Origin of the sequence: Shouchella phoenicis, assembly GCF_047238345.1 — a bacterium.
Lineage (GTDB): Bacteria > Bacillota > Bacilli > Bacillales > Bacillaceae_D > Shouchella.
Genome location: NZ_JBDFMQ010000001.1, coordinates 1,139,767 through 1,601,139 on the forward strand (window position 1 = coordinate 1,139,767; position 461,373 = coordinate 1,601,139).

The 461,373-nt window shown below is 40.0% G+C and carries 480 protein-coding genes, 22 tRNA genes, 3 rRNA genes, 2 other RNA genes, 6 riboswitches and 3 other annotated features (2 of these 516 cut by a window edge); of the genes, 378 read left to right on the forward strand and 129 right to left on the reverse strand.

The annotated features are described in order from the left end of the window. A protein-coding gene (locus ABC361_RS06240) for a histidine phosphatase family protein (protein ID WP_413073199.1) crosses the window boundary here: on the forward strand, window positions 1-109 show its final stretch. It extends 422 nt beyond the left edge of the window; 109 of the gene's 531 nt are visible here — the last part of the coding sequence; its start codon lies off the left edge, out of view; it ends in the stop codon at window positions 107-109. Here the strand turns inward: ABC361_RS06240 and ABC361_RS06245 are convergent. Further along, window positions 106-1,641 carry a methyl-accepting chemotaxis protein gene (locus ABC361_RS06245; protein WP_413073200.1) on the reverse strand — a complete coding sequence of 512 codons (1,536 nt, stop codon included), beginning with the start codon at window positions 1,639-1,641 and terminating at the stop codon, window positions 106-108. The two genes, ABC361_RS06240 and ABC361_RS06245, sit on opposite strands and share 4 nt — an antisense overlap. 197 nt (window positions 1,642-1,838) lie before the next feature. Between ABC361_RS06245 and ABC361_RS06250 the strand changes: the two genes are divergently transcribed. Next, window positions 1,839-3,191 (forward strand): MATE family efflux transporter, encoded by a 1,353-nt coding sequence (locus ABC361_RS06250; RefSeq protein ID WP_413073201.1) that lies wholly within the window; start codon window positions 1,839-1,841, stop codon window positions 3,189-3,191. A 122-nt stretch (window positions 3,192-3,313) separates the two neighbouring features. On the opposite strand, the gene proC is transcribed toward ABC361_RS06250, so the two are convergent. After that, window positions 3,314-4,114 carry a pyrroline-5-carboxylate reductase gene (proC, locus tag ABC361_RS06255; RefSeq protein ID WP_413073202.1) on the reverse strand — a complete coding sequence of 267 codons (801 nt, stop codon included), beginning with the start codon at window positions 4,112-4,114 and terminating at the stop codon, window positions 3,314-3,316. Window positions 4,115-4,321: 207 nt separating this feature from the next. Here proC and ABC361_RS06260 point away from each other — a divergent pair, with 207 nt between their 5' ends. The 5 genes from ABC361_RS06260 to ABC361_RS06280 all read left to right on the forward strand — a co-directional run bounded on the left by ABC361_RS06260 (window position 4,322) and on the right by ABC361_RS06280 (window position 12,812). Continuing rightward, on the forward strand, window positions 4,322-6,352 hold the full coding sequence (locus tag ABC361_RS06260) for a HelD family protein (protein ID WP_413073203.1): 2,031 nt from the start codon (window positions 4,322-4,324) through the stop codon (window positions 6,350-6,352). A gap of 68 nt (window positions 6,353-6,420) precedes the next feature. Beyond that, the gene (locus ABC361_RS06265) at window positions 6,421-7,071 is read left to right on the forward strand and encodes an SGNH/GDSL hydrolase family protein (RefSeq protein WP_413073204.1); all 651 of its coding nucleotides are present in this window, start codon (window positions 6,421-6,423) and stop codon (window positions 7,069-7,071) included. A gap of 840 nt (window positions 7,072-7,911) precedes the next feature. Beyond that, entirely contained in the window at window positions 7,912-9,630 is a 1,719-nt protein-coding gene (locus ABC361_RS06270) for an ABC transporter ATP-binding protein (protein WP_413073205.1), read from the forward strand. A gap of 1 nt (window position 9,631) precedes the next feature. Then, entirely contained in the window at window positions 9,632-11,512 is a 1,881-nt protein-coding gene (locus tag ABC361_RS06275; RefSeq protein WP_413073206.1) for an ABC transporter ATP-binding protein, read from the forward strand. Window positions 11,513-11,582: 70 nt separating this feature from the next. After that, on the forward strand, window positions 11,583-12,812 hold the full coding sequence (locus ABC361_RS06280) for an ATP-binding protein (RefSeq protein ID WP_413073207.1): 1,230 nt from the start codon (window positions 11,583-11,585) through the stop codon (window positions 12,810-12,812). Window positions 12,813-12,884: 72 nt separating this feature from the next. Here the strand turns inward: ABC361_RS06280 and ABC361_RS06285 are convergent, their stop codons facing one another. After that, window positions 12,885-13,628, reverse strand: a complete 744-nt coding sequence (locus tag ABC361_RS06285; protein ID WP_413073208.1) for an SDR family NAD(P)-dependent oxidoreductase — start codon at window positions 13,626-13,628, stop codon at window positions 12,885-12,887. Window positions 13,629-13,762: 134 nt separating this feature from the next. On the opposite strand from ABC361_RS06285, the gene ABC361_RS06290 reads away from it, so the two are divergent. The 3 genes from ABC361_RS06290 to ABC361_RS06300 all read left to right on the forward strand — a co-directional run bounded on the left by ABC361_RS06290 (window position 13,763) and on the right by ABC361_RS06300 (window position 18,354). Next, on the forward strand, window positions 13,763-15,421 hold the full coding sequence (locus ABC361_RS06290) for a glycerol-3-phosphate dehydrogenase/oxidase (RefSeq protein ID WP_413073209.1): 1,659 nt from the start codon (window positions 13,763-13,765) through the stop codon (window positions 15,419-15,421). Between the two features lie 123 nt (window positions 15,422-15,544). After that, a complete protein-coding gene (locus ABC361_RS06295; RefSeq protein WP_413073210.1) occupies window positions 15,545-16,933 on the forward strand; it encodes an alanine/glycine:cation symporter family protein in 1,389 nt (462 codons plus the stop codon). Window positions 16,934-17,016: 83 nt separating this feature from the next. After that, on the forward strand, window positions 17,017-18,354 hold the full coding sequence (locus ABC361_RS06300; RefSeq protein WP_413073211.1) for an oligosaccharide flippase family protein: 1,338 nt from the start codon (window positions 17,017-17,019) through the stop codon (window positions 18,352-18,354). 44 nt (window positions 18,355-18,398) lie between these two features. On the opposite strand, the gene ABC361_RS06305 is transcribed toward ABC361_RS06300, so the two are convergent. Beyond that, window positions 18,399-20,009, reverse strand: coding sequence for a gamma-glutamyltransferase family protein (locus ABC361_RS06305; protein WP_413073212.1), 1,611 nt, complete (start codon window positions 20,007-20,009; stop codon window positions 18,399-18,401). A gap of 192 nt (window positions 20,010-20,201) precedes the next feature. Here ABC361_RS06305 and treP point away from each other — a divergent pair, with 192 nt between their 5' ends. From treP to ABC361_RS06360, 11 genes are all read left to right on the forward strand, one after another. Then, a complete protein-coding gene (gene treP, locus ABC361_RS06310; RefSeq protein ID WP_413073213.1) occupies window positions 20,202-21,632 on the forward strand; it encodes a PTS system trehalose-specific EIIBC component in 1,431 nt (476 codons plus the stop codon). A gap of 242 nt (window positions 21,633-21,874) precedes the next feature. Further along, window positions 21,875-22,591, forward strand: coding sequence for a trehalose operon repressor (treR, locus tag ABC361_RS06315; protein ID WP_413073214.1), 717 nt, complete (start codon window positions 21,875-21,877; stop codon window positions 22,589-22,591). A 70-nt stretch (window positions 22,592-22,661) separates the two neighbouring features. Further along, the gene (locus ABC361_RS06320; protein ID WP_099305377.1) at window positions 22,662-23,147 is read left to right on the forward strand and encodes a glutathione peroxidase; all 486 of its coding nucleotides are present in this window, start codon (window positions 22,662-22,664) and stop codon (window positions 23,145-23,147) included. Window positions 23,148-23,204: 57 nt separating this feature from the next. After that, window positions 23,205-24,272 (forward strand): nitric oxide synthase oxygenase, encoded by a 1,068-nt coding sequence (locus tag ABC361_RS06325; RefSeq protein WP_413073215.1) that lies wholly within the window; start codon window positions 23,205-23,207, stop codon window positions 24,270-24,272. 56 nt (window positions 24,273-24,328) lie between these two features. After that, complete coding sequence (locus ABC361_RS06330) at window positions 24,329-26,203, forward strand: ABC-F family ATP-binding cassette domain-containing protein (RefSeq protein ID WP_413073216.1); 1,875 nt, start codon at window positions 24,329-24,331, stop codon at window positions 26,201-26,203. A 165-nt stretch (window positions 26,204-26,368) separates the two neighbouring features. Beyond that, entirely contained in the window at window positions 26,369-27,133 is a 765-nt protein-coding gene (locus ABC361_RS06335; protein ID WP_413073217.1) for a DeoR/GlpR family DNA-binding transcription regulator, read from the forward strand. Next, window positions 27,130-28,041, forward strand: coding sequence for a 1-phosphofructokinase (pfkB, locus tag ABC361_RS06340; protein WP_413073218.1), 912 nt, complete (start codon window positions 27,130-27,132; stop codon window positions 28,039-28,041). Before ABC361_RS06335 ends, pfkB begins: the two co-directional genes overlap by 4 nt. A gap of 12 nt (window positions 28,042-28,053) precedes the next feature. Further along, window positions 28,054-29,943 (forward strand): PTS fructose transporter subunit IIABC, encoded by a 1,890-nt coding sequence (locus ABC361_RS06345; protein ID WP_413073219.1) that lies wholly within the window; start codon window positions 28,054-28,056, stop codon window positions 29,941-29,943. Between the two features lie 99 nt (window positions 29,944-30,042). Then, on the forward strand, window positions 30,043-31,356 hold the full coding sequence (locus ABC361_RS06350) for an amidohydrolase family protein (RefSeq protein ID WP_413073220.1): 1,314 nt from the start codon (window positions 30,043-30,045) through the stop codon (window positions 31,354-31,356). Window positions 31,357-31,364: 8 nt separating this feature from the next. Further along, window positions 31,365-32,066, forward strand: a complete 702-nt coding sequence (locus tag ABC361_RS06355; RefSeq protein WP_413073221.1) for a hypothetical protein — start codon at window positions 31,365-31,367, stop codon at window positions 32,064-32,066. A 23-nt stretch (window positions 32,067-32,089) separates the two neighbouring features. Further along, a complete protein-coding gene (locus ABC361_RS06360; protein WP_413073222.1) occupies window positions 32,090-32,326 on the forward strand; it encodes a hypothetical protein in 237 nt (78 codons plus the stop codon). A 42-nt stretch (window positions 32,327-32,368) separates the two neighbouring features. On the opposite strand, the gene mreBH is transcribed toward ABC361_RS06360, so the two are convergent. Continuing rightward, window positions 32,369-33,376 carry a rod-share determining protein MreBH gene (gene mreBH, locus ABC361_RS06365; protein WP_413073223.1) on the reverse strand — a complete coding sequence of 336 codons (1,008 nt, stop codon included), beginning with the start codon at window positions 33,374-33,376 and terminating at the stop codon, window positions 32,369-32,371. A 332-nt stretch (window positions 33,377-33,708) separates the two neighbouring features. Here mreBH and ABC361_RS06370 point away from each other — a divergent pair, with 332 nt between their 5' ends. Together ABC361_RS06370 and ABC361_RS06375 are read left to right on the forward strand one after the other, a co-directional pair. Then, window positions 33,709-34,101: a thiol-disulfide oxidoreductase DCC family protein gene (locus ABC361_RS06370; RefSeq protein ID WP_413073224.1), complete on the forward strand. Its 393-nt coding sequence runs from the start codon at window positions 33,709-33,711 to the stop codon at window positions 34,099-34,101. Between the two features lie 84 nt (window positions 34,102-34,185). Next, a complete protein-coding gene (locus ABC361_RS06375; protein WP_413073225.1) occupies window positions 34,186-34,506 on the forward strand; it encodes a hypothetical protein in 321 nt (106 codons plus the stop codon). A 99-nt stretch (window positions 34,507-34,605) separates the two neighbouring features. On the opposite strand, the gene ABC361_RS06380 is transcribed toward ABC361_RS06375, so the two are convergent. Continuing rightward, complete coding sequence (locus ABC361_RS06380; RefSeq protein WP_413073226.1) at window positions 34,606-34,857, reverse strand: hypothetical protein; 252 nt, start codon at window positions 34,855-34,857, stop codon at window positions 34,606-34,608. A 157-nt stretch (window positions 34,858-35,014) separates the two neighbouring features. On the opposite strand from ABC361_RS06380, the gene rnhA reads away from it, so the two are divergent. The 8 genes from rnhA to ABC361_RS06420 all read left to right on the forward strand — a co-directional run bounded on the left by rnhA (window position 35,015) and on the right by ABC361_RS06420 (window position 47,389). Then, window positions 35,015-35,647, forward strand: a complete 633-nt coding sequence (rnhA, locus tag ABC361_RS06385; RefSeq protein ID WP_413073227.1) for a ribonuclease H — start codon at window positions 35,015-35,017, stop codon at window positions 35,645-35,647. A gap of 66 nt (window positions 35,648-35,713) precedes the next feature. After that, window positions 35,714-37,075 carry an aldehyde dehydrogenase gene (locus ABC361_RS06390; protein WP_413073228.1) on the forward strand — a complete coding sequence of 454 codons (1,362 nt, stop codon included), beginning with the start codon at window positions 35,714-35,716 and terminating at the stop codon, window positions 37,073-37,075. A gap of 10 nt (window positions 37,076-37,085) precedes the next feature. Next, window positions 37,086-38,381 (forward strand): lysine N(6)-hydroxylase/L-ornithine N(5)-oxygenase family protein, encoded by a 1,296-nt coding sequence (locus ABC361_RS06395; protein WP_413073229.1) that lies wholly within the window; start codon window positions 37,086-37,088, stop codon window positions 38,379-38,381. Between the two features lie 152 nt (window positions 38,382-38,533). After that, window positions 38,534-39,991, forward strand: a complete 1,458-nt coding sequence (locus ABC361_RS06400) for a catalase (protein ID WP_413073230.1) — start codon at window positions 38,534-38,536, stop codon at window positions 39,989-39,991. A 158-nt stretch (window positions 39,992-40,149) separates the two neighbouring features. Then, window positions 40,150-43,200 (forward strand): GNAT family N-acetyltransferase, encoded by a 3,051-nt coding sequence (locus tag ABC361_RS06405; protein WP_413073231.1) that lies wholly within the window; start codon window positions 40,150-40,152, stop codon window positions 43,198-43,200. A 7-nt stretch (window positions 43,201-43,207) separates the two neighbouring features. Then, window positions 43,208-44,062: an amidohydrolase family protein gene (locus ABC361_RS06410; protein ID WP_413073232.1), complete on the forward strand. Its 855-nt coding sequence runs from the start codon at window positions 43,208-43,210 to the stop codon at window positions 44,060-44,062. A gap of 235 nt (window positions 44,063-44,297) precedes the next feature. Next, on the forward strand, window positions 44,298-46,058 hold the full coding sequence (locus tag ABC361_RS06415) for a M3 family oligoendopeptidase (RefSeq protein ID WP_413073233.1): 1,761 nt from the start codon (window positions 44,298-44,300) through the stop codon (window positions 46,056-46,058). Window positions 46,059-46,480: 422 nt separating this feature from the next. After that, window positions 46,481-47,389 (forward strand): hypothetical protein, encoded by a 909-nt coding sequence (locus ABC361_RS06420; RefSeq protein ID WP_413073234.1) that lies wholly within the window; start codon window positions 46,481-46,483, stop codon window positions 47,387-47,389. 42 nt (window positions 47,390-47,431) lie between these two features. On the opposite strand, the gene ABC361_RS06425 is transcribed toward ABC361_RS06420, so the two are convergent. From ABC361_RS06425 to ABC361_RS06435, 3 genes are all read right to left on the reverse strand, one after another. Continuing rightward, entirely contained in the window at window positions 47,432-48,469 is a 1,038-nt protein-coding gene (locus ABC361_RS06425) for a cytochrome d ubiquinol oxidase subunit II (protein ID WP_413073235.1), read from the reverse strand. Window positions 48,470-48,481: 12 nt separating this feature from the next. After that, the gene (locus ABC361_RS06430) at window positions 48,482-49,822 is read right to left on the reverse strand and encodes a cytochrome ubiquinol oxidase subunit I (protein ID WP_413073236.1); all 1,341 of its coding nucleotides are present in this window, start codon (window positions 49,820-49,822) and stop codon (window positions 48,482-48,484) included. 120 nt (window positions 49,823-49,942) lie between these two features. Beyond that, window positions 49,943-50,146, reverse strand: a complete 204-nt coding sequence (locus tag ABC361_RS06435; protein WP_413073237.1) for an FbpB family small basic protein — start codon at window positions 50,144-50,146, stop codon at window positions 49,943-49,945. A 200-nt stretch (window positions 50,147-50,346) separates the two neighbouring features. Here ABC361_RS06435 and ABC361_RS06440 point away from each other — a divergent pair, with 200 nt between their 5' ends. The 3 genes from ABC361_RS06440 (at window position 50,347) to ABC361_RS06450 (ending at window position 52,106) form a co-directional block, all read left to right on the forward strand. Then, a complete protein-coding gene (locus tag ABC361_RS06440) occupies window positions 50,347-50,493 on the forward strand; it encodes a hypothetical protein (protein ID WP_413073238.1) in 147 nt (48 codons plus the stop codon). 108 nt (window positions 50,494-50,601) lie between these two features. Then, window positions 50,602-50,943, forward strand: coding sequence for a hypothetical protein (locus ABC361_RS06445; RefSeq protein ID WP_413073239.1), 342 nt, complete (start codon window positions 50,602-50,604; stop codon window positions 50,941-50,943). 356 nt (window positions 50,944-51,299) lie between these two features. Continuing rightward, on the forward strand, window positions 51,300-52,106 hold the full coding sequence (locus ABC361_RS06450; RefSeq protein WP_413073240.1) for a YfkD famly protein: 807 nt from the start codon (window positions 51,300-51,302) through the stop codon (window positions 52,104-52,106). A gap of 66 nt (window positions 52,107-52,172) precedes the next feature. Here the strand turns inward: ABC361_RS06450 and yfkAB are convergent, their stop codons facing one another. Continuing rightward, the gene (yfkAB, locus tag ABC361_RS06455; RefSeq protein ID WP_413073241.1) at window positions 52,173-53,288 is read right to left on the reverse strand and encodes a radical SAM/CxCxxxxC motif protein YfkAB; all 1,116 of its coding nucleotides are present in this window, start codon (window positions 53,286-53,288) and stop codon (window positions 52,173-52,175) included. Window positions 53,289-53,415: 127 nt separating this feature from the next. Here yfkAB and ABC361_RS06460 point away from each other — a divergent pair, with 127 nt between their 5' ends. Then, complete coding sequence (locus tag ABC361_RS06460; RefSeq protein WP_413073242.1) at window positions 53,416-53,607, forward strand: SE1561 family protein; 192 nt, start codon at window positions 53,416-53,418, stop codon at window positions 53,605-53,607. A 15-nt stretch (window positions 53,608-53,622) separates the two neighbouring features. Further along, window positions 53,623-54,270, forward strand: a complete 648-nt coding sequence (locus ABC361_RS06465) for a histidine phosphatase family protein (RefSeq protein WP_413073243.1) — start codon at window positions 53,623-53,625, stop codon at window positions 54,268-54,270. Between the two features lie 50 nt (window positions 54,271-54,320). On the opposite strand, the gene ABC361_RS06470 is transcribed toward ABC361_RS06465, so the two are convergent. Continuing rightward, window positions 54,321-55,667: a hemolysin family protein gene (locus tag ABC361_RS06470; RefSeq protein ID WP_413073244.1), complete on the reverse strand. Its 1,347-nt coding sequence runs from the start codon at window positions 55,665-55,667 to the stop codon at window positions 54,321-54,323. Window positions 55,668-56,053: 386 nt separating this feature from the next. Beyond that, window positions 56,054-56,878: a DUF368 domain-containing protein gene (locus ABC361_RS06475; RefSeq protein ID WP_413073245.1), complete on the reverse strand. Its 825-nt coding sequence runs from the start codon at window positions 56,876-56,878 to the stop codon at window positions 56,054-56,056. A 160-nt stretch (window positions 56,879-57,038) separates the two neighbouring features. Here ABC361_RS06475 and pdaA point away from each other — a divergent pair, with 160 nt between their 5' ends. Then, window positions 57,039-57,821, forward strand: a complete 783-nt coding sequence (gene pdaA, locus ABC361_RS06480) for a delta-lactam-biosynthetic de-N-acetylase (protein WP_413073246.1) — start codon at window positions 57,039-57,041, stop codon at window positions 57,819-57,821. A 31-nt stretch (window positions 57,822-57,852) separates the two neighbouring features. Here pdaA and ABC361_RS06485 read toward each other — a convergent pair whose 3' ends face one another. After that, window positions 57,853-58,215, reverse strand: coding sequence for a GAF domain-containing protein (locus ABC361_RS06485; RefSeq protein ID WP_413073247.1), 363 nt, complete (start codon window positions 58,213-58,215; stop codon window positions 57,853-57,855). 159 nt (window positions 58,216-58,374) lie between these two features. Here ABC361_RS06485 and rlmD point away from each other — a divergent pair, with 159 nt between their 5' ends. Next, the gene (rlmD, locus tag ABC361_RS06490; RefSeq protein ID WP_413073248.1) at window positions 58,375-59,757 is read left to right on the forward strand and encodes a 23S rRNA (uracil(1939)-C(5))-methyltransferase RlmD; all 1,383 of its coding nucleotides are present in this window, start codon (window positions 58,375-58,377) and stop codon (window positions 59,755-59,757) included. 114 nt (window positions 59,758-59,871) lie between these two features. Here the strand turns inward: rlmD and ABC361_RS06495 are convergent, their stop codons facing one another. Beyond that, window positions 59,872-60,456 (reverse strand): DUF5067 domain-containing protein, encoded by a 585-nt coding sequence (locus ABC361_RS06495; RefSeq protein WP_413073249.1) that lies wholly within the window; start codon window positions 60,454-60,456, stop codon window positions 59,872-59,874. A gap of 274 nt (window positions 60,457-60,730) precedes the next feature. On the opposite strand from ABC361_RS06495, the gene ABC361_RS06500 reads away from it, so the two are divergent. Continuing rightward, a complete protein-coding gene (locus ABC361_RS06500) occupies window positions 60,731-60,859 on the forward strand; it encodes a hypothetical protein (RefSeq protein ID WP_413073250.1) in 129 nt (42 codons plus the stop codon). Between the two features lie 18 nt (window positions 60,860-60,877). Here ABC361_RS06500 and ABC361_RS06505 read toward each other — a convergent pair whose 3' ends face one another. Further along, the gene (locus ABC361_RS06505; RefSeq protein ID WP_413073251.1) at window positions 60,878-61,072 is read right to left on the reverse strand and encodes a hypothetical protein; all 195 of its coding nucleotides are present in this window, start codon (window positions 61,070-61,072) and stop codon (window positions 60,878-60,880) included. Between the two features lie 303 nt (window positions 61,073-61,375). On the opposite strand from ABC361_RS06505, the gene ABC361_RS06510 reads away from it, so the two are divergent. After that, window positions 61,376-62,416: a S66 family peptidase gene (locus tag ABC361_RS06510; RefSeq protein ID WP_413073252.1), complete on the forward strand. Its 1,041-nt coding sequence runs from the start codon at window positions 61,376-61,378 to the stop codon at window positions 62,414-62,416. Window positions 62,417-62,502: 86 nt separating this feature from the next. Then, a complete protein-coding gene (locus tag ABC361_RS06515) occupies window positions 62,503-62,799 on the forward strand; it encodes a hypothetical protein (RefSeq protein WP_413073253.1) in 297 nt (98 codons plus the stop codon). Window positions 62,800-62,845: 46 nt separating this feature from the next. Here the strand turns inward: ABC361_RS06515 and ABC361_RS06520 are convergent, their stop codons facing one another. Beyond that, window positions 62,846-63,748 (reverse strand): TIGR01777 family oxidoreductase, encoded by a 903-nt coding sequence (locus tag ABC361_RS06520; RefSeq protein ID WP_413073254.1) that lies wholly within the window; start codon window positions 63,746-63,748, stop codon window positions 62,846-62,848. Between the two features lie 99 nt (window positions 63,749-63,847). On the opposite strand from ABC361_RS06520, the gene recX reads away from it, so the two are divergent. Both recX and ABC361_RS06530 read left to right on the forward strand, forming a co-directional pair. Next, window positions 63,848-64,678: a recombination regulator RecX gene (gene recX, locus ABC361_RS06525; RefSeq protein ID WP_413073255.1), complete on the forward strand. Its 831-nt coding sequence runs from the start codon at window positions 63,848-63,850 to the stop codon at window positions 64,676-64,678. Continuing rightward, window positions 64,678-65,001 (forward strand): YfhH family protein, encoded by a 324-nt coding sequence (locus ABC361_RS06530; protein WP_413073256.1) that lies wholly within the window; start codon window positions 64,678-64,680, stop codon window positions 64,999-65,001. The genes recX and ABC361_RS06530 overlap by 1 nt, the downstream gene beginning before the upstream one ends. A gap of 36 nt (window positions 65,002-65,037) precedes the next feature. Here ABC361_RS06530 and ABC361_RS06535 read toward each other — a convergent pair whose 3' ends face one another. The 3 genes from ABC361_RS06535 to ABC361_RS06545 form a co-directional block, all read right to left on the reverse strand. Beyond that, window positions 65,038-65,199 (reverse strand): YpzG family protein, encoded by a 162-nt coding sequence (locus ABC361_RS06535; RefSeq protein WP_413073257.1) that lies wholly within the window; start codon window positions 65,197-65,199, stop codon window positions 65,038-65,040. Window positions 65,200-65,217: 18 nt separating this feature from the next. Continuing rightward, window positions 65,218-65,373 carry a small acid-soluble spore protein K gene (gene sspK / locus ABC361_RS06540; RefSeq protein ID WP_413073258.1) on the reverse strand — a complete coding sequence of 52 codons (156 nt, stop codon included), beginning with the start codon at window positions 65,371-65,373 and terminating at the stop codon, window positions 65,218-65,220. Window positions 65,374-65,458: 85 nt separating this feature from the next. Continuing rightward, the gene (locus ABC361_RS06545) at window positions 65,459-66,439 is read right to left on the reverse strand and encodes a metal-dependent hydrolase (RefSeq protein ID WP_413073259.1); all 981 of its coding nucleotides are present in this window, start codon (window positions 66,437-66,439) and stop codon (window positions 65,459-65,461) included. A 161-nt stretch (window positions 66,440-66,600) separates the two neighbouring features. On the opposite strand from ABC361_RS06545, the gene mutY reads away from it, so the two are divergent. Both mutY and ABC361_RS06555 read left to right on the forward strand, forming a co-directional pair. After that, complete coding sequence (gene mutY / locus ABC361_RS06550; RefSeq protein ID WP_413073260.1) at window positions 66,601-67,674, forward strand: A/G-specific adenine glycosylase; 1,074 nt, start codon at window positions 66,601-66,603, stop codon at window positions 67,672-67,674. Next, window positions 67,671-68,414 carry an SDR family NAD(P)-dependent oxidoreductase gene (locus ABC361_RS06555; protein ID WP_413073261.1) on the forward strand — a complete coding sequence of 248 codons (744 nt, stop codon included), beginning with the start codon at window positions 67,671-67,673 and terminating at the stop codon, window positions 68,412-68,414. Before mutY ends, ABC361_RS06555 begins: the two co-directional genes overlap by 4 nt. A 47-nt stretch (window positions 68,415-68,461) precedes the next feature. On the opposite strand, the gene ABC361_RS06560 is transcribed toward ABC361_RS06555, so the two are convergent. After that, window positions 68,462-68,818: a hypothetical protein gene (locus ABC361_RS06560; RefSeq protein WP_413073262.1), complete on the reverse strand. Its 357-nt coding sequence runs from the start codon at window positions 68,816-68,818 to the stop codon at window positions 68,462-68,464. An 11-nt stretch (window positions 68,819-68,829) separates the two neighbouring features. Continuing rightward, the gene (locus tag ABC361_RS06565) at window positions 68,830-69,051 is read right to left on the reverse strand and encodes a cytosolic protein (protein ID WP_413073263.1); all 222 of its coding nucleotides are present in this window, start codon (window positions 69,049-69,051) and stop codon (window positions 68,830-68,832) included. A gap of 96 nt (window positions 69,052-69,147) precedes the next feature. Here ABC361_RS06565 and fabL point away from each other — a divergent pair, with 96 nt between their 5' ends. From fabL to ABC361_RS06585, 4 genes are all read left to right on the forward strand, one after another. Then, window positions 69,148-69,897, forward strand: coding sequence for an enoyl-[acyl-carrier-protein] reductase FabL (gene fabL, locus ABC361_RS06570; RefSeq protein ID WP_413073264.1), 750 nt, complete (start codon window positions 69,148-69,150; stop codon window positions 69,895-69,897). 60 nt (window positions 69,898-69,957) lie between these two features. Then, complete coding sequence (locus tag ABC361_RS06575) at window positions 69,958-70,113, forward strand: gamma-type small acid-soluble spore protein (RefSeq protein WP_099304950.1); 156 nt, start codon at window positions 69,958-69,960, stop codon at window positions 70,111-70,113. A 197-nt stretch (window positions 70,114-70,310) separates the two neighbouring features. Further along, on the forward strand, window positions 70,311-70,838 hold the full coding sequence (gene ntdP / locus ABC361_RS06580; RefSeq protein ID WP_413073265.1) for a nucleoside tri-diphosphate phosphatase: 528 nt from the start codon (window positions 70,311-70,313) through the stop codon (window positions 70,836-70,838). Window positions 70,839-70,887: 49 nt separating this feature from the next. Further along, entirely contained in the window at window positions 70,888-72,630 is a 1,743-nt protein-coding gene (locus ABC361_RS06585; protein ID WP_413073266.1) for an ABC transporter ATP-binding protein, read from the forward strand. 28 nt (window positions 72,631-72,658) lie between these two features. Here the strand turns inward: ABC361_RS06585 and ABC361_RS06590 are convergent, their stop codons facing one another. Further along, complete coding sequence (locus ABC361_RS06590) at window positions 72,659-73,720, reverse strand: FUSC family protein (protein WP_413073267.1); 1,062 nt, start codon at window positions 73,718-73,720, stop codon at window positions 72,659-72,661. A gap of 91 nt (window positions 73,721-73,811) precedes the next feature. Further along, window positions 73,812-75,116 (reverse strand): glutamate-1-semialdehyde 2,1-aminomutase, encoded by a 1,305-nt coding sequence (locus ABC361_RS06595; RefSeq protein WP_413073268.1) that lies wholly within the window; start codon window positions 75,114-75,116, stop codon window positions 73,812-73,814. A 152-nt stretch (window positions 75,117-75,268) separates the two neighbouring features. On the opposite strand from ABC361_RS06595, the gene bcp reads away from it, so the two are divergent. The 4 genes from bcp (at window position 75,269) to perR (ending at window position 77,571) form a co-directional block, all read left to right on the forward strand. Continuing rightward, complete coding sequence (gene bcp / locus ABC361_RS06600; protein WP_413073269.1) at window positions 75,269-75,736, forward strand: thioredoxin-dependent thiol peroxidase; 468 nt, start codon at window positions 75,269-75,271, stop codon at window positions 75,734-75,736. Further along, window positions 75,733-76,686: an NAD(P)-dependent oxidoreductase gene (locus ABC361_RS06605; protein ID WP_413073270.1), complete on the forward strand. Its 954-nt coding sequence runs from the start codon at window positions 75,733-75,735 to the stop codon at window positions 76,684-76,686. Before bcp ends, ABC361_RS06605 begins: the two co-directional genes overlap by 4 nt. Window positions 76,687-76,699: 13 nt before the next feature. Then, window positions 76,700-77,002 (forward strand): cyclic-di-AMP receptor, encoded by a 303-nt coding sequence (locus tag ABC361_RS06610; protein ID WP_413073271.1) that lies wholly within the window; start codon window positions 76,700-76,702, stop codon window positions 77,000-77,002. Between the two features lie 137 nt (window positions 77,003-77,139). Next, window positions 77,140-77,571, forward strand: coding sequence for a peroxide-responsive transcriptional repressor PerR (perR, locus tag ABC361_RS06615; protein ID WP_413073272.1), 432 nt, complete (start codon window positions 77,140-77,142; stop codon window positions 77,569-77,571). Window positions 77,572-77,608: 37 nt separating this feature from the next. Here the strand turns inward: perR and ABC361_RS06620 are convergent, their stop codons facing one another. Continuing rightward, window positions 77,609-77,974 (reverse strand): YgzB family protein, encoded by a 366-nt coding sequence (locus tag ABC361_RS06620; protein WP_413073273.1) that lies wholly within the window; start codon window positions 77,972-77,974, stop codon window positions 77,609-77,611. A 515-nt stretch (window positions 77,975-78,489) separates the two neighbouring features. Here ABC361_RS06620 and ABC361_RS06625 point away from each other — a divergent pair. The 20 genes from ABC361_RS06625 to ABC361_RS06720 all read left to right on the forward strand — a co-directional run bounded on the left by ABC361_RS06625 (window position 78,490) and on the right by ABC361_RS06720 (window position 87,617). Next, window positions 78,490-80,037 (forward strand): 16S ribosomal RNA (locus tag ABC361_RS06625). Window positions 80,038-80,423: 386 nt separating this feature from the next. Beyond that, window positions 80,424-83,359 (forward strand): 23S ribosomal RNA (locus ABC361_RS06630). 67 nt (window positions 83,360-83,426) lie between these two features. After that, window positions 83,427-83,542: ribosomal RNA gene (gene rrf, locus ABC361_RS06635) — 5S ribosomal RNA — on the forward strand. The 16S, 23S and 5S rRNA genes sit together here with 16 tRNA genes alongside, the layout of an rRNA operon. Before the next feature lie 16 nt (window positions 83,543-83,558). Further along, a tRNA-Asn gene (locus ABC361_RS06640) sits at window positions 83,559-83,633 on the forward strand. Between the two features lie 5 nt (window positions 83,634-83,638). Then, a tRNA-Ser gene (locus ABC361_RS06645) sits at window positions 83,639-83,732 on the forward strand. Window positions 83,733-83,774: 42 nt separating this feature from the next. After that, window positions 83,775-83,849 (forward strand) — tRNA-Glu (locus ABC361_RS06650). Window positions 83,850-83,875: 26 nt separating this feature from the next. Then, a tRNA-Val gene (locus ABC361_RS06655) sits at window positions 83,876-83,951 on the forward strand. A 66-nt stretch (window positions 83,952-84,017) separates the two neighbouring features. Next, window positions 84,018-84,094, forward strand: a tRNA-Met gene (locus ABC361_RS06660). Between the two features lie 7 nt (window positions 84,095-84,101). Continuing rightward, window positions 84,102-84,178 (forward strand) — tRNA-Asp (locus ABC361_RS06665). A gap of 29 nt (window positions 84,179-84,207) precedes the next feature. Continuing rightward, a tRNA-Phe gene (locus ABC361_RS06670) sits at window positions 84,208-84,283 on the forward strand. 9 nt (window positions 84,284-84,292) lie between these two features. Beyond that, a tRNA-Thr gene (locus ABC361_RS06675) sits at window positions 84,293-84,368 on the forward strand. Window positions 84,369-84,429: 61 nt separating this feature from the next. After that, window positions 84,430-84,514: transfer RNA gene (locus ABC361_RS06680), tRNA-Tyr, on the forward strand. Window positions 84,515-84,520: 6 nt separating this feature from the next. Beyond that, a tRNA-Trp gene (locus ABC361_RS06685) sits at window positions 84,521-84,594 on the forward strand. A gap of 14 nt (window positions 84,595-84,608) precedes the next feature. After that, window positions 84,609-84,684: transfer RNA gene (locus ABC361_RS06690), tRNA-His, on the forward strand. Window positions 84,685-84,688: 4 nt separating this feature from the next. Continuing rightward, window positions 84,689-84,763 (forward strand) — tRNA-Gln (locus ABC361_RS06695). A 7-nt stretch (window positions 84,764-84,770) separates the two neighbouring features. After that, a tRNA-Gly gene (locus ABC361_RS06700) sits at window positions 84,771-84,842 on the forward strand. Window positions 84,843-84,856: 14 nt separating this feature from the next. Further along, window positions 84,857-84,930 (forward strand) — tRNA-Cys (locus ABC361_RS06705). Between the two features lie 35 nt (window positions 84,931-84,965). Beyond that, window positions 84,966-85,054 (forward strand) — tRNA-Leu (locus tag ABC361_RS06710). Window positions 85,055-85,067: 13 nt separating this feature from the next. Next, window positions 85,068-85,141, forward strand: a tRNA-Arg gene (locus tag ABC361_RS06715). 112 nt (window positions 85,142-85,253) lie between these two features. Next, window positions 85,254-87,617, forward strand: coding sequence for a peptidase G2 autoproteolytic cleavage domain-containing protein (locus ABC361_RS06720; protein WP_413073274.1), 2,364 nt, complete (start codon window positions 85,254-85,256; stop codon window positions 87,615-87,617). Window positions 87,618-87,668: 51 nt separating this feature from the next. Here ABC361_RS06720 and ABC361_RS06725 read toward each other — a convergent pair whose 3' ends face one another. Then, window positions 87,669-88,145 (reverse strand): hypothetical protein, encoded by a 477-nt coding sequence (locus ABC361_RS06725; protein ID WP_413073275.1) that lies wholly within the window; start codon window positions 88,143-88,145, stop codon window positions 87,669-87,671. Window positions 88,146-88,312: 167 nt separating this feature from the next. Here ABC361_RS06725 and ABC361_RS06730 point away from each other — a divergent pair. The 3 genes from ABC361_RS06730 (at window position 88,313) to ABC361_RS06740 (ending at window position 90,113) form a co-directional block, all read left to right on the forward strand. Then, window positions 88,313-88,393: transfer RNA gene (locus ABC361_RS06730), tRNA-Leu, on the forward strand. Between the two features lie 326 nt (window positions 88,394-88,719). Then, window positions 88,720-88,971 carry a hypothetical protein gene (locus ABC361_RS06735; RefSeq protein ID WP_413073276.1) on the forward strand — a complete coding sequence of 84 codons (252 nt, stop codon included), beginning with the start codon at window positions 88,720-88,722 and terminating at the stop codon, window positions 88,969-88,971. Between the two features lie 602 nt (window positions 88,972-89,573). Beyond that, window positions 89,574-90,113 carry a DUF3267 domain-containing protein gene (locus ABC361_RS06740; protein WP_413073277.1) on the forward strand — a complete coding sequence of 180 codons (540 nt, stop codon included), beginning with the start codon at window positions 89,574-89,576 and terminating at the stop codon, window positions 90,111-90,113. On the opposite strand, the gene ABC361_RS06745 is transcribed toward ABC361_RS06740, so the two are convergent. Beyond that, entirely contained in the window at window positions 90,110-90,307 is a 198-nt protein-coding gene (locus ABC361_RS06745; RefSeq protein ID WP_413073278.1) for a hypothetical protein, read from the reverse strand. The two genes, ABC361_RS06740 and ABC361_RS06745, sit on opposite strands and share 4 nt — an antisense overlap. Before the next feature lie 181 nt (window positions 90,308-90,488). Here ABC361_RS06745 and ABC361_RS06750 point away from each other — a divergent pair, with 181 nt between their 5' ends. Further along, entirely contained in the window at window positions 90,489-91,037 is a 549-nt protein-coding gene (locus ABC361_RS06750) for a DUF6241 domain-containing protein (RefSeq protein ID WP_413073279.1), read from the forward strand. 41 nt (window positions 91,038-91,078) lie between these two features. On the opposite strand, the gene ABC361_RS06755 is transcribed toward ABC361_RS06750, so the two are convergent. Together ABC361_RS06755 and ABC361_RS06760 are read right to left on the reverse strand one after the other, a co-directional pair. Beyond that, window positions 91,079-92,338, reverse strand: a complete 1,260-nt coding sequence (locus tag ABC361_RS06755) for an MFS transporter (RefSeq protein ID WP_413073280.1) — start codon at window positions 92,336-92,338, stop codon at window positions 91,079-91,081. 30 nt (window positions 92,339-92,368) lie between these two features. Then, on the reverse strand, window positions 92,369-93,448 hold the full coding sequence (locus tag ABC361_RS06760) for an MDR/zinc-dependent alcohol dehydrogenase-like family protein (RefSeq protein ID WP_413073281.1): 1,080 nt from the start codon (window positions 93,446-93,448) through the stop codon (window positions 92,369-92,371). Between the two features lie 297 nt (window positions 93,449-93,745). On the opposite strand from ABC361_RS06760, the gene ABC361_RS06765 reads away from it, so the two are divergent. The 19 genes from ABC361_RS06765 to ABC361_RS06855 all read left to right on the forward strand — a co-directional run bounded on the left by ABC361_RS06765 (window position 93,746) and on the right by ABC361_RS06855 (window position 111,605). Further along, complete coding sequence (locus tag ABC361_RS06765) at window positions 93,746-94,534, forward strand: DeoR/GlpR family DNA-binding transcription regulator (protein ID WP_413073282.1); 789 nt, start codon at window positions 93,746-93,748, stop codon at window positions 94,532-94,534. A gap of 91 nt (window positions 94,535-94,625) precedes the next feature. Then, the gene (rpiB, locus tag ABC361_RS06770) at window positions 94,626-95,090 is read left to right on the forward strand and encodes a ribose 5-phosphate isomerase B (RefSeq protein ID WP_413073283.1); all 465 of its coding nucleotides are present in this window, start codon (window positions 94,626-94,628) and stop codon (window positions 95,088-95,090) included. Window positions 95,091-95,092: 2 nt separating this feature from the next. Beyond that, window positions 95,093-96,100 carry a dihydroxyacetone kinase subunit DhaK gene (locus ABC361_RS06775; RefSeq protein WP_413073284.1) on the forward strand — a complete coding sequence of 336 codons (1,008 nt, stop codon included), beginning with the start codon at window positions 95,093-95,095 and terminating at the stop codon, window positions 96,098-96,100. A gap of 18 nt (window positions 96,101-96,118) precedes the next feature. After that, the gene (dhaL, locus tag ABC361_RS06780; RefSeq protein WP_413073285.1) at window positions 96,119-96,745 is read left to right on the forward strand and encodes a dihydroxyacetone kinase subunit DhaL; all 627 of its coding nucleotides are present in this window, start codon (window positions 96,119-96,121) and stop codon (window positions 96,743-96,745) included. A 12-nt stretch (window positions 96,746-96,757) separates the two neighbouring features. Beyond that, complete coding sequence (gene glpX / locus ABC361_RS06785; RefSeq protein WP_413073286.1) at window positions 96,758-97,714, forward strand: class II fructose-bisphosphatase; 957 nt, start codon at window positions 96,758-96,760, stop codon at window positions 97,712-97,714. Between the two features lie 118 nt (window positions 97,715-97,832). Then, the gene (locus tag ABC361_RS06790; RefSeq protein ID WP_413073287.1) at window positions 97,833-97,982 is read left to right on the forward strand and encodes a hypothetical protein; all 150 of its coding nucleotides are present in this window, start codon (window positions 97,833-97,835) and stop codon (window positions 97,980-97,982) included. A gap of 18 nt (window positions 97,983-98,000) precedes the next feature. Continuing rightward, window positions 98,001-98,375, forward strand: a complete 375-nt coding sequence (locus ABC361_RS06795) for a sigma factor-like helix-turn-helix DNA-binding protein (RefSeq protein ID WP_413073288.1) — start codon at window positions 98,001-98,003, stop codon at window positions 98,373-98,375. A 1-nt stretch (window position 98,376) separates the two neighbouring features. After that, window positions 98,377-98,766 carry a hypothetical protein gene (locus ABC361_RS06800; RefSeq protein ID WP_413073289.1) on the forward strand — a complete coding sequence of 130 codons (390 nt, stop codon included), beginning with the start codon at window positions 98,377-98,379 and terminating at the stop codon, window positions 98,764-98,766. A gap of 111 nt (window positions 98,767-98,877) precedes the next feature. After that, window positions 98,878-99,399, forward strand: a complete 522-nt coding sequence (locus ABC361_RS06805; protein WP_413073290.1) for a phage major tail protein, TP901-1 family — start codon at window positions 98,878-98,880, stop codon at window positions 99,397-99,399. An 81-nt stretch (window positions 99,400-99,480) separates the two neighbouring features. Beyond that, window positions 99,481-99,846, forward strand: coding sequence for a tail assembly chaperone (locus ABC361_RS06810; protein WP_413073291.1), 366 nt, complete (start codon window positions 99,481-99,483; stop codon window positions 99,844-99,846). Between the two features lie 56 nt (window positions 99,847-99,902). Further along, window positions 99,903-100,193 carry a phage tail assembly chaperone gene (locus ABC361_RS06815; protein ID WP_413073292.1) on the forward strand — a complete coding sequence of 97 codons (291 nt, stop codon included), beginning with the start codon at window positions 99,903-99,905 and terminating at the stop codon, window positions 100,191-100,193. Next, window positions 100,186-103,146: a phage tail protein gene (locus ABC361_RS06820; protein ID WP_413073293.1), complete on the forward strand. Its 2,961-nt coding sequence runs from the start codon at window positions 100,186-100,188 to the stop codon at window positions 103,144-103,146. Before ABC361_RS06815 ends, ABC361_RS06820 begins: the two co-directional genes overlap by 8 nt. An 11-nt stretch (window positions 103,147-103,157) precedes the next feature. Continuing rightward, a complete protein-coding gene (locus ABC361_RS06825) occupies window positions 103,158-103,865 on the forward strand; it encodes a distal tail protein Dit (protein ID WP_413073294.1) in 708 nt (235 codons plus the stop codon). Window positions 103,866-103,882: 17 nt separating this feature from the next. Beyond that, window positions 103,883-108,844: a phage tail protein gene (locus tag ABC361_RS06830; protein WP_413073295.1), complete on the forward strand. Its 4,962-nt coding sequence runs from the start codon at window positions 103,883-103,885 to the stop codon at window positions 108,842-108,844. Beyond that, a complete protein-coding gene (locus ABC361_RS06835; protein WP_413073296.1) occupies window positions 108,841-109,302 on the forward strand; it encodes a hypothetical protein in 462 nt (153 codons plus the stop codon). The genes ABC361_RS06830 and ABC361_RS06835 overlap by 4 nt, the downstream gene beginning before the upstream one ends. Then, window positions 109,302-109,556: a hypothetical protein gene (locus tag ABC361_RS06840; protein WP_413073297.1), complete on the forward strand. Its 255-nt coding sequence runs from the start codon at window positions 109,302-109,304 to the stop codon at window positions 109,554-109,556. The genes ABC361_RS06835 and ABC361_RS06840 overlap by 1 nt, the downstream gene beginning before the upstream one ends. A gap of 46 nt (window positions 109,557-109,602) precedes the next feature. Further along, complete coding sequence (locus tag ABC361_RS06845; RefSeq protein WP_413073298.1) at window positions 109,603-109,935, forward strand: hypothetical protein; 333 nt, start codon at window positions 109,603-109,605, stop codon at window positions 109,933-109,935. Window positions 109,936-110,064: 129 nt separating this feature from the next. Further along, entirely contained in the window at window positions 110,065-110,544 is a 480-nt protein-coding gene (locus ABC361_RS06850; protein ID WP_413073299.1) for an LURP-one-related/scramblase family protein, read from the forward strand. 101 nt (window positions 110,545-110,645) lie between these two features. Beyond that, window positions 110,646-111,605, forward strand: a complete 960-nt coding sequence (locus ABC361_RS06855; protein ID WP_413073300.1) for a quinone oxidoreductase family protein — start codon at window positions 110,646-110,648, stop codon at window positions 111,603-111,605. A gap of 48 nt (window positions 111,606-111,653) precedes the next feature. Here the strand turns inward: ABC361_RS06855 and ABC361_RS06860 are convergent, their stop codons facing one another. Then, window positions 111,654-112,880 carry a metal ABC transporter solute-binding protein, Zn/Mn family gene (locus ABC361_RS06860; protein WP_413073301.1) on the reverse strand — a complete coding sequence of 409 codons (1,227 nt, stop codon included), beginning with the start codon at window positions 112,878-112,880 and terminating at the stop codon, window positions 111,654-111,656. A gap of 112 nt (window positions 112,881-112,992) precedes the next feature. Between ABC361_RS06860 and ABC361_RS06865 the strand changes: the two genes are divergently transcribed. Both ABC361_RS06865 and ABC361_RS06870 read left to right on the forward strand, forming a co-directional pair. Further along, window positions 112,993-113,682: a glycerophosphodiester phosphodiesterase gene (locus tag ABC361_RS06865; RefSeq protein WP_413073302.1), complete on the forward strand. Its 690-nt coding sequence runs from the start codon at window positions 112,993-112,995 to the stop codon at window positions 113,680-113,682. Between the two features lie 69 nt (window positions 113,683-113,751). After that, a complete protein-coding gene (locus tag ABC361_RS06870; protein ID WP_413075730.1) occupies window positions 113,752-114,660 on the forward strand; it encodes a DUF6612 family protein in 909 nt (302 codons plus the stop codon). Window positions 114,661-114,768: 108 nt separating this feature from the next. On the opposite strand, the gene ABC361_RS06875 is transcribed toward ABC361_RS06870, so the two are convergent. Continuing rightward, window positions 114,769-115,518: a DUF6081 family protein gene (locus tag ABC361_RS06875; RefSeq protein WP_413073303.1), complete on the reverse strand. Its 750-nt coding sequence runs from the start codon at window positions 115,516-115,518 to the stop codon at window positions 114,769-114,771. Window positions 115,519-115,540: 22 nt separating this feature from the next. Beyond that, a complete protein-coding gene (locus ABC361_RS06880) occupies window positions 115,541-116,467 on the reverse strand; it encodes a prenyltransferase (RefSeq protein WP_413075731.1) in 927 nt (308 codons plus the stop codon). A 161-nt stretch (window positions 116,468-116,628) separates the two neighbouring features. On the opposite strand from ABC361_RS06880, the gene ABC361_RS06885 reads away from it, so the two are divergent. The 3 genes from ABC361_RS06885 (at window position 116,629) to ABC361_RS06895 (ending at window position 119,363) form a co-directional block, all read left to right on the forward strand. Next, window positions 116,629-116,940 (forward strand): hypothetical protein, encoded by a 312-nt coding sequence (locus ABC361_RS06885; RefSeq protein WP_413073304.1) that lies wholly within the window; start codon window positions 116,629-116,631, stop codon window positions 116,938-116,940. A gap of 109 nt (window positions 116,941-117,049) precedes the next feature. Beyond that, a riboswitch (purine riboswitch) is annotated at window positions 117,050-117,152 on the forward strand. Between the two features lie 84 nt (window positions 117,153-117,236). After that, window positions 117,237-117,833, forward strand: a complete 597-nt coding sequence (locus tag ABC361_RS06890; RefSeq protein ID WP_413073305.1) for a xanthine phosphoribosyltransferase — start codon at window positions 117,237-117,239, stop codon at window positions 117,831-117,833. An 18-nt stretch (window positions 117,834-117,851) separates the two neighbouring features. Continuing rightward, the gene (locus tag ABC361_RS06895) at window positions 117,852-119,363 is read left to right on the forward strand and encodes an NCS2 family permease (protein WP_413073306.1); all 1,512 of its coding nucleotides are present in this window, start codon (window positions 117,852-117,854) and stop codon (window positions 119,361-119,363) included. A gap of 22 nt (window positions 119,364-119,385) precedes the next feature. On the opposite strand, the gene ABC361_RS06900 is transcribed toward ABC361_RS06895, so the two are convergent. Then, window positions 119,386-119,814, reverse strand: a complete 429-nt coding sequence (locus ABC361_RS06900) for a YrvL family regulatory protein (protein ID WP_413073307.1) — start codon at window positions 119,812-119,814, stop codon at window positions 119,386-119,388. A gap of 26 nt (window positions 119,815-119,840) precedes the next feature. Beyond that, complete coding sequence (locus ABC361_RS06905; protein WP_413073308.1) at window positions 119,841-120,848, reverse strand: SEC-C domain-containing protein; 1,008 nt, start codon at window positions 120,846-120,848, stop codon at window positions 119,841-119,843. A 185-nt stretch (window positions 120,849-121,033) separates the two neighbouring features. Next, a riboswitch (SAM riboswitch) is annotated at window positions 121,034-121,136 on the forward strand. Between the two features lie 52 nt (window positions 121,137-121,188). Beyond that, a riboswitch (cobalamin riboswitch) is annotated at window positions 121,189-121,319 on the forward strand. Window positions 121,320-121,469: 150 nt separating this feature from the next. Here ABC361_RS06905 and metE point away from each other — a divergent pair. After that, window positions 121,470-123,746: a 5-methyltetrahydropteroyltriglutamate--homocysteine S-methyltransferase gene (metE, locus tag ABC361_RS06910; protein WP_413073309.1), complete on the forward strand. Its 2,277-nt coding sequence runs from the start codon at window positions 121,470-121,472 to the stop codon at window positions 123,744-123,746. Between the two features lie 82 nt (window positions 123,747-123,828). Here the strand turns inward: metE and ABC361_RS06915 are convergent, their stop codons facing one another. Together ABC361_RS06915 and ABC361_RS06920 are read right to left on the reverse strand one after the other, a co-directional pair. After that, window positions 123,829-125,454, reverse strand: a complete 1,626-nt coding sequence (locus ABC361_RS06915; protein ID WP_413073310.1) for a carbon starvation CstA family protein — start codon at window positions 125,452-125,454, stop codon at window positions 123,829-123,831. Window positions 125,455-125,475: 21 nt separating this feature from the next. Next, a complete protein-coding gene (locus tag ABC361_RS06920; protein WP_413073311.1) occupies window positions 125,476-125,991 on the reverse strand; it encodes a DUF8052 family protein in 516 nt (171 codons plus the stop codon). Window positions 125,992-126,176: 185 nt separating this feature from the next. Between ABC361_RS06920 and ABC361_RS06925 the strand changes: the two genes are divergently transcribed. The 7 genes from ABC361_RS06925 (at window position 126,177) to ABC361_RS06955 (ending at window position 132,380) form a co-directional block, all read left to right on the forward strand. Continuing rightward, a complete protein-coding gene (locus tag ABC361_RS06925) occupies window positions 126,177-127,586 on the forward strand; it encodes an NAD-dependent succinate-semialdehyde dehydrogenase (RefSeq protein WP_413073312.1) in 1,410 nt (469 codons plus the stop codon). Between the two features lie 126 nt (window positions 127,587-127,712). Further along, window positions 127,713-128,636, forward strand: coding sequence for an ABC transporter ATP-binding protein (locus ABC361_RS06930; RefSeq protein ID WP_413073313.1), 924 nt, complete (start codon window positions 127,713-127,715; stop codon window positions 128,634-128,636). Beyond that, on the forward strand, window positions 128,633-129,400 hold the full coding sequence (locus tag ABC361_RS06935; protein ID WP_413073314.1) for an ABC transporter permease: 768 nt from the start codon (window positions 128,633-128,635) through the stop codon (window positions 129,398-129,400). The genes ABC361_RS06930 and ABC361_RS06935 overlap by 4 nt, the downstream gene beginning before the upstream one ends. 60 nt (window positions 129,401-129,460) lie before the next feature. After that, window positions 129,461-129,832, forward strand: a complete 372-nt coding sequence (locus ABC361_RS06940) for a GntR family transcriptional regulator (RefSeq protein WP_413073315.1) — start codon at window positions 129,461-129,463, stop codon at window positions 129,830-129,832. Next, window positions 129,832-130,527, forward strand: a complete 696-nt coding sequence (locus ABC361_RS06945) for an ATP-binding cassette domain-containing protein (protein ID WP_413075732.1) — start codon at window positions 129,832-129,834, stop codon at window positions 130,525-130,527. Before ABC361_RS06940 ends, ABC361_RS06945 begins: the two co-directional genes overlap by 1 nt. Continuing rightward, a complete protein-coding gene (locus tag ABC361_RS06950) occupies window positions 130,524-131,264 on the forward strand; it encodes a hypothetical protein (RefSeq protein WP_413073316.1) in 741 nt (246 codons plus the stop codon). Before ABC361_RS06945 ends, ABC361_RS06950 begins: the two co-directional genes overlap by 4 nt. Before the next feature lie 69 nt (window positions 131,265-131,333). Then, on the forward strand, window positions 131,334-132,380 hold the full coding sequence (locus tag ABC361_RS06955) for a M42 family metallopeptidase (protein WP_413073317.1): 1,047 nt from the start codon (window positions 131,334-131,336) through the stop codon (window positions 132,378-132,380). Between the two features lie 27 nt (window positions 132,381-132,407). Here the strand turns inward: ABC361_RS06955 and ABC361_RS06960 are convergent, their stop codons facing one another. Both ABC361_RS06960 and ABC361_RS06965 read right to left on the reverse strand, forming a co-directional pair. Next, entirely contained in the window at window positions 132,408-132,869 is a 462-nt protein-coding gene (locus ABC361_RS06960; RefSeq protein WP_413073318.1) for a Dps family protein, read from the reverse strand. Between the two features lie 67 nt (window positions 132,870-132,936). Next, entirely contained in the window at window positions 132,937-133,440 is a 504-nt protein-coding gene (locus ABC361_RS06965; RefSeq protein ID WP_413073319.1) for a hypothetical protein, read from the reverse strand. A gap of 97 nt (window positions 133,441-133,537) precedes the next feature. On the opposite strand from ABC361_RS06965, the gene queG reads away from it, so the two are divergent. Together queG and ABC361_RS06975 are read left to right on the forward strand one after the other, a co-directional pair. Beyond that, window positions 133,538-134,683, forward strand: a complete 1,146-nt coding sequence (gene queG / locus ABC361_RS06970; RefSeq protein ID WP_413073320.1) for a tRNA epoxyqueuosine(34) reductase QueG — start codon at window positions 133,538-133,540, stop codon at window positions 134,681-134,683. A gap of 17 nt (window positions 134,684-134,700) precedes the next feature. After that, on the forward strand, window positions 134,701-135,225 hold the full coding sequence (locus ABC361_RS06975; protein ID WP_413073321.1) for a methylated-DNA--[protein]-cysteine S-methyltransferase: 525 nt from the start codon (window positions 134,701-134,703) through the stop codon (window positions 135,223-135,225). 14 nt (window positions 135,226-135,239) lie between these two features. On the opposite strand, the gene ABC361_RS06980 is transcribed toward ABC361_RS06975, so the two are convergent. Continuing rightward, complete coding sequence (locus tag ABC361_RS06980; RefSeq protein WP_413073322.1) at window positions 135,240-135,704, reverse strand: GNAT family N-acetyltransferase; 465 nt, start codon at window positions 135,702-135,704, stop codon at window positions 135,240-135,242. An 88-nt stretch (window positions 135,705-135,792) separates the two neighbouring features. Here ABC361_RS06980 and ABC361_RS06985 point away from each other — a divergent pair, with 88 nt between their 5' ends. After that, window positions 135,793-136,683, forward strand: a complete 891-nt coding sequence (locus tag ABC361_RS06985; protein ID WP_413073323.1) for an amidase domain-containing protein — start codon at window positions 135,793-135,795, stop codon at window positions 136,681-136,683. A gap of 269 nt (window positions 136,684-136,952) precedes the next feature. Continuing rightward, the gene (trmL, locus tag ABC361_RS06990) at window positions 136,953-137,426 is read left to right on the forward strand and encodes a tRNA (uridine(34)/cytosine(34)/5-carboxymethylaminomethyluridine(34)-2'-O)-methyltransferase TrmL (RefSeq protein WP_413073324.1); all 474 of its coding nucleotides are present in this window, start codon (window positions 136,953-136,955) and stop codon (window positions 137,424-137,426) included. A 7-nt stretch (window positions 137,427-137,433) separates the two neighbouring features. Here trmL and ABC361_RS06995 read toward each other — a convergent pair whose 3' ends face one another. From ABC361_RS06995 to ABC361_RS07005, 3 genes are all read right to left on the reverse strand, one after another. Then, window positions 137,434-137,991: a DUF5366 family protein gene (locus tag ABC361_RS06995; protein WP_413073325.1), complete on the reverse strand. Its 558-nt coding sequence runs from the start codon at window positions 137,989-137,991 to the stop codon at window positions 137,434-137,436. A gap of 73 nt (window positions 137,992-138,064) precedes the next feature. Next, a complete protein-coding gene (locus tag ABC361_RS07000; protein WP_413073326.1) occupies window positions 138,065-138,382 on the reverse strand; it encodes an antibiotic biosynthesis monooxygenase family protein in 318 nt (105 codons plus the stop codon). A gap of 247 nt (window positions 138,383-138,629) precedes the next feature. Next, on the reverse strand, window positions 138,630-140,468 hold the full coding sequence (locus ABC361_RS07005) for a transglycosylase domain-containing protein (protein WP_413073327.1): 1,839 nt from the start codon (window positions 140,466-140,468) through the stop codon (window positions 138,630-138,632). 151 nt (window positions 140,469-140,619) lie between these two features. Here ABC361_RS07005 and ABC361_RS07010 point away from each other — a divergent pair, with 151 nt between their 5' ends. The 6 genes from ABC361_RS07010 (at window position 140,620) to ABC361_RS07035 (ending at window position 147,756) form a co-directional block, all read left to right on the forward strand. Next, a complete protein-coding gene (locus tag ABC361_RS07010) occupies window positions 140,620-142,515 on the forward strand; it encodes a PrkA family serine protein kinase (protein ID WP_375078757.1) in 1,896 nt (631 codons plus the stop codon). Between the two features lie 107 nt (window positions 142,516-142,622). Continuing rightward, on the forward strand, window positions 142,623-143,165 hold the full coding sequence (gene lepB, locus ABC361_RS07015) for a signal peptidase I (RefSeq protein WP_413073328.1): 543 nt from the start codon (window positions 142,623-142,625) through the stop codon (window positions 143,163-143,165). 165 nt (window positions 143,166-143,330) lie between these two features. After that, window positions 143,331-143,693, forward strand: a complete 363-nt coding sequence (locus ABC361_RS07020; RefSeq protein ID WP_413073329.1) for a VOC family protein — start codon at window positions 143,331-143,333, stop codon at window positions 143,691-143,693. Window positions 143,694-143,861: 168 nt separating this feature from the next. Next, a complete protein-coding gene (gene yhbH / locus ABC361_RS07025; protein ID WP_413073330.1) occupies window positions 143,862-145,034 on the forward strand; it encodes a sporulation protein YhbH in 1,173 nt (390 codons plus the stop codon). A 115-nt stretch (window positions 145,035-145,149) separates the two neighbouring features. After that, window positions 145,150-145,356, forward strand: a binding site (T-box leader). 41 nt (window positions 145,357-145,397) lie between these two features. Continuing rightward, the gene (gene proB, locus ABC361_RS07030) at window positions 145,398-146,498 is read left to right on the forward strand and encodes a glutamate 5-kinase (RefSeq protein WP_413073331.1); all 1,101 of its coding nucleotides are present in this window, start codon (window positions 145,398-145,400) and stop codon (window positions 146,496-146,498) included. 13 nt (window positions 146,499-146,511) lie between these two features. Further along, on the forward strand, window positions 146,512-147,756 hold the full coding sequence (locus ABC361_RS07035) for a glutamate-5-semialdehyde dehydrogenase (RefSeq protein ID WP_413073332.1): 1,245 nt from the start codon (window positions 146,512-146,514) through the stop codon (window positions 147,754-147,756). A 140-nt stretch (window positions 147,757-147,896) separates the two neighbouring features. Here the strand turns inward: ABC361_RS07035 and ABC361_RS07040 are convergent, their stop codons facing one another. Continuing rightward, complete coding sequence (locus ABC361_RS07040; protein ID WP_413073333.1) at window positions 147,897-148,790, reverse strand: YitT family protein; 894 nt, start codon at window positions 148,788-148,790, stop codon at window positions 147,897-147,899. 52 nt (window positions 148,791-148,842) lie between these two features. After that, window positions 148,843-150,621 (reverse strand): right-handed parallel beta-helix repeat-containing protein, encoded by a 1,779-nt coding sequence (locus ABC361_RS07045; RefSeq protein WP_413073334.1) that lies wholly within the window; start codon window positions 150,619-150,621, stop codon window positions 148,843-148,845. Window positions 150,622-150,785: 164 nt separating this feature from the next. Between ABC361_RS07045 and ABC361_RS07050 the strand changes: the two genes are divergently transcribed. Next, window positions 150,786-151,655: an SDR family oxidoreductase gene (locus tag ABC361_RS07050; RefSeq protein WP_413073335.1), complete on the forward strand. Its 870-nt coding sequence runs from the start codon at window positions 150,786-150,788 to the stop codon at window positions 151,653-151,655. Window positions 151,656-151,745: 90 nt separating this feature from the next. Here the strand turns inward: ABC361_RS07050 and ABC361_RS07055 are convergent, their stop codons facing one another. Beyond that, window positions 151,746-152,471: a GntR family transcriptional regulator gene (locus ABC361_RS07055; RefSeq protein ID WP_413073336.1), complete on the reverse strand. Its 726-nt coding sequence runs from the start codon at window positions 152,469-152,471 to the stop codon at window positions 151,746-151,748. Window positions 152,472-152,594: 123 nt separating this feature from the next. Here ABC361_RS07055 and nagA point away from each other — a divergent pair, with 123 nt between their 5' ends. Together nagA and nagB are read left to right on the forward strand one after the other, a co-directional pair. Beyond that, window positions 152,595-153,758 (forward strand): N-acetylglucosamine-6-phosphate deacetylase, encoded by a 1,164-nt coding sequence (gene nagA / locus ABC361_RS07060; RefSeq protein WP_413073337.1) that lies wholly within the window; start codon window positions 152,595-152,597, stop codon window positions 153,756-153,758. Window positions 153,759-153,773: 15 nt separating this feature from the next. Beyond that, window positions 153,774-154,526, forward strand: coding sequence for a glucosamine-6-phosphate deaminase (nagB, locus tag ABC361_RS07065; RefSeq protein WP_413073338.1), 753 nt, complete (start codon window positions 153,774-153,776; stop codon window positions 154,524-154,526). Between the two features lie 18 nt (window positions 154,527-154,544). Here nagB and ABC361_RS07070 read toward each other — a convergent pair whose 3' ends face one another. Further along, window positions 154,545-155,747: a DUF418 domain-containing protein gene (locus ABC361_RS07070; RefSeq protein ID WP_413073339.1), complete on the reverse strand. Its 1,203-nt coding sequence runs from the start codon at window positions 155,745-155,747 to the stop codon at window positions 154,545-154,547. 157 nt (window positions 155,748-155,904) lie between these two features. Between ABC361_RS07070 and nfsA the strand changes: the two genes are divergently transcribed. The 11 genes from nfsA to ABC361_RS07125 all read left to right on the forward strand — a co-directional run bounded on the left by nfsA (window position 155,905) and on the right by ABC361_RS07125 (window position 170,721). After that, window positions 155,905-156,654 (forward strand): oxygen-insensitive NADPH nitroreductase, encoded by a 750-nt coding sequence (nfsA, locus tag ABC361_RS07075; RefSeq protein WP_413073340.1) that lies wholly within the window; start codon window positions 155,905-155,907, stop codon window positions 156,652-156,654. A gap of 3 nt (window positions 156,655-156,657) precedes the next feature. Further along, complete coding sequence (locus tag ABC361_RS07080; RefSeq protein ID WP_413073341.1) at window positions 156,658-157,293, forward strand: fumarylacetoacetate hydrolase family protein; 636 nt, start codon at window positions 156,658-156,660, stop codon at window positions 157,291-157,293. Window positions 157,294-157,504: 211 nt separating this feature from the next. Then, window positions 157,505-159,043 (forward strand): GNAT family N-acetyltransferase, encoded by a 1,539-nt coding sequence (locus tag ABC361_RS07085; RefSeq protein ID WP_413073342.1) that lies wholly within the window; start codon window positions 157,505-157,507, stop codon window positions 159,041-159,043. Between the two features lie 89 nt (window positions 159,044-159,132). Beyond that, window positions 159,133-159,525: a hypothetical protein gene (locus tag ABC361_RS07090; RefSeq protein ID WP_413073343.1), complete on the forward strand. Its 393-nt coding sequence runs from the start codon at window positions 159,133-159,135 to the stop codon at window positions 159,523-159,525. Between the two features lie 25 nt (window positions 159,526-159,550). Beyond that, entirely contained in the window at window positions 159,551-160,255 is a 705-nt protein-coding gene (gene sfsA, locus ABC361_RS07095) for a DNA/RNA nuclease SfsA (protein ID WP_413073344.1), read from the forward strand. A gap of 59 nt (window positions 160,256-160,314) precedes the next feature. After that, window positions 160,315-161,910 carry a glycerol-3-phosphate dehydrogenase/oxidase gene (locus ABC361_RS07100; RefSeq protein WP_413073345.1) on the forward strand — a complete coding sequence of 532 codons (1,596 nt, stop codon included), beginning with the start codon at window positions 160,315-160,317 and terminating at the stop codon, window positions 161,908-161,910. Window positions 161,911-161,953: 43 nt separating this feature from the next. After that, window positions 161,954-163,696, forward strand: a complete 1,743-nt coding sequence (locus ABC361_RS07105) for a phospho-sugar mutase (protein WP_413073346.1) — start codon at window positions 161,954-161,956, stop codon at window positions 163,694-163,696. A gap of 262 nt (window positions 163,697-163,958) precedes the next feature. After that, window positions 163,959-165,371, forward strand: coding sequence for a SpoVR family protein (locus ABC361_RS07110; protein ID WP_413073347.1), 1,413 nt, complete (start codon window positions 163,959-163,961; stop codon window positions 165,369-165,371). 384 nt (window positions 165,372-165,755) lie between these two features. Then, a complete protein-coding gene (locus tag ABC361_RS07115) occupies window positions 165,756-167,504 on the forward strand; it encodes an ABC transporter ATP-binding protein (protein WP_413073348.1) in 1,749 nt (582 codons plus the stop codon). 14 nt (window positions 167,505-167,518) lie between these two features. Next, entirely contained in the window at window positions 167,519-169,333 is a 1,815-nt protein-coding gene (locus tag ABC361_RS07120) for an ABC transporter ATP-binding protein (protein ID WP_413073349.1), read from the forward strand. 179 nt (window positions 169,334-169,512) lie between these two features. Then, complete coding sequence (locus ABC361_RS07125) at window positions 169,513-170,721, forward strand: aminotransferase-like domain-containing protein (RefSeq protein ID WP_413073350.1); 1,209 nt, start codon at window positions 169,513-169,515, stop codon at window positions 170,719-170,721. A 61-nt stretch (window positions 170,722-170,782) separates the two neighbouring features. On the opposite strand, the gene htpX is transcribed toward ABC361_RS07125, so the two are convergent. Together htpX and ABC361_RS07135 are read right to left on the reverse strand one after the other, a co-directional pair. Beyond that, complete coding sequence (gene htpX, locus ABC361_RS07130) at window positions 170,783-171,658, reverse strand: zinc metalloprotease HtpX (RefSeq protein WP_413073351.1); 876 nt, start codon at window positions 171,656-171,658, stop codon at window positions 170,783-170,785. Between the two features lie 15 nt (window positions 171,659-171,673). Further along, a complete protein-coding gene (locus ABC361_RS07135) occupies window positions 171,674-172,225 on the reverse strand; it encodes a LemA family protein (RefSeq protein ID WP_413073352.1) in 552 nt (183 codons plus the stop codon). 263 nt (window positions 172,226-172,488) lie between these two features. Between ABC361_RS07135 and ABC361_RS07140 the strand changes: the two genes are divergently transcribed. The 6 genes from ABC361_RS07140 to ABC361_RS07165 all read left to right on the forward strand — a co-directional run bounded on the left by ABC361_RS07140 (window position 172,489) and on the right by ABC361_RS07165 (window position 177,928). Next, on the forward strand, window positions 172,489-173,631 hold the full coding sequence (locus ABC361_RS07140) for an acyl-CoA dehydrogenase family protein (protein ID WP_413073353.1): 1,143 nt from the start codon (window positions 172,489-172,491) through the stop codon (window positions 173,629-173,631). A 16-nt stretch (window positions 173,632-173,647) separates the two neighbouring features. Further along, entirely contained in the window at window positions 173,648-175,015 is a 1,368-nt protein-coding gene (locus tag ABC361_RS07145; RefSeq protein ID WP_413073354.1) for an acetyl-CoA carboxylase biotin carboxylase subunit, read from the forward strand. Further along, window positions 175,012-175,224 (forward strand): acetyl-CoA carboxylase biotin carboxyl carrier protein subunit, encoded by a 213-nt coding sequence (locus ABC361_RS07150; protein ID WP_413073355.1) that lies wholly within the window; start codon window positions 175,012-175,014, stop codon window positions 175,222-175,224. Before ABC361_RS07145 ends, ABC361_RS07150 begins: the two co-directional genes overlap by 4 nt. Then, window positions 175,217-175,996 (forward strand): enoyl-CoA hydratase, encoded by a 780-nt coding sequence (locus ABC361_RS07155; RefSeq protein WP_413075733.1) that lies wholly within the window; start codon window positions 175,217-175,219, stop codon window positions 175,994-175,996. The genes ABC361_RS07150 and ABC361_RS07155 overlap by 8 nt, the downstream gene beginning before the upstream one ends. Window positions 175,997-176,006: 10 nt before the next feature. Beyond that, window positions 176,007-177,536 (forward strand): acyl-CoA carboxylase subunit beta, encoded by a 1,530-nt coding sequence (locus ABC361_RS07160; protein ID WP_413073356.1) that lies wholly within the window; start codon window positions 176,007-176,009, stop codon window positions 177,534-177,536. Between the two features lie 185 nt (window positions 177,537-177,721). Continuing rightward, the gene (locus ABC361_RS07165; RefSeq protein ID WP_099300268.1) at window positions 177,722-177,928 is read left to right on the forward strand and encodes an alpha/beta-type small acid-soluble spore protein; all 207 of its coding nucleotides are present in this window, start codon (window positions 177,722-177,724) and stop codon (window positions 177,926-177,928) included. Between the two features lie 50 nt (window positions 177,929-177,978). Here the strand turns inward: ABC361_RS07165 and ABC361_RS07170 are convergent, their stop codons facing one another. From ABC361_RS07170 to ABC361_RS07185, 4 genes are all read right to left on the reverse strand, one after another. After that, window positions 177,979-179,076: an ABC transporter ATP-binding protein gene (locus tag ABC361_RS07170; protein ID WP_413073357.1), complete on the reverse strand. Its 1,098-nt coding sequence runs from the start codon at window positions 179,074-179,076 to the stop codon at window positions 177,979-177,981. A gap of 112 nt (window positions 179,077-179,188) precedes the next feature. Continuing rightward, window positions 179,189-180,052 carry a helix-turn-helix domain-containing protein gene (locus ABC361_RS07175; protein ID WP_413073358.1) on the reverse strand — a complete coding sequence of 288 codons (864 nt, stop codon included), beginning with the start codon at window positions 180,050-180,052 and terminating at the stop codon, window positions 179,189-179,191. 75 nt (window positions 180,053-180,127) lie between these two features. Then, window positions 180,128-180,277 carry a hypothetical protein gene (locus ABC361_RS07180; protein ID WP_176554180.1) on the reverse strand — a complete coding sequence of 50 codons (150 nt, stop codon included), beginning with the start codon at window positions 180,275-180,277 and terminating at the stop codon, window positions 180,128-180,130. Window positions 180,278-180,320: 43 nt separating this feature from the next. After that, window positions 180,321-180,551 (reverse strand): DUF5342 family protein, encoded by a 231-nt coding sequence (locus ABC361_RS07185; protein ID WP_413073359.1) that lies wholly within the window; start codon window positions 180,549-180,551, stop codon window positions 180,321-180,323. 158 nt (window positions 180,552-180,709) lie between these two features. On the opposite strand from ABC361_RS07185, the gene ABC361_RS07190 reads away from it, so the two are divergent. The 3 genes from ABC361_RS07190 to ABC361_RS07200 all read left to right on the forward strand — a co-directional run bounded on the left by ABC361_RS07190 (window position 180,710) and on the right by ABC361_RS07200 (window position 183,261). After that, window positions 180,710-181,849 carry a DUF445 domain-containing protein gene (locus ABC361_RS07190; RefSeq protein ID WP_413073360.1) on the forward strand — a complete coding sequence of 380 codons (1,140 nt, stop codon included), beginning with the start codon at window positions 180,710-180,712 and terminating at the stop codon, window positions 181,847-181,849. Between the two features lie 66 nt (window positions 181,850-181,915). Continuing rightward, window positions 181,916-182,272 (forward strand): YlbF/YmcA family competence regulator, encoded by a 357-nt coding sequence (locus tag ABC361_RS07195; protein ID WP_099300273.1) that lies wholly within the window; start codon window positions 181,916-181,918, stop codon window positions 182,270-182,272. Between the two features lie 134 nt (window positions 182,273-182,406). Further along, window positions 182,407-183,261 carry an HAD-IIB family hydrolase gene (locus ABC361_RS07200; RefSeq protein WP_413073361.1) on the forward strand — a complete coding sequence of 285 codons (855 nt, stop codon included), beginning with the start codon at window positions 182,407-182,409 and terminating at the stop codon, window positions 183,259-183,261. A gap of 67 nt (window positions 183,262-183,328) precedes the next feature. On the opposite strand, the gene ABC361_RS07205 is transcribed toward ABC361_RS07200, so the two are convergent. Beyond that, entirely contained in the window at window positions 183,329-183,508 is a 180-nt protein-coding gene (locus ABC361_RS07205) for a YhzD family protein (RefSeq protein WP_413073362.1), read from the reverse strand. A gap of 104 nt (window positions 183,509-183,612) precedes the next feature. On the opposite strand from ABC361_RS07205, the gene ABC361_RS07210 reads away from it, so the two are divergent. The 5 genes from ABC361_RS07210 (at window position 183,613) to ABC361_RS07230 (ending at window position 187,657) form a co-directional block, all read left to right on the forward strand. Beyond that, window positions 183,613-183,930, forward strand: coding sequence for a hypothetical protein (locus ABC361_RS07210; RefSeq protein ID WP_413073363.1), 318 nt, complete (start codon window positions 183,613-183,615; stop codon window positions 183,928-183,930). 152 nt (window positions 183,931-184,082) lie between these two features. After that, the gene (locus tag ABC361_RS07215; protein WP_099300277.1) at window positions 184,083-184,763 is read left to right on the forward strand and encodes a response regulator transcription factor; all 681 of its coding nucleotides are present in this window, start codon (window positions 184,083-184,085) and stop codon (window positions 184,761-184,763) included. Next, complete coding sequence (locus ABC361_RS07220; protein ID WP_413073364.1) at window positions 184,760-186,187, forward strand: sensor histidine kinase; 1,428 nt, start codon at window positions 184,760-184,762, stop codon at window positions 186,185-186,187. The genes ABC361_RS07215 and ABC361_RS07220 overlap by 4 nt, the downstream gene beginning before the upstream one ends. Before the next feature lie 151 nt (window positions 186,188-186,338). Then, window positions 186,339-187,298 carry a 3'-5' exoribonuclease YhaM gene (gene yhaM, locus ABC361_RS07225; protein WP_413073365.1) on the forward strand — a complete coding sequence of 320 codons (960 nt, stop codon included), beginning with the start codon at window positions 186,339-186,341 and terminating at the stop codon, window positions 187,296-187,298. 80 nt (window positions 187,299-187,378) lie between these two features. Further along, window positions 187,379-187,657: a sporulation YhaL family protein gene (locus ABC361_RS07230; protein WP_413073366.1), complete on the forward strand. Its 279-nt coding sequence runs from the start codon at window positions 187,379-187,381 to the stop codon at window positions 187,655-187,657. Between the two features lie 465 nt (window positions 187,658-188,122). Here the strand turns inward: ABC361_RS07230 and ABC361_RS07235 are convergent, their stop codons facing one another. Continuing rightward, window positions 188,123-189,157, reverse strand: coding sequence for a peptidylprolyl isomerase (locus ABC361_RS07235; RefSeq protein ID WP_413073367.1), 1,035 nt, complete (start codon window positions 189,155-189,157; stop codon window positions 188,123-188,125). A gap of 339 nt (window positions 189,158-189,496) precedes the next feature. Here ABC361_RS07235 and ABC361_RS07240 point away from each other — a divergent pair, with 339 nt between their 5' ends. Both ABC361_RS07240 and ABC361_RS07245 read left to right on the forward strand, forming a co-directional pair. Continuing rightward, entirely contained in the window at window positions 189,497-189,592 is a 96-nt protein-coding gene (locus tag ABC361_RS07240; protein WP_078390824.1) for a YjcZ family sporulation protein, read from the forward strand. A 197-nt stretch (window positions 189,593-189,789) separates the two neighbouring features. After that, entirely contained in the window at window positions 189,790-190,380 is a 591-nt protein-coding gene (locus ABC361_RS07245) for a YpmS family protein (RefSeq protein ID WP_413073368.1), read from the forward strand. A 68-nt stretch (window positions 190,381-190,448) separates the two neighbouring features. On the opposite strand, the gene ABC361_RS07250 is transcribed toward ABC361_RS07245, so the two are convergent. From ABC361_RS07250 to ABC361_RS07260, 3 genes are all read right to left on the reverse strand, one after another. Next, the gene (locus ABC361_RS07250; protein WP_413073369.1) at window positions 190,449-190,970 is read right to left on the reverse strand and encodes an HTH-type transcriptional regulator Hpr; all 522 of its coding nucleotides are present in this window, start codon (window positions 190,968-190,970) and stop codon (window positions 190,449-190,451) included. Between the two features lie 44 nt (window positions 190,971-191,014). Next, the gene (serC, locus tag ABC361_RS07255; protein WP_413073370.1) at window positions 191,015-192,091 is read right to left on the reverse strand and encodes a 3-phosphoserine/phosphohydroxythreonine transaminase; all 1,077 of its coding nucleotides are present in this window, start codon (window positions 192,089-192,091) and stop codon (window positions 191,015-191,017) included. Window positions 192,092-192,237: 146 nt separating this feature from the next. Beyond that, complete coding sequence (locus ABC361_RS07260; RefSeq protein WP_413073371.1) at window positions 192,238-192,663, reverse strand: HIT family protein; 426 nt, start codon at window positions 192,661-192,663, stop codon at window positions 192,238-192,240. Window positions 192,664-192,833: 170 nt separating this feature from the next. On the opposite strand from ABC361_RS07260, the gene ABC361_RS07265 reads away from it, so the two are divergent. Genes ABC361_RS07265 through ABC361_RS07275 form a run of 3 tightly spaced genes read left to right on the forward strand, consistent with a single transcriptional unit; the run spans window position 192,834 to window position 195,559 of the window. Continuing rightward, the gene (locus ABC361_RS07265; RefSeq protein ID WP_413073372.1) at window positions 192,834-193,577 is read left to right on the forward strand and encodes an ABC transporter ATP-binding protein; all 744 of its coding nucleotides are present in this window, start codon (window positions 192,834-192,836) and stop codon (window positions 193,575-193,577) included. Then, a complete protein-coding gene (locus ABC361_RS07270) occupies window positions 193,574-194,800 on the forward strand; it encodes an ABC transporter permease (protein ID WP_413073373.1) in 1,227 nt (408 codons plus the stop codon). Before ABC361_RS07265 ends, ABC361_RS07270 begins: the two co-directional genes overlap by 4 nt. 27 nt (window positions 194,801-194,827) lie before the next feature. Then, window positions 194,828-195,559 (forward strand): EcsC family protein, encoded by a 732-nt coding sequence (locus ABC361_RS07275; protein ID WP_413073374.1) that lies wholly within the window; start codon window positions 194,828-194,830, stop codon window positions 195,557-195,559. 63 nt (window positions 195,560-195,622) lie between these two features. On the opposite strand, the gene ABC361_RS07280 is transcribed toward ABC361_RS07275, so the two are convergent. After that, window positions 195,623-196,339 (reverse strand): cytochrome c biogenesis CcdA family protein, encoded by a 717-nt coding sequence (locus ABC361_RS07280; RefSeq protein WP_176554183.1) that lies wholly within the window; start codon window positions 196,337-196,339, stop codon window positions 195,623-195,625. Between the two features lie 262 nt (window positions 196,340-196,601). On the opposite strand from ABC361_RS07280, the gene ABC361_RS07285 reads away from it, so the two are divergent. The 4 genes from ABC361_RS07285 (at window position 196,602) to hemG (ending at window position 202,505) form a co-directional block, all read left to right on the forward strand. Beyond that, the gene (locus tag ABC361_RS07285; RefSeq protein ID WP_413073375.1) at window positions 196,602-198,773 is read left to right on the forward strand and encodes a transglycosylase domain-containing protein; all 2,172 of its coding nucleotides are present in this window, start codon (window positions 196,602-196,604) and stop codon (window positions 198,771-198,773) included. A gap of 372 nt (window positions 198,774-199,145) precedes the next feature. Next, a complete protein-coding gene (gene hemE / locus ABC361_RS07290) occupies window positions 199,146-200,186 on the forward strand; it encodes a uroporphyrinogen decarboxylase (RefSeq protein ID WP_413075734.1) in 1,041 nt (346 codons plus the stop codon). 5 nt (window positions 200,187-200,191) lie between these two features. Then, window positions 200,192-201,133, forward strand: coding sequence for a ferrochelatase (gene hemH / locus ABC361_RS07295; protein WP_413073376.1), 942 nt, complete (start codon window positions 200,192-200,194; stop codon window positions 201,131-201,133). Continuing rightward, window positions 201,123-202,505 (forward strand): protoporphyrinogen oxidase, encoded by a 1,383-nt coding sequence (gene hemG, locus ABC361_RS07300; RefSeq protein WP_413073377.1) that lies wholly within the window; start codon window positions 201,123-201,125, stop codon window positions 202,503-202,505. Before hemH ends, hemG begins: the two co-directional genes overlap by 11 nt. Before the next feature lie 107 nt (window positions 202,506-202,612). On the opposite strand, the gene ABC361_RS07305 is transcribed toward hemG, so the two are convergent. Further along, window positions 202,613-202,750 carry a YrzI family small protein gene (locus tag ABC361_RS07305; protein ID WP_413073378.1) on the reverse strand — a complete coding sequence of 46 codons (138 nt, stop codon included), beginning with the start codon at window positions 202,748-202,750 and terminating at the stop codon, window positions 202,613-202,615. A gap of 499 nt (window positions 202,751-203,249) precedes the next feature. Here ABC361_RS07305 and ABC361_RS07310 point away from each other — a divergent pair, with 499 nt between their 5' ends. Genes ABC361_RS07310 through pheA form a run of 4 tightly spaced genes read left to right on the forward strand, consistent with a single transcriptional unit; the run spans window position 203,250 to window position 206,474 of the window. Beyond that, window positions 203,250-203,774 (forward strand): Spo0B domain-containing protein, encoded by a 525-nt coding sequence (locus ABC361_RS07310; protein WP_413073379.1) that lies wholly within the window; start codon window positions 203,250-203,252, stop codon window positions 203,772-203,774. Window positions 203,775-203,806: 32 nt separating this feature from the next. Next, window positions 203,807-205,093 carry a GTPase ObgE gene (gene obgE, locus ABC361_RS07315; protein WP_413073380.1) on the forward strand — a complete coding sequence of 429 codons (1,287 nt, stop codon included), beginning with the start codon at window positions 203,807-203,809 and terminating at the stop codon, window positions 205,091-205,093. Between the two features lie 36 nt (window positions 205,094-205,129). After that, window positions 205,130-205,573 (forward strand): ACT domain-containing protein, encoded by a 444-nt coding sequence (locus tag ABC361_RS07320; protein ID WP_413073381.1) that lies wholly within the window; start codon window positions 205,130-205,132, stop codon window positions 205,571-205,573. A 22-nt stretch (window positions 205,574-205,595) separates the two neighbouring features. Then, window positions 205,596-206,474 carry a prephenate dehydratase gene (gene pheA, locus ABC361_RS07325; protein WP_413073382.1) on the forward strand — a complete coding sequence of 293 codons (879 nt, stop codon included), beginning with the start codon at window positions 205,596-205,598 and terminating at the stop codon, window positions 206,472-206,474. A 49-nt stretch (window positions 206,475-206,523) separates the two neighbouring features. Here the strand turns inward: pheA and ABC361_RS07330 are convergent, their stop codons facing one another. Both ABC361_RS07330 and ABC361_RS07335 read right to left on the reverse strand, forming a co-directional pair. Beyond that, complete coding sequence (locus ABC361_RS07330) at window positions 206,524-207,066, reverse strand: transcription repressor NadR (protein WP_413073383.1); 543 nt, start codon at window positions 207,064-207,066, stop codon at window positions 206,524-206,526. A 5-nt stretch (window positions 207,067-207,071) separates the two neighbouring features. Beyond that, window positions 207,072-208,184 carry a cysteine desulfurase family protein gene (locus ABC361_RS07335; RefSeq protein WP_413073384.1) on the reverse strand — a complete coding sequence of 371 codons (1,113 nt, stop codon included), beginning with the start codon at window positions 208,182-208,184 and terminating at the stop codon, window positions 207,072-207,074. A 92-nt stretch (window positions 208,185-208,276) separates the two neighbouring features. Between ABC361_RS07335 and nadB the strand changes: the two genes are divergently transcribed. The 5 genes from nadB (at window position 208,277) to ABC361_RS07360 (ending at window position 214,216) form a co-directional block, all read left to right on the forward strand. Beyond that, entirely contained in the window at window positions 208,277-209,770 is a 1,494-nt protein-coding gene (nadB, locus tag ABC361_RS07340) for an L-aspartate oxidase (protein WP_413073385.1), read from the forward strand. Window position 209,771: 1 nt separating this feature from the next. Continuing rightward, a complete protein-coding gene (gene nadC / locus ABC361_RS07345; RefSeq protein ID WP_413073386.1) occupies window positions 209,772-210,605 on the forward strand; it encodes a carboxylating nicotinate-nucleotide diphosphorylase in 834 nt (277 codons plus the stop codon). A gap of 114 nt (window positions 210,606-210,719) precedes the next feature. Then, window positions 210,720-211,766, forward strand: coding sequence for a quinolinate synthase NadA (gene nadA, locus ABC361_RS07350; protein ID WP_488199664.1), 1,047 nt, complete (start codon window positions 210,720-210,722; stop codon window positions 211,764-211,766). Window positions 211,767-211,884: 118 nt separating this feature from the next. Then, on the forward strand, window positions 211,885-213,357 hold the full coding sequence (locus ABC361_RS07355; RefSeq protein WP_413073388.1) for a LysM peptidoglycan-binding domain-containing protein: 1,473 nt from the start codon (window positions 211,885-211,887) through the stop codon (window positions 213,355-213,357). A gap of 73 nt (window positions 213,358-213,430) precedes the next feature. After that, window positions 213,431-214,216, forward strand: a complete 786-nt coding sequence (locus tag ABC361_RS07360) for a YhcN/YlaJ family sporulation lipoprotein (RefSeq protein WP_413073389.1) — start codon at window positions 213,431-213,433, stop codon at window positions 214,214-214,216. A gap of 28 nt (window positions 214,217-214,244) precedes the next feature. On the opposite strand, the gene ABC361_RS07365 is transcribed toward ABC361_RS07360, so the two are convergent. Beyond that, window positions 214,245-214,616, reverse strand: a complete 372-nt coding sequence (locus ABC361_RS07365; protein WP_413073390.1) for a cupredoxin domain-containing protein — start codon at window positions 214,614-214,616, stop codon at window positions 214,245-214,247. Window positions 214,617-214,769: 153 nt separating this feature from the next. Between ABC361_RS07365 and ABC361_RS07370 the strand changes: the two genes are divergently transcribed. The 7 genes from ABC361_RS07370 (at window position 214,770) to yajC (ending at window position 219,895) form a co-directional block, all read left to right on the forward strand. Then, window positions 214,770-215,291: a BofC C-terminal domain-containing protein gene (locus ABC361_RS07370; RefSeq protein ID WP_413073391.1), complete on the forward strand. Its 522-nt coding sequence runs from the start codon at window positions 214,770-214,772 to the stop codon at window positions 215,289-215,291. A gap of 194 nt (window positions 215,292-215,485) precedes the next feature. After that, entirely contained in the window at window positions 215,486-216,085 is a 600-nt protein-coding gene (gene ruvA, locus ABC361_RS07375) for a Holliday junction branch migration protein RuvA (RefSeq protein WP_413073392.1), read from the forward strand. A 15-nt stretch (window positions 216,086-216,100) separates the two neighbouring features. Continuing rightward, entirely contained in the window at window positions 216,101-217,102 is a 1,002-nt protein-coding gene (gene ruvB, locus ABC361_RS07380; RefSeq protein ID WP_099300307.1) for a Holliday junction branch migration DNA helicase RuvB, read from the forward strand. Continuing rightward, a complete protein-coding gene (locus ABC361_RS07385) occupies window positions 217,095-217,298 on the forward strand; it encodes a DUF2905 domain-containing protein (RefSeq protein ID WP_413073393.1) in 204 nt (67 codons plus the stop codon). The genes ruvB and ABC361_RS07385 overlap by 8 nt, the downstream gene beginning before the upstream one ends. 82 nt (window positions 217,299-217,380) lie before the next feature. After that, complete coding sequence (gene queA, locus ABC361_RS07390; RefSeq protein ID WP_413073394.1) at window positions 217,381-218,415, forward strand: tRNA preQ1(34) S-adenosylmethionine ribosyltransferase-isomerase QueA; 1,035 nt, start codon at window positions 217,381-217,383, stop codon at window positions 218,413-218,415. Between the two features lie 21 nt (window positions 218,416-218,436). After that, window positions 218,437-219,582: a tRNA guanosine(34) transglycosylase Tgt gene (gene tgt / locus ABC361_RS07395; RefSeq protein ID WP_099302072.1), complete on the forward strand. Its 1,146-nt coding sequence runs from the start codon at window positions 218,437-218,439 to the stop codon at window positions 219,580-219,582. A gap of 37 nt (window positions 219,583-219,619) precedes the next feature. Beyond that, complete coding sequence (gene yajC, locus ABC361_RS07400) at window positions 219,620-219,895, forward strand: preprotein translocase subunit YajC (RefSeq protein WP_099300310.1); 276 nt, start codon at window positions 219,620-219,622, stop codon at window positions 219,893-219,895. A 39-nt stretch (window positions 219,896-219,934) separates the two neighbouring features. Here the strand turns inward: yajC and ABC361_RS07405 are convergent, their stop codons facing one another. Then, window positions 219,935-220,309, reverse strand: a complete 375-nt coding sequence (locus ABC361_RS07405) for a TIGR04086 family membrane protein (protein ID WP_413073395.1) — start codon at window positions 220,307-220,309, stop codon at window positions 219,935-219,937. A gap of 121 nt (window positions 220,310-220,430) precedes the next feature. Here ABC361_RS07405 and ABC361_RS07410 point away from each other — a divergent pair, with 121 nt between their 5' ends. Then, window positions 220,431-220,778 (forward strand): YetF domain-containing protein, encoded by a 348-nt coding sequence (locus ABC361_RS07410; RefSeq protein ID WP_413073396.1) that lies wholly within the window; start codon window positions 220,431-220,433, stop codon window positions 220,776-220,778. Window positions 220,779-220,851: 73 nt separating this feature from the next. Then, the gene (locus tag ABC361_RS07415) at window positions 220,852-221,112 is read left to right on the forward strand and encodes a hypothetical protein (RefSeq protein WP_413073397.1); all 261 of its coding nucleotides are present in this window, start codon (window positions 220,852-220,854) and stop codon (window positions 221,110-221,112) included. Between the two features lie 46 nt (window positions 221,113-221,158). On the opposite strand, the gene spoVB is transcribed toward ABC361_RS07415, so the two are convergent. Continuing rightward, window positions 221,159-222,700 carry a stage V sporulation protein B gene (gene spoVB, locus ABC361_RS07420; RefSeq protein ID WP_413073398.1) on the reverse strand — a complete coding sequence of 514 codons (1,542 nt, stop codon included), beginning with the start codon at window positions 222,698-222,700 and terminating at the stop codon, window positions 221,159-221,161. 180 nt (window positions 222,701-222,880) lie between these two features. On the opposite strand from spoVB, the gene ABC361_RS07425 reads away from it, so the two are divergent. From ABC361_RS07425 to ABC361_RS07495, 15 genes are all read left to right on the forward strand, one after another. Next, window positions 222,881-223,183, forward strand: coding sequence for a post-transcriptional regulator (locus tag ABC361_RS07425; RefSeq protein WP_413073399.1), 303 nt, complete (start codon window positions 222,881-222,883; stop codon window positions 223,181-223,183). Between the two features lie 17 nt (window positions 223,184-223,200). Then, the gene (secD, locus tag ABC361_RS07430) at window positions 223,201-224,505 is read left to right on the forward strand and encodes a protein translocase subunit SecD (protein ID WP_413073400.1); all 1,305 of its coding nucleotides are present in this window, start codon (window positions 223,201-223,203) and stop codon (window positions 224,503-224,505) included. Continuing rightward, on the forward strand, window positions 224,495-225,436 hold the full coding sequence (gene secF / locus ABC361_RS07435; RefSeq protein ID WP_413073401.1) for a protein translocase subunit SecF: 942 nt from the start codon (window positions 224,495-224,497) through the stop codon (window positions 225,434-225,436). The genes secD and secF overlap by 11 nt, the downstream gene beginning before the upstream one ends. 20 nt (window positions 225,437-225,456) lie before the next feature. Next, a complete protein-coding gene (locus ABC361_RS07440; protein WP_413073402.1) occupies window positions 225,457-225,765 on the forward strand; it encodes a LapA family protein in 309 nt (102 codons plus the stop codon). Window positions 225,766-225,829: 64 nt separating this feature from the next. Continuing rightward, window positions 225,830-228,184 carry a single-stranded-DNA-specific exonuclease RecJ gene (gene recJ, locus ABC361_RS07445; protein WP_413073403.1) on the forward strand — a complete coding sequence of 785 codons (2,355 nt, stop codon included), beginning with the start codon at window positions 225,830-225,832 and terminating at the stop codon, window positions 228,182-228,184. Next, window positions 228,174-228,689 (forward strand): adenine phosphoribosyltransferase, encoded by a 516-nt coding sequence (locus ABC361_RS07450; RefSeq protein ID WP_413073404.1) that lies wholly within the window; start codon window positions 228,174-228,176, stop codon window positions 228,687-228,689. The genes recJ and ABC361_RS07450 overlap by 11 nt, the downstream gene beginning before the upstream one ends. Before the next feature lie 128 nt (window positions 228,690-228,817). Continuing rightward, a complete protein-coding gene (locus ABC361_RS07455; protein ID WP_413073405.1) occupies window positions 228,818-231,010 on the forward strand; it encodes a RelA/SpoT family protein in 2,193 nt (730 codons plus the stop codon). A gap of 15 nt (window positions 231,011-231,025) precedes the next feature. After that, window positions 231,026-231,469 (forward strand): D-aminoacyl-tRNA deacylase, encoded by a 444-nt coding sequence (gene dtd, locus ABC361_RS07460; protein WP_413073406.1) that lies wholly within the window; start codon window positions 231,026-231,028, stop codon window positions 231,467-231,469. 274 nt (window positions 231,470-231,743) lie between these two features. Continuing rightward, window positions 231,744-232,757 (forward strand): LacI family DNA-binding transcriptional regulator, encoded by a 1,014-nt coding sequence (locus tag ABC361_RS07465; protein ID WP_413073407.1) that lies wholly within the window; start codon window positions 231,744-231,746, stop codon window positions 232,755-232,757. Between the two features lie 17 nt (window positions 232,758-232,774). Further along, the gene (locus tag ABC361_RS07470; RefSeq protein WP_413073408.1) at window positions 232,775-233,500 is read left to right on the forward strand and encodes a ThuA domain-containing protein; all 726 of its coding nucleotides are present in this window, start codon (window positions 232,775-232,777) and stop codon (window positions 233,498-233,500) included. Between the two features lie 4 nt (window positions 233,501-233,504). Beyond that, a complete protein-coding gene (locus ABC361_RS07475) occupies window positions 233,505-234,509 on the forward strand; it encodes a Gfo/Idh/MocA family protein (RefSeq protein WP_413073409.1) in 1,005 nt (334 codons plus the stop codon). A 110-nt stretch (window positions 234,510-234,619) separates the two neighbouring features. After that, entirely contained in the window at window positions 234,620-234,775 is a 156-nt protein-coding gene (locus ABC361_RS07480; protein WP_176554190.1) for a hypothetical protein, read from the forward strand. 58 nt (window positions 234,776-234,833) lie between these two features. Next, window positions 234,834-235,051: a binding site (T-box leader), on the forward strand. A gap of 52 nt (window positions 235,052-235,103) precedes the next feature. Beyond that, window positions 235,104-236,390: a histidine--tRNA ligase gene (gene hisS / locus ABC361_RS07485; RefSeq protein ID WP_413073410.1), complete on the forward strand. Its 1,287-nt coding sequence runs from the start codon at window positions 235,104-235,106 to the stop codon at window positions 236,388-236,390. After that, complete coding sequence (aspS, locus tag ABC361_RS07490) at window positions 236,387-238,159, forward strand: aspartate--tRNA ligase (protein ID WP_413073411.1); 1,773 nt, start codon at window positions 236,387-236,389, stop codon at window positions 238,157-238,159. The genes hisS and aspS overlap by 4 nt, the downstream gene beginning before the upstream one ends. 56 nt (window positions 238,160-238,215) lie before the next feature. After that, a riboswitch (SAM riboswitch) is annotated at window positions 238,216-238,321 on the forward strand. A gap of 46 nt (window positions 238,322-238,367) precedes the next feature. Beyond that, window positions 238,368-239,603 (forward strand): homoserine dehydrogenase, encoded by a 1,236-nt coding sequence (locus ABC361_RS07495; protein ID WP_413073412.1) that lies wholly within the window; start codon window positions 238,368-238,370, stop codon window positions 239,601-239,603. Here the strand turns inward: ABC361_RS07495 and ABC361_RS07500 are convergent. Then, window positions 239,598-239,906, reverse strand: a complete 309-nt coding sequence (locus ABC361_RS07500; RefSeq protein ID WP_413073413.1) for a hypothetical protein — start codon at window positions 239,904-239,906, stop codon at window positions 239,598-239,600. The genes ABC361_RS07495 and ABC361_RS07500 overlap by 6 nt on opposite strands. A gap of 182 nt (window positions 239,907-240,088) precedes the next feature. Between ABC361_RS07500 and ssrS (ABC361_RS07505) the strand changes: the two genes are divergently transcribed. Both ssrS (ABC361_RS07505) and ABC361_RS07510 read left to right on the forward strand, forming a co-directional pair. Then, a non-coding RNA gene (gene ssrS / locus ABC361_RS07505) (6S RNA) lies at window positions 240,089-240,268 on the forward strand. 104 nt (window positions 240,269-240,372) lie between these two features. Further along, window positions 240,373-241,140, forward strand: a complete 768-nt coding sequence (locus tag ABC361_RS07510; RefSeq protein WP_413073414.1) for a tRNA threonylcarbamoyladenosine dehydratase — start codon at window positions 240,373-240,375, stop codon at window positions 241,138-241,140. 481 nt (window positions 241,141-241,621) lie between these two features. Here the strand turns inward: ABC361_RS07510 and ABC361_RS07515 are convergent, their stop codons facing one another. Continuing rightward, a complete protein-coding gene (locus ABC361_RS07515; protein ID WP_413073415.1) occupies window positions 241,622-242,242 on the reverse strand; it encodes an RsfA family transcriptional regulator in 621 nt (206 codons plus the stop codon). A 114-nt stretch (window positions 242,243-242,356) separates the two neighbouring features. After that, window positions 242,357-243,619 (reverse strand): replication-associated recombination protein A, encoded by a 1,263-nt coding sequence (locus ABC361_RS07520; RefSeq protein WP_413073416.1) that lies wholly within the window; start codon window positions 243,617-243,619, stop codon window positions 242,357-242,359. A 184-nt stretch (window positions 243,620-243,803) separates the two neighbouring features. Between ABC361_RS07520 and cymR the strand changes: the two genes are divergently transcribed. From cymR to ABC361_RS07620, 20 genes are all read left to right on the forward strand, one after another. Further along, entirely contained in the window at window positions 243,804-244,223 is a 420-nt protein-coding gene (gene cymR, locus ABC361_RS07525; protein WP_413073417.1) for a cysteine metabolism transcriptional regulator CymR, read from the forward strand. 15 nt (window positions 244,224-244,238) lie between these two features. After that, complete coding sequence (locus tag ABC361_RS07530; RefSeq protein ID WP_413073418.1) at window positions 244,239-245,396, forward strand: cysteine desulfurase family protein; 1,158 nt, start codon at window positions 244,239-244,241, stop codon at window positions 245,394-245,396. A gap of 22 nt (window positions 245,397-245,418) precedes the next feature. Further along, window positions 245,419-246,510, forward strand: a complete 1,092-nt coding sequence (mnmA, locus tag ABC361_RS07535) for a tRNA 2-thiouridine(34) synthase MnmA (protein WP_413073419.1) — start codon at window positions 245,419-245,421, stop codon at window positions 246,508-246,510. Window positions 246,511-246,542: 32 nt separating this feature from the next. Next, window positions 246,543-247,202: a tetratricopeptide repeat protein gene (locus tag ABC361_RS07540; RefSeq protein ID WP_413073420.1), complete on the forward strand. Its 660-nt coding sequence runs from the start codon at window positions 246,543-246,545 to the stop codon at window positions 247,200-247,202. 10 nt (window positions 247,203-247,212) lie between these two features. Further along, window positions 247,213-249,471 carry an SF1B family DNA helicase RecD2 gene (gene recD2, locus ABC361_RS07545; protein ID WP_413073421.1) on the forward strand — a complete coding sequence of 753 codons (2,259 nt, stop codon included), beginning with the start codon at window positions 247,213-247,215 and terminating at the stop codon, window positions 249,469-249,471. A gap of 82 nt (window positions 249,472-249,553) precedes the next feature. Next, window positions 249,554-250,018 carry a PRC-barrel domain-containing protein gene (locus ABC361_RS07550; protein ID WP_413075735.1) on the forward strand — a complete coding sequence of 155 codons (465 nt, stop codon included), beginning with the start codon at window positions 249,554-249,556 and terminating at the stop codon, window positions 250,016-250,018. A gap of 11 nt (window positions 250,019-250,029) precedes the next feature. Further along, window positions 250,030-250,221: a hypothetical protein gene (locus tag ABC361_RS07555; protein ID WP_413075736.1), complete on the forward strand. Its 192-nt coding sequence runs from the start codon at window positions 250,030-250,032 to the stop codon at window positions 250,219-250,221. 20 nt (window positions 250,222-250,241) lie between these two features. Next, the gene (locus tag ABC361_RS07560) at window positions 250,242-250,427 is read left to right on the forward strand and encodes a DUF3918 family protein (protein ID WP_413073422.1); all 186 of its coding nucleotides are present in this window, start codon (window positions 250,242-250,244) and stop codon (window positions 250,425-250,427) included. 128 nt (window positions 250,428-250,555) lie between these two features. Next, a complete protein-coding gene (locus tag ABC361_RS07565; protein WP_413073423.1) occupies window positions 250,556-251,632 on the forward strand; it encodes an AI-2E family transporter in 1,077 nt (358 codons plus the stop codon). 57 nt (window positions 251,633-251,689) lie between these two features. Further along, window positions 251,690-251,898, forward strand: a binding site (T-box leader). 51 nt (window positions 251,899-251,949) lie between these two features. Beyond that, complete coding sequence (gene alaS / locus ABC361_RS07570) at window positions 251,950-254,592, forward strand: alanine--tRNA ligase (RefSeq protein WP_413073424.1); 2,643 nt, start codon at window positions 251,950-251,952, stop codon at window positions 254,590-254,592. Window positions 254,593-254,671: 79 nt separating this feature from the next. Beyond that, window positions 254,672-254,944: an IreB family regulatory phosphoprotein gene (locus ABC361_RS07575; RefSeq protein WP_099300342.1), complete on the forward strand. Its 273-nt coding sequence runs from the start codon at window positions 254,672-254,674 to the stop codon at window positions 254,942-254,944. Further along, window positions 254,941-255,366 (forward strand): Holliday junction resolvase RuvX, encoded by a 426-nt coding sequence (ruvX, locus tag ABC361_RS07580; protein ID WP_413073425.1) that lies wholly within the window; start codon window positions 254,941-254,943, stop codon window positions 255,364-255,366. The genes ABC361_RS07575 and ruvX overlap by 4 nt, the downstream gene beginning before the upstream one ends. A 17-nt stretch (window positions 255,367-255,383) precedes the next feature. Further along, on the forward strand, window positions 255,384-255,674 hold the full coding sequence (locus ABC361_RS07585; protein ID WP_413073426.1) for a DUF1292 domain-containing protein: 291 nt from the start codon (window positions 255,384-255,386) through the stop codon (window positions 255,672-255,674). Between the two features lie 122 nt (window positions 255,675-255,796). Next, window positions 255,797-256,942: an endolytic transglycosylase MltG gene (gene mltG / locus ABC361_RS07590; protein WP_413073427.1), complete on the forward strand. Its 1,146-nt coding sequence runs from the start codon at window positions 255,797-255,799 to the stop codon at window positions 256,940-256,942. 61 nt (window positions 256,943-257,003) lie between these two features. Further along, window positions 257,004-257,678, forward strand: coding sequence for an O-methyltransferase (locus tag ABC361_RS07595; RefSeq protein WP_413073428.1), 675 nt, complete (start codon window positions 257,004-257,006; stop codon window positions 257,676-257,678). Further along, complete coding sequence (gene udk / locus ABC361_RS07600; RefSeq protein WP_413073429.1) at window positions 257,659-258,309, forward strand: uridine kinase; 651 nt, start codon at window positions 257,659-257,661, stop codon at window positions 258,307-258,309. The genes ABC361_RS07595 and udk overlap by 20 nt, the downstream gene beginning before the upstream one ends. Window positions 258,310-258,345: 36 nt before the next feature. Next, entirely contained in the window at window positions 258,346-258,822 is a 477-nt protein-coding gene (gene greA, locus ABC361_RS07605) for a transcription elongation factor GreA (protein ID WP_413073430.1), read from the forward strand. Window positions 258,823-258,942: 120 nt separating this feature from the next. Continuing rightward, window positions 258,943-259,557 carry a YrrS family protein gene (locus ABC361_RS07610; RefSeq protein ID WP_413073431.1) on the forward strand — a complete coding sequence of 205 codons (615 nt, stop codon included), beginning with the start codon at window positions 258,943-258,945 and terminating at the stop codon, window positions 259,555-259,557. 139 nt (window positions 259,558-259,696) lie between these two features. Continuing rightward, a complete protein-coding gene (gene mtnN / locus ABC361_RS07615; RefSeq protein WP_413073432.1) occupies window positions 259,697-260,389 on the forward strand; it encodes a 5'-methylthioadenosine/S-adenosylhomocysteine nucleosidase in 693 nt (230 codons plus the stop codon). 82 nt (window positions 260,390-260,471) lie between these two features. Continuing rightward, a complete protein-coding gene (locus ABC361_RS07620) occupies window positions 260,472-260,705 on the forward strand; it encodes a hypothetical protein (RefSeq protein ID WP_413073433.1) in 234 nt (77 codons plus the stop codon). A 37-nt stretch (window positions 260,706-260,742) separates the two neighbouring features. Here the strand turns inward: ABC361_RS07620 and ABC361_RS07625 are convergent, their stop codons facing one another. From ABC361_RS07625 to sigK, 3 genes are all read right to left on the reverse strand, one after another. After that, window positions 260,743-261,348: an NUDIX hydrolase gene (locus tag ABC361_RS07625; protein ID WP_413073434.1), complete on the reverse strand. Its 606-nt coding sequence runs from the start codon at window positions 261,346-261,348 to the stop codon at window positions 260,743-260,745. Between the two features lie 173 nt (window positions 261,349-261,521). Further along, complete coding sequence (lplA, locus tag ABC361_RS07630; protein ID WP_413073435.1) at window positions 261,522-262,511, reverse strand: lipoate--protein ligase; 990 nt, start codon at window positions 262,509-262,511, stop codon at window positions 261,522-261,524. 131 nt (window positions 262,512-262,642) lie between these two features. After that, a complete protein-coding gene (gene sigK, locus ABC361_RS07635; protein WP_413073436.1) occupies window positions 262,643-263,353 on the reverse strand; it encodes an RNA polymerase sporulation sigma factor SigK in 711 nt (236 codons plus the stop codon). 206 nt (window positions 263,354-263,559) lie between these two features. Between sigK and ABC361_RS07640 the strand changes: the two genes are divergently transcribed. Continuing rightward, the gene (locus tag ABC361_RS07640; protein WP_413073437.1) at window positions 263,560-264,372 is read left to right on the forward strand and encodes a uroporphyrinogen-III synthase; all 813 of its coding nucleotides are present in this window, start codon (window positions 263,560-263,562) and stop codon (window positions 264,370-264,372) included. A 35-nt stretch (window positions 264,373-264,407) separates the two neighbouring features. Here the strand turns inward: ABC361_RS07640 and ABC361_RS07645 are convergent, their stop codons facing one another. After that, window positions 264,408-266,090 carry a BCCT family transporter gene (locus ABC361_RS07645; RefSeq protein WP_413073438.1) on the reverse strand — a complete coding sequence of 561 codons (1,683 nt, stop codon included), beginning with the start codon at window positions 266,088-266,090 and terminating at the stop codon, window positions 264,408-264,410. A 318-nt stretch (window positions 266,091-266,408) separates the two neighbouring features. Between ABC361_RS07645 and ABC361_RS07650 the strand changes: the two genes are divergently transcribed. Then, entirely contained in the window at window positions 266,409-267,797 is a 1,389-nt protein-coding gene (locus tag ABC361_RS07650; RefSeq protein WP_413073439.1) for a BclA C-terminal domain-containing protein, read from the forward strand. Window positions 267,798-267,857: 60 nt separating this feature from the next. Here ABC361_RS07650 and thiD (ABC361_RS07655) read toward each other — a convergent pair whose 3' ends face one another. From thiD (ABC361_RS07655) to pssA, 3 genes are all read right to left on the reverse strand, one after another. Beyond that, window positions 267,858-268,676, reverse strand: coding sequence for a bifunctional hydroxymethylpyrimidine kinase/phosphomethylpyrimidine kinase (gene thiD / locus ABC361_RS07655; protein ID WP_413073440.1), 819 nt, complete (start codon window positions 268,674-268,676; stop codon window positions 267,858-267,860). A 69-nt stretch (window positions 268,677-268,745) separates the two neighbouring features. Beyond that, window positions 268,746-268,845, reverse strand: a riboswitch (TPP riboswitch). Window positions 268,846-268,868: 23 nt separating this feature from the next. Further along, the gene (locus tag ABC361_RS07660; RefSeq protein ID WP_035398747.1) at window positions 268,869-269,144 is read right to left on the reverse strand and encodes an HU family DNA-binding protein; all 276 of its coding nucleotides are present in this window, start codon (window positions 269,142-269,144) and stop codon (window positions 268,869-268,871) included. A gap of 222 nt (window positions 269,145-269,366) precedes the next feature. After that, window positions 269,367-269,912 carry a CDP-diacylglycerol--serine O-phosphatidyltransferase gene (gene pssA / locus ABC361_RS07665; protein WP_306345932.1) on the reverse strand — a complete coding sequence of 182 codons (546 nt, stop codon included), beginning with the start codon at window positions 269,910-269,912 and terminating at the stop codon, window positions 269,367-269,369. A gap of 93 nt (window positions 269,913-270,005) precedes the next feature. On the opposite strand from pssA, the gene ABC361_RS07670 reads away from it, so the two are divergent. Next, a complete protein-coding gene (locus ABC361_RS07670) occupies window positions 270,006-270,824 on the forward strand; it encodes a phosphatidylserine decarboxylase (protein ID WP_413073441.1) in 819 nt (272 codons plus the stop codon). Between the two features lie 102 nt (window positions 270,825-270,926). On the opposite strand, the gene mnhG is transcribed toward ABC361_RS07670, so the two are convergent. The 8 genes from mnhG to sda (ABC361_RS07710) form a co-directional block, all read right to left on the reverse strand. Continuing rightward, window positions 270,927-271,295: a monovalent cation/H(+) antiporter subunit G gene (gene mnhG, locus ABC361_RS07675; protein ID WP_413073442.1), complete on the reverse strand. Its 369-nt coding sequence runs from the start codon at window positions 271,293-271,295 to the stop codon at window positions 270,927-270,929. Beyond that, a complete protein-coding gene (locus ABC361_RS07680; RefSeq protein ID WP_099300361.1) occupies window positions 271,282-271,557 on the reverse strand; it encodes a Na(+)/H(+) antiporter subunit F1 in 276 nt (91 codons plus the stop codon). Before ABC361_RS07680 ends, mnhG begins: the two co-directional genes overlap by 14 nt. Further along, the gene (locus ABC361_RS07685; RefSeq protein WP_413073443.1) at window positions 271,557-272,036 is read right to left on the reverse strand and encodes a Na+/H+ antiporter subunit E; all 480 of its coding nucleotides are present in this window, start codon (window positions 272,034-272,036) and stop codon (window positions 271,557-271,559) included. The genes ABC361_RS07680 and ABC361_RS07685 overlap by 1 nt, the downstream gene beginning before the upstream one ends. Before the next feature lie 7 nt (window positions 272,037-272,043). Continuing rightward, entirely contained in the window at window positions 272,044-273,528 is a 1,485-nt protein-coding gene (locus ABC361_RS07690) for a Na+/H+ antiporter subunit D (protein ID WP_413073444.1), read from the reverse strand. Next, window positions 273,521-273,859 (reverse strand): Na(+)/H(+) antiporter subunit C, encoded by a 339-nt coding sequence (locus tag ABC361_RS07695; protein ID WP_413073445.1) that lies wholly within the window; start codon window positions 273,857-273,859, stop codon window positions 273,521-273,523. The genes ABC361_RS07690 and ABC361_RS07695 overlap by 8 nt, the downstream gene beginning before the upstream one ends. A gap of 2 nt (window positions 273,860-273,861) precedes the next feature. Next, window positions 273,862-274,293 (reverse strand): MnhB domain-containing protein, encoded by a 432-nt coding sequence (locus ABC361_RS07700; RefSeq protein WP_413073446.1) that lies wholly within the window; start codon window positions 274,291-274,293, stop codon window positions 273,862-273,864. Beyond that, a complete protein-coding gene (locus ABC361_RS07705) occupies window positions 274,290-276,701 on the reverse strand; it encodes a Na+/H+ antiporter subunit A (RefSeq protein WP_413073447.1) in 2,412 nt (803 codons plus the stop codon). Before ABC361_RS07705 ends, ABC361_RS07700 begins: the two co-directional genes overlap by 4 nt. A 482-nt stretch (window positions 276,702-277,183) precedes the next feature. Then, window positions 277,184-277,324 (reverse strand): sporulation histidine kinase inhibitor Sda, encoded by a 141-nt coding sequence (gene sda / locus ABC361_RS07710; RefSeq protein WP_099300368.1) that lies wholly within the window; start codon window positions 277,322-277,324, stop codon window positions 277,184-277,186. 365 nt (window positions 277,325-277,689) lie between these two features. Between sda (ABC361_RS07710) and ABC361_RS07715 the strand changes: the two genes are divergently transcribed. The 9 genes from ABC361_RS07715 to ABC361_RS07755 are packed head-to-tail and all read left to right on the forward strand — an operon-like array spanning window position 277,690 to window position 283,601. Continuing rightward, window positions 277,690-278,220 carry a YqeG family HAD IIIA-type phosphatase gene (locus ABC361_RS07715; RefSeq protein WP_413073448.1) on the forward strand — a complete coding sequence of 177 codons (531 nt, stop codon included), beginning with the start codon at window positions 277,690-277,692 and terminating at the stop codon, window positions 278,218-278,220. Then, window positions 278,213-279,331 carry a ribosome biogenesis GTPase YqeH gene (yqeH, locus tag ABC361_RS07720; RefSeq protein WP_413073449.1) on the forward strand — a complete coding sequence of 373 codons (1,119 nt, stop codon included), beginning with the start codon at window positions 278,213-278,215 and terminating at the stop codon, window positions 279,329-279,331. The genes ABC361_RS07715 and yqeH overlap by 8 nt, the downstream gene beginning before the upstream one ends. Window positions 279,332-279,353: 22 nt before the next feature. Continuing rightward, entirely contained in the window at window positions 279,354-280,175 is an 822-nt protein-coding gene (gene aroE / locus ABC361_RS07725; RefSeq protein WP_413073450.1) for a shikimate dehydrogenase, read from the forward strand. Between the two features lie 15 nt (window positions 280,176-280,190). Further along, on the forward strand, window positions 280,191-280,484 hold the full coding sequence (yhbY, locus tag ABC361_RS07730; RefSeq protein WP_375078708.1) for a ribosome assembly RNA-binding protein YhbY: 294 nt from the start codon (window positions 280,191-280,193) through the stop codon (window positions 280,482-280,484). A 14-nt stretch (window positions 280,485-280,498) separates the two neighbouring features. Continuing rightward, window positions 280,499-281,074 carry a nicotinate-nucleotide adenylyltransferase gene (locus tag ABC361_RS07735; RefSeq protein ID WP_413073451.1) on the forward strand — a complete coding sequence of 192 codons (576 nt, stop codon included), beginning with the start codon at window positions 280,499-280,501 and terminating at the stop codon, window positions 281,072-281,074. Beyond that, entirely contained in the window at window positions 281,058-281,666 is a 609-nt protein-coding gene (gene yqeK, locus ABC361_RS07740; protein WP_413073452.1) for a bis(5'-nucleosyl)-tetraphosphatase (symmetrical) YqeK, read from the forward strand. The genes ABC361_RS07735 and yqeK overlap by 17 nt, the downstream gene beginning before the upstream one ends. Further along, window positions 281,629-281,979 carry a ribosome silencing factor gene (rsfS, locus tag ABC361_RS07745; protein WP_375078705.1) on the forward strand — a complete coding sequence of 117 codons (351 nt, stop codon included), beginning with the start codon at window positions 281,629-281,631 and terminating at the stop codon, window positions 281,977-281,979. Before yqeK ends, rsfS begins: the two co-directional genes overlap by 38 nt. Beyond that, a complete protein-coding gene (locus ABC361_RS07750) occupies window positions 281,976-282,830 on the forward strand; it encodes a CvfB family protein (protein ID WP_413073453.1) in 855 nt (284 codons plus the stop codon). The genes rsfS and ABC361_RS07750 overlap by 4 nt, the downstream gene beginning before the upstream one ends. Window positions 282,831-282,845: 15 nt before the next feature. Continuing rightward, window positions 282,846-283,601 carry a class I SAM-dependent DNA methyltransferase gene (locus ABC361_RS07755; RefSeq protein ID WP_413073454.1) on the forward strand — a complete coding sequence of 252 codons (756 nt, stop codon included), beginning with the start codon at window positions 282,846-282,848 and terminating at the stop codon, window positions 283,599-283,601. A 40-nt stretch (window positions 283,602-283,641) separates the two neighbouring features. Here the strand turns inward: ABC361_RS07755 and comER are convergent, their stop codons facing one another. Continuing rightward, the gene (comER, locus tag ABC361_RS07760; RefSeq protein ID WP_413073455.1) at window positions 283,642-284,466 is read right to left on the reverse strand and encodes a late competence protein ComER; all 825 of its coding nucleotides are present in this window, start codon (window positions 284,464-284,466) and stop codon (window positions 283,642-283,644) included. Window positions 284,467-284,551: 85 nt separating this feature from the next. On the opposite strand from comER, the gene ABC361_RS07765 reads away from it, so the two are divergent. The 3 genes from ABC361_RS07765 (at window position 284,552) to ABC361_RS07775 (ending at window position 288,113) form a co-directional block, all read left to right on the forward strand. After that, complete coding sequence (locus ABC361_RS07765; RefSeq protein WP_413073456.1) at window positions 284,552-285,181, forward strand: helix-hairpin-helix domain-containing protein; 630 nt, start codon at window positions 284,552-284,554, stop codon at window positions 285,179-285,181. 66 nt (window positions 285,182-285,247) lie between these two features. Then, on the forward strand, window positions 285,248-285,823 hold the full coding sequence (locus ABC361_RS07770) for a ComE operon protein 2 (protein WP_413073457.1): 576 nt from the start codon (window positions 285,248-285,250) through the stop codon (window positions 285,821-285,823). A 25-nt stretch (window positions 285,824-285,848) separates the two neighbouring features. Further along, window positions 285,849-288,113, forward strand: coding sequence for a DNA internalization-related competence protein ComEC/Rec2 (locus tag ABC361_RS07775; protein ID WP_413073458.1), 2,265 nt, complete (start codon window positions 285,849-285,851; stop codon window positions 288,111-288,113). 141 nt (window positions 288,114-288,254) lie between these two features. Here ABC361_RS07775 and ABC361_RS07780 read toward each other — a convergent pair whose 3' ends face one another. After that, entirely contained in the window at window positions 288,255-288,389 is a 135-nt protein-coding gene (locus ABC361_RS07780; protein WP_099302074.1) for a YqzM family protein, read from the reverse strand. Between the two features lie 296 nt (window positions 288,390-288,685). Here ABC361_RS07780 and holA point away from each other — a divergent pair, with 296 nt between their 5' ends. Next, window positions 288,686-289,711, forward strand: coding sequence for a DNA polymerase III subunit delta (holA, locus tag ABC361_RS07785; protein ID WP_413073459.1), 1,026 nt, complete (start codon window positions 288,686-288,688; stop codon window positions 289,709-289,711). A gap of 51 nt (window positions 289,712-289,762) precedes the next feature. On the opposite strand, the gene rpsT is transcribed toward holA, so the two are convergent. Then, the gene (gene rpsT / locus ABC361_RS07790) at window positions 289,763-290,029 is read right to left on the reverse strand and encodes a 30S ribosomal protein S20 (RefSeq protein WP_375078697.1); all 267 of its coding nucleotides are present in this window, start codon (window positions 290,027-290,029) and stop codon (window positions 289,763-289,765) included. 198 nt (window positions 290,030-290,227) lie between these two features. Here rpsT and gpr point away from each other — a divergent pair, with 198 nt between their 5' ends. The 12 genes from gpr (at window position 290,228) to deoC (ending at window position 303,891) form a co-directional block, all read left to right on the forward strand. Then, window positions 290,228-291,343: a GPR endopeptidase gene (gpr, locus tag ABC361_RS07795; RefSeq protein ID WP_413073460.1), complete on the forward strand. Its 1,116-nt coding sequence runs from the start codon at window positions 290,228-290,230 to the stop codon at window positions 291,341-291,343. 176 nt (window positions 291,344-291,519) lie between these two features. Then, window positions 291,520-291,876, forward strand: coding sequence for a DUF3679 domain-containing protein (locus tag ABC361_RS07800; protein WP_413073461.1), 357 nt, complete (start codon window positions 291,520-291,522; stop codon window positions 291,874-291,876). A gap of 85 nt (window positions 291,877-291,961) precedes the next feature. Then, the gene (lepA, locus tag ABC361_RS07805; RefSeq protein ID WP_413073462.1) at window positions 291,962-293,785 is read left to right on the forward strand and encodes a translation elongation factor 4; all 1,824 of its coding nucleotides are present in this window, start codon (window positions 291,962-291,964) and stop codon (window positions 293,783-293,785) included. Window positions 293,786-293,845: 60 nt separating this feature from the next. After that, the gene (gene hemW / locus ABC361_RS07810) at window positions 293,846-295,006 is read left to right on the forward strand and encodes a radical SAM family heme chaperone HemW (RefSeq protein ID WP_413073463.1); all 1,161 of its coding nucleotides are present in this window, start codon (window positions 293,846-293,848) and stop codon (window positions 295,004-295,006) included. 96 nt (window positions 295,007-295,102) lie between these two features. Continuing rightward, entirely contained in the window at window positions 295,103-296,125 is a 1,023-nt protein-coding gene (gene hrcA / locus ABC361_RS07815; protein ID WP_099300388.1) for a heat-inducible transcriptional repressor HrcA, read from the forward strand. A 153-nt stretch (window positions 296,126-296,278) separates the two neighbouring features. Beyond that, window positions 296,279-296,842, forward strand: coding sequence for a nucleotide exchange factor GrpE (gene grpE, locus ABC361_RS07820; RefSeq protein ID WP_413073464.1), 564 nt, complete (start codon window positions 296,279-296,281; stop codon window positions 296,840-296,842). A 19-nt stretch (window positions 296,843-296,861) separates the two neighbouring features. Continuing rightward, entirely contained in the window at window positions 296,862-298,694 is a 1,833-nt protein-coding gene (dnaK, locus tag ABC361_RS07825; RefSeq protein WP_413073465.1) for a molecular chaperone DnaK, read from the forward strand. A 155-nt stretch (window positions 298,695-298,849) separates the two neighbouring features. Beyond that, on the forward strand, window positions 298,850-299,968 hold the full coding sequence (gene dnaJ / locus ABC361_RS07830; protein WP_099300391.1) for a molecular chaperone DnaJ: 1,119 nt from the start codon (window positions 298,850-298,852) through the stop codon (window positions 299,966-299,968). Between the two features lie 79 nt (window positions 299,969-300,047). Next, on the forward strand, window positions 300,048-300,992 hold the full coding sequence (gene prmA / locus ABC361_RS07835) for a 50S ribosomal protein L11 methyltransferase (RefSeq protein ID WP_413073466.1): 945 nt from the start codon (window positions 300,048-300,050) through the stop codon (window positions 300,990-300,992). Window positions 300,993-301,000: 8 nt separating this feature from the next. Further along, the gene (locus ABC361_RS07840; protein WP_413073467.1) at window positions 301,001-301,747 is read left to right on the forward strand and encodes a 16S rRNA (uracil(1498)-N(3))-methyltransferase; all 747 of its coding nucleotides are present in this window, start codon (window positions 301,001-301,003) and stop codon (window positions 301,745-301,747) included. A gap of 10 nt (window positions 301,748-301,757) precedes the next feature. Then, window positions 301,758-303,107: a tRNA (N(6)-L-threonylcarbamoyladenosine(37)-C(2))-methylthiotransferase MtaB gene (gene mtaB / locus ABC361_RS07845; protein WP_413073468.1), complete on the forward strand. Its 1,350-nt coding sequence runs from the start codon at window positions 301,758-301,760 to the stop codon at window positions 303,105-303,107. A gap of 109 nt (window positions 303,108-303,216) precedes the next feature. Then, window positions 303,217-303,891 carry a deoxyribose-phosphate aldolase gene (deoC, locus tag ABC361_RS07850; RefSeq protein WP_413073469.1) on the forward strand — a complete coding sequence of 225 codons (675 nt, stop codon included), beginning with the start codon at window positions 303,217-303,219 and terminating at the stop codon, window positions 303,889-303,891. A gap of 29 nt (window positions 303,892-303,920) precedes the next feature. On the opposite strand, the gene ABC361_RS07855 is transcribed toward deoC, so the two are convergent. Together ABC361_RS07855 and ABC361_RS07860 are read right to left on the reverse strand one after the other, a co-directional pair. Next, window positions 303,921-304,850 (reverse strand): aldo/keto reductase, encoded by a 930-nt coding sequence (locus tag ABC361_RS07855; protein ID WP_413073470.1) that lies wholly within the window; start codon window positions 304,848-304,850, stop codon window positions 303,921-303,923. Window positions 304,851-304,892: 42 nt separating this feature from the next. After that, window positions 304,893-305,831: a Na/Pi symporter gene (locus ABC361_RS07860; RefSeq protein ID WP_413073471.1), complete on the reverse strand. Its 939-nt coding sequence runs from the start codon at window positions 305,829-305,831 to the stop codon at window positions 304,893-304,895. A 183-nt stretch (window positions 305,832-306,014) separates the two neighbouring features. On the opposite strand from ABC361_RS07860, the gene rpsU reads away from it, so the two are divergent. The 25 genes from rpsU to ABC361_RS07985 all read left to right on the forward strand — a co-directional run bounded on the left by rpsU (window position 306,015) and on the right by ABC361_RS07985 (window position 328,818). Next, on the forward strand, window positions 306,015-306,188 hold the full coding sequence (rpsU, locus tag ABC361_RS07865; RefSeq protein WP_035396344.1) for a 30S ribosomal protein S21: 174 nt from the start codon (window positions 306,015-306,017) through the stop codon (window positions 306,186-306,188). Between the two features lie 26 nt (window positions 306,189-306,214). Beyond that, the gene (locus ABC361_RS07870; RefSeq protein ID WP_413073472.1) at window positions 306,215-306,658 is read left to right on the forward strand and encodes a GatB/YqeY domain-containing protein; all 444 of its coding nucleotides are present in this window, start codon (window positions 306,215-306,217) and stop codon (window positions 306,656-306,658) included. A gap of 158 nt (window positions 306,659-306,816) precedes the next feature. Beyond that, window positions 306,817-308,157, forward strand: coding sequence for an NfeD family protein (locus ABC361_RS07875; protein ID WP_413073473.1), 1,341 nt, complete (start codon window positions 306,817-306,819; stop codon window positions 308,155-308,157). A gap of 23 nt (window positions 308,158-308,180) precedes the next feature. Next, the gene (gene floA, locus ABC361_RS07880; protein ID WP_413073474.1) at window positions 308,181-309,197 is read left to right on the forward strand and encodes a flotillin-like protein FloA; all 1,017 of its coding nucleotides are present in this window, start codon (window positions 308,181-308,183) and stop codon (window positions 309,195-309,197) included. A 56-nt stretch (window positions 309,198-309,253) separates the two neighbouring features. After that, window positions 309,254-309,817 (forward strand): hypothetical protein, encoded by a 564-nt coding sequence (locus ABC361_RS07885; protein ID WP_413073475.1) that lies wholly within the window; start codon window positions 309,254-309,256, stop codon window positions 309,815-309,817. A 157-nt stretch (window positions 309,818-309,974) separates the two neighbouring features. Next, window positions 309,975-310,262 (forward strand): sporulation protein YqfC, encoded by a 288-nt coding sequence (yqfC, locus tag ABC361_RS07890; RefSeq protein WP_413073476.1) that lies wholly within the window; start codon window positions 309,975-309,977, stop codon window positions 310,260-310,262. Between the two features lie 16 nt (window positions 310,263-310,278). Continuing rightward, window positions 310,279-311,466, forward strand: coding sequence for a sporulation protein YqfD (gene yqfD / locus ABC361_RS07895; RefSeq protein WP_413073477.1), 1,188 nt, complete (start codon window positions 310,279-310,281; stop codon window positions 311,464-311,466). A gap of 5 nt (window positions 311,467-311,471) precedes the next feature. Continuing rightward, window positions 311,472-312,443, forward strand: coding sequence for a PhoH family protein (locus ABC361_RS07900; RefSeq protein WP_413073478.1), 972 nt, complete (start codon window positions 311,472-311,474; stop codon window positions 312,441-312,443). 29 nt (window positions 312,444-312,472) lie between these two features. Further along, window positions 312,473-314,614 (forward strand): HD family phosphohydrolase, encoded by a 2,142-nt coding sequence (locus tag ABC361_RS07905; RefSeq protein WP_413073479.1) that lies wholly within the window; start codon window positions 312,473-312,475, stop codon window positions 314,612-314,614. 11 nt (window positions 314,615-314,625) lie between these two features. Beyond that, window positions 314,626-315,099 carry an rRNA maturation RNase YbeY gene (gene ybeY, locus ABC361_RS07910; protein ID WP_413073480.1) on the forward strand — a complete coding sequence of 158 codons (474 nt, stop codon included), beginning with the start codon at window positions 314,626-314,628 and terminating at the stop codon, window positions 315,097-315,099. Continuing rightward, window positions 315,074-315,463, forward strand: a complete 390-nt coding sequence (locus ABC361_RS07915; protein ID WP_413073481.1) for a diacylglycerol kinase family protein — start codon at window positions 315,074-315,076, stop codon at window positions 315,461-315,463. Before ybeY ends, ABC361_RS07915 begins: the two co-directional genes overlap by 26 nt. 12 nt (window positions 315,464-315,475) lie before the next feature. After that, window positions 315,476-315,889, forward strand: coding sequence for a cytidine deaminase (locus ABC361_RS07920; protein WP_413073482.1), 414 nt, complete (start codon window positions 315,476-315,478; stop codon window positions 315,887-315,889). Further along, window positions 315,867-316,775, forward strand: a complete 909-nt coding sequence (gene era, locus ABC361_RS07925) for a GTPase Era (protein ID WP_413073483.1) — start codon at window positions 315,867-315,869, stop codon at window positions 316,773-316,775. The genes ABC361_RS07920 and era overlap by 23 nt, the downstream gene beginning before the upstream one ends. 199 nt (window positions 316,776-316,974) lie before the next feature. Next, window positions 316,975-317,118: a YqzL family protein gene (locus tag ABC361_RS07930; protein ID WP_413073484.1), complete on the forward strand. Its 144-nt coding sequence runs from the start codon at window positions 316,975-316,977 to the stop codon at window positions 317,116-317,118. 28 nt (window positions 317,119-317,146) lie between these two features. Then, window positions 317,147-317,926 carry a DNA repair protein RecO gene (gene recO, locus ABC361_RS07935; protein ID WP_413073485.1) on the forward strand — a complete coding sequence of 260 codons (780 nt, stop codon included), beginning with the start codon at window positions 317,147-317,149 and terminating at the stop codon, window positions 317,924-317,926. A gap of 258 nt (window positions 317,927-318,184) precedes the next feature. Then, the gene (gene glyQ / locus ABC361_RS07940; RefSeq protein WP_413073486.1) at window positions 318,185-319,066 is read left to right on the forward strand and encodes a glycine--tRNA ligase subunit alpha; all 882 of its coding nucleotides are present in this window, start codon (window positions 318,185-318,187) and stop codon (window positions 319,064-319,066) included. Next, on the forward strand, window positions 319,066-321,153 hold the full coding sequence (glyS, locus tag ABC361_RS07945) for a glycine--tRNA ligase subunit beta (protein WP_413073487.1): 2,088 nt from the start codon (window positions 319,066-319,068) through the stop codon (window positions 321,151-321,153). The genes glyQ and glyS overlap by 1 nt, the downstream gene beginning before the upstream one ends. Window positions 321,154-321,183: 30 nt before the next feature. Then, window positions 321,184-321,819, forward strand: coding sequence for a transcriptional regulator CcpN (gene ccpN, locus ABC361_RS07950; RefSeq protein ID WP_413075737.1), 636 nt, complete (start codon window positions 321,184-321,186; stop codon window positions 321,817-321,819). 15 nt (window positions 321,820-321,834) lie between these two features. Next, window positions 321,835-322,647 carry a pyruvate, water dikinase regulatory protein gene (locus tag ABC361_RS07955; RefSeq protein WP_099300414.1) on the forward strand — a complete coding sequence of 271 codons (813 nt, stop codon included), beginning with the start codon at window positions 321,835-321,837 and terminating at the stop codon, window positions 322,645-322,647. 241 nt (window positions 322,648-322,888) lie between these two features. Next, window positions 322,889-323,353: a YaiI/YqxD family protein gene (locus tag ABC361_RS07960; protein ID WP_413073488.1), complete on the forward strand. Its 465-nt coding sequence runs from the start codon at window positions 322,889-322,891 to the stop codon at window positions 323,351-323,353. An 11-nt stretch (window positions 323,354-323,364) separates the two neighbouring features. Further along, window positions 323,365-325,179, forward strand: a complete 1,815-nt coding sequence (gene dnaG / locus ABC361_RS07965; RefSeq protein ID WP_413073489.1) for a DNA primase — start codon at window positions 323,365-323,367, stop codon at window positions 325,177-325,179. Between the two features lie 31 nt (window positions 325,180-325,210). Then, on the forward strand, window positions 325,211-326,332 hold the full coding sequence (gene rpoD / locus ABC361_RS07970; RefSeq protein ID WP_099300417.1) for an RNA polymerase sigma factor RpoD: 1,122 nt from the start codon (window positions 325,211-325,213) through the stop codon (window positions 326,330-326,332). Window positions 326,333-326,585: 253 nt separating this feature from the next. Next, window positions 326,586-326,957: a c-type cytochrome gene (locus ABC361_RS07975; RefSeq protein ID WP_413073490.1), complete on the forward strand. Its 372-nt coding sequence runs from the start codon at window positions 326,586-326,588 to the stop codon at window positions 326,955-326,957. A gap of 53 nt (window positions 326,958-327,010) precedes the next feature. Beyond that, window positions 327,011-327,712 (forward strand): tRNA (adenine(22)-N(1))-methyltransferase, encoded by a 702-nt coding sequence (locus tag ABC361_RS07980; protein ID WP_413073491.1) that lies wholly within the window; start codon window positions 327,011-327,013, stop codon window positions 327,710-327,712. After that, window positions 327,703-328,818: a Nif3-like dinuclear metal center hexameric protein gene (locus ABC361_RS07985; protein ID WP_413075738.1), complete on the forward strand. Its 1,116-nt coding sequence runs from the start codon at window positions 327,703-327,705 to the stop codon at window positions 328,816-328,818. The genes ABC361_RS07980 and ABC361_RS07985 overlap by 10 nt, the downstream gene beginning before the upstream one ends. Before the next feature lie 56 nt (window positions 328,819-328,874). On the opposite strand, the gene ABC361_RS07990 is transcribed toward ABC361_RS07985, so the two are convergent. The 3 genes from ABC361_RS07990 to vrrA all read right to left on the reverse strand — a co-directional run bounded on the left by ABC361_RS07990 (window position 328,875) and on the right by vrrA (window position 331,100). Further along, entirely contained in the window at window positions 328,875-329,819 is a 945-nt protein-coding gene (locus ABC361_RS07990) for a 4-hydroxy-3-methylbut-2-enyl diphosphate reductase (RefSeq protein ID WP_413073492.1), read from the reverse strand. A gap of 112 nt (window positions 329,820-329,931) precedes the next feature. Next, the gene (locus tag ABC361_RS07995) at window positions 329,932-330,423 is read right to left on the reverse strand and encodes a CarD family transcriptional regulator (protein WP_413073493.1); all 492 of its coding nucleotides are present in this window, start codon (window positions 330,421-330,423) and stop codon (window positions 329,932-329,934) included. A gap of 104 nt (window positions 330,424-330,527) precedes the next feature. Then, on the reverse strand, window positions 330,528-331,100 hold the full coding sequence (gene vrrA, locus ABC361_RS08000) for a VrrA/YqfQ family protein (protein ID WP_413073494.1): 573 nt from the start codon (window positions 331,098-331,100) through the stop codon (window positions 330,528-330,530). Window positions 331,101-331,241: 141 nt separating this feature from the next. On the opposite strand from vrrA, the gene ABC361_RS08005 reads away from it, so the two are divergent. Together ABC361_RS08005 and ABC361_RS08010 are read left to right on the forward strand one after the other, a co-directional pair. Next, on the forward strand, window positions 331,242-332,603 hold the full coding sequence (locus ABC361_RS08005) for a DEAD/DEAH box helicase (protein ID WP_413073495.1): 1,362 nt from the start codon (window positions 331,242-331,244) through the stop codon (window positions 332,601-332,603). A gap of 15 nt (window positions 332,604-332,618) precedes the next feature. Further along, on the forward strand, window positions 332,619-333,497 hold the full coding sequence (locus tag ABC361_RS08010) for a deoxyribonuclease IV (RefSeq protein ID WP_413073496.1): 879 nt from the start codon (window positions 332,619-332,621) through the stop codon (window positions 333,495-333,497). Window positions 333,498-333,574: 77 nt separating this feature from the next. Here ABC361_RS08010 and ABC361_RS08015 read toward each other — a convergent pair whose 3' ends face one another. Continuing rightward, entirely contained in the window at window positions 333,575-333,838 is a 264-nt protein-coding gene (locus ABC361_RS08015; RefSeq protein WP_413073497.1) for a DUF2624 family protein, read from the reverse strand. Between the two features lie 223 nt (window positions 333,839-334,061). Between ABC361_RS08015 and ABC361_RS08020 the strand changes: the two genes are divergently transcribed. From ABC361_RS08020 to ABC361_RS08045, 6 genes are all read left to right on the forward strand, one after another. After that, window positions 334,062-335,114, forward strand: a complete 1,053-nt coding sequence (locus tag ABC361_RS08020; protein ID WP_413073498.1) for a two-component system sensor histidine kinase NtrB — start codon at window positions 334,062-334,064, stop codon at window positions 335,112-335,114. Between the two features lie 118 nt (window positions 335,115-335,232). Then, window positions 335,233-335,940 (forward strand): lytic transglycosylase domain-containing protein, encoded by a 708-nt coding sequence (locus ABC361_RS08025; protein ID WP_413073499.1) that lies wholly within the window; start codon window positions 335,233-335,235, stop codon window positions 335,938-335,940. Window positions 335,941-336,062: 122 nt separating this feature from the next. After that, entirely contained in the window at window positions 336,063-336,833 is a 771-nt protein-coding gene (locus ABC361_RS08030) for a metal ABC transporter ATP-binding protein (RefSeq protein ID WP_413073500.1), read from the forward strand. Next, window positions 336,826-337,710 carry a metal ABC transporter permease gene (locus ABC361_RS08035; RefSeq protein ID WP_413073501.1) on the forward strand — a complete coding sequence of 295 codons (885 nt, stop codon included), beginning with the start codon at window positions 336,826-336,828 and terminating at the stop codon, window positions 337,708-337,710. Before ABC361_RS08030 ends, ABC361_RS08035 begins: the two co-directional genes overlap by 8 nt. Before the next feature lie 47 nt (window positions 337,711-337,757). Continuing rightward, window positions 337,758-338,174, forward strand: a complete 417-nt coding sequence (locus tag ABC361_RS08040; RefSeq protein WP_099300430.1) for a Fur family transcriptional regulator — start codon at window positions 337,758-337,760, stop codon at window positions 338,172-338,174. A gap of 120 nt (window positions 338,175-338,294) precedes the next feature. Then, window positions 338,295-338,501, forward strand: coding sequence for a DUF1540 domain-containing protein (locus tag ABC361_RS08045; protein WP_413073502.1), 207 nt, complete (start codon window positions 338,295-338,297; stop codon window positions 338,499-338,501). A 24-nt stretch (window positions 338,502-338,525) separates the two neighbouring features. Here the strand turns inward: ABC361_RS08045 and ABC361_RS08050 are convergent, their stop codons facing one another. After that, on the reverse strand, window positions 338,526-339,101 hold the full coding sequence (locus tag ABC361_RS08050) for a hypothetical protein (RefSeq protein ID WP_413073503.1): 576 nt from the start codon (window positions 339,099-339,101) through the stop codon (window positions 338,526-338,528). Window positions 339,102-339,179: 78 nt separating this feature from the next. Between ABC361_RS08050 and ABC361_RS08055 the strand changes: the two genes are divergently transcribed. Then, window positions 339,180-339,599: a hypothetical protein gene (locus tag ABC361_RS08055; RefSeq protein ID WP_413073504.1), complete on the forward strand. Its 420-nt coding sequence runs from the start codon at window positions 339,180-339,182 to the stop codon at window positions 339,597-339,599. Between the two features lie 36 nt (window positions 339,600-339,635). Here ABC361_RS08055 and ispG read toward each other — a convergent pair whose 3' ends face one another. Next, the gene (gene ispG, locus ABC361_RS08060) at window positions 339,636-340,739 is read right to left on the reverse strand and encodes a flavodoxin-dependent (E)-4-hydroxy-3-methylbut-2-enyl-diphosphate synthase (protein ID WP_413073505.1); all 1,104 of its coding nucleotides are present in this window, start codon (window positions 340,737-340,739) and stop codon (window positions 339,636-339,638) included. Window positions 340,740-340,847: 108 nt separating this feature from the next. Then, a complete protein-coding gene (locus tag ABC361_RS08065) occupies window positions 340,848-341,189 on the reverse strand; it encodes a hypothetical protein (protein ID WP_413073506.1) in 342 nt (113 codons plus the stop codon). 237 nt (window positions 341,190-341,426) lie between these two features. On the opposite strand from ABC361_RS08065, the gene ABC361_RS08070 reads away from it, so the two are divergent. From ABC361_RS08070 to ABC361_RS08130, 13 genes are all read left to right on the forward strand, one after another. Then, window positions 341,427-342,308, forward strand: a complete 882-nt coding sequence (locus ABC361_RS08070) for a DUF1002 domain-containing protein (protein ID WP_413073507.1) — start codon at window positions 341,427-341,429, stop codon at window positions 342,306-342,308. A 100-nt stretch (window positions 342,309-342,408) separates the two neighbouring features. Beyond that, the gene (locus ABC361_RS08075) at window positions 342,409-343,080 is read left to right on the forward strand and encodes an NfeD family protein (protein WP_413073508.1); all 672 of its coding nucleotides are present in this window, start codon (window positions 342,409-342,411) and stop codon (window positions 343,078-343,080) included. A 272-nt stretch (window positions 343,081-343,352) separates the two neighbouring features. Continuing rightward, window positions 343,353-344,978 carry a Na/Pi cotransporter family protein gene (locus tag ABC361_RS08080; RefSeq protein WP_413073509.1) on the forward strand — a complete coding sequence of 542 codons (1,626 nt, stop codon included), beginning with the start codon at window positions 343,353-343,355 and terminating at the stop codon, window positions 344,976-344,978. Window positions 344,979-345,082: 104 nt separating this feature from the next. Next, a tRNA-Asn gene (locus ABC361_RS08085) sits at window positions 345,083-345,157 on the forward strand. A 3-nt stretch (window positions 345,158-345,160) separates the two neighbouring features. Further along, window positions 345,161-345,237: transfer RNA gene (locus ABC361_RS08090), tRNA-Met, on the forward strand. 21 nt (window positions 345,238-345,258) lie between these two features. Further along, window positions 345,259-345,334, forward strand: a tRNA-His gene (locus ABC361_RS08095). Window positions 345,335-345,347: 13 nt separating this feature from the next. Continuing rightward, window positions 345,348-345,424, forward strand: a tRNA-Ile gene (locus ABC361_RS08100). A 3-nt stretch (window positions 345,425-345,427) separates the two neighbouring features. Then, a tRNA-Ser gene (locus tag ABC361_RS08105) sits at window positions 345,428-345,517 on the forward strand. Window positions 345,518-345,695: 178 nt separating this feature from the next. Continuing rightward, window positions 345,696-346,304 carry a superoxide dismutase SodA gene (sodA, locus tag ABC361_RS08110; RefSeq protein ID WP_099300438.1) on the forward strand — a complete coding sequence of 203 codons (609 nt, stop codon included), beginning with the start codon at window positions 345,696-345,698 and terminating at the stop codon, window positions 346,302-346,304. A gap of 98 nt (window positions 346,305-346,402) precedes the next feature. Next, entirely contained in the window at window positions 346,403-346,555 is a 153-nt protein-coding gene (locus ABC361_RS08115; protein WP_413073510.1) for a hypothetical protein, read from the forward strand. A gap of 112 nt (window positions 346,556-346,667) precedes the next feature. Beyond that, window positions 346,668-347,954 carry an MFS transporter gene (locus tag ABC361_RS08120; RefSeq protein WP_413073511.1) on the forward strand — a complete coding sequence of 429 codons (1,287 nt, stop codon included), beginning with the start codon at window positions 346,668-346,670 and terminating at the stop codon, window positions 347,952-347,954. Window positions 347,955-348,005: 51 nt separating this feature from the next. Continuing rightward, window positions 348,006-348,186: non-coding RNA, 6S RNA (gene ssrS, locus ABC361_RS08125), on the forward strand. A 67-nt stretch (window positions 348,187-348,253) separates the two neighbouring features. Beyond that, the gene (locus tag ABC361_RS08130) at window positions 348,254-350,353 is read left to right on the forward strand and encodes a peptidoglycan D,D-transpeptidase FtsI family protein (protein WP_413073512.1); all 2,100 of its coding nucleotides are present in this window, start codon (window positions 348,254-348,256) and stop codon (window positions 350,351-350,353) included. 125 nt (window positions 350,354-350,478) lie between these two features. Here ABC361_RS08130 and ABC361_RS08135 read toward each other — a convergent pair whose 3' ends face one another. After that, entirely contained in the window at window positions 350,479-350,949 is a 471-nt protein-coding gene (locus tag ABC361_RS08135; RefSeq protein WP_413073513.1) for a hypothetical protein, read from the reverse strand. Beyond that, entirely contained in the window at window positions 350,939-351,322 is a 384-nt protein-coding gene (locus ABC361_RS08140; protein WP_413073514.1) for a hypothetical protein, read from the reverse strand. The genes ABC361_RS08135 and ABC361_RS08140 overlap by 11 nt, the downstream gene beginning before the upstream one ends. 311 nt (window positions 351,323-351,633) lie before the next feature. Between ABC361_RS08140 and ABC361_RS08145 the strand changes: the two genes are divergently transcribed. The 8 genes from ABC361_RS08145 (at window position 351,634) to ABC361_RS08180 (ending at window position 358,451) form a co-directional block, all read left to right on the forward strand. Then, complete coding sequence (locus tag ABC361_RS08145; protein ID WP_413073515.1) at window positions 351,634-352,314, forward strand: hypothetical protein; 681 nt, start codon at window positions 351,634-351,636, stop codon at window positions 352,312-352,314. A 72-nt stretch (window positions 352,315-352,386) separates the two neighbouring features. After that, window positions 352,387-352,536, forward strand: coding sequence for a 50S ribosomal protein L33 (gene rpmG, locus ABC361_RS08150; protein WP_099300444.1), 150 nt, complete (start codon window positions 352,387-352,389; stop codon window positions 352,534-352,536). A 57-nt stretch (window positions 352,537-352,593) separates the two neighbouring features. Then, window positions 352,594-353,145 carry a 5-formyltetrahydrofolate cyclo-ligase gene (locus ABC361_RS08155; RefSeq protein WP_413073516.1) on the forward strand — a complete coding sequence of 184 codons (552 nt, stop codon included), beginning with the start codon at window positions 352,594-352,596 and terminating at the stop codon, window positions 353,143-353,145. After that, a complete protein-coding gene (locus tag ABC361_RS08160; RefSeq protein WP_413073517.1) occupies window positions 353,142-353,933 on the forward strand; it encodes a DUF92 domain-containing protein in 792 nt (263 codons plus the stop codon). Before ABC361_RS08155 ends, ABC361_RS08160 begins: the two co-directional genes overlap by 4 nt. Window positions 353,934-353,948: 15 nt before the next feature. Beyond that, window positions 353,949-354,953 (forward strand): ThiF family adenylyltransferase, encoded by a 1,005-nt coding sequence (locus ABC361_RS08165; protein WP_413073518.1) that lies wholly within the window; start codon window positions 353,949-353,951, stop codon window positions 354,951-354,953. Window positions 354,954-355,025: 72 nt separating this feature from the next. Next, window positions 355,026-355,226, forward strand: a complete 201-nt coding sequence (locus ABC361_RS08170; protein ID WP_413073519.1) for a sodium:proton antiporter — start codon at window positions 355,026-355,028, stop codon at window positions 355,224-355,226. Window positions 355,227-355,311: 85 nt separating this feature from the next. Further along, window positions 355,312-356,871, forward strand: a complete 1,560-nt coding sequence (locus ABC361_RS08175; protein WP_413073520.1) for a rhomboid family intramembrane serine protease — start codon at window positions 355,312-355,314, stop codon at window positions 356,869-356,871. Between the two features lie 119 nt (window positions 356,872-356,990). Beyond that, the gene (locus ABC361_RS08180; protein ID WP_413073521.1) at window positions 356,991-358,451 is read left to right on the forward strand and encodes a spore germination protein; all 1,461 of its coding nucleotides are present in this window, start codon (window positions 356,991-356,993) and stop codon (window positions 358,449-358,451) included. A 13-nt stretch (window positions 358,452-358,464) separates the two neighbouring features. Here the strand turns inward: ABC361_RS08180 and ABC361_RS08185 are convergent, their stop codons facing one another. Next, window positions 358,465-358,860, reverse strand: coding sequence for a YueI family protein (locus tag ABC361_RS08185; protein ID WP_413073522.1), 396 nt, complete (start codon window positions 358,858-358,860; stop codon window positions 358,465-358,467). A gap of 111 nt (window positions 358,861-358,971) precedes the next feature. On the opposite strand from ABC361_RS08185, the gene ABC361_RS08190 reads away from it, so the two are divergent. The 12 genes from ABC361_RS08190 to ABC361_RS08245 all read left to right on the forward strand — a co-directional run bounded on the left by ABC361_RS08190 (window position 358,972) and on the right by ABC361_RS08245 (window position 367,480). Continuing rightward, complete coding sequence (locus ABC361_RS08190) at window positions 358,972-359,481, forward strand: hypothetical protein (protein ID WP_413073523.1); 510 nt, start codon at window positions 358,972-358,974, stop codon at window positions 359,479-359,481. A gap of 19 nt (window positions 359,482-359,500) precedes the next feature. Next, entirely contained in the window at window positions 359,501-359,701 is a 201-nt protein-coding gene (locus ABC361_RS08195; RefSeq protein ID WP_413073524.1) for a YqgQ family protein, read from the forward strand. A 2-nt stretch (window positions 359,702-359,703) separates the two neighbouring features. After that, the gene (locus tag ABC361_RS08200; protein WP_413073525.1) at window positions 359,704-360,663 is read left to right on the forward strand and encodes an ROK family glucokinase; all 960 of its coding nucleotides are present in this window, start codon (window positions 359,704-359,706) and stop codon (window positions 360,661-360,663) included. A 36-nt stretch (window positions 360,664-360,699) separates the two neighbouring features. Then, window positions 360,700-362,115 (forward strand): aspartate ammonia-lyase, encoded by a 1,416-nt coding sequence (gene aspA, locus ABC361_RS08205; RefSeq protein ID WP_413073526.1) that lies wholly within the window; start codon window positions 360,700-360,702, stop codon window positions 362,113-362,115. Window positions 362,116-362,149: 34 nt separating this feature from the next. Next, window positions 362,150-362,260: riboswitch (TPP riboswitch) on the forward strand. A 68-nt stretch (window positions 362,261-362,328) separates the two neighbouring features. Further along, window positions 362,329-362,958, forward strand: a complete 630-nt coding sequence (gene thiE / locus ABC361_RS08210; protein WP_413073527.1) for a thiamine phosphate synthase — start codon at window positions 362,329-362,331, stop codon at window positions 362,956-362,958. Next, entirely contained in the window at window positions 362,955-363,152 is a 198-nt protein-coding gene (gene thiS / locus ABC361_RS08215; RefSeq protein ID WP_413073528.1) for a sulfur carrier protein ThiS, read from the forward strand. The genes thiE and thiS overlap by 4 nt, the downstream gene beginning before the upstream one ends. A gap of 3 nt (window positions 363,153-363,155) precedes the next feature. Continuing rightward, window positions 363,156-363,932, forward strand: coding sequence for a thiazole synthase (locus ABC361_RS08220; protein WP_413073529.1), 777 nt, complete (start codon window positions 363,156-363,158; stop codon window positions 363,930-363,932). Between the two features lie 12 nt (window positions 363,933-363,944). Beyond that, a complete protein-coding gene (gene thiO / locus ABC361_RS08225; RefSeq protein WP_413073530.1) occupies window positions 363,945-365,051 on the forward strand; it encodes a glycine oxidase ThiO in 1,107 nt (368 codons plus the stop codon). Between the two features lie 9 nt (window positions 365,052-365,060). Beyond that, the gene (gene thiD, locus ABC361_RS08230) at window positions 365,061-365,858 is read left to right on the forward strand and encodes a bifunctional hydroxymethylpyrimidine kinase/phosphomethylpyrimidine kinase (RefSeq protein ID WP_413073531.1); all 798 of its coding nucleotides are present in this window, start codon (window positions 365,061-365,063) and stop codon (window positions 365,856-365,858) included. An 11-nt stretch (window positions 365,859-365,869) separates the two neighbouring features. Continuing rightward, complete coding sequence (locus ABC361_RS08235) at window positions 365,870-366,436, forward strand: hypothetical protein (protein ID WP_413073532.1); 567 nt, start codon at window positions 365,870-365,872, stop codon at window positions 366,434-366,436. A 4-nt stretch (window positions 366,437-366,440) separates the two neighbouring features. Further along, the gene (locus ABC361_RS08240; protein ID WP_488199662.1) at window positions 366,441-367,178 is read left to right on the forward strand and encodes a DUF1385 domain-containing protein; all 738 of its coding nucleotides are present in this window, start codon (window positions 366,441-366,443) and stop codon (window positions 367,176-367,178) included. Further along, window positions 367,166-367,480 (forward strand): MTH1187 family thiamine-binding protein, encoded by a 315-nt coding sequence (locus ABC361_RS08245; protein ID WP_413073534.1) that lies wholly within the window; start codon window positions 367,166-367,168, stop codon window positions 367,478-367,480. The genes ABC361_RS08240 and ABC361_RS08245 overlap by 13 nt, the downstream gene beginning before the upstream one ends. Before the next feature lie 107 nt (window positions 367,481-367,587). On the opposite strand, the gene ABC361_RS08250 is transcribed toward ABC361_RS08245, so the two are convergent. The 3 genes from ABC361_RS08250 to ABC361_RS08260 are packed head-to-tail and all read right to left on the reverse strand — an operon-like array spanning window position 367,588 to window position 369,288. Continuing rightward, on the reverse strand, window positions 367,588-368,025 hold the full coding sequence (locus tag ABC361_RS08250) for a GNAT family N-acetyltransferase (protein ID WP_413073535.1): 438 nt from the start codon (window positions 368,023-368,025) through the stop codon (window positions 367,588-367,590). Next, window positions 368,022-368,543: a YjcG family protein gene (locus tag ABC361_RS08255; protein ID WP_413075739.1), complete on the reverse strand. Its 522-nt coding sequence runs from the start codon at window positions 368,541-368,543 to the stop codon at window positions 368,022-368,024. Before ABC361_RS08255 ends, ABC361_RS08250 begins: the two co-directional genes overlap by 4 nt. A 16-nt stretch (window positions 368,544-368,559) precedes the next feature. Further along, a complete protein-coding gene (locus ABC361_RS08260; RefSeq protein ID WP_413073536.1) occupies window positions 368,560-369,288 on the reverse strand; it encodes an alpha/beta hydrolase in 729 nt (242 codons plus the stop codon). A gap of 366 nt (window positions 369,289-369,654) precedes the next feature. On the opposite strand from ABC361_RS08260, the gene ABC361_RS08265 reads away from it, so the two are divergent. Together ABC361_RS08265 and ABC361_RS08270 are read left to right on the forward strand one after the other, a co-directional pair. Further along, a complete protein-coding gene (locus tag ABC361_RS08265; protein WP_413073537.1) occupies window positions 369,655-369,843 on the forward strand; it encodes a hypothetical protein in 189 nt (62 codons plus the stop codon). Window positions 369,844-369,869: 26 nt separating this feature from the next. After that, complete coding sequence (locus ABC361_RS08270) at window positions 369,870-370,088, forward strand: helix-turn-helix domain-containing protein (protein WP_099300469.1); 219 nt, start codon at window positions 369,870-369,872, stop codon at window positions 370,086-370,088. Window positions 370,089-370,138: 50 nt separating this feature from the next. On the opposite strand, the gene fumC is transcribed toward ABC361_RS08270, so the two are convergent. From fumC to msrA, 3 genes are all read right to left on the reverse strand, one after another. Beyond that, on the reverse strand, window positions 370,139-371,527 hold the full coding sequence (gene fumC / locus ABC361_RS08275; RefSeq protein ID WP_413073538.1) for a class II fumarate hydratase: 1,389 nt from the start codon (window positions 371,525-371,527) through the stop codon (window positions 370,139-370,141). A gap of 183 nt (window positions 371,528-371,710) precedes the next feature. Next, on the reverse strand, window positions 371,711-372,145 hold the full coding sequence (gene msrB, locus ABC361_RS08280) for a peptide-methionine (R)-S-oxide reductase MsrB (RefSeq protein ID WP_413073539.1): 435 nt from the start codon (window positions 372,143-372,145) through the stop codon (window positions 371,711-371,713). Further along, a complete protein-coding gene (gene msrA / locus ABC361_RS08285; protein WP_413073540.1) occupies window positions 372,142-372,678 on the reverse strand; it encodes a peptide-methionine (S)-S-oxide reductase MsrA in 537 nt (178 codons plus the stop codon). Before msrA ends, msrB begins: the two co-directional genes overlap by 4 nt. 218 nt (window positions 372,679-372,896) lie before the next feature. Here msrA and ABC361_RS08290 point away from each other — a divergent pair, with 218 nt between their 5' ends. Continuing rightward, window positions 372,897-374,633: a BCCT family transporter gene (locus ABC361_RS08290; protein ID WP_413073541.1), complete on the forward strand. Its 1,737-nt coding sequence runs from the start codon at window positions 372,897-372,899 to the stop codon at window positions 374,631-374,633. Between the two features lie 186 nt (window positions 374,634-374,819). Continuing rightward, window positions 374,820-376,487 (forward strand): ATP-binding protein, encoded by a 1,668-nt coding sequence (locus tag ABC361_RS08295; RefSeq protein ID WP_413073542.1) that lies wholly within the window; start codon window positions 374,820-374,822, stop codon window positions 376,485-376,487. Here the strand turns inward: ABC361_RS08295 and ABC361_RS08300 are convergent. Beyond that, window positions 376,405-377,025, reverse strand: coding sequence for a LysE family translocator (locus ABC361_RS08300; RefSeq protein WP_413073543.1), 621 nt, complete (start codon window positions 377,023-377,025; stop codon window positions 376,405-376,407). The two genes, ABC361_RS08295 and ABC361_RS08300, sit on opposite strands and share 83 nt — an antisense overlap. Before the next feature lie 142 nt (window positions 377,026-377,167). On the opposite strand from ABC361_RS08300, the gene ABC361_RS08305 reads away from it, so the two are divergent. Genes ABC361_RS08305 through ABC361_RS08315 form a run of 3 tightly spaced genes read left to right on the forward strand, consistent with a single transcriptional unit; the run spans window position 377,168 to window position 379,469 of the window. Continuing rightward, window positions 377,168-377,896 (forward strand): YqcI/YcgG family protein, encoded by a 729-nt coding sequence (locus ABC361_RS08305; protein WP_413073544.1) that lies wholly within the window; start codon window positions 377,168-377,170, stop codon window positions 377,894-377,896. A gap of 57 nt (window positions 377,897-377,953) precedes the next feature. Further along, the gene (locus tag ABC361_RS08310; RefSeq protein WP_413073545.1) at window positions 377,954-378,937 is read left to right on the forward strand and encodes an aromatic acid exporter family protein; all 984 of its coding nucleotides are present in this window, start codon (window positions 377,954-377,956) and stop codon (window positions 378,935-378,937) included. A 28-nt stretch (window positions 378,938-378,965) separates the two neighbouring features. Further along, the gene (locus tag ABC361_RS08315; protein ID WP_413073546.1) at window positions 378,966-379,469 is read left to right on the forward strand and encodes a L,D-transpeptidase; all 504 of its coding nucleotides are present in this window, start codon (window positions 378,966-378,968) and stop codon (window positions 379,467-379,469) included. 66 nt (window positions 379,470-379,535) lie between these two features. Here the strand turns inward: ABC361_RS08315 and prli42 are convergent, their stop codons facing one another. Further along, the gene (gene prli42 / locus ABC361_RS08320; RefSeq protein WP_176554198.1) at window positions 379,536-379,634 is read right to left on the reverse strand and encodes a stressosome-associated protein Prli42; all 99 of its coding nucleotides are present in this window, start codon (window positions 379,632-379,634) and stop codon (window positions 379,536-379,538) included. Window positions 379,635-379,706: 72 nt separating this feature from the next. Here prli42 and ABC361_RS08325 point away from each other — a divergent pair, with 72 nt between their 5' ends. Continuing rightward, window positions 379,707-380,114 carry a VOC family protein gene (locus ABC361_RS08325; RefSeq protein ID WP_413073547.1) on the forward strand — a complete coding sequence of 136 codons (408 nt, stop codon included), beginning with the start codon at window positions 379,707-379,709 and terminating at the stop codon, window positions 380,112-380,114. A 56-nt stretch (window positions 380,115-380,170) separates the two neighbouring features. Next, window positions 380,171-381,292 (forward strand): M20/M25/M40 family metallo-hydrolase, encoded by a 1,122-nt coding sequence (locus ABC361_RS08330; RefSeq protein WP_413075740.1) that lies wholly within the window; start codon window positions 380,171-380,173, stop codon window positions 381,290-381,292. 12 nt (window positions 381,293-381,304) lie between these two features. On the opposite strand, the gene ABC361_RS08335 is transcribed toward ABC361_RS08330, so the two are convergent. Next, window positions 381,305-381,517, reverse strand: coding sequence for a hypothetical protein (locus ABC361_RS08335; RefSeq protein ID WP_413073548.1), 213 nt, complete (start codon window positions 381,515-381,517; stop codon window positions 381,305-381,307). A 101-nt stretch (window positions 381,518-381,618) separates the two neighbouring features. On the opposite strand from ABC361_RS08335, the gene ABC361_RS08340 reads away from it, so the two are divergent. Together ABC361_RS08340 and ABC361_RS08345 are read left to right on the forward strand one after the other, a co-directional pair. Continuing rightward, the gene (locus ABC361_RS08340; RefSeq protein WP_413073549.1) at window positions 381,619-382,053 is read left to right on the forward strand and encodes a YaaR family protein; all 435 of its coding nucleotides are present in this window, start codon (window positions 381,619-381,621) and stop codon (window positions 382,051-382,053) included. 15 nt (window positions 382,054-382,068) lie between these two features. Further along, entirely contained in the window at window positions 382,069-382,485 is a 417-nt protein-coding gene (locus tag ABC361_RS08345) for a hypothetical protein (RefSeq protein WP_413073550.1), read from the forward strand. A gap of 1 nt (window position 382,486) precedes the next feature. Here the strand turns inward: ABC361_RS08345 and cbpB are convergent, their stop codons facing one another. The 4 genes from cbpB to ABC361_RS08365 all read right to left on the reverse strand — a co-directional run bounded on the left by cbpB (window position 382,487) and on the right by ABC361_RS08365 (window position 386,456). Continuing rightward, complete coding sequence (gene cbpB / locus ABC361_RS08350) at window positions 382,487-382,924, reverse strand: cyclic-di-AMP-binding protein CbpB (protein ID WP_099300484.1); 438 nt, start codon at window positions 382,922-382,924, stop codon at window positions 382,487-382,489. 488 nt (window positions 382,925-383,412) lie between these two features. Further along, on the reverse strand, window positions 383,413-385,170 hold the full coding sequence (locus ABC361_RS08355) for a S8 family peptidase (RefSeq protein ID WP_413073551.1): 1,758 nt from the start codon (window positions 385,168-385,170) through the stop codon (window positions 383,413-383,415). Between the two features lie 19 nt (window positions 385,171-385,189). Beyond that, complete coding sequence (locus tag ABC361_RS08360) at window positions 385,190-385,972, reverse strand: divergent polysaccharide deacetylase family protein (RefSeq protein WP_413073552.1); 783 nt, start codon at window positions 385,970-385,972, stop codon at window positions 385,190-385,192. Between the two features lie 181 nt (window positions 385,973-386,153). Further along, window positions 386,154-386,456: a MerR family transcriptional regulator gene (locus ABC361_RS08365; RefSeq protein ID WP_099300488.1), complete on the reverse strand. Its 303-nt coding sequence runs from the start codon at window positions 386,454-386,456 to the stop codon at window positions 386,154-386,156. A gap of 177 nt (window positions 386,457-386,633) precedes the next feature. Here ABC361_RS08365 and ABC361_RS08370 point away from each other — a divergent pair, with 177 nt between their 5' ends. The 3 genes from ABC361_RS08370 to ABC361_RS08380 all read left to right on the forward strand — a co-directional run bounded on the left by ABC361_RS08370 (window position 386,634) and on the right by ABC361_RS08380 (window position 388,661). Beyond that, the gene (locus ABC361_RS08370; protein WP_413073553.1) at window positions 386,634-386,927 is read left to right on the forward strand and encodes a hypothetical protein; all 294 of its coding nucleotides are present in this window, start codon (window positions 386,634-386,636) and stop codon (window positions 386,925-386,927) included. A gap of 52 nt (window positions 386,928-386,979) precedes the next feature. Then, the gene (locus ABC361_RS08375; protein WP_413073554.1) at window positions 386,980-387,138 is read left to right on the forward strand and encodes a hypothetical protein; all 159 of its coding nucleotides are present in this window, start codon (window positions 386,980-386,982) and stop codon (window positions 387,136-387,138) included. Between the two features lie 152 nt (window positions 387,139-387,290). Beyond that, the gene (locus ABC361_RS08380) at window positions 387,291-388,661 is read left to right on the forward strand and encodes an aspartate kinase (protein WP_413073555.1); all 1,371 of its coding nucleotides are present in this window, start codon (window positions 387,291-387,293) and stop codon (window positions 388,659-388,661) included. An 80-nt stretch (window positions 388,662-388,741) separates the two neighbouring features. On the opposite strand, the gene ABC361_RS08385 is transcribed toward ABC361_RS08380, so the two are convergent. Further along, on the reverse strand, window positions 388,742-389,545 hold the full coding sequence (locus ABC361_RS08385; RefSeq protein WP_413073556.1) for an ion transporter: 804 nt from the start codon (window positions 389,543-389,545) through the stop codon (window positions 388,742-388,744). A 128-nt stretch (window positions 389,546-389,673) separates the two neighbouring features. Between ABC361_RS08385 and ABC361_RS08390 the strand changes: the two genes are divergently transcribed. Then, on the forward strand, window positions 389,674-390,426 hold the full coding sequence (locus ABC361_RS08390; RefSeq protein ID WP_413073557.1) for an SDR family NAD(P)-dependent oxidoreductase: 753 nt from the start codon (window positions 389,674-389,676) through the stop codon (window positions 390,424-390,426). 167 nt (window positions 390,427-390,593) lie between these two features. Beyond that, window positions 390,594-392,444 carry an asparagine synthase (glutamine-hydrolyzing) gene (gene asnB / locus ABC361_RS08395; RefSeq protein WP_413075741.1) on the forward strand — a complete coding sequence of 617 codons (1,851 nt, stop codon included), beginning with the start codon at window positions 390,594-390,596 and terminating at the stop codon, window positions 392,442-392,444. 31 nt (window positions 392,445-392,475) lie between these two features. On the opposite strand, the gene ABC361_RS08400 is transcribed toward asnB, so the two are convergent. Continuing rightward, window positions 392,476-393,099 (reverse strand): TVP38/TMEM64 family protein, encoded by a 624-nt coding sequence (locus ABC361_RS08400; RefSeq protein ID WP_413073558.1) that lies wholly within the window; start codon window positions 393,097-393,099, stop codon window positions 392,476-392,478. A 65-nt stretch (window positions 393,100-393,164) separates the two neighbouring features. Between ABC361_RS08400 and ABC361_RS08405 the strand changes: the two genes are divergently transcribed. Genes ABC361_RS08405 through ABC361_RS08420 form a run of 4 tightly spaced genes read left to right on the forward strand, consistent with a single transcriptional unit; the run spans window position 393,165 to window position 397,330 of the window. After that, window positions 393,165-393,479, forward strand: coding sequence for an MGMT family protein (locus tag ABC361_RS08405; RefSeq protein WP_413073559.1), 315 nt, complete (start codon window positions 393,165-393,167; stop codon window positions 393,477-393,479). Window positions 393,480-393,536: 57 nt separating this feature from the next. Beyond that, window positions 393,537-395,030, forward strand: coding sequence for a phytoene desaturase family protein (locus ABC361_RS08410; protein WP_413073560.1), 1,494 nt, complete (start codon window positions 393,537-393,539; stop codon window positions 395,028-395,030). Then, window positions 395,027-396,469, forward strand: coding sequence for a phytoene desaturase family protein (locus ABC361_RS08415; RefSeq protein ID WP_413073561.1), 1,443 nt, complete (start codon window positions 395,027-395,029; stop codon window positions 396,467-396,469). The genes ABC361_RS08410 and ABC361_RS08415 overlap by 4 nt, the downstream gene beginning before the upstream one ends. Window positions 396,470-396,493: 24 nt before the next feature. Next, window positions 396,494-397,330 carry a phytoene/squalene synthase family protein gene (locus tag ABC361_RS08420; RefSeq protein WP_413073562.1) on the forward strand — a complete coding sequence of 279 codons (837 nt, stop codon included), beginning with the start codon at window positions 396,494-396,496 and terminating at the stop codon, window positions 397,328-397,330. Window positions 397,331-397,332: 2 nt separating this feature from the next. Here the strand turns inward: ABC361_RS08420 and ABC361_RS08425 are convergent, their stop codons facing one another. From ABC361_RS08425 to ABC361_RS08440, 4 genes are read right to left on the reverse strand one after another with little or no spacing between them, the layout of a single operon-like run. Next, window positions 397,333-398,823 (reverse strand): phytoene desaturase family protein, encoded by a 1,491-nt coding sequence (locus ABC361_RS08425; RefSeq protein WP_413073563.1) that lies wholly within the window; start codon window positions 398,821-398,823, stop codon window positions 397,333-397,335. Beyond that, entirely contained in the window at window positions 398,820-399,938 is a 1,119-nt protein-coding gene (locus ABC361_RS08430) for a glycosyltransferase family 2 protein (RefSeq protein WP_413073564.1), read from the reverse strand. The genes ABC361_RS08425 and ABC361_RS08430 overlap by 4 nt, the downstream gene beginning before the upstream one ends. A 31-nt stretch (window positions 399,939-399,969) precedes the next feature. After that, entirely contained in the window at window positions 399,970-400,641 is a 672-nt protein-coding gene (locus ABC361_RS08435) for a lysophospholipid acyltransferase family protein (RefSeq protein WP_413073565.1), read from the reverse strand. Then, window positions 400,638-401,411, reverse strand: a complete 774-nt coding sequence (locus ABC361_RS08440; protein WP_413073566.1) for a carotenoid biosynthesis protein — start codon at window positions 401,409-401,411, stop codon at window positions 400,638-400,640. The genes ABC361_RS08435 and ABC361_RS08440 overlap by 4 nt, the downstream gene beginning before the upstream one ends. 204 nt (window positions 401,412-401,615) lie before the next feature. On the opposite strand from ABC361_RS08440, the gene ABC361_RS08445 reads away from it, so the two are divergent. The 3 genes from ABC361_RS08445 (at window position 401,616) to ABC361_RS08455 (ending at window position 404,031) form a co-directional block, all read left to right on the forward strand. Continuing rightward, window positions 401,616-402,107 (forward strand): PTS sugar transporter subunit IIA, encoded by a 492-nt coding sequence (locus ABC361_RS08445; RefSeq protein ID WP_413073567.1) that lies wholly within the window; start codon window positions 401,616-401,618, stop codon window positions 402,105-402,107. A 151-nt stretch (window positions 402,108-402,258) separates the two neighbouring features. Next, complete coding sequence (locus tag ABC361_RS08450; RefSeq protein WP_413073568.1) at window positions 402,259-402,825, forward strand: DUF2179 domain-containing protein; 567 nt, start codon at window positions 402,259-402,261, stop codon at window positions 402,823-402,825. 84 nt (window positions 402,826-402,909) lie between these two features. Continuing rightward, a complete protein-coding gene (locus ABC361_RS08455; RefSeq protein ID WP_413073569.1) occupies window positions 402,910-404,031 on the forward strand; it encodes a 2,3-diketo-5-methylthiopentyl-1-phosphate enolase in 1,122 nt (373 codons plus the stop codon). A gap of 25 nt (window positions 404,032-404,056) precedes the next feature. Here the strand turns inward: ABC361_RS08455 and ABC361_RS08460 are convergent, their stop codons facing one another. Continuing rightward, window positions 404,057-404,890 (reverse strand): undecaprenyl-diphosphate phosphatase, encoded by an 834-nt coding sequence (locus ABC361_RS08460; RefSeq protein ID WP_413073570.1) that lies wholly within the window; start codon window positions 404,888-404,890, stop codon window positions 404,057-404,059. A gap of 86 nt (window positions 404,891-404,976) precedes the next feature. Here ABC361_RS08460 and ABC361_RS08465 point away from each other — a divergent pair, with 86 nt between their 5' ends. Further along, window positions 404,977-405,507: a TlpA family protein disulfide reductase gene (locus ABC361_RS08465; RefSeq protein ID WP_413073571.1), complete on the forward strand. Its 531-nt coding sequence runs from the start codon at window positions 404,977-404,979 to the stop codon at window positions 405,505-405,507. Here the strand turns inward: ABC361_RS08465 and mciZ are convergent. Beyond that, entirely contained in the window at window positions 405,500-405,664 is a 165-nt protein-coding gene (gene mciZ / locus ABC361_RS08470) for a Z-ring formation inhibitor MciZ (RefSeq protein WP_413073572.1), read from the reverse strand. The genes ABC361_RS08465 and mciZ overlap by 8 nt on opposite strands. Window positions 405,665-405,739: 75 nt before the next feature. Between mciZ and ABC361_RS08475 the strand changes: the two genes are divergently transcribed. The 9 genes from ABC361_RS08475 (at window position 405,740) to lhgO (ending at window position 415,404) form a co-directional block, all read left to right on the forward strand. Continuing rightward, window positions 405,740-406,282 carry an NUDIX hydrolase gene (locus tag ABC361_RS08475; protein ID WP_413073573.1) on the forward strand — a complete coding sequence of 181 codons (543 nt, stop codon included), beginning with the start codon at window positions 405,740-405,742 and terminating at the stop codon, window positions 406,280-406,282. A gap of 50 nt (window positions 406,283-406,332) precedes the next feature. Continuing rightward, entirely contained in the window at window positions 406,333-406,974 is a 642-nt protein-coding gene (gene spoIIM / locus ABC361_RS08480) for a stage II sporulation protein M (protein ID WP_413073574.1), read from the forward strand. A gap of 117 nt (window positions 406,975-407,091) precedes the next feature. Next, entirely contained in the window at window positions 407,092-407,577 is a 486-nt protein-coding gene (gene fur / locus ABC361_RS08485) for a ferric iron uptake transcriptional regulator (RefSeq protein ID WP_413073575.1), read from the forward strand. Window positions 407,578-407,799: 222 nt separating this feature from the next. After that, window positions 407,800-408,801 carry a TAXI family TRAP transporter solute-binding subunit gene (locus tag ABC361_RS08490; RefSeq protein WP_413073576.1) on the forward strand — a complete coding sequence of 334 codons (1,002 nt, stop codon included), beginning with the start codon at window positions 407,800-407,802 and terminating at the stop codon, window positions 408,799-408,801. A 22-nt stretch (window positions 408,802-408,823) separates the two neighbouring features. After that, entirely contained in the window at window positions 408,824-410,785 is a 1,962-nt protein-coding gene (locus tag ABC361_RS08495; RefSeq protein ID WP_413073577.1) for a TRAP transporter permease, read from the forward strand. A 19-nt stretch (window positions 410,786-410,804) separates the two neighbouring features. Further along, a complete protein-coding gene (locus tag ABC361_RS08500) occupies window positions 410,805-411,512 on the forward strand; it encodes a FadR/GntR family transcriptional regulator (protein ID WP_413073578.1) in 708 nt (235 codons plus the stop codon). A gap of 14 nt (window positions 411,513-411,526) precedes the next feature. Next, window positions 411,527-412,945, forward strand: coding sequence for an FAD-binding oxidoreductase (locus ABC361_RS08505; RefSeq protein WP_413073579.1), 1,419 nt, complete (start codon window positions 411,527-411,529; stop codon window positions 412,943-412,945). Then, window positions 412,938-414,215 carry a (Fe-S)-binding protein gene (locus tag ABC361_RS08510; protein ID WP_413073580.1) on the forward strand — a complete coding sequence of 426 codons (1,278 nt, stop codon included), beginning with the start codon at window positions 412,938-412,940 and terminating at the stop codon, window positions 414,213-414,215. The genes ABC361_RS08505 and ABC361_RS08510 overlap by 8 nt, the downstream gene beginning before the upstream one ends. Further along, window positions 414,208-415,404, forward strand: coding sequence for an L-2-hydroxyglutarate oxidase (gene lhgO / locus ABC361_RS08515; protein WP_413073581.1), 1,197 nt, complete (start codon window positions 414,208-414,210; stop codon window positions 415,402-415,404). Before ABC361_RS08510 ends, lhgO begins: the two co-directional genes overlap by 8 nt. 81 nt (window positions 415,405-415,485) lie before the next feature. On the opposite strand, the gene ABC361_RS08520 is transcribed toward lhgO, so the two are convergent. From ABC361_RS08520 to ABC361_RS08535, 4 genes are read right to left on the reverse strand one after another with little or no spacing between them, the layout of a single operon-like run. Continuing rightward, the gene (locus ABC361_RS08520) at window positions 415,486-415,956 is read right to left on the reverse strand and encodes a thioesterase family protein (RefSeq protein ID WP_413073582.1); all 471 of its coding nucleotides are present in this window, start codon (window positions 415,954-415,956) and stop codon (window positions 415,486-415,488) included. Further along, the gene (locus ABC361_RS08525) at window positions 415,940-416,911 is read right to left on the reverse strand and encodes a 3-hydroxyacyl-CoA dehydrogenase NAD-binding domain-containing protein (protein ID WP_413073583.1); all 972 of its coding nucleotides are present in this window, start codon (window positions 416,909-416,911) and stop codon (window positions 415,940-415,942) included. The genes ABC361_RS08520 and ABC361_RS08525 overlap by 17 nt, the downstream gene beginning before the upstream one ends. Before the next feature lie 16 nt (window positions 416,912-416,927). Next, complete coding sequence (locus ABC361_RS08530; protein WP_413073584.1) at window positions 416,928-417,812, reverse strand: beta-keto acid cleavage family enzyme; 885 nt, start codon at window positions 417,810-417,812, stop codon at window positions 416,928-416,930. Further along, complete coding sequence (locus ABC361_RS08535) at window positions 417,802-418,386, reverse strand: GbsR/MarR family transcriptional regulator (protein ID WP_413073585.1); 585 nt, start codon at window positions 418,384-418,386, stop codon at window positions 417,802-417,804. The genes ABC361_RS08530 and ABC361_RS08535 overlap by 11 nt, the downstream gene beginning before the upstream one ends. Window positions 418,387-418,636: 250 nt before the next feature. Here ABC361_RS08535 and ABC361_RS08540 point away from each other — a divergent pair, with 250 nt between their 5' ends. From ABC361_RS08540 to ABC361_RS08555, 4 genes are read left to right on the forward strand one after another with little or no spacing between them, the layout of a single operon-like run. Further along, a complete protein-coding gene (locus ABC361_RS08540) occupies window positions 418,637-419,806 on the forward strand; it encodes a betaine/proline/choline family ABC transporter ATP-binding protein (protein ID WP_413073586.1) in 1,170 nt (389 codons plus the stop codon). 20 nt (window positions 419,807-419,826) lie between these two features. Continuing rightward, window positions 419,827-420,477, forward strand: a complete 651-nt coding sequence (locus ABC361_RS08545) for an ABC transporter permease (RefSeq protein WP_413075742.1) — start codon at window positions 419,827-419,829, stop codon at window positions 420,475-420,477. Between the two features lie 14 nt (window positions 420,478-420,491). Further along, the gene (locus ABC361_RS08550; protein ID WP_413073587.1) at window positions 420,492-421,418 is read left to right on the forward strand and encodes an osmoprotectant ABC transporter substrate-binding protein; all 927 of its coding nucleotides are present in this window, start codon (window positions 420,492-420,494) and stop codon (window positions 421,416-421,418) included. Beyond that, window positions 421,418-422,071, forward strand: coding sequence for an ABC transporter permease (locus ABC361_RS08555; RefSeq protein WP_413073588.1), 654 nt, complete (start codon window positions 421,418-421,420; stop codon window positions 422,069-422,071). Before ABC361_RS08550 ends, ABC361_RS08555 begins: the two co-directional genes overlap by 1 nt. A gap of 175 nt (window positions 422,072-422,246) precedes the next feature. Here ABC361_RS08555 and ABC361_RS08560 read toward each other — a convergent pair whose 3' ends face one another. Then, window positions 422,247-423,236, reverse strand: a complete 990-nt coding sequence (locus ABC361_RS08560; RefSeq protein ID WP_413073589.1) for an ornithine cyclodeaminase family protein — start codon at window positions 423,234-423,236, stop codon at window positions 422,247-422,249. Between the two features lie 18 nt (window positions 423,237-423,254). After that, a complete protein-coding gene (locus ABC361_RS08565; RefSeq protein WP_413073590.1) occupies window positions 423,255-424,577 on the reverse strand; it encodes an MFS transporter in 1,323 nt (440 codons plus the stop codon). A 158-nt stretch (window positions 424,578-424,735) separates the two neighbouring features. Here ABC361_RS08565 and ABC361_RS08570 point away from each other — a divergent pair, with 158 nt between their 5' ends. The 11 genes from ABC361_RS08570 to ABC361_RS08620 all read left to right on the forward strand — a co-directional run bounded on the left by ABC361_RS08570 (window position 424,736) and on the right by ABC361_RS08620 (window position 436,121). Next, the gene (locus ABC361_RS08570; RefSeq protein WP_413073591.1) at window positions 424,736-425,278 is read left to right on the forward strand and encodes a helix-turn-helix domain-containing protein; all 543 of its coding nucleotides are present in this window, start codon (window positions 424,736-424,738) and stop codon (window positions 425,276-425,278) included. A 194-nt stretch (window positions 425,279-425,472) separates the two neighbouring features. Further along, window positions 425,473-427,269, forward strand: coding sequence for an IucA/IucC family protein (locus ABC361_RS08575; protein WP_413073592.1), 1,797 nt, complete (start codon window positions 425,473-425,475; stop codon window positions 427,267-427,269). Further along, window positions 427,244-428,983, forward strand: coding sequence for an IucA/IucC family protein (locus tag ABC361_RS08580; protein WP_413073593.1), 1,740 nt, complete (start codon window positions 427,244-427,246; stop codon window positions 428,981-428,983). Before ABC361_RS08575 ends, ABC361_RS08580 begins: the two co-directional genes overlap by 26 nt. Then, a complete protein-coding gene (locus ABC361_RS08585) occupies window positions 428,970-430,196 on the forward strand; it encodes an AMP-binding protein (protein WP_413073594.1) in 1,227 nt (408 codons plus the stop codon). Before ABC361_RS08580 ends, ABC361_RS08585 begins: the two co-directional genes overlap by 14 nt. Next, window positions 430,193-430,462, forward strand: a complete 270-nt coding sequence (locus ABC361_RS08590) for a phosphopantetheine-binding protein (protein WP_413073595.1) — start codon at window positions 430,193-430,195, stop codon at window positions 430,460-430,462. The genes ABC361_RS08585 and ABC361_RS08590 overlap by 4 nt, the downstream gene beginning before the upstream one ends. After that, a complete protein-coding gene (locus ABC361_RS08595) occupies window positions 430,455-431,471 on the forward strand; it encodes a DUF6005 family protein (RefSeq protein ID WP_413073596.1) in 1,017 nt (338 codons plus the stop codon). The genes ABC361_RS08590 and ABC361_RS08595 overlap by 8 nt, the downstream gene beginning before the upstream one ends. After that, window positions 431,434-432,258 (forward strand): sugar phosphate isomerase/epimerase family protein, encoded by an 825-nt coding sequence (locus tag ABC361_RS08600; RefSeq protein ID WP_413073597.1) that lies wholly within the window; start codon window positions 431,434-431,436, stop codon window positions 432,256-432,258. The genes ABC361_RS08595 and ABC361_RS08600 overlap by 38 nt, the downstream gene beginning before the upstream one ends. Before the next feature lie 162 nt (window positions 432,259-432,420). Further along, on the forward strand, window positions 432,421-432,639 hold the full coding sequence (locus tag ABC361_RS08605; RefSeq protein ID WP_413073598.1) for a YqzK family protein: 219 nt from the start codon (window positions 432,421-432,423) through the stop codon (window positions 432,637-432,639). Between the two features lie 18 nt (window positions 432,640-432,657). Continuing rightward, a complete protein-coding gene (gene xerD, locus ABC361_RS08610; RefSeq protein ID WP_413073599.1) occupies window positions 432,658-433,554 on the forward strand; it encodes a site-specific tyrosine recombinase XerD in 897 nt (298 codons plus the stop codon). 45 nt (window positions 433,555-433,599) lie between these two features. Continuing rightward, a complete protein-coding gene (gene deoB / locus ABC361_RS08615) occupies window positions 433,600-434,790 on the forward strand; it encodes a phosphopentomutase (protein WP_413073600.1) in 1,191 nt (396 codons plus the stop codon). Window positions 434,791-434,807: 17 nt separating this feature from the next. Next, on the forward strand, window positions 434,808-436,121 hold the full coding sequence (locus ABC361_RS08620) for a pyrimidine-nucleoside phosphorylase (protein ID WP_413073601.1): 1,314 nt from the start codon (window positions 434,808-434,810) through the stop codon (window positions 436,119-436,121). 71 nt (window positions 436,122-436,192) lie between these two features. Here the strand turns inward: ABC361_RS08620 and ABC361_RS08625 are convergent, their stop codons facing one another. After that, window positions 436,193-436,618 (reverse strand): pyridoxamine 5'-phosphate oxidase family protein, encoded by a 426-nt coding sequence (locus ABC361_RS08625; RefSeq protein ID WP_413073602.1) that lies wholly within the window; start codon window positions 436,616-436,618, stop codon window positions 436,193-436,195. A gap of 200 nt (window positions 436,619-436,818) precedes the next feature. Between ABC361_RS08625 and ABC361_RS08630 the strand changes: the two genes are divergently transcribed. The 15 genes from ABC361_RS08630 (at window position 436,819) to ABC361_RS08700 (ending at window position 448,842) form a co-directional block, all read left to right on the forward strand. Beyond that, window positions 436,819-437,232 carry an organic hydroperoxide resistance protein gene (locus ABC361_RS08630; protein ID WP_099300531.1) on the forward strand — a complete coding sequence of 138 codons (414 nt, stop codon included), beginning with the start codon at window positions 436,819-436,821 and terminating at the stop codon, window positions 437,230-437,232. A gap of 15 nt (window positions 437,233-437,247) precedes the next feature. After that, window positions 437,248-438,039, forward strand: coding sequence for a VLRF1 family aeRF1-type release factor (locus ABC361_RS08635; RefSeq protein WP_413073603.1), 792 nt, complete (start codon window positions 437,248-437,250; stop codon window positions 438,037-438,039). A 140-nt stretch (window positions 438,040-438,179) separates the two neighbouring features. Beyond that, entirely contained in the window at window positions 438,180-439,568 is a 1,389-nt protein-coding gene (locus tag ABC361_RS08640) for an MDR family MFS transporter (RefSeq protein ID WP_413073604.1), read from the forward strand. 124 nt (window positions 439,569-439,692) lie between these two features. After that, window positions 439,693-439,890, forward strand: coding sequence for a DUF2188 domain-containing protein (locus tag ABC361_RS08645; protein ID WP_099300533.1), 198 nt, complete (start codon window positions 439,693-439,695; stop codon window positions 439,888-439,890). Window positions 439,891-440,025: 135 nt separating this feature from the next. Further along, window positions 440,026-441,189: a D-alanyl-D-alanine carboxypeptidase family protein gene (locus ABC361_RS08650; RefSeq protein ID WP_413073605.1), complete on the forward strand. Its 1,164-nt coding sequence runs from the start codon at window positions 440,026-440,028 to the stop codon at window positions 441,187-441,189. Between the two features lie 110 nt (window positions 441,190-441,299). Continuing rightward, window positions 441,300-441,644 carry an anti-sigma F factor antagonist gene (spoIIAA, locus tag ABC361_RS08655; protein WP_099300535.1) on the forward strand — a complete coding sequence of 115 codons (345 nt, stop codon included), beginning with the start codon at window positions 441,300-441,302 and terminating at the stop codon, window positions 441,642-441,644. Between the two features lie 3 nt (window positions 441,645-441,647). Further along, a complete protein-coding gene (gene spoIIAB / locus ABC361_RS08660; RefSeq protein ID WP_413073606.1) occupies window positions 441,648-442,088 on the forward strand; it encodes an anti-sigma F factor in 441 nt (146 codons plus the stop codon). 12 nt (window positions 442,089-442,100) lie between these two features. Further along, entirely contained in the window at window positions 442,101-442,859 is a 759-nt protein-coding gene (sigF, locus tag ABC361_RS08665) for an RNA polymerase sporulation sigma factor SigF (RefSeq protein ID WP_099300537.1), read from the forward strand. Window positions 442,860-443,033: 174 nt separating this feature from the next. After that, window positions 443,034-443,492 carry a SpoVA/SpoVAEb family sporulation membrane protein gene (locus ABC361_RS08670; protein WP_413073607.1) on the forward strand — a complete coding sequence of 153 codons (459 nt, stop codon included), beginning with the start codon at window positions 443,034-443,036 and terminating at the stop codon, window positions 443,490-443,492. A gap of 13 nt (window positions 443,493-443,505) precedes the next feature. Then, the gene (gene spoVAD / locus ABC361_RS08675; protein ID WP_413073608.1) at window positions 443,506-444,513 is read left to right on the forward strand and encodes a stage V sporulation protein AD; all 1,008 of its coding nucleotides are present in this window, start codon (window positions 443,506-443,508) and stop codon (window positions 444,511-444,513) included. Further along, on the forward strand, window positions 444,514-444,867 hold the full coding sequence (gene spoVAE, locus ABC361_RS08680) for a stage V sporulation protein AE (protein WP_413073609.1): 354 nt from the start codon (window positions 444,514-444,516) through the stop codon (window positions 444,865-444,867). Further along, the gene (spoVAEA, locus tag ABC361_RS08685; protein WP_413073610.1) at window positions 444,867-445,454 is read left to right on the forward strand and encodes a stage V sporulation protein SpoVABEA; all 588 of its coding nucleotides are present in this window, start codon (window positions 444,867-444,869) and stop codon (window positions 445,452-445,454) included. The genes spoVAE and spoVAEA overlap by 1 nt, the downstream gene beginning before the upstream one ends. Continuing rightward, window positions 445,444-446,904: a spore germination protein gene (locus ABC361_RS08690; RefSeq protein WP_413075743.1), complete on the forward strand. Its 1,461-nt coding sequence runs from the start codon at window positions 445,444-445,446 to the stop codon at window positions 446,902-446,904. Before spoVAEA ends, ABC361_RS08690 begins: the two co-directional genes overlap by 11 nt. A gap of 106 nt (window positions 446,905-447,010) precedes the next feature. Beyond that, window positions 447,011-448,342 carry a diaminopimelate decarboxylase gene (gene lysA, locus ABC361_RS08695; RefSeq protein WP_413073611.1) on the forward strand — a complete coding sequence of 444 codons (1,332 nt, stop codon included), beginning with the start codon at window positions 447,011-447,013 and terminating at the stop codon, window positions 448,340-448,342. 65 nt (window positions 448,343-448,407) lie between these two features. Continuing rightward, window positions 448,408-448,842 carry a peptidylprolyl isomerase gene (locus tag ABC361_RS08700; protein WP_099300544.1) on the forward strand — a complete coding sequence of 145 codons (435 nt, stop codon included), beginning with the start codon at window positions 448,408-448,410 and terminating at the stop codon, window positions 448,840-448,842. 115 nt (window positions 448,843-448,957) lie between these two features. Here the strand turns inward: ABC361_RS08700 and ABC361_RS08705 are convergent, their stop codons facing one another. Beyond that, window positions 448,958-449,821: a LysR family transcriptional regulator gene (locus ABC361_RS08705; RefSeq protein WP_413073612.1), complete on the reverse strand. Its 864-nt coding sequence runs from the start codon at window positions 449,819-449,821 to the stop codon at window positions 448,958-448,960. 225 nt (window positions 449,822-450,046) lie between these two features. Between ABC361_RS08705 and mmgD the strand changes: the two genes are divergently transcribed. From mmgD to ABC361_RS08730, 5 genes are all read left to right on the forward strand, one after another. Beyond that, the gene (gene mmgD, locus ABC361_RS08710) at window positions 450,047-451,168 is read left to right on the forward strand and encodes a citrate synthase (RefSeq protein ID WP_413073613.1); all 1,122 of its coding nucleotides are present in this window, start codon (window positions 450,047-450,049) and stop codon (window positions 451,166-451,168) included. 23 nt (window positions 451,169-451,191) lie between these two features. Continuing rightward, entirely contained in the window at window positions 451,192-452,628 is a 1,437-nt protein-coding gene (locus ABC361_RS08715; RefSeq protein WP_413073614.1) for a bifunctional 2-methylcitrate dehydratase/aconitate hydratase, read from the forward strand. Between the two features lie 15 nt (window positions 452,629-452,643). Further along, entirely contained in the window at window positions 452,644-453,552 is a 909-nt protein-coding gene (gene prpB / locus ABC361_RS08720) for a methylisocitrate lyase (RefSeq protein WP_413073615.1), read from the forward strand. A 63-nt stretch (window positions 453,553-453,615) separates the two neighbouring features. Further along, window positions 453,616-454,521, forward strand: coding sequence for an NAD(P)-dependent oxidoreductase (locus ABC361_RS08725; protein WP_413073616.1), 906 nt, complete (start codon window positions 453,616-453,618; stop codon window positions 454,519-454,521). After that, on the forward strand, window positions 454,518-455,975 hold the full coding sequence (locus ABC361_RS08730; RefSeq protein ID WP_413073617.1) for a CoA-acylating methylmalonate-semialdehyde dehydrogenase: 1,458 nt from the start codon (window positions 454,518-454,520) through the stop codon (window positions 455,973-455,975). The genes ABC361_RS08725 and ABC361_RS08730 overlap by 4 nt, the downstream gene beginning before the upstream one ends. 39 nt (window positions 455,976-456,014) lie before the next feature. Here the strand turns inward: ABC361_RS08730 and ABC361_RS08735 are convergent, their stop codons facing one another. Together ABC361_RS08735 and ABC361_RS08740 are read right to left on the reverse strand one after the other, a co-directional pair. Further along, the gene (locus tag ABC361_RS08735; protein WP_413073618.1) at window positions 456,015-457,604 is read right to left on the reverse strand and encodes an ABC-F family ATP-binding cassette domain-containing protein; all 1,590 of its coding nucleotides are present in this window, start codon (window positions 457,602-457,604) and stop codon (window positions 456,015-456,017) included. Between the two features lie 170 nt (window positions 457,605-457,774). Next, window positions 457,775-458,599, reverse strand: coding sequence for an aldo/keto reductase (locus tag ABC361_RS08740; RefSeq protein WP_413073619.1), 825 nt, complete (start codon window positions 458,597-458,599; stop codon window positions 457,775-457,777). Between the two features lie 122 nt (window positions 458,600-458,721). On the opposite strand from ABC361_RS08740, the gene ABC361_RS08745 reads away from it, so the two are divergent. The 4 genes from ABC361_RS08745 (at window position 458,722) to ABC361_RS08760 (ending at window position 460,853) form a co-directional block, all read left to right on the forward strand. Continuing rightward, a complete protein-coding gene (locus tag ABC361_RS08745; RefSeq protein ID WP_413073620.1) occupies window positions 458,722-458,871 on the forward strand; it encodes a hypothetical protein in 150 nt (49 codons plus the stop codon). A 53-nt stretch (window positions 458,872-458,924) separates the two neighbouring features. Continuing rightward, the gene (locus tag ABC361_RS08750; RefSeq protein WP_413075744.1) at window positions 458,925-459,824 is read left to right on the forward strand and encodes a PQQ-dependent sugar dehydrogenase; all 900 of its coding nucleotides are present in this window, start codon (window positions 458,925-458,927) and stop codon (window positions 459,822-459,824) included. Window positions 459,825-459,899: 75 nt separating this feature from the next. Continuing rightward, window positions 459,900-460,223 (forward strand): bacillithiol system redox-active protein YtxJ, encoded by a 324-nt coding sequence (gene ytxJ, locus ABC361_RS08755; RefSeq protein WP_413073621.1) that lies wholly within the window; start codon window positions 459,900-459,902, stop codon window positions 460,221-460,223. A gap of 405 nt (window positions 460,224-460,628) precedes the next feature. Then, a complete protein-coding gene (locus ABC361_RS08760) occupies window positions 460,629-460,853 on the forward strand; it encodes a hypothetical protein (RefSeq protein WP_413073622.1) in 225 nt (74 codons plus the stop codon). A 153-nt stretch (window positions 460,854-461,006) separates the two neighbouring features. Here the strand turns inward: ABC361_RS08760 and sda (ABC361_RS08765) are convergent, their stop codons facing one another. Both sda (ABC361_RS08765) and ABC361_RS08770 read right to left on the reverse strand, forming a co-directional pair. Continuing rightward, window positions 461,007-461,147, reverse strand: coding sequence for a sporulation histidine kinase inhibitor Sda (sda, locus tag ABC361_RS08765; RefSeq protein ID WP_255225134.1), 141 nt, complete (start codon window positions 461,145-461,147; stop codon window positions 461,007-461,009). 118 nt (window positions 461,148-461,265) lie between these two features. Beyond that, a protein-coding gene (locus tag ABC361_RS08770; protein WP_413073623.1) for a hypothetical protein crosses the window boundary here: on the reverse strand, window positions 461,266-461,373 show its final stretch. Its footprint extends 375 nt past the window's final position; the window shows 108 of its 483 coding nt (coding positions 376-483); its start codon lies off the right edge, out of view; its stop codon occupies window positions 461,266-461,268.

The window sequence follows — 461,373 nt, forward strand, 5'->3', positions numbered from 1 at the left end:
GATCGCGCTAATAGATGGTTACGAACATTGGAAGCAAATGAAAAATCCAGACGTGTATCATCTATATCTCAGTTCTAGCACGATAGAAAAAGTGGATTGGAACAGTTAAGCCGTTTTAATTGTTGTCAACTCTTCCAGGTCTTCTGTTAAATGCCTCGTTGCCCGTTGCAGTCTAGAAGAGATTTGATTAAGCGTCTCCCAAGTTTGATCTTGCTTGGCTACAGCAAGAGACACTGAGCTGGTTCGCTCATTTAATAAATGCACAATTGAAGCGAGTTCATTAAGCGACTGCTCAAAAGTTGTGCCGTAACTAGAAATTTCTGTCGACAGCTGCGCTGATTTTCCACTTTCTACATGGGTTGTTGTTGTGTATTCGTTCATTTGTTTAAAGATACCGTTCAGCTCAATCATTTGTGTAGAGCCTTCTTTTACAGCGCTTGAGTTTCGCTTTAATTCCTTGTCCACTTGTGTAGTACGATTATTAATGGATTCTGTCATCGATTCAATTCGCTTTGCATAATCCGTTGTTTGCATTGATAATTTTCGAATTTCGTCAGCGATAACCGAAAACCCTTTTCCCGCATCACCAGCGCGAGCCGCTTCAATTGATGCATTTAAAGCGAGCAAATGTGTTTGTTGCGCGACGGTTTGAATATGACTAAGTGCTTCTGAAATCTTGCTATTTTGAGCATTCACTTCGAAAAAAGATGCTTCGAGCTGGGTAGCGTTATGTTGAATTTGATTCATTTTGGTCATGGCATGTTCAACGCTTTCTTTACCTTGAACAATGGATTGCTGATTTTCTTCCGCAATCGCAAATGTTTGCTTTGTTTGAGCCAGAATTTCAGTTAATTTTGATTGCAATGTCACGAGCATATTGCGGTTGTCGTCTGTTGCTTGTTGATACTGTTTTGCTGAATTGGATACATACGTAACCGTTTCAGTTAATGTGGATGTGGCTTGTTGTGCATCACGGACATCATCTTCTAATTGATTCGAACTTTGTAGTACGTCCGTTGACGTTTTTTGGACACGAGTAAATAAATTTGAGACGAGTTTTTCATGGTTTTCACGCTCTTTTTCTGCTTGCATTGTCACTCGATTTCGTTCATATAGTTGAACGAGAATAATGGAACTAGTGGCGATTAAGAAAAAGGCATGGATGAGAAGAAGTGTAAATGGATAATTATCGGTTCCGCAAATGAGCTCGGGAAAAGCAAAATAACCAAGAAAATGTTGAGCAGCAAAAATGGCAGTACTTATATAGATAAGGATTGGCATGCTAAAGTACGCTAAGCTTGCAAGTACCATGAATATGGAAAAATGATATTCCACTAATCCGTCCCCCATTGCAATAATGGAAATACTGCCTAACGTCAATGTCAACATGAGTAAATATGGAATGATGGTTGAAGCAGGTTTTTTCATAATTAAGTAGATGGATAGGAGCAGGAGGAGAATAGGTAGCGCAAAGAGAATCGTACGAAGCGTCTCGTAAGGTTGCTCAGTTGTGTGAATCGTTGAAAGAAGTAAATATGTGTCAAACCAACCTACATGTACGTGTAAAAAATAGACAAAGATAGAGAAGAGAACGACTAGAGTACTAAAACCAAGCATTATTCTGTTTTTGTTTTGATTCATTGTTTAAATGACCACACTTTCTTTAGGTGTAAAAGACTACTTCATTATACCTGTTTTCAAAAGAAACGAAACAAAAATTTCCAATTAAGAAGAATAAGAGATTTTTTAACAGAAATAAAAAAGTGTAACGATTCGCACAAAAGATTTGTTATAATACGTAAGGTTTCATTGATTAAGGAAAAAGAGAAGGTGGAAAAATGGGCAAAGAAGAATTGGCGAACCCTTTAGAAACCGAGAAAATCAGCAAATTATTTTTACGATACTTAATTCCATCGTTAGTTGGAATGCTTTTAATGGCTGTTAATTTAGCAGTTGATGGGATTATGGTAGGAAATCGACTGGGTCCTGTAGCGCTAGCAGGAGTGAACATCGCGGGTCCGGTCTATACAATCTTTGTGGGGCTATCGCTATGGCTTGGTATAGGTGGAGCGACACTTTATTCGCAAGCAATGGGACGGAAAGAGAAGAAGCGGGCGCAATTTATCTTTACCCATTCCATTTTATTAATCGGATTAGGGACTCTAGCTATTGGCGGACTTGCACTATTTTTCCATGAACCATTAGTTTATGCATTAGGAGCAAATGAAGAGACAGCGCCGTTTGCAGCGGCGTACATGAACGTTTTTTTGCTGTTTGGATTTGTGTTTACTTTAGAGAATGCGGCAAGTATTTTTGTTAGAAACGATGGGAATCCGACATTAGCAATGGCGGCACTTGTTACAACAGCATTTTCAAATGTAGGGATCAACTATATGATTTTATATGTCTTTGATTTAGGTGTACGTGAAATTGCGTTCGGTACAATCATTGCTGCCTTTTTAGGATTGCTCGTTTTATCTTCTCACTTTTTTACAAAACGAAGTCAGTTAAAGTTTGTGAGAGTAAAACTCGATGTCCCACTAGCAAAACAAGCGTTAACATTTGGTTTTCCGAGTTTCTTGGCAGAAGTAGGTATTTCCGTCTTTACGGTCTCACATAATATTATGTTTGCCCGTTTAGCTGGAACTGTTGGCGTGGCTGCTTTCTCTGTTTTAAACTATGTGCACGGAGTTATGCTGCTCATGTTTCTTGGTATGGGGGCAGCTGTCCAGCCAATTGTTAGTTATTTTCAAGGAGCAAATGAACATGAGAAGAAAAGGCAGCTCATGCGTTTAGCGATTCGAACAGGGTTTATTGTCGGAGCAGTTTGTTTTGTAATTGGTCAAGTGGCAGCGGTACCGATCGTAAATATATTTGGCGATTTTCCAGAAGAGGTGAAAGATTTAGCGGTAACAGGGATTCGCTTATTTTTTGTTGCTTATCTCGTTATGGGTGTGAACTTTGTGTTGATGACGTATTTCCAATCTATTGGAGAAGTAAAGGTTGCAACGTGGATTACAGCAGGAAGGCAAATTGTTTTAATGTTAGTCTTTCTCCTTACACTTCCGTTTCTATTCGGTGTTCAGGCAATTTGGCTGGCGATTCCATTAGCTGAACTGGCTGTACTATGTTTGATTATTATCTACTTAAAAAGAAGCAAAATTCGATTTGGAGAAAGGCGAATGTTTTAAAGTTGAAAGGTTTTTACTCCTCTTGGGTGTATACCTTTTGTCTTTACCAAATTACTTTAAAACGAACAGATGAAAAAAAGAACCTTAATGAGCGATCGTTCTCATAAAGGTTCTTTTCACGATTAATTATGCTTCTTTTTTGCATGATCTGTAACGGCTTGAACTGCTCGGGCTACTGATCCTTCAAAATCATCTCGGTGCAATGACTTAAGCCCAGCTTCAGTGGCGCCACCTGGGGTTGTCACTTGGTTACGTAAGTCTGTTGGCGTAAAGCCTGCCTTAAGCATTTCGGCACTTCCAGCTAGCATCTGCACTACAAGTTCGCGGGCTTGTGCTTGTTCCAGTTGAAAGGATTGAGCGATCTTTTCAAGTTGAATGACAAATTCATATACAAAAGCTGGAGCACTACCTGTAATTGCAGTTAGTTCATGGATAAGTGATTCGCTTAGTTGAGCGCCCGCTCCGATGGAAGAAACAAGAGTTTCAACATAACCTTTTTGAATATCTGATACATGGGAACCGTATGTATAAAGACTAATCGATGCGCCAGCTTGCGCCGCAGTATTAGGCATAATCCATGCAGTTGCTGAACCCTCAGGTAATTGGGCTTCAAGGTCAGAAGCACCGAATCCAGCAGCTACGGTTAATACCAGTTGTTGATTCACAAGCGGATGTAATGTTTCTAAGATGCTGGTATGGGCAGAAGGTGGAGCCGCAATTAAAATTACATCGACGTTAGCAACGACGTCAGTCCAGTTTTCGACAATTTCAATTTGATAGGATTGCGTTAGCTTGTGCAGATGATCCTTATTCGTGTGGTTACTTACGTAGACTGGAGAGAAAGCGGGTTCTGGTTGCGATAGTACACCTTTAAATACAGCTTCAGCCATTCTTCCAGCGCCAATAAATAAAATGGATGGCATAATGTTTCACTCCTTTTATCGATTAAAAAGACTTACGCAGTGTAGCTTAAGCGTAAGTCTTCTTTATTTGAAAAATCCATTATATGGTAAAATTATTTTAGGCAATTAAACTATATAAAGCTTACCAAATTGAAAAGAAAAAGTCTATTATTTTTTCACTTTTTTCTGCAAAATAAAGAGTACGTACAAAGAAAGGATGGGATGTGTATGAGCCGAGAACATGAAGAGGAGCGTGTGTTGCATCACGCACTTACTAAAATTGACTCTATGTATGAGCGTTTATCGAACGTTCCGATATACCGAGGCGATGATTTTACTCAACAAGTACTTGAAGGTCAGCGTCATTCTTTGAGGGAATCTTTAAAAACCGCAAAAATAGAACCTTATTTTGCGAGATTAGACTTTCTTGATTTTGAGGACCCTATTAAAAAAGTACTGTACATTGGCAAAGTTGGTATTCACGATGAGGAAGAAGATGAACCACTTGTGATTGATTGGCGTGCTCCAGTAGCCTCTCTTTTTTATAGTTTTAATGGAAGTGAAGAGGATGTGTATTATGATTCTCCAGAAGGAATTGTTGAAGGTGAAATTAAGTTAAAACGTAATGTGGTTATTCGTTCAAGGGAATTAAAACGAGTGGTTGATAGCTATGTAGAAGGGCAAGAGGCCAGTGGAGGAGATGAATTCCTTCTTTATAAATTAGGAGAGCAAAAAGATAATAAATTAAAGGATATCGTCTCCACGATTCAAACAGAACAAAATACAATTATACGTGCAGACGTTCGAAAAGCTTTAGTCATCCAGGGCGCGGCAGGGAGTGGAAAGACAACGGTAGCCCTTCATCGTCTTGCTTTTTTACTTTATGAATATCGTGAGAAGCTGCGAGCGGATCGGATGATGATCTTTGCTCCAAATGCGATGTTTCTTGATTATATCGCCCAAGTCTTACCAGAACTTGGCGTCGGGAATATACGTCAATCTACTTATGTAAGTTGGGGGATGACGATACTAAACGATACGTTTAGCGTTGAATCCACAACGGATCGAATGTTGACTCGTTTTGAAGGTTCAGAATCTCAGGAAAAGCAAAAAGAGATCATAGTAAAAGGGTCTCTTTCATTTCGACGTCAATTGAAAACACATCTCGATCACGTATTGGAAGGAAACTTGCCGAATAAAGAATTTATTCCTTGGTCCACAAAAAGGGTTTCGGAGAAGACCATTTTAAAGTGGATTCAAGAAGATTTTTCGAATTCAGCACCAATAAAACAACGTGAGCGTTTACAAGCTCGATTAAAACGATGGGTTGAAATTGAAGTGAAAGCTTATGAAGATGAAAAAGAACGAAAAAGCTATAAGGCAGAAGGTCTTAAAGCAGTTCGTGCGTATATGAATGGGTGGAAGAAACCGAATGTGTTAAAGATTTACGAAAGTTTTCTCAAACAGCAAGGACTGAACAAATCAAAAGATTTGCAAAGCGGCTTGTTAGCCTATGAAGATTTGGCACCAATTCTTTTTATTCATCAAGAATTGCACGGGATTGAGAAAGAAAGTCGTTTTGATCACCTCGTATTAGATGAGGCGCAAGACTTATCACCTTTCACGCTATCCATTTTAAGAGACAATACGCGAGCAGGTGGATTGACAATTCTTGGTGACCTTGCTCAAGGCATTCATGGAGAAGAGGGAATTTTAACCTGGGATTCCTTTGTGGAAGTATTAGACCACAAAGTTGCATATGTGCAAATGGAGAAAAGTTACCGTTCTACACTGGAGATTATTGACTATAGCAATAACATTTTGCAAAAAGTGAGCAATCATCCTCCAACGGCGAAACCTGTATTTCGTAGCGGAGAGCCTGTTCAAGTGATGAGGGAAACGTCAGATTTACTTTTTGAATGGCTCGAACGTGTTCAAGGTTACGAATCGGTCGCGATCTTATGTCGATCAATTGCCGAAAGCGAAAAAATCTATCAGCAACTAGTAGACACTCCTATCGAAGTTACGTTAATTCGTGCAAACGATAAAACGTATAAAGGAGGCGTATCGATTTTGCCGATTTATCTTTCAAAAGGGTTTGAATTTGATGCTGTCCACATTATAAACGTAACGCCAGAGCTTTACCCCAACGATGATCAGCACTGCAAATTACTTTATGTTGGCTGCACAAGAGCACTTCATTCTTTAACGTTATCATATCCAACAACAGCTTCAGAAATTATACAAGACGATCAGTAGAAAGAGGAACGAACGCCGTTCCTCTTTCTTTTTTATGAGAATAATGTAGAAAAAAAGGAGGATTTATGGTGAGAGAAAGCGTAGTTAAATACTTAGCCATTGGTGACTCATTAACAGTCGGTTACGGCTCATCCTATCACCAAGGTGGCTTTGTCCCTGTTTATAAAAGCTTTGCTGAACAAGCATTAAACACTCGTGTACGCACGATGAATATCGGGGTAGATGGTTTTACTGCAAAGCAAATTTATGGTGTTGTGCGTAGTCAGTCACCTAACTCTATTGCCGAAGCGAATCTCATTACGATCACTGGTGGTGGGAACGATTTATTAGGAGTATTGCAGGGTGGAATAAATTCAGTTACGCCAGCACTTATGGATCATGCTATAAAAGATGCAATCTATTATTTACAACAAACGGTTGGGTACATTACAAAGATAAAAAAGCAGACAAACGTCCCATATCGAATTTTCGTTTTCAACAGCTATAACCCACTTGGGTCAATCCCCATTGCGAATCGGTTTATTTCTGAATTTAATCGCGCATTACAATCTATTACCCGCTATCCAAATGTACAAGTAGTTGACGTTTACCGCGTCTTTAAAGGAAACGAGCGTGCTCTTCTCTATCGTCGAGACCATGTTCATCCAAATGACAAAGGTTATCGGTTAATGGCGGAAGAGGCAGCAAAAAAAGGATTTATGCTTAAATCTGTGAATTAGTTCAATCGTGAGAAAGAGAGGAGGCGGTGATTGTCCATTTGATTACAATTGTACATGATCAAGACGGGGCGCTTTTATCAGCAATGAAAACCTACTTGAAGCGGGTGTCCTCCATTTACAACAGAATGTATATAATCATAAGCGAAAAGAAATGGATTTAAAACGTTCCGAAAAGGAGCAGTCATTCAAGCTAAGTTTGTAAATGGACTATGTTACCGTGAACAAAATCGCGCAGTAGAAGAGGATCCTGTTGTAAATTGGGCCAATCGTATTAAACTTTCTTCCTTTATAGCAGAAACCATATTAACCCATCATTATTAAGGTACTTCTAACTAGATTTATATATTTTTCTGTATGTTTTACATAGTACATTAGGCGCGAACGTTGTATACTATTAATAGTTGAATAACTTTCATAAGTGACAATTAAGGATATTTTATGGAATAAGATCATTTCATAATAGCTTTTAAAAGGGCAAGTAACGAACGATAGTTAATAACTTTAATTTCAGTTCATTCGAAAAGGAGGATCGAACGTGAACCCGCGCTTTGTAAAATTAATTTCTGCTACTTTTTTTGTTTGTGTTGCTGGTGTGATTGTTTTAGCTGTTACAGGACAAATTTAAATAGATATGATGAAAACGGTCCACAATACATTTATAATTTTATGAATACGTTACAAAAATTCTAAGTCGAACTTAGAATTTTTTTATTGGATTACGAGTAAATCGTTAGATTGTTTATGGATGATGACAATCATTCTAGTGTTTGCACTTTAAAAATAAGCTATGATAGAGAGAGATCTTTTGGGTTGTGTACGATGTAGAAGGGGTCGATTCATTTGAGGACAGTATTTTCATATTTGTTGCCTTATAAGTGGGCTGCAGGGATTGCATTTATTTTCATGTTGTTAGAGCTGACCGTTGAATTAATTCAACCGCTTTTATTGGCTCGAATTATAGATGACGGCATTCTTCAAGAAGATTTAACAACGGTTGTGGTCTGGGGAAGTATCATGATTGGTTTATCATTACTTGCTTTTATAGCGGGGATTTTAAATTCATTTTATGCAGGTCATGCAGGTCAAAGTACGGGTTTTGATCTACGAAACGCCATGTTTAAAAATATCCAGCGTTCGAGTTTGGATAAACTCCAGCCATTTGCAACATCTTCATTAATGACACGGTTAACGAATGATATTACGCAAATACAAAACACGATTTTTATGGGTTTACGCATTATGGCCCGTGCACCATTACTTGTGATCGGTGGTGCGATTATGGCTTTTATCATCAATGCGCGCCTTGCTTTTTTTCTCATTATTACAATTCCAATTTTAATTCTATTTCTTCTTTGGATCTTAAAAAAAGGTGTACATATTTTTAGCTTAGTGCAAAATCAGGTTGATCGCGTAAATCATGTTGTCCGTGAGAACTTAACCGGCATCCGTTTAGTTCGGGTATTTGTAAGACGTTGGCACGAAATTGAACGCTTTTTTGCTGAAAGCGATGCATTAAGGCATCGTATGGTGCAAGCGTTTCGCTTAATGGAATTAACCATGCCAGTTCTCTTACTATTAATGAACAGCTCAATTTTACTCGTTTTATGGTTTGGTAGTTTTCAAATTGAGAACGAGACTGCTCAGGTGGGCGATGTTGTGGCAATTGTTAATTACGCAACGAGAATTACGTCTGCTTTAGGTGTATTTGCGATGATTATTATGGTGTTTTCCCGCGCTCGTGCTTCTGCATTGCGAATTGAAGAGGTTCTACTTGAACCTGATGATGAGCTTAGTGAAAGTGTGAACCAGCCTGCACCTCCTACCCTTAAAGGTGAATTGACATTTGAATCTGTTTCGTTTTCGTATGAAGGTCAGAAAACCGACGTGCTAAAAGAGATTTCGTTCAATGTTAAACCTGGGGAAACTGTTGCCGTTTTAGGAGAAACGGGATCAGGTAAAACATCGCTTTTTCAGCTTATTCCTAAATTATATGAAGCAGATAAAGGTGAAATTAAAATTGACAACACCTCAATCAAAGAATGGAATATTCAGATGGTACGAAAGCAGCTTGGTTATGTCCCACAATCCATTCGTTTATTCTCCGGCACAATACGAGAGAATATTGCTTGGGGTGTTCCAGATGCTCCGATAGAAGATGTTCATTTGGCAGCGAAAGCAGCGCAGATTCATGAAACAATCGAAAAACTTCCTGATGGTTATGACACAAAAGTTGGTCAACAAGGTGTTAATTTATCAGGAGGGCAGAAGCAGCGGATTTCCATTGCAAGAGCTTTACTTCGAGAACCGAAAATCTTGCTTTTAGATGACAGCACTAGCGCCCTTGATACAAAAACAGAAGAACGGTTTTTAAAAGCGCTTGAACAGTATTCCTGTACAACACTGATCATTACACAAAAATTATCAACTGCGAGACAAGCCGATAAAATTTTGCTGCTGGAGTATGGACAAATTGAAGGCTACGGAAGCCATGAACATTTAATGGAGAAATCTACGTTTTACCGCAAAATTTACCATTCTCAATACGGAAAGGAGGGATAACATGTCGTTAAAATCGATTTTAAAAGAGCCTTTTCAATACAAGAGGATCGATTGGCGAGGTTACACATCTAGTCAAAAGCAAAGTGAGCCTGGCAAAGCGGTTCACCCTCATGCTGCTCGAGCTGGGAAGGCTCAAAAAGCGAGAGATTGGAAACAAGCTACTAGAAGAATTCTTGCCTACTTAAGTAAACGTAAAGGGTCCATTTATCTTGTCATGATTCTCGTTGTTTTAAGTTCCTTGCTCACGCTAGTAGGCCCTTTCTTAATTGGCTACGCCATTGATAACCATATCATTCCAGTTAATTTTGATGGCTTAGGTGTCATTTTAATTGGCTTGCTTGCGTCCTATATCGCGTTGTCGATTGCTACATTTTTTCAAAACTTCATTATGGTCCGAGTTGCTCAAGCAACCGTATTTGAAATGAGGGAAGACTTATTTCAACATATCCAGCGTTTGCCCATTCGCTTTTTTGATAAAAGACAGCATGGAGACATTATGAGTCGAGTGACAAATGATATTGAAAATATATCGGCAACGTTAAATTCTTCTATTGTGCAGATTCTTTCAAGTGTCGTGACGTTTGTTGGGATTTTGGCAGCGATGCTATGGCTATCGCCTATTTTGACAATCATTACGATGACGGTTATCCCGCTTATGTTTTATGGGTTAAAGTGGATTACAAAACGAACGCAAATTTTCTTTAAAGAACAACAGCGAACCCTTGGTCAACTAAATGGCTATTCCGAAGAAACCATCGCTGGTCAACAAATGGTAAAGACTTTCTCAAGAGAAGGGGCTGTCATTGAAGGCTTCACTGAAAAGAATCAAGCTCTAAGAGGGGCAGGATTTTGGGCACAAACCTATTCTGGCTTCATTCCCAAAGTCATGAATGTATTGAACAATTTAAGCTTTGCTGTGATTGCATTTGTTGGTGGTGTCATGGCGGTTAACCAAGTTGCAGGGATTACGGTGGGGATGATTGTCATTTTCGTGGAGTATGCGCGGCAGTTCACGCGACCGTTAAACGATTTAGCAAATCAGTTTAATACACTTCTTTCTGCTTTGGCAGGGGCTGAGAGGGTTTTTGATATTATGGATGAGGACCCAGAGGAAGATCCGGATTCGTCGGTTTCCTTAAAAAATTTGAACGGGTCTGTTTCATTTAAGCATGTGAGTTTTGCGTATGAGGCGTCCCCCATTTTAAAAAATGTCTCCTTTAATGTGAATCCAGGTGAAACCGTTGCGTTTGTAGGACCAACCGGAGCAGGGAAAACAACGATTATTAATTTACTCACTCGATTTTATGATGTGAATGAGGGTTCAATTGAAGTGGACGGGGTTGATTTAAGAAAAGTAAAGCGAGCCGACTTAAGAAATCAGATGGGCGTTGTGTTGCAAGATTCCTTTCTGTTTCAAGGGACGATTATGGAAAATATTCGTTACGGACGACTGACTGCCACCGATGAAGAAGTGTTTGAAGCAGCATCGTTAGCGAATGCTCACGGCTTTATCGATCGATTACCTCAAGGATATAAGACGAAATTAACCCAAGATGGCGGAGGGATCAGTCAAGGACAGAGACAGTTGTTGTCGATTGCACGAGCTCTATTAGCTGATCCGAAAATTTTAATCCTAGACGAAGCAACATCAAGTATTGACACGGTTACTGAAATGAAGATTCAAGAGGCGCTAAAGCGATTAATGAAAGGAAGAACGAGTTTTGTGATTGCACACCGCTTAAATACGATTGAAGCAGCAGATAATATACTTGTTTTACAAGACGGCGAACTAACAGAAATGGGTTCTCATGAAAAGCTAATGAAGAAACAAGGATTTTATTACGACCTTCAGCGCACAAAAAATATGGATGCAATTCTTTAAACTGTAGAGGAATGATGCAAAGGGTGTCGAAATGTATTAAGCAAAGTGAATAAAGGGGATGCTTCGTGACATGGTTATCGAAAAACTCATTATCAATGTATTTGCCATTGTAATCCCCGTGCTTATCTATAGCTTGCGTGCTGAAGGAAGTTGGAAGATTCAACGCTCGTTAACAATGTTTTTGTTTATGAGCGTTGCGGTTATTTTTTGCATGCTGTTTTCAGTTGAATTTGATGGGGTCCAATGGGACTTACGTTATATACCTGTTTTACTAGCTTTTTTATATGGTGGCAAACGAGCAGGATGGGGCGTAACTGCTGTAGCAGTTGTTGTGAGACTTATACAAGGGGGGGACTTAGCGTTATTAGGCGTAGGTCTTATCTTATTAACAGCTTTGTTTTTCGGTGTATTTGTTAGTCGTTTTTTTACGTTACCGCCAAAATGGTCCAGAGTAAAGTATGCAGCCATGCTTTTGCTATTTCCTGCTTCGTTGCAAACGTTTATTACGATTCTGTTTATTTACAATTATTCCAGCGGAGATTTTGGCCTATGGATCGTTGGTTTTGAGTATATTGCCTTCCTTGTAGCAACAGTCGTTTTAATTGGGCATTTCTTTGAGACTCTATTGGAAAGAGAGCGCATTGTTGCGGAATTAGTTGCAACAGAAAAAGATCATTCAAAAGGAGAATTAGCTGCTTCAATTGCTCATGAAGTTCGAAATCCATTAACCGTTGTAAAAGGTTTTGTGCAATTATTGTCAGAAGATAAACAACATGCTGAATATCACAAACTTATTTTGAGTGAACTAGATCGAGCCGAAGCCATTATTCATGATTATTTGCATTCAACTAAACCACAACAACACGCTTCTTTTCAGCTAGAGAATACAGTATCTGAAGTCGTCGCGTTGTTAACCCCGTATGCTGACGAACGCTCCATCTCTCTCTCTGCACGTACGGAAGTAAACGCAGAAGTGATGGGGAATGAGAATAAATTGAAGCAGGCCTTAATAAATTTTATAAAAAATGCCATTGAAGCATCGAATTCAAATGGTGCTGTCGTCGTCTATTTAATGCAGCATAAAGGACGAGCTGTTATTGAAATTATTGACGACGGCGTCGGTATGACTAGACAACAGTTAAAGCAACTTGGGACGGCTTATTTTACGACAAAAGAGGATGGAAATGGAATTGGCACGATGGTATCCATTCGCATGGTTGAGATGATGAATGGGATTGTTACGTTTAAAAGTAAATTAGGCAAGGGAACAAAAGTGGTTATTTACCTCCCGACAAAATGAGGTTGGGCTACATCGATATCCATTATAATAAAGCAGACCCTATTTAAAGGATCTGCTTTATTTTTATTCAGTTTAAACATAGTTCTCTACAGATACAATGTCTCCAGAGCGTAAAGATGTGTCTTCAACAATTTGTAATAAAGCCGTTGCAACGACCTGAGCTGAACGTAACTTTCCAGAAGAATGATACTGTTTAAACTGGGAGACAGCAGGAAATTGATTTTCATCGTAGCTTCTAATCGTCGCCTGCATATCTGTGTCCATGATGCCTGGATTAAATCCTATAATAGAGACAGGGGACGTTGTATCTTGTTGTTCAGCTGCAATGGACTTTACCATCATATCAAGGGCTGCTTTGGAGCTTGAATAACTCGTCCATGCAGGCACGGGGCTAGAGGCTGCTCCTGAGGTAATAAATACCATCCTTTTATATGCTTGAATATCTTGGGAAAACCCTAAGAATTGATTACTTAATTCTAATGGAGCAACAAAGTTAACCTCCATATGATTGCTGAACTTCGCATCTTTTAATGTCCCTATTTTGCCAACTGGATCAAGAATAGCAGCATTGTAAATAAATACAATGTCAGATAGAGGTTGAACGTTTATTTCCTTTAATACATTCTGAAATCTTTCCCCTCGTTCGTGGGTAGCACCTGCATCATAATAAATGTATGTGAAGGAAGGGTGCTGTTGAAGCGACGTTTTTGGTTCATTTCTTGATAAACCAAATACCTCATACTCTTGTTCGAGAAGTTGCTCAACAACTGCAGAACCTAATCCCTTCGAAACGCCAACGACAATCGCAATTTTCATAACAATGCCTCCTTTTGTAGAAAAGTGTACCTTGAAAGAATTTGGACCGCAATGAATGTGTGTTTGAAAGATGAATTACGTGGAATAATACAATGGAGAATATGAATGTGTATATACGATGGAGGAATGATTGAATGACCTTTTCGTCAAAAACGCGTAAAACATCAATTCAAGAGATGCAGAACAGCGAATTAGACTTATTGATTATTGGCGGTGGAATTACTGGCGTTGGTACAGCCCTTGATGCGGCTACTAGAGGATTAAAGGTTGGGTTAATTGACATGCAAGATTTTGCTGCAGGAACCTCTAGTCGTTCAACGAAACTAATTCACGGTGGTCTTCGCTATTTAAAGCAATTTGAAATTAAACTTGTGGCTGAAGTTGGTAAGGAACGAGAAATTGTCTATGAAAATGCTCCGCACGTAACAACACCGTTAAGAATGATGTTGCCTTTTTATAAAGGGGGCACATTTAATTCGTTCACAACATCAATTGGCTTACGGGTTTATGATAAATTAGCTGGTGTAAAGAAAGAAGAAAGACGGACGATGATGCGTTCAAAGCAAGCTATAAAACGAGAGCCTATTTTAGCACCTGAAGACTTAAAAGGTGCAGGCATGTATGTAGAATATCGAACAGATGATGCTCGCTTAACGATGGAAGTTGCCAAGACAGCTTCTCTCTATGGTGCGCACTTGGCGAATTATGTAAAAGCTGAATCGTTCACATATGAAAACAACCAAGTGAATGGCGTTGTTGCAAGAGATTTACAGACGGGGGATGCGGTTGTCCTTCATGCTAAAAATATTGTCAATGCAACAGGACCATGGGTAGATACATTAAGAGAACAAGATCGCTCCAAAAAAGGGAAAACCATTCATTTAACAAAAGGGGTGCACTTTGTTTTCTCAAAACGACATCTTCCGTTAAATCAAGCGCTCTATTTTGATACCCCTTATGATGATGGACGAATGATGTTCGCGATTCCTCGTGGAGAGAAAGTATATGTTGGAACAACAGATACAAATTACAAAGGCTCAATGAACGAACCCGGCGTTACACAAGAAGATATTGAGTATATTGTTGGGGCGATCAACGCACGGTTTCCAGACTTTCAACTTACGAAAAAAGATATCGAATCAAGCTGGGCTGGTTTGCGACCACTTATTCACGAAGAGGGAAAGGATCCATCAGATATCTCGCGAAAAGATGAGATTTTTCTTTCTGAAAGTGGATTAATTACAATTGCTGGCGGGAAGTTAACAGGCTATCGAAAAATGGCAGCAGATATTGTTGATCGCGTTTGTGAAACCCTGGAAGCAGAGGGAATGGATACATACCCTCAGTCAAAAACGAAGCACCTTGTTTTAAGTGGGGGGAAGGTTGGTGGTTCTGATCGCTTAGCCCATTTCCAGAAGGTTCATATTGAAGCAGGTGTGAAACTTGGATTGAATGAAGAAATGGCTCGGAAACTTGTCGAGCGTTATGGATCCAACGTGCCACAAGTTTTTGCTTATTTAGATGATCCTCGTGCGGAAACGTATCAATTACCAAAAGATGTTTGGGCATCATTGCTTTATGGCATTCATCACGAAATGGCATTAACCCCTGTTGATTTCTTCTTAAGACGGACGTCAGATTTGCTTTTCGATGTCCAAACAGTAACGACTTTCAAGGATCAAGTCATTGATGCAATGGGATCGCTATTAGAGTGGAGCGAAAACGAGAAAGCCAATCATCAAACTGAGTTGGAAAAACAGCTGCATTACCTGACACTCGCACATTTAAATTAAAGATGAACAAGACGACTTGCTGGACAAATTGTCTAGCAAGTCGTTTTTTATTGCAATCAATCTTTATTTTGGTATAATGATGAGATTGTTTTGGTTTTTTATGTTGGTTAACGGAGGAATTAGATGGAAATTTTTCACAATATGATTACAAGTATTAATGGGGTTACGTCATACATACTTGTAGCTGCACTAATAAGTGTAGGTATTTATTTTACGTTTCGGACTAAGTTTGTTCAATTTCGTCTTTTTCCTGAAATGTTTCGAGCAATTACAGAAAAGAAATCAAAAAAAGGCGAAGTGTCTGCATTTCAAGCGTTTTGTATCAGTGCGGCGTCTCGAGTAGGCGCAGCGAACATCTCAGGTGTTGCGATTGCGATTACAACTGGTGGTCCTGGAGCCATTTTTTGGATGTGGGTCATTGCTATTATCGGGATGGCAACAGGATTCATTGAAAGTATGCTCGCACAAGTGTATAAAGTGCGAAAAGATGGCCAATTTCGTGGTGGCCCTGCTTATTACATTGATCGGGCATTGGGACAGCGGTGGCTTGGAATTGTCTTTGCATTATTAATTGCAATTACATTTGGCTTTATCTTCAATTCCTTACAAGCCAATACAATAACAGCGGCGTTTGATACCGCTTTTAATCTTAATCCATTAACAGTAGGTATTGTGATTGCGCTTGCAGTAGGGGTCATTATCTTTGGAGGGATTCGCTCGATTTCGGTTTTCTCTAGTATTGTCGTGCCGATCATGGCAGTCTTGTACCTTGGGGTCGTGGGATTTGTTGTGGTCACAAATTTTGAAGCTGTTCCAGCGGTATTTTCATTAATTGTTGGAAATGCGTTTGGATTCCAAGAAGCGACAGTTGGAATATTTGTCGGCTTACTTGTTGGAGCTCAGCGTGGATTGTTCTCGAACGAAGCCGGTATGGGTAGTGTGCCAAATGCTGCCGCAACTGCTGACGTTTCACACCCGGCAAAACAAGGGTTGGTTCAATCTTTAGGTGTATTTTTTGATACGATTATTATTTGTTCAGCGACTGCGTTTGTTATTTTGTTAACAGATGTTTATACATTTGCTCCGGATGGTATTAATGGAGTAGCGTTGACTCAACAATCTTTAGGCATTCTTGTTGGTGATTGGGCTGTACCGTTTATCGCCATTGCAATTTTCTTCTTTTCGTTCTCATCTATGATTGGGAATTACTACTATGGGGAAACAAATCTTGCCTTTATTAAAGAAGGGACCATTTGGTTACAAGTGTACCGCCTTGCTGTAATGGCGATGATTGTATTCGGTTCTATGGCAAGTATGGCTCTTGTATGGGATATGGCAGATGTCTTTATGGCGTTTACCACCATCGTCAACTTAATTGCGATTGTCTTAATTGGAAAGATTGCCATCGCGGTTATTAATGACTACGTTTTACAACGGAAAGCCGGGAAAGATCCAGTTTTTAAAAGTAAGAACATACCTGGCTTAAAAAATGCTGATACATGGGATGATTAAAAACAAGCGTAATCGCTTGTTTTTTTTGTTTTAATTTAGCAACTTGTCTCATACCTTTATAAAGAGAGAAAAAGGAGAGATGAGTGTTGAGTACGTTTTTCCGCGGTGTGCTAGTTTTAAGTGGAGCTGCCTTTATAGGAGAATGCTTGGAGTTTATTATTAATATTGTTTTGGCTAGAGAGCTAGGGGATGAAGCATTTGGTTTATACATGGCGATCTTACCAACGATGCTATTTGTAGTGGTGCTCGCAAGTGTAGAACTACCTGTCTCGATCTCAAAACTAATTGCAGAAAAAGAACCGAACTATCATTGGGGTGTGTTGTTACAAGCATTAAAACTGGCTACAGTTTGTGCGGTAACAGTGATGGTTGCGGCACTTGTGATTTTACCTCAATTAAGTGTGTTAAACAATTACCACGTTGGGGTACAGTGGATGCTATTTTTGCTCGTTCCTGTTATCACCTTTTCCTCTGTTGCAAAAGGGTATTTAATGGGGGCTCAACAAACGTCTAAAATAGCCGTGGCGAATATTTTGAAGCGAACTGCACAGCTAGGTGGCTTATTAATTGTTTTTTACTTATTTTCTTTCACAAGTGACCTTGCTATTTTTATGGCTTTATTAGCGCTGAAATTAAGCGAACTCTTAGTGTTATTTTATTTAGTAGTGGTGTTTATTCGTAAAATTTATCAAACGAAAAAAGATCATCCGCAGAAAAAAGTAAACCAAAAAGAAATCCAGAAAAAATTATTAGCCGTGTCTATTCCTACAACCGGGTTACGTATTTTTCATTCAATCACATTTGCTGTTAAACCGTTTTTAATCACCTTGGCTCTTACGAATGCAGGTGTACTAGAAAGTGTTGCACTTGTGCAATATGGTAAACTAGCGGGTATTGCATTTACGATTGGTTTTTTTCCGGCCTTTGTGGCGCATGCTTTGCTGATTGTGTTAATCCCTATTGTTTCAGAAAGTTATGCAAAGCGACAATACGATACGCTTCACTACTATTTGCGTTTATCGCTCCTTGTTACGTTTGCTTATGGGCTGCCGATTGTACTGATGTTTTACTTTTTTGCTGAACCTATTACTACTTTATTTTTTGGACCGTCACCAGCGGCAGAGTACTTGAAGCTCTTAATTCCGTATTTTTTGTTCCATTATTGTGCAACGCCACTGCAAGCGTATTTAATTGGAATTGGGTTAGTAAAAGATGCGTTTTTGCATTCGTTTTATGCAACAGTGGTATCCTTTTGCTTAATGATCGCCCTTGGATCTATGCCAAGTTTACAAATGAACGGCATTATTATCGGAATGAATATGAGTGCGGTTTTGTTAACGGTTCTTCACTACATTACAATTTGCAAAAAATTAAAATTGAATATGTTGATGCGGCCAGGGGAGAGTTGGTTGTTCAGGTGAATAAAAACGTGCACAGGAGTAGATGCTCCGATGCACGTTTTTTGTTATAACGTAGCGATATGACTATCTGTTCTTGATTCTGTACCGCCAACATAACTCCCTTTCTCATCGTCTTTCCAAATAATTTGGCCTCTTCCGAAAGACATGACATCATTTGCAATCGTCACTTCATGACCTTTGCGTGCGAGCGCTTCTGCAATATGACGGGGAAAGGATGGCTCCAATAATATTTTGTTTCCTTCTATCCACTGCCAGCGTGGAGAATCTAGTGCTGCTTGTGGATGCAGAAGAAAGTCGACTGTATTCATGACTACTTGTACATGCCCCTGTGGCTGCATAAATCCACCCATGACGCCGAACGGCCCAACTGCTTGTTGATCTTTCGTGAGGAATCCAGGAATGATTGTATGGTAGGGGCGTTTGTTTGGTGCAAGTGCATTGTCGTGATTGTGATCGAGTGAAAAGGAATGGCCGCGATTTTGTAGGGAGATGCCTGTCCCCGGAACGACTAAACCAGAGCCGAAGCCCATGTAGTTTGACTGGATAAACGATACCATATTGCCTTCACTGTCAGCTGTACAAAGATAAACGGTACCACTTGCTGTAGGTTTTCCGACAGTTGGTAATTGTGTCGTTTCGCCAATTTCTTGCGCTCGTTTTGCCGCATAAGATTTATCGAGAAGCGACTGGGTCGGAACGCTCATATGATTTTCGTCTGTAATGTACGCTTGCCCATCAGCAAATGCAAGTTTTAGTGCTTCGATTTGCTTATGATACGTTTCTACATGTTCTTTTTCATTAATCTCCACGTTTTCGAGAATATTCAACGCCATTAAAGCAATTAAGCCTTGTCCGTTTGGAGGAATTTCCCATACGTCATAGCCTTTATAGTTCGTGTGAATCGGATTGACCCATTCAGGTTCGAAAGCAGCAAGATCTTCTTTACGTAAAAAACCATGATGCTTTTTGAAAAAAGCGTCAATTTGGTGTGCTAATTCTCCGGAATAAAATGCTTTTCCGTTTGTTTCGCCAATTAACCGTAACGTATGTGCATGATTTGGAGAACGCCAAATCTCACCAGGTTCCGGTGCGCGTTGATTCAAAGAAAATGTCTCAAACCAAGCTGAAAATTCGTCTCCTGTATGAGTATCTTGAAAACGTTTATAGCTCGTTTTCCATTGTCTAGAAATAGTAGGCGTTACCGCGAAACCTTCCTCAGCAAGTGTAATAGCAGGTTGAAGGACATCCAATAAAGATAATTTTCCGAATCGTTTAGACAAGCTTGCCCATGAAGCAGGCGCTCCTGGCACTGTCACAGGAATGAGTCCAGTTGTAGGCATTGTGTCATACCCACGTTGCTTTACCGCATCAATAGTCATTGAGGCTGGAGATGGACCACTACCATTTAGTCCATATATGTCACCATCGAGCCAAACAATAGCAAAGGCATCGCCGCCAATTCCATTTGAACAAGGTTCTACAACCGTTAAGCATGCTGCTGTTGCAATCGCAGCATCAACGGCGTTGCCTCCTTGATTAAGAATGTCTCTACCTGCTTGTGCCGCCAGTGGTTGTGATGTTGCCACCATTCCATTCTTTGCATAAGCGGGCATTCGTTTTGAAGGGTACGGGTGATTGTGTGGATCAAAGTTCAATTCTTCAACCTCCTTTTTTTATTAGTGTAACATGTCAAACATGTGGAAATAGATAGAAATAAAAAAGATGTCTTTTTTTGTTGACTAATTTGTATATACAAGGTATGATCAAAGCAATCAATTATTTGTATATACAAATTTTAAATGCACTAAAGCGACGTTTTTGAAAACGTTAGCAAAGGAGGAACGAGGATGGCTGTAAATTACAAAAAATCTGCTGAACAGATTTTAGAGGCCATTGGTGGGGAAGAGAACATTTCTTCAGCTACACACTGCGTAACGAGACTTCGACTTGTTTTACAAGATGAAAGTCAAGTAGATACGAAAAAACTGGAAGCGCTTGATGTAGTAAAAGGAACATTTTCTGCAAACGGGCAGTTTCAAATCATATTAGGTAACGGTGTTGTCGATAAAGTTTATAAAGAAATGATGGCGTTAACGGGCCGTGAAGAAGAGTCAAAAGATGATGTGAAAGAAAACGCTGCTAAAAAAGGAAACCCCTTACAAAGAGGGATTAAAGTCTTAGCAGACGTGTTTATTCCAATTTTACCAGCGATTGTGACAGCTGGTTTGTTAATGGGTTTAAACAATATCTTAACCGGAGCAGATATTTTTTATGATGGTGCGTCCATCATTGATGTTCATCCGCAATGGGCTGATTTTGCTGACATTATTAATGTAATTGCAAGTACCGCCTTTACCTTCTTACCGGCGTTAATTGGTTGGTCAGCAGTAAAGCGATTTGGTGGAAGCCCACTGCTTGGTATTGTGTTAGGCTTAATTCTTGTTAATCCAGCGTTATTAAGTGCTTGGGATTACGGAGCTGCTCGTGAAGCTGGCCAAATTCCTACTTGGAACTTGTTTGGTTTAGAAATTCAGCAACTCGGTTATCAAGGACAGGTTCTACCAGTGTTCGTTGCATCAATTATTTTAGCCAAAATAGAAGTATTTTTACGTAAGCGAATTTCCGATTCATTCCATTTGTTAACAGTAGCCCCAATTGCTCTATTGGTAACGAGTTTCATTACGTTTATTGCGGTTGGTCCAATCACGTTTGCAATCGGTAATGGCATTGCAGATGGATTCATTTGGTTGTTTGATACAATCCCAGCGATTGCAGGATTCTTGTATGGTATTATTTATGGACCACTCGTGATTACAGGGATGCACCATACCTTCCTAGCGGTTGACTTACAGTTAACAGGTAGTGAAGGCGGCGGCACATTCTTATGGCCGATTTTAGCATTATCAAACATTGCACAAGGTTCTGCTGCATTTGCGATGTATTTTGTCTTAAAGAACAAGAACTTAAAAGGATTAGCAGGCACATCAGGATTGTCTGCGTGGTTAGGGATTACAGAACCAGCACTATTCGGTGTTAATCTACGTTTCCGCTTCCCATTCTTTGCGGCGATTATTAGCTCTGGTCTTGCAGGCATGTTCATTTCTATGCAAAATGTACTTGCGCACAGCGTTGGTGTTGGTGGAGTACCAGGTATTTTCGTTATTCAGTCTGGTGGCTGGCTTGCCTTTGCGATCGGAATGGCAATCGTTATTGCACTTCCATTTGTGGCAACCCTACTTTATGGGAAGATTAGAAATCCAAAGAGTCTACATGAATAATGAAAAGAGCTGCCCTGTGCAGCTCTTTTTTGAACATATGATCTTGACCAAGCATGGTCAAAAATGAATCGTTTGTGGTATTGTTAGAAGGAATAATTTGTTAATGAAGTGAATGTTATCACTCGAATGCATGTCATAATAAGTAGTAATAGTCATTTTCGCATCGAACTCGAATGATGAAATTGACTCACTCAAAAATGGATTAAAAACAGAATGAATATAGAAAAAGTAGGGCGATATGTTTGAAAAGTAAATTTCAATCGATCTATCAACATCTTATAAAAGATATGCAAAATGGAAAGTATCAAGCTGGTGATACACTCCCATCGGAGCATGAGCTTACAGAGTTTTTTCAAGCATCAAGAGAAACGATTCGAAAAGCACTAAAACAGCTATCAGAACATGGGTACATTCAAAAGATACAAGGAAAAGGATCCGTTGTACTAGATTTGCAGCGCTTGGATTTTCCGGTTTCAGGTGTAACCAGCTTTCAAGAGTTAAATCAACAACTGGGGATGAAGGCAGAAACAGAAGTGGTAACGTTTAAAGAATGTCGTGCGACTCCTAAGCAAGCGAAGCAATTTCAACTCCCCGACGATTCGATTGTATTAGAGATAGCTCGGGTACGATTAATCGATGGAGAACGAATTATCCTAGATAAAGACTGGTTTCCAAAAAACCTTGTACCAGGCTTAACAGCAGACATTAGTTCTGGTAGTATCTATGATTACATTGAAAAGACTCTGGGCTTAACGATTAGTTTTGCTAAAAAAGAAATTGTTGTAGAGCTTGCAACAGATGAAGAGCTTCAGCTACTAGACGTTGACCAAGGAAGTCAAATTGTTGTTGTTCGCAGCTTGACGTATTTAGAAGATGCAACGCTTCTACAAATAACAGAGTCACGTCACCGCCCTGACCGCTTTCGGTTTGTGGAATTTGCAAGAAGGTATAAAACGTGAGCATATTTGTTTTCATGTGAAAGAGGAAGCTATATACTTGGTGGAAACGATTGATGGAGGAGAGGCATTTATGTCTGTATTCGACTACACGGTAAAAACAAGTAAGGGAGAAGATTTTTCATTATCAAACTATGAAGGGGATGTTCTTCTGATCGTCAATACAGCGACTAAATGTGGCTTTGCATCACAATTTGATGGTTTGGAAGAGCTTCATCAGAACTATCAAGATAATGGCTTACGTGTTCTAGGATTTCCGAGTAATCAATTCATGAATCAAGAACCGACATCTGATGATGAGATGGAAGATGTTTGTAAAATTAATTTTGGTGTGACGTTTCCACTTTTTGCGAAAACGAATGTAAAAGGAAAAGATGCCAATCCGTTATTTAAGCATTTAAAAAGTGAAAAAAAGGGAACAATGGGGGATGAAATCAAATGGAATTTCACAAAGTTCCTTGTTGATCGTGACGGAGCTGTCGTTAAACGATATGCGCCGCAAACGAAACCTAGCCAAATTGAAGACGATATAAAAGCAGAAATTGAAAAAAAGCAATAGCCAAAAAACTGTGTAGCAATCGGCTACGCAGTTTTTTTAGGAGGATTACAATCGCTTATGGAAACCGAACTTGCGCAACAAGCGCGTGCGTTTATCATGCAATTTTATGAGGAAACAGAACAACCAAACGCGGAGACACGCATGACCGCTATTCTCGCTGAAATCAATGATACAGGTACGTATACGTTAACAAAAGAAGAGTTGACCTATGGTGCAAAGCTAGCGTGGCGAAATAGCAATCGCTGTATCGGCCGATTGTTTTGGGAGCGAATGCATGTCATTGATGCAAGAGAAACCAAAACAGAAGATGATGTATTTATGGCACTATGCCACCATCTCTCTTATGCAACGAATGAAGGGAAAATCATTCCAACGATTACGGTTTTTCCTGAGGGGGAACGTGTGCGTATTTGGAACCACCAGCTTATTCGATATGCTGGTTATGAAAAAAACGGACGCATCATCGGCGACCCTGCATCACTTGAATTTACAAGGTATTGTCAATCCTTGGGATGGGCGGGAGCTGAGGGTGATTTTGATCTGTTGCCTTTTGTCTTTTCCATTGACGAAAATAGTCCGGTTTTCTACCCGATTCCTGATGATTTAGTGAAAGAAGTTGAGCTTGAGCATCCGACCGTTGAATCATTTAAAGAACTAGACCTAAGGTGGTACGCGGTACCGATTATTGCAGATATGCGCTTAGAAATTGGTGGGCTTTCCTTCTATGCAGCCCCGTTTAATGGTTGGTACATGGGTACAGAAATAGGCGCGAGAAATTTAGCGGACGATTTTCGCTATAATCGATTGGAACAAGTGGCGGATCGGCTTGGTATTAATCGATCAAAGGAATCATCATTGTGGCGAGACGAGGCATTAGTAGAGCTAAATCGTGCCGTTCTTCATTCTTTTCAACAAGCTGGTGTGAGTATTGTTGATCACCATACAGCGGCAAAGCAGTTTCAACAATTTATGAAAAATGAAGAAAAGCAAAATCGATCTGTTACAGGGGACTGGACGTGGCTCATTCCCCCGATGTCGCCAGCGCAAACGAAGATCTTTCATCAATCCTTTCATGATGAAATGAAAACACCGAACTTCTTTTATGAGGACAGTCCTTATAAATAAGTCATTATGCTATACTGCATAAATAACGAATCTTTATCGGAAAAAGGAAGATGTTCATGAGTGTATTAAGAGTCGAAGGACTAAGTAAGACGTTTGGAGAAAAAGCACTGTTTCAATCGATTGATTTTTCAATTGAAACAGGAAATCGGATCGGACTATTGGGCGTGAACGGAACAGGGAAATCAACGCTTTTAAAAACCATAGCAGGAATAGAAGGAAAAGAAGCAGGAAGTCTTTATCACGCCAATGATTTCACGATTGAATATTTGGCGCAACAACCGGATTTACCAGAAAATGAAACCGTTCTTGACTATATTTTTAAAAGTGATTCAGAGCTATTACGAACAGTTGCTCGCTATGAGGGCGGGCTCGCTAAGCTCGAACAAGACCCTATGAATGAACAGTATCAAGCAACATTGTTAAAGCTGCAAGCAGAAATGGATAAGGTGGACGGTTGGGAAGCTAGTACACAGGCAAAAACAATCCTTAGTAAATTAGGCGTTTTTGACGTTACTGCTCATTTACGTACACTATCAGGGGGACAAAAAAAGAGGGTGGCAATTGCGCGATCTTTAATTCAGCCTGTTGATTTGCTTTTACTCGACGAACCGACCAACCATCTTGATCATGAAACGGTTGAATGGCTCGAGGGTTACTTAAAGCAATATCGAGGGGCACTTATTGTGATCACCCATGATCGCTATTTCTTGAATCGAGTCGCGACGACTATATTTGAATTAACGAACGGTCAGCTTTACCGCTATGAAGGGAATTTTGAAACCTATTTAGAAAAGCGTGCTGAACGTGAAGAGCAACTTGAACAAGCAGAAGCAAAACGTCAGAATTTACTCAGACGAGAAATGGCTTGGTTAAAAAGAGGCGCAAAAGCACGTACAACGAAACAAAAAGCGCGCATTCAGCGGGTAGAAGCATTAAACAATCAGCAAGGTGTCAAAGCAAAAGAGCATTTAGATGTGGCAATTGGGTCGAAACGACTTGGAAAGCAAGTCATTGAGCTAGAGAATGTAAGGAAATCGCTAAATGGAAAAGAGCTCTTTTCGAATCTCTCCTATTTACTGACGAACCAAGAGCGGTTAGGCATTATTGGCGCGAATGGTAGTGGGAAAACGACGTTGCTAAACATTATGGCCAACAGACTGGAGCCTGATGAAGGAACTTGTACAGTCGGGGAAACGGTTAAAATCGGTTATTACACCCAAGAAGATGCTGAACTAGATGGCGCGCTGACTGTTATTGAATATATAAAGCAAATCGCTGAAGTGGTTTATACAAACAAAGGAGACCAAATTACTGCTGAACAAATGCTTGAACGGTTTCTGTTCCCGCGTTCACAGCAATGGACGTACATTCGTCGTCTATCTGGCGGGGAGAAACGTCGTCTTTATTTGCTGCGCATCCTAATGGGAGAGCCAAACGTTCTTTTTTTAGACGAGCCTACGAATGATCTTGATGTGGAGACGTTGGCCGTGCTTGAAGACTATATTGATACGTTTCCTGGAACGGTTGTGACTGTTTCCCACGACCGTTATTTTCTCGATCGAGTAGTTGAAACGATGCTCATTTTTGAGAACGGTGCGATTAAGCGTTACCAAGGGGATTATACAGATTACTTGGGAGAGCAAACAATTGAGAAAGCACCAAAAACGGTCAAATCGCCGATTGTTGAAAAGAAAAAAGCGCCAAAAAAGCTGTCGTATAACGAACAACGTGAATGGGATCAAATCGATGACAAGATTGCGTCCCTTGAAGAAAAACAAGCTACATTAGAAGTGGGAATTCAAGAAGCAGGAAGCGATTATGGAAAAATTGCAGATACGATGAAAGAAAAGGAAGCAGTAGATGCAGAATTGGATCAGTTGCTTGAACGCTGGGCAGAGCTAGCAGAGAAGGTCGAGCAATTAAGTGAGTAGAGCTTTTAAGTATTCACGGGTAAAAGGCGGGGAAACCCGTCTTTTTTCTTTGTTACATAAAAGTGAAGAGGAATAACTTGTAAATGTATTTTTGAATGAAAATGATTGATTGTGATTGATTTTGGTTGTATAATAAAAGAGTCTCGACAGTAAAGAGGTGTGCACATGTTAACCGTTGAAAGACAAGAGATCATTATTCAGCTTGTTCAACAAAATGAAGTTGTAAAAATTCAGGATTTAATTGAAGCAACTAGGGCTTCAGAATCGACAATTAGAAGAGATTTAACAGAGCTTGAACAAGGAAAGAAATTAAAGCGCATACATGGAGGCGCTACGCTTCTTCAAACGATGCGAGAAGAACCAACGATGGCACAAAAATCATCCAAAAACAGTCATGAGAAAAAGAAAATTGCGCAACGAGCTGCGGAGCTCGTTCAAGAGGGTGATTGTATTTTCTTAGATGCTGGAAGCACAACGTTTGAAATGATTTCTCATTTAAAGGGAAAGAACATTGAAGTTGTAACAAACGGTGTAATGAATATACAAGCGTTAGTCGAAGCTGATATCGACACACATTCACTAGGTGGCCATGTGAAAAAAGGAACCTATGCATTTGTAGGCAGAGGTGCAATTGAGTCGATAGCTAGATTTCGATTTGATAAAGCGTTTCTTGGAGCAAACGGCATTACTGTCAAAGATGGTTGTACGACACCTGATCCGGAAGAAGCCTATATTAAGACAAAAGCCATTCAATATGCCCAGCAAGCGATTGTATTGGCCGATCATACGAAATTTGAGGATGTAACGTTTTCTCCATTTGCTTCAATAGAAGACGTTCATATATTGACGAGTTCGTATGTAAAAGAAGAAAAAGAGCAACTCTATCAAGAGTTAGTGAAAAGTACGGCAATAGAGGTGGTTAAATTATGATTTATACAGTGACCTTAAACCCGGCGATGGACTATTACGTCTCGTTACCAACTTTAGAAATTGGTCATGTAAATCGTTCAACAAATGATCGAAAAGCAGCTGGTGGAAAAGGGATAAACGTCTCAAGAGTATTAAAAGCATACGGGACGCAATCAACAGCACTAGGGTTTATTGGTGGTTTTACCGGCGATTATATTCATGCAACGGTCACTGAGGAAGGCATTCAGTCAAACTTTGTAAGAATTAATGGAGATACTCGCATTAATGTAAAAGTGAAAGCAGAAGATGAATCCGAAATAAATGGCTGTTCTCCTGAAATTAATGATGTGGATCTTCGTACTTTAGAAGAGCAATTGAATCAGTTAACAGCTGAAGATACAGTTGTGTTAGCCGGTAGTATTCCGCCGTCCTTACCGTCGAACCTTTACGCAACGTGGGTCGAGCGATTAAATAACCAAGGCGTGAAGGTGTTTGTAGATACGAGTGGAAAAGCACTTGAGCAAATCATTCCTGTAAAGCCATTCTTTATTAAACCGAATCAACATGAATTGGCAGAACTTACGAACTCGGTCATAGAAACGAAAGAAGATGCGATTCCACATGCAAAAGCGCTAGTCGAACAAGGGGTAGAGCATGTCCTCGTTACATTTGCTGGTGACGGAGCGCTGCTTGCTACGAAGGAAAGCATACTTTTCGCTAATGCGCCTAAGGGGAATTTGCTGAATTCAGTAGGAGCAGGGGACGCAACAGTTGCAGGATTCCTTCACGCGTATCACAGTGGAGCAGAATTAATAGATGCATTTCAATACGGCATGGCATCTGGAAGTGCTACAGCATTTTCTCTAAGTTTTGGTGAGCTAGCTGAAGTTGAGCGCTTAACGAAAGAAATTAGCGTGCATTCCATATAAGGGGGACTTGAGATGAAGATCTCTGATTTACTAAAAAAAGATACCATTATTTTAGATCTACAAGCTTCGTCAAAAGCGACAGTCATTGATGAACTTGTGGCTAAGCTAGATGAAGCGGGTCGACTAGACGATAAAGAAAAATATAAAGAAGCAATTCTTGCGAGAGAAGCACAAAGTACAACAGGACTAGGTGAAGGGATTGCCATTCCACATGCAAAAACAGCGGCTGTCAAGACTCCTGCAATAGCATTTGGACGTTCGATTTCAGGTATTGATTATGAAGCGTTAGATGGTCAACCGAGTCAGTTGTTCTTTATGATTGCGGCATCTGAAGGGGCGAATAATGAACATTTAGCAACGCTCTCGAAGCTTTCAACTTTTCTAATGGATACAGCTTTTCGCGACCAACTTCTCGCTGCTCAATCAATTTATGAGGTTATTTCAATTATTGATACGAAAGAAGCAGAAGAAGCTGACGAAGAAGAAGAGGATGTTCAACCTACAGCAGAAGAAGATACGTACATCATTGGCGTTACTGGATGTCCTACAGGTATTGCTCATACGTATATGGCGGCAGATGCGTTAAAGAAAGAAGCGCAAGAACGAGGCTACTCCATTAAAGTGGAAACCAATGGTTCAGGTGGCGTAAAAAATCGCCTTACGAAGGAAGATATTGACCGTGCTGACGGGATCATTGTGGCAGCTGATACGAAAGTGGAAATGGATCGATTTGATGGTAAACGAATCGTCATCGCACCTGTGGCTGATGGTGTAAGAAAACCTTCCCAATTAATTGAACGTTCATTAGCTGGAAAGGAAGCGGTTTATTCTGCCCAAGGTGGTGCGAAGAACGACAATGACGAGTCTGTCTCATCAGGTGGATTTGGAAAAAGCATTTACAAGCACTTAATGAATGGTGTTTCAAACATGCTGCCATTTGTAATCGGTGGGGGGATTCTGCTTGCCATTAGTTTCTTATTTGAAATTGAAGGCTTGCTTGGTGAAGACAACGTTGTAACAAATATTTTAGGTACAATTGGTGGCGATAACGCATTCGCACTATTCATTCCTGTTCTAGCTGCGTTTATTGCCATGAGTATTGCAGATCGTCCAGGTTTTGCTCCTGGTTTAATTGCCGGGTATATGGCATACAACGGTGATGCAGGGTTTCTGGGTGGTTTGTTAGCAGGTTTTCTCGCTGGTTACATGGCACTTGGCGTGAAGAAAATCCTTTCAGGTATGCCGCAGTCGTTAGATGGACTTAAAACAATTTTATTTACACCAGTTTTAAATATCCTATTTACCGGTGTGATTATGTATTTCTTGATTGCGCCACTAGCATCTGTGAATACAGGCTTACAAAATTGGCTTGGCGATTTAGGTACAGGTAATATGGTCATTCTTGGAATTGTGCTTGGAGCGATGATGGCAATTGATATGGGTGGTCCGATCAATAAAGCGGCTTACACATTTGGGATTGCGATGCTTGACGCCGGAAACTTGGGCCCACAAGCAGCGGTTATGGCGGCGGGAATGGTTCCGCCACTCGGTATCGCGATCGCAACGACGTTTTGGAAATATAAATTTACCAAACAACAACGTGAATCTGGTCGAACAAACTATGTGCTCGGCGCATCCTTTATTACAGAAGGTGCAATTCCATTTGCGGCAGCCGATCCAATTCGCGTCATCTCTGCAAGTGTTGTTGGAGCAGCGATTGCTGGAGGGTTAACGGGTTTATTCCAAATTTCGTTACCAGCTCCACACGGTGGAATCTTTACAATGTTGCTTGTCAATGATTCAACCCTGTCCTACATGGGACTTTATGCTGTCGCCATCCTTACAGGAGCGATCGTAACGGGAATCTTGTACGGAATCATGAAGCGTCCAATTGAAAAATAAGATGAAATGAAGTCCGCTGAAAAAAGCGGGCTTTTTTGAATTCCAGAAAAGCGGGTATAGGAAAAGAAGAAATCAATGTAGGTTGCAGGGGGACAGGGAATGAAACAAACAGAAACAATCAATCTATTAAATATGAACACTGCAACCTTTGAAGGAAAAACGGTAACTGTTGAAAACGGCCGTATTACAGAGAAAATCGATGCACCAAATGAACACTTGACTACTTACGCACTGCCAGGTTTCATTGATAGCCATTGCCATATCATGCCTGGTTATGCGCCGCTTTTTACAGCTGCAGGCGTGACAAGTGTACGCAACACTGCTGGGAATGCATATATGCTTGCACCCCTAATCAAAAATGATCCAACTCCCTTTACACCACACGTTTATTGGGCAGACCGCATGATTGATGGGGTGCCAGGTTTATGGGGAGGGACAAGCAGTGGTTCATTCACAACGACATCAAAGCAGGAAGCACGTGAAGAGGTTCAGCGGCAGGCTGAACAAGGTGCTTCATTTATTAAAGTGTATGGTCGCTTAAAGAGAGAGGTCATGGAAGCTGTAGTGAATGAATCAGAGCGTCACCGTCTCGACGTCGCTGCTGATCTGTTAGCATCGACAGACGTAGATGCATTGACAGCTGCAAAAATAGGGGTGCGCTTTCTTGAGCATAATTCGGGAATCATTCAATCTCTGATCCCGAGCTGGCACTCATTACTAGATGAAGCAGACGATAAGGAACACTTAGATGGAGGATTAGAGAAAGAAACACTCGCGAAAGTCTGTGAAGAGCTGAAGTCAGCTGGTGTCATCTTAACACCAACCTTGAGTCTATTTGCGCAATCTACGAATGATCATCATTGGACACCTTCTCTACCTTTCGAAACAAATGCTATGTTAAGCTTAGAGGAACAGTGGAAGCAAGTTAGGCCGCATATACAGTCACGGAAACAAAAGCGGTTATTCCAAGCGACAAAACAGATTACGGAGGCTTATCACCAGATGGGCGGTACGATTTTAGCAGGAACTGATACTCCTGCAGGCGTAGATATGTACCCAGGTCAGTTGCTGCACCGTGAGCTACAGTTGTTGGTGGAGTGCGGATTAACTCCTTTTGAAGCGATCCAATCAGCAACGTCGATCCCAGGTGAATTATTTGGCATTACAAGCAATTGTGAGCCGGGTGAACATGCGGATCTACTCATTGTGAAGGAAAACCCTCTCCAAACAGTTGAAGCTACACTGACGATTGACTGGATCGTGAAAGGTGGCAAATGGCATAGACCAGAAGCATTGATAGCAAAAGCAGAGCAATCCCAAAAGGATTACTCAGAAGAGTGGTACCTTGCGAAAGAACAATCCTTTCACGACGATAGGAAGAAGAACTATCCACATGTAAATATGAAAAGCTAGGTGATTGAATGTGCAAACAATTATTCTTTTCAAGTAACGTAACCGCACCACATAGCAAGGAAGAATTACTCATATACGAGCCTTTCTGGCAAATGGGCATTGTGACAAATGAAGAAGAACGTATGAAACGATTAGAGCGGCTACTAGGGGTACAGCACCTTGAAATGGAGCGTCTGAAAATCTTAAAGCAACAGCGTCAGCAGCGAGAGGCCATTCAAACAGCGTTAATTAAAGGGAGCGTCGTCGCTTGGGTAGGTCCATCGGCTGCAGAAGAATTAGCCTTTTTGGAGATTGCCGAGCAGTTTGATCAAACGGAAAACTTGTACGTGCGAATTGTGCCGGGTCCTTTGCATATTCATGAGCGTGCTCCTGAGCTATTTCAAGAACTTGAGCAGCAACTAGCATTAAAAAAGGAAGAGTGGATGGAGTTAATCCCAGCATTTTCAAGCATTGAAAAACACAAATTGATCGAGCGCGAGAGTTTGTTTGCCTATAAAGAACGAGATGAGCACTTTTTTGACGCAGAAGTATTAGAAGCACTTCGTCAGTTTGAAGAGCCCATACCAGTGGAAAAATTGGTTGCGGCCGTTTATGCAAAGAGACCAGACTATCCAGTACCGTTTTATTTTCAGCGGGTGAATGAAAATAAACGTAAAGGTCATATCGTGCAAACCGATCAAAACCTTTCTTTAAGTGAACATCTACAGTAAAAGAAAGAAGGTGGAGGAAACGAATGGAAATGATTTCATACTCATATTGGAAGAGGAATCAAATAAAGGCTGTATTTAGTCGCTTTCCTTCATCGATCGTTACGTTTCGAATGGTAGGCCGTTACTACTTTATCTATTCGATTCAATGGTCAGAGATCGATCCGATGGTCATACGTGAAGATTTAAAAGAAATGGAATGGATCATGAACGAAGAACTAGGGCTTCAGGAATATTATGATAATCGAAAACGTGCATTCTAATAGTAAAAAACGAGCACGCTGAATAGCGTGCTCGTCTCTTCTTTAAACAGACGCTTTTTGAAGTTTATCAATAAAGGATAGAGAACGACCTGTTCCAATTGCCACTGATTCAAGTGGGTTTGGTGCAATGTGAACGGGTACGAAGATCTCATCTGAAATCCACTCTTGAAGTCCGTTTAAGAGTGCACCACCGCCAGTTAAAAGCACGCCTTGGTCGACAATATCTCCACTTAATTCCGGTGGACAATCTTCTAATGTTGCTCTTAGCGCTTCTAAAAGTTGAAGCAATAGCTCGCTCATCGCTTCTTGGATTTCATACGAATGCAGCTCAATCGTTTTTGGAAGTCCATTCACCAAGTCACGACCACGTATTTCTAATGTTAATTTTTCGTGTTCAATCGGTGCATAGCCAATTTCCATTTTGATTTGCTCTGCTGTACGTTCACCGATCAGAATGTTATAGGTTTTACGTACATATTGAATAATGGCTTCGTCCAGTTTGTCCCCACCAACTCGTACAGAGTTTGAAGACACCACGCCACCGTAAGAAATAATGGCTACTTCAGTTGTGCCTCCGCCGATATCAACAACGACATTTGCTGTTGGTTCTTCAACAGGTAGGTCTGCACCTATTGCGGCAGCAACCGGTTCTTCAATTATGTGAACATTTTTTGCACCGCAGCTTCGAACAGCGTCTAAAATAGCTCGACGTTCTACAGAAGTAGACCCTGTTGGCGCACATACAACAACGTTAGGTTTACGCATCGCAAGACCCATATTTTTACTGGCTTTCCGCATAATTTCTTTAAGTAAACTGGCCGTCACATCAAAATCGGCAATGACACCATCACGTAACGGACGAACTGCGACAATATGGGAAGGGGTTTTACCAACCATTTTTTTCGCTTCGATTCCGATCGCAAGTACATCTCTCGTATCTATATTAAGTGCAACAACAGATGGTTCATTTAAAATAATACCTTTTTCCTTGCTATAGACAAGTATGTTCGCTGTTCCTAAATCAATTCCAATTTGAGCTGTTGAAAACATAATAAGTCACCACATTTCTTCCTTATTCTTTGACTACAAGATAGTGTAACAATTGTGTGGAGAGAGATAAAGTGAAAAAGGATGGAAAAAAGTTTGCATTTAGATTGTAAGAAATAAGTCGGAGTTCCTGGTTTGTCACTCAAATGTAAAGAAGCACCTAAATTTAGGTGCCTCAAAAGGTGGGGGGAGGGTATGAAAGAATTTGGGACTTTACTAACACGATCGTTTAGTGAAATCACCCTCTTGATATCTTTATACCCTTTTTTGTCTTACGTAAACTTTTTTTAAAATATATTTTGTGCTACTCTTTTTGTATGAGAGGAGAGAGCGGTATGAGTGGAATCATTTTATTTGATGGTGTATGTAATTTATGCAACCATTTAGTAGACTTTGTGATAAAAAGAGATATAAAAGGTCGTTATCAATTTGCTTCTCTTCAATCTGAAAAAGGTAAGGCACTTTTGAAAGAACATGGATTACGTCTTGATCTACATACTATGGTCGTAATTGAAAACCAACAAGCGTACACAAAAAGTGATGCAGCACTAAGGGTCTTCCCGAAATTAAAAGGTTTCTGGCCACTTTTTCGAGTGCTGAACATTGTTCCCCGGCCCATTCGTAATAAAGTATATGATTGGATTGCGCATAATCGGTATCGCTTATTTGGAAAAAAAGAGTCGTGTCGATTACCATCAAAAGAAGAACGAAGCCGCTTTTTAACATAATGTTTGAGCGTTTTATTAAGATTTGGGGCGTGAAAAAAACTGAGAATTGTGCTATAATTACAAAAAGCATGAGGGGGCATCATCGTGGAACAATCTGAATTGCAACCATATCTCAAAGCGAAGTTAGAAAAGGCAAAAGTCCAATTTGAACGTACAATTGATTGCAAGCATACAGAGTTTGATGATTTGTATCCTTACATCTCAGAGCAACCGCAATTTTTCTGGTATAAACGTTATGTTGCGTGGCAAGAGCTTTTGACACTTGTCCAAATGGCTTCAGACTTTGAAGTGAACTGGGAAGAATTATTTTTAAAAAAACAAACCATATACATTAAAAAGCGCATTCTTGATGCAAAAGTATTGGATAACTGGTATGAACAGTCAACCGCAGATTCTGCGCAATAAACGATAAGCAAAAACGCCTCAGATTTTCTGAGGCGTTTTTTCATTGCATAACCCGATATCAACGTTGAATGGAGTGACTTGATCTGATTCATGGTTGATTTAATTCAACGTAATAGAAGCGTTGTTTTGGTTATAAATCTCTTTTATTTTTTCGCCGATATCTTCTTCAAGCTCGTTGCGAGTTGGCATACTATCATAGTTTTGAATGATGTGAAAAGTTTGTAACGAAAGTAGGAGATAAGGGTACTTTTCGCCTTTATCAAGAATGACAACATAAATATGTTCATTTTCAGTGCAAACAAAATTCCCGATTTCCTCTACAGAACGTTTTCGCTCCACATTAATTTCCATCTATGATCCTCCTCTTTTTATCATCATGGTCAATAATGGAGAATTCTATTCAACTCGTTATCATTTAGTAAGAATACTGCTTTCGTTTTTAAAGGTTAAACGGTACTATGATACAAGAGTAGTAGATTCGGAAGCGAAAGGAATGATGGAAAGCAGGATGGCGAAGCAAAAATTTTATGTGGTTTGGGCAGGTAGAAAGCCTGGTATATACCGTACGTGGGCAGACTGTGAAAAGCAAGTTAAAGGATACAAAGGAGCTAGATTTAAATCGTATGAATCACAAACTGAAGCAGAACGTGCTTATGAAGGGAAGCCAACTTCAACTGGAGCCAAAAAGGCGACTAAATCTGTGAAGCAGGTTAGCGCGAATACAGCTGAAGACGTTATATGGGATAGTATTAGTGTTGATGTTGGAAGCCACGGGAACCCAGGAAAAGTAGAATATAAAGGTGTTGATACGAAAACTGGAGCCATTTTATTTGAAAAAGAGCCAATACAATTAGGTACCAATAATATGGGCGAATTTTTAGCAATTGTACACGGACTCGCTTATCTACAAGAGAATCAATTAATGAAGCCAGTCTATTCGGACTCAAGAACAGCGATTAGTTGGGTGAAAAAGAAAAAAGCGAATTCAACTTTAGTACGCAATGATAAAACGCGCGAAATTTGGGACCTTGTCAACCGAGCAGAACAATGGTTAAAAGAGAACCCAAATCATCATCAAGTCCTAAAATGGAATACCGAGCAGCATGGAGAAATAAAGGCAGATTACGGGCGTAAAAGCTAAGAAGAGTGAAAGTAGCCTATTTAGGGTAAACCATCATTAGGAATCTCTGAAAAGGAAGTGATGATTATGTACGAAACACTAAAAGGTGTCCAACAAGAATACGTATTTTCTGGAGCTTTAAAAACGTTTCAAGCACGAAAGCAGCAATTATTGAAGCTTAAAGACATGCTACAAAATCACGAAAGCGAACTGCTAGCTGCTGTAAATAAAGATTTAAATAAACAAGAAGCGGAAGCCTTTATGATGGAGCTAGGTACCGTTCACTTAGAAATTAATCATACATTGGAAACGTTAGAAGAGTGGATGGAGCCTGTTAAGGTGAAATCACCTGTGACTCACGCTGGTTCTACTAGCTATGTAGTGAATGAGGCATACGGAAGTGTCTTAATTATTGCGCCATGGAATTACCCAATTCAATTAACCTTCTCACCTCTCGTTGGTGCACTGGCTGCAGGGAATAGTGCGGTTATTAAGCCATCTGAATTAACGCCTCACACATCAAGTGCAATCGCAGCAGCGGTCCGTTCTACGTTTGCACAAGAAATTGTAGCTGTTGTAGAAGGGGATGCCAAAACATCAGAAGCTTTGCTAGAGCAAGGGTTTGACTATATTTTCTTTACAGGTAGTGTGGCTGTAGGCAAAATTGTAATGAAGCATGCTGCCGAACATTTGACGCCTCATACCTTGGAATTAGGTGGAAAGAGCCCTGCAATTGTTGCTGAAGACGCCAAGCTTGATTTAGCAGCAAAACGTATCAGTTGGGGAAAATTCACCAATGCAGGACAAACGTGTATTGCGCCTGATTATGTAATGGTTCATGAAGATGTCTACGAATCATTTCTAAAAAAACTTAAGAAACATACGTACAACTTATTCTCAAAAAGAACGAAAGAAGGCACGTATACGCAAATCGTTAACGAAAAACATTTTGATCGGTTAGCCGCTTACCTTGACAACGGAGAGACTGTTTTAGGGGGCCAGCATTCAAAAGAACATCGTTTGATTTCACCAACGATCCTAACAAACGTTGATTGGGATGCGCCAATTATGAAGGATGAAATTTTTGGTCCGATATTACCCGTTTTCACGTATAAGTCACCAACAGAAGTCATGGTGCGCGTTCGGTCTTTACCAAATCCTTTAGCACTTTATGTGTTTTCTGAAGAAGAACAAACGCAAACACTTTATTCGGAACAGCTTTCTTTTGGAGGCGGCTGCATCAACGATACCATCATGCATGTTGCAAATCCTCATCTTCCTTTTGGAGGCAAAGGACCTAGTGGCATAGGAGCATATCACGGTTATGAAAGTTTTCGCACATTTTCCCATCAGAAGGGCATGCTAAAGCAAACAACGTCTTTTGATATGCCATTACGGTATAAAAGTGGAAAAATGGCAAATAAAATAATTCGAAGTGTGTTCAAATAGGAGAGTAACTATGAGAGAAACATTAGATGTGATTGGTGTAGGGATAGGCCCGTTCAATTTAGGGTTGGCTGCACTAATGGAAGAAAAAACAACGTTAAAGAGTGCGTTCTTTGATGAAACAAACGTATTTCAATGGCATCCTGGCATGCTGTTAGATGGGACCGATTTACAGGTCCCTTTTCTGGCGGATTTAGTCTCATTTGCAAATCCAATGAGTCAATATTCGTTTTTAAATTACGCCCATGTTCACGATCGTTTGATGTCATTTTTCTTTTTTAATCGATTTGATGTGCCTAGAAAAGAATACAATGCATATTGTCACTGGGTCGTAACACAGTTAAATAACTGTCATTTTGGCAAGAAAGTCGTGGACGTTCAATATGTAAAAAGCGATGCTTGTTATCAAGTGACAGTAGAAGATCGTGATAAGACAGAGCATTTTTACTGCAAACATCTTGTTGTGGGAACTGGAAGTGAACCAATTGTCCCTGCAGATATTGAGGGCGGTTTAAATGAAGATATCATCCATTCAAGTTCTTATGGATTTTATGAAAAAGAAATCAAAAAAGCACAATCCGTTACGGTCATTGGATCAGGTCAAAGCGCAGCGGAGATCTTTTACAAATTATTGGATGATCAACTAGAAGAGGAGTACGAACTAAGCTGGTTCACGCGTTCGCCAGGTTTTTTTCAACTTGAAGACTCAAAGCTGGGACAAGAGTTGTTTTCACCAACTTATATAGATTATTTTCATAATCTGACCTACGAACAAAGAGAAGAAGCGCTCCCGTTACTTGGAAATTTAAGAAACGGTGTGCAGCAAAAAACATTGCATAAGATATACGATAAACTCTACCATCGAAGTATTGAAACGAACCAATCGCCAGCACTTATTCAAGCTGCCATTGAAATCAATCAAGTGGAAACCTCTAAATCCGGCGACTATCTTTTATCCGGTAAGCAGTGGCAAGAAGATCAGTCTTTTACACACCGGTCTGAAAAGATCATTTTCGCAACAGGCTATAAGCCGCATATCCCAGATTGGTTAACCGCAATGATGAAAGATGTGGAGATGGAGTCTGAGTCAGAATTTGCTGTAACCCGTAATGCGGAATTGATTTTTAAGGATCAACGTAAAAATCGTGTATTTACGCTCACAAATTTAGAGCATGCATTAGGAACGAGCGCAACGAATTTAGGCTTATCGGTTGAGCGCAATGTTCGGATTATTAATGAATTAGCCAATCAGAAGGTGTACAAAGAAAGCCCAGGACCTGTGTTTCAACAATTCTCTAATAAAGCGTAAGATCGGCGTCCTCAAAGATTAACCAATAAGAATAATTCTTAAAAAAGAATTCTTGTTGATTTAGGTTTGAAAGATTTTAGGGTGGGGAATAGTTTTTCTACGATACAAGAATGAAATCTTTTAAATTTGTTTTTCTTGAGGAGGAACTACATATGACCCGGTTAACAGATAATCAAGGGCACCCAATTTATGATAATCAAAATTCAAGAACGGCTGGTCAGCATGGGCCAACGATGTTGGAAGATTATCATCTAGTAGAAAAATTAGCCCACTTTGATAGAGAACGAATTCCTGAGCGTGTGGTGCATGCTAGAGGTGTAGGCGCATACGGTGTATTTAAAGTGAAAAATAATTTGAAACGTTACACAAAAGCGGCTCTATTTGCTGAAGATGGAAAAGAAACACCGTTATTTGTACGATTTTCAACCGTTATTCACGGTGGTACGTCACCAGAAACGTTAAGAGATCCACGTGGATTTTCAGTCAAATTTTATACGGAAGAAGGAAACTACGATTTTGTTGGAAACAACTTACCTGTTTTCTTTATTCGAGATGCGATTAAATTTCCAGACGTGATTCATTCTTTAAAGCCTGATCCTCGCACAAATATTCAAGACCCAGATCGCTATTGGGACTTTATGTCGCTTTCACCTGAAACAACAAATATGCTGATGCACTTGTTTACAGATGAAGGCATTCCGGCTTCCTACCGTGAAATGCGTGGCTCAAGTGTCCATGCATTTAAATTTGTGAACGAGCATGGCAATATGGTTTATGCGAAGCTTCGTTGGGTTCCAAAGAAAGGAATTCGTAACTTGTCTGGAGAAGAAGCGGCAGAGATCCAAGGACAAGACTTTAACCATGCAACAAGAGATTTCTATGAGTCAATTGAAAAGGGAGAGTTTCCTGAGTGGGATCTTTATGTACAAATCCTTGACCCGGCTGATTTAGACAACTTTGACTTTCATCCTCTTGATGCAACGAAAGATTGGTTAGAAGAGGACATTCCGTATCAACATGTAGGTACGATGACGTTAAATCGCAATCCTGAAAATGTGTTTGCAGAAACGGAACAAGTTGGATTTAACCCAGGTAATTTGATTCCAGGAATCGAGCCTTCTGAAGATAAAATGTTACAAGGACGAATTTTCTCATATTCCGATACACAGCGTTACCGTGTTGGTGCAAACTATTTGAACCTACCTGTAAATTGTCCATTTGCGCAAAAAGCCAATTTTCAACGTGATGGAGCGATGCCTGTAGGTCAGCAAACAAATTCAATTAATTACGAGCCAAATCGTTATCAAGAAACGCCAGACGAAGCAGAAGAATTTGAAGATTATCGAGCGCCTATTCAAGGAACGATCGGTCGAATAGCGATTGAAAAGAAAAATCATTTTGGACAAGCTGGTAAGATTTATCGTAATTACGAGGAGAGTGTGAAACAAGCACTCGTAAAAAACATTGTTGGCGATTTAGAGCAAGTAAAACAAGAAACGGCTTTGCGTGCGGTTTGTAATTTCTACCGCGCCGATGAATCATTAGGGCAGAGATTAGCAGATCAATTAAATCTTGATATTTCTGAGTATGTCCAGCAGGCTAAGAAATAAGAGCTGTTGGTGAATTGGTTATAAATGATAATGAGAAGACAAACGATCCAATTGGGTGGTTTGTCTTTCTTTTTTATGAGAACTTAAGGTTTTAAGGGATAAACAATTATTTGCGCTTGATCAGGTTCTTCTTTATGATTATAAAAAGGGGGAAAGTTATGAAAATTATAGATTATGAAAAAGAATACGCAAATGCTACAGCAAAAATGTGGAATGAAAGTCGTGAAAATTTTGGCGGTGGTGATACGGTTGAAACCGCAGAAGATCGTGAGAAAGAAGAGCGAAATTCAGGTAATATCGCCACTATGCTAGCGATAAAAGAGGACGAGGTTATTGGGTACTGTGGACTTGCTGAATTCCATGCGGATCGAGATGCTCTTTATATTCCATTATTAAATGCCCACCCACAGTATATTGGAAAAGGGATTGGAAAAGCTCTCGTCCTTGAAGCCATTCAACGCACAACAAAAGCAGGTTGGCCTCGACTTGATTTGCATACGTGGCCAGGAAATACGAAAGCTGTTCCACTTTATAAGCGCTGTGGATTCTTTTGGGAGGACCGAGAAGAAACGACTCATTTAATGAATTTTATCCCGTTAGTCTTACAGCACCCATTTTTAAAAAAATATCTGAATGAATCCAACTGGTATGCTGCATTAAAGCGGGATTTGACTGTTGAGCCTGACCGTGAAAAAAAGGGAGAATTCACAATCTTTACATACAAGTTTGAATTAGACGGTGAGCTTATTACGGTTGGAATAGAGCATTCAAGCAGGAGAATTTTTAAAATTGAGACAAATAATTTCAATCTTGAATGGCTTCTTCCGCATAAACAACTCTTTCCAACTATTTCATATAAAGCCTCACTTAAATTTGAAAACAAACGTAATCAGTCTATGCCTATACGTATAAATGATGAAGATGATCGTTTGAATTTGCATGTGAAGGTTGAGGACGAAGTGCCTGCGAAAGAACAGAGAATCTATACGTTTCCATTTCATGTTAATGAAGTGGAAGAGGAAGATGAAGCCATTTCTGAATGGAAGACATACCCATTTACAACTTTATCTGTTCACATTCATGACGTAAGTGTTCCTCTATCATGCGGATATGTAGTAAAAAAACCGTTACATTTAAGCGCTAGCGATTTTACGAGTCATAAACGGGAGCAATTATTTTTACACGTTCGAAATCAGCTACCAACAAGTCAAGTAGTGAAGCTTTATGGGAAAGAACATCCTTTACTTGAATGGATAGATAGGGAAGGAACGATTGAAGTTGCGCCAAATCAAACAAAAACCGTCTCGTTTTCGTGTAAACAAAAGCAAGTAGGCGTAGAACCTATTGATTTTACGATTTCTCTACAAGATAAGAGGGAGCAGTCTACTTCTTTTTATGAAGAGCGTGTTCCGTTCTATATTGATGGTGAGGGTAGCGTTGGATCCTTTCAACAAGATCAAATGTTTGTAGCTGTAAATGGAAAGCAACAGCTTGTTTTCCATCAAGATTCAGCCTTAACTACGTTTATTCAAGCAGGTATTGAGCAGCCATGGTCCATGCTTCACCCGAGTTTTAATGATCCGTTAACGAATGAGTTGGCAAACGTTGGCTGGCAATCTATTCATTCAGAAACGAAAGATCGTTTTCAAACAATTAAGGTAACCTATCTCCTCAATCAAGGGAAAGCAGAGTGTACCATTCAATATAAATGGACGCATCATCACATTCTTGAGGCTGAGTATGTCATAACCAATAAAAGTAGTCAATCAATCGATTTAAAGCAAATGATCGTGCCGTTTTATTTTAAACCGAATGATGTCTATCTCTCTACTAATCATGAGATTAAGCAAATCTCACAAGTTCAACAATATTGGATTGACGACGTTCCGTTGGAAGAGAAGGACATTGAGTGGGTGTTTTTAAAATGGGAGGAAGGGACTCTTGGTCTTGAAGCAGATACCAGCGCACAGTGTTTAGAAATCGATGATGATTTATGTTTTCGATGGGCGCTTAATCCTCTTCAAGCTGGAGAAACATCTGCATCTATGAAAGTAACTTTGTTTCCAAATGTAGACGGTAATATTGACCTGTTCATGAAAAGAAAAAAAGCAACACAAACTCTTGAAAAACATGCGCTTGTGTCATTTAGAGAACATGGGTTTTATTGCGATAATCAAGCGCTTAAACTACAAATCAATACAGGTATCCAACAAGCGGATCAAGGGGATATTATCGTTAGTGATCAACAAGCGACCTCTTATAGCTTTGATACGCAAGATGGACAGACTGATCTTAATCATACTGTTCTGGCAAATGAAGAGGATGGGGTTACACCATTAATGATTCAATATAAGGGAAAATCGATGCAAGCAATAAGTATGCTGCAGGCATTTCGTGTAGGCAGTGAGCCAGTTGTCTCAAAGGTTGAGAAAATAGAAGGCCTAGACGTCCATGTTATTCATAACGGAGTGCTCACTTTTAAAGTCGCAAATGATTACTATCCAGCAGTTTATTCTGTCTACAGAGAAGAAGAATGGTTTGATCATTCTTTTCCGCAGTCAGGTGCAAAAAGTTGGTGGAATCCATGGGGTGGGGGAATCATGACAATTCCTGTAGGCTTGCAGCTACGGACAATCGCCGAACAAAAAAGAAAAACCACTTTTGTTACTCGTACAGATCAATGGGGACAGGTCTGGACAGGAATAAAAACTTCATTTACATTTAACGATCATAAGCAATGGCAAGATGCGACTGTGCATCAGTACTTTTTAACACTTCCACACACAGGTCTGTTAGTCCATTATACCGAGTTAGAAGATGGACCGAATGTTGTATTGGATCAATCCTTTTTGACAAGAGCCTTTTTTAATCGAAAAGGTAGTGTTTTTTATCCTACTGAAACAGACGACCTTGCGTTTGTTTTATCTGGAGGCTCACAATCGTTTGGAGGATCAAAATTAGCACAAGCCGCTAGACTATATAAAAAAGAGGTAGACGAAACCCTTCTTGTTGTTCGACCAGATCAGCAGCATGATTCAGAGTTTTATGAGAATAAAGATGTTTTTTCCTACATGACAAGGGAAGCAATTGAACGACTTCCAGGTGATGGAATTGTACACTCTCGTCCTCATTCCTTTATTTTCACTTCAGGTTTATCAAAGGGTACAGGTTGGGAATGGTTACGTTCACTGCAATTTAAGGAGGAATAGAACGACGTTGAAAATTATTGATGCACATGTTCACTTTTCTAGGATTCACACATTTCAAGAAACCGCAACGAACGATAGTTTGCTTCATTATGATCATGAGGGAATTGAGCGTGAATTCAAAGACGCCAATGTAATCGCATCGGTTGGAATGGGTGTGGAAGAAAGCAAACTAGGTGCTTTTCCAGATCAGTCGGCTCCAGATTTAATGGGTCTGGATTTACCGAACCGGCCTCACTCAATGGGAATTTGTATTGGGATTAATCCCTTTTTACTAACATCACATTCAATTGAACGGCTGGATGCGTTATTAGAACATAAAGAGTATGTTGGGATCAAAATTTACTTAGGTTATTATCCTTACTATGCTTTTGATGATGTGTACCAACCTGTTTATGCGATAGCAAAAAAACATCAAGTTCCTGTAGTGTTTCATACAGGCGATACCTATGCGGAAACAGCCATTTTAAAGTATGCACATCCATTAACAATTGACGAAGTAGCTGTAAAGCATCGGGATGTCACGTTCGTTATGGCACATTTAGGTGATCCATGGTGTCTAACTGCTGCTGAAGTGATGTATAAAAATCGCAATGTGTATGCCGATTTATCAGGTCTTATCGTAGGTACAGACGAGAAAGTGAATCGTCATAAAGATAAGGATAACCCTTATTTTGATCATTTTAAACATGCGTTAATTTATGGTGATGCGTATGATCGCTACATGTTTGGAACGGACTGGCCACTGGTTGGCGTAAAACCATACATGGAATGGCTTGCGGGAATTATACCGGAAAAACATCACCAAGCGTTTTTCCACGATACTGCCCTACATGTGTTTTCCAAACTAAATGCATTAATTTAAGCATAAGCTCCTGTCTGATTTCATAGGTTTAAATGAGATCAGAGGGGGCGTTTTGAATGTATAGACAATGGACGAGCTATAAAAAAGAAGAAAAGATATTGTTAGGATGCAGTTTTTGCACAGTGCTATTTATGGTTTCAAGCTTGATTTTCTAACATTTAACGTGCAAATCTTCAAAATAAATGATACGATTATTACGGGTTTCGAAATAAGCCGTTCTTTGAGGAGGATACATATGAACGAAACAGTGAATTTTCCGATTACATGGGATTTGGATTCGATCTTTAAAGGTGGAAGTGATTCAAAAGAATTTACAGAATTCTTCAACGAAACGGACAAGCAATTAGATGTTTTGTTAGCAAAACAAGATCTTAACGTAGAGGACTTGGTCCAATCTATAGAGACGATTACACCGAGACTTCGCCAAACTGGAGCATTTGTATCGTGTTTGTCGGCTCAAGATGTGAAAGATAAAAAGGCGCTTCTCTTACTTGAAAACGTCCAAGAACAACAAGTGAAAACGCAGAAACTAATGCTTCGTCTAGAAGATGAACTACGAGATTTATCGGAAGAGGCGTTCCGTGAGCTTCTTTCAAATGAAAAAATAGCGCCATCTGCCTTTTTACTTGAGAAAACGCGTAGTCGTGCAATGGATAAAATGAGTTCAGAGAAAGAAGAACTCGCTTCAAAGCTTGCTAAAGATGGTTATCATGCCTGGGGGTCCGTGTATAACGAAGCTGTTGGCAGAATGGTGATTCCTTTTGAAGAAGATGGCGAAACAAAAATGCTGTCAGCGGGACAATTACATAATCGTTTAGGAAGTACAAATCGTGAGGTGAGAGAGCGTGCCTCGGTAGCATCATTAAATGCGTGGGAAGAGCAAGCTCCATTATTTACCCAATCATTGAATCGCTTGGCTGGATTTCGATTAAAGCTCTATGAAGAGCGCGGTTGGGAAAATGTGTTGGAAGAACCTCTAGAATTAAATTTAATGACGGAAGAAACACTCACAACAATGTGGGATACGATTACAAAAAACAAGCCTGAATTTTATGCTTATATGGACAAAAAAGCAGCTCTACTAGGGGTCGAAACATTAGCATTACACGATGTAGGAGCACCGTTACCTTTAGAAGATGAGTCAAAGAATTCGATCTCATACGAAGATGCATGCCAGCTCATTATCAAACATTTTAAACGGTTTAGCCCTAAAATGGCAGATTTTGCAGAAATGGCATTGCGAGAAGGATGGGTAGAAGCAGAAAATCGGTCTGGTAAACGTCCCGGTGGATTCTGTACAGGCTTCCCAATGGAGCAAGAATCTCGAATTTTTATGACGTATGATGGTTCTATGTCAAACGTTGCGACTCTTGCACATGAATTAGGTCATGCTTATCATAGCTGGTGTTTAAAAGACAATGACGTTCAATCACAAAAGCAATACCCAATGAGCATCGCGGAGACAGCTTCCACGTTTGCAGAGATGATTGTAGCAGATGCGTTAGTTGACGAAGCAGAAAGTGAAGATGTGAGAAAGATGCTGATCGAAAATAAACTGTCTCGTTCTCTTGCATTTTTTATGAACATTCATTCGCGTTTCTTGTTTGAAACACGTTTTTACGAAGAGCGCAAACAAGGGATGGTTCCTACAGAACGATTGAATGAGCTGATGATTGAAGCACAGAAAGAAGCATATGGTGAAAAAGTTTCATCGTATGATCCGTATTTCTGGGCATCAAAGCTACATTTTCACATTACAGGACAACCATTCTATAACTTCCCGTATACCTTCGGCTACTTGTTTAGTATGGGAATTTATGCAAGAGCGTTAAAGTCCGAATCTTCTTTTGAAGATGCGTATATTGCATTGTTGCAGGATAGCGGTCGGATGTCCGCTGAAGCTTTAGCAAAAAAACATTTAGACGTTGATTTAACGAAGCCAGATTTTTGGCAAGAAGCGATCGATGTTATTTTAGAAGACATTCGACAATTTTAATACGTTCGTGGACGCATAGTTTGTTGGGCAACCAATAAGCTATGTTTTTTTTATTAATAAATCGTACAGTCAGTCAATCCACGCATCATCTGTTAAAGTGTTTTTCTGAAAACAATCCAGACAGAAGCGTATAAATGTGGAAGGGTTTTGTAAAACAATCTAAAAAGGCTAGAACATAGGACAGCATGAAGGATTTCGTTGTATCTTATAGAGGTGATTCTAATTCATTGACTCAAATAAAGTTAAGAAGTGTTTTAAGGGACGCTTCCTTTTCTTATGCCAATTTGTATGCGCTTAAACCTTCTTTTTGCAAATTCCTTTATGAGTAAAATAGAATAATGATAAAATAATAGAAATAGCCTAATTAACGGAATGAATGCGAAATACGCATGTCTTTAATTACCGATTAAGGAGAGGTGAAGATGAAAAGAGCAACATGTATACTTTTTTGCAGTGCATTGATGTTGGGTGCATGCTCCCCAGATGAAGAGCGTGCTGAATCACCTGAAGTGAATGGGACCACTAGTGAAGACCATGCCGAAACTACAGATGAAGACAATGAGGCTGATGATACAGAAGAGCGTAGTAATGAAGAATCTGGCGATGCGACGACGGAGGACCGCGAAGATGACGAATCACAGTCAAGTGAAGAAATCCCCGCTGAGACGAATGGATCTACTGAAGACGAGCAGAGCAGCGATGGTGAAGCTTCAGTAAATCCTGAAGAAATCATTGCCAATGCGATTGCCGCAGAAGAACAGTTTGAACAGTATTCACTTGAATGGCAGCATCATGATGTGGCAGAAGATGGTGCCGTAATGGAAGCAAAAGGGTATACCGTGCTAAAATACATGGCGAATCCAAATGGTCCTGATTACTACTATCGTGAGACTTCTGGTACCGAGTTAGCAGAAGATGAAGGGACAACAGTCTATGAAGCGCAAACACCTGAAGCTAAAACAATGTATACAGAAGGAGACGATCATGTCACCTTGCTTCGTGCAGATGATGAACAGGTACCAACGATCTCTCAAGTTAAGTTAAATGAATTTATCGGCGATCAGTCTGTTTATGATCTAGAATATAGAGGCATTTTTGAAACAGAAGGTTTTAAAGCACATCATTTATTTGCCGTATCCGATAATGAAAATACGGAAATTAATCTGTGGTTTGACACAGAGACTGGTATTCAAGTTAGACAGAATCAGTTTTTTGCTGGCTACGATGGTACGGTTTCACGCTTAACGATGTTTGACTCAGAAACTGAATTAACAGAAGCTGATTTTCAAATTAGTCATGTTAGTCAATATTCGATTATTGATGAACGATAAGAAAAAAGAAGCTTTTCCATAAAAGGAAGCTTCTTTTTTTCTCTAGTAATCGTGTCCATCACTTTGTAAGTAAGCTTTATCTTTAAAAAATAACCGCCAAAACCAAATAAATACAGGAATGAGCACAGCTAAACCGATAATGAAGCCTATCATTAGATAACGAAACATGGTTTCATTTGTAAATGCATCATAAATTGTGACGTCAGGGTATAGAAGATAAGGCAAATGAGCCATGCCGTAAGCTAAACTGGCGAGACCGAATTGGATGACGGTGAAAATTAATGCCACCCGCGGCTGCCCTAATTCTTTATTCTTAGAAGGCCACCACAATGCGCTATAGCCAATGCCAAACGCAAGGAGAGAAGCTGTGTACCATCCCCATAGGTCCATAAAGTTTTCGAACATCCAAGGGGCCTCTGGAATTAATGTGAAGATCGCCGCAATGGCAACCACAAGTGTAATTGGACCGAGAATGAGCGCGTTTCTTCGGTACGTATGGGCCGTACTCATATCCCCAGCTTCTTTTGAGTAATCTGCCATAAATAGTGACGAGATAAACAACTCTGTCATTAAACCGAAACTAATATGGGTATAAAATGCAGGACTCTGCAAAAGTCCGTCTAACAGAATGTATTGACGTTCATCCGCTACTGTTACAAATCCGCCAATGGCAGCTGGAAGGATACTGATTAGAATCGCTGGAATAATTAATCCGCACGTACCAGATACGAGAGTGAGCACACGAGAGTATTTTTCTGTACTGAATGCATAGACCATAAAGGCACTTCGAATTGTTAGCAGCAATAGGACTAAACAGAACGGGACAATCATTAATGTACCGAGTGTAGGCGCAGCACCTGGAAATAAAGCAACAAAAGCGACAACCAATAAAACTAAAAATACGTTTGTTACCTTCCATGCAGGAGATAGAAAGTTGTTCGCAATCCGTGAAGCTTGTACGTTATTTCTGCGCTCATAATACATGGCCCAAAAACCTGTTCCAAAGTCAATTGAGCCTGCAACAGCATAAATGAATAACATGATCCATATTAACAAAATGGCTAAATAGACGGGTTCCATCTTTCTCCCTCCTTATGATCCAATTGCATTCATATCTTGCGTAAGTGGATTTCGTTTGAAATAAAAGTACAGCACAAGACTTGTAATGACGAGTAACACGGCATACAGCACGGCAAAGAAGAAAAAGATAATCCCTAAATTTCCTGATGTCGTTGCTGCTTCAGACGTGCGTTGAATATCAAAAATCGTCCAAGGCTGTCTGCCTGTGCAGCTAAAGATCCAGCCAGTTTCAATACCGATCATAGCAAGTGGACCGGAGGCAACAAATGCAGCTAAAATCCATTTTGGAAAGGCGAAGTTTTCTTTCTTTCTTTTAATAAACCAATAAAGCAAACCTCCACCTGAAATGGCAATTAAACCACCCCCAATAAAGACCATGACATTAAACAGCGTATGTACAATAAGTGGTGGCCAATTTTCTTGTGGAAAATCGTTTAGCCCTTGAATAACGCCGTCAGTAGAGTATGTGGCAAGCCAACTTAACAAACCAGGAATTTCTAAACCACCGATCACTTCATTTTCTTCGGGACTTGGAACGCCAAAGAGTGTTAAAGGTGCGTTTGATTGTGTTTCAAATAGTCCTTCTGCAGCAGCGAGTTTAATCGGAATTTCCTCATAGAGCATGACGGTGGTATCGTGACCCGTTAAGCCTGTCCATAAAGACATGCCCAATCCAAAAATAAGTGCCATCAGCATACCTTTATGATGGTAGCGACGTTCAGCTTCTGTAATAGAAGGTTTCATTAACTTGTAAGCCGCAACCGCAACTAAAACAAATGCACCAGTCATATAAGCTGTACTGATTACGTGTAGAGAGGTTGCCCAAAAGCTCGTTGATAAGGCAGCAGAAAGCGGATTAACATTTGTAATTGACCCGTTAACAATGTCAAAACCTTCAGGTGTGTTCATCCATGCATGGGCGCTTGTAATGAGCACGGCTGAAGCGACAGCTCCAAAAGCGATAAAGAAAGAGCTAATAATTCGCATTGTCGTGGTTAAACGATCAGCCGCATACACGTAAATAGCGAGAAAAAGTGACTCCAAAAAGAAAGCAAATATCTCAATTTGAAACGGTAGTGCGATAACCTGACCAACGATTTCCATGAAACCTGGCCATAGCAGGGAGAGCATGACTGCTACGATTGTTCCAGTTGGAATCGCAACACCAAGTAAAATAGCTAACCCTTTTGTCAGCCGTTTTGCTAGAACCGCATAATCGTTATCTTTGCGGATCACACGCATAATTTCACCAAAGAAAATCATAAGGGAAATCCCAACGGTTAAGGTAGCAAAGATGATGTGAAAAGCCATTGAAGTACCAAAAAGCATTCTTGATAGTAGTACATTATCCATGCAAATCCTCTTTTCATATTGTTTAAGAGGTAATTTGTGCAAGTAAAACAAAATTATACAAAAAAACTCCCTTCAACCCTATTCACGTTTTATCGTGATCAGGTTAAAGAGAGTCTATAGTTAAAAGCGCCGAGTCTTTGAAGTTGTATCATCTATAGAACGTTTATTTTTCTTAACGGCACGTTCATATAACTTATCGTCTATTTTTGACAGTGCTTCATCATCTTTCATTAGCTCATCTCGATTTCGAGCCATTAAATCTTCATAACGTACAGAATGTCTTCTGCGCAAATCCATCACCTTTTTCTGAATATTTCCTAACATTAGTATATCACCTATATTTGTATATGCAAGGTTAATTTGTTACAAATTTTTGATAAAGAAGATTTATGTCGAAAAAAGTCACTAAAAATTTTATTTGTTTTTTTCAGAAATACACTTTACACCGAAGGAGAACATTGATAAAATATTCTGCATATATAAACGTTGTACAGAGAAAGATATACAAAATGGAGGGAAGCCAAATGACAGAAAAAGATCGACGTAAAATGGAAAATTTAGAAGCAAAAATCAATGCTCTTTCAAAAGAAGTTGATGAACTAAAACAAAAATCATACAACGAATTTGAGCAATTAGAAACAGATCAATCACTTGTACAGACATATAATTAAGACTGCCGACAAGATTTGTTGGCAGTTTTTTCATTCTTCTTTGCAAAAACGTCGAAAATTGTACTAAAATAAAAGATAGAACGAGTTAGTGCTTAGGAGGATGAAGAAATGGGAAAGCGTAAATGGGGTTTTGTACTTGCGGCAGCAGTCGTTGTTGCAGTAGCTTCAAAGAAAGAATGGCGTGAGCGAGTATGTGTGGAAGCGCAGTTAGCAAAAAAGCAAGCAGAAGACGCGTACATCTTTTTACGTGACAATCGTGAAGAAATGGTTGCCCAAGCAAAAGAAACCATTGAAGGCGTCAATCTTCTTTGGAAAGATGTATCAAATGATGTGCGTGCAATAACAGAAAAGGCTGCGCACATTCGTAATACTTCTGAAGAAGCGATTCATGCTGCAAAAGAAGCTGCTGATGAAATAAAAGCATTAAAAAAACAGCGAGAACTTGAATAAACTAAAAGAAATTGGACCATGCTATAGGTAAGGACGGTAGCGATGCTACAGTTCTTCCTTAAATCAATTGCATTCGTAAGAGTTTTGATTGTCACACGTTTTCTATTAGAAGAGGTGGTTGCGTTGAGCAATGTAAATGTCTTTTTAATCATGTAAGACCATACATGATGAAGGAAGGTGTTTCCAAAAGACAAAGATCGACTCTGCCCTAGAAGCATATGATTAAGGCAACAACAGCAGCCCAGCGCTGCTGTTGTTTTTTGTGCATTTTTATAAAAATTTCCATACACGATCTGGATAAAAGCATAATTGTTGTTAAAGAATAAGGACATAAATTTAATAAAGGAGAACATATAATGAAAAAAATCTTTATCGTGGCCTTACTCTTTTTGTTATTAAATCCTGCACAAGCTTTTGCGGAAGATCAGAAAGAAGAAAATAAAGAAGAACATACATTTATGATTCCGCAATCCGTTCTATCAATTTCAAAAGAAAATACGTATAAAAATGCAACTCAAGATCTTCCTTATTTACAGCCAAGTGAACTTGCTGAACAATTGCTAGAGTCAACGAATGAAAACATTGAAAATCCAGATCTTATTCGAATTATGAATGAATCAACGATCCAGTTTGCAAAACTTGGATTCGCGATGAAGGCTTCCATTTATTTAGGTGAATGGCCACTAGCTTATCAATCAAGAGGCACTGAAGTAAATTGGGAATACCAAAAAGTAAATACAAATTATATTGATAATCGTGGTGGAAATGCGCCAAAAACCATGTCTTATTTCCAAGAACAGCAGAAGAAGATTACCGGAGGGTTAACAGCGAAGATTCCTAATGCAGAAGCCGTTGAGAAGATGATGATGATCTCTGCCGCTGAAAAAACAAACCTTCCTTTAGCGTTTGATACAGTCGTTGGGCAAAGTACGACGAAAAATAATCAATACAATGTGCCATCAAATCAAGTCGGTTATCTATATGGGTATGTTCCAGCTGTCCATGAAAAAGGAGACGTCACGTACGGAGAAGTATTTTTAACATTACGTGGAGGAAAGCCAAAGCTGGAAGTGAAGAACGTTACTGAACAGGGAATAGGTGCTTGGATTCCGGTCCAAGATAATATTTCGTTTACGTTTATGGCTTCTACAAAACCAAGATAAAAGGAAGAAAGAATCTTCATGTATAGCCATGAAGATTCTTTTTGTTGAGCTAATCGAATGTGACCATCATATTTTTGACTGTCTTATAGTGAAATCAATGTCTTGATAATAAGCATCTCGAACGAGTAAGTTCGGTCCAAGACATTTTACAGCAGGACAATGACAGGAAATTTCAGCGTTTAATGAGGACGTTTTCCATTTCAAATAAGCGTCTGGTAAAGACGAGGTTTGAATATTTCCAAGGTCAGGAGCATCGCCGAAGTCCGTTACAATGATATCGCCAGAAAACAAATTAATATTAAGTCTAGAGCGTCCATCAGGATCATTTCGAACGGTCACATTTTTTTCTGCATATAAACGTTTCTGTAAAGCTAAATCGTCTTGATTATCTATACAGGGGTAGAACGGTAACGTACCAAATAACATCCAAACATCAGGATCACGAACATCTAACAGACGATGAATCCCAGTGCGAATGTCTTCAAGAGAAGCTGTTTCTAAAGCGGAAGCAAAGTCACTTGGGTACATTGGATGGATTTCATGTCGTTGACAGCCCATCTCTATAATTTGTTTATGGATTGCCTCGAGGTGGGGCAAGGTACGACGATTAATCATGGTTTCTGCTGACACTAAAACACCTCTAGCTGTTAGCGCCTTCGCATTATCAATCATACGTTGAAACATTGCTTCACGTTGTTTCTCTCCTGGTTTACGCTCAGCGTGAGCAAAGCCAATCAAGTGAAAATCATCAATACTTCCATAGTTATGAGAAATATGTAGCACATCTAAATAGGGGATAATGTAGTCATAGCGTTCTAAAGGCATTGTTAAATTAGAATTAATTTGCGTCTTTGCTCCTCTTTCATGGGCATATTTGAGGAGTGGAACGACGTATTCCCGAACAGATTTCATTGACATCATCGGTTCTCCACCTGTGATGCTAAACGCTCGAAGATCTGGAATTTCATCAAGACGTTTAATAACTAATTCTAACGGCAGAGGATCAGGGTCTTTTGGCGAAAGCGTATAGCCAACAGCGCAATGCTCACACCTCATGTTGCATAGCGTTGTGGTGGTAATTTCTATATTGGTTAGAGAGAGCTCACCGGTTTCGTGCATATCATGGTAAGCTTCCCATGGATCATTTGCTGGTGTAATCGTTGTAGAATATTTTATGCTCATAACAATCATGCTCCTTTACTACATCGTCTATCTTATCGTATCTTGCGAAGAAACAAAAGACTGTTTGAGAGTATATGCATACTTTGTTACACTTAAGCCATTGCTAGTTAAACAGAGGAGAGATAAAATGGGCGGAACTATATCAACAAAGAATGAACAACTTGATTATTTGCAGAAACGATTCGAGCTTCTCGCTTCCGTTATTGATGGAATGGATGCAGAGTCTGCAAATGTGGAAGAATTGGACTCCATTTTAAAAATGATTGATGATATTGAAGTGAAGGTTAAGCAGTTTCGTAGAGATTGGCCAAACGCCTAAAGGAGAATAGGAACGATGAAACTATATTTTATTCGTCACGGGGAATCAGAAGGCAATAAACAAGGGAAAATTCAAGGAAGTATGGATTTTCCTTTAAGTGAACTAGGGGAAATTCAAGCAAAAGCAGTAGCAGAATTTTGTCAAACCCTTCCTATAAAGGACGTTTACACATCTGATTTAACAAGGGCGCTTCATACAGCTGAAACCATTGCAAATCCCTCAAATTATCGTTTAACCCAAACGGATTTATTACGAGAGGTACATTTAGGCGTTTTACAAGGAAAAACAAGAGAAGATATTTTTGAGCAATACCCTCATTTGAAAGGAAAACCTCTCGTTGGTTCTGATGCAGAAGGTGCTGAAACAATAGAAGCGCTAAGTCGTCGCTGTGAACAGCTTTTGAACATGTTAAAGGAGCAACACCAACAAGACGAAACGATCTTACTTGTCTCTCACGGAGGATTTATAAGCACGCTGCTTACGTATCTTATTGCTGGGGCAAGTTGGGGAGATGTTAAACGTCCGTTTGTGATTGGAAACACAAGTGTCACGCTTGTTGAGTGGGATGTGGAGGCAGATCGTTTTTATATTGAATACACAAATCGTACTGCACACCTTGAGACGATAAAAGCCGATCATCAAGCAAAAAAAGGGATTCTTTAAAAGAAAAAGGACGCTCACCATTTGATGAACGTCCTTTTCATTTAGTAGTTTTAGGATGTGCCGTACGCTTGGTATTGGTCTTCTACATCTTCATCATCAGAATGTTTTAAGACTTCAACGAGCTTGATTTGGTGACCGTCGAATGCTTTAACCGTAAAAGCATAATCGTCAAATATCATCGTTTCTCCAACCTCGATATCGTACTTTTCCGTTAAGACCCAACCACCAATTGTATCAACTTCATCTTCATTTAATTCAACATGTAGCAACTTATTCACATCAGAAATCAACGTCTTTCCGTCTAACAAGTAATGGTCTTCATCGATGGTACGGATAAGTGGATCTTCTTCCACATCAAATTCATCACGGATCTCTCCAACGATTTCTTCAATAATGTCTTCAGCTGTAATTAATCCAGCTGTACCGCCGTACTCATCAAACAAAATGGCCATATGCGTCTGCTTCTTTTGCATTTCAACGAGCAGATCATTCACCGGAATGGATTCAATAACGCTAATAACCGGACGAATGTAATTTTCTAATTTCACTTCTTTTGTTACTTCAGGCGACACAATATCGGTTAACACTTCTCGAACGTTAACGATACCTAAAATATTATCTTTGTCACCATTTACGACAGGGTAGCGTGTGAATTTCTCTTCACGCATAATTGCAAGGCTATCGTCTAATGTATCTTCAATGGAAATGGCTGAAATTTCCGTTCGCGGAACCATAATTTCTTTTGCCAACCTGTTATCAAAGTCAAATATTTTGCTAACATACTTAAACTCAGACTGATTAATTTCGCCACCTTTGTAGCTATCAGAAATAATCAAACGCAATTCCTCTTCAGAGTGGGTTACTTCATGCTCTGACATAGGTTTAAACCCTAAAAGTTTAATTAGGATTCGAGCTGAACCGTTTAGAACCCAGATAAAAGGATACAGTAAACGGTAAAACCAAACAAGTGGACGTGCAATTAAAAGGGTAACTTGTTCTGCTCGCTGAATGGCAATCGTCTTAGGAGCTAACTCACCAATAACAACGTGTAAAAAGGTCGCAAAGCTAAAAGAAACAATAACAGCCATTGTTGTTACCATGGCTGGTGGTACAACACCTTCAAAGAACGGGTGCAGCATTTGTTCAAATGTCGGTTCAGCTAAACGTCCAATTCCTAATGCTGTAATGGTGATTCCTAGTTGACAAGCAGATAAATACTCATCTAAATGAGTCGTTACTTTTTTTGCATGCTTTGCTGATGCTTTTCCAGCTTCCAAATGAGGTTCAAGTTGCGTACTGCGAATCTTTACAATTGCAAATTCTGATGCTACAAAAAAAGCGGTTAATCCAATTAATATCGCCACGGCGATAAGGCTAAGTCCCTGTTGTATGTCCAAATATTCCCCTCGTTAAGAGGGAGTCACCTCCTGTATTGTTCAAAAAATAGGATTGTGTATCATTTTCCTAGTTTGGAACCACAGGCTTTCGCGTATTCTATACTGATAACGGTTACGAAGTGCGTACAATGACAGTGTGATTATGTGCAGTAGATGGTTTCGCAAGAATAGCGGAAGCCTGACTCGATAGGAAAGCAAACGAGAAGTTCCAAACGGTTGTTGCACGCTCTAACCGTTTTTCTATCTACTTTGTACTCTCCACCATCGAATCACCCCGCTCTCATCATTAAGTACTTATATTTTATGGCAAGATCATAATGTCGTCAAACAATTTGTTGAAAATGATTAACAATTCAAAAAAGTTTTATAGAATCAGTTATTTCATCCTATGTCCGTTCAGCTCGTCCGAATGTTAAAGCGGTGACGAGTCCAGCTAAAAATGTAAAGAAAGAAACAAGTCCATACATAAAGGTATCTGGTAACGCTGATGGCGCAATGACGAGAAGTGACCCAGCAACTAAGCCAAGCATAATGGAATAAGTAGCTTGGGTGTACGTTTTTAAGAAATAACGAATGATTCTACTCGTAAATAAAACACCCACAACAACACCGAGACCGATTGCTGCAATAACCGGTAGATTGAATGACCCGAGCGCAGCAATTGCCGTATGATAAGCCCCAAGAATCATTAACACTAATGCACCACTGATGCCAGGTAAAACGAGTGCCATGCTGGCGATAACGCCTGAGAAAAACAAGTAAGCATAAGTTGTTGCATTGAAATTTGTAATAACCGTTTCTACAGGTTCACCAATGAAGCTTGTTAAACCAATTAATATAAAAGCAACTATAATTAAGCCGTAATGGTATGGTTTAAACGATTTGTTTGTCTCTGAGTGAGCTGATCGCCATAAAAAAGGAAGAATGCCCATGACAAGTCCTACAAATAAAAACATTGTTGGAATGGGGTGTTCACTCAGTAAAAATTCAATAATATTTGCGGTAATAAGAAGAGCTAATACCATGCCAATTCCTAATGGGATTAAGAAGCCTAGAGCACGCTTAATATTTCCTTTCGTTAAATCACTTAATGAGCTAAGCAATCGTTCATAAATACCCATTAACATCGCAATTGTACTCGCACTTACGCCAGGTACCGTTTCAGTAATCCCCATGGCAAAGCCGCGAAAAAAATTTGTCCATTTAAACATTCATGTGCCTCCAATATCAAATCATACACCACATTCAATCAAACCATAGCCCAACTTAACTTGCAAGTCGAAAAAAAACGAAAGATATGTAAATCGCATAGATTTTCCTTCGCCATCTCATACTAAGTAAAAAGGAATCTCAATTGAAGGAGAGACATAGATGAAACATAAAATGGCGTTATTGTTTATCGTTGTGGCAATCATTGTAACTGCCGTTTCGCCTGCATTTGCATACGATAACAAAACATTCAACTGGAGTTACAAACCAGCACCGACACATACACCTGCTGACACTGAAGAGAATTATAAAGCATTATTACAACAGTCAGAAGGCTATTTCATCGGGAATACGACCGAAAAGACATTATATTTAACATTTGATAACGGCTATGAGAATGGATATACCGAAACCGTATTAGATGTATTAAAAGAAAAAAACGTCCCAGGTGCCTTTTTTGTTACAGGTCATTATTTAAAAACAGCTGATCACTTAGTAAAACGCATGGTAGAAGAAGGACACATCGTTGGAAATCATTCGTATCATCATCCGAGTTTACCGTCGACTAATGACAATAAATTAAAAGAAGAACTTGAATCGGTTAAAGCAATGTTTACGGAGATCACAGGCGAAGAATACATGCACTATTTACGTCCTCCTAGAGGAGAATTTAGTGAACGGACGCTCATGTTATCAAAAGAACTTGGCTATACAAATGTTTTTTGGTCCCTTGCTTACAAAGATTGGGAAGTAGACAAGCCAAAAGGAAAGAATTACGCCTTTGAACAAGTGATGAAACGGATTCATCCTGGTGCGATCATGCTTATTCACTCTGTTTCACCTGATAATGCAGCCGCCTTAGGGGATATTATCGATGCTTGTGAGGAGCAGGGGTACACGTTTAAAAGCTTAGATGATTTAGCTATGCATCAGACATTATTTTAAAAAAAGGAGCTGCGAGAAATCGCAACTCCTTTTAATTCATTTGGCTATCGTAAGCAATTGCGCTTGCAATCGTTTCAAGTGTTGATAGGTCGGTCACATCAAATGCAATTGTTTCTTTTGTGCGCACAACCATCATGCCAATTTCCGTGCTAGAAGCGTTCTTTACTGGAAACTTTAATTCACCATTACATTCCCAGCGTAAATCATTCTCAAAGCAAGATGCAGCTACAAGATTATGGTTTAAATCATCATACATATAAATGCCAACCCAATCAATGTAAGGAACAGTGTCAACTAAACTTTCAACCGTTTTTTCAAATACATAATCTGTGTCTTGTTTTTTGTATACATGAGCCATTATTTTAAGAGAAGCTATATCCGTAGGAATAGACAACTTATCACCACCTCCGAACACAATTACTTCTTCATTCTATCAGAAGTTCGCACAACATGAATTAGAAAGTTTAGGAAGGCGACAAAAATTTGTTATACTAGATAAAAGAAAAGCGCAATACATTAGGGTTTTTAAATAGGAGGAAAAATTTTAATATTTATGAATGAAAAGAAGACAAGCAGTATTCAAATAAAGCCAGGTCAACGCTTCCCACTTACAATTAAACGATTAGGCATTAACGGGGAAGGTGTTGGCTATTTCAAGAAAAAAGTTGTGTTTGTTAAAGGCGCTTTACCAGGAGAAGAAGCCGTTGTAGAAGTGACAAAAGCAAATGAACGATTTACAGAAGCAAAAATTCGTAAGTTAAGAGTGCCTTCGAAAGATCGCCAAACGCCTCCTTGTCCGATTTACAATGAATGCGGTGGGTGTCAGCTCCAACATATGGATTATCAGGCGTCATTAAAAGGAAAGAAAGACATTATGGCGCAAGCTTTTTATCGCTACACAAAAATTTCCGATGATCAGTTACCGTTAAAAGAAACAATTGGCATGGAGAATCCTTGGTACTACCGGAACAAGAGTCAGCTGCAGACGAGAAAAATGAACGGGAACGTAGCTGCTGGATTGTACAAAGAAGGTACACACGAATTAATCGATTTATCTGAGTGTCTCGTTCAGCATAAAGAATTAAATCAAGTCACTCAAGTCGTGAAAACCATCTTACAAGATTTAAATATCCCGATTTATGAAGAGAAGAAACATGCTGGTCAAGTTCGAACAATCGTAACAAGAGTTGGATTTGAAACTGGACAAGTGCAGCTTGTACTCGTAACACGCACAAAAGAGTTAGCCAAAAAAGAGTTACTCGTTAAACAAGTACGTGAAAAGCTGCCGCAGGTAACGTCGTTTATGCAAAACATTAACCATGAACGGACATCTCTCATTTTTGGTGAGCAAACGATTCATTTAGATGGTGAAGAGACAATTAATGAGCGATTAGGAGAATTTGCATTTGATTTATCCGCACGCGCATTCTTCCAGTTAAATCCTACTCAAACAGTAAATCTGTATAATGAAGCAAAAAAAGCGGCGCGATTAACAGGTAAAGAAAAGGTAATTGATGCGTACTGTGGAGTAGGGACCATTGGACAATGGGTCGGCAATAACGCAAAAGAAATAAGAGGAATGGATACGACAAAGGAAGCGATCACAGATGCACGGAAAAATGCTCAGCAGCATGATCTTAACGCAACCTATGAAGTCGGAACAGCTGAAAAATGGATGCCAATCTGGTTAAAAGAGGGCTTTAAACCAGATGTGGTAATCGTTGACCCTCCACGTAGCGGTTGTGATCAAAAGCTCATCCAATCCATACTAAAAGCAAAACCAAAGCGAATTGTATATGTTTCTTGTAACCCGTCTACCCTTGCGAAAGATGTACAGGACCTTATGAAAAAAGGATACAAGATCAAAAACATTCAGCCTGTGGACATGTTTCCTTGGACAGCACAAGTTGAAAGTGTAACCGAGCTAACCCTGTAAATACAGGGTTTTTGCTCTTTTTATCGCGTGATTGACCACACTGCTAACAACCTTAGAAAATTGATTTTTGCAATAAAAAAACTTCCACTTACACGAGTGGAAGTTTACAATCATTTACTCGGTTGTTTCCACAACACGCTCAAACGAAACATCGTCAGTAAAGCTAAATTCCTTTAGTGTAACGGGCTCTCCAGGATACATAATTTCATAACCTATGACTGCATCCACAGTAGCGCCTGGTTTAATGTCAGTATCGCCCATGTCGACTAGTTCAGGTTTATAATCTTCAGGATAGAGTCCGTTAGATCCCATTAAGGTCTCAACAGTTGTATCTGTTTCTTGTTCAGCCATGAATCCTTGAGCCATCCAGGGGCTAGTTGGGTCTTCTGAATTATTCGTAAATGATACTTCAATTGCTAAGATTTTCGTATTTTCATCATATTGACTTTCTAATTGTTCAATTTCTTTAATTTCATATACATAATCGCCGGTATCAAGTGTCGTATCACTAACGGCTGCGCTATCATTCTGATCGTCTACATCTTCTGAACTTTCTTCTGAGTCATTCGTGCTATCGGTATTTTCTTCGGCAGTTGCACCTTCTTCCGAATCACTACTGTTTGACTCTTCATTTGTGTCTCCGCATGCACTTAACACGAACACACTAACTAAAGCACTTGTTAATAAAAATTTCTTCATAGATATAACCCCTTTTTATGTAATATAGATCTATTATAATAGTACTATTAGGGGAAGGAAAATAGTTTCGACAAAATTAGACGGAAATAAATTTTTGTTTGATTTTTCGTATAATTTCTTGTTTTTTTCAGTTCTATTAAGTACGACATTCTTGAGTTTACAGCATTAGAGTGGTGTAAACTCTAATCGCTTAAAAAAGAATTGTTATTACGCCATTGATCTACTTTTCTGTTTATAATAGGCTGAAATAAAAGACAAATGTTGGAGGGGAATAATGGATCGATTCGATGTACAGATTCCAGCTTTATCATGGATGTCTCATCCCATCACAATTTTGTTAAGTATTCTCTTTATACTGGCAATCGTGTACGGGATTCTGACGCTCGTAAAGCGCTTCGAGTGAGAGCAAACGTGAAGGCAGCTATTGTTTTTGTTTGAGCTTTTTATGCAGTGCAGTTCGAATATCTGCATAGAAAATAATGGTCAATATAAACATAGTGTTTCCTAAACTTGAACACGTTCTTGCGATCCATTCAATCGGAAGGAACACAGAGGATAAAGCTATGGTCGGGCCAATAAGAAAAAGAACGAACATCATAAAGTCTTTTCGATTCATCAAGAGTACCTACCTAATTAAAGAATGTTCAATAAGTTATACATTACACTTATTTTACCTGTTTGACGGAAGTATGGAAAGAAACGATTCCGTTTTAGTAGAGGGTGATGATTAAAATGAAAACAAGACTTTTATGGCCATTTTTTGCGTTTGCCGATAATATTTTAGTTACATGAGTCATTGTCATAATGGTTTTAATTGGCGACGACTGACTCGTGATTTTCGGTTTTATTACTAGTGTGTTCGGACTTCAAGCGATCATCCAATCTCTATCGGTTATCTAATAAAGGGAAGGGGATAGTCATGTTAAATTTAATAAAACCTCCTGCGTTAAAAAGGGGAGATCGTGTTGCAACAGTTAGTTTGAGTTGGGGTGGTGCAGGTGAACCTGGACTTGCCTATCGATATGAAAGAGGGAAACATGTTTTAGAGTCAGTTTTCGGGTTAGAGGTTGTGGAAATGCCGCATACGCTTGCTTCTCCAGATGAAGTGTATGAGCATCCAGAAAAAAGAGCACAAGATTTAATGGACGCTTTCTCTGACCCAAAAATTAAAGCAATTTTTAGTAATATCGGTGGAAACGATAGTATTCGGATGCTTCCTTATATTGATTATGAGGTCATTAAGAAAAACCCTAAGATTTTTATCGGCTTTTCTGATTCAACAATTACGCATTTGATTTGCTTGAAAGCTGGTATCGGTAGCTTCTATGGTCCTGCAATATTAACGGATTTTGCGGAGACAGGTGGGTTACTGACGTATACAAAAGAAAGTGTTGAACAGAGTTTGTTCTCAAATGAGCCAGTTTGTGAAGTGAAGCCTTCTTCCCATTGGACATCAGAAATGCTGGATTGGTTTGATCTTACCCTTAAGGATCAAACCCGAACGTTAGGATCAAATAAACCTTATGAGTTTTTGCAAGGAGACCAAGCTATAACTGGTCCACTAATTGGTGGCTGTCTCGATGTGTTAGAAATTGCGAGAGGTACGAGTTTATTTCCGGAAGACGAGTGTTTTGATGACGCAATCTTGTTCTTAGAAACATCAGAAGTAAAAGCGCCACCATGGTTAATAGAGGATATTTTTCGAAATTATGCTATAAGAGGCATTTTGCAGCGCCTTAATGGATTAGTAATCGCAAAGCCTAAAGGCGAAACATATTACGAAGAGTACAAGACGCCGATTTTAAAAGTGCTAAAGGAAGCGAACTTAGAAACCTTACCGGTTCTATATAATGCTAGTTTTGGTCATAACGAACCAAAATGTGTCATGCCAATTGGCGTGCGAGCCACTCTTGATCCGATTAATCAACGCTTTTCATTCATTGAAAGTGGGGTACAGTAAAAAATTGTTTAACCTAGGCATTTGCTTTAACCGTGGTACAATCGTTACATAAGATAAAAGAAAATGACCACGGAGTGTGAGGAGCCATGCAGTTATTTAAGACACATATTATTCATCCCCATACCCATGTGCCTTTAATTGTTTACTACAATCAATCAGAGGGATTTGTTAGTTTTGAGCGCGATGAAAAGGTTTTGAAAGCGATTTATAACGTGAAACGCGACTTAGCGTTAAATAAACAATTTCAAGAAAGTCTTCGCCGAGCAACGCAACTTTGTGAAACGCAGTACCCTCTTGATACGTTAAAACAAGCGGAACAATTTCTGAAAAAATTAGGGATTGAAGAACAAAGTATTAAGTTTCAGAAAGTGCTTCTTCATTAAAAAAAAGCATGGTCTCAGCACAATCCTGATTCCATGCTTTTTTTGTTTAATTTAACAACTGTTGAAGTGCTTTTTCCGGATCGTCATAGCGAAATTCAAACCCGTGTTGGATGGCTTTTCGCGGAAAGATATAGGCGCCATCAAGGATAAGCGTGCTCATTTGACCAAGTGCTGTCTTAATTGCAAAAGAGGGAGCTGGGATCCAGTGTGGACGGCCCATGACTTTTGCGATGGTTCGATTTAGTTGTTGCATGCGAACAGGGTGGGGAGCCGTTAAGTTTAGTGGTCCTGAAAGCTGTTCATTTTCGATTGCAAATGAAAACAGTCGAATTAAGTCATCGATATGAATCCACGACATCCACTGCTTTCCTGTACCTACTTTTCCACCTGCGTAGAGCTTGTACGGAAGCAGCATTTTCGGAAGGGCTCCTCCATCTGCATCTAGCACAATGCCAATTCTTGCATAAACGGTACGAATGCCCAGCTCTGTAGCTTGTGAAGCGGCTTTTTCCCATTTTTGTGTAACGTCGCCTAAGAAAGGAGTATTTGCCGGCCGATCTTCCTCGGTAAACTGCCTAGAATCTGAATGTCCATAATAGCCCATGGCGGATCCATTCACTAAGACTTTTGGTTTTTTCTTTAAATGTTTAATAATTGAAAGCAATTCCGTTGTTGCTTCTAATCGACTAGATAAAATTCGTTCTTTTTTTAGCTTGGTCCATCTCCCCATAATGGATTCACCAGCTAAATTGACGACGGCATCGATTCCTTCTAACTGATCTACAGGAGAAGCGTTGGGATTTAACCATTCGACATAGTTTACGTTTTCTTTGTTTTGCTTATTTGACACATTTCGAGTTAAAATAGTGACGGAATGTCCTTGTTCGACTAAGAAGTTCGTTAATTTTTGACCGACTAATCCCGTACCTCCAGTAATAGCAATGTTCATTTTACGGCTCCTTTGATGTTCATTTATTACTACTTATACCCTATATAGGAACAAATACACGTGATATCAGGATGCTTTTTAAAAAGAGGGGGTGAGCGTTTGACGACTATTTCTAAAATCACTGTGCAAAAAAAAGCAAAGCAGCGCTACAATATTTTTGTTTTAGAGAACGAAGTAGAGCGTTATTCCTTTAGTGTTGATGAGGCTGTTTTAATTAAATATGGGCTCCGTAAAGGGATTGAACTTGATGAAGCGTTTATGAAAACAATTGTTGATGCGGACGAAGCAAAAAAGACGTTTCATTTAGCGGTTCATTACTTATCATATCGAATGCGTTCGGAAAAAGAGATTACTGACTACTTAAGGTCAAAAGAACGCGAAGAACAACATATAAAACAAGCTGTTTTACGTTTGAAAGAAGAGCGACTCATTGATGATTTTGCTTTTGCGCACGCTTTTGTTCGTTCTAAAGCAAATCAAGGGTTTATCGGTCCAACAAAATTAAGGCAACAGCTTTACCTAAAAGGTGTTAGTGAGCAGCATAGTGATGAGGCAGTAAGTGAATACGGTGTTTCGTGGGAAGTGGAACAACTTCTATTATGGAAGGAAAAGCAAGATCGAAAGAGTGGACAAGCTAAGTTTTCTAAGCAACAACAGATCAACAAATGGAAAACGCAATTAATCTCAAAAGGGTTTACGCTTGAAGCGATTACTCAGTTTCTGAAGTCATTGGATGACGAAAAGGATATAGAAGAAGAGCGAGCAGCGCTTGATTATCAAGGGGAAAAGTTATTTCGAACGTATGAAAGAAAATACAGTGATTCCTTTGAATTAAAACAAAAAATGATTCAAGCGCTTTACCGTAAAGGATTTTCATTTGAAGATGCAAAAGCTTTTGTCGATGATAAATTAAAGGGGATGTCAGAGTAATGGAAAAGCGTTTTAGCGATATGGATGAATATGAATTAAAGCTAGAGATCTCAATGTTAAATGAAAAAGCAAAAAAAGCGGAACAGCTAGGGAATATGAATGAATTTGCAGTTTATGAAAGAAGAAAAACATTAGCGCAATCATATTTAATAAATCCAGATTCAATTGAGCCTGGACACGCATATCGTATGACAGACGGGGTCACGATTTTTGAAGTCTCATACATGAATGGCCGCTTTGCCTGGGGCTATCGTTCAGGTGAGCGAGAGCTAGCAGGCGTGCCAATCTCATTGTTAGCAGATAAAATTACGATGGATGCATAGAAAAAGAGGCTTTCTTAGAAAGCCTCTTTTTTAGCGCTAGGTACGCTTACGCATCTGCGCTTCAAGCACGATATTGTGTTGGCTTTGTTGAGTTTCACCATTCACTTGGTGGAAAGCATGCTTAGAATTGGCACGCGGTGACATGAACGGATCTCGGTACAAACTGTTTAAATGCGATTTATTTTGTTCCTTACCCATGAATCATTCCTCCCAGTATTAAAACGTTTTAAAGTGGTTGGACGAACTCATTCGTTCTTTTGGACGGTCGTTAATTGATCCATCCGGACGCTTTGATGCGTTTGCATCAGCGTTGTTGGCTTTATTGCCATCAAACGAAATCGGATTTGGAAAGTTATTCGCTTTATTTCGCACTCGTGAAACCCCCTTCACCATATCGGCTTACTACTAATATGACCAATTAGCGTTAAAGTTATTGAAGGGAAAATTACCCATGCTGCTACGTGATAATCTTTAATTTTTTTCTTAAAGTTTCTTCACTATAAACCCAACCAGTATAGGAAGTAACAATGTTCATTTGTGCATCCATTTTAACGATGGCGACAAATGGGTAATAACCGTTACTGCGATAGCGCAAGTCAACGAAACGAACTTCATAACCACCTTCATCTGTAGCTTCCATCTCCCATCGATACGTTGGAGAGAAGGAAAGAAAGGCAGCAAGGTTTTTGTCAGATCGAGCTGCTTGCATCACAGGATCATTTGGGATTGGGTCAAATGTATAGCTTTCAAAAAAGTGAATTACGCGATTTTTTGATTGCGCTACGTAAAGCATGTCAGGTGTACGAATAACGAGATGCCATTTGTGCCAACGAATCGTAGGTAAAACAAAGATATGTGAAGCTGTTGGGTGAATGTTTCTCGCTTGACGCACGACCTGTTGCTTTTGAGAATACCTCCACAGGTAGTAAAAGATAAGCAAGAAGTAAATGACAGCGAATGTAGGACCAGGTGGTACGCCAAATATCCATAACAGAATACCTGCAATATGAGCTCCGAATATTACCGGGTCAAATATGTTAATTACGCCAAGAGCAATCCACCTATTGGTGACGGGTCTTAAAGCCTGTGTGCCGTATGCGTTAAAAATATCGACAAACACATGCAGAAAGACGGAAATTGCTGCCCATAAAAGCAATGTTGGCCAATACGCATCTTGGAAGAAAAGCATTAATCCTCCCGATACAATAAAGGGCCAAAGCAATAAAGCGGGTAAGGAATGGGTGAGTCCTCGATGATGGCGAATGTAAACAGCGTTGTTTCGTAATTTAAGTATCGTATCAAAATCTGGAGCGTTTGAAGCCACTAAAGTGGTAGCTAAAACGGCCGTTGCCATATAAGGAGATGATGAGACGTTTGGATCTAACGTCGCCAGTCCAGCCAATCCTACACCCATAACAATATGTGTGGATGTATCCATTCTCTATAACATCCTCCTTTAAAAGTTAAAAACAAAACCGTCGCATTGTTTGTTACAGATTCATTTTAGTTATGCTATAGTTATACCCGTCATGAAGTAAACTAAGCATCTTTTCATGATGAACGTAACAAAGCAACAAGTCAAGATAAGCAGGTGATTCTTTGCAAGAGCTTAATCAAGCTAAAATAAATGCGTTTCAAACCAATCTAGTTGGTTGGTACAATGAACATAAACGAGATTTACCATGGAGAACCTCGCAAGATCCGTATCGAGTCTGGGTATCAGAAGTGATGCTACAACAAACAAGAGTCGATACAGTCATCCCATATTATGAACGTTTTATGCGATTGTTTCCGGCAATGGAAGACCTAGCATATGCTTCGGAGGAAGAGATATTAAAAGTATGGGAAGGTTTAGGGTATTACTCACGGGTCCGCAACCTTCAAAAAGGCGTGCGAGAAGTGGTTGAACACTATGGTGGTGAAGTTCCAAAAAATCGAAAAGAAATTGAATCGTTAAAAGGGGTCGGCCCTTACACGGCAGGAGCGGTACTAAGTATTGCTTATGATTTACCAGAACCGGCTGTAGATGGCAATGTGATGCGTGTACTGTCTCGAGTCTTTAATTTGAACGATGATATTGCCAAACCGAGCACAAGGAAAAAGCATGAAGCGATTCTTTATGAAGCTATCTATGCTGATGATCCATCTAGTTTTAATCAAGGATTAATGGAGTTAGGTGCACTTGTATGTACGCCGACATCACCGGGTTGTTTGCTGTGTCCAGTACGAGAACAGTGTGATGCATTTTATTTAGGCATTCAAGCGGATCTTCCAGTCAAAAGCAAAAAGAAAAAAGCGAAAGCGGTCGATTTAGATGCCTTTGTCTTACTAGACGAAAACAAGCAACTATACATTGAAAAACGTCCTGCAGAAGGATTATTAGCTGGTTTGTGGCAGCTGCCAATGTTGCCTAAATCTCAATCAACTGAAGACGGACAAGCTGCTATTTTAAACACATATCGAGTGAATTCAAACCTTAAGACGTTAGACTTTCATGTGAAACATGTTTTCAGCCATATTATTTGGGAAATTGATTTGTATATTGGGTGTGTGAACCAAGCTAATATGCCGCACGAGTGGAAAGCGGTATCGAAAGACGAACTTGAGCAGTTTGCATTTCCAGTGTCACAGCAAAAACTATTGAGTTATTGTCTAGAGGAGGGGTTACTATGAATTTACAATTGAATGGAAAAGCGGTTTTTGTCACTGGTGGCACGAAAGGAATTGGAAAAGCAATTGCAGAGGCTTTTGCAGCAGAAGGCTGTAAAGTTGCCGTATGTGCAAGACATGAAGTTGATAATTTTTCTGAAAACATTCCTATTATCTTAGGTGATATTACTAAATTTGAAGAACGGGAACGAATCTTTAAAGAAGTAACGGCTAGGATTGGACCAATTGATATTTTAATTAATAACGCAGGTGGAAGCAACGGAGCAGAAATCGAAAAAACGACGCTTGATGATTTTCATCAAGCCTTTGAATTAAATTATTTTTCTGCAGTCCATTTTTCAAAGCTGGTTCTTCCAGGAATGAAAGCGAACCAAGAAGGAGCAATCATCCAAGTGAGCTCTATTTTTGGTCGGGAATCTGGAGGAAAGGCGACTTACAACAATGCAAAAGCAGCGTTAATTAGCTTTACAAAAGCGCTCGCTGATGAAGTAATGAAGGAAGGCATTCGTGTAAATAGTGTGGCTCCAGGAAGTATTCTCCACCCAACTGGAAATTGGCAAAAACGATTGGACGAGAATCCTGAGAAGATCAATGATTTTGTTGAAGCAAATATTCCGGCCGGCCGATTCGGTACGCCTGAAGAGATCGCCGATGTTGTCGTGTTTATGGCCTCTTCAAAAGCAAGCTGGGTGACGGGGGCAAGTTTACAAGTAGACGGTGGCCAATCAAAAATGAATATGTAGAACCGAATAAATCGACGGCGCTAGTAGCAACCGTCGATTTTTTTAGCTTATAAACCCGGAGTATTGTCATCTTCATTTTGTAGATGTATTTCAGACACCTTTTGCTTTGTTTCTTCTGTTCCAAGTCGAAAGATTTCCTCATAGATATCATTCATACCTGTTTGATACTCATCTTTATCTGCATCTGCTGTTAAATCATCAAAATGTTTAAAGCTTAACAAATTCCCAAGCTCCACATCATGCTTATGGACTTCTCGAATTAAGCGTTCAAGCTGCTCTTTTTCTGCTTCTGTTGCTGAAATTTCATATTCAATTAATTGCCCATCATCCACTTCCGTTAAACTTACATTGTCCATACTGATTGGGTTTAAGTTAACATAATAAAGCTGTTTTTGATTATCCATCATTTTTCTCCTTAATCGTAGTGAACTTCCGTCCCGCTTGTCCATGATGCTTTATGGTGTAACCCACCACGATTTTCTATTTCTTCAATAATTGCTCGGTGTTTCGAGTTTCCTTGAACATTTAAATAAGCGGTCATTTGTTGCATACCATGATGGAAGAACGCTAATTCTTTGTCCGTCCAGTCAGATGGTTGAATGTTTTCTAATTCACTTAAGTCACGACCTACGTACATGAATGATCCCTCCTGTTCTTCTTAGATTGGCTGTTCTAAACTTTTGCTATACGTTATAATGAGCTGAATAGACAGCAAATACTGGGAGGACTACATATGGAAAGAAAAGTAGCATTAGTTACGGGAAGTAGCCGAGGAATTGGAAAGAAAATTGCCATTAAACTTGCTAAGCAAGGTCATAACATCGTCATTAATTTTGCAAGAAGTCGCTCGCAAGCAGAAGAAACAGCGGAAGAAATTCGGGCACTTGGTGTAGACGTATTAACGATTAAAGCGAATGTTGGGAAACAAGATAAAATCAAAGAGATGTTTATGCAAATTGATGAACATTTTGGCCGTCTAGATGTGTTTGTAAATAATGCGGCATCTGGCGTATTACGTCCTTTAATGGAACTTGAAGAAAGTCATTGGAACTGGACAATGGATATTAATGCAAAAGCTCTTCTTTTCTGTGCGCAAGAAGCAGCCAAGCGCATGGAAGTGACAGGTGGAGGAAAAATTGTTAGTTTAAGTTCACTCGGCTCGATTCGTTATTTAGAAAATTACACGACAGTTGGTGTGTCAAAAGCAGCGGTCGAATCGCTAACACGTTATCTTGCGGTTGAACTAGCGCCAAAAGGTATTATTGTTAATGCGGTTTCTGGTGGAGCTGTTGATACGGACGCTTTAACTCATTTTCCAAATCGTGAACAATTGTTAAAAGATGCTGCGGAGCGTACGCCTGCGGGTAGAATGGTTGAAGCAGATGATTTAGCAAAAGCCGTTATGTTTTTGTTATCAGATGATTCCAGCATGATTCGTGGACAAACCATCATAGTCGATGGCGGGATTTCTCTTTTAGCTTAAAAAAAGTTTGTATAAACACCACCTCTACGGGACATCTTAATTAGCGTGGAGGTGATAACCATGAACAACAAAGCATCTAAAACAAACAAAAACCAAGTGAAGAAGCAAAACCAAGCTTCTGAACAAGGGTACAACACTGAATTCGCATCTGAAACTGATGTACAAGAAGTAAAAGAGCAAAACGCTCAATCTGCTTCTAAGAAAAACCAACAGTAATTGTTGTAGCGTTTTTAGCGCAAAAGAACACCTTTTTCCATTCGGAAAAAAGGTGTTTTTTTATGTCATATTTCTTCTATATTTGCGTTATAGAGTGTTTACGTTTTAAATAAAGAATGAACATTGTATAATGTATATGTAGAGTAGAGTTGGATAGGAATCATTTTGGTAAAAAATAAAGACGAAAGGAGTTTCGTATGAGCTTTCCTAAGGAAGGCAGCACCATCCAAATACAAAGTTATAAACATAACGGTACACTTCATCGGATCTGGGAAGATACCACGATTCTGAAAGGTTCTTCAAAAGTTGTGATTGCGGGAAATGACCGAATCATTGTCCGAGAATCAGACGGTAGACATTGGCGAACACGGGAACCAGCAATTTGCTATTTTGATGCAGATCAATGGTTTAACACGATTGGAATGATTCGTGCGGATGGCATTTATTACTATTGTAATATTGGCACACCGTTTACGTGGGATGAAGAGGCACTTAAATACATTGATTATGACTTGGATATTAAAGTGTATCCTGATATGACGATGAAGCTGCTAGACGAAGATGAATATGAATTACACAGTAAATTGATGCATTATCCGCCAGAGTTAGATGGCATACTTAGAAGAAGTGTGGATGAATTAATATCCTGGATTCATCAACGTAAAGGTCCGTTTGCGCCCCAATTTGTTGAGAATTGGTATGAGCGGTACTTGCAATATCGGTAAAAGAAGCTTGTGAGAACGAGCTTCCTTTTTCTTAGAAAAGAGGTTTATGTTGGATACGATTAAACGCTATATGTTCTTTGTAAAACCTTACAAAAAACAAATTGGTTTTACAATCATCATCGGCATTATGAAATTTGGTATTCCATTGCTTTTCCCATTAGCAATGATGTATATTATTGACGATATTTTACTGAATGAAGAAATGGCCACAAGTGATCAATATTCACAAATTTATTGGATTATTGGTGGAATGGCTATTCTTTTCATCGTATTACGTCCGCCGATTGAATATTACCGACAATATTTCGCACAATGGATTGGGAATAAAATTTTATTCGACATTCGCGACCATTTGTTTACACACATACAGAAATTAAGCTTGCGCTTTTACTCAAATCGTAAAGTAGGCGAAATCATTTCCCGTGTCATTCATGATGTGGAGCAAACGAAGAACTTTGTTATCACTGGTTTAATGAATGTGTGGTTAGATTTAGCGACGATTATTATTGCCATTATTATTATGTTGAATTTGAACGTCTGGCTAACCCTTGTAGCAATTTCCATGTTTCCGTTTTATGGGTTTTCCATTAAATATTTTTATCAACACCTACGAAAACTCACTCGAGTGCGCTCACAGGCACTGGCGGATGTTCAAGGGCATTTGCATGAGCGCGTGCAAGGGATGAACGTCATTCGTAGTTTCGCAAATGAAGACTATGAGCAAGATCAATTTTCGCATCGAAATAAAAACTTTTTAACAAAAGCATTGGATCATACGAAGTGGAACGCGAAAACGTTCGCAGTTGTTAATACGGTAACGGATGTTGCACCACTGTTGGTTTTATTTGTTTCGGCTTTATTTGTGCTGCAAGGTAACCTAGAAATTGGTGTAATGAGTGCGTTTGTTCTTTATATGGAGCGCTTATATGGTCCATTAAGACGTTTGGTAAACTCATCTACAACGTTAACTCAATCAATCGCATCAATGGACCGAGTGTTTGAGTTCATTGATGAGAAATATGATATAACGGATAAACCAAACGCTGCACCATTGACTCAAGTCGATGGAAAAGTAACGTTTGACCGTGTCTCATTTTCCTATAGTACCGATGACCATGCGATCCTTAAAGATATTCGTTTAGACATACCAGCTGGACAAACCGTAGCATTCGTTGGAATGAGCGGGGGTGGAAAAAGTACGTTAGTTAGCTTAATACCGAGGTTTTATGATGTGACATCAGGTCGGATTTTACTTGATGGGAAAGATATTCGTGATCTTCAAGTAAGAACGTTGCGTGACAATATTGGTATGGTTCTACAAGACAATATTCTATTTAGTGATAGTGTGAAAATGAATATTAAGATTGGAAAACCTGATGCCACCGATGAAGAAGTGATGGCTGCGGCAAAAGCAGCAAATGCGCACGAATTTATTATGGGGCTTGAAGATGGCTACGATACGGAAGTAGGGGAGAGAGGCGTTAAGCTCTCAGGTGGTCAAAAACAGCGAATCGCAATTGCGCGTGTATTTTTAAAAAATCCACCAATTCTTGTTTTTGATGAAGCGACTTCTGCGCTAGATCTTGAGAGTGAGCACTATATCCAAGAGGCTTTAGAAGATTTAGCAAGAGATCGGACAACCTTCATTGTCGCACACCGTTTATCAACAATTACAAGTGCAGACCAAATTGTTGTAATTGAAGAAGGAACCGTAAAAGAACAAGGGACACATCAAGAATTAATGAAAAAACAGGGAGCGTATTATAAACTTTATAGCGTTCAAGAAATGTAAAAATCCAGGAGGGATTCCTCCTGGATTTTTAATCATTTTCGTCATCTGGTGCATGAGTATGATGATTTTCTACGAGTGTATCTAGATGTTCAAGCTCTTGTTGATACTCAATTAATGCAGAGATTGCTGGCAAGAAGCTGTGCCATTGAGATAAATCAAATTGTTCTTCTTCATACAACGTTACAAATAAATTTGTCATCGTTGATTGGCCTTTTTCAATCTCGTCAACATACTCGTCAGTAGCATGGGTATTGACTTTCCCATTATACCGAAGAATAATCCGATGATGGTAATCGGTTAAGGTTAGAATTTGTTCTTCAATTCGGCTTTGGACATTATCAGGCAGTTGTAAATAGTCTTCAGAGCGTTTTTCAATCGCTTCAAGTGCTTGGTATGCTTTTTCAGTTGCTTGAATCATTTGCCTAAAGACAACGACTTTTCTTCTTTGGGTAAACGTTTTTGCCCGAAAATAGTTTCGCTCCTCTCGATAAAGAGAAAAAAGTTGATTTGCTTTATCAAGTTCAGTGCGTTGGTTTTTAATGTCTTCACGTAATGCGATTGTGTCTGCGTCATGTCGGGCAAGTAACGTCAGCCATTCTTGAATGGAGTCCGTCACTGTAGTCACCTTGTCAAATACCTTCTTTTCATATCTTGGTGGAATGAAAGCCAAATTAACAAGGAAAGCAGCGATAATTCCAATTAATACAGCAGAAAATCGCTCTAATGCAAATTGAAGAAAATTATCTGAAGGACTTTCCATAATGATAATAATCGTTACAATCGCTGTCGGAATAATCGCAGCTTCTAATTTAAGCTTAATAAAGATCGCGATCGAAAGTGTGACAACAACCCCGACAACAAACGGCTCGTGGCCAAATGTCATTACGAATAAGACACCGATCGTTGCTCCGATTAGGTTCGCTTGAACTTGGTGACTAAACGTTCTTAAAGTCCGAAATAACGATGGTTGAATTGCGAAAGCAGCCGCAATGGCCGCAAACGTTGGTGGGTTTATGCCAAGCCATCTTGCTAAATAAAGAGCTAGTACAACAGCTAAGCCTGTTTTTAATATCCGTGCTCCAAGTCTCATGTACGGATGTTTCCTTTCTTTTAGTCATCCTTTTTAGACGTATTCTTTACTCTTATGCAAAACGATGACCTTTTACGCACAAAAAAACAATTTAATTATAAAAAGAGTCGGCAACGATACTAAATGCTTTTTCAGCTGCAACAATGGTTTCTTCAATATCTTTCTTTGTATGAGCAGTAGTGAGGAACCAAGCCTCATACTTTGAAGGCGCTAAGTGAACACCTTGATCAAGCATCGCTTTAAAAAACATACTGAATTGCTCGCCATTTGTATTGGAGGCTCCCTCATAATCAATGATGGGATCTTCCGTAAAAAAGACTGTTAACGCACCTTTTAGACGATTAATCGTAATTGGTACATTCGTTCTAGCGGCTGCAAGGTGTAGCCCTTCTTCTAACTCCATGCCCAACTCATCAAGTTTATCATACGTGCCTTCTCTTTTTAGGATATTTAAGCAAGCAATCCCAGCAGTCATAGATGCGGGGTTTCCAGCCATCGTTCCAGCTTGATAGGCAGGTCCGAGTGGTGCGACGGTTTCCATAATATCCATTCGGCCACCGTAAGCGCCAATCGGAAGACCACCGCCAATGATTTTTCCGAGTGCCGTCATATCTGGTTTAACATGTAATAGGTCTTGCGCGCCTCCAAACATAAAGCGGAAAGCGGTAATGACTTCATCATAAATGACAAGCGCACCAGCAGCATGAGTTAATTCATTAACTTTTTCTAAAAAACCTGGCTCTGGTTCAACGATTCCGAAGTTCCCAACAATCGGTTCCACGAGAACCGCTGCTGTTTCATCGCCCCATTTATTTAAGGCTTCTTTAAGGGCGTCACTATTGTTAAACGGAACCGTAATCACTTCTTTTGCCGTTCCTTGTGTTACACCTGCTGAATCAGGTGTCCCTAATGTGGACGGTCCGGAACCGGCAGCAACAAGGACAAGATCTGAATGTCCATGGTAACAACCAGCAAATTTAATAATCTTTTCTCTACCTGTATAAGCACGAGCTACTCGAATCGTTGTCATAACGGCTTCAGTACCTGAATTGACAAAGCGCACTTTCTCTAAAGAAGGCATGGCTTCAGTCAAAAGGTGCGCAAATTCATTTTCAAGTCTTGTAGGGGCACCGTAAAGAACGCCTTTGGCAGCTTGATCTTGAATAGCTTGTGTAATTTCTTGATGAGCATGCCCTGTAATAATCGGCCCATATGCAGCTAAATAATCAATATATTTGTTTCCATCAACATCATAAAGATGGGCGCCTTCTCCACGCTCCATGAACACTGGTGTTCCGCCTCCGACCCCTTTATATGCTCGGGATGGGCTGTTCACACCTCCTACGATTAAGTTCTGTGCTTCTTTATAGTGTATTTCGGATGTGTCGCGATTCATATAACCCTCCATTGTGGTTCGCACATATTTTGTACTCAACTATGATAGCATATGTTCGAGATTTAGTCAGATGAAATGTAGCAGGGGTTCTTTATTGAAGAAAGCGTAAAAATCGGCTACGCTAATAAAAAATATAAAGCGGGGTTTATGAGATGGACTTAGTAAAAAAACAAGCACCAGATTTTACGTTACCGATTTCTGAGGATCAAACGATTACATTATCTGATTATAAAGGATCAAAGATTGTTTTATATTTTTATCCAAAAGATATGACACCAGGTTGTACAACGCAAGCTTGTGATTTTAGAGACCAAGCAGAACAATTTAAAGAACACAATGCCGTTGTAATTGGAATCAGTCCAGATCCAGTACATCGACACGAGAAATTTACCGAGAAACATGGTTTATCGTTTCCTTTACTTGCTGATGAAGAGTTAAAAGCTGCAAACGCATATGGTGTGTGGCAATTGAAAAAGAATTTTGGAAAAGAATATATGGGTATTGTTCGTTCAACGTTTGTTATTGATGAGCAATTTAATGTTGTAAAAGAGTGGCGTGGTGTCCGAGTGAAAGATCATGTTAGTGAAGTGTTAGGGTATGTGAAAGAGATGTCTTCATGAGTGAACATGTCGTATTTGTCGTCAAACAGAAGGAAGAACGCCAAAAAAAGTTAAGAGAGACTTATCAAGACACGTCTTTTTCATTTTTTTCTTCTATAGAAGAGGTAGATTCTTTTAAAGACATGACGGTTTTAGTAACGTTTGGTGAAGATGTGACAAGCACTATTCTAAAGCAAGCACCACAATTGAAGTGGATTCATGTGTTATCCGCTGGAGTGGAGAGGCTGCCTTTTGAACAAATTGAAGAGATGGGAATAATCGTAACCAATAGCCGTGGGATTCATGCTATTCCGATGTCTGAGCATGCCGTATGGATGATGCTTGATTATGTGAAACAAGCAAAAACATATCAGAAAGCACAAGTAGAGCGAGAGTGGGCAAGGAAAATCAAGCCGACTGAACTAACAGACTTAACCGTGGTGTTGCTAGGAACTGGTGCAATCGCAAGTAAAATTGCTGAACGGGCAGGTATTTTTGGGATGAAAAGGATCGGTGTAAATACAGATGGAAGATCTGTTGATCATTTTGATCATGTTTATCCGATGAAGGAATGGGAGAAAGCGCTACGTCAGGCTGACTTTTTAATAAACGTCTTGCCTGCTACGTCGAGTACAGAAGGCATTTTAAATCAAAATGCTTTTAATACTTTGAAATCGGGAGCTGTATTAATTAATTTAGGCAGAGGGAATGCGGTTATTGAAAAAGACTTAGTAAATGCGTTAGAATCAGAAGATCTAGAGCACGCATATTTAGATGTATTCCAAGAAGAACCTTTGCCCGAGGAATCCCCTTTGTGGAATCATGAAGCAATAACCATAACACCCCACATCTCAGCATCAACTTCTTTCTATATGCACAGGGCACTTAAGATCTTTGAAGAAAATCTTTCTTTATATATAGAAGGAAAAGAGAACTATGTTAATGAAGTACATATAGAAAAAGGGTATTGAAGGAGGAGCGAAGATGAAGTTACTCGTTTGTATTATAGAAGATTTTTATGCAGACCACGTTGAGAAAGAATTAAGAGACCAAGGATATCGGATGACGGAATTATCTAGTTCAGGCGGATTTCTGAAGAAGGGAAGTACAACATTTCTCTTTGGTGTTCATGAAACCGATGTTGAGCAGCTTCAACAATCTTTAAAAGACGCCTGTTTAGAGGTGGAAAAGCGTAAGCAACGTAAAGACAAAAAAACGCATCGCTTCACATCATTCCTGTTACCAGCTGCAAACGCAACGCCACTTTTACTACAAGATCAACTGTGATAATGATGGAGCTACTCTTAATGAAGAGTAGCTTTTTAATTGCGATCTCGAATAATCGTCGCTTGCTAAAATAACTGTTACAACTTATAATAAGTCTTAAGAAAGAATAGTTTTTATTGAAAGTGAGGGTGCAGTCTATGGCTAGTCAAAGCTTAGTTGAAGCAATTGATGCGCTAAAAAGCACTCGTGTGCGTATGACACCACAGCGTCATGCAATACTTGAATTTTTATATGAAACAAAAGCGCATCCCACTGCAGATGAAATTTATAAAGCTTTAGAAGGTCGATTCCCGAATATGAGTGTAGCGACTGTTTATAATAATTTACGAGTTTTTAAGGAAGTCGGCATTGTTAAAGAGTTATCCTATGGTGATTCATCGAGCCGTTTTGATTGCGTGACAACAAATCATTATCATGTTATTTGCAAGAACTGTGGAAAGATCGTTGATTTCCATTATCCAGGTTTAGATGAAGTTGAAACGTTAGCTGAGCATGTAACTGGATTTGAAATTGAAAATCACAGGATGGAAATTTACGGAACGTGCACGACGTGCAAACCATCTCATTAAAAAATGTCACTTCAATATTGAAGTGACATTTTTTCGTTTATGCTTCATGGTGACTAGCTTTCTTAGAATTATAAGATTCATCAAAGTCTTGTCCTTCTAAAGAACGATCCATAGTTAAAGGCTGATCGCAATGCATGCAAGCATCGACTCTGCCTAATACTTTTGTTGGTTTTTCGCACGAAGGACAAACAACAGGAACGGCTCTTGTAGAAAGCATACCGATAAAGAAATAAACAACAGTACTACCGATAACTGCAAGTAAGCCAAGAATCATGGCAATAACCATCACAACTGGATAATCTCTAAAGAATATCCCAACATACATAATTAATATGCCGATAAAAACAAGACTCAAAGCAAAGGTACGAATTTTATTTATTTTGTTCGAATACTTTAAACCCATCTTCTTTTCCTCCAATATAATCTAGAAGGTTTATTCTATTGAAAAACTTGTTTATAGTATAACATAGAATAAGTAGGAAGTTAGATCGTTCCTATGTATTTGCGCAATGTTTAACCTATTTGTATCTATTTCTACGCAAATTAAAATGTCTTTATCGCTCAGTATAAAATAAGGGTCATTAGCAAAAAAATATAGTTTTTGAAAAAAGTTTTTAAAAAGTGTTGACGCTATGTTGTTGCCGTGATATATTATTACATGTCGCCGGGGCAACACGCTAACGACGATGATAAAAAATAAGATGTTGACCAAATGATTGCTAATATGGTAAGATCATGAAGTCGCAAAACGAGTTCTTTGAAAACTGAACAAAAGCCAAGCGTAAAAGAGATACAAGGTATCTCGTCAATGAAGTTAGACACAGCTTTAAAATGTGCAACAGCTTAGGATCTTCGACTAAGACCGCAACATCGTGTTGCGACGTCGAAGTCAACACATCCGTGTGTAAGAAAACACTTTTAACGGAGAGTTTGATCCTGGCTCAGGACGAACGCTGGCGGCGTGCCTAATACATGCAAGTCGAGCGGACAGAAGGGAGCTTGCTCCCGGAAGTTAGCGGCGGACGGGTGAGTAACACGTAGGTAACCTGCCCCTTAGACTGGGATAACTCCGGGAAACCGGAGCTAATACGGGATAATAAAGAGAATCGCCTGATTTTCTTTTGAAAGACGGTTTCGGCTGTCACTAAGGGATGGACCTGCGGCGCATTAGCTAGTTGGTAAGGTAACGGCTTACCAAGGCGACGATGCGTAGCCGACCTGAGAGGGTGATCGGCCACACTGGGACTGAGACACGGCCCAGACTCCTACGGGAGGCAGCAGTAGGGAATCTTCCGCAATGGACGAAAGTCTGACGGAGCAACGCCGCGTGAGTGAGGAAGGCCTTCGGGTCGTAAAGCTCTGTTGTGAGGGAAGAACAAGTGCCGGCGTAACTACCGGCACCTTGACGGTACCTCACCAGAAAGCCACGGCTAACCACGTGCCAGCAGCCGCGGTAATACGTAGGTGGCAAGCGTTGTCCGGAATTATTGGGCGTAAAGCGCGCGTAGGCGGCTTCTTAAGTCTGATGTGAAATCTCGGGGCTCAACCCCGAGCGGCCATTGGAAACTGGGGAGCTTGAGTGCAGAAGAGGAGAGTGGAATTCCACGTGTAGCGGTGAAATGCGTAGATATGTGGAGGAACACCAGTGGCGAAGGCGACTCTCTGGTCTGTAACTGACGCTGAGGCGCGAAAGCGTGGGGAGCAAACAGGATTAGATACCCTGGTAGTCCACGCCGTAAACGATGAGTGCTAGGTGTTAGGGGTTTCGATGCCCGTAGTGCCGAAGTAAACACATTAAGCACTCCGCCTGGGGAGTACGGCCGCAAGGCTGAAACTCAAAGGAATTGACGGGGACCCGCACAAGCAGTGGAGCATGTGGTTTAATTCGAAGCAACGCGAAGAACCTTACCAGGTCTTGACATCCTTTGACCACTCTGGAGACAGAGCTTCCCCTTCGGGGGCAAAGTGACAGGTGGTGCATGGTTGTCGTCAGCTCGTGTCGTGAGATGTTGGGTTAAGTCCCGCAACGAGCGCAACCCTTGATTTTAGTTGCCAGCATTTAGTTGGGCACTCTAAGGTGACTGCCGGTGACAAACCGGAGGAAGGTGGGGACGACGTCAAATCATCATGCCCCTTATGACCTGGGCTACACACGTGCTACAATGGATGGTACAAAGGGCAGCGAAGCCGTGAGGTGGAGCCAATCCCATAAAGCCATTCTCAGTTCGGATTGCAGGCTGCAACTCGCCTGCATGAAGCCGGAATTGCTAGTAATCGCGGATCAGCATGCCGCGGTGAATACGTTCCCGGGTCTTGTACACACCGCCCGTCACACCACGAGAGTTTGTAACACCCGAAGTCGGTGAGGTAACCTTTTGGAGCCAGCCGCCTAAGGTGGGACAAATGATTGGGGTGAAGTCGTAACAAGGTAGCCGTATCGGAAGGTGCGGCTGGATCACCTCCTTTCTATGGAGTATTTACTCTAGTCGATATATGACCGTTGGTCATATAACGCTTCGGATCTTTTGTTCAGTTTTGAATGAACTCAAATTCATTCATCTATAGCCTAATAGGGTATGGAACCAAGCTAAATGCGTGGTACCGACCTTCATGTAGGCAGGTTCTTTGAAAACTAAATCTAAAATCAACTCAAATAAAGTTTTGTTCATCGGTTTTAAACTGTTTGAACGAGACGTCAAGAATTCATAAACCTTTTAGGTTAACTGTTTTATAAAGAGACCCGAGTAGATCAAGGATGGGAAATGCTTGATGGAAGGAGCGTAGTTGTCTACGTGACTGACAGAAAGACATGAACCAGACGAAGAGATGCGAAGGGAATCTGATGTAAAAATGGATAAGTTAGAAAGGGCGCACGGTGAATGCCTTGGCACTAGGAGCCGATGAAGGACGCGACGAACAGCGATATGCTTCGGGGAGCTGTAAGTAAGCTTTGATCCGGAGATTTCCGAATGGGGGAACCCACCATCCGTAATGGGATGGTACTCCTACCTGAACACATAGGGTAGGTAGAGGCAGACCCGGGGAACTGAAACATCTAAGTACCCGGAGGAAGAGAAAGCAAATGCGATTTCCTGAGTAGCGGCGAGCGAAACGGAATCAGCCCAAACCAAGAGGCTTGCCTCTTGGGGTTGTAGGACACTCTATACGGAGTTACAAAGAAACGGAGTAGGTGAACTGTCTGGAAAGACAGGCCGAAGAAGGTAACAGCCCTGTAGCTGAAACTTCGTTTCCTCCAGAGTGGATCCTGAGTACGGCGGGACACGTGAAACCCCGTCGGAATCCGGGAGGACCATCTCCCAAGGCTAAATACTCCCTAGTGACCGATAGTGAACCAGTACCGTGAGGGAAAGGTGAAAAGCACCCCGGAAGGGGAGTGAAAGAGATCCTGAAACCGTGTGCCTACAACTAGTCAGAGCCCGTTAATGGGTGATGGCGTGCCTTTTGTAGAATGAACCGGCGAGTTACGATAACGTGCAAGGTTAAGCTGATGAGGCGGAGCCGCAGCGAAAGCGAGTCTGAATAGGGCGAGTGAGTACGTTGTCGTAGACCCGAAACCGGGTGATCTACCCATGTCCAGGGTGAAGGTCGGGTAACACCGACTGGAGGCCCGAACCCACGCATGTTGAAAAATGCGGGGATGAGGTGTGGGTAGGGGTGAAATGCCAATCGAACTCGGAAATAGCTGGTTCTCCCCGAAATAGCTTTAGGGCTAGCCTCGAGTGATGAGTTTTGGAGGTAGAGCACTGATTGGACGAGGGGTCCCCACAGGATTACCGAATTCAGTCAAACTCCGAATGCCAAAAACTTTAACTCGGGAGTCAGACTGCGAGTGCTAAGATCCGTAGTCAAGAGGGAAACAGCCCAGACCATCAGCTAAGGTCCCCAAGTATACGTTAAGTGGAAAAGGATGTGGAGTTGCTTAGACAACCAGGATGTTGGCTTAGAAGCAGCCATCATTGAAAGAGTGCGTAATAGCTCACTGGTCGAGTGACTCTGCGCCGAAAATGTACCGGGGCTAAACGTATCACCGAAGCTATGGCAATCCCAGTAGGGATTGGGTAGGGGAGCGTTCCAAGGACTGTGAAGCTAGATCGTGAGGACTAGTGGAGTGCTTGGAAGTGAGAATGCCGGTATGAGTAGCGAAAAGAGGGGTGAGAATCCCCTCCGTCGAAAGCCCAAGGTTTCCTGAGGAAGGCTCGTCCGCTCAGGGTTAGTCGGGACCTAAGCCGAGGCTGAAAAGCGTAGGCGATGGACAACAGGTTGATATTCCTGTACCACCTCGTATTTGTTTGAACGATGGGGGGACGCAGAAAGGTAGGGTGAGCGCGCCGCTGGCTGTGCGCGTCGAAGCATGCAAGGCTGGAACATAGGCAAATCCGTGTTCCGTGAAGGCTGAGCTGTGACCGTGAAGGACCCAAGGGTCCGAAATCCCTGATCCTCCGCTGCCGAGAAAAGCCTCTAGTTAGAATACAGGTGCCCGTACCGCAAACCGACACAGGTAGGCGAGAAGAGAATTCTAAGACGCTCGGGAGAACTCTCGTTAAGGAACTCGGCAAAATGACCCCGTAACTTCGGGAGAAGGGGTGCTCTATTAAGGTGAATAGCCTGAGAGAGCCGCAGTGAATAGATCCAAGCGACTGTTTAGCAAAAACACAGGTCTCTGCCAAGCCGCAAGGCGAAGTATAGGGGCTGACACCTGCCCGGTGCTGGAAGGTTAAGAGGAGGGGTTATCCCGTAAGGGAGAAGCTCTGAATTGAAGCCCCAGTAAACGGCGGCCGTAACTATAACGGTCCTAAGGTAGCGAAATTCCTTGTCGGGTAAGTTCCGACCCGCACGAATGGTGCAACGACTTGGATACTGTCTCAACGAGAGACCCGGTGAAATTATAGTACCTGTGAAGATGCAGGTTACCCGCGACAGGACGGAAAGACCCCATGGAGCTTTACTGTAGCTTGATAGTGAGTGTTGGTACCATTTGTACAGGATAGGTAGGAGCCTAGGAAACCGGAGCGCTAGCTTCGGTGGAGGCGTCGGTGGGATACTACCCTGATGGTGCTGACATTCTAACCTCGACCCGTGATCCGGGTCAGGGACATTGTCAGGTGGGCAGTTTGACTGGGGCGGTCGCCTCCTAAACAGTAACGGAGGCGCCCAAAGGTTCCCTCAGAATGGTTGGAAATCATTCGTAGAGTGCAAAGGCATAAGGGAGCTTGACTGCGAGACCTACAAGTCGAGCAGGGACGAAAGTCGGGCTTAGTGATCCGGCGGTGCCGTATGGAAGGGCCGTCGCTCAACGGATAAAAGCTACCCTGGGGATAACAGGCTTATCTCCCCCAAGAGTCCACATCGACGGGGAGGTTTGGCACCTCGATGTCGGCTCGTCGCATCCTGGGGCTGAAGTAGGTCCCAAGGGTTGGGCTGTTCGCCCATTAAAGCGGCACGCGAGCTGGGTTCAGAACGTCGTGAGACAGTTCGGTCCCTATCCGTCGCGGGCGTAGGAAATTTGAGAGGAGCTGTCCTTAGTACGAGAGGACCGGGATGGACATACCGCTGGTGTACCAGTTGTTCCGCCAGGAGCATCGCTGGGTAGCTACGTATGGACGGGATAAGTGCTGAAAGCATCTAAGCATGAAGCCCCCCTCAAGATGAGATTTCCCATGGCGTAAGCCAGTAAGACCCCTTAGAGATGATGAGGTTGATAGGTCAGAAGTGGAAGTGTGGCGACACATGGAGCGGACTGATACTAATCGGTCGAGGGCTTATCCTAATTTTTTTCTTGACTTGAGTTTGATTTCTAGATTTAGTTTTGAAAGAATCAACGATTCTTTTCATAGTCTGGTGGCAATAGCAAAGAGGTCACACCCGTTCCCATGCCGAACACGGTCGTTAAGCTCTTTTGCGCCGATGGTAGTTGGGGGCTTCCCCCTGTGAGAGTAGGACGTTGCCAGGCTTACTTAACTAAATTTTCCACAGTAGCTCAGTGGTAGAGCTATCGGCTGTTAACCGATCGGTCGCAGGTTCGAATCCTGCCTGTGGAGCCATAGCTGGAGAGCTGTCCGAGCTGGCCGAAGGAGCACGATTGGAAATCGTGTAGGCGGTGTAAAACCGTCTCGAGGGTTCGAATCCCTCGCTCTCCGCCAGATCTTATTCTTATGAATACATACATGTACTAAATTTTCACTGGCCCGTTGGTCAAGCGGTTAAGACACCGCCCTTTCACGGCGGTAACACGGGTTCGAATCCCGTACGGGTCACCATTTTTAATGAACTTGCATATTATATTGGAGGATTAGCTCAGCTGGGAGAGCACCTGCCTTACAAGCAGGGGGTCGGCGGTTCGATCCCGTCATCCTCCACCATTAAGTTTTTTCAATCAGGAAGATGTATTTCTTCATAGATATACATCATCGGTAACTATGTAACGTCGCGGGGTGGAGCAGTCTGGTAGCTCGTCGGGCTCATAACCCGAAGGTCGGTGGTTCAAATCCGCCCCCCGCAACCAAAAAAATGGTCCGGTAGTTCAGTTGGTTAGAATGCCTGCCTGTCACGCAGGAGGTCGCGGGTTCGAGTCCCGTCCGGACCGCCATTTTTTAAAAAAGCCATACATATGTTTATGGCTCAGTAGCTCAGTTGGTAGAGCAACGGACTGAAAATCCGTGTGTCGGCGGTTCGATTCCGTCCTGAGCCACCACTTACTTTTGCCGGTCTAGCTCAATTGGTAGAGCAACTGACTTGTAATCAGTAGGTTGGGGGTTCAAGTCCTCTGGCCGGCACCACTGAAAAAGTTGTTGACAAAACCAACGGTTTTAGGTAAGATAAGTATTGTCTTTTCAAAGTGGAGGGGTAGCGAAGTGGCTAAACGCGGCGGACTGTAAATCCGCTCCCTCCGGGTTCGGCGGTTCGAATCCGTCCCCCTCCACCATTTTTAAGGGGTATAGTTTAATGGTAAAACGAAGGTCTCCAAAACCTTTGATGTGGGTTCGATTCCTACTACCCCTGCCAATTAAACAAATATGGCGATCGTGGCGAAGTGGTTAACGCACCGGATTGTGGTTCCGGCATTCGTGGGTTCGATTCCCATCGGTCGCCCCATTATTGGGCTATAGCCAAGCGGTAAGGCAACGGATTTTGATTCCGTCATTCCCTGGTTCGATCCCAGGTAGCCCAGCCATTTATATGCGGAAGTAGTTCAGTGGTAGAACACCACCTTGCCAAGGTGGGGGTCGCGAGTTCGAATCTCGTCTTCCGCTCTTTATTTTGCCAAGGCGGTATAGCCAAGTGGTAAGGCAGGGGTCTGCAAAACCCTTATCACCGGTTCAAATCCGGTTACCGCCTCCAATAGTTTCATAGAATGAGATGGTCCTTACATACATGCCGGGGTGGTGGAATTGGCAGACACACAGGACTTAAAATCCTGCGATTGGTGACAATCGTGCCGGTTCAAGTCCGGCCCTCGGCACCATTTCTTTGTACAAGCGCCCGTAGCTCAATTGGATAGAGCGTCTGACTACGGATCAGAAGGTTAGGGGTTCGACTCCTCTCGGGCGCGCTTTTAAAAACCAGCTTAAATTAAGCTGGTTTTTTGTTTTTTTAATTAATGCTTCTCTATAATAAGTAGTTACTTTTTAGTAGTTTAATTATAGAAAAGGATGTGAACGAAATTGGAAAAACAACTAAAAGAGTCGTTTAAACAATTATCAGATACGATGGTGGAAATTCAAAATGCACGCGTTGTTTATGTTGATGACTTTATACCAGAACATGCTGCAGAGAGTGATCAAACTTCTTATTTTGAAGAAGCTATGGGGAACGGTAACGTAAAATTGATTTTGGGACCGAAGCGTTATTACGCAACAATAAAATTGCCTAGTCGAACAGTTATAGAAGGTCAAGGTATGGAACTGACGACAATTCAAACACCTGATACCGCACCTTCTTCGGAATGGACAATTTCATTACGAGACAAAGAGCAAGGTGAAGAATACATTGTTGTTAAAAACCTTAGTTTAGACGGAAATAGAAGAAGAGGCTCAGAACCTGTTGGAGGAAGTCGGTCAAGTTGTTTAACGCTACATGGCGTAAAGTATGCATGGATTGATCATGTTTTTGCATATAATAGTTCTTTACATGGTTTTGATGTAACTTCAACGGGATTAGATTATCATTACGGTGGAGATGGAACTGTTGATAGTGGACCATCTCAATATGTTTGGATTGAGTCGTGTAAAGCAACTGATTGGGTTGATGATGGATTTACAACACATCATAGTGAGTATATTACTATATCAAATTGTTATGCCTATGATCCCTTTACACGCGGAAATCAAAACGGTATAGAAATTGATGATGGAAGTCGTCATATTTTGTTGTCAAACAATTATACATCAGGTTGTTATGGTGGGATTGAAGTAAAAGCACATGATAACTCTAGCGCAGCTAACAATGTGCACATTATGGGTCATATCTCTAGAGAAGACGCTCGTAGTTACAACTTCAGGCATATTGGCCACCATACTGGAGAGGATCCTGATTCCAAATCTGCTTTTCATTTAACAGCAACCAATCTTGTGTCTCTGCATCCCAATAATAAAAAAGGATTTCAAAATAATATCGATCCTCGAGCGTTAGTCGTGAGTGCATACACGAATGTGAGTATCACAAACTTTACAGCAATTGGGGACGAAGAGTATGACTTTAGAAACGGTCCGGTTGTTGCTGTTCAATATAAAGCAAGAAATGTAATATTAAATGGGATGAATATCAGTCGATTTAACCGAGCAAGTGATGCTATTCTTGTATTTGGTGGCAATAATAGAGGAGACCATATTTCACTAAGTAATATTAATATTCATAATTCTGGTGATACTAATGGGGTTTTTGTAGGTGGTGGCCATAGTAATGTTTCTATTAATAGCGTAAATGCAATCTCTTCAAATGCTATAAGAAATAACGCGGTCGAAACAGCCACAAATTCAGTAAATATTAGTAACGTTACAGCTACTGGTTATCAAACAGCTATAAAAAGTGGTGGGGTTTCCTATGTTAACCCGATAACAGTGGTTTCTGGAGGCGCTAGAATTGCGTCCAGTACCGGTGAGCCAAATCATGATCAATCTATAATTATTTCGAGTACTGCATCTCCCACAGCAACTAACTCAAAAACAATGGTAGGCGCTTCTTCAAATTCTCATGCAGAAGGAGAAGGATCTTTTATTTTAGGAAGTGCAGGAAATTCAAGAGCTCGCGGACCGAGAAGTAGCATTATTAGTTCAAGTGCAGCAATTGCTGGTCAGCCAAATGGCGGTTTTGGTTCAATGGTGGTTGCTAGTAACTTAACGAGTAACCCCAATAGTTATTCTGTCGTAGGAGGGTATGGTGCTACAGGAAATTCTAGTAGTTCAAACCGTAAGTGGGAGCTTGATAGCAGAAATGGAACAATAAAGGCGTCAGGTAGAATTACAGGGTCAGAAACTTTTGCTGATTTTGCTGAGTATTTCGAGAGCATGGATGGAAGAGCGATACAAACTGGGATGTTAGTCGCACTAGAAGGAGATAAAGTTCGATTAGCTAATCAAGACGATGATATTATTGGAGTAATATCACAAACCGCTGGTGTCCTACTGGGAGAAGCTTCATTTCATTGGAAAGGACGTTACTTGAAAAATGATTTTGGCGCATATATCTATGAGCCACAGTTGGTACGAACGTACGATATTGATGATGATGGTAACACATTAGCAAGCTATAAAGAAGAACGTGTATTGTTACCGTTAGAAGACCCTAAATATGATAGCAACATGCGATATTCAGCAAGAAAAGACCGAGATGAATGGAATGTTGTTGGTTTAACAGGACAAGTGCATGTAAGAATTAATGAAGAAGTTCAGTTAGGGGATAAATTAACAGCAAAAGGTGGGGTTGGGTATCCAAGTAATGAGAGATTTGGCAACATAACTGTTATGAAAATTACTAAGCCTTATCAGGAAGATAAAGGATATGGTATTGCACTTTGTTTTATAAAATAACAGCTATAATTAAAAAGAAGAGGCTTAGACGCTTCTTCTTTTTAATGTTTTTTATTCAATTTCTACATTAAGTTCCTCGGCTAACAAATCTAATTCTTCTCTATATTGAAGTACGATTGATCTGGCCTCATCTAAAAGTTCATTTGCTTCTTCCATATCAGCAAATTCCCCTGACTCTATAAATTGACCTGTCTGTTCATAACCCTCTAATCGAATGGTAGCACCTTCAATATATTGATTATGCACATTCGTTACCTCTGTTGTGCCTGGATTAATAGCTTCTAGATCGGTTAAAAAATCACGATAAGGTGCAATAATGTTCTCATTTAAAAAGTTTACAGCGTCATAATCCTCTAAACCACCTTGGATCTCTTCAAAATTTGCCATAATGTCCAATTCAGTTTGATAGAGATTATCCATCTCATTAGAGTTTAGATATTGAACAAGGTCATCTTGTACATCATTACTGCAGCCAGATAGAAACAAAAAGCTTAACGTTAATAAACATGTAAGAATAAATTTGTGCATAACAATCACCTTTCTATTGTAAATTGAAATTAATCTCTTTTTTATACCCTGAATTCCTGTTTACTAAAGCATTTATGCACGTAAGCTGTATAGGTATTAAATTATGAAAAACTATTGACGGAACTAACGATGAATGGTATATTATTATTTGTCGATAAGTTGTTTATGCCGGTGTGGCGGAATTGGCAGACGCGCACGACTCAAAATCGTGTTCCTCTGGAGTGCCGGTTCGACCCCGGCCACCGGTATCGTAAAACGTAGGTTTATATACCTGTTCAATCAGCATTTCTAGCATAGTCTAGGTGCTGATTTTTTTGTGATGCACATTATTAAACCTTCAAAAATCGTACGTTGCTAAATAAATAAAATGACGTATTCTTTTTAACCAGATTTGGATTTAAGATTGCTTAAAAATGTTAAGGGAGTTACAATCCTAATTAAAAGGGATGACTTATTGAGTTTATCTAAACAAGCAGATTAGAGGACATAACTTGTTTCATAAAGGTCATATTACTGCAACAGATTGACTAGTGCATTTCCACAATAATGTCTTGGTCTAAAAGGAGTGTACGTTGTGGCGTTTTTAATCCTCATGATTGGCGTATTTATAACAATTGCTACTAAAGAAAGTGGAGTATCTCTCTTTAAGAATAAAACAAGGGATTTGGTACACCTAACTTTTTTTGTTTTAGCTATAGCGTTATACGTTGTTAATGGCACACTCGTTCAGCTGGTTCCTGATCTAATTGTACTTTATTTATCGATTTTATTAGTAATTCCACTGTTCGTTAAGTTTTTAAAGCGCAACGGTACCGCTGATCTGTAAAACGGTCCTACGTACAAGGGAATGCATCAAATGTTGATAAAGGGGTTATTAGAGATCTGATAGAGTATCTATTCAGTAGAGCTGTAAGGGAGTTATTCGCTGCTTTGTCGGCTGAGAAGAATTTCAAATATGAAATATGATATACCGCGTACAATAAAGGAAGACTCACGTAACGATAAGAATAGCATCGCTTATTATTTTTCCAATGTAGAGCCTTAAACTATATTCATAATATATATAGATTTATCAATATATTATTGAGCTGTTTGTCAAAAAAGAAGGTCTTCAGCTTCTTTTTCAAGAATGAATGATTCTAATAAACTATGGAGGGATAGAGATGAACTTAACATCAAAACATATTATCGCTGTGTTTGCTAATGTTCTCAATGAAAGATAGTGAAGATACAAGAAGCAGCGTTTGTTACGCTCACGAATGATACGATTCATCAACTTATAACGCGCCCACCTATGCGGTCTCGAATCATTGACTGTATGAATTTGAATGCTAGGAATCTTGTACCATATGAAACGTGGAAGGGGCATCCTTTTGCGATAATGGGTCGTTTACATGAATGATACTTACATAGAATGTGGGGAACAAGATGATCGTTTGGTTTAAACATTTACCTGAAATGAAAATGGATGCCGCTGAGTGGAAACCAGTGATAAGAAATAATTGGTTTCGTACACATTATATGAAGTTTGTCTATACGCTTCAGATTATCCTTTTTCTTAGTAGCTATTTCCTTAGTCTTTCAATTCCAACTATTTATCTCATAGTCATTGCCGTCAGTGTTTTTATTGTCCATGAAATCATTCACATTCTTGTTGTATATAAGAAAGGTGATATTAGTCTTACATATGGCCAATTCTTTTTCTGGCTCCATACGAATGCGACGCTTTCAAAGTCTAATTTTTGGTTGTTCATGACGTTGCCTTTTATTCTGTTAACGGCTTTACCTCTTAGTGTTTCTTTTTTTGTACCTGGAGATCTGAGGGGGATTTTCCTATTTGTAAGTTGGTTTAATGCAATCGTATCGGCGTCTGATCTTTTTAATTCTGTATTGATCGCGTTTAAGCCTAGGGGTTCTGAATTTTGCAGGGGGTTTTATCGAGTGCAGCCAATAAAACGGGCTCGTTAGGATGAATCTTCTTTGCTTTTATCCCGCTTGTAAATAGCACGCATTGTTGCGGCTAAAAATGTAGCAACTGCAATCGCCACGACTAATGGCCAGCCTGATGCTATGTCGTCAAAAATTAAAAAGAGAAGAATAAGTGCTGTTGTTGGTGCAAGGGCATAAAGGAGTCCGTAAACAAATGGATTTTTCGTTTTCATGTCTTCACCTCTAAGAATACCTACCCGACAGAACAGCTTTCAAACGTTAAAAAAGAAATTTTGTTCGAATATATCGAAAAATTTAAACAATCCGCTTACATATGATGAATGAACTATGATAGACTGCTAGTTGTAAGAAGTTATACACGTTAGTAAAGCAAGCTGATTAGGGGGATATTTAGTGAGAAAAGGTATGATTATTCTATCTATCTTTGCAATAATAGGTATCGTAGGTGTCGCTGGATTTTATTTTGGACAAAGTGCTTTAGAACGTTTTTCGGGCTCAGATGAAGCAAGCGGAGAGGAAGCGAGTACATCGGTGTCATCTGAAATGAACGGTGAAGATGATGATTCCAATGAAATTGTGCTGACAGCTTCCGTTGATGAGGAATTACATGATTTGTTTCCTAAAACGATGTCAGAGCGTGATATGCAGGAAGCGATTCATTTTATGACCCATGGACTTGTGGAAGCCGAGAAAAAGTGGGGGAAGGTTCAGCTGACGGAAGAACGAATTGAATGGTTATTTGATTTAGCAACAGAGAGAGAGTCTGAATTCACGCACGGAGATCGTTACGTTGAACTATTAAGCAGGTGGAACGAAGGCGACTTTAGCCATGCTGTAGAAGACCATAATTTTATTTGGAAGTTATGGGGAGGAACAGTTGGTGAAGCGACTCGTTTATTAACCCCATCAGAAGTGGAAGCGTATAACGAAGAACACTTTTAAGAGAAAAAGCATAACCTGGCTAACCCAGATTATGCTTTGTTTTATGATGCAACAACATCTTCATCGACTGTCGATGTCTTTGCATTATTTGGCAAGGTGATAAATTTGGTCAAGAATGCCCCTACTAAGTGAAGTCCAGCAATTAACCAAATTAAACCAGCAACGCCAATTACATCGAAAAAGATGCCAACGAGAAGTGGACCAACGAACACACATAAGCCTGCTCCTAAGTTTAAGATCGCCATAGCCGCGCCTTTGTCTTCTTTTACGAGTGACGGGACTAGTGCAGAAAGTGGCACATAGCCTGCGATACAAGCGCCCCATAAGATGCCTACAATTTGCATGGCAACTAAATTACCGCCAGTTAGTGCAGGTGTGTAAAAGAATAAGACGGTAAACACAGCACAACCGACCCCGCCGAACCACATAACCGTATTCCGCCAGCCAAACCGGTCTCCGATCATTCCAGATAACAAGTTTACAGCAATGTTTGAAAGGAAAATTGTCCCCCATAAACTAAGCCATGCAGAGGTACTAATGCCATACTCAATTGCAAAGTATGTAGGAATAAAGACTGGAAAGGCATATTGACCTGTTTGATTGATAATCCTAACAATCCCAGCAATACCGACTTTTGGTTCTTTCTTTATAATTGTAATCCCTTTCAATAGTTCCTTTAACTTTGACTCATTTTCTTTTTTCTCAGGACGTATAATCTTGTCTCGGTTAATGACAAGAGCAAAGAATGCACCTAATGCAATAAAGAGTAATGCACTCCATAGTGTATTAATGTGACCAAGGTTCTCAATCGCCCAAATGGAGTAATATGCGCCAATGACATTTAGTCCGCCTGTAAAGACAAACCAAAACCAGCCTACAGCTGCACCAAGTTGTTTTTGTGGTGTCCGGTAAGCAATCCAGACGAGGAAGCCATATGCGAATAATGGATAACCAAAACCACGTAAAGCGTATGTAACGAGCATTAACGGATAGTTTAAATTTTCGATTGCGAATCCTACAAAGCCAATTGTACCGATTACATATAATAATACACCGAGAAACATCGTCTTCTTTGCACCTAGTGCTTCAAAAAGGGTGCCAGAAAACCATGAGGAGATGGCAATGGTCACTCCATAGGCTGTAAAGAGGTAGGCTGATTGTTGGACAGTCAATCCTTGTTCAACAAGATAGGGACTAAGCCAGCCGATTTCTAATCCGTCTCCAACCATAAATAACATGACACCGACATACCCCCACACAAGGTGGGATGGTAAGCCGATTTTGTTTACGAAATTTGACATGTGTGCTCCTCCTTTGGAGTGGACTGTGCGTTAAGGTTTTAAAATAATCTTTAAAGATTTAGAACCGTTCTTCATAAGTTCAAAGCCTTCTGCAAAATCATCCAAAGCTAGTTGATGCGTCACTACGCCTTCTGTAGGCAAATCCCCATTTGAAATACCATCAATGACTAATTGGTAACAATACGGTCCCAAGTGCGAACCAAGAACATCCAGTTCTTTACGGTCACTGATAATACTCCAATCAACGGTTACTGGATCTTTAAACACGCTGAATTCCACAAAGCGACCGAGTTTACGAATCATACTCAATCCTTGTTCTACAGACTTAGGATGCCCGGTTGCTTCAATGTAAACGTCACATCCATATCCTTCTGTCATGTCTTTAATGATGCTAACCACATCATCTTTCGCAGGGTTAAGAACGATATCAGCCCCAAATTTCTTCGCCAGTTCAAGCCTCTCGTCGATTAAGTCAAGAACTACCAGTGTTTTTGCTCCAGATTTTTTAGCTGCACCAATCATTCCTAGGCCTAATGTTCCTGCTCCTGAAAGGACGACGGTGTCACCAAGCTCAATTCTACCGCGGTTAACAGCGTGCATACTGCATGCATAAGGCTCAATTAAGATTGCTTTTTCAATCGGAAGTTCATCAGGTACTTTGTAGTTGATCGCTTCTTTTGTAAACTTCATATATTCAGCCATTGAACCGTTTACATTGTTTTGGAAGCCATATAAATCGTGTTTTTCGCACATCCAGTATTGTCCGCGATTGCAGAACCGACATGCCCAACAGGGAACAATTTGCTCAGAGATAATTCGATCACCAATTTCGTAATCTGTGACAGCGTCTCCTTTGGCTACAACGTGTCCAATAAACTCATGTCCGGGTATCATCGGTGCTTTTATATAAGCAGGCTGTGTTTCATCTCCCCAAAAACTTGGAGCGCCTTCAAATGCTTTAATATCACCTGCACAAATTCCGGTTGCTTCGACTTTCACAATAATTTCTTTATCGTTTTCTAAGGTCGGAACATCGACTTCTTCTAAGCGATAGTCTTTTGGACCGTAAGCAACAACGGCTTTCATTTTTTCTGGAATTTGGTTACACATAATTGTATTCCTCCATTTTAAGTGAGAATGTCTTTATAACAAAAAGCATGTATGTGTGAATCGCATTTTTGTTAAAAATAAAGAATAATAACAAATGAAAGTAAAACAAAATTACAGTAAGCGTTTTCATTCATTTGTTCCTTAAATCATAACACCATCACGGTGGATGTCAATAATTTTTATTGTTTACTTTTGATTATTTTCATATATTGTCTTTTTCATATACAATAAGCATAGGTTTCGCAAATATAGTAAACTAATGTAAGGCGTGCAATGTAGATAAAGGTGGGTCACATGATGAATAAAATGTTTATGACTGAACGAAGAGATTCAATAATGACTGCATTAAAAGATAAAAAACGAATCACAGTGAAAGAATTATCTACCGAACTAAAAGTATCTGAAGCAACGTTACGAGCGGATTTGAATGAATTAGAAAAGCTAGGGAAGTTAGAGCGTACGCATGGAGGAGCAATCTTATTAGAAGATCTACCTCCAGTAAGTGAAGTGGAGACGAGCTTTGTGTATCGCCAAGCGCAAAATACGGAAGAGAAAACGCTACTTGCTGAAGAAGCGAGCAAACTTTTAAGTGATGGTGACTGTATATTATTAGACGCGAGCTCAACCGCCTTAGAACTTGCGAAGATCTTAAACAAGATGTCGTTACGATTAACTGTTGTTACAAGTGGTATCTATACGGCTTTAGAGCTACGTGATCATGATTCCATAACGGTAATCTTATTAGGAGGCGTGTTACGAAAAAATTCTAGCTCACTTGAAGGGGTACTGGGTGTTTCCATTTTAGACCAGATCAATGTGGATTACTTTTTCACATCAGCAAATGGATTCTCACTACACGCTGGATTAACGGATTTTAACGTGTATGAAGTGGAGCTGAAAAAGAAAATGGTCGAAAAAGTTCACAAAGTCGTTGCGCTTATCGATGCAACAAAAATAGGGAAAACATCCATCTCAACGTTTGCGGAGATAAGGAATATCTCTTCAATCATCACAAATAAAGACATTACAGGTGAATTGAAAACGGTTTTAGAACGCGAAAAGGTAGACATTATCAATGTTAAATGATCATAAACGAAAATAAACAAAAGTAAACGATTGACAAACTGAGCGCAATTGTGTGAAAATGAACCCAAGAATTTGAAAGGGGTTACAATGTATGAAGATTGCAATTGGCTCAGACCATAACGCATTTGATTTAAAAGAAGAATTAAAACAATTTATGATAAATAATGGATTTGATGTTGAGGATTATGGCTGTTATTCATGTGAAGCGGTTGATTATCCTGATGTGTCTTTTCGAGTTGCTGATGATATTAAAAGCGGGAAGGCTGATAGAGGTGTGCTTGTATGTGGAACAGGGATTGGTGTCGCAATCGCAGCAGGAAAAGTTCCGGGAATTCGTGCAGCTCTTTGTCATGACACCTACTCTGCAGAAAGAGCACAATTAAGTAATAATGCGCAGATTATTACCATGGGCGCAAAAATTATTGGACCTGAAGTAGCAAAAAAAGTGTTAGAGGCATATTTAAACGTTCAGTTTGAAGGCGGCGCCTCAGCGCGAAAAATTAAACAGATTACCGATCAAGAAGACATCTATATACAGCAAGAAAGCAGGTCATAGAGATGAAAAAACTTGTAAACGATCCAGATTATGTTGTCGATGAAATGATAGAAGGTTATGTAAAAGCTTTCCCACAGCAGATTGCCCGTGTAGGAAAAAGCGGCAGAGCGCTTGTATCACAAGCAGCGCTAGATAAGGAAGGGAAAGTTGGCGTCGTTATAGGCGGGGGTTCAGGCCATGAGCCTGCTTTTATGGGCTATATTGGTGAAGGGATGGCTGACGGTGTAGCCGTTGGAAATATTTTTGCTTCTCCACCGCCACAACCAATTTTGGAAGCAACAGAAGCAGTTAATAAAGACGTAGGAATGATTTATATCTATGGGAATTATGCTGGAGATATTATGAACTTTGGAATGGCATCTGATTTAGCCGACCTTGAGCATGATATTCATGTACACTCTATTGTTGTGCGCGACGATGTGGCATCCGCACCTGCAAGTGAAAAGCATAAGCGCAGAGGAATTGCCGGAGAATTTTTTATTACAAAAGTAGCTGGCGCTGCTTCTGCAAAGGGAGATTCTGTAGAAGAAGTCGTTCGCAAAACAACAAAAGCAAATGAATGGGTTCGGAGTATGGGTGTTGGTTTATCGCCATGTTCGTTGCCACAGACTGGGCAACCTAGTTTTCATTTAGAAGACAATGAAATGGAGATTGGCTTAGGTCATCACGGTGAACCGGGGATTGAAAAAGGCCCTTTAGCGACAGCTGATGAAGTGACTGACCGTCTTGTCAACGATATTTTAGCGGATGTGGAATTAAAGAACAACGACGAAGTAGCGGTCCTAGTAAACGGGTTAGGTTCAACGACGCATATGGAATTGTATATTATGTTCCGTCGTGTGGAGCAACGTTTGAGTGAGATTGGGATTCACATCTTTAAAAGTTATGTCGGGAATTATAGTACGTCACTTGAAATGGGTGGGAGTTCCATTACGATTATGAAAGTAGATGACGAGTTAAAAGAATGTATACAGGCACCAGCAGATTGCCCGATGTATGCTCAAGTTTAACTAAAGGAGTGATGAGAAATGAAAGCGATTGATTTTAAAAATGCGCTCACTGCTATGCAAGAACGAATGGTACACGAACGCGATTATTTATGTGAACTTGACCGACAGTTAGGGGATGGTGACCACGGTGTCACAATGGCCATAGGTTGGAAGGCGATTGGAAAGCAAGTGGTTGAATTATCTAATGAGACTGACGTGAGCGTTATTTGTAAAGAAGTGGCAATGACGTTCCTTAATGCGGTAGGTTCATCTGTTGGACCTTTGTACGCAACGGGCTTCTTACAGGCTGGAAAAGGTTTAAAGGGAGTAGAGGAGCTTTCCCTAACAGATGTAAAATCGTTCTGGATTGCTTTCTCTGAAGGGATTGAATATCGTGGTGGTGCAAAAATTGGGGATAAAACGATGGTGGATACATTAGCCCCCCTAGCAGCATTTTTACGAAATTCGGAGAAAGAATTTGATATGGATGGTGCCCTTGCCGCTGCAAGAGAAGGAATGGAGTCGACGAAGCAGATGCATTCAAACGTAGGTCGTTCTAGCCGTTTAGGTGATCGTTCAGTTGGGGCAATTGATCCCGGTGCTGCTTCTGCTTTCTTTTTATTCGAGACATTCTGTGAGTCAATTCGTGCATTAGAAAAAGTATAAAGGTGTGATGAAATGAGAGACCTTGTTTTTTCGATGGCCAATGTAACAGAACTGGCTGCTGTATCGTCATATCCTTGGATTGGAAAAGGGAATAAGATAGAAGCTGATCGAGCTAGCACGGAAGCGATGCGTCAGGCGTTGAACCAAATCTCCTTTAATGGGCGTATCGCAATCGGAGAAGGGGAAATGGATCAAGCGCCGATGTTATTTATTGGTGAAAAAGTAGGAACTGGTCAAGGGGAACGCATTGATCTTGCTGTTGATCCATTAGATGGCACGACTCCTTTTTCAAAAGGGCAAGGCGACTGTATAGCGGTACTTGCTGGTGCCCCGAGTGGAAAAATGCTTCATGCTCCTGATATGTATATGGAAAAAATCGCTGTCGGTCCAGAAGCAAAAGGACAAATCCATTTAGATGCTCCAATTGAAGACAACATTAGAGCCGTTGCCAACGCCAAACAGAAATCACTCCATGATGTAACTGTTATTGTCCAGGATCGACATCGACATTCTGAATTGGTTGAGCGAGTGCGAGCAGTTGGTGCAAAGGTCAAATTGTTTCATGAAGTCGATGTTACGGCTGCTTTAGCACCATGTCTGCCGCGATTACATGTGGACTTATTTATTGGTACAGGCGGTGCACCCGAAGGCGTCGTTGCGGCAGCTGCCATTCGTTCCTTAGGTGGAGATTTTCAAGGGCGTCTTATCCCAGAAAGCAATGAAGCGTTTAATCGCTGTAAACGAATGGGGCTTGAGAATCCGACGCAACTTTTACGGCTTAATGATTTAGTGGCTTCAGATGACTGTTTCTTCGTGGCAACAGGGGTCACGGATGGGTTACTGGTAAACGGCGTCAAGCCAGCTGAAAATGATCAACTGCTTACGGAAACGTTTATGGTGGATGGCGTTCATAAAAGCATTCGCATTTTACAAACAACGCACTCACTTAAACGATTGAGCCATACGTGAGATAGAGATTAAACCACTGCACAAATAAATGTGCAGTGGTTTTTGTTTTTTTTAGATGGTTTCCTCTTTAAACCGTTGTTCATGTTAATTAAAAAAAAGATGTTATGGAGGGAACAACATGTTCTACTTACTTGCTTTAATTTGCCAGATTACATTATTCTTTTTCATCACACTAGGTGCATTGGTAAATAAATTAGAAAACAAAATCGCCTTTTATATTATTTGGCTTGTAACGGCTATCCCAACAGTGTATCTCATTTTCCAGTAGAGGAAAGGGGAGTGTCGCATGTCAAATAGAAGTCGAGAAACAGAAAAAATTCGGTTTGAAGAACGATACGGAACACTTTCAACAGCTAGGCAAATTCAATTCTTGTTAAAGGATGTACACGTACTTCAATCACGTGTGCTAAACGATGATTTTACTGCTTGTGATATTTTTATTGATTTAAATGAGGCGATCGAGAAAGCAAGTCTGACAAAACGACAACGAGATGCTCTTTATTATGTGTATATCTGTGATTATACGCAAGTTGAAGCTGCAGAGAAAATGGGAGTGGCTCAGCAAAACATTAGAGAGTTAATAAAACGTTCTACAGAACGAATTGCAGAAATCTTTTACTATTGGACTCAACATGATTTAGGGTATAGAGGAGGTTATTAAAGTGACGGAAGAGCTGCTTCTAGAGAATATGGAACTGTTGAAAAAAAGGGCAGTATCAGGAGTAGAAACCCGAGAGAAAAGGTTCAAAGAGATTGAGAATTTAATTGATGCGTATTATGTCAAGAACGATGAATTGCCACCTCGTTACTTGCTCGAGAAATTTTCATCTCTATGTTTGCTTGAGGAACTTAGCAACCAAAATAGTTATAAAATGAAGCATGAGAATTTCCCCATATTGACTGATCATCAACACATGAGGAGAATGAAGCGAGAAAAGGTTTATCAGAACATCGAATTTAGAAATGCTCCAATTACAGGTAGCCGTACGGTATCGTATGTGAGCGAAGACAACATCCATACCAAAGGAAAACATGTCTTCTATATAGAGTGAAAAAAATTTTTTATCAAAATAAGAACATACGATCGTGTTTTTTGTTAAGTTTCACGCCTAATAAGTGAGGAAGGCAATACTTCCTTAAAGGAAAAGAGAGGAGGCGTACTAGTGAATCGAAAGAACGTACAAACTCAAACATTACAAAAAGGGGAGATTTCAATGTCAGAACAACGTTTACCATTTAACCTACAATTTTTTGCGAAAGAATACAAAGGGGAAGAATTTATTTTTGCAGTAAAGGATGGTCAAGGATTATTACGTCCTTTTAATCAGACTGGTGGTTCATTTAATCGGTCTTTTGATGAGATTGAATTAGACACGAAAGATAAAACTGGAAGCGATTATGGAAAAGAATCGGTTGAAGTATCATTGGAAGGTGTAGTGACCGAAGGAGATCCATTTATTGATTATATGGATGAAAAACTGGATAACAAAGCATTTATCGAAATTTATCGTGTGAATAGCCGCAAGAAAACCGCTAAATCAGGTCTTTATATGATTACATCATGGGAGCAAAGCTACAGCAATGGAGAACATGCAACGTATACGTTAAGCGCTAAGCTAAATGGAAAATTAAAGAACGAAGATATGGTAGAGACAGAGGCGCCAGCTGAAGACGAACAAGAGTAAAGGTTCAAAGTCAAAGTTAGGAACGGTAGAAGGTATCTAGTAGAGGTACCTTCTTAACTAAGAAAAAAGGGAGATGAAAGTATGTCAACAATCGTACTGCAAGGAAAAGAATATGAACTCAAGCTTACAATGGAAAGTGTTAAATATTTAAATCGTGTCATTCAAGGTGGCCCAATGGGGATTATTGGTAAGGCGATGATGGGCGATTTAGAAGCGTTTCCACAAATCGTACATGCTGGCTTGTTTCACTGTGAAAAAGAATTTTCTTTAAAGGATGTTGAAGCTGAGATCGAGCAAGCGATGATGAATGAACAGCTAGACTCTGATGTAATCTACAAGATTAGTAATAAGGTTGTGACGGAGAGTTTTTTCTTTCGCAATCAAGCCAAGAAGCTAGTAGCGGACAATCCGGAAGCAGCGAAAGCACTGGAGATGTTAAGAGCTTAACACATTTAAATGATCTTTCTTACGTAGAACGCCAGCTAATAAATTGTTGGCGTTATTTGCGTTTAGAGCCCCATGTTTTTTATACATTGACACCGCGGGAGTTCGTCTTATTAATGGAAGCAGAACTTGAATCCATTCACGATAAAATGGAACGGGAAGCACAAATTGCTCTGATGCATGAACAAGCAAGTCGTAGCAAGCGTCCTAAAGTATCGGATTTGTACAAACGACCAATTTCAGCAAGTCAAAATGAAGACACCGTTCAGGAATCAGTAAAAAAAGCTGAAAAAGCTAAAAGTTGGCTACAGCAATTTACATTTAAAGAAAGGAGGGAGAGTCATGAATGATTTAAATAATGTAATACAGTCGATGAATAAAGAGGTTGCTGGTTTTGTTAATAAGATTTCGTCGATTGAAGGGTCAATTACCACGTTTGCTCAATCTGTATCCGATATAGGTACAGCATTTGGAGATACCTCTGCGAAGATTGAACAGAGTGGGGGAGTGGTCTCAAGCAGTGTCGGTGATCTTTTTTCAGAGGTGAATCAATTAAGCAATGGCCTTTGGGCTGATGCAGGTCCACTTGACGATATAGAGGCGAAGGTAACAAGTGTTGCCAATGTCCTTGATCATGCGACAAAGATGTCAATTCCATTTTCTGAGACACTTTCGAATTCATTTTCAGAACTTACAAATGGTGCAGCGCAAATGGCAAGTAGTACGCTCCAATCCGTGACATCATCGGTTTCAACAATTAATCAGTTGGTAGGTACTTTTACCTCATTAAAATCAAGTGTTTCAGATGTAAGTTCCCATTTAATGAAGATTAAACCTTTAGCTGGTGTATTTGGCTTTCTTAAATCCCCCATTGGTATTGTTATTGGGCTAATTGCGGCATTAACAGTTGGTTTCGTATACCTTTTAAATGCAAATGGTTCGTTAAGCGCAACGTTGCAAAGTGTTTGGGAATCGATTTCCTCTATGGCAAGCTCTGTTTTCTCCGTGGCGTCTTCAATTTTTGATGGCTTTATGAATGGGATCGTAGCTAAGTTACCAGAGTTGGTTCAATCTGGGGCGTCATTTTTACAAAAACTGGTTGAAGGCATAACGACGATGCTGCCTGCTCTTGCAGAAACAGCCATTCAAGTCATTGGAAAGATGGTCGAAGGCATAACGACTGCATTGCCGGTATTAATGGAGACAGGCGTGCAATTAATCTCTTTGTTTATTAGCAGTGCGTCTAAAAATTTGCCACTTATCCTTTCTTTGGGGATTGAGATCTTAACAAGTTTACTAGATGGAATGACTTCTATGATCGGTACACTGGTTGAGGTGGTCGTTCAAACGGTGTCACAGCTAGTAGAGGCGATTACAACACAATTACCGTTGCTGATTGAACTTGGTATACAAGTGTTGATGAAATTAGTTGAAGGAATTGTTTCCTTTGTACCTGTATTGCTAGAAACGGCTGTGACGCTTGTTACAATGCTCGTTTCCACACTTATGGAACAACTGCCAATTCTTTTAGAAATGGGAATGCAGCTTCTAAGTACACTTATTGAAGGGATTATGCTGCTTTTACCAATGATTGCGAACACAGTCATTGAGATTGTGACTTCATTTGTAAGTATTCTAGTTGAGCAACTTCCTTTGCTATTGCAAGCAGGTATTGACATTTTAACAAGCTTAATCACTGGCATTGTTACCGTCATTCCTATGCTAGTTGAGACTGTTCTCCTATTGGTTCAAACACTCATTACAGTGCTCGTTGAACAATTACCAATGATTATGGAGATCGGTATTCAATTATTAATGACTTTAATTGAAGGTATTATGAGTTTCTTACCGATGCTTCTTGAAACAGTCATTGGGATTGTCACACTGTTTGTTACCACAATTGTTGAGCAACTGCCATTGATACTGGAACTAGGGATTCAATTATTGACCAGTTTGGTTGAGGGCATTTTATCCTTACTGCCGATGATTATTGAAGTGGCTTTAGGCGTTATTTCTCTTCTCATAGAGACCCTTACACAACAACTGCCCCTACTCATTGAGATGGGCATTAATTTATTGATGAGCTTAGTTGAAGGAATTATGACAATGATTCCGATGATCATTGATACTGCCTTAAATCTTGTACAGACATTGATTACGACAATAGCTGAACAACTTCCATTACTCTTAACAATGGGTATTGAAATGTTGATGACGTTAATTAATGGTGTAATTTCGATCTTGCCAATGCTGGTAGAGACCGCTGTCGAAATTATTAATATGATTTTAACTACTCTTACACAGCAGCTTCCACTCATTATTCAGATGGGAATTCAATTGCTTGAAAGTTTAATAGAAGGCATTTTGACTATTTTACCAATGATTATTAAGACGGCAATTGATGTAATTGCGCTACTTCTCGAAAGCTTAATTCAGCAGCTGCCACTTATTATTGATGCAGGTATCACCTTATTAGAAAGCCTCATCAAAGGAATCATGGACAGTGTGCCTGCTTTATTGCAATCAATCATGCAAATTATTGCTTCCGTCGTCACGACACTTGTATCTAATTTTCCAATGATTATCCAAACTGGTATTTCTCTTATAGGGTCCTTAATTGGTGGTTTAATGACAGCAATGCCGATGGTAGTTAGCGCAATTGGAACGATCCTCGCGAGCGTGTTTACCGCCATAATAAAGGGGTTTCCGCGTATCATGCAGTTGGGTGGAGAGCTTGTCACACGTTTGGCTGGGAGTATTTCAAAAGCAGTTAATCGCATCGTGACAGTTGGTTCTGATTTGATTCGAGGGCTTTGGCGAGGAATGAATGACGTTAAAGATTGGATTATTGGAAAGATTAGTGGGTTTATGGACAGTGTTGTTGGAAGTCTAAAATCTTTCTTTGGTATTAAATCACCGTCAAAATTGTTCAGAGACGAGATCGGTCGTTTTCTTCCGCAAGGTTTAGCGGTTGGAATAGAAGGAGATCTAGGGTCAGTCAATCGGGCGATGAATGCGATGACGTCTCTCGTACCGTCTGAAATTGATCCACCGCATATGACGCCGCTAGAGCCCGTTCATCCAAATCTGAGCCAATCTTACTCCAATCAAGTGCGTTTCTTTGAAAAAAAGAACAACGGTCGCTCAGTTGAGAACTTATTAACAGAAGTAGTAGAGACATTAAGAGACCAGAAACAAATGACGGTTCAAATGGATTCTACGGTTGTTGGATCACTCGTTGAACCTCATATAACAAATGCACAAGAAAGAAAATCTATGCGCAAAAACAGGTTTTATGCGTAAGGTGGAGGTGAATGGATTTGCAATTTACGTACAATGGGATTAGAAAAAGTTATATCTCCGTATTGAGTGACTTGAGACGCCCCATATTACCAACAATCTCATATACAACTGCTGAAAGAACAGGAGCAGGAGAACGAGTAACGGGTATGAAGCTCGATACAATTATTTTGGATGTTCCTGTTGTTGTCTATCATCGTGGGAAACGTTTACAAGAATTAAAACTTGAACTGTCTACGTGGTTATATAGTGAAGACGAGCAAAAGCTTGTCTTCTCCGATAAACCTAGCCGATACTACATGGCTAGGTTTTTGTCGATGGAATTTGAAGAGTATGAGCATTTTTCAAAAGGAGTCATTCAATTTCTATGTCCGACTCCATATCAATACGCTGCAGAAATGATTGTGCCGATTCCTAACCAAGCAGACATTGAGGTTATGGGACAAATCCCTGTCTACTGGACATTGCAATGTCGTATTGAAGCGAAAACAAACAAGTTTGAAGTCATAAACCAAGCTGAAGAGAAATTAATTCTGTATCATCAGTTTCAAGAAAATGATGTCATTCAGATCGACACTCGAAAGCGAGTCATCTCTTTAAATCGTGAATCTCGAATGTCTTTGCTGGCGTTTGAAAGTCGATGGTTTTCATTAAAACCGGGTGTCAACACAATGTATGTGACTCAACCATCAACACTATCCTATCAAAATATATATTTATAGAAAAAGGAGGTGAGAACATGAATGAGATTTATCTGTTAAATCAGCATGATTACTTAGTGGCAGCAATTGGAGAAGAAAGTGGTTTGATTTCCGCCGTTTTTCGCGAAGAATTAAATCAACTACCTAATGAGCCATTACGCCTCACTGTCCAATCAACCAGTGAGGTTACGCAGTTTGTAAAAGAAGAAAATCAAATTGCATTTCGTGATAAAGAGGGCGAACTAAGACTCTACGTGATTAAAGAGGTTGATGACCTTTTTAGCGGGCAGGATCGGCAAACTTACGCCATATGTGAACCAGCTTTTATGGAGTTAAAAGAGCATGTTGTTAAGGAAAAATCGTTTACAAATGCTAATGCTCAATCTGTTTTAAATCATGTATTGACTGGAACACGATGGAGAGGGAAAGTTGAAATTGAATTAGGGAATCGATCCATGAACCTTTCTTTAGTAACCTCAGTTGATGCAGTTTGGGATATCCTACGATTTTGGGGTGGTGAAATTAAGGACGTTGTTACCTTCTCGGACAATCGAGTTACTGAGCGCATCATTAAAATCCTTCCACGTCGTGGACAGTATAGTGGAAAACGGTTTGAGGTCAATCATGACATTCAAGAAATCCAGCGAACGGTGCTCTCGTATCCTGTAACAGCTCTTTATGGACAAGGAGCATCGTCGGATGATGAACAAACTGATTTTACTGAAGTGGTGTGGGAATTAAAGAACGGAGATCCTGTAGATAAGCCTAGAGGACAATCTTGGGTCGGAGATCGTGATGCGCTCGAAAAATATGGACGATTGCATAATGGAGAATTACTTCATCGAGAAGGGGTTTTTTCGAACAGCGACATTGATAATCCTAAAGAATTGCTTCGCGCAACTTGGGAACAATTGCAAATCGCAAAACAGCCGGAAGTTCATTATCAGCTTACCGTTCAATTACTGGAACAACTTAGTGGCTATGAACATGAAAAGGTAAGTCTTGGGGATACGGCACTAGCCTTTGATCGAATATTTACCAGACCAATAGAAATTCAAGCACGTGTCATTGCGATTGAGTATGATTTAATGGACGTCAATCGGTCTGCAACAGTTGAGATGGGGCAATTTCTGTCTGCACACAGCTATGACGACCGGTTAGACCAAGTCATTCGCGAGATTAATGATAACCGAGGAAAGTGGAGTCAAGGAAATAAACCGATCTCACCTGATCGCTATCCTGATATTTTACCGGATGTGCCTGCAAATGTAGAGGCAACTGGTGGATTTCAGACCGTACAGATTTACTGGGCTTTTAACATCGAAGCTTTTTATGTCCAAGCGTATGAACTGTTTGCTAGTGAAGTGAAAGGTTTTCTTCCTTCGCCTGAGACACTTGTTTACCGAGGTTCGTTAAATGGTTTTAACTTGATCGGAGAAACAAACAAGACGTATTACTTTCGAGTCCGCGCCGTTAACTATCATGGGCGTGCTTCGAATTACTCAGCAGAAGTAGAAGGTTCGACCGCCCGAATTGTAACAGAAGATATTCTCTTTGGCCCTGACCTGGCTAAAAAATTACGAGAATTGAATAAAGAAGCTACTATCATTGGCAACGACGGAATACAGTTTGAGCAAATTGCAAATGATGCACTAGAGCTTATACAGAAAAGGGCAAAGGACTATAGTGACCAGGAAATTGCAGACGTTTATTCAATTCTTTCTGAAGAACTAGAAAAACGAGTTGACCATGCGGACTTTACTCGTGAGATGGAGCGCATTAACAGCGACATTGAGGCGAACCAAAAAGAGCTTGCTGAAAAAGAGAATCAGCTCAAAGAAGACATCGGCAAAGTAGGCGAAGAGTTAACGAAAATTGAGGAGCATGTGACAACGGAGTTTGAGAAAGTTGATGGACGGCTATCTGCTACGCTTTCAAAAGGCGAAGTAGACGAATTATTGACTGATAAAGTCGATTACACAACGTACAATCAAAAAATGACATCAATTAATGCGTCACTTGAAGGCATTGAAATCAATGTAGGTGAAACAAGCGGTCAAGTTGATCAATTGACTGGTGAAGTGGCGGATTTACGAGATATTAGTTCAGAGTTAAGCTTAAGTACTGAAGGCTTCACTACTTCTATTCGCCAGTTACAAAACGAAAAACGTCCATCAACGAATTTTGCGATTGGTACGTATAAGACGTTCGTACGCTCGAACTGGACGAATATTAGTAACCAAGTTGTAAGAGTGTATGATGTATCAGATCGAGTTCTCGAAAAAGAAGTGACGATCTCTTGCAAAATAAAGGTGAAGGATATAAAGGCTGGTAGTAACGGTTCACCAAGGCTCATGTTACAGTGGTTTGAAAACAATCCAAACGCTTGGCATACAGTCCACTCGATTACGAACTTAAGTGAAAACAGAGAGATTGACGTTATTCAAACGAGACAAGTAAACCCGGATACAACAAGTATACGACTTCAATTGAGAGCAGATTTTATTGCTTCAGGTACTGTTGAAATATCAGAATTAATGGTTACAGAAGGCAAACGAGCTGCTGGGTGGTCGCCAGCTTTTGAAGATCTTATTGATGCGGAATCCTACACGGAAAGACAAACCTCTTTGGATTCTACATTAGAAGGGATTACTGGAAAAGTAGAAGAAACGACGAACGATGTTGGAACACTCACTAACACTGTCGGTCAGTTTAGACAAGATTTAGAAGGCTTCTCTACCTCTATAAGTGAGGTTAGAAAAAATTTAGATAACAAAGTAGACACTTCGATCTATGAACAACGCCAAACCTCTCTTAATGTTGCGTTAGGCGAGATTACCGGAAAAATGGAAGCGACGACTAGTGATTTAGGAACATTAACGAACGCGGTGAGTGGATTTAGACAGGATTTAAATGGATTTTCGACGTCTGTAGGAGAAATCAGAAAAAGCTTAGATAATAAAGTAAACACTTCGGCTTACAATCAGCGGCAAACTTCTTTAGATGCAACGCTAGGAAGCATTAGTGGGCGGGTTTCGTCAACTGAAAATGGCTTAGGTTCCGTTACGTCTAGAGTTGGAAAGCTTGAGTTATCGGAGAATGAATTTAGAACAGAAATTAGTCATCTAAATAAAGCTCCTTCTAGCGGTACAAATTTATTGCCAGATGGAAGTTTTGAATCAGGTGGAGTTGGTTGGCGAAAAAGTGGAAGCTCTGTCACGATCGTCACCAACGATAGTAAAAGTGGCAGAAATGCCTTGCGTTACGCAGCTAGTAGCGGTATTTCTGCTTTTAATGTAGAATCTCCAATAATTGTTAAGCCACATAGTACACTACTCATCTCCTATTGGTACAAAACAAGTAGTGATGCGAATGGAACAAGTAATAATCAAAAACTTAGGTTTGGCGGTTTAGACGGGAGTCATGTAACGTCAACAGGATGGGATGGTCCAAGAACAAATTGGACACAAATCCAAAGAGAGTGGGTCGTGCCTGCTAATATAACCGAAGTATTAGTAAGTATGACGACGAACCATACTCGTGGTTGGGTCATGATTGATGATATACAAGTAATTGATATCACTGATAAAAAAGCACTTGAAGCCCAATTGATATCACAACAAACAGCCATTGAACAAAACGCTAGCGAAATTCGTCTTCGTGCAACTCGAACAAGTGTAGATAATCTTACTGGTCGTGTTTCAAATGCTGAAAGTAGCATCAGAACGATGTCGGACCGCATTAATTTAAGAGTTGAGAAAGATGGCATTATCTCAGCCATTAATATTTCGCCAGAGTCAGTTAGAATTAGTGGCAGTATTATACGTATTACGGGACAAACCTTAATAGACAGTGCTGTAATAAAGCGCGCTAATATTGAAAATGGAGCAGTTGGTTCTTTAGCTATAGCTGATGCAGCAATTTCAAGAGCCAAATTACAAAACGCCATTATCCAAAATGCGCATATTCAAGATGGGACCATTCAAAATGCTAAAATTGCTAATATCTCCGCAGATAAGATAAATGCAGGTACTATAACTGGTATCAACATACGAGGCACAAATATTTTTGGTTCAACTATCCGTTCTGACAATGGAAATGATAGAGTGACTGTAAATGGTGGCTATATACAATTAACTAATAATACAGGCGATTATGTAAGGTTTAGTCCAACAAACATAATTTCTTATGAATCAAATGGTAGAGTACGATTTGAAGCCAATAGAACTGTAGTCTCTTCCTCTGCTCTTAGTACTACGTTTGAAAATGTATATCTTGCATCAACAAATGAAGCTCGTGTAGTAGACCGGAGAGATATTCCAGGTGATGGTGCGATGGCTAGTTATCGTTATCTTCCTATACGTGCAGACGGATTCATTGGTAATTTTATTAATACTAATACGGGTGGTTCCTCTGGAGTTCATATGTATGTAAGACCGGCAGGAAATGGAGAGGTTCGAATTACAGCATCGATGACTACTAACAATTATCGAGATTTAGCTTGCAGAGACATTCGGGCTAATACAATGCGTGTTAATGGTGGTAACAATCTTTATCTTGCGCCTGGTCCGGACAGTGAAGTCAGAGTTACATCAGCGGCATTCTTTAATAGTGGCAGTCCTAACTATAGAGATATCCGTGTTTTACGACTACACGAAGCTTCTTCAAGAGAATATAAGACTGATATAAAGCCTTATGGTGATAAAGTTTTGAATCATATTAATGAATTGAAACTTATGACTTATTATATGAAAGCGGACATTGAAGCAGGTGTCAAAAATCCTTCTCTCATGGTAGGTCTAATTGCCGAAGATAGTCCATATGTGAACACAGAAGATGGTTTAGGTATCAACAGTAGTAAACTGAATTACGTCACACTCAAAGCAACACAAGAACTGAATATAAAACTAGAAGACACCGTGGACCGTGTGTCTTTTTTAGAACTTGAAAACCAATTGTTAAAGCAAAAGATCATGCAATTAGAGGAGAGAATGTTATGATTACAATTTTAAAAAAAGAACTGGATAGAGTTGCAAAATTTTTAGTGAGCATTGAGTTGACTGGAGTGGAAAATATCCATCGCATGCGTGTTGTTAATGTCTTGAAAAAGCAACACGAAGAAATGGTTACTGAAGAGGTTGAACTGCTAAAAGCTTATGCCGAATTAGACGCTGAAGGTGAACTTGTTCGTAGTGAAGGAGGTGGTTTTCAGTTAAAAGACCAAGCATCTGCAGCAAAATTTAGAACGCTTCAAGAGAGGCTTTTAAATGAGCCATTTGTACTTGATAGTCCTAACTTTAAGCAAGCACTTGAAACAGTAGAAACGGTTGTCTTGCATCTTGATAAAAAGTTATCTAATGAAGATGCTGAAACACATTTTATGATTGTTGAAGCATTTGAACAGGTAAAAGATGCACAGATTCAAGATGAAAATAACCAAAAAGGAGACGATGAATAATGGAACAAGTAGAACAATTAGATGTACGCGTATCTGGGGTTGATTTCACATATAACTTTGAGGAAGAGGCTGACGAAGTACGTCTTCGTTTTAACGTAACGGATCCGACAGGTGATATAAATGCAAATGGCCGAGTAGCGGTAACGATGGATGAATATGTTCAGGACCCTCGCTTGGTTTCTTTAGCTCTTTTGGCACGAGAAAAGGTAATTGCACGACTTCAGCCCAAAAAGGATGAGGAGACATCGAACTAAGCCATTGGGCTTTTTTATTTTGGCAAAAAAGGGGTGACTGGCAACGATGACCGAGCCATCTGCATACGATCTCCTCCGAAAATTAACTGAAGTAGAAATTACGCTTGCAAAGGTAACGCAACAATTAGAAAATCAAACAAATGTGCTCGAGGAAGTTCGTAAGGAGCTTTTGGTGACAAGAGAAAAAGCCGACGCTGCTGAAGAAAAGGCTGAACTAGCTTATCAGAAAGCACGGCAAGCATTGAAGGAAATTAAGCAGACACGGGAAGAAACGCTGCGTACACAAAACGAACGAAAAATAGACAGGCGGTGGTTCGTGGGGACCGCCTTAACGGTCGTCAGCTTGATTTTACCGATTCTTATTACGTTTTATTTCTAAAGGCGTTTCGTAAATCCACTTTATATAGAGAGAGTAATGACCCCCAGACCGAGCGCCTGCTTGATCTGGGGTTTTTTTTGAATCTTTTTTTATGCCGTTTCGTAAAATAGAAAATACGGAGGGGTTGAAATGGACTTTTATATTAAACAACGAATCTTTTCTTTACGGGATCAGTTTACTGTTTTCGATGCTGAAAAGAGCCCGATCTATAAAGTAGACGGGAAGTTTTTTTCAATTGGAAATCAATTGGCGATTACAACAACAGAAGGAACGCCAGTCTTGCAGATTAAACAACAGGTGATGTCGTTTATGCCTCGTTATGCGATTGCAAACGAAGAAAAAGAATTATGTGTAGTGGCGAAAAAGATGAGTTTTTTTCGAGCACGTTATCAAATTGAACCACTTAATTGGTCGATTGAAGGAAGTTTGTTTGATCATCATTATGCTGTCAAAGACGGAAACAACGAAATTATGTCGGTTGAGAAGCAATGGTTAAGTTGGGGGGATACGTATCATCTTCATGTTCAAGATCCAAAGCATGAAACGATTAGTATTGCACTGATGATTGTTCTCGATATGGTTCATCACCAAAATAAAAATAGCAACTAAGCTACATAGATGATAAGTAAAACAAATCAATTGCACTCATTTTTTTGATCGTTACCTATGACGTATCTTTCGCTATACTTACTTCATAGGAGGCGATTTGAATGCGTGCTGTTACGTTAGGAAAAAATGGTGAAGTCAATGTCTCAAAGGTTATAAAGCCTGAGCCTGGAACGAGGGAAGTAAGGATAAGAGTCGTGATGTCGAGCTTGAATTTTGCTGATCTGAAACAATTGAATCTAGGGACGGAAGCTGTACTTGGTTTAGATTTAGTCGGTATTGTTGAAAAATTGGGGCAAGGTGTATCGAATGTAAGCGTTGGGGATCGCGTACTGGCATTTCCTTTTACAAGCGTACATGCAGAGTTTGCGCTTGCAACGGAGGCTCTTGTGTTTCCGATTTCAGCTGAGATTGGGTGGGAACAGGCTGCAGCCGCACCGATTGTATCCTTTCTTAGTTATTTTTTAACGCACAAAATTCATAAGCTTCTCCCGGAAGATACAATAATTGTTCATGCTGCTTCAGGCGGGGTGGGGACGACGATCATTCAATTAGCAAAAAAATTAGGCGTAGAAACAATTATTGGTACAGTAGGAAATCTTGCCAAAGCAGATGCTGTTTATAAAGCAGGAGCGACTCATGTATTTACGTATAATGGGTTTAAAGAAGAGACCCTACATGTGACGAATAATGTTGGCGTTTCAGTTGTTTTTGATAGTGTTGCTGGTCAAGTAACGAAGGATAGTCTGGATGTTCTCGCTCGTTTTGGAACAATGATTCAATTTGGCAATGCGAGCGGCCAACGAAGCGTATTTACAAATGAGGATGTACATAAGAGCTGTCGGACAATAAAAGGGTTCAGCTTCGGAACGACCCGTAAGTATCGACCAAATGTAGTGGAAGAAATCGCCGCTGATGTACTAAATTTACTAGAAAAGAGAGAGTTAGTGCTAGCGACAGATAGAACCTTTTTATTAGCAGATGCTCAAGAAGCTTATGCGTATGTAAAAAGTCGAAACCATACAGGGAAAGTGTTGTTAAAAATAAGTGAATTAGGGGAATGAAAAACGTGCAACAACGACGTTCGCTGTTGCACTTGTGATTAGGCAGTATTACTCATTCAGAGCTTGTTCTAATGTCTCGACATTGCTTCTCATCAAGGAGAAATAGTCTTCATCGTTCTCCTTATCTTCTTCTGTTAGCGATTCAAGCGGATGGATTTGCAGTGCTTCAGCGTCTAAATGATCTTGAACAATTTCAGATACCCGTGGTGTAATGTTTGGTTCAAATAAGACGTAGTGTAAGCCAAGTTCTTGCGCTTTTTCAACCGTTTGAATAAGCTCTGTTTGCGATGGTTCACTTGTTGGTGAAATTCCGGCAATACCGATTTGGTTTAACCCATAGCGCTGCTCCCAATACCCATAGCCGGCATGTGAGACAATAAACGTATCGTGTGTAGCTGTTTCAACTGTATCAACGAAGGCTTCATCTAATTCATGGAATTGCGCTTCAAGTGCTTGAAAATTTTCATTAAAATAGTCTTCTTGTTCAGGCATTAGCTCAGTAAGTGTGTCTCTTATACTTTGGGCGATTTCAATAGAACGAATAGGGTCTAACCAGACATGGGGGTCATAATCGCCATGATTATGGTCATGCTCATCATGATCGTCAATGATAATTTGAACAGTATCACTTGTTGCAATTACTTCTTCGTTTTCATCATATTGGACTGCTTGAACATGTAGACCATTATGATTGGTTGTGAAAGAATACTCATTAGTAGGCTCTTCTGTCACTCGATCCCAATTTTCGTTATCCGTACTTGTGTACCAATGCCAATCCCCTTCATCATCGACAGATAGTGTAGCGCTATCGTCGCTATGATAATGATCTTGAATCCCATTTACTTGTAAATCTCCTTCATTAATAAGTGGAGAATGGTCATGCTCATCGCCATGATCGTGGTCATGATCACTCGCGATTAAGTGGGTTTGTGCACTACCCTCTAAAATATGAACATCTTGGTTTTCGATAGCAGATAAAATGCTATCAGCAAAAGGTTCAAGTTCTGCACCGTTATAAATAAAGAGGTCGGCATCAGCGACTTCAATCATCTCTTGTGGTGTTGGTTCATATGTGTGAGCGTCTGCTCCTGCAGGAACAATGTTTTCAACATCCACATAATCTCCACCAATCGCAGTTGTCCAATCTTGATAGGGGAAAATAGATGTTTTAATAAATAATTGCTCTGTATTGTCATCAGTTCCTTGATCATCGCCACAAGCAGCAAGCATTGCTGTAGCCGATAGACCAACTGTTAGTAAAATTGTTTTCTTCATCTTAAACTCCTAACCGTAAGAATTACGTTTTGTGTAATCCACTGCATTATATCGTAATCGTTCTTATTTGTGAAGGGATAAGCTCGATTCATTTCCATAGGAGGTGTAACAATTGGAAAGAGTCATTGCACATCGCGGATTTTCTAGTCTTTATCCAGAAAATACGCTGAAGGCATTTGAAGAAGCGATAAAATGTGGATGTCAAATGATAGAATTTGACGTGCACTTAAGTTCTGACTATATCCCCGTCGTTATACATGATGAGAAAGTAAATCGAGTGACGAATGGGTCTGGTTATGTAAAAGATTTAAGTGTAAAAGCATTAAAAGAGCTGTACGTGTTTGAGTCTGAAAAAATTCCAACGTTGCAAGAAACGCTCTTGCTCTTAAAAGGTAGAGCGAAACCAATTATTGAATTAAAAGGGCTATCGACTAATCGAAATTTAGAAAAGAATGTTTTAGAAAGTATAAAAAAAGCAGGCATGATGAAAGAAGCACAACTTATTTCGTTTGATCTGGAGAAAATTGATTTCGTACGAGAATTGTGTTCAGACGTTCAATTAGGCTATATACAACGTCGACCGACAACGGCAATTTTTTCAAGAATGAAGCGAAATCAAATCGGTTCACTTACGATGAATTATCGCTTTTTTTCCAAACGTTTTGCAAAAAGATGTGGCCAAGAGAAGGTGCAATTGGCTGTGTATCATCTATCAAAAGCTAGACAAATAAAAAGATGCTTACGTTATGAGCACGTTTCAGTCACAATCAAAGCGCTTGATAAAGGAGCAGCATTCGTTTAAAAGAACCAAAGTCCGGGTAGGAAGTACTATAGACAAAAGTATGTTGTGGAGGGCTATACATTGAAAAAAATGACGTGGTTACTCGTTGCGCCAGCTAGCACACTTATGCTTGTGGCATGTGGCGGAGACGAAACTGGTGGAGAAGCTGGAACGGAAGACGCAAATACGAATGAGGAGATTCAAGAAAACGAACCCCTTTCAGTTGAAGAAGTGTTGCAACAGACTGAGGACGCAATGAATGATGTGGATAGTTTTAGAACTGAAATGGGAATGACGTATGATGTAGAGGCTGACGGTGAAGAAGGAAATGAATCGATGCAGTTTGGATTAAATACGATGATCGATGCGATTGCCGATCCTCTTGCGTTTGAAATGAGTACAACGATATCTGCCTCAGAGCTTGGCGTTGATATAGGAATGGATCAGTATTTTGTCGATGGAAACTTTTATATGCAAAGTCCATTAGGTGGAGACTGGCTACGTATGGATATTAGCGATGAGATGGAGATGGAAGAGGAACTTCAAGTTGATGAGCAAGAGCAACTACAAATGTTACGCGACATGATGGATCAAATTGAGATGACTGAAGAAGACAACACCTACGTGATTTCAATGGAAGGAAACAATGGAGACGCCCAAGAGCTTATCTATTGGTATATGGATATGGGTGGTCAAAATGAGATGGCCCTTCCTCAAGAAGATTTTGAGATGATGATGGAAAATATGGAGATTGAGAATATGAGTTATCGTCTAGTTATCGACGAAGAGACTTTCCATCAACAATCAGTAACGATGAATGTAGATATGATGATGGAAGAAGATGGCGAGTCAATGAATTTTACAATGGATATAGATGGGACCTATTCCATGTATAATGAAATTGATTCCATTGATATTCCTGATGACGTTATCGAGAACTCCGTTGATATTGGGGAAGAATTTGGTGACTTTGACATCGATGAATCCGATGATATGTAAAGCTCAAAACTAAGACAATAAGATATAAAAAGACGATTGATTCTATAAAAGATCAATCGTCTTATTTAATGAGGAGGCGTTTAAAGCAACCTCACCGTTTGTTTCGAATCACGATTCGCTTCGTGATGAATGTTCATCGTGATACGTGACGGTTACTGGAGAGTATTCGCCAATAACGGTTTGACCATGAACGGAAACACTTCCTTCACTCGTAAGGTCTTTTTCCGTCATAATTCCTAATGCAACGGTAAACTGATTTAATTTTACAGGGATTTGTGTCTCTCGTCGCACTTCATGGCCATTTACATAGAAAATTGCTTCATCATTTTTTCGGTCATAGATAATTTTATAACGATTGAAGTCCTGTGGTTTAAAGTGTTCCTGCGCTTCTTTAAATAAGCAAAAGTATTTCGTTTTACCTGTATCTGGAACATTAACACCTGGGAAAGGTAGAATTCCATAAACAGATGAATATTGATCGTCAGTAGCAAAGAAATCCAATGCAGCCCCAGTTGTGAAATCAAGAAGGTTAAACGAAACGTAGCCATCATAAAGGTCCCCTGGCGTTGTTTCCTTTGTACGAGCTTTAATGTCAAGCTCTATTTCAATTTGACCTTCCTCTGGGATTATAACAGGTTCAGCAGAGTAATACATGTGCTTGGCGTTGTCTAAAATTTGAATCGAGTCATGCTGGTTCGATAAAGGTGCACGAACGTAAAGAATTCCGTTGCGAACAATAACGACTGCTTCTGGTTCTCTATAGCTCCAAAATGAGCCGTCTGGAAGTGGGAACCCGCCAATTTTCCATGTTTCTTCACTTGATAAGATGGTGTCGAAGTTACCTAATATTTTTTTCATTTCATGTCACACTCCTATATCGTTAAATAAATCCGTTAAGTAGTAGAGATGCAATAATGATTAAGCCAGTACGAATTGTTGCTTTCAAGGAAGCGCCCATTAGTTGACCGTACACAGGACTTGGGTTTGTTTCTGCTAACGATTGATACGTTTTTGCAAATGGAATGGCTGCGATTAAGGCCAGGTTTGCATACCAAGGCAGTATACCCACAAGACTTAAAATCGGGATTGAGATAAATGCGAGAACGGCCAACATTTTTGAGAAGCGGATTCCACCTTTTTCTCCCCATACAACGACCAATGTTTTCTTGCCTGCCGCTTGATCTGCGCGCCAATGTAGAAAATGATGGTTAAATAAAATAAGTGTTGTTAATAGTCCAATTGGAATAGAGACTAAAAACGCGTCGATTGGCAATGATTGCGTCATAACAAAGTAACTTCCTGTTATGGGCAGCACACCAAAAGCGAGAAAAATGGCGATTTCGCTGTAGCCTTTTCCGCGATAACCAAATTTTAAAGGAGGCGCAACGTAGAAGTAGGCAATCAATCCGCCAGCTAATGCAAATAAAAGCAACTCCCACCCACGGAATAGAGCTAAAAGGATACCGGAAGCGAAAGCGATTGCGAACAAGCTCCATGTGACAAATGCAAATGTCGAAATAGAGACTTTTTTGTTTGCCAGCAAGCGAGAATTTGTAGAGATTGACTCGTCTGATTGCTCCGCTTTTTCATCAACGCCATTACGGAAATCCCACAAATCATTAATCATATTCGAAAATAAATGCGCAGCCAGTGCGCCGACTAATGTAAGGATAAAATAGAACGGATAAAAGGTTTGCTCCCAGGCAAATGCCGCAACAGAACCAATTACGACAGGTAAAATCATAACAGGTAGTACGCGTGCTCTAGCAGCTTTTAACCAAAACTTAAGGGTTTGTATAGTGTTCACCTCCAACGAACAGACCGCTAAGCAGTCCAATGTAGACTATACACTTTAGCGATTCATTTCACAATGAAATACGCTTGCAGATTAGTGGTTTGGAAAAACTTCCTATTGTGCTATGCTAGTAATAGAAGAAATCGCTTTATTTTTAGAAAGTAGGAGAAGACATGGAACATACAGATATGGTTATCCAACGAAAAAAATTGCCTGTTTTTCTACGTTTAGGCAAAATAGTAATGGCGCTCATCGGTTTAACGGGTGTCGTCATTGGGATTATGGTTGCAGCCACTCAATCTGGAAGCATGGTACAAGCATTCTTAATTTTAATGGTCTCGATTTTGAGTTTAGGAATTTCTTTACTACGTGTTCAAACGGTCACTTGTCCACATTGTGAAGCGACGTCAACCATCCATACTTTAACAGTCGATTTTGAGTGTCGCCGTTGTTTAAAACCAACTGCAATTAAATGGAAGAAATGAAAAATCGGTGAATGTAACCGGTTTTTCTTTTTTTAGAAACATTTTCTGCAAAAAAAGCCTTTCTATTTACGTATTTCTTCTTTATAATGTACCCATTAGGAATTAGGAAATACGAATAATATATACTACTCGTATAATAGCGGTAATACGGTCCGCGAGTCTCTACCAGACTGCCATTTAACGGTCTGACTACGAGTGATCATTTTTTGCGCTCTTTTTTTAATGTTGAGAAGCCGAAAGATCACTCGGGTAAACCGTTTATCTTTCGGCTTTTTTATATTTTAGGAGGGTTAAATATGAAGCAATTACAAGATGCTATTATTGAACGAGGAACTGTACTATCTACAGGGGTCCTTAAAGTTGATCAATTTCTTAATCACCAAGTCGACACCCACTTAATGACTGAAATTGGGTTTGAATTTGCTCGTTTATTCCGAGATGAGAAGGTAACAAAGGTCATTACGATCGAGTCTTCTGGAATTGCGCCTAGTTTTATGTGTGCGCATCAGCTACAAACACCATTAATTTTCGCACGTAAGAAAAAATCGGTCACAATGAATCAAGCCAATGTTTATTCCAGTCGCGTATATTCTTTTACAAAACAGGAATATTCTGAGGTGACAGTTTCCAAAGATTTAATTAAAGAAGGAGACCGGGTCTTATTAATTGACGATTTTCTCGCAAATGGAGAAGCAGCATCAGGACTAATCAATATTGTTGAACAAGCTGGCGCTTCAGTTGTTGGTGTCGGTATTGTGATAGAAAAATCGTTCCAAAATGGACGGAAAAAGCTTGAAGAAAGAGGACTACGGATTGAATCTCTCGCACGTATTGCTTCGCTTGAACAGTCTACTGTGACGTTCGTAGAAGAGCCAGTTGCACAAAACAACTAACGAAGGGTGAGAGACAACGTGAATCAAGTACATTATCCATTATTTAAAAGACAAGATATCGATGCGTTTTTTGCACTCTTTCAAAACAATTTAGCAAACTTTGTTGTCATCACCGTGTCTCTTTTAGCGATGGGCTTTTCAACCGATCTGGTCTTCGGTCGAATCATACCTGGTGTTGCAGTTGCCGTCATTGCAGGAAACGTCTACTACGCTCATATGGCAAAGCGGTTAGCGCAGAAGGAAAATCGTACAGATGTGACAGCCTTATCCTATGGTGTATCAACACCTGTTATGTTTGTCTTTTTGTTTGGTGTGACAGCGCCAGCTTTAGCGTTAACAAACGATCATGAATTAGCATGGAAAATTGCGGTCGCTGCTGCATTTTTATCAGGTCTTGTAGAGGCACTTGTCGCATTCTTTGGAAACTGGGTTCGAAAACATACGCCAAGACCTGCGCTATTAGGAGCTTTGGCTGGGGTCGCGTTTACCTTTGTTGCTGGAGAAATGTTGTTTTCTGTCTTTGAAATTCCGATTATTGGTCTTGTAGCCATGGCGGTGATTTTACTAGGGTTTGTGGCGAAAGTCGCGTTGCCGTTTAACATTCCAGCCTCTTTATTTGCGATTATTGTTGGTGTCGCTTTGGCCTTTGTCCTTGGTTACCAAACAAGTAGTGATGTAACAGCGGCGTTAAGCAACGTCGGCTTTTATCCCTTTTTACCAACCCTTGCTGCGTTTGAAGGGATGACGTATCTCTTTGGTGCACTGATCGGGTTATTAGGAATCTTAATTCCGATTACGATTTATAATGCGATTGAAACGATGAATAATGTTGATGCGATGTCAGCTGCTGGAGATTCTTATGATGTTCGAGAGTGTCAGGCAGTAGATGGAATAGGTGCTATGCTCGGTGCTTGTTTTGGCGGCATGTTTCCAACAACGGTTTATATTGCAACTGTGGGAGCTAAACAGCTTGGTGCTGGCCGTGGCTATAGCATTTTAAATGCTGGGGTTTTCGCTCTTGCTTCCATTACGGGACTTATTGGTGCCTTTTCGGCATTAATTCCAATGGCTGCGGTTGCCCCAATTCTAGTCTTTGTAGGGATGTCAATGATCGGAAGTACGTTTGCAAATAATGCAAAGCGTTACTATCCAGCCATTGCCTTAGCCATTCTTCCTTATATTGCGAACTACATGATGACACGCTTTAACAATCCAGCACCTGATGTTGTTGCGGGCATCTCTGAAGGGATCGTCCCACTTGGACAAGGTGCCATGTTTACAGCCATTATTTTAGGAGCTATCACCGTCTTTTTAATTGACAAAGACTTCTATAAAGCAGGGATCTTTTCAGCAATTGGTGCGCTTCTTTCCTTTTTCGGCTTTATGAATGCACCTTCGTTAGCAGTAAATGCTGCATTTGATTATACAATCGGCTATCTGTTAATCGGTCTTTTCTTTGTATACATTGGATATCGAGAATCAAAGAAGGTAATTATAGAGGTTGATCAAAAAATAGAAAACGTTGCGTAACGAAAAACCCATTTGAGTATTCTCAAATGGGTTTATTTCGCTTTGTATAATCTTTGTTTTCTATGAGTGTTTCAATCGTAACTATTAAGAATGCCAGTGCAGCTTGTGTAACAACTGGAATCGTTATCGATGTAAACAATCGTTCAAGAAAATGAATAAGCGGAAAAATGAACACAAACTGGATTGTAATTTCGCATACTTTTTGTAAAGAATAGCGCTTTACCTTAGGTACAACGGTATAAATGAGGCTTTTCGTTATCATTTCAATGATCAAGCCACTTACAAGAAATAGAATGACGAACCAGGCTAAAGACCAAAGCGATCGATATTCAATTCCCAAAAGGTAAAACAGACTAATCATGCCAAAATAGTACAGGACGAATATAAATCCAAGTACAACAAGTAGGAGCAAAGCAACTCCTAACACTGTATGAAGGGATGGTTTCCGCATAAATCAGACCTTCTTTTGTTCAAAAATTATTCTGCTAGACGCAATTCGTTTGTAATTTCAATCGAACGACTCGAAATAGTTGATGCACTAACGTTATATTTTTCAGCTAATGCTTTTTGTGTAACGGAAAGCGGCGCAAATTCTTGTAGCGCATATTCCATTGCAGCTGCAAATGCTTCAGGCTTACGAATATTGACTTTTTTAGCTGAGGTAAACGCATGCCATTTTTCTAATGCAAGTTGTTCAATTTCCGGTGGATGTTGATCTTTTTTCAAGCCGCTCAAAAGAATATCGGCAGTTTCTTTTACTTGTTCAGATGACCATTCAAAATCATCAGCAGCCTTTACGATAGGCGTATTCTCCGCAAGTAACGATGAAAGAAGTTGTGGCCATTTAGAGGTGAAGCTGTCTCCTTCAGAATCTGAACGGAATGCGTCAATTTTGTTTTTAATGTCTGCAGTTTTAGCAGGTACATGACTAATAACTGGACCGACAAAGCTCATAGCGTTTTCACCATTGGCAGGAAAACCAATAATTGTTGAGCCAGGCTCGACTGTGTCTTTATGTTCAGACGGAATGATGTGTGTTAAGCGTTCATTTGTGAATAAATGGATGCTTTCACATTGATCTTCATGTACCGATACTACTTCAAGAACAGCAGGTTTTGTCCCTTTCCAGCTTTCTATAATGGTAGCTGTTTGTGGACGTTTAATTTTTCTCAACTTGCTTTCAAGGAATGTATCGTATATGGTTTGCCCATCTGCTTCAATTGGCTTGTGAAAAATGAGCCATACAAGCAGCATACTTGAAAGGGTCTCGGTTACATTTTCTTCGACGTCTGGGTAAACATGGTGGTAACTTTGCACCCAGTTTGTTAATTCCTTTTGGTAGCGGGTAAATGCAGTATAAAGCATTTCCGTTTCTAATTGATGAAGCTCTTGAGAGACAATTGCTTTTGATTCTGTTTTTTGCATGCAACATTTTTTATATTTTTTCCCACTGCCACATAGACAAGGATCGTTTCTCTTTATCATAGATGTTCCTCCTTACGTCAACTTTCTTAGTTTAACAGATTTCCGCGATAAAAGCAGGGTTTACAGCCGTTAATTTTGTGGTTGAGTCGATAAGTAAATGAAAATGGATCTTTTGTATGAATTATCTTTTGACAGTTTTCAGTCTTTATGCTAAATTAATTGAATACTCATACATAAGAAAACACTCTTTATATTGAGAAGTGGAGGGACTGGCCCGACGAAGCTTCAGCAACCTTTCCAATTGGAAAAGGTGCTAATTCCAGCAAAGGGAACTTTGGCAGATAAGGGGGATGCGATGTGATCGCATAAACCCTTTTCATTGAAAAGGTTTTTTTTAATTTCATATGTGAAACGAAACGGTGTAGTGTCCAACTACTTAATAGGGGAACTTGGTGAAAATCCAAGACGGTCCCGCCACTGTGACGCACCTATGTGCGAAGTCAGATTGCCTGCCGAATCGTTCTGCTTAGCTCTACGCGGATCTAGAGAAGAGTGGAAATCATGCCTTTTAAACTAGTTGTTCATGTTCATTCGCTAGTGACTTTCTGGTATATTTCCTATCCCTTTCTCTTGAAAGGGATTTTTTTATGGTGAGTACAACTATTTAAGGAGGCAGAAAAAATGAGTGGAGTTAGAAGTTCAAGCTTAGGTTTTCCAAGAATCGGGGAGCAACGAGAGTGGAAAAAAAATCTAGAAGCCTATTGGAATCAAAAACTATCGCAAGAGGACTACGTAAAAAAACAAAAAGAATTACGTCTGAATCATTTACAAAAGCAAAAGGATGCAGGGCTTGACTATATCCCTGTTGGCGATTTTTCTCACTATGACCAGGTACTCGATACAGCAACAGCATTTGGTTTAGTACCTGATCGCTTTGACTATGAAGGTGGAACCGTTGATTTAGATTCGTATTTTGCGATTGCCAGAGGCAGTGAGCATGCGGTTGCTGCTGAAATGACGAAATGGTTTGACACAAATTATCACTATATCGTACCTGAACTTGATGGTAGAGAACCGGAGCTCGTAAACAATCGCTGGTTAGATTTAATTGAGGAAGCGAAGCAAGAGCTAGGGGTTACCGGAAAGCCTGTGATCTTGGGCCCTGTAACATTTGTTAAACTATCAAAACATTATGGCAGTCGTTCATTTGTTGATCATGTGCGAAGTTTATTGCCTTTATATACAACCGTGCTAAATCAGCTGGCAGAGGCTGGTGTAGACTGGATTCAAGTGGATGAGCCTATTTTAGTTGGGGATGTGACTGAAGAAGAGTGGGCGATTTTAGATGAAGTGTATACGTGGTTCTCAGAGTCAGCACCAAAAGCCAATCTTCTTCTACAAACCTACTTTGAAGGAGTCGATGATTTTAGTCGTTTTACGAAACTATCTGTTGCTGGTATTGGGCTCGACTTTATTTATAGTGATAGCTTACAAAAAATAAAGCAACATGGGTTTCCGAAAGAAAAAACATTAGCAGCTGGACTAATTGATGGTCGAAACATTTGGCGTACAGACTTAACGAAGACACATGCCATGGTGGAAGAACTTTCAAAAATAGTTGGGCAAGAACAATTAATCCTTCAACCTTCTTGTAGCTTGCTTCACGTGCCAGTAACGCTGAAACATGAACAAAAGCTACCTGAAAATTTAAAAGCTGCCTTATCATTTGCAGAAGAAAAATTAGCAGAGTTGAATGATCTTAAAGCAGTCTTAAATCAGCAGCAAGAGCTGAAACAGCTGCAAGTAGGAAAACGGGCGATTGATACGTTAAACCAATCTGCAAGTCGCACAAACCAAGAAGTCCGTACCGCTTTAGATCTCAGTAAAACAGAAGATTCTAAAAGAGCGGTTCCTGCGAATAAACGTATGGAACTTCAGCAAGAGGTCTTCCAACTCCCACCATTACCGACTACAACAATTGGTAGTTTTCCGCAATCAGCAGACGTTCGAAAAACGAGGTTGCAATGGCGAAGAGGGGAAATTACGAATGAAGCCTATGAGTCCTTTATCAATGCTGAAATTGAGCGTTGGATTGAGATCCAAGAAGAGATTGGGTTAGATGTACTCGTGCATGGTGAGTTTGAGCGTACTGATATGGTCGAATTTTTTGGCGAGAAGCTAGGTGGTTTTGAATTCACATCTAATGGATGGGTTCAATCATACGGGTCAAGATGCGTGAAACCGCCTGTTATTTTCGGAGACGTCTTTTTCCAAAATGATATGACTGTCAAAGAAACATTAGTCGCACAATCGAAAACGTCGAAACCGGTCAAAGGGATGTTAACAGGACCTGTCACGATTTACAACTGGTCGTTTCCACGGACTGATTTACAAGCAGAAGATGTGGTGAATCAAATTGCCCTTGCATTGGAACAAGAAGTGCTCGCTTTAGAAAAAGCAGGAATCACAGTCATTCAAGTAGATGAACCTGCATTAAGAGAAGGGTTACCATTAAAGAGAGAGAAGTGGAAAGCCTATTTAAATCAATCTGTTAAAGCATTCCAGCTCTCTGTGAAATCGGTTGAGCCACAAACGCAAATTCATACGCATATGTGCTACTCTGACTTCCAAGATATTATTCAAGCGATAGACGGACTTGATGCAGACGTTATTTCAATTGAGATGTCACGAAGTCATGGAGAACTCATTACAGCGTTTGAAGACTATACGTATAGCAAAGGAATTGGGCTAGGGGTCTATGATATTCATAGTCCACGTGTACCAACAGAAGAAGAAATGGAAACAAGTATTAATCGCGCCCTGCAAGTTCTTGATCAACGCATTTTCTGGGTTAATCCAGACTGTGGGTTAAAAACAAGAAAAGAAGCTGAAACTGTAGAAGCACTTAAAGCGATGGTTAAAGCAGCGAAAGCGAAACGATCTCAACTCGTTCAGTAAACAAACAAAGAAAGCTTATCAATTTAATGATAAGCGTGAGATGTACGCTCGAGGTCTTCTTGATCGCAAGCGTACATCTTTTTTATGCATTTAAGTTTGTTGAATCGGTTGGCTTATCTTTCTTACCAGCACTTCTTGCGCCTTCAATTCCGAGGAACACACACATCACGAAAAGGATAAAACAGATCACAGAAAGCAAGTAGTTTTGCGCCATGAAGTTCGAGTAGAGCATAACGAGCAGGGCGCTCGTAGTAACAATGAACATGAAAATCATGGGAATAATGACGAACAAGGCTTTTGACTTTGTTTTAACAAGCCACATTGTGACAGCTAAAAGAGCTAAGGCTCCAAGCATCTGGTTTGCGGCTCCGAATAACGGCCAAACCGTTTGCCATGTTCCGGTTAAGGCTAACGCTGTTGCGCCAATCAAACCGGCAATTGTCGCGAAATGTTTGTTCGTCAGAGCTTTTACTTGAATACTATCTCCAAGTTCAGTCATGGTGTACCGCATTAGCCGTGTGGCAGAGTCTAGTGTAGTCATTAGAAAAGCCGATGCTGCTAGTGCGGTAAACGTAATTCCAGCTTGAACAGGTAAGCCCCACGTGCTCATAAACTCACCAATTCCTAAAGAAAACACACTAATTGGATCGTTGTATTGCGCCATAAGCGCTGAAAATTCCCCCATCGTTAAGTAAGCAACCGAACCAATGGCAATAATAGCCACGAACGCCTCTAAAAGCATCGAACCATACGTAACAAAGCGCCCATTTTTTTCATTGTCCAATTGCTTAGAAGTCGTACCAGAAGAGACGAGGGAGTGGAAACCAGAGATAGCACCACAAGCAATGGTAATGAATAATATTGGAAATAAAAATCCAAGTTGATCGTTATAAAACCCAGTAAATGCAGGCATTTGAATTGTCGGTCGAGCAATGAGTAGTCCTAAAAAGGCACCACCAATTAAGAAATAGAGCATGTAAGAATTTAAATAATCACGTGGCTGGAGCAAGAGCCAAACAGGTAAAACAGATGCAAAGTAAGCATAGATAATTAAAATAAAGGACCAAGCGGTTGCACTTAATTCAAGCGGAAAGGTAAGACCTAACCAAATGGCTCCAACCATGGCAATCGTCCCAAGAATCGTTGCTGTTATGAGATTCATTCTTACCTGGTTAACAAGAACACCAAACACCATAGCAACAGCGATAAAGAGTAATGAAGCCGTTGCAGCACCGGGGAAAGAAACAAAAGTGTTGGCAACTAATATGACAAACACGCCAACAATTAAAATTAGTGTCGCAATAGCGAAAGAGAGAAACATGAGCTGCCCTCGTCGTCCCATGTATTCTTTAATGACTTCCCCAATCGATTTTGCTTTATGGCGAACAGACGCTTGGAGTGATGCATAATCGTGAGTTCCACCAACAAAAATACTACCGACAATAATCCAGATTACGGCAGGTAGCCAGCCAAACACGATCGCGGCAATTGGACCAGTAATAGGACCTCCACCAGCAATGGTTGTAAAGTGGTGGCCGATTAATACAGGAGTTTTAGTTGGGATGTATTCTTTCCCATCGTATAACGTATGCGCAGGTGTTTTACGGCTACTGTCTATTTTTAATCGTTTTTCTAAATATTTTCCGTATGTAAAATAAGCGACAATTAAGATGGCACCACAAATTAACATAAGTGTGACAAAATTCATATTGTTACCCCCGCCTTCTCATTATTCCGTTATTGCCTCAATAAATGGCTGAATAAATGGATTGCCTTTCTTGTTTATAATTAGTCTCTGTTCAGGTATGGATAGTACGCCAAGATAACGTTCATACCAGCCTGATTTTCCCCATTGAATAAACGAAACTTTTCTCGTTCTTTTTGCTTTTTTCTCTAGTGTTATACTTGGTGTTGTATGCAACAAGAAGATGCCAATATAAATGGAAGACATATGGCTTGTGCGGTCACTTTTATGTTGTTGGATATAGCAATCTAATTCTTGTTTGAATTGTTCGAATTCTTCTGTTGTACCTTCGTGTGCTTCATATAAAAAAATGTGTTGATTGTTCTCAACACTCCAAACGGTTACGTTTTTTGTGAACATGTACCGATCGTCTCTTCGGTAATAATGTGCGCTAAACCGCAGTGGGAGGTTTTCTAGTTTGTCATTTGCGTAAACGTCAAATTGATGTTTTAGCGTATTTTCTAGTTGATTTATAAACCGTTCCGCCTTCGTAATTAACACCTCCTACTAAAACTTGATTATAAGTGAGTGATTCTTATTATAAGGACGATCTTATAAAAGTTCAATACTTTCAGTCAATTTAATTTTTTGTTGAATATGTTGCGCCGTAGATGTACATTGCAAAAGTTTTAAAAAAAGTCAGTAGGGAACAGAACAAGAAAATAGTCTTTGGAAGGGGTATTATAATGAAACTATATATTAATGGTGAATGGGTTGGGGAAAACTTAGAGCAAGTCGATATTACAAATCCAGCTAATGGAGAAGTTGTTGATCAAGTGCCAAAAGGTGGCACAGAGGAAGCGAAGTCGGCAGCAGATGCAGCTGCTGAAGCATTTAAAACATGGTCAAAACTTTCCACGTATGAACGTAGTGAGAAATTAGAATTGTGGCACCAATACATTGAAGAACAAACTGAAGAGTTAGCAACCTTAATGACAAAAGAGCAAGGAAAAGCCATGAAAGAGTCTCGTGGTGAGATTGGATATGCGAATTCATTTATTAAATGGTATGCAGAAGAAGGAAAACGGAATTACGGAGAAACGATACCTGCTTCCACAGACGACAAGCGATTGTTTACGATTAAGCAACCAGTCGGTGTCGTAGCAGCCATTACGCCATGGAACTTCCCAGCAGCAATGATTACGAGAAAGATTGCACCTGCATTAGCAGTCGGCTGTACAGCTGTGATCAAGCCTGCTTCGCAAACTCCGTTAACAGCATTAAAGTTAGCAGAGCTTGCTGAAAAAGCGGGTATTCCTGCTGGCGTCATTAATGTCGTTGTGGGCGCTTCTAGTGACATATCAAAAGTCTGGCAAGAAGATCACCGAGTTCGGAAGCTTACGTTTACAGGTTCAACTGAAGTAGGAAGAACACTAATGAAAGATTCGGCAGAAACGATGAAGAAGATTTCTTTAGAGTTAGGTGGTCACGCGCCGGTGATTGTTTTTAAGGATGCGGACCTTGATCGAGCAGTACAAGATACCGTTGCTTCTAAATTTCGTAATGGTGGACAAACATGTGTGTGTGCGAATCGCATCTACGTCGAGGAGTCAATTGCTGATGAGTTTACGAAGAAAATGAAGGCAGAAGTGGAGAAATTAACAGTCGGTAATGGTCTAGATGAACATATTGATATAGGTCCACTTGTTGATCAAGATGCTGTTGACAAAGTCTTGTCGCATATAGCAGATGCAAAGGAAAAAGGAGCTACCGTTGTGACAGGCGGTACAAATACCAATGGTCTTTTCATGGAGCCTACCGTGTTGGCAAATGTGACCGATGATATGGCGTGTATGATTGAAGAAACATTTGGTCCGGTAGCGCCAATTGCAACGTTTAAGCAAGAAGAGGAAGCAATTGAGCGAGCTAATGATACAATTTTCGGATTAGCCGCTTATGTATTCACCAAAGATATCAATCAAGCGATACGCGTAACCGAAGCGCTTGAATACGGAATTGTTGGGCTAAACGACGGTGGCCCATCGGCTGCACAAGCGCCATTTGGAGGTTTTAAGCAAAGTGGAATTGGACGTGAAGGTGGCCGTCAAGGAATGGACGAATATCTAGAAATCAAATACGTATCGTTTAAGATGTAGCAAAAACACACCTAGGGTAATTGAATCCTAGGTGTGTTTTTTATGAAAAAAGTGGTTGTGCACAAAACAATATTAGTGTACTATTTAAGTAGAACACTAATACATGGATAGGGGGAACAAACAAACATGACAGATTTTCCGTTACAAATTAAGGGTCTTAATAAGTCATTCGGAAAAAATCATATTATCAAAGACATGAATTTTCAATTAAAACGAGGTCAAATTTATGGGTTTTTAGGTCCGAATGGATCTGGAAAGACAACGACGATTCGAATGATCGTCTCCCTTATTGCTCCAGACTCCGGGGATGTCATTATTGAAGGGAAAAATGTTCGAACAAGTCGAAAAGAAGCCTTGGCGCAAATAGGTGCGATCGTTGAAGATCCGGATTTGTATGGCTATTTAACTGGTCAGCAAAACCTTGAGCATTTTGCTAGATTGAGTCATCAGTCCATTTCAAAAGAGCGTATTAAAGAAGTGGTTTCTTTAGTTGAACTTGAAGGGGCAATGAAGAAAAAAGTAAAGTCCTATTCATTGGGAATGAAGCAACGGTTAGGAATTGCGGTATCGCTTTTGCATCGTCCTTCTGTATTGATCTTAGATGAACCAACCAATGGACTTGATCCGAAAGGCATTCGAGATCTCAGGTCGTATTTACAACGGTTAGCCAAGGAAGATGGTGTGACATTACTTGTATCCAGTCATCAGCTAAGTGAAATTGAAACGCTATGTGACCGAGCCATTGTTATCAAAAAAGGTGAAGTGGTAGACGAAATTTCAATGAATGAGGATGAACGCACCGAGCAAACCTTAACGGTGAAAATTGAAGCAAAACCAGCAACAAAAGCGTTTGAAATTTTATCAACATACGGGACGGTTAAACAAAATGGAACAGCGGTTGAATTAGAAAAACAATCGTATGAAGAGATTCCAGACATTGTAGCAGCACTTATTAAAGAACAGGTTCACGTTTATGGCGTAACGTATCAAAATCGTTTAGAAGATGCGTACTTTACGCTCACCGAAGAACGAGAGGAGGAAGTATCATGATGGGCATTTTATACAATGAGTGGTTAAAGTCTTGGTACGGACGAAAAGTCTGGGTATTTATCATCGTGATGGGCGTATTTCTTGCAGGTGCAGTGGGGCTTTCCCTTTTAACTCAGGCTAACTTGGGAGATCCCATGAATGCCGCAGAATTTGCAGAAATAAGCGTGTTCATGTTTCCTACATTTGTGATGTTATTTGGCGTTGTGCTTATTGCCGGAGCAATTGCAGGAGAATTTGCAAATGGCACAATCAAACAATTGTTAATTAGACCGACTTCACGACATGCCTTACTGTTTGGTAAATGGTTTGGGAACTTACTTTTCTCCCTCTTTATGTTTTTTGCGATTGTCATTGTTTCTATTGTGACAGGCTTATTCATTTTCAGTACCGAAGGGTTATCGATTACAGAGATGTTTTCTAACGTTTTTGAAATGGCGCTTTATCAGTTGCCAACTGTTGTATTTTATATTGCGCTAGCGACACTCATCGCTGTTCTAACAAAAAGTACCGCATTAACGATCATTATTACGTTCGCTCCGATGTTCTTTAGCAGTTTAGTCCAGCTGTTTATTTCACAGTATGAGTGGTCAAAATGGATCATCGTATCGCATGTTGAGTTTTTTGGGAATTATTATTCAACGGACATGGCGTTTGGGGCACCACCTTTTGAGAGTATGTGGGCTTCGCTAGCATTTTTACTTGCACATATCGTGGTTATTTTACTAGTTGCTCATCTTGTATTTAAAAAACGAGATGTGCTTTAATGGAAGAGTCAGGCGTTTCTAGACGCCTGGCTTATTGCTTTAGAAAGGGGGCGATGGCGTTTGTCTATACAGTTTGATCCGAACAAAGCCATTTATGCCCAGATTGTTGATTCCTTTTACCAACAGATTTGTAGCGCTGAGCTAGCGCCTGGTAATAAACTTCCTTCTGTCCGTGAAACGGCACAAACGTTAAAAGTAAATCCCAATACGGTGTCTCGAGCTTATCAAGAGATGGATCGGGAAGAAGTAACATTTTCGAAACGTGGACAAGGGACATTTGTAACAGAAGATTTAGCAAGAATCCGATCATTAAAAGAAGCGCTTGCGCAAAAACAATTAAATGAGCTTGTGAAGTATATGCGCAAACTGGGTTACACCGATGAAACCATGATAGAGGCTCTTACGAAAACAGTAAAGGAGGTGAGAGATTGATGAGGGTTGAAGTCAAAAATGTACATAAAAAATATGGACGTAAACAGGTATTTAACGATTTATCTTTTCGTTTTGATCATAATCATTTTATCGTTTTGATAGGTGCGAATGGCTCTGGTAAATCAACTTTGCTTAAGATGTGTGCCGGATTAGCACCATTTTCAAAAGGATCCATTCAATTAAATGATCAAAAGGAGCGGATCGGTCGAGCGCAACAAGCTAGTTACGTAGCAGAACAAGCAGGTTTCCCAATCTATCAATCGGCGGAAGTGATCATTGATCAACAAAAAAAATTGTATTCTGATTTCAATAAAGATCAAGCGTTACGTTATTGTGAAGACATGAACGTTCCAATTCAAACCAATTGGGCTTCACTTTCTACGGGGCAACGTCATCTTTTATCCTTAATTATAGCCATTTCAACACAAAAGCCGTTTTTATTTATTGATGAGCTGCTTGCGAATCTCGACACCACCAAAAAAGAAGCGATGCAACAAATATTAACAGATTTCTTGCTTGAAGGCGGTCGGACCATTGTGATGGCTACGCATGCGTATGAAGATGTGGAGATGCTTGCTGACGGAGCCATTTTTATAGAGGGAAACGGTGTTAGAACCATTCCAGATTTAGAGGCGTGGCGGACCGAACACAGCGCTTCACTCCGAGATTTATTTGCAAGGGTGGGGAGAGAATGAAGGAATTTGTTTTTTTTCTAAAAAGAGATTTGCGCTTGCTTTTGCCGGTTAATGTGATAGCAGCAATCATATTTTTTGTCATGATGGTAGCGGCGAGTGTCATTCGCATGCGTTTTGGACAACCGTTTGATGCTGTAGATATGACGTTAGTTTTTGTCCTTTTAGTGTATTATTTTTTCTTAGCCTCCATATTAATTATTGCTGAGTCTGTCTGGAGAGAATGGCGGAAAGGGACGCAAATACAGTGGTATCTTGCACCAGGATCCGTTCATGTGAAATTATTTTCCAAAATGGTATCCACTTATATGTGGTTGAACGTTCAGTTCTTGTTTGTGGCAATTGTTTTGTTAACGTTTATTCAATTTGCAGCAACAGAAGGCATGATTGTGGAATTCTTTGAGGATATTGAATCAATCGTAAAGTATCCACTTCAAGCATTTTGGATGGCTTTTATTGTTCAATTTCTTTCACTCGTTTCGGTGCTTTTTCCAGCATTTATTTTTTTTGGTGTGAAGACATGGACGAAGTATCTCGTCCTCATTCCATATGGATTAATGGCTATCTTGCTCTATCCCTATCTAACATTTAAATTCAGCGAGAATGTAGATGAATCAGTTCCGCTTATTACGACTACTTTTGAATCTGTAACTTCTGCACAAATTGTGTGGGACCTTGGCTTGCTCATTCTCCTCTATTCACTTATTGTGTTGTTCCTTAAGAAGAAGATTGAGCTATAAAAGATTGAAATGAGGCATTCGTACCGATAAAATAAAAGGATCTAACATTGAAAGTGAAGTGTATGTGTAATGAAGTTCAAGAAAACTGAAACGATTAAGCTATTAAAAGAGTTAGTTCACATTCCAAGCCCGTCTGGCTACACTGAAGATGCGATTGCGTTTGTTGAAGCATTTTTAAAAACGCACAAAATTTCTTATCGGAAATCAAACAAAGGCGCTTTAGTTGCAACGATTGAGGGAGAAGATACCACTTCTCACCGAATGGTCACGGCTCATATTGATACGCTAGGAGCAATCGTTAAAGAGTTAAAGCCGAATGGGCGATTAAAAGTAGATTTAGTCGGTGGATTTGCTTATCAGTCTATTGAAGGGGAATACGTGACAATCCATAAAAGCGATGGAAGCACGGTTTCTGGGACGGTTGTGGTGCACCAGTCCTCCGTTCACGTTTATAAAGATTCCCGAACGATTGAACGAACGCAAAAGAATATGGAAGTTCGTATTGATGCGAAAGTGGAGGACATAGAGGGCTTACGTCAGCTTGGCATTGACGTGGGGGATTTTGTGAGTTTTGCACCACGCTTTGAGCAAACAGAGACAGGATTTATTAAATCAAGGCATCTGGATGATAAGGCAAGTGTAAGCTTAGTGCTAATGTTGATGAAAGAATTAAAAGCAAGTCAAACGAAGCTGCCTTATACGACGCATGTCCTCATTTCAAATAATGAGGAGATTGGCTATGGAGGGAATGCGTCAATTCCAACTGAGGTTGTGGAGTATGTAGCGGTTGATATGGGAGCGATTGGAGATGGTCAACAGTCTGATGAGTATACTGTTTCCATATGTGTGAAAGATTCAAGTGGTCCTTACCATTATGGCTTAAGAAATCACTTTGTTCAGCTATGTAAGAATAACGAGATCCCGTACAAGTTAGACATTTATCCGTATTATGGGTCAGATGCATCAGCTGCGATTCGTTCAGGTCATGATATTGTCCATGGGCTCATTGGACCAGGCATTGAAGGCTCTCATGCAATGGAGCGAACCCACGAACAATCGCTTGAAGCGACGTACAACCTTTTATATGCGTACATTACAACATCAATGAAGCATTAAAAAAGCTGCCCAAGCGGGCAGCTTTTCTTATGAACGAACATCCGATGTTTGTTTTGTATACGCACGTAACATCCAGGCATGTTTTTCGATAGTTTCTTTTAAGCCAATTAACATATCTTCTGTAGCATCATCATCTAGAGAGCCACATACATCAATCCCTGATTTCAACTCATCTGCAAGCTTTTCATAGTCACTAACTAAGTCTGCAACCATCTCATCTGCTTGTAAATTTTTATTCCCTTCGTCAATAGACGACAGCTTTAAGTATTCCTCCATTGTTGCAACAGGGTACCCTTTAATAGCAAGTAATCGCTCAGCTAACTCATCAACCGTAGCGCCTGCTTCATTGTAAAGCTCTTCAAATTTCTCATGTAATGTGAAAAAATGAGGCCCTTTCACATACCAATGATAATTGTGGAGTTTAACATAAAGAACACTCCAGTTTGCTACTTGTTTGTTTAAAACAGATTGAATTTTCTCTTGTGCCATTATAAAATCCTCCTACTAACGTTGTGTACAGATACTATTCCCCCTGTACAAAATTCTAAACAACGGGTTAAAGCAATTCATAATGGAACGTTCCGCCGTGAATATGGGTAAACATCGTTCCAGCAGCTTGTAGAAGTTTCTCCGCGTTTTGTGCAATGGATGCGTGAGAGAAGAAAAAAAACTGAACAGCTTCTGTTGTATCTGTATGTGTAGTCGTGGTCGTATCAACATAGAAAGGTGAGGCGACTTCTTTATTTTGATCATAAAGAGAATATCCTTGTTTATACAAGGGTTTTACGAGTGAATGCGAATCGTGCAACGTGATGGGTAATTGATACTCCAACATAAAAAAGCGATTTAAATCAATGGCTGATTGTACAGGTTTGAAAAAATTAGCTTCTTGTACAGCTTGAAAAACCTTTTTATGATGAGGAAAGGGTGGATTCGTCGATAAATCTTTATCGAGTACTTCCATATGAAGAAGCTCTTGATGGAATTGCAGTCTTCCTTTTAACATCGTTGATGACTCACTTATTTGTATATGTTGGTAATGAATAATTCCTATTTCCACGGTTGTTCCTCCAAATTCTCCACTGACATTTACTTTCCTATTATGATTCTGTATGCTAGAAGAAATCAAACGTTTTGATGAAAAAGGAAGAAATCATATGAATGTTGAGTTACTAAAGCATAAATTACTCGAATACAGTAAAACGATCGGTATTGATAAAGTAAGGATCACGACGGCAGATCCTTTTTTGTCGTTAAAAGACCGCCTCATCGCCCATCAAGAAAAAGGATATGCATCGGGATTTGAACACCCTCACCTTGAAGAACGAATTGATCCGAGCTTAAGTTTAAAAGAAGTTCGAACAATTATTTCGATTGCCGTGGCATATCCGTCCAAACTTTCAGATTCACCAAAAAGAGTAAAAGGAGAAAGAAGAGGGTTTTTCTCCCGCTCGTCTTGGGGTATAGACTATCATGATGTCTTAAATGATCGACTAAAAAAGATTGAAGATTTTCTGATGCAAGAGTGTGGATCAATTGAAACGGTCCGTATGGTTGATACAGGTGCTTTATCGGATCGAGCAGTCGCAGAAAGAGCTGGTATTGGCTGGAGTGCAAAAAATACATTTATTATTGCGCCAGAGCTAGGCAGCTATGTTTTTCTAGGGAATTTATTAACCACAATCCCTTTTCCTGTTGATGAGCCGATCGAAGATTTATGTGGCTCTTGTCAAAAATGCATTGATGCTTGTCCAACTGGTGCGCTAGTAGAGCCTGGTGTTTTAAATGCTCAAGCCTGTTTATCGTATCAAACTCAGACTAAAGGGTTTATGCCTGAAGAGTATCGTTCAAAAATCGGAAATTACTTGTATGGATGGGACACCTGTCAGCTTGTTTGCCCATATAATAGAGATCAGGACCATCATCAGCACGTTGAAATGGAACCCGATCCAGAGAAGATAAAGCCTTTGCTTATTCCTTTACTGACGATGAGTAATAAGGCATTTAAAAAAGAATTTGGTCATATGGCAGGATCTTGGCGAGGAAAGAAGCCCATTCAACGGAATGCGATTATTGCTTTAGCCCATTATAGAGAAACATCTGCGCTTCCTACGTTGCTTCATCTTTTAACTGAGGATCCAAGACCTGTCATTCGGGGAACGTCTGCTTGGGCAATTGGAAAAATCAGTGAAAGTAAAACCGAAAAAAAGGCATTAGAGGATGCGAAACTGAATGAGCAAGATGAAGATGTAAAAAATGAAATCGAAAAGGGTCTTGCGTTTTTAAAGCAGAAAGGCGAATAGAGAAACGGGGGAGTGGCATGCACGTCATGACAAGTTTTTATGTGAAAGAGGTTCAAAGTCCAATAGGGCTTTTGACGATCGTTTCCTCAGATAAAGGATTAACGCACCTTAGTTTTGGTCCTTTAAATAAAGCGAATCTGGCAGCTCGATTAGCTCGATTTGGAAAGAAACCCGAATGGTTTGAATTGGGAGAAGATGAGTCATTACTGGCTGCTGAACAATTAATGGAATACTTTAACGGAGAGCGACAGGAATTTGATGTATCGATCGACTTAATCGGCACACCTTTTCAAAAAAAAGTATGGTCTGCATTAAATACAATTACTTATGGTGAAACAAAAAGCTATAAAGAGATTGCGGAGATGATTGGAGCACCAAAAGCTGTTCGCGCAGTAGGGGGTGCGAACAATCAAAATCCCCTTCCGATTATTATTCCGTGTCATAGAGTAATTGGTTCAAATGGTGCCATGGTTGGCTATGGTGGAGGTTTAACAAATAAAGAACGGTTGTTATCATTAGAATCAAAAATGAAAATTTCATAAAAAAAACATGGCAGTCACGCGCACTGCCATGTTTTTTTTGACATGTTCAAAGACTTTTTAAATACATATAAGGAAGAGCTGGTGTTAAAGGACAGTTCTTCATAGCCTTGCTTCGCATAAAACGGAATGTTCGATGATCTTGTTTCACACAACAGCTCGCGACATGAACGATTTAACGCTTCTTGCTCGACGGTTTTAAGCAGAAGCTTACTAATGCCTTGACCTTGATACGCAGGATCAACGCTTAATCGAAAAAACGTACAAACATGCTGATTTTGCTCGTAAAAGATGCACCCAACAATCCGATTGTCTTTCATACAGACAAATGCTTCTTCATTCCTTGACAGACGCAAAGCGATGGAAAGTCTAGTTTCATGTAAGGCAGATGCAGTAACAGGGTCATGTCTGTAAATTTGAAAAGACGTTTGAATTAAGCGGTGAATTGATTGACAATCAGTCATAACGGCTTTGCGTATCAAGATCATTCGCTCCATTTCGATATAAGATAATCATAATTATACATCTTTATTAATTTTTATTCAATTCTTTTTTGAGGTGATAGATGAAATGAAGAAAAAATGGCTTGTCCCTTTACATGCGAGAGTTAAACAACTAAACACAGCTTTTCTAAATGGACATGTAGAAAAAGATTTGCCAGAAAAAGATCGAGTGGCGTTTGTTAAAGATGCAGATGAAATAAATGCACGAGGCGCGGAAGTCGTTAGTGCAAAAATAAAAGGCGACGTATTAAGTGCTGTAACCTTTGATTCATTAACACAAGTCGATTATTTTATAGTCGTTGACCGTTTAATTAAACAAGGAGAGCGAACGTATATGGAAGAACGAACGATGCGAAGACGCGCTTTTTTTGAAGGCAGTGTTCTTGTAGAGGATCAATGTCAAACGACTTACCCATTATCTTTGCAAGAACGTGGCGAGAAGCGGACTGGGAATATTGTTCGGGATGAACAGTCTGGCTACAACCGTAGGAATGCTGTTCGTTATGCAGAACAATGGTGGAATGATTACAACCCTGCTTTTGTGCGCTTTGAAGATAATTGCACAAACTATGTCTCACAATGTTTATATGCAGGTGGTGCACCGATGACGGGTAAAACAGCAAAACAACGAGGCTGGTGGTACGAAAATGAAAAAAGAATGAGTTTAAGCTGGTCTGTTGCACATTCGTTTAGATGGCATTTAAGTGGTGCAACATCAGGGTTAAGAGGAGAAGAAAAAAAGATGGCTAGCGATCTTCTTCCAGGTGATGTGATTTGCTACGACTTTAATGGAAATGGAAAATGGAACCATTGTGCCATTGTTATTGCCAAAGATGCGAATAATGAACCGCTTGTTAATGCCCAAACGATCAATAGTCGCTATCGATATTGGACGTATCAAAATTCACCTGCTTATACAGAGAACATTCAATATAAATTTTTTCATATCACCATTTAAACAGGGTCTAGTGACTCTGTTTTTTCAATGTTTGTCAGCATCCCGTTTCATGTGTAATATAGAGAGGGAACGTAAACCATTCATAAAGGGTGAATGCATATGAAATGGAGAATGTACGCACAAGCTCTATGGATGATTGCACTATTCCTAGCTTTTGCTGCAGTATTTGTAGATCAAAACGGTATGTTATTGATAGGAATTATTGTTTGTGTATTAAGTTCCACAATCTTTTATATAAAAAGCAAAAAGTAAATAGAGGTGCACGAAAAATGGGATTGCATATTGTACTTTATCAACCAGAAATACCAGCTAATACGGGGAATATTGCACGGACATGTGCTGGCACAAACACAACGTTACACTTAATTCGACCACTGGGCTTTTCAACAGATGACAAAATGTTGAAGCGTGCAGGTTGTGATTATTGGCCAAATGTAAAGATTCATTACTATGATTCAATTGACGAATTGTTCCAACGCTATAGTCAAGGAGAGTTCTTTTTTATTGAAACGATAGGGGAACATCATTATAGCGATTTTGATTATACCGATACTAAGGCGGAGTACTTTTTTGTATTTGGTAAAGAAACGACAGGATTGCCGCAAAAATTAGTGGAAGAGCGGAAGGAGCGGTGCTTTCGCATTCCGCAAACTGATGTGATCCGCTCGCTCAATTTATCAAATACAGCTGCAATTGTCATTTATGAAGCGTTAAGACAACAGAATTTCCCGACGCTGAAGTAAATCTTTTTTAAAGAGGTAGGCTTGCAATAAACGTATTGTATAAACGAAATAACACAAACAAAATAGTAAACAAAAACGCCGCCCAAAAAAATAAGTGAAAGCAAATAAATCCGATTAACCCTGGGATAGTTAAGGATTCAGCAATACGATAAACAACAAAAACAATGTAGGCAAATGAAGCAATTAGAAATGCTAAGAGAACGACGATTATAAAGGGATGAAGAACGAGAGCAAGGATGCTTCCAATAAAATAAATCCATTGGCTTCCTTCTGTCTTGCTCCAACTATTGCTTTCGTCAGTTTTGCTGGAAAAGAATAAAAACGAAAGAGAATTGACGGTATCCGCAATTAATTTTAGTGCTGAAAAGATCATGAAAAACAGCAACATCAGCACGAGAATAAGGCCGATACGAATTTCGTTTATGGAGAGAAGATCTGCCATACCGTCTAAGATCCCGTTTTGTTCTAGCCAATCAATCACAAGCCCTTGACCGTACAAGGCAAACGACAAACTAAATAAAAAAATGCTTATTAAGGGTAAATGTCCAGTTAAGTATCGGTTCATATTAATCTCCTATATGTACGAATAACAAATCATTGAAGCGCTTGTCCGGAAAATAAGACAAGCGCTAACTCGTTTATTCACCTTTATAATGGTGGATAACTTCATAGGCATGTAGTTCATTTGCACTGGCAGCTGGCTTTTGATCAGTAGATTTGTCTGCATTTTTGTGGGCTTTTGCAAAAGATTCACTTGCTAGCCAATTTTCATAGTCTTGCTTTGAAGCCCATTTCGTGAAAACGACTTCTTTTTTCTCATCGTCTTGATTTGATAAAAACATAAATTCTAAGCAACCGTCTACCTTTGCCATGTTGTCAGATGCCTTTCCAAAGCGCTCCTGCAACATTTTTTTCTTTTCAGGTGTAACGTTGAGTTCGTTCATAACGATGTACATGTTTGATTTGCTCCTTTTTTTATCAAGATTTCGTGTTTTTTGTAAGAGAATGACTTTTCAATCTGATAGAACTTGGCTATAATAAAAGAGAGCGTTTACGCCCCTTGCAAGGAGGACTTTTTATGAGAACGTTTCTAATGATGAGTGTCTGTGTCGTCTTTTTAGTCTCCATTTTTGCTGGAGGTTACGAGGAAAACCCTCACAAACGATAAAGACCAAGAAAACCGGGAAACCGGTTTTTTTAGTTTTACCGAACCGCCGCTTCCCATATTTTCATTGCTGGTCGACTTGACGACAAATCCTCTACATGACCACGATCTCTACCAACCCAAACTGAAGCTGTGTAGGAATCCGTGAGTCCTGAGAAAGTTAAATCTCGATACTCATTGGACGTCCCTGTTTTCCCGCCTACATAGCCATTCGTAGCGAGCATGATGTCTCGACCTGTTCCGGATTGCACAACTTCGTTCATTAATGTGCGAAGTTTATCATTTGTTTCTTTACTCCATATTTGTTGTGGCTTCTGCGCTGGCCACTCATATATGATGTCATTATGTTCATCATATACCCCTTTTATTGCTTTTGCAGGAGTGAATTCTCCATCGTGGGCAAAGGTTTGGTATGCTTGGACCATTTCATAAACAGACACATCAACAGTTCCTAGCGCAATCGAAATGTCTCGTTCTTCTGCATTTAATTGTTTAAAATGAAACGGTTCAAGATAACTTATGCCTGTTTGAATCCCAATTGAATCTAAAAGGTATTGTGCAGGAATGTTGTAGGAATGTTTAAATGCTTCTCTTAGTGTGACGTTTCCTGGCTTTACATCATTGTAATTTGAAATACAGCCTAACGAGCGGTTTGTTTTCTCTTGTTCCGTGCAATTGTCTCTTGGGTTTCCGTTGACGACTTTATCAATGGAATCATGTGTCTCTTCAAAATAGGGAGCAAAGTCGATTAGAGGTTTAAATGCAGAACCGTGTGAGCGGTAGGAATCTAATGCAAGCATAAAATTGCCTCTTTCATATTCGCGACCGTGGCTCATGGCGACAATCGATTGATCATCGTTTCGAATCACCATCCCTGCACCTTCTACATCTGAAGGGAGCTCATGATAAAAACTCTCTTTTAATGCAGTTTGCCGATCTGGTTCAAGTGCTGTTTCAATTTTAATTCCTTGTTTAAGCAAATCAGCACGTCGGTCTTTCGCTTCTTCTTCGCCTAAGCCATCTACAGCTTGAATTAAAGCGACAAGTTCTTTCTCAACATAATCGGTATAATCGGGATACAAGTTTCGTAGATTTGAACGTCGAAGTTCAATCGTCTCCGCTTTCGCTTCCTCATACTCCTCTTCACTAATAAATTCTTCCTCTTTCATTTTAAGCAAAACCCATTCTTTACGCTTGTTCGTATTATCAATTGCGTTAAAGGGATCATAGATCGTCGGATTATTAGGAATCGCTGTTAAGAAAGCAATTTGTGCTAAAGACAGTTGTTCAGCGTTCTCGCTAAAGTACAGCTGACTTGCAGCTTCAATACCGTAAGCATGGTTACCGAAATAAATCGAATTCAAGTACAATTCTAATATTTCTTCTTTTGCGTAGCGCTGCTCAAGTTCATGGGCATACAGAATTTCGCTTACTTTTCGTTCATAGGTTTGCGAATGATCTAAGAAAATATTGCGGACCATTTGTTGGGTAATCGTGCTAGCTCCTTGATCAATTTCACCACTACTTACATTGGTAATAACTGCACGAGCAATGCCGGACGCATCGAATCCTGGATGCTGAAAAAAGCGTCGATCTTCTGTAGCTACAAAAGATTGAAGTGCAAACTCAGGCATGTGTTCATAAGGCAAATAGTTTCGGTTTACGCCGCCCTCTGAAGCAATTTCTGCGACGACCTGTCCGTTGCTTGCAACGATGGAGCTATTAGAAGAAAGATAAAGAATCTCATCATCAATATGTGTGCCAACCACTTGACCAATTGTTTGGACATTGCCTACCTCTGCAGAAGTGGAGCGGAAAAGAAATACACTACTTAGAGCAAACAATCCAATAAAAAACCAGCCTAAAAAAGTTTTCATTGCCATACTCACTTTCTATCCAACGTATAAGTAAGTATATCATTCTTTTCATGGTGCGGACAGTCTCGCCTTTTCAGAAAAGAAGCATGTTCATTTGATTCAATGCATATCGTTAATTAATCTCGCTTACACGAGGATGGAGGTATACGAGTTGAATATCTTAAACAAAATTGAACAGTACCGTGACAATGAGGAACGCTTACGCTGGGAAGGAACGTTTGCTGAATACTTAGACCTAATCAAAGAAAAGCCGTGGGTTGCACAGACCGCTCACTCTCGTGTGTACAATATGATAAAAGACGCTGGCGTGGAAGAGAAAGATGGAAAAAAAGAATACTCGTTTTTTAAAGACTCAATTTATGGTCTAGAAGAATCGTTAGAAAAGTTAGTAGAAGAATACTTTCATTCTGCAGCGAAACGGTTGGATGTACGAAAGCGAATTTTATTACTTATGGGTCCTGTGAGTGGAGGGAAATCTACCCTCGTTACGCTCTTAAAAAGAGGATTGGAAGACTATTCCCGAACAGAAAATGGTGCTGTATATGCGATAAAAGGGTGCCCGATGAATGAAGATCCGCTCCACCTTATTCCACTCCATCTACGAGAAGACTTCCAAAAAGAATTTGGCATTAAAATTGAAGGGAATCTGTCTCCTTTAAATATGATGCGATTGGAACAAGAGTATGAGGGACGGATTGAAGATGTAGTCGTTGAACGTGTCTTCTTTTCCGAAGATAAACGAACGGGAATTGGAACGTTCTCACCATCCGATCCAAAATCCCAAGACATTGCAGATTTAACAGGTAGCATTGACTTTTCGACGATTGCAGAATATGGATCTGAATCCGACCCCCGCGCCTATCGATTTGACGGCGAACTAAATAAAGCAAACCGTGGCATGATGGAGTTTCAAGAGATGCTCAAATGTGATGAAAAATTCCTATGGCATCTACTATCCTTGACGCAAGAGGGGAACTTTAAAGCAGGGCGATTCGCACTTATTTCGGCCGATGAACTGATTCTCGCCCATACAAACGAATCAGAGTACAAATCGTTTATTTCGAATAAGAAAAATGAGGCGCTCCATTCCCGAATCATTGTCATGAAAATTCCATATAACTTAAAAGTGTCTGAAGAAGAAAGAATATACAAAAAAATGATTGCCGATAGTGATCTTTCACATGTCCACATTGCACCCCATGCACTCAAAGTTGCGTCTATTTTTACGATATTGACTCGTTTAAAAGCGTCACACAAAGCGGGTATTGACCTCGTTAAAAAGATGAAATTGTATGATGGTGAATCTGTAGAAGGATTTAATCAACAAGATGTAAAAGAACTACAGTCGGAATTTAATGATGAGGGCATGAGCGGGATTGATCCAAGGTACGTCATCAACCGTATTTCTTCTGCAATTATTCGTAAACAACTGACGTCCATTTCAGCACTGGATGTGTTGCGTTCCATTAAAGAAGGATTAGATCAACATGCTTCCATTTCGAAAGAAGACAAGGAACGTTACACAGACTATATTACGATTGCACGTAAAGAGTATGATCTAATTGCCAAAGAAGAAGTCCAAAAAGCGTTTGTGTATTCGTATGAAGAGTCGGCGAAAACGCTGATGGACAATTATTTAGATAATGTAGAAGCGTTTTGCAATAAAAATAAGTTAAGAGATCCGCTTACTGGTGATGAAATGTCACCTGACGAAAAATTAATGCGCTCGATTGAGGAGCAAATTGGGATTTCTGAAAATGCGAAAAAAGCATTCCGAGAGGAAATTTTAATTCGCATCTCTGCTTATGCGCGTAAAGGAAAACGTTTTGAATATAATTCTCATGAACGCCTTCGTGAAGCGATTCAGAAAAAGCTATTTGCGGATTTAAAAGATATTGTAAAAATAACAACATCCGTGAAAACGCCAGACGAATCACAGTTGAAAAAAATGAACGACGTAATCGCGCGATTGATTGATGAACATGGCTATAACTCGGTTTCAGCAAATGAATTATTAAGGTATGTCGGCTCCCTTTTAAACCGATAATAGAACAAAAAGACCCTCACTGTGTCAAGAGGGTCTTCTTGTTCTTTTTTGCATTTAGTGGTAATTTATGAATAGAATGTTGGCATTTAAGAAAGTGAGGAGCGTTTTTGGCTGAAAATAGTGTGAAATCAGAGGCTTGGGGATGGGTAAAGGCCATTGCAATTGCATTAATTATTGCATTTGTAGTCCGGACGTTTATTGTAACAAGCTTTGAAGTTCGTGGTGAGTCCATGGTACCAACTGCCGAAGATGGCGAACGATTCATTGTGAATCGATTAGCGTATCAGTTCGGTGAGCCTGATCGTTTTGATTTAATTGTGTTCCATGCAACAGAAGAAGATAGCTATATTAAACGAGTCATTGGGTTACCTGGGGATACGGTTCGTTTTGAAGAAGATCAACTGTTTATTAACGACGAACAAGTGGATGAGCCTTTTTTAGACGACATCCAAGCGTCTTACAGTGGACAACAGTATACAAATGACTTTGAATATGATGAAGTTGTTCCAGAAGATCACGTGTTTGTGGTAGGCGACAATCGCCCAAATAGTCATGATAGCCGCGTTTTTGGTGCAGTGCATGAAGACGAAATCATTGGTAGAGTGGGTTTGCGTTTTTGGCCGTTATCAGAATTTGGTTTTATGGAATAATTGAAATGAAAGCAAAAAGTGCTCATAGAGCGCTTTTTTTGTTTTGGTCGTGGGACTTGCGAGGATAATTGATCTGAAAAACGAATCATTGATGAAAGCATTTATGTATTATGAATCATTTGGATTTCTTCATATAATAGACGTATCACAAGAGGAGGCGTTCTGATGGTCATAGGTTTACATCATGTACAAATAACCATTCCGATAGGAGAAGAGAAACAAGCATTCGCTTTTTATCATACCTTTTTAGGATTAAAACAGATTGACAAACCTGTAAGTCTTGCTGGAAGAGGAGGATTCTGGCTAACGCTTGGAGATGTTGATATTCATGTTGGGACAGAAAAGGACGTTGATCGTTTGCAAACAAAAGCACACCTTGCCTATCAAGTAGAGGACCTGCTATTTTGGAGGCAAAAACTCACTCAAATAGGAATTGAGATTTTAGAAGGAGTACCGATTCCGGGATTTGAGCGGTTTGAATTCCGTGATCCTTTTGGAAATCGAGTGGAGCTTATCCAAGCTATTTAAGTGAAATCTTAAGTGAGTGAAAAAGGTTTAGCTCGTCCTCATACAATTAATTAGCAACTCTCGCGCAAGTGAAACATAGGATAAGTTAAGGCAAAGAAATCAATCCAATCCTATACTATGTGCAAGGGCATCTACGTGTGCAAAAATGTTAATGGTAGGAGGGCAAGAATGGAAAAAAACAATAAGAACCAGTACATTGTCTCTGAGGAAAACTGGTCCCTCCATCGAAAAGGGTTTCAGGACCAACGTCGACATCAAGAAAAAGTTCAAGATGCAATAAAGAAAAATCTACCTGACCTTGTCAGTGAGGAAAATATTGTTCTTTCAAACGGGAAAGACGTGATTCGCATTCCAATCCGCTCCCTTGATGAATATAAAATCCGCTATAATTATGATAAGAACAAACATGTTGGCCAAGGAAAAGGCGATAGTAAAGTAGGCGATGTTGTTGCTCGCGATCCAAATGGTGATAAACAAGCTGGGGCTGGAAAAGGTCAAGGCGCTGGTGATCAAGCAGGGGAAGGCTACAATGAAGCAGAGGTTTCCATTGCTGAGCTAGAAGAAATGATGTTCGCAGAAATGGAATTGCCCCATCTTCAGAAAAAAGAAGAACAAGAAATTGTTATTGAAAATATTGAGTTTAACGATATACGTAAAAAAGGCCTGATGGGCAATGTAGATAAAAGGCGAACGATCCTTGCAGCAATAAAGCGGAACTCACTCGCTGGAAAAGCAGGGATCATGCCAATTTATAATGAAGATCTTCGTTTTAAGACGTGGAATGAAACGATTAAACCTGAATCCAAAGCGGTTGTAATTGCAATGATGGACACAAGCGGTTCCATGGGTCGGTTTGAGAAATATGTTGCCCGAAGTTTCTTTTTTTGGATGACTCGTTTTTTACGAACGAAATACGAAAAAGTAGATATTGAATTTATTGCTCATCATACAGAAGCAAAAGTAGTAAACGAAGAAGATTTTTTCTCAAAAGGTGAAAGCGGTGGAACAATATGTTCTTCTGCTTATCGGAAAGCCCTTGAACTCATTGATGAAAAATACAATCCATCCGCTTACAACATTTATCCGTTTCACTTCTCGGATGGAGATAATTTAACGTCGGATAATGCACGTTGCTTAAAATTAGTTAAACAGTTGATGGACCGCTCCAATTTATTTGGCTATGGCGAGATTAATCAATATTCTCGTAACTCGACATTAATGGGCGCTTACAAAAATGTAAACGATCCACGATTTATGCACTATATTCTTAAAGAAAAAGGCGACGTCTATCACGCTCTTAAACATTTCTTTCAGAAAGAGGATCAGCAAGTAAATGCATAAATGACTCTTGTTTTTAGTCAGAAAACATTGATAAGTGGACGGTAATTATTGTTACAAAAAAACAATTGACTTCTGTGAAAGGACTCGTGTATAATCACCTCTAACTTCATTTGTTCGTAATGCGTAGATCGGAACAAGTAGGCGAAAGAATATGTAAAGAGAGTTGGTTTCATCGGCTGAAAGAACCAACCATTCCTTCTTTTGTTGAACCCTATTCCGGGAGCAATTGGCAAAACCAATCGTCTCATTGACGTTATCAATGTTAAGTGGGCATCGTAGGATGCTAACAAAGGTGGTACCGCGGAGCTCTTCCGTCCTTATTTCAAGGATGGGAGGGCTCTTTTTCGTGAAGGGGGAGAAAAAATGCAGGGAACGATTGTCATAAAAATCGGAAGCAGTAGCTTAACAACCGTTACAGGACAACTAGATGCACAACAGCTTAATAGTCATGTTGAGGCAATGGTATTCTTGATGAAACAAGGATACCGCATCGTGCTTGTGACATCAGGCGCAGTAGCAGCAGGATTCTCAAGCTTAGGATTTAAACGAAAGCCAAAAGGGATTGCGCAAAAACAAGCCTCAGCAGCAGTTGGACAAAGCTTGCTCATGCAAGCATACATGGATGCGTTTAAACATCATGATTATATTGCGGCACAGCTGTTAATCACACGAGCTGATTTTGCTGATCAACAACGGTTTTCTAATATCTCCCAAACGATTGGAGAATTAGTCAAACGAGGAGCGATTCCCATTATTAATGAGAATGACTCAACATCAATAGAAGAGTTAACCTTTGGGGACAACGATCGCTTATCCGCACTCGTTAGTGGGATTGTACATGCGGATATGCTTTGCTTGTTTACTGATGTGAATGGCGTTTATGATCAAAATCCATTTTCCTATCCGAACGCAAAAAAATATCATTATCTCTCAGAAGTACCTGAAACCCTTTTGGATGCAATGGATCAAACCACTTCTGATGTTGGTACAGGTGGGATGTTCTCGAAACTGTCAGCAGCAAAAACAGCAATCGAACTTGGGGCAAACGTTTTTATTGGAACCGGAGAAGGGGAAGAGAAGTTTGCTGATGTATTAGTAGGCAAAGGAGATGGCACGTATCTTGGCTCTTTTGCGAAAAATACAATGTCGATGACCAAACAATACATTTTATATCATAGTAGTCCAAGGGGCACGATTTTTATTGATGATGGAGCGGCGAATGCGCTGTTAAAGCAACACCGCAGTTTACTTCCAGCAGGAATTGTTGATGTGAACGGCTCGTTTAACATCGGTGAAATTGTTGATGTGCGTAGAGAGAATAACGAGGTTATCGGAAAAGGCAAAGTGAATTTTACAAACGAAGAGCTTGATTTATTAAAAGGGAAAAATAGTGCTGAGGTTATAAAAGCAACAAGCCGGTCAAAAAAAGCTGTCATTCATCGTAACTTTTGGGTGGCAATGTAAAGGGGATAGAAGGATGGAAAAAGTCGAACAGATTGCCAAGAAAGCAAAGAAAGCAGCGCCAAGTATTGCCCTTGCGACGATAACTGAACGAAACGAAGCGTTAACCAAAATGGCTGACGCATTGATAGATGAAAAACGCTTTTTGCTTACGGAAAATCAAAAAGATATTGACGAGGCGGAACAAAAGGGAACACCAAAACCATTAATTGATCGTTTGTTATTAACAGAAGAGCGAATTGCAGACATGGCGGAAGGGATGTGGCAGCTTGTTCAATTACCAGATCCAATTAATCAAACCCTTGAAACGATTGAACGTCCAAATGGATTAACCATGGAAAAGCGAGTTGTTCCGTTCGGTGTGTTTGGCATGATCTACGAGGCTCGTCCCAATGTAACGGTTGATGCTTGCGCCCTTGCTATCAAAACAGGAAATGCAGTTGTGCTGCGAGGCAGTGCCAGTGCAATGCACTCAAATAAAGCCATTGTCACTGTATTAAAACAAGCGTTGACGAATACCACGATTAATACGGCTTGTATTCAGTTGATTGACGATCCATCCCGAGAAGAAGCGAACCGCTTTATGAAATTAAAAGGCGACATTGATGTTTTGATTCCAAGAGGGGGTGCATCGCTCATCCAAACAGTAGTCAACGAAGCCACGATACCCGTCATTGAAACAGGCGTAGGAAATTGTCATGTGTATTTATCAAAACACGCAGATTTGGAGCTAGCTACATCAATTATCGTGAATGCGAAAACCCAACGTCCTTCTGTTTGCAACGCAAGCGAAACGTTGCTACTTGATCAAGGGTTTGCGGACCGTCACTTGCAAAAGATTGCGGAAACCTTAATAGAAAAAGGCGTCACGTTAAAAGGTGATGAAAACGCCCGAGCGATTTTTCCTCATATGTTACAAGCAGATGAAGAAGACTGGCGTACCGAGTATCTAGATTTAACCCTCGCCATTCGATGTGTGGCAAATTTGGAAGAAGCGATTGATCACATTAATGAATATGGAACAAAACACTCAGAAGCGATCGTCACGGAAAAGGATTCAGAAAGAGATTACTTCTTCCAGGCTGTCGATGCTGCAGTCGTGTATCATAATGCCTCAACGCGATTTACAGACGGGTTTGAATTTGGTTTTGGCGCTGAAATTGGCATTAGTACGCAGAAATTACATGCAAGAGGACCGATGGGTTTACAAGCCCTTACGACCTACAAATATACAGTTAAAGGTACCGGGCAAATCAAGTGAAAACGAGAAGACAAGTGAAGAAGCTTGTCTTTTTTGTATGAAAGTTGGAGCTAAAAGAACTTGGTTGGTAAGAGATATTTCAGTAGCTGTGTACATAAAAACGTACTTGCTGATAAGCGCATTCAGCAAGTACGTTTGTTTTATTTTCCGAGTTCAGGTTGTGGCGGGGATTCTTCAAAATCTGGCATAGTTGTCGGATCAAGTGGATGATCGTGTGTGGCAGCGAAAAAGGTGCCGCCTGATACATCTTTTACATTATGAACGACGATAAAGGCGTTTGGATCGACTTCATGTATAAGCTTTTTTAAGTAGAAGAGGCGGTATGAACGAACAACAATGTAAATGACTTCGCGTTCTTTTTTTGAATAGCCACCATAACCGTTAAAAATCGTCGCGCTCGATGCCATTTGTTTTAACACTTTCTCAGAAATGGCTTGCGCTTCTGGTGAAATGATATTGACCGCTTTTTTTGCATCGAACCCTTCGAGCACATAGTCTGTTACTTTTTTTCCTATATAAAGCGCAATAATTGTATACATCGTGTAAATTGGTCCAATGATAAACACGCCGGAGATAACAATAACCGCATCTAAAACAAAGTTGGTACCGGTTAATTCCCAGCCAAAACGATGGTTAAGCATTCTCGCAATAATGGAGGTTCCGCCAGTTGAAGAACCTGCACGGAAAATGAAACCAAACCCAACCCCAGTTATAATACCGGCGAAAACCGCAGCTAATAATGTATCTTCAATTGGTTGTCCAAGTCGTTCAGTAAAAAAGATAAATAATGATAAGAGCGGCACATTAATAATCGACTTATAGACCATATGTCTCGGTAATAATTTAAACCCTATTAATAAAAGAACAGCGTTAAACACAAACGTAACGAGAGCTGGTGATAAATCAAATTGAAAATATAGCAAGAGTGATAACCCGACAATGCCGCCCTCAGCAAGGTTGTTCGGCATCGCAAACAGTGTAATCGATAGGCTGAAGAGGAAGGTTCCAATCGCCATATAGAAATAGTCTCTCAAGATTCATCATTCCTTTCTACAAATGAAAAGAAGCAGTGGTGGCAAGCGCCAACTACTTCTTCCCTAGTCTTTCTTCTAATTGTTCAACTAAACCTACAATTTCTGCAGTTCGTGCCTCTCGGTCAGCTTCTTCTTGTGCTTTCTTAAGCGCTTGTTGAATATCTTGCTGTGAAATCCCTAATTCCATTTCTTTTGTTTCGCTTACCGCTTCTTCATATTGTCGGAGCGCGTCAGCTTCTTGTCCGATAATATCAGTCTCACACGTCCCGCCAATCGCAATGTTATGTTCATGTCCAGTAAAGAAGCAATTTTCAATTAAACCACCGGCGTGAAGGAGTCGTATTGCACAAGTGCCCCCATCTTGAATAAACGTTTCTCGGATAGTCGGTTGGCTGTCTCGTACGTCAATCTGCGCTTCATAATGTCCATTGATCTGACAGTGCTCGATTAGTCCTGTTGATTGATTTTCAAAGCGAATGCCGCTTTCATAACTATCAATAATACGCGTTTCTTTCATTGTGACGCTAGACTGATTTAATACATAGACTTGCGGATATAAGTCATGGTGATGATAAAATGAGCTATTTGTTAATTGAACATGGCTATGATCAGTAATATAGAGACCACTTTGACGCCCATCAAACACATCGACATCGTCTAAGGTTGCTTCACTAAAATCAGCCACCATTAGTTGATTCAAGTCATTGTCGAAAAAGCGACTATGGGCAATGGTTGCACTGGAACGTTCAGTTAACCAGACGCCGTAGTGAGAACCTTCGAAGACAGAACTATGATTCATGCTTAAGCGCGCATCTTCACTAAGCGCGATTTGCGGCATGTGATGATCAAAAATATCTGTTGCTTCAATATACACATAGCTCTTTGCTAACTGGGTAATACCAGCGCGTTCGCCAGCATGAATTTTACAATGAAAGATGTAAGCCGATGCTTCGTGAACGGAGATTTGATCATATGAATGGTCTTTTATTGTACATTGTTCAATCTCTGCTTTACTTCTTTGGTTTAGGGAAATCCCTGATTGGCCGCGCTCAATGGAGCTGTTCTTTAAAAACAGTTCGCCGCCTTGTCCTTCAATTTGTGTAGGTGTATTCTCTGTCAGTTTACTAGAGCGCAACGTTAGTTTTGCTTGATCTTGTAGAAGAATACCACCTGATTGGCTTTCGTAAATCTGACAGTCTTGAAGGACCGCTTCGCTTTGTTCTTGCGCTTTTATTTGTCTTTGCTCTGAATGATGACCATAGATTTGGCAGTTTTCAACGTACGATCGACTGTTTTGATCAAAATAAAATGCCGTCGTATCGCCATTATAGATATGCGAATGCTTCATAATTAAGCGACCATTGGAACCTGTATACACTTGGCTTCCTTGTTGTGCATAAAGCGCGCAATATTCAATTCGTGCGCGGCCACGATTGTGTATGCCAATTGTATTATGGCGAATAGTGGCATCTGTCAGGGATAGATGGCCTTGCTCTTTTATTTGAATGGCATATTTTTTAATTTCGTGGAATTGACAATGGATGACATTTGCATGTCCTTGTTCAATTAACAACCCTTTATCTGTATTAAAGAAAGATAGGTTTTTAATGTGTACAGAGGCATTTTTCGTCACTTTAAATCTCCCGGCTATGCGAACATCCTCAGGCTGATCCGATAGACCAATTAGTGTAACGGATTTTGATAATTGAACGGATTCATGATAAAGACCTGGTTCAATTTCAATTGTGTCGCCATCATGAGCATCTAAAAGCGCCTGTCTAATCGTTTTGTATTTCGATAGCAATTTACGTGAAACATGGATTTTCTTCACAATTTTCACCTCGAATCTGCCTTTTAGTATACCTGCTTTTCCAAATACTGTCCAAGAGCTTTTCGTTATACACAATAAAAAACTTACTGCTTCTTCTTTAAACGATGTTTACTGACCATCATTTAAGGAAAAAAAGATAGTGTGATAAAGAGGAGGCTATAACAATGGACAAGAATCAAGACCTTTCCAATGGAATTCCAAAGCAAATGCAGCAAAAGCAACCTGGGATAGAATCAGAAATGAATCCTGAGCCGATTTTTGAAAGTGATGGGTATAAAGGTTCTGATAAATTAAAAGGCAAAGTGGCGTTAATTACTGGGGGAGACTCTGGTATAGGACGTGCTGTTGCAGTTGGCTATGCAAAAGAAGGAGCCCATATTGCGATTGTCTATTTAGATGAACATGAAGACGCCGAATTTACAAAAGAAAAAGTTGAAGCTTACGGCGGTAATTGCATTACCATTTCAGGCGATATTACAGATGAAGCGTTTTGCATTTCTTCCGTTGAACGTTGTGTAGCAGAATTAGGTGGCTTAGATATACTCGTAAATAATGCTGCTGAGCAACACCCAGTTAATGATCTTCGTGAGCTCAGTGACGAACAGCTAAAACGTACATTTGCTACGAACTTTTACTCGTACGTCTACTTCACAAAAGCAGCTCTTGATTATTTACAAGAGGGAAGTGCGATCATTAACACTTCTTCAATTAACGCTTACCGGGGGAACATTTCGTTGATTGACTATACAAGTACAAAAGGAGCCATTACCGCATTTACACGCTCCATGGCACAATCCCTTGCTGAGAAAAAAATTCGTGTAAACAGTATTGCGCCTGGTCCGATATGGACACCGTTAATTCCAGCTTCATTTGATGAAGAGAAGGTGTCGCAGTTTGGTCAAAACACATTAATGGGTAGACCTGGTCAACCAAGTGAACTTGTAGGTGCATATGTTTTGCTTGCATCAGAAGATTCTTCTTACATGACAGGACAAGCAATTCATATTAATGGTGGCGACTATATTAGTTCATAGAAAATAAGAGACCGGCATCATAATAAAAAAGAATCGTTATGGATGAGAAACGATCATCCATAACGATTTTTTTATTTTTTGAGCCGTTTGCTAGCGCGACATTCTCGTAGCAAAATGGTAGCGATCCCCTCGATAGCGGGTGTAAACAAGTTCTAATACACGTCTTTCTGTTGTAAATGCTTGTCGACGTATCGCTAAGAGAGGGTCTCCTTTTTCAATCTCAAGTAATGTGGCATCTTCTTCGTTTGCCAAAACGGATCGAATGGTTTGTTCAGAATGGTCGATCTGGTGACCTAGTTCTTCTTCAAAATACGTATACAGAGAGGAATGCAAAATGTTTTCTGTAAGGTTAGGAGCTAAATCAACAGCTATAAACGCTTGTTCTAAAGCGATAGGGCTTTTGTTAGCCAATCGAACACGATTTACATGAAAAACGTCTGTTCCACTTTCAACTTGAAGCAGTTGAGCCGTTTTTTCATCTATTTGTTCGCGCTTAAAAGAAAGCAGTTTTGACTCGGGTACCATGTTTCGATTAAGCATGTCTTCACTAAAGCTCGTCGTTTTTGTTAAAAGCTGTTCGATGTTTTGTGATGATGCAACGAATGTCCCTTTGCCTTTTTCACGAATTAGTTGCCTTTTTTGAACAAGATTGTTCATCCCTTGTCTAACGGTCATTCGACTAATTTGATACTTGTCAGCAAACTCTCTTTCAGAGGGGAGAGCGTCGCCTGGCTTTAATAGACCCGCTTTAATTTGTTTTTGGATCAATTCTTCTATTTGATAATAGATAGGAATTGGGGAATATTTATCAATCATTATTGTTCCTCCGCGCTACGTCATCTTGACAATAAGTATAGCACAAGTTAGCTTCTTTAAATTGGTATAGACAACTAAACGTCTAGAGAATATAATAAAAGCACAAAGGGAGTGAAGAGAAAGATGACTGAACTTATTTTAAAAGGAAATCGAATGCTACCAGGTCTTCCAAATCAAACAAGCTATGACTCGTTTTATGTAGCGGTTAATCAAGGAAAGATAACAGAAGTAGGTCGCACAGTTCCGCCGCATCTTCAAACTGAGAAGACAAGAGTCGTCACGCTCGAGAAGAACCAGCAGCTCATCCCTGGGTTTATCGATATCCATATTCACGGTGGGTATGGAGTAGATGTTATGGATCATTCAGATAAAGGGTTACATCATTTAAAAACGTCCTTACCAAAAGAAGGGACAACATCATTTCTCGCAACGACAATTACGCAGTCAACAGAATCGATCGAACGAGTGATTGAGCAAGTAGCAAACTACTCAAATCAGAATGGATCAGAGATTCTTGGCTTGCATATAGAAGGTCCCTTTATCAATGAGGTGCGTAAGGGTGCACAACCAGCTACTTTTATTTTGGATCCTTCTGTAAACCAAATGGAGCGTTGGAATCGACTTTCAAAAGGAACCATTAAGCAAGTAACGTATGCGCCAGAAAAACCTAATGGGTTGGCACTAACAGATTACTTATCTAGTCATAACATTACCCCTTCAATTGGACATTCAGATGCCACTTTTGTAGAGATTGAAGCGGCATTAGAAAAAGGTTTAAATCAAGCAACGCATTTATTTAATGGAATGCGCCCATTGCATCACCGAGAACCTGGTGTAGTTGGTACGGCATTGTTAATGGACGGTATAGATGTTGAATTAATTGCTGATGGGATCCACATCCACCCGAAAATGGTGCAGTTTGCATGGAACGTAAAAGGAACCGATCGTTGCTTATTAATTACTGATTCGATGCGGGCAAAAGGGCTCGCAGAGGGAACGTATGATTTAGGTGGTCAAGATGTTGAAGTAAAGGATGGGCAAGCGACTTTAGCAGATGGTAGTTTAGCTGGCTCAATCTTGCCGATGAATGACGCGATTATGAATATGTTGCGTTTTTCGGGCTGTACATTTGCAGAAGCGGTCCAAATGGCAACGTATAATCCTGCCAAAAAGCTCGATGTTTTAAACCGCAAAGGTTCGATTGAAGTTGGGAAGGATGCCGACTTTGTTATTTGGGAAGACGGAAAAGTTATACAAACTTTTTGTAAAGGGCATGAATGTTTATAAGAAAGGAAGGATTCGATGAATATTATTTATGTAAGAAATTATGAGGAGCTAAGTGACATGGCCTCATCTTTTTTACTGGAACACTTACAGGCTAAGCCATCTATGAACATGGGACTTGCGACTGGTGGAACACCTAAGGGGACCTACAGCAAGCTCATTAATAAAGCAAAGGAAGCTCAGTTTTCATTTGCGCGGGTAAAAACATTTAATCTAGATGAATATGTAGGCCTTTCTCATGATAATAAAAATAGCTACCATGAATACATGAGAAGTCAGCTTTTCCATGCTATTGATATTAAGCGTGAGCATACATTTATACCAAATGGTTTAGCACCCTCCTTACGAGAGGAAGCTGATCAATATGAGCAGCGTATTGCGGCTGAGGGTGGGATAGACGTTCAACTGCTCGGGATAGGGAGCAACGGACATATCGGTTTCAATGAACCTGGCACGGATTTTCAAGAAACAACGCATATCATTGAGTTAGCCGACGAAACAAGAGCGGCAAATGCGCGGTATTTCAACTCAAAGGATGATGTTCCGAAACAAGCGATCACAATGGGGCTTGCAACCATTATGGCGGCAAAAACGATTTTGCTACTGATCTCAGGAGAAGATAAGAAGCGCGCTTTTTCCACATTACTGGAAGGGGACCGAGATCCCAATTTTCCAGCATCCATTTTAACAGATCATCCAAATGTAACAGTGATTGTCGATGCAGATGCAGCTGGAGATTATTCTCAACATGTGACGGCAAATGGCGCATAAAAAAGAGATACGGACGCACTAATCCGTATCTCTTTTTGTTCTCGTTAACTTCTGCATTCTTAAATAAGTACCGCTACGCCAAATATACTCTAAAGGTCCAATCCTGAAAAAATTCAGCCAGACGATACTGAATAATACTTGGAGTACGTACACAACGAAACAAAGCAATACGCCGTAAAAAATGCCTAGCTGACCGTACAGCCCAAGTCCGTAGCCGTAAAAGAGAAAAGTGAAAATGACTGACTGCAAGATGTAATTAGTGAAAGCCATCTTTCCGACTGTAGCAAATGGGGTCATCCATTTAGATCGATATGACACGATAAGAGCCACTGATGTTCCGTAGAACAAGGCTAAAAATGGAGCGCCAATATAGACGGATAAGAGCTCATACTGTGTATTGCCTCCACTAGCAAGTGCATTTGGCAGCTTGGCGGCTAGACCGACAAGTAAAAAGATTGGTAAGAAGAGAAAGGCTTTTTTTCGATAAAGATGAAATGCCTCTAGCCATTTACTTTTCGCTACGAAAGCACCGAATAAAAACATTGGCATTACGGTTAAGACGGCTGACAGTTGAAAGAAGATTTCCCCAAAAAGAAACACAATTGGACTGCCACCTGATGATAATCCAATCATATCCGTGCTTCCACGAAATTGCACGTGATCGGCATATGTGCCGTTTGCAATAATTGCTTGCTCGTTTTCGTAATACGCAGGCACAGGTGTAGCGCCCACATCTGGAAGGAGAGCGGTTGAAGCCATGAGAGTAAACCAGATTATGGCACTAATGAACAAGCCACGTTTTTTTAATGGAAGAAACGCTAGTAAAAGCATCGCTGTAAGAGAATATGTCAGAAGAATATCTCCGCGCCATAAAAAAATAATATGTAAAAAGCCAAAAATAAATAATAAACAGGTGCGGCGCCAAAAAACAGGTGTAAAGGATGCTTGTTTCGCAAGAAATCTCGAGCGTTGTAATGCCGTTCCATAGCCAAATAAGAATGAAAATAGCGTAATAAAACTTCCGTCTACGAGTAAACGAATAAAGAAGTGGGTCCATTCATCGAGAGCACCGTTTTGATACATGCCTTGAACATTCGTGATACTACCTAGCATGCCAAATTGAAACACAATGCTATTGGCAATCAAGATGCCTAATAGTGCAAAGCCTCGAATGACATCAAGCGATAGTATTCGTTCGTTTTGTTGAATTGAGCCGCTCATTCTTAATCATCATTCCTCCATTCTATGTACAATGTCGATTAGTCGACGTTTTGATTATCCCATGTTCCTCCTTAATTGAAAAGTGAATTCGATTTATTTGTATTTTCGTTATTTTAAAGTAGACTAAGAAAGAGAAGATCGTAGAGGAGTGATTATAATGAATGAAATTATTAAGCAAATGAGCGCGCACCGTTCCGTTCGTGCCTATGAAGAACAGCACGTATCGCAAGAGCAACTATCAGCGATTACAAATGCAGCTAGGTGGGCGTCCACTTCTAATCATGTGCAAGCTTATTCAATTATTACCATTCAAAACGAACAAACAAAGCAAAGCTTATCAGAATTAACAGGTGGCCAGCAATGGGTACAAGCATGTCCAGTATTTTTTGTTGTGTGTGCAGACTACACAAGACAAAAATATGCGAGTGAGAAGCACAATGCCTCATTTGACGTTGGCGGTGCTGAGCAGCTGTTAGTTAGTGCTGTTGATGTAGCACTTGTTGCACAGAATATGTTACTTGCAGCTGAATCACTCGGCTTAGGTGGCGTGATGATTGGCGGAATCCGCAATCAACCTCGTGAAGTGAGTGACCTTCTTCAGCTTCCTACATACGTTGTTCCAATTATGGGATTAGCAATCGGTGCACCTGGCCAAGAGATAGCACAAAAGCCTCGGCTCCCTGAAGGTGCTGTTGTTCATAAAGAAACGTACAACCAAAATCAAGGTGATTCAATAGATGCGTATGATCAACTTATGAGTGAGTACTATACAGAGCGGACCAAAGGGAAACGCAGTTCTTCATGGACGGAACTAATGGCAAACTATACGAGCGTTCGCAAACGTCCGCATATGGACGAGTTCCTGCAAGAAAAGGGATTTTTACAGCCAATAAAGGAGGAAGACTAAGGGATGACTTCACGATTTGCGGACATTGGAGATATTTATTGTGTAGGTCGAAATTATGCGGAGCATGCACATGAACTAGGGAATGAAGTGCCTGAGCAACCTCTGTTATTTACTAAACCGAGAAGTTCTCTCGCACTAGCTAATGGGGATTCGCTCTCTTTTCCTACTAATAAAGGAAGTATTCATTATGAAATCGAGCTCGTCTTAAAAATTAGCAAGGATGTATCAAGTGAAGATCGATTAGAAGACGTGGTTCAGGAAGTGGCGTTAGGTTTGGATTTAACGTTAAGGGACATTCAATCAAAACTTAAGCAGAAAGGCCATCCTTGGCTAAGAGCAAAAGGATTTCCGAACGCTGCGATCCTTACTCCTTTCTTTTCATTCGTTGGTGAAAAGAGCTGTCAAACCATCCCGTTTGAATTACAAAAAAATGGCGAGGTTATGCAAAAAGGATATTCAAAGGACATGATCTTTAGTTTAAGTAATCTCTTTGATGAAGTTCAACAAGAGTTTGGGTTGAAAAAAGGAGACTTGCTATTTACAGGCACGCCAAAAGGTGTCGGGAAATTAAGTGTGAATGACGAGTTTAAACTTTTTTTTAATGGTGAAGAAAAAGGTTCATTTACGGTAAGTCGCTGACGATTAGGTCGCGTTCACCCTATCAATTAAAACGGTTCTCTTCTCTTCCTATAAAGAAAAGAGTATACTTTATCCGTTCCTCTCGTATTCAGTGCCTTAAGCAAATGAATGGACATAGTAAAATAGGGTAAAGTACTATTCAACTTATCGAAAAAAAGGTACACTACGTAGTGGATTTATGATTGACGTTTCCAAAGGGGTGAAGAGCCAAATGAAAGAAATTGATGTTTCTAGATTTGAAAAGAAAATTATTATCCGTAACATCGAAGAAAAAGATTTTGATGACATTATTAAGTTATCAAAGCAATGTTTTAAAAATATGGAACCGTGGCGTTACGACGAATTAAAGAGTCACATTTCTGTTTTCCCTGAGGGTCAGTTCTGTGTTGAATATGATGGTGAGATTATTGGTTCATGTTCAAGTTTAATTATAAATTTTGATGAGTATGACGATCAACATACGTGGGATGAAATTACGGATGAAGGCTATATTACGAATCATGATTCAGACGGGTTTAACCTTTACGGCATTGAAGTCATGGTTCATCCAGACTATCGTCGAATGAAAATTGGTAGACGTCTGTATGAAGCGCGAAAAGAGTTATGCCGTGAATTGAATTTAAAGAGCATTATTATCGGCGGGCGCATTCCTAATTACTATAAATACGCGGATCGATTCACACCAAGAGAGTATGTAGACGAAGTGATGATGCACAACATTTATGATCCAGTGTTAACATTTCAGGTGATTAATGGCTTTTCGTTAAAACGTGTGAATGCCAACTATCTTGATGATGATCGAGCGAGTATGCGCTATGCGACGCTGATGGAATGGAATAATATTGATTATCAACCCTCAACGCCTAAAAGAAGGTTTAAGACATCCTTTCCTGTTCGAATCACGACGATTCAATATGAAATGAAGAAAATATCTTCATTTGATGACTTCGCGATTCAATGTGAGTACTATACAGACGTTGCGGCAAGTTATAAATCAGACTTTGCAGTTTTCCCTGAGATTTTTACGCTACAACTCTTGTCATTTTTACCTGAAAAGAGTCCTAGTCGCGCGATAAGACGCTTAACGGAATTTACAGAAGACTATATTGAGTTATTTACGAATTTAGCAGTAAAATACAATGTCAATATTATCGGCGGTTCCCATTATGTGGAAGAAGAAGGGAAGATTTATAACATTAGCTACCTTTTCCGTCGCGATGGAACAATCGAAAAGCAATATAAGCTTCATGTTACACCGAATGAGCGCGTATTCTGGGGAATTTCTGGTGGCGATGAAGTAAAGGTATTTGATACGGACTGTGGAAAAATTGCTATTCAAATTTGCTATGACGTTGAGTTCCCTGAAATTGGACGAATCGCAACAGATAAAGGAGCGAACATTATTTTTTCTCCATTCTGTACGGATGACCGTCAAGGGTATTTACGCGTTCGCTATTGCTCGCAAGCAAGAGCAATTGAAAACCAAGTGTACACCGTGATTTCTGGGACAGTAGGAAACTTGTCTGATGTTGCGAACATGGACATTCAGTACGCGCAATCAGGCATCTTCACACCATCTGACTTTGAGTTTCCGCGAGACGGCATTGTCGGGGAATGTAGTCCGAATGTGGAAACCGTTGTTGTCGGAGATGTGGACTTAGAAATTCTTAGAAGAAATCGTCGCTCAGGCAGTGTAAATCAATTGCGTGATCGTCGAGACGATATTTATCACGTTGTGTATAAACAATAATGAATGGAAGACGTCCAAAAACTTATGGGCGTCTTCGTTTATGATTTGGAACAATGGCAACAATAGGTGCTAAAAGGAGTTGAAACGTAATGAATACCTCTTTTGCACCTGTTATAATCAAACAAATTAGTTTGCTTATTCTCATTGCCGCTGCTGTGTTTTTCATTTATTCCATTCGTTCCTATGATGGAGTTCAGCAATTGTTCATAGAAGAAATTCCTCTCATGGTTCAGGCAGAAAAGACAGCCGATTTACAAGTGTTTGTTCAAGATTATAATGGGGAAGCAGTCACAACAGCGAATGTGGTCGGTCATTATCTTTTACATGAACAAGAAGTCGATGTCCTTTTTCACCATATTGATAATGGCTTGTATGAAGGGGAGGGCTTATTTGTTATCCCTGGACAATGGACTGGTGAAATTGAAGCAAAAACATTCTCAACTGAAGCAAAAATTGATATGATAATAGACGTGAAACAATAGAGTGAATGCTTAAGGAGAGAGTGTATTGGTCGTTTTTCCCCCATTAATAACAGCAACATTTATTGAACGGCCAAACCGATTTATTTTGGTCTTAGAACGTAAAGATACAAAAGAGTTGATTCGTGCACATTTGCCTGACCCTGGTAGGTTAAAGGAACTATTAGTAAAAGATGCAACGGTTTGGGTCACATATAGTGATAAAAGCAGCCGAAAAACGAAATGGACAGCTGTTTTGTGTGAACCAGAAGAAGGGCTATACGTTTCACTTCAAACAACCGTTGCCAATCGACTTGTTGAATCAGCAATTCGATCGAAAGCGATTGATTCGTTTAGTGAATGGGGACTAGTAAGAAGAGAATATCAAGTTGGTTCCTCGCGCTTTGATTTTTTACTCGAAAATGCGACAAAAGAACAGCTTTTGCTTGAAGTGAAAAGTGTCACCTTGGCAAGAGATGGAAAAGGGCTTTTTCCTGATGCGCCAACTGCTCGAGGGACAAAACATGTACATGAATTAACGAAGCTTGTACAAACAGGTACGTATAAAACAGGAATACTGTTTGTTGCACAAAGAGCGGATATTACGTCCATTTCGAGCGAAAAAGTAATTGACCCTGATTTTAACCACGCATTAGAAAAAGCACACGAAGAAGGTGTTAAGATCGTCGCAGTAACCAGCTCGATTTCAACAACTAAGATTTCAATTGAGAAAGAAATTCCCTTTTTCATCTGATTTATTATTTGAACAATGGTATAGTGAAACATAGGAGCAGCAACGAATGGAGAGGGCACATGATTCGTACTTTTTCTAATGAATATAGACATGAGAACGTAATGAAAATGACGGAAGGGCCGTTTGATTTACTCGTTATTGGTGGCGGAATTACAGGAGCAGGAATTGCGCTTGATGCCTCAATTCGTGGACTAAAGACGCTTTTAGTTGATCAGGAAGATTTCGCGTCAGGCGCATCAAGAAATTGGTCAAATCTTTTTCATACTGAAATTCAACATATGAACCATTTAGATATGAAGGCATATAACGATATGTTTAAACAGAGAGCGATTTTAAAAGAAAACGCCCCGCATTTGGTGAAACAAATTGAACTTATTCTACCTACATATAAAACAGGGCTTTTTACAAAATCGTTTCGTACAAAAATGCTGGATCGTTTAACCGAAATGGCCTTCAAAGAAAAACGCAAGCACCTAACAAAAAAAGAATTAATCAAACGGGAGCCGATGCTTTCTTTTAAACAGGGGAAACATGCGTTACTTTATAAAGAATTTCTTCTAGATGAGTCACGATTAGCGATTGACCTCGTAAAAGAAGCTGTAAAAAGAGGACTTTTAGCGCTTAACTATATGAAGGTGGAGAGTTTTATCTATGAGAATGATAAAATAAGCGGGGCTCTTATTGTTGATCAAAATAAAAATGTTGTACATAAAGTGTTAACAAAACAAGTGGTGAATGCAACCGGTTCATTAGTTGACCAACTTCGAGTGCAAGACCGTTCATTGGATCATCTCGTAATTGACTACGTTGAAGATCACTTTATTAGCGTTAAACGAGAATATTTACCGATTCACCATGCGATCTATGTTGAAACAGACAAGAACCAGTTAATCAGTTTTGTTCCGTACCGAGGAACGGTAATCATCGGGACTCCTGTGAAAAAAGAGGAACGACAAACAATCATTCCTTTTCTCATCGATGCTGTGAATCGTACGTTTGAGAAGATTCATTTGTCACAGGAGCAATTGGAAGGAAGCTGGGTCGTTAAACGTCCTTTCCCAATTGATAAAAAGAAAAAGCATCACGAATTTAAACGATTTGAATGCATTGAATCGTCATCAGGACTTTTATCTGTCACTTGCAGCCAACATACATTTTATCGGTCAATAGCCGAGCATGTTGTGAATCGAGTGTGCAAACAGCTGAAACCAAATGAAAGAAAAGTTTGTGAAACAGATACGGTGACAATTTCAGGCGGATATGTTGGTGGTATGGATGATTTTCAACTGTATAAAGAGAAGCGTGCCGAAGAGGGAAAACAGTACGGGCTGACGATTGAGCAAGCAAATGAATTAATTGATCGCTATGGATCAAATATTGGACAGATTTATGCGCGAATTCGTACAAATGGGAAACAAGCAAAAATGTTTGGTATGAGTCCTTCTCTTTTTGCAGAACTTGTTTATTGTATTGAAGAAGAAGGCATTCTTAGCCCAGTTGACTTTTTTATTCAGCGAACAGGCTACCTTGTTGTTAATAAAGATTTCGTAGGCGCAATGAAAGAGCCAATTTTTCGATACATGCGAGATCGACTGAATTGGACGGAAGAACAAGAACAGCGATTTCGAGAGAAGTTCCTGTACGCGATGACTTAAGGTTATGATGTTTAGAAAAGACGTAATTTTTGGAGGAGAACAAGTGAATTATAAAGAGATCGCGACAAAATGGGAAAGTTTTTCAGCCTTAGAACCAGATTTAAGAGAAGCGCTGAATGAAATTCGAGATGATGAAAAAGCTTTAGAGGACGCGTTTTATACGACATTAGCATTTGGAACTGGTGGCATGAGGGGCATGATAGGACCTGGTCCAAATCGAATGAATACGTATACGGTTCGAAAAGCAACGAGAGGTTTAGCGGAATTTATTGCAAAACGAGGAGAAGGCGCAAAGTCAAGAGGTGTTGTCATTGCATATGATTCAAGACATAAATCCGCAAAATTTGCTCATGAAGCTGCTTTAACCCTTGGTGCACAAGGAATAAAAGCGTATGTCTTTCATGATTTACGTCCGACACCAGAGCTTTCTTATGCAGTCCGTTATTTGCAAGCTGAAGCGGGGATCGTCATTACTGCTTCTCACAATCCGCCAGAATATAATGGGTTTAAAGTTTACGGCTCAGATGGTGGACAATTTCCGCCTGCTCTTGCTGATGAGCTTGTTGATTGTGTGAATGAGATAGAAGATGAGCTAACAATTGAAGTCGGTGATGAGAGCCAATTGAAGGCGACACAATTGTATGAAGTCATCTCCTCAGAAGTAGATGATGCGTATAATGAAGAGCTTAAAAGCATTTTGTTGCAGAAAGATCTCATTAAAGAAGCTGGTGATCAGCTGAAAATTGTTTTCACTCCTTTACACGGAACAGCAAATATTCCAGTACGTAAAGTTCTAGAAGACGTAGGATTTAGTCAAGTAACAGTCGTACAAGAGCAAGAGTTACCTGATCCAAACTTTTCAACGGTACAATCGCCGAATCCCGAAGAACATGCCGCATTTAAAGAGGCTATCCGCTACGGAGAGCAAGAAGATGCAGATATTTTATTAGCAACTGATCCAGATGCAGACCGTGTTGGTCTCGCTGTGAAAAATGATTCAGGTGATTATGTTGTGTTAACAGGGAACCAAACAGGTGCATTAATGCTAGATTACTTAATTTCTGTTAAAGAAGAACAAGGGACGTTACCTGAGAACGGAATTGTATTAAAAACCATTGTAACTTCAGAAATTGGACGAGCTATTGCAGAACGTTATCAATTAACATCTTTAGATACGTTAACTGGCTTTAAATTTATTGGTGAAAAAATTGGAGAATATGAGCGGACAGGTGAATATCAATTTTTGTTTGGCTATGAAGAAAGCTATGGCTATTTAGTTGGGGATTTTGTCCGCGATAAAGATGCTGTTCAAGCTTGTTTATTTGCAGCAGAGCTCGCATTACACTATAAACAAAAAGGGCTCTCCGTTTATGAAGCGCTTCAGCAAGTATTTGAAAAATACGGGTATTACAAAGAAGATTTAAAGTCATTAACGCTTAAAGGAAAAGCAGGCGTAGAAAAAATCGCTTCAATTATGACTTCTTTGCGCAATAATCCGCCAACTAAGATCGCCGGAAGATTGATAGAGAGTATTGAAGACTATGAGTCTGGAAAACGTTTCTCTCCATTGGAACAAAAAGAAATAGCAATTGATCTTCCGTCATCAAATGTCTTAAAGTATTTCTTGCAAGGCGAGGCGTGGTTCTGTGTAAGACCTTCTGGAACCGAGCCAAAAGTGAAGTTTTACTTTGGGGTTAAGGGAGAATCTTCAGAGGATAGTGCAGAATCGCTGCAACAGTTAAAAGAGGCCGTCATGTCTTATATGAAGCAGTATACAAACGAATAGCTAGAAGAAAAAATAACAGAATCACGTTAAATCAAAACCTTCATGAGTGAATAACCATCATTTATGAAGGTTTTTTGCGGTCATTTTACGAATAAATGTTTCCACATTTAGTTTTGCCATTTAATCGTTGGAGAGTTGTTCAAAATAACTATTAGGCACGACGATTAGGGGAGAAAGCGAGTTATAAGACACCCGACAATTGTAATGACGTTGGGTCCGCGTCTTTTTGGTTCATTTTCTGAAGTCACCCTTCATAGAATGAATGAAAAGAGGGGGGACGACAGTGTCAACTAATTGGAGTGAGCTTGAGCGATCGATTGCTGAGATTACAGAGATTGCCACCGGCTTTGGACTAGATTTTTATGAAATGCGCTATGAAATTTGTCCTGCAGATATTATCTATACGTTTGGCGCGTACGGGATGCCAACTCGCTATAATCATTGGTCTTATGGGAAGCAGTATCACCGAATGAAATTACAATATGATCTTGGGTTGAGTAAGATTTATGAACTTGTTATTAATTCAGATCCTTGTTACGCTTTTTTGCTTGATAGCAACACGCTAATTCAAAACAAACTAATTGTAGCCCATGTTCTAGCTCATTGCGATTTCTTTAAAAACAATATTCGATTCTCAAATACGAGAAAAGATATGGTTGAAAGCATGAGTGCTACAGCTGAACGAATTGCAAAATATGAACATGAACACGGGAAAGAGGCAGTTGAAAGCTTTCTTGATGCAGTCCTTGCGATTCAAGAGCATGTCGATCCTACACTTGTGAAACCGCGGAAAAAAGGAACGTCTGAAGGACTCGCAAAAAAAGCAACCGAATATGACGATTTATGGGCGCTTGAAGAAAAAGAGCCAAAAGTAGAGAAGGTGGTAAAACATTCATTCCCGCTGCAACCAGAAAAAGACATTCTTTTATTTATAGAAGAAAATAGCCGTCACCTCGAACCGTGGCAACGAGACATCCTAACAATGATGCGAGAAGAAATGCTTTATTTCTGGCCTCAATTAGAAACGAAAATTATGAATGAAGGATGGGCGTCGTATTGGCATGCAAAAATTCTAAGAGAGATGGATTTAACGAGTGATGAAGTGATTGAATTTGCAAAGTTAAATGCAGGTGTTGTACAGCCGTCGCAAACGTCCATTAATCCGTATTATTTAGGTATTAAATTATTTGAAGACATTGAACGACGCTATGATAACCCGAGCGAAGAGATGATCCGTTTACAAGGGGTAAAGAAAGGCAGCGGTAGAGAGAAGATCTTTGAAGTTCGAGAAATAGAGTCCGATACATCATTTCTTAGAAATTATTTGACAAGAGAATTTGTTGAAGAGGAAGACCTTTATTTATTTCAAAAGCAAGGCAGTGATTATAAAATAACGGAAAAAGCGTGGGAAGGTGTCCGAGATCAACTGACTCACTCTCGGGTGAATGGAGGATTTCCTTATCTTGTTGTCGCAGATGGAGATTATTTAAAGAACGGTGAGCTCTATATTAAGCATGCGTTTGAAGGAACAGAACTCGATGTCAGTTACTTAGAAAAGGTGGTTCCCTATGTCTACGAACTATGGGGCCGTACGGTTCACCTAGAGACTAGTGTCAACGGAAAAGCAGTGACATTTATCTACGATGGAAACAAAGTTCATCGCAAGTATGTGTAAGGAAGTCACATTTTTTGTACTATAGGCAGGTGTTTAGACTCATAAGCACCGGTCTATAGTGTTTTTCCGTTTATCCTGTTGGTTGAACAAGCTTCCGACATTTTATAAAATAGTTGAATGAATTTTAATATGCTACGGGATGGCCATCTGAAAGCGATTAAGTGCGCTACGTTCCACCCGTACATAGCGTGTCTAATTTCACTCAGCTATAATGATAAATTCACCATTACTGGACCATTTATAAGGAGTTCAATCGAATGAATAAATTTTCAAAAAAAACCGTCAAATTCATTGACGAAGTCATGTTTTCAGAGTAAGATAAATTTTGTGACTAAAATTATATTTCGGTAGTCTAAGGAATTAGGTTTAAAGAGGTGGTGTGTCATGGAGACATTTAAACGTCTAGCAAAGTTTTATTTACCAGATAAAAAATATTTTATTTGGTCCCTTATTGCACTGGTGTTTGTTACAGGTATAACGGTCATCTATCCAGTCTTTTTACAAGTAGCTATTGATGTTGGGATAACGGGCGGTCAGTATGAAATCATCCCTTATCTAGCAATCGGGTTAATTGGTATCATGAGCATTAAAGGGATCGCAACTTATGTCAATCAATATTTTGGCGATCTATTCGGCGTTCGATCGGTTTATCGTTTAAGAAAAGATCTCTACAAGAAACTGCAATTTCTTCCTTTTCGTTATTATGACAATGCAAAAACTGGTGATTTAATGTCTCGACTTACAGCTGATGTAGAGGCATTTCGATTTTTCCTCTCATTTGGTTTTGCACAATTAGTAAACTTCGTCTTACTCGTTGGTTTCGCAATGATTGTCATGTTTTATTATTCCGTTCCTCTTACCTTAGTAACAATGGTTACGCTTCCATTTCTAGCAGTCGCTGTTTATAAATTTGATAAACGAGTCCATCCTGGTTTTCGTAAAGTGCGTCGTTCTCTCGCTCGTTTAAATACGAAAGTTCAAGAGAATGTAAGTGGTATGCATACGGTGAAAGCACTTTCTCAAGAAACAACGGAAAAAGATCGTTTTGGCGATACAAATGACGATTACCGTACGAAAAACATTGCAATCTCGAATGTATGGAGTACATATTTTCCGTTAATGGAGTTTATCGGAAATATCTCGGCGGTCTTATTGTTAGGATTCGGTGGATATTTAGCTGTTCAAAACCAGTTAACAGCAGGAGAATTAACCGCTTTCTTTAGTCTTGTTTGGTTTATAATCGGCCCAATAATGAACCTTGGTTTTGTCATTAACCAATTTTCACAGTCAAAGGCATCGGGCGAAAGATTGTTAGAAATTTTAGATGAAGAAGAGCGACACAATGGTCCAGAGAAACCATTACCTTATGCGAAGTTAAAAGGTGAAGTAAGCTTTAACAACGTAAGTTTACGTTACCAAAATAAAGCGAAAAATGCGCTTTCGCACTTAACTTTTTCCGCTCCAAAAGGTTCAACAATTGGTTTAGTTGGTGCGACTGGCTCTGGTAAATCGAGTATTATTCAATTACTTATGCGCTTTTACGAAAAGACTTCAGGTGAATTACTTATCGATGGGAAACCAATCGAAGACTATGATGTAAAAGAATTAAGGCAAAATGTTGGAATTGTTTTACAACAAACCTTTTTATTTTCTTCTTCCATTCGTGATAATTTAGCGTATGGAAATCCAGAAGCATCGATGGAAGACATTATTGCAGCTGCCAAGCGTGCAGATGCTCATGAGTTTATTGAACAACTACCTGAAGGGTACGATACGATCTTAGGTGAGCGTGGCCTCGGTTTATCTGGAGGACAAAAGCAGCGAATCGCTATTGCCCGGGCAATGATTATGAACCCAAGTATTCTTATACTCGATGATTCAACAAGTGCAGTAGATATGCAGACCGAAGTGAAAATTCAAAAAGCAATGCGCGAGATCATGAAAGGAAGAACCACATTTATTATTGCCCATAGAATTTCTTCTGTAAAACATTGTGATCAAATTTTTGTCTTAGATGAAGGTGAAATTACTGAACGTGGGACTCACGAAGAATTACTACAAGAAAAAGGCATTTATCGAAGAATTTACGATATTCAAAATCAAGATCAACAATATGTGCTTCAACAGGCTTAAGGAAGTGATTGTAGATGGAAGAAGTTAAGAAGAAAACGAGGTTTCATTACCCTGTTGAACAAATTATTGAAAAGCCGTTCAACTGGAAACAAATGATGCGGTTATTTAATTTCTTAAAACCCTATGCAAAAACACTACTGCCAAAGACGATCTTAATGATGCTTTTTGCTACAGCTGTTCGCTTGGCAGTTCCGATCTTTATTGGCGTCTTTGCAGTGGGTCAGCTAGAACAAGGGGTTGCAACAACACAAGATATGTTCATTTACGCAGCCATTGTCTTAGGGCTTTATGTAGTGTCCTACGTTGCAAACTATTTTAGAATTCGCTGGATGAATCAACTAGGTCAGTTCGTCATTTTTGATATCCGAAAAAAGCTTTTTGATCATATTCAGCATTTATCGCATCGATTTTTTGATAAGCGATCAGCTGGTTCGATCCTTGTACGTGTAATTAATGATGTGAACTCTTTACAAGATTTGTTTACAAATGGTGTCATTAATCTACTGATGGACATCGTCATGTTGTTAGGAATTGTTGCGATCTTGTTTTATTTAAGTCCAGAACTAGCGGTTGTCATTTTAATTATTTTACCAATCATGTTCTTCATTTCAACGAAGCTACGTAGAAAAATTCGTCGCGCTTGGCAGACGGTTCGCTTACGTCAATCAAGACTTAATTCTCACCTGAATGAGAGCATTCAAGGTGTTCGTGTAACGCAAGCCTATGCGCAAGAGCATGAAAATATGGACTTTTTTGATGATGTGAACACGCAAAACTATGAGAGCTGGCGGGAAGCGACAAAGCAAAATGCCATGTTCCGTCCTTTCGTAGAAATGGCAAGTGCTATTGGTGGAGCGATTCTCATTTGGTATGGTGCATTTTTAATTCAAAGTGACTTTAGTGGCTTAACATTAGGTGTCTTTGTTTCATTTGCTTTTTATATCGGCATGTTTTGGGAACCTATTTCAAGATTAGGTCAAGTCTACAATCAATTGCTAGTAGGAATGGCATCGAGCGAAAGAATTTTTGAATTCTTAGATGAAAAGCCGAATGTTGAAAGCAAGGAAGATGCGAAACCACTTACCGATGTAAAAGGAAAAATGGTTTTTGAGAATGTGGAATTTTCTTATGATGATAGAAGAATGGCATTAAAAGGGATTAACTTAACATTTGAAGCTGGTACAACAGTCGCATTAGTTGGGCATACTGGTTCAGGAAAATCAACGATCGTTAATTTAATGAGCCGTTTTTACGATCCGACGAAAGGAAATGTGTTTCTTGATGATGTCAACTTAAAGGATATTAAGTTAGACGACTTACGAAGCCATGTAAGCTATGTCCTTCAAGATACGTTTATTTTTGCTGGGACCATTATGGAAAACATTCGATTCGGAAACCCGCGTGCGACTGATGAACAAGTCATTCATGCAGCAAAAGCAATTGGCGCCCACACCTTTATTGATAAGCTTGAAAAAGGCTATGAGACAGAGGTAGAAGAACAAGGTAGCGTGTTGTCCGTAGGAGAAAGACAGCTATTGTCTTTTGCCCGAGCGTTACTGGCTGATCCGAAAATCTTAATACTCGATGAGGCAACAGCGAGCATTGACACGGAAACAGAGTTGAAGATTCAAGATGGGTTAAAGACGTTACTTGCTGGCCGTACTGCGATTATGATTGCGCACAGATTGTCCACGATTCGCGATTCTGATAACATTATTGTGCTTGAACAAGGAAACGTGATGGAACAAGGGACGCATACTCATTTAATGACGGAAAAAGGAATTTACTACAACCTTGTAAAATCACAATATGCAGCCATTAAAGAGTAGTCTGATAGTTGTAAAAGGAATCTCCATGATACATGTGTATCAATGGAGATTTTTTTAGCTTTGAGCATTTAAACAGAACGAACTGACTTTCATGCTTGAATTGATTGACTTTTTAGTTAAATGGGGTAAAATAGAAGCACTCTTTGATAAAAAATAGATATAGAATCGAGGGAGTAGAGATGAAATACGCATTTGCAAAAAGGGTTCGACATTTACAGTCGTCAGTGGTACGAGATATCTTAAAAATTGTTAATCAAGGAAACGTAATCTCTTTTGCAGGCGGTCTTCCAGATGATGGTTTATTTCCAACTGAAGCCATTAAAGATGCGTTTACGAGCGCTTTTGAAAAAGGAAATAAAGCATTTCAGTATGGAGAGACAGAAGGCTATCGGCCGCTTCGCGAAGTAATTTTGGAGCGTATGGGTCACAAAGGCATTCAAGGATACGATGCAGATAATGTCTTGCTTACAACTGGCTCCCAGCAGGCAATTGACTTATTAGCTCGGGTCATGATCAGCCCAGGGGATGTTTTATTAACAGAAGAACCAACTTATCTGGCTGCGCTTCAAGTTTTTCAATCTTATGAAGCTCAAATTATCCCTGTTCAATGTGATGAAAATGGAATGATTATGGATGATCTTAAAGAGAAAATTAAACAATACCATCCGAAGATGCTTTATGTTGTGCCAACGTTTTCAAATCCTTCTGGGAGAGTATGGAGTTTAGAGAGAAGAAAAGAACTAATACGGATTGTAAAAAAACAGAATGTTCTAGTATTTGAAGATGATCCTTATGGAGATATTCAATTTACGAATGAATCATATACGCCAATTGCGGCTTTAGATAATGGCTCGCATGTGCTTTATACAAGCACGTTCTCAAAGACAGCTGTACCGGCTCTTCGAACAGGTTGGATTGTAGGGCCATATCAAATAATTCGAATGATGGCTCAAGCAAAACAAGCGAATGATCTACACTCAAATTCTTTAGCTCATCAAGCGCTCTATGAACTATGTAGGAATTTTGATCTTGACGGCCATATTAAAAAGATTAGCAGTGTATACGGGGAACGAAAAGATATAATGGTTTATCATTTGCAAAAAGCGCAGCGGGAAGGATTAATTAAATTTGTTGAGCCTAAAGGCGGGATGTTCTTATGGTTAGAGCTACAAGAACAAGTAAATGCTGAAGCGCTGCTCCCTCGTGCTGTGGAAAAAGGGATGGCGTACGTGCCTGGAGCACCTTTTTACGCCGAAGCACCAAAATTAAATACGTTACGCTTAAACTTTACACATGCTACAGACAATCAGATCAAAATAGGGATGGATATTCTAATTCGTATGTTGGAAGAAGTGGATGTGGAGCGTACACAATTAAAAAGTTTATAAAAGAAAAGCTCCCTAGGGATAGTTAGATAAAGATCAATCTGGCTATCACAAGGGAGCATCTTTACATTTGTCTCAACCGACTAATACGCTCTTCAGCTGGCGGGTGAGTGGAGAATAAGTTTGCTGCTTTCTTTTTTAGTGGGTCAGCAAAGTAAAGGGATGCAGTTGAAGTCGAAGCTTCTTCCACCGGTGTATCGGTGTCTGTAATCGCTTCTAAAGCTTTTGCGAGTGCTTCAGGATTTCTAGTAAGCTCCACCGCACTAGCGTCAGCTAAATATTCGCGATTACGGGAAATGGCAAGCTGCATGACGATCGCAATAATTGGTGCCAATAAAATAAGGACAAGCGCAATAATCATAATAAGCGGATTTTTATTATTGCTGTTACGCCCTCCTGAAAAAATAAAAAAGCGCATTCCTAAGTCACTTAATATTGCTATAGCAGAAACAAGTGCTACTGCTATGGTAGAAAGGCGAATATCATAGTTACGAATATGGGCAACCTCATGTGCTAAAACGCCTTCTACTTCCTCTCGATTAAGCCTGTTCATTAATCCCGTGGTTACTGCGACAGCTCCTGACTTTGGAGAAATACCAGTTGCAAAAGCATTAGGACTTGGGTCATCAATGATGAACACACGTGGCATTGGAATACGCGCTGCTATGGAAAGCCCTTCCACTGTGTGCCAAAGAAAAGCTTGATCTTTTGAAGACGTGATTTCACGAGCGTGGTTCATCCGCATTACAACATTTGTGCTTGTAGAAATCATAAAAATGGTATATACCGTTGCAATGATGGCAGCAAATACAGCACCACTTATAAAATCACCTGCACGAACGTACGTAATTGCCGAGCCAATTCCAAGTACGATAACAATGAATAAAACGACTAAAAATACTGTATTTCGTTTGTTTCGAGCAATTTGAGAGTAAAACAATCGCTTATTCCCCCTTTAAAAACGAACTTGTACAGGCTCTTTTTCCTCATCAGGGATATCAAGCATGTCATTTCTTGTAAAGGAGTGAACCGACGCGATGATATTCTGCGGAAAGGATTCAATCTTTGTGTTATAACGCATGACCATAGAATTGTATGCCTGTCTTGCGTAGGCAATTTTGTTCTCCGTGCCACTTAGCTCTTCTTGTAGGTGCAAGAAATTTTCGTTTGCTTTTAGTTCAGGGTAAGACTCACTAAGTGCAAAAAGTTGACGTAATAGACCGTTTAATTCTGCATCTTCTTCAATCCGTTCATTTCGACTAGCGTTAGGCTCTGCTATTTTGTTTCGTTTTTCAATAACTTGCGTAAGTGTTTCTTGTTCGTGTTTTGCATACCCTTTTACCGTTTCCACTAAGTTTGGAATTAAATCATAGCGGCGTTTTAACTGCACATCAATTTGGGCCCATGATTCTTCAACCCAATTGCGGTGTTTCACAAGTGAATTGTAACTAACGATCCACACAAGTGCAATTACCGCTACGATGCCAATAAGTATAATTATCGTCACGCTCGTACCTCCCATTATCCGTTTCTTTCTTTACGTAAGTTTATACGAATAGGTTCCTTCACTTCTAAAAAAATACTATCACAAAATAAAGGAAACAAAAAGAAAAGGCATGAGTCAATCATTTTGCCATAGAGTAAAGAGAAATGATTTGACTTCCATATAAGAGTGCGTTAGGATTTTGATAGCGCTTACATCAAGAGGCATCTGATTGGCAAGATTCTGAACGACCGCTCAATATTAAGAACGTAGAGGAGAACACACACATGACATTAACGAAAGATCAACTTATGATTCGTGACATGGTAAGACAATTTGCTCGAAAAGAAATTGCTCCATTAGCTATTCAGCTTGATAAAGAATCGCGTTTTGCAAATGATATTTTCAAAAAGTTAGGTGAATTAGGTGTTTTAGGTATTCCTTTCCCGGAAGAGTATGGCGGTTCAGGTGGTGATACTGTTTCGTATGCACTAGCAGTTGAAGAAATTGGGTACGCGTGCGGAGGAACAGGATTAAGCTACGCTGCAGCTGTTTCTCTCGGTGCAAGCCCAATTTATTATTATGGAACAGAAGAGCAAAAGAAGACGCATCTTACACCTCTAGCATCTGGACAATCGCTAGGAGCGTTTGGTTTAACAGAGCCTAATGCAGGTTCAGATGCAGGCGGCACACAAACGAAAGCTCGCTTAGAAGGTGACGAATACATCATCAATGGAGAAAAGTGCTGGATAACAAATGCAGAATATTCGCGAACGGTGATTGTCACAGCCGTAGTCGGTCAAAAGGAAAATGGGAAAAAGATTATTTCCGCGTTTATTGTGCCAACAGATTCACCAGGATTTAAAATTTCTTCTAATTACGACAAGATGGGTGTGCGCGCTTCGAATACGTGCGAGCTTGTTTTAGAGGATGTTCGAGTGCCAAAAGAGAACTTATTAGGAGACCCGGAAAAGGGTTTTAGTCAGTTTCTTTATACACTTGATGGGGGACGAATCTCGATAGCTGCTCTCGCTGTAGGCATTGCACAAGCGGCATTTGATCGCGCGTTAGCCTATTCTAAGGAACGAAAACAGTTTGGGAAGTCAATTAGTTCGTTTCAAGCGATTCAATTTAAGCTCGCTGATATGGCGATGGAAATTGAACTTGCAAGGAATATGGTGCATACAGCGGCACAGCTAAAAGATAGTGGCAAACCGTTTGGAAAAGAAGCGGCTTATGCAAAACTTTTTGCTTCAGAAATGGCTACACGCACGTGTAACGAAGCGATACAAATTCATGGCGGTTATGGTTATATGCGCGAATATGAGGTCGAGCGGATGTTGCGAGATGCCAAGTTACTTGAAATTGGAGAAGGTACGTCTGAAATCCAACGTCTCGTTATTGCTAGACACTTAGGCTTAGGCAAATAAAGGAGGGGAGAGCGGTTTGATTACATCTATTTTAATCGCTAACCGAGGTGAAATCGCATCTCGTATTATCCGAACGTGTAAAAAGATGGGCATTCGCACAGTTGCAATTTATTCTGAAGCGGACGAACAAGCACAGCATACAAAGCTGGCAGACGAAGCCTATTACGTAGGTAAATCAAACGTTCAGGAAAGCTATTTAAATCAAAACCGTATTTTAACCATTGCGACAGAAGCAAAGGTGGATGCGATTCACCCTGGATATGGATTATTATCCGAGCAAGCTTCCTTCGCGACGAATTGTCGAGATCATGGATTTATTTTTATCGGACCTGACGCTAAAGCGATTTCTTTAATGGGTGATAAATTACAAGCACGAAAAACAATGATTGCAGCTGGGGTTCCTGTTATTCCAGGTACAGATGCAGTAGAAACCATCGAAGATACACTTAAAGAGGCAAATCAAATCGGTTATCCTGTTATGTTAAAGGCGGCATCCGGAGGTGGAGGAATCGGCATAACGATCTGCCGAAATGATCAAGATTGTGAAAAAGCTTTTGAAAAAAATAAGAAGCAGGCTTCAATGTTTTTTGGAGACGGTTCACTCTATGTGGAGAAGTATATTGCCAACCCAAGGCATATTGAGCTGCAATTGCTCTCGGACGAAGCGGGAAATATTCTTGTTTTTGGAGAAAGAGAATGCTCCATACAGCGGCGTCATCAAAAAATTATTGAAGAAGCGCCATCACCATTTTTAACTGAAACTCTTCGAAAAGCGATGATCGAAATGGCGATTCAAGCTGGAAAAGCCATTCATTATAAAAATGCAGGTACGATTGAGTGCTTAGTTGATGAAGACGGAATGTTCTATTTTTTAGAAATGAATACGCGACTTCAAGTAGAGCACCCCGTAACGGAAGAAATTTTTAACATTGATCTCGTTGAGTGGCAAATTCGCATTGCATCTGGAGAAACATTGCCGTGGAAACAAGAAGATATCCATTTTTCAGGTCATGCAATCGAAGCGAGAATTTATGCGGAAGACCCTATCCGCTTCTTTCCGTCACCTGGAACAATTCAAGAATTGTCATTACCGAATGCAGCGCATATTCGTCATGAGTGCCCAATTGAAGCTGGCAGTGTCGTGAGTCATTTTTATGATCCAATGATTGCGAAATTGATTGTAGTTGGCCGTGATCGAGAAGAAGCCATTCGTCGTTTAGACGAGGCAATCAATACGTATACGCTCACAGGAATTAAAACGAATATCCCGACCATTAAAGCGATCGTAAGTCACAACGTTTTTCAAGCTGGAGAAGCAACTACTGCTTTTATGGAACAGCATCAAGGCGAGTTAACAAAACGAATTCAGGAGGTTCTATCATGAGTTTTATTCAAGCATCAATGGCAGGAAATGTATGGAAAATCGTAGTATCAGTAGGCGATACGATTGAAAAAGGGCAAGAGGTAGCGATCTTAGAATCAATGAAGATGGAGATTCCAATTGAAGCTGAAGTGGCAGGAACAGTAAAAGCGATTGTAAAACCCGAAGGAGAATTTGTAAATGAAGGAGATCATTTAATTGAACTTGACTAGTGAACTGATTTCAAAAGAAGGTACACAAGTTGTAACGTTAACACTCAATCGACCGAAAGCTGCGAATGCGTTATCGACACAATTGTTAAAAGAACTTAGAGCTCATATGGAGACACTTCAAAATGACAATGATGCACGAGTCATTATTTTGACTTCTGCTGGTGAAAAAGCTTTTTGTGCAGGGGCAGATTTAAAAGAGCGAATTACGATGAATGAAGAAGAGGTACAGGAAGCGGTTCGGTTAATAGGTGAGACGATCCATGAAGTATCTAAGCTTCCTCAACCTGTTATTTGCGCAGCAAACGGATTAGCACTGGGTGGAGGGCTTGAACTTGCTTTAGCAAGTGACTTGCGAGTCTTTTCTGAAGACGCCCTCTATGGATTAACGGAAACATCACTTGCTATTATTCCTGGCGCAGGAGGCACACAGCGATTACCCAGCATTGTCGGCGTAGGAAAAGCGAAAGAATTAATTTACACAGCGCAACGGATTACTGGAAAAGAAGCGCTAGACATTGGCTTATGTGAATATGCGGTTCCGTTTGAAGATGTGTTGAATAAGGCAAATGATCTTGCAGCTCAAATTGCCAAGAATGGACCAGTCGCGATTAAGGCTGCCAAGCAGGCAATTGATGCAGGTGCACACCTTTCGATTGAAGAAGGATTAAAAATTGAGAATGGCGCCTATCAGCAAACGATACAGACGGACGATCGAATGGAAGGTTTGAAGGCTTTTAAAGAAAAAAGAAAGCCCGACTACCAAGGGCACTAGAGGTGAAACGATGACGATTGAACAGCGGTATAAGGAAAAAGTCGACACAATTTATCAAGGTGGACAAGAGAAATACCATGACCAGAATGAAGCAAAAGGAAAACGATTCGTACGACAGCGTTTATCTTTATTACTTGATGATGGGCTTGAAACCGAAGATGGGTTATTTGCCAATTCAGAGGCGGAAGGTTTACCGGCAGATGGTGTCGTTTGCGGAACAGGCAAGATAAATGGAAAAACAGTTTGTGTCATGGCGAACGATTCAACAGTAAAGGCTGGTTCTTGGGGAGCACGAACTGTAGAAAAGATTATTCGTATCCAAGAAACTGCGGAGAAATTAGCCGTTCCAATGCTGTATTTAGTTGACTCAGCAGGGGCTCGTATAACGGATCAAGTTGAGATGTTTCCAGGTCGAAGAGGCGCAGGAAGGATTTTTCATAACCAAGTTAAGTTGTCAGGGAAAATTCCTCAAGTGTGTATTTTATTCGGTCCTTCAGCAGCTGGTGGTGCGTATATCCCTGCATTTTGCGATCTTGTTATCATGGTGGAAGGAAACGCTTCTATGTATCTGGGCTCTCCGCGCATGGCTCAAATGGTTATCGGTGAAAATGTGAGCCTAGAAGAAATGGGTGGAGCTTCCATGCACTGTAGTGTTTCGGGTTGTGGTGATATTCTTGCAAAAGATGAGCTTGAAGCGATCGACCACGCAAGAGAGTACATTTCATACGTTCCACAGAGTTATAAAGAACAAGTATCGATGGCTGAGCCGGTATTGCCAAAAGATTTACCGAAAACCATTGAAGATATTATTCCTGAAAATCAAAATACACCGTTTAATATGTATGACTTGTTGGATCGACTCATCGACGACAATAGTTTTTTTGAAATAAAAAAATTGTTTGCGCCAGAATTGATTACAGGTTTTGCACGATTAAATGGAAGAACAATTGGTATTATTGCCAATCAACCTAAGGCAAAAGGTGGCGTCTTATTCCATGACTCGGCTGATAAAGCTGCTCGATTTATCACCTTATGTGATGCCTATCATATTCCGCTATTATTCCTCGCAGATATTCCCGGCTTTATGATTGGGACAAAAGTGGAACGTGCTGGAATTATTCGCCATGGCGCAAAAATGATCTCGGCGATGGCGCAAGCAACCGTACCAAAAATTTCTGTCATCGTGCGTAAAGCGTATGGTGCTGGTCTTTATGCAATGGCAGGCCCTGCATTTGATCCCGATTGTTGTTTAGCGCTACCACAAGCGCAGATTGCAGTGATGGGCCCAGAAGCTGCGGTAAATGCGGTCTATGCAAATAAGATTGCTGAACTAGAGCCAGGGGAACGCAATGCGTTTATTGCTGAAAAAAGAGATGAATATAAACAGAACATTGATGTGTATCGCTTGGCATCTGAACTCGTAATAGATGGGGTTGTGAACGGAAATGACTTGCGTGATGAATTAACAAAACGATTTGCGCTTTATGCAACAAAGGATGTCGTCTTTACGGATCGAAAACACCCAGTTTATCCAGTTTAGTATGTGTGAGAAGAGGAATTGACAGGAAAGAGCCTACCGGAGTGGAGAGTATCCAATTTGGGAAGGCTCTTTGTCGTTTAAAGGAGAGGATTGGATAACTTTTCCTGAAAAAATTTTTTATAAAAGCATACATAGAAAAAGAGACAAGGAGACATTCTATAGTTACACAGGGAGGTGAAACAATAATGGCAGATAACAGAAGTTCAAACAACCTAGTTGTACCTGGTGTACAACAAGCACTTGATCAAATGAAGTACGAGATTGCTTCAGAATTTGGTGTTAACCTTGGTCCTGATACAACGGCACGTGCAAACGGTTCAGTTGGTGGGGAAATCACTAAACGTTTAGTTCAAATGGCTGAACAACAAATGAGTGGCGGTTACCAAAAATAATTAAATAAAATGGAATTAGAAAAAGAGACGAGTGACTCGTCTCTTTTTTATTAGCGAATGCGCTGTTCATTTTCAGGGTTGAAGAAGTGAGCTTTGTTCATGTTTAACGCGAGCTCAATCGTATCTCCGCTTTGTGCAGTTGTACGAGAGTCGACGCGGGCAACAAATTCTTGGCCTTCAATAGAAGAGTAGAGGACCGTTTCTGCACCTGTTAATTCTGCTACATCAATCAATGCATCAATTTTAGACCCTTCAGATGAAGAAATAAAGACAGGCTCATCATGGATATCTTCAGGACGAATGCCTAAAATAAGTTCTTTATCGGCAAAGCCTTGTTCACGCAGAATGGAAAGTTTTCCTTCTGGCACTTGAATGCGCTGGTTATTAATAACGAATTCATTGCCATCTAACTTACCAGATAAGAAGTTCATTGATGGAGAACCAATAAAGCCACCAACAAAAATATTCTCTGGGTTATCGTAAACATCTTTCGGTGTGCCAATTTGTTGAATTAAACCATCTTTCATAATGACAATTCTTGTTGCCATTGTCATAGCTTCTGTTTGATCATGTGTAACATAAATCGTTGTCGTTTGTAGACGTTTATGAAGTTTTGTTATTTCTGCACGCATTTGTACACGAAGCTTAGCATCTAAGTTTGAGAGAGGTTCATCCATCAAGAAAACTTGAGGGTCACGAACAATCGCACGACCGAGTGCAACACGCTGACGCTGACCACCTGACATCGCTTTCGGTTTACGGTCAAGCATTTCTTCTAATCCTAAAATCTTTGCAGCATTATCCACACGTTTTTTAATTTCTTCCTTCTTAAACTTTCTTAGTTTTAGGCCAAACGCCATATTGTCATAAACGTTCATATGCGGATAAAGAGCATAGTTTTGGAAAACCATGGCAATGTCTCGATCTTTAGGCGCAACGTCGTTCATCCGCTTGTCACCGATAACTAAGTCACCTTTAGAAATCTCTTCCAGACCTGCGATCATTCGTAGTGTTGTTGATTTTCCACAACCAGAAGGTCCAACAAATACGATAAACTCTTTATCCTGAATATCAAGATTAAAATCGGAAACCGCTGTAACATCCCCATCATATACTTTGTAGACATTGTTTAATTGAATAGAAGCCATTTTTCTTCCCCCTCGTGATCTTTAACTGCCTTTATTGTAACCCCTTACATAAAAAGAAAGCTATGTACAGATTGCACAAAGATTAAACGTGAGTCTTTGTGCAACCTGTACATTAATGTGGTTGTTTCAATAGAAGAAAGGTTAGTGTAGCGTGTGTAAATAGTCTTAAGTCTAAACCTGTTTGTGCGCTAAATTTATCTAGTCGATATTGAAGGCTATTGCGATGAAGGTGGAGTGCCTTTGCGGTTTTTGATGTATTAAGATTCTCTTTAAGAAAAGTTGTCACCGTATAAATTAATTCGCTATCTTGCAGTAGCTCATTTGAGAAAAAGTGAGAACGCAGTTGCTGAAAGCGATCAGGATCAATATGATTCTTAATCTCAATTAGACTTGAGGTAGCGACATCAAATGTATGTGGCCCTTTTTTAAGTTCAATTCGCTTCGTAAACAAATCTCTTTCAAACGATAGAGAAGAGCGCATATGGTTCTCTCTCAACGGGACACCTAAAAACGTACGAATGGTTGTATAAAAATCAGATTCAATTAGTTCAATAATCGCGTCTAAATCATAATCGGCGTAATCAGAATAAAATAACAGAACCCCGGTTCGTTCACTTTCCCATAGCAAAAGAGTCTGAGATGGAAAAAAAGAAAGAACGGCTTCTCTAAATGCTTCAATTTCTATGATCGGTTGTTCTACATAAAAGTGAAGCCCGGTAAGGGAGCGATCCAATTGGGGCTGTGGCCCATCTCGATAAATGTAGGTATACCATTCTTGTTCATGTTTTGTTAGTGGTTTTGGGATATCATCCGACTCCGATAGCAACAGAGACAATAATGTTTTTTCCCGTTCAGTTAATTTAAGACGATGCATATAAATCATTTCTTGTTGGGATTGAAAGGCTAAACGGTACGCTAACTCATCTGTTGGTTGCCATAAAGCATGAGAAAAAGTTTCTTTTATAATTGCATTCATGAAAGAACAAACCTTTCTATATGTAGAACTTGTTTGTAGTATAACAAAAAAGAAGCTCAAAATTGAGCTTCTTTCTCATTGTTTTTCTTTTGAAAGGGGAATGTCTTCTTCGATTTTTCCACCAGAATCCGGGTCAACGCGACCTCCATTTAATCCTTCATTCACATAGCGGTCAATATCGAGTTCATATTCCTTGCGGCTGTCAATGTCTTTACGTTCATCCATTTGCCATCCCTCCTACTGTTTAGAATGGCAAATTGCTCATCTTTTATTCTTGAGGCTGATGTTCATCCTCATAAACATGATAAAGCATCAAATCATGAATGGCATGTTTTAAATCTTCTTCGTTGTCTAATTGTTTAGGTGGGCTGTCCCATTCAATTGTTCCATCATAGTAATACGTACCTGATGTAAACTGTCCTTGAAAATAAAAAGAAAAGAGCCAACTTTGATTTCGTTGTTTATGCTGTAATGGCTTATACTGAAAGTGAACGAGCATTAGAATCACTCCATATTTTTATTGAAAAGGGTTACATAAATTAGTCTATCATAATGTTCGTTTTCTGTGTGGAGAAAAATAAGCTATACTTGTAGTGGACACAATGAATTTAGATACAAGGGAGGCAGTTTGCTGCAGATAAGCAGTAAGCGTTAAATGTGCAATGGGTTTTATTAGTTTTCGTTCTCGCAGTTGTTGGTGCGATCGTTGGAGCGGCGACAAATGCGTTAGCTATTCGGATGTTGTTTCGACCTCATCGCGCTTATCATTTAGGAAAGTGGCAACTGCCATTTACACCTGGTTTATTACCAAGAAGGCAACAAGAACTCGCAAAGCAAATGGGGAACATCGTCTCAAATCATTTGCTTACAGCTGAAGGACTCGGCAAAAAAATTAGTAGTGAAGTATTCTCGAACGAATTAACAACTTGGGTAAGTGAACGCCTAAAGAAATGGTTAATGAGTGAACAAACAATTGAATCCTTATTAAAGTCAATTTTAACGGTGGAAGATGGAAAAGAAGCGTTTGTTGTAAAATCGAAATCGTGGATAAAAGAACGAATAAAACGATATATCGCAAACAATCAAGACGTTTCAGCGAAGCAGTTTGTTCCATTAGAAATGCAGACAACCGTACTAACCTATCTGCCGAAACTGTCAGAAAAAATGATTGAAAAAGCAAAATCCTATGTAGAAAGTGCAGATGGACAAGAAAAGATGGTCGCTATGGCTTCGAACTTTCTGTCGTCAAAAGGGAAGCTTGGTGGAATGCTATCAATGTTTTTATCGAGTGAAAAAGTCGTTGATATGCTTTATCCGGAGATTATTAAGTTTCTTAACGATGAAAAAACAAAAGATATGCTACATGGGCTGCTCGCTCGAGAATGGAATCAGCTTTTAGAGAAGCCGTTATCCTCGTTCAACGCAGAGACTTATATTGATGATGTTATTGATAAAGCTACAGATGGAATTGAAGATAAAATTCCACTTCTAAATTGGTATGATGCACCACTGCATACATGGACCACGCCTTACGTTGAGCGTATTGTAGAAAATTGGGCACCGCAAGTAGTAAAGGTAACTACCGGCTATATTCAAGTACATTTAGCGTCAATTTTGGCAAGCTTGCGTTTAAATGAAGTCATTGAGCAGCAAGTTGCTTCGTTTTCAATGGCTACTTTAGAAGATCTTATTATGACGATTACGCGAAAAGAACTGCGTTTAATTACGTTGCTAGGTGGACTGATTGGAGGCATTGTCGGTCTCATTCAAGCGGTCATTGTCCACTTTTTTTATTAGGATCTATCATATGACGTGAATTCTATGGACTGACGTGTTATAGTCGGTTGGTAGGGAGTGATAAACATGAGTATGACATATGATAAAGCACATGAATTAAAGGATGCACTTGAGCAAAGTGAAGAGTTCAAGTCCCTTCATGAGCTACATGAACAAATTGAAGCGGATGAGATTGCAAAAAAAATGCTTGAGAACTTCCGTAAGCTTCAACTAGATCTTCAACAAAAGCAAATGCAAGGCATTCAAATTTCTGAAGAGGAAGCGCAACAAGCGCAACAGCAATTTGAACTTGTTCAACAGCATGAGCTTATTTCAAAACTAATGGAAGCAGAGCAGCAGCTTAGCGTGATTATTACAGAGTTAAACAAAATCATCACGGAACCATTAGAGAAGATTTACGGCGATCCTTCTCAAGAACAGTAAGTATCAAACCACCACTTTCATTGAATGTGGTGGTTTTTTCTATGGTTTAAAGTTCTACTTCGGCTATATTTGCATAAGTCTTAAACAAGATGGGTCTTGTTTTACAACATGAATTTCTCGGAGGAGGAACACGCTTGAAAACCTATAATTTGTTAGTTATGAACATTGATAAAATGTTTCTAGAAGGGGATATGAAAGCAAGCAAAAAGACAAAGTCTGCAATGTCCTACTTAGCGAAAAAGCAAGTGTCAGTCGTCTTAGTGACAAACCAGTCTTTTTCATTTGCAAAAAAGATCGCTCGCAATCTAAAGGTAGATAGCATGATGATTGCGCATGGTGGCGCCCTTATATCGGATACAAATCAAAATGAATGGTACAATCGACCATTAAGTTTAGAATCGACGCTTGATCTATGTCACGTACTGGAGCGTTTTGATTGTGAAGTGAAACTACAGTATGGAGACTACTGTGCGTCCATTCGACCGCAACATAAACAAACGTTGTTAGCAAGAATGTCGTTTAATTCACCAGGAGAACAAATCCTTTATCCACTCACCTATGTGGATTCGCTCTATGAACATGTCCTTAAAGAAGGAAAAGGCCCTTTAAATGTGGGTTTAAAATGTGAAGAAGAAAAAGATTTAGCCTATATTTGTGAGACATTAAAGGAAGAGATTCCTGATTTGACTGTTACGTTTACGAATAAAGGCGAATGTTTCGTCGTTGGCGCAGGGGCTGAAAAAGAAAGGGCGCTACAATGGCTAGTGAACAAAGATCAATTGTCGCTCGACCAAATTGTTGTTGTTGGTGCCGGCAATGAAGATGCAGAAATGGTGGCAATGGCAGGTCTCGGTGTAGCAATGGGCGATGCCCCGCAAACAGTTCAAGAAAAAGCGAATTGGGTGACCAGAACGACCGAACAAGATGGTTTAGCATATATGGTCCACGAAGTATTTCGAAAACAATTAAACATACAAATGAAAGAATAAAGCGAAACCCAGCCGGTTTAATTCCAGCTGGGTTTTTGGCTGTATCCACATCCAATGTGAGACAGCCTTATCGAGCAAATAAGATCATTTTGCCGTTAAGCGTTAAACGATGCGTTAACCCTTCAGCATTGACCTCTTGCAGTTTTGTCTTCGCTTCTGAAATCGCGTGTTCTTCTGTATCCGCTTCAATTCGTTCGTTTAACACAACGGAGCTATCTTTATTAAAAGCCGTTAAAAAGTAAGTCATCATGTCCCTCCTGTTAGCGTTTTCATTTAGTTTATCATGAATAACATGTGTATTCACCTATTTTTAATGAGATGAATAGACTAAAGCAAAAGGGGGAATACAACATGAGTAATGAAAACATGATGTCGCTTTGTCAGCGTTATACGAATTATCCTGTCAAAGTATCCTTAGCGAACGGTGAAGAGTTTGAATCAGTCATTGAATATGTAGACCAGGAAAATCTTCATGTTCTTTATCCAGTTGACCAAAGTGAATATCCGATGCAAATTACGCAATTAGAAGGATTTCAATCAATGAATGAAAATGAAGCTCATCGCTATGGTTACGGGTACCCACCTTACGGATATGGAGGCTTTCGCCCTTACGGATGGAGACGCTGGGTGTTACCATTGACTGCACTTGCTGCCATTGCATTACTTTAGGCTACTCTATTGAGTTAGCCTTTTATTACATAATCGTGGAAAAATCAACGAAAAAATGCGTGAGATTACGTAATTTAAGGACATAAATGGCGTTTACGCTCGAAATTATGTAAAATGTAACTACAAGTGAACTGAAAGAGAGGATGTTACTAATGGAAATGTACGATATTTATTTAGTTGAAGACGAAGAAAATTTATCAGAAGTTTTGAAAGCATATATGCAAAAAGAAGGTTGGAATGTGACTGTTTTTGATAATGGAGATGCAGCTGTTGAAGCTGTTTCGGACAAGCCACACCTTTGGGTTTTAGATATTATGCTGCCGGGGACGGATGGCTATCAAGTGTTAAAAGCGATAAAAAATGAAGAAGATACGCCAGTTATTTTTATTTCTGCACGAGATCAAGATCTTGATCGTGTACTTGGGTTGGAAATGGGAAGTGACGACTATTTATCAAAGCCGTTCTTGCCACAAGAATTAATTATTCGCGTGAAAAAAATCTTAAATCGGGTGTATGGTTCAAACACATCTGATGTACAAAAAGTAGAATTAAATGCTTATACCATTGATCCAATTGGTCGGACAATTATTGACACAGAAGAAAATAACGAAGCGGTCGATTTAACAACGAAAGAAATGGATTTAATGTTGTTACTATCCGCAGAAATTGGAAAAGCTTTTTCACGAGAAAAAATTATTGAACATGTGTGGGGAGACAACTATTTTGGCTCAGAAAGAGCAGTTGATGACGTGGTCCGCCGTGTACGTAAGAAAATGCCGCGCATTCATCTAGAAACGCTATATGGCTACGGCTATCGGATTCTATCCTCATGATAAAAATAAATTTAACGAGACGAATTTGGCTTGCATTCGTTTCGTTAATTGTGCTTGTTGCGCTTTCAATCATTATTGTGTATCCTATTTCCATTCGAGGCGCATTAACAGAAGAAACCTATCAAATTATTGATAACAGTGTTCGCGATCAGTTAACGCAAGAAGATGCCAATTGGGAAACGTTTTTGAGTCAACAACCTGGATTTTATCAATCTAGACAAGAACAACGAGCCACGGTTTCTTTTTTAATTGAAATTACTGGTTCAACCTACGCCATTTATAATACGCCGATTGATGTTGTGCCAGACCCACCTGTACATGAAGAGATGCGCTACAATGCTATTGAACAAAATAATCAGACAGGTCGGTATGAAACAACATTTGGTGGACAGACATTATTTTATACGATTAACGATTTGGCCAGTCCAGCAGAGGGTTCGGACTTGTACCTTATAACGTATATGTGGGATACATATCGAGATGAAATGGTTCAAAATTTATGGGAACGATTGCTTTATTTGCTCTTGTTAACAAGTGCTTTAAGTTTGTTGCCAGCCATATGGTTAAAGCACTATTTGCGTCAACCATTGGCGATATTAGAGAATCATTTAGAGCAAATTGCAAATCGCAACTGGCAAGAACCACTTAAGTGGGAGGGCGACGAAGATTTTGAGCGACTATCGTATCAATTTGAACGAATGAGACAGAACTTAAATAGTTATGATCGCGCACAGAAAACGTTTATTCAGCACGCTTCTCACGAATTAAAAACGCCGATTATGGTTATCAAAAGCTATGCCCAGTCTGTAAAAGACGGCATCTTACCAAAAGAAAACCTCGGGAAAACAATGGATGTCATTACGGAAGAAGCCAATCGAATGGAACGCCGCGTAATTGATATGCTTTATTATACAAAACTCGATCAAATGCAAAAGGAACAGTTAAAAGTAGAAGCGTTCCCTTTTGGAAAATTAGCTTACCAAATCGAAGAGCGGTTCCGCTATCAAAGAGATGATGTGACCATTCTTGTTCAAGGTGCGGAAAAAATGATGAAAGCCGATATTGAACAGTGCGAGGTTCTTCTAGAAAACTTAGTTGAAAATGGGCTGAGGTATGCGCAGCGTGAGTTAACAATTAAAGCGGAGGAAGATGAGCGATACTCCTATGTAATTGTAGAAAATGAAGGCGACCCGATTGATGCGGATTTAAGTAAATTGTTTAGTCCATTTTATAAAGGAAACAAAGGCAAATTTGGTCTCGGACTAGCGATCGTTAAGCAAATCGCTGAATTGCATCACGGTTTTGCAAAAGTAGAAAACATTGATAAAGGTGTTCGTTTTACGATTGGTTTACCAAAACCGTATCAAGCAGAGGCTTTAGAATCTAAATCAAAGAAAAAAGACAAGAAACGCCCAACGTCATAAGTGATGATTTTGAGGCTTACTTCGCTTAATCCTTTCAAAAGAATCATGAGGGGATTAAGCTTTTTTTATTGATAGGAAATAAGCGCTAATACGTTGGAAGCTGTCTGTGCTATACTAAAAATAGAGAAAACAGTAGATTGAGGTGACGGTTGTGGAAAAAGGAATTAAATATCACCAAGTGGGAGAAGCGGTAAATCGTTACTTGTTAATAAAGACTGCGACAAAACAAATAGCGAGTAACTCTAAACCCTTTTTAACATTAATCTTAGGTGATCATACAGGAGAGATTGAAGCGAAATTATGGGGCGTTTCACCAGAAGATGAAGGAACATTTATTAACAAAACGATTGTTCACATACAAGGAGATGTGATTGATTATAGAGGGCGCACCCAGCTTAAAATTGCGAGCATACGACCAACAAGTCCAATGGATGGTGTTGAAATTAATGATTTTGTGCGATCAGCGCCAATATCGGCTGAGGATATGCTTGATGAAGTAAACCAGTTTATTTTTGATATCCAAAATCCGAACATCCAACGTATTACGCGCTTTATTGTAAAGAAGCATCAAGCGGAATTTGTTGAATCCCCAGCTGCAACGAAAAACCATCACGAATTTATGGGCGGTCTAGCTTTTCACGTTGTATCTATGCTTCGGCTAGCCAAAAACATTGCTGCACAATACACAAATTTGGATACAGACCTCCTTTATGCTGGCGTTATTCTTCATGATATTGGGAAAGTGAAGGAGCTTTCCGGTGCCATTGATACAACGTATACACTTGAAGGAAAATTATTAGGACACATTTCAATTGGTGCAATGGAAATTCACGAAGCTGCACAGGAGTTAAAAATTGAAGGTGAAGAACTGATTGTTCTTCAGCATTTAATGCTTAGTCATCACGGCAAAGGAGAATGGGGCAGCCCTAAACCTCCTTATATACGTGAAGCAGAAGTGCTTCATATGATTGATAATGTAGATGCAAAAATAAATATGATGGATCGAGCGCTTGAACGAGTAGAGCCAGGCGAATTTTCTGAACGAGTGATGGCTTTAGAAAATCGTAGTTTTTATAAGCCTAGCTTCCATAAAAAACCGTTAGATTTATAAACGTGTTCTAGAAAGATTTGGCCATGCATATCATTAGAAAAGGAACGCTTAGTAGAAAGTAGAAAGGGTGAATTTATCTAATGAAATCAAAAGAGACAAGCCAATATCTTGCACTTGGAGCCGTAGCTATATTAGTCATTGCCTTTCTTTTAACGCAAACCTCTGTTGGTGAACTTATTGTAGCAAGCCCATGGTGGACGTATCTGCTCATGCTTGGAATCTTATTTAGTGGGTATCAATGGATCAGAACGATGAGAGAAGATAAAGTGATGGATGATGAATGGATTGAGCAAGAGGGAAATGTATACATGGAACGCATTCAAGAAGCAAAGAAATTAAAGGAACAAAAAGATAGCTAAATAAAGGTGATGGCAGACCCTTCAGAGAAACGTGACGAACGTTCTGAAGGGTTTTTTAGTCCTTTTTAAACAAGGGACGTGCATACGTTATGATAGGGGGAATGTGTAAACCATATTCATTGATATGATTATGACGTACGATTATGTAGGATGGCGAACGCTTTCACCACAGGCACAAGCGCGACATCCGTTTGCGCTACGTTATCACTTGCCCTTACGGTGTCTTCTTTGCCACGGGCACGGCCTCAGCCATTACGCGCAAAATCTCGCTTCATTGTCTTCGGACACGTGCTGTTCCCGCAGGAGTCGTCGCCATTTAACAAGAAATTCGTACCAATCTTATTAGTATCCAATCAATAATAAAGACGTTAGTAGGATTTACGGAGCGATTTCGTGCAAGAGCACTTGATTTTCATTTTTGAAAGTAAAAAGACAGCTAACATCAAGTTAGCTGTCTTTTTTTTATTATTCGTTGCTTTCTTCGTCGGTTGATTCTTCTTCAGAATCTGTAGGTTCATCTGTTTCTTCGTCAGTCTCTTGTCCATCTTCCTCAACCGGCTGTTCTTCTGGTGCAGGTTGATTGGCTTGAGCTCGAATCTGCTCAATAAAGTCTTGGAAGAATTCGTCTTCAATCGTAATTTCATTTTCATCAAGAAGATCAACAATAACTGTCAAGAAGTCTCGTCCATTTTCTTCGATATAGGCACGCTCTACAGCCATGTTCGCAGCTTCTGGTAATTCTTCATATTCCATTGCTTCGTCCGTTTTTTCAATGATATGGTAGCCAAAACCAGATTCAACAGGCTCGCTTGTCGTTTCGCCAACTTCTAAATCAAATGCGGCTTCTGCGAACGCTTCATCCATGTCTGCGCGTGTAAAGAAACCAAGGTCACCACCTGTAGCGGCTGTTCCGTCTGTACCATGTTCTTCAGCTAGTTCGGCAAAGTCAGCACCGTCATTTAATTCATCAATAATCTCATTTGCAAGGTCTTCTTCTTCCACAATGATATGGCGTGCTTCTACTTGCTCGTATAAATCACGATTGTCTTCAAAATAAGCAACTAGATCTTCTTCGCCATAGTCGAGATCTTGTGATTGAAGTTCGATTAACGTGAGTTCTGGGATAATTAAATTATCAACCATATCATCGCGATCCTCAAGACCAAGGTTTGTTGTTACTAATTCTACAAGCTCTTCTTCAGAGGTAACGCCAAATTCTTCTTGCAGGGTCGCAATCATTGTTTCAATTTGTTCTTCTGAAAACTCCATGTCTTCTCCTGCCATTGCTAATAATTGCTCCGTTAAGTTCGAGAAGAAGGCGTTTTGTAAAGCGCCTGATGCTTGCTGATTCATTTTCAGATCGTCAAATAACTCTTCTTGCGTAATGTTTTCTCCGCCTTCAATTGATGCAATGGTCGTTCCATTTCCATCATCGTTATTGCACGCTGCTAGTGTAGTCAGCGCAATAGCTCCGAACCCAGCGAGTAAATATTTTTTCATTTTAACACTCCTTGAAGAGATCTATTATCATTAGCATATCTTATACACAAGGTCAACTAGTTAGATTACCCAGTTTTTTCTTGCACAAAACTTACTATATCATAAAAAAAAACACACAACAATTGCATGATTTCTAAGGAAATTAGGTCATCCGCCCAGTACCCATAATTGGTTTTTGCATAGGATATGGTAACAAAGCACAAAGAAAGCTCTAAAGCCTTAGGGCGTAAGGGTTGAGCGAGTTGTGAGCATTGCTTCGAGGTCCTGAAATAAGAAGAATGCCACACTTGATGTGCTTTCTATAAAAAAATGTGAAATCTTCAAAGGAGGAAACGTTACATGAGTTACGCAGGCGGAGGATACAATAGTGGGTTTGCATTAATTGTGGTTTTATTCATTTTATTGGTGATTATCGGGGCTTCTTGGATCTGCTAATCACTAGAGGTGTAGCCAACAACAAGTGAAGAAATGGTCCAATTCATCGGACCTTAGCTTGCCGACTATGTCGGTGAGCTTTTTCTATTTGTTTCTGTACAATTTTTTTGAGAAAATAAAAACAGAAACAGTTGAAAAGAAAAGAAACGGGGTATAGAAAGAGAAGTAAACTTATACATAGAAGTGGGTGGAGTTCCATGAGTCGTTTAACAAAAAATAGACGTTTTTATAAAATAGGATTCTTTCTTGTACTTGGTCTACTCCTTGCCTTAATTGGATTGCTTATTTTTGGTGCAGTGAGGCTATTTGGAGATGTAGACAGACAAGCACCAGAGCGAGCAGGCACAGATAGTGCAAACGAGGAGATCGTCAGCTTTCAAATGGATATCGAACAAGCCAATGTCTTACTGAACGACATGCTTGCGGATGATGATGTACCGTTTGATTTTTATCTTGCTGAGGACGGTGTGTATTTAGAGGGGGAAGTTGATGCTGTACTTTCAACAATTGATTTATCGATGCGATTTGATCCAAGTGTTCAAGAGGACGGTAGCCTTATGCTTGAAGCGAATAGTCTCTCAGCCGGATTTCTTTCCGTTTCCCCGGAAAACGCACTGCGAATGTTTAATCAATTAGCTGACTTACCAAATTGGATTTATCTTTACCCAGAAGAAGAGCACATCATCATTGATTTACGAGAGATTGAAGAATTAGAGCCATTCGGCCTACGGTTTAATGAACTTAACTTAGCGGCTAGTGAAATTAATGTATCGCTCGTGCGCCAATAAAGACGAAAAATCTTTATGAAGGAGACACCTCTTTCATAAAGATTTTTTAGGTTGATAAGATTTCGTTGTCATTTGGTCGATTCCAATTGTTTGTTGTAGCTTGGCTCTTCATGAAACTGGCGAATAAAATCATCATCATACAAGTGACGCACGATGGATACCAGCTCTGAAAATTCTGGGAATCGGCCATAGATCTCTTTAATTGGTAAAGAGCCTTGATAGACGTTAAACGTTTGTTCGTTAAAGACACGCATCGTTTCATGCAACAACGCTTGGCCTTCTTTTGTTAAACAAACATAGGTATTGCGTTTATCCTCTTGTTTTTTAGAAAACGAGAGGAGACCTCGTTTTTCTAACTTTTTGGAAAAGTTAAAAGCGGTTGATACATGCATGGCACCGTAGGAGGCAATATCTGATATGGAAGCACCGTCAAACTGATCGGCGATCCATAAGATATGATGTTCATTTAAGTTTAAATGAAATGGTTTAATCCAATTTTGCCAGTCTTTTTCAACTGATTTCCACATCGCTTTACTCAATACCGCAAGCTTGTAGCTATAATACATTGAATGTTTAGCATGAGGGTCCATATCCATTCCTCCATCGATTAGTAGTGTAAGGTTATATACAGGTGTTACATATGTTTTTTTCTGAAGGAATCCATAAATGCTGCAAGGGCATTGCAAGATGCTAACGGTACTGCATTATAGATGGATGCACGAATGCCACCAACTAAACGATGGCCTCCTAAGCCAATAAATCCTGCTTGTTCAGCTTCTTGTAAAAAGGTTTTTTCTAACTCTGGAGTAGCAAGGTTAAACGTGACATTCATGGTTGACCGCGCTTCAGGTTGAGCGTGTCCACTATAGAATTCGTTGCTTTGGTCAATTGCATCGTAAAGGACGGAAGCTTTCGCTTGGTTCCGTGCTTCAATAACAGATAGGCCACCTTCGTTTTCAATCCATTCAAGTACGAGGTTGAGCATATAAATCGAGAAGACAGGAGGTGTGTTATACATTGATTGACTGTCTGCAAAAGTTTGATAAGACAGCATAGGCGAAAGGTCTCCATGAGCTTGTTTTAAGAAAGAATCTTTAACAATGGCAATGGTAACACCTGCTGGTCCAAGGTTTTTCTGCGCACCGGCATAAATTAAATCAAATGCATTATAGTCAATGGAACGAGAAAGAATATCGCTCGACATATCACAAACAAGGGGGAGTTTTTGATGTGGGAACGTGTTCCACTGTGTCCCGTATATCGTATTGTTTGATGTTATATGTAAATAGGAATTTTCCTCATTGTACGATAGCTCATCTGGTGAAGGAATGGTTGAATAGCTCGTTTCTTTAGCCTGAGATTGTATGTCTATAGTCCCGAAACGTTGCGCTTCCTTCGCTGCTTTTTCTGACCAAACCCCTGTTAACACATAACTGGATTGATTATTTAGAAAATTCATCGGGACCATTGAAAATTGAAGATTTGCTCCCCCTTGAAAAAACAAAACATGTGTATCTTCCTCTAAATTCATCAACGACTTCAGCCTTGAAACCGCACTAAAGTGAACCTTTTCATACGCTTTTGATCGATGACTCATTTCCATAATCGATACGTTAGAGTCATCAAAATTGAGTAATTCTGCTTGTGCTTTTTTTAGTGCTTCTTGAGGCAAAGCGGCAGGTCCAGCACTAAAGTTATGGATAGTTTTCATTTCACATGACTCCCTTTATTCCTTTAACGTGTGTTTTTAGAAATGATATCATAATTTTGACTTTTTGGGCGATAAAATCTTAAATTATTTTTATTTGAGAATAATAAATGGCAAAAAAAGTCGCCCAAAGGCGACTTTTGTCAAAATTAGTCGTTAAGAAGCTCTGTAAAGCGCTTTGTAAAGGATTCTAAGCCTTTAAGATTTTCTGGACTTGCGTCTTTTTTCCAAAGATCACTATAGATGTCTTCCTCACCGTAGCGGGGAAGAAGATGTAAATGATAGTGAAAAACACTCTGTCCAGCAGCTTGGCCGTTGTTATTTAAAACATTGACCCCGTCGCATGCGAACGCTTCTTTTAACGCTGTTGCAAGCTTAGGAACAACGGAGAACAAGTGAGCTGCGGTTTCGGAAGGCAAGTCGTAAACTGCTTCATGGTGGTGTTTTGGAATAATCAAGGTATGACCTTTTGTCACTTGTTGGATGTTATAAAAAGCTAAAATGTGTTCATCCTCATAAAGTTTTGTTGCGGGCATTTTTCCATCTTTTATCGCACAGAAAATACAGTCTGTCATAAAAGAACCTCCTTTGTTTCATCTTCTTCTAAAAGTGTACTCATAAAATCTGTAAGAAGCAATCAAGATGAGAACAGGAATTTGTGAAGTCTTTGGTGAATAGGTAAAGAGCTTCGGGAAGTGCTTTTCTGTTTTTTTTTTGCTAAACTACAAGAGGGAGTGATGACACGATGCCTGATATGTTAGAAATTAAAGAGCTAACAGGTGGTTATACACCGAAGAAACCTGTTTTACATAATGTTTCGTTTGGCGTGAAAAAGCAAGAAATTGTAGGACTCATTGGTTTAAATGGGGCAGGGAAAAGTACGACGATTAAACATGTGCTTGGTCTAATGGATCCACAGTCTGGTGAAGTGAAAATTAATAATCTAAAGTTCTCAGATGATGCTGATCAATATCGAAAATCATTTGCGTACATACCAGAGACGCCGTTGCTATATGATGAGCTCACGTTGTGGGAGCATCTTGAATTAACGAGCGTTGCTTATGGAATTGAAAAAAAGGAATTTGAAAAGCGTGCAGATACGTTGCTTAAAGAATTTAATATGATGAAAATGAAGAAATGGTACCCAAATCATTTCTCCAAAGGTATGAGGCAAAAGGTCATGATTATGAGTGCGTTTTTGGCGGAGCCTGAGTTATATGTCGTAGACGAACCAATTGTTGGCCTTGACCCTGTAGGGATTCAGTCATTTTTAAATTGGATCTCTGAAATGAAGAAGCAAGGTGCTGGTATTTTAATGTCAACACATATTCTTGCCACAGCAGAACGTTACTGCGATCGCTTTGTCATTTTACATCAAGGTCAAGTCGTATTGACTGGTACCCTTGATGAGATGCGAAGCGCGATCGGAAAGAGTGATGCAACGTTAGATGACATCTATATCGAAATGACGAAGGACGAGCAAGAATGAGACATGCCAATGAGTTATGGGAATCAAGGCGTCATCAATATTGGTCAGAAGCGAGAGGGTACTTAAAATTAATTCTTAACAGCGGATTTGTCATTTCCGTCTATTTTCTATTCATTTTTCTTACGGTCTATTACCAGCAGTTTGTCGAACAGATGCCAGCAGATTTTCCTCTAGTAACACTATTAACAGTATTGTTTACATGGCGACTAACAGCGGGTTCAATCCGAACCTTCGTTAAGCCAGCAGATATTGTTTTTTTACTACCTTATGAAACGAAATTGGCGCCATATTTTAAGCAAGCGATTAAGTATTCCGCTTTATGGCAGTCCAGCTATATTTTGCTTTTATTTATGGCTGTTGGACCAATGTTTACAGAGCGAATTGGCACGGGCATTGTCTTTTGGTTAACGCTCATTTTCCTGCTTTTGATTAAAGTGTGGAACTTACTGTGCGTGTGGGAAGAGCAGAGGCTAGTCGCTAAAGGAGAACGATATTCAAACGTGCTGCTGCGTTTGCTTGTGAACGGAGTAGCTGCTTATTTACTGTTCTCTCAAGCGCCAATCTGGTTAACGTTCGCTGTGCTAATTCTTATGATCGTGCTTTATGCAAGTTATTGGAAAGGGTTTGCGAAAAAGCACAGTTTAAAATGGGATCGATTAATTGAAGTTGAAAACCATATGGTCATGTTTTTTTACCGTATTGCCAATGCCTTTGCCGACGTGCCACAATTACGCAATAAAGTTCGAGAGCGTACGTATTTACAGTGGGCTGTAGGTGCTTTAGGTGGGAAAAAGAATGCTGTTTACCATTACCTATACGCTCGTACATTTATTCGAGCTAATGATTATTTAGGGACGTATGTACGTCTGGCTATTGTCGGTGGGTTATTTATTTATATCTTGCCACTCGGTTGGATGAAGCTGGCAATGGCATTACTCTTTACGCACATTACGATGATGCAGCTTTCGACATTATCCTTCCATCATTCTGCAAGTATTTGGCTGGATTTATACCCGTTAAAGCCTGAAGAGAAGAGGCAGGCACTTACGTATCTAACAATGCGCCTGTTATTTTTGCTTTCGGTCATCTATGGTGGGATCGCCTTAGTGACAAGCGATATTCTTTATGGAGGTATTGTGTTAATGGCCAGTGCACTACTAGGTGTTTATGGGAGTCAAACCCTTGTTCATCGAAAAAAAGGAAAGTATCGCAGAGTCCGCTAATACAATGTAGCGAAGGGGGCTTTTGTGATGGCTGTAAATAGTGTCGAAGAAGAACTCATCATCTGGAAGCGAAAGCAGCTGAAACCTGAATCATTTGTGAAGAAAAAAGTTAGTCACTGGCAAAGTACATGGAATATGAAAATGCCAAAAGTCTACCATCAAATCGCAACACAATGTGTAAAAACAACTGCGGAAGCGATTATTTATGGCATTAATAAAAACAATCAATTGCTAAAAAAGAAAGTGGCTTCTTCTACATTAGAAGAAGCAGACAAAAAAGCCGCTGACGTTTTTCGTTTCTATCGAAGAATGGCTTTGGCTGAAGGAATTGGCACAGGAGCGGGTGGTTTTATTGCTGGAGCAATGGACTTTCCGCTCCTGTTGTCGTTAAAGCTAAAAGCATTATTCGATAGTGTGCACGCTTATGGATTTTCGACTAAGACAATCCATGATCGCATGTTTATTTTATTGTTATTCCAATTCAATTATGGAGATCGTGAAGAACGATTAAAGGTGTTGGCGCAAATAGAAGCCTATGTTCAAGATGAAGACATTCAACAAACGGACTGGGAGAAATTCCAACTTCAATACCGAGACACAATCGACCTACCTAAAACGTTGCAGCTTTTACCTGTTGTCGGCGCGCTTTTCGGCGGAACGGCCAATTATTATTTGCTGACAAAACTAGAGGAAAATACGATTCAGCTTTGTCGCCTTAGATGGCTAGCGGAATATAAGAAGACCCTAACGATTGTATAAAAAAAGCTTAGCGACACAATGTCGATAAGCGAAGGCGTGTACAGAAAACGTACACGCTCTTTTTTATTGCATCCAGTTTGGCGTATATTGTGCCATCATTGCGGCTAGAGTTGAGAAAAAACCAGTAAATAGTAGAATTCCGAGAATAATCATGACTACGCCGCTTGTTTTTTGGATAATCGGTAAATAGCGGTTGATGCGTTTAATTTTATGTAGCGAACGCGCCCATAGTAGCCCAATGAGTAAAAAGGGAATCCCTAGCCCAATTGAATAAACGAGTAGTAAGAAAACGCCGTTCCAAATGGTTGCCGAGGTGCTAGCTAACGTTAAAATGGCTGCTAAAACAAGGCCAATACATGGAGTCCAACCAGCTGCAAATAAAAAGCCAAATAAAAGAGATTTAGAGAAACTCGCCGCAGAATTTTGGGAAGGTTCCATACGTTTGTCTGTGAACAATGCTCGTATAGATATCAATCCAGTCATCTGTAGTCCGAACAAAATAATGACGATTCCACCTAAACGCTCTAATAATAATTGGTTGCTAATAAAGAGTTGTCCAAGCATCGTACTAGCTAATCCAAAGAGCATAAACACAAGGGTGAAGCCAGCAATAAAGCCGAAACTTCTTGATAAGATTACTCTTCTAGGTGCAGCAATTGCGCCGTTTGTGACGGTTGTGCCTGTTAATTGTGACAAGTAAGCAGGCATTAATGGAAAGATACAAGGTGAAAAGAAAGAAACTAAGCCTGCGAAGAAAGCAATGCTTAACGTAACTTCCATTTAAATCAGCCCCTTAAAACGAAGATAAAATGTTATGTACTAGTCTATGACCTTCCTAAGTGTAACATGTTTAAACAAATGAAAGCGAATGCGATTGTATGGCTTTTTTGAACATTACGTGAGAATTGTCAAAGACCACCTAAATACCTTGTAAATTAAGCGGAAATCCCTGCGAATCCTGTCTTTTTTTTGTATGATAAGTAAGATAGACTTGTAGTGAGTCTGTTTTTTTGTTCAGAAGACCTATAGGGGGGTCGAGCATGTGTTTAAAAAATGGAGTATTGTCGTAAGTGCTGTTATTGGTATGATGGCACTATCCTTTATGATTTTTGTTGGCTTTATGCTGGCAGGCTCTTTTCAATTAGATGAAGAAAAATTAATGATGAATCGCTCTAGTGTACTTGTTGATACAAATGGAGATGTGATTACAAACTTATACATGGAAAATCGTGAATTTGTTACGATTGATCAAATACCTGAGCATGTTCAGCATGGATTTGTTGCAATGGAAGATTCACGTTTTTACGAGCATCAAGGAATTGATTTTAGAGCAATTGGAAGAGCGTTATACCGAGATATTTTGGCTGGCGCAAAAGTCGAGGGTGGGAGTACGATCACCCAGCAGTTGGCGAAAAATTTATTTCTGTCAAATGAGAAGGCGTGGTTAAGAAAAACGAATGAAGTTTTAATTGCGATGAATTTGGAACGTCAATATAGTAAAGAAGAAATTCTAGAAATGTACTTAAATCAAATTTACTTTGGGCATGGTGCATACGGGATTGAGGCAGCATCGAATCTTTATTTTAATAAACCAGCTTCTGAATTAACCGTTAATGAAGGTGCTTCATTAGTAGCAGTGGTCAACGCGCCAAGTACGTTTTCTCTCTTTAATGAGCCGGATCGTAATAAAGAACGCCGTGATTTAGTGTTAACGGTAATGGCTCAGCAATCTTATTTATCAAGTGAAGAGGCGGAGACATATCAGGAAGTGCCGATCAAAACGGATCGTCAAGACCATGAGTTAGATGAAGCGTTATTTACGTATATTGATATGGTGATGGACGAGGCGAGTGAACGATATAATATTAGTAATAATGAGCTATTAACAGGTGGCTATCGAATTGTTAGTCCGATTAATCTTGAGTTCCAGCATCAAACGTACGATGCCTTGCATGATGAACGGTATTATCCAGAAGGAAGTTCAGATGCACAGGGCGCCATGATGTTTATGGATGTCAATACGGGTGGCGTTTTAGCGGCTCAAGGAGGAAAAGAGTATGTTCGGAAGGGGTTAAACCGTCTGCATGTTAATCGGTCTCCAGCCTCTACATTTAAGCCATTAGCTGTTTATGCACCTGCTTTAGAAAGTGGTGTGTATCATCCGTACTCAATGTTAAAAGATGAGTTGCTTCTTTATGAAGACGAAACGGAAAATGGCTACACACCGAGAAATGTTACAGGTGAATACCAAGGAGAACTAACGTTGTATGATTCCCTAGTGGAGTCTGCAAATGCCCCTGCTGTTTGGTTGTTAAATGAAATGGGCGTAAGCGATTCTGTAAATCAACTGCGGAAATTTGGCTTACAAGTGCCAGATAGACAGCTGTCGCTTGCTCTAGGTGGGTTATATGAAGGGGTTTCTCCTTATGAAATGACCCGTTCGTATCGGCCATTTGCTCATGAAGGACAGTTGATTGAGCCTCATGTGATTAAGGATCTATACGATCGAAATGGAAAACGTGTTGGCGGGGCAAATCAAGTAGAGACGGAAGTGATTTCCGAACAAACGGCTTGGTCGATGACACGGATGCTGGAACAAGTAATGAATGAAGGTACAGGAGCGACTGGTGAGCAAATGACTTCGCCTATAGCTGGGAAAACTGGTACACAAGGCTATCCGAATGTGGCAGGTGCTGTTCAGGATGCATGGTTTGTTGGCTATACGCCTGAAGTGGTTGGTACGGTTTGGATGGGATATGATACAACAACGGACGAGCAGTATTTTACTGGTGGAAGTCAACATCCGACACGTTTATTTCAAGCGATGGTGAATGAATTACCAGCTTCGAGTCAGGCAACTGCTTTTGCCAAGCCAGAAGGCGTAAAAGATTTAGAGCCACCCATTGCTATGGAAGAGATAAATGGCTTTGAAGCTAGCTATTCACTTGGAGGAGATGGGCTCTTAAGTGTTCAATTATCATGGGATGATTTTCAAGATGACCGAATGGAATATCACGTCTATGAAATCCAAGGTGATGAACGAAGTAGAGTTGCTTCAAATTTAAAGGAACCTATTTATACCGAGGGGCGTTACAATCCGTTTAATATTCCAAGCTATCAAGTTGTTGCGTTCGACCCGATTACAGAGGTAGAAGGGTCGGAATCGGCTGTTCAAAAACCTAGCTTCGAATTTTCTTTATCCTTAAGTCAATAAAAGGGGACTGTTCCAAAGGTGATTCATAGCGCCTTTCTGGAACGAGTCTCTTTTTTATCGTATTAATAAAATTTACCAATTTGGGCATACTACATACTACAGCTAGCATGACGCAACCGCCTAAATCACTCAAATCCACGATGCCAATCATTCAAATGCCATAAAAATCTCAAAATTATACATCTTTTTTTGACAAAATCCATCAAAATCATGACAATTGATTTGAGTGTGTATACAAGTCTTTAGAAGGTTATTATAGTTAAGGAGATAAAAGATCGAACGAAGTAAGCAGAAACGATGATTTTCTGTTTTTTTTCAAGTAAGATAGACATTGTGAGATTTGTTCGTTTAGAGAGGTGGATTACATTGAGTATGGCGTTTAATGACACATTTTTGAAAGCATGTAGAGGGGAAGCCCACGATCATGTACCTGTTTGGTATATGAGACAAGCAGGACGTTCGCAGCCTGAATACAGAAAAATTAAAGAAACGCATAGTTTGTTTGAGATCACACATGATCCAGAGCTTTGTGCATATGTGACAAAGCTACCTGTTGATCAATATAACAATGATGCAGCCATTCTTTATAAAGACATTATGACACCGCTACCTTTTATCGGGGTAGATGTAGAGATTAAGTCTGGCATAGGTCCGGTTATTTATAACCCTATTACATCAGAGAAAGACGTGGAGCAGCTAGGGGAATTAAACCCTGAAAAAGATGTTGCCCACGTACTAGAAACCATTAAAATCTTGCGAAAGCAACTCAACGTTCCTTTGATAAGTTTTGCAGGAGCACCATTTACACTAGCAAGCTATATGATTGAAGGAGGACCTTCAAAAAACTATCATAAAACAAAAGCGTTTATGCATTCTAACCCAACGGCTTGGCATCTATTAATGGATAAACTTGGTTCCATGACGATTGCTTATGTAAAAGCACAAGTAGCAGCTGGTTCACAAGCCATTCAGTTATTTGATTCTTGGGTCGGCGCTTTAAGTGTTAGTGATTATAATCGGTTTATTAAACCGGTCATGGATCGAATTTTGACGGAAGTGAAAATGGATGGCATTCCACTTATTTTACACGGCGTAGGGACGCCTCATTTAATGAAAACGTGGAAAGACATGCCTGCTGATGTCATTGGTTTAGACTGGCGAACAACGATTGATGAAGCGAGAGAGCTAGGGATAAATAAAACGGTACAAGGAAATTTAGACCCGTCTATTTTACTCGCTCCTTGGAATGTCATTGAGCAAGAAGCAAAAGCAATTTTAGATCAAGGCTTAAAAAGCAATCATTTTATTTTTAATTTAGGTCAAGGTGTTTTTCCAGAAGTTTCTCCAGATACGTTACGACGGTTAACTGCATTTATTCATGAATACTCAGCAGAATTCAAGCAAAAGGGGTAGTAAGAATGAAGAAGAAAATTGGCTTACTTGTGATGGCTTACGGTACGCCTCGTAAAAAAGAGGAGATCGAGCCTTATTATACGCATATACGCCACGGGCGCCCGCCTTCTGAGGAAGCGTTACAAGATTTAACGGATCGCTATGAAGCCATTGGTGGGATTAGCCCACTTGCGCATATTACCGAACAACAAGCAAATGGCTTAGCGGACACACTTAACAAGCGCTATGATCAATTTGAATTTATTCCTTACTTAGGATTAAAGCATATTGCACCATTTATTGAGGATGCTGTGCAGCAAATGCATCAAGATGGAATTGAAGAAGCGGTTTCCATTGTACTTGCTCCTCATTTTTCTACTTTTAGTGTGAAGTCCTATAACGGCCGAGCACAAAAGGAAGCAGAATCGTTAGGCGGATTGACGATTAAATCGGTTGAAAGCTGGTACACAGAACCTAAATTTTTAGCCTATTGGACGGAAAAAATTCAAGAAGAAATGAAGAAGGTTCAATCAAAAGAGGATCTCTGTGTCATTTTCTCTGCACATAGTTTACCGGAAAAAATCATTGCAGCAGGAGACCCATATCCTCAGCAGCTTGAAGAAACAGCAACACTGCTAGCAGAAGCCGCAAACATCCCGCATTACGAAATCGGTTGGCAGAGTGAAGGGAATACGCCCGATCCATGGTTAGGTCCAGATGTGCAAGACTTGACGCGCCATTTGCATGCTGAGCATGGGTACAAAGCATTTATGTATTGTCCTGTAGGATTTGTAGCAGAGCATTTAGAAGTACTCTATGATAATGATTATGAATGTAAAGTTGTCACAGATGAAATCGGTGCTACGTATCTTAGACCACCAATGCCGAATGATCATCCACAGTTCTTAGACGCAATGGCAGATGCGATTGAAAAACAATTTGTTACGGCGGATCAATATGAGTCGTGATGTAGCCATTATCGGTGCTGGCGCAACAGGTTTATCAGCAGCGCTATGGTTGGAAGACCATACTTCACTTACGTATGACATCTTTGAACAAAAGCAAGAAGCTGGCGGAAAAGTCGTCACTTCGATTAAAGATGGATTCATTATGGAAGGTGGCGCTGATTCTTATTTGGAACGAAAAACGGCGATGACGGAGCTCATCGAACGAGTTGGTTTACAAGACGAACTGATTCGTAATGAAGTCGGACAAGCGTTCATTTTAAAAAATGGTACGCTACATCCTAATCCGAAAAGAACCGTTTTAGGTATTCCAACAGACATCGAAGAGTTTATGAAAACCGATCTTCTTTCACCTGAGGGAAAGGAAGAAGTCCTGAAAGAATATGAAAAACCGCAAGCGCCAAGAACAAATGGTGATATCTCACTAGGGGATTTTTTCGAATTTCGCTTAGGAAAAGAAATGGTACGTTCCCTGATTGAACCTTTATTAGGCGGGATATATGGTGGCAACATCTATCAACTTAGTATGAAGGCGACATTTCCTCATTTTCTTAAAATGGAAGAAGAAGAGGGTAGTTTGTTGCGCGCATTGGCGCAGAAACAACAGCCAAACGCTAATACGAAAAAACAGGGAATGTTTCTAACCGTTAAAACAGGCCTCCAATCGGTGTTTGAAGCGGTTGTAAAAGAATTACAAGTGGACAGCGTTCATTTTCAAACAGAAGTTGAAGAACTCGTTAAGCTAGAAAATGGCAGCTATATGATTCAACTAGCGGATGGTGAGCAAAAAGGTCCGTATGCCGCTGTTTTGGTTACGGTGCCTCCTAAAAAAGCGACCTCTTTTATACGCGATACGAATTTACGTGAACACCTTGACGGTTTAAACGCGACAAGTTGTGCAACGGTTGCGCTGACATTTCCTGAGGAAGCAATTGACAACTCTCATGAGGGAACTGGTTTTGTTGTTGCAAGAGATGGGGAAGAGTCGATTACGGCTTGTACTTGGACAGACGTGAAATGGCCACATACAGGCAAGCAAGGAAAAACCTTAATGAGAGCGTATGTGGGAAAGCCTGACCAACCAGAGATTGTACAAGAAAGTGATGAAACCATACTACAAACGGTTATTGCTGATTTAAAAACAATTATGAATCTGAAGGCCGAACCAGAGATTGTCAACATCACTCGTTGGATTGAAGCAATGCCTCAATATAAACTTGGTCATGTTGAACGAGTTGCGAAGATGAGACAGTATGTTGCAGAAACGATGCAAGGTTTGCATTTGGCGGGTGCTGCATTTGATGGTGTAGGTGTTTCTGATTGTGTCCGACAAGGAAATGAAATTGCCAAGCAAATAGCAGAAACAGTAAAGTGACGTGAGCTTCTCACGTCACTTTTTTTAGTCCAGTCACAAAGGTCGATAAACGAATGATAGAAGATGATTACTCGGTTTTTTGAACGACTCTTAATGAATAAGACGATTTAATGCATATAATAATTTGAACGAATTTCTTCGAGACGCTCAATCGCTTTATTGTTATAAACGATGGTTTCAAGCTCTTTCTTTGAATACGTTCGTTTTTTAATCTGAATGGAAAAGAACAAAATGGAAAAAGTCATACGTTTACATACCTCCTTTCAAAGGAGGTGCTGCTTTAGGTAAAGCCTGGCACCTCATCGATCATCATTAATAAATACGTTTGTTGTGGGTAGTGCATAATTGTCATTTTTTACACTCCTTTTCTAAAATTTTCCATTAAATAGACATAAAAAATACAGGTTCATTGAAAAGGCACTTTTTGCCCATCGTTTACCTGTTCACATACGTATCCGATTTAATGAGAATGGTGATTAACGTAAATGGCGTGAACAAAACGAGTCATATTGAATTGTTGTTTTAAGTTTTAATGTGATCATCATCTTGTTCATCTCCTTTTCGTTAATATAAAGTAAATCATAAACGATGTTCACAAATTTGTAAATATTTTTTTAATGAAATCTTTTAATTATTTTTAAATTTCCCCGATGATTTCGTCTCTGTTTGTCTTAATTTGTTTGTGCTATAATAGGAAAGATGTGCTGGATTCCGATTTCGAGTCCATCCAAAGGGGAGTTGACGATGAAAGGCGATAAAGAGATAATCAAAGTTCTAAGTTCAATCCGACATGATTGGTTGAATGTAATGCAGCTCATTAAAGGAAATGTTGCATTAGGGTATTATGACCGTGTGGATACGATTATCGATGACGCTGTTTTTCAAACTGCTAATGAGAGTCGGTTGTGTAGTCTCGATCTACCGAAAACCGCAGTAACAATCTTAGAGAAAAAATATTCGCAAATGAACCACGTTTTGGATATTGAAGTTGATGGTGTTCTTTTTTCGTTAGCTAAATATGATGAACAGCTAGCACACGCATTTTCGCAGTTCTTTTTATCATATGATACGCTACTGAAAAATGACACAAGTCATCTGCACATTGTCTTCACTTTTTTTGATTCTTCTTGTTTAATTGAAATCAGCTCTGACCATGATTTAAATAATGAAGAAGTGTTATATAGAAGTTTAGACTCGTTAAACGATGTGGTTAAAATAGAAACTGTAAATAGTGATACGTTCGGCGTGACAGTACTTATTGAAGTGTAGCTGTCCGGAACGTTTTAGAGGTGGAAAATAATATGTTTATAGATAAAGTGAAAGTATACGCAAAGGGTGGCGACGGCGGAAACGGCATGGCTGCTTATCGTCGTGAAAAATATGTTCCAGATGGTGGGCCTGCAGGTGGTGATGGCGGCCGTGGTGCTAACGTGGTCTTAAAAGTGGATGAAGGCCTACGGACACTAATGGATTTTCGATATAACCGTCATTTTAAAGCAAAACGTGGTGAACACGGGATGTCTAAAAGTATGCACGGGAAAAATGCAAAGGATTTAATTGTTTCTGTGCCACCTGGAACCACGGTGACGGATGAGGCAACAGGTGCGCTAATTGCGGATTTAACTGAAAATGGTCAAACCGCTATTGTCGCAAAAGGAGGCCGTGGCGGTCGTGGGAATATTCGTTTTGCCACACCTGTTAATCCGGCTCCAGATCACGCGGAAAATGGTGAACCTGGAATAGAACGAGACATTATTCTTGAACTTAAAGTGCTTGCAGATGTTGGTCTCGTCGGGTTTCCTTCTGTAGGGAAATCAACATTACTTTCAATTGTTTCAGCGGCAAAACCTAAAATTGCAGACTATCATTTTACAACAATAACGCCTAACTTAGGTGTTGTTGATACAGCGGACAATCGTAGTTTTGTCATGGCTGATTTACCAGGATTAATTGAAGGGGCACATGAAGGTGTTGGCCTAGGTCATCAATTTTTGAGACATATTGAACGAACGCGTGTTATTGTTCATTTAATTGATATGTCAGCTCTAGAGGGTAGAGATCCGATTGATGATTACAAGAAAATCACAACAGAACTTGAGCAGTACAATTATCGCTTAACTGAGCGACCACAAATTGTTGTTGCTAATAAAATGGACATGCCAGGTGCGGCTGAAAACTTAGAACGGTTTAAGCAAGAGATGGATGAAGAAGTTAAGATTCATTCTATGTCGGCGATTACGAGAGAAGGGGTACGAGAACTTCTTTTAACAATAGCAGATGAACTTGAACATGCGCCGGAGTTTCCGCTACACGATAAAGAAACAGATGAAGAGGCGAGAGTGGTCTATCGCCATGAAACACCTATTGAACCGTTTATTATTACGCGCGCAGATGATGGTGTGTTTGAAGTTGCAGGTGCCGAGCTAGAACGAGTATTTAAAATGACAGATTTCTCTAGAGACGAGTCCGTTCGTCGTTTTGCTCGTAAGTTGAGAAGAATGGGCGTTGATGCTTCTTTACGAGAAAAAGGTGCCAAAGACGGAGATATGGTCCGAATTATGAAATTTGAATTTGAGTTTATTGAATAGAACTAGATAGTGAATGTGAATAGGGGGATACCAAAGGTGAGTGAGAACCAGTTTTTTCTTGTTAGAGAAGACATGTTAACGGATGCGATGCAGCGAACGTTAGAAGCGAAAGCCTTGCTTTCAACTGGAAAAGCAGCAAAAATCAACGAAGCCGTTCAACTTGTAGGCCTTAGTAGGAGTGCATTTTACAAATATAAGGATGGTATTTTCCCATTCCATTCCGTGAACAAAGAGAGAATTATTACGCTAATGATTAACCTTGAAGACCGGTCTGGTACGCTATCGGAGTTGTTACAAATTGTGGCGAGTACAGGTGCAAATATTTTAACTATAAACCAAACGATCCCCCTTCAAGGACGTGCTAGTATTACCTTATCAGTCGACACAGCCCCCATCACTATGGGGCTGCATGAATTATTTGCAAAAATGAAATCGCTTGAAGCAGTCGAACGAGTAGAAATGGTTGGTTCTGGCTCATAGAGAGAAAAGGAGTGGAGATTTGATGAAGAAAATTGGTTTTTTAGGACCGAGAGGAACATTTACTGAAATGGCGGCAAAATTTATGTTTCCGCAAGATGAGAGAATTCCGTTAAAAACGATACCGAAAACAATTGATCTCGCTTTTAACAAAGGAACGGATTATGCGGTTGTCCCGATTGAAAATGCCATTGAAGGAACAGTGAATGTCACTTTAGATTATTTAATTCATCAAAAACCAATGCCTATCGTCGCGTCTGTTTCAATTGGTATTGCGCATCATTTGCTGACAGCTTCTAGAAAAGACTTTGCCTCACTAGCGCCTAAGAAGATCATCTCACACCCGCAAGCTTTGGCACAGTGTCATCGTTTTATTCAACAACATTTTCCAGATGTGACGATTGAGCATGCGGATTCAACTGCCCAAGCAGCCGCAGCTCTCGCCAAAAATCAGGATGAGGATGTATGTGTCATTGCAAATCGGGAAGCGGCGAATCTTTACGGATTAAAAATTGCTGCTGAAGATATTCATGATTACCGTGAAAATCAAACCCGATTTCTTGTTGTATCTGCACACGCCGATGCAACACCATTCGTACCGCCAAGTGCTCAGACTGGTGAAGTAACTACATTGATGATTACGTTGCCGTCAGATTTTACCGGCGCACTTCATCAAGTGTTATCCGCATTCGCTTGGCGAAAGTTAAACCTTTCTAAGATTGAATCGAGGCCAACAAAAACGGGTTTAGGTAATTACTTTTTTATTATTGATGTGGAACAATTAATGGATGATGTTCTCTTACCTGGAGCTATTGCTGAATTAAGTGCGCTTGGATGTAAGGTTGATGTACTTGGAAGTTATTGCGCCTATAGCGATCAACTCGTCCAGCTTGAAAAAAGTTGATAGCAAAAAGTCTTTCGTTTTCTAACGAAAGACTTTTTTTAGCGTCTGCTTAATCCTCTTTAAGTAAAAACCCTTTTTCTTCAAGTTGTTTTAAGGCAAACTCAATCTGTGCCTCCGTTTTTGCTTCAACAAGGTGCAAATGAACGCCATTCGTTAATTGTGATAATAAATTCGCTTTGTGCGTTTCCAAGCGCTCACAAAAATCAGAAACGTCTTGTCGATTTGATAAACGTAGCGTACCGGTTATTTCGCCGTAAATCGCGTGTTCAATCGTTACATCTACAACGGTTAATCCGCTATCGACAAAGATATTCAGCTCTTCTTTCGTATCGCTAGGAGAATGTTGAACAGGGACTAATCGTTGAATTCGTTTTTCTTGTTTTTGTTGCAAATATAAATATCCTTGAGCTGTAGAGAAAATCGGTTCGCCTTTTGCTTTTAAAATCGACATGTCTTGTACAATAACTTGTCGACTAACACCTGAACGCCTCGCTAAATCACTACCAGTTATCGGTGTCCCTTCTTCCATTAACCAATCTAGAATAGCGGAACGTCTTTCTGTTGAAATTAGTTTCTTTGATTGATTTTTCAATGCTATCACCTTATTAAGAGAGTCTTAAATGTTTCGATTAAAAAAGAAAGATCTTCATCAGTTGTTGGTTCACCAAAAGTAACTCTTACATATTGATCGGCAAAGTCTTTTGAATACCCTAGCGCGCGTAAAGATTCTGGTGGCCCAGATTGACCAGCTCGACAGGCAGAACCTACTGCGATGCATGCGCCGATTCGATCACACTCTAGCATAAATTGCTGACCACTCCAACCATTGATAAATAATCCTAGATGAAACGGTAATCGTTCTTGAACACCACATCCTACAAGCGTAACACGGTCAGTTAGTTCAGATAAAAGCTGAGTCTGAAAGCGTTGATGTCGATTTATTAATTTGCCTTGGACGGTCATCGCGTGTTCTAGAGCAATAGTAAAGGCGGCAACTGCAGGAGTATCAACGGTGCCAGGGCGCATGCCATATTCATGACTAACGTGAGATAAAAAAGGTTTAAAATGATGCTCTCTCGATACATACATAATCCCTAACCCTTTTGGTGCATAAAGTTTGTGCGCAGAAAAACTAGCCGCGTCAACCTGTGTTAGATCGATCGGGATTTTTCCTAGCGCTTGTACACAGTCGCTATGAAATAGTATACCATGCCGATCTAGAATCTCACTAAGAATGTCGATGTTTTGCAGAGTGCCAATCTCACTCGAAGCCATGCCAATGGAACAGATTATCGTGTCTGTTCGAATTTGAGACAACAAAGACGTTAAACAAACGCTACCTTGTTGGTCAACATCAACATAATCAACTTCAAATCCTTGCGACTCCAAATATTGATAGGTGGACAAAATGGACGGATGTTCTGTTTTAATCGTTAATAAGTGAGTGCCTTGATGAGAAAAGGCATTTGCTAGTGAAACAATCGCCAGGAAATTTGCTTCTGAGCCAGATCCAGTGAAATAAATTTCGTCATCTTGTACGCCTAGTTGTGTCGCGATACGTTGTCGGTAATCGTGTAAGTGCCAATCAGCATAAACCCCCAGTCTATGTACGCTAAGAGGGTTTGCATAGGACTCTTTGGCACAGGTTGTGTAGGCTTGAAGTGCTTCTTCTGACATAGGTGAAGTAGAACTGTAATCAAAATACCGCATAACTGCTCCTTAAAAATGTAGTTGTATTTTCTTTTATTCTATGTAAATATAGGTGACAAGACAAGTGTAAATTACATGCGAGGAGGGAAGGTTTGAAAACAGTCATTATTATAGGTTCAGGTATAGCTGGTTTAATGGCAGCTCATCATCTTGCTGACGAATGTAATGTGATAATCTTCACAAAGTCAAGTTATAAAGATAGCAACTCTGCTCGGGCTCAAGGTGGTATTGCAGCTGCCGTGGCTTCTAACGACCATCCCAGAAACCATTTTCACGATACGATGCAAGCGGGAAAAGGCGTTAACGATAAAGGCCTCGTTGAAATGATGACGAAGGAAGCGGTAGGTCTTATTCATGAACTGGAAGATGCAGGTGTTGCTTTTGAGAAAATGGAAGGTGAATATGCACTTGGTCAAGAAGGCGCTCATCAGCATCATCGAATTCTTTTTGCGAATAACGATCAAACAGGTGACGCAATCATGATGGCTCTCTGGAATCAAGTCAAGAATCGTGTCAAAGTCTATGAACGTGTGAGTGTAACAGCGTTGAACGTAAATGGGAAAGAGGTAACAGGGGTGCAAACGCCTAATGGGGTGTGGGCAGCAGATGCGGTTATTTTAGCGACTGGTGGAGTTGGGCAGCTGTATGCATTTAATTCAAATGCACGAACCGCAACGGGTGAAGGAATGTATTTAGCCTACTGTGCCGGTGCGGTTTTAAAAGACATGGAATACATCCAATTCCATCCAACTATTTTAAAAAGTCCACAGGCTGTATTAATAAGTGAAGCTGTTCGAGGAGAGGGAGGACAGTTAATAAATAGTCAAGGTGAGAGAGTCTTGCGTCACTATCCGAAGATGGACTTAGAAGGAAGGGATGTAGTAGCAGCTGTTCTTCATGAAGCATTACTAAATGGTGAACAAATTTACTTAGATGTACGCATGATAAAGAGGTTTAGCGAACGATTTCCGTTTATCGATCGAGCATGTAAAGAGGAAGGGTTTGATCCAATGGAAGAACCTCTTCCTGTGATGCCAGGTGCTCATTTTATTTGTGGAGGAGTTGAAGTAGATAAACATGGGAAAACAGCTGTTGAACGCCTGTATGCTATCGGTGAGGTTGCTTGCTCAGGAGTTCACGGATCGAATCGATTAGCGAGTAATTCGTTACTTGAAGCTGTTTATTTCGCGAAAAAGTGTGCAACAGATATTTTGTCTAACGTTGAACAGAAGAAACATGGATATGGCTCGGAACAACAGTCTAGTCAAGCCCATGCGCTGCCATCTCGTCAAGCACTACAGCAAAGAATGATGAGTCATGTAGGCATTAAACGAACAACAAAATGTTTAGTTGAAATGAAGGCGTGGCTAGAGTCTTATCGTCAGTTTCCTACTTTACAGAGAATACCACTAGAGGAAAAAGCGATGTTTGAACTAGCTACTATGATCACAAATGCAGCTATAGAAAGAGAAGAGTCAAGAGGCACACATCGTAGAGATGATTTTCCGAACGAATCATCAAGCTGGGAAAATCAATCCATTGCATTCCAACATGGAATGATGTCGATTTGCAAACGGGGAGGTTAACGTGAATTCCATTAAACTACAACAATTAATACGGGATTTTTTAGTCGAAGATATTGGCTATGGTGATAAAACGGCAGAATCCATATTTAGTGATTCTATACCGATTGTAACAGCTCAAATGATTGCAAAAGATCATGGTGTTTTTTCAGGAAGTGAAGTGATTCGTCTTTTTTATAACCAGTTAAACGAGGGGATTGAAACGAGATGTAAAAAGAAAGAGGGCGAAATCGTTGAAAAGGGCGATGTCATCGCAGAATTTACAGGTAGTGCAAGAACCATTCTACAAGGGGAACGCGTGTTATTGAATATCATACAACGGATGTGTGGAATTGCTTCCATTGTACATCAGGCAAACAAATATTTAGACGATTCAAGCATTCGTATTTGTGATACTAGAAAGACGTTGCCAGGATTGAGAATGTTTGATAAAGCGGCATGCCGTGCTGGTGGTGGTTACAACCATCGGTTTGGACTCGATGACGGGGTGATGTTAAAAGAAAATCATATTGCTGCATGTGGATCAATTAAAGAAGCTGTTCAACGGGTTAAAAGCACTTTAGGGCCAATGGTGAAGATTGAAGTTGAAACAACAAATCAACCTGAAGTGGAAGAGGCCGTCGCGTCTGGAGTAGATGTAATCATGTTTGATCATGCTACAGCCGATCAAGTCCGACATTATCAGCAATTCGTTCCTAAATCAATGATAACGGAAGTTTCTGGAAATATCGATCTGAACAATATTCATACATTTGCAGGTACAGGTGTTCATTATATTTCATTAGGGTTCATTACACATTCTGTAAAAGCATTGGATTTAAGCATGTTGCTTAAATGAATGTGATCAGATAAAAACGTATGTCGTTGGAAAAGTGACTCACTTGAGAAAGGATGAAAGACGTTGGCGATAACAAAAACAGTATCTCTTCCCGATGAGTATCGCGCTCTATCGATGGAAGAAAAAATAAACAGAATCAAAGCTGCGAAAGCATTTTTCGGAGAACGTTTATTCATTCCAGGACATCATTATCAGAGAGAAGATGTAATTCAATTTGCTGATTTTACAGGAGATTCACTGCAGCTTGCGAAAAAATGTGCTGAAAGTAACGCAGAATTTATTGTGTTTTGTGGAGTCCATTTTATGGCGGAAACGGCAGACATCTTAACGGATTCAACGCAACGAGTTTTATTACCAGACTTAGCGGCAGGCTGTTCAATGGCAGATATGGCAACGCTCTCACAGACGAGAAGGGCTTGGAAAACATTAACCGGTATATATGGAGACTCATTGGTGCCTCTTACCTACGTAAATTCTACGGCAGAAATTAAAGCATTTTGTGGTGAAAATGAGGGGGCTTGTTTAACTTCTTCAAATGCTAAAGAAATGGTTCAATGGGCATTAAATAAAAAGCAACGGATTTTATTTTTGCCAGATCAACATTTAGGGCGAAACACTGCATTTGACCTAGGGATACCGCTTTCGGAAATGGCCGTCTGGTGTCCGATAAAAAATGAATTGGAGTTTACAGATCATGCAATTAGAGAGAATGTGCGAATCATTCTTTGGAAAGGCCATTGTTCCGTTCATGAAAAATTCACTGTGAACCACATACAAGAGATACGAAGCAAAGACCCACAAACCAACATTATCGTTCATCCAGAATGTAGCCATGAGGTCGTTCAAGCTGCAGATGAAGCAGGGAGTACCCATCATATTATTCAAGCCATTGAAAAAGCAGAATCAGGAAGTAAATGGGCAGTAGGAACGGAAATGAATTTAGTGAATCGTTTGGCAATGAAGCATACTGATAAGGCAATTGAGTCACTTAATCCTTATATGTGTCCTTGTTTAACAATGAATCGAATTGACATTGAGCACCTTTGCTGGTCACTTGATTCTTTAAAAAATGGAACATATCAATTCCAAATTAGTGTACCACCTGACATTTCCAAGTATGCAATGATTGCGCTAGATCGAATGTTACTTTCAGTGAAATAAAAAATTACAACCTCTTCGGCATATGCGATCCTTCATGTTCATATGATTTTTTTAAGAGAACATTATGGAGATTGTACGCATATAGTGTACGAATGCCTATAACAGGGGGAATGACCCGATGAGAATTCATATTGTACAAAAGGGAGAAACTGTAGGGAAGCTTGCGGATAAATATGATTTATCAGCTAAGCAAATTAAGCAAGCAAACAATACGATTACAAATCCCGAGATGTTGATGCCTGGAATGAAAGTGAAAATCCCTTCGCCAACTGTTGCTGTCCGTAAAGAAAAGACAGTGAAAAAAGAGGAAAAACCTGTAACAAGCAAAAAAGAAAAGGTTCAACCTTTAAAAAGTCCTAAAACAAACGCGAGTGAAATCCAAACGTTTGAAGTACCAAAAACACTAGAGGCGCCACCGAAAACGGAAAAAAAATATCAATCAGAGCCGAAACCACTTCCGCCAAAGCCTCCATGTTCTTCATGTGGAAATCAATCCAATCAGTATATGCCAACGCAAAACCAAAGTAATCCGTCCACACAGCCTCAAAATAATAACGTAGAGCATATGATGAATCAATGGAACTCTTCCCAAGGTTCAATGCAAAATACTTATGCTCCCCAAACCGAGAGCATGAACGGAAACCATCATATGCCGATGCAAGGAATGAACGAAATGAACGGAAACCATCATATGCCGATGCAAGGAATGAACGAAATGAACGGAAACCATCACATGCCAATGCAAGGAATGGGCGGAATGAATGGAAACCATCATATGCCGATGCAAGGAATGGGCGAAATGAACGGAAACCATCATATGGGAATGCAAGGAATGGGCGGAATGAATGGAAACCATCATATGCCCATGCAAGGAATGAACGAAATGAACGGAAACCATCATATGCCGATGCAAGGAATGGGCGGAATGAACGGAAACCATCATTCGCCAATGCAAGGAATGGGCGGAATGAATGGAAACCATCATATGGGAATGCAAGGAATGGGCGGAATGAACGGAAATCACAACGCACCAATGCAAGGAATGGGCGGAATGAACGGAAATCATCACGCACCGATGCAAGGAATGGGCGGAAATCATCACTCGCCGATGCAAGGAATGGGTGGAATGAATGGAAATCATCACGCACCAATGCAAGGAATGGGTGGAATGAATGGAAATCATCACGCACCAATGCAAGGAATGGGTGGAATGAATGGAAATCATCACGCACCGATGCAAGGAATGGGAGGAATGAACGGAAACCATCACGCACCGATGCAAGGAATGGGAGGAATGAACGGAAACCATCACGCGCCGATGCAAGGAATGGGTAGTGAACATGAACAACCAACATTCGTAAAGAAAGACGGCCAATGGAATACGGCGAACACGAGTTGGTTTTACCCGCAAATGGAGCAACAGATCCAGCCTCATACGCAATACGAAAATTATAATGGATACCGACAAGCGATGCCGCATAATCAAGCGCCACAGTGGGAAACGATGCAAGCATCCCAAACTGCGTATGCGCCTTATGAGCCAAAAGAGCAACTAAACAATTATGATGAAACTGACGACCAAGAAAGCTAAATTACTATCCAACAACTAACAGATTAGAATCCCTCTTTTAGTGGACACTATCACTAGAAGGGGGATTTTAAATATGAAAAAAACCGTAACTTCTTTTTTATGTGCAACAATCGTTGCCACTGGATTAACAGCTTGTAATGGTGCAGATCAATCTCAAACACATGGGAATATGTACCGTGGAAGTGAAGCACAAATGGGTTATGATTACGGTGGGTATGATTATACAGCCGACTATCCTTATTATGGAAATGGTGTTGGCGGTAAAGAATATTATCAAAACAATCGGTTCTCACAAAAGAACGATCGCATGAATAATCCAAAAGCGAATTACAATCAAAACCGCAAAATGTCTAACGGACGAGGTATGACTGGAAACGGACGACCTGGGATGGTAGATGAGAACGGCATGATTAACCGTACGAACGATACGATGAGTGGAAGAGGAATGCAATTCAAACATTCTTCAAAGCAACCGTCCATGCAATCGAAATCAACAAAAGCTCATTATCATAAGGATTACGATGGAAAGCATGTTGGAATGCTGACGACTGAGCTTGAAAAAATTGATGGTGTAAAAGAGCCTCGCGTTATGGTAAGAGATAACGATGTTGTCATTGGGTACCAAGCGGAAGGCAAACCCCATGACGTTGAAAGTAAAATGAATCGTCACGTTCAAAAGGTTATGGGGAAAGGGAAACATGTAACCATTACGGCCGATCATGATATGCATGAATCAATGTCTAAAATGGATGATCAACTACGTACGGGTTCCGCTTTTAAGGAAGTGGAGAGCACGTTTGCGGCAATGATGAAAGATTTAGGTCACGCAGCAAAACGTCCATTTGAGAAAAATCGCTAAAAAGAAGAAGGCAGCTGCCTTCTTCTTTTTAGGTTACGACTAATGAAGCAACCATTTCTGTATGACCACTTCCGCATGGAATAGAACAGATAATTTGATATTCACCGGGTTCTAGGGATGCAACTGTCGTGCCAGCTCGATTTAAGACGACATCCTCTCCACTATCTGCTTCTTGAATAATAATGCCGTGATTTCCACTTGCATTTATTAATTCAATCGTTGTCTCTCCTGATGGGACAACGTATTCCTCTTGGTCAAACTGCCAATTTAACGCTTGGATCGTTAATGTTTCGTCTGTTGTTGCGCTTTCATTTTCGGGTTCTGTTGTGTTGTCACTTCCACATGCCGCAAGGACTACAATGAACAATAAGGTCAATAAGTGCAAACTGATTTTTTTCATTCTATCACTCCTCGTTTCTATAGTTCCATTTTACATGGTTCTTTTCATTGTTTCTGGTAGAAATATGAAAACCTTGTGTCGGTTTGTTCGAATAGAACTAAAGAAGAATGGTAAGAATGGATGGCATCAGGAAAAGATAGGAGCACAACACATATGTATAAACACATCATTACCAAGCACTGGATTCCATTTACGCTAGGAGCTTTTTCAGTTATTTTGTTCTATAGTACATTTATTATTTGGAATGAGAGCAAACCTGCGCAACAGCCACCGAATGTGGCATCTGAACAAATCGAGAACGAAGTTGAACTTCTACTCGAAACGGTTTTTGTGGATGGTGTTAGCCGTGAAGAAATAAAAAAAGAAACCGTTGATTCAATGAGTGACTTTTGGTATGAATATGGTGATTGGCAAATGATTGATCAGCAAAAAGGATTTGTTCATTTTAAGCAAGAAATTTTAGATCTGTCCCCTGAAGTGAAACAAAACGGCTATTTAGGTATATCAGAAGAGAATCAGCTGATTTTATATACAGGTCAACCGGAAGCGAGAGAAATTGTGCAAACCTATAACCAAATTGATACGTATGAGTTAACGGAATCAGAAAGAGCCACTTTAACGACCGGATTGAAAGTGTCGTCTTTAGAAGCACTGCAAGCTGTTATTGGCTCATAACCATAGCCGATATTGTAATGAAAGATTTGTTAGTAAGGCTTGTCGACTTGTCGATAAGCTTTTTTCCTCTCCCTTACGTTTTGCTCAAGGCGGACATAGAATTCAATAAAAGTTGCGGGATATCCGTCTTTATGTCTTAAAATGAGTGTGCTACTATAGAAATAAATGTTCGGTTTTTTTTTGGAGGAGAATAAATGATTGATTATGTTAAAGGTGTGTTGATCGAAATTGAACCTTCACATTTAGTCGTTGAAGCAAATGGAATTGGCTATCAATTACTGTGTGCAAATCCATACCGTTTTTCAGGTGATAAAGATCAGACAATTAAAGTTGTCACGCATCATTATGTACGTGAAGATTTTGAGCGTTTGTATGGCTTTAAAGATAAAAAAGAGCGTAGTCTATTTGAAAAATTGTTAAGTGTATCTGGAATTGGCCCAAAAGGGGCGTTAGCTGTTTTAGCGGCTGGTCAAACGGATCAAATTGTTGAAGCGATTGAACGAGAAGATGAGGCATTGTTGACACGATTCCCAGGAATCGGTAAGAAAACAGCGCGGCAAATTATTCTAGACTTGAAAGGGAAGTTAGATGATTTTACGTCTACATCATTGTTCGAAGCTGATATCAAAACAGTCAAGCAAGAATCCGATAATCTAGCTGATGCCTTGGAAGCGTTAAGAGCACTTGGTTATGTAGATAAAGAACTAAATAAAGTGAAGAAAAAGCTTGTGGAAGAAGACCTCGAGACAGATGAATACATTAAACGAGCGCTTGCATTAATGCTTCGTACATAGATTGGGGGAACGGGTATGGATGAGCGAGTCGTTTCAGCGGAAACAACAGAGTTAGAAGAGCAAACAGAGCAACAGCTTCGGCCAGCTCTTTTAGAAGAGTATATTGGTCAAGATGAAGTGAAAGACAATCTATCTATCTTTATGAAGGCAGCAAAATTAAGGCAAGAAGCGCTAGATCATGTTCTCTTATATGGTCCACCTGGGCTCGGGAAAACAACACTTGCTGCCATTATTGCTCATGAAATGGGTGGACAAATAAAAACGACAGCTGGGCCGGCTATTGAAAGGGCTGGTGATTTAGCAGCTATTCTTACGTCGTTAGAACCAGGTGACGTGTTATTTATAGATGAAATCCATCGATTAAATCGTGTGATTGAAGAGATCTTGTATCCCGCAATGGAAGACTTTTGCATTGATATTGTTATAGGAAAGGGGCCAACTGCGAGGTCTGTACGTCTTGATTTACCGCCATTTACATTAGTAGGTGCAACAACAAAAGCAGGAATGATTTCTGCACCATTACGAGACCGCTTTGGTGTTCTTTCAAGGTTGGATTATTATAAGCCTGACGATTTAGCGAAGATTATTAACAGGTCTGCCACTGTATTTGATGTTGAATTAACGCAAGAGGCTGAAGTTGAGATTGCAAGAAGATCAAGAGGCACACCTCGAATTGCCAATCGGTTATTAAAGCGAGTAAGAGATTTTGCTCAAGTAGAGGGGCTAGACAATATTTCTTTAGATATTGCGCAACACGCGTTAGAGCGTTTGCAGGTTGACCCGCTTGGACTCGATCATATCGATGAAAAATTAATTAAAGGAATCATTCATCGCTTTAACGGAGGTCCTGTAGGGATTGAAACGATTGCAGCTTCTATTGGTGAAGAAGCAGATACCCTTGAAGAAGTTTACGAGCCATATTTGTTGCAAATCGGATTTATTCAACGGACCCCTCGGGGACGAATTGCGACACCGAGTAGCTATACGCACTTTGGATTGGAGCCGAGTGATGGGTAAAACGCTTATGATCGTTGGCGCCATTATCTTAGTTATTGGGCTGATCTGGGAAGTGGCAGGGCGCTTTATACCACTGGGAAGATTGCCAGGTGACTTCCTTTTTAAAAACGGAAATATGACTATTTACTTCCCAATTGTGACCTGTATCATAATAAGTATTGTGCTTTCTCTTATTCTTTCATTAATTCGAAGATAAGAAGGTTGCAGTTTTACGCATACAACGGTATGCTAGTAGAAGTTTTGACTACAGTTAGAGTATAAATAAAAAGGTGATTGGGTTGGACGTAAACGAATTTGATTTTTATTTACCTGAAGAACTCATCGCGCAAACACCACTAGAATCACGGAGTCAATCAAGGCTTCTCGTGCTTGATCGTGATCATGATCGTTTGTTCGATCAAACGTTTGCAGATATCGTAAATGAGTTTTCTGCTGGTGATTGCTTGGTGCTAAATGATACAAAAGTATTACCTGCTCGATTGATCGGGGAAAAACAAGAAACCGGAGCCGTTATTGAGTTTTTGCTCTTAAAGCAAACGGTTGGCGATTGTTGGGAAACGCTTGTAAAGCCCGCCAAGAGAGTAAAAGTAGGGACTGTTATCACATTTGGTAATGGGCAATTGAAAGCAACGTGTATTGAAGAGAAAGCAGACGGTGGCAGAATTGTTGAGTTCTCATATGAAGGAGTGTTCTATGAACTTCTTGAACAATTAGGCTCAATGCCTCTCCCTCCGTATATAAAGGAAAGATTGGAAGATCGCGATCGTTATCAAACGGTCTACGCAAAGCAACTTGGGTCAGCTGCTGCACCTACTGCAGGGCTTCACTTTACAACAGAGTTACTTGATGCAATCAAGGCTAAAGGGGTTTCAATTGTTTATTTAACCTTGCATGTTGGACTAGGAACGTTTCGCCCAGTAAGTGCAGATGATGTATTGGATCATAAGATGCATGCGGAGTATTATGAGCTGTCTGAAGAAGCAGCGACGATTTTGCAACAAACCAAAACAAATGGGAACAACATTATAGCTGTAGGAACAACGTCAGCGCGGACGCTCGAAACGATTGTGGAAAAGAATGGTGACTTCATTGCTGAAACTGGCTGGACGTCGATTTTTATTTATCCTGGCTACACGTTTAAAGGGATTGATGGACTGCTGACGAACTTCCACTTGCCGAAGTCAACACTTGTTATGCTTGTTAGTGCAATGACAGGGAGAGAGTTCTTACTACATGCATACTCGCACGCTGTAAAGAGCCATTATCGGTTTTTTAGCTTTGGGGACGCAATGTTTGTTCGCCCTCATAAATAAAGGAGAATCTAGAAATTGACAGTGCCGATTACGTATGAACACATTAAAACATGTAAGCAGACCGGAGCTAGATTAGGGAGGGTGCATACACCGCATGGTACATTTGAAACGCCAATGTTCATGCCTGTAGGTACGATGGCTACCGTTAAAACCATGAGCCCAGAAGATCTGAAAGCTATGGATGCGCAGATTATTTTGAGCAACACCTATCATTTATGGCTACGACCTGGAGAGGATATTATCCAAGAAGCTGGTGGCTTGCACCAGTTTATGAACTGGGATAAACCAATTTTAACGGATTCTGGTGGATTTCAGGTATTTAGTTTAAGTGATTTGCGTAAAATTGAAGAAGAAGGGGTTCATTTTCGCAACCATCTAAGTGGTGAAAAGCTATTTTTGTCACCTGAAAAAGCCATGCAAATTCAACATGCTCTCGGTTCAGACATTATGATGGCGTTTGATGAATGTCCGCCTTATCCAGCGGACTATAGTTATATGAGACAGTCGGTAGAACGGACAAGCCGCTGGGCGGAACGCTGTTTAACGGAACACCATAATTCTGGAAAATCTTCGCTTCAAGGGTTGTTTGGTATCATTCAAGGTGGCGAATATGAAGAACTTCGTAAACAGAGCGCGAAAGATTTGACATCACTGGATTTCCCCGGTTATGCTGTAGGTGGATTGTCTGTCGGAGAGCCGAAAGACGTCATGAATCGTGTGTTGGAATTTACAACACCTCTAATGCCTGAAGATAAACCACGGTATTTAATGGGGGTTGGATCACCTGATTCACTAATTGACGGGGTTATAAGAGGAATTGACATGTTTGATTGTGTCTTGCCTACCCGTATTGCACGAAATGGTACTTGTATGACAAGTGAAGGAAGATTAGTCGTCCGTAACGCAAAGTTTGCTCGAGATTTTCGCCCGCTTGATGAGAATTGTGATTGCCACGTTTGTCGCACCTATAGTCGCGCATATATCAGGCACTTGATTAAATGTGAAGAGACATTTGGTTTTCGACTCACCACGTATCACAATCTTTATTTCTTGCTACAGCTTATGAAAAAAGTGAGACAAGCTATTATGGAAGATCGCCTTCAAGATTTTCGTGATGAATTTTTTGAGAGCTATGGATTTAATAAAGAAAACGCAAAGAACTTTTGATGAATCGTTTTCTTTATCAAGGAAGGAGGAGTTCTAAATGAATGAAGGCGCTAGTTTATTACTAACGATGCTACCGTTTATCGGGATTATCGTATTATTTTACTTCTTGCTTATTCGTCCACAGCAAAAGCAACAGAAGAAAATTCGCGAAATGCATGCGGCTTTACAACGTGGAGATAAAATCATCACAATTGGTGGTTTGCACGGGGTAATTGACTCAATTGATGAGACTGTTGTCGTGCTTTTAGTTAATGACAATCGTAAACTAACTTACGATCGTTCTGCGATTCGTGAAGTTGTTCAATCAGATTAATAGGAAAAGCAAGGAGGCGATGTAACCCTCCTTGCTTTTTTATGTCTCGCTCGATAAGTTTACCCCAATTACGCCACCTAATGCTGCAATCCCACAATAAGAGGCGAACAGGATGACTTGCTTAAGTGTTAATGCTTCGTTGTATCCTAAATAACTAATAGCAGAAGCGAGTAAGCAAAACATCGCAGCGCATAAACAACCTGCTAGCCAGCCTTTTGTTTTGGCTTTACCGCCAGCAATGAAGCCCCCAACGAAAAGCGCTAAAAATGCAATCGCAATCATGACCCAGCCAATGGATTGCTCAGTAAGAGTGGTCATGGAAAGAAGCGTTGCAATAATGGCCGCTGCTACTAGCGCAATGCCTAATGTGAAGCTTAAGCCAATAAAGACTGCTGGAAAAAAACGATGAGCCATTTCATCACCTTCCTTAATTTGTTGATCTCTTCCTAAATATATGTTTGTACAAGGAGAACATGCTCTCAAGGATAAAACTTTCTTACCAGGGCATAGTAGCAAAAAGACTGGAGGGATTGGGTTGGCTGCTTATGTGTATAGGATGATTGCAGGAATGATGTGCTTGTTAAAAAGATGTTTACCTCGTCGTAAAGATTTCATTCAACAGATGACGGTTGTCGAGCAGATAAATCGACGAATCCTTTATCCGGACGCTTTTTCTAAACATGAAAAGTGCGAGGAGTTTAAACAAAGAGTCGCGATTCCACTTATCGTTGACGGTGAAATCTACGATAAAGGCCTAATTCAACTTGAAAAAACAGAGTTATGGTTACGACAGCGTATGCGCTCATTTGGCTTTAGAGACATTAAACAAATTTCTTACTGCTCGATTAAAGCAAAAGATCGTTTCTTTATTGACCCTTACTAAAGATTGGGTGTATGGATGAGGGTAAGTGACGAGACGGGCTCCTCTTTATTTACATAGGATATGATGTATAACTATGGGAGGAGGGTTACCGTTGAACGATAACTACAGAATGTGTCAAGATCACATGGGTAAATGTGTGTATATTACTGAGCGCTGTGGCAAACGTCACTACGGCAGAATCACGAAAGTCGATCAAAACAACGTTTTTATTCAACCTTTAGGAAATAGAGGATTTGGTTACGGATATGGCTATGGCTGGGGATATGGAATTGGGTATCCAATCGCTCTTGGTGCAATCGCAGGGATTGCATTAGCTGGATTATTTTTCTGGTAAAATGACGTGTTAATAAATAAGAAGAGGTTGCTATTAAGCGACCTCTTTATTTTTTTCGCATGAATAAGCGTAGCTCTTCTTTTGTAAACAAACGCAAAGCGAACATGCCAGCAATATATATACAAGCAGTTAAACTAATGTTTAAACCAGTACGAATGGTGTACGATAAGGAGTGGAAGAGGGAATCATTAAAAAATTGAGCCGACAAACACGTAAGAACAATGAGCAGAAATAGTTTGAAAATGGGACGTATGTGAAAAAAGAAACCAGTTGTCTTGGCAATGGACGCAAAATGAAGCATTGTGACAAGTACAAAACCAACCACAATGGCAAGCGCTGCTCCAATAATACCGAAGCTAGGATTGGAAGCAAGTGCAAAAATTGCCCCCGTTTTAATAATGGCACCAATCAAACTGTTCATCATAGAAACTCGGGCATAATTCAACGCTTGTAATGCAGCTTGTAACGGTCCTTGTAAATACAAAAAGAGCGCAAATGGTGCCATAATTTTAAGCATAGCAGCTGCTTCTGGTGCATGGTACATAATCGTCATTAATTCACTAGCAAACACATAAAGAACAACAACACAGATCCCCCCTGATAAGAGGCTGATGCGAATCGCTTGTTCAAGCCTATGGTGAACAAGTGTATGTTTTTGCTGAGCCACAGCTTCACTTAAATTTGGAAGCAATGAGACTGATAAAGAGTACGTAATAAAGGTTGGTAACGTTAGTAAAGGAACGACATAGCCAACTAAGAGGCCGTATTGCTGGGTGGCGATCGCTGTTGCAGTGCCAGCAAGAGCAAGGCTTTGTGCAACAACAATCGGTTCAAAGAATAAAGCGGTTGTGCCAATTAAACGACTTCCTGTTGTGGGTAGCGCAATGGTAAGTAAATCAGAAAAGGTCTTCTTTTCTCCTTTAATCGTTGAAAAAAAGTTTCTACGAAAGCGAAATGATTTTTTCGATTTAAACAAAAAAACTAAATAAAGTAATGAAGCTAATTCACCGCAAATCGCAGATAGCATTGCGCCGGCAGCTGCATATTCAATACCAAGGGGTAAGAAAGCAAGGCTTAAAACAGCAACTAAGGTGATTCGGACGATTTGCTCGATTACTTGACCGTATGCGGTTGGTTTCATGTTTTGCAACCCTTGAAAATAGCCGCGTAAAACGGAAGAAACCGCAATAATCGGTACAATTGGAATAACCGCATAAAGTGCATAAATGGCTCGTGTATCAGTTAGTAATGTTGTGGCAATTATAGGTGCTAGTAGTACTAGAGAAATCGTGAAAATTACAGAGAGAACGGCGGTCATCGCAAGCGAAACAGCGAGAATCTTTTTTATTCGGTGAGATTCATTTCGTGCTTCTGCTTCCGCTACTAGTTTTGCAATCGCAACAGGCAGACCCATTTGTGTTAATGTTAGCAGAAGCAACATGGTTGGGATCGCCATCATATAAAGGCCTACCCCTTCAGGACCAAGAATCCGCGCCATGACGATTCGATTTATAAAACCAAGCAATTTTGTGAAAAATCCAGCCACGATTAAAATAATAGTTCCTTTTAGAAATGATTGTTTAGTCATAGCGTTCCTGCCTTTTTTATACGTCTCCTACTTTTATTTCTATGCAGAGAAGGACAGGACATGACAAGCGTATAGAAGAGGATAAAACCAAACTTGGGAAATGAATAGTAATAGCAGGAATTCTTGAATTTTGTTAGTATATGTATGACGACAGTTTTTTCTAAGAAATGAGGGTAAAGCATGGGGGAAAAACAGCAATTCGACGTGTGGCGAGAAGACGTCGCACCGGTTTTGTCGATAAAAAAAGAAGAATTTCATGAGCTTGGCTATAACCGTGTCACGAAAGAAGATTTATGGATGTATGTCATTGATAAACAAAAAAAGCGCAAAACGTTTATGCCTTTTTATGCCTTTGTTGATGCGTTATTGTCAATCAAACCCCAAGATTATATGACTTGGCTAACGGTAAATACATATAAAGAACCCATTGATTGGTTTAAAGAGTTCGAAGCAGCAACAGAGACAAAAGGGACAGGCAGCTAGAATGGAGGATCAACCTAATGAAAATTAAAAAAGGCCGGATTGCGCTCTTTTTTGCGATTGTTGCTGTATTAGCAGCAGGGATTAGTTATTTTGCGCGACCTGTACTTCAAGATGTAAATTTAGGCCTTGATTTGCAGGGAGGTTTTGAAGTCCTGTATGAAGTTGAGGCGATGCATGAAGGGGACGTCATTGATGAAGAAGCCCTTTTATCAACAACAACAGCTATTAACGAACGTGTAAACACGATTGGTGTATCTGAACCGACAATTCAGATTGAAGGGGATAACCGAATTCGTGTTCAGCTTGCAGGTGTAGATGATCAGGAATCTGCCCGTGATATTTTGTCTACAGGTGGCGAGTTAACAATTCGTGATGTAGAAGACAATATTCTTTTAGACGGTAGTGACTTAACGCAAAATGGCGCAAATGCAACCTTGAATGCAGATACGAATCAGCCAATCGTCACGTTAACGTTAGAAGACGCTGATCAATTTGGCGATATTACACGAGAACTTGCACAACAGCCTCAGGGTGAGAACTTGCTTGTTATGTGGCTTGACTTTGAAGAAGGTGATAGCTACGAAGAAGAAGCTGTGAAAGCTGATCCAAAATTCTTATCTGCTGCCTCTGTCAACCAAACGCTGCAAACAAGAAATGTGCAGATTGAAGGGCAGTTTACAACAGAAGAAACGCGCTTCTTAGCAGAAATTTTAAATGCTGGTGCTTTACCTGTTGAGTTAAATGAAATTTATTCAACATCTGTTGGTGCTTCTTTAGGTGAGCAATCAATGAACCAAACAATTAATGCAGGTTTAATCGGTGTGGCGCTTATTTTCGCCTACATGGTGCTTTATTATCGTTTTCCAGGTGTCATTGCGATTATTACATTGAGCGTTTATACATTTCTAGTATTAATTGTGTTTAACGCGTTAAATGCTGTTTTAACGTTGCCAGGGATTGCGGCATTAATTTTAGGAATTGGTATGGCTGTTGATGCCAATATCATTACGTACGAACGGGTGCGAGAAGAAATTAAAACAGGAAAATCCATTATGTCGGCGTTTCGCGTAGGAGGAAGACGATCATTTGCAACAATTTTTGATGCGAATATCACGACTCTTATTGCTGCTGGCGTCATGTTTTATTTCGGGACAAGTTCTGTTCAAGGATTTGCCGTTATGCTTATTATTAGTATACTCGTGAGTTTCTTAACGGCAGTATGGGGGTCTCGCTTATTGCTAGGATTATGGGTGAATAGTAAGTTTCTAAATAAGCGCCCAGGTTGGTTTGGAGTTAAGCGAGGTGAGATTGATGAGGTTTAGTCCTGAAAACTGGAATGTTGATTTAACAAAACATCGGAATAAGTTTTTTGTTGCATCTGGGTTGTCCATCATTATCGGAGTCATCCTCTTATTTACAATGGGCTTTAACTTAGGTGTTGATTTTGAAAGTGGTTCTAATGTAGAAATTCAGACAGAAGAAAGTTTAACAGAAGAGCAGATTCTTGCTGATTTTGAAGCGATTGATATTAGTAATGATTACGTGCCAAGCGTGACGCTTGGCGGGGATCGAAACCAAAATGCTAGTGCTCGATTTGTAGATGAGTTTAATCAGCAAGAGATCGCGACGATTCAAAACTACTTTAATGAGGAGTACGGTAGTACCCCAAATATTAGTACGGTCTCGCCTTTAGTAGGGGAAGAATTAGCGAGAAACGCAGTCATTTCAGTCCTAATCGCTTCCGTGGGGATTGTCATTTACATTGCGCTTCGCTTTCAGTTCTTATATGGCGTATCGGCGATTATTGGGTTATTGCATGATGCGTTTATCGTTATCGCGCTCTTCAGCTTGTTGCAAGTAGAGATTAACGTTCCGTTTATTGCCGCCATTTTAACGGTCGTCGGTTATTCGATCAATGATACGATTGTGACATTTGATCGAATGCGGGAAAATGTCAAGAAAGAAAAGGAAATCGAAAGTTTCCAGCATTTGGCGCAAGTAGTAAATAAGAGCTTGCTCCAAGTAATCACGCGATCGATTAACACGGTTCTTACCGTGATGTTTGCAGCACTTGCTTTATTCATCTTCGGAGGGGAAGCAATTCGCTCATTCTCGCTTGCACTCGTCATTGGTCTTGCAGCAGGAACGTATTCATCGATGTTCTTATGTGCACAAATGTGGCTTGTGTGGGAATGGAAGCGATTAGTGCGTTTAAAGAATAAACCGAAAAAAGTAGAAGAAGACTATGTATAAAAGATAGGTCGGTGATTGGAATGAAAGGCCAGACGTTTTTTATTGTTGGTGTCATTGCAGCAATCTTAATTGCAGTTTTTTCCGTATTAAATGTTGAAAGTGTTCCGGTAAACTTGTTGTTTGTGCAAACTGACTGGCCACTTATTTTAATTATTTTATTCTCGGTTTTACTTGGAGCCATTGTTGCATTTGCGCTTTCAGGGATTAGAATGCACCAGCTCAAGCTTGAAATGAAAAAGCTGAAAGAGCAAAAAAGCGCTCAAATAGATGAGAGTGAAGAAGTCAATACGCCACCTAGCCGCATGAAAAAAGATCATAAAAAAGACTAAATTCCTATCATTGCTACCCCTCGCATCGTCCTGTATAATAGGATGGTCGAGGGGTGTTTTACATATGTTGCAACCACATGCAAGGTGGCGCATTTTAGAGCAAGATACAACGATCGTAAATGAATTAGCAAATGAATTAAACCTTTCCCAAGTCGCCGCAAGGCTTTTGGTTAATAGAGGATTTACCGATTCTACTGCGGCAAGCGAATTTTTAATGACAGAAGAGCCTGCGTTTATCGACCCTTTTTTAATGAAAGGTATGGAAGCAGCTGTTTCACGAATAAAAGTTGCAATAGAAGCAAACGAACGTATTTTAGTCTTTGGAGATTATGATGCGGATGGCGTGAGTTCTACTTCTGTCTTGTTGACCGCATTAAAACGACAAGGAGCGGATTGTGACTACTATATTCCGAATCGGTTCACGGAAGGGTATGGTCCGAACAATCCAGCGCTTGAGTGGGCGAAGGAGCAAGGATTTACTCTTGTCATTACAGTGGATACAGGAATTTCCGCTGTTGAGCAAGCTGAGTTTGCAAAAAACATTGGTTTAGATTTTATTATTACAGATCACCATGAACCACCGCCTGTTTTGCCAAACAGCTACGCTACGATCAATCCGAAGCAACCAGGCTGTGACTATCCTTTTAAAGAATTAGCTGGGGTTGGCGTTGCATTTAAAGTTGCGCATGCGTTACTAGATCGAGTTCCTTATGAGCTCCTAGATTATGCCGTGATTGGCACCATTGCTGACCTTGTCCCACTCGTTGGAGAGAATCGTTTACTGGCAAAAAAGGGACTTCGTGCGTTTCAAACATCGGACAAAAAAGGCATCCAAGCGTTAAAAGATGTGTGCGGAATGACTGCTGCTGAAGTAGAGGCAGACCACATTGGTTTTGCGGTTGGACCTAGACTGAATGCTGCTGGTCGACTTGATTCTGCAGTTCCTGCAGTTGAGCTTTTATTAGCAGAAGACGAGGACGAAGCAAAGGCGCTGGCGTTAGAAATTGACGGTTTAAATAAAGAGCGACAAAAAATCGTAACCGACATGTCCAAAGAAGCGATTGAATCGGTTCAACAAATGGAGGAAATTCCTGAAGCGCTTATCGTTGCAAAAGAAGGCTGGAACGCTGGCGTCATAGGAATCGTTGCGTCGAGGCTCGTTGAAAAATTTTATCGCCCAACGATTGTGATGACCATTGATCCAGAAACAGGTCTTGCAAAAGGATCAGCACGGAGTATTGAAGGATTTGACATGTTTGCGGAACTTTCCAAAAGTCGTGACATCCTGCCGCACTTTGGTGGGCATCCAATGGCAGCTGGTATGACGCTAGAATCTGGCAATATTTCGCTTTTGCAAGAGCGTTTAATTGAGCAAGCGAAAACAGGATTGGCCCCTGAAGCCTTTAAGCCAGTTACTACAATCGATTTAGCAGTTGCAATTGATGAGGTATCGGTAGAGGTGCTGAAAGAAATTGAAACACTCGCTCCTTTTGGAGTGGAAAATACAAAGCCGAAAGTGTTAATAGACGAAGTGAAACTTGCAGATATTAAGCGAATCGGTAGTGATTCCAGTCACTTGAAATTCCAATTTGCAGGGGAAGAAACGACGTTGGACGGCATTGCGTTTCGAAAAGGGGATTTGTACGAACAAATTACCCCTCAAGCAAATGTCTCAGCTGTTGGGACCCTTTCGATTAACGAATGGAACGGAAGAGTAAAGCCGCAGCTAATTGTTGATGATGTTGCGATTAAACACTGGCAGTTGTTTGATTGGCGGAGTTTGCAGCTAAATCGATTGGCATCTAGATTAAATGAATTGCCAGCAAATGAAACCATTGTCGTTGCTTTTCAAGAGAAGACTGTTAAACGCTGTAAAGAGCTTAATATCACTGCTCATCATGTCCATGATCCTTTACCTCCTTTTGAAGGGAAATTCATTGTTATACTGGACGTCCCTTCTCATCGCGAAGATCTATATGGAATGTTTTCGGAAAATGAGAAGCCTAACAGAATTTATGTCGTCTTTTCGGAAGAGGAGGAGTCATTTTTTAAGACGAATCCAAATCGAGATCAATTTAAATGGTATTATGCGTTTCTTAAAAAACGCGAACATTTTCCGATTAATGATTTAAAGAAATTAGAGGCACATAAAGGTTGGTCATCTGACACCACCTCATTTATGAATCAAGTGTTTGCTGAATTAGGGTTTATTGAGATTGATAACGAGCGTATAAAGATTGTGAAAAGCCCGGAAAAGAAAGCATTAGATGAATCCGAAGCTTACCAAGCTAAGCAAGAACAAGCTTGGTTAGAAAACGAACTTGTATATGCTTCCTACGGACAGCTAAGAGAATTATTTACAAAACGAATTGGAAGCGATGCTTCAGAAAAGAAGGAGACGATGGTACATGGATTATAAAAAGCATATTACAATTGTTGAGGATTGGCCGCAAGAGGGGATTCGCTTTAAAGATATTACAACCCTCATGCAAAATGGCCCTGCTTATAAAAAAGCAATTATGGAGCTTACAGAATATGCGAAAAAGCAACAAGCTGATGTCATTGTTGGACCTGAAGCGAGAGGGTTTGTAGTTGGCTGTCCTATTGCTACAGAGTTAGAGCTTGGTTTTGTACCAGTTCGAAAAAAAGGAAAGCTTCCTAGAGAAGTAATTGAATGTGATTACGGCTTGGAGTATGGTAAAGATTGCTTGACTATCCATAAAGATAGTATCCAACCAGGTCAACGTGTTGTGATAACAGATGATCTGCTCGCAACTGGTGGAACCATTGAAGCAACAACAAAACTTGTGGAGCAACTTGGTGGAGAAGTTGTCGGCCTTGCTTTTCTAATAGAACTCGCATACATTGATGGAAGAAAAAAGCTAGAAACGTACGATATTTTCTCATTAACAACGTACGAATAATAAAGATTAAAAGCGGCTGTTCACGATACAGCCGTTTTTTTCGAAATCTAAAAGTGAACGCCTCTTTACAAGAGTGTTGTAGTAAAGGATAATAGAAAGAAAACTTGTCGAATGAGTAAGGTGATTCCATGACGATCGATCAGGTGCTAGAAAAAGCAAGCGCCTATTTGCAACCAGACGATATTGATTTTTTGACGAAAGCTTATACGTTCGCTGAGCAAGCTCACAGTGGACAGTATCGTAAATCTGGTGAGCCCTATATTCTTCACCCTGTCCAAGTTGCGGATATAATTGTTGGATTAGAGCTTGATCCAAACACCATTGCCGCAGCATTTCTCCATGATGTTGTTGAAGATACAGATGCAACCGTGGAGGAGCTACAAGAATACTTTAATAAAGAAGTAGCTATGCTTGTAGATGGTGTAACAAAGCTAAAGAAATTCAAGTATAAATCTAAAGAAGAACAGCAAGCCGAAAACCATCGAAAAATGTTGATGGCGATGGCAAAAGACATTCGTGTACTTTTGATAAAATTGGCTGATCGCCTTCACAATATGCGAACACTTAAATTTATGCCTCCTCATAAGCAGCGAGTGACGTCTAACGAAACGCTTGAGATTTTTGCACCTTTAGCGCATCGATTAGGGATCTCTGCAATTAAATGGGAATTAGAAGATACAGCATTGCGTTATTTAGACCCACAACAGTACTATCGAATTGTAAATTTAATGAAACGTAAGCGTGCTGAGCGTGAAAACTACTTGTCTGATGTAATTGAAACAATTAATGATCAGCTTGATGATGTGAACGTAAGCGCAGAACTGTCTGGTCGACCAAAACATATTTATAGCATTTATCGAAAAATGGTCATCCAAAAAAAGCAATTTAATGAGATTTATGATTTATTAGCGGTTCGTATCATTGTAAAAAATATTAAAGATTGCTACGCGGTTCTTGGTATTATTCATACGTGCTGGCGTCCAATGCCTGGTCGTTTTAAAGATTATATTGCCATGCCGAAAGCAAACATGTATCAATCTTTGCATACGACAGTAGTAGGGCCGAATGGAGATCCCCTTGAGGTACAAATTCGTACGGACGACATGCATCGTGTAGCAGAATTTGGTGTAGCGGCTCACTGGGCATACAAAGAAGGCAAAACGTTATCAAGCAAACGATATTCATTTGAGGACAAGCTTAGCTGGCTAAGAGATGTCATTGAATCTCAGACAGATACAAATGATGCACAAGAATTTATGGAATCCATGAAAATGGATTTGTTTTCTGACATGGTCTTTGTGTTCACTCCAAAAGGAGATGTAGTGGAGCTACCTAGAGGATCGGTTCCGCTAGATTTCGCATACAGAATTCATAGTGAAATCGGGAATCGTTGTATTGGAGCAAAAGTAAATAGCAAAATGGTTCCGCTTGATCATGAATTGAAAACAGGCGATATTATTGAAGTAATGACATCAAAGCACTCTTATGGACCAAGTCAAGATTGGCTGAAGTTAACGAAATCTTCCCATGCTAAAAATAAAATTAAGCAATGGTTCAAAAAAGAAAAACGAGAAGAAAACGTTGCTAAAGGAAAAGAATTAATTGAGAAAGAAATCAAAGCATTGGATTTTGATCCAAAAGTTATTCTTACTCATGACAATTTAACAGAAGCGACTACGAAATTTAGCTTCGCTGGTGAGGAAGACATGTACGCTGCGGTTGGCTACGGTGGGATTAGCCCGAAACAAATCGTTAACCGCATGACGGAAAAACAGCGCAAAGCTAAAGAGCAGGAACAAGACAATCAATCGTTAGACGATGCTCTAAATGACATTCAGTCGTTTACGATGAAGAAAAAATCAAATTCAATCGGTGTGCTTGTAAAAGGTGTTGATAACTTGCTCATTCGTTTAGCTCGTTGCTGTACGCCTGTTCCTGGTGATGATATTGTCGGCTATATCACAAAAGGTCGGGGGGTTTCGATTCATCGCACCGATTGTCCAAACGTCATTAATGATGAGAGTTCTAGCTCACGATTGCTTGAAGTTGAATGGGAAGGGGACCGCCATTCCTCTAAGTCGTACAATGTCGATATTGAAATTACAGCATTTGACCGCAATGGCTTCCTCAATGAAGTGCTGCACACGATGACCGAAACAAGAACGCAAATTAATTCGGTTTCTGGTCGATCGGATCACAAGCATAAGATTGCAACAGTTGAAATGAGTATCTCAATTACAGACAAACAACATTTGCAAAAAATTGTCGAGCGCATTAAACAATTAAAAGATATTTATTCTGTACGAAGAGTTACACATTAAATCGAGGTGAGAGACATGCGGATTGTGCTACAAAGAGTCAAGCGTGCCTCTGTTACAGTGAATGAAGACGTGGTCGGTTCAATCGATCATGGTCTTCTTTTGCTTGTAGGTGTGACGCATGAAGATCGAGAACAAGATATTTCTTACTGTGTTGACAAAATTGCCAACTTGCGTATTTTTAGCGATGAGCAAGGGAAAATGAACCTCTCTGTAAAAGACGTGGGCGGAGCGATTTTATCAATTTCTCAATTTACGCTTTATGGCGAAACCAAAAAAGGGCGTAGACCAAACTTTATGGCAGCCGCGAAACCTGATCATGCAGAAACGCTTTACAATCAGTTTAACGATCAGTTACGGCAAGCTGGGCTAAACGTTGAAACGGGCCAATTTGGGGAACATATGGATGTTCAGCTGTTAAACGACGGACCTGTCACGCTAATTATTGAAAATCCGTTATAAGTTAGTCTTTTTCACAAATAAGCAGATGCGTGCAATGTTGTGAAAACGGATGGTGCCTTGCGCCTCATTCTATTTCTCCTCATCTTCTCAAAGAAGGCATAAAGACAATTCTTTATGTCTTTTTTTTTAGGCGTTATAAAGGTTGATAAGAGTCATATCCTTCAATTGTAAGAAATAACGACGGAATGAAACCGTTTTATTTATGGGTTGACTTTCAAATGAATTTCGGTAGAATAGGTCTATGAGATCGATTTCATAAAAAGGAGATCGAATGATGCCAACAATTAAAGATGTTGCATTAAAAGCAGGAGTGTCAAGGTCGACTGTTTCTCGTGTCTTAAATGATCATCCATATGTAGATGAGAAGAAACGAAAAGCTGTACAAGAGGCAATCACAGAACTAGGATATAGCCCTAATTCATCTGCACAGCGTTTGCGTGGAACAGAAACAAAGACGATTGCTGTCCTTGTATCGAGGATCGTTAATCCGTTTTTTAGTGCCATTGTTGATGCAATGGATGAAGTAGCCGCAGCCCATTCTTATCGAATGATTTTATGTAATACCAGGGGGCGAGCGGATCAAGAACTTCATTTTTTAGAATTGCTTCGTACAAAACAAGTAGATGGTGTCATTCTTGCATCAATCGTAAACGAATGGGATACCATTCAACCCTATTTGCAGTATGGGCCGATTGTGTTATGTAATGAGTATCCTAGAGACCTTACAGGGGCACCTAACGTAACGATTAATCAAAAAGAGGCAATGGTGACGATCACAGAACATTTGCTTGAAAAAGGCTATTCGTCCATTGCTTACTGCAATGTCTATGATGTCAGTCGGATGCCAGGAGGAATTCACTCTCCGTTAGCCGAGGATCGATACATGGGTTATGTTGAGACGATGAAGAAGGCAGGAAAATCGGTGCAATCGAATTGGCGTTTTTCAGGTCACTCTGTTGAAGATGGAAAGCGTATTTTACAAGATATTCTACGTCTGGATAATCGGCCTGATGCAGTGATTACGGGGAGTGATGAAATTGCCTCTGGGATGATCGCCGAAGCGAAAAGCCAAAACATTGCTATTCCTAGCGACCTAGCCATCGTTGGTTTTGATAATCAACCTGCAGCAACTTTACTAGAGCCGCAATTAACAACCATTCATCAACCTACGTTTGAAATGGGGAAGACGGCGATGGAAATTATGATGAATGTACTCATAAATCCATCTGAAATGCGAGCGTCTACTGTATACTTAAAAGCACCTTTACAAATAAGAGAGTCAACTTAAAAAGAGGAGAGACGACTATGACAAACGTAACGATTTGGAATGAATATCGTCATGAAAAACAAAACGAAAAGGTAGCAAGCATTTATCCTGACGGCATTCATGGAGCGATTGCATCATTCTTGTCGGATGATCATTCTGTGAAAACAGCAACTTTAGATGAAAGTGAACACGGTTTATCACAAGAAGTTCTAAACGAAACAGATGTGTTACTCTGGTGGGGACATATTGCCCATGATGAAGTAAGTGACGAGGTGGTGGCTCGTGTGCAAAAGCGTGTGTTAGAAGGAATGGGTCTAATCGTCCTTCACTCAGGTCACTTTTCAAAAATCTTTAAAACGTTGATGGGCACAAGCTGCGATCTAAAATGGCGTGAAGCAGATGAAAAAGAAAGACTGTGGGTTGTTAGTCCAAGTCATCCGATAGCAGAAGGTATTGATGAATATTTTGAGTTAGAGAAAGAAGAAATGTATGGAGAACACTTTGATATTCCAAATCCTGATGAAGTAGTCTTCATGAGCTGGTTCCAAGGTGGGGAAGTATTCCGTAGCGGGTGTACATTTAACCGCGGCAACGGAAAAATCTTTTATTTCCGACCAGGACATGAGACGTTCCCAACTTACGAAAACAAAAATGTGCAAACGGTTATAAAAAATGCGGTGAAGTGGGCAACTCCTACAAAGCGTTCCTACCCAACATACGGAAATGCTCAACCGTTAGAACCTGTTCCTGGGCAGTCGGAGTAAGCATATGAAATTTGGAATCATAGGGGTAGGTGGAATAGCGACTAATCGACATATTCCAGCTCTACAGAAACTGACGGACGTTGAAATCTATGGTGTTTTCGATGTCAATCAAGTACGAGCAACTGAAGTGGCAGCAACGTTTTCAATTCCATTCATTGCAAAGTCTGAGAACGAGCTACATGAAAAAGTAGATGCAGTTATTATTTGTACACCGAATAAGTTCCATCACGAATCAGTCATTCGAGCGCTTGATGCCGGAAAGCATGTTTTTTGCGAGAAACCAATGGCGATTACGAGCTTAGAGGCGGCAGAAATGGAGCATGCAGCTAAAAAAGCGAACAAAGTGTTGCAAATTGGCTACCATTATCGATTTAAAAAAGAAGCTCTTGCTGCCAAAAAGCTAATTCAAGCTGGTGAGATTGGTGATCCCCTTGTCATTCGTGTAGAAGGCATGAGACGTAGAAAAGTTCCTGGTTGGGGTGTGTTTACGAACAAAGAACTCCAAGGTGGCGGGTGCTTAATGGATTATGGCTGCCACCTTCTAGATTTGGCACTTTGGCTCGTCGACTTTCCGGAAATTGAACGTGTGACTGGGCAAACGTACGAAATGATTAGTCGGCATGAAGATCAAGTAAATGAGTGGGGTATTTACGATGCTACAACAATTGATGTTGAGGATCATGCTACTGCCTATATAACGTTTAAAAATGGTGCAACCATGCTTTTTGAAACCTCTTGGGCAGCAAATATTCCAAGTGATAAAGAAGCCGTAAGCATTTCAGGAACGGCTGGCGGATTAAATGTGTTTCCTTTATCGGTTAATAAAGCATCTGCTGGAATGATGACAACCACACATGCAGATTGGGTAGCAGGGGAAAGCGATGAAGGGTTTGCTCAAGCGCAAAATTTTGTCCAAGCTTGTTTAGGTAAAGAAGATCCGCTTGTGAAAGCGAGTGAAGCGCAAAAAGTAACAGATGTTATTGAACGCATATACAAAGCGACTAAGTGAGCTGGCTAAAAAAAGTTTCTCAAAAGAACAAGCTTTTTTGCTAAATAAGGGTTTATAAATCGTTGAGGTTGGCTATCCTATAGAGAAGTCGATTATAGGAGCGATTGCCAATGCGTGTCCATGGGAAACAAGAGCACCAAAAAGCGCTACAGGACTCAATTGATCGAATCCAATTAAATGATGCGAATACCATTTTCTCAAGGTTAGAATGCGGCACAGCGCCTAATGATATTATTTTTATTAAGAAAGCGCTCTCGCGAAATTAACTATTGACGTGTGTGCAATCATTTCGTATAGTAAGAAGCAACTAATTAAAAACGGCAAAATGAACCATTGACGAGGAATAGTAGTTGAGGAGTATAGATGCAAAGAGAAGGCTGCCATTGGCTGGGAGTAGCCTCATCTACCGAAGCGAATGAACACCTTTGAGGATTTTCTCCTGAACACAAAAGTAGGGAGAAACGTAGCTGGCGTTAACAGGTCAAAGAGGAGACGCAGTCTCAAATTTGGGTGGCACCACGGGTTCAACTCTCGTCCCAGATGATTATTCATCTGAGGCGAGAGTTTTTTTGTTTTAAAAAGGAGAGAAAGCTGATGTCCATTCGTTTGCCAAGAGGAACGCAAGACATATTACCTGAAGATGCAGTTGTTTGGCAACATATCGAAAAAGTTGCGAAAGACGTATGTCAATCCTATCACTTCGAAGAAATTCGAACGCCAATTTTTGAACATACAGAAGTATTTACAAGAGGTGTAGGAGATACAACGGATATCGTCCAAAAAGAGATGTATACGTTTAAAGATCGAGGCGACCGAAGTTTAACCTTACGACCTGAGGGAACAGCAAGCGTTGTTCGTTCGTACGTTGAACATAAACTTTATGGAGAAGCGAATGCGCTAACGAAATTATTTTATACTGGACCGATGTTTCGTTATGAACGCCCACAGGCAGGGAGAATGCGCCAATTTGTTCAATTCGGGGTAGAAGCATTAGGAAGTGCGAACCCACATTTAGATGCAGAAGTGCTGGCATTAATAATTGATATTTGTAATCGACTGGGGCTAGTCAACTTAAAGCTTGTTATTAATTCATTAGGGGACAAAGAAAGTCGTGATCGTCACCGTCAAGCATTAATTGATCACTTCACCCCATCAATAAACGAATTCTGTTCTGATTGTCAAACACGCTTGGATAAAAACCCATTGCGCATTCTTGATTGTAAAAAAGATCGCGACCACCCGTTAATGGAGACAGCTCCTGCCATTTTAGATTTTCTAAATGAAGAGTCTATGGGTTATTTTGAAAATCTGAAACACACATTAGATCAACTAGGGATTTCTTATGAAGTCGATGCGACGCTAGTAAGAGGCTTGGATTATTACAACCATACGGCGTTTGAACTGATGAGTACGGCACCAGGTTTTGGAGCCATTACCACGTTATGTGGGGGTGGACGTTACAACGGTCTTGTCCAAGAGTTTGGCGGACCGGAAACGCCTGGAATTGGTTTTGCCTTTAGTATTGAGCGATTCATTTTAGCGATGAAAGCAGAAGGTGTTGCATTACCTGAACGGCCACAGCTGGATGCTTACGTCGTTGCTTTAGGAGAAGAAGCCAATCAACGAGCAGCTGTTCTTCTGCATGAATTGCGTAAAGATGGGTATCGTGTTGACAAAGATTATATGGGGAAGAAAATGAAAGCTCAATTTAAAACAGCAGACCGAAATGGCGCAGCATGCACAATTATTATTGGTGAAGATGAGCTAGCTAATGAACAAGCGGTTATTCGTCATATGGGTTCAGGCGAACAAAAAACCGTTTCTCTTGAATCTGTTGCAGTCGAATTAAGAGAGAGTATTAAAGGAGGAGCAGGATTGTGAGTAAACGAACGCATCATTGTGGAGATCTTTCCAAGCATCAGACAGGGGAAGAGGTAAGTTTAGTTGGCTGGGTACAACGAAGAAGAGATTTAGGGCAAGTCATTTTCTTAGATGTTCGGGACCGATCCGGTGTTATTCAAGTTGTTTGTAGCCCAGACATCAATGAACAAGCGTTGAAAACAGCTGACCGTGTACGAAATGAATACATGATTTCTGTTAAAGGAATCGTTGTTGAACGTGATGAAAAAGCGGTTAATAAGAAAATTACAACAGGTGAAATTGAAATTCATGTTCATTCATTTGAACTGTTAAATGCTTCAAAACCGCTTCCGTTTCAAATCGAAGCAAATACAGATGCTTCTGAAGATGTTCGTTTGAAATATCGATACTTAGACTTGCGTCGTCCCGACATGCAAGAAGCATTTAAATTAAGACATAAAGTAACGAAGACCGTTCGGGATTTTCTTGATCATGATGGATTCTTAGAAATTGAAACACCGATGTTAACAAAAAGTACACCTGAAGGAGCAAGAGATTACCTAGTGCCAAGCCGTGTGCACCATGGTGAATTTTATGCACTTCCACAATCACCGCAGATTTTCAAACAATTGCTGATGGTATCTGGATTTGAAAAATATTTTCAGATTGTGCGATGTTTTAGAGATGAAGATTTACGAGCGGATCGCCAGCCTGAGTTTACACAAATAGATATTGAAGCAAGTTTTCTTGATACAGAAGATATCCTTGGAATGACAGAAACACTAATGAAGAAGTTAATGCTTGATACCCACGGTCTGAAGTTTGAGGGGTCCTTTGAGCGGATGACATATGAAGATGCAATGAATCGCTACGGCTCTGACAAACCTGATACCCGATTTGGGATGGAACTAGTTGATTTGACTACAGTCTTAGAAGATACGGAGTTTAAAGTATTTAGACAAGCAATTGATTCAAATGGTATTGTAAAAGGGATCAACCTCAATGGTGGTGCTGACAAACTTTCTCGTAAAGAGATTGATGCACTTACGGATTTTGTTAAGCCATATGGAGCAAAAGGTTTAGCTTGGCTGAAGGTTGAAGAAGAAGGGTTAAAAGGACCGATTGCAAAATTCTTTAATCCTGAACAAACAGAAGCGTTGCTTGAAAGCATGCAAGCAAAGCCAGGTGACTTATTATTCTTCGGTGCAGATAAGAAGCAAATTGTCTTTGATTCATTAGGTGCACTACGTTTGAAATTCGGAAAGGATTTTGACCTAATTGATACAAGTAAATTCAATTTCCTTTGGGTTGTTGACTTTCCGCTCGTTGAGTATGATGAGCAGGCAAGACGTTATGTGGCTCTCCACCACCCATTCACACGTCCGAAAAAAGAAGATGAACATTTACTTGAGTCGAATCCTGATGATGTGCGAGCAGAAGCGTATGACCTCGTCTTGAATGGCTACGAGCTTGGAGGCGGTTCTCAACGTATTTACGAGCGTGAGCTTCAAGAAAAAATGTTCCAAACGCTTGGATTTTCAAAGGAACAAGCCAATGAAGAGTTTGGCTTTTTGCTTGAAGCATTTGAATATGGCACTCCTCCACATGGTGGAATTGCGCTAGGCTTAGACCGAATTGTCATGTTACTGGCACAAAAAACAAATTTACGTGAAGTCATTGCCTTCCCGAAAACGGCAAGTGCTAGTGATTTAATGACACATGCACCAGGTGCAGTCAGTGTGGAACAGTTAATTGATTTAAATCTTTCTGTCCTTGGGAAGCGTGGTTGACAGAAGAAACACATCCCTCTATAATTACGGATACTATCAAGTTTAAAATCCATACGAACTTATCGAGAGTGGCGGAGGGACTGACCCGATGAAGCCCGGCAACCAACCTATGTGAGGTTAAGGTGCTACATTCAGCAGAACAGTGGTTCTGAGAGATAAGCAAAGGCAAAAAGCCCCTTTTCTTATCCAAGAAGAGGGGCTTTTTTTAATGAAGGAGAGGGTGACAGAGATGAAAATTGGTCTAATTGGATACGGTACGGTTGGAAGCGGCGTATATGAACGATTAATTCGTTCCAGAGAACAGATTGAAACTATTATCGGAGAAAAATTCGAAATCATTCGTATTTTAGTGAAAGATGTGAAGAAACATGAGGCTGTTCACCGAAATCTTTTTACATCTTCATGGGAGTCTTTTTTTGAACAGGAACAATACGATCTTGTTTTTGAAGCAATAAACGGAACAGACCTTCCAAAATCATTTACGGAGTCATTGTTAAAGCAAGGGACGTCCGTTATTTCTGCTAACAAAAAGCTTGTGGCACTGCACGGGGAAGAACTTGAGCAACTTGCTTATGATCACGGTGCTTATTACGGTTGGGATGCGGCAGTATGTGGGGCAATCCCTATAGTGAATGTTTTCAAAAGTGTGTTAGTTACAACGAATATCCAGTCGATTGCAGGTATCCTCAACGGGACAAGTAATTATATTCTCACAAAAATGGAGGAAGGAAGAACCTATGAAGATGCGTTGGAACAAGCTCAATCATTAGGTTATGCAGAGGAGGATCCTACTTCTGATGTAGAAGGGTGGGATGCTGTTTATAAACTCTGCTTATTGGCAAGACAATGTTATGATCAATGGATTTCCCCAAATGATATTGAACGTGTTGGAATAAGTCATATTGACCAGTGGCACATTCAAGCGGCAAAAGCGCTCCACTTATCCTTTAAATTAATTGCGAAATTAGAAGTAGATTCAACGTCCCTAAAAGGGTTCGTCAAGCCTGCTTTAATTGATCAAGAACATTCTTTAGCGCCAATTCGTGGCGTTTTAAATGCTGTTACCCTTGAAGGGAAAGATATGGAACGACTTATTTTTGCCGGTCCTGGTGCCGGAAAAGAAACAACAGCAAACAGCGTGGTAGAAGATTTTATTTTCCATGAACAACAGCGAGACGTATTGCCACGTTTTACGTATCGTTTAACGAAAATCGAGGAAGGCATTTCAGAAAAATTAACAGCGCAAGAAGTATGGTTTTGTAAAAACGAACAGCTAAGTGAGGTCAAGCCATATTTAGAAAAAACAAAGGTTTGGAAGGAAAAAGAAGTAAAAGGAGGAAAAGTGTTTATTGTGACGCCACTTTCGTCAGCAACACCATTCTTTACATTCCCACTGCTGACAGAAGTAGATCAAGAACATGCAACAGTGGAAAGTAAATTATAGATGGTATTTTGTTTCAGGAACAAGCTTTTTAAATTCTTTAATAAAGGGCTCTGGCGACGTTTTAATTTTGTACGTCGTTACCCCTCTACTAGTGTGTAGGTATAAAAAACCTAATGAATGTGGTGTGTCGCTTGGAAATCGATACGAGATATCAAACACACTATCAATTGGAAAGTGATCGGTATTTGTTTCAATGCGGTCGCTATACAAAGCTAATTCGAAGGAACTTTCAACGACTCTTTTTTCTAGTAAAGCAATCTCCTGCGTTACTTCAATGCATCGCTGTATTACAATGGCGCTCATCATCGTTGCCTCCTTTTAAAGAGAATGTATCATATTTTTCGTGAAAACTCGATTAATATGCAAGGTTTGCTTGTGAAAAATGTTGGGTATATAAGGACAAACAACAAGCATATGCCTTTAGTCGCAATTTTTTGAAAAATGATTGCTTAATGGTGAAAAACCTGATATGATAACGATAATTACATATCCTGATCTGTTCGTAAGGGCTTTATTCTTTGAGCCAACACTTTAAAAAAGGGAGCTTGCTGTTGCTATTTTGCTTACATGCCTCGGTAGCTGAGGACTTAAAATGAATGGTACAAAGCACCCACCTGCCTGGCAGGTTCAAAGCATCGACTTCCTACGGCAAGATCGGGATAACACGAAGCATTTTCTGTATAGGAAATGCTTTTTGTAGTGTGCTTTTAGAGGAGAATATGATATGATCACAACAGCAAAATGGAATGAATAAAGGAGTATGATGGACGTGTTACACCAGTTTTCAAGAAATGAACTGGCCATTGGTCATGACGGTTTAAGTCGATTAAAAGGAAGTACAGTTGCGGTGCTCGGTGTTGGTGGAGTAGGCTCATTTTCAGCAGAAGCGCTTGCCCGTTCTGGTGTCGGTAAAATCGTCCTTGTTGACAAAGACGATGTTGATATTACAAATGTGAATAGGCAAATTCACGCATTGCTATCAACGGTTGGCCAGCCTAAAGTGGATTTAATGGCGGAGAGAATAAAAGACATAAACCCTGACTGCAAAGTTGTTGCGCTTAAAATGTTTTATACAGAAGAGACATACGAAGATTTCTTTTCTCATAAATTAGACTTTGTTATTGACGCAAGCGATACAATCTCATATAAAATTCACTTAATTAAAGAGTGTCGAAAGAGAAACATTCCATTAATTTCGAGTATGGGTGTCGCCAATAAACTAGATCCGACCCGTCTTCGTATTGAAGACATATCCAAAACCAGTTATGATCCGATTGCAAAAGTGATTCGGACGCGATTAAGAAAAGATGGAATTCATAAAGGCGTAACAGTTGTCTTTTCTGATGAAAAACCAATACAAATTCGTGAGGATATTCGCCAAGAAATTGTTCCAGAAAGTGCGGAGCAAGGGAAGATTCGTAAAGCGAAGCTTCCACCATCATCAAATGCGTTTGTTCCATCTGTGTCTGGTTTAATTATGGCTGGACATGTCATTACAAAGCTGTTGGATGGGATTGAAATCAATCGCCAAGACTAACCGCGTTTTTTGCAGTCAGTTTGAATTTGCAACACGTTACAGCCGGCTTGGTTCTACTAGGAAATATAGTGAATGGAACTAGGGTGTATGTAAATCTTATTTCTCTCATGTCACATTCATTATCGCTGATGGCGACTCCAGCGGGAAAAGCAACAGTCAGAAAATGCAAGAGTGATGTTATTGAAGGGGTTGAGGCGTTGCCTGCGGCAAAGAAGACACCGTGAGCGCAAGTGATAACGTAGCGCAAACGGATGTCGCGCTTGTGCCTGTGGTGAAAGCGTCCATCAGCGCGATAAGTGATGAATACAAATTCAATTGAACGTTCCCATTTTTGGATAAAAGATGACCGCTTTTAGACAGACCTAATCAAAGTATAAAAGCAGTGTATCGTGATTTTTCACAGAAATGTGGACTTGACTGGAAATAATAGTAGGTGAACAAAAAAACGGATCTCGGGGTTTTCCGAATCCGTTTTTTGTCGTTAATCAATTTTTTCAAGGTTCCCGTTTGTTTCCATTCGAAACATAGGGTGTTCCTCAGCGTCCTCTTCTAAAATGGCCATTCGACGCGCTCGATTCATAATGGAAATAAGGGATTGATAGTCTTCTTCAATCATACTATGTTCCTGTTTATTACGGGAAAGTTGTTTTTCCATCTCCGCTATTTGAGCTTTAGCTAGCTGAAGCTGTTGACGTAACGTTGCGTTTTCTTCTTTTAATGAAGATGAAGCATTGGAGTCAAACTTTTTTAATTGGGAAATAATCGCTTCAATTGATGGTTCGACTTTTTCATCTTCTTCAACATATGAATAAAGAGGTTCAACTGTTGTTTGGACAGGCTTTTGATAGCTCGGGAAAAATTGAGTTGATACCATTCGTTTGCGCATTTTTCGCTCGCGTTTTGCTTCTTCAATTGTGCGTAAATGTTTTTGACGTACGACTGCGTTCCACCGAAAACCACATGCCGCTGAGGTTCGATTTAGGGCATCTCCTACTTCATCAAATGCTTTTAATTGTGTGCTGCCTTCTTTTATATGATTTAGCACAGTATCTGCTAATAAAACGTCATCTTCATGCGACCATGCATCTTGTCTCACTTTCATCTTTTCAGCTCCTGCCTAATGTCTTTGCTATTACTTTAGCCATGCATGGCTTTTTTTATACTAGGCTAGTAATAAACAAGAGAGAAAAAGATTCTAGCAGATTCAACAGTGTGGTTATTTACGCTTATCGTAAAGGGAGGCAAGGGCGTTTTCAAATTTATTGTCACGATTTGGTTCATAGTAAGAATGAGCTTTAAAGGCATCTGGTAAATATTGTTGCTTTACCCATCCACCTTCATAATCATGTGGATACTTATATTCTGTACCGCGACCGAGATTTTTAGCACCTTGATAATGTGCGTCTTTTAGATGTAATGGAATTGTGGCATTGCCTCCTTCTTGAATAGCAGCAAGAGCCGCGTCGATTCCTTTATACGCACTGTTGCTTTTTGGAGAAAGGGCGAGTTCGACCACAGCATTCGCCAACGGAATTCGTGCTTCCGGTAAGCCGATGCGTTCCGAAGCTTCAATAGCAGTTAGCGTTCTAGAGCCTGCTTGCGGGTTGGCAAGTCCAATATCCTCATAAGCAATGACTAGTAGTCGTCGATGGATGCTTACTAAGTCTCCTGCTTCAAGTAAACGTGCAAGGTAGTGGAGACTAGCGTGAACGTCACTGCCTCGGATTGATTTTTGAAACGCCGATAAAACATCGTAATGTCCGTCTCCATCTTTATCGTGTTGAATACTTTTTTTCTGGATGCTTTGTTCAGCCGTTTCAAGTTTAATATGACGAATTCCTTGCTCGTCTTTAGCAGTAGACAGAACCGCAAGTTCGAGGGCGTTTAAGCCTGAACGGACATCTCCTCCACACGCAAGTGACAAGTGTGCAATCGCTTTTGAATCAATGTCGATCTGTTCTTCACCTAAGCCATTCTCTTTATCTTCTAACGCACGATAAAGAGCTTGTTCAATTTCAGCTGGCGCAAGTTGCTCCAATTCAAAAATATGACAGCGACTTCGAATCGCTGGATTAATGGAGTGATACGGGTTTGCCGTTGTTGCACCAATTAAAAGAATGAGTCCACTTTCCAAATGAGGTAGTAAAAAGTCTTGTTTGGCTTTATCAAGGCGATGGACTTCATCTAGTATTAAGATAAGAGAACCATACATTTTTGCTTCAGCAACAACCGTTTCCATATCTTTCTTATTATGAACCGTTGCGTTAAGAAGGCGATACTGTTGTCCGCTTGAACCAGCAATCGCACTAGCAATGGAGGTTTTTCCAGTTCCGGGGGGACCATATAAGACCATGGAAGACAATTGATCCGCCTCAACCATCCGTCTAAGTAGCTTTCCTTGACCGAGTAAACGCTCTTGACCGATAACTTCATCAATGGATGTTGGCCTCATTCGAAAAGCTAGTGGTTTTTTTTTCATACATGACCTCCTGAATGGTGTTCGTCTTTCCATAGTGTAGCGTATGAGTGATTTTTAGAGCAATAGGAAAGGACTTGTCCTATTAATCAAATAGGAAATCGTGCTATAATAATAAAGGAAGACGTAGAGATGAGCGGTTGATAATAGGAACGAGATAGGATAAGAATTAAAGGAGCTACTCATTATGAAAATATCGACAAAAGGGCGTTACGGACTAACAATTATGATGGCACTAGCAAAAAAAGAAGGCGAAGGTCCGACTTCCTTAAAGTCTATTGCGCAGGAATATAATCTTTCAGAGCATTATTTAGAGCAATTGATCGCGCCACTTCGTAATGCGACACTTGTTAAAAGTGTACGCGGGGCTTATGGTGGCTATAAATTAGCCAAGCAGCCAGAAGATATTACGGCTGGGGATATTATTCGTGTTTTAGAAGGACCGATTAGCCCAGTAGAAGTGCTTGATGATGAAGAGCCTGCAAAGCGTGACCTGTGGATAAAAATTAGAGATGCTGTGAAGGGCGTTTTGGATACAACAACTTTAGCAGATTTAGCGAATTTCAAAGAAGAAGGCGAACAAGACTATTATATGTTCTACATTTAAGAAAAGGTGAAGGAAATGAACGAACATTACTTTGATCATGCAGCGACCTCATCGGTTCATCCACACGTTCTTGATGCAATGATTCCTTACTTTACGGAAGTGTATGGAAACCCCTCTAGCACCCATCGGTTTGGGCGCCGGGCAAAAGCCGCGCTTAGAAATGCTAGAGAGCGTTTGGCAGTTCAATTTAATGCTTCCGCAGATGAATTTATTTTTACAAGTGGGGGCACAGAAGCAAATAACCTTGCATTATTGGGCTATGCTCGTGCAAATCGTTTTAAGGGCAAGCATATTATTACATCTAAAACAGAGCATCATGCCGTTTTGCATACCGTTAAAAAATTAGAAGCAGAGGGCTTTACTGTTACCTATCTTGATGTAGACCAAGCTGGTAAAGTTTCAACGGAAAAGCTGCGATCAGCGTTAACAGATGAAACGATCTTAGTTTCCATTATGTATGGAAACAATGAGGTAGGTACGTTGCAACCAATTAAAGAAATTGGGGCTCTTTTGCAAAACCATCAAGCTGCTTTCCATACAGACGCTGTCCAAGCTGCAGGCTTAGAGACTATTGATTGTGCGGACTTAGGTGTGGATCTGTTTTCGCTAGCTAGCCATAAAGTGAATGGTCCAAAAGGAGTGGGCTGTTTATTTGTGTCTAAAAACGTGACGATTGCTCCTTTAAGCTATGGGGGAGAACAAGAAAGAAAGCGTCGTGCCGGAACGGAAAATGTCGCAGGGATTGTCGGGTTTGCCAAAGCAATTGAACTGGCGAATGATCAGCGAACAGAAAACCGTAGGAAATACAAATATTTCCGAGACACTTTTATAGAAATCATGGATGCGCATGGTGTAGAGTATGTAATAAATGGATCAGACGATGGTCTTCCACATATTCTTAACGTTAGTTTTAAGGGTGTAAAAACAGAGACGTTATTAATGAAACTGGACTTAATTGGGATTGTGGCATCAGGTGGATCAGCCTGCACAGCAGGAACCCTTGTTCCGTCACATGTTATTGAGGCAATGTACGGTCCTGAGAGCCCAAGAGTGTCAGAAGCCATTCGATTTAGCTTTGGTTTTACCAACATAGAATCAGAAACCACTGAAGCTTTTCAAGAAATAGCTCGGATTGTTCTAGCCGAACAAAATCGTGATCAATTTATTGAGTAGAATAGATAAGTGAGGGAAATGTATGAAAAAACCAGAAGAGACCCGCGTTGTCGTTGGCATGTCAGGTGGCGTTGATTCTTCTGTAACGGCACTTGTATTAAAAGAGCAAGGCTATGATGTCATTGGAATCTTTATGAAAAATTGGGATGATACGAATGACTCGGGCTTTTGCTCGGCAACAGAAGATTATGAGGACGTAGAGCGGGTTGCAGAGCAACTCGGTATTCCTTATTATGCGGTTAATTTTGAAAAAGAATATTGGGACAAGGTGTTCACGTACTTCTTAGATGAGTATAAGTCGGGCCGTACGCCAAATCCTGATGTGATGTGTAACAAGGAAATCAAGTTTAAAGCATTTTTAAACCATGCTGTATCATTAGGAGCAGACTTTGTTGCAACAGGACACTATGCACAAATTCACTATAAAGACGATGAGTATCAACTTATAAAAGGTGTAGATACGAACAAAGATCAAACGTATTTTTTAAATGCGTTAAGTCAAAAGCAGTTGTCAAAAGTAATGTTCCCACTTGGTCATATGCAGAAAGCGGAAGTGCGCAAGAAAGCGGAAGAAGCTGGACTTGCTACGGCTAAGAAAAAAGACAGTACAGGCATATGTTTTATTGGGGAACGAGACTTTAAGGAATTTCTTCAAACGTTTATTCCAGCCCAACCAGGAAAGATGGAAACGGTTGATGGTGAAGTGAAAGGAAATCATGATGGATTAATGTATTATACACTTGGTCAAAGACAAGGTCTTGGCATTGGTGGTGCAGGAGAGCCCTGGTTTGTGGTTGATAAAGACTTAGAGCGAAACGTGCTTATTGTTGGGCAGGGATTTCATCATGAAGGGCTTTATTCTTCAGGTTTGAAAGCTGAAGGAATGAACTGGATACTCAATCAACCGTCTGAAGCCTTTACTTGTAAAGCAAAATTCCGCTACCGACAAGACGATCAGCTGGTTACGGTTACCCCAAGAGAAAATGGGCGAGCAGAGATTCAATTTCACGAAAAACAACGAGCGATTACACCTGGACAAGCGGTCGTTTTATATGATCAAGACCGTTGCCTTGGTGGGGGTACAATTGATGAAGTCATACGGGAAAACGTCTAAAGGCGTTTTCCTTTTTTCTAGGAGGTTACAATATGGATTTAAAAACAGGTATTACTTTAATGAAAGAATCGAATTATGAGGACGCAGCGAAAGTATTCTCTGATTACATTGAACGCAACCCAACAGAGCCAGAAGGCTATATCAATATGGCGAACTTGCTTAGCATTCTGGGAGATCGTGACCGTGCGACCTTATTTAATGAGCGTGCAATTGAACTTGATCCAGATTCAAGTGCCCCATACTACGGGTTAGGTGTTCTTGCATACCATGAAGATCAATTTCAAAAAGCGATTGAATGGTTTTTAACCGCTCAACAAAAGGGATTACATGATGCAGATCTGTTCTATATGCTAGGCATGAGCCATTATCAGCTCCAATCGTTTGCCCATGCACAAGCAAACTTGAGTCATGCCCACGAATTAAACAAAGCAGACGTTGAGATTGCTTTCCAATACGGCCTTTGTTTGGCCCAACAAGAGCAACTGGAGGCGGCAAAGCAACTATTTATTGACGTGCTTAAGCAGGATGCTACCCACGCCGATGCATATTATAATTTAGGTGTGATTTATGTCTCAAATGAAGCGATCGATGAGGCACTAAAATGTTTTGATTTAGCGCTTAAAAATCAGGAAGATCACTTATTAGCAGGAAATGCAAAACGAGTCATTGAAGATGCATTAAACAAAGGGTGAGTGTGCGTTTATGGATGTTGAAGAAACCGAAAGATACATGAAAGGACAAGTCACTCATGTCTTGTTTCGAAATGAAGAAAACGACTATACCGTAGCAACGGTGAAAATTGAGAAGACAAATGAACAAATTGAAGCAAAAAAAACAACCATTGTCGGACATTTACCAGAGCTGGAGTTAGAAGAAACGTATTCATTCTTCGGTCAAGTTACTGAACACCCTAGATTTGGCACACAATATAAAGTCGAAACATTTAAAAGAGAAATGCCGAAAACAAAAAATGGCATTATAAAATTTTTATCCAGTGATCGTTTTCCTGGGATCGGCGTGAAGACGGCAGAGTCAATTGTAAATCAATTAGGAGAGCGGGCGATCTCGTTAATTATTAACGATCGTAATGTTCTTGAGCATGTGCCTAAGTTGAAAAAAGACCACGCTGAAATTCTGCACCAACGCTTACTTGAACATCAAGGTGCAGAACAAGTCATTATACAATTGTCGCAATATGGATTTGGAACAGAGTTATCCATGAATGTTTACCGTGCCTACAAGCTTCAAGCTTTAGATATTATTCGCACCAATCCCTATTTACTAATTAAAGATGTAGAAGGTGTAGGTTTCAGGCGTGCAGATCAGTTAGGAGCAGCAATTGGTTTAAAAGGCGACCACCCGGAAAGAATACGAGCGGGTATTCTCTATCTTATAAATGAATTAAGTGTTCAAGACGGGCATTTGTATTTATATTATGCCCCGTTTGTAGAGGAAGTAAGTAAACTGTTAACAACCCCAAATGATCCGGTCAGTCCTGAGGCCGTGCAAGAGGGACTCGTTCAAATGAATGAAGAAGGGCTTGTTATTACAGAACAAGACCGCGTTTATATGAAGTCGCTTTTTTATGCAGAACGGGGTATTGCGCAGAATATAATGAGAATTAAATCGTATGAACTGAAATCAGAATTTACACAAGCTGATATGGAAAAAACGTTAGGGAAGCTGGAAGAAGATCACAACGTAACGTACTCAGTCTTGCAAAAAGAAGCGATCGAGACCGCTTTACATTCACCTATTATGCTGTTGACAGGTGGACCAGGTACAGGGAAAACAACTGTTATAAAAGGAATAGTTGAAGCCTATGCTCGCTTGCATGGATTAAATCTTGATTCTCAAACTGGTGGAGAAAAAGATGCGCGTACGGCTCCGCTTAAGTTGGCCGCACCAACAGGTCGTGCGGCAAAGCGTATGGCAGAAGCGACTGAGCTGCCTGCTGGTACGATTCACAGTTTGCTTGGTTGGAAAGGAAGCGCCACGGGGTTTGAAAAAGGCGACCACGATCAATTAGAAGGCGAACTTTTGATTGTCGATGAAATGTCGATGGTGGACGCGTGGGTAGCGAATCAGCTGTTTAAGGCTATTCCTAAAGGCATGCAAGTTATTCTTGTGGGAGATGAAAACCAATTGCCGTCTGTGGGACCTGGTCAAGTGTTAAAAGACTTACTGGATGCAGACGTCATACCAACAGTTCAACTGAATGAAATTTATCGACAAGCGGAAGGGTCCTCGATTATTGAGCTGGCTCACTCCATGAAAGACGGTCATCTTCCCCACGATCTCACAGCTAAAAAGCCTGACTTGCGATTTTTTTCTTGTCATACGAACCAGGTTAAGCAAGCCGTTTGGCAAATTTGTGAGAATGCATTAAACAAAGGGTATAGCTCCCGAGAAATACAAGTGTTAGCACCGATCTATCGTGGTGGTGCTGGAATTATTGAACTAAATACGATGCTTCAAACGTTATTTAACCCTGCAAAAGAAGAACGTCGTGAAATTCCCTTTGGGGACGTCATTTTTCGAAAAGGGGATATGGTGCTTCAGCTCGTTAACAACACAGAAGAAAATGTTTTTAATGGAGATAGAGGAGAAATTGTCGCAATCCTTTACGCAAAAGAGACGACAGAAAAAAAGGATCAGCTTGTTGTTTCATTTGACGGTTTAGAAGTGACCTATGAGAAAAAAGATTTTGGCCAGTTGACACATGCATATTGTTCATCGATTCACAAAGCACAAGGCAGTGAATTTCCAATCGTTGTCATGCCAGTTGTAGGAAATTATCAACGTATGTTAAGAAGAAATTTACTTTATACAGGCATTACAAGAGCAAAGCAATTTCTACTTTTGTGCGGGGATTTGAAAACATTCGAACACGCCATTCATAAGCATAACGATGGACGACAGTCGATGCTAAAAGAACGTTTGCAGGAACGTGTGCACTAGCTGGTAACCATCTCCGGGGATAGGATAATGGATTATACATACATTATAACTGTTCGGAGAGGTGGTGCAGCTTTTGCGAACGATGCAGGCGATCATTGGACTTCCGCTTGTGTCCGTAGAGACTGGTTATGAAATCGGTCAAATTAGTGATGGGTATATGAAAGACGGTCGAGTGATTGGGTTTGTGGTGAAAAAAAATCACGCCCTCTTACACCATCATGGATTTCTGCCATTTGAGTCGATTCAGCATATCGGTGAGCAAGCGATCATGGTAAAAGATCACTCAAAAGTAGAGAAGCTTCTAGAAGAACACAAACACTATGATCCAATTTGGACAAGTCGAAAAAAGTTTAGAGGTAAACCTGTTTTATCCTCTGAAGGCGATATGCTCGGTTTGGCAGAAGATGTATATTTTTCTATGGAAGTGGGCACCATCGTAGGGTACGAAGTGACAGATGGCTGGTTATCCGATATTAAAGAAGGACGTAAAGTCGTGAAAGGTCATGACCTCCTTCTTTGTAAGGAAAGGGCGATCTTGTCTCTGTAGAGGAGGCACCTATCTTGCAATGTCCAAATTGTAATTTAAAAGACATAGGAAAAATTGGAACCAACCAGTATTATTGCTGGAATTGCTTTATTGAAATGAGTCTCGTTAAAGGAACATTGATGCTTCACCAAGTAGAGGAAGATGGATCATTAAGCTCACTTGATGATTTGTTTGAAGAAGAAGAAAGACGAATAGATTTATAAAGAATCGAGGTGAATCGATCATGCGTAAATCCATTGCACCATTAATGGTGATTGGTCTTGGAGCTGCTTGGTACTCAATGAATGACAAAAAGACCAAAAAGAAAGTCTACAATTTCTTTGAACCGATTATGGAAGCTGATAAAAAATTAATGAACGCGAAAACGTGGAAAAAAACGAAGAAAAAAGTAAAGAAAATGTTTCATTAATATCTTTACCTACGATGGCTGTGGAAAAGGTCAAATGCGTAACGTTAACATGGATGAACGACATCCATGTTTTTTTTTGATTAATTACGGGTTAAATGCACACGCTACAAAAAGGGGTGTGAGAGAAGATGAAGCGAGATATGTACATAATCGATTTAGTGAAGTGGTCAAAATGGCTTGTGATGTTAGTGTTTGTTCTATTGCTCTTATATGCGCTTAGTTATTTGGCACCGTTATTCCAAATCATTCAACCGTTAATTTGGCCAATCCTTGTTGCGATATTACTCGCTTATTTATTGCATCCTTTAGTTGAGAAAGCTGTCCACTTAGGCGTAAATCGAACATTGGCTACAGTATTGTTATTTTTGTTGTTTCTTGTTAGCATGGCCACCTTATTATTTATTGGTATTCCAATTATATCTCGACAAATTCAAGAAGCTGTTCAAGTGTTGCCTGAACATCTAGCCACCATTAAAGGGATGGTATTTGAATTTCAAGAACAAACGGAAAGGTTGCCCGATCCATTGCAAGATCATGTTACGGACTGGTCTTCAAAAATGGAGCAGTTTGTAGAAGCAAGTTTAGATCAAGTAGAAAGTGTCATAATTAAAGTCATTCAAATGAGCATTTTATGGATTGTTGTGCCTTTTCTTGTTTTTTACTTATTAAAAGATTTTGCGCTCTTGCAGCGCGTTGGTTTTTACATTACTCCAAAAAAATGGCGTGAAAAGATGCGGCTTTATCTTAAAGACGTTGATAAAACATTTGGCTCTTATTTACGAGGACAGTTACTCGTTGCGGTTTGTGTAGGCGGATTATCAACCATAGCACTTTGGGTTTTAGGTGTACCTTACGCACTGCTATTAGGTTTATTTATTGGAGCGACCGATTTGATCCCATATTTTGGAGCCTTTATCGGTGCTATTCCGGCTGTAGGTTCAGCCTTACTGGATTCGCCTCAATTAGCTCTCTTCACTGCAATTAGTATCTTTGTGATACAACAAATTGAAGGCAATGTGCTATCACCTTTAATTGTTGGAAAAACAGTCCACTTGCATCCGATTTTAATTATTTTAGCTCTGTTAGTCGGAGTTGAAGTTGGAGGCGTCATAGGACTTTTAGTCGCTGTTCCCATTACAGCGATTGCAAAAGTAACCATTCTTCATATTCGAAATTACATTAAAGGTGAAGTGGAGATGAATTGACTTTTAAAGGCTTGCGCGCTATAATTTTCGTGAATAAAGAAACGTATATGTACATGATGAAATACAATGAAAGAACGAGTACGCATAAGCCCGTTTATAGAGAGATGCTTTCTAGGCTGAGAAAAGCATTAACGAAGAGATGCGGAATGCTATTCTGGAGTAGCGAGCTAATCGCCGTATCCTGCGTTAAGGGGCTTAAGTGATAACAGTTACGTTTGTTATAATTAAGGGTGGTACCGCGTGAAAAAGACAATCTCGTCCCTTTATTGGGAAGGGGTTTTTTTATTTGTTTTCTATACATAAGGAGGATAAGTCCAATGAAGCACTTAACATCGGCTGAAGTTCGACAAATGTTTATTGATTTCTTTAAAGAGAAAGGCCATTCTGTTGAGCCAAGTGCATCTCTAGTCCCATTTGAGGATCCAAGTTTATTGTGGATCAACAGTGGTGTGGCAACATTAAAAAAATACTTTGATGGTCGCGTAATCCCGGATAATCCTCGGATTGTCATTGCGCAAAAGTCGATTCGGACAAATGATATTGAGATCGTAGGAAAAACGGCTCGCCATCATACATTTTTTGAAATGCTTGGAAATTTTTCCATTGGCGAATATTTTAAAGAAGATGCGATTGTATGGAGCTGGGAGTTTTTAACGAGCGAAAAATGGATTGGCTTTGATGAAGAAAAGCTATCTGTTACGGTTCATCCAGAAGATCATGAAGCGTACGATTTATGGATTGAAAAAGTAGGCGTACCGGAAGAGCGCATTATTCGTTTGGAAGGGAATTTCTGGGATATTGGTGAAGGTCCAAGTGGTCCAAACTCTGAAATTTTTTATGATCGTGGTCCTGATTACGGCAATGATCCAAAAGATCCAGAATTGTATCCAGGTGGCGAAAATGAACGTTATTTGGAAATTTGGAACTTGGTTTTCTCTCAATTTAATCACAATGCAGACGACACCTATACGCCCCTCCCAAAGAAAAATATTGATACTGGAATGGGCTTAGAGCGGATGGTATCGGTTATCCAAGATGCAAAAACAAATTTTGATACAGATCTCTTTTTACCAATCATAAAAGAAACTGAAAAAATTGCTAATGCAACGTACAATACTGGAAATGAAGCAGCAGATACAGCCTTTAAAGTTGTTGTCGACCATATTCGTACAGTAGCGTTTGCCATTGGAGATGGCGCCCTACCTTCAAATGAAGGAAGAGGATACGTTTTGCGTCGTTTATTAAGACGTGCGGTACGATTTGCGAAAACGATTGGGATTGAAAAGCCATTTATGTTTAATCTCGTACCTATTGTCGGCCAGATTATGGAAGATTTTTACCCCGAGGTTACCCAGAAAAAAGACTTCATCCAGCGAGTGATTCGTACAGAAGAAGAGCGTTTTCATGAAACGCTACATGAAGGCTTAACAATTTTAAACGACATCATGAAAAAAGCAAAGGCAAACGATGAACAAGTAATCGCTGGTTCGGATGTGTTTCGACTTTACGATACGTATGGTTTTCCGGTTGATTTGACGGAAGAATATGTAGAAGAAGAAGGCTTAACGATCCATCGCGAAGAATTCGAAAAAGAGATGGAAGCTCAGAGAAATCGTGCTCGCGCAGCTAGACAAGAAACAGCTTCTATGGGTGTGCAAGAAGACATATTCGGTGATTTAAAAACGCCAAGTATTTTTGTTGGCTATGAGCATACAGAAACAAGTGCAACCATTAACGTCATTGTAAAGGAAAAAGATTCTGTTGATCAGGCTAAAGAAGGGGATACGGTTTCCATTATCCTTGCAGAAACGCCATTTTACGCTGAAAGTGGTGGACAAGTCGCCGATCAAGGGGTTATCTATACTGATAACGGCCAAGGGCGTGTTCAAGATGTGAAGAAAGCTCCTAATGGACAACATCTCCATACGGTTGAAATTGAATCAGGGACGTTAGAAGTAGGTGATCATGTTCAAGCAAGAATTGAAGTGCGTGAACGTTTAGACATTGTTAAGAATCATACGGCAACGCACCTACTTCATCAAGCGTTAAAAGATGTTCTAGGCGAGCACGTGAATCAAGCAGGCTCTCTTGTAAATCGTGAGCGACTCCGCTTTGATTTTTCACACTTTGGACAAGTAACACCAAATGAACTCGTTCAAATTGAGCAACTTGTGAATGAGAAAATTTGGCAAGCACTTCCTGTCGATATTTCGCTAAAATCATTGGCTCAGGCGAAAGAAATGGGTGCAATGGCTCTCTTCGGTGAAAAATATGGCGATGAAGTCCGTGTTGTTCAGATTGGTGATTACAGCCTTGAGCTATGTGGCGGTATCCATGTGCGTAATTCAGCCGAAATTGGTTTATTTAAGGTTATGAGTGAATCAGGTATTGGCGCCGGTGTTCGTCGAATTGAAGCAGTAACGTCAAAAGGCGCATATGAGTTCATTAACAATCAACTTGCGCTCCTGTCTCAATCGCAAGAACGCTTAAAAGTAAAGCAACTGCGAGATGTGCCTGCACGAATTGAAACACTTCAGCAAGAACTTCGTGAAGCAAATCGAGAAAATGAATCATTAACAGCTAAACTAGCGCAAAAAGAAGCTGGCCAGTTGATGGATAAGGCTGTCGATATAAATGGTATTCACGTTCTAGCAGAAGTTGTACAAGCAAAAGACATGGAATCTCTTCGCGCGATGGTTGACTCACTGAAAAAAGAAGATCAAAAAGCAGTGATTGTTTTAGGTGCAAAAACAGGAGATAAACTATCTTTTGTAGCGGGCGTAACAAAATTAGCGATGAACGAAGGATTACACGCTGGTAAGCTTATTAAGGAAGTAGCAAGCCGTACCGGTGGCGGTGGCGGCGGTCGACCTGATATGGCTCAAGCAGGAGGCAAAGACCCAGCGAAATTGAACGAAGCTCTTGCGTATGTAACGGAACATGTGAATTTAATTTCCTAATTGAACCAATCTGTTGTACAATAAAGGCGTTAACGTTTTTAATAAACCTTCTATGAATAATTAAAAGGGGTGAGAGCAATTGAGTTCAATGGATAATACAATGCAGTTTAACTTTAATGACGACTCCTTTGATAAAGATGTGCGAGAGGTGCTCTTATCTGTTTATGATGCACTAGAGGAAAAAGGGTATAATCCAATTAACCAGATTGTTGGTTACCTCTTATCTGGTGATCCAGCATATATTCCACGACACAAAGATGCGCGTACGTTAATTCGTAAACTTGAACGAGATGAGCTAATTGAGACATTAGTAAAGTCTTATCTTAAGGAGCAAGGAAAAGCGATCAAATGAAAATACTTGGACTCGATGTTGGCACAAAAACGATTGGTGTAGCGATTAGCGATGCCTTTGGTTGGACAGCCCAAGGTTTAAAAACGATACGAAGAAGCGAGACCAACGAAGTAGACGATTTTAAGCAAATTACTTCTTTAATAGAAGAACATGCGGTGGAAACGGTTGTTGTTGGCTATCCTAAAAATATGGACGGCACAATTGGCGCTAGCGGAGAACGAAGCGAACAGTTTGTTGAACAACTGTCACAACATGTCTCAATAAAGATTGATCTTTGGGATGAACGTTTAACAACAATGGCGGCAGAGCGTGTTTTAGTTGATGCGGATGTCAGCCGTAAGAAGCGAAAAAAAGTGATTGATCAAATGGCCGCAAGTCTAATTTTGCAAGGCTACTTGGATCGTCGTTCGCATTCAAATTAAAAAGGTAGGGATTTAGAATGGCACAAGAAGAAAAAGAGCGTTTTGTTATTCCAGATGAAGAAGGTACAGAGCATTTATTTGACGAACTCTTCCGTTTTACTGTAGATGAGACGAGTAAATCATACATGGTATTAGTACCTGTAGGAGAAGAAGAGGAAGACGAAGATGAAATTGAAGTCTTTGCTTTCCGCTATGAAGACCGTGAAGACGAGGAAAATGATATTGCTTTTTTCCCAGTTGAAACGGATGAAGAATGGGAAATGATTGAAGAAATGCTAAATACATTTACTGAGGAAGAAGACGAGTAAATGGCTGATAACCCGTGCAATGATCTGCACGGGTTACTATGTATTTTATGCTGAACATTGCCCATTTTTTATACAACAAACAAAGCATATATTGTATAATGGGACAGGTGAGGAGGCAATTAATGGCAAAAGATAAGAATTATAACGCTAATGACGAATATCAAGAACGTGCATCGCAAGCAAAGACAGTTCGGAAAATTGTCTTAATTAGCTTATCGGCTTTTTTTGTCGTTCTGATTGCCGTTATAATAGGCGGATATACTTATGTCGCGAATGCGCTAAAGCCTGTTGATTCAGAAGATGAAGGTCGTGAAATTGATGTGAACATACCTGTGAATACATCAACTTCGCAAATTGCCGAGATTCTTGAAGATGAAGGAGTTATCCGCAACGCAACGTTTTTCCGCTACTATACAAGATACAAAAATGAATCAGGATTTCAAGCTGGAACGTATTCACTTCATACAGCGATGGATACAGACGAAATCATTGAGGAATTAAAAGATGGTCATGTTGTCGCGGAGGCTGCTTCTACGATTGTGATTCCAGAAGGGTTGACGTTAAACACGCTTACTGAGCGGTTAAGTGAATTTACTGGAGAAAGCCAAGATGATATTTTTTCCTTTATTGATGATGAAGCATTTGTTCAATCTCTAATCGATGAGTATGAGATGCTAACTGACGAAATATTGGACGAGGATATTCATCATCCATTAGAGGGCTATCTTTTTCCAGCAAGCTATCAGTTCGAAGAAGAACAACCGAGTATTGAACAAGTCGTTCGAACAATGCTTGATCAAATGCAGGTTGTTTACGATCAACGACAAGGGATCGTGAATGGGAGTGACTATACGTTTCATGAACTATTAACGATGGGTTCAATTGTCGAACGTGAAGCGAGAGAAAGAGAGGATCGTTTTACGATTGCTGGAGTCTTGCATAATCGCTTAAATGAAGGTATGATGCTACAAGTAGATCCTACGGTTGCCTACGCGCAAGGGGAACATATTTATATGACCACTTATGATGACTTAGAGGTAGATTCACCTTATAATACGTATCAGCATACAGGCTTGCCGCCAGGTCCAATCTCTACTGTTCGCGAAGAATCACTAGTTGCTTCAGCCGATCCTAATAGTACAGATTATCTTTATTTCTATGCCCGTTACAACGGCGAGATTATTTATAATGAAGACTATGATGATCACTTGGAGGCGAGAGATACGTATCGTCATGAATGGCAAGAAGCAGCTGAAGATACTGAATAAAGTGAGCATAGGGAGTATCTTGCTCCCATGCTTTTTTCATAAAAGGATGTTATGAAATTAAATGATTAATGAAGAAATTAGCGCATATGTAGAATCATTAGCCCCTCCTAAACATTCACTACTGCTGGAAATGGAACAACTAGCGATACGTGAGCACGTACCAATTATGGATGGACTTTCATTAAATACAATGCTTGCCATCTTACGTGTCAAGCAGCCGAAGCAAATACTTGAAATTGGCACCGCAATTGGATATTCTGCTATTCGATTAGCGGAAGCGCTTCCCTCCACGACGATTGTTACACTTGAACGCGATGAGGATCGCTATGAGCAGGCAAAAGCATTTATTGAACGAGCTAATTTATCAGAACGAATTATTCCTTATCTAGTTGATGCAGAGCATGCAGTGGACCTTGTTTCTAAGCATGGTTCGTTTGATAGCATGTTTATTGATGCAGCAAAAGGAAAATATCAATTGTTTTTTGAGCAATATGAGCCTTTTTTGAGTGAAGATGGGGTAATGATTAGTGACAATATTTTATTCAGAGGTCTCGTAGCAAGAGCAGACATTACGAAGGAACCAAAGCGAATTCAAAAGCTAGTTGAGAAAATAAAACGATACAATGAATGGCTTAGCCATCATCCGAATTTTCATACGTCTATTGTACCAGTCGGGGACGGCATAGCATGTAGTACGAGAATAAAGAGGGAAGAACATGACACTCAATCAAAATAGGCCCGTTATTATTGGGGTAGCTGGTGGAACAGGGTCTGGGAAAACGACCGTTGCCAAAGAAATTTTTAGTCAATTTAACCAATCGTCCATTGTGTTAATCGAACAAGACGCTTACTATAAAAACCAAGATCATTTAGAGTTTGAGGAACGTCTCCAAACCAACTATGATCATCCATTTGCGTTTGACAATGAGTTGCTTTATGCCCACTTGATGCAGCTTGTGGATCGTTCACCAATTTTTAAACCTTCTTATGATTATGCTCAGCATACCCGTGCGCAAGAAGTAGTGAAAATTGAGCCGAAAGACGTTATTATTTTGGAAGGAATTTTGATCCTTGAAGATGAACGCTTGCGTAGCATGATGGATATAAAAGTATTCGTAGACACAGATGCGGACATTCGTATTATGAGACGGCTTTTGCGTGATACAAAAGAAAGAGGTCGTACCATTGAATCAGTTATTGATCAGTACACAACTGTTGTTCGACCTATGCATCTGCAGTTCATTGAACCGACAAAGCGTTATGCGGATGTCATTATTCCTGAAGGTGGGGAAAATAAAGTCGCGATTGATTTAATGGCGACAAAAATTAGAACCGTTATTCAACAAAAACAAGATCCTACACAATAACGATATGGTTTATTAACTATGAGGAGTGAACAAACAATGGCAGAAGAGAAAAAGCATTATATGACAGAAGAGGGAAAAAAGAAATTAGAAGATGAGCTTCAACATTTAATTACGACACGCCGAAAAGAAGTGGTGGAGCGTATAAAAGTCGCGCGCAGTTTCGGAGATTTATCTGAGAACTCCGAGTACGATTCAGCGAAAGAAGATCAAGCATTTGTTGAAGGTCGTATTGCGCAATTAGAGAAAATGATTCGTAATGCTGTTATGATTGAAAATGAAAAAACGGATAGCAATGTTGTCTCATTAGGAAAGACTGTTCGCCTTATTGAATTACCAGATGGTGATGAAGAAGAGTACACGATCGTAGGCTCGGCTGAGTCAGATCCAATTGAAGGAAAAATTTCAAATGATTCGCCTATGGCACAAAGTTTAATTGGTAAAACGGTGAATGATAAAGTAACAGTGAATACGCCAGCCGGTGAAATGGAAGTTGAAATTCTAGAGATCCGCTAATAGTAAAAAAGTCTCCTTTTTGTAAATAGAAGGAGACTTTTTTCACTTGATGTGTGATTCATGTTGCGGTTTAATGAGAACGAGCTATAATGGAGTTAGAGTTAGGAGGAATGCAGAGTCATGGGACAACGTTATGAAAACCGAAAAGATAAACGCAAAAATCGCATACTAAATGTCGCAATTACCATTGTTGCCGTCCTTATCCTCTTTTTCGGAGGCACACTAGTGTTCAATATGCTTAATCAACCTGAGACTGCTACTGAAGAAAGTAATGAAAGTGTAGAGCCAGACTCAGACACGTACGATGAAAGCAATGACGAAGAAACAAATTCAGAAGAAGATGAAAATGATACAGCAGATAGCACAAATGAAGAAGAGGGCACAGAGGAAGACGACGCAACGGAAGATGATGAGGCAACCGAAGAAGATGAAAGTGAACAAGCCGCAACTGTTGGGGATGTCTTGCCAACTGAACAAACAAACCCAACGCCAAATAACTTTGGTGGTCAAAACTGGAATGAAATGGAACAAGCTGCTTTTAACGCAACTGGTTTGACAAGCAGTAGCAGCGACACCATTTGGATTGGAAATGGTGGTTCGACATCAAGTGCTGTCGTCACGTTACTCGATAATGGCACAGGGCTCTATCACCAAGTTCGATTGCAGTGGGTAGAAGAACCTGAACAAGGGTGGCAAATTGAATCGGTTGAGCAGTTTGAATCCGATCCAACGTAATAATCATGAAAGCCTAGCGGCATTATCTTTACGAACACCGCTAGGTTTTTTTGTTTTAAGCGTACATTTTTAATGAAACACGTTGATGCAATGTGTATACTAGTTGAGGAAGCTATTTGTTGTAGAAAGGATGAACAAAATGAAAATTGGAATTATCGGTGCAATGGAGGAAGAGGTCGAGCATCTACGCAAACAAATGATGCAGGCAACCGTAACTGTTGTCGCAAACTGTGAATTTACAGACGGCATCATAAACGGGACAAACGTCATTTTAACAAAATGTGGCATTGGCAAAGTGAATGCGGCTTTAGCAACGTCTTTATTAAACGATCGCTATCAGCCTGATTCTATCATTAATACAGGTGTTGCAGGCGGACTGAACGCATCAATGGCTGTAGGAGACTTAGTCATTTCAACAGAAGTGCGTCATCATGATGTTGATGCAACTGTTTTTGGTTATGAACATGGTCAAGTTCCAGGTATGGTGCCTGCTTATTTACCAGATCCAGCGCTAATCGCGGTTGCTAAAAAAGCAGCTGAAAAAGTAGGGTTTCATACGGAAGAAGGATTAGTTGTGACGGGTGATTCATTTATGGATGATGAAGGAAGAGTGAATGCGGTTAAAGCGTTATTTCCAACAGCTTTTTGTGCGGAAATGGAAGCAGCTGCGATTGCCCAAGTATGTCATCAATACCAAACACCTTTTGTTATTATTCGTGCGTTATCCGATGTGGCTGGGCAAGACGCAAAAATGTCATACGATACCTTCTTAGAGAAATCAGCTGTGAACTCTGCTAAACAAGTTCTGTTTATGATTGATGCGTTAAGTTAACAGTTATTTCCAATGGAGGGAATGGTTTTAACAATCGTTTCTTTTGCTTATCTGGTATGATAAACAAAAAGGGGGAAACGGTGTGGATCAAAAAGATAAACTTCGTTATGCGCATAAAGACTATCATGCCTTTTGTCTCGTCTTTTTAGGAATTGGTTTCTTTTTAACAGTTGGTTTATGGCTTCCAGAGCCACATCGTGTAGAAACGTCGGTTCCTCTTGCGATTATTTTAGGCATATGCTTGTTTTCTTCAAGCTGTTGTTACGGCTTATCGTGGTTAGCCAATGTAAAGTTGCAGCGATTAAATAATGAGTAATAAAAAACGGCCTTACCAGATTGGGGAAAGGTCGTTTTTATCGTTTCATGAGACTAATAAATTCTTGCAAAATGCGAGCAGTTAGACCCCAAACCATGTGATCCTCATAGCGATAAAAATATTCTGCAGTGCTATATTGTTTTTCGCGATAGGCACGTGCATTTGGAATTCGATCGATCGGGAAGTTTGCGCCAGGGGAAATGGTCACATCTACATAGCCCACTTCAGGTTCGTGAGACAGTAAATGAGAAACAGGGATCGTAAACCAGTCGTCAACTTCATCTTTATTTGGCTGAATGTGATCAATAGAGTGTATGTACGCAATAAAAGGATGAATAAGCCCACGCCTTGGTGACTCAATCTTACTCATAGGAGCAAGGACGTTCACATCTTTTTCAGGTATGCCGAATTCTTCATAGAATTCTCTTAGGGCCGCCGCTTGCGCATGCTCGTCACTTTGATCAATTCTCCCGCCTGGAAAACAAGTTTCTCCAGGTTGAGCATTTAACGTGAGTGCACGAACTTGAAATAGCACATGAATGTCGCCTTTTATTGACACAAGAGGCAGTAAAACCGCCGCATCTCGAGCTGGTTTTCGGTTGTTTGGAGTGTGCAGCTTTTGTTTAATTTCCTCTAGATTCACGAACAAACGCCTCCATTAAAAATACTGTTAGATCATATTACAATCTTACTGAAACGAAAAGGCGCATGCCTTATAGTATGAAGTAAGGAAAGGATATAACCCTTGCTTTCTAATTGTTCTTTCTTGTCTCTCTCCCCAATTGGGCGACCATGATGTTCATGGTCGCCATTTTTTTAGTAGATTAATGAGAGAAACTCTTCTTTACTTATCGATCCAAAATACGCTTTTAAATCGTCAGCATCAAGAACGTTGCTTAGTTCAGTTGCGTCATAACGTTTTCCAATCAATTTTGCTTCTAAGCTACTGACATCCGCAACCCCAAAGAAATCACCAAATATTTTACAGTCGCTAATGACGCCTTTTTTTACATTTAAGCGCAAATCAATCGTACCGATTGGAAATCGCTTAGAACGCTGTATATCGAAAGAAGGAGACTTTCCATAGTTCCAATCCCAGTTACGATAGCGCTCTGCTGATAAAGCATCAATCTCTTCCCACTCAGCTTTCGTTAACTTATGCTCAGGTACCTCGTCTTTTGTATCAAAGATATATTGAAGAAGGATTTTTTTAAATTCGTCCATGGTAACAGGGTGTTCAAGAAATTCTGTTATGTTTGCGACACGGCTACGAATGGATTTAATGCCTTTTGATTTAATTTTGTCATCCTTGACGCGAAGAGCGGAAACAACATTTTCAATTTCAGATTGAAGCATCAATGTTCCATGGGAAAACATTCTTCCTTTTGTTGTAAATTGAGCATTGCCGGAAATTTTTCTTTCGCCAACTTGAATGTCATTACGTCCACTTAGCTCAGCGTCTACACCAAGTTGTTTTAACGCTTGTACAACAGGTTCGGTAAACTTTTTAAAATTATGAAAGGAATCCCCATCATCTTTCGTTATAAAGCTGAAGTTCAAATTTCCTAAATCATGATAGACGGCACCGCCACCAGAGAGACGGCGAACGACGTGAAGGTTGTTATCGTTCACATAATCGAGGTTAATTTCTTCAAATGTATTTTGATTTTTTCCAATAATAATGGATGGTTCATTAATATAAAATAATAGGTACGTTTCATTTGCATCGAGGTTTTTTAGCGCCCATTCCTCAATGGCTAAATTTATTCGTGGGTCGGTTATATTCGCATTGTCGATAAACTTCATTATAGAAACTCCTTTCACTACTTGTACACCTCTTAGTATACTCATTTTATACAAGTAAATCGAGTAATTCGGTTTTAGCTATTAGATTCCAGGTCGTTGCTCTAAATGAATTCAAAAAAGACAAAGGAAATTTAATTCCCTTTGCCGCGACTGTGCTTGTAAAATTCATGAAAAAGCTTCATTAATGCACGTTTCTCAATCCGTGATACATAGCTCCTCGAGATGTTTAGCTCTTTAGCTATTTCTCGCTGCGTCCGTTCTTCTTCCATATTTAAGCCGAACCGTCCAATGACCACTTCTTTTTCACGCTCATCAAGAACATGAATGTACTCGTAGATCTGCTTTTTTTCCATCTCTGCTTGCAAAATGTCGACGATATCATCAGCATCTTCTTGTAAAATATCTATGAGACTAATTTCATTTCCTTCCTTATCAGTACCAATTGGATCATGAAGGGATACGTCTTTCTTTACTTTCTTAAGTGCCCTTAAGTGCATTAGAATCTCATTTTCTATACAACGTGCTGCATACGTGGCTAATTTTGTGCCTTTACCATCAGAGTAACTTTCAATTGCTTTAATTAACCCAATTGTCCCAATGGAAATAAGGTCTTCTGAATCTTCCCGTGTATTTTCAAATTTTTTGACGATATGTGCGACGAGTCGTAAATTATGCTCGATTAGAAGGTTTCTTGCTTCTTGATCTCCTTGGGCAGCAAGTAGTAAGTATTTTTTTTCATCATCTTTGTTCAAAGGTTGAGGAAAAGCGTTGTTTTTAACATAAGATACAAAAACGACGACCTCTTTCATAAAAAAAGAAATGGCGGCTAAAATTCCCGACATATGTTCACCTCCTCCATATACCTATGCAGCCTTAGGCATGTTTGTGTCTGTACATAAAAAATACACGGATTAGGGGAACCGCCTATGAAGGAAGACTAATAATTGCTTCCAGCGTTTAAATTTGATAGGTTGAACGAGTACATCTTTTTTGAACAATGAAACAATGGTACGATTATTCATAGACATAAATAGGTGGGGGAAGATCAATGGAATTACTATCTGATTGTCATGTGGCATTAACGGCTTCTCGTAAAGTGGAGGAGATGCAGGAATTAATAAGAAAACAAGGGGGAACGAGCGAGGTTCGTTCGATGCAAGGAACGGTAACAGAGGATGGAGCGATTATCAAAGAGATGATCTTCGACAGTTTGCAGACTCATCATGATTGGATTGTGTTCACTACTGGAATTGGACTGCAAACCTTTTTCACTCATGCTGAGCAGCTAGGTGTAAAAGAGGCTTTTATAAATAAATTGAAACATGCACGCATAGCTGTAAGAGGGTATAAAGCTATTGCTGCATTAAAGAAAGAACGAATTGCTTATGAGGTTGCGTCAGAGGATGGTACAACTCAAGGTTTACTACATAAATTAGATTCTATCGATTTCAACCAGCAAAAGGTGATCGTTCAACTGTATGGCATTGCTTCACCGGAAATGGAAGCATTTTTTGAAAAGAAGAAGGCTATGCTTACAACTTGGTTGCCCTATCACCACCATGCGCCTGATGATAGCGTAGTGGATCAACTTTTGAATGAGGTGATAGAAGAGAAGCGGTATCAGGCAATTTGTTTTACTTCTGCGTTACAAGTAAAAGCATTGTTTGCATATGCTAAGAGACAGGAGCATGAAGAAGATTTGAAGAGCTGTTTTGAAACAGATGTCATTGCAACGGCGGTTGGCAAAGTGACCGCAGAGGCACTAACAGAGTCTGGTGTTTCAAGAGTCGTCTTTCCAGAAAAAGAGCGAATGGGCGCAATGGTCATCCATTTAGGGAAGTATATAGAGCAATATAGATGAAAAGCTTGTTGTCTACTTTAGACAACAAGCTTTTTTTAATCTTCTTTAGGTGGTTTATTTGTTTTGTATGTCTTCTTTTTCGCTTTTTTTTCATTTAATTTCTTTGGACGTTCTTCACTTTTTTTCTTTTTTCGTTCTTCTTTTAATCGTCTTTTTTCCGCTCGTTCTTGTTTACTTTTAAATTGGCGTAGCTCAGCAATTTCTCTTAATAAGCGTCTCTGATTGACTTCTTTTTTTAAATGTTCATGGCGCAATGCTTTAAATAAGGAAACGACCATTAGCAACATAATAATAGAAAATGGAAATGCGACGACAATCATTGTATTTTGCAACCCTTGTAAACCGCCACTATATAACAAAACTGCTGCGGTTGTTGACATCAGAATGCCCCACAGAATTTTTATTTTCGTTGGCGGATTAAGGGAACCATTAGTCGATTGGCTACCTAAAACATGTGTAGCCGAATCGGCAGAAGTAATAAAAAAGACAGCGATTAAGAAGATCGTTATATAGGAAGAAATGGTACTAAACGGCATGGTTTCCAATACTCCGAAGAGAGCTTCTTCCTCTGCTAAGGATGAAATCGCAGCTAACCCTTGTGATTCAATTGAGATTGCTGTGCCGCCTAAAAATGAGAACCAGATAAACCCTACGATAGGAGGAACAAGTAATACACCAATAACAAACTCTCTTAACGTTCGCCCTCGTGATACACGAGCAATAAATGTTCCGACATATGGAGACCAAGCCATCCACCATGCCCAATAGAAAAGTGTCCATGCGTTAATCCATTCACGATGCTCAGAGCTATTTGGTGCAATATTAAAACTTAACTCAGGTAATGATTGTATGTATTGTCCGAGTGTATTTGTAAACAAATTAAGTGAGTATAGAGAAGCGCCGAAAATCATGAAGAACAATAACATGAGCATAACTAAGACCATATTCATGCTACTCAATACTCGAATTCCTTTATCTAAACCGGTACTCGCGGAAAGTAAAAACAATACAGTGATAACGATAATAATGACGAGCTGTAATCCAAAACTGTTTGGGAATTCTGTTAAAAAAGAAATTCCACCGTTCATTTGTGCCGCACCAAATCCTAACGTTGTTGCAATTCCTGATAAAGTTGCAACAATGGCAATAACATCAATCATTTGTCCCCAGAATCCTTTAGGGTTAATGAGTGGAGAAAGAGTGGCACTTATTAAGCCTGGCATATCCTTGCGAAAGTTAAAATAAGCGAGGCAGATCGCTACAATGGCATAAATTGCCCAACCATGAAAACCCCAATGCAAGAAGACATATTTTAACGATTCTAACGCCGCTTGACCTGTATTCTCATCTGCTGTAGGTGCTTCAATTGCGTAATGGGCAATTGGCTCAGCTGCACCGAAAAACAAAAGTCCAACTCCGAGACCGGCACTAAACAAAAAGGCGAACCACGTTAAATAGCCGTACTCAGGTCGATCATCTTCTTTTCCTAAGCGCAGTTTTCCAAAAGGACTTACAACAAAAAACAAACAGACTAATAAAAAGATCGTAACGACAATCAAATAATACCAGCCAAAAACATCGGCGATAAAATTTCGGACGGTTGCGGTTACAGATTCTAGCTGAGAAGGAAAAATAATACCAATTGCAACAAAGATGATTAAAATTCCCAGTGTCCAATAAAAAACATTTGTCAGTTTACCGACAGGTTTATTCTCCAATGAAATGTCTCCTTACCTAAATATGTATTAAATGGGCATAAGCAGATTATAAAGATCAATTGCTTGTATGTCTATTTTTTAAAGAGAATCTAGACAAAAAAATGAAAAGACGTATTATTTTGTGAATGTTGTATGGATTTTTTGTGGTAAGAACGTAAAAAAATGTTGGGTTCTGCTTATAGTAAATCCATACACGAAGAAAATTGGGTCTTTTATCTCAGTACATGCATGTCGACCACACAATCAAAGTATGTGCACGCAGCATACGATTTATAAGCTGTTCATATACAGCAATAAAATAGGAGGAGCTATAAATATATGGATTATTTTAATTGTGATAACATTCAACGTTTTTCGAGAACTCCTCGTAATGGAGGAGGTTTTCTCCCTGGATCAGGCCCAACAGGACCGACCGGCCCGGTAGGCCCAACAGGACCTCCTGGTGGAGGAACTGGGATAACGGCAATAACAGGTCCAACGGGTCCAACAGGACCGACTGGTCCAACGGGAGCGCCTGGTATCACTGGGGTAACAGGTATCGGATTAGATAATATTATTCCATTTAATGAACTTGTGCGACCTAGTTTAGTAGCAGGTCAGTTCACCTCATTTAACGGAAGCGTCTATCAAGTGCTAGTGAACGCACCTGCAGGTGTTCCAGGAACATCACCTGAATATGAACTCATTATTGGTGATGGGGGAGCAACTGGGATTACAGGCATTACAGGTCCCATAGGTCCAACAGGCCCAACGGGATTAGATGGAGTCACAGGCCCAACAGGTCCAGTAGGTCCAACGGGATTAGATGGAGTCACAGGTCCAACAGGTCCAACAGGTCCAATCGGTCCAACGGGATTAGATGGAGTCACAGGTCCAACAGGTCCAATCGGTCCAACGGGATTAGATGGAGTCACAGGTCCCGTAGGTCCAACAGGCCCAACCGGATTAGATGGAATAACAGGTCCCATAGGTCCAACAGGCCCGACCGGATTAGATGGAATAACAGGTCCCATAGGTCCAACAGGCCCGACCGGATTAGATGGGATTACAGGCCCAACCGGTCCAATCGGTCCGACTGGTGTAACGGGACTAGGCCTGGATGGTGTGACCGTTTTTGATCCAGCAACTGCTCCAGCATTGACGGCGGGACAGTTAGTGTCATTTGAAGGTTCTGTTTACCGCGTCTTAGTGGATGCTCCAACAGGAACACCAGGTGCATCAGCTGACTTTGAATTAGTCCTTCCTGGCCTTGGAGTCACGGGTCCAACAGGCCCAGCAGGTCCAACAGGTCCGGCAAGCCCTACAGGTGAAGCGCTAACGTCTACGTATGCATTCGGTACGAATGGCGGATCAACAATTGCAGTTATTCTTGGAGGTACGACGGTTCCGGTTCCTGATAATCAGCTAGCCGCAGGAATTACGGCAACAGGAGATGGATTTACAATTGACACAGCAGGAACGTATAGTATTTCTTATAATGTAAATCTTACAGCTGGACTGTTGTTAGGATTACGACTTACTGTTAACGGAACACCACTTGCTTCTTCGGAAGTATCTCCGGGTGTGGCTGTTACGAATATACCAGGGAATGTTGTAGCAGATTTAGCAGCTGGTGATTTAATTGAGCTTGAGTTATTTGGATTGTTAGGTGCCGCTGTTTTAGTGGATGGCCAAGGTGCAGCATTAAGAATTGTACGAATCGCATAATGGTAGAAAAAAGGCTTACCGAATAAGTGGTAGGCTTTTTTCTACTTATTAAAGGTGGTTTTAAAGGGGAGTTGTATTGGAGTGGAGGCGGTGTGCCCAATGGTTTGTCGGGCCATATCCGTGTCCTATATTTAACGAATAGGCAATGGCAGAAGATGTATAGTGCTTTGCTTTCTGAACAGCTTTAAAAACAGAAGTCTCTTTTGCTAATTCTGCGCTAATGGCGGCAGAAAACGTACATCCTGTTCCATGTGTGTGCTTTGTATCCGTTCGTGGTGCGTCAAGAGTATGATAGCCATCGCTCGCGCTATAGAATACATCTATGGCATCTCCTTGGAGGCTCCCCCCTTTGACAACCGTGCAAGTAGCGCCAAGTTCATGAACAATTCGTTTGGCTGCTTTCTTCATATCGTCAATGGATGCTATCTTGAATTCAACTAAATCTTCTGCTTCCGCAATATTTGGTGTAACGATGGTGGCTAGAGGAACTAGCGTATCTCGCAAAAACGAACGTACATCTTTTTCAAGTAGGGAATCGCCATTCTTAGCCATCATAACTGGATCGCAAATGTATGGAACGTTCGTAAGCTTAGCCAGTTTATTACTTAAAAGCGTCATCATGTCTTTTTGCGCAATCATGCCTGTCTTAATGGCGTGAGGACAAATATCCTCCAGCACTGCATCTAACTGCATTTCAATCATCTCAATTGGAAGGTGATGAATGCCTCTAACACCAGTTGTGTTTTGTGCCACAATCGATGTCAAGACAGACATGCCGTAAACCTCTAGTTCTTGAAACGTCTTAATGTCAGCTTGAATTCCCGCTCCACCTGTTGGGTCTGTACCGGCTATTGTCAGTGCACGACGTACTGATTCCATTATATATTCCATCCTTTCAAAACAAAAAAACGACCGCATAGAAAGAGGCGGCCGTTTTTTTGAGCAATAGTCATTGCTTTCCCACTTCCCTACGCTAGTTTTACCTAGATCAGGTTGAAGAGTTAAAGGTTTCCCTTTTCTCAGCATTCATGCACCCCTAGTGGAATTTATTTTATACAGTTTGTGCGAATCTTATGAGTTGACTGCGTCTTTTAATTGCTTACCAGGCTTGAACGCAGGGTTTTTAGTTGCTGGAATTTCGATTTCTTCTCCTGTTTGCGGGTTGCGTCCTTTTCTTGCTGAACGTTCTCTAACTTCGAAGCTACCAAATCCAACAAGTTGAACTTTCCCTCCGTTTACTAGAGAATCCGTAATACCTTCAAATACAGCGTCAACTGCTTTTGACGCGTCCTTTTTAGAAATTTCTGCTTGCTCGGAAACTGCATTAATCAGATCTGTTTTGTTCATCTGTAAAAACTCCTTTTCTTTACATAGAATAACGTATTATTCTTTTACACGAGAATAATATGTATACTTGAAATCCGCTTTTAAAGCGGGCAGACGTTACTGCCTGCCCTTAATTTACTCATGAATCCTGCTACTGTCAAGCTAAAAGCAGTAATTTTAGCCAGTTAAGCAATAAAAATAGACTTATGAATCAATTTTTGGCGATTCATGTTGAATGAAGCGTTACACTTTCTTTACCCTAATGTTGCTAATCATTAAACCAGATAAACAAATCATAAAAATAACAAAAAATGTTTCGGGTAATTGGTCATTAAAGAGTGTTGAAAAAGCTAGGATACATCCTGCGCCAGTAATCGGTAATCCAATAAATTCATTGGGAGAATCTGTAATGTTAAAGCGTGCAAGTCTTAAAGCACCACATAAAATAAATAGAACAACGGCAAGTCCACCTACAAAGCTCAATGGCATTAATGTGGCTTGCTGAACGAGTAGAGCAGGGGCTACACCAAATGACACGAGATCACTTAAGGAATCAAGTTGTTTTCCGAGTTCTGATTCAATTTTTAATCGTCTAGCTACCATTCCATCAAAGCGATCAAATAAAGCCGCGAGAGCGATAAATAAAAATCCGTACCAAATACTTCCTTGTAAAATAAACATAATTGCGGTTATCCCAAGGCCTAAATTAATTAGCGTTAATCCATTCGCAATTTGACCTTTAATTTTTTTGCGAGTCGAGACTAATTGATTTAATAAGAACACGTACATTTCACCTCTTTTCGAGTTTATTTACGTGCTATAATACCAAAGTATACCATAAAAAAGCGGGCAATGATGCAAAAAAGCGTTAAAGGTGATGAGATGAAAAGGAAATTTTTTCAAATGAGTATAGAACTAACAAATCGTCAGTGGAGTTCCAATCTGTTAAAACAATTTACGAAATCAAAGCTCAGTAAACCGTTTATACCAATGTTTATTAAAACATATAAGATTAAGCATGAAGAAGCAATTTTGCCATATAAAGAACATGGGAGTTTACATTCGTTTTTTACGAGGCAAATCAACATGGAAAATCGGCCGATTAATCAAGAAGAGAAGAGTGTTGTTTCACCAGTTGACGGAAGATGTGAAGAGGCGGGAGAAATTAAACAAGATGCAACGTTTGTTGTCAAGGGGCAAAGCTACCGCCTGGAAGATATGCTGCAGTCTGAAGCAAAAGCCAAGCAATTTGAGGGCGGTACGTATGTCATTCTCTATCTAAGCCCAAGTGATTATCATCGAGTTCATAGTCCAATGAATTGTCACTTGTCCGAATCAACCACGCTAGGAAGCCGCTCCTATCCTGTGAATGAGCCTGGGTTAAAGTATGGAAGAAAACCTCTGTCGCACAATTATCGTATCGTCAATGACTTGTATCAAGGTGCAATTCAATATGCGATGATTGAAGTCGGGGCAATGAATATAAATTCAATTGTTCGAACGAAAGCAGGGAGTGTATGGGAGAAAGGCGAAGAAGTCGGGTATTTTTCTTTTGGTTCTACGGTTATTTTATTGTTTGAGAAAAATGCATTTTCACTAGCGCTACATGATAAAAATGTAAAAGTAGGCGAAAAGATTGGGACGTTGCAACCAAATAATAGCCATTCTCTCGAGAAAACGAACGTCCGTAAAGCTTTATGAGTGAGTTCCTTCATTCATGAGGCTTTTTTTATCGAACTAAGCGGATGTTTATTTAAAAAAGCGGACATAAATCATGATTTATGTCCGCTACTGTGCGTGGTCCTATTCATTTTTTGCAGGTGAGGCTTTTTCATTATCATAATAAGGCTTCATTTCATCTCTCACCGACTTTTTCGACATAGGGATCCCTATCCGGTAAGCTGATCTAGAAATCAGTAGCGCCGCAACAGGAGTTGTCAAAAAGACGAATAAAATCGTGAGGAGTAATTTGCCGATAAAGAGATCATGCTCATACAGAAAATAGACAAAGGTTGACGTCATGATTAAAATAACGCTTGCTGTTGCATTTTTTCCAGTTGCATGAAGGCGAGAATAGACATCCGGAAAACGAATGAGACCTATACCCGCAGAGAGACTAAAAAACGTTCCTACAGATAGCAAAATGATGATTACCCATTCAGTCGCGGTCAAATAAATTCCCCCTTTCTAGAAACTTAGCAAGCGCAACAGAACCAATAAATGCAAGAATTGCTACTACAAGCACAACTTCTGTATAGGCCATTGTATCTTGAAGAATCATTAAAATCCCAACAAACCCAATTAACATTAAACCAAGTGTATCAAGAGCGGCGATTCGATCTGAATGTGTTGGCCCGATAAAAACACGGATGATGCATAATAAAGCTGCTCCACATTTTATCAATAAGAGCCAGGAGAGAATTGTTTCAAACATTATCTCCGTGTCACCTCCAGTATTCCACGTTCAAATGTATTTTGAACAGAATGAATGATCTCATCTCTATTCCGTGCGTCAAGGGCATGCACGAATATCACATTTGAATCAAGAGAAAATTCAATTGATAATGTTCCTGGTGTCAATGTCATCATGACGGCGAACATTGTTTTTTCTGTTTCTGTTTCCAATCGAGTAGGGACCGCTACGATGCCTGGTGCAACGTCCATTTTCGGACTTAATGCGGTTTTCATTACACTCACATTTGCGATGGCCAGTTCTTTCATAAAAATTAAAATCAACTTAATAAGTGACCATACTCGAGCAAAGTAAAATTCGTATCCTTTAAACCGAATTAGTACAAGAACAACGAAAAAACCAATCGTATACCCTACGACAAAATCGACGATCGTGAAGCTATTCTGAAACAGCATCCAAACAATGGCAAGAACGACGTTAATTAGTAATTGAAAAGCCATACTGTATCTACTCCTTCAGAACCGATTCGATATATACTGCTGGATCAAGAAGTTCATTCGCAATTATTTCAGTGTATGCAAAAAATGGTTCTGCAAAAATACCTAGAATAATCGTTAAAAGAACAAGTGGTGAAATGGCTAATAATGTTGGCGCGATGGATGTATTTGCTTGTTCTTTCGTATGTTGTGGCGCTCCCCAATACACATTCATGAAGATTTTAATCATGGAGAACAGTGTCAGCATCCCAACAAATAGTGAAAGAAAGACTAAGAAATAGCTTGATTCTTCTGCAGCAGCTACAATTAACGGGAATTTACCGAAAAAGCCGCTAAGCGGAGGAATTCCAGCGATAGATAAGCCAAGTATTAAAAACGACCACGCAAGGGTAGGGTGTGTCTTCAGTAATCCACCCATCTTCTTAAGATCCGTTGTTCCTGTTACCTTTTGAGTCGCGCCAGACATTAAAATTAAGCCTGTCTTAACAATCATGTTATGGGCGAGGAAGTAAACAGCTCCTGCAAGTGCGAGAGCAGTATTTAACCCAATTCCCATAATCATATAGCCAATCTGGCTAATAATGTGGAACGATAAAATTCGTTTGTAATCAAATTGTGCGACGGCACCTAGTACTCCGAGCAACATTGTTAAACCACCAAGAACTAACATAATCGTTTGATGAGTAAAACTCACATCGAATGTAAACACGAGGGTATACATTCGGATAATGCAATAGACACCAACTTTTGTGAGGAGTCCACCAAACAATGCTGTAACAGCTGTTGGAGGGCCGACATAAGAATGTGGCAACCAGAAGTAAAGCGGGAATAGCGCTCCTTTTGTAGCAAAAACTAAGAAAAGGAGAACGGCGATCACTTGAAGTGCGCCAGTTTGTTCCACTTCCGCTACACGTTCTGCCATATGTGCGAAGTTTACGGTTCCTAAGACTCCATAAACATAAGCAATTGCTACTAGAAACAACATAGACGAAAATGCGTTTATAACGGCATATTTAAAGGTCTCTCTAAGTTGAAACTTTGTGCTCCCTGTTACCATTAATGCATAAGAAGCGAGTAGCATGACTTCAAAAAAGACAAACAGGTTAAATAAATCCCCTGTTAAGAACGCTCCATTTACTCCTGTTAATAAGAAAAAGAATAGAGGATAAAAGAAATAACGTTCTCTTCGTTTGTCAATTGTTGAGAATGCAAAGAATAAACAAGTTGCACCAACAATGCTTGTTAATACGACCATGAAAGCTGCTAAGTTGTCAGCAACAATAGCGATTCCGAATGGCGCATCCCATCCACCTAAGCCGATGGACATCGGACCTTCTGTATAAACAAGCCAAGCAATGTATAAAGAAATACCTACAAGTGCAACGGCTGTAATTGAACTAATGATTCGTTGCACCATATGTTTCTTTACAAATAAAATTAACAACGTTCCCATTATAAAAGGGACAATAATCGGCAGCATCACAATATTATTCATCTTCAGAACCCCTCAACTTATCAAGATCTTCAGTTTTGTTGACTTTATAGGTTCTATAGGCAAGGACAACGAGAAATGCCGTAATCCCAAAACTAATGACGATAGCGGTTAGAATCATAGCTTGTGGCAAAGGATCTGTTGCTTCACTACCTGAAATGTCAACGAGCGGTGGTGCCCCTTGCCTTAATCCAGCCATTGTTAAAAGCAGCATGTGCGCCCCGTGTGAGATGAGCATGATACCGATAATAACCTTTAATAAGCTTCTACAAAGGATAAAGTATGTCCCAACTGCAAAAAGAACGCCGATGGCAAAAAACATTAGAATCTCCATTTTTATTCATCCTCCGCAATTGTTACTGTAGCCGCCATTGCCATACCTACAACGACGAGGTAGATACCAAAGTCAAACGGAACCGCTGTTGTTAACTCAACTTCGCCAAAAAACGGCAGATCAAAGTAATCGAAGTATTGAGTGAACATCGGATCGCCGAAGACGGGACCAATTAGCCCAACAAAAAGGGAAACAAACAACCCTGTAGCTAAAATACCGGGGTATGAAAAGCGAATGATCCGGTTTGCAACCCGTCTATCAAAAATGACATAAATCAATATGAACGCACTTGCTGTCATTAGTCCCCCAATGAAACCGCCACCGGGGTTATTATGACCAGCAAAGAATAAATAGAAGGAAAACGCAACGAGAAAATAAATGGTAATGGTAATTAGGATCCGTTGCATGACGTCATGGGATTTTGAATACTTCACACGTCTTCGCCTCCTTTAAATCGAAGTTTCACCATCATAAGGATTGCAAGGGCAACAATGGCTAGAACGAGTACTTCAAGAATCGTATCAAGTCCACGGAAGTCAACAAGGATAACGTTAACCATGTTCTGTCCGCCTGCTTTATCGTAAGAATTCTCGATAAAGTATTCCGCTATTGGCGTGAAATTTGCATCGTTTCGTAATGCAAAAGATGCTGTACCAATTAAGAAAACGAGTAAGCCAACCCCAACTGAAAGCACCACATGTAGTGATTTCCGAACTCTTGAGCCGGTTTCTTGTGTGACTTCTGGTAAGTGTCTGAATGCAAGAAGCAATAAAACAACGGTCACGGTTTCGATGAGTAGCTGTGTCATGGCCAAATCTTGTGCACTAAATACCGCAAAGAGTAGGGCCATTAAGAAACCAACTACACCAACGGTAATAATTAGTTTCACTCGCTCTTTTATAAAGAAAAGAGAAAGTGTACTGATAACAAGTAAGAAGATAATGCCATATAGGAATAGCGGTGCTTCTTCTGTTGGTGTAAAGGACAAGGTGAAACTACCTGACCGAATAAAGCTATAGGTTAGGATTGAAACAATGAACAGAATCATGTATGTGAAATAATCTTTTAACCGTCCTGTCATTTGTACATTTGTTACCCATTCGGATCCAGTTGAAAGACCAGAAAGCGTTTTGTCATAAACGCTGTTAAACGGATCACGATCCTGTTGCATAATCGAAAGTTTCTTCCATTTTGGGTAGGTCATGTAAAGGGTTGTACCAAACCCGATAACTCCGAGTGACATAAGTAATTCAGTATTAACTCCGTGCCATAGACTTAAGTCTAAAGCTAGCTGATCAGCTGGTAAGTGCGGCAAGATGCTGGCAACAGCTGGCTCAATTACTGTAGGAATTAATAAATTTGGAAATAATCCTAGAACGATCACAAGCCCACCTAATATGACAGGGCTAATAAGCATGCCAAGTGGTGCTTCATGTACTTCTTTTGAAAAGTTTTCTTTCTGAAATTTACCAAAGAACGTTTTAAAGAATAAAATGGCGCAGTATAAAAATGTAAAGATACTTGCAATCCAAGCAATCACTAAAATGACAAATCCCCACGTTTCTACACCAGAAAAATTCATCGACGTTATTTGTAGAAGCTCAGTAAAAAACATCTCTTTACTAATAAAGCCATTAAACGGCGGGATTCCTGCCATAGAGGCTAGTCCTACTAACGATATGGTAAACGTTACCGGCATGATAGTCAGAAGACCACCAAGTTTTTCAATGTTTCTTGTGCCTGATTCATGGTCAATGATCCCAACAGCCATAAACAAGCTACCTTTAAAGGTTGCGTGATTAAACAAATGAAGAACTGCGGTGAAAATTGCAGCAGAGTACACTAGGTTTTCATCAATTGTATCTCCTGTAAAGGATGCGGAACCGAGTCCTAATAGAATCATGAGAAGCCCTAATTGGCTAATCGTTGAAAACGCAAGAATGCCTTTTAAATCTTTTTGTCGAACCGCTGAGATCGAACCCCAGGTTAATGTGACCAATCCAGTAATGACAATAATCCAGAACCACTCTGGTGCACCTGCAAAAATAGGCGTCATCCGAGCGACTAAATAAATTCCTGCTTTAACCATCGTGGCAGAGTGTAGATATGCACTAACAGGAGTAGGGGCTTCCATTGCATCTGGTAACCAAAAGTGGAATGGGAATTGTGCTGATTTTGTAAATGCACCTAGTAAAACTAAGATCATAGCGGGGATGAAGTATGGACTTGCCATAATAATATCGCGTTGATCAATTAAAGCTTGAATACTAAATGTACCTGTCTCCATATAAAGGAGAATAAAGCCGGCCATCATCGCAAATCCACCAAATACGGTAATAAGCATGGACTTTCTAGCACCAAAAATGGAACCTTTGTTTGTAAACCAATAACTAATTAGTAACGCTGAAGAAAGACTCGTAATCTCCCAGAAAATATAAAGCACCATTAGGTTGTCTGATAAGACAATTCCAAGCATGGCCCCCATAAACATGAGAAGATACACGTAAAAATTAGCAAGCTGTTCTTTTGTTTTATCTAGGTAGAAAATGGAATAAAGGACAACCAAAACACCAATACCTGTTATTAACAAGGCAAACAGCAGGCCCAGCCCATCAAGATATGCATCGAAGTTAATGTCTAAAGATGGAACCCAAGCCATTTCCTCTAAGACTGACCCACCGTTAGCCGTGTCTTGAAGTCTCGACACAAAGTACGCAAACAAAGCTGCTGGAATAAGAATGGTTATCCAACCAGTATGTAGACGTTTGGTAAGTGGATAAATCAATGGGATGACAATTGCTGCAATAAATGGCAGCAGGATAGCAAGATGTAGGCTTGACATGTTTAACCTCCTTTTAGTAATGAGCAAAATTACATGAATCTCAGCCATTATAGCGTAAAAAATTTAAACTTGCACATTTTTATACTTGACTTTTTTGTGATTAACCATTCCTTTTAAATAGGATGAAACTCAACAAAAATAAGAAAAAATGTATAAGATCTTAATAAAAACGCCACCTTTATAAAAAAGGAGGCGTTTTATTATTCGCACACGGTCGAAAGTATATGTGTCATCGGCAATATTCCTCTGTATGTTCAGCGCAAGTTGGTATTTTTGCGATATAAATGATCTGTACTCTAAGACGGTTACGGATCGTGAAGGAATTCAATCGTTGCAACAAGATGATGAATTATTTGCACCACGACAATACATTAAATTAATCCCCAAAAAAGAACAGTTAGAAGGAGAGGAAGCAAGATAAATGCTTCCTCTTTATTGTTGTTTCGTATGTGAAGTAGGTCGTAGGTAGAAATGACAGACAGTTAAGATGTTAACTTGACTCGATCGTGCAATGAACGCTTGTACAATTCTTTATAAATCAAGTCAATAAAGTCTTGATTTAATTTCAGTTCCAATGCTTTTCGATAGGTTTCAATTAGCAATTCGTCTGACAAGTTTTCCATTTTTAGTCCCTGCTTTCAAGCAGGTTCACCTCCTGTGCATACATACATACGACCATAATTAGTTTGATTTCTTGTATCCTACCATGATCAATCGTGCAGAACAACTGTTCGTTTTATCCACAATTAGCGGTTGATAACTTGTGGGTTAATTGTGGGCAATGTTCTAATTATCTTAATGTACTAATGTTTATAACGTGTATAACGTTATCCACAGGTTCGGTGATTGTATATTTTTGTCGAAAGATTTTATCGATTTTTCTCTATTCCACGTTAGGATCAATGTTTTATTTGAAATAAACGTGTGTAGCAGGTATAGTTGATGTTTGACTAATAGTTTTTGATTGAAAGAGAAAAGAGGTGTGCGTGTGCTTAATCGCCTAACGCCAGATCAATACGTGAAGAGTATATATGAAATAGATTTCTCACTTTTAAAAGATAAAGGAATAAAAGCCGTTATTACAGACTTAGATAATACGTTAGTAGAGTGGAATCGTGCTGACGCGACACCTGAAGTACAAGAGTGGTTTAAGCGGTTAGATGAATTCGGATTGAAGGTGACGATTGTCTCCAATAATAATGAAAGAAGAGTTCGGGCGTTTTGTGATCCGGAAAAACGGGTGTTTATTCATAGTGCGAAAAAGCCTAGACGAAAAGCTTTTAGACAGGCCTGTGAACGAATGGGCGTTAGAACGGAAGAGACCGTTGTGATAGGCGATCAAATTTTTACAGACGTACTTGGTGGAAATCGTGCTGGGATTCATACAATTCTCGTTGTACCTGTCACGCAAACAGACGATTGGATGACAAAAGCAAATCGAAAAATGGAGCGCTATGTTTTAAGGAATATGAAAAAAAGAGGGCTTATTAAGTGGGAGGATAACAAAAGCAATGAGTAATTACGAAGAAGAATTTTTTTGTTCTGGGTGTGGTGTGAAAATCCAAACAACTGAACCGAAAAAGATTGGCTATGCGCCTGCTTCTGCATTATCAAGGGAACAGGTCGTATGCAAAAGATGCTTTCGACTAACGCACTATAATGAAATACAGCCAAGTGGCATTTCCGATCAAGAGTTTTTAGACTTGCTTCATACTCTTAGTGACAAAGATGCGTTGATTGTGAAAATTGTCGATGTTGTTGATTTATATGGTAGTTGGCTCTCGAGTATAAACCGTTTAATAGGCAAAAACAAACTTCTTCTTGTCGCTAATAAAATTGATCTAATGCCTAAGTCGATGAATCGAAATAAATTGCAGCATTGGTTGAAAAAAGAAGCAAGTGATCAAGGCTTAAAACCTGTGGAAACCATGATTATTAGCACAGTGACTGGGGAAGGCATTGACGAAATCATTTCTGTTATTGATGAAGCGAGAAACGATAAAGATGTTTATGTTGTGGGAAGTGCAAATGTTGGCAAGTCCTCTTTTATTAACCAATTATTAAAGCGACACGGGCATGAAAGTGATCCATTTATTACAACCTCTCATTTTCCAGGTACAACGCTGAATATGATTCAAATTCCTTTTGATGAACATAGAGCGTTATACGATACGCCAGGAATTATTAACCGACACCAGTTGTCTCATTATTTAAGTCCGAAAAGTTTAAAACAAATTACGCCAACAAAAGAAATTAAACCGATGGTGTTTCAGTTAAATCCAGGACAAACTTTATTTATTGGGGCATTGGCGCGATTAGATTTTATTAAGGGAGAGCGCACATCGTTTGTCGTTTATGTGTCAAATCAAGTATCAATCCACCGCACAAAGTTGGAAAAGGCCGACCAGCTATACGAGACACATGTCGGCGATTTATTACAGCCACCTACTAGTGAAGATGATGAAGCGGTGTTTAATTTAAAAAGCCAGACGTTTAAATTACACGAAGAAGAAACGGATATTGTTTTTTCTGGTCTTGGCTGGGTAACGGTAAAAGGTGCTGGTGTTACAGTTAATGCACATGCTCCGCAAGAAGTAGCGATCTCAAAACGCGCATCCATTTTGTCTTAAGAACGTTTAGGAGGGTTGTGAAGTGAAGAAGTTTGCTTTAATAGGGAAACCACTTGGTCATAGCAAAAGTGCGAGTATTCATCAAGCTGCATATGAACAGATGGATATACAAGCAAGTTATCAGTCAATGGAAACAGCTGAGGATCAAGTGAAAGAGATTATTGATCGTATTCGAGCGGATGAAATTGCTGGTCTTAACGTAACGATTCCTCATAAGGTTGCAGTCATGGCATTTTTAGATGAAATTGATGAAGACGCTAAAGCCATTGGAGCCGTAAACACGATTAAAAAAGTCGGAAATCGTGTGATTGGGTATAATACAGATGCAGAAGGCTTTAAAGAGTCGTTACTTGATAAATTAAAGGCGGCTTCCGTAAAGCAAAAGAAAATACTGGTGATTGGAGCAGGTGGGGCTGCGCGGGCGATCGTTCATATACTTGCAAAAGACGGTGCGATTCTTTCACTGACCAACCGTACCCATCAAAAAGCAGAAACGTTGGCTGGTATGTCCCCTTTTGACGTTAACGTAATAACGAAAGCTGATGCGGAGAAGACATTGGAACAATTTGATATCGTCATTAATACAACATCTGTCGGGATGTCTTTAGCAAACGACGAATTGCCGCTTCAGTTGACTTTTTTACATCGTGAAACGTTAGTCTGTGACCTTATTTATAACCCATTAGAAACGGTGTTGCTAAAAGAAGCGAGAATGAAGGGCAATAAAACGTTGAATGGTGTCGGGATGCTCGTTAACCAAGCTGCGTTAGCCATTGAGCTATGGACAGGACAAAAACCAGATCGAGGAATTATGGAAACAACATTATTAAATGAAGCAAAGTGATAACGGAGGAACAACATGTTAACAAATAAACAAAAGCGTTTTTTACGAGGAAAGTCACACACCATTCAGCCAATCTTTCAAGTTGGTAAAGCGGGTGTGAATGAGAATATGATTACACAAATCAACGAGGCCCTTGAGGTAAGAGAACTAATAAAGGTTTCCATCTTGCAAAACAACATGGAAGAGAATGATTCAGTTGCAACTGAAATAGTTAACGGAACTGGTGCGGATGTAGTGCAATTAATTGGGAGCACAATCATTCTTTACAAAAAATCGGTAAACAATCCTACCTTGCAATTGCCGAATTAGTCAGGAGGAAGACAATGCGACGAATCGGCTTGTTTGGTGGAACGTTTGATCCACCGCATCACGGGCATTTACTAATTGCCCAAGAAGCCCAGCTAGCATTACAACTTGATGAAGTTTGGTTTATTCCAGTGTCAGATCCCCCACATAAAGTACGTAACGAATTAACATCAGGTTCGGATCGCTTGGCATTAACACAAGCGGCAGTGGCTTCGCAATCTACGTTTAAAGTACTGGATCTGGAAATCGAACGAAAAGGTAAATCGTATACGTTTGATACAGTAGAACAGTTGACAAATCAATTTCCAGAAGACCATTTCTACTTTCTCATCGGCGCAGATATGGTCGAGCAATTGGAGAAATGGTACAAAATTGATCAACTAAAAAAGATGGTGACGTTTGCGGCGTTTGATCGCCCTGGTTCGCACATTTCTGCTCATAAAGAAGTCGAACATATTCCGTTTTTAGAAGTAGAGATTTCATCTTCGCTCATCCGAAAACGAGTCCAGGAAGGCAAACCGATTCGTTATTTTGTACCAGAATCAGTGCGGGAACTCATAAAGGAGCGTTCTTTATATGGCAATTACAGCTAAAGGGGCTTGGGAAATTGTTCGCCATCACCTCACTGAAAAGCGATTTCAGCATACAATCGGTGTGACAGAGACTGCAATTCGATTGGCTAGACAGTATCATGTAGATGAGGAGAAGGCGGAATTAGCGGCGATTGTTCATGACATATGTAAGTACCATGATACAGATGAGATGGCGAACCATTTAGCTGCTAAAGGCGAAACACATTGGGCCGTATTTGGTCGAGAGTTGCTTCATGCTCCTTATGGTGCACTGTATAGTAAAAATGAGCTACAGATTGAAGATGGCGACATTTTACAAGCTGTTCGATCCCATACAACAGGACGCGCGAACATGTCTAGGTTAGAGCAAGTACTCTTTGTGGCAGACTATATTGAACCAAATCGTTCATTTCAGGGTGTGGAAAAAGCTCGGGAGCTAGCAGACATTCATTTAGATCGAGCCTGTCAGTTTAGTTTAAATAATACGATGAATTACCTTCTATCAAAAGATTTGCCGATTCATCCGTACACAATTGAAGCATACAATTATTATACGTTGAAAGGGGAACAAGAGATTGAATCCATTTTTAAAATTAGCCGTTCATACGATTGACGATAAGCGAGGTCATAATATTACCGCCTTGGATATGAAAGGAATTTCACCAATTGCTGATTACTTTGTTATTTGCCATGGTAATTCTGAAAAACAAGTTCAAGCGATTGCCCACGAGCTTAAAAAAGTCTTTCAAGAACAAGGACAAGATATTAAAAGGCTTGAAGGATATGATAAAGCACGCTGGGTGTTGCTTGATATTGGCGATGTCGTTATTCATATTTTTCACAAAGAAGAGCGCGTTTATTACAATTTAGAAAAGCTATGGGGAGACGCGCCTACCGTCCCGTTACAAGAGGTTATTAGCCAATGATGAAACCAGGAGAATTAGCTACTCTTACCGTGATAAGAGAAGCTTCTTTTGGCTTTTTTCTCACGGATGGCAACGAAGATGTATTGCTACACAAAAATGACTTAACAGAGTCGGTCTCAATTGATGATCGCTTAGATGTGTTCCTTTATCATGATCACCAAAACCGCTTAAGTGCTACCATGAAACAACCCATCATTAAAAACGAGGAAATTGGCTGGCTTGAAGTTGTACAGGTACGTCCGACTCATGGGGTGTTTGTGTACAACGGCATTTCACGTGATTTATTTGTATCGATGGACGAACTGCCTCAAGATCGCATGGAGTGGCCGCAAAAAGGGGATCACTTATGCTGTTCGTTAACGTGGGATAAAAAGGGGCGATTAATGGGACGGCTCGTAAAGGGTGGACCCATTACGGATGCAGCGATTAAAGCGGATCAAGACTGGCTTAATCGCGATGTGTCGGGAATCATCTATCACTTTCTAGATGAAGGGGCTGCGATACGAATTAAAGACGGTCCCATTGCCTTCTTACATCAAGATGAAGCGGATGGAATACCGAGGCTCGGACAAACCATTACTGCAAGGGTTCAATTTGTACGTGAAGATGGTCGCGTGAATGTATCCCAGCGGTTAAAACGGACAGATCAGCAAGATATCGATGCTAAAAAAGTGTTAACGTATCTGGAAGCACGCCAAAATCATGCGATGCCTTTAACGGATAAATCGACCCCTGAAGATATTGAGCGTGCTCTAGGTATGAGCAAAGCAGCCTTTAAACGGGCTTTAGGAAAGTTATTGAAGCAAAAGCTAATTGTTCAACAAGATGGGTTTACACATAAGGTAAAGTGATCGGAGTTGAATGAGATGAAACCTTATTTACAGTTTGCTAATATCTATGATGACCTTATGGAGCACGTTGATTATGATCGCTGGCTAACGTATATGGAGAAAGCCTTAAAAGAAAGGGGCATTCGAGCGACGACCATTTTAGATATTGGTTGTGGTACAGGAGAATTCATGCTGCGAATGAATCAGGCTGGCTATACGGTTGCTGGTCTGGATTTGTCTGAAGATATGTTAACGGTCGCGCATCAAAAATTACAAAGTGCTGGTTATCCTGCTCAAATTTTTCATGAAGATATGAGCCAGTTTTCAGGACTAGGTCGTTACGATGTTATTACGATTTTTTGCGATTCGTTAAATTATATAAAAGAAGAAGAGGCTTTTAAACAAGTGTTTTTACGCTGCTACGATGCATTAAATGATGGAGGTTTATTGTTATTTGATGTCCATTCTCCTTTTAAGATGACGCAGTTTGATCAAGCGACATATGCAGATGATGGCGACGGGGTAGCGTATATTTGGCATTCCTTTACAGGAGACGCACCGAATAGTGTTGAGCACGAACTAACGTTTTTTATTGAGCAAGAGAATGGACTTTATGAACGTGTAGAAGAGCTTCATCAAGAACGAACATTTGATGAAAAAACATACACGAAATGGTTGAAAGAATCTGGGTTCAACGCTATTCAAGTTACCAGTGACTTTTGTGATGAACCTCCACATGCTAAAACAGAGAGATTTTTCTTTTCCGCAAAAAAAGAAGCAGGAACATCGTAAGAAAGAGCGAATAAGTTAAAATAAGTTAGGAAGTCCTAACTTATTTTAACTGGAACTCTTGTACGAGCTTTTGTTTTTCTGATGAAAATTTTTCTTCTGTTAATCGAAACAACGATCCGAAACCATCCCCTACTAATTGATCCAAATGTGCAATCCCAACACCTGTTATGCCTCCAGGCACACATACACGTTCTTGTAACGTTGGTAATGTGTAATACCCTTCCTCTAGTAGCTTTCCTAAACCGATCAACATCGATGTTGTTAATTCAGTTGCTTCTTTTTCTCCTAATGGTGTTTCCGAGACAGCTCCTTCAATAAATCGCTGTGCCATAAACGCAAAAAACGCTGGTCCACAACTAACGATATCAGATGATACTCGCGTTACATTTTCGTCAATAAACAAAGGACTTGAAATGGTTGAAATGAACGCAAGGATTTCCTGTTCATCTTCTTGGGTGCAGCGATTACTAAAGCTTACAAGAGTGGAGCCAGACTGTGCGCGATTTAGTATGCTAGGAATAATCCTTCCCACCTTACATGGAAACAGCTCCTCTAAATGTTCAACTGAAACCGGGCTAGTAATCGAAATCATTACATGTTCGTTTGTAAGAAAAGGTGTGATAGTTGGTGTAAGTACTGGTATATCTTTTGGTTTAACGCAAAGAAAAATCCATTTACACGTTTCCGCTAATTCTTTAATAGAAGGAGCAATCATGACACCAGGGTACTTTTCTTGAACGGCTTTTGCTTTTAAAACCGTTCGATTAATAACGACAATGTCTTTTTCTTCTATCGACTTCGCTTCTAATAATGTATCTATTAACATACTACCCATACTGCCTACTCCAATAAATCCGACTTTCATGTAAAAACCTCCCTTAAGACGTAGCTTTACTCATGTTATGCAAGACTGCTTGGTTATCATTCCAAGATTGATGAGGAGGTAGAGTGTGAAAAACCGTATCATACAATTTGTTAAAAATGGCTATACAGCAATTGGGGCATTGGGGCTAAGTGTATTGATCCTTCTTTTTTTGTTCTTACAGGGACTTAACGGGGAAGAGGCTGACGATAGCGCGTTTTCTGAACCTGCATTTCTAACAAATGAGGCGGTTGAAGAAGAAGCCGATGATCGCACGGCTTTACCGATTATCGTCGATGTGAAAGGCGCAATTGAACAACCTGGGGTCTATTCATTTATAGAAGGAGACCGTGTGGATGATGCGATTGACCGGGCCGGGGGATTTACAGAAACGGCTGAGGTTAACCAAGTGAATTTAGCGCAAAAATTAATCGATGAACAAGTAATATACGTTCCAGAAATCGGAGAAGAGCCTGTTCAGGTAGCGATTGGTGCAGGAGGAAGTGGGGGGCAGGATGAAGAAGGGAAAGTCAATCTTAATACAGCCTCTGTGGAGGAACTTCAGGCATTACCAGGAATTGGCCCTTCGAAAGCAGCTACAATTGTACAGTATCGAGAGGAGAATGGGTTGTTTCAAACCGTTGAAGACATTAAAAATGTAAGTGGAATTGGCGAAAAATCGTATGAATCACTAAAAGACGCTATTAGTGTTAAGTGAGCATAGATTGACGGAAGCTGCAAATCACTTTAAACTCTTACTATGCATGAAAAAAGGAGCACGATCATGGAACGCATCTCATGGGATTTATATTTTATGTCACAAAGTCAATTGCTATCTTTGCGGAGTACGTGTCCGAGATTGAAGGTAGGCGCTACGATTGTACGAGAAAAACGAATTATTGCAGGGGGCTATAACGGGTCTGTATCAGGTTCAGATCACTGTCTTGATCAGGGTTGCTATGTCGTAGATGGTCATTGTATACGTACCGTTCACGCCGAAGTAAATGCGCTGTTGCAATGTGCTAAATTCGGTGTCCCAACGAAGGGTGCGGAAATCTATATAACGCATTTTCCGTGTGTACATTGTGCGAAGTCATTAATTCAAGCAGGCATTTCCAAAGTTCACTATGCCAAAGACTATAAAAATCAACCATATGCCGAGCAGCTTTTTGCTGAAGCCGGAATTGATTGTATAGAAGTTGAATTAGATCCATCCGTACTTGATGAGTTTTTTCACGATAAACTAGCATTAACAACAGAGCTATTGCAAGAAGTTGAACAGCTAGGTGTTTCAGATGAGCGATTAGAAGAATTAGCCACTAAAACACAATCCCTTTATTTCTCTAAAACAAGTGAATAAAGCATTCATTTCTTTTCTAGCTGTTATGTCTGCAATCTTGTTTGTCTTACAAAGCAGTTTGATCCTCGCTTTTGTTTTTTTTATCAGTGGTTTCGTTCTTTCTTCTTTTCACTTTTTAAAAGGGGAAAGGACAACCATTTGGTACCTCCTCATTCCGTTCATTCTTTATTTCTTATCCACCTCTTATATTCACCAAAAAAATGCTTCAACATTGACGCCTGGGCCTACTGAGCTTACATTCCAGTTACTTGATGGAGTGTATATTGATGGAAATCAATTGAAAACAACGATTCAAACAGCAGATAATGAAAAACTAATGTTAACGGCTTACAGCCAAACTGAAGAGGCGTTAACCAGTTGGACAGCTAAAGCTGGGGATATTTGTCAGGCGAAAGGCGATTTAAAAAGGCCGATGGAAGCAAGAAATCATTATGCATTTGATTACCAACAGTTTTTATATTATCAGCGTATTCACTATTTATTTGACGTCAAACAACTCCAGTTCATAGAATGCACAACAAATACAGACGTCTCTTTTCTTTATCAATTAAATCAATATCGTCATCATGTGATGTCACTTTTGCGAGAACGGCTCCCTCCATCCATTAGCGGGGTCGTTATTGCTTTGACATTAGGTGAGCGCTATTATATGGACCCTCTTGTAAGTGATGCCTATTCAAAATTAGGGGTGATTCATTTACTCGCTATTTCTGGTTTGCATGTTGGCATTGTTACAGGGACCTACTTTTATGTAATGATTCGAATCGGTGTTCCGAGAGAGCTCGTCATTCTTAGTATCTTCGTTCTTCTCCCTTTTTTTATTTTCTTGACGGGCGCTTCTCCACCTGTTGTTCGAGCAGCCGTTATGACGATGATTTACTTTTTACTTCTTTTCTTACGTGTTCCCATTCACCCATTCTACGGATTTTCGGCAATTTTTCTCCTCTACTTATTTTTCCAACCTTATGCTCTCTTTCAACTCGGGTTTCAACTATCCTTTCTTGTGTCATTTACGCTTCTCTTAGTTCAAAAAACAATTATGAACCGGGTTCATTCCTATATGGGACGTTTATTCTATGTGACGACGATTGCACAGCTGATAGGTTTGCCTTTAATTGCATTTCATTTTTATGAATGGTCTCCATTTAGCCTTATAATTAATTTAATCTATATTCCGTTTGTCTCGTTGTTTTTGCTTCCATATAGCTTTTTACTTGTCTTCATAAACGGCTTTTCTATTCATGCTGTACAACTACTCGCATTTTTTCCAGCCATTGTGATGGAGTGGCTTCATAAATGGATTGTGGCGTTAGCAGACTATGTCTATGTATTTGTTATTGGTCGTCCCCATGTGCTAATCGTTCTTTGTTTATATAGTTTACTCATTTTAAGTGGCCTATTATGGGAAAGGCGCTCACGTTGGCTGTATCTATCGCTAGGTTTGTTTTCTGTATGCTTAATCCTTCCATCGCAACTGCCGAAATGGAATGATCAAGCGGTCGTTACCATGCTCGATGTCGGACAGGGAGATAGTATGATTATTGAAACGCCTTACCGGAAGGAAGTTTATATTATTGATACAGGTGGAGTTGTGTCGTTTGCGACAGAAGACTGGCAGCAAAAAAAGAAAACCTTTGATACTGGAAAAGATATCGTTGTGCCCTATATGAAGGCGAAAGGAATTAAGAAAATCGATGGGCTCATATTGACTCACGGTGATTATGATCATGTAGGTGGAGCGGAGGCGGTATTAAATGAACTGCAAGTAGAACAAGTGTATCTTCCATACGGCGAACTAGAAAAAGAGATTGACTATCACTTAGTGGAGATTATTGATGATGCGAAATTAACGTTTGTGCATGCGGGGGATACCATTTCCGATCAATTTTACGTTCTTCATCCAACGGCGGATAAGTCGTGGAGTGGAAATGATAAATCAATCGTTCTCTATACTTCATTTTATGATACGTCTCTTTTATTAACCGGTGATTTAGAAAAGGAAGGAGAAGATGATTTAAAACAGCGTTATCCGCAATTGAGTGTGGATTTGTTAAAAGTAGGGCATCACGGAAGTCAGACTTCAACGCAACCGCATTTTCTTGAGCAATTATCGCCGCAGCTTGCTTTTATATCAGCAGGTGTGAACAACCGCTTCGGTCATCCTCATCCTGATGTATTAGATCGTTTACATGCTTCAGGTGTTGATGTCTATCAAACAAATCTTCATGCCACAGTCGAAATTGTGATTAATGAGAACAGGATCGACGTTTTTCCAACACAGTCACAATAAAAAACAGCCCACATTATGACTGAAAAATTTTTCAATAAAAGATGGATAGGTGTTTACGTATGTAGCATGAGGTGCAAACGACCATCTTTGACGGAAACGGTTTCTTTTTAGTCGATAAAAATGAGAGCTGTTTTTTTGTTTCTAGAATGTAGCCACATCCACAATATTTGCGATGATAAATATTAATGCAAAAAACCCAAAAGAGGCAACAAAGCCAACAATCGATGGGACAATATCATTTGCTTTATCTTGGACATCTTTTTCAAAGTGATTCATTTTATGCACCTCCTCTTCCGTAAGTATACGTGATTTTTTTGAAAATGAAAAGATTTGTTCAACTATGCGACATTGCTTTTTACTGAACATTAAAGAAAACCATCTTGAATACAGCACCGAACTTTCATTGCTTGCATATGTTGTTGTATACAGTGGTGGCCCGCTTTTAACGGGAAGTCCTAGGGTCTTCGTTAAAAGCGTTCATTATAGATTGAGGGGGAAGAGATTTCCCCTCTTGCTCATTCATGTAAAAATGAATACACTATAAAAATGAGCATGAGTGAGGAGTTATACATATGAGCATTTTAGGAACCATCCAAAAACTAAAGGGAGACTCGTTGCAGCATGTATATTTTTTATACGGGTCTGAAACGTATTTAATAGATGCTTTTGTAAATAAAGTACGGTCTTTATTATTTACCGAAGCAGATGATTCAATGAATGATAGCCGATTTCAAGTTGTAGACACGCCGATTCAAGAGATCGTTGAGGAAGCTGCAACAATTCCGTTTTTTTCGAATCGAAAACTAGTCGTCATTCAAGATTTTTATTTTGTCTCCACTCAAAAAGTAAAAGCGAAGGTAGAGCACGATCTTTCTGCGCTTGAACAGTATATCCAATCGCCGTCGGATTCAACCGTTTTTATCATCATTGCGCCATATGAAAAAGTGGACGAGCGTAAAAAGCTAACGAAACAATTAAAAAAACAAACGGCAGCGCTTGAATCAAATCCACTGAATGAAGAACAAGTAAAACAGTGGATGGTTAATGCTGTTGGCGAACAAGGCTTTACAATTGATAAGACTGCTGCACAGCTGTTGTTTGCCCGCGTTGGTTCTAATTTAATGTTAATAGAAAAAGAACTCGAGAAGTGTATGCTGTTTACGGCAGATAAAAAGCATATCGTAGAGCAGGATGTGGAAACGCTTGTTGCAGAGACGGTGGATGAGAGTATTTTTTCAGTTGTCGAAAGTGTGGCAAGTGGGAAAACGGAGCAAGCGCTCAGAACGTATCACAAGTTATTACGACAAAAAGAAGAACCTTTGGCCATGCTTGCTCTATTAACACGACAATTTCGCAACCTGCTTTATGTAAAGATTCGACAAGAAAAAGGATACAATCAAAAAGAAATTGCTGGCCAGCTTAATCTACATCCGTATGTAATAAAACTTACGATGCAACAGACAAATCGTCATGCAAAAAGCGATCTTCGAAAAGCGATAATCGCATGTGCAGACACTGATTATGCGATTAAAACAGGAAAAGGGGAAAAAGAACGCTCGGTAGAATTGCTATTACTGAAATTAAGTACACGAACATAAAAAAACGATTCACACAAGGTGAATCGTTTTTTGTCGTCTAAACGGCTTGTCTTATGCAGAAAGTCCGTTTAATCTTTTTGCAAGACGAGACTTTTGACGTGCTGCAGCATTTTTATGGATAAGTCCTTTTGTTGCAGCTTTATCAATCTTCTTCGTCGCTTCAGCAAAAGCAACTTTTGCTTCTTCTGCATTGCCGTTAGAAGCAGCAGTATCAAAGTTCTTTACTGCAGAACGTAAAGCAGATTTTTGAGCTGCGTTTTGCGCGCGGCGTTTATCGTTTGTTTTAACACGTTTAATAGCAGATTTAATATTTGGCATTTATTTCACCTCCGTCATAAAATGGCCTATGCGAAGGCCTCTCTAGATCACTGTTTCAGCAGTACAACACTCTGCATTTTATCAAACATACTCAATGATTGCAATACAAAGTGTTGAAGTCTTCTATCTTCTGAATGTTTTCTTTTCGACTCGGTCATATTAATTGTATCACATTGACGAAGGAGAAGAGATAACGTTATGGGTAAATTGAACATGGAACCATTTGTGATTCGAACGGATCTGGCTCTTGAAGCGCATGAAATGGTCGTGGAAGAACAAGAGCAACAAAATGTAAAAGAGCCAAATAAAGTTGACGATGTGCTCGTTGTAGAAGAAACGGTCTCAAATGTAAAAGTGACGAAAGTGAAAATTGGTAAAGAGGGAGCCGAACGATTAGGAAAAAAAGCAGGAAATTACTTAACCTTTGAAGCCCAAGGAATTAGACAAAAGGATACAGATTTACAAGCAGACCTTGAGCGAGTTTTTGCAAAAGAATTTTCTGCTTTCTTAAAGCGATCGAACATTAAAGAAGACGCCACATGTTTAATTGTTGGTTTAGGAAATTGGAATGTTACCCCAGATGCCCTAGGTCCATTAACAGTAGAAGAAATTTTAGTCACCAAGCACTTGTTTAAACTAGCGCCGGAGGAAATTCAAGATGGCTATCGCTCTGTTAGTGCCATTACACCTGGGGTTATGGGGGTAACAGGAATTGAGACAAGTGACGTTGTATTTGGTGTTGTTGAGAAAACGAAGCCAGATTTTCTGATTGTCATTGATGCGTTAGCCTCTCGTTCAATCGAACGTGTGAACACGACGATTCAAATTGCCGATACGGGGATTCATCCTGGTAGTGGTGTAGGGAATAACCGTAAAGCAATGAATCAAGAAACGTTAGGTATCCCTGTTATTGCCATTGGGATTCCTACTGTTGTTGATGCAGTCACGATTACTTCCGATGCAATTGATTTTGTGTTAAAGCATATGGGGAAAGAAATGAGAGAAGGCGACAAACCATCAAAACGATTAGCACCAGCTGGAATGACGTTTGGAGAACGGCGAGAATTGACGGAAAAGGATTTACCTGACGAAGCTGGAAGAAAAGCGATATTAGGCATGGTCGGAGGTTTGGAAATGGAAGAAAAACGAAGCTTAATTCAAGAAGTTCTTGCCCCGTTAGGTCATAATTTAATGGTAACCCCAAAAGAAATTGATGTGTTTATTGAAGATATGGCTCACGTCATTGCTGGAGGTCTAAACGCTGCCTTGCATGGTAGAGTGAATCAAGAAAACGTGGGTGCTTATACAAAATAAGCCACAACGATTTGCAAGAAAATACCCGCACCCGAACTAGCACGTAAAGGCGTCCTTTTAGGGCGCTTTTTCGATACGGTTTGGTTTTCGAAAAAAAGCTTGGTCTTTTTTTTTCTTTGATACATATAGTGTAAAAAAGGACAAGCTCTCCAAGCTTGGTAGAAAGGATGAGGAAAATGAAGACGGCAAAACGTCGATTTTTCTTATTGTTTTTTAGCGTGCTGTTTGGCTTAATGATGGGTGTACAAATGATGAGTGAATACGCAGGTTTAAATGAACCAAAACCGTTAAATATAGAAACAACGACAGAAGATGAAGGCGCTGAATCCATGCAAGCAGTGAGCGTACCACCAGAAGAAAAGGAAGAGAAGCGTCAGCCAATTACAACAAATCGTGAAGAAAAGGGTCTTTCAAACTTATTTTCTGATTTAGGCTCGACGTTAGCCAATCAAACAGAGGGCGCGACACGCTCCGGGCTTGAAAAAGTTGTCTCTCTTGTACAAGACAATGTAAACAAAGAAGAGAGGGAATAAAAAGCTTTTATTGCTGGTGTGCCTTAACCTTGCTATAATAAGGGATAGTGTAAATGTAGGTTTTTTTAGGGGTGAAGGCAGACGAATGAAGAAGGATCAAAAACTAGAGCGCCAATCTAGAATACGTAATTTCTCGATTATCGCTCACATTGACCACGGTAAATCAACGTTGGCTGACCGGATTTTAGAACGCACCGGCGCATTAACTGATAGAGAAATGAAAGCTCAAACGCTAGATGCAATGGATCTTGAAAGAGAACGTGGCATTACCATTAAATTAAATGCAGTGCAGTTAAAATATACAGCAAAAGATGGAGAAGAATACATTTTTCATTTGATTGATACCCCAGGTCATGTCGATTTTACATATGAAGTATCGCGAAGCTTGGCAGCTTGTGAAGGCGCCCTGTTAATTGTCGATAGTGCGCAAGGGATCGAAGCGCAGACGTTAGCGAATGTTTATTTAGCACTGGATAATGATCTAGAAATACTCCCAGTCATTAATAAAATTGACTTACCAAGTGCAGAGCCGGACCGAGTGAAAAAAGAAGTAGAAGATGTTATTGGATTGGATGCTTCTGACGCCGTTCTTGCATCTGCAAAAAATGGAATTGGTATTGAAGAAATACTGGAGCAAGTGGTTGAGAAAGTACCAGCACCTGCTGGAGATCCTGATGCGCCATTAAAAGCATTGATCTTTGATTCTCTCTATGACCCTTACCGAGGTGTTATTGCATATATTCGAATTGTAGAAGGAACGGTAAAGCCAGGACAAAAGATTCGGATGATGCAAACAGGGAAAGAATTTGAAGTGAACGAAGTAGGTGTCTTTACACCGAAAACGGTGAAGTGCGATGAGCTTACTGTTGGAGATGTAGGATTCTTAACAGCGGCTATTAAAAACGTGGGCGACTCCCGTGTAGGGGATACAATTACGAGTGCTGTTACACCTGCAGAAAAGGCACTTCCAGGTTATCGTCGGATGAATCCAATGGTATATTGTGGTTTATACCCAATCGATACTGGTGAATACAATGATCTTCGTGAAGCATTAGAACGACTTGAGTTAAATGACTCTTCGCTTCAATATGAAGCAGAAACGTCTCAAGCTTTAGGGTTCGGGTTTCGTTGTGGATTTTTAGGTTTGCTGCACATGGAAATTATCCAAGAGCGAATTGAACGAGAATTTGGTATTACGTTAATTACAACAGCACCATCTGTTATTTATACAGTAACCATGACGGACCAAGAAGTGATCAACATTGATAATCCATCCAATATGCCTGATGCACAAAAAGTAGATCATGTTGAAGAGCCTTATGTAAAAGCAACCATTATGGTCCCGAATGATTTTGTTGGCGCCGTTATGGAGTTGTGTCAAGGAAAGCGCGGCGTGTTTATGGACATGCAGTACTTGGATGAGGTTCGAGTTCAGATTGTCTATGAGATCCCGCTTTCAGAAATTGTCTATGATTTCTTTGACCAACTTAAGTCTAATACAAAAGGATATGCATCCTTTGATTATGAGCTTGTAGGCTACCGTGAGTCAAAGCTTGTAAAAATGGATATTTTGCTAAATGGCGAAAAAGTCGATGCGTTATCTGTTATTGTGCATAGAGATTCTGCCTATGAGCGAGGAAAAATTATTGTTGAGAAGCTTAAGCAACTCATTCCAAGACAGCAATTTGAAGTGCCTATACAGGCGAGCATTGGTACAAAAGTCATTGCGCGCTCGACGATTAAAGCAATGCGTAAAAACGTTCTTTCCAAATGTTATGGTGGAGATATTTCGCGTAAACGTAAGCTTCTGGAAAAACAAAAAGAAGGTAAGAAACGAATGAAAGCAGTTGGGAATGTAGAAGTTCCCCAAGAAGCGTTTATGGCTGTACTGCGAATGGACGAAGATTAAGAATGGAAAAAGCCAGCTACGTTTGAGTTGGCTTTTTTTCTTTGTGAGGAGGACGAAGCAATGGGACATTCCATTTATATACACATCCCATTTTGTGAACATATTTGCCATTACTGCGATTTTAATAAAGTCTTTTTAGAAAATCAGCCAGTGGAAGCGTATATCGATGCACTGATTAAAGAGATAGAAGGATCGCAACAAGCGCGCAATCAAATGCCGATTGAAACCATTTACATTGGTGGAGGCACACCGACTGCGCTTACGGCGACTCAGTTGGAACGTTTGTTTCAATCGATACACCGCTTGTTGAACCTATCGGAGTTAAAAGAGTGGTCTGTTGAAGTGAATCCTGACAGTGGGACTACGGACCGTTTGAACGTCATGAAGAAATACGGCGTCACTCGCTTAAGTTTAGGGGTGCAGACGTTTTCTCAGCCAATATTAACAGAGATTGGCCGAACTCATTCACCTGAAGGTGTACACGATGCGATTAAAAAGGCGAGAGATGCAGGGTTTACGAATCTTTCGGTTGATTTGATGCTAGGTCTTCCAAATCAATCAGTAGCTGAATTTGAGCAATCCTTAGACGAAGCGTTGCGCTTAGGCGTCGAACATATTTCTGCGTATATGTTGAAAGTTGAAAAGCAGACTGTCTTCTATAATCGTAAAAAGAAAGGCACACTGTCCTTGCCCCCTGAAGAAGATGATGTAGCGATGTATGACATCTTAACTGAACGAACAAAGGCGCATGGGCTCAAACAATATGAGTTAAGTAATTTTGGGAAGCCAGGTTATGAGAGTAAACATAATTTAGTCTATTGGGATAACCGTTCCTATGCAGGTTTTGGAGCAGGTGCTTCAGGCTATGAAGACCGCTGCCGTTATCAAAATATCAACCCAATCCAGAAATACATTGATGCGATTTTGGAGCGTGGAGAAGCGACATATAAAAAGCACGACGTTTCAAAAGCGGAGTATCTTGAAGAAGCTGTATTCTTAGGATTAAGGAAACGAGAGGGTGTTCAGAAGCAGTCATTTTATGACACCTATGGACATAAGCTTGACGAGTTGTTTAAAGAAGAAATTGCCACGGGTGTGCAAAAGGGCTTACTTCATAATAGTGACGAATATCTTTCCTTAACGAAAGAAGGGTTGTTGCTCGCTAACGAAGCATTTGAATTGTTTGTAGCGGCTTTAGATGAATCAGCTTTTTCCTATTAGAACCTGTTTTTTTAATTGACAAAAAGGATGCCTTTTGATAGTGTAACTATAGCATTAGCACTCAACGATAGCGAGTGCTAACAGGGGGTGCTTGGAATGTTGACTGAAAGACAACTCTTGATCTTACATGCAATCGTTGACGATTATGTTCGTTCCGCTGAGCCAGTTGGTTCAAGAAGCATCTCTAAGCGTGCTGATGTTCAATTTAGCTCAGCAACGATTCGGAACGAGATGGCTGATTTGGAAGAGCTTGGCTTTCTTGATAAGCCTCATAGCTCTGCTGGACGTGTTCCTTCCCAAAAAGGATATCGCTATTATGTTGACCATTTATTGTCTCCTCATCGTTTAACCGTGGCAGAGCGTTCAAGATTATCGACGCTTGCATCTGCTAAACTGCAGGCGATTGAAGAAGTATTCCAAGAATCCGCTCGCATTCTGTCGGAAATGACAAGCTATGTGTCAATTGTTCTCGGGCCAGAATTACTAAATGAACGACTGCAAAAAATCCAGATCGTTCCACTGGAAGGCATGAAAGCTATTGTCATTCTTATTAGTGAAACAGGACATATTGAGAACCATATTGTGCAGCTTGATGAACACGTAACAGCTGAAGATTTAGAACGAACGGTTAATCTATTGAACGAACGTTTAAGAGGCGTACCGTTTTCTCAGCTTCAACAAAAGATTCAATTCGAGTTGAATCACTTGTTTAAAGCGCATATTAAAAATTACAAACACGTATTGGCGATGCTTCAGCCGACATTATCGCCTGATATTGCGGAGAAACTATTCTTTTCGGGACGCTCGAATCTAATGGAACAGCCTGAATTTCAAGACATGGAAAAGATGCGAATGGTTTATCGGACCCTTGAAGAAGAATCTGTTCTTTACGATTGGTTGAAAACCCAGCATTTCAATGGATTGAACGTCTCCATTGGAAACGAAAATCAACTAGCTGCTTTTGATGAGTGCAGTATTGTTACAGCCTCATTTGCTATTAATGGTCAACATGTTGGTACGTTAGGTGTCATTGGTCCAACACGGATGGAATATCGACGGATGATAAAAGTCGTTGATTCGCTTTCGAAAAATATGTCAAAGCTACTAACAGACCACTAAGAGATTGATGTGGGTGGCGGTTTATTTGACTGCTGCTTTACATACATAAAAATCAAGAGCAACATTGTTTGCGTCTTGTGAAGATTTTTTGCTATCCTGACGAAGGTATAACAAAAATGTGAAATGGATTGATTATAGCAGGAGGTGAACAAAATGCCAGAGGAAAAGAAAAATGATGCAGAACAGCAAGAGCATGGCACTGAAGAAGAAGTAGTGGACAACCGTTCAGAAGAACAAACGGATGTTGACGAAACGGTTCAAGAAGAAGCTGAAGTCGTTCATCCTCTTGAAGCAGAATTAAAAGAAGCAAATGATCGTTTAGCGCGAACAAGAGCTGACTATGATAACTTCAGAAGAAGGACGAAAGAAGAGCGTGAAGCTCAGCTTAAATATAAATCACAAGCATTGATTGAGACGTTACTACCTGCTCTCGATAACTTTGAGCGTGCACTAGCAGTAAATCCAGAAAACGAGGAAGCGAAACAGCTTCTTCAAGGGATGGAAATGGTGCATCGCCAAATTGAAGATGCGCTTCAAAATGAGGGCGTGACAGTTATCCCTACAAAGGGAGAAACGTTTGATCCTCATTACCATCAAGCTGTTATGCAGGTTGAAGAAGAAGGTTTTGAAAGCAATCAAATTGTTGATGAACTGCAAAAAGGGTATCAGTTAAAAGATCGAGTTATTCGCCATTCAATGGTTAAAGTGAATTCATAGGCTTAGGAGGAAGAAAAAAATGAGTAAAATTATTGGAATTGATTTAGGTACAACGAATTCATGTGTAGCAGTAATGGAAGGTGGAGAAGCAACGGTTATTCCTAACCCGGAAGGCAACCGTACAACTCCGTCTGTTGTGGCATTTAAAGATGGCGAGCGCTTAGTAGGTGAAGTAGCAAAACGTCAAGCCATTACAAATCCTAACACTGTTATTTCAATTAAGCGTCACATTGGTACAGATTATAAAGTAGAAGTAGAAGGAAAAAGCTACTCTCCTCAAGAAATTTCTGCGATCATCCTTCAAAAACTTAAGTCTGATGCTGAGGCATACTTAGGTGAGACGGTAACGAAAGCGGTTATTACCGTTCCTGCATACTTTAATGACTCTCAACGTCAAGCAACAAAAGATGCTGGTAAAATTGCTGGACTTGAAGTAGACCGTATTGTAAACGAGCCAACAGCAGCAGCACTTGCTTATGGTTTAGAAAAAGAAGAAGACCAAACCATTCTTGTTTATGACCTTGGTGGCGGTACATTTGACGTGTCAATTCTTGAACTTGGCGACGGCTTCTTTGAAGTTAAGGCGACTTCTGGCGACAATAAATTAGGTGGAGATGACTTTGATGATGTTGTCATGGATCACCTAGTAGCAGAGTTTAAAAAAGAAAACGGCATTGATTTATCACAAGATAAAATGGCGATGCAGCGTTTAAAAGATGCAGCTGAAAAAGCGAAAAAAGATCTTTCAGGTGTCATGCAGACTCAAATTTCTTTACCGTTTATTACAGCAGATTCTACGGGACCGAAGCACTTAGAAATGAACTTAACTCGTGCGAAATTTGATGAGTTAACGACTGATTTAGTTGAGCGTACACTAGCGCCAACTCGCCGTGCGCTTTCTGATTCAGGTCTTTCAGCTTCTGAGATCGATAAAGTAGTTCTTGTTGGTGGTTCTACACGTATTCCAGCTGTACAAGAAGCAATCAAGCGTTTAACAGGCAAAGATTCTCATAAAGGTGTAAACCCAGATGAAGTAGTAGCATTAGGTGCTGCAATTCAAGCTGGTGTCTTAACTGGTGATGTGAAAGACGTTGTATTACTAGATGTGACACCTCTATCACTTGGTATCGAAACAATGGGATCTGTCTTCACGAAGCTAATTGAACGTAATACAACGATCCCAACATCTAAATCACAGACGTTCTCAACCGCTGCAGATAATCAGCCTTCTGTTGATATCCATGTTTTACAAGGTGAGCGCGAAATGGCAGCAGATAACAAAACGCTTGGCCGTTTCCAATTAAACGATATTCCACCAGCACCACGTGGGGTTCCACAAATTGAAGTAACCTTTGATATTGATGCGAACGGTATCGTGAATGTTAAAGCGAAAGACCTAGGTACAAACAAAGAACAGTCCATTACGATTACATCTTCTTCTGGTCTTTCTGACGAAGAAATCGAAAAAATGGTTCAAGACGCTGAAGAAAATGCAGAAGCAGATAAAAAGCGTCGTGAGCAAGTTGAACTTCGCAACGAAGCCGATCAGCTTGTGTTCACAACTGAAAAAACACTAACTGACCTTGGTGACAACGTTGAACAAGAAGAAAAAGATAAAGCAGAAGCTGCGAAAGACAAATTAAAAGCAGCGCTTGAAACAGATAACGAAGAAGAAATCAAGACTGCTAAAGATGAGCTACAAGAAATCGTTACAGCATTAACGACGAAAATGTATGAGCAAGCGGCTCAAGCTGCGCAAGCACAACAAGGTGCTGAAGGCGAAGGTAGCCAGCAAGATGAGAATGTTGTCGATGCGGACTATGAAGAAGTAAACGACGACGAAAAGAAATAAGGTTTATGGAAAAGTCAAAGTCAGTTTCAAGGGCTTTGACTTTTTTTTAAGAACGTCTCTATCCAAGTTGCGCAATGGGATTGACTGATGATAAGATGAACGTTATGTGAGAATAGGTAAAGCAGCATGGTTGCTTTGTAGTCGGGAGGAAAACCGTGAGTAAACGAGATTTTTATGAAGTATTAGGTGTAAGCGAGAATGCTTCTGAAGACGAAGTGAAAAAGGCATATCGAAAATTAGCTCGCAAATACCACCCTGATGTTAATAAAGAAGAGGGTGCCGAATCAAAATTTAAAGAAGTAAAAGAAGCGTATGATACGTTAAGCGACCCACAAAAGAAAGCACATTATGATCAATTTGGTCACACTGATCCAAACCAAGGCTTTGGTGGAGCAGGTGCTGGTGATTTTGGTGGCTTTAGCGATATTTTTGACATGTTCTTCGGTGGTCAAGGTGGCGGAAGAAGAAATCCAAACGCACCAAGACAAGGAAACGATCTCCAATATACGATGACGTTGGACTTTAAAGAAGCTGTCTTCGGAAAAGAAACGGAAATTGAGATACCGAGAGACGAAAACTGTGAAACCTGTGATGGATCCGGGGCAAAGCCGGGAACGAAACCAGAAACATGTTCGCACTGTAAAGGCTCAGGTCAATTAAACGTTGAACAAAACACGCCATTTGGCCGTGTTGTGAACCGTCGTGTGTGTAACCATTGTGAAGGTTCAGGAAAAATCATTAAAGATAAATGTAATACGTGTCACGGTAAAGGAAAAGTTCGTAAGAAGAAAACGATAAATGTAAAAGTACCTGCAGGGATTGATAATGGCCAACAGCTTCGTGTATCTGGTCAAGGAGAAGCCGGCACAAACGGTGGTCCAGCCGGGGATCTTTATGTTGTTTTCCAAGTGAGAGAGCACGAGTTCTTTGAACGAGATGGAGAGGATGTGTATTGTGAAGTCCCTCTAACATTCCCTCAAGTTGCATTAGGGGATGAAATTGAAGTGCCGACGTTAACGGGCAAGATTAAACTAAAAATCCCAGCTGGTACACAAACTGGAACAAACTTTAGATTAAAAGGAAAAGGCGTGCCAAATGTTCATGGTCGTGGCCAAGGAGACCAACACGTACAAGTGCGCGTTGTTACACCTAAAAATCTTAACGAAAATGAAAAAGAATTAATGAGAGAATTCGCTGGTATGAGTGGTGGGCGACCAGAAGAGCAAAATGATGGCTTTTTTGATAAGTTGCGTCGAGCTTTTAAAGGTGATTAATGAGATGAGTAGTGAAGTGAAGGGCCAATTCCTTTACTTCACTTCTTTTACGAGTGCATAAGAAAAGGTGGACAAAACAATGAAATGGGCAGAATTCTTCGTACATACAACGCAAGAAGCAGTCGAGCCAGTATCAAACATTCTTCATGAAGCAGGTGCAGCAGGTGTTGCGATTGAAGACCCAAAAGATTTAGTAACGGAATGGAGCGTTAAGTTTGGTGAAGTCTATGAATTGAATCCAGACGATTATCCGGAAGAGGGTGTAATGGTAAAAGCCTACTTTCCAATGAATGATCAGTTCCATAAGACGATTGCGGAAGTAGAAGATAAAATTCAAGGCCTCGTCACGTTTGACATTAATATTGGCAATGGTACAACTGGTTATGTTGAAGTTAACGATGATGACTGGGCGAATGCATGGAAAAAGTATTATCACCCGGTAAACGTCACGGATCAGATTGTCATTGTACCAACTTGGGAAGACTATGAAAAAAAAGAACATGAAATGATTATCGAGCTTGATCCTGGGATGGCATTTGGAACAGGTACGCATCCAACAACCATTCTCTCTTTACAAGCGATTGAAAAGATCGTAAAAAAAGGTGATGCAGTCATTGATGTTGGTACTGGTTCCGGTGTTTTAGCTCTTGCTGCGTGGAAGCTTGGTGCACACACGATTCATGCGTATGACTTAGATGATGTGGCTGTGACAAGTGCCCGAGAGAACTTTAAATTAAATAACGCTGAGTCCGCAATAAACATTGCGCAAAATGATTTGTTGACAGGGATTCAGGCACATACAGCCGATCTCGTTGTTGCGAATATTTTAGCGGAAGTGATTGTGACGTTTACAGAGGACGCATATCGTGTCGTGAAACCTGGAGGAACGTTTATTACATCTGGTATTATTGAGCGCAAGGAACAACTTGTAAAAGAATCGATTGAACAAGCTGGCTTTATGATTGATTCCATTCAACGTCAAGAAGGTTGGATTGCCATCATAGCAAAAAAGCCTAGTGAATGAGGTGACGTATGCAGCGCTATTTTATAGCAGATGAGCAAATGAGCGATACGAATATATCGGTAACAGGTGAAGATGCCCAACATATTAGAAAAGTCATGCGTATGTCTGTAGGCGATCACATCGTATGTGTAAATACTCGCAGTCGCTCAGTGGTAGTGAAACTAACAGCAGTTTCAGAAGCGAGCGTAGATGGAGAGATTCTTTACGACGAAGATAAACAAACCGATATGCCTGTTCAAGTGACCCTTGCGCAAGGCTTGCCAAAAGGCGATAAATTTGAATACATTATTCAAAAAGCAACGGAATTAGGCGTTCACGCAATCATACCTTTTCTTGCAGAACGGTCTATTGTAAAATGGGATGAGAAAAAAATTCAAAAAAAGCTCACTCGCTTTGAAAAGATTGCAAAAGAAGCTTCTGAGCAATCGCACCGCTCTTCCATCCCACAGATTGAAGCGCCATTAGATGGACAAGCGCTCGTCAGCCGTGTAAATCTGTACGATGCTTGCTTGGTTTGTGATGAAGAAGAAGCAAAGCAAGGCGAAAAGAGTCAGCTAAAGCAAATGCTTGAAACGTTAAAACCAGGTACACGTTTATTAATTATTGTTGGCCCTGAGGGTGGATTATCTCGCTCTGAAGTTAGGGAATTAACAGGTGCACAAGCACGAACGTGTAGCTTAGGTCCAAGAATTTTAAGGACTGAAACGGCGAGTCTGTATATCTTAGCTGCACTCTCTTATCAAGTAGAATTATGAGGTGAAATAAATGTCAACCGTTGCCTTTCATACATTAGGTTGTAAAGTGAATCATTATGAAACAGAAGCTATTTGGCAACTGTTTAAACAAAATGGGTACGAAAAAGTGGAGTACGAAGAAACAGCAGATGTTTACGTTATAAATACCTGTACGGTTACAAATACAGGTGATAAGAAAAGCCGACAAGTCATTCGCCGAGCTATTCGAAAAAACCCTGACGCGGTTATTTGTGTAACAGGTTGTTACGCGCAAACATCACCAGCGGAGATTATGGCCATTCCTGGCGTAGATGTTGTTGTTGGTACACAAGATCGTCCAAAAATGCTTGGATACATCGAGCAATTTAAACAAGAGCGCCAGCCAATTAACGGTGTTGGCAATATCATGAAAACGAGAGTGTATGAAGAGTTAGATGTCCCTTCATTCACTGATCGCACACGAGCTTCTTTGAAAATTCAAGAAGGGTGTAACAATTTCTGTACTTTTTGTATTATTCCTTGGGCTAGAGGCTTAATGCGATCTCGTGACCCAGAAGAAGTGGTTCGTCAAGCACAACAGCTTGTTGATGCTGGATACAAGGAAATTGTCTTAACAGGCATTCACACAGGTGGATACGGCGAAGATTTAAAAGATTATAGTCTTGCGCGGCTGCTTGAAGATTTAGAAACAGTGAAAGGTCTTAAACGTATTCGAATTTCGTCCATCGAAGCAAGTCAGTTAACAGATGAAGTGATTGCGGTGATTGGCAAGTCAAATAAAATTGTACGTCATATGCATGTTCCGCTTCAATCAGGTTCTGACACGGTATTGAAACGCATGCGTCGTAAGTACACTATGGCTGCCTTTGCAGAACGTATTACAAAATTAAAAGCGGTTTTGCCACGCCTAGCAATTACTTCTGACGTCATTGTAGGGTTCCCTGGTGAAACAGAAGAAGAATTCCAAGAAACCTATGATTTTATCGCTGAGCATAAGTTTAGCGAACTTCATGTATTCCCTTATTCAATGAGAACCGGCACGCCAGCTGCACGCATGACCGATCAAGTTGAAGAAGGTGTTAAAAATAATCGCGTTCATCGCTTAATTGAGCTATCAAATCAGTTAGCAAAAGAATATGCCTCGTCATTTGAAAACGAAGTGCTAGAAGTCATTCCAGAAGAACGTGATAAAGACAATCTAGAAAGTGGTTTGTTCATTGGTTATACAGACAATTATTTAAAAGTAAAAGTACCAGTTGATGAAAAAATGGTCGGTGAAATTGTTCGTGTGAAAATTACAGAAGCTGGCTATCCATACAACAAAGGTCAGTTTGTGCGAGTAGTAACGGAAGAAGAGCAATTGATGTCGCAAGCGAATTAACGAACGTTTGAAAAAGAGGGTAGCTATTAACCATTAGCGCCCTCTTTTTTCTGAATGAAACATACGCGCATTTCATGTTATGATAATGAACGAGAAAGGATGATAGAATATGACTAAAGATATAGCGAGCTACATTGACCATACTTTATTAAAAGCAGATGTAAAACAGGAGCAAATTATTCAACTTTGTCAAGAAGCAAAGGAATATCAATTCGCGTCTGTTTGTATCAATCCATATTGGGTTCAAGAAGCTGCGAAAGCTTTACAAGCAGAAGAGAATGTAAAAGTTTGTACAGTAATTGGATTTCCACTAGGACAGTCAGCAACCGAAACAAAGAAATTTGAAACAGAATTAGCGATTAAACACGGTGCTGAAGAAATTGACATGGTCATTAACATAGGTGCTTTAAAAGATGGAAACTATGACGTAGTCCAAAACGATATTGAAGCCGTTGTTGAAGCGGCAAAAGGAAAAGCCCTCGTAAAAGTGATTATTGAAACGTGTTTGCTGACAGATGAAGAGAAAACAGTAGCATGTGAGCGATCTGTAAAGGCTGGAGCGGATTTTGTTAAAACATCGACTGGTTTTTCGACTGGTGGAGCAACGATTGAAGATGTGAAACTTATGCGTCAAACCGTTGGGGATCAAGTTGGTGTCAAAGCTTCTGGAGGCGTAAGGAATCTTAAAGATTTAGAAGCGATGGTTGAAGCAGGGGCCACGCGCATTGGCGCAAGTTCAGGCGTTGAGATTGTTAAGGGCTTGGAAGGACAAGCAAACTATTAAAAAGCTGGGGATTCCCCAGCTTTTTTGTTTTAAAATAATGTATCAATAAACGTCTTTTCATCTTCAGATAATGATACATCGACACTTTTAGCATTATCCAATAACTGCTCAGCTCGTTTTGCTCCCGGAATAATAATATCAATTTCCGGTCTTGACAAGTACCAAGCAAGAACAATATGTGCTGTATCTACGTTATGTTTTTTAGCGATTGGGCTTAGCTGATTTACTTTTTCAATGTTTTGTTTGAATTTCGTTCCTTGGAAATGACCTTGATGGTTTCGTAAATCACCTTCTGGGAATACCGTATCCACCGTATATTTTCCAGCTAATAAGCCCGAAACAAGTGGGAAGTATGGAATGAAAGAAATGTGATGGTCTCTCATATAAGGAAACAATTCTTTTTCAGCTTCACGATTTAATAAATTGTATTCACCTTGAAAAACATCTACATACCCATCAGCATTCGCATCTTTTAATTGTTCAATTGAAAAGTTAGAAACACCAATGGAACGAATTTTTCCTGCTTGCTTTAATTCTTGCAATGCTGCTACCGCTTCACGCTTCGAAGTGTCTTCGTCTGGAAAGTGAATATAAAACAAATCAATATAAGACGTGTTCAACCGTTTTAATGCTGAATCAACCGATTCTTTAAGAAACGCCGGAGAATTATCAAATACGTAGTCGTCTCCGTTTTTTTTGTGAGCTGCTTTTGTGGCAATGACAACATCTTCACGCTTAAATTCTTGGAGTACTTCACCGATAAGTTCTTCAGAACGTCCTTCGCCGTAAATAAATGCGGTATCAATGAAATTAACCCCGTTTTTAATTCCTTGGCGTACAAGATCTTTCCCTTTTTCTTCGTCAAGGTCCGGATATAAGTTATGTCCACCAACTGCATTTGCACCTAAACCAATAGGGAATACCTTTATCCCTGAGTTTCCTAATTCTTGTGTACTCATTTTGAACTTCCTCCTTATAGATCTAGTGCGTACTCTTCTAGTTTAACGGTCTTTTTCTAATCGTGCAAAAAATTGAACAAAGCGTGCAAACGATCCAGCAAATGGAAGAACAAGAAGCGAACAAACAACATTATAAATCGTACTTGCATGGGCTAGTTGTACACTAGGACTTTCGCTTAATAAAGAAGAGAAGTGGGCGAGAAATTCAATAAAAGGATAAAAAAGCACAGCCCCGAGCAAATTTAACCATATATGTGCATGAGCAACAAGCCTAGCTGTTTTTCCAGCGCCGATGCTGGCGATGTAGGCAGTGAAGCATGTGCCAATATTTGCGCCTAGCATAATTGCAACACCTGATTCACTCGTTAAACTCAATCCTTCAATGAAGCTCATTGCAATTCCAATTGTAGCAGTACTTGATTGAATAATTGTCGTAACGATAGCCCCGACAGAAATGCCCGCTAAGTAATGATCATTCGTCCATTGAAAAAAGTACTCTGTTACGGGGAGCGATCGCAAAGGCTCAGCAAGTGTTTCCAATCCATTCATTGATAAAAATATGCAACCAATTCCAAATGTGACGCACCCAATTATGTAGAGGGAGGACCTGGTGAAAAGTAAGCAAATAAATCCTATTGCAATAAGAGGAAGCGCAAAGTCAGTTGCATTATAAGCGATCAATTCTAACGTGAAGCACGAACCAATATTTGCTCCGAGAATGACGCCAATGGAATGTTTAAATTTCATTAAGCTTGCGGCAACGAGGCCAACTAATAAAACGGTCACAACAGAACTACTTTGAAAGAGCATTGTAATAAGAATACCAACAATGAGCCCTTTAAAAGGTGAATCAGTAGTCTTTAATAGTATGGTCTTTATCTTGGTTGTTCCTACTTGTAAAAGCCCGGAACGTAAGATGTAGATGCCAAATAGAAATAAAGCTATGAATACGATTAATAATGAGAGAAATTCCTTTACCAAGCTTGTCACCACCTTGTCTTTAACACTATATGGGTTCAGTGATGGGAGCATGTCTATTTTCTATAGGCAGCAATGGATATTGTGACTTTTTAGTTGACCGAAAACGCCTACTGTATTATACTTATAGGAGACGTGTCATAAGCACGTATTGAGTTTGGTTGTTTTCGGAGGGAGGGAAATAGAATGGCAGAAACTCGTGTTCGCAAAAACGAATCGATTGATGCTGCACTTCGTCGCTTTAAGAGATCGCTCTCTAAAGAAGGAACGTTAGCTGAGGTTAAGAAACGTAAACACTTCGAAAAGCCAAGTGTGAAGCGTAAAAAGAAATCAGAAGCAGCTAGAAAACGTAAGTTCTAGTTTTTATTAGGAGAGGGTGATTTCACTTGACTCTTCTTGAGAGGTTAAACCTGGACATGAAGACAGCGATGAAAAATAAGGAAAAAGAAACACTTTCCGTAATTCGCATGGTGAAGTCCTCGTTGCAAAATGAGCAAATTAAGCTCGGACGTGAGCTTACTGACGATGAAAGCATGACTGTGCTTAATCGAGAAGTGAAGCAGCGTAAAGAATCCCTCCATGAATTTAAACAAGCGAATCGTGAAGATTTAGCGTTGAAGCAAGAAGAAGAACTTGCTTTGCTCCAACGATATATGCCTAAACAATTATCAGATGAAGATTTGGAAACGATTGTGAGCGAAACGATTACTGAGGTAGGTGCTTCTTCTAAAGCCGATATGGGCAAAGTGATGAGTGCCATTATGCCAAAAGTAAAAGGGAAAGCTGACGGTGGTTCTGTCAATCGACTTGTAGCAAAGCGGTTAACTTAACTTTTGTTTGATAAACCTCTGTTTTTTAAAAAAACAGAGGTTTTTTAGCGTTTAATTTGGATTTGGAAAATACTCATGATAAAATTTAGGTAAGATGAAACTTTTTACGCTCTTAGATCGTAGAAGCGTGTAGAAGAGGATGGAGGGATGAAACAAACGTGAACAAGTGGTTAAAGGTCGCATTTGTTGCGTATTTGCTTGCTTTTTTGCTAATGCCATTACAAATGATTGTCGAAGCTGATACCGCTAGTGATACAAAACTATACGTAATTCCAGTTGAACAAACTGTTGAAAGAGGGCTTGAAGCATTTTTAGAGCGGTCATTCGAAGAAGCTGAGGAAGAAAATGCAGATCATATTATCCTCGATATTGATACCCCAGGCGGCGCAGTTGATGCAGCTGGTCACATTGCGAATATCATCAACAGTACAGATATTCCCGTAACCGCTTATATTAATAGTGAGGCGATTTCAGCCGGTGCTTATATAGCGCTAAACGCAGATCATATTGTTATGGTTCCGAATGGACAAATCGGATCCGCTGGAGTAATTGATGGTTCTGGTAATGCTGCGAATGAAAAAGCGCAATCTCTATGGGTCAGTAGAATGAAAACAGCAGCGGAAGAAAACGGACCTGATGGTGGGCGTGACCCTGCTTATGCTGAAGCGATGTCAAATGCTGATTTTGACGTTGAAGGGTTTCCGTCTGGGTATTTGACATTAAATGCTGATCAAGCATTAGAGGTCGGATATGCAGACGCCATTGAACAAAATCTAGAAGGTGTTGTAGACTTTCTTGGCTATGACTCAGATGATGTTGAATTGGTTCATTCAGAAGTTAGTTTCGCAGAACAGATTGCTCGTTTTGTGACAAACCCTGTAGTTATTCCTATTCTATTAACAATTGGTAGCCTTGGTTTAATTATGGAGTTGTTTTCACCAGGGTTTGGAATACCTGGAATTATGGGGATTTCTTCGCTACTTTTATTCTTTTTTGGTCATATGGTAGCGGGATTTGCAGGATGGGAATCACTGATTTTAGTTATTGTTGGGGCGGTACTTATTGGTGTTGAAATGCTTGCACCAGGCTTCGGTATATTTGGAATACTCGGTATTGGTTTAGTCATTGGTGGCTTGTTTATGGCTTCATTTTCAGCAACTGTTATGGTTATTTCTATAGCAATTGCGCTCTTCGTTTCGATTGCTGCGGCCATCATTTTATTTGTGTTCTTTGGCGATCGAGGACCTTGGAAAAAACTTGTGCTTCAAGCGCAGACGAGGACGGAAGAAGGTTATTTGTCTAAAGAAACGAATCACGACCTTGTTGGATCAACCGGAAAGGCATTAAGTGATTTACGTCCGGCAGGGATTGCGTTAATTAACGACGAACGCCTTGACGTTGTGTCTGAAGGAAGCTATATTGGACGAGGGAGTATGCTCAAAGTTGTCTATACATCAGGCGCGAGAATTGTTGTTAGAGAAATTGAGCAAAATGATTAAAGAAAAAAGGGAGGAAATAAAAAATGGATGACGGAATGATTATCACACTCATTATTGTTGCGGCTGCCATTATCCTATTGGCAATTTTATTCACATTTGTGCCAGTAGCACTATGGATTTCAGCAATTGCAGCAGGTGTTAAAATTGGTATTTTTGAGCTAGTAGGGATGAGGTTAAGACGAGTCGTTCCAGCTCGCGTTGTGAACCCGCTCATTAAAGCGGTGAAAGCGGGAATTGACCTTGATTCTTCAAGATTGGAAGGACATTACTTAGCAGGTGGTAATGTTGACCGAGTTGTAAATGCGTTAATCGCAGCACAACGAGCGAATATTGAACTTTCATTTGAAAGAGCGGCAGCGATTGACCTTGCTGGTCGTGACGTGCTAGAAGCTGTTCAAATGAGTGTAAACCCTAAAGTAATTGAAACGCCGTTTATTGCTGGTGTAGCGATGGACGGGATTGAAGTGAAAGCAAAAGCAAGAATTACTGTTCGTGCAAACATTGACCGATTAGTCGGTGGTGCTGGTGAAGATACAATTATTGCTCGAGTTGGTGAAGGGATTGTCTCAACAATCGGTTCTCAACAAGATCACAAGAAAGTTCTTGAAAATCCAGATATGATTTCTCAAACCGTTTTAACAAAAGGTTTAGATTCAGGTACTGCTTTTGAGATCTTATCAATTGATATTGCAGACATCGATATCGGCAAGAACATCGGTGCAGAACTACAAACCGACCAAGCTGAAGCAGATAAGAAAATTGCTCAAGCAAAAGCGGAAGAACGTCGTGCAATGGCAGTAGCGCAAGAGCAAGAAATGAGAGCTCGTGTTGAAGAAATGCGCGCGAAAGTTGTGGAAGCAGAAGCGGAAGTTCCGATGGCGCTTTCTGAAGCTTTACGAAATGGACATATGGGCGTTATGGACTACATGAACTACCAAAATGTCATGGCTGACACTGATATGAGAGACTCTATCAGTAAATCATCTAAAGGTGACAGCGATATGTTCCCAGAAAACGATCCAAGAAACAACAATAATTAAGAGAACCTCTTAGCGTATGATTTTTGGCTTGACCATTTAAAAGGAGGGGATACTGGATGTCAGAGTTTATTCAATTTATTTTGGCGAATCCTCTTATCTTAATTATTATTGTTGGTATATTGGTTAGTTCCTTATCAAAATTAGGGCAATCAAGTCAGCAACAAGAGGAGCGTCAAGGGAACGAGCGTCAGCAGGGGCAACAACCTCAGCAGAGACAGCAACCCCAATCGCAACCTCAAAGGCAACAACCAGTTGAGCGACGACAAAAAGAAGTTCGGTGGGAAGATTATTTCCCTAATGAATCTGCACCTCCTGAGCAAGCGTATGAGCCTGTTCGTGAATCACAAAGCCAAACGGATGAGTCTAGCTCATCCCGTTCGCAGCAAGAATTGTATGAACGGCATCGTGAAGCGCGTCGTAAGGTGAAAGAGCTTAAAGATCAAGCTGCTCCAGTCGTTGCCATTGCAACAGAAACCAATCAGTCACAATCAAATGGCGATTTGAATATGGATTTCAAAAACGTCTCTAGAAAGAAAATGATGGAAGCTGTTGTCTGGTCTGAGGTGCTCGGTCCTCCTAAAAGTAGGAACCGTGGTCCGAGAGGGCGCATGTCTCGTTAAGTGCAAGACAAATTATATAAGTATGTTAAGCGTAGTGCCTTCGATGGTGCTACGCTTTTTTTGTTTAAAAGAAGCACCTTTTAACAGGCGATTCGCTTCATTTTTTGTGCTAAGGCAAGGGTTCTGGTCATACAATTTATAGGAGGAGGGCTGCTTTATGAATCGTTTAACGAACCGTATAAAAAAATGGGTAACTGCTCAAATGCAGCTTCCGGCTGACGTCATGATGGACTTACCTCGAATTACGATGATTGGACAGCTACATATATATATTGAAAACCACCGTGGGGTTTTGCAATTTTCAACGAACGAATTACGGTTGCTTTTAAAAGAAGGTCAACTGCTTGTGACAGGGGATCAATTTGTTTTGAAAACGATTTTGCCTGAAGAACTATTGTTAGAAGGACGAATTGATAAAGTAACGTTTATTCAGAAAGAGGAGTAAAAAGGAGTGAAGGGGAATGCGCAATGGGTTTGTCAATCTTTTAGGTGGTGTTGTGACAGCGGAGTTAACAGGACCTTATCCTGAACAAATGTTAAACCGTTGTATTAAGCAGGGAATTCATATTTGGGATGTAACCGTTTCGGAAACGGGGAGCGTTCAATTTAAACTGCAATTAAAACACGTACATCGCATGCGGAAATTTTTCAGGAAAACCGATCTCACTTTGCGTTTTAAAGAGCGAGAAGGGCTGCCATTCTTGCTGAAAAAAATGCGCGTGCGCGCTGGGTTTGTCACAGGGATTGTTGCATTTATAGTTGGGTTTATACTCCTTTCAAACATCGTGTGGGGGTATTCCATTCAAGGGGCTTCTCCCCAAGTAGAACAAAAGTTGGAAGAGGCAATTGAAGAATTAGGAGTGAAACGAGGGGAATTTATTTTCCATCTCCCAAAGCCGAACGTTATTCAAGCGTATGTGACCGATCGAGTGGATGAAGCAACTTGGATTGGTGTGCGTCGAAAAGGGACGAACTATGAGTTTGAAGTCGTGGAGCAAGTGCGACAAGTAGAGCCAGAAATTTTAAGTCCGAGACACCTTGTTGCGTCGAAAAAAGCCGTTATTCGTTCCATGTTTGTAGAGGATGGAACAGCAATAAAACATACGAATGATGTTGTGGAAAAAGGGGACTTGCTTGTGTCAGGTTTTATTGGTGTTGAAGGGAATGAACAAACAATTCCTGCAAAGGCATCAGTAAAAGGTGAAATATGGTATACTTCAACTGTAAGCATGCCCTTAACGCAAACGTATCGTTCATTAACAGGGGAGCAAAAAAACAAATACCATTTGACGGTTGGAAATGTTTCGATTCCATTTTGGAATTTCACAGCACCAAAATATGATGCACATCAAACGTTCAGGAGAGAAAGTGATTATTCTATTTTGGGATATCGTCTTCCGTTTCAAATCACGGTTGACGAACAACGTGAAACGCTACAATTCGAGAAAACCTATGAAAAAGCAGAAGCGATTGAAGTTTTAAAAAACCAAGCCAAATTTGATTTAAAACAGGACTTGCCTGATGATGCACAAATTATTGGCGAACAAGTTTTGCATGAAACAGTTGAAAGTGATAAAGTTTCATTAACGATTCATTACCAAGTTCTAGAAGAGATCACTCAAGAAAAACCAATTATTCAAGGAGACTGAGGCGATTGTCAGAAACATCATTGATTCAACTAAACTTAAAAGATGCCCAATTAGCACAAGCACTATATGGACCGAATGATTTACATTTAAAAAGAATTGAAGAAGAATTATCCATTGAGCTTGTTACTCGGGGTGAAGATATTCTCATTACAGGTGAGAAAAAACAAATTGAACGAGCAGCAGCAATTATTGAAACGCTTATTACAATTGTGGAACAATATACGCGGTTGTCAGAACAAGATGTGTTTTATGCGATCCAACTTGAAAAAGAAGGAAAGCTAGATGAATTAAATGACTTGTATGACGAGAATATTGCTACGACTGTCAAAGGAAAAGCCATCCGTGCGAAAACATTGGGTCAGCGACACTATGTTTCCATGATAAAAAAACATGATATGGTGTTTGGCGTAGGTCCTGCAGGAACAGGCAAAACATACTTAGCGGTTGTTTCGGCGGTTTCAGCATTGAAGGATGGCAAAGTAAACCGGATTGTTTTAACTCGACCGGCTGTAGAAGCAGGAGAAAGTTTAGGGTTCTTACCAGGAGATCTTAAAGAAAAAGTTGATCCGTATTTACGACCGATTTACGATGCACTCCACGATGTTCTAGGAGTTGAACATACGACTAGACTAATGGAAAGAGGAACGATTGAAGTTGCTCCTTTAGCTTATATGCGCGGCAGAACACTCGATGATTCATTTGTTATTCTCGATGAAGCCCAAAACACAACAGAAGAGCAAATCAAAATGTTTATTACCAGACTAGGGTTCGGTTCAAAAATGGTCATTAATGGAGATATTACACAGATTGATTTACCTAAAGGAAAAAGATCCGGATTACAAGTGGCGCTTCGCAAATTGAAATCAGTAAAGGGTATCGGGTTTGTATACCTTCAAGCTTCTGATGTCGTTCGTCATGTGCTCGTTCAGCGCATCCTTTATGCGTACGAAAAGGAAGAGCAAGCTGACGAAAAGTGAGTGTGTAGAGCCTAGTGAGGTGACTATATGTGGAAGAGGATAAGCCTAAAGTGTCGGCCCCGAGAAAGTGGTGGCAAAAAATAAAACAACAGCCGTATATACGTACAGTCATTTTTACAATACTTGGCTTTATTATGTACGGCTTAATGTTGGACAACATTATACCTGAGCAATTAGAAGTAAACTTGTCTGAGCCTGCTGAACAAGATATTCGAGCACCTATGACTGTTGAGAATCGAGTGGCAACAGAACAAAGGCGCACAGAAGCTGTAAGTTCTGTAGAAAGCCAGATGCGTCATAATCAAAATTATGAAGAAGATCGCGTTCAGCAAGTGAATGATATTTTTACGATTATTCGCCTCGTTCGTGAACAAGATGCTTCAGAAGATGAGGACGAAGCTGCATCAGTCTCTGATCAAATTGAAGACATACGCGCCGATTTGTCAGCTTCTACAAACGCGGATTTACCAGATGAAGCGCTTGAAATATTAGTAACGGCATCTGATTTTCAGTTTCAGTCTGCGCATGAAGCGGCAGTCAACACTGTACACGAAATAATGAGCCAGCCGATAAAAGTTGGCGATTTACAGGAATCAAAGCAAGAGGCTGAAGAGCAAATCCTTGAAGTCACAAGTCTATCGCAAGAAGTTCGTGATTCAATTATTGACGTGGTTGATTTAGCGATTGTGTTTAATGTGACGTACGATTCAGAAGCGACTCAACGGTTAAGGCAAGAAGCGGCTGATTCAGTTGACCCTGTTTTAATACGTGAAGGAGAGTTAATTGTTAAAGAAGGCGACTTAGTTACATATGAAATGTATGAACAACTTCGTTTAGTTGGATTACTTGACGAAGCCACGATTATCTTTCCCTACATTGGACTTGCTTTGTTTGTCGTGCTTTTAGTCGGTATGTTGACGTTTTTCTTAAATGATTCAAATACCTCTGTTGCAACAAACAATTCGCATTTACTGATGTTTTCAATCGTCTTCACCGTTATTTTGGTGCTAATGAAATTGTATAGTTATCTTGAAACCGTTATATCTGTACCAGGAATTGGATATGCCGTACCAGCCGCAGCAGGGGCGATGCTGTTAACGCTACTGCTTCATCCAAAAATAGCGATCGTAACCAGCTTTTTATTTGCGATCATCGGTAGTGTCTTCTATAATCATGATTCATCAAGTACATTTGCTTTCGTTTATGGTTTTTATATTTTAGTGGGATCGCTGACAGGGATCTATTTCTTAAATCAATCGAATAAAGCAACGCGCATTTTAAAAGCCGGCTTCTTTGTTTTATGTGCAAACAGTTTGACAGTTGTTGCTTTGCTTTTAATGAAAAGCATTTACTTAAACTGGGTCGAACTAGGTTTTTACTTTTTAGCCGCATTTTTAGCCGCTTTTGTCGCATCTGTTTTAACGATTGGATTGTTACCATTTATTGAGACCGGCTTTGGCGTGTTGTCAACGGCTCGATTAATTGAATTGTCTAATCCAAATCATCCACTACTGCGAAAAATTTTAACAGAGGCACCTGGAACCTATCATCATAGCGTCGTTGTTGGAAATTTAGCAGAAGCAGCGTGCGAAACCTTAGGGGAGAACGGCTTGCTTGCAAGGGTTGGCGCCTATTATCATGATCTTGGAAAAACGCGACGGCCGCGATTTTTTATAGAGAATCAATTAAAAGGGGATAATCCTCATGATAAAATTTCACCACAGTTAAGTAAAACCATTATTATCTCTCACCCTTATGATGGTGCAGAATTGTTAAAGCAGCACAAAATGCCGCGAGAAATTGTTGATATTGCTGAGCAACATCATGGTACAAGCTTGTTGAAGTTTTTTTATTACAAAGCAAAGCAAGATGATGACAAACAGCATATTCCGGAAATACAGTTTCGGTACCCAGGACCAAAACCACAAACGAAAGTGACGTCAATTATTTCCATTGCTGATAGTGTAGAAGCGGCAGTTCGTTCCATGCAAAAGCCGACGCCGGATAAAGTGGAGCAATTAGTTGATAAAATTATTAAAGATAAGTTAGAGGATGGGCAATTTGATGAATCAGATTTAACGTTAAAAGAGTTAAATCAAATTAAATTATCCATGTGTGAGACATTAAATGGCACATTTCATCAGCGAATTGAATATCCTGATGATGATTAAAAAGGAGTAAAATGATGATTGAGATTGACATAGTCGATGAGACAGAAACCTTAACAGAAGAACAAACAAAGCTTGTTCACGAGATTCTTTTGGCTGCCGGAAAAAAAGAGCACGTCCAAGCAGATTCTGAACTCTCCGTTACGTTCGTGACGGAAGCGGCGATTCACGAATTGAATTTGGAGCATCGTGGCATTGACCGATCAACAGATGTATTGTCATTTGCATTAAATGATGGCGAACAAGAATATGAACAGATGGAAGGTATGCCGAATTTGTTAGGAGATATTATTGTTTCGGTCTCTCATATTCATCGCCAAGCCGAAGAATATGATCACTCGTTTGAACGTGAGCTCGCATTTTTAGTTGTCCATGGCTTTTTACATCTGCTCGGCTATGATCATCAATCATCAGATGAAGAAAGGGAAATGTTTACTAAACAAGAGGAGATTCTAGAATCCTATGGCATGGGAAGATCGAAACCGTAGAGGGGTCAAACGTTTAATTCGTTCATTCAACTTTGCAATTTCGGGTCTTGGATATGTAATAAAAAATGAACAAAACATGCAGATTCATTTAATAAGCACAATAGTCATTTGCGGAATGGCTTGGTTTTTTTCCGTGACAGCCATGGAATGGGTGGTTCTTTTACTTGTCATGGGAGGCGTATTAACTGCAGAAACGTTAAATACGGCGATTGAACGAACAGTAGATCTAGTGACAGAAGAGTACCATCCTTTTGCAAAACGAGCGAAAGATATTGGTGCAGCAAGTGTTTTTATCTTTTGTATGATAGCGGTTATAATAGGATTAATTATCTTTGTGCCTTATTTACTATCAATGTTTCGTTAAGGAGGAGTTTAAATGGAAAAAGCAGCACTTATTGAACAAGCAATTGAAGCAAGAGAACAGGCATATGTTCCTTACTCCTCATTTAAAGTAGGGGCCGCCTTGTTATTAGCCGATGGCACAGTCATAAAAGGCGCAAATATCGAAAATGCAGCCTATAGTTTAGCGAATTGTGCAGAGAGAACGGCGCTATTTAAAGCATATGAGCCAGGTCATGCTCCGTTTCAAGCATTAGCGGTTGCGGCTGATACACCAAATCCAGTATCGCCGTGCGGTGCATGTAGACAAGTATTGGCCGAATTATGTGAACCAACAATGCCTGTATATTTAAGTAATCTTAATGGGGATTGGCAAGAAACAACAATTGAAGCACTATTACCAGGTTTTTTTAAAGCGGAGGATATGAATGAATCAAGAAGAAACATTTAAGTCGGGTTTTGTCTCTATTATCGGCAGACCGAACGTTGGGAAATCTACGTTGTTAAACAGAGTAATTGGGCAAAAAATTGCCATTATGTCGGACAAGCCTCAAACAACAAGAAATAAAGTTCAAGGTGTTCTTACAACAAATGACGCACAAGTCGTCTTTATTGATACACCAGGCATTCACAAGCCAAAACATCGCCTTGGCGATTTTATGATGAAAGTAGCGACAAATACATTACGAGAAGTCGATCTAATTTTATATGTTATTGATGCAGATGCTAAGTTCGGACCTGGAGAACAATATATTATTGATCGTTTAAAAGATACAAAAACACCTGTCTTTTTGATCGTTAATAAAATTGATAAAGTAACGAAAGACGCTCTTCTCGAAATCATAGATGCCTATCGTGAGCGTTATGAATTTGAAGAAGTTGTACCAGTTTCTGCATTAGAAGGTGACAACGTTGGGACAATGATGAATCAAATTATGGGTCATCTTGAAGAAGGGCCGCAATACTATCCGAGCGACCAAGTAACGGATCATCCAGAACGCTTTATTGTTGCGGAGCTTATTCGGGAAAAAGCATTACACGTAACGAAGGAAGAGATTCCGCATTCCCTAGCGGTCGTTATTGAACAAATGAAGAGAAGAGACAATGGGAAAGTGTACGTCGGTGCAACCATTATTGTGGAGCGGTCTTCACAAAAAGGGATTATTATTGGCAAACATGGCTCAATGTTGAAAGATATTGGCCAAAAAGCAAGGGTGGATATCGAGGCATTACTTGGCTCAGGTGTCTTTTTAGAGCTGTGGGTAAAAGTTCAAAAAGACTGGCGCAATCGCCCCTCTCAGCTTCGAGATTACGGATTTAACGAAGACGAATATTAGAATATTAAATGGAAACAATGGTTCAAACTGGGTGTTGGACCATTGTTTTTTGTTATACAAAAAGATATGATAATGACAGACGAGAATCGTAAAAAATAAAAAAGTCAAGCTCTGCTAATTAACAATATTTCCATCGGATGAGTATAGTAAGTTTAGGTCATCATACTTCATAAGAACGATTGAGAGGAGTTGTAAAACAGTGCTTGTTCTATCTTGGAAAGTTTTTTCACAGACGGGAAACATTGAAACTTATTTACTCCACAAAGAATTGGAGCGAGATAATGACATGGAGGAGGGGGAAGTAGTACCCTCAGATGACCAGGTGGACCCTACTCTTTCTTAAAAGCAGAGACTTGCTGTAAGGATTTAATATGTTAATAAAAGAAGAAGGAATTATCTTAAAAACAATTGATTATGGTGAATCGAACAAAATTGCAACCGTACTTACGAAAGATCACGGCAAAATAACACTGATGGCTAAAGGAGCAAAAAAGCCAAATAGTCGTTATGCTGCCGTTATGCAACCCTTTGTTCATGGTTCATTTGTCTATTTTAAAGGTAATGGTTTACCGACCATTAGCCAAGGCGAGATCATAAAATCGTTTAAGCATGTGCATTTTGATCTATTTAAGGCGGCCTATGCTGCTTATATAACAGAGTTAATGGATAAATTAACGGAAGAACGCAAACCGTATTTATTTTTATTTGATTGGCTATATCTTTCGATCGAACAGATTGACAAAGGGCAAGATCCAGAAATCATTGCGAGAATTATTGATTTGAAAATGCTTTCAATAGCAGGTGCAAAGCCAAATATTGATGGCTGTGCAAGTTGTCGATCAGTTGAGAGAGATCCAGTCGTATTTTCTTTAACATTTGCTGGTTTCTTATGCAGAGTTTGCGCTCCTCGTGATGAACGTGCGTTTCCCCTTACGTTGTCAATGGTAAAGTTGATTCGAACCCTTTATTACGTGGATTTAAATAAAGTCGGTGCGATTTCAATTAAGCGAGAAACAAAAGCGCGTTTAGCTCAAATCATTTCTTCCTACTACCAAGAATATGTTGGCGTCACATTAAAGTCGCAGCGGTTTATTGACCAATTAAAGAAAGTGGACCCCGATCATTTTAAGGTTGACGGTACGAAAGAATAAAGGTAAAATAATGGAACATGACTAAAATGCAGTGATAGGAGAAAAAGCATATTCAGACATTGGTTTCTAGCGACTTCAGAATGGTGTGAGCTGAAGAACCAAGAATGTGCGAGGCACTCTTTAGCATAAGACCGTATAAAGTGATTAAACACGCTTGTGTTTAATAAATAGGGTGGAACCGCGGGTAACTCTCGTCCCTATGCCGTAATGGCATGTGGATTGAGGGTTTTTTGTTTTCTGAAAAATAGGAGGTATAGGATGAATATTCAAAATATGATTTTAACATTGCAGTCATATTGGGCGAAACAAAATTGTATTATTATGAACGCCTACGACACGGAAAAAGGTGCTGGTACGATGAGTCCACATACGTTATTGAGAACCATCGGACCTGAGCCGTGGAACGTTGCTTATGTAGAGCCTTCGAGACGACCAGCAGATGGACGCTATGGAGAAAATCCGAATCGTCTTTATCAACACCATCAGTTTCAAGTCATTATGAAGCCATCGCCGAATAACATTCAAGAACTGTATCTCGAGAGTCTAAAGGCACTTGGAATTAACCCGCTTGAACACGATATTCGTTTTGTAGAAGATAATTGGGAAAACCCGACACTGGGATGCGCTGGACTTGGTTGGGAAGTTTGGCTAGATGGAATGGAAATTACGCAATTTACGTATTTTCAGCAAGTTGGCGGTATGGAAGCTTCTCCTGTGTCTGCAGAAATCACGTATGGAATCGAACGTTTAGCCACGTATATCCAGGAAAAAGAAAATGTGTTTGATCTTGAATGGGTAGACGGATTTACGTATGGCGATATTTTCTTACAGCCGGAATTCGAACATTCCACGTACACGTTCGAAGTGTCAGATAGCGACATGCTATTTAACTTGTTTAATACGTACGAAAAAGAAGCGACGAGGGCTTTAGAGCGTAACTTAGTGTTTCCTTCATATGACTATATTTTGAAATGCTCGCACGTGTTTAATTTACTAGATGCTCGTGGTGCAATTTCTGTAACGGAACGAACTGGTTATATTGGACGTGTGCGAACATTAGCGCGAAAAGCAGCAAAACAATATTACGAAGAACGTGAAAAACTTGGATTTCCAATGTTGAAGAAAAAGGAGGTAAACTAATGGGGACAACACCATTTCTCCTGGAAATAGGATTAGAAGAATTGCCAGCAAGGTTCGTGACAGAAGCTGTTGTTCAACTTGAAGAGAAGGTGCAACATTGGTTAGCTGATCAGAAACTTACTTACGAGCGAACAGAACGTTTTTCGACTCCGCGACGATTAGCCATTATGGTTCACGGTTTGGCTGATAAGCAAGAGGATTCAGTCGTAAAAGCAAAAGGCCCAGCTAAGAAAATTGCGCAAGATGAAGACGGCAACTGGACAAAAGCAGCGCTAGGCTTCGCTAAATCGCAAAAAATTGAGCCAGGTGCGTTAACAATCGAAGCGTATAACGGTGTTGAATATGTATACGCAACATCTTTTTCAGAAGGAAAGCAAACCGTTGACATCCTCCCGCAAATGGAGTCGTTAATAACAAGTTTAAATTTCCCAAAAAGAATGAAATGGCATACGTACGATTTACGATATGCTCGTCCAATTCGATGGGTCGTTTCATTATTTGGAGAAACAGTTGTTCCGTTTACAATAACTGACGTGACATCAGGTCGTACAACAAGAGGGCATCGTTTTCTTGGTGAGTCTAGTATTGACATTTCATCACCTACCAACTATGAAAATCAAATGCTTGAGCACTATGTTGTGGTAGATGCGGAAAAACGAAAAAGCGCCATTCGCTCACAGCTAGCGGAAATGGAAGTGACGAATGAGTGGGTTATCCCGGTAAATGAAGAACTTCTGGAAGAAGTGAATAATTTACTTGAATACCCGACTGCCCTCAGTGGTGGATTTGAAGAAACCTATTTAACGCTACCAAAAGAAGTGTTGATTACAACCATGCGCGAGCATCAGCGCTATTTTCCAGTCGAATCAAAAGCAGGTGAATTATTACCTTATTTCGTTACAGTGCGAAATGGAAATGAAGAACACCTTGAAAATGTTTCTAAAGGAAACGAAAAGGTGTTACGTGGTCGCTTGGCAGATGCCGCATTCTTCTATGAGGAAGATCAAAAGCTTTCGATTGATCAGTGGAACGAAAAGCTGACGAATGTTGTGTTCCATGAGTCGATTGGTACGATTGCTGAAAAAGTGAGCCGGACGCAAGAACTTGCTGTTTGGTTAGCGAAACAAGAGCATGTCCCAACAGAACAAATAGAGTTTGTAAAGCGAGCAGCATTAATCTCTAAATTTGATCTTGTTACAAACATGGTAGGGGAATTTCCGGAGTTGCAAGGTCGAATGGGTCAAGATTATGCGGAAAAAGCAAACGAAGACCATCGTGTCGCGCTCGCGATTCGTGAGCAATATCTACCACGATTTTCACATGATACGTTACCAAGTTCAACGATCGGTGGCATTTTGTCTTTAGCAGATAAAATTGATACGGTGTTATCGTGTTTTGCCATTGGTCTTATTCCTACAGGCTCCCAAGATCCATATGCATTGAGAAGGCAAGCGAATGGGGTCGTTCAAATTTTACTCGATAGAAAATCGTCCATTTCAATAGATGCCATCATTGATTATTGGGTGAATACGTTGAGTCAAAAAGGATTTATGACGGCTGATGTCGAATCTACTAAAGAAGAAGTTGTACAATTCTTTTTAAGCCGTTTTAAACATTTAATGAATGAGGCTGGCTATCGATATGATGTTGTAGATGCAGTATTAGCTGCCCCTCTCGTTGATGTATATTCAATGTTTGCAAAAGCAGAAGCGATTGGACAACAGCTTAATCAACCTGAGTTCAAAAAAACTGTCGAAGCATTAAGTCGAGTAACAAACCTTGCTCAAAAGGCAGAATCAGACACAATCATTGATGAAGAGCTGTTTGAAAATGAAGTTGAAGCAAAGCTGTTGGCAGCAACCGTTGAAGTAGAAATGAGTTTAGCACAAGCGTGGACACAACACGACGCGTTTGCAGCCTATCACCTTTTAGCGGCTTGCCAAGAGCCAATCCATGCATTCTTTGAACACACAATGGTTATGGTAGACGACCCAGCAATTCGATCCAATCGTCTAGCATTATTAAAAAGGTTAGCTCGTTCGATTCATTCATATGCTGATTTTCAGCAAATTGTCTTTTCTTCGTAACTAGTGTTCAGGTTAGAGAGGTGAGTCCCAATCGAACTTTCAAATAGACAGCAACAAATCATTGATATTGTCAAAGAAAATGGACCAATAACAGGAGAGCATATTGCGGAGCGTTTGTCTTTAACAAGGGCAACACTCCGCCCTGATTTAGCCATTCTAACCATGTCTGGCTTTCTTGACGCTAGACCACGAGTTGGCTATTTTTATACAGGGAAAACAGATTCTCCTGTTCTTTCAGATGAAATCCAAAAAATTAAAGTCCATCATTATCAATCAAGACCTGTTATTGTCGAACAATCAACTACTGTTTATGAAGCGATTTGTACAATGTTTCTTGAAGATTGCGGGACATTGTTTATCGTTGATAAGCACACAACATTAGTAGGGGTTGTCTCCCGAAAAGATTTGCTACGAGCAAGTATGGGTGGACAAGCAATAGAAACCATTCCAGTTAGTATCATTATGACACGAATGCCCAATATTACAGTCTGTGAAAAAGAGGACTCGATTATTGAAGTTGCTCATAAACTCATTTCAAGGCAAATCGATGGAATTCCGATTGTGAAAAAAGTTGATGTCGGCTCTGGGTTTGAAGTCATTGGGCGAATCACAAAAACGAATATGACTTCTTTGTTAGTAGATTTAGCTAAGAATGAAGGAACATAAGGAGGGCTGTTCTTCATGAGTCAAACGGAACGCTTAATTGTTTACATTGTGTCAGATTCAGTTGGTGAAACTGCTGAACTAGTTGTGAAAGCGGCAGTTAGTCAATTTAATGGGTCGAATGTAGAGATTCGCCGCATTCCTTATGTCGAGGATAAAGGAACGATTCAAGAAGTCGTACAAATCGCGAAAAAAGCGAAGGCGTTAATTGCATTTACGCTTGTTGTTCCAGAGATTAAAGATTATTTGCTGCAAACAGCGAAAGAAGCAAATGTTGAAACCGTTGATATTATTGGTCCTGTATTAGGGAAGATCAATCAATTAACGAATGAACAACCACGGTATGAACCGGGTTTAATTTATCGATTGGACGAAGATTATTTCAGGAAAGTTGAAGCAATTGAATTTGCTGTAAAATATGATGATGGCCGGGACCCTAGAGGGATTATTTTGGCAGATGTTGTACTGATCGGTGTATCAAGAACGTCAAAGACGCCCCTCTCGCAATATTTAGCTCACAAACGATTAAAAGTGGCGAACGTACCTCTTGTGCCGGAAGTGGAACCGCCGGAAGAGTTATTCAAAATCTCATCTAAAAAATGTATTGGCCTACGTATTAGTCCTGAAAAGCTTAATAGCATACGAACCGAGCGTTTAAAAGCATTAGGGTTGAAATCTGAAGCCAACTACGCAAATATTAATCGCATTAAACAAGAATTAGATTATGCGCAAGAAGTGATGGAGCGGGTAAACTGTCCGGTTATCGATGTTTCAAATAAAGCTGTTGAAGAAACAGCGAATTTAATCTCCAATATGTTCCAAAAGCATTAATTGGAAACTGTTTACTGTTCAAAAAGCTTGTTTTAAAGTATAATTGCCAATTGGGACTCTAAATTTGCAGATCTGATGTATAAAAAGGCTAGAGATCAAATAAATTTAAAAAGTCAAGACTTTTTCTTGTTTTTTTGGTAATGATAGTAAAGAAGACGGATCAAATTAGGGTTTTCGACAGTTTCTTGTTTTTTTCGTCAAATAAGAAGGAGATCAAGTCATAAATGTTGAATGGTTACGTATGAGTTCAACTGTATATGTTGATGCAGATTCTTGTCCTGTTAAAGAAGAAATTATTACCCTTTGTGATCAATATAAAAAAGAATTGGTCTTTGTTTTTTCGTATGCACATAATATGGTCTTGCCCCAACATGTCAAAACCGTACAAGTTGATGTAGATAAAGAAGCAGCAGATCTTTATTTACTCCAAGCGGTAAGACGAGGTGACGTATGCATATCTCAAGATCATGCCTTAGCTTCATTATTGATTATGAAAGGGGCGATTGTGCTTTCACCACGCGGTCATGTATATAAAGAAGAGGAAATGTCGAGCATGTTACAGTCTCGTTATGCTTCTCAAAAAGCTAGAAGAGCTGGAAAAAAGACAAAAGGTCCTCGGAAATTTACGGTAGAAGATCGTGAGCAATTTACACAGTCGCTTGAATCTGAACTAAAACGTGACAACGATAGGAATGAAAAAGAATAGGTGATAGCGTTATGTCCGTGAAAATTCCTGATGAGAAACTATCAGAAATAAGGAATGCGAGCGATATCGTTGATGTCATCGGTGAATATGTTCAACTAAAGAAAAATGGGCGCCAATATGGTGGGTTATGTCCTTTTCATGATGAAAAAACGCCGTCTTTTTCTGTCTCTGAAGAAAAACAGGTTTACCATTGTTTTGGTTGTGGAGCTGGTGGGAATGTGTTTACATTCCTGCAAGAATTAGAAGGCTGGTCGTTTACAAAAACGGTCACCCATCTAGCTGATAAAAATAAGATCTCTCTACCTCAAATCACGCAGCTTTCGGAAGATGATTCGCGCGAAGATACATCTAAAATAGAAGCGATGAAGAAAGCGCATCAGCTAGCTGCTTCTACGTATCATAGTATTTTTATGTTTACGGAAGAGGGATCTCCAGGTCGCGTATATGCGGAGGAACGTTGGTTTTCTCAAGCTCAAATTGATCATTTTAAGATTGGCTATGCACTAGATGAATGGGAAACCATTTCAAAGGTGCTTGAACAAAATGAGTTCGACTTAGAGATCATGGAAGAAGCTGGATTAGTTGCAAAGCGTAAAACAAGCGGATTTTATGATTTATTCCGCCATCGTTTAATTTTCCCGATTTCAGATAATAATGGAGACATTGTTGGTTTCGGTGGAAGAATGATTGGTGAAGGTCAACCAAAGTATTTAAATAGTCCAGAGACACCTATTTATCAAAAAGCAAAAACGTTATTTCACATGTATGAAGCGCGACCAATCATTCGAAAGAAAGACCGTGCTTATCTTTTTGAAGGTGCATTCGATGTGATGGCGGCATGGAAGTCAGGAGTTGAAAATGCGGTTGCGACACTCGGAACGGCTCTAAGCCCCGATCATGCGAAACTTCTTCGCCGTAATGCAGAAGAAATTGTTGTATGTTTTGACGGGGATAAAGCAGGTCGAGAGGCGATTCGAAAAACAATTCCTTATTTAGAAAAAGTCGGTTGTCGAATCCAAATTTGTTTGTTACCAGATGGGTATGATCCAGATGATTTTGTGAAAGAGTTTGGTTCAGATGCGTTTAAACTTCATTTAGAAGAAGAGCTTTTGTCTGTTATGGCTTTTAAGATGCATGATGCTAAGCAAACAAAAAACTTAGAAAATGAAGGAGAACGTCTTAAGTATATTGAAGACATGCTTGAGGAAATTGCAAGTTTAGATCAATCGATTGAGCAAGAGCACTATTTAAGGCAGTTATCAAACGAATTTAACCTGTCTTTACACGTTCTGCAACAAGAAATGGAGCGGAAGGAAAAAAAGCAGGGACATTCAAAACAAGAACAACCTTCCGAACAACGGAAAGAAACGATTAAACCACATCATCATTTCCAAACATCTAGGCCTATGGCTGCACATATTAAGGCAGAACGGATGCTCCTTGCCTATATGCTTCAAGATGAAGAGATGATTTGGAGAGTTGCGGAGCGTCTAGAAAGTGGTTTCAATATAGACGAACATGGAGCTCTTTATGCATATTTGTTATCCTTTGTTTCGCAACATCCAGAAAAGGGAATAAATGATTTTATAGAGAGTCTCGAAGATCAAAACCTTGCTAAGTTAGCTGCTTACCTGCTTATGCAAGATATAAAAATGGACTGTACAGATGATGAACTACACGATTACATTAAGAAGATTGAACAATATCCGAAACTATTACAAATTAAAGAAAAGCAACAAGCGGCGCGTTTAGAGCAAGATCCAATTCTTGCTGCGCAAAAGCAAATGGAACTCATACGCGAAAAAAGGGAATTGCTAGGAAAGTAATTCGTCGTTAATTTTGGAAGGAGGGGATCGAGTGGCTGATAAACCGTTACGTCCAGTAACTGAAGGTGATCTATCCATCGATCAAGTAAAAGAACAATTAGTAGAGGTTGGTAAAAAGCGTGGTACATTAACGTATGCCGAGATTACAGAGAAAATGGCTTCGTTTGAACAAGATGCTGACCAAATGGATGAATTTTATGAATACCTTGGAGAGCAAGGTGTGGAACTCTTAAATGAAACGGACGATGAAGTACCATCCATGCAACAAGTCGAAAAGAATGAAGACGAATTTGATCTAAATGACCTTAGTGTCCCTCCTGGTATTAAAATAAACGATCCAGTTCGCATGTACCTTAAAGAAATTGGTCGTGTGCCGCTTCTTTCTGCTGAAGAGGAAATCAATTTAGCAAAACGAATTGAGCAGGGTGATGAAGAAGCGAAAAAGCGTTTAGCAGAGGCGAACTTGCGTCTTGTTGTTTCCATCGCTAAGCGTTATGTAGGAAGAGGCATGCTGTTTCTTGATCTTATTCAAGAAGGTAACATGGGTCTGATTAAAGCGGTTGAGAAGTTTGATTATGACAAAGGCTTTAAGTTTAGTACGTACGCCACATGGTGGATTCGTCAAGCGATTACTCGTGCCATTGCAGACCAAGCTAGAACCATTCGTATTCCAGTGCACATGGTTGAAACCATTAACAAATTAATTCGTGTACAGCGTCAGCTTCTTCAAGACTTTGGCAGAGAACCGACGCCAGAAGAAGTCGGAAAAGAAATGGAATTAACGCCTGAAAAAGTTCGAGAAATCCTTAAGATTGCTCAAGAACCTGTTTCATTAGAAACACCAATTGGTGAAGAAGATGATTCTCACTTAGGTGACTTTATTGAAGACCAAGAAGCTTTAGCACCGTCAGATGCAGCTGCGTATGAACTATTAAAAGAACAACTAGAAGACGTATTGGATACCCTCACAGATCGAGAAGAAAATGTACTTCGCCTTCGCTTTGGTCTTGATGATGGTCGTACGCGTACGCTCGAAGAAGTCGGTAAAGTGTTCGGTGTAACGCGTGAGCGAATTAGACAAATTGAAGCGAAAGCCTTACGCAAATTGCGCCATCCAAGTAGAAGTAAACGATTGAAAGATTTCCTAGACTAACAATTGGTGTGCACACGGATTCAGCTAAACTGGGTTCGTGTGCCTTCCTTATTTCTATTTTACTTCTTCTTAAAACGGAATGCAAATCGTTGTTAAGAATTTTCTTATAAATCAACTCGAATTTTTTTCGCTATTTTTGGGAAAAGTAAGATGAAGCCTTTTCATAATGGAGAATTTGGAGTAAACTATAGTAGATTCGTGCTTTTTATACATAAATTAAGGGTTCGTTCTAACGAGAAAGGAGAGCACCTATATGAAAGGTCGTCCGTTAATCCCGTTTGCTATTATCGCACTGCTTGGGATTGTACTTATGGTTGCAATGTCTGCTATTGGCGTAGATCAACGTGCTAGTATGGATGAAGAAGAGGAAGAACCGGTAGAAATCGGGGATCCGGTTGAATATGGACAAGGTATAGTTGAGAGTTCGTGTATAAGTTGTCATGCAAATGATTTAGGTGGTACCGCTAGTGCACCAGCGATTAACGATTTAGAGGGAGAATTATCTCACGATGAAATCGTTGACATTGTGACGAACGGTCAAGGAAACATGCCTGCATTTGGCTCTTCACTACAACCGGAAGAAATTGATGCAGTTGCCGATTACTTATTATCATTATCGGAATAGGAGAGCGGGGGGATAACCCTTGCTTTTTTCTTTTGGAAGGAGAAACAATCGTTTTGAATACAAATCAATTATCTCGAAGACTTGAACGTGTGGCGCACTATGCGAAAGGATACCAAACATTAGCGGATATTGGCTCAGACCATGCCTACTTACCATGTTATTTATGTTTGCGAGATCCTGGGCTTCATGCCATTGCCGGAGAAATAAATGAAGGTCCATATCAGTCTGCACGCAAACAAGTGCAACTGTCGAATTTAGAAGAGCAGATTGAAGTAAGGAAAGGAAGCGGCTTAGACGTTATAAACGTTGATGAACATGTTGACGTAATTACGGTCGCAGGTATGGGAGGGCCGCTTATAGCTTCTATTTTAGAACTTGGATTGGAAAAGCTAACAAGTAGTAAGCGATTGGTTTTACAGCCTAATGTAGCTTCTCAAGCTGTACGTGAATGGCTGATGTCCCATCAATTCAGCATCCTTGCTGAAGAGATTATTGAAGAAGATGATAAAATTTATGAGATTGTCGTCGCTGAAAAAAGTCACTCACTTGTAACGTATACAGAGGTAGAGTTGTTGATGGGTCCTTTGTTAATTCAAAATCAAACAGAGGTATTTAAAAAGAAATGGACGCAAGAAAAAAATAGTTGGGAACGTGTGTTAAAACAATTAAAGCAGGGAACGGAAACGATAGAGCTTGCAAATAAAAAAGAAGCTTTGAAACGTAAGATTGACATGGTTGAGGAGGTATTTGTGTGACACTTACAGGGAGAGACGTCATAAACGAATTTGAGCGGTTTTCACCGAAAGCGTATGCTGTTGAAGGCGATCGAAATGGATTAATGGTTGGTACATTAAATAAGCCAGTTCAGCATGTGATGATCGCCCTTGATGTACTTGAAGAAACGATGGACGAGGCAATCGAGCAAGAGGTTGACTTAATCATTGCCCATCACCCTTTACTATTTAGACCTTTGAAACAAATAAATTTGGATACGGCAATGGGTAGAATTGTTCAAAAAGCAATTCGAAATGAAATAACGATCTATGCCGCACATACAAATCTTGATGTTGCTTCTGGTGGTGTGAACGATTTATTAGCGGATGCGCTGAATATTCAATCGCCAGAGGTGCTTGTGCCAACCTATAAAGAAGATATGTTCAAGTTTGTGGCTTTTGTACCGAAAGCTCATGGAGATGCGATCCGAGAATCGTTAGGAGAAGCGGGTGCGGGCTTTATTGGAGAATACAGTCATTGTTCTTTTTCGTCAATTGGTAAGGGCACGTTTCGTCCAACTGAACGGGCCAACCCTTATTTAGGAGAAAACAACAAACAAGAAGTCGTAGAGGAAGAACGGATTGAAACGATTGTGCCGAATCATTTAATCGCATCCGTGATTGAAGCATTTGTTTCAGCACATCCGTATGAAGAACCTGTGTATGATCTTTATCCACTTCAAGAACCTTCTGTAATGCTCGGATTAGGTAGAGTAGGCAAAATTCCTCAAGCTCAAACGTTACGCGAGTATGTGGATGTAGTGAAAAAAGCACTTGGTGTCGAGAATGTTCGTGTTGTCGGAAATTTAGATAAGAAAATTAACAAAGTAGCGGTATTAGGCGGAGACGGAAATAAGTATGTCAATCAAGCATTGCGCAAAGGTGCGGATGTACTTGTGACCGGTGACCTTTATTATCATGTTGCGCAAGATGCGAAAATGGATGGTATGACGATTATTGATGCAGGTCATCATATTGAAGCCATTATGAAAAAAGGTGTTGCCGAAGAATTAGAGAAACGATTTGAGGGGAAAGCGCTGAAGATTTTTGCTTCAAAAAATAGTACAGACCCTTTTCAATTCATGTAAAAACGTAAAAGAAAAAAGCGCTAATGTCATTTATCTACATTAGCGCTTTTTAATAATTATTTTTTTACACGTACTTTTGGTAGGATTTTTTCAATCGGTACTTTTTTCGTCGTATCCCACGTTGTTTCATTTTCAGGTTCATAGTTTTCAATAAATGTGATGACTTCTTTTGTGATCGGTGTTGGTGTTGAAGCACCTGAAGTGACACCAACTTTTTTTGCATCCTTAATCCAATCCAAGTCTAGCTGTGATAAATCACCAATACGGTATGCAGGTGTACCTGCAATCTGTTGTGAAACTTGTGCTAAACGGTTGGAGTTATTGCTTTTTGGATCACCAACAACAATGACAACATCACATTGAGACGCTTGTTCTGCAACTGCTTCTTGACGAACTTGAGTTGCTAAACAAATTTCATTGTGCACTTCAGCTTTAGGGTACAGCTCCATAGCACGTTTCATAATGTCGGAAACGTCCCACTGACTCATCGTTGTTTGGTTTGTGATAATAATATCACGATCATCTAACGTTAATGCTTCAAGATCATCCATTGTTTCAACAAGGTGAACAGCATCTGGTGCAACGCCTACTGCGCCTTCTGGTTCAGGGTGTCCTTGTTTACCAACATAAATGAACTGATGACCTTCTTCTGCTTTTTCACGAATTAAATCGTGTGTTCTTGTTACATCTGGACATGTAGCATCGATGCACGTTAGACCTTTTTCCTTAGCAAGTCGACGCACTTCTGGAGATACACCGTGAGCTGTGAAAATCACGGTACCGTGGGTCACTTCTTTAAGAATTTCTAACCGGTTTGGTCCATCTAAAGAAATAATGCCATCTTCTTCAAATGCATCCGTCACATGTTGGTTGTGGACAATTTGCCCAAGTATATAAAGAGGTCTCGGCAAGTCCAAATTTTGAGCAGCTTGACGTGCCATAACCATCGCGTCTACAACGCCATAACAATAGCCTCTAGGTGAAATTTTTAATACGTCCATAAAAATCCATGGCCTCCTATTAAAAACAGGCTTCCATAAAAAAAGAAAGCCGTGTTTTGATTCATCTTCTATTGTAAAGGAGATACGCGCAGGTGACAATCAAGACGCGTTATTAATTTGCTTCTTCTAGTAAATTTGTGTCGATAAATTCATATGCTTGCTCTTCGGAATATTTTTGCACAACTGCAAGTTCACTTGCTACCATCTGTCTAGCTTTCTGTAAATGGTGGCGGTCTTGAATATGGAGACCGTTCGAACGCTCAGTTTGCTTTTTCGAAAGCGAAGATACAAGGTGAGCTGCATCAATGATACTTCCTGTTTTGAGTAAATTTTCTGTGTCACGAGAAAACTGACTCGAAGAAAGGGGGATTTCAGGACCTGTTTTTAATGCATCTGCTACTTGAGTGACTTCAGAGGAGGAGATGACCTTTCTAAGTCCGGATTCATCAATCCGCGATTCTTGAAGCATAAGTGTTACATCAACGAGTGGAAAATGCAAAATATAATATGACTGTGTTTCTCCTAAAACACTTTTCTCTTCAATTTCTTGGATCTTTCCGGCCCCATGATAAGGGTAAACAACGTTGTCTCCGACTTTAAACATGGACATTCCTCCAATCGATTTATACATGTCAGTATAGCACAATTGAAGGCAAATATCAAATTATACTATCGTTATAGGAAGCTTGTCAACAACTAAAATTTGATTTATATATAAAGTTTTGGAAGCGATTCCCCGGAAGGTTGTTGCTTTTTTTTAGTAGCCGTAGTTGCGTTCGCAATTGGTTGATTTGATGGACGCTCAATCACCGGTGCTTGATCTGGAATAGCAACTGCTTGCTGATTATAAGCTTGATCTGAACTAGCTGCAGTCGATTGACCACTCGTCTGCATCTGTTGATCAGACGACGGCTGTTTCATAGAGCGCATCATTCTCCAGAGAGTGGGAACATTTTTAATGAAAGGTCCGTATTGTTGAACCATAGGGGCGACTTGCTGGGTAATCCCCATGACCCGTTGTGTATTTTCTAAAATGGTAGCAAAGTTAAGTCCTCCAGATGCACTTCCTAGTGCTTGACTAGTAAGCCGACCGCCTCCGAGTAAGCGAGCTAAAATTCCGCCGCCACGGGAAGCGCCTGTAACAGCCTGTTGAATGGGTGCGGATGCCATTGATGCTGTCGGCTGCATAAAGTGTGTAGCTGTTCCTAATAATCGACTTGAACCACTTGATAATGGTTGCATAGGAATAGAGCTGGCAGGTGGTCCGTAATATGGCTGCATGACAATGTCCTCCTACAATGATCTAATAATGTAGACTATGCGAAAAACGGGCGTATTGTGCGTATTTTGACCTTGGACTTGCTCATGAATTATGATAAAATGAACTATTGCATGAAGGAACTGGAAAAGAGGAAATGAATAATGAATGCAGAAAATTTTTTAAGACTAGGAATTACGGATAAATTGCAGCAAGCGCTTGTTGATTCCAATATAGCTAAACCAACTGAAATACAAGAACGCCTTATACCGGCGATCTTAAACGGTAAAGATGTTATTGGACAATCGCAAACAGGAACTGGAAAAACGTTCGCTTTCTTATTACCAATTGTTGAGAAGTTAAAACTGGATCAAGAGCAGGTTCAGGCCATTATAACGGCTCCAACAAGAGAACTTGCAAACCAATTATATAATGAGGTAGCAAAACTTATTAAGCCGTTTGAAGGTGAAGTCTCTGCTCAACTTTATGTTGGAGGTACGGACCGACAAAAACAGCTGGATCGCTTGAAAACAAAACAACCACATATCGTTGTTGGAACACCAGGTAGAATTAATGATTTAATTCAGCATAATGCGCTACTTGCATATACGGCTACAACACTTGTGGTTGATGAGGCAGATCAAATGCTTGATATGGGATTTATTGAAGATGTTGACAAAGTTGCAGGTAAAATGGCGGAGCAGCTACAGATGCTTGTATTTTCAGCAACCATTCCAGAAAAGCTTCAACCGTTTTTAAAGAAATATATGACGCAGCCACGCCACGTACATGTACAGCCTGAAGCCTTGGCTGCGAAGGCAGTCAAACACCAGCTAGTCCCTGTTCGTCACAAAGAAAAGCTGACCGTGTTAAAAGAAGTCGTACGTAACATCAACCCTTATTTAGCAATTGTATTTGTGAACACAAAAGAGCAAGCGGACCTTGTAGCAGATGAATTAGCAAAAGAAGGATTGAATATTGAACGACTTCATGGTGGACTTCCTTCACGCGAACGTAGAAAAGTGATGAAAAAAGTAGATGATGCAAGTGTACAGTACCTAGTTGCTTCTGATCTTGCAGCTAGAGGTATGGATATTAAGGGTGTCACTCATGTCATTAACTACGAATTTCCTGCAGATTTAGATTTTTATGTTCATCGAGTAGGGCGTACGGCTCGTGCTGGTGCAGATGGCCTTGCGATGTCTCTATTTGAAAAGACAGACGAGTATGCATGTGGCAAACTTGCGAGCAAAGGGATTCAATTTACGTTTGTTGAGTTCAAAGATGGAGAATGGCAACAAGTTAAAGGGCCTATTGGGAGTGGTGGCTTTTCACAAAAGAAACCAGCTACAAATGATAAAAGACAGTCGACTTCAAGCTCAACTTCACAACCACAAGAAAGAACCGGTGGAAAAGCGAAAGCCAAAGCGAAAAAGGTTAAGCCTGCATATAAACGAAAAGCGCGTGTTGCGCAGGAAAAGAAACATCGGAGAGATAATAAAGCGCGTTCCCGTAAAAGTAAGTAAAGGAGAGTTTAGATAATGTCTTTGTTATTAGGATCGCATGTATCGATGAGTGGAAAAAAGATGTTGCTTCAATCCAGTGAAGAAGCGGCTGCTTATGGTGCGAACACGTTTATGATTTACACAGGTGCACCGCAAAATACGCGACGTAAAGCAATTGAAGATTTGAATATCGAAGCTGGAAAGCAGCATATGGAAGAGCATGGTATTCGTGACATTGTCGTTCACGCACCTTACATTATTAATATTGCCAACACGCAGAAGCCTGAAACGTTTAAACTAGGTGTCGACTTCTTACGTTCGGAGATTGAACGCACAGAAGCTCTTGGTGCGAAACAAATTGTCTTACATCCAGGGGCGCATGTCGGTGCTGGTCCCGAAGCTGGAATCGAGAAGATTATCGAAGGTTTAAATGAAGTATTAACAGAAAAAAGAGATGTGCAAATTGCACTTGAAACAATGGCCGGTAAAGGTTCTGAATGTGGTCGAACATTTGAAGAACTAGCTAAGATCATTTCGGGCGTCACCCATAACGAACGGTTATCTGTCTGTTTTGATACATGCCACACACATGACGCTGGCTACAATATTGTTGAAGACTTTGACGGCGTATTAGAGTCCTTTGACAAAATCATTGGTGCAGATCGAATAAAAGTTGTTCACGTTAATGATTCAAAAAATGAACGACATGCACAAAAAGATCGACATGAAAATATTGGACATGGATATATTGGCTTGAAGGCGCTTGATTATATTGTTCATCATGATCAATTTAAAGATGTACCAAAAATTTTAGAAACACCGTTTATCGGGGTTGACAAAAAAGACCGTAAACCACCTTATGAGCATGAAATTGCGCTATTAAGAAGAGAGCGGACCGATCTTATTGAAAAATAATAAAAAGAGCACCTCTAGTTTGAAAAAACGAGGTGCTCTTTTTATTATCTAATGGTAAAATAATGGCAAGAAACCATTTAAAGCATATGGCTGTATTTCTGGAATAACTGGGAAACTGTTGAAGAAACATAGGAATCAGTTTCTTTGGTTAATTGATAAATAATGGATTCCACTTGTTTTTTATTTCCAACGTTAATGGTGTGTTGCCGTAAAATGCGAAGGACGCTATCCGCCTGTTCGCTTGATAATGGGTAACCTTGTTTCTCGGCAAGTTGCATAAATTCTTCTTTACTAATCGAATTAATTTTTTGGTTCACGAGCTGTTGCATGATGAAGTTCATGATGGCACCGCTCCTTAAAATAGTAAGTCTCTCTTACTTTATGTTGTGAAAGAAAAAACAGAACAAAAAAAGGAGTTAACGTCTCTTTTCACGAATAAGAGTAAAATATAGGAGATTCGGAAAAGTGTTTTATTATTTGTTATTCTGATTAATGATAAGGGGGGCCAGAAGATCTATGAACCAAAACCAGCTATACAAAAATGGCCCTAATAGGAGTACTGATATGTTGCACAAAGAGATAATTGGAAAACAAGACTATCGTAATCAAACGATGTTTACGCTTATTGAAGAATTAAATTTACCTTATTTAAAAGTAGATCAAACGTTGAAAGTTGTATCTTGGAATGAGATGTTTAGTTTTTTGACAGACATCAAAAAAGAAGAACTTCAACATTCTTCACTCAAAGAGTTAGCGATCAGTCATGAAATTGCAGAGTTTTTTCTTAATCAAATTGAACTCAGCTCTAAATATGTGCAAATTACGAAAAATATTTATGAGAATGAAGGAAGTGTACTTAATATTACCTTTATTCCAGAAGTAGAAAATGAGCATGTGTGTTATTTTATTATGCTAGAAGATTTATCTTTGCAAACGAAATATGAGGAACTATTGACGTTTCAACATCAAATGCAAGCGGTATCTCATATTGCAGCTAGCGTTGCACACGAGTTACGTAACCCGCTTTCTGTTATCAAAGGCTTTTTACAGTTATCGCACTTAACATGTGATTTTCAAAAATATTACAACACCATCATCTCTGAGCTTAATCGTATGAATATTATCATTGAGGACTTTTTATCTGTTTCTCGAAAAAAATCAAACCGAAAATGGCAATCCCCCTCTAACCTCATCCAATCATTAGTGGAATTAATGAAAGCGGAGTGTCTTTTACACAGTGTGGAGCTACAGGTGAATTTTGATAAGTCCTTTGCGCTATGCCATGTGAACGAATCGATGTTTAAACAAGTGATGCTCAATTTACTTAGAAACGCGATTGAAGCGTTTGACGACGGAGCTTCCTACAAGTATTTAAAAGTATCAAGTAAGGAAGTGGGGGAGTTTGTACATATTGAATTAATTGACAATGGCAAAGGCATGCCAAAAGAAGTTGTTGAACAACTTGGGAAACCTTTTTTCACGACTAAAGAAAAAGGAACGGGCGTTGGTATTCCATTATGCAAAAAAATCGTTGAGGACCACGGTGGTCATTTTTATGTTTCAAGTGAACGTGATGTAGGGACGAAGGTTGTGATTACGTTTCCTTTGCTTGTCTAACATGACTTTTTGTATGTAGCCTTATAATAGGCTTTTTGTTTGTTGGAAGATCTTAGCGCTTGACGTACGTATCTATATCGTCTATTCTACTTTGGAGCTAAAGGAGGAGGACGTTTGTATGGAACGAAACCGAAAGAAGCTTATTTCATTATGTCTATTAGGACCTGTTATTGGCCTATTTTTATATACAAATCATCTTACAAATGGACAACTGGAGGAACGTGCTTACGGCAATTCCTACGACCCGTTAGAAGAAGATTATGAGCATATTAAAGAAGAGATTGCAATGTTCCATGATGGGTCGTTGGACTCTTTTCCTTCATATGAAGATAACAAACATGCATGGGAAGATGCTGAACAGATTGGCGACTTTCTTCACGAAGAAAGTGAAGGACACTTTGAAGAGCGTTGGGGCATGTACCTCGGACTTATCGCAGAACAAGAAGATGTTGACCCATTTTTAGTTTATGAACTTCTAAAAGTTGAAAGTGGCGACACGTTTGATGAGAATGCGATCGGGCCAGAGACTAAGTATGGACATGCCTATGGTATGGCTCAATTTATGACGAATACCGCACCGTGGATTGCAGATATGGCGAGTTTAGACTATGAAAAAGACTATTTGTTTAATCCGTATTACGCGATTCATTTATCGGTACAATACTTGTCGTTCTTGCATGACCAATATGACAATTGGGATCAAGCATTAACTGCATATCATCGAGGAATGGGCGGGATGCAAGCCTATATTGCGGAAAATGGACATGCGAAAAGCGAGTATGCGGTTATGATTCAAAAACAAGCAAAAACCCATGACCTCTTTTAAAAAACGGCCGACGTGCCGTTTTTGTTTTTGTTAAAAATGAAGAATCATGGCTGGACAAATGAGAAAAAGAGAGTATAATAGGTTGAAGATAAATCGGAATCATTCTGAATAGGGGGATGGAAATGATTCGCGAAAACTATGTTACCTTAGAGAATATTACATTTGCTTACGGGCGACGTCCGGTACTCAGTGACGTTTCATTAACAATAAAAAAAGGTGATTTCCTTGGATTGGTTGGCCCGAACGGCTCTGGGAAGTCAACATTAATTAAAATGATGCTTGGCTTATTGCGGCCAACTGAAGGTACGGTCAAAGTATTTGATGACTCGATTGAACAGTTTCATCAATGGGATCGCATCGGCTATGTGTCACAAAAAGCAAATAGCTTCAGTAGTGGCTTTCCTGCTACTGTTTACGAAGTAGTATCAATGGGCTTGTTTGGAAAAGTAGGGCTTTTTCGTTTCATGAAGAAAAAGCATAAAGAAATGGTGTTTCGTGCTGTCGAGCAAGTAGATATGACGGAGTACTTGTATGAAAATATAGGGGAACTTTCTGGTGGTCAACAGCAGCGTGTCTTTATTGCGCGAGCGCTCGTGAGCGATCCAGATTTGCTCATTCTTGATGAACCGACAGTAGGAATTGATGCGAAAAGCGTTGCATCGTTTTATGGCTTGCTCCACGAATTAAATCGAGATTTAGGAAAAACCCTTTTATTAATTTCTCATGATATCGGAGCGATGACGGATCATGTAAACAAAGTAGCTTGCTTAAATCGGACGATCCATTTTCACGGAAAAACCGAAGAATTTGCTGCGAAAAAAGACAAGCTGGATTTTTATGGACATGACGTTCATTTGTTAACCCACAGTCATGAAGGAGTAAACCATGCTTAATGCTTTTTTAACTTATGATTTCCTGCAATATGCGTTATTGACTGGTGTAATGATTGGATTACTCGCTCCTTTATTAGGAGTCTTTTTAGTTGTGAGAAGAATGTCTTTAATTGCAGATGCATTATCGCACATCACCTTATCAGGTATTGCTTTTAGTCTCTTGCTTGGAAGCTATATTCCGTTTATGCAAGGGGTCAATCCGCTTTATATGGGAATGGTCTTTTCAGTGAGTGGCTCACTCTTTATGGAGAAATTACGACAAGTGTATGTTCATTATAAAGAGATCGCTATTCCGATTATCATGTCGGCCGGTATAGGGTTAGGTGTAGTATTTATTTCAATGGCTAACGGCTTTAATACAGATTTATTAAATTATTTATTTGGGTCTGTAATTGCTGTTAACCGCAGTGATTTTATTACAATTACAGTTATCACCGTTGTTGTATTATTTATTTTGATGATGTTTTATAAAGAACTATTCTTTCTATCGTTTGACGAGGAGCAAGCACGTGTATCAGGCATTAATCGACGCTTAGTTCATTTAGTATTTATGGTTATGGTTGCGCTTGTTATCGCGGCTTCAATGCGAGTAGTGGGAATTCTACTCGTCTCCGCTTTAATGACTCTACCTGTTGCAAGCGCAATGCGATTTGCCAAAGGGTTTAAACAATTGTTCGTTTACGCAGTTATTTTTGGGGAAATTGCGGTGATTGGTGGCCTTATGCTCGCGTTTCAGCTGAATTTAGCTCCAGGCGGAGTGATTGTACTTCTGGCAGTATTGATCTTATTATTTTCCATCTTATTTGGTCGAAATCGTGCAAAACAAGGGCGCTTTCCGTTAAAAAAAAGAACGCAACCTACTAGCCAATCTGAATAAAATTCGTTACACTAAAAAGCAAGAAGTCAAAGAAGAGGGTTGATTGAATGGATGTTTCACATGCACTTAATCGCTTAAAAGAAAAAGGGTACAAGTATACAGATAAACGAGAAGATATGCTGCGCTTATTCGCAAATGATTCTCGCTACATGACGGCTAAAGATGTATTGGAAAATATGCATGACCAATACCCTTCATTAAGTTTTGATACGATTTACCGAAATTTGTCGTTGTTCGCTGACTTAGATTTATTAGAAACAACGGAGCTTGAGGGTGAAAAACGATTTCGATTTAGTTGTCGAACGTCGGAACACCATCATCACTTAATTTGTTTAGATTGTGGGAAAACAGAGCACTTCCATAATTGCCCGATGGACGAGGAGTTATTTAATCGGTTTCCTAATTTTCAAGTCACAGGTCATAAGTTTGAAATTTATGGAATGTGTCAGGCTTGTCAGCAATAACCACAAAAAAGCAGCGATTGCCATGGCATCGTTGCTTTTTTTGGTGCGCACAATTCCCATCTTTTACGCGTGATGAGATTGAATGGTTTGGAGAACCTATTTAACACAAGGGGGGATTAGATGTCACCAGTTGTAATGTGTAACGTATCAAGCTGCCTTCATTGGAAAGAAGATAACCACTGTGGTGCGGATAAGATTTTAGTCCAAACGGATAAATTAGAATCTACCTATAACATGGAAACGAGTAAAGAATTAGGAACAGGTGAGTTAAGCGAAGTGAAAAAGAGTGAAGAAACATGTTGTCACACGTTTGAACCTAAGGAATAATGGAAAAACTCTCTAGTCCTCGCACTAGAGAGTTTTATTTTTTATCCACTCTTCAACCCAAGATTCGGCTTCTGTCCAATTTGTCACACGAATGACTTGTTCAGGTACGGGTAATCGATTATATGGCGTATCAAACAAAATAACGGGAATCCTGCATTCTTCCGCGATCATGACCGCATTGTCATGTTTATCTTCAAAAAAGATTTCAATGTCTTGTTCTTTAACAGCTTCAATTTTATTGTGATGACCAATGAGCTCAACGTGCTGATAAGGAATGTCGTTCTTCTTTAACCAATCAAGTGTGATGGTTTCATATTGCTTTTTGCGGGCTGTAATAAAAATAAGGTCGTGATTGACGTTCCACTTATTAAGGATATGATCAACTTTTTTAATAAGAGGCGCGTTACTGTATATAGTCGGTTCGTTTTTTAACATCCATTTCCAAAAATCTGCTTCCTCCATCTTTAATAAATTGGAAAGGTCATAATCAGAAATGTCATCTAGTGTAAAGTTTGTATTAAAATCCTGGTTAATATAGGGAATAAACGTTGCAGGATCTGTAATGGTTCCATCAATATCAAAACCTAATCGTCTTTTCATTGTTTGCACCTCGTACGATTTCATAAGAATGTTTGCGTCAGAAAGAGAAATACTATACCTAAGAAAGGGGGATCTATAATGAGTGATCAGCAAAAGAAAGAGAATAAACAACCATTAACATTGGTTGACAAAGATGATCCTTCATTAACATTTTTAAACACACATGTTGATGGACACGACGGTGAAAAAGGGTCCGAATATGTTTATGATGCCAAAGAAAAACAGGATTATCATGAAGAATACGCCAATGAATTCACGCCTGATGATTTAAATGAGCGCGAGGAATATGGCGACCGTAGTGCTGGCAAAGGAATTGGAACGATGGGCATTGTGTTTGCCATCACTTCATTATTTTTAGTACCGCTACTATTAGGTCCAATTGGGATTATATCAGGCATTATCGCGATTGTAAAAGGGCGGAAATCATTGGGGATATGGGCGATCGTAATTGGCGCCATTTCTGTGTTGTCCACATTGATTATCACTCCTTTTTTATAAAAGGAAAAACCGACTCTCACAAGAGTCGGTTTTACTTTAATTAAGTTGTTCTTCTCGTTGTTTTGCGTAGTGCGCTTCTGCCATTTTATCAATTTCTTTTTTAAGTTCTTCGACCATGGTTTCTTCTGGAACTTTACGGACAATCTCACCTTTCATAAAGAGAAGTCCTTCTCCGCGTGCGCCTGCAATCCCAATGTCTGCTTCACGAGCTTCACCAGGTCCGTTCACTGCACATCCGAGGACGGCAACTTTAATCGGTGCTTTTACACTGGCGATATATTCTTCCACTTCATTTGCTATACTAATGAGGTCAATTTCAATTCGACCACATGTAGGACAAGAAATAAGTGTAGCAGCGTTAGCAGCTAGACCAAAGGATTTAAGCAACTCTCGGGCTACTTTTACTTCTTCAACAGGATCTGCAGAAAGAGAAATACGTAATGTATTTCCAATTCCCATATTAAGTAAGATCCCGATACCGGCAGCACTTTTAACTGTTCCAGCAAAAAGTGTACCAGACTCTGTAATTCCTAAGTGAAGTGGATAATCAAAAGCTTGGCTTGCTTTATCGTACGCTTCAACAGCTAAATGCACATCAGATGCTTTCATTGAAACAATGATGTCATGGAAATCGAGATCTTCAAGAATTTTAATATGGTGAAGTGCGCTTTCAACCATTGCGTCTGCTGTTGGATAACCATATTTCTCTAAAAGATGTCGCTCGAGTGAGCCAGCATTTACACCGATACGAATTGGAATGCCTTTTTCTTTGGCAGCTTTAACAACCGCTTCAACATTTTCGCGTTTTCCGATGTTACCTGGGTTGATACGAATTTTATCCGCTCCACCTTCTATAGCTTTTAAGGCGAATTTATAATTGAAGTGGATGTCTACTACTAAAGGAATATTGATTCTTTTTTTGATTTCGGCTATGGCTTCTGCAGCACGCATATCTGGACAAGCAACCCGAACAACTTGGCAGCCTGCTTCCTCAAGTCTTTCAATTTCCGCAACGGTAGCATCAACATCATGAGTCTTTGTTGTTGTCATACTTTGGATGATTACTTCATCATTACCGCCAATCGTTAAATTTCCCACTTTAACGGGACGAGTATTTTTTCGATGAACTCTTTCGGTCATAGACCATATCGCTCCTTTGCGGGGCATCGTGCCCGTCTTTTTCTCCACTTTAGTGAAGACACATGCTTATTTTATCAATCACTTGTGCAATCTGGCAAGGAAATTCACTTATTGTTTCGTATAAAGTGGAAAACGATAGGTCTGCCCAATTTGAATCTCATTTGGATTAATTCCATCATTTAACACTGAAAAATCCGCAAGTATTTCTTGAATGGATTCATCGACTTGTCCATTATGGAGTCGCTCGACAATGGACAGTACCGTTTGCCCGCTTTCAATAATAACTTCTTGAGAGGGGATGGGAGGCGGATCTTCTTCTGTTTGATTCGTTTGTGCTTCTGATGTTTTGTCATCCTTTTGAACTAAGTCTGACAATGTTGAGCCTGTTAAATCGTTTTGGATACCTAAAATGACGATAATCGCGATAGCAAGATAAACAAGGCGCTTCAACAGTCGTCACACTCCTTCATAAAAACATCATCTTATGTTTCTTCAGCTATTCATATGTATTCAAGACTCATGCTAATATTCCTGCACCATCCTAGCTCGTAAAGTTTCCTTCATTTATACATAGTTAAAACAAAACATACACAGTATTAAACAGTAAACTAGGACTTTCGTAGCTTTTCTGAATGCTGGTAAAAAGGTAACGTTTGTTATAGGTAAGCATGAAAGGTGGAATCCTAATTGAATCGAGTTTTAAAAGTATTTAGCATTCTTATGACGTTAATCCTTGTTTCTCATTTTAGTGTAAATGTAGCAAACGCAGATTCTGCTCCTGGAGATGTGGTTGTGACATTAGGTCAAGATTTATCGGATGAGCAAGCAAACGATATTCGGAATCGAATGAATGTGGATGAAAATGTTCAAACTCTTTATGTAACAAATGAAGAAGAACATAAATATTTAGGTGACTATATTAGCGCACAAACAATAGGGAGTCGTGCTTTATCCTCTTCAAAAATAACGTTAGGTGAAACAGATACAGGAATTCACGTATCCTCTGACCGCATTACATGGGTTACCAATGAGATGTATGCAAATTCTTTAATTACAGCAGGGATAAAAGATGCTGAAGTATATGTGACGGCTCCGTTCGATGTCTCAGGTACGGCGGCATTAACTGGATTAATTAAAGCGTATGAATCTGCAACTGACCAAGTGATTCCTGAAGAGCAAAAAAATGTTGCGAATGAAGAAATGATTCGAACGGCAGAGCTAGGAGATTCCATTGGGGAAGAAGAAGCGGCAGAGCTTATAACCTTAATCAAAGAAGAAATTGCGACAACATCAATTGAATCCGAAGAAGAAATGAAAACAATTATTATCCAACTAGCAGAAGAAATTAATGTAACGCTTACGGAAACACAAGTGAATGACTTATCGGCGTTGTTCATGAAAATGAAAGAATTAAATATTGACTGGGATGCTGTTTCAAGCCAAATTGATAAAGTTCGTGAAAACCTTAGCGGCTTTTTAGAAAGTGAAGAAGCACGCTCATTTTTCGACAGATTGATGGAAGCGGGAAAAAGCTTTTTCAATTCCATTCGCAGCTTTTTTAGTTCATAATAGGGGGATAACCCCCTATTTTTGTTTTTTGAAACTTTTTTTAGGGAAGAGACGTAAAAAGGGGAAGAATAGCTAAATCATAAGAATGGAGGTCACTACCTTGATTGACTGGTTAGATTCAGCAACTGTTGGATTTCTTGTTGTAACAATCGGGACATTGTTTTTAATAGGAGAACTCCTCGTTCGAGCTAGAGGTCTTTTTGGCTTACTCGGGCTCGGGCTAATAAGTGTATATTTCTTGCACCATTTAAATGGAGATGCGAGTACGTGGGTCATTATCTTCTATTTAATTGGACTCGCGCTCATTATTTTTGATGGGAATGTGACATCAGACGGTACCATTGCAGCGATAGGTGTACTGTTTATGATTATCGGATTAGCTGTACCAGCTCCAGACATGGTATACAGCATCCTTGTTGGTATGGGCACAGTAATCGGCGCATTTGCATCACTGTTCTTCTTAAAAGTATTCCCACACAGAAATATGTGGTCAAAAATGACGTTGAAAGAATCTCTTTCTTCCGAAGCTGGCTACAATTCGATTAATGAAGGGTATAAAGAACTAGTTGGGAAAAAGGGTAAAGCATTAACGGCATTTCGACCAACTGGTACAGTGGAAATTGATGGTGAACCGTATAGCGCAACTAGCGGAAGCATATGGATCGAAGCGGAGACAGAAGTAGATGTGGTGTCCGTTGATGGAACAAGAATTTTAGTTAGACGTGCAGAGAAAAAAGAGCAAAATCAAGCAGAAGTAGAAGAAGAAAACTAAAGTCAGCTTGCTCAAAGCAAGCTGACTTTTTGTGTTTCAAAAAAGATTTGATAAGAGCGATGTGAACGTTTTTTAATGAACTGAGAATTTATTTTACCTTTTGTGGGAAAGTAATGGAAGTTTAAAGGGTTGCTTTGTAAAAAAAGTGTAAAGATATTTAAAAGCTTGTTTACAAATTCTTTGTGATCGTTTAATAATAGATTCGGAACATCATTGTTGAGGTTTGTCGAAACGAAAACCTACATGAGTTTTTTTATGAAGGGATGAGATGAGTGAGCGAGTTTCAAGTATTGCTGTTTACGTTCCTAGGGGGGATCGGAATCTTCCTGTTTTCCGTAAAGTATATGGGAGACGGGTTGCAAAAAACAGCAGGAGACGGATTAAGAGGGTTATTAGATAAATACACAACCAATCCTTTTATGGGTCTACTTTCAGGTATTGTTGTAACGATTTTACTTCAAAGTAGTACGGCAACAACCGTATTAACAATTGGTCTTGTAAACGCAGGGTTTATGACGTTAAGACAAGCAATTGGTGTTATTATGGGTGCGAATATTGGTACAACAACAACCGCATTTATAATTGGTTTACCAATTCGTGATTACGCCTTACCAATTATGGCGGTAGGAGCCTTTTTACTATTCTTCTTTAAGAAAAAACGTGTAAATGCGATTGGTCAAGTTATCTTTGGCTTCGGTGGTTTGTTTTATGGTCTTGCGCTGATGGGGCAAAGTTTACGCCCTTTAAGTAGCTGGGAACCGTTCGTCGATTTCACAGCACGAATGAGTGATAACCCACTTTTAGGTGTTGTTGTCGGTGTCATTTTAGCTGTTGCGTTGCAAAGTTCTACAGCTGCCATAGGGTTAGTCCAGCAATTGTATGAACAAGGAGCAATGGATCTAGCAGCCGCTTTACCAGTCTTAATTGGTGATAATATTGGTACGACATTAACAGCCGTTCTAGTAGCAATTGGTGCAACGGTTGCGGCACGGCGAGCAGCGCTAACACATGTTGTGTTTAACTTGTTCGGCGCCATATTGATTATGTCTGTCTTTCCGTTCTTCGTAACGTTTATAGACTTCTTAGGAGACCAATTCAACTTGAGTAATACCCTTGAAATTGCCGCCGCACACGGTGTGTACAATGTTGCGAATGTGATTATTCAATTCCCATTGATTGGTGTACTGGCTTACGTTGTAACAAAGCTTGTTCCAGGTCAAGAGCTTGATTTGGATTACAAACCAAAACATTTAGATCCTGTTTTCATTGGAAGCTCACCGGCTATTGCGCTTGGACAAGCCAAGCAAGAAGTGATTCACATGGCCGATTACTCGAAAAAAGGGTTAAAACAAGCAATTAAGTATATGGAGACTGGCGAGAAGAAAGATGCAGATCTTGCGCTTCAATACGAACTTGCGATTAATAATCTGGACAAAGAGATTACAGATTACCTTGTAAAAGTATCATCTCGTTCTCTTTCTGCATCAGATTCAAACCTACATTCAACGTTATTAAATGCTGTTCGTGATATAGAGCGTATTGGTGATCATATGGAAAACATCGTTGAACTAAAAGATTATCAAAAAGCAAATAAAGTAGCGTTGTCTGATATTGCGTTGAAAGATTTAAATGAAATGTTTAATTTAACGTATTCAACATTGGAAGAAGCAATGGATTCTCTTGAACAAGATGATATTGATAAAGCAAATGATGTGTTAAAACACGAAGAATTAATTGATAAAATGGAACGAAAGCTCCGAAAACAACATATTAAACGTATGAATGACGGAGAATGCTCAGGTGCAGCAGGTATTATCTTCGTAGATATTATTTCAAACCTTGAGCGAATTGGTGATCACTCTGTAAACATTGCAGAAGCGGTTATTGATGAGCAGTAGGAAAAGATCGGGCCTTAGCCCGATCTTTTTTTAAAAAAGTATTGCACAATGCAAAAATACATGATAATATAACTCTTGTCCTTAACAAAGGGCAGGGATATTATTCCACAGTAGCTCAGTGGTAGAGCTATCGGCTGTTAACCGATCGGTCGCAGGTTCGAATCCTGCCTGTGGAGCCATTTGGCGGTGTAGCTCAGCTGGCTAGAGCGTACGGTTCATACCCGTGAGGTCGGGGGTTCGATCCCCTCCGCCGCTACCATTACATATTTATCTAACCTTGGCGATCGTGGCGAAGTGGTTAACGCACCGGATTGTGGTTCCGGCATTCGTGGGTTCGATTCCCATCGGTCGCCCCATTTTTTCTTCTATGGACCCTTAGCTCAGTTGGTTAGAGCACTCGGCTCATAACCGATTGGTCGTAGGTTCGAGTCCTACAGGGTCCACCACTCGGGGGAATACCCAAGTCCGGCTGAAGGGATCGGTCTTGAAAACCGACAGGGGTGTCAAAGCCCGCGGGGGTTCGAATCCCTCTTCCTCCGTCAGCGAACCTTGATACAAGACTTCTTGTATCAAGGTTTTTTTATGTTTAATTGAATGCTGCACGGGAATAGTATAAGTAGAAAGCGGATATGAGCATATTCGTTGCCGTTTATATGTTTAAATGGTAATCTAATTGAGAAACAAAATCAGTTTAGTTTTGGGAGGAGTTTTTTAGTTATGGCTTACAAATTACCAGAATTACCTTATGCAGCAAATGCATTGGAACCACACATTGACGAGCAAACAATGAACATTCATCACGGGAAACACCACAACACGTACGTAACAAACTTAAACGCTGCGTTAGAAGGTCATGAAGATCTTGCGAACAAAGAGATTGAAGATCTTGTTGCGAACTTAGATTCTGTACCAGAAAACATTCGCACAGCAGTTCGTAATAATGGTGGTGGACATGCTAACCACGCATTATTCTGGCAGTTACTAAGCCCGAATGGTGGCGGTGCTCCAACTGGTTCATTAGCGAACGATATTGATTCTACTTTTGGTAGCTTAGATGAATTTAAAACGAAATTTGCGGATGCGGCAAAAGGTCGTTTTGGTTCAGGTTGGGCTTGGCTAGTTGTAAATAACGGCAAACTTGAAATTATGAGCACACCAAACCAAGATTCTCCACTTACAGAAGGAAAAACTCCTGTTCTTGGATTAGACGTTTGGGAGCACGCTTACTACTTAAATTACCAAAACCGTCGTCCTGACTACATTGCAGCGTTCTGGAATGTAGTAAACTGGGATGAAGTTGCAAAGCGTTACGAAGCAGCAAAATAAATGAAACAAACAAAACCACAAGGCTCATCCTTGTGGTTTTTTGTATATGATCGAGTTAAGTAGTGACATACTACCTTCTAAGATGGGAGGGAATGAAAATGAGTAATCAAGATAAAAAGAAAAACAACCAGTTTAAAGAAAATAAAAATCATGGCGAAAAAAGAACGGGACGATTAAGCCAATTTAAGAACGAGTCAGCACATGGAGAAACGTTAGATGAATACACGAATGCAAACCGCGAACAGCTTTAACTGATACACAAAGAAGAAAGGTGAATGTCATCATTTACCTTTCTTCTTTATTGCCAAAATCCATGCATAGGCAAAAATGAAACAGACAAACTACTGTTAAGGTGGTGAGGTCATGCCAAAAAAGTGGATGGACAGTATATTTGGACACGTTGTTGCTTCAAAAGATCTAAAATTATTATTATCCATTGGTGGACTTTATGCATTGAGCGTGGCTTTATCCAATACGTTTGTAAATGTTTTTTTATGGAAACAATCTGGTCAATTTATCGATCTTGCATTGTATAATTTAATGTCGGTCATCTTTCAACCGCTAGCGTTCTTAATCGCTGGCAAGTTATCAAAACACATTGACCGTGTTTATGTACTGCGTATCGGTGTTAGTTTGATGTCGTTGTTTTACATTTCCGTATTAGTGGTAGGGGAAAATGCGGCTCAATATTTATTGCTGTTAGGTTCTTTACTTGGTCTAGGAACAGGATTTTATTGGCTGGCGTTTAATGTATTAACATTTGAAGTGACAGAACCAGATACAAGAGATTTTTTTAATGGCTTTTTAGGATTGTTAACATCATTCGCTGGAATGACAGGTCCTTTAACAGCAGGGATAATGATTACAAAGCTTAATGGCTTTCAAGGTTACTTTTTAATCTTCGGTATTTCGCTAACGCTTTTTTTGCTTGCGGTTATTTTGACGATATGGTTAGGGAAACGTCATGCAAAAGGGAAATTTGAAATTAAACAAGTGCTAAAGGAGAGGAAAGAGAATAAGGACTGGCGTAAAATTACTTGGGCACATGTGACACAGGGATTAAGAGAAGGTACTTTTGTGTTTGTCATTGTTGTTTGGGTATATATTGTGACTAATAACGAACTTGCGCTAGGCACATATGGCTTAGTTACATCGGGGACACAATTTATTTTTTACTACTTAACAGCTCGGTTGCTCAAAGTGGCTTATCGAAAGAAAGCAATTCTCATTGGTGGACTTATGCTTTACGGAGCGATTTTCCTTTTATTGTTTAACTTAACGTTCCCAAAACTAATTGTGTATGGCATAATTATTTCAATTGCTTACCCGCTTTTACTCATTCCGTACGTATCGTTAACGTATGATGTAATTGGAAAGGCGCACCGTGCAGCGGACTTAAGAGTAGAGTACATCATTGTTAGAGAATGGTTTTTAAACATCGGTAGAATTGCCTCAATCTTGTTATTTATCGCAGTGATATCGATCTTTCCTGAAGAACAATCAATTCCGTATATCCTTCTTGTAGTAGGATCTGGTCATATGTGGATTTACTTTTTTGTGAAACACATTAAGCAACATACAAAGCCACCAGATCCTCTACCGAATGTAAGTCAATCGGAAGGGGAAAACAGTCCTGATAAAACTGTGTAAAATCTCTACATTCTTTGACAGGATTCTCTTTCTATCTTATAATGAGTATTGTATTACCTGCCGTGTCCGTAAGCTTTTTATGCTTTGAACCTTGAATGTTAAAAGGGAGTTTTACATGAGTAGAGCAACGCTAAGCTAGCTTGTACTAGACAGCGAAACTCTAACTGCGAACACCCACCTACCAATGTAGGTTCGTAAAGCATTCATTTGCAACGGCACAAGCGGGTATGACTACTTAAATTGAAGGCATCCGGAGTACGGGTGTCTTTTTACCTGTAATAGATCAGGGAGGTTGTCAGATGGGAGAAGCGAAGAATAAAAAGAAGCATCATGTGTCACTACGGCTAAATATTTTGTTTCTTGCTGTGTTCTTGCTCTTTTCTGCCTTAATATTGCGATTAGGGCTTGTCCAAATTGTAAATGGGGAAGAGTATGAGGAAGAGTTGACGCATGTATCAAATCAAACGGCTTTAATAGATGCACCACGAGGGATATTTACTGACCGCTATGGTCATCCACTTGTTGATAACAGCTTAGAACTTTCGGTTACATACACGAATCCCGGTGACCAAAACGGAAGTGAAATGATTGAAATAGCTGAAGATTTAGTGCAGTTTATTGAAGTGGATACAGAAAATTTACGTGACCGAGATAAAAGGGAGTACTACTACACCTCTTTAGAGCCGGAAGAGCGTAGAGAGTTAATAGCGGATATTGATTATGATGAAGATGATGAAACAAGTGAATACCAACGGATGATTGATGCGATTAGCGATGACATGATTGCAGGCTATTCTGAAGAAGAAGAGCAAGTCATCGCAATTTTCTCACACATGTTGAGAGGATCAAGCGGTTCACCGCAGCGAATCAAGCAAGGCTTAACAGATGAAGAAGCGCCTAAACTCGCTGAGCACCTTGATCGTCTGCCAAACATAAATATTCAGCGCGATTCTGTGCGAGAATACGTATATGGCGACACGCTGAAAAGTATTTATGGAAGTGTTGGACCGATTCAATCGGAATCGGTTGAGAACTATTTGGCAAATGGCTATATGCGCTCTGACTTAGTCGGAACGAGTTTTCTAGAGAGCCAGTATGAAGACGTCTTGCGTGGGCAAAAAGCGGAAGTCGTTCGCACCCAAACCCGTGAAGGTAGTGGCCCAATGGAGCAAGTCATTGAAGAGACAGAAGGAAGCCGTGGCAATGACTTAGTGCTAAGTATTGATATGGAATTCCAGCAAAAGCTCGATGACATTGTCGAATCACGCGTCATGAGTAATACAGGGATCTTCAGAGAAAATGCGTCTTCCTATGTTGTAGTTATGGATCCAAAAACAGGTGACATATTAGGTATGAGTGGTTTTGAGAAGCGACCTGGAGAAGAGGGAAGTATTAATCCTCTTCCAGCATTTCAAAGTGGTTATGAAGTAGGGTCAGTTATTAAGGGGGCTTCTGTTTTAACTGGTCTTCATGAAGGGGTTATAAATCAAGGTTCAGTTATAAACGACCGTACGCTCCGGTTTGCTGGAACCGCAGATAAAGGGTCGATAAGCACAATGGGACCGGTAGATACCCGCGAGGCAATGGCCCGTTCTTCTAACGTTTATATGTTCTATATTGCGATGAGAATGGCTGATTACGATTACGATAACCAACCAGGTGATCGAGCAAATATATTTGGAAGTTCTAAAGCTACAGAAGTATTAGACGATGTCAAATATTATTTCAATCAGTTTGGACTTGGTGTTGAAACTGGAATTGATTTACCTAGAGAATCAACAGGAATTGTCTCTGATGAAGCTAGAGATCCAGGTAATTTACTTGACTTTATGATTGGGCAGTACGATACGTACACAACACTGCAGCTGGCTCAATACATTAGTACAATTGCCAATGATGGCGTACGGATGCGTCCTCGTCTAGTAACGGAAATTATGGAGCCAAATCCAAATGGAAATGGTGAAAGTACGGTCGTGCGTGCGAATAACCCAGAAGTGTTAAATACGTTAGATATGAGTCAAAGTGATATTTCGTATGTACAAGAAACACTCAGAGGTGTAGTAAGTCATCCAAGAGGAACGGCTAATAATGAAATAGATTTTGACGTTCCTGTAGCCGCAAAAACAGGTACCGCGCAAACATCGATTTATGAAGACGGACAAAAGATAGCAGATACTAACAATTTAAGCTTTGTTGGATATGCACCTTATGATGATCCGGAAATTGCGTTTGCGGTAATGACGCCTGATACAACGATCGCTCAAACTAATTCAAGTAGAATATCACAACAAATTAGTGCGGATTTAGTTAATGCTTATTTTGACCTTCAAGACGAGCGAAACGGTCCAGAAGAAGTCGATTCTGTCGTTGAAGAAGTGGATCTGTTTGAAGAACAATAAAAGGTAAAATAAAAGCTGTGAGCTAAATAACTTAGCTCACAGCTTTTCTACGTTTACATGTAGAAAGTTGTATAAATAAGAAGGATTATCTCTGTATGTGTCGAATAGTTTATTCTAAACACATGTTAAAAGAATTCGTCTACGACTTCAGACAAGCTCATTTCACTTGTTAATTCCCCTGTAACTTGAGGGCGTAAATCGTTTGATAACCCGCGATTATCTACTTCTTCATAGAAGTCATATGCACTGTCCACGATCCCTGCATCTTCAAGCATTTCACCAACGTCAATGCTCGTCATACCAGGTACGACATGAAGAATGGTACGATAGGCAATTTGCTCATCGTTTTCACTTTGCTCTTCATTTGACGATTCGTCTTCTGTTTGAGCCGTAGCAAGTTGTGCTTCTAATTCATCCCACGTTTCTTGCGTTTCAACGGCATATCCATTTTCCTGTAAATAATTGGCCATCTCTTCTTCGGTAAAATCCGTACTAGATGAGACTTCTGTATCGCTTCCGATAAGATATGTGACACCTAATACCCCAGAAGCTACAAGCAACCCTCCAGCAAAACTACGAATGGTTTTACGCGTCATTAGCTACTTTCGTCCTTTCTTCTGATAATGAATCAAGGTAAGGGGCTAAGAGTCGATCTACTTCATGAGGCTCTAAAGCTGTTTCAATTGCAATTCCTTCTGTTGAATAGCCACGCTTATGCAAATCTAAAATTTCCCTTAGTAACTGTTGGTGTGAATTCGAGCGATTTTGTTGAGTCGCATCTTTAGCTGCAATTTCAGCATCCAATTCCATATTTCGTACTTGATTTTTTATTTGATGGAGCTCTTGCATAAAGGAAATTGATAAATGCTCAATTTGATCTTCTATCTTTGAACCTTTGTCTTCTTTAACAAAAGAAACAATAAGTAGCACAATGGCTGTTCCAAGCAAGAGCGCTAACATCCATTCCATAATATTTGTTCCCTCCTACGGATTGTTCTCGCACCCTCCATTATACATGATTTTAAGACGGTTTCATTAAGATAAATAAAAATTATCCATTCGTGCGTCATTTTTTGACACCTTTAGTCATAATCTCTTTCATACAGATCTTTCTATTAATTGAGGAGGTGAGAACACTTGCTAATACTGACGAAAAGCGGTTTACAAAAACATACAATTTGCACTCATTGTGGAAAGGAGCTTAACACAGTATGCTTAATAGACAAAGAAAGATGGCATAAAACAGATTTGGCTATTTAATTTACTGAAGGGGCGGTTGTATGCAAACGAGCAAACATATATCAAACATTTTCTATTCAATTGGGACAAAGCCCATTTTCACTGTAGATATTCATTTACGATTGCGGACTACACTTCATTCTCAGCACTTATCTAAAATTGGGTTATGGTATGACGGTAAGACAACGTGGGTAGGGGATGAAGGTTGGATTGTTAATGCGGCCTTCTCAAGAACAAACGAAGTTATTGTGAGCCAAGCCTATCATAGAGGGTTAAATCTTAAAATTACGATTCGTGATGAGTCATTACAAAGTGAATTAGGAGTTAAGCGGTCTATTACAATTAAAAATGAAAGTCATCAGTCAAGAGACTTTAAGCTGCTTTCGCAACAAGTTACGTGTACCCAAGATGGTTTATCATTCTATTCTCCAGCTGAACGCGCACTCATTCATTATTCAGATGAGAAATATTCTTTATTTTCTATACAAATGAGCAAGGCGCAATCGATCCATTATGGCGTAGGGGCTATGAATCAAATTTGGAATGACCCACTAGGAAAGTTATTTTTCTCTCCTTTTTCGGCAACAAAAACGGAGAGTGTGATTGTCTGTACATGCTCACTGCCAGCAAATGAAACAATTGGAGCTTCCATTGTTCAAATGAGTAGTGACAATATGGGGCATTTAAAACGATCGAACCATCTTCTGCAGCAAAGTGTTTAAATAAGTCTTGATTTTCGTGTTGGCTTTTGCTATTCTATGTAAGTATGTAAGACGAGTTTGGAGGGATAGCATATGCGTGTTCAAGTTACTTTAGCTTGCACAGAAAACGGTGACCGTAGTTATATTACGACTAAAAACAAGCGCACAAACCCAGAGCGTATTGAACTTAAGAAATATAATCCGCGTTTAAAGCGCCATACACTTCATCGTGAAACAAAGTAAGCAGTCGGATTTACCGCTGCTTCTTTTTTATTGCATTTTTTAGAGTGAGGGGATCGTGTGTCAAAAAAAGATGAACGTCAATATATTTTGGAACGTCTTAAGCAAATGGAGAAAACTGAGTATTTAGAACGATCGGCAAATCTTGCAAATCGTCTGTTTAACACGCAAGCTTGGCAAAAGGCAGATCGAATTGGATTAACCTATTCTCGCTTTCCAGAGGTGGATACGCTGTCGATTATTGCGCACGCGTTAATGATAGGTAAACGCGTGGCTTTACCAAGAACGACAATGGGTGACCGAACGATGGCATTTTATACGATAGAAGACTTTAATGCGTTAGAACTTCGGTCATACGGTTTGTACGAGCCTAAAATAGATGACTATTCATATGTTTCACCGGATGAACTGGACTTATTGTTAGTTCCTGGTGTAGCCTTTACGACAGATGGCTATCGTTTAGGAATGGGTGGAGGCTTTTATGATCGTTATTTGCCTCAAGTGAAAGGTGCAACTGTTTCTTTATGTTTTAAGGAGCAGCTTGTTCACTCTCTTTCAATAGAACCTCATGATCGACCTGTTGATGTTGTTATTAGTGAGGAAACCTCATGATGATTGTATGGGTTGTTTTTCTAATAATCATATGTATACTGCTGTATTTGCTGCAAAAATTAACGTTTGCAGGATCCGTTACTGCTTTTATTATTGGAGGGGCAACCGTAGTAGGAGTTGGTCCTGCTGGTTTACTCCTTTTTGCGGTTTTTTTTGGTAGCTCAATTCTATTAGGGAAAGTAAAAGGTGCAGCTGTAGACGAAGAGGTCGTTGAAAAGCATGGAAAACGCGATGCTTTTCAAGTGTTTGCAAACGGGGGCTATGCGGGTCTGTGTTCAGTCCTTCTTGTCTTCTTTCCATCATTAGCAACGATTCTCGTAGCAGGTTTTGTAGGCAGTTTGGCAGCGGCTATTGCTGATACGTGGGCTTCGGAGATCGGAAAGTTAAGTCAAGATAAACCAATTGATGTTCTGACGCGAAAGAAAGTGGAAAAGGGCGTATCAGGTGGTGTAACCGGGCTTGGTATGGCTGCTGCATTTGCAGGGAGCTTTGTATTAGCGGGTGTGGCAATTCTAATTTGGTGGAACGAAACAAGTGTGAGTTACTTATGGTTGTTCTTTTTTATTTTCGTCGGTTTTGTTGCGAACTTACTGGATAGCATCTTAGGATCAACGGTACAAGGATTATATCAATGTCCTAACTGTGGAATCCACACAGAAAAATTGCATCATTGTGTGAAAACGGTTAAGATCAGAGGGTTTTCATTTGTCACAAACGATGTTGTTAATTTATGCTGTACAGGAGCAGGTGCGCTAATGGGAATGATAGGTGCCGTTATCTTTTTTTAAAGGAGAACGAGATTCATGGAACGTTATTCAAGACAGTTACTGTTTAATGGAATCGGTGAAGAAGGTCAAGCGAAACTTTTACATAGCAACGTATTAATAGTTGGTTTAGGTGCACTTGGAACGGTGATTGCCAACCACTTGGCTCGTGCAGGTGTGGGCTCTTTACGATTAGTAGACCGCGATTTTGTGGAGATGAGTAATTTACAGCGGCAGATGTTATTTACGGAAGAAGATGCAAAGCAACTTGTGCCAAAAGCAGTTGCTGCTAAAAAAGCGTTAGAAAAAGTCAATTCTGACATTGAATTAGAAGCAATTGTTGAGAACGTGTCTGTCGATAATATTGATCGATTAATGAAAGATGTTGATGTTGTTTTAGATGGAACGGATAACTTTGAAACACGTTTTTTGTTAAATGATGCATGTTTTAAAGCGGGAATACCGTTTAGCTATGGGGGCGCCGTACAGACGAGAGGGATGGGTGCGTTCTTTATTCCAGGAGAAACGCCTTGCCTCCGCTGCTTCATTGAGAGCGGAAGCGCTACAGGTGATACGTGTGATACCGTTGGCGTGTTAGCTCCAATTATTGATATTGTTGCTTCTTTACAAGTAATCGAGGCAATGAAGTATCTTGTAGGTGCGAAAGACAAACAGCGAAAAACATTAGAATCCTTTGACATCTGGTCAAATACGCAGCAAAAGATAAATTTTGCAGGTAAGCGTGCAGATTGTCCAACCTGTATAAAAGAAGAATTTCCAGCACTACATGAACGTTCTAAATCAGAGACTACGTTATGTGGGCGCCAGTCTATTCAAATTACGGCTTCGGCACCTTTTGATTTAAAACAAATGAGCAAAAAGCTGCAGCAGGTGGCTCAAGTTAAAGAAACGCCTTTTTTAATTCGAGCAATGGTAAGTGAATTAGAGACGATCGTCGTTTTTCCTGATGGACGAGTATTAATTCAAGGAACGGATGATATGACGCGAGCGAAAACTCTTTACAGCAAGTATATTGGAAACTAATGCTAGGCGATGCTTCGTTTTTATAGGATGAAATGTAGATCTGTGTCACATCCTAATTGTGGAGGTGTCTACATGAAACAAGCATGTTCTATTCTTTCCGTTATTATTGTAGGGTTTAGCATTTATAAATACCGTTATAAATTGCTCAATCTTATGATGAGACAACCAGGATTAAGAAGAGTTCTTATTCGATTTGCCCTTCGAGTGCCTTATGTGAGGCAGAAGCTAATGGGATCTTTATTTTCTTTCCCGCATACGACAGAAAAGCTCTGATTTTTTCAGGGCTTTCTTTTGTAAGCAAAATTCCATCTTATTTCATAAAATCTTGCTATAATGACAGTCAGAAAGGGGGATGGGCATGAACCAAACGGAACATCGTTACTTATATTGGAAGTTAATTGAACATTATGTGCTAACAAAAGGATTTCGTCTACTTGCTTTGCATGATACCCAAGCATGGGTTGAAGACGATGCGGTTAAACCAAGGCGAGTCATTCGACTAGTGCTAACAGAAGTTGACTGGTCCAATCGTTTAAAGCGTGATATTTCTCATGCGCAACAACAGTTTGATTCTATTTTTAAACAATTAGGTGTGTGGAAAATACAAGGTGAAAATATTTATGTCATGAGCCAACCTCCTATAGATTCTTGGGAAGACGCCCTTGTACCTTTTCAAGTTAGAAAGAATAAAGGAACGATCCAAAATCTAGCTTTACATACAAATACAGCGCAGTATCAGTCAACGATTGACGAAGTGTTATCTAATGACCAGATTCCAGCAATCACTGTCTTATCCACGGATGAAGAAATGGAAGCAGAAATCGACCAAATTCGTAAAAAGGTAAAACAGGAAAATGGGAATCGGCGAAAGAAAGAAGAAAACACGTTATTTTATGGCAAGCCACGTTTTATCTATGCGCTACTGTTCTCGTTCGTAGTCATGTTCTTCATTTTAGAAACCAATGGAGGCAGTACAAACATTCAAGTGTTAATTGAGTACGGGGCGAAATATAATCCGTTAATTATGGAAGGAGAATGGTGGCGACTCGTAACATCGATGTTCTTGCATATCGGTCTTCTTCACTTGTTTTTTAATGCCATGGCCTTATTTTTTCTTGGAACGGCTGTTGAACAATTATTTGGCACCTTTCGCTTTGTTGTCATTTACTTCTTAGCAGGGATATTCGGATCTATTGTTAGTTTTGCCTTTAATGATTATGTGTCAGCAGGTGCATCAGGTGCATTATTTGGCTGTTTTGGAGCGCTGCTATATTTCGGGATGAAACATCCGACGCTGTTTTTTCGGACATTAGGGAAAAACATTCTTTTTTTATTAGGCTTTAACTTAGTACTTGGATTTATTGTACCTGGAATTGATAACGGCGCACATATTGGTGGGTTACTTGGCGGTTTCTTCATTGCAGCCTTTGTAAGAATGCCGAAAGAAAAAAAGCCGACACCAATCATTTATTCCATTACTGCTTTTATTGTTTATGGAATCGCCGCGCTCGCGCTCCTTTATTTTGGACAACAAAGTACATCGACTTCACCAGAGCTTGCTGTCTTAGAAGCACAACGTTTGTTTGAAGAAGAAAACTATGAGGAAGCGCAGGCTTATATTTGTGCTGGTCTTCAAGAGAATGATCGTCAACCACAGCTCTTATTTATGCAAGCCTACGTTGACGTGCAAGATGAAAATCTTGATGAGGCGCAAATGAACTTAGAGTTAGCCTTAGAAGAGCAAGAAGAATTCCCTGAAGCTTGGTTTAATCTGACGCTTATTCATCTTGAAAACGAAGAGTATGAGCGAGCGCAAGAAACCATCTCAGAAGCAATTGACTATGGAGAAGCGTTACAAATAGAAACTATGGATCAGTATTATGAAATAGAAGAACAGATCTTGGCTGAAATGGATTAAGGAAAGCATGGTGGAACTCGTACAGGTTGCCGCCATGTTTTTTGGTGATCTTTACAAAAGACATTACATAGATTTAAGCGTTAGCGAGCACCCTATGACAATAGAATAGGGGGTTTGAGATGAGCAAGGACGAGAATCAAATAACAAGCCAATCATCCTATGAAGACAAGCTTGCATATTTAAAAGAGGAACTTGCAGTTGATCAAAATTTTGATTTAATTTGTTTAGAGATGGTACACGCTGACCGCAAAATGGCGTTGTTTTTAGTAGACGGGTTTGGAAAAGATGTGGCGCTGACACAAATTCAACGAGAATTATCACATACACGTGCTGAAGAATTGGATGAAGCGTATGATGCGCTTATTAAAAGTCGTATTCCATATGCGGAAGTGGAGCAGGAAGAAGATTTAGATGTCGCAATTGATCAAGTTCTTTCTGGTCCATCCGTCCTTCTTGTAGAAGGTCTTGAATATTGCATTATCATTGATACGAGGGAGTACCCAGTCCGAGGTCCTGAAGAACCAGATACGGAAAAAGTTGTCCGAGGTTCACGGGATGGTCTCGTTGAAACACTTGTGATGAGCGCTGCGTTAATTCGTCGTAGAATAAGAGATCGAACGTTTCGGGTTGAGTATTTACAAATAGGGCGGCGTTCAAAAACAGATACGGCGCTCCTATATATTGCAGATATTGCTGATCCTGAATATGTCGAACAAATTCGTGAAAGTATGAAGGCGATTGATACAGACGGTTTACCAATGGCAGACAAAACAATTGAAGAATTTGTTTTTAAAGAAGGCGGGAATCCATATCCTTTAGTTCGCTATAGTGAACGTCCAGACGTTTGTGCCACCCATCTTTATGAAGGGCATGTGATTCTTCTTGTAGATGGTTCACCGAGCGCCATGATTACGCCGATTACGTTTTGGAATTTGCTTCAGCACGCTGAAGAATATCGACAAAAGCCGATTATTGGGGCGTTGTTGCGAATCGTCCGGTTTTCTGCTGTCTTTGTATCGCTTTTTTTATTGCCGATTTGGTATATGCTAGCGACTAATCAAGAGTTATTGCCTGAAGCATACTCCTTTATCGGAACGCAAGAGGATGGAAGTATACCGCTATTTGTTCAGTTTCTAATTGCGGAAGCAGGGATTGAGATGTTGAGGATGGCGTCCATTCATACGCCAAATGCTGTAGCAGAAGCCCTTGGGCTCGTAGCGGCTTTATTAATCGGTGATATTGCGATTGAAGTAGGAATGTTCTCGCCTGAAGTGATTTTATACTTAGCCATCGCTGCCGTCGGTACATTTGCGACACCAAGCTATGAATTGTCATTAGCGAATCGATTTATGCGCATCCTCTTTTTAATTGCAACGGCCATTTTTGGTTTAGCTGGCTTTATAATAAGCGCAACACTGTGGCTCATCTTTTTGGTTCGTTTACGTGGGCTTCATGTCCCTTATATGTGGCCATTCATTCCGTTTAATGTGAAAGCGTTAAGAGATGTATTTTTACGTATTCCAATGCCGTTAAAAAATCGTAGACCTGCTATCAACCATCCGCAAGATCCGGATAGGTAGCAGGTCTACCTTTTTAATATCCTTCGATATCTTGTTTGTGAATATCATCTTCAATATACGGTTGAGACGTTTCAACAGGCATGTCTTTATTTGCAATCACAAGTCCAAACGGGGTTTCCGTAGTGCCTGTTACGACCGTATATGGGATGTTGTGGACGGTAGCAAGTTTTACGTATTCATTGTAATCAGAGTACGTTAACTGTCCGTTAATGAACATTTGAATGTTCGGCTTTGCTTTCATGTTTTGTTCGACTTCTTTATAAATGATGGTTGAACGAACTTGATTTATCGTTAACGCTAGATGAAGTCTTTCTGCGATTGTCGTTAAAAAAATTCGTCTTTCCGCAGGCTTTGTTTCCAATCCGCCTCTAATGGCGTGTTCTAATACTTCGTTTACATCTCTTGCCATTTCTTTCACCTCTTATCTAAATCAATCTCCTCTATCATCGCAAACCTGTCCTTAAATCTCAAATGAAAACATAGACTGTATAAAGGGAAATTCGACATAGGGGTTGATAATATGTTGGCGTGGTTTGTTATTGTGTTCTTTGTTATCGCGACTGGTTTAACACTAGGAGGGTTATCCACATTTATGCGCGGGATTCCTCCAATTATTGTGCTCTGTGTGCTCAGTTTTTATTTTTTGCTTTTTACGTACATCGGAATGTTTGTTGCACTTGTAAGCTTGTCCTGGTTTGGCTTTCACCTTTTTAATACGCTAATTGTCATTTGTTCATTTGTGTTTATCATCGCAATGCTACGCTCGTATCATCCAGCATTTGGGTATCAACTTTTTTATAAACCAATTGCCTGGATATTAGCACTATTGTTTTTTTTCATGGGTTTACAATGGGGAAGTCTTGGTTACGGAACTTTTTTCACCATCAGTATGACTTTTTTCTTTACGGTTGCGGTTTTTGTAGGCATTTTGCTGTATAATTCTATGTTGTTATGGATTAAAAATGCGTATGTTGCTGCATTTATTCCGCTTGCCTCATTTCTTTTAGTTACGGTGATAAAGCTGTTATAATAATGGGTGAGGTGTACACATGGAAACGATGGTCGACATTAGACAACTATTAAAGCAATATGGTTCGTTTATTTATACAAGGGATCGAGAGCTGGATTTGCAGTTAATGCGTAAAGAAATTAAAGATTTGTATCACTTTGGTATGATTACAAGTGATACGTATCAAGCGGCGATGCTACTTTTACGTCAAGAGGAGACGAAACATCGAAATGGGGGATAATAGTGGGGAATGAAGTTTATACAGGAATTGATATAGGCGGAACCTCCGTCAAGCTTGCGTTTATTACAGAGCAAGGTGAGATTTTAGCGAAGTGGGAAATTCCTACTGATGTCCGTCATAACGGAGCGAATATTGTAAACGATATTGCTGAAAGTATAAAAACGAATAAGAATGAAAGCGATACGTTAATGGGAGCGGGAGTCGGTGCTCCAGGTTTTATTGAAATGGAAACCGGGTTCATTTATCATGCCGTTAATATTGGATGGAGAGACTACCCGTTAAAAGATGAATTAGAAAAAGCGCTTGGTGTTGTAGTTAGAATTGATAACGATGCCAACTTGGCCGCTCTAGGTGAAAAATGGAAAGGTGCTGGTGATGGCACAAATGAGGAATTGTTTGTTACTCTAGGAACAGGTGTTGGTGGTGGTATCATTACGAGAGGCCAAATTCTTCATGGTGTCGGTGGTATGGGTGGTGAAATTGGCCATATTACTTCTGTAAAAGAAGGCGGTTCATTGTGCAATTGTGGCAAACACGGTTGCTTGGAAACGGTATCGTCAGCAACGGGAATGGTTCGATTAATGAACGAAAAGCTAAAAGAGGGACGCGATTCTACCGTAGACTCAATTCTTTCTGAAAGTTTAACAACAAAAGACATCTTTGAAGCGGCTAAAAAAGGAGATACGGTTGCAAAAGAAGTGATAACAGAAGCCATTGATCATTTAGGCTATGCAATTGCAAACCTAGCCAATACCTTAAATCCAGCTAAAATTGTCATTGGTGGGGGCGTCTCAAAGGCAGGAGAAGATCTTTTAACACCACTTCGACATGTTTTTAAACAATATGCATTGCCTCGAGTTGCGGAGCAAGCAGAAATTAAGCTTGCGCATTTAGGGAACGATGCAGGCATTTATGGTGCCGTTTGGTTAGCGATTCAGGCAGTAGAGAATAAACAGAAATAAAAGCGATTACGTATTGAAAGTTGAGGTCTACATCAAATGATGGATTACCGTACAGAACGAGATTTACTAGGGGAAAAACAAGTACCAAAGGATGCATATTACGGCATTCAATCGTTGCGAGCAAAAGATAATTTTCCAATCACAGGCTACCCGCCTCATCCAGAACTGATTCGAGCATTTGGCTATGTGAAAAAAGCTGCAGCCATGGCAAATCGAGACGTGGGTGTTTTGCGTCCCCATATTGCCGATGCAATTGTAAAAGCAAGTGATGATGTGATTAACGGCGAATTAGATGAACATTTCATTGTAGATTCTATACAAGGTGGTGCAGGCACATCTTTTAATATGAACGCGAATGAAGTCATTGCCAATCGTGCCATTGAAATTTTAGGTGGAGAAAAAGGCGACTATTTAAAAGTGAGCCCAAACACCCATGTGAACATGGCCCAATCAACTAATGATGCCTTTCCTACAGCCATTCATATCGCTGCCCTTCATATGACGCAGGGGTTAACCGATGAGTTACGAAAACTGATTGCGGAAATGGAAGGAAAAGCGGAAGAGTTTGACGATGTGCTTAAGATGGGGCGTACGCACTTACAAGATGCAGTGCCGATTCGACTTGGACAAGAATTTGGTTCTTATCGAAAAGTGTTAGTCCGTGATTTAAAACGAATTAGCCGCTCTGCCAATCATTTACATGAAGTAAATATGGGTGCCACAGCTGTCGGGACAGGCTTAAACGCGAAACCGGAGTATATTGAAAAAGTAGCAACACATCTTGCGACGGTTACAAATCTTCCTTTTAAAACAGCTGAAGACCTTGTAGATGCTACGCAAAATACGGACGCTTATACAGAACTATCTAGTTCCCTAAAAATATTAGCCATTAATTTATCCAAAATAGCCAATGACTTACGTTTAATGAGTTCGGGACCGCGTACTGGCCTAAATGAAATCAACTTACCTGCACGACAGCCTGGATCTTCCATTATGCCAGGAAAAGTAAATCCAGTCATGTGCGAAGTGATTAATCAGCTCTCTTTCCAAGTAATTGGAAATGATCATACCATTAGCTTAGCGTCTGAAGCAGGACAGCTTGAGTTAAATGTGATGGAACCTGTGCTTGTGTTTAATCTACTACAATCTTTAACCGTTCTTGAAAATGGTATGCGCGTATTCCGTGAATATGCGATTGCTGGTATTACTGCTAATATCGAGCGCTGTCGAGAGCTTGTTGAAAATAGTGTAGGTATTGTCACGGCAATTAACCCTCATGTCGGTTATGAAGTGGCCACTCGCATTGCCAAAGAAGCGTTAGAAACGGAGCGACCTGTGCGGGAAATTTGTTTGGAGCGTGGCATTTTGTCCGAAGAAGAGTTAAACGAAATTCTTGATCCAAAAGAAATGACCAAACCGGGTATAGCAGGATCGCGTTTCTTACCACTTTAAAAATAGAACCACATATGTCATACTAAAAGAAAATAGCAAAGACTAGGGGTGCCCGATGAAGTTGGGCTGAGAAAAAGAACGGATTTCTTTTACTCTTTAACCTGATCTGGTTTATACCAGCGGAGGGAAGTCGGCATACGTATCATATCATTGAGCGTGTAAACCGTAACCCCTTTGGTTACGGTTTTTTTGCGTGAAGGAGTGTAAACAAAGATGAAAAATTTTCAACTTTATGTCATAACAGGAGAAGCGTTTCATGAAGGCAGAGAGCTTCTCCATGTAATGGAAGAAGCGATTAAAGGTGGAGCAGACTTTATTCAGCTAAGAGATAAAACAAGCAGTCGGAAAGAAGTTTTTGAAAAAGCAAAGCGTTTAAATGATCTCTGTAAAGCGTATAACGTGCCGTTTATTGTGAATGACTACATTGATATTGCCATGGCAGTTGATGCAGACGGGGTTCACGTAGGACAAGATGACATGCCATTGGCTGAAGTCCGTAAACTTGTCGGTAAAGATAAAATCATTGGTGTATCAACGCATAAATTAGACGAAGCCCTTGAAGCGGAAAAAGGTGGGGCAGACTATATCGGTGTCGGCCCTATATTTCCAACAAACAGTAAAGAAGACGTGGTTGACCCAGTTACCACCTCGTATATAAAAGAAATTAAAGCGCATGTCTCGATTCCATTTGTTGCGATCGGTGGCATCAAAACTCATAATGTCCGTGAAGTCATTGAAGCAGGAGCAGACGCGGTATGTGTCATCACGGAAGTGGTCGCTGCTAAAGATGTGCAAGCAGCGGCAGAGACAATGACGAAGGCGATAAACGAGGCGAAAGCATGAACCTTTTAATAAATGGTGAGCGGCGAACTGTAAAAAGTGAAACCATTGAACAATTGATTGCGGAACTAGAATTAAATGGACATCTCCTCGTCGTCGAAATGGCTGGTGACATCATTTCACGTGAAAAATGGAGCGATACACCCTTATCTGAAAATAAGTCAATTGAACTTGTTCACTTTGTTGGAGGTGGTTGAGGTATGAATAAAAAGCCTTTATGCATAAACGGAAAAACATTACAGTCACGCTTCTTTTTAGGGACTGGTCGCTACCCAAATCCTTTTGTTCAAAATGAAGCGATTAAAGCATCTGGTGCTGAAGTATTAACATTTGCCTTGCGGCGAGTGAACTTGGAAGCGCCAGCCGAAGATGCGATTTTACAACATCTAAACGGGGAAGCTTTTCAGTATTTGCCGAATACATCGGGTGCTTCCACAGCGGAAGAAGCCATTCGCATTGCCCGTTTAGCAAAAGCGTCTGGCTTAAGTGATTGGATTAAGATTGAAATAAGTGCTTCTGAAAAAACGTTGCTGCCTGATCCGATTGAGACGTTAAAAGCGACCGAAATCCTTGTATCAGAAGGATTTACCGTTTTACCCTATACGTCTGACGATCCCATTTTGTGTAAACGTTTAGAGGAGGCAGGGGCACATGCTGTCATGCCAGGAGCTGCGCCGATTGGTACAGGGCTTGGAATCTTAAATGAATACAATCTTGGTTTAATTGTAGAGGAAGCAACTGTCCCCATTATTATTGATGCAGGATTAGGTACGCCGAGCGATGTTGCAAAGGCAATGGAACTGGGTGTGGATGGAATCTTAATGAATACTCCTGTAGCCAAAGCAAAAGACCCTGTTAAAATGGCAAAAGCGATGCGTTTGGCGATTGAAGCAGGAGAACTGTCGTATGAAGCAGGGAGAATTCCGAAAAAACCATATGCGAGTGCAAGTAGCCCAACAACACAGTATATGAAATAGGAGAGGCTCACGATGGAAAAAATAATCGTCATTGGTGGCGGTATCATTGGATTATCCATTGCATTACGACTAGCCAGTGAAGACGTACATGTAACGATTTTAGAAAAAGATTCGTGTGGTGGCCAAGCGTCAGGAGCGGCAGCAGGAATGCTCGCTCCTTTTTCTGAGATTGGAGAAGATCAAGATGTTTTTTTTGATTTTAGTTTGGCGAGTTTAACTTTATATCCGGAATGGCAAGCGTATGTAAGAAAAACGTCGGGTGTCGATTTTGAATATTCAAAATCAGGCAGCCTTCATTGTGTCTATCATGAAGCTGATTTACTTCCTCTTTACACGAGATCGTCTTGGCAGAAAGTCTATAATAAAGACGTGCAAATTTTGAACCAAGAAGAAGTGCTTGCGCTTGAGCCACACTTATCAGAAGAAATAAAAGGAGCAATATACTACCCAAATGAAGCACACATTTATGCACCTGATTTTGTAAAAGCGTTACTTGAGGCGTGTAACCGTTCGTCCGTTGACGTTCGTGAACATTTAGGAGAAGTAGAGATCCTGTCCTCATCCCCTAATGATGTGCAAGTAAGAGCGAGTGATCAAGTGTTTGAAGCAGACCAAGTCGTTGTTACAACAGGGGCTTGGGCACAGAAGCAAGCAGAGACATTAGGACTTAACCTGCCAATCTACCCAATACGGGGTCAAATATGTGCGTATCGTCCGAATGAGCAGTTACTTAATCATATTGTCTATACGAGTCAGGGCTATCTCGTTCCAAAAGCAAATGGTACAATTGTCAATGGAGCTTCAGAAGATATTGCAGGATTTGAAACATCGGTTACAGCAAAAGGAATAGATCGCTTAAAGCGCTGGAATAAAAAAATACTGCCTGCCCTTCAAGATGAAACGTCTATTCATGAGTGGGCCGGCTTACGACCAGCTACACAAGATGGTTTTCCTTATATTGGTCGATTAACCGAGCATCCAAAGGTTTATTTCGCATGCGGGCACTATCGAAATGGCATCTTGTTAAGCGCGATTACGGCAAAGGTTGTAACGGAAGATTTATTAGGACGAGACGTTTCGTTTCCGCTAGAAGCTTTTCATCCAGAACGTTTTTCGTAGGAGGGAATTATGCAAACGGCTAAAGTGTTATCGATTGCTGGCTCAGACTCAGGCGGGGGAGCTGGCATTCAAGCGGATATTAAAACAGGACAAGAGCTAGGTGTTTATACAACAACGGCAATCACCGCTTTAACAGCTCAAAACACATTAGGAGTGGAAGACGTTTATCCGGTTCCGCCAAGTTTTTTAGCGCAACAGCTCCATGCTGTCCTTGCCGACATTGGTACAGATGTCATAAAAACAGGCATGCTTGTAAGTGGTGAGCATATTCGTGTGGTGTGTGAAGTCATTGATAAGTATAAAGTGAAGCAGGTAGTAGTGGATCCCGTTATGGCATCAACAAGTGGTTCTGGTCTTTTAAATGATTCCGGTATGCAGCAACTCACACAAACACTTCTACCTCGTACGACAATTTTTACCCCAAACATTCCCGAAGCTTTATTGATAATAAATGGCGAAACACCTAAAACAATTGCAGATTTAAAGGAAATCGCGGTACAATTACATCAGCTTGGTCCTTCAGTCGTCGTGTTAAAAGGTGGACATTTTGAAGGCGATGCGATTGACGTTTATTATGATGGAGCGATATTTGAACTCCTTAGCCATGAACGAATTAATTCAAATGACACCCATGGAACGGGCTGTACATTTGCTTCGGCTATCGCTGCTGAATTAGCAAAAGGGAAGACGGCGTTAGAAGCAGTGAAACTTGGCAAAGCATTTATAACAGAGGCAATTCGTCACGGGTTGAAAATTGGCTCAGGCAAAGGACCGACGAATCACGCCGCATATAATCAGCATAGATAAGGGGTATGAAGGTGAGAAGGCACTGGGTTGTATTCGTATTACCAGCTATTTTAATGGTATTTATTGCGGTTGGAGGCTTTATTTATTTGGATCAAGATGAAACAGTAAGCAATGAAGAACTTCGACAAGAGATCGATTTAACGGCATCTTTAATGGACGAGGAGACTGTACGCATTGAGTGGGAATGGCCGCAGATGCCGACAGAAGGGATCTTTGGAACCGACTATATTGGACTATCGTTTGATGGAGACTTTGGTTCGATTGAACCAGGCATGGTGACATTGCCGGTTGAGCCAGAGCAAACGTTTCAGGGAACCGTGGTTGAAAACGGTATTGTTTTTCCATTTCCAACTGAGATGCAAGACCATCAAGGTGTTGGCACTAGAGGAACGATTATACAAGTGTTACCAGAAAACGTGAACGTTGAAGACATTGAAATTTCTCTTTTACACACATGGACAAATCATGAAGAACTTACGTTGGAAGATGCCACGTTCGCTCAACCTCAGTTTGGCGATGCGACCAATGTTTTGCATTGGGTACGAACATATGAATGGAATGAAATCGTTGAGAATTAGCGGAATGTCATTTCAAAAAGGGATATTTTTTATGGCAAATCAAACCATAGCTTGTGCATACCATGACAAAAAAGGTACGCTGCATGCTTGGGCAAAACCTCGAAGTGCTAAAACATTTTTGAAGGCAGGTCAATTGGTTTGGAAGACGGCGCCTTTATGGTTTCAAGCGATTTGCGTGGGGATGGTTCTCTTAATAATTGGGCCAAAACTTTTACCAATTGAGTGGGCTGGTTTGCCGTTCTACAGTTTCTTTTATTTGCTATTTGGAACACATTTTTTCTTTCCAACCGAACTGAAACGCTATCATGCCGCAGAGCATAAGGTCTTTAGTACGGTAGGGAGAGTGAATCACAAGACTCGGAAACAAGTAGCAAGAGCTTCTGTTCGTAATCGAGGTTGTTCAACAGGTTTGGTTGTTCTCTATTTTTTTAGTACCATCGTTTTAACCGCTTTAGCAATGTTTGTTCTGTCGTTTACGTTAAGCCTAGCTAGTGCATCGTACCTCTCTTTACTAGTCGTGCTCTTCTATGTTTACAATCGCAACCATGTCATAAGCAAAACAATCGACAGAGTCGTATTGCCGGTTTCTTACTGGCTCCAAGAAAATGTAACGACGAAGACACCGAAAAAAGAGCATCTTGAAAGCGCCATAGAATCGTATGTTCACCTTGCAAAGGTTGAATTTTCACCAGCTTTGTATCTACAGAGAATTGAAAAGAGGGAAGAAGAATGGCAATCGTAGATGTAACAATTATCCCAATTGGAACGAATGGTCCAAGTGTGAGTCGTTATGTGGCCAACATCCAAGAACTTTTAGAAGAGTTAGCACAAACATACGACATTCAATCTCAATTAACACCGATGAGTACATTAATTGAAGGCGAAGTTTCAACATTACTAGATGTTGTCAAACGTATCCATGAAGTTCCTTTTGAGAACGGAATTGAGCGAGTCGCAACGAATATACGAATTGATGATCGTCGTGACCAAAAAGCAAGCTTCCAAAGTAAGATTGATGCTGTTCAAGCGAAAATGAAAAAATAACGAGTGTTGAAAAAGAACAAAAAAAGACGGTTCAGCCATTTGGATGAACCGTCTTTTTTTGTTCGCTTTTCACGAAAGTAAAGATTGTTAAGTAAGGGCGTAACAATTTATCTAAGCCTCTTTTTCATCGCAAAGTGAGGGATTCCTGCCTCATAAAAGCGCTCAGACTCTTTTTGATAACCTAAGCGTAAATAAAAATCGAGAGCTGGTTCTTGGGCATTTAAAACGAGTTCACAGATGCCTTTTTCAGAGCCGATTTCTTCTACTTTACGCATGAATTGTTCACCAAAGCCTTTGTTTCGAAAAGGTGTGAGCACGCAGACTCGTTCAATTTTTCCTTTTTGATCAAGAATGCGCATTCGAGCAGCACCAATCGGCTCATGGTTGGACTTAAGTAAAAGATGAATAGCAGAGTTGTCGTGAAAATCACGCTCCAAGTCTTTTGATACGCCTTGTTCGTCAATGAAAACATGCTCTCGTATGGAGAAACACTGGTCGATGTCGCTTTGTTTTGTTGCAACTTGAACCGTAATAGTATCAATCATGCTTGTTTACCTTGAAGAATAAATGTTTCGTAGACCGTCCACGATTCATTATCAAGCTGATAAAGGAGTTGAATTCGATCAATGGTTTCTTGATGAGAAACCTCACTCATTTTTAACTGCCCGACGATGTCATCGTGTTCAGCTTGTTGAAGTTTTTGTGCAATCGTAATGTGTGGAATGAACACAGAGTGCGCACGATCCGTTGAAAATGGTTCTTCGTAAAGTCTCTCATTAAGCCAAGTTAAATGAGCATTTTCTTTTAATTTGTAATAGATCGTTGTGGATTGTGGAAAAAATGTATCAACTTTATAGACATCAATTTTAATAGGAGGGCATTGATTAGCAATTTCTCTTAAAGCTGAAATAGCAGTCGGTAACGCTTCATCCGTTAAAGAAAAACGCTCTTTTACCGTGATATGAGGTGGAATATTTGCATAATGAGCATCGTAACGTCTTCTGTAGCCATTGGCGACGTCTTGAAAAGGTTTAGATGGGAATAGAACAATTCCATAATTCAACATAGGAAAGCCTCCTTTATAATGGCAGTAACGTTTTCATACTAGGTGATAAATATTTTTGCCAGTGCGTCCATGTGTGATCACCTTCAAATTCACTGTACGTGTAATGAAAAGGTTTTGCACGTAATTGTTCACTTAACTCGCGGTTTGGTTTTAGAAAATCAGCCGTGTCTCCGTCTGTCATTTTCACAACATTTTCTTTCGTTCCAATGATGTGGTAAATCGATAATGCTTCTGTTTTGTTAAATTGGCTAACTTTTTCCTGCACAGTTTTATTGACGTAAGGTGAAAACAATACTAGGTTTTTAAATAGTGTAGGATATTCTAGTGCAGTTAGCAATGAAATTGTTGCTGCCAATGAATCTCCTGCAAGAATCCGAGCCGCGGCCAACGGTTCAACACTATAGCTCTCTTCAATTCTAGGTAGTAACTCACAGGCGAGAAATCGAGTATAAGCAATATGAGTCTCGTTATCTGGGTGATACCAAGTTCTTCTCATTGATACACTTGGATAAGGGACGCCAACAACGATTACTTCTTCAATTTCCATATCGTTAATAAGCGTATCAACGTGTCGGTGGATACGTCCAAGTCGAAAAAAGTCTTGTCCGTCTTGACAAATCATTAAACGATATGATTTTAAGGGTGTGTAGTTAGCTGGTAAGTAAATCGATAATGAAATGCTATCTTTTAAATATTCACTTTCAATTGTCATTTCTGCTAAACTGCCTTCGATGTTAGCCATTGATAACTTCCTTTCTACCTTCTTTTCTCTCATTAGTTTACCATATTTCGATGAATAGCAGGGAGTACCCATTTTTTTGCTGATTTTATGATAAAATGAATGATTAAGGATAAACTAAAGTTACCTGAATGAATGTCAGAATTCAAAAAAACAAACACGTATTTAGTATGGCGTACGTTTTCTTCGGACAAGTCCACAGTCATGTTTTAAAAACGCATCAGTGCTATTCCCACAGGGGTCGCCGCCAATTATTAAGACGAATGTTGCGAATGATCTGACGGTTATGATTTATAAAGCTATCTTTACTAACCTGTAACATTGACTCACCTAAATAAAATGAGTAGACGGCTAATGGAGGAGTATATTATGAGATCTAGAAAACCTCATTGGATTTACTATCGGGAAGTATTTCGCTCAAAATTCCAAGCTAAATGCATTCAAGCAAAACTAGAAGATAACTGGCAAAATGGCTATGAAATTGGTCCTCTCGTGGAAGTGAAGCGATTGAAAACAAATAAGTATATTGTCCGTTACACCTATGATGAAGTGATTTAAACAGCGAAAGGAAGGCGAAAGGAAGAATGAGTGAGAGTCGACTAAGAATGCTGCGAATTCAAAAAGGCTTTAGCCTAGAGGAAGTTTCAAAGCAAGTAGGCATATCTGCAGGCTATTTATCACAAATTGAATCAGGAAAACGACAAGTTAATGCGATGATTTCAAATAAAATTGCTCAATTTTTCAATGTTTCATTAGATGATCTATTTGAAGCAACTCGTTATAAAACGATATGGGATTACTAATCAAGCAAAAAACTCCCCCTAATCATGTTAGAGGGAGTCAAGATTGAGCCTTATTTAGGTGAGATCATATTTGCGGGTACAACATATTCATTAAATTGTTCTTCTGTTAATAACCCACTACTAATTGCAGCGGCCTTTAATGTTGTATTTTCAGCATGAGCTTTTTTCGCAATTTTCGCTGCGTTTTCATAGCCGATATGCGGATTTAATGCTGTGACGAGCATAAGTGATTCGTTTAGCAGTTGATCCATTTTACCTTTATCTGCTTCCAAACCGATAAGACACTTATCGTGGAAATTATTCAAACCGTCTGATAGTAGGCGCATTGATTGTAAAACATTATAAATAATAACTGGTTTAAACACGTTTAGCTGGAAATGACCTTGACTTGAAGCAAACCCTACCGCTGCATCATTTCCAAGTACTTGTGCGGCAACCATTGTTAACGCCTCGCTTTGAGTAGGGTTAACTTTTCCTGGCATGATCGAGCTACCTGGTTCGTTTGCTGGAATAATGACTTCGCCAATGCCACAACGTGGACCACTAGCCAATAAACGAATGTCGTTGGCAATTTTAAAAGCGTCTGCTGCAAGGGCTTTTAAAGCGCCGTGGAAATAGACTAGTTCGTCATGACTTGTTAAACCATGAAAATGATTTTCAGATGCTTTAAATGTTAACCCAATTTGTTGGCTTAGTTGAGCGGATACTTCTTCGCTAAAACCGATCGGCGCATTTAACCCAGTTCCAACCGCTGTGCCGCCAATCGTTAATGAACGTACGTGGTCAAGAGACTGTTCAATCATTGTTGAACACGTAGCAAGCATATGCTTCCAGCCGCTAATTTCTTGTCCAAACGTTAACGGAGTAGCATCTTGTAAATGTGTACGTCCGATTTTAACAACGTCTGCAAACTCTTGTTCTTTTGCAGCCAACGTTTCTTTAAATTGTTTTACAGCAGGAATTAGTTCATTTTCTGCAAAGATAACGGTTGCCACATGCATGGCTGTAGGAAATGTATCATTGGAACTTTGAGAGTGGTTCACATCATCATTTGGATGAACGGTTACGCTTGTCTCCCCTTTTTCAGTTAAGTATTCATTTGCTAAATAAGCAATTACTTCATTCATATTCATATTTGATTGAGTGCCGCTGCCGGTCTGCCACACAACAAGGGGGAAGTGGTCCTCTAAGCCACCAGCAATAATTTGATCTGCTGCGTATGTAATCGCTTCGACTTTCTTAGCGTCTAGACCTTTCAATTTACCATTAACGATCGCAGCAGCTTTCTTTAATTCTGCAAAAGCTCGGACGACTTCAAATGGAATCTTCTCAGTACCAATCTTAAAGTTCTCTAAACTACGCTGCGTTTGTGCTCCCCAGTACTTATCAGCAGGAACTTGAATTTCTCCGATTGTATCTCTTTCTGTACGCGTTTTCATTTTTAATCATCCCTTTATCCCTAATTTCATGACGCATATCTATCATACCAAAAAACAACATGAAACTTAACGAAAATACAAAAAAAGAATTGAATTTGTCGAATGAACAAACCGAACAGCCGTCTAATTGAAACCATCCATAAAAAAGTCGCCAACGTATGATTTACGCTGACGACTAAGGGTTTATGAGAATAATTTTTTATAGACACTGTATCCTTCGTCATCTAGTTGTTCTTTTGGAACGAAGCGTAGCGCTGCTGAATTAATACAGTAGCGAAGACCATTTGGACCAGGTCCATCTGGAAACACATGTCCTAGATGGGCGTTCGCTTCTTTGCTTCGTACTTCTGTTCGAACCATAAAATGGCTTCGATCTTCTTTTTCGAGGATTTCTTGATCTTCAATTGGTTTAGTAAAGCTCGGCCAACCGCAGCCAGCATCGTACTTATCATTTGAAGAGAACAAGGGTTTACCAGAGACAATGTCCACATAAATGCCATCTTCTTCATGATCGTAATAGTCGTTTTTAAAAGGTGGCTCTGTCCCATTTTCTTGGGTAACATGGTATTGCATTGGTGTTAAGGTTTTCTTTAACTCTTCAGGTGATTTTTTTGTCATGATTGATCTCCTTTCCAATGTGTTTCAATAAAATCTTGTCTTCCAGATCCTTTACGGTAAAGTTGATAATGGAAGGCGTTTTTTTGATAATAATCTTGATGGTATTCTTCTGCACGATAAAAAGGTTTTGCAGGAAGAATGAGTGTAGCAATCGGCTTTGTGAATTTTCCGCTAGATTGAAGATCTGCTTTGGCTTTTTCAGCTAATGCTTTTTGTTCCTCGTTATGATAAAAGATCGCCGTTCGATAAGAATCGCCTCGATCATGAAATTGTCCACCAGGGTCGGTCGGATCAATTTGTTGCCAGAACAAAGATAAAATGGTTTCGTATGACATGAGTGTAGGATCAAACGTGATTTGTACCGCCTCAAAATGACCGGTGGTTTCACTACATACTTCTTTGTATGTGGGGTTTTCGGTATGACCGCCTGTATAGCCAGAAATGACCGATTCAACGCCGTCAAATTGATCAAACGGCTTGACCATGCACCAAAAACAGCCGCCAGCAAATGTTGCTTTTTCTACCTGATTCATCATTCTCACCCCAATTCATTGTATGGTTCTAGTATAACATACCACTTCACTGCTAATGTTATATCTGCTTATATGAAAACGTTTCAATGTTTTTAAAAAAGGGAATCTATACCGGTATTACTTAGCTAACCGTTCTATGTTGCGACGGCTGCTGGTATACATGTAAACAGATCATAAAGGAGAGGAGAGCTGGCTTATATTGTCAGTATTGAGAATGAATGAAAACTAAAAAAATAGGAAATCGTGTACTTATGATTAGCGCCGCGATTATGATTGCGTTTGTTTTATGGGGAGTCATTTCACCGATATCTCTTGGCGCAGTGGCAGATGATGCCCTTCAATGGGTTACGGAGTATTTTGGTTGGTTCTACATGCTTGTGTTAAGCGTTTTTATTGTATTTGCACTTATTGTAATGGTGAGTCCGTTTGGACGAATGCGCTTAGGGAAAGATGATGATGAGCCACAATACAAGTTTATTACGTGGATTGGGATGCTTTTTTCTGCTGGTATTGGCGTTGGTTTTGTCTTTTTTGGTGTAGCTGAACCAGTGTTGAATTACTTAGATCCGCCACCGAATGAAGCGGTTCAAAATCCAGAAGCTGCTGCTGCTGTAGGACTCCGGTATGCGGTCTATCATTGGGGGCTGCATTGCTGGATTGCTTCTTTAATTGTCGGCTTAATTATGTCTTATGTCATGTATCGTAAAAATAAACCTGCTCTCATCAGCTCTGCTTTTTATCCGTTATTACGCAATAAAACGGATGGAGTGATTGGGAAATCAATTGATATTTTTGCAATTCTGGCAACCTGTGCCGGTGTTGCCACTACATTTGGATTGAGTGCTTTACAAATATCCGGTGGGCTGTCTTACATAACTCCTATACCAAATACAGTTTGGACACAAATCACTCTCATTATTATTGTTACCATTTGTTTTATCTTTTCAGCGTTATCTGGAATTGATAAAGGGATTAAGCGATTGACGAATATTAATATTGCATTTGCGGGAATTTTGCTTATCTTCGTTATTTCATTTGGTCCAACGATTTTCATTTTTGAAAGTATGGTTACAACCCTTGGTTCTTATGTTGGAAACGTTGTGCAAATGTCGTTAACTCTTGAACCTTATGCAGGATCAAACTGGATTGCAGGGAACACGATTTTCTTTTGGGGCTGGCATATGTCTTGGGCACCATTTATTGGATTATTTGTTGCGCGTATTTCAAAAGGGCGATCCATTCGCGAATTTATTGCAGGCGTGTTGTTTGTACCCGCAGCATTAGCGTTAATATGGTTTTCTTCGTTTGGTGGCTCGTCGCTTTATTATGAAGTCAGCCAAGGAATTTCAACAATTACGAGCGTTTCACAAACGAATGAAGAACTGGCCATGTTTGTCTTGCTCGAACAGCTCCCGTTAAGTTTGCTAACAAGTATTGTTGCGTTACTGTTAATTTTTATCTTTTTTATTACGTCAGCTGATTCTGCAACCTTTATTCTTGGCTCAATGACATCAAATGGCATGCAAAATCCACCGACAAAACTTAAGCTATTATGGGGAATTTTAATTGGGGCCGTGGCGGCGGTACTCTTATTAAGTGGGGGCGATGATGGACTAAGTGCTTTGCAAACAGCTGCTATAACAGGTGGTTTACCAATTGCTTTCATTTTAATTGGGATGGTCGTCTGTTTAACGATCTTACTTACAAGGGATTATCGATACTACAGAAGACAAGTATTGGCAACCCGCTCAGCTTCGTTAAAAGATGAGATCCGAGAAGATTTTTACGAAGAGTGGAAAGATGAGGTTTCAGAAGAAATAAAAGATGATTTCAAAGATCAGGCTTATCAAGAATTAAAAGAAGAACTTCGTGAAGACGTGTACAAGGAATTAAAAGAAGATTTAAAAGAAGATGTCAAAAAACAGCTAAAAAAAGAAAACCGAAAAGATTTATAGCGAAAAAGGGCGGCGGCATGTCGACCCTTTTCTTATACTGTCAAATTATTTTTAACGAAGAATTCTGTTGTTTAGGAGGATTTTTAAAAGAAAAAACGAATCAATTGTTGGAAAATGTCAGTTTCATTTACAAAAGGGGGGTTAAGTCGGTGTAGTTGAAACACCGAACAAGTGCGTATGAAAGCGATGGTTACTGAATTACTGAATCAGTCTAATGTTCCGCAATGTGTGATTTATGATGACGAAATCATTATAAGAAACGATGCTTTTAATAAATTGTTAGGTCTTGAAAAGAAGCCAGATCTTAACATTCCTTTGGCAACTATTTTAAGCTACCAATCCATGGAAAAATGGGTCGTTGAGACTAATGGTATGAACGTGCAGTTAGATATTTCACATGCTGTGCTAGATCAAGAGTATATGCTCTATACATTTGCTGGAAAAACGAAAAAAGAAGATGTTCGGTTGAATATTGTTTCAAATGACCAATCGAAAAAATTACGCTGGTTAACCGATGAGGCGGGTAAAATTATTGAAGGTAGCGAAGTCGGGAGAGCGTTTTTGACGATTCAAGATTCCGTTTGGACGTTTGTGCCAAAAGAATTATATAACCCTAACGATAAAAAACAGGTTCTTACTTTTTTATATCAGCAAATTGAATATGAGGTAAGAGTGATTACATATAGCGGCTACATGTTATTTGATGTGGTTCGTGCGGAACAACGAGTGGAGCAACTGATTACAAGGAATGAGTTAATAAATATTTTAGACTTGTCAAATGAATGTTACATTCTTCATGATTCCATGACCATTCATTACGCAAACAAAGCGACGCATCGTTATTTAGGTATGAATCACACGAGTCTTATAGGAAAGCCAGTGCGTCATCATATTCAGGAACGAGAATTAAAGCTGGTGAAGGAAGCTATGCAGGCGCAACAAGAAGAAATCATGTATCGCCCAATCAAACTCATTAATGGGGATGGCAGTTTACTGTATACAATGTGTGCCATTCTTCCTGTTCATATTGATGGAAAGAAGCTATTTGTTTCTGTTTTAAAGCAACCTCATCAAACGTCTAAGCGAAGAGAAGAGGCGATGAAAGTTGCGTCTCGTTTATCAGCTAGTATGGCCCATGAATTAAGAAACCCATTAACAACGATTAAAGGGTTTATGCAGCTTTATGCAGAGACAAAAGCGATCCCTGAAAGTCAGGTCAAGACTATTAATGCGGAATTAACGCAAATGGAAAAGATCATTGATGATTATGTATTTCTTGCTAAGCAAAAAGGCATGGTTGAAAACAAAAAAACGATTGAAATAAACAGTTATGTAAGAGCATTGGCTAGAAAAGAAGAAATGAAAGAACTTGTTAAAGACAATCCTTTACTACTTTCTGTTTCTGACACGTATTACATCCACGGCTATGCACAAGAATTAGATATTTTATTTTTTAATTTAATAGGAAATGCAGTCGATGCCAGTCAGTCAGCAACGTCGATCGAGATAAGGGTAACGACTGACTACAATCAACTGTGTGTGCAAGTCATTGATAAAGGAACAGGGATCCCGCCTAATCGACTTTATTTGTTAGGTCAACCTTTTTTCTCGTCAAAAGAGAAAGGAACAGGATTAGGTTTAATGATCTGTCATAAGATCGTTGAATTGCACGGCGGCCGGATGGAAATTAAAACGAAAGCTGGTACAGGAACGATCGTCCAAGTTTATTTGCCATTAAAAGCGGTATCAGAAAACCGTGACGTAAAACGTGTTAAAAAAGGATTTCAGCAAGTTTTAGGACAAAGTGAAACCCGAATGCTAACAAACATAAACCAGCGATCACATTCAAAATAGGTAAAAGAGAGCGGCTCAAAAATTGACCGAAAAAAGAAGCTAAAAACGATAAGCTAATGTTCCAAACGAGAATGCCAAGAAAAAGAAAAATGGCATAGATAAGAAAAGAGCTAGACTGTTCGCTCGTGAGCTCGGCTAAGGTTGATCCGAAAATGCCAAACCAAAACATTAAATTAATTGGATTAAATAACGCGATAGATAAACCTGTCCAAAAAGAAGCGAAGACAGAAGTAGAGAGACTGCTTGAGCGAGAGAGAGCAGTCTTTCGCTTGTTAATGGACTCGATACCAAGATAAATAAGTAGAGTCGACCCAAACAAATAAAGACTAATTTGCACGGGCGTCATGAATATAATCTGCGTTAAACCAAAATAAATAATAATCATAAAACATACATCCGCTAGAATGGCGCCAATGCCGACAAAAAGAGCGGGAAAAAAGCCGTTTGATATGCCCTTTTTTACAATTGCAAGACAAATGGGACCGACAGGAACTGCTAAGGATAAACCAAGAATAAATGCTGAAAGAATATCAGGCATAAAAACCTCCTATTTCTTAGACATGCCTCACTAATTAGTAAATGATCAGTAATGGGGATTTAGACGTGCTTTATTTGTAATTTCGTGACTAGATTCGAATCAAGCTTCATATGATGGGAAAGAATGTAAAGGAGGATTGAAAATGAATCAATCTCGGTTATTAACAACAGCAGAAATGCTTTCCACTGAAGTCCCAAGTTGGGTGAATCAAAGTTATCAGGAATATAGTAAAGTCGTTACGGATACAACGTTCCCGTGTTTTTTTGGTCAAAAAGGAGAGCGAAAAGGGGAGTTGCGCTATTCGTATTTATCGCATGCAGATTGGTCCTCATTGCCACATACACTAAAAATGTTTCAATCTTTAATGGAGCAACGTCCACTTGTTAGGCGAGGGCTTTTTGTATTTGTGGAGCCTGAAGACCAAGAGCAAACGCTTGATTATTATCGTCGTTATTTTTGGGATATGCTTCAATACTTAAATGATAAAGACGAAAGTATTTGGCCTGAACATACGCCTAGCAATCCAGAACATCATTTATGGTCGTTTTGTTTTAATGGGCAGTCGATGTTCGCATTCGCAAATACACCTGCGTACAAGCAACGAATTACACGAGATTTAGGGCAAAGTATGGTTATAGGATTTCAGCCAAGGGAAATTTTTCAAGGGTTAGAAGGAACTGAGCCAAAAGGTCATAATTCACGTGAAGCTGTTAGAAAACGAGTAGAGGCGTGGGATCAAATACCGAAACATCCTGATATTAGTCATTATGGCGATGTCGAACATAGAGAATGGAAACAGTTTTTTATTGGTGATGATTGTGTACCGATAACAGGAAAATGCCCATTTAAAGCAAAAAACGATTCAAAATAGATTTTTGATCGATTGACGTGCTAAACTAAGCATATTACTTAAAGAAAAAGGGATATCATGAGATTTAGAATTGGCTATCGAACACTAAAAACCGCAATCGGTGTATTCATTTCACTTTCAATTGCGCAATTTCTGGAATTGAATTTTGCTTCATCAGCAGCCATCATTACGATATTATGTATATCCGTGACAAGAAAAAATTCGCTTCTTGTTTCGTGGGCGCGGTTTGTTGCGTGTATGATTGGTCTTGTCATGAGTTCTATTCTATTCGAGTTGATTGGCTATAATCCATTTGCAGCCGCACTCTTTATCTTGTTATTTATCCCTGTTGTTTTGCTTGTAAAAGCAAGTGATGGTATTGTGACAAGCTCTGTTATAGTTATGCATTTGTACGTTGTAGAAGAAGTATCGGTTGGCTTTTATTGGAACGAACTTCAGCTAATTTTTATTGGGATTGGTACAGCTCTATTAATGAACCTTTATATGCCCTCTAAAGATAAGGAAATGCGCGAACAGCGGAAAAAAGTTGAAGCATTGTTAAAAACAACGTTAAATCAGCTATCTACATATATTCGCGCTGGAGAAAGTAGTTGGGATGGGAAAGAATTGTCCCAATTAGATTGGGTGTTAAAGGAGAGTAAAAAGACAGCATTTGTTTCAATGCAAAACCATCTCCTGGCAGAAGAGAACCATTATTACCATTATTTCGCAATGAGAGAAAAGCAGCTAGAAATCATTGAGCGGCTTATGCCACACCTAACTCGCATTAATGGTTCGGTTCCACAGCAAGAGAAAGTAGCAAATTTTTTAGATGAATTGTCCCGTGCAGTAAGCCCAACGAATTCTGTTGCTTATTTTTTGCTTCAATTAGAAGAGATGCGTACGGAATTTAGAAATATGCCGCTGCCGAAAACAAGAGAAGAGTTCGAGAGTCGCTCGTCTCTTTTGTTAATTGTGTTTGAATTTGAACAGTATTTGAAGACAAAAGACGAGTTGTGGGCTCGAAAATCGGATAAAAAAAGACCATTGCGTAAACCCTAAACGTATTCGATACGAGGGGTGTACAAACGTGAAGTGGTCTTTTTTTCTGTCTATCTACGTGTTTTTTTCTGCACTATTTCCAAATCAATTTTTAATTGAACAAGCAGATATTATTGTGAATATTAAAACGAATGAATTAGCACTCATTGAAGCCAATCATATTAGTGAAGTCTTTCCAATTGCAAGCGGAAAAAAAGGGGAAGAAACGCCTGAAGGTGAGTTCCAAGTGCTTGTAAAAGCAAAGCAGCCTTATTACCGTAAAAAAGATATTCCTGGTGGGGATGAACGGAATCCGTTAGGGAGTAGGTGGATTGGATTTGATGCAAATGGGACAAGTGGCCGTACCTATGGTGTGCACGGAACGAACCAACCCCATTCAATTGGCTATCATGCGTCGTTAGGGTGTATTCGCATGGAAAATTCAGCTGTTGAATATGTATTTGAACGAGTAGAAATTGGGAGTAAAGTGGTTGTTGTTAATGATCAACGGAGTTTTAATGCATTAGGCAAAGCATACGGACTATTAAAGTGAGCCGAGGATTAAAGCAAATTTCACGAGAGCATACGTCTCGTGAAATTCATACGTTTGTATGCCATATTAAAACATGCCTAAACCAGCGGCTGCACCAAATACGCCTCCGAGTACAAGAGTCCCAATCATAATATATACAATTAAACGTTGGAATTTTCGTGGCATTGTCATCCCTCCACCTAAGCTTTACTAATGCTAGTTTACCTGATTGCTACAAAAGCAACAAGAGGAGTTTTTATGCTAGAACTAAAAATAGACCATATTGCATATGCCCTACAGTCTGAGGCGGAGATTGATCGATTTGTCGAGCTATTTTCTGTAGAGAAACCGACACGAGAACCGGTCAATGATCAGCTAGTAATCGTTTATCATCTTGACATGCCTCTTTTTTCAATAGAACTTTTAGTACCTATGGAAGATAACCACGGGTTACAGCGCTTTCTTTTAAAGCACCCATCTCCTTGCTTTCACCATTTAGCGTTGAGTTGTAAAGATTTAAGCTGTGGACAAGCCTTTTTTGAAAGCATCGGGTATCAATTTTTATATCCGGAAAGTAGACAAGGAAGTAATAAAAAAAGAATTAATTTCCTTAAACCTAATTCTACAAATGGTGTACTAATTGAATTGTGTGAGCAAGAAACATGAAAAATGTTACAGCATTCGTTATGATGAAAGAGATTATTAAATAATGGAGTGGATAAATTGTGGCAGAACGTGTTGTTAATGAGTTTATTGAGCTAGTAAAAGTTAGCTCTGAGACGAAACATGAGGCTGAAATTGCAAAAGTATTAAAAGAAAAATTCACGAACCTAGGGTTGACTGTTGAAGAAGATCAGGCACAAGAGATTACTGGACACGGTGCAAATAATTTAATTTGTACATTACCAGGAACAAGTGAGAAAGAAGTAAAAACGATTTACTTCACCTCTCATATGGATACAGTCGTTCCAGGTAAAAACATCGAGCCGATCCTTGAAGAGGGTTACATAAGAACAGATGGAACAACAATTTTAGGTGCGGATGATAAAGCCGGTATTGCAGCGATGCTTGAAGCTATTGTTGTATTAAAAGAACAGCAAATCGAGCACGGTCCAATTCAATTTATTATTACGGTTGGAGAAGAGTCAGGTTTAGTCGGGGCGAAAGCACTTGATCAAAGCCTCATTCATGCTTCTTATGGGTATGCCCTTGATAGCGACGGAGAAGTTGGAGGCATGATTACAGCTGCGCCTTCCCAAGCGAAGATTACGACAAAAGTTTACGGCAAAACAGCTCACGCTGGAGTAGAGCCAGAAAAAGGCATATCGGCGATTTCTGTTGCCTCAAAGGCAGTAGCACAAATGCCTCTTGGCAGGATTGATAACGAGACAACTGCGAATATCGGTCGCTTTGAAGGCGGTACACAAACAAATATCGTATGTGACTATGTTGAAATTACAGCGGAGGCACGTTCCTTAGAGAAGAATAAGCTAGATACCCAAGTTGAGGCAATGAAAAAAGCGTTCGAAAAAGCTGCAGAAAACATGGGTACGTCGTGCGAAGTCGATGTAAGCTACTCGTATCCTGGCTATAAAGAAGAAGCAAGTGCTGAAGTGGTGCGTATTGCAAGTGAAGCCATTACTTCGTTAGGTCTAAACCCGACTATGAGAGCCAGTGGTGGTGGGAGTGACGGTAACGTTATTTCTGGATTTGGGATTCCGACGATTAACTTGTCTGTTGGCTATGAGCAAATTCATACGACGAATGAACGTATTGCAATTAATGCGCTAACAAAGGTAGCGGATGTAGTCGTTGCGATTATTAAAGAAACAGCAAAAGCATAGAAAATAAGCCGTTCACATGTGAACGGCTTTTATTGTATACTGGGCATCATCCGCATACTCCATGCTTTCTAATATTTCTTCTTCAGTCAGTCCAATCGCAAAAGATAGCTGTTGAATTGATGGAGAAACGTGATCATATTGTCGAAATTCAAACAAATAGTCATTGATTTTACTCATATTTTCCTCATAATGGAGTTTAGTAGCTAAACGAATGTGAGAAAACATTTTACACCTCCAGTGATGGAGGCAATGCGAATGAATATTCAATTATATCATATTGCCCCATTTGTGTAAACGTTTGCGAACGGCAATAAGGAGGAATGATCGTGTTAAAGCACGTAGATAAAAGCGCACCGCATTTTCAAGCACGTAACCAATCAACAAGAGGGGATCGCGCACCAATACAAAAACCAAGCTTTCAAGATCAGTTGAAGCAACAAGCTCTCCAATCAATGATGGGAAAAGTTGAAGACTTACGGGTACAGGGAAATAAACTAGTTGAACATCGTTCATACGAAGCGTTATCTTTATTTCGCCATTCTTTAGAAGCATGTTTAAAACATGTCTTAAAGGATAGTTATCAATTAACAAGAACAACGAGTAGTCAATTTGGTCAGTTTAAACAACATCAGCTCGTTCAGGTTGTGAATCAAGAGATGGATGAATTGGCAAAAGAAATAGTGGATACACAAAAGACGAGTATTGATTTGCTAAAAAGGGTAGGGAAGTTAGAAGGACTGTTGTTAGAAATCTATATTTAATAAATGGAGGAAGAAATGGACGATTATATCTTTACATATGAGACGAAATTACGCCATTCATTAGAAGAAACATGGTCGTTTTTTTCTGACCCGAAAAACTTAGAGAAAGTGAATAAATTTCCGCCAGTTCAAGTGGACAAAGACGGGCACAATGTTCATGTGCGTATCCCTTATACAGGAAAGGTAGGTCAATTTACAACGGAGATTATGTCGGAGGTTCCGCCACATTTCTTTATTGATAAAATGGTTAATCCGCCGTTTCCTTTTACTTATTGGGAGCATAAACATGAATTTGTTAAAGGAAAAGACGGAACTGTTATGATTGATCAAGTACGTTTCCGAGCGAAAGTTCCTGCTAGTATGGCTGCGAAAATTTTGCAAATGATGTTTTCGAGCAGAGCGCACGCCTTGCGTAAACGGATTAACATGTAGATTAGTGTTGATGCAAGTATTTACTAATTAATTTCAAAATTGAACGGCGTGTTAAAATGCCAGTGAAGGCTTTTTGATCATCTACCACACATAAAAATGGGTGGTTAATAGATAGCGATAACGCTTTAGAAAACGTAGCTTCAGGACGGATACAAGGAACGTCTTTGTTCATACATTCACCAACTGTCAATGTTGAAAGTCGATCAATTTCAAAATCATGTTCGCCTAACAATGAATCTAAAATGAGTGACTTGCTAATCATACCTTGTAAGTGAAACGATGAATTTAGTACAGGAATCGCTGTATATCCGGACTTAATTAAAACAAGTAAGGCATGTTGGAGCGGGTTATTCATTTGAACATGCGCAACCTTGTCGGCAGAAATGATTAAAGGTGAAATTTCATTATCAGTTAACAATCGATTTCGTAATGTTTGCATACATGTATCACTTCTTTGTGTTAGATTTTCATGTGCTCTCTATTATCGTAAACGCTCTTACGATGTCCGTCAAGATTGGTGTCAGTGAATGCAGTGAGAACCGTTTGGTAACAATAGTAAGAAAAAAGGAGAGCGTTACGCTATGCACTCTAAGCAAACGGTTAAATATATTTGTGAGCAATATTCTTCGGGTCAAGAATATTTTTTCAAAAAGGAATACATTACTCATGATAAATGGAGCAATCTTCAATCTGTCGCGTGGTCATCGCCTAGGCCAATTAGAAAAAATACCTTTTTAAAACGAGAAAAAGAAGGATTCCTTTGTGAATATGTAAAAAAAGTTTCAGCGGAAATACTCTTGTTTCAAAAAAGATCTTGAGGCCAGTAATCCTCTATAAAGGATAAAAGAAAGCACAAGCGCAACGCTACATGTAATCAGTTGCACTTGTGCTTTTCGTAAATGTAAGTCCCCTTACATTGTCATGCACTTAATCAATTGCTGATAACGTATCATTGACGTCTATCTCTCCGTAACCATAATACACGTTATAATCACCATCACCAAGTTGGTTGGCATTTCCTAAAATTAGATTTCCAATATCTTCATTTGTTAATGACGGGTTGATTGAATGAATTAGCGCCGCTAAACCAGCTACATGAGGCGCTGCCATGGACGTTCCTGACAACATAATGTATTGATTTTCTAAATAAGTGCTCGGAATATGTTCACCAGGTGCAGTAACATCGACATACTCTCCGTAATTGGAGAAAAAGGACCGGTTTTTATCTTGATTTACAGACGCTACTGTGACAACTTGAGGATAAGCAGCGGGATACATCTGTTCATCTGTGTTTTCATTACCAGACGCACTTATTAGCGTTACCCCTTGATTGTAAGCATGTTCAACAGCATCGTATAACACATCAGAGTGATAATAATCCCCTAAACTCATGTTGATAACATCTGCACCATTTTCAACTGCCCAATAAATACCTCTCGCAACGGAAAAAGAGGAGCCCTCGCCATTTGTATCAAGTACTTTTATTGGCATGATTTTGCTTTGCCAGGATACCCCTGCAATTCCTTCAACATTATTTGTTAAAGCTGCTGCGATCCCTGCAACATGTGTACCGTGACCATTATCATCCTTATAATTAGATGAGTCATCGATCGCGTTGTAGCCTTCAACGAGCTTATTTTGGAGGTCGGGGTGCTCAGGGTCTACACCCGAGTCAATAATTGCAATGATCGTATCTTCGCCGTTTGCATAATTCCATCCTTCTTCAAGATCAATTTGTTCCAGATTCCATTGATAAGGCTTAAAAAATTCATCATTAGGCTCTACTTTTGCTTGGCTAATAAGGGCTTTGTTCACAAAAGAATAGTTATGCTCCGCAAAAATGACATCGCGATCACGTCGCAACGTTTGAATATAGTCATCTTCATCACCTGGTGTTTTTAAGACAAGGTAAGGATCATTCTCTTTCAGAATCGTATGTTGGTGTGTAGTAGCCCATTCTGTAGGTTCTACACTCGGGTCAAGTTTCACGATAACCTCTTGCGAAACAATTGGATTCGACTGACTTTTTGTTTTAGAATTCACGTAGATGCTCCAATTTAAACCAGGTACTGTTATTGCTTGTTGGCCGTCTGGTAACTGGGTTTCTTTATTAAAATCAACCGACGCCTCGCCACCTGACATAAATAACGTTCCTTCGCTGTCGGCAATCATAGCATGTTCAGATAAATAGGATTGAATAAACCCTAGATTGATTTCTCCAACCATCGTTTTGTTTTGATCTAACGTCTTTTTTACCATCACATAGGCATCGTTGTTTTCTTGGTAAGGATGTGAGTATTGAAGGGTATTGTATGTTGTAGAAAACGTGGGCAAGCTTGATACATCCATTGTTTGGCCGGCGCTTTCTAAAACCTGTCCTTCTTCATTTAAAACAGCAATACTTCGAATATAAGGATGGTTGTTGATTTCATCTTCTAGTTTATGATCAAGTTGGTCTTTTGTAGTCCAGTTTTCTAAACTCGCCATAAAAGAGTGAAGCATTAAATTGGTTGAAAGAGCGATGTCTTCTGCTTGTAGATGATCAATCGCTTCATGAGCGACTGAAGGGGGTTGCTGTTGTTGAACCATTGATCGATGCATGGTGGGGCTTGGTTTTATGATCACCATGCTAATAATAAGTACACTTGCTAAGGCAATAGCCCATTTTTCTGAGCGACGTAACATAACGAATCTCCTTTGGTTTTTATAGTTTGTTTAAGTGTGTGTCAATTTGTGGGTAAAGCCATTGTGATGGGAAAACAAGTGTTACGTTTTCTTTTTTAAATTGTTCGCCTGCTTGCACAATCGCTTTATACGTATCATTTCCTTTAATGCCGACATGACCAATGGCAAGTGGGTAATCATGATTGTGTGCAGTCTTTATAAACGTGTCTAATTGATTTCGAACATATGAATAAGAAGAAGTTGAATCATCAATAAACAATGTTCTTTTTAGGCATGGCACTTGATAACGTTCTGCAAGTTCAGGCATAAGTGACTTTGCTGTTGTGCCGCTATCAATTAAATAGAGCTGATGTTCCTTCGCAAACTGTACAATATGCGTAACAATTCGCTCGTCTTCCATTCCTTTTGAGCCCATATGGTTGTTTAACCCCTTAGCATGAGGGACGTTTTTAATAGCGGTATTTAAGCGACGTTTAATTTCCTCATCACTTAAGTCAGATGTGATGGCATTAGGACCTAACCATGATTTCTTACCAGTTTTAGGTTCAAGCGGTAAGTGAATAATGACTTCTAAACCGTTTTGATGAGCTTTTGTATCTTGCAACTTGGCCTGTTTAAGAAAAGGCATAATGGCAACTGTTACAGGAATGTCACCTTGAAGAAATTGATCTGCTCCATTAACATCACCACCAAAATCATCAATAATAATGGCTGCTGTCTTTTCCTCCGCAAATGCGGAAAAAGGAAAAGCAGTAAAACATAGAATAAATGCTAAGTGAAACCACAAAAGCTTTTTCAGCATAGTTAGATAAGCTCCTTTTTACTTAATAGTTTTCGGCAAAAGGCATACATTTCATGTTAGGAAGTATTAGGAAAAAAAGATAAAACAAAAAATCCCTTTAATGTGGTCACTATTTAAAGGGACGATATTAAAAGGATTTGTTATCAATATTCTTTATCTTCTGTTTTTCTAGTGAAAAATTTTATTTTCGAATGTTAAAGGCAGCATTTAATTGACCGCGCAACATTTTTTCGCGTACTTCTTGTTTTCGAATCGCTTTTTGTTCCATTTTACGAATTTCGAACGTTTGCATACCGTCTTCCATCTTATTGGCGATATCAACTAATCGTTCAACGTCTAAAAATGAGTATTTTCTTGTGCCACCTTTTGAACGTTCAGGAAAAAGGAGCTTTCGTTCTTCGTAATAGCGAATTTTTCTTTCTGTTAAACCGGTTAGCTCGCTAACCATTCCTATAGTAATCACTTTTTTATCTTTATAAGACAACCCTCTCCACCTCACAATTGAGTTTACGCATGATTGTTGTGTAATAATATATCATAGCTTGGGAATGAGTGTGAATAAATTTGTTAGATTATCTAACAAAGGTGATTTTTATTTTTTAATTGCCGAACCTTTTCAGAATGTGTAGACTGTTGGTAGTACATATTAGGAGGAAGAACGTTGAGAAAGCATAGATGGTTAATTGGAGTGGCGGTTAGTTTACTAATTGTTATTTTAGGTTTTGTCATTCAAGTTGAATACGGGGCTGAAGACTCCGAACGGGTAATCGTTGATTATACGTTAAACTTATACAGTGCTCCTGAATGTTTTGATGAAGCCGGTTTCACAAATAATATTAGCGAGATGACTTACGGGGATGTAGAAGATGGTAGTGAATTTCTACCAGAGTCCACTTGTACAGCAATGGAATTTCAAACATCAAGGGGTCCTTTATGGTTTGCGTGGTTTATGTAAGGGGTTTAATGATGTGACTGAACGGTAATAGCTTTATATGGAGGTTTCGAACATGACAAAAAAAGATTGGAAAGCCATTCAAGATCGAGACTTAAAGGAATCCCCTTATGACGAGCTGCCGTTAGATGAAATAAAAAAAGAGAAAAAGGAAGAGCGTAAGAAAAAGGAAACAAAACATACATCCGATACAGAAGATGTTCATAAACCATAACTCCTGTTAAAAGCGACTGTTTTCTTCTTTTATATAAAGAAAACGGACGCTTTTTTTTGTAGAAAGATGCTAGAGCGGTGGCTTATAAAAAAGGATTATGATATTATGAATAATTAAAATAGAGAAGTAAAATGGAGAGTGGGGAACGTAACGTGAAAGTAGCAAAGTTTGGCGGCTCCTCTGTTGCAAATGCTGAACAGATCCGCAAAGTAGCCGCAATTATTCAGGCAGATCCATCTAGAAAAATCGTCGTTGTATCCGCACCAGGAAAAAGAACAAAGGCAGATGTGAAAACAACAGATTTATTAATTGAATTGGCACAATATTGCATTGGGAACAATGATCAAGCAAAAGAACAAACGTTAAACAAAGTAGTAAACCGTTATGCAGAAATGGTTTCTGATTTAGGTTTGCAAGAAGATATTAAAGAAGAAATTTATCATGATTTAAAGGTACGTATGAACGCGTATTATGCAAACGAACATCAGATGATGGACGCTTTAAAAGCGAGTGGGGAAGATAATAATGCGAAGTTAATCGCTGCTTATTTTAAATCAATTGGCATGAATGCGAGTTACATAAACCCAAAAGATGCTGGTCTACTTGTGAGCGATGAACCAGGTAACGCTCAGGTATTGCCAGTAGCTTATGAACGTTTAAATGAATTGCGGCAACAAGAAGGAGTTATTGTGTTTCCTGGTTTCTTTGGATTTTCAGAAACAGGAACGCTTGTAACCTTTCCACGTGGTGGTTCAGATATAACAGGTGCGATTTTAGCAGCTGCAGTACAGGCGGATCTTTATGAAAACTTTACAGACGTTGATTCTGTTTATGCAGCCAATCCAACAATTGTTGAGGATCCTTTTGAAATAAAAAAAATGACGTACCGCGAAATGCGAGAACTTTCTTATGCAGGTTTTAGTGTGTTTCATGATGAAGCACTCATTCCAGCATTTCGAAACGGCATTCCAGTTTGTGTGAAAAATACAAACAATCCAAAAAGCGAAGGCACGCTTATTGTTGCTGAGCGTGAGCCTTTTGATGATCCGGTTATTGGGATTGCAGCAGATGAAGGATTTGCGACCATTTATGTACGCAAGTATTTAATGAACAGAGAAGTAGGCTTTGGTCGTAGACTGCTCGAAATTTTAGAAGATCAATCGATTTCCTATGAACATATTCCATCGGGCATTGATGATACAAGTGTCATTATTCGCGAAAGTCAGTTGACAGATGGTGTGGAAGAACAAATCTTAGCACGTATTAAAACAGAACTCACTGTTGATGACGTACACATCGAGAGAGGGTTTGCCATGGTCATGTTAGTGGGAGAAGGAATGCACAATTCCATTGGTGTGATTGCTAGAGCATCGGCTGCGCTATCTCGAAAAGGGGTTAATATTGAAATGATTAACCAAGGATCTTCTGAGACGAGCTTGGTGTTTGGCATTCATCAAAAAGATGCGGATGTTGCCGTGCAAGAACTGTATCATGAGTTTTTTGGTAGTCGCGTACCTGTATAATGATTAAAAGAAAACCTTTATGAATGAGGGTGGCTCATTCATAAAGGTTTTTTTAATAGCTTACGCCGGATCATTGGCTGTTAAGAATGGTTTTGTTTCTTTAACTCAGCTTGGATTGATTCAAGCTGCTGTTCAATGCGTTTTAACTCACTGACTGAAACCGATACCTGTCTATTTGCCGGGTCCTCTTCATCCTCAGAGTCATTTGCTTTTTCAACATTATTGACAATTACACCAATAAATAAGTTGAAAATAATAAAGGTCCCTACTAGCACAAAGGAAACAAAATAAATCCAGATCCACTCGTTATATTCCATTAGAGGACGCATAATGCCACTTGACCACGAATCTAACGTAACAATTTGGAATAAAGTTAAAATGGTTCGTTGCAAATTCCCAAAATACTCAGGTGCAAAATCGCTAAAAAGCATGGTTCCAATCACAGCAAATATGTATAAAAAGATTCCCATTAAAAACAAAATATTCCCAAGGGATGGGATGGTCATGACTAGGGCATCCACTAACCGCCTTAAAGAAGGAATAACTGAAATCGCTCTTAAGACACGAAGGACACGCAACACACGTAAAACGGTAACGAAATGTCCGCCAGTAAATAAATGTCCAGCTAAAATGATAAGTGTATCGAACCAGTTCCAGCCACTCTTAAAAAAGGAACGTACTGAGGTTGAAAAAAAGCGCATGACAATCTCGATTGTGAAAATCCAGAGCAAAACGCGATCAGCGTAATGAAAAAAAGTTTGATGGTCTTGATAAATATGGTCGTATGTCTCCACTCCGACTAAAATGGCGTTTAAAACGATTAAAATAATAACAGTTATTTGAAACGCCTTATGGTTAACAATTTGGTAAAGCTGTTTTTTCAAACCTGCCTTCTCCCCTCAATTCTCTTCCGTTATCATAGCAAGAAAAAAGTTGAAGGGAAAGGATAAACCATTGTACCCTAAGGCTAATACAAGAGTTGAAAAGTTATGGAAAAGGATATGAAGAATGAATGAAAACAATATGGGTGACAGGTGCATCAAGTGGTGTCGGAGAAGAAATTTGTAAACAACTTAAAGAACGTGATGTTCAAGTTGTTAAACTAGCAAGAAGATATGGAACGTTGAAAAAGGTAGACGGTCAGACGTATACATGTGCAATTGATATGACCGATGTCGATTCCATTCATTCGTCTGTAAACCAATTATACTCCGCAAATTTACAGCCAGATGTACTAATTAATAATGCTGGGATCGGTCGTTTTGCATCATCATGGGATCTTTCTGACGAAGACGTTCAGATGATGTTTCAATTAAACATGATTGGTGTGATTCAGCTTACGAATCGTGTGGTGCCACATATGAAAAAGAATCAATCAGGGCATATTATCCAACTTGCTTCTTTAGCGGGAAAAGTGGCTACCGCTAAAGCAAGTGTATACGCCGGAACCAAACATGCCTTACTTGGCTATTCAAACGGGTTGAGATTAGAATTAAAACCGTTCCATGTAAGCGTGTCTGTTATTAACCCAGGCCCAATCGATACACCTTTCTTACAAGCGGCAGATAAAACGGGCTCTTACAGTGACAACATGGGTGCTCATTTGCTACAGCCAGATCAAGTAGCTGAGCGAGTTGTTCAGACTTTAAAAACAAAGAAACGTGAAGTAAACCTTCCCCGATCTTTGGGGATTTTAGGGAAGCTATATCAACTAGCTCCACATTTTATTGAAGGAATTGGAAAGCCGTTTTTTTATAAAAAATAACGACCACTACTTATACGTCATTTGATTCTTTTTCAAACCAATCTTAAAACGTCCAGTTCCTTTAAAAAGAAGCACTTTTGGCTTTTTCCTTGAATAGCATAGGTTAGGAGTGAGGAAATGTAAGGTTGCATCAGGACCGTTACATTCCAGAAGGAGCTGGTAATGAGATGTGCGGGATTACAGGGTGGATTGATTGGCGACGAGACTTAAGGAATGAAAAAAAAGAAATTGAGCAAATGGCACAGACGCTAAACCGAAGAGGACCTGATGCATTAGAAACGTGGACTGATCAGCACGTAGCGTTTGGTCATGCAAGGTTAATCGTGGTTGATCCTGAAGGCGGAATTCAGCCAATGACGAAAACAGTTGATGGAAAGACCTATACGATTGTTTATAATGGTGAATTGTACAATACGGAAGAGATTCGGAAAGAGTTAATGAACGATGCGCACACTTTTTCTGGACATTCCGATACAGAAGTCCTGTTGAAATCCTATATTCAATGGAAAGAGGCCTGTGTAGAAAAATTTAATGGTATTTTCGCATTTGCGATCTGGGAACATGAAACAAAGTCATTATTTATGGCAAGAGATCGAGTAGGTGTGAAACCATTATTTTATACCGTTCGTGACGGGTTTTTACTATTTGGCTCAGAGTTAAAAAGTTTGTTGGCTCACCGAGATATAGATCCAGTTGTTGATAGGCTTGGATTGGCAGATGTGATGGGCTTAGCTCCATCAAGAACGCCAGGCCATGGAATCTTCAAAAACATTCATGAATTAAAACCTGCTCATTTTTTAACGTATAAAAATGAGGAGCTCCGTTTACGTAGATACTGGCAGTTAAAAAGCGAAGCACATACGCATTCGGTTGATGAGACCGCCAATCATATCCGACTGCTTTTAGAAGACATTGTAGCAAGACAGTTATTTGCAGATGTCCCTGTCGGCATGTTTTTATCTGGTGGTATTGATTCAAGTGCACTTACGGCGTTAGCGGCAAATCATTATAAAAAAGAAGGAAAAGGAATCATTTCCTCTTATTCTGTTGACTATGAAGAAAACGATAAATATTTTAAAGCGAGTGCCTTTCAGCCAAATGCTGATGGTGAATGGATTAAAAAGGTCTCTAAGCATTGTCAGACCGACCACAAAAACTGTGTGATCCAAAACATTCAGCTAGCAGAATTGTTAAAAGAAGCGGTCCTTGTGCGAGATACGCCAGGAATGGCAGATGTCGATTCATCCTTGTTATGGTTCTGTAAAGAAATAAAACAAGATGTGACGGTTGGACTATCAGGCGAATGTGCTGACGAAATCTTTGGAGGGTATCCATGGTTTCATAAGCCAGAAGTGATGAATATCGATGGTTTTCCATGGATGAGATCAATTGATGAGCGCAATGCATTATTAAAGCCTGAATGGCGAAAGAAACTTGATCTAAAAAATTATGTTTATGACCGTTATACGGAGACCATTAAGGACGTACCAACATTTGCGCTGGACTCGAAGGAAGAAGCAAGGAGACGAGAGATCTCCTATTTAAATATGATTTGGTTTATGACAAACTTGCTTGACCGTAAAGATCGCATGAGTATGGGCGCATCCCTTGAAGTGCGGGTACCGTTTTCTGATCATCGACTTATTGAGTATGTTTGGAATGTTCCATGGGAAATGAAAGTGCATGGTGGACGTGAAAAAGGGATTTTACGAAAAGCCCTTGAAGGGTTACTTCCTGATGATGTTTTGTATCGTAAGAAAAGCCCTTATCCGAAAACCCATCATCCTGACTATACAAATGCCGTTACAAAAGAAATTCAGGCGATTGCTCAGCAAAGTGATTCGCCCCTGTTTGATTTTATCGAGCGCAAACAATTAAAAGACCTTGCAGATACAGGTGGTTTTGATACAGGTAAACCGTATTTTGGTCAGTTGATGGCAGGGCCGCAACTACTTGCTCATTTCGTTCAAATGGATTTCTGGCTTAAGCATTATCACATAAAAATTGAAGACTCATAAAAATGACGACCAGGAATTTGTTTCCCTGGTCTCATTTAGGTTGTCGCTTAGTCCAAATTCGGTAGGATAGATAAACAAGCGCTAAAAATAGAGCATAAAAGAACGCGACAATGATTAAACCGCTAGGATTATGGATAATGGTATGTCCGACGGAGGCAAATAAGATCATCGAGGGCATTTTTCCTAGAGACGATGCGACAATATAGTGAGTGGTAGAAACACGACTTAAAGCAGAATACGCATTTACAAGAATAGAAGGGACTATTGGGATCAGTCTCGTAATAAATATAGTCATGAACGCATTTTTTTCAAATAACATTGTGACCTTTGAAGTAACTTGAAAGCGGTGAATCAGCTTCAAGCCAATATCTTGGTAGGCGTACCGAATAAACGCAAAAAAGATAATGGATGCCAAAGATGAGCCCATCCAAGTGACGAAGCTCCCGAGATATGGTCCGTATGCTGCGCCAATTAAACCTCCAATGATTGGATAAGGAATGATCGGGAATAAAGAGAATAATGTTGCAATCGTTGTAGTCAATACGATTGATTGGTCACCAAGCGTTTCGATAAAATGTAGAAAATCGTCTTGAAAACGATAGACTAAAATCCCTAAACCTAAAAAGAAGAGAAACACGACGAGCTTTTTTTTCATAATTCACCTCATACATATGGTCGTAAACTCTTATTTTAGCAAACATACAAAGAGAGGAGGGATAAATGATGGGTTTAATTTTTGACAATATCTATGAAGTAGTCCGGCAGATTCCTGTAGGAGAAGTGGCATCATATGGACAAATTGCAACGATTCTCGAAGCACCACGTAGTGCAAGAGTGGTTGGCTGGGCGATGCAGCAGGCACCTGACGATGTACCGGCCCATCGAGTCTTAAAAAAAGATGGGTCGTTAAACGAACATCTTGTATTCAACCACTTGTATTCACAAAAAGAATTGCTAAAAGAAGAAGGTGTTCAATTTGAGGAAAATGGTCGAGTGAAAATGAAGGAACATAGCTGGATGGGTCCATTAGTTTAAGGTCGCTAAATAAGGGTATTAAAAAAGAGAAATTTGTTTAAGAATTAGGGTGGATAAATGAAGAAAATTATTGTAATTGGTGCTGGACCAGGCGGGCTGGCAACAGCACTATTATTAGCTGGTAAAGGGTATCGAGTGAAAGTTGTGGAAAAACAAGCATACGTTGGTGGGCGGACTTCTAGTTTTAATCAAAATGGCTTTGTATTTGATCGTGGTCCAACATTTTTTAGCATGCCTCATCTACTGGAAGAGATTTTTGCTGAAGTTGGGCGTAACTTATCAGACTATTTAACGCTAAAAGAAGTGGACCCGCTTTATAAATTGCAATTCGATGGTTTATCGTTTGCGCCAAATCGAAATGAACAGCAAACCTATAGCGAAATCGAGCGCTTGTTTCCTGGAAACGGGGAAGGGTACTTACGATTTATGACTGAAACAAGAGAGAAAATGAATGCATTAATGCCACTTTTGCAAAACAAGCATGATTCTCTCCTTGATTACACGAGATTACGAGCCTTAAAAGCTTTACCAAGTTTATCATTAGGAAAAACACTCTATGATGAGTTAAGTAAATATTTTACGGATGAGCGACTAAAGCTATCGTTCACGTTTCAATCAAAATATTTAGGGATGTCCCCATGGGAGTGTCCAGGAGCTTTTAGTATTTTATCCTTTATGGAACATGAGTATGGTATTTTTCATCCTGTCGGTGGAGTGAACCAAATTACAAAAGCTTTGGCAACAGCCTTTCAAGAATTAGGTGGAGAGATTGAATTAAATCGTGCTGTGAAGAAGATTATTGTGAAAAATGGTCGTGCTAAAGGTTTAGCGTATGAAGATGGGGAGCAAGAAGAAACGGACGAGCTCGTTATTAATGTAGACTTTGCTCATGCAATGAGTAACTTAGTCGACGATCAGCATTTAAAGAAATACAAGCGTACCAAATTGAAAAATAAAAAATATTCTTGTTCAACGTTTATGATTTACGCAAATGTGGAAAAAGTGTACAACGAGCATCATCATACGGTCGTTTTCTCAGAAGACTATAAAAAGAATGTTGAAGAGATTACTGGTTCAAAAACATTATCTGTTGATCCATCAATCTATATTCATAATCCAATTGTGACAGATGATACGCTCGCACCAAAAGGGAAATCCCCTTTATATTTGTTAGCACCAGTCCCGAACAACTTTAGTCATTTAGATTGGGAAGAACATAAAGAGACGTTTGCAGAACTAATTTTCGATCAGATTGAACGCAAATCAAATTTCAAAGATTTAAGGAGCCACATTTCATCTTACTCAGTTGTTACGCCAACCGATTGGGAACATCAGTTTAATGTTTATAAAGGCGCTACATTCAATCTCGCTCATAACCTTGGACAAATGATGTATTTCAGACCTCATAATCAATTTGAGGAACTGAAAAATTGCTGGTTAACTGGTGGAGGAACTCATCCAGGAAGTGGACTACCAACCATTTTAGCGTCAGCCTCAATTACAGCTAACGGCATTTTTAAAGCGGACAAGAAAGGAATTCTCATAAAATGAAATCGATTGTCGTCGGAAGTGGGATTGGTGGGCTCGTAACAGCATTATACTTAAGTAACAGTGGTGATGAAGTCACCGTATTAGAAAAAAATGACTACTTTGGTGGTCGTTTAGCCTATCATCGACATGGGGAATACAAAATTGATCAAGGCCCAACTATTGTATTACTACCAGAAATGATTACGTCCATTTTAGAAGAATCTGGAATGAATGTAAGTTCGTTAGATTTTGTTCAAATTGATCCTCTTTACAAAATGAGTTTTCCGGACGGAGCGTCATTTTGGAAGTATAGGGATATGGATAAGCAGCGTGAAGAGATTTCAAAGGTTTTCCCAGGTGAAGAGGATCAGTTTCCTCAATTTATGAAGGCGATGGAACAGAATTTTATTAAGGGAAAAGCTGCGTTTTTAGATAAAAGCTTTAATCAAAAAAGGAATTTTTTTACGGTTTCTAACTTGAAAACATTGTACGAGTTAAAGGCGTATCAATCTGTAGATAAGATGATACGTAGCTACTTTTCACATGAACGGCTCCAAAATGCGTATAAACTCCAGTCTCTCTATATCGGAGGGAATCCGACAAATTCATCTGCACTTTATTCACTCGTTTCCTATAGTGAACATGCGCATGGTATTTGGTATTTAAAAGGAGGCTATGCACATTTAGTTGAAAAAATTGTAGAAGAACTTAAAGGGCGAGGCGTTCAATTAATAAAAAACGCAGAAGTGAACGAGATCCTCTATAAAGGGAACGTCGGAACAGCTGTTAAAGTCGACAATATGATTTTTGAAGGGGACCGATTCGTGATGAATTTGGATTTCCCGTTAGCTGAAGCTCTTGTCGAACAAAAAGAAGTAAAGAAAAAGTACGTACCTTCTTCAGGTTGTTTATTGGTATATGCAGGATTAGATAAAGTTTATGAAGAAAGCCCTATTCATCAATTTCTAATGTCGGACGATTTCGACCAACATATGAAAGATGTTTTTGAAGCACGGGATTTGTCGACACTTCCGTCGATATATGCGTTTCATCCATCAGTAATTGATCCATCGTTAGCGCCTGAAGGGAAGGGTGTACTATATGCACTCATTCCGATTCCGGCTAAAATGAAAACAGATGATTGTCATAAACTTGTGGAAACGGTACTTGAACAGCTTGAAAAGCGAGCATTTCCGGACTTACAAACCCATATTGAATGGCTTGATGTGCGAACCCCAAAAGATGCAGAAGCACAAGGGTTATATGAGGGGGGCAGCTTTGGACTTGCACCAACTGTAACGCAATCAGCCGTGTTTCGACCGCAATATCAACCGTTTAAAGCGAAAAATATCTATGCGGTTGGGGCATCGACACATCCTGGAGGAGGCATTCCAATTGTTATGCAAGGTGTTAAGCTATTCGTCAAAGAATTACAGCAGGCAGCTGCGGTACGAGGATAAGGAACCAAAGATGGAGGGGATGAAATGAATACACAAGACGCTTACGAAATATGCCATACCATTATTAAGCAGCATTCTAAGACGTTTGCGAAAGCTTTCAGTACGTTACCACCTAAAAAAAGACAAGCGGTATGGGCAATTTATGCTTTTTGTCGAACCGTTGATGATATTGTAGATGAGGGGCAATCACCTTCACTTGAATTAGAGAAATTTGAAGAAGCATTTATTCGCTTTACAAAAAATGAGTTGCCATTAACAGATCCTAAATGGATAGCGCTTGATGATGTGTTCCAGAAGTTTGAGATGGATCCGACCCCTTTCTTTCATATGATAAAAGGACAGCGAATGGACTTGTACTTAAAGAGGTATCAGACGTTGGAAGAGGTAGAGCAGTATTCCTATCATGTTGCGAGTACAGTTGGTTTAATGTTGCTACCGGTGCTTGCTCCGAAAAATCATAAGCAGCTATATAGTAGTGGCGTCGCACTCGGTAAAGCGATGCAGCTCACGAATATTTTACGAGATATTGGTGAAGATTTAAACCGAGATCGGATTTATGTACCACAGTCGATTATGCGAGAATATGGGGTAACAGAAGAGCAATTAGCAAATGGGAAACGAGATGATTCGTTTATTCAGATGTGGGAGCATATTGCCACAAGAGCAGAAGCGTTGTATCAAGAGGCGTTTAAAGATATGCACTTGTATCCACTAGATGCAAGGTTACCTGTACACGGTGCGGGCATGATGTATCGTGCGATTTTAAAAGCAGTTCGGGTAAATAACTACAATGTCTTTTCGCAAAAATCCTATGTTCCGAAAACAGAAAAAGAACTCATTCTTAATGAACTAAAAGCCTGAGATCATGTTGTTGATCTTAGGCTTTTTTTTATGAGGTTAGCTGCGTTTCTTCCACTTTGAACGACCATAGGGGAACCACCACCGGGGTGGGTTGACCCTCCAGCAAAAAATAAATTAGTGAGGTCTTTCCCTTTTGTAGAAGGTCGATTAAAGGCTTGCATAAGTGTATGAGAGGTATAACCATAGAGACCTCCGAAATACGAATGAAACTCTTCTTCAAGCTGTTTTGGTGTAATGATTAGATCGTCGATAATGAAATCTCTAATAGAGACCCCGCGCTGCTCTAGTTGATCATACACCCAGTTTTTTAATTGATTTGGGTCAAGGTCACGGTTTTCAAGTGTTAAGGAAGGAGCGTTCACAAGAATAAACAAATTGTCTCCTTCTTTCGTTTGGTTGGAAATAGCGCTTTGATCATATGTGGATGAATTGCTAATATAAATAGTCGGATCAGATGGATACGCTTTTTGTGAAAATAGTTGTTGGAATTCTTTCTCGTAGTCCTTACTAAAATAAACTTGGTGATAATGGCGAGCACTTGTCTTTTGATTGGTCGCGCACAAAATCACAAAAGCTGAACTTGTTGGTTCCTTCACTTTTGTATTTTCAGTAAAAGAAGGGCGGTGCTTTTTGTCAACGAGTTTTGGATATACCGTTAAAAAGTCACCATTTAACAAGTAGGCATCATAAGCTTTTTTGGAAACAGACTTTGTTGACAAGGACGTGACGGTCTTATTGTCATTAACATGTAGCTCGCTGACCTCTTCATTGAAGTGAAATGTTACACCTAGTTCTTCCGCTCGTCTTTGAAAAGCTTCAGCAATCGTTGGATTTCCTCCGGGCACGTAGTATACTCCATCTAAAAACTCTAAATAGCCGATCATTGAAAAGGTTGCCGGTGCTAAATAAGGAGAAGAGCCAATGTATGTTGCGTAACGATCCAACATTTGAACAATTCGTTGGTCTTCAAAAAAGGAACGGTGATACTGGTGCATAGTTGTAAACGGCTTAACAGCTGAAAAGGCACGAAGCAATCGTAGTGATGCAAATTCTTGTATGCTCGAAAACGTACGTGGGAAAAATTCGTTTACAGCATGGGTATAAAGTTGCTTAATTGAATGTGTATAACGATCAAATTGTTCAGGACGAACATCAAATGATTGAAGTTGTTCAAGCATGGTCGCTCGGTCACTTGAAGCGAGTAATGTTGAACCGTCCGAAAAATAATTCATTGTGTGGGTGTTTAATTTTCTAAATTCGATATACTCATCTGGATTTACGCCACTTAAACGTAAAATGTCTTTAAATGCATTTGGCATCGTAATTGTGTTCGGACCAAAATCAAACCGAGCTCCTCCGACCGTATACCGTTTCATTTTTCCACCGGCGTAGTGATTTTTTTCATACACATCAACACGGTAGCCTGCTGAAGCAAGAAGAATGGAGGCGGCTAATCCCCCTAAGCCAGCACCGATAATGGCAATGGATTTCATTTATAGACTCTTCCTTTCCACGTGTAGCCTGTACGTTTAGATAGAAACATGGAGTAAACAAGTATACTAATTAAGCTTGCTGAAGAAAAAGGAATAAAAAAGCTTAATACTAGTCTTTGTTTTGACAAAAAATTGACCCATGCCATCATAAGAACAGTTAACACATATGGGATTATGTAATAAAGCTGGAGCGAAACGACTCCGTACAAGGCAACAAAGAGTGGCGCAACAAATACGAACGCATAGAAGAGCATTAGCAGCACGGATAATAAATAGGAGCGCCCAATGCCCGGAAAGCTATTCTTTGCGAAACCATGCCAAACTTCATTTGTTGTGTCGTACATTTTACAAGAAGCAAACGCAGTGTTGTTTACAAGTTGCGTTGCAAATCCAGCTTGTTTGCTATTACGCATTAGTTGAATATCTTCTGTTAAAGAGCGATAAATGGCTTCGTGACCTCCAATTTGGTCGTAGCACGATTTTGAAAAAAACATGAACGAGCCGTGGGCTGCTGAAGCAAGCGGCATTTGCGTTTGATTTGCAAAGTATAAAGGTAAGTGCAAGTAAATAATCAAATGTTGCATAGGGACAAGGAGTTGACATAACCAAGAAGTCCCTTTTACTGGGAACTGTGGAAATCCGGAAATTAAGCCAAGATTTTTTTTCTTCGCAACATGAAGTAAGGCTTCGATGGTACTCGGTTGAATGTGCATGTCTGCATCAAGGAAAAACAAATATCGACCTTGTGCATGCTTGCTTAATTGATGGCAAGCAAACACTTTGCCAACCCAATGCGCTGGGAGCTTTTCACCTTGAATTATTCGTGCGTTGGGGAGTCCTCGTGTATGTCTCTCCAACAATAACTGGGTTTCATCCGTTGATTGGTCATTTAAGAAAATAAACTCAAGCTTGGAGTAGGTCAACGTACGTAAACTCTCAATTAAGGGTTGTACATTATGCTCTTCATTTCTTAACGGCACAAGAATGGTCACGAGTGGTTCGGTGCCTGATTTGACCGTGGAAAAGTCTTTTCTCAGAATAGGCATGAAAAGAGAATTGAAGAGGAGCCATAAGAACAGCAAGCTCAGTCCAATGATAAGAATAAGTGTGAACATAAATCCGCCTTTTTTTCGTCTATGTCCCGTTTTACAATGTAAGAACGGTATAGGATGTATAATCTCGCTTAATAATCGCCTGTTTTTGCTGATCAAGCTGAGCGGTAAGCAATTGTTCGAGAAAAGCCGTTTTTTCTTCAATTGCTCCATTCAGCGCGTTTGTTGCTTGCCCTTTTCCAATATGAATGAGGAGATATGGTTTCCGTTTGTCTGCAAACGCATAGGAAATGGTAATCGGAACCACATCTGTATGCTGCGGAGCTTTGTCACTCAGCCAGCCAATGCCTTTTAAAAAGCCAAGCGGTCGTTTCTCCAATGCTTGTTCCTCACCTTGTGGAAATACCCAGACACTGTTGTTGTTCGTTAGAATTTCTTGAGCATAACGAAGGGACTGAATCATCTCTTTCGGTTTGTCACGATTAATAGAAAACGCGCCAAAATGACGAAAGAAGGCGTATTTTTTTAACCCTTCTTCCGACATCATCATAAAAAGTGGCTGTTTAAGTTGATGCTTCGTTAATAGCAAGGCAACCATTCCATCCCACCAGCTTGAATGATTGCCAATAAAGAGAAGTGGACGGTTTTGTTCGAATGGTTCATCCACTTGAATCAAGACCTTGGAAAACGATCGTTTGAAAAGAAATTGCTGGACATAAAAGCGAAACAAACGTAGAAGCCAAGGTTTACGTGTAGCCTTTATCATGTTTGCCTCCGCGCACGATTGTATAAGAATAATAAAATACTCATTAATCCTATTGTAAGTAAAGGCGCGAAAATAATGCCATTTACAAGGGCAATGATGCTAAACATCGCAATCATTAACACATATAAAACGATCATTCTGTCTTGCCAATATGGGTGAAAATCCTTTGTGCGACGAAGGAAACGAACGCCAATCCATAGTAAGAAGTGGAGCGTTAAAGCGATAAAAAACCAGCCAACAAAATTTGAAAAAGGAATTCCGTAATAGAGACCGTCTCCATCCCACACCCAATACTGTTTGACATTGGCTGCAACAGGATCAAGAATTAAGTCCATCACGACAGCAGCAATGGCACCAACGAAACTATAGAGCAACAATTGAACAATCGGTTGTTTGATAGCTAGTACCATCGGCTTTACAAGTGCATGCGTTGTCGCAATGACCATAAGCCATGCGGTTCCAATTGTTAACGGAATATCCGCTATGTATAGTCCAAAATCAGGATTATAAAAATAATGCCCAAAGAAAAGTCCGTATTGAACACCTAAGTATTCAACGAGTATGGTTGAAACGATAATGAAAAAACTAAACACAAGGCCAAATAATTTATATTCGCGATATAAATAAAAGCCTCCAAGTGCACCAGCAGCAAGTAAGAAGACAGCATTTGCCCACTCTAGCCAAGGGGGGAGTAAGTCAAAGCCTACTAAAATAACGCCGCATAGGTACCACACAATAAAAAAACGAAAAAGGATACGATCTACAATCAAAATTTACCTCCAGCAATCAATATTCAATAGAACCTTTTAGCTTATTCCCTGTCTGCAAGAAATACAAACGCCTGCAATCGATTAACGTTCATTTGTTTAGTACCGTGCAAACAGGGAATAGTATGATTTGACACAAGCGATTAAATCAACGTAAAATACGATTTTATGAGTAGATTTGACTCATTATGCAAAGGGAGTGGAAAGATGTTTAAAAAATTATTTGGAAAAAACAATGTTGAGCCAGAAATAATACATGCACCGATCAACGGAACGGCTGTTGCCATTGAAGAAGTTCCAGATCCAACATTTGGTCAAAAGATGATTGGTGATGGCCTTGCAATCGAACCAAAAGAAGGAAAAGTTGTCGCACCTATTGATGGAAAAGTGGTTCAAGTGTTTCCAACAAAACATGCTTTCGGAATTGAGACTGATAATGGAGCAGAACTACTTGTTCATATCGGACTCGAAACGGTAGCTATGAATGGTGAAGGTTTTACCGCACATGTACAAGAAGGTGACAAAGTAAAAGCAGGGGATGTCATCATTGAATTTGACTTAGATTTAGTCAAAGAACGAGCGGCCCATACCATTACGCCAATCGTTGTCACAAACCACGATCAGTTCTCTCTTGAGAAGCTTGCTGATGGTGATGTAGTTGCAAACGAATCCCCATTATTTAAGTTAACGAAGAAATAACAGCGTTTGAGATGGTAGCTCCATCTCAGCGCTGTTTTTTTCTTTTTTTGTCACCACTTTTTTATAGCGAAATGGGAATGAACCTGTTAAACTACGAAAAGATTCGGTTAAACAGCATGCACGAAAAATATAAATCTAGGGGTGAAGGGCTTTGCTAGTGACTGCTTTAATAATCTTTTTTGCACAATTGATTTACGTACCAATTTTAACGTTACGAACGATTATGATGGTCAAAGGCTTAAAGCATCGTGCTGCAGCAATGGGAATGCTAGAAGGTGTTATATATGTTGTTGCCATTGCCATTATCTTTAGTGATTTAGAGAATTACTACAACATGGCAGCTTATGCGTTAGGTTTTGGTGTAGGCTTGTATTTAGGTGCCTTGATTGAAGAAAAATTAGCGATCGGCTATGTAAGTATAGAAGTGAATATTCCAGAGAAGAATCAACCTCTTATTGATCGACTGCGTGAATTAGGTTTTAGTGTTTCTAGTTCTTATGTAGAAGGAATGAATTCAAATCGTTGTCAACTTGATTGTACAGCGAGAAGAGATCGAGAAAAAGAATTTATTCAAATTGTCTCTTCTTTTGAACCAGCAGCTTTTATCGTTTCTTTTGAACCACGAAACTTTAAAGGTGGTTATATTACAAAAGCAATGAAAAGAAGACGTGAACGTTATCTAAAGCGAAAACAGAAGGCAGAGAATTCAGCCAACTGAAATTCAGGAAGCGTTTAATCTTGACAGTTTGTTTATTTTTTTGGATGATAAAGCTAATTCTTTGGTACAAGGAGGAAAAGGGATTTGGCGCATATTGAAGCAATTTATTATGTAACGGAAGAAAAAGAACATATCGAATTAAAAGCTGAGCGAATGGCGACAGGTTTAACAGCAAAGCCTTGGCAAGAGATGCCTGAATCTGAAAAGCAACAAAGTTTAGCTTATAAAGGGAAAGTTGTATCCATAAAAGAAGACGCTGCATATGGACCAGGATATTTTGTTACGATCTCGTTTCCGGTTGCGTATGAAGTTCCTGATTTTCCTTCCATTTTAACAACAACGTATGGACGGCTTTCGTATGAGCCTAATGTAAAGCTAATTGATTTACAGTTTTCAAATGACTTACTTAAGCTATTCCCAGGGCCGAGACTAGGCATCGAAGGAATTCGTGATTTAGTCGATGTCCATGATCGACCATTAGCAATGAGTGTAGCGAAAGGTGCAATTGGACGATCGGTAGATTCCTTCCACGAGCAGATGCTCAGCCATTGCTATGGAGGAATTGATATTATCCAAGATGATGAGCGATTATTTGAACATGATTGGACGCCGCTTGAACAGCGAGTGCCAGTTGGATTAGCTGCTATTGCAGAAGCCGCTGAAAAAACTGGTCGCACCCCTCTTTACGTCGTGAACGTAACAGGAAAAACATTTGAATTAAAAGAAAGAGTAAAAGAAGCAATCGGTTTAGGTGCTCCGGCTATCTTACTAAATGTCTTTGCTTACGGTATTGATGTACTTCAAGGCTTACGCGAAGATGAAGAGATCGATGTACCAATTTTTGCCCATTCTTCTTTAGCTGGCATGATGATTCGCTCGAAGCAACACGGAATCTCATCTAGGTTGCTACTGGGCAAACTAATGCGTATGGCAGGCGCCGATGCTGTCTTATTTCCATCTCCTTATGGCCGAATGGGCATTAATGAGGAAGAAGCGCAACATGTAAAAGAGCAGTTAACGCAGAAGTTAGAAATGAAAACGACTTTTCCGATTCCATCGGCAGGGATTGATTTTAATTCAATTGATCAAGTTAAGGCTGATTTTGGAAAAGAAGTCATTATAAACTTAGGTGGAAGCGTCCATCGCTATACAGGTGGGGTAGAGGCTGGAGGAAAAGCGTTTATTAAAGCGATCCAGTCAACGTAAAAAAAAGCGGCGTTCGCCGCTTTTTTTATATGGTCGTTGTTGCTAGAGCATCTCTGAATATAAAAACGAGAATGGCAACAATGAAACAATATACTGCAAAATAGACAAGTTTGCTTTTTCGTACAAGATTAATAAAAAAGACAATTCCAATCCAAGAAGCAACAAACGTTACAAGAAACGAAAGTCCGAGAGCCGTCACGGTAGTTTGTTCAAGCAGTTCGCCAGATGTTAAATCGCGAATCGCAAGGACAGATGAACCTAGGATAACAGGTATGGATAATAAGAAAGAATACCTAACGGCAGTTTCTTTGGATAAACCTGCAAACATCCCGACGATCAACGTTGTTCCTGAGCGAGATAAACCGGGAATTAAAGCAAGACATTGTCCTAATCCAACAAAAATGGAGTCCCAAATAGTCATTTCTTTTTCCGTACGGTTTCCTAGTTTAACAAAACGTTCTATAATAATAAGGAATAGACCGGTAATGGCTAACGCTAACGCAATAAAGATTGGTGCTCGAAATGTTTCGCCTATGTAGTCTTCAAACAAAATGCCTGCAACACCTGTAATACCTGTTGCCACAACAAGATAAATAGCAAACATGAACATGGAGCGGTTTTGAGGTGTTCGATTCGTGAAATACGCAAAAAACCCACGGATAATTTCATAGATATCTTTTCGGTAGTAAAGGATCACTGCTAAAACCGATGCTAAATGCAACAAGATTTCAAAGCTAAGCCCTTCAAACGTCATATCAAACATGGATTGAACAAGTATTAGGTGAGCGGAACTAGAGATTGGTAGAAACTCGGTAATCCCTTGTACCAAACCTAATATAACGGCTTCTAGTAAAGTCATTTTACAATTCCCTTCTAATTAAAGTAAGCTTGGGCAATACTAGCTTATTTTAGCAGACTTTTATAAACTCGAAAAGAGGTGTTCACGTGAATCGAAAGCGTATGGTGACACTGATTGCCTTATTGCTTGCAATAACGGCAGGTATCATCGTATTAATAAATATAGATCGCACGTCTGGACCACTACAAGAACATGATCAAATTCCAAATATGACGATGGAGCAATATGGCCAAGAAGACGTATCGTTAAACGATTTTACTTCTGAAGTGCTTGTTTTAAATGTTTGGGCATCGTGGTGTGAACCGTGTATAAGAGAAATGCCTGAACTTATGGAACTAAATGATGAGCAAGACAAGATTGAAGTCGTGACCGTCAATATGTTGACGAAGGAATATCGCACATCGGACCCAGTTGAATTTATAGAAGAAATTGGGTTATCACTACCTGTACTGTTTGATACAGACGGTGCATTTATTCAAGAAGTAGAACCTTCACGCTTACCAATGACATACATTCTTGATTCAAGTTTAACGATTCAAGATATTATAATTGGTGAAGTAACGAATGATCTTTTAATAGAACGAATTGAAGAAGCTATACCAGGATCAACTACTTAATTCGCTTTAGATGCTTCGTATTGTAAACGTACGATTGCTCCATGAGAATCCAATCCGTGACAAGAGTATAGTTCATGGCTGCTTTTTTCAACTCAAACAAAATATCTTCTTTCGTACCAGTTAAAAGTAGTTGATTTGATCGAATGTGTTTTTTCAAGATCGTTCACCTCGTCATCATTTTAGGTCGAACAAAACCCACATATACATAGGACATGCAAGGAGCGTGAAAATCATGACAGTTTTTTCAGAGAAAACGATAAAACGTGACGAGATTTATAAAGGGAAAGTGATTGATGTACTCGTTGATACAGTGGAGCGAGAAGATGGAGAACAAGCAAAGCGCGAACTTGTGAAACATCCAGGAGCTGTTGCGATCATTGCTGTCACAGAGAAAAATGAAATCATTCTTGTGGAGCAATTTCGAAAAGCATTAGAAAAACCGATCATTGAAATTCCAGCGGGGAAAATCGAAAAAAATGAAGAACCGAGCAAGACAGCTTTTAGAGAATTAAAAGAGGAAACAGGCTATGAAGCGAACCAACTTGAGGAGATTGCCTCGTTTTATACTTCACCAGGGTTTGCAGATGAAATCGTCTATGTGTACGAAGCAACTGGCTTAACACTCGGAGAGCAAGAGCTTGACGAAGGCGAATTTGTCCATGTTGTAACGAAGACGTTGGCTGAATGTGAAACGCTAATAAAAGAGCAACGAATTCATGATGCGAAGACGCTTTATGCGATCCAATATTTAAAGCTTAAAGAAAAGATTTTATAAGTCATAGCTTCACCCTCCTCGACATATAGTGAAGGGAGGAGGGACAGGCTATGAAACGAATTGAAACGGTAGATCAAATTATTACCCACATCAAACAACGGAAATCTGTCTATTTATTTGTTAGTATACTGTTCTTAATGGGAATTATTTTCGGAGCGTTTCTCGTTAATAGCATTAGTCTGACTCAACGTCACGATCTTTTTCAATATTTAAGTCAGTTTTTCCATGAAATGAATAATGGTCATATTGATACAACGGCAAACGAATTGTTCGTTGCTAGCATCATTCATTACAGCAAGTACATTGGATTGTTATGGATTTTAGGCATTTCAATGATTGGGTTGCCTTTAATCTTTGTGCTGCTATTTATGAAAGGTATTGTAATAGGATTTACGGTAGGATTTCTGGTGAACCAGATGGGCGCGCAAGGATTTGTCATTGCTTTTGTGAGCGTATTCCCACAAAATATTATTTTAATTCCTGTTTTTATTGCGGTAGGTTGTTTAAGCGTTCGTTTCTGTATGCGATTATTTAAACATACCTTTCTCAAAGGACAGCATGAGCCTATTTTTCCTCATTTTCTAAGATACACGTTGATAATCGTTTGTCTACTTGCATTGACGTTTATCGCGGCTTTTTTTGAAGCATATGTTGCGCCAGCCCTTTTAAAATGGACGTTATCACTATTTTAGAATGAGTCTAAAATAGTAATTAATATTCATTTTCAATTTATAATAATTATTAATTGACAACAGTTTTCTCCCATTTTATAATAAAGAAACTAGATCGCTTGGACGGAGGAGGCTGTTATGGAAAATCGATTAGAGCGAATTAAAAAGCAATTACATGCTCAAAGCTATAAACTAACGCCCCAGCGGGAAGCGACTGTCATGGTTTTATTAGAGCATGAAGAAGATCATTTAAGTGCTGAAGATGTATACTTACTCGTTAAAGAAAAAGCACCAGAAATTGGCCTAGCAACTGTTTATCGTACTTTAGAGTTATTAACTGAATTAAAAGTTGTTGATAAAATTAATTTTGGAGACGGCGTTTCGCGCTTTGATTTACGCCAAGAAGGTGTTAACCATTCGCACCACCACCTTGTTTGTATTGAGTGCGGGGCAGTGGATGAAATTCAAGAAGACTTATTAGGCGAAGTCGAAACGATCGTTGAAAGAGACTTTCGTTTTAAAGTGAAAGACCACCGTTTAACCTTTCATGGCATTTGTCATAGATGTCATGACCAGCCCGCTTCAACAAAAGAAACGGACCCAACGTTAGCGAAACAAGTTTAACCGCCAATTTTGGCGGTTTTTTTTCGTTAATTGAGAATGAGAATAGCTCAAACTAGGTAAATAAGGAAGAAGTATTTGGCTGTTTGTACGGATGAACGTTTTAATCAATAAAATTCTAATCATTCTAATTTAACTGAAAATAATGCTTGCTTTTTGTTTTTATCAAATTGTATACTTGCCTTACAACTTTTTAAAGCGCTTACATTTAAGGGGGTGACAGGAATGAAAAAACAAAGTTGGTTAATGGGTATGACATTGAGTGCCGCTACGTTCATGTTTGCTGGTTGTGCAAATGATGACAACACGTATTATTCCATAGCAACTGCTTCAACAGGAGGTACGTATTACCCGATTGGGGTTGGGATGGGAAATCTTTGGACGGAGGAGTTAATGGACTTAGGGATAAGAGCAACAGGACAATCTTCCGCCGGATCGGTCGAAAATATTGACTTGCTTCGAAAAGAGGAAGCGCAATTTGGTATCTTACAAGGGTTAATTGCTGATCAAGCTTATCGCGGTATTGGCATTTATGAAGGGAGCCCCTACGAAGATTTGCGCTCTATATCGATGCTATGGTCGAATGTTGAACATTTTGTTTTAATGAATGGTCAAATTCAAAGCGGTACAATATCAGATGTGGAAGGAACGTCATTTTCAATCGGACCACAGGCTAGTGGGACCGAACAATCAACACGAGCGCTTATTAATGGAATCGGTTTGAGTATTGACGATCTTTCACCTGATTACCTTGGCTATGACGACACGATTTCATCTATGCGAGATGGGCGATTGGATGGAGGCTCTTTACCAGCTGGCGTACCGGTTACTGCCATCACGGATATGTATGCTAGTGGCGTTCGGGCGACTGTTTTAGACGTTACGGATGAACAACTAGAGGCAATTAATGAGGTATATCCGGTTTTTTTTCGCTATGAAATAGAAGCCAATACGTATCCTCGTCAAGAGGAACCAATTTATACCATTGCACAATCAAATGTACTTGGTGTTGATAAACATCAAGAAGCAGAGCAGATTTATTTATTAACAAAGACATTATTTGAGAATCTAGAGACGATGTATGATGTACATAATTCAGCTCGCGAGATGTCGTTAGAATCCGCGCTTGTTGGCGTATCTGTTCCGCTTCATATTGGTGCTTATGAGTACTTTATTGAACAAGGTGTAGAGATACCAGATGAATTAATTCCACCAGAGCTTGATTAAAGATAGAGGGGGATGGGTACATATGGAAGACAAACTGAAACAGACGCAAAAAGTGGATGAGGGAGTGAATGATGTTGCAATCGGTCGCGCATTAAGTGGCTGGCAATACCGTGTAGTGGCTTTTGTAGCCGTTTTACTATCAGCATTTTCAATCTACGTTAATAGTTTTATGAATATTCAAGAGATTTATCGGAATATCCTGTTCCTCACAATGTTACTGATTCTAGCATTTTTACTCTATCCAGCTCGTAAAAACCTTCCAGCATACCGTTTTTCAACTTTTGATCTCATACTCGCATTGTTTGGAGTGGTCGGAACAGGGTATTTACTGATCTTTTATACAACGATTCATGTGGATAGGATGTCTCAAGCTGTTCCGTTGGACTATGTCTTTGCGACTTTAACCATTCTTTTATTACTTGAAGCTACTAGGCGCTCACTTGGAATTTTCATCCCTATTCTCGCTGCATTAGCGATGGTTTACGCGGTATTTGGTCCATATTTTCCTGGGATGTTCGGTCACGCAGGTTTTTCGATTGAACGATTGTTATATCGTGTCTATATGACGACAGAAGGTGTTTTTGGGATGACCCTTTCAATCGCGTCTACTTACATTGTCATTTTCATTTTATTTGGAGCCTTCTTAAGTGTTAGTGGCGCTTCCAAACTATTTAACGATTTAGCGATAGCGGTTGCAGGTCAAAGGCGTGGTGGACCTGCTCAAGTAGCTGTTCTTTCAAGTGCACTTACAGGTTCCTTAAATGGAAGTGCAGTAGCAAACGTTGCGACTACAGGCGCATTTACGATTCCACTTATGAAACAAGTAGGCTTAAAAAAGAATTACGCTGCTGCAGTAGAGGCAACAGCTTCAACTGGTGGAATGATGATGCCACCAATAATGGGTGCGGCTGCTTTTATTATGGCTGGCTTTTTAGGCGTCCCCTATTCAACGATTGTTTTTGCTGCTTTAATTCCAACCTTTTTGTATTTTATAGCACTTGTGTTTGCCATAGATTTAGAGGCAAAGAAGCAAGGGTTAAAAGGAATGAGTAAAGAATCCATTCCACAAGTATGGGAGGTTTTAAAAGAACGTGGGTTGCTTTTAGTGCCAATTCTTGTCGTAATTGGAACGTTACTTGCGGGCTATACACCTTTGTTGGCCGGTTTTGCTGGCATCATTGTCGTTATCATTGCAAGCTGGCTAACAAAAAGTAAAGAAACACGTGTTACATTTAAAAAGGTTAAAGTTGCCTTTATTAATGGAGCAAAAAGTTCCATACAAGTTGGGCTTGCGTGTGCTTCCATCGGAATAATCATTGCTGTTGTCACAATGACTGGTCTTGGGTCAGCTATTGCTTATAACGTGTTAAATGCTGCAGATGGGGTATTGTGGATTGCTCTCGTTCTTGTGATGGCAACGTGTATTGTGCTTAGCATGGGTTTGCCTTCAACAGCACTTTATATTGTAGTAGCCGTTACGGCTGCACCGGCTCTAGTTGAAATAGGCGTTAATCCAATTGCTGCTCATTTCTTTGTTTTTTGGTTTGGTGCTTTATCAAATATTACGCCGCCAGTTGCGCTTGCATCATTTACAGCTGCAGGAATTGCAGGCGCCGATGCAATGAAAACATCTTGGACTTCAGTCAAGCTAGCATTACCAGGTTTTATTATTCCATTTATGATTGCATATAATCCCGTCATGGTCTTACAAGAAACAGCAGATCATTCACTTACGATCATGTCTGTTGCTGTCACACTTGTCACATCTATTATTGGGGTTTTTGCAATTGCTGTTGCTTTAAGCGGCTTTCTTTCCATTCACTTGCTTATCCCTGAACGCATTCTTTACTTTGTTGGTTCGTTGTTTTTAATTGCTCCTGGTCTAACTAGCGATGCTATTGGTTTCCTCCTTCTCCTTTTTGCGACCATTTGGCATTCAGTTCGTGCGAAGAAGGAACAGGCGAATATCGCTCCTCCAATATAAATGAAAGGTGGTTGTGTAAATGGCCGGTTTAATCGAAAGAAAGAAAGTTTCTCTCCAAGTTTTAGATCATTTAAAGGAAATGATTGGTCAAGAACCATACGTAAGTGGGGCAAAACTCCCTTCAGAAATGGAACTGGTTGACATGTTTCAAGTGAGCCGTGCACCTATAAGAGAGGCGTTAACCGTACTTACGGCAATGGATGTCATTGAGTCAAAGCAAGGTGGAGGACGTTGGGTAAAAAACGTTCAGCTTATTTCTATGATGGAGCACGTAAAGCTTGGTACGGTCTCTGTTGAAGAAGTACACGGACTGTTAGAAATGAGACATATTATTGAGACAGAAGCAGCTGCACTAGCAGCCCTCCGCGCAGATGAAGATGATTTTTTTGCTTTAGAACAAGCGTTAATTGCTTTTTCGGAGACCGTTGCATCTGATCAAGTTATAGGAAGTGAAGCAGATTCTCATTTTCATTTTGTTCTCGTAAATGCAGCGAAAAACCCTTTTTTGACGGCCACATTAGAGAACACAAAAGAATTGTTAAAAGACGCCATTGACTTTTCCTTACGCCTAAACATCGGTAAAGTTGAAAAAAGACGTAACGTGTATGAAGAACATCAAGCCATTTATGAGGCCGTTGTGGCGAGAGATATAGAAGCTGCAAGGGAAGCGATGAATACTCATTTAACAAATGTTCGCAAAAAATTAGGAGATCCCAAGGTTCTATGAAAAGGAGAGAAACGATGCGACCAAACAAAGAAAGGACGTTGTTAGAAGAACTTCAACAAACAATTAATTCAGAACGAATTCTTACATCGCCTGAAGATTGTGTCAGCTATGGGTTTGATGCTTCATTTGGTGCCTGCACGCCAGATGTTGTTGTTCAAGCTTGCTCTACTGACGAGGTTGTTACAGTGATGAAACTGGCAAACAAATACCTTGTCCCTGTTTACCCTCGTGGACAAGGGACGAGTTTAAGCGGGGGGCCTATTCCCGTTAAAAGGGGCCTCGTTCTTGATTGTTCACAATGGAACAACAAGCTGACCATTAATTCCGACGATATGATTGCAATTGTGTCTCCAGGTGTGCTGACATCAAAAATTGACGAAGAGGCTGAACAATATGGATATATGTATCCTCCAGATCCGAGCAGTGCTCACGTATCTACAATTGGAGGCAATTTAGCTGAAAATGCAGGCGGACCGAGAGGATTAAAATATGGCGTCACAAAAGATTACGTATTGGGGTTAGAAATTGTCACACCAGAAGGAGAGGTTGTTCGTACTGGTGGAAAAACAGTGAAAAATGTGACTGGCTATGACCTGACGAAACTAATTGTTGGGTCGGAAGGGACTTTAGCTGTCATTACAGAGGCGACGTTGAAATTAGTACCTAGACCGAAGGCAACCAAAACGCTACTTGCGTTGTTTGATGAAATTGTTGATTCAGGTAAAGCGATTTCCGCTCTTTTAAAAAGTGGTATTATCCCTGCAAAAATGGAGCTAATGGACCAGGCCTCCATCCAAGCGGTAGAAGCCTATGAACCAATCGGTCTACCACTTGATGTGGATGCACTCCTATTAATAGAGTTAGACGGGCACCCTGTTGCTATTGAAGAAGAGATTTTAGAAGTGGAACGTTGGTGCCAAACGATGCATGCGCGGGAAGTGAAAATTGCTGAAACCGAGGAGATGGCAGCTGAGTTTTGGAGGGCAAGAAAGATGGTCTCTCCAGCAATCGTACGCGTTAAGCCAACGAAAATTTCAGAAGATGCCACAGTGCCGAGGAGTAAAATTCCGGATATGTTTGCAGCGTTAAAAGAAATTAAGGATTTGTATCAAGTTGATCTAGTCGTCTTCGGCCATGCAGGAGACGGGAATCTCCATCCAAACATTATTGCTGATGTCCGAGATCGTGAAGAGATGGAAAGGGTAGAACAAGCAGTAGCAGCTATTTTTAAAGCAGCCATTTCGCTTGGTGGAACATTATCAGGGGAACATGGAATTGGTACGATGAAAGCACCTTTTATGGAGATGGAAGTGGGGGAAATGGGATTAGATTTAATGAAGCGGGTAAAGCAAGCTTGGGATCCAAATAACATTTTAAATCCAGGTAAAATTTTTCCAGATAAGGGCCAAAAGTTGGTGCTGACAAATGGCTAAGTGGGCTTATGAAGAAACATTTGACTGCGTTCAATGCGGATATTGTTTGCCGGCATGTCCAACTTATCAAACGATGGGAAAAGAAACACACTCCCCACGGGGACGTATTAATCTCGTGAAAATGGCTGCTGAGGGAAAGATCGAAGCTCGTGCATTAAAAGAACCGATTGAGCTTTGCTTAGGCTGTCGTGCATGTGAATCCGCATGCCCGACAAACGTAAAGTATGGGCGAATTTTAGACTCAGCGAAAGAAGTGTTAGCCGAAGAACAGCAGCAATCGGTCGCAAAAAAAACAGTGGAAACCTTAATTTTTCGTGCGGTTCTTCCCTCTCATTCAGTGTTACGAACAGCTGGTTTTGGTTTGCGCTTCTATCAAAAGAGTGGCCTGCAAAATATGATGCAGAAAAGTCGTTTACTGTCAATGTTTCTTCCTGAAAGTTTAGCAGAATTTGAAATGATTTTGCCGAAAGTAAAAAAAGCGCAGAGAAACAACAAGATTATGCAGAAAACCAATAACCCCATGTACAAAGTTGCGTATTTTACAGGCTGTTTAATGGACACGATGTTTGCTGAGATCAACGATCAAGCTATCATGTTGCTTGAAAAGGTAGGGTGTAGAGTAGAAGTCATAAGTGGTCAAGGTTGTTGTGGTGCGTTACAGCATCATGCAGGTGATTTACATACGGCCAAAGAACTGGCAAAACAAAATATTCTTGCTTTTGAAAAGGGAGAATTTGATTTTATCGTTTCAAGTATCGGTGGCTGTGGCGCAATGTTAATGGAATATGATGAACTATTTCGAGAGGACGAAACATGGCGTAAACGAGGAGAAGCTTTTTCAATAAAACATGTGGATGTTTCATTATTGTTAGTAAAATGTGGCTTCAAATCAACTCGTGCAATAGATCAAACTGCAGTGTACCAACCTTCATGTCATATGACCCATGTTCAGAAAAATAGAACGGCCCCATTAACGCTTATTCAATCAATTCCAGGCTTAACCTATAAAGAAGTACCGAAACAAGAAATGTGCTGCGGATCAGCAGGGATTTATAATTTGTTGCATTACAAAGAAGCAACGGACATTTTAGATATGAAAATGCCTCATGTCACAAATGTAAAGCCTGACATCATTATTACAACCAATCCTGGATGCCATTTGCAAATGAAGCTTGGTGTGAAGCGAGCGAAATTGTCAAAGCAAATCGAAGTAAAGCATCTTGTAGAGGTATTGGCTCTATCAGTAGAGGAGGAGACTGCGAGTGTTTGATTACATCGTAATCGGCGGAGGTATCGTTGGTTTATCTGTTGCATATGCGATTCAACAAAAAGAACCAAACGCCACCATTCAGCTAATTGAGAAAGAGAAGGAAGTGGCAAAGCATCAAACTGGAAACAATAGTGGCGTTATTCACTCCGGTATTTATTATAAGCCTGGTAGTTTTAAGGCTCGATTTGCGAAGGCTGGAAGTGAATCGATGCGTACTTTCTGCTTGGAACATTCACTTGATTTAGACATTTGTGGAAAAGTCATCGTTGCAACGGATGACAATGAACGCGAACAATTACATAAGCTTTATAATCGGGGTCTTGAAAATGGCCTTAATGTTAAATGGTTGACTAAGGAAGAGTTACTCATCATTGAACCTCATGTGAATGGTGTTGCAGCAGTACAAGTGCCAACAGCTGGTATCGTTAATTATAAACAAGTTTCGGAAAAGCTCGCCTCTCTCATCCAAAAAAAGGGTGGCCAAATCGCGTTAGCTGAAAAAGTTCAAACCATTCAAGAGCATAAGGATGATATTGTGGTTGTAACAAATTACAAAACGTATAAAAGTAGATACCTGATCAACTGCGCTGGTTTGCAGAGCGATCGAATTGCTAAGCTGGCTGGATACCACTTAGACATGAAAATCATCCCGTTCCGAGGTGAATATTACAAATTAAAGCCTGAGAAACGCTACCTCGTGAAGCATTTAATTTATCCTGTACCGGATCCAAATTTTCCTTTTCTTGGCGTTCATTTTACGCGAATGATTGACGGAGAAGTTGATGCAGGGCCTAATGCCGTTCTTTCTTTCAAACGTGAAGGGTATAAAAAAACGGATATAAGCGTGAAGGACTTGAGTGAGACTTTAAGTTATGGTGGTTTTTGGAGAATTGCAAGGAAGTTTATGAAGGAGGGTGTTACAGAGATGAGACGCTCTTATAATAAAACGTTATTTGTGAAAAATTTACAAAAACTAATTCCAGAGGTTCAAGAAGAGGATTTAATTCCAGGTCCTAGTGGTGTCCGCGCGCAAGGTTTAACTGTTAATGGCGAACTTGTTGACGATTTTCACATTGTTACAGGAAGGCGTAGTTTACATGTATGCAACGCTCCATCCCCTGCTGCAACAGCCGCGCTCGAAATTGGAAAAGAAATTGCAAAAAGAACGGATCACTTTACGAACGTGTAAAAGAGGCTAGGGTGATTTCGATCGTAACATAGAAAAGATGCATCTCGAACGCTGTAGCGCGCTCGGGGTGCATCTTCTTAATCATTTTCTTCGAATGCCGATTACGGTATTTGCTGCTTTGGGCCATTCACTTTTTTTGGCATGAGAGATTTGTGCAATCTTTTCTTCAACTTCTTGAGGAAAAGGAGCTGGAGAATGAGAAGGTTGGTTCATTCCCATAATCATTTGTTCACTTGTGGCAAGTACGTGATGATCGCAATTTTTTAACTCCACCCACACATGTATCCTTTTGGAATCCCGGTCTAGAATAAGGACGGAGGCGTGTAATGCCTCTTCTTGATGAGCTTCAGCCAAATACTTAATATGATTTTCAAGAGTGAAGATCGTGTACTGATGCTTCTCACGACCTGATTCATCGAGGCCAATGACGGCCATAAGTTCTTCGAGGGCTAAACTAAATACACGAGCGTATTCTGCGTCATTCATATGGCCGTTGTAATCAACCCATTCAGGAAGTACTTGACCTTTCCAGAGATTATGACTGTCTTTCATAAGCTAGCACCTTTTCTGAGGGCCAAAAGCCTTCTTCTTCAAGTATCTGCATGAGCTTCATCAAAAAGCGGTCTCGTCGGTGTTCCATATCACTGATGCTAATGTCGCCACACTGTAACGACGTACCATCAATGACTTTGTTTTTTAATTCGTCTGTTAATTCAGGGGCAATAAGTCGTGTCCATGGGAGTTTTAGAGCTGGTCCAAATTGCTCTAACATGTGTTTCATTCCGTCATTTCCACCAGCAAGGTGTAAGGTAAGGAAAGGACCCATAAGCGCCCAACGTAAGCCGGGACCATAAACAATGGCTTTATCAACTTCTTCAGTTGTCGCTACGCCATCATTCACAATGTGCAACGCTTCTCGCCATAGTGCTTCCATTAAACGATCCCCAATGTGCCCATCAATTTCTCCAGACATCACTAGAGGCTTCATATTTAATTGGTCATAAAGCTGGTTCGCCTTTTCCAATGTTTGCGAAGATGTTTGTTTTCCACCTGCAATCTCAACTAAAGGAATGAGATAAACGGGATTAAACGGGTGTGCAACAATGACACGCTCTGGATGATGGGAACAACCTTGTTGCAAAACAGAAGGCATATAGCCGGATGTAGATGAGGCGATAATGGCTTCTGGTTTTGCAAAAGAATCAATGGAAGCAATTACGTCTTTTTTTAAATCTTCTCTTTCTGGAACATTTTCTTGAATTAAATCAGCTGATGCGACTGCATCGGAAAGCTGATCAGCAAATGAGAGATTGTTTAATGATGCTTGGGGATGGAGTCCGTATTGGGCTAAAGTTGGCCAAATTTCGGTTAACATTGTACGTGTTTTTTCTTCTGCTTGAGGGGCAGGGTCGTAAGCAATGACTCGGTGTCCGTTTGCAAGAAAACGAGCAATCCAACCGTTGCCGATTACGCCTGTCCCAACTACAGCCATCGTTTTTTGTTCCATGTTAATAAACCTCCTTTTAGCGTACAGGTTTTTTTAAGTTTAAGAGTTCACGAGCTTCCTCTGGCGTTGCTGGTTCCAGTTGTTCTTTTTGGAGTAAATTCACAGCCTTATCGACAAGCTGTTCATTTGTTCCAAGAACGCCTTTATCAAGATAGAGGTTATCTTCTAAACCAACACGTACGTTTCCGCCTAATTTAGCAGCTTCGATTAGGATGGGAAGCTGTAAACGTCCAATTCCAAATGCGGACCACGTGGCGCCATCCACAATTCGCCCGCGCATATACTCGATCGTTTCTCGATCTGCGTCTGCTCCCCATGGAATACCTAAACAAAATTGGTACATTGGGTTCTCCGCAATTAAACCTTCAGCAATTAGTTGATTAGCAAGCCGAATATGGCCTGTGTCAAACACTTCTAGTTCAGGCTTTACACCGCTTTCTTTAATGAGTGTTGCGTGTTCACGCAGCCATGATGCTGGTCCAAGATAAACGTGATCACCGAAATTAAGGCTTCCACAATCTAATGTACAAATTTCGGGAAGGAGTTCACCAATTGGCTCGTGTCTTTGGATAGGTGTTTGAATGTCTGTACCTGGTCCACCACGTGTCGGGTCTTCTACATTCGGAACAAAATCACCGCCACCGCCGGCAGTAAGGTTAATGATTATGTCCGTTTCTGCTTCACGAATCCGTTCAACTGTTTCACGAAAAAGCTCCACATCATGACTTAATTTTCCTGTTTGTGGATCGCGTACATGAATATGCGCAATGGCAGCTCCAGCTTTTGCTGATTCAATCGCTGAATAGGCAATGTCCTTTGGCGTAATGGGAACATGAGGGCTTTTTTTGGTTGTATCACCTGCTCCTGTTAAAGCTGCGGTAAGAATACGTTTAGATGTCATGGTTTTGTTCCTCCTTGTCTTTTGGGTGGACGGGAACTAATTGAAAAATATCGCCTGATTCAAAACAATCAACGAGTCGATCAATCCAGTTATAATAAGCAGTCCAGTCATCTAGCTCTTTTGTCATCATTTGATGCTTCTTAAGAATGTCGGCTGAGGGGTCATGACCCATATCTTCTTCGATGTCTTTTAATTTATCGCGCAAGCGACGTTCAAGTGCCATATTACGGGTAATGACTTCCTTCCAACTCGTCGTAAAAAGAGAAATAAAGGTTTGTACATAATCACTTTCTACATTGTAGTGTTCTTTTCTACTTCCTTTTACAAACTCTTTTTCAGCAATATTTAATGAAATCATCTGTCGCATAACTTGGCTCATTCTAGTTTTGCTCATACCCGTTTTATCGGCAAGGTCATCAAGTGTCATTGCTTGTCGATTCATATAGATAATGCCTAGCAAACGACCAACGGTAGATGATACGCCAAAGGTTTCCATATTATTGGCAACGCGATCAGCGATAAGATCTTCGCACGCCTGTAGGTCATCGAGAAGAGTTTCTTTTGATTTCGTCACAGCCTAACCTCCTACAATCAAATCAGAACTAACCTTACCATAGTTTTAGCGAAAGACAAAAAAACAAATAGGTGAGCATTATGGAGAAAACGAGCGAAATTTTAAGTTAAATCGCTATGTAAACTTTGTGCAATTTATATTGCATGAAGTTTACGTTAATACACATGATTTTGCGATTTTCTTTTTAAATCATGCTTTGTCTATAATTTAAGGGTGCGTAAGAGAGCGGAAACATTTGGAGGTATGTGACTTGTTAGAATTTAAAAACGTTGTAAAAAAGTATAGCGAAAACGGCAAGCCAGCAGTGTCAAATATGAATCTAAACATTGAAAAAGGCGAGTTTGTTGTTTTTATAGGACCAAGTGGTTGTGGGAAAACAACTACTATGAAAATGGTCAACCGGCTTCAAGAGCCGTCAGAAGGACAAATTTTTGTAAATGGGGAGAATGTTTTAAATCAAGATCCTGTTAAATTACGACGCTCCATCGGCTATGTAATTCAGCAAATAGGATTAATTCCCCATATGACAGTAGGCGAAAACATTTCGCTCGTCGGCTCTTTACTTAAATGGGATAAAAAACGCCGTGACGATCGAGCCAAAGAGCTCATTAAAATTGTTGATCTACCAGAGAGTTTTTTACATCGTTATCCGCATGAGTTAAGTGGTGGACAGCAGCAACGAATTGGTGTGTTGCGAGCGTTAGCCGTTGACCCTCCATTAATTTTAATGGACGAGCCGTTCGGTGCCCTTGATCCAATTACACGAGACACCCTGCAAGAAGAATTTAAGAAGTTACAAAAAGAAATGAACAAAACAATTGTATTTGTTACCCACGACATGGATGAAGCAATTAAGCTTGCAGACAAAATTGTCATTATGAATCAAGGAGAAATTGTACAAGTGGGTACCCCGGACGATATTTTACGAAATCCTGCAAATGAGTTCGTTGAAGACTTTATTGGCAAAGATCGATTGCTACAAAGTCGACCTGATGTGACAAAAGTGGAGCAGATTATGAATGCTAATCCCATTACAGTAACGGAGCAAACGACCATTAAAGATGCGATTCAAAAGATGCGAGAAGCCCGAGTGGATTCGGTTCTTGTTGTTGATGATGCGTACCGTTTAAAAGGATTCGTAGATATTGAGATGATTGATGCAAGTTTCAAAAAGAAAACCTACATTTATGAAGCGATGGAACGCGAGGTTTATTCTGTTAAAAAAGAAAGTTTATTACGTGACACGATGCGAAGAATGCTTCGCCGTGGGAGCAAGTATGTACCTGTCATAACGGAAGAAGAGGTACTAGTTGGAATCGTAACACGTGCAACGCTCGCAGATATGGTATATGACACCATCTGGGGTGAAGGAAATGGTCTAGAAGTTAATGAAATTGAAGCAGTAGAGTCAGTACATTAAAGGAGGCAGATGAGACGATGATCGATGCGATTACATCAACGCTGTCCTCGTATGGTTGGGAATTACTAGAGAAAACAGGTGAACATATTTATATATCGTTTTTTGCGATTCTATTAGGCATCATTGTTGCCGTCCCGGCGGGAATATTCCTGACGCGTATCCCAAAATTTGCGGATCGAATTATTTCTTTTGTTGGAATTCTACAGACGGTTCCAAGTCTCGCGATCTTAGCATTCCTTATGCCTTTTTTAGGAGTAGGAACGGCACCAGCAATTGTTGCTTTGTTTATTTACTCTGTTCTTCCTATATTACGAAATACGTACACAGGCGTTAAAGAAGTCGATTCAAAACTAGTTGAAGCAGGTAAAGGGATGGGCATGAATAACCGAGAGCTCATCCAAAAAATTGAACTACCAATCGCTCTTCCTGTTATCATGTCAGGAATCCGGTTTGCAACGGTTTACTTAATTGGTTGGGCAACATTAGCAGCATTTATTGGTGGCGGTGGTCTAGGTGATCTCATCTTTGATGGTTTAAATTTATATCAACCAGAATTAATTATTTTAGGAACGCTTCCAGCAACTATCTTAGCGTTACTTGCAAGCTGGGGACTATCCGCGCTAGAGAAAAAATTGACACCAAAAGCTTATCGAGAAAAAGAAGCTGCTTGAGAGGAGTAAGCAAGATGAAGAAACATAGAATCTCTTTGTTCCTTGCCTCATTGCTCGTCTTTTCAGGCTGTTCGCTACCAGGGTTAAGTGGACCTTCTGAAAATACCATTCGCATTGGAACAATTAATACAGTTGAGTCAGAAATTTGGGGCCATGTGGTCTCGCAAATGATTGAACATTATACAGACTTAGAAACAGAGCTGATTACCAATTTAGGTTCGTCTATTGTGCAACACCAGGCGATGATGCAAGAAGAAGTGGACATTACGGCAACGCGCTATACGGGAACGGATATTGCCGGTGCGCTAAATATGCCAGAGATTACGGATCCAGAAGAAGCGATGGACACTGTGCAACGGGAGTTTGATGAACAATTTAATCAGACTTGGGCAGATTCGTACGGATTTGAAAATAGCTATACGATTTCAATTACAGCGGAATTTGCTGAAGAAGAAGGCATTGAACATGTAGAAGATTTAAGACCGTTCGCAGCGGACATGAATTTTGGTGTGGATAATTCGTGGGTAAACCGACAAGGTGACGGCTACCAAGCATTTACGGAAACACATTTTGAGTTTGGAAATATTTATCCTATGTCTGTTGGACTTGTCTATGATGCAGCAGCTTCAGGAAATATGGACGCTGTGCTTGCCTATTCATCGGATGGTCGAATTGCGGCTTATGATTTAGTCGTCCTTGAAGATGATTTTTTTCCACCATATGACGCTTCGCCGGTTATTCGAAATGAAGTCATCGAGGAACATCCAGAGTTGGAAACAATTCTAGCAAAACTTGGTGATATTGTAACGACAGAAGACATGCAACAAATGAATTATTTAGCTGATGTAGAATTAGTTAGTCCTGCTACAATTGCACAGGATTTACTTGAGGAGAACCATTACTTTGAAGATAAGCAAGTAGAAGAGGAGGAGGGTGCGTAATGGGATTTTTTGATCAGATGGTTACGTACGTTTCTCAAAATGGTTTTTACATTTGGGAAGAGTTTTACCGTCATTTCCTAATGGCTGCTTATGGGGTGTTGTTTGCTGCGATTATTGCCATTCCAGTAGGAATCTTAATCGCTAAATATGGTCGAATAAGTGGATGGGTACTATCAGCAGGGAGCGTGATTCAAACGATTCCGGTACTAGGCTTTATGGCGATTACGATGGTTGTGATGGGTCTAGGAACAACGACTGTCATCACAACGGTGTTCTTTTATTCACTCTTACCGATTATTCAAAACACATATGTAGGAATAAGAGGGGTGGATAAAAGCGTCATAGAAGCTGCCTATGCTTCAGGTATGACGAAACTTCAATTGTTAAGTAAGGTGGAATTTCCGCTTGCAATAAGTGTGATTATGGCAGGAATACGAACAGCTCTTGTCATAGGCATTGGTATTGTCGCAGTTGGAACATTTGTTGGAGCAGGTGGACTCGGGGCAATTATCGTCCGAGGTACGAATGCAACCGACGGGACGGCCATTATTCTGGCAGGTGCAATTCCAACAGCGGTTATGGCTATCGTCGCTGATCTCGTTCTAGGGACAATTGAACGACGCTTAAATCCATCTAATCGATCGTCAACATAATCACGGCCAAAATAGCGCTAAGAAAGCGATTGGACAAAACAATATGAACTTGTTGAAAAGACGACTAATTCAGTGGATTAATCGTCTTTTCTTTGTTCTCTTATAACAGGTTATCAGTGTTCGTGTTTTAAAAAGAACCTTGAGTGTTGTCATAACCTCTTTTTAATCTATACGATTATTGATGTAAATCAATCGTTTCTCCTAATCCAGCTTGAACAGCTTTCTGGAAGACTGCAACCGCAACAGCTGTATCAAGATAGGCAACGCCAACGGATTTATAAAAGGTAATCTCCTCATCTGTTACGCGACCTCGTTTTTCATTTGCAAGTATTGACGCAATCTCACTATAGATATGATCAAATGACCATTCCCCTTTTTTTGAAGGAATAAGGAGGTCACCGGCTTCATGATTTGCCCCTTCTAGCGTGTCGACAATGACTTTTTGGCTCCGTTTTAACGTTGTGACATCTACTTCTTGCATCGACGCTTGAAAAGAGCCAATGCCATTAATATGTGTTCCAGGTAAAAGATCGTCTCCATTGAAAACAGGTGTAGTCGATTTCGTTGAACACACAAGAATGTCTGCTGCTTGAACAGCTTCTTTAGCAGACTTTACAACCTCAATGTCACCTCGCCAATGCGGAATATGGGCTGGTAATTGTTCTGCAAAGGAGCGTGCTTTTTCTTCGGTTCGATTATATAAGGAAATGGTCGTAATCGGGCGTACAGCAAGCACAGCTTGAATTTGCCCAACAGCTTGTGCGCCAGTTCCAATGATGCTTAACGTCGTAGCGGTTTTTTTTGCTAAAACTCGTGTGGCAACACCACTACTTGCTCCAGTCCGTAAAATCGTTAAATAAGAAGCGTCCATTAAAGCGACGTGCTCACCAGTAGTTGTATCCGTTAAAAGGATGGTTCCGCGCAAAGCCGGTCTGCCTTGTTGTGGGTTATCAGGAAAAACACTTACCATTTTAATCGCGCTATACCCTAAATGTTCACTATAGGCGGGCATATAAAGACTTGTGCCATTTGTTGCTGGATGATCAAGTGCCGTTCGAACAGGGGTTGTATGATTACGGTTTGCTAAAAAAGCATCTGTAACATCTTCAAGGCAGTCTTCCATTGTATAGATTGATTCAATCATTGATTTTGTAAGTATAAGCATAATAAGTGTAGCCCCTTTCTAATCGAGTTCACGATTTCTCGTTTCTTTCGTCACTGCAACGGCAATAATGGAAATAACGCCTGCTAGAACGATGTAAATGGAAATTGGGAGTGAAGAATTATAAAAGGTGTTCAGCAAATAAGTGGCGAGAAGTGGTGCTGTTCCACCTGCAACCGCTGCTCCAATTTGGTAACCAACTGTGACACCAGTATAACGGACGTTTGCGCTGAAAATTTCAGAGAACATTGTTCCAAGAACTGCTGTAACAGGTGCCCAAAATAAGGCAAGAGCCACCACCGTCGCAACAATTAACCAGAGCGTTGAACCAAGAGATAAAAGGTAAAAATAAGGAAAAGCAAAGGCCATCATGCCAACGGCGCCAAAAATGAAGACAGGTTTACGGCCAATCTTATCAGACAGTGAACCCATTAACGGAATCATCAAGGTTGCTGCAAGGGTTCCGAATGTTACAGCGTTTAAAGCAGTTAAACGGTCAAACGCTAGATAAGTAGTCGTGTAGGCAATCACAAAGGTAGAGAAGATATAGAATGGTCCTGTTTCCACGACTTTTGCGCCGACCGCAATGAGCACAGATCGCCAGTGATACCGAAATGTATCAAAAAGAGGAACATTGGCAATATTTCCGGACTCTTTTGCTTCTTTAAATGATGGCGTTTCATCTAATGACTTTCGAATCCATAAGCCTAAAAAGACAAGAACGGCACTGAATACAAATGGCACACGCCAACCCCACGCCATAAACTGTTTATCCGGTAATAAGCTCATAATGGAGATAGCGATTGTCCCCATTAACATCCCAATGGTGACACCCATTTGCGGGACGCTTCCAAAAAAGCCTCTCTTTTTCTTTGGGGAGTACTCCACAGCTAAGAGAAGCGCACCACCCCATTCGCCGCCAATTCCAAGACCTTGGATACACCGTAATGTGATCAGTAAGATAGGCGCCCAAACGCCGATCATCTCATAAGTTGGAAGTAAACCAATTAGGACGGTTGCCCCACCCATAAGTGAAAGCGTAATGACAAGGGTTTGCTTTCGGCCAATTTTATCGCCAATATGACTAAAGATAACGCCACCTAGAGGGCGAATAAAAAAAGGTAAGGCAAACGTAATGTATGCCAGCATAACACCTACAACAGGATCTGATGATGGGAAGAATAGCTGATTTAATACGATTGCGGCAACGGTCCCATAAAGAAAATAATCAAACCATTCAATTGAACTACCGATCAAACTAGCGATAAGAGCTTTACGGGCATCTTTCTTGGACACCGCTGGTTTGTGTTGATTCGAATCTAAGGCTGTTTGTGATGAACTCATCTTCTCTACCTCCTGAATAATCAGAAATTACAGTGTCACTTCAATTTTGTCGCAAAAAAAAGAGTTGAAGCGAGCGTTTTCATTTTTATGATGTTATTATACATATGAGTGAATGAAAGTACAATATTTTTTGAAAACTTATTTTTTGGAGTGGAATCATGCGGCAGTCGATTGGGTTAGAAATTAAAAGAATACGAAAACAAAAAACGTTTACGTTGAAACAATTAGCTGAAAAAACAGGTCTCTCTATTAGTTTTTTGTCGCAGATTGAACGTGGGAAATCATCTATGACGTTAGAGTCGCTGAATAAAATTTCGGATGCGTTCGATATAAGTACTAGTCAATTTTTTTCAAATGATGCACATGACGATCGACCTATTAAAAAGCAAAACATTGTTAAAGACTCTACGGACTTTTTTCATTATCAATCGTTATTAGGGGCAATGGCGGATCCAATTTTTGAACCAAGAATCGTTACGCTAATGCCGACAAAAGAAAGGATTACGCCTTTTATACATGAAGGACAAGAATTTATCTATGTGCTAAAAGGAACCTTAACCTTTGTCTATAAAGATACGATGTATGAGCTCCAAGAAGGAGACAGTTTCCATTTCGAATCAACAGAAGCGCATAACTGGATTAATTACTCAGAAGAAACCGTTAAATTGTTGCAAGTTGTAGCGAAGAAAGCTCTTAAATAGAGCTTTTTTTGAGTTTATCTTAAATGAGCCATTTAATAAATAGATTTTCATTGAATAGGTATTTGGAAGGATCTTCAAAAAAATATTGATAATGAGAATCATTTTCAATATAATGACGATATGGACCGAAAGCGGTCATTTCTTTTTGAGTTCAATTGAGAATCACTATCATTTAAGAAGGAAGGAAAGGTTTTATGCAGCAATCTGCTAAACGTATAGCTGAAAATGCGTCTTTACAAGCTTTTCTTAATAGTTATATTCGTGAAACAAATGAAGGGAGCATATTACCTGTTTCTTTACTTAATCAAGATCATCATTCGACTCTGCTTCAATCAGAGCTTTTTCTAGAGATTCAGCTACCAAAACAGCAAGATAGTTTGCGAATTGAAGTATGGTATCAATCCCTTGTCGGTCGTCACACGTTTGGCACGGTTTTGAAGGGGAACGCTCACACCGGTTGGGTTGAACAGGAGACGCTATTGGTATTCATTACGCTTATACAGGAACTTCATTTTGAATCGGTACAAAAAGGTGGAGCCGTTCAATCTTGCTTTGATGAATGTCTAGTCCGCATGCTCGAAAGCTATCATACCATGTGTACGTATCTCGAACAGCGCTTAGCAACTGACGAGAATATTCATGATCCTAAACAATCGTTTATTGAAGCTGAACAGTCTTTACTATTTGGTCACTGGCTTCACCCAACACCAAAAAGTCGCCAAGGAATGGCTTTTTGGCAGCACGCCGCATATGCACCAGAATTAAGAGGAACGTTCCAACTGTATTATTTTTATGTTCATCATACGTTAATTCAGCAAGAATCAATTGCTGATGAGCGTGTCTGGGACATTGTCCATGAAAATGGGGAATGCAGCGATTTAGATGAGAAGTGGTTTCCGTTTCCCATGCATCCTTTGCAAGCCTATTATTTACGTGATCAGCCTCATGTAAAACAAGCAATAAAAGACGGTCTTATCCAAGATAAAGGTCCGTTAGGTGAACATTTCACGGCAACATCGTCATTACGAACCGTTTACCATGAAAAGAGTAGCTGGATGTACAAATTTTCCATACCTGTTAAAGTGACGAATTCCTTACGAGTGAATAAACAACATGAATTACGAGCTGGTATTCTTGTGGCAAAACTTATTAAAGCAGGTGCTTGGCAGAGCGATACATGTCAGTTTATTACGGATCCAGCCTACATGAACGTGTCGTTTCCAAATATAAAAGAATCAGGTTTTGAGACCATTATTCGCTGTAATCCTTTTAAAGATGGGGGAGAAGGGATTACGTCGATCGCAGCGCTTGTGCAAGACCCTATCCCAGGGAGTGATTCAAAATTAGCAGCGATTATTAAGCGTCGAGCGAAGCAAGAACATCAATCAGTTCGTGTCATTAGTGAAAAATGGTTTCGTCATTACCTCGAGAATGCCATTATGCCGTTAATCTCGTTATATGATGAGCTTGGAATTGCGTTAGAAGCGCACCAGCAAAATAGTTTACTTGATCTAAAGAACGACTACCCTAAAACCTATTACTATCGTGACAACCAAGGATACTATTTAGCGACATCCTACCGTGGACGTTTATTGAGCCAAGAACCTGAGTTAGAAGAAGCAGAGGGGTTGTTTTATGAGGATGAAGAGATCAATAATCGCTTTACATACTATTTGTTTATGAATCAAATATTTGGCATCATCCATCGGTTTGGTGTGGACGGGTTAATGGATGAGTGGCAATTGGTTCAAATCCTTCGAACAAGACTTGAACAAAGTGGTCAAAATTATAAAGGGGCAGGGAGAAGGTTTGTACAAGGTTTGTTGACAAATGAAACGCTTGCTTTCAAAGCGAACTTGCTTACACGATTTCATGATGTGGATGAGTTAGCAGAAGCACTTGAACAAGCAGTTTATGTCAATATAAAGAATCCGCTCTTACAAAAGAACGCTACGGAGGTTCATCATGAGCAAACGATCCAAGCTACCTAATCAAGTAGAGCAACGAATCATTCGTCAGTGTATGGAGGCTATTTTGTTTGAAAAACTGTTGCCGTATGAAGAATATGACCTTGATGAAGGATGGAAACAGTTTATTGTTCAGGGACCAATCTCTACATATCAATGCTTAGGAAAGCGCTCTGCTTTTGATCGTGTTCGGCTTCAAGGAATGCCGTTAAAAAAAGACAAAGGTAGCCAAGCGATCCCGACGATTGACGACTTGATTGGCGAAGCACCGTTAACACACCAGCAAAAACAAGTGCTCCTGCACGAATTAAAGCAAACTGCTTTATTATCTGAATGGAATGAACAACATCTTGTACCGCTGCGTTCTAGAAGAGAATTGTCGTATGAACAGCTAGAAGCAGCACTTATCGAAGGACATCCGTACCATCCTTGTTTTAAAGCACGAACAGGTTTCACGCTTGTTGATCATCAAGCGTATGGCAACGAAACCAATGAAACGTTTCAGCTAGTTTGGGTAGGGGTTAAAAAAGAGGATGTTGTGACCTACTATCCGGAAGAAGAACATAGTTTTCTACAGAAAGAATTTGGTCATCAAACATGGAAGAAAGTTGTTGAAGCCTTATGTCAAGCAGGTGGTCAGCTTTATGAATATCGATTAATGCCGGTTCATCCGTGGCAATGGTCATATTTGAAAGATGAGGTACTGGAAGATGAACTGAAAACAAAAGATATCTTATATTTAGGCACATACGGTGATGAGTATGGTGCTTCCCAGTCGTTACGTACGCTGTTAAATTACAGCGATTTACAGAAAGCGCATATTAAGCTGCCTCTGCATGTCATGAATACATCTTCTGTGCGATCGATTCAATCTGAAAGCATCGCAGCTGCTGCACCAATCTCCCTTTGGCTACAAGCGATTGTCGATCAAGATTCATTTTTTTATAAACATGGCGATGTGCGGATCTTAAAAGAATATGCAGGCGCTTCGTATGAATCGGGGAAGAATCCAAGAATAAAAGATCAACTAAATGTGCTATTTCGAGACAGCGTTACACGTCAGTTAAAAGACGGAGAGGAAGCCATTCCGTTTAATGCGCTCTCAATGATCGAGAACGATGGCCTTTTATTCATTGATGCTTGCCTAAAAACACACGGCAAAAAAGCTTGGCTTACCCAATTTATAAACGTTAGCGTTTTGCCCATTATCCATTTATGTGTGGAATATGGGATTGCTCTAGAGGCACATGGACAAAATGTCATTCTGATTCAAGAAAATGGCTGGCCTAAAGGGATTATGTTGCGAGATTTCCACGAGAGTTTAGAATATTATGAACCTTATTTAAGGAATAAAGAGGCTATCCCCGACTTTTCATCCCTGCATAAACAGTTTCAAATTGGAAAAGTGAATGATTATTACTGGATGTCGTCAGTTGAAGCGTTAAGAGAACTAGTGGTGGATACACTTTTTGTGTATCACTTATCTGAACTGTCATGGCAGTTAGATGTTGTGTACGGGTTTAAAGAAGAATCCTTTTGGACAATCATCTCTAAGTGCTTAGGCAATTATCGAGAAAATAACGCTCTTTCAAAAGATCGTTTTGATTCGTTTCATTTTTTCTCTCAAGTGCAAGCAACTGAATCGCTCTTTCGAAAAAAATGGCAACATCATGGAGCGGTTCAACATCTTATTCAAACTGGTATACGAATGGAGGAAGCCCATCTTGTTACACGTTGATGAACAAACGTTTTCAGAAGAGGCGTTTAAGCGATATAAAGACAAACTGAATGAACATCCGATTTGGGCAAAGGCAGAGAAATGGCGAATTGCCGTTTGTCCAAATGATAGTGGAAAATGGATCATGCTCGTTTCTTATTTAAAAGAAAAAGATGCAAGCATTGTACCGATCCATCCCTCAACGCCCATTGAAGCTGCAAAACGAATTGCAAGGGAAGGAGGATGCTACTATTTATTTTATCAGACGATGGAAGCACCCATTACGCTACATGATGCTAAAGCGAACCATGAAAAAGGGCTTGTTCAGTTTAGTTCAGGCACGACAGGTATGCCAAAGCAAATCGTTCGTTCATGGACTTCGATTGACGATGAATTAGAAGCATATAAACGTGCATTTACATCTGTACATGTGGATACGATCATTGTGGCTTGCCCTGTCACGCATTCCTACGGACTAATTAGCGGTGTACTAGCAGGCATGTACCAAGGAAAGACGGTTGTTGTGCTGACAACACAAAATCCAAACTATGTGCTCGCACAAACAAAAAAGTATCCAAATCATGTTCTCTATGCGGCGCCACCTCTGCTTCATTTACTTGCAAAAGTGGCGAAACACACCTTGAATGGAGTCATGACCTCAGGTGCTCGTTTACCAGAGGCATGGCTCAAAGATATAAAAGCTGCGAGTCATTTTGTGATGCAACAATACGGGTGTTCGGAAATTGGCTGTATTAGTATCGGAACCAATATTGATCATCCTGATGAAATAGGCCGTCCACTCGCTCACCATAATGTGACAGCAGGGAGAAAAGGAGATCCAGCGACGATTTCGATTTTGGGTGCGCACACATTCCACCATACAGATGACTTAGGCTACTTTGATGAGAATGGCACCCTCTATTACGTTGAACGTTCAGGCGATGTGATTAATGTTGCTGGTTTAAATGTGTATCCTTTTGAAATTGAACGCGTTCTGCTTCAACACCATGAGGTGAAAGACGCGGTTGTATATAAGAAAACAGATGCATTGTCTGGAGAGCGTGTTTGTGTACAAGTAGTAAATACTACAGGGCAGGAAGAGGCAGTACGTGCGTGGTGCACAGCTTATCTTGCTCCTCATCAAATACCGAAAGAATTTCATTTTGTGAATGAGATTGCAAAAGGGCCGAACGGGAAAATAAACAGAAAAGAGTTAGGAGCGAGTAAAGTATGACCTACAAAGAAGCGGTAGAGACAATTCACTTTATTTTAAAAAACGAATTACATGTACATACACTGCATTTGTTTCATGAACAAGCGCGATTAAATGAAGATTTGGCGGTTGATTCTGTCATGATTTTGCACCTGTTAGTTCAACTGGAAACGGAGTACGGCATTGCAATCCCTGATGAACAACTTGATCGGGATACGTTTTATAACGTTGAAAGCTTAGCGCGCTTTATTGAAGGAAAGCACCAGTCGACGCCAGCCTATGATTAAAGTTCATTGTTTTGTGAGTTGTGTATGTGAACTTTTAAAAAAACGTGGCATTGATCATAGACCTTATTATTTCGGCCTTTGGGATGCGGATTTCTTTGTGGATCAACAAGGGGTGCTAACCTATCATTCCGATAATGTGGACCATACGTTTTTCAAAGAGTGGTATGAAACATTGTACGGAATTAGGTTAGAGGAGTGGTATGAGCCACTAGAAAGCAAATCCACGAACACACAAAAGCTTGTTCAACTAGTGGAAGAAAAAAGGGACGATATTCATGTCATGGTGATGCTCGATCTTGCTTTGTTACCTGAACGAGAGAATAAATTTCATCATTCCCCTTTCCCTCACTATGTCATGTTAGAAAAAACCGAGAATCCGGAAAAGTGGTTCATGTTTGATCCAGATTTTCGTTGGGAAGGGTGCATGAAGAAGCAAGATATTTTAAAAGCGGTACAATCCCCTCACGTCGGTGGTGGCTATGTGTTTAGTGGTGACCACATTCGTCCGCCAACAGACGAAACGGTTGATGCGTATTTTCGCACATGTATGAAAGAAAAAACCAATCCTTTAACAGAAACGGTTCAGCGAATTGTGGATATGTTTTGGTTTGACGAGGATTATTTACTAAATGAGCTCGGAGATGCGTTAAAACAATTACCTGTCCTCGCAATTCGTAAATACGCGTATGAGCATGCATTTGCGTTTTTCTGGTTTAAGTTACAATTCGATGAGACGGAATTTGACAACTGGTGTGACGAAATTGAGGCATTAGAAAAAGGCTATAAGATAGTACAATATCGCGCGATTAAGCTTGCAAAAACAAAAAGGCAAGCTGACTATGATCAGCTTTGTGAACAACTTAAAAGTCAGTTTGAGCGCGAGATGAAAATCAAACAACAACTAATCCATTATTTTGAGAAATGGGCGAAGGAAAGGGACCAGATGGTTAACAAGGTAAAAGGAGGAGACGATGAACGTATCAATCTGTACGATTTCATTTCGAAATAGCCTGCAATCGATCGAACAGCTTGCACAATGGACGGCAGCGCAAGGGTTTGATGGTATTGAAATGTGGGGGACCCATGCTAGGCATTTAAAGGCTAATAAAGAGTTAAACGGGCAGTGGATGCGTTCACATGGGCTGGTTGTACCGATGTTAAGCGATTATTTACCCTTTGAAAAAGAGTGGTCAACCATATATTCTGCTGCGAAAAGCTTAATTTTTTTAGCTGAGCGTTGGGAAACCAATCAGATTCGAGTCTTTGCTGGCAATCAAGGGAGCGATCACGTTGAGCAGGTAGAGAGAAACAGGCTTGTTAAAAAACTCCGAAAGGTATGTGAAATGGTTTCCGGAAATGGAATGAATGTATTGGTAGAAATTCACCCTCGGACGCTATGTGATACCATTCCTTCAACGCTTCAATTACTTGCCGAGGTTGACCACCCTTCATTAAAAGTGAATTTTGATGTGCTTCATGCTTGGGAGAGTGGGGCTGATATTGGTCAAGCTTTTATCGAGCTTTATCCGTTTATTACCCATCTTCATCTTAAAAATGTGACGGACCGCAGCCAATTAAGTGTGTTTCATCCTGAGCGTGTATTTCAGCCTTCGGATTCCAGAAAAGGGATGACGAGTCTATTTACAGGATGCATTGATTATCACCATTTCTTCACTAAACATGATGTAAGTAACTTTCATGTGTCACTTGAATGGTTTGGTCATCACCCGTTTGACGTTTTACAGGCAGATAATCGAAAATTGCTTCCCTACCAAAAGAAAAAGATTTATCATTAACTTTCCTAAACGATGCTACCAGAGTTGAAAAAACAAAATCTCTGGTAGTATTTTTATGTATACATACCTAGGTGCACGAAATCGTTTTGATTTACATGTATAGACTTGCTTGAACTTGGCATAGTGTAGAAGACAGAGACTATGAAAAGTGAGGGAAAAAGGATGAGAGTTCTATTTAACACAATGAAAGCGGTAATCTTATTTGTTGCATGCACAGCCGTTTTCTACTATGGTATTCTATGGGTGACGGATGAGTTAAGCGAGTTGCATCGATATGATGTACCGGAAGGGAATGCGTTAAAAGCATCGTCAATCGCCGTTTCTGATGAAGACATGAACGTGCTTCAGCGTCTAACACTGTTTTTATTAGACGGTGAATAAGAATGAAGGGGTACGAGGATGCGTTTACAAGAGGATGTTCATCAATTTGTCCATTTTATAAAAGTTGAAAAAGGGTTGTCCACGAATACGTTAGATTCTTATCAGCGGGACTTAAAGCAGTATGTCGGTTACTTAGAGCACACAAACGTCGCATCATTTACAGACGTGACTCATCACATTATACAATCGTTTTTGTACGAGCTTAAACATAGCGGAAAATCACCGGCGACAATGGCGAGGGTGCTTACATCGGTGCGATCGTTACATGGTTTCTTATACCGGGAACGTTATACACAAAGCGATCCTTCTTCATTGATTGAATCACCAAAGCAAGAAAAGCGACTTCCTCACTATTTAAGTGCAGATGAGGTAGAAAGCCTTTTACAGCCACAAACGTTTGGAAGTGAAGCATTGGAGCTGCGAAATACGGCTATGCTTGAGCTTCTCTATGCTTCAGGACTTAGGGTGACTGAGTTAACGTCCTTACAATTAGATCATGTCCATTTGACGATGGGATTTCTACGCGTCATCGGCAAAGGAAACAAGGAGCGAATTGTCCCCCTTGGAACAGCAGCGTCAACAGCGTTAACACATTACCTGGACCGGGGAAGAGGCATACTGTTAAAAAGAAATCATCACTCGTATTTATTTGTAAACCATTATGGGAAACCGCTCACACGACAAGGGTTTTGGAAGATCTTAAAGCAACGTGCAAAACAAGCAAACATCCAAAAAAACTTTAGTCCGCATACGTTGCGCCATTCTTTTGCGACACATTTGTTAGAGAACGGGGCTGATTTGCGTTCAGTACAAGAAATGCTCGGACATTCTGATATTTCTACAACGCAAATTTACACACATGTGACCAAAACACGTATGAAGGATGTTTATTTAAAACATCATCCAAGAGCATAATAGGAATGGAATTAAAACGGCGTTAGCTAACAGGAGGAACACACATTGACACACACATTTAATCGCGTATTTGTAATTGTAATGGATTCAGTCGGAATTGGGGAAGCGCCTGATGCGGAAGCATTTGGTGATAAAGGGACAAATACCCTCGGCTCAATTGCTGAGAAGTATGAGGCATTTCACATTCCTCAATTAGAAAAATTAGGTCTAGGAAAACTAGCGCCCTTAAAAGGAATTGAAGCTGTACAAGACCCTATGGCAAGTTACGGCATTATGCAAGAAGCTTCTGTCGGCAAAGACACCATGACAGGGCATTGGGAAATTATGGGTCTAAGAATTGATGAACCATTCAGCGTATTCCCTGATGGGTTTCCAGATGAATTACTTCACGAACTAGAGGAGAAAACGGGTCGAGGTATCATTGGAAATAAAGTTGCATCAGGAACTGAGATTCTTGATGAGCTTGGCAGTGAACATGTAGAAACAGGGAAATTAATTGTGTATACATCGGCTGACTCGGTTTTACAAATCGCTGCACACGAAGATGTTGTACCTGTGGACGAGCTTTACCGCATTTGTGAAATTGCGCGTGAATTAACGTTAGATCCGAAATATATGGTAGGTCGAATTATCGCTCGCCCGTTTGTCGGAGATGCCTCAGGGTGGAAGCGTACCGCCAATCGTCACGACTATGCGCTAAAGCCATTCGGAAAAACGGTTATGAATGCGCTTGAAGACGCTGGTTTAGATTCGATTGCGTTAGGGAAAATTTCTGACATCTATGATGGTGAAGGAGTTACGACCTCTATTCGAACGGAGTCTAATGATGACGGCATGGAGAAAATAATGAAGCAAGTAGATGAATCGTTTACGGGGTTATGCTTTTTAAATCTCGTTGATTTTGATGCTCTTTACGGACACCGTCGTGATGTTGAAGGATACGGAAAGGCGATTAATGTTTTTGATGAACAATTACAAGCATTGCTTCCGAAGTTAAAAGCAGACGACTTACTCATCATTACAGCCGATCACGGAAATGACCCGGCCCACACCGGCACGGATCATACGAGAGAACTTGTGCCATTACTTGTTTATGGCAAAGAGCTTAAAGCAGTTGACCTTGGGCATCGTGATACGTTTGCAGACTTAGGTGCCACAATTGCAGACAACTTTAACGTGAAAGCGCCAGATTACGGAACAAGCTTTTTAAAAGAATTACAAGCAAATAAGCAATAGAAAAGGGGAGCGCTACAATGAGAATGGTTGACATTATCGAGAAGAAAAGAGACGGATTACAATTAACAAAAGAAGAAATTCGCTGGTTTATTACGGAATATACAGCTGATCGTATTCCTGATTATCAAGTGTCAGCGTTAGCAATGGCGATTTATTTTCAAGATATGGACTCAAGCGAACGAGCTGAATTAACCATTGCAATGGCAGAATCAGGCGATCAAATTGACCTGTCATCAATCGAAGGGATTAAAGTGGACAAGCATTCAACTGGTGGCGTTGGCGACAAAACAACGATCGCGCTTGTGCCACTCGTGGCTGCTGCAGGTGTACCTGTTGCAAAAATGTCTGGAAGAGGCCTTGGTCATACAGGTGGAACGATTGATAAACTGGAAGCGATTCCGAACTTCTCTTGTGATATGGATACGAAGGATTTCTTAGAACAAGTTCAAACAAAAGGCTTAGCTGTAGCAGGTCAAACCGGGAACCTGACGCCAGCTGATAAACAGCTGTATGGACTGCGTGATGTAACTGGAACAGTTAACTCAATGGCGTTAATCGCAAGTTCTATTATGAGTAAAAAAATTGCTTCTGGCTCAGACGCCATCGTGCTCGATGTGAAAACGGGCTCAGGTGCTTTCATGAAATCATTAGAAGATTCTACTGCTCTAGCAAAAGCAATGGTTGATATTGGGGCGAATGTTGGAAGAAAAACGATGGCTGTCATCTCCGATATGAATCAACCACTTGGTGTAGGAGTTGGAAACGCAATTGAAATAAAAGAAGCAATTGACGTGCTAAAAGGTGAAGGACCAGAGGATGTACTCGAGTTATGCTTAGTATTGGGAAGCCATATGGTTTATTTAGCAGATAAAGCAAGTAGTGTAGACGATGCACGAAAACAGTTAGAAGATGTCATTGCGAACGGAAAAGCAGTTGAAATGATGAAAGTGTTTGTCGAGAGCCAAGGTGGCGACCCTGCTGTCATTGACGATCCTTCACTTTTCCCGCAGGCAACTTACGAAATCGATGTTCCTGCGATTGAAGAAGGATACGTATATGAAATTGCCACTGACAAAATTGGCGTAGCGGCAATGCAGTTAGGTGCAGGACGTGCAACTAAAGAAGATAAGATTGATCTTGCAGTTGGGTTGAAATTGAAAAAGAAAATCGGCGATAAAGTTGAGATTGGTGATACATTAGTAACACTACTTGCTAACCGTGAAGAAGTTGAAGACATTAAAGAGCTTGTGCAAGCAAGCTATCATTTACAAACGGAACAACCAGAAAAAGCGAAGTTAATCTATAAAGAGATTTACCCAGAACAAGGGTAAGTGAAAAGACCGATGCCTAGGCATCGGTCTTTTTCAAGACAATGGTCTATTTCTGGGTGACGTGAATAAACTCAATCAAACGAGATTTCATAAGGTGTGTGATCACCTTTATTCATTAATCGAATGGTTTTTGGCTTTAACTCTAACAAGATATACGACGGGTCAGTAGCACTGTCAAAATAGTGTTTCAATGAATCGTGCCAAAACGCATCCTTTGTTTCTTGATCGTCTCGAATGGTAGCTTTTCCTTGAAATTCAATAAACGCATCATCATAACCTTCGCCAGTATAACCTAGAAGCACATGAACATTAGGGTTTTCATCGATTTCTTCAGCTTTGTATGTGTCTTTGTCTGTCGGTGTAAAAAGCGTAAAATCCTTATTGTAAAACGTCATATAGCGTGAATGTGGCTTTTTGTCCTTCACCGTTGCAAGAGAACCAATTTTATGATCTTCCATAACAGCTAACACTTGTTCTTTCAATTTGTTTTCATCCATGCCAAACACTTCCTTTTCTTAAGCTATGAATAGTATTCCTCTCAAAATGAAAAATAAAACCTGAATATGTACGCGAACGTCACAAGGCGTTTTTCGTCTTGAAAAACGAAAGATGTATAAAATCTTTTATTTTCGATGTTTATGAAAAGGTGATTTCGTCTATATAGAGAGTGTACAAAGTTTAAAGAGGAGTGTTAAACATGGCAGATATCGTTTATACATCAAAAGCAACAGCTCAAGGTGGTCGTGAAGGTACCGTACAATCCGACGATCAATTTCTTGACTTAAATCTAGTAAAACCAGGTTCTAAAAAAGAAGGAACTAACCCAGAGCAATTGTTTGCAGCAGGTTATGCTTCTTGTTTTGATGGCGCTCTAAACTTAATGGCATCAAATGCAAAAAAAGACATTGAGTCTAAAACAACGGCTCACGTATCTTTAGTGAAAGATCCATCTGATAATGGCTTTCAAATCGGAGCCGAATTAGAAGTTGAAATTAATGGTGTGTCTCAAGAAGAGGCAGAGGAATTAGTTGAAAAAGCACATGAATTCTGTCCATATTCAAAAGCTACGCGAGGAAACATTCAAGTAAAACTAACGGCAAAAGCGCAATAATAAGGAGGGTGTGTATTGTCACTAACAAAGGATTTAAAACGCTTAAAGCAAATTCAATGTGATAACGGTTGTTTAACGATCTACTTACAGACTGGGAAAACAAGTGTCGATCAACAAAAAGGAGAATGGAAGATTCGCCTGAAGAATGGGCTTAAAAAGCTTGAAGAATACTTAGAGGTTAGTGATAATGAACCCGAACTACAAGCCTTTAAAAAATTAAAAAAACAAGCGGAGCAGCAAATTATGGAATTATCCACGAATATGCCGAAAAGCATTGTGTTCATTGGTTCTTCAGAAGGAGATGTCCATTTAAAAAAGCTGCAAGTACCGGTCGAAAACGATTTTCGCTGGGAAAAACATCCAGTTGTTGACCAATTGGAAGCATTAGAAGAAAAATTTCCGTTATCGGGCATTGTTATGATTAAAAAAACCGATGTTCACACGGTGGAAACCAGTCTTGGCGAAGTCATCGAAGAAAAGCAGTATAGCTGGGACATTGAATCAGAAGATTGGAAAGAATATGTTGGTGCAAGGCCGCAAGCTGAAGCAGGAGCTGCGCTTCACCGAGAACAATATGCCGATCGATTTGATGCGAACCAACAGCGATGGTTCAAAAAAATTGCTCAAAAAATTGAAAAAGAATCAAAGCAAAAAAACTGGTCAACGATGCACTTAGTTGGTTCACCTGACCAAACAAGTGAATTTGCAAGGCAGTTGTCAAATCATGACCCGAAAATTTCAAAAAGAAATTTAGCCAAACTTAAATCCCATGAAATTGTTAAAGAGTTAAACGAAGAAGTGGTATAAGTTATGGTCCAAAACGCCTCGGAGTAAATGCTTCGAGGCGTTTTTTTAGCTAAAAAGAACGAGCAAAGACTTTGACATTTAAAGAAAGCGGTCGCTATAATGAGGTACATCTATTAGTTTGAGAAAAAGAAGGTTATGGAATGAGTGAGGAAAAAGAAGAAATACCACAATTTAATAAAAAACCTTTAGTTGCTGTATTGTTGATCGGTGCTTTTGTGGCCATCTTAAATCAAACGCTTTTAACAACAGCTTTACCGCACTTAATGGCAGACTTAGATATTAACGAAAATGCAGCACAGTGGGTAACGACGATCTTTATGCTTGTTAATGGAATTATGATTCCAATAACGGCTTTTTTAATTGAAAAATTTAAGGCACGATCACTTTTCTTAACGGCTATGACGTTGTTTGGAATCGGAACGTTAATTTGTGCCATTTCGCCAAACTTTAGCATGTTGCTAGTCGGACGTGTCGTTCAAGCTTCTGGAGCAGGAATCATGATGCCGCTCATGCAAACGGTATTTTTACTAATCTTCCCAAAAGAACGGCGCGGAACGGCGATGGGAATGGTAGGGCTTGTCATTTCTTTCGCCCCAGCGATTGGCCCAACATTGTCCGGCTGGCTAGTTGAATCGTATCATTGGAGTATTTTATTTTGGATTTTACTTCCAGTTGTCATTATTGATATTATTGCGGCGATCTTTATTATGCGTAATGTCACAACACTGCGTCACCCGAAACTCGATATTGGTTCAATTCTTTTATCAACGTTTGGTTTTGGAGGATTACTCTTTGCGTTCTCGAATGCTGGACAAGCAAGCTGGGGAAGCCCACTTGTTTACGTGCCATTAGTTATTGGGGTTTCTTCGTTATTCTTTTTTATTACGAGACAATTAAAGCTCGATCATCCAATTTTAGAATTTCGTGTGTTTACCTATCCAGTCTTTTCATTAACAACGGCGATGGGGATGCTCGTATTTGTCTCGTTAGTTGGACCAGCAACGATCTTACCGATTTTCATGCAAAATATGCAAGGATATTCTGCGCTTGAAACTGGATTAACGATCCTACCAGGTGCGGTGCTAATGGGGATTATGTCGCCAATTACAGGACGTATTTTTGATAAATTTGGAGCTAGACTGCTTGCTATTATTGGCTTGACACTCATTTTTGTTTCATCGTTATTTTATACCAATCTTTCAGCAGAGACGTCATTAACGTATTTAACGGTTGTCTATGCAGTAAGAATGTTTGGTTTGTCTCTTGTATTAATGCCTGTGACGACAGCTGGGTTAAATGTTCTACCGAGAGAACTCATTCCTCATGGGACAGCTATGAATAACACAATGAGGCAAGTGTCTGGCTCGATTGGAACGGCAATTCTAGTGTCGGTTATGACCTCTTCCGCTTCAACTGAACAAAGTGAGTCAATGATTCAAGGGGTAAACAATGCATTTATTGTTGCTACCGTTGTAGCGTTTATTAGTTTAATCATGGCGTTCTTTATTAAGAAAAACCCTCGAAAGTAGAATAAGGTAGTGGCTCAACCGAACATTTTCAAGTTCATTTAATCATTTTAAACAAATGATGTTTTCTCTCATCTTCAATCGGGTAATAATAGAAGTAGACACAGTTTTTGAAGGAGAGATAGACATGAAGGAATATACTGTAACACCAAATAAAGATGCGACTACGTGGTTTGTAAAAATTGAGGACATTGCGCCTCATGAAGAGTATGACAAGCAAGCAAAAGCGATCGAAGCAGGCGAGAAATTGGCGAAGGAAAATCAGCCAAGCCGTCTAATTATTTTCGATGAGTACCATGATCAACAAGAAATCAGAACGTATTAAAAAATGATTTAAAGGTGATTCGCTCTATCGCGAATCGCCTTTTTTTGTTGTCCTTTTCCTTACATTGTATAGAAAGGTTTTGAATGGAAAGACTAGCTGATAGTTTTTTACATAAAGGATAATGGAGGGACATGTATGAAAAAGCTTTTAATTCGCATTCTTGTTTTACTTATGTTGTCAACCGCCGTGAGCTTGCCAGTTCATGCAGCGGAGGAGAAAAAAGCACCGTTAGGAGAGAAAACGTTATCAGCCATTGTGATTGAGCGGGATACTGGGGAGGTTATTTTTGAAAAAAATAGCAATAAGTCTTTGCCCCCAGCGAGCATGACGAAAATCATGACTATGTTGCTTATCATGGAAGCAATTGATGAAGGAAAGCTAAAGTATGAAGATCAAGTAACTGTTAGTGAATACGCAGCTTCTATGGGGGGATCACAGATCTTTTTAGAAGCGGGAGAACAAATGAGCGTTAATGATATGCTGAAAGGGATTGCGGTAGCGTCTGGTAACGATGCGGCAGTCGCGATGGCGGAGCATCTTGCTGGTTCTGAAGAAGCGTTTGTGAAAATGATGAATGAAAAAGCAAGTGAACTAAACTTAGAGCAAACATCATTTAAAAATACGAACGGATTACCTGTTGATAATCATTATTCTTCTGCACATGATTTAGCGATCATTGCAAAAGAATTACTGAAATACGAGAAAATCACCGATTATACGAGTATTTATGAAGACTATTTGCGAAAAGGAACAGATAAAGAATTTTGGTTAGTTAATACAAACAAACTTGTTCGGTTTTATCCCGGTGTAGATGGATTGAAAACAGGCTTTACGCAAGAAGCAAAATATGGTCTAACAGCAACCGCTGAAAAAGACGGAATGCGCGTTATCGCAGTTGTAATGGGTGCACCAACGTCAAAAGAACGAAATGCAGAAGTGACCTCTTTGCTCGATCATGCGTTTAACCAGTATTCAACCGAAACACTATTTAAAAAAGGGGATACGTTAGGTGAAGCAAAAGTTGTAAAAGGCGATCAAAAAAGGATTGAAGCGATTACGGACGACCAGGTATCCATCCTGCTAAAAAAAGGAGAAGAAGCGAAAGAACCGGAAGTGACAGTAGCGCTAGACGAACATGTGGCTGCACCAATTGAAAAAGGCGATGTTGTTGGGAGTTTAACCGTACAGCTTGATGGGGACACCGTTGTATCAACTGATTTAATTGCAGCAGAGTCGGTAGATACGGCTTCCTGGTGGCAATTATTTAAACGAACGTTGTCAACTTTTGCAGGGAAATAAAGAACGGTTAGAAGTTTCGACTAACAGACACTACTTTTGTCAACAACAAGGATTTCAAGCGAATAAAATGGAATGATAGCATGGAGTAAAGTTTAGATGGAGGTGTTTTCATGACATTACAAATTCAACTGGAACAAAAACACAATGTGTTGCTTGTGAGATTGACTGGTGAACTGGATCACCATGCAGCGAAAACGCTGCGCGCAGAAGTTGAAGCCCACTTACCGCAAACAAAACATATTTTACTAAACCTGGAGGGGCTTTCGTTTATGGATAGCTCTGGACTTGGTGTCATATTAGGACGGTATAAACAAATCACGGCAGCTGGTGGAGAAATGGTCGTTTGCGCGATCTCACCTGCTGTTGAGCGTTTGTTTGAAATGTCAGGGATGTTCAAAATTATTCGCTTCGAGGAAAATGAAGATTTTGCTTTGCAAAAGTTAGGGGTGGCTTAAGCAATGGAAAATAAAATGGACCTTTCATTTAGTGCAAAAAGTGAGAACGAAGCATTTGCAAGAGTGACAGTCGGTGCGTTTTTAGCACAGCTTGACCCAACGATGGAAGAGTTAACAGAAATTAAAACAGTTGTTTCTGAAGCAGTCACCAATGCCATTATTCACGGCTATGATAATGATGAGACCGAAACTGTTTATATTTCAGCTGAACTACGAGACAACGAAATTGAAATTATCATTCGTGATGAAGGCAACGGCATCATGGATATTGATGAGGCAAGAGAGCCATTGTATACGTCAAAACCTGAACTTGAGCGCTCGGGTATGGGTTTTACGATCATGGAAAATTTTTGTCATGAAATGAGAGTCGTCTCAGAACCTTTACTTGGGACGACCGTGTATCTAAAGAAACAATTAACAAAATCAAAGGCCATATGCAGATAAGGGGTCTTGCTAATGAGCGCTGAGCTAAAAAAAAGTACAAAAAAGATGTTGACTGATCAAGAATTAAAAGATTTAATCGCGAAAAGTCAGCAAGGTGATACAGAAGCTCGCGATTTAATTGTTAACAAGAATACTCGTCTCGTATGGTCTGTGGTTCAACGTTTTATGAATCGAGGCTATGAAGCAGAAGATCTTTTTCAAATTGGCTGCATCGGTCTAATAAAATCAGTGGACAAGTTCGATTTATCCTATGATGTAAAGTTTTCCACTTATGCGGTACCGATGATTATTGGCGAGATTCAACGATTTTTAAGAGATGACGGCACAGTGAAAGTCAGTCGTTCAATTAAAGAGTTAAGCAACAAAATTCGTAAAGCCAAGGACGACTTAACAAAAGAATATCGTCGTACGCCAACTGTAAACGAAATTGCTGTTCATTTAGGCGTTACACCAGAAGAAGTCGTGTTTGCTGGAGACGCTAATCGGAGCTTAACGTCCATTCATGAAACGGTTTATGAGAATGATGGAGATCCGATAACGTTGATGGACCAAATCGCAGATCAAAGCCAAGTAAAGTGGTTTGACAAAATTGCGTTAAAGGAAGCGATCCGAGATTTAGAAGAACGAGAACGTTTAATTGTTTACTTACGTTACTACAAAGATCAAACACAGTCTGAAGTAGCAGAGCGGCTTGGCATTTCGCAAGTGCAAGTGTCTCGTTTAGAGAAAAAGATTCTCGATCAAATGAAAGAAATTATGTCAGAAACATAAGAATAAATTTAGGGAAACCCAGATTATTGGAATCTGGGTTTTTTGTGTGTGGCGTGAGTGTCTGTTCTTTTTTTATGCTTTCCCCTTTATAAAAACGAAGAAGTACGGTTAGAAACGAATGGAAATGATCAGATTGCAGCATACTATTGCCAAATCGCTTTGTAAGGAGGACGTATGTTAAAAGCAGAAGAAAAGGTCAACTACAAAGAAAACGTCCGTTTGTTTGCAGCAAAAACGCGATTTTTTAAGCATGGTTGTTTGGCGTTTCTAATTGGTGGCTGTATAAGTGTTTTTGGTCAATTCTTATACGACGGACTACGGTTTTTCTTTCAATTAAATCCACAAATGGCTACGAGCTATATGATTGTTATTCTTATTACCTTATCGGCGTTTGCAACAGGATTTGGTGTTTACAAAAAAGGGGCGCAGCTTTTTGGAGCAGGACTACTTGTTCCCATAACTGGATTTGCGCATGCCATGGTTGCTACGGCACTCGATCATCGATCAGAAGGTTTTTTCTCTGGAATAGGCGTTCATTTATTTCGCATTGTGGGTCCCATTTTAATCTTCGGGATTACAGCGGCTTACGTAGTAAGTTTTTCTCGTCTATTCATTCATATGATCCTGAAATAAAGAGGAGCACGTTATGTTCAACAAGAATCGGATTCTTTCATTTAAAACACCTGTATATGTGGAAGCAAGAGGAACGGCAGTAGGTCCTAAAGAAGGAAAGGGTCCGCTAGGTCATTCTTTTGATCATGTATTTCCAAATCTAATGTGCGGAGAGAAAGACTGGCAGGCGGCAGAAACAAAATTGATGGAAAAAGCTATTTCACTTTGTTTACATAAAGAAAACATCAAAAATAATCACTTAGATCTTTTTGTTGCAGGTGATTTAACGAATCAAAGTACAGTATCTAGTCAAATTGCGACCAAGTTAAACATTCCTTTTTTAGGTAGTTATTCGGCTTGTGCCACATCAATTGAAAATTTACTTGTCGCTGGTATGTGGATTAACGGAGGAGGAGCAAAGCGTGTACTTTGTGCATCGAGTAGTCATCTCGGAGTGTGCGAGAAACAGTTTCGTTTTCCGATTGAATTTGCTCAACAAAAACCTGATACTGCGCAAACCACTGTGACAGGCTCAGGTGCGTTGGTTTTAGGAAGACATCAATCACTGATTCAAATGACAGAAGGAATTGTAGGCAGAGTCGTCGATTTTGGCATCAAAAATCCTTATGAACTGGGTGCGGCTATGGCACCAGCGGCAGCGAATACATTGCTTGAATATTTACAGCAAACAAATCAATCGCCAGCTGATTTTGATTTGATTCTTACGGGTGATTTAGCGCGCTCAGGAAGTGAGATCTTTAAAAAATTGTTGCGTGAACATGGCGTTGCGATGGTTGATCATTATGATGATTGCGGAGTCATGATCTATGGAACAAATCAACAAGCGTTTGCTGGAGGAAGTGGAGCAGGGTGTTGTGCTAGCGTCGTGTTTGGCCATGTGTTTGACCAGATACTAGCCAAGCAGTTATCACGTGTATTGGTCATCGCTACAGGCGCGTTGCATAGTTCGAATACAGTTCAGCAAAAAAAGACCATTCCCTGTATTGCTCACGCTGTCGTGTTTGAAAGAAGGGGGAGTTAGATGATTTACTTTTGGGCATTTATTGTTGGTGGAGCCATTTGTTTGCTCGGACAATTTTTGCTGGACATTGTGAAGCTAACATCCATTCAAATGTTAGTCACATTAGTCATTATTGGCATTATATTAGATGGATTCGGCTTATATGAAAAATTAATTTCACTTGCTGGAGCTGGTGCGACCGTTCCAATCACAGGCTTAGGATATTCTCTCGTTCATAGTGCCATGCAAAATGGGGAAAATGGATTGTTTTATATTAGCGATGGCGTCTTTGAACTTGCATCAACAACAATTGTTTTTTCTATTTTGCTCAGTTTGGTCATTGCAATCGTGTTTAAACCAAAGGGGGTTACGTAATGAAAACCGTTATCTTTGTTACAGATGGGGACTTAGCAAGTAAAAAGGCGCTTGAACACATCGCAAAAGAATTAAACTGCCAAGTCATTAGCGCTTCTTACGGAAATCCTACTATAATCGAACCTCAACAGTTGGTCGATCTCATTCATCAACAAAAAGACGGAATCCCGATTTTGGTTATGTTCGATGACTGTGGCATTCGCGATATTGGCTTTGGTGAAGAAGCGATGCAATATATTGCGAAGCAACAAACAATTAACGTAATCGGAGCTGTAGCTGTTGCATCTCAAACTCATGCAAAAGAGTGGACCCATGTAGATGTTAGTGTGGATCGTTTTGGACATCTATCGCAATACGGCGTCGACAAGGAAGGGTTATTTGATTTAGAAATTGGCAGAATAAACGGTGATACCGTTTCAATTTTAGACGATTTAAAGTTGCCAATTGTTGTTGGTGTTGGTGATATTGGCAAAATGGCACGATTTGACGATGTTAAAAGAGGCGCACCCATCACAAAGAAAGCAATTGAACTCATATTAGAAAGGAGTGGCTATCTTGAACCCGACTTCGAAACCGATGACATTTAAAAAAAGTATAGAAGAAAACGATCGCATCATGAATGAGCGATTAGGCATTGAGAAGTCGTTTGATGTAGGTGTTCGAAAGCTGAATGTATTTGGCAAAGACGTGTTCATTTATTATTTAACAGGACTTGTTGATAATCTTTACATCATTGAAATATTACGTGAATTAATGGATACAGAAAGTCGAATGCGTCGAGCAGAACAACCCTTTCAATCTGTAAAAAATCATCTAGCTCATATTCAAGTAGAAGAGACTGATTCCATTGATAACGCCATTACGCAAGTCTTGTCTGGCTTAATATGTGTCGTGGTTGAAGGGGAAGCAAACAGTTTAATTGTGGACGTTCGTTCTTACCCTGGTAGAGGACCAGAAGAGCCTGATACAGAGCGCGTTGTCCGTGGTTCACGTGACGGGTATACAGAAAACATTATCTTTAATACAGGCTTAACACGAAGAAGGATTCGAGATGAACGATTACGTCAAGAGATCATGCAAATTGGTGTGCGCTCGAAAACAGATATTTGTATGTGTTACATTGATGGCGTTGTAGATCCAAAGCTTGTAGACATTATTAAAAAAGAATTAAAAGATATCAATGTTGATGGTTTGACGATGTCGGACAAAGTAGTAGAAGAATATATTGTAAAACAAGGGGTAAACCCGTATCCGCTTGTACGTTACACGGAGCGGCCTGACGTCGCGGCAACACATATTCTTGAAGGACATATTGTTATCATTATTGATACATCACCTTCTGTTATTATTACGCCAGCAACGTTATTTCACCATGTTCAGCATGCGGAAGAATATCGACAAGCTGCTGCTGTTGGGACGTTTTTAAGGTGGATGCGTTTTGTTGGGATTTTATTTTCTTTACTCGTCGTGCCATTTTGGCTTTTACTTGCTACGCATCAAGAGCTTGTACCGCCTGCACTTGATTTTGTAGGTGTCGAAGAAAACAATAATATTCATATTGCTGTGCAAATTATCTTTGCGGAAGCTGGAATTGAACTCTTGCGGATGGCTGCTATTCATACACCGTCGCCATTGGCAACCGCACTCGGCCTTGTTGCCGCGTTACTTATTGGTGAAATGGCGATTGAAGTAGGATATTTTACAACAGAAGTCATTTTGTATGTTGCGCTCGGTGCGGTTGGGATGTTCGCAACGCCGAGTTATGAACTTGGTGTGGCGTTACGAATGAGTCGCTATCTCATCATTTTAGCCGTCGCTTTATTTGGACCAGTCGGCTTCGTTGCTTCGTTATTTTTACTATTCCTTTCACTTGTGAGATTAGCACCGCTCGCAAAGCCATATTTATGGCCATTTTTACCATTTGATCCACCAGCGATGTATCAAATTCTTGTGCGAACGTCTGTACCAAGTGTTCGCTGGCGTCCGAGTATTGTTCATCCAGTGGATAAGATTAAACAAGCACCGAAAAGCGAATAGTAGTCAAACGATTTAATCTCTGATAAACTAGGAGAAATTGTGGAGAGTAGCTTTATGGCTTTGCCTGAAGCTACTTTTCTTCTGTGATAGAAGGAGTGAGAGTAGCGTGTATTTACATGGCACAATGGAGATTAATACGAATGGACATCTAGAGATCGGTGGAGTCGATACGGTAGAATTAGCAAACGTTTATCAGACACCGCTATTCGTGTATGATGTTGCGCTAATTAAAGAGAGAATGAGCGCTTACCAAGACGCGTTTAAAGAAAAAAATGTCGCGTATCAAGTAGCGTATGCAAGCAAAGCTTTTAGTACAGTTGGCATGTATCAGTTGGCAAATGAAGCTGGTTTAAGTATTGATGTTGTTTCTGGTGGAGAATTGTTTACAGCACTAAAAGCAGGAGTACCTGCCAGTAAGATTCATTTTCATGGGAACAACAAAAGTATGGATGAATTAATGATGGCGCTTGAAGAAAACATCGGTTGCATTGTTGTTGATAATTTCTTTGAATTACAAACACTTCAAACGTTAGCGGCGGAACGTCAGCAGCTTGTCCCTGTTTTATTGCGATTAACCCCAAATGTAGAGGCGCATACCCATGAGTATATTACAACGGGACAAGAAGATTCAAAATTTGGGTTCGATTTAGCGAGTGGGCAAGCAACAAAAGCTATTGACATTTGTCTAAAAGATGAAAAAATCGATCTTCTCGGCGTTCATAGTCATATCGGCTCGCAAATTTTTGAAACAGATGGGTTTATTCTCGCTATTGAGAAAGTTTTTGAGAATTTATCTGAATGGAAAGAAGCATTTGACTATGAACCTAAAGTGTTGAATTTTGGTGGAGGCTTTGGCATTCGTTATGTAGAGGGCGATACGCCTCTTCATCCGAGCGAATATGTGAACAAGATTGTCGACGAAACGATCAAGCATACGAATACCTTACAAATGAGTATGCCTGAAATTTGGATTGAGCCAGGTCGTTCGATTGTCGGTGATGCAGGAACGACGCTTTACACAATTGGATCGCAAAAAGATATTCCGAATGTTCGTCGCTATCTTTCTGTTGATGGGGGAATGGGCGACAATTTACGTCCAGCTCTTTATGATGCAAAATATGAAGGAATGCTAGCCAACCGTGCCAATGAACAACCAGAAGAAACATTTTCGGTTGCAGGAAAATGTTGTGAGAGCGGCGATATGTTGATATGGGATTTGCCATTGCCAGACGTAGAAGCAAATGATCTTTTAGCTGTTTCTTGCACAGGCGCATACGGCTATTCCATGGCCAACAACTATAACCGGATTCCTCGTCCTGCGATTGTGTTTGCAGAGGCTGGAGAAGCACAGCTTGTTGTAAAACGGGAAACCTATGATGACTTAGTACGCTTGGATTTACCTTACACAGCTAAAGCAACCGTGCCATTTGAGAAATAAGCACATTGTGTGTACAATAGATGAAGTGCGAAAGCGCAATTTGAAAGTTGAGAGGACGGATTCAAATGAAAAAAGGAAGCATTACCTTTGAAAATGGCGAGAAAATCGTTATCGATTTCTTTGAAGATGAAGCACCAGGAACAGTAGAGAATTTTGAAACACTTGCGAAAAAAGGTTTTTATGATGGCTTAACGTTCCACCGTGTCATTCCTGGTTTCGTAGCTCAAGGCGGCGATCCAAACGGAAACGGAACAGGTGGTCCTGGTTATACAATTAAATGTGAAACAGCTACAAACACGCATAAGCATGTAGCCGGTACTTTATCAATGGCACACGCTGGAAAAGACACTGGCGGAAGCCAATTCTTTATCGTACATGAGCCACAGCCGCATCTTGATGGCGTCCATACCGTATTTGGACAAGTTGTGGAAGGCTTGGACAGCATTTATCGCATTAACCAAGGCGATGTGATGCAAGAAGTGAAGGTTTGGGAAGAATAAAGGGCGCGGGGGCTATTTAACCCCCTTTACGAAGAAATGCGGGGGAGTTTTTCCTCCGTATTTTTTGTCTTTTTCAAGAAACATGCGAACGTTTTCCATAGGAGAAGTAACATTCTTATGGAAGAGACAATGACTCGTTCTTTACGCGATGTAGCATATCTAAAAATGCGTGAACTTGTGGAAGTTCAGTATGTTTTTCGCTATGGTAGGTCCATGTATCCCGTTTTAAATCTTCACCATTGGTATATAATTTTATAAAGCGGCACCGAGTATGTTCAAGATCTTTTGTTGCAATCTCAGGCAAAATACAAGCACCGATTCCATTAAGCATTAGTTGTTTACATGTTTCAATTTGATCAACTTTAATTGTCTGTTTTGGAAGAGGAAATGGTTTTGACTGAAACCATTTTTCTAACGTAGCGTGGAAAGTTGGATCACTTTGAAATTCAATTAATGTATTTGTTTCCTCATGCTCTTGATTTGAAACGTAATATAAATTTTCAGAGAATAATTTTTGCTTCGACTCTTCATCCTCAAGATCCCCACGTAAAATACTAACGTGAACATCATGGCGCTTTGCGTGCATAGCTGTAGTTAAGCCCGTATGTAAATCTATTTTCACCTGTGGATAAAGGGCCATATACATCTTCAAAAGAGTAGGAAGATAGTATTGTGCGATAACGGACGAAACAGCTAGAGATAGCGTTCCACGAACTTGACCAGTTAATAAGCTCATCCGATTTATAAACTCTTTTTCGTTTTGAATTCGTGTTTTTGCATAGAGAATAATTTCTTCGCCAATTGGCGTTGGAATAAGGGATTTATGGGTTCGTATAAAGAGTGTTTCACCCCATTTTTCTTCTATTTGTTTGAGGCGCTGACTAATAGCAGGTTGTGATAAATAAAGATGTCTTGAAGCACCGCGAATGGTGCCTGCCTCATGTAACGCTACAATCAATTCATCATCATCTAGTCGCATGGTTATCATCCTTTTTCAACGGGGTTCTTTAAGTGTAGCTGTTTTTAACAAATCGAACAAGAAACAATAGACAGAATAAATCAATATTGGCGCAGGTTCAGAAATTATGGTAATCTAAAAAAGAAGTGAATTCAAAGTATATTTTCTTGTTGAAATATGCTGAAATTTGTAAGCGCTTTATCTTTAGTATGCATGTTTTACACTACGAGCAATGGAGGGAAGAAAATGGCAATTGAACAAAGCTACTACCCTGGTCTTGATGGCGTTATTGCAGCAGAAACAGATTTATCTTTCCTTGATACAGAACAAGGAGAAATTGTCATTCATGGTTATGATTTAATTGAATTGTCTAAATCACACGGTTATTTAGACATTGTTCACTTGCTTTTGCAAGGAACATTGCCTACATCAACGGAGCGTACTGATTTAGCCAAACGCTTAAGTGAATCGTATGACGTACCAGAGGTGGTTCTCGATGTGTTTAAACTATTACCTGCATCGACTCATCCAATGGATGCGCTTCGTACAGGGATATCTGTTCTCGCAAGCTACGACCATGACTTGTTAAACAGAGATCCAGAAGTAAACCGTGAAAGAGGATATCAGCTACTCGCGAAGTTACCGGCAATTGTCGCGAACAGCTACCGTGTTTTAGAAGGCAAAGAAATTATGCGACCGAAAGAAGAGCTTTCTTACAGCGCGAACTTTTTGTACATGATTACAGGAAAAGAACCAACAGAGCTTGAGGAACGTGTATTTGATCAGTCTCTTGTCCTCTATTCTGAGCATGAGATGCCAAACTCAACGTTTACAGCTCGTGTTATTGCCTCGACCTTATCGGATATGTACGGTGCAATGACAGGTGCAGTTGCCTCATTAAAAGGACATTTACATGGTGGCGCTAATGAAGCGGTTATGTATATGTTGCTTGATGCAAATACTCCAGAAGAATTTGAAACGCTACTTGCAAACAAGTTAAAGCAAAAAGAAAAAATCATGGGCTTTGGTCATCGTGTATACATGAAAAAAATGGACCCACGTGCCCAAATTATGAAAGAAGCCTTAGCTGAATTGTCTGAAGCAGCAGGGGATGATCGACTTTTGCGAATGTGTGAAGCTGGAGAAGCATTAATTGCAAAAGAAAAAGGGCTTTATCCGAACTTAGATTACTATGCGGCACCAGTTTATTGGATGTTAGGCATACCGATCGGTTTGTATACACCAATCTTCTTGTCGTCTAGAACGGTTGGTCTTAGCGCCCACGTTATTGAACAACATGAAAACAATAAATTATTCCGTCCGCGAGTGAAATATACCGGACCAAGACATACAACCAAAAGCAAATAAGAATACGTTGGAGGGTTACGCTTATGTTAAAAACAGATACGAGACAAACGGACCAATTGTTAGAAGAGATTGCTGATTATGTGTTAGACAAAGAGATTACAAGTGAAGAGGCAATGACGACTGCTGCCCATGTATTAGTCGATACATTAGGTTGTGGGGTTTTAGCTTTACGTTACCCAGAGTGTGTAAAAATGCTTGGACCAGTCGTGCCTGGTACAACTGTTCCGAACGGAGTAAAAGTACCTGGAACATCTCATGTCCTCGATCCAATTCGCGGTGCATTTAATATTGGTACGATGGTGAGATGGCTTGATTATAACGATACGTGGCTCGCTGCTGAGTGGGGACACCCATCTGATAATTTAGGTGGCATTTTAGCAACGGCAGACTACATAAGCCGTACAAATCTTGCAGAAGGAAAAGCGCCACTCACGATTAAAGACGTTCTTGTAGCAATGGTAAAAGCTCACGAAATACAAGGTGTGCTTGCGTTAGAAAATAGCTTTAACCGCGTCGGTCTTGACCATGTACTTCTTGTAAAAGTTGCTTCAACAGCTGTTGTTGCAGGGATGTTAGGTGGAACGAGAGAAGAAATTATTAATGCTGTTTCGCATGCATGGATTGATAATTCTGCCCTTCGCACGTACCGACATGCACCTAATACAGGTTCTAGAAAATCTTGGGCAGCAGGTGATGCGACAAGTCGCGGTGTGTTCTTAGCGATGACAGCATTAAAAGGTGAAATGGGATACAAAACAGCGTTAAGTGCTCCAGGCTGGGGATTTCAAGATGTTTTGTTTAAAAAGCAAGAGCTAAAGCTAGCAAGAGAACTTGACGCGTATGTCATGGAAAACATTCTATTTAAAGTGTCTTATCCAGCTGAGTTTCATGCGCAAACAGCAGCAGAGTGTGCCGTGACGTTGCATGAAACGATTAAAGATCGTTTAGATGACATTGATCGTATTGAAGTGACGACGCATGAATCGGCTATCCGCATTATTGATAAGAAGGGTCCACTTTATAACCCAGCTGATCGCGATCATTGCTTGCAATACATTATTGCCATTGGCTTATTAAAAGGGGATATCGTCGCCGATGATTACGAAGACGAAATGGCAAGTAATCCTCAAGTTGATCGCTTACGTGACTTAATGGTTGTAACGGAAAACGAGCAATATTCAAGGGATTATTTAGATCCGAACAAGCGCTCAATCGCCAATGCGATTCAAGTTTTCTTTAAAGATGGTTCTTCAACTGATCAAATCGCGGTGGAATACCCACTTGGTCATCGCTTTAGACGAGAGGAAGCAGTTCCAGCGATTCAGCAAAAGTTCAAAGATAACTTAGCAACTCATTATGCAGGCAAACAAAACGAAGCGATTTTGAAGATGACGTCTGATTATAAAGAGTTAGAAAACGTAACGGTTCCTGCATTTATTGACTTATTTGCTCAGGAATAGAAAGGAGAATGACGGATGCCTTGGATTGTTGATCAACCAAAATCTCAAAAAGAATTAGCTGAACAATTTTTACAACATGTGCAGAGTAAGGGGATTTTACAAATACCTGGTGCCCATGATGCGATGGCTGGCTTGATGGCAAAGCAAGCTGGATTCAACAGCCTCTATTTATCCGGAGCTGCCTATACTGCGAGTCTTGGTTTACCAGATCTCGGAATTGTAAACTCAAAAGAAGTAGCGGACCGAGCGAGGGAGATTATTCGTGCGACGAATCTACCGCTTTTAGTTGACATTGATACAGGGTTCGGTGGAGTCTTAAACGTGGCGCGCACAGCTGTAGAAATGGTTGAGGCAGGCGTTGCTGCTGTTCAATTAGAGGATCAAGATTTGCCGAAAAAATGCGGGCATCTAAATGGTAAGAAGCTCGTGAATACAGAAGAAATGGTGCAAAAAATAACAGCCCTTAAAAAAGCAGCTCCTTCACTTGTTCTCGTTGCTCGTACGGATGCGAGAGGTGTAGAAGGATTAGATGAAGCGATTGAGCGAGCAAAAGCGTATGTTGAAGCTGGTGCAGACGCCATTTTTCCTGAAGCGCTTCAAGGAGAAGAGGAGTTTCGAATATTTGCGCGTGCGATTAATGCCCCTATGCTCGCCAACATGACGGAATTTGGAAAAACCCCTTATTATCAAGCTGTTGAATTTGAGGACATGGGCTACGATATGGTCATTTATCCAGTTACGTCATTACGTGTTGCTGCGAAGGCGTATGAACGTGTGTTCCAAGATATACTTGAAAATGGCACACAGAAAGCAAGTCTTGAAAACATGCAAAAACGAAGTGAGTTGTATGAGACAATTTCGTACGATGATTTTGAAGCACTGGATCAATCTGTTGCCAAAACCATTTTAACGAAGCATCAATAATGGATTGCCTAACCACGCCTGTACTTTCAAAAAGTGCAGGCTCTTCTCTAAAGGAGGGTCACGATGAAAATAGGGTTTATTGGACTTGGAAATATGGGGAAACCGATGGCGCTCAATTTATTAGCATCAGGATACGAGGTTATGGGCTTTGATATTAATGAGAGCGCTTTAAAGAAACTTGAAGAAGCAGGGGGAATAGCTGCAACTTCAACCGACGAGATTATTGAATACGCTGAACTTGTGTTTACTAGTTTGCCTTCATCGGAAGTATGTGAACAGGTCTATTTAGGAGATAACGGATTAATAAAAAAAGTGCCAACAGGCGTTGTTCTTGTTGATACAAGTACCGTGGCTCCTGAATTAGAACGAAGAATTGGCGAGGCTGCGGTACAAAAAGAGGTTTCGTTTTTAGCGGCGCCAGTAAGTGGAGGGGTAGTTGGCGCGGAAAATCGCACGTTGACGTTTATGGTCGGGGGACCGAAGCAGCTTTTAGAAAGCATTCACACACATTTAGCTGTGTTAGGCAGCAATGTGTTTCATATTAGCGAGCAGTACGACAGCGGCACGAATGCTAAATTAATTAATAATCTATTGATTGGTTTTTATACAGCAGGTGTCGCAGAAGCGTTAACGTTAGCTGAAAAAAGTGGCTTAAACCTCGACTTTTTGTTTAATGTCTTAAATGTTTCCTACGGACAAAGCCGAATTTATGAACGAAACTACAAATCGTTTATGGCAAATGATGATTATGAACCAGGCTTTGCTTTAAAGCTATTAAACAAAGATCTTCGTTTTGCGATGGAACTTGCCCAAGAGCATGGAATTCAGCTGCCAATTAGTCAAGCACTTGTGGATATGTATGAGGATGCAGAAGCATCTGGTTTAGGTGACAAAGATATGTCAGTTTTGTTTAAACGAGTTGGGACGCAAACGATCTCATTTAAAGCAGAAGGGGTGTCGAAAGCATGACAACATCAGTGAAAACAGTAAAGAACTGGATTAACGGTAGCTGGATTGAATCCAAAACAACCGAACAAGAAACAGTACCAAACCCAGCAACTGGCGAAACCATAGCAATGGTTCCATTGTCAACCGATGCAGATGTTCATGATGCGGTTGTCGCTGCAAAGCACGCTTATGAAGAGTGGAAAGTGGTACCTGTTCCTGAACGAGCGCGCTATATGTTTGTTTATCTCGAAAAATTAAAAGAACACCGCGAAGAGTTAGCGCAACTCATTACATTAGAAAACGGCAAAACCATTAAAGATGCACGTGGGGAAGTTCAACGTGGAATTGAATGTGTCGAGTTAGCGACCTCCGCACCAACGATGATGATGGGGGATGCGCTCCCTAATATTGCTGGAGGAATTGATGGCTCAATTTGGCGCTATCCGTTAGGTGTCATAGCAGGAATCACACCATTTAATTTTCCGATGATGGTTCCGCTATGGATGTTCCCATTAGCCATCGCCGCAGGAAATTCGTTCGTGTTAAAAACTTCAGAACGAACACCATTATTAGCGGAGCGACTTGTGGAACTAATGCATGAAACAGGCTTGCCCAAAGGAGTATTAAACCTTGTGCATGGTGGAAAAGATGTCGTAAATGGTTTACTTGAGCATCCAAACGTCCAAGCAATCTCTTTTGTTGGTTCAGAACCTGTTGCCCGTCATGTGTATCAAACAGGTACAGCGAATGGGAAGCGCGTGCAGGCTTTGGCAGGTGCTAAAAACCATGCTGTTGTTTTGGCAGATTGTGAGATGGAAAAAACGGTTCAAGGCGTCATTGGAGCGGCTTTTGCTTCAAGCGGTGAACGATGCATGGCGTGTTCCGTTGTTGCAGTTGAAGAATCATGCGCTGATGAATTTATGGAAGTGTTAACGCGAGAGACAAAAAAATTAACAGCCGGTAACGGTATTCATGACGAGCATTTTGTTGGACCACTTATTCGACAAAGTCATAAAGATCGCGTCGTAGGCTTTATTGATTCTGGAGTAGAAGAAGGAGCCAATCTGATTGTTGACGGTCGTGAACCGGAAGTAGAAGACAATGGCTATTTTCTAGGGGCAACATTATTCGATCACGTAACGCCAGATATGAAAATTTGGCAAGAAGAGTTATTTGCACCAGTTCTAAGTGTAGTGCGCGTGAAAGATTTAGACGAAGGCATCGCTTTAACAAATCAATCTCGTTTTGCGAATGGGGCCGTTCTTTACACGTCTAGTGGTCGAGCAGCTCAATATTTTAGAAATTCAATTGATGCAGGCATGGTAGGAATCAATGTAAACGTACCAGCACCGATGGCATTTTTCTCTTTTGCTGGAAATAAAGCTTCTTTCTTCGGCGATTTAGGAACCAATGGGAAAGACGGCATTCAGTTTTACACTAGAAAAAAAGTTGTAACGGAACGTTGGTTTAATTAAGACAAAAACAGAGTGATCGCATAGCGACCACTCTGTTTTTTATTTAACAGCGACTTTTAAATAATCTTCATATGAATCTTTATCAATAATGCCGTCGTCTGTTAATTCGATGATGCGTGTAGCAATTGTGCGGATGAACTGCTGGTCATGAGAACTGAAAATCATTGAGCCTTTAAAGTTAATTAAGCCGTTATTAAGTGCTGTAATAGACTCAAGGTCTAAGTGATTTGTTGGTTCATCTAGAAGCAATACATTCGCTCCGCTAAGCATCATTTTTGATAGCATGCAACGAACTTTTTCACCACCAGACAGAACGCTGGCATTTTTTAATACTTCTTCACCTGAGAATAACATTCTTCCAAGGAAACCACGGAGGAATGATTCACTATCGTCTTCTGGAGAAAATTGACGTAGCCAGTCAACTAAGTTTAAATCACAGCCTTCAAAAAACTCAGCGTTATCTTTAGGGAAGTACGATTGACTCGTTGTGATTCCCCACTTAAATGAGCCACTGTCAGCTTCCATTTCGCCAGTTAAGATTTTAAACAACGTCGTCTTAGCTAAATCGTTGGACCCAACTAACGCAATTTTGTCATCTTTACTCATGCGGAAAGATACGTTGTTCAAGACTTTTTCACCATCTATGGTTTTCGTTAATCCTTCTACAAGCAATAAGTCATTTCCGATTTCACGTTCCGGTGTGAAATGAATGTACGGATACTTACGTGATGAGGGCTTAATGTCGTCAAGGGTGATTTTCTCTAGTTGCTTCTTACGAGATGTAGCTTGCTTTGATTTCGAAGCGTTGGCACTAAAGCGAGCAACGAAATTTTCAAGCTCTTTAATCTTTTCTTCTTTCTTCTTGTTTTGGTCTTGTGCCATTTTTAACGCTAGTTGGCTAGACTCATACCAGAAGTCGTAGTTGCCGACATACAGCTGAATTTTACCAAAATCAAGATCAGCAATGTGCGTACAAACGTTGTTCAAGAAGTGACGGTCATGGGAGACAACGATAACCGTATTTTCAAAGTTAATTAAAAAGTCTTCTAGCCATTGAATCGCTTTTAAGTCAAGACCGTTCGTCGGCTCATCTAAAAGCAGAACGTCAGGTTGACCGAATAAAGCTTGAGCAAGCAAAACTTTTACTTTTTCTGATTCTGATAGTTCAGAGAGGGTTTTGTCGTGAGCGTCTTCACCAATACCTAGTCCTTTTAAAAGAACGGCTGCATCTGATTCAGCTTCCCAACCATTGAGCTCAGCAAACTCTCCTTCGAGCTCCGCTGCTTTCATGCCATCTTCATCAGAAAAATCTTCTTTCATATAAATGGCGTCTTTTTCTTGCATGACTTTATAAAGACGAGAGTGCCCCATAATAACGGTTTGTAGCACTTGCTCGTTCTCATACTCAAAATGGTTCTGTTTTAATACAGCCATACGAGAGCCTGGCTTCATTGCGACATGCCCTTGCTGCGAGTCGATTTCACCAGATAAGATTTTCAAGAAAGTTGATTTTCCGGCACCATTTGCGCCAATTAATCCATAACAATTTCCAGGGTTAAATTGTATATTCACGTCTTCAAATAGTTTACGTCCGCCAAACTGTAAACCAACGTTAGAAACAGTAATCATCGCGTAACCTCCTAAGCGTAGTAACAAATGTCCGTTTTTCGCTCCACCCTCTAGTTTACCTCCAAACGGTATAGGTGTAAACGGCAAAACCGTAAATTCTTTTCTCTATTCAGCTTTTATTTTAAGAAAAAACGCTCGTCCGCAAAATGTGCGAACGAGCGTTTAAGAAGTTAACGTGCGTGCATATCACTTGGGTCAGCACCACGACGTTGATTTCGATCGAGCTGATTAATCGCGTTCATATGCTCGTCTGTTAGTTCAAAATGAAAGACATTAAAGTTTTCTTCAATACGACTTGGTGTTACTGACTTAGGAATGACAATGGTTCCTCGCTGTAAATGCCATCTCAATACGACTTGAGCAGGGGTTTTTTGCTGTTCTTCTGCAATTTTGACAATAACTTCATCTTGCAAAAGTTCTTGGCCTTGATCAAGCGGGCTCCAAGCTTCTAAGTAAATATTGTGTTCTTCACAAAAGGCTCGTAATTCATTTTGTGCAAGGTACGGGTGACACTCAACTTGATTAAGAACAGGAGGAACATCACACTCATTTAATAAACGTTCTAAATGTTCAATGTGGAAGTTACATACGCCGATTGCACGAACGCGCCCATCTTTATAAAGTTTTTCTAACGCTTGATACGTCTCAATATACTGATCAAAATCCGGAGTAGGCCAATGGATTAAATATAAATCGACATAATCAAGACCAAGTTTTTCTATGCTTGTCTCAAAAGCTGCTAACGTTTTGTCAAACCCTTGATCGGCATTCCATACTTTTGTGGTGATAAAGAGGTCTTCGCGGTCTATTTCAGACGCTTGAATTGCTCGACCAACACCTTCTTCATTTTGATAGATCATGGCGGTGTCAATGGAGGTATAGCCTGTTTGTAGTGCGTGAGCAACTGCTGGTTGTGCTTCTTCATTTTTTACTTTCCAAACACCGAACCCGAGTTGTGGCATCTTGACTTGATTGTTTAACGTGACTATTTTCATCTCTTATCACTCCTTTTTGATTCGACTTAATTATACGACAAATGGCGAAATTGAAAAAGCAAGAGGTTTTAATCTTGGGAAAATCGTTTATACAACGGATACAACAGTTGGAGGTAGATCAGATGAAAAAAATGATGATGACACTAGGAGGCAGTTTTCTTTTAGTGGCATGTAACACAGTAGATGACGAAGAAATGGATGAGATTACAGGAGATGCTACCGACGATGAAGAGACAAGCGAGACCGTTGTTGGAGTTGATGAAACGATATAGCAGAAAGTCTAGAAAGTCCATGGGCGATTGTAAAGGATAAAGATCGTTTCTTTATTCCAAAACGGGATGGGACGATTTATCGGATAGACGAGGATGAGGAGATTACAGAGGAAACGGTGCAATTAAACGAAGACGTTGTACAGGAAGCGGAATCGGGATTGCTCGGTATGGTGCTCGACCCTGATTTTGATTCAAATGGCTATGCGTATGTCTACCATTCTTATGAAGGTGCTGACAGTGCGATTGAAAATCGAATTGTTCGCATGGAGTGGAATGAAGCCGAAAACGAATGGTCAGAGAATGATATTCTGTTAGAAGGTATTCCAGGAGCACCAACGCATAATGGCGGTAGGTTGGCAATTGGTCCAGATGGTTATTTGTATGCAACGACGGGGGATGCTGAAGAAGTTGATCTCGCACAAGAAGAAGACAGTCTCGCCGGATCAATCTTACGTATGAATTTAGATGGTGCGGTACCAGAGGATAATCCATTTGATGATTCTGTCGTCTATTCTTATGGTCACCGCAATCCGCAAGGCTTAACGTGGTTAAGCGACGGAACGATGTATAGTTCTGAACATGGAGCCACTGGTCATGATGAAATCAATGAGATTGAAGCTGGAAATAACTATGGTTGGCCTGTTATCGAAGGAGATGAAACAGAAGAAGGAATGGAAACGCCTGTAATTCATTCTGGACAAGATACGTGGGCACCATCAGGCATTGCTACTTATAATGACTTCATTTACATGGCTGGATTGAGAGGGGAAGCTGTGTTTCTGTTTAACCCAGCGGAGGCAGAAGAATTGGATGAATATATTATGGACTATGGAAGAGTTCGTGATGTGCTTGTAGAAGAAGACCAGCTTTACCTCATCACGAACAATACAGATGGTCGAGGCAACCCGGAAGCAGAAGATGATCGTTTGATGCAAGTTGATTTAAATGATTAAGTGCGACTCGTTTTTGGCATTTTGTATCTTTGTGATACACTTAGAACGAAAAGCATAAAAGAGGTGACGAACGACATGATTGAAATGACAACACAAGAAGATTGGAATCAAATTCAAGAGAAAGCGCAAGATCAAACTGTACTTGTGTTTAAACACAGCACGCAATGCCCAATTAGCGCAGAAGCGTTTGATGAGTTTCAAGCTTTTACTGCTGAGAACCCGGACTATGTATCAGCATTTGTGAAGGTGATTGAATCTAGACCACTATCTAATCAAATTGCGGAGGACTTAAAAACGGTTCACAAATCGCCACAACTGTTTGTGTTAAACAACAGTAAAGTCCAGTGGACAGAATCCCACTGGAACATTAAAAAGGCAGCTATTGCCGAGCATGTGTAAGAGGAACACTTGTTTAAAACAGCCCCTTGTCTTGATGACAAGGGGCTGTTTCTTTCGCTATAAACATGAACAAAAAAAGTCCGCGCAACTAACTGGAGTGCGCCGCTACAGCGAACTTAAACGTATGCTCAAGTGTTAAGGATCGCCTTAGCCTTTTTTTCTTTTTGCTTTCTGGTCTTGTTTAAATATATTCCAGTACGTAAACAATAGAAACACAATAACGAAAATGGATGCGCTTCGTTGAACCATTTCAAACCATGTCAATAGACATCACCTCGTTTGTTACTATTTGCAAAAATATATCATTTATACACGAGATACGGCTCTATTTTTAAGAGGGTCAGGCGTATAAACAAGAAGAAGTTCATGCAGATGCATAACGTAAAAACATGGAGGTGATATATTTTGAATCCAGTAATCTATGCATTGGGCTTGTTTGTATTTATCTTAGTCGGTTTAACAAGCGTATTTGGAGCCGTTTTTTCATTACTTTCTGGACTTGAAACGATTTATTTCTTATCATGGTTAGGGGTCGCAGCTTTTTCAATTCTCGTTATCTATGTCATTGATTTAAGTGCTCGACTTGGGGAAATTGAAACAAAGCTATATGAAGAGGAAGAAGAATTGTAAATGAAACGAAGCGATTGATGTGGTTAATCCAGTCAATCGCTTTTTTGTTTATACACCGTAAAAGCTCTCATAGGAGCAGGTTTAAAGGAATCATCTTATCTTTAACAATGGAACAACTAATAGAGCCATATACGTTGTATGATTACGTTTTGGTCATATACGAGATTCATTTGTATGTATGTTGCGTCTAACTAATTCCTCTTTCAAGATTGCTAAAAAATCTTTTTCAAGGCGATTTTCTTTCGCTTTTTCGTACGCTTCAATTAATATAGAATCTGAAAGTTGTTCAATCATTCTTTACGCTCCTTTTACAGTTCACTCTTTGATCTATAGTCTATAACTGTTTCGTACCCAGATGAATTTACTTATAAACAAAAAAAATACGACAAAAACCTAGCAGAATTATGCTAGGTTATTGACCGAACCATCGAATTCTTCCGTTTTGTTGTTCAACATCAAGACTAATGTCAAAGGAATGCTTTTTATAAAAATGGGCGAGACGTTCAACGTGTCCCCAGTC

Excerpts from the sequence above, each read along its gene's own strand:
- ABC361_RS06495 (WP_413073249.1), bottom strand. The coding sequence starts at position 60,456 with ATGAAGAAATTTTTATTAACAAGTGCTTTAGTTAGTGTGTTCGTGTTA.
- ABC361_RS08300 (WP_413073543.1), bottom strand. The coding sequence starts at position 377,025 with ATGCCTGATATTCTTTCAGCATTTATTCTTGGTTTATCCTTAGCAGTT.
- ABC361_RS08240 (WP_488199662.1), top strand. The coding sequence starts at position 366,441 with ATGTCATTTCAAAAAGGGATATTTTTTATGGCAAATCAAACCATAGCT.
- ABC361_RS07215 (WP_099300277.1), top strand. The coding sequence starts at position 184,083 with ATGGAAATGTACGATATTTATTTAGTTGAAGACGAAGAAAATTTATCA.
- ABC361_RS06280 (WP_413073207.1), top strand. The coding sequence starts at position 11,583 with ATGGTTATCGAAAAACTCATTATCAATGTATTTGCCATTGTAATCCCC.
- yqeH (WP_413073449.1), top strand. The coding sequence starts at position 278,213 with ATGAGTAATTACGAAGAAGAATTTTTTTGTTCTGGGTGTGGTGTGAAA.
- ABC361_RS06500 (WP_413073250.1), top strand. The coding sequence starts at position 60,731 with ATGGATCGATTCGATGTACAGATTCCAGCTTTATCATGGATGTCTCAT.
- ABC361_RS06360 (WP_413073222.1), top strand. The coding sequence starts at position 32,090 with ATGGAAATGATTTCATACTCATATTGGAAGAGGAATCAAATAAAGGCT.
- ABC361_RS08130 (WP_413073512.1), top strand. The coding sequence starts at position 348,254 with ATGGGAGAAGCGAAGAATAAAAAGAAGCATCATGTGTCACTACGGCTA.
- ABC361_RS08745 (WP_413073620.1), top strand. The coding sequence starts at position 458,722 with ATGAAAAAAATGATGATGACACTAGGAGGCAGTTTTCTTTTAGTGGCA.
- spoIIAB (WP_413073606.1), top strand. The coding sequence starts at position 441,648 with ATGGAAAATAAAATGGACCTTTCATTTAGTGCAAAAAGTGAGAACGAA.
- ABC361_RS08325 (WP_413073547.1), top strand. The coding sequence starts at position 379,707 with ATGCTAGAACTAAAAATAGACCATATTGCATATGCCCTACAGTCTGAG.
- ABC361_RS06605 (WP_413073270.1), top strand. The coding sequence starts at position 75,733 with ATGAGTGAACATGTCGTATTTGTCGTCAAACAGAAGGAAGAACGCCAA.
- ABC361_RS08670 (WP_413073607.1), top strand. The coding sequence starts at position 443,034 with ATGTTAAAAGCAGAAGAAAAGGTCAACTACAAAGAAAACGTCCGTTTG.
- ABC361_RS06535 (WP_413073257.1), bottom strand. The coding sequence starts at position 65,199 with ATGGGTAAGGAACAAAATAAATCGCATTTAAACAGTTTGTACCGAGAT.
- ABC361_RS06435 (WP_413073237.1), bottom strand. The coding sequence starts at position 50,146 with ATGTTAGGAAATATTCAGAAAAAGGTGATGGATTTGCGCAGAAGACAT.
- glpX (WP_413073286.1), top strand. The coding sequence starts at position 96,758 with ATGAGAGACCTTGTTTTTTCGATGGCCAATGTAACAGAACTGGCTGCT.
- ABC361_RS06400 (WP_413073230.1), top strand. The coding sequence starts at position 38,534 with ATGACCCGGTTAACAGATAATCAAGGGCACCCAATTTATGATAATCAA.
- ABC361_RS08335 (WP_413073548.1), bottom strand. The coding sequence starts at position 381,517 with ATGTTTTCTCACATTCGTTTAGCTACTAAACTCCATTATGAGGAAAAT.
- ABC361_RS06325 (WP_413073215.1), top strand. The coding sequence starts at position 23,205 with ATGGAAACCGAACTTGCGCAACAAGCGCGTGCGTTTATCATGCAATTT.
- ABC361_RS06855 (WP_413073300.1), top strand. The coding sequence starts at position 110,646 with ATGCGTGCTGTTACGTTAGGAAAAAATGGTGAAGTCAATGTCTCAAAG.
- ABC361_RS06945 (WP_413075732.1), top strand. The coding sequence starts at position 129,832 with ATGAGGGTTGAAGTCAAAAATGTACATAAAAAATATGGACGTAAACAG.
- rpmG (WP_099300444.1), top strand. The coding sequence starts at position 352,387 with ATGCGTGTTCAAGTTACTTTAGCTTGCACAGAAAACGGTGACCGTAGT.
- ABC361_RS07610 (WP_413073431.1), top strand. The coding sequence starts at position 258,943 with ATGGGACAACGTTATGAAAACCGAAAAGATAAACGCAAAAATCGCATA.
- ABC361_RS08490 (WP_413073576.1), top strand. The coding sequence starts at position 407,800 with ATGAAAAAACAAAGTTGGTTAATGGGTATGACATTGAGTGCCGCTACG.
- ABC361_RS07775 (WP_413073458.1), top strand. The coding sequence starts at position 285,849 with ATGTCTGCAATCTTGTTTGTCTTACAAAGCAGTTTGATCCTCGCTTTT.
- ABC361_RS08620 (WP_413073601.1), top strand. The coding sequence starts at position 434,808 with ATGAGAATGGTTGACATTATCGAGAAGAAAAGAGACGGATTACAATTA.
- ABC361_RS07515 (WP_413073415.1), bottom strand. The coding sequence starts at position 242,242 with ATGAAAGTGAGACAAGATGCATGGTCGCATGAAGATGACGTTTTATTA.
- ABC361_RS06590 (WP_413073267.1), bottom strand. The coding sequence starts at position 73,720 with ATGAGACTTGGAGCACGGATATTAAAAACAGGCTTAGCTGTTGTACTA.
- ABC361_RS08010 (WP_413073496.1), top strand. The coding sequence starts at position 332,619 with ATGTCTTTGTTATTAGGATCGCATGTATCGATGAGTGGAAAAAAGATG.
- serC (WP_413073370.1), bottom strand. The coding sequence starts at position 192,091 with ATGAAAACTATCCATAACTTTAGTGCTGGACCTGCCGCTTTGCCTCAA.
- thiE (WP_413073527.1), top strand. The coding sequence starts at position 362,329 with ATGAAAAATTTTCAACTTTATGTCATAACAGGAGAAGCGTTTCATGAA.
- ABC361_RS07955 (WP_099300414.1), top strand. The coding sequence starts at position 321,835 with ATGAGTCAAACGGAACGCTTAATTGTTTACATTGTGTCAGATTCAGTT.
- ABC361_RS06835 (WP_413073296.1), top strand. The coding sequence starts at position 108,841 with ATGATTACAATTTTAAAAAAAGAACTGGATAGAGTTGCAAAATTTTTA.
- yhbH (WP_413073330.1), top strand. The coding sequence starts at position 143,862 with ATGGAAAAAAACAATAAGAACCAGTACATTGTCTCTGAGGAAAACTGG.
- floA (WP_413073474.1), top strand. The coding sequence starts at position 308,181 with ATGGATGACGGAATGATTATCACACTCATTATTGTTGCGGCTGCCATT.
- ABC361_RS08555 (WP_413073588.1), top strand. The coding sequence starts at position 421,418 with ATGGGATTTTTTGATCAGATGGTTACGTACGTTTCTCAAAATGGTTTT.
- ABC361_RS07220 (WP_413073364.1), top strand. The coding sequence starts at position 184,760 with ATGATAAAAATAAATTTAACGAGACGAATTTGGCTTGCATTCGTTTCG.
- ABC361_RS08495 (WP_413073577.1), top strand. The coding sequence starts at position 408,824 with ATGGAAGACAAACTGAAACAGACGCAAAAAGTGGATGAGGGAGTGAAT.
- ABC361_RS07475 (WP_413073409.1), top strand. The coding sequence starts at position 233,505 with ATGAAATTTGGAATCATAGGGGTAGGTGGAATAGCGACTAATCGACAT.
- ABC361_RS08580 (WP_413073593.1), top strand. The coding sequence starts at position 427,244 with ATGAGCAAACGATCCAAGCTACCTAATCAAGTAGAGCAACGAATCATT.
- ABC361_RS08165 (WP_413073518.1), top strand. The coding sequence starts at position 353,949 with ATGGAACGTTATTCAAGACAGTTACTGTTTAATGGAATCGGTGAAGAA.
- ABC361_RS08630 (WP_099300531.1), top strand. The coding sequence starts at position 436,819 with ATGGCAGATATCGTTTATACATCAAAAGCAACAGCTCAAGGTGGTCGT.
- ytxJ (WP_413073621.1), top strand. The coding sequence starts at position 459,900 with ATGATTGAAATGACAACACAAGAAGATTGGAATCAAATTCAAGAGAAA.
- spoIIM (WP_413073574.1), top strand. The coding sequence starts at position 406,333 with ATGAAACGAATTGAAACGGTAGATCAAATTATTACCCACATCAAACAA.
- ABC361_RS06960 (WP_413073318.1), bottom strand. The coding sequence starts at position 132,869 with ATGGCACAAGAGAAAATTCAATCTGTTTTAAACAAACAAGTAGCAAAC.
- ABC361_RS06760 (WP_413073281.1), bottom strand. The coding sequence starts at position 93,448 with ATGTGTAACCAAATTCCAGAAAAAATGAAAGCCGTTGTTGCTTACGGT.
- yqfC (WP_413073476.1), top strand. The coding sequence starts at position 309,975 with ATGAATCGTTTAACGAACCGTATAAAAAAATGGGTAACTGCTCAAATG.
- ABC361_RS08310 (WP_413073545.1), top strand. The coding sequence starts at position 377,954 with ATGAGATTTAGAATTGGCTATCGAACACTAAAAACCGCAATCGGTGTA.
- aspA (WP_413073526.1), top strand. The coding sequence starts at position 360,700 with ATGATGGATTACCGTACAGAACGAGATTTACTAGGGGAAAAACAAGTA.
- ABC361_RS07020 (WP_413073329.1), top strand. The coding sequence starts at position 143,331 with ATGGTCATAGGTTTACATCATGTACAAATAACCATTCCGATAGGAGAA.
- ABC361_RS06870 (WP_413075730.1), top strand. The coding sequence starts at position 113,752 with ATGACGTGGTTACTCGTTGCGCCAGCTAGCACACTTATGCTTGTGGCA.
- ABC361_RS06610 (WP_413073271.1), top strand. The coding sequence starts at position 76,700 with ATGAAGTTACTCGTTTGTATTATAGAAGATTTTTATGCAGACCACGTT.
- ABC361_RS06460 (WP_413073242.1), top strand. The coding sequence starts at position 53,416 with ATGGGCGGAACTATATCAACAAAGAATGAACAACTTGATTATTTGCAG.
- mtaB (WP_413073468.1), top strand. The coding sequence starts at position 301,758 with ATGTCAACCGTTGCCTTTCATACATTAGGTTGTAAAGTGAATCATTAT.
- ABC361_RS07170 (WP_413073357.1), bottom strand. The coding sequence starts at position 179,076 with ATGGCTTCTATTCAATTAAACAATGTCTACAAAGTATATGATGGGGAT.
- dtd (WP_413073406.1), top strand. The coding sequence starts at position 231,026 with ATGCGGATTGTGCTACAAAGAGTCAAGCGTGCCTCTGTTACAGTGAAT.
- ABC361_RS07175 (WP_413073358.1), bottom strand. The coding sequence starts at position 180,052 with ATGAATGCAATTATAAAAGAAACTTTTTCTCATGCTTTATGGCAACCA.
- ABC361_RS08045 (WP_413073502.1), top strand. The coding sequence starts at position 338,295 with ATGTCACCAGTTGTAATGTGTAACGTATCAAGCTGCCTTCATTGGAAA.
- ABC361_RS06520 (WP_413073254.1), bottom strand. The coding sequence starts at position 63,748 with ATGAACATTGCTATTACTGGAGGTACGGGATTAGTCGGTCAAAAATTA.
- ABC361_RS08120 (WP_413073511.1), top strand. The coding sequence starts at position 346,668 with ATGCCAAAAAAGTGGATGGACAGTATATTTGGACACGTTGTTGCTTCA.
- ABC361_RS07990 (WP_413073492.1), bottom strand. The coding sequence starts at position 329,819 with ATGGACGTATTAAAAATTTCACCTAGAGGCTATTGTTATGGCGTTGTA.
- bcp (WP_413073269.1), top strand. The coding sequence starts at position 75,269 with ATGGACTTAGTAAAAAAACAAGCACCAGATTTTACGTTACCGATTTCT.
- ABC361_RS06395 (WP_413073229.1), top strand. The coding sequence starts at position 37,086 with ATGAGAGAAACATTAGATGTGATTGGTGTAGGGATAGGCCCGTTCAAT.
- ABC361_RS07425 (WP_413073399.1), top strand. The coding sequence starts at position 222,881 with ATGGGGGAAAAACAGCAATTCGACGTGTGGCGAGAAGACGTCGCACCG.
- ABC361_RS06875 (WP_413073303.1), bottom strand. The coding sequence starts at position 115,518 with ATGAAAAAAATATTAGGTAACTTCGACACCATCTTATCAAGTGAAGAA.
- ABC361_RS07565 (WP_413073423.1), top strand. The coding sequence starts at position 250,556 with ATGAAGCGAGATATGTACATAATCGATTTAGTGAAGTGGTCAAAATGG.
- ABC361_RS06755 (WP_413073280.1), bottom strand. The coding sequence starts at position 92,338 with ATGTCAAATTTCGTAAACAAAATCGGCTTACCATCCCACCTTGTGTGG.
- ABC361_RS06565 (WP_413073263.1), bottom strand. The coding sequence starts at position 69,051 with ATGTACGTAGGTCGTGACTTAAGTGAATTAGAAAACATTCAACCATCT.
- ABC361_RS06355 (WP_413073221.1), top strand. The coding sequence starts at position 31,365 with ATGTGCAAACAATTATTCTTTTCAAGTAACGTAACCGCACCACATAGC.
- ABC361_RS06890 (WP_413073305.1), top strand. The coding sequence starts at position 117,237 with ATGAAGCAATTACAAGATGCTATTATTGAACGAGGAACTGTACTATCT.
- era (WP_413073483.1), top strand. The coding sequence starts at position 315,867 with ATGAATCAAGAAGAAACATTTAAGTCGGGTTTTGTCTCTATTATCGGC.
- ABC361_RS07640 (WP_413073437.1), top strand. The coding sequence starts at position 263,560 with ATGGAATTACTATCTGATTGTCATGTGGCATTAACGGCTTCTCGTAAA.
- hisS (WP_413073410.1), top strand. The coding sequence starts at position 235,104 with ATGTCCATTCGTTTGCCAAGAGGAACGCAAGACATATTACCTGAAGAT.
- ABC361_RS08265 (WP_413073537.1), top strand. The coding sequence starts at position 369,655 with ATGAGATCTAGAAAACCTCATTGGATTTACTATCGGGAAGTATTTCGC.
- ABC361_RS07120 (WP_413073349.1), top strand. The coding sequence starts at position 167,519 with ATGGAAGAAGTTAAGAAGAAAACGAGGTTTCATTACCCTGTTGAACAA.
- ABC361_RS08005 (WP_413073495.1), top strand. The coding sequence starts at position 331,242 with ATGAATGCAGAAAATTTTTTAAGACTAGGAATTACGGATAAATTGCAG.
- ABC361_RS08550 (WP_413073587.1), top strand. The coding sequence starts at position 420,492 with ATGAAGAAACATAGAATCTCTTTGTTCCTTGCCTCATTGCTCGTCTTT.
- mnmA (WP_413073419.1), top strand. The coding sequence starts at position 245,419 with ATGAAAAAACCAGAAGAGACCCGCGTTGTCGTTGGCATGTCAGGTGGC.
- ABC361_RS06620 (WP_413073273.1), bottom strand. The coding sequence starts at position 77,974 with ATGGGTTTAAAGTATTCGAACAAAATAAATAAAATTCGTACCTTTGCT.
- spoIIAA (WP_099300535.1), top strand. The coding sequence starts at position 441,300 with ATGACATTACAAATTCAACTGGAACAAAAACACAATGTGTTGCTTGTG.
- ABC361_RS08360 (WP_413073552.1), bottom strand. The coding sequence starts at position 385,972 with ATGCTGAAAAAGCTTTTGTGGTTTCACTTAGCATTTATTCTATGTTTT.
- dnaG (WP_413073489.1), top strand. The coding sequence starts at position 323,365 with ATGTCCGTGAAAATTCCTGATGAGAAACTATCAGAAATAAGGAATGCG.
- ABC361_RS07070 (WP_413073339.1), bottom strand. The coding sequence starts at position 155,747 with ATGAGCGGCTCAATTCAACAAAACGAACGAATACTATCGCTTGATGTC.
- ABC361_RS08035 (WP_413073501.1), top strand. The coding sequence starts at position 336,826 with ATGCTTAATGCTTTTTTAACTTATGATTTCCTGCAATATGCGTTATTG.
- ABC361_RS06595 (WP_413073268.1), bottom strand. The coding sequence starts at position 75,116 with ATGAATCGCGACACATCCGAAATACACTATAAAGAAGCACAGAACTTA.
- ABC361_RS06850 (WP_413073299.1), top strand. The coding sequence starts at position 110,065 with ATGGACTTTTATATTAAACAACGAATCTTTTCTTTACGGGATCAGTTT.
- ABC361_RS06530 (WP_413073256.1), top strand. The coding sequence starts at position 64,678 with ATGGAAAAGCGTTTTAGCGATATGGATGAATATGAATTAAAGCTAGAG.
- fur (WP_413073575.1), top strand. The coding sequence starts at position 407,092 with ATGGAAAATCGATTAGAGCGAATTAAAAAGCAATTACATGCTCAAAGC.
- rlmD (WP_413073248.1), top strand. The coding sequence starts at position 58,375 with ATGAATGAAAAGAAGACAAGCAGTATTCAAATAAAGCCAGGTCAACGC.
- ABC361_RS08160 (WP_413073517.1), top strand. The coding sequence starts at position 353,142 with ATGATGATTGTATGGGTTGTTTTTCTAATAATCATATGTATACTGCTG.
- ABC361_RS06745 (WP_413073278.1), bottom strand. The coding sequence starts at position 90,307 with ATGAAAACGAAAAATCCATTTGTTTACGGACTCCTTTATGCCCTTGCA.
- ABC361_RS07035 (WP_413073332.1), top strand. The coding sequence starts at position 146,512 with ATGGAAAAAGTCGAACAGATTGCCAAGAAAGCAAAGAAAGCAGCGCCA.
- ABC361_RS06790 (WP_413073287.1), top strand. The coding sequence starts at position 97,833 with ATGTTCTACTTACTTGCTTTAATTTGCCAGATTACATTATTCTTTTTC.
- yfkAB (WP_413073241.1), bottom strand. The coding sequence starts at position 53,288 with ATGAGCATAAAATATTCTACAACGATTACACCAGCAAATGATCCATGG.
- ABC361_RS07455 (WP_413073405.1), top strand. The coding sequence starts at position 228,818 with ATGACGATCGATCAGGTGCTAGAAAAAGCAAGCGCCTATTTGCAACCA.
- ABC361_RS07735 (WP_413073451.1), top strand. The coding sequence starts at position 280,499 with ATGCGACGAATCGGCTTGTTTGGTGGAACGTTTGATCCACCGCATCAC.
- ABC361_RS08020 (WP_413073498.1), top strand. The coding sequence starts at position 334,062 with ATGTTGCACAAAGAGATAATTGGAAAACAAGACTATCGTAATCAAACG.
- pfkB (WP_413073218.1), top strand. The coding sequence starts at position 27,130 with ATGATTTATACAGTGACCTTAAACCCGGCGATGGACTATTACGTCTCG.
- ABC361_RS07855 (WP_413073470.1), bottom strand. The coding sequence starts at position 304,850 with ATGAGTACACAAGAATTAGGAAACTCAGGGATAAAGGTATTCCCTATT.
- ABC361_RS07005 (WP_413073327.1), bottom strand. The coding sequence starts at position 140,468 with ATGAAAACTTTTTTAGGCTGGTTTTTTATTGGATTGTTTGCTCTAAGT.
- ABC361_RS08705 (WP_413073612.1), bottom strand. The coding sequence starts at position 449,821 with ATGCGACTAGATGATGATGAATTGATTGTAGCGTTACATGAGGCAGGC.
- ABC361_RS07770 (WP_413073457.1), top strand. The coding sequence starts at position 285,248 with ATGGAACGCATCTCATGGGATTTATATTTTATGTCACAAAGTCAATTG.
- ABC361_RS07000 (WP_413073326.1), bottom strand. The coding sequence starts at position 138,382 with ATGTACATCGTTATGAACGAACTCAACGTTACACCTGAAAAGAAAAAA.
- hemW (WP_413073463.1), top strand. The coding sequence starts at position 293,846 with ATGGGACATTCCATTTATATACACATCCCATTTTGTGAACATATTTGC.
- yhbY (WP_375078708.1), top strand. The coding sequence starts at position 280,191 with ATGTTAACAAATAAACAAAAGCGTTTTTTACGAGGAAAGTCACACACC.
- ABC361_RS08425 (WP_413073563.1), bottom strand. The coding sequence starts at position 398,823 with ATGAAATCCATTGCCATTATCGGTGCTGGCTTAGGGGGATTAGCCGCC.
- nadA (WP_488199664.1), top strand. The coding sequence starts at position 210,720 with ATGGAAGAAAAAATAAACAGAATCAAAGCTGCGAAAGCATTTTTCGGA.
- trmL (WP_413073324.1), top strand. The coding sequence starts at position 136,953 with ATGGGATTGCATATTGTACTTTATCAACCAGAAATACCAGCTAATACG.
- ABC361_RS08650 (WP_413073605.1), top strand. The coding sequence starts at position 440,026 with ATGAAAAAGCTTTTAATTCGCATTCTTGTTTTACTTATGTTGTCAACC.
- ABC361_RS07415 (WP_413073397.1), top strand. The coding sequence starts at position 220,852 with ATGGGAGGAGGGTTACCGTTGAACGATAACTACAGAATGTGTCAAGAT.
- ABC361_RS07280 (WP_176554183.1), bottom strand. The coding sequence starts at position 196,339 with ATGGAAGTTACGTTAAGCATTGCTTTCTTCGCAGGCTTAGTTTCTTTC.
- secD (WP_413073400.1), top strand. The coding sequence starts at position 223,201 with ATGAAAATTAAAAAAGGCCGGATTGCGCTCTTTTTTGCGATTGTTGCT.
- ABC361_RS08445 (WP_413073567.1), top strand. The coding sequence starts at position 401,616 with ATGTTTAAAAAATTATTTGGAAAAAACAATGTTGAGCCAGAAATAATA.
- nagB (WP_413073338.1), top strand. The coding sequence starts at position 153,774 with ATGAATATTATTTATGTAAGAAATTATGAGGAGCTAAGTGACATGGCC.
- ABC361_RS06900 (WP_413073307.1), bottom strand. The coding sequence starts at position 119,814 with ATGCGGAAACCATCCCTTCATACAGTGTTAGGAGTTGCTTTGCTCCTA.
- msrA (WP_413073540.1), bottom strand. The coding sequence starts at position 372,678 with ATGAATCAGGTAGAAAAAGCAACATTTGCTGGCGGCTGTTTTTGGTGC.
- udk (WP_413073429.1), top strand. The coding sequence starts at position 257,659 with ATGACACTCAATCAAAATAGGCCCGTTATTATTGGGGTAGCTGGTGGA.
- pdaA (WP_413073246.1), top strand. The coding sequence starts at position 57,039 with ATGAAACATAAAATGGCGTTATTGTTTATCGTTGTGGCAATCATTGTA.
- ABC361_RS08735 (WP_413073618.1), bottom strand. The coding sequence starts at position 457,604 with ATGATTACTGTTTCTAACGTTGGTTTACAGTTTGGCGGACGTAAACTA.
- ABC361_RS08475 (WP_413073573.1), top strand. The coding sequence starts at position 405,740 with ATGACAGTTTTTTCAGAGAAAACGATAAAACGTGACGAGATTTATAAA.
- ABC361_RS07240 (WP_078390824.1), top strand. The coding sequence starts at position 189,497 with ATGAGTTACGCAGGCGGAGGATACAATAGTGGGTTTGCATTAATTGTG.
- ABC361_RS06795 (WP_413073288.1), top strand. The coding sequence starts at position 98,001 with ATGTCAAATAGAAGTCGAGAAACAGAAAAAATTCGGTTTGAAGAACGA.
- sigK (WP_413073436.1), bottom strand. The coding sequence starts at position 263,353 with ATGTCGGGAATTTTAGCCGCCATTTCTTTTTTTATGAAAGAGGTCGTC.
- ABC361_RS06955 (WP_413073317.1), top strand. The coding sequence starts at position 131,334 with ATGAAGTTCAAGAAAACTGAAACGATTAAGCTATTAAAAGAGTTAGTT.
- ABC361_RS08505 (WP_413073579.1), top strand. The coding sequence starts at position 411,527 with ATGCGACCAAACAAAGAAAGGACGTTGTTAGAAGAACTTCAACAAACA.
- ABC361_RS06510 (WP_413073252.1), top strand. The coding sequence starts at position 61,376 with ATGTTAAATTTAATAAAACCTCCTGCGTTAAAAAGGGGAGATCGTGTT.
- ABC361_RS06555 (WP_413073261.1), top strand. The coding sequence starts at position 67,671 with ATGAATTTACAATTGAATGGAAAAGCGGTTTTTGTCACTGGTGGCACG.
- ABC361_RS07260 (WP_413073371.1), bottom strand. The coding sequence starts at position 192,663 with ATGACAGACTGTATTTTCTGTGCGATAAAAGATGGAAAAATGCCCGCA.
- ABC361_RS08560 (WP_413073589.1), bottom strand. The coding sequence starts at position 423,236 with ATGCTTATACTTACAAAATCAATGATTGAATCAATCTATACAATGGAA.
- ABC361_RS08725 (WP_413073616.1), top strand. The coding sequence starts at position 453,616 with ATGAAAATAGGGTTTATTGGACTTGGAAATATGGGGAAACCGATGGCG.
- ABC361_RS06840 (WP_413073297.1), top strand. The coding sequence starts at position 109,302 with ATGGAACAAGTAGAACAATTAGATGTACGCGTATCTGGGGTTGATTTC.
- ABC361_RS08030 (WP_413073500.1), top strand. The coding sequence starts at position 336,063 with ATGATTCGCGAAAACTATGTTACCTTAGAGAATATTACATTTGCTTAC.
- ABC361_RS08570 (WP_413073591.1), top strand. The coding sequence starts at position 424,736 with ATGCGGCAGTCGATTGGGTTAGAAATTAAAAGAATACGAAAACAAAAA.
- rpiB (WP_413073283.1), top strand. The coding sequence starts at position 94,626 with ATGAAGATTGCAATTGGCTCAGACCATAACGCATTTGATTTAAAAGAA.
- ABC361_RS07975 (WP_413073490.1), top strand. The coding sequence starts at position 326,586 with ATGAAAGGTCGTCCGTTAATCCCGTTTGCTATTATCGCACTGCTTGGG.
- ABC361_RS08410 (WP_413073560.1), top strand. The coding sequence starts at position 393,537 with ATGAAGAAAATTATTGTAATTGGTGCTGGACCAGGCGGGCTGGCAACA.
- ABC361_RS08565 (WP_413073590.1), bottom strand. The coding sequence starts at position 424,577 with ATGAGTTCATCACAAACAGCCTTAGATTCGAATCAACACAAACCAGCG.
- ABC361_RS07210 (WP_413073363.1), top strand. The coding sequence starts at position 183,613 with ATGAGTAATGAAAACATGATGTCGCTTTGTCAGCGTTATACGAATTAT.
- proB (WP_413073331.1), top strand. The coding sequence starts at position 145,398 with ATGCAGGGAACGATTGTCATAAAAATCGGAAGCAGTAGCTTAACAACC.
- mltG (WP_413073427.1), top strand. The coding sequence starts at position 255,797 with ATGGCAAAAGATAAGAATTATAACGCTAATGACGAATATCAAGAACGT.
- ABC361_RS08605 (WP_413073598.1), top strand. The coding sequence starts at position 432,421 with ATGAGAGTTCTATTTAACACAATGAAAGCGGTAATCTTATTTGTTGCA.
- grpE (WP_413073464.1), top strand. The coding sequence starts at position 296,279 with ATGCCAGAGGAAAAGAAAAATGATGCAGAACAGCAAGAGCATGGCACT.
- yqeK (WP_413073452.1), top strand. The coding sequence starts at position 281,058 with ATGGCAATTACAGCTAAAGGGGCTTGGGAAATTGTTCGCCATCACCTC.
- ABC361_RS06250 (WP_413073201.1), top strand. The coding sequence starts at position 1,839 with ATGGGCAAAGAAGAATTGGCGAACCCTTTAGAAACCGAGAAAATCAGC.
- cymR (WP_413073417.1), top strand. The coding sequence starts at position 243,804 with ATGAAAATATCGACAAAAGGGCGTTACGGACTAACAATTATGATGGCA.
- ABC361_RS07405 (WP_413073395.1), bottom strand. The coding sequence starts at position 220,309 with ATGGCTCATCGTTTTTTTCCAGCAGTCTTTATTGGCTTAAGCTTCACA.
- ABC361_RS06415 (WP_413073233.1), top strand. The coding sequence starts at position 44,298 with ATGAACGAAACAGTGAATTTTCCGATTACATGGGATTTGGATTCGATC.
- ABC361_RS07370 (WP_413073391.1), top strand. The coding sequence starts at position 214,770 with ATGTATAAACACATCATTACCAAGCACTGGATTCCATTTACGCTAGGA.
- ABC361_RS06285 (WP_413073208.1), bottom strand. The coding sequence starts at position 13,628 with ATGAAAATTGCGATTGTCGTTGGCGTTTCGAAGGGATTAGGTTCTGCA.
- ABC361_RS08185 (WP_413073522.1), bottom strand. The coding sequence starts at position 358,860 with ATGGCAAGAGATGTAAACGAAGTATTAGAACACGCCATTAGAGGCGGA.
- secF (WP_413073401.1), top strand. The coding sequence starts at position 224,495 with ATGAGGTTTAGTCCTGAAAACTGGAATGTTGATTTAACAAAACATCGG.
- msrB (WP_413073539.1), bottom strand. The coding sequence starts at position 372,145 with ATGACAAAAAAATCACCTGAAGAGTTAAAGAAAACCTTAACACCAATG.
- ABC361_RS07055 (WP_413073336.1), bottom strand. The coding sequence starts at position 152,471 with ATGATTGATAAATATTCCCCAATTCCTATCTATTATCAAATAGAAGAA.
- ABC361_RS07465 (WP_413073407.1), top strand. The coding sequence starts at position 231,744 with ATGCCAACAATTAAAGATGTTGCATTAAAAGCAGGAGTGTCAAGGTCG.
- ABC361_RS07780 (WP_099302074.1), bottom strand. The coding sequence starts at position 288,389 with ATGAATCACTTTGAAAAAGATGTCCAAGATAAAGCAAATGATATTGTC.
- ABC361_RS06440 (WP_413073238.1), top strand. The coding sequence starts at position 50,347 with ATGACAGAAAAAGATCGACGTAAAATGGAAAATTTAGAAGCAAAAATC.
- sda (WP_255225134.1), bottom strand. The coding sequence starts at position 461,147 with ATGATTGAACAACTTTCAGATTCTATATTAATTGAAGCGTACGAAAAA.
- ABC361_RS07995 (WP_413073493.1), bottom strand. The coding sequence starts at position 330,423 with ATGTTTAAAGTCGGAGACAACGTTGTTTACCCTTATCATGGGGCCGGA.
- ABC361_RS06935 (WP_413073314.1), top strand. The coding sequence starts at position 128,633 with ATGATGGGCATTTTATACAATGAGTGGTTAAAGTCTTGGTACGGACGA.
- ABC361_RS08290 (WP_413073541.1), top strand. The coding sequence starts at position 372,897 with ATGAAAACTAAAAAAATAGGAAATCGTGTACTTATGATTAGCGCCGCG.
- ABC361_RS07840 (WP_413073467.1), top strand. The coding sequence starts at position 301,001 with ATGCAGCGCTATTTTATAGCAGATGAGCAAATGAGCGATACGAATATA.
- ABC361_RS07530 (WP_413073418.1), top strand. The coding sequence starts at position 244,239 with ATGAACGAACATTACTTTGATCATGCAGCGACCTCATCGGTTCATCCA.
- ABC361_RS08270 (WP_099300469.1), top strand. The coding sequence starts at position 369,870 with ATGAGTGAGAGTCGACTAAGAATGCTGCGAATTCAAAAAGGCTTTAGC.
- holA (WP_413073459.1), top strand. The coding sequence starts at position 288,686 with ATGAGCATTTTAGGAACCATCCAAAAACTAAAGGGAGACTCGTTGCAG.
- thiO (WP_413073530.1), top strand. The coding sequence starts at position 363,945 with ATGGAAAAAATAATCGTCATTGGTGGCGGTATCATTGGATTATCCATT.
- queG (WP_413073320.1), top strand. The coding sequence starts at position 133,538 with ATGAATGTTGAGTTACTAAAGCATAAATTACTCGAATACAGTAAAACG.
- ABC361_RS08220 (WP_413073529.1), top strand. The coding sequence starts at position 363,156 with ATGAATAAAAAGCCTTTATGCATAAACGGAAAAACATTACAGTCACGC.
- ABC361_RS08590 (WP_413073595.1), top strand. The coding sequence starts at position 430,193 with ATGACCTACAAAGAAGCGGTAGAGACAATTCACTTTATTTTAAAAAAC.
- sda (WP_099300368.1), bottom strand. The coding sequence starts at position 277,324 with ATGGAAAACTTGTCAGACGAATTGCTAATTGAAACCTATCGAAAAGCA.
- greA (WP_413073430.1), top strand. The coding sequence starts at position 258,346 with ATGGCAGAAGAGAAAAAGCATTATATGACAGAAGAGGGAAAAAAGAAA.
- ABC361_RS07500 (WP_413073413.1), bottom strand. The coding sequence starts at position 239,906 with ATGAGCGCCATTGTAATACAGCGATGCATTGAAGTAACGCAGGAGATT.
- ruvB (WP_099300307.1), top strand. The coding sequence starts at position 216,101 with ATGGATGAGCGAGTCGTTTCAGCGGAAACAACAGAGTTAGAAGAGCAA.
- gpr (WP_413073460.1), top strand. The coding sequence starts at position 290,228 with ATGGGTAAATTGAACATGGAACCATTTGTGATTCGAACGGATCTGGCT.
- ABC361_RS08195 (WP_413073524.1), top strand. The coding sequence starts at position 359,501 with ATGGAAACGATGGTCGACATTAGACAACTATTAAAGCAATATGGTTCG.
- ABC361_RS07110 (WP_413073347.1), top strand. The coding sequence starts at position 163,959 with ATGAAAAGAGGGGGGACGACAGTGTCAACTAATTGGAGTGAGCTTGAG.
- ybeY (WP_413073480.1), top strand. The coding sequence starts at position 314,626 with ATGATGATTGAGATTGACATAGTCGATGAGACAGAAACCTTAACAGAA.
- mtnN (WP_413073432.1), top strand. The coding sequence starts at position 259,697 with ATGAAAATTGGAATTATCGGTGCAATGGAGGAAGAGGTCGAGCATCTA.
- ABC361_RS06380 (WP_413073226.1), bottom strand. The coding sequence starts at position 34,857 with ATGGAAATTAATGTGGAGCGAAAACGTTCTGTAGAGGAAATCGGGAAT.
- ABC361_RS07310 (WP_413073379.1), top strand. The coding sequence starts at position 203,250 with ATGAAAGGCGATAAAGAGATAATCAAAGTTCTAAGTTCAATCCGACAT.
- ABC361_RS06925 (WP_413073312.1), top strand. The coding sequence starts at position 126,177 with ATGAAACTATATATTAATGGTGAATGGGTTGGGGAAAACTTAGAGCAA.
- ABC361_RS07160 (WP_413073356.1), top strand. The coding sequence starts at position 176,007 with ATGACGATTGAACAGCGGTATAAGGAAAAAGTCGACACAATTTATCAA.
- ABC361_RS08405 (WP_413073559.1), top strand. The coding sequence starts at position 393,165 with ATGATGGGTTTAATTTTTGACAATATCTATGAAGTAGTCCGGCAGATT.
- thiD (WP_413073440.1), bottom strand. The coding sequence starts at position 268,676 with ATGGAATCAGTACGTCGTGCACTGACAATAGCCGGTACAGACCCAACA.
- ABC361_RS08430 (WP_413073564.1), bottom strand. The coding sequence starts at position 399,938 with ATGTTCACACTTATTCTTATCATTGGACTGAGCTTGCTGTTCTTATGG.
- ABC361_RS08355 (WP_413073551.1), bottom strand. The coding sequence starts at position 385,170 with ATGTTACGTCGCTCAGAAAAATGGGCTATTGCCTTAGCAAGTGTACTT.
- ABC361_RS07670 (WP_413073441.1), top strand. The coding sequence starts at position 270,006 with ATGAAAAGGAAATTTTTTCAAATGAGTATAGAACTAACAAATCGTCAG.
- ABC361_RS06995 (WP_413073325.1), bottom strand. The coding sequence starts at position 137,991 with ATGAACCGATACTTAACTGGACATTTACCCTTAATAAGCATTTTTTTA.
- ABC361_RS06775 (WP_413073284.1), top strand. The coding sequence starts at position 95,093 with ATGAAAAAACTTGTAAACGATCCAGATTATGTTGTCGATGAAATGATA.
- ABC361_RS06985 (WP_413073323.1), top strand. The coding sequence starts at position 135,793 with ATGAAGAAAAAATGGCTTGTCCCTTTACATGCGAGAGTTAAACAACTA.
- spoVAE (WP_413073609.1), top strand. The coding sequence starts at position 444,514 with ATGATTTACTTTTGGGCATTTATTGTTGGTGGAGCCATTTGTTTGCTC.
- hemG (WP_413073377.1), top strand. The coding sequence starts at position 201,123 with ATGAGTCGTGATGTAGCCATTATCGGTGCTGGCGCAACAGGTTTATCA.
- fumC (WP_413073538.1), bottom strand. The coding sequence starts at position 371,527 with ATGAAAACGCGTACAGAAAGAGATACAATCGGAGAAATTCAAGTTCCT.
- ABC361_RS08595 (WP_413073596.1), top strand. The coding sequence starts at position 430,455 with ATGATTAAAGTTCATTGTTTTGTGAGTTGTGTATGTGAACTTTTAAAA.
- recD2 (WP_413073421.1), top strand. The coding sequence starts at position 247,213 with ATGGATGTTGAAGAAACCGAAAGATACATGAAAGGACAAGTCACTCAT.
- ABC361_RS06950 (WP_413073316.1), top strand. The coding sequence starts at position 130,524 with ATGAAGGAATTTGTTTTTTTTCTAAAAAGAGATTTGCGCTTGCTTTTG.
- ABC361_RS08190 (WP_413073523.1), top strand. The coding sequence starts at position 358,972 with ATGTTGGCGTGGTTTGTTATTGTGTTCTTTGTTATCGCGACTGGTTTA.
- dnaK (WP_413073465.1), top strand. The coding sequence starts at position 296,862 with ATGAGTAAAATTATTGGAATTGATTTAGGTACAACGAATTCATGTGTA.
- ABC361_RS07270 (WP_413073373.1), top strand. The coding sequence starts at position 193,574 with ATGAGACATGCCAATGAGTTATGGGAATCAAGGCGTCATCAATATTGG.
- ntdP (WP_413073265.1), top strand. The coding sequence starts at position 70,311 with ATGAGCTTTCCTAAGGAAGGCAGCACCATCCAAATACAAAGTTATAAA.
- ABC361_RS07245 (WP_413073368.1), top strand. The coding sequence starts at position 189,790 with ATGAGTCGTTTAACAAAAAATAGACGTTTTTATAAAATAGGATTCTTT.
- ABC361_RS07495 (WP_413073412.1), top strand. The coding sequence starts at position 238,368 with ATGAAGGAGAGGGTGACAGAGATGAAAATTGGTCTAATTGGATACGGT.
- ABC361_RS06845 (WP_413073298.1), top strand. The coding sequence starts at position 109,603 with ATGACCGAGCCATCTGCATACGATCTCCTCCGAAAATTAACTGAAGTA.
- ABC361_RS07050 (WP_413073335.1), top strand. The coding sequence starts at position 150,786 with ATGGACAAGAATCAAGACCTTTCCAATGGAATTCCAAAGCAAATGCAG.
- ABC361_RS07685 (WP_413073443.1), bottom strand. The coding sequence starts at position 272,036 with ATGGCTTTTCAATTACTAATTAACGTCGTTCTTGCCATTGTTTGGATG.
- ABC361_RS08740 (WP_413073619.1), bottom strand. The coding sequence starts at position 458,599 with ATGAAAATAGTCACGTTAAACAATCAAGTCAAGATGCCACAACTCGGG.
- ABC361_RS07885 (WP_413073475.1), top strand. The coding sequence starts at position 309,254 with ATGTCAGAGTTTATTCAATTTATTTTGGCGAATCCTCTTATCTTAATT.
- ABC361_RS06275 (WP_413073206.1), top strand. The coding sequence starts at position 9,632 with ATGTCGTTAAAATCGATTTTAAAAGAGCCTTTTCAATACAAGAGGATC.
- ABC361_RS07140 (WP_413073353.1), top strand. The coding sequence starts at position 172,489 with ATGACATTAACGAAAGATCAACTTATGATTCGTGACATGGTAAGACAA.
- ABC361_RS07085 (WP_413073342.1), top strand. The coding sequence starts at position 157,505 with ATGAAAGAAATTGATGTTTCTAGATTTGAAAAGAAAATTATTATCCGT.
- ABC361_RS08700 (WP_099300544.1), top strand. The coding sequence starts at position 448,408 with ATGAAAAAAGGAAGCATTACCTTTGAAAATGGCGAGAAAATCGTTATC.
- ABC361_RS06450 (WP_413073240.1), top strand. The coding sequence starts at position 51,300 with ATGAAAAAAATCTTTATCGTGGCCTTACTCTTTTTGTTATTAAATCCT.
- ABC361_RS07750 (WP_413073453.1), top strand. The coding sequence starts at position 281,976 with ATGATGAAACCAGGAGAATTAGCTACTCTTACCGTGATAAGAGAAGCT.
- ABC361_RS07450 (WP_413073404.1), top strand. The coding sequence starts at position 228,174 with ATGGATTATAAAAAGCATATTACAATTGTTGAGGATTGGCCGCAAGAG.
- ABC361_RS08055 (WP_413073504.1), top strand. The coding sequence starts at position 339,180 with ATGAGTGATCAGCAAAAGAAAGAGAATAAACAACCATTAACATTGGTT.
- ABC361_RS07550 (WP_413075735.1), top strand. The coding sequence starts at position 249,554 with ATGCAGGCGATCATTGGACTTCCGCTTGTGTCCGTAGAGACTGGTTAT.
- ABC361_RS08135 (WP_413073513.1), bottom strand. The coding sequence starts at position 350,949 with ATGACGCGTAAAACCATTCGTAGTTTTGCTGGAGGGTTGCTTGTAGCT.
- pssA (WP_306345932.1), bottom strand. The coding sequence starts at position 269,912 with ATGTACGTGTTCTTATTAAATCAATTAGTCTCGACTCGCAAAAAAATT.
- rpsT (WP_375078697.1), bottom strand. The coding sequence starts at position 290,029 with ATGCCAAATATTAAATCTGCTATTAAACGTGTTAAAACAAACGATAAA.
- ABC361_RS07915 (WP_413073481.1), top strand. The coding sequence starts at position 315,074 with ATGGCATGGGAAGATCGAAACCGTAGAGGGGTCAAACGTTTAATTCGT.
- ABC361_RS07585 (WP_413073426.1), top strand. The coding sequence starts at position 255,384 with ATGGCACAAGAAGAAAAAGAGCGTTTTGTTATTCCAGATGAAGAAGGT.
- ABC361_RS07205 (WP_413073362.1), bottom strand. The coding sequence starts at position 183,508 with ATGACTTACTTTTTAACGGCTTTTAATAAAGATAGCTCCGTTGTGTTA.
- mmgD (WP_413073613.1), top strand. The coding sequence starts at position 450,047 with ATGGCAATTGAACAAAGCTACTACCCTGGTCTTGATGGCGTTATTGCA.
- ABC361_RS08520 (WP_413073582.1), bottom strand. The coding sequence starts at position 415,956 with ATGAAAGACAGTCATAATCTCTGGAAAGGTCAAGTACTTCCTGAATGG.
- ABC361_RS07230 (WP_413073366.1), top strand. The coding sequence starts at position 187,379 with ATGAAATCAAAAGAGACAAGCCAATATCTTGCACTTGGAGCCGTAGCT.
- ABC361_RS08260 (WP_413073536.1), bottom strand. The coding sequence starts at position 369,288 with ATGGCTAACATCGAAGGCAGTTTAGCAGAAATGACAATTGAAAGTGAA.
- ABC361_RS08460 (WP_413073570.1), bottom strand. The coding sequence starts at position 404,890 with ATGACTTTACTAGAAGCCGTTATATTAGGTTTGGTACAAGGGATTACC.
- ABC361_RS06505 (WP_413073251.1), bottom strand. The coding sequence starts at position 61,072 with ATGAATCGAAAAGACTTTATGATGTTCGTTCTTTTTCTTATTGGCCCG.
- ABC361_RS06765 (WP_413073282.1), top strand. The coding sequence starts at position 93,746 with ATGAATAAAATGTTTATGACTGAACGAAGAGATTCAATAATGACTGCA.
- ABC361_RS06475 (WP_413073245.1), bottom strand. The coding sequence starts at position 56,878 with ATGTTTAAATGGACAAATTTTTTTCGCGGCTTTGCCATGGGGATTACT.
- ABC361_RS06930 (WP_413073313.1), top strand. The coding sequence starts at position 127,713 with ATGACAGATTTTCCGTTACAAATTAAGGGTCTTAATAAGTCATTCGGA.
- ABC361_RS07520 (WP_413073416.1), bottom strand. The coding sequence starts at position 243,619 with ATGAAAAAAAAACCACTAGCTTTTCGAATGAGGCCAACATCCATTGAT.
- ABC361_RS07595 (WP_413073428.1), top strand. The coding sequence starts at position 257,004 with ATGATTAATGAAGAAATTAGCGCATATGTAGAATCATTAGCCCCTCCT.
- ABC361_RS06430 (WP_413073236.1), bottom strand. The coding sequence starts at position 49,822 with ATGGATAATGTACTACTATCAAGAATGCTTTTTGGTACTTCAATGGCT.
- ABC361_RS07195 (WP_099300273.1), top strand. The coding sequence starts at position 181,916 with ATGAGTATGACATATGATAAAGCACATGAATTAAAGGATGCACTTGAG.
- cbpB (WP_099300484.1), bottom strand. The coding sequence starts at position 382,924 with ATGCAAACATTACGAAATCGATTGTTAACTGATAATGAAATTTCACCT.
- treP (WP_413073213.1), top strand. The coding sequence starts at position 20,202 with ATGGCTGTAAATTACAAAAAATCTGCTGAACAGATTTTAGAGGCCATT.
- ABC361_RS06245 (WP_413073200.1), bottom strand. The coding sequence starts at position 1,641 with ATGAATCAAAACAAAAACAGAATAATGCTTGGTTTTAGTACTCTAGTC.
- ABC361_RS08015 (WP_413073497.1), bottom strand. The coding sequence starts at position 333,838 with ATGAACTTCATCATGCAACAGCTCGTGAACCAAAAAATTAATTCGATT.
- ABC361_RS08500 (WP_413073578.1), top strand. The coding sequence starts at position 410,805 with ATGGCCGGTTTAATCGAAAGAAAGAAAGTTTCTCTCCAAGTTTTAGAT.
- proC (WP_413073202.1), bottom strand. The coding sequence starts at position 4,114 with ATGCCATCCATTTTATTTATTGGCGCTGGAAGAATGGCTGAAGCTGTA.
- ABC361_RS08145 (WP_413073515.1), top strand. The coding sequence starts at position 351,634 with ATGCAAACGAGCAAACATATATCAAACATTTTCTATTCAATTGGGACA.
- ABC361_RS08375 (WP_413073554.1), top strand. The coding sequence starts at position 386,980 with ATGACAAAAAAAGATTGGAAAGCCATTCAAGATCGAGACTTAAAGGAA.
- ABC361_RS08420 (WP_413073562.1), top strand. The coding sequence starts at position 396,494 with ATGAATACACAAGACGCTTACGAAATATGCCATACCATTATTAAGCAG.
- ABC361_RS08530 (WP_413073584.1), bottom strand. The coding sequence starts at position 417,812 with ATGACATCTAAACGTATTCTTACCGCAGCTTTAACAGGAGCAGGTGAT.
- ABC361_RS08640 (WP_413073604.1), top strand. The coding sequence starts at position 438,180 with ATGAGTGAGGAAAAAGAAGAAATACCACAATTTAATAAAAAACCTTTA.
- ABC361_RS08715 (WP_413073614.1), top strand. The coding sequence starts at position 451,192 with ATGTTAAAAACAGATACGAGACAAACGGACCAATTGTTAGAAGAGATT.
- ABC361_RS06345 (WP_413073219.1), top strand. The coding sequence starts at position 28,054 with ATGAAGATCTCTGATTTACTAAAAAAAGATACCATTATTTTAGATCTA.
- prpB (WP_413073615.1), top strand. The coding sequence starts at position 452,644 with ATGCCTTGGATTGTTGATCAACCAAAATCTCAAAAAGAATTAGCTGAA.
- thiD (WP_413073531.1), top strand. The coding sequence starts at position 365,061 with ATGCAAACGGCTAAAGTGTTATCGATTGCTGGCTCAGACTCAGGCGGG.
- perR (WP_413073272.1), top strand. The coding sequence starts at position 77,140 with ATGGCTAGTCAAAGCTTAGTTGAAGCAATTGATGCGCTAAAAAGCACT.
- ABC361_RS06810 (WP_413073291.1), top strand. The coding sequence starts at position 99,481 with ATGTCAACAATCGTACTGCAAGGAAAAGAATATGAACTCAAGCTTACA.
- ABC361_RS06445 (WP_413073239.1), top strand. The coding sequence starts at position 50,602 with ATGGGAAAGCGTAAATGGGGTTTTGTACTTGCGGCAGCAGTCGTTGTT.
- spoVAD (WP_413073608.1), top strand. The coding sequence starts at position 443,506 with ATGTTCAACAAGAATCGGATTCTTTCATTTAAAACACCTGTATATGTG.
- ABC361_RS08435 (WP_413073565.1), bottom strand. The coding sequence starts at position 400,641 with ATGATAAAGGCTACACGTAAACCTTGGCTTCTACGTTTGTTTCGCTTT.
- ABC361_RS07680 (WP_099300361.1), bottom strand. The coding sequence starts at position 271,557 with ATGTTTGAAACAATTCTCTCCTGGCTCTTATTGATAAAATGTGGAGCA.
- ABC361_RS08730 (WP_413073617.1), top strand. The coding sequence starts at position 454,518 with ATGACAACATCAGTGAAAACAGTAAAGAACTGGATTAACGGTAGCTGG.
- ABC361_RS07305 (WP_413073378.1), bottom strand. The coding sequence starts at position 202,750 with ATGACTTTTTCCATTTTGTTCTTTTCCATTCAGATTAAAAAACGAACG.
- ABC361_RS07705 (WP_413073447.1), bottom strand. The coding sequence starts at position 276,701 with ATGTCAAGCCTACATCTTGCTATCCTGCTGCCATTTATTGCAGCAATT.
- ABC361_RS08625 (WP_413073602.1), bottom strand. The coding sequence starts at position 436,618 with ATGGATGAAAACAAATTGAAAGAACAAGTGTTAGCTGTTATGGAAGAT.
- ABC361_RS08510 (WP_413073580.1), top strand. The coding sequence starts at position 412,938 with ATGGCTAAGTGGGCTTATGAAGAAACATTTGACTGCGTTCAATGCGGA.
- ABC361_RS08180 (WP_413073521.1), top strand. The coding sequence starts at position 356,991 with ATGAGCAAGGACGAGAATCAAATAACAAGCCAATCATCCTATGAAGAC.
- prmA (WP_413073466.1), top strand. The coding sequence starts at position 300,048 with ATGAAATGGGCAGAATTCTTCGTACATACAACGCAAGAAGCAGTCGAG.
- ABC361_RS07660 (WP_035398747.1), bottom strand. The coding sequence starts at position 269,144 with ATGAACAAAACAGATCTGATTAATGCAGTTTCCGAGCAAGCAGAAATT.
- ABC361_RS07125 (WP_413073350.1), top strand. The coding sequence starts at position 169,513 with ATGAAATACGCATTTGCAAAAAGGGTTCGACATTTACAGTCGTCAGTG.
- dhaL (WP_413073285.1), top strand. The coding sequence starts at position 96,119 with ATGAAAGCGATTGATTTTAAAAATGCGCTCACTGCTATGCAAGAACGA.
- ABC361_RS07165 (WP_099300268.1), top strand. The coding sequence starts at position 177,722 with ATGGCAGATAACAGAAGTTCAAACAACCTAGTTGTACCTGGTGTACAA.
- ABC361_RS06560 (WP_413073262.1), bottom strand. The coding sequence starts at position 68,818 with ATGGATAATCAAAAACAGCTTTATTATGTTAACTTAAACCCAATCAGT.
- fabL (WP_413073264.1), top strand. The coding sequence starts at position 69,148 with ATGGAAAGAAAAGTAGCATTAGTTACGGGAAGTAGCCGAGGAATTGGA.
- ABC361_RS07150 (WP_413073355.1), top strand. The coding sequence starts at position 175,012 with ATGAGTTTTATTCAAGCATCAATGGCAGGAAATGTATGGAAAATCGTA.
- mreBH (WP_413073223.1), bottom strand. The coding sequence starts at position 33,376 with ATGTTTTCAACAGCTCAAATTGGAATTGATTTAGGAACAGCGAACATA.
- ABC361_RS07265 (WP_413073372.1), top strand. The coding sequence starts at position 192,834 with ATGCCTGATATGTTAGAAATTAAAGAGCTAACAGGTGGTTATACACCG.
- ABC361_RS07235 (WP_413073367.1), bottom strand. The coding sequence starts at position 189,157 with ATGAAAAAATATTTACTCGCTGGGTTCGGAGCTATTGCGCTGACTACA.
- ABC361_RS07480 (WP_176554190.1), top strand. The coding sequence starts at position 234,620 with ATGCGTGTCCATGGGAAACAAGAGCACCAAAAAGCGCTACAGGACTCA.
- hemE (WP_413075734.1), top strand. The coding sequence starts at position 199,146 with ATGGCGTTTAATGACACATTTTTGAAAGCATGTAGAGGGGAAGCCCAC.
- ABC361_RS08345 (WP_413073550.1), top strand. The coding sequence starts at position 382,069 with ATGGACGATTATATCTTTACATATGAGACGAAATTACGCCATTCATTA.
- ABC361_RS06725 (WP_413073275.1), bottom strand. The coding sequence starts at position 88,145 with ATGCACAAATTTATTCTTACATGTTTATTAACGTTAAGCTTTTTGTTT.
- ABC361_RS08025 (WP_413073499.1), top strand. The coding sequence starts at position 335,233 with ATGGAACGAAACCGAAAGAAGCTTATTTCATTATGTCTATTAGGACCT.
- ABC361_RS06515 (WP_413073253.1), top strand. The coding sequence starts at position 62,503 with ATGCAGTTATTTAAGACACATATTATTCATCCCCATACCCATGTGCCT.
- ABC361_RS06390 (WP_413073228.1), top strand. The coding sequence starts at position 35,714 with ATGTACGAAACACTAAAAGGTGTCCAACAAGAATACGTATTTTCTGGA.
- vrrA (WP_413073494.1), bottom strand. The coding sequence starts at position 331,100 with ATGCAGCCATATTACGGACCACCTGCCAGCTCTATTCCTATGCAACCA.
- alaS (WP_413073424.1), top strand. The coding sequence starts at position 251,950 with ATGAAGCACTTAACATCGGCTGAAGTTCGACAAATGTTTATTGATTTC.
- ABC361_RS08295 (WP_413073542.1), top strand. The coding sequence starts at position 374,820 with ATGGTTACTGAATTACTGAATCAGTCTAATGTTCCGCAATGTGTGATT.
- ABC361_RS07800 (WP_413073461.1), top strand. The coding sequence starts at position 291,520 with ATGAAGACGGCAAAACGTCGATTTTTCTTATTGTTTTTTAGCGTGCTG.
- ABC361_RS08245 (WP_413073534.1), top strand. The coding sequence starts at position 367,166 with ATGGCAATCGTAGATGTAACAATTATCCCAATTGGAACGAATGGTCCA.
- ABC361_RS07960 (WP_413073488.1), top strand. The coding sequence starts at position 322,889 with ATGAGTTCAACTGTATATGTTGATGCAGATTCTTGTCCTGTTAAAGAA.
- ABC361_RS06295 (WP_413073210.1), top strand. The coding sequence starts at position 15,545 with ATGGAAATTTTTCACAATATGATTACAAGTATTAATGGGGTTACGTCA.
- ABC361_RS06335 (WP_413073217.1), top strand. The coding sequence starts at position 26,369 with ATGTTAACCGTTGAAAGACAAGAGATCATTATTCAGCTTGTTCAACAA.
- ABC361_RS06825 (WP_413073294.1), top strand. The coding sequence starts at position 103,158 with ATGGATTTGCAATTTACGTACAATGGGATTAGAAAAAGTTATATCTCC.
- ABC361_RS06465 (WP_413073243.1), top strand. The coding sequence starts at position 53,623 with ATGAAACTATATTTTATTCGTCACGGGGAATCAGAAGGCAATAAACAA.
- ABC361_RS06260 (WP_413073203.1), top strand. The coding sequence starts at position 4,322 with ATGAGCCGAGAACATGAAGAGGAGCGTGTGTTGCATCACGCACTTACT.
- ABC361_RS08050 (WP_413073503.1), bottom strand. The coding sequence starts at position 339,101 with ATGAAAAGACGATTAGGTTTTGATATTGATGGAACCATTACAGATCCT.
- xerD (WP_413073599.1), top strand. The coding sequence starts at position 432,658 with ATGCGTTTACAAGAGGATGTTCATCAATTTGTCCATTTTATAAAAGTT.
- ABC361_RS07440 (WP_413073402.1), top strand. The coding sequence starts at position 225,457 with ATGAAAGGCCAGACGTTTTTTATTGTTGGTGTCATTGCAGCAATCTTA.
- ABC361_RS06830 (WP_413073295.1), top strand. The coding sequence starts at position 103,883 with ATGAATGAGATTTATCTGTTAAATCAGCATGATTACTTAGTGGCAGCA.
- ABC361_RS08305 (WP_413073544.1), top strand. The coding sequence starts at position 377,168 with ATGAATCAATCTCGGTTATTAACAACAGCAGAAATGCTTTCCACTGAA.
- ABC361_RS08690 (WP_413075743.1), top strand. The coding sequence starts at position 445,444 with ATGACATTTAAAAAAAGTATAGAAGAAAACGATCGCATCATGAATGAG.
- ABC361_RS06425 (WP_413073235.1), bottom strand. The coding sequence starts at position 48,469 with ATGGAACCCGTCTATTTAGCCATTTTGTTAATATGGATCATGTTATTC.
- ABC361_RS07355 (WP_413073388.1), top strand. The coding sequence starts at position 211,885 with ATGAGAATTCATATTGTACAAAAGGGAGAAACTGTAGGGAAGCTTGCG.
- prli42 (WP_176554198.1), bottom strand. The coding sequence starts at position 379,634 with ATGCCACGAAAATTCCAACGTTTAATTGTATATATTATGATTGGGACT.
- ABC361_RS07470 (WP_413073408.1), top strand. The coding sequence starts at position 232,775 with ATGACAAACGTAACGATTTGGAATGAATATCGTCATGAAAAACAAAAC.
- obgE (WP_413073380.1), top strand. The coding sequence starts at position 203,807 with ATGTTTATAGATAAAGTGAAAGTATACGCAAAGGGTGGCGACGGCGGA.
- ABC361_RS06975 (WP_413073321.1), top strand. The coding sequence starts at position 134,701 with ATGCACGTCATGACAAGTTTTTATGTGAAAGAGGTTCAAAGTCCAATA.
- ABC361_RS07180 (WP_176554180.1), bottom strand. The coding sequence starts at position 180,277 with ATGGATGAACGTAAAGACATTGACAGCCGCAAGGAATATGAACTCGAT.
- sigF (WP_099300537.1), top strand. The coding sequence starts at position 442,101 with ATGAGCGCTGAGCTAAAAAAAAGTACAAAAAAGATGTTGACTGATCAA.
- rnhA (WP_413073227.1), top strand. The coding sequence starts at position 35,015 with ATGGCGAAGCAAAAATTTTATGTGGTTTGGGCAGGTAGAAAGCCTGGT.
- ABC361_RS06820 (WP_413073293.1), top strand. The coding sequence starts at position 100,186 with ATGAATGATTTAAATAATGTAATACAGTCGATGAATAAAGAGGTTGCT.
- ABC361_RS07100 (WP_413073345.1), top strand. The coding sequence starts at position 160,315 with ATGATTCGTACTTTTTCTAATGAATATAGACATGAGAACGTAATGAAA.
- ABC361_RS07755 (WP_413073454.1), top strand. The coding sequence starts at position 282,846 with ATGAAACCTTATTTACAGTTTGCTAATATCTATGATGACCTTATGGAG.
- ruvA (WP_413073392.1), top strand. The coding sequence starts at position 215,486 with ATGATTGATTATGTTAAAGGTGTGTTGATCGAAATTGAACCTTCACAT.
- ABC361_RS08390 (WP_413073557.1), top strand. The coding sequence starts at position 389,674 with ATGAAAACAATATGGGTGACAGGTGCATCAAGTGGTGTCGGAGAAGAA.
- nagA (WP_413073337.1), top strand. The coding sequence starts at position 152,595 with ATGACTGAACTTATTTTAAAAGGAAATCGAATGCTACCAGGTCTTCCA.
- ABC361_RS07695 (WP_413073445.1), bottom strand. The coding sequence starts at position 273,859 with ATGGAGATTCTAATGTTTTTTGCCATCGGCGTTCTTTTTGCAGTTGGG.
- glyQ (WP_413073486.1), top strand. The coding sequence starts at position 318,185 with ATGAATATTCAAAATATGATTTTAACATTGCAGTCATATTGGGCGAAA.
- lepA (WP_413073462.1), top strand. The coding sequence starts at position 291,962 with ATGAAGAAGGATCAAAAACTAGAGCGCCAATCTAGAATACGTAATTTC.
- ABC361_RS07385 (WP_413073393.1), top strand. The coding sequence starts at position 217,095 with ATGGGTAAAACGCTTATGATCGTTGGCGCCATTATCTTAGTTATTGGG.
- nfsA (WP_413073340.1), top strand. The coding sequence starts at position 155,905 with ATGAATGAAATTATTAAGCAAATGAGCGCGCACCGTTCCGTTCGTGCC.
- sodA (WP_099300438.1), top strand. The coding sequence starts at position 345,696 with ATGGCTTACAAATTACCAGAATTACCTTATGCAGCAAATGCATTGGAA.
- ABC361_RS08040 (WP_099300430.1), top strand. The coding sequence starts at position 337,758 with ATGGATGTTTCACATGCACTTAATCGCTTAAAAGAAAAAGGGTACAAG.
- ABC361_RS06330 (WP_413073216.1), top strand. The coding sequence starts at position 24,329 with ATGAGTGTATTAAGAGTCGAAGGACTAAGTAAGACGTTTGGAGAAAAA.
- hemH (WP_413073376.1), top strand. The coding sequence starts at position 200,192 with ATGAAGAAGAAAATTGGCTTACTTGTGATGGCTTACGGTACGCCTCGT.
- thiS (WP_413073528.1), top strand. The coding sequence starts at position 362,955 with ATGAACCTTTTAATAAATGGTGAGCGGCGAACTGTAAAAAGTGAAACC.
- yqfD (WP_413073477.1), top strand. The coding sequence starts at position 310,279 with ATGCGCAATGGGTTTGTCAATCTTTTAGGTGGTGTTGTGACAGCGGAG.
- ABC361_RS08645 (WP_099300533.1), top strand. The coding sequence starts at position 439,693 with ATGAAGGAATATACTGTAACACCAAATAAAGATGCGACTACGTGGTTT.
- ABC361_RS08170 (WP_413073519.1), top strand. The coding sequence starts at position 355,026 with ATGAAACAAGCATGTTCTATTCTTTCCGTTATTATTGTAGGGTTTAGC.
- ABC361_RS06885 (WP_413073304.1), top strand. The coding sequence starts at position 116,629 with ATGGAACATACAGATATGGTTATCCAACGAAAAAAATTGCCTGTTTTT.
- asnB (WP_413075741.1), top strand. The coding sequence starts at position 390,594 with ATGTGCGGGATTACAGGGTGGATTGATTGGCGACGAGACTTAAGGAAT.
- ABC361_RS07250 (WP_413073369.1), bottom strand. The coding sequence starts at position 190,970 with ATGGACCCTCATGCTAAACATTCAATGTATTATAGCTACAAGCTTGCG.
- ABC361_RS07090 (WP_413073343.1), top strand. The coding sequence starts at position 159,133 with ATGAATACCTCTTTTGCACCTGTTATAATCAAACAAATTAGTTTGCTT.
- ABC361_RS07690 (WP_413073444.1), bottom strand. The coding sequence starts at position 273,528 with ATGAATAATATTGTGATGCTGCCGATTATTGTCCCTTTTATAATGGGA.
- pheA (WP_413073382.1), top strand. The coding sequence starts at position 205,596 with ATGAAGAAAATTGGTTTTTTAGGACCGAGAGGAACATTTACTGAAATG.
- ABC361_RS06420 (WP_413073234.1), top strand. The coding sequence starts at position 46,481 with ATGAAAAGAGCAACATGTATACTTTTTTGCAGTGCATTGATGTTGGGT.
- ABC361_RS08250 (WP_413073535.1), bottom strand. The coding sequence starts at position 368,025 with ATGATTGATACTATTACGGTTCAAGTTGCAACAAAACAAAGCGACATC.
- ABC361_RS06350 (WP_413073220.1), top strand. The coding sequence starts at position 30,043 with ATGAAACAAACAGAAACAATCAATCTATTAAATATGAACACTGCAACC.
- ruvX (WP_413073425.1), top strand. The coding sequence starts at position 254,941 with ATGAAAATACTTGGACTCGATGTTGGCACAAAAACGATTGGTGTAGCG.
- ABC361_RS06860 (WP_413073301.1), bottom strand. The coding sequence starts at position 112,880 with ATGAAGAAAACAATTTTACTAACAGTTGGTCTATCGGCTACAGCAATG.
- ABC361_RS06545 (WP_413073259.1), bottom strand. The coding sequence starts at position 66,439 with ATGGATACATCCACACATATTGTTATGGGTGTAGGATTGGCTGGACTG.
- ABC361_RS07335 (WP_413073384.1), bottom strand. The coding sequence starts at position 208,184 with ATGCGGTATTTTGATTACAGTTCTACTTCACCTATGTCAGAAGAAGCA.
- ABC361_RS07115 (WP_413073348.1), top strand. The coding sequence starts at position 165,756 with ATGGAGACATTTAAACGTCTAGCAAAGTTTTATTTACCAGATAAAAAA.
- ispG (WP_413073505.1), bottom strand. The coding sequence starts at position 340,739 with ATGACCGAAAGAGTTCATCGAAAAAATACTCGTCCCGTTAAAGTGGGA.
- hrcA (WP_099300388.1), top strand. The coding sequence starts at position 295,103 with ATGTTGACTGAAAGACAACTCTTGATCTTACATGCAATCGTTGACGAT.
- recJ (WP_413073403.1), top strand. The coding sequence starts at position 225,830 with ATGTTGCAACCACATGCAAGGTGGCGCATTTTAGAGCAAGATACAACG.
- ABC361_RS06290 (WP_413073209.1), top strand. The coding sequence starts at position 13,763 with ATGACCTTTTCGTCAAAAACGCGTAAAACATCAATTCAAGAGATGCAG.
- ABC361_RS08400 (WP_413073558.1), bottom strand. The coding sequence starts at position 393,099 with ATGAAAAAAAAGCTCGTCGTGTTTCTCTTCTTTTTAGGTTTAGGGATT.
- ABC361_RS06915 (WP_413073310.1), bottom strand. The coding sequence starts at position 125,454 with ATGAATTTTGTCACACTTATGTTAATTTGTGGTGCCATCTTAATTGTC.
- recO (WP_413073485.1), top strand. The coding sequence starts at position 317,147 with ATGTTAATAAAAGAAGAAGGAATTATCTTAAAAACAATTGATTATGGT.
- ABC361_RS06405 (WP_413073231.1), top strand. The coding sequence starts at position 40,150 with ATGAAAATTATAGATTATGAAAAAGAATACGCAAATGCTACAGCAAAA.
- ABC361_RS06905 (WP_413073308.1), bottom strand. The coding sequence starts at position 120,848 with ATGATAAAGAGAAACGATCCTTGTCTATGTGGCAGTGGGAAAAAATAT.
- ABC361_RS07560 (WP_413073422.1), top strand. The coding sequence starts at position 250,242 with ATGCGTAAATCCATTGCACCATTAATGGTGATTGGTCTTGGAGCTGCT.
- comER (WP_413073455.1), bottom strand. The coding sequence starts at position 284,466 with ATGAAAGTCGGATTTATTGGAGTAGGCAGTATGGGTAGTATGTTAATA.
- ABC361_RS07920 (WP_413073482.1), top strand. The coding sequence starts at position 315,476 with ATGGAAAAAGCAGCACTTATTGAACAAGCAATTGAAGCAAGAGAACAG.
- ABC361_RS08175 (WP_413073520.1), top strand. The coding sequence starts at position 355,312 with ATGAACCAAACGGAACATCGTTACTTATATTGGAAGTTAATTGAACAT.
- ABC361_RS07540 (WP_413073420.1), top strand. The coding sequence starts at position 246,543 with ATGGATTTAAAAACAGGTATTACTTTAATGAAAGAATCGAATTATGAG.
- ABC361_RS08525 (WP_413073583.1), bottom strand. The coding sequence starts at position 416,911 with ATGGAACAAAAAACGATGGCTGTAGTTGGGACAGGCGTAATCGGCAAC.
- spoVAEA (WP_413073610.1), top strand. The coding sequence starts at position 444,867 with ATGAAAACCGTTATCTTTGTTACAGATGGGGACTTAGCAAGTAAAAAG.
- ABC361_RS08575 (WP_413073592.1), top strand. The coding sequence starts at position 425,473 with ATGCAGCAATCTGCTAAACGTATAGCTGAAAATGCGTCTTTACAAGCT.
- lplA (WP_413073435.1), bottom strand. The coding sequence starts at position 262,511 with ATGAAGTTTATCGACAATGCGAATATAACCGACCCACGAATAAATTTA.
- ABC361_RS07080 (WP_413073341.1), top strand. The coding sequence starts at position 156,658 with ATGACTTCACGATTTGCGGACATTGGAGATATTTATTGTGTAGGTCGA.
- ABC361_RS07360 (WP_413073389.1), top strand. The coding sequence starts at position 213,431 with ATGAAAAAAACCGTAACTTCTTTTTTATGTGCAACAATCGTTGCCACT.
- ABC361_RS07275 (WP_413073374.1), top strand. The coding sequence starts at position 194,828 with ATGGCTGTAAATAGTGTCGAAGAAGAACTCATCATCTGGAAGCGAAAG.
- yajC (WP_099300310.1), top strand. The coding sequence starts at position 219,620 with ATGAATGAAGGCGCTAGTTTATTACTAACGATGCTACCGTTTATCGGG.
- ABC361_RS08600 (WP_413073597.1), top strand. The coding sequence starts at position 431,434 with ATGAACGTATCAATCTGTACGATTTCATTTCGAAATAGCCTGCAATCG.
- rpsU (WP_035396344.1), top strand. The coding sequence starts at position 306,015 with ATGGCAGAAACTCGTGTTCGCAAAAACGAATCGATTGATGCTGCACTT.
- spoVB (WP_413073398.1), bottom strand. The coding sequence starts at position 222,700 with ATGACTAAACAATCATTTCTAAAAGGAACTATTATTTTAATCGTGGCT.
- ABC361_RS08140 (WP_413073514.1), bottom strand. The coding sequence starts at position 351,322 with ATGGAATGGATGTTAGCGCTCTTGCTTGGAACAGCCATTGTGCTACTT.
- ABC361_RS06575 (WP_099304950.1), top strand. The coding sequence starts at position 69,958 with ATGAACAACAAAGCATCTAAAACAAACAAAAACCAAGTGAAGAAGCAA.
- ABC361_RS07185 (WP_413073359.1), bottom strand. The coding sequence starts at position 180,551 with ATGCTCGTTCACTTTCAGTATAAGCCATTACAGCATAAACAACGAAAT.
- ABC361_RS08115 (WP_413073510.1), top strand. The coding sequence starts at position 346,403 with ATGAGTAATCAAGATAAAAAGAAAAACAACCAGTTTAAAGAAAATAAA.
- metE (WP_413073309.1), top strand. The coding sequence starts at position 121,470 with ATGAGTGGAGTTAGAAGTTCAAGCTTAGGTTTTCCAAGAATCGGGGAG.
- ABC361_RS06320 (WP_099305377.1), top strand. The coding sequence starts at position 22,662 with ATGTCTGTATTCGACTACACGGTAAAAACAAGTAAGGGAGAAGATTTT.
- ABC361_RS07365 (WP_413073390.1), bottom strand. The coding sequence starts at position 214,616 with ATGAAAAAAATCAGTTTGCACTTATTGACCTTATTGTTCATTGTAGTC.
- ABC361_RS08415 (WP_413073561.1), top strand. The coding sequence starts at position 395,027 with ATGAAATCGATTGTCGTCGGAAGTGGGATTGGTGGGCTCGTAACAGCA.
- glyS (WP_413073487.1), top strand. The coding sequence starts at position 319,066 with ATGGGGACAACACCATTTCTCCTGGAAATAGGATTAGAAGAATTGCCA.
- ABC361_RS07650 (WP_413073439.1), top strand. The coding sequence starts at position 266,409 with ATGGATTATTTTAATTGTGATAACATTCAACGTTTTTCGAGAACTCCT.
- ABC361_RS06370 (WP_413073224.1), top strand. The coding sequence starts at position 33,709 with ATGAGTGGAATCATTTTATTTGATGGTGTATGTAATTTATGCAACCAT.
- ABC361_RS06740 (WP_413073277.1), top strand. The coding sequence starts at position 89,574 with ATGATCGTTTGGTTTAAACATTTACCTGAAATGAAAATGGATGCCGCT.
- deoC (WP_413073469.1), top strand. The coding sequence starts at position 303,217 with ATGACTAAAGATATAGCGAGCTACATTGACCATACTTTATTAAAAGCA.